This is a genomic window from Dietzia sp. SL131, assembly GCF_026672565.1.
In the GTDB taxonomy this organism is placed as follows: domain Bacteria; phylum Actinomycetota; class Actinomycetes; order Mycobacteriales; family Mycobacteriaceae; genus Dietzia; species Dietzia kunjamensis.
Genome location: NZ_JAPPRI010000003.1, coordinates 906,468 through 1,366,830 on the forward strand (window position 1 = coordinate 906,468; position 460,363 = coordinate 1,366,830).

The window sequence follows — 460,363 nt, forward strand, 5'->3', positions numbered from 1 at the left end:
TACCGCCCGCTACTGGACTCGATCGCCTCGTACGACGCCGAGGCGCTCTCGCTCAGCACGGAGGCGATGGAGCGTCAGCTGGCCGCCCTCGGCTTCGCGTCGCCCCGCAACGCGTTGGGCCACCTGCGGGCGTTGGCGGGGCAGAGCAGTCGCCGCGGCCGCATCCAGGCGCTGCTGCTGCCCACGTTCATGGAGTGGCTCGCGGACACCGCGGATCCGGACGCGGGACTGCTGGCCTACCGGCGACTGTGCGAGGAAAACGAGGAGATCACCTGGTTCCTGCGCACCCTGCGGGACGACAGCATCGTGGCCCGCCGCCTCGTCCGGGTGCTGGGGACCTCGGCGTTCGTCGCGGGCCTGCTCATGCGCAACCCCGAGGTGATCCCCGACCTCACCGACGGCGCGCAGGGCCCAGTGCTCGTGGCCTCCAAGGTCTCCGACATCGCCTCCGCGCTCACGGCCTCCGCCGCCCGGCACCCCACTCCCGAGCGGGTCATCGCCACGGCGCGGTCGCTTCGCCGCGCGGAGCTGGCCCGGATCGGGGCCGCCGACGTCCTGCAGATGATCTCGGTACCCGACGTCGGGCGGCGACTGTCGGCCGTGTGGCGGGCGGTGCTCGAGGCGTCCCTGGCCGCCGTGGTCCGCGACATGATGCCCGAGGGCGGTGCGGCGCCGGCCCGCCTCGCGTACATCGGGATGGGGCGGCTCGGCGGGGACGAGCTGTCCTACAGCAGCGACGCGGACGTGATGATCGTGTGCGACCCGGTCGAGGGCGCCAAGGAGGACGAGGCGGTCCGGTGGGCCACGCACGTGGCCGAGCGGGTGGGCAAGCTGCTGGCCTCGCCGTCGTCGGATCCCCCGCTGGACCTGGACGCCGACCTACGCCCGGAGGGCCGCAACGGCCCACTCGTGCGCACCCTGGCCTCCTACCGTGCCTACTACGCCAAGTGGGCCGAGACGTGGGAGTTGCAGGCGCTGCTGCGGGCCTCGTTCGCCGCCGGGGACCGCGAGCTCGGGCTGGATTTCCTCCACATGATCGACGAGTTCCGTTACCCGGAGCAGGGCGTGCCCCCGAAGGTCGTGCAGCAGATCCGCCGGATGAAGGCGCGGATCGACTCGGAGCGCCTGCCGCGTGGCGCGGATCCGGCCACCCATACCAAACTCGGCCGCGGTGGCCTGGCCGACGTGGAGTGGAGCGCCCAGTTGTTGACGATGCAGCACGCCGCCAGGGTGCCCGGGCTGCACACGACGTCGACCCTCGAGGCGCTCGACGCCGCCGCCTCGGCCGAGTTGCTGCCGGAGTCCGAGCGCGACGCACTGGTCGACTCGTGGCTCATGGCCGCCCACGCCCGCAACGCGTTGGTCCTGGCGCGCGGCAAGGCGGTCGACCAACTGCCGGGTCAGGGCTCGATCCTGGCGGCGGTGGCGATGATCTGCACCGGTTCGGCCGACGGCGCGGGGTTCCTCAACGAGTACCTGCGCGTGACCCGTCTCGGTCGCAAGGCGGTCGATCACGTGTTCTGGGGCGAGGACTGACGCCGGCCCCGGGGGTGGGCCAGGGCCGGGACCAGGGTCGTCCCTGATGCGGCAGGTGCTCCCACGCCGATAACCTGGGTCCATGCCTGTGACCATGAACCTCACCCTCACCCTCGACGGCGTGACCTACGGCGAGCTGTACGAGTTCGTCGACGCCGTCCGCGCCGCCGGGGTGCCGGCCGACGAGCGGGTCCGCTGCCTCGGTTCCGACGACAAGGGCGACCGCTTCGAGGTGGACCTCGGCCCGGACCGCCGCCGGGCAGGATCGGCCCGTGCGGCCTCCGGCGCGCTGGTGGGCCAGCCGGTGGAAGGTCCCGCCGCGCCCGGGGCTGCGTCGTCGTCCTCACCGACCGTGGCGTCGGTCGCCGAGACGGTGCGCTCGATGGTGCGTAACGGCGACGACCTGGACCGCGTGATCGCCGCGCTGGGGGACCTGCGCAAGTTCCTGCGTTGAGCCCTCGCCGCCCGGTCGCCCGGGCTGTCGCCGTCCTCGCCGCGCTCGTCGCCGGCGCGGGTGTGGCGCTACACCACTCCCGCTCGGAGATCCCGGCCGTGCCGGTGCTGGCGAGCTTCGCGGTCGCCGCCTGGGCGTTCTCCCTGGTGGCCCTGATCGCGGCACTGCGTGCGCGGTCGGTGCTGCTCGGGATCATCGCCGTCGTGTTGGTGGGTGCCGGGGTGGTCCAGTACGGGCCCCTCGTGGCACCGCCACGCCAGATCAACGACGACGAGGGCATCCCGATGCGGGTGATGGTGCAGAACCTCGAGTTCGGCCGAGCCGCCCCACACGACGTGGTCCGGGCCGTCCGCACCGGCGGGGTCGATCTGCTCATGACCGTGGAGACGACCCCGGAGGCGGCGGACGCGCTGCGCACGGCGGGTCTCACGGGGCTGCTGCCGCACGAGGCCGCCTCGACCGCTCCCACGACGCAGGGGGTCGCGGTGTGGTCGCGGTTCCCGCTCTCCCCGCCCGAGCGGGTCCCGGGCTTCAGCCTCGGGCTGGTACGCACCGAGATGGCGGGGCCGGGCGGCCCGGTGACGGTGGTGGCCGCGCACCCGGTGGCCCCGGTGTTCGACGCCCCCGCCGCCGTGGAGGAGGCCGATCGCCTGCGCTGGTACCTCGGCAGCCTTCCCGGGCCCGCGCCGGTGGTGGTGGGCGGGGATTTCAACGCCACCTGGGATCACGTGCGGTTCCGTGACCTGCGGGGCCTCGGGTACACCGACTCCGTCTCCGGCGGGAGTGACGGCTGGGTACCCACCTGGCCGGCGGGTCGACGGATCCCGCCGCTCATCGGGATCGACCACGTGCTGGCCCGCGGGGCGGTCGCGGTGGGGGACACGGACACCGTGGAGGTGGCCAGGACGGACCATCGCGGCGTGGTCGCGACGGTGCTTCTGCCCGCGCCGCGGGCTCGGTGACCTAGCATGCGCACCATGAGTTCACGCATCCGCCTGATCGCCAGCGGCGTCACCTCGGCCGCGGCGGTGGCCCTCCTCGCGGGGTGCGGCGGGGCGACGGTGGACGGTCAGGCCCCGGAGGTGTCCTCGGACCCGGCCGCGTCGGCCGCCTCGTCGTCGCCGTTCGCCGAGGAGCGGCCGGAGAAACCCACCGGTCCCGTCGCGCCCCCTCCGCCGCAGTCGCCGGCGCCCGAACCGATGCCGGGGGAGCCCGAACCACTGCCTCCGCCCGAGGACGCGCCCGGACCCGAGCCGGAACCCGCGCCCGCGGAGCCCGCGCCGCCGGCTCCGGGTGCGGGGGACTTCGTCGCCCTGCTCGAGCGGCGGGGTGTCGTCCTGCCCGAGGGCGTGGACCCGGTCGCCACGGCCACCGAGGCCTGCGGCCGGTTCGACGGCGGGCAGCAGATGGACGAGGTCTCCGGATGGCTGGGTGAGCGGGCCCGCCTCGACGCGGACGGCCAGGGCTTCTTCCTCGGCGCCGCGGTGGGGACCTACTGCCCGGAGAACTTCCCCAAGCTCGGCTGAGGCACGCCCGGCCGGGTCACGCCCGGCTGGGTAATTCTCGGTCAGGTCACATCCGGCCGTACCGGGCCCGCCCGATCGAATAGAGGCCGTACAGGGCGATCCCCGCGCCGGTGAGCACCAGCAGCACCTGACCGAATGGCTGCTCGCCAACCGCCCGCAGGGCGGCGTCCAGCCCGCCCGCCTTCTCCGGATCCGCGGTCACGACGGCCGCGATCACCAGGCCCCCGAGGATCGCCAAGGCGATGCCCTTGGCGACATACCCCACCCGGCCCGTGATGATCATGGCCCGGCCGACCTCCCCGGACCCGGTGCGTTCGAGGTCCTCGACGAACTTCGTGGTGGCCCCCTTGTAGACGTGGTAGCCGCCCACCGCGAGGATGGCGAGCCCGGCGACGACCAGGGCCATCTTCCCCACCCCGGAGCCGAGCAGCCCGGCCGTGGCTCCGGAGGCGGTCGCGGAATCGGACCCCCCGCCCCCGGAGGCGAACCGCGCGGTGGTCAGTCCCAGGACCACGTACACGGCCGCCTTGGCCGCGGCCTTGATCCGGCCAGAGGTCTCCTCGGACCCGAGGAACAGCTCGGTGATCTGCCACAGACCCAGCGCGAGGAAGCCCACGGCGCCGACCCATAGCATGACCTGACCGCCCGGTGCGCTCGCGATCTCCGCCAGCGCACCCGAGTTGGACGCCTCGCCGCCGCCCGACCCGAGTGCGATCCTGACGGCGATCCAGCCGATGAGCAGATGGAGCACGCCGTTCATGACGTATCCGGCGCGGGCCAGCCACTCGAGCGCGGGATGGTCGGCGGCGGAGCGCGCGGCGCCGGAGACGGTGGCAGAACGTATCGGGGAGTTCATGGGTGAACTCTCCCACGTCGCCGCGGATTCACCACTCGAACCCTGTCACCACTCGATCTCGCCGAGGACCTCGTTGCGACGGCGCAGTTCCGCCAGCCGCAGTTCGGCCGCGCGGTGCTCCTCCATCCGCATCCGCGCCTGTTCGGCGAGGGCGTCGGCCTCGACCTCGGCGAGCAGGAGCTGGAGTCGGTCCTTCTGCTCACGGAGCGTCTCCACCGAGGTGTCCATGGCGATGAGCTTCCGGGAACCGGCCACGGCGTGGAGGAAGGGGTTGCGCTCGAGGATCAGGCGCGCCTCCTCGGGGGCCAGCACCCTCGACAGTTTGAGCAGGACCGGATAGCCCTGCCCCTGTCCCTGCCGGTCGGTCTCGGGGTCGTGGCCGGGATCCAGTGCTGCGGCGACGACCTTGAGCAGCCGGGCCCGGGGCGAGGAACTCCGGAAGTCGAACTCGTCGGTGTCCATGTGGTCCGGCTCCTTCCCGGCGTCCTGCCCGGCAGTGGCTGCTTACCTGCCACCACCGTAGGCGTACCGGCCGGGACGGCCGGGCGGTTCACGGTTTTTGCGCTCCGGAGGGGCTCAGCAGCTGTAGCGGGGTGTGCGGGACGACCGCGTCCCGGCGGTGTGCCCGCCCGGCGCCGATACACTCGAGCTGTGACTACCGGCAATGAAGGCGCAACCGACCTCGACTACCTGCTCCGCCAGATGGCAGAGGGCATCGAGCAGGCTCCCGTGAACTTCCCGATCACCCTGGTGATCAACGGGAACACCTGGGAAGGCAACCTCACCACCGAGGGTGAGTTCATGCGGATCCAGGCGGCCACCTTCGACGCGCTGACGGGTGATGAGAAGTCCGAGCAGGTGGCTGATGCCCAGGCCAGTGCATTCCGGCAGATCGGCATCACGAAGTACGAGGAGGCACTGGACGGGGAGGACAGGGTGGCCTCGTTCATCCACGTCACGGACGCCTGGCAGAGGGGAGAGAAGGCTCCGATCCCGGTCATGCGCGTCCGGATCTCGTCGGTGGATGCGTGGACCTTCGGCCACGCGAGTAGCTAGAAAGGCGCCGCCCGCCCGGCCATCGAGGTGATGACCGCGCGGGCGGCGCCCGGCACTACGACCGAAGTCGATGCCCGCCCCGGCCTGCGCGGGGGCAGGTCAGGGCGGGCATGAGGGTCAGCAGTCGTAGTAGAGCTCGAACTCGTGCGGGTGCGGACGGAGGTTCACCGGGGCGATCTCCTTCTCGCGCTTGTACGAGATCCAGTTCTCGATGAGGTCCTCGGTGAACACGCCACCCTCGGTGAGGTACTCGTGGTCCTGCTCGAGACGGTCGATGACGGCGGGCAGCGAGGTGGGCGCCTGCGGGATGTCGGCGGCCTCCTCCGGCGGGAGCTCGTAGAGGTCCTTGTCGACCGGAGCCAACGGCTCGATCTTGTTCTTCACACCGTCGATGCCGGCCATCATCATCGCGGCGAACGCGAAGTACGGGTTGCCGGACGAGTCGGGGCAGCGGAACTCGATGCGCTTGGCCTTGGGGTTGTTGCCGGTGATCGGGATCCGGACACACGCCGAGCGGTTGCGCTGTGAGTACACGAGGTTGATCGGGGCCTCGTAGCCCGGGACGAGCCGGTGGTACGAGTTGATCGTGGGGTTGGTGAACGCCAGCAGCGATGGTGCGTGGTGCAGGATGCCGCCGATGTAGTAGCGGGCGATGTCGGACAGCCCCGCGTAGCCGGACTCGTCGTGGAACAGCGGCTTGCCGTCCTTCCACAGCGACTGGTGGGCGTGCATGCCCGAGCCGTTGTCGCCGAAGAGTGGCTTGGGCATGAACGTGGCCGACTTGCCGTTCTTCCAGGCGGTGTTCTTGACGATGTACTTGAACAGCTGGACGTCGTCGGCAGCGTGCAGCAGGGTGTTGAACTTGTAGTTGATCTCCTGCTGGGCGCCGGCCACCTCGTGGTGGAAACGCTCGAGCTCGAAGCCGGCGTTGGTGAGGTTGGTGGACATCTCGTCGCGCAGGTCGACGAAGTGATCGTACGGGGCGACGGGGAAGTACCCGCCCTTCTCGCGGACCTTGTAGCCCAGGTTGGGCGAGCCGTCGGCCTCCTGGCCGGCGCCCGTGTTCCAGTTGCCGGCGCTCGAATCGACCTCATAGAAACCGTGATTCGTCCCGGAGCCGTAGCGGACGGAGTCGAACACGAAGAACTCGGCCTCGGCCCCGAAGAAGCACGTGTCGGCGATGCCGGTGGAGAGCAGGTACTCCTCGGCCTTGCGGGCGACGTTACGCGGGTCGCGGCTGTAGGCCTCACGGGTGAAGGGGTCGTGGACGAAGCAGCTGATGTTGAGCGTCTTGGCCCTGCGGAAGGGGTCGAGACGGGCCGTCGCGACATCCGGCAGGAGCATCATGTCGGACTCGTGGATCGACTGGAACCCCCGGATGGAGGAGCCGTCGAAGGCCAGGCCGTCCTCGAACATGTCCTCGTCGAACGCCGCTGCGGCGATCGTGAAGTGCTGCTCGTTACCCGGCAGGTCGGTGAACCGGATGTCGACGTACTCGACGCCCTCGTCCTTGACGTACTTGATGACCTCGTCCGGCGTGGAGAATGCCACGATTCGCTCCTCGTCTCTGAAGTGCGACGGGAAACCGGTGTCTCCCGTCGTGCGGTGACCTCACGATATGGGCGAGGTGTTGCCCGGCCGTCAAGCGAATGTTTCGCTGGTGTTACGTCACCGGCCGGGTGGGTCCCTCCCAATAGGGTCAGTTTAGTCACCCGAAGCGGGGTATCGCCGACATGGGGATCGGCAGGTCGCCCGGCTACCCTGAGCAGTATGCGTGACGTTGCGGGATCATGGTTGTCCGGCCCCACCTCCGGCAGTGGGCCGGAGCAGAAGTACAAGGGTGAGAATCTCGGTCTCCCGGCGTCCGGCGCGGGCTCGATCGCCCCGTTGGGCGTTCGTGTCGGCGCGCTGGCGGTGGACTGGTTCCTCGCCTACGGGCTGGTCGCCGTCATCGTGATGCTGCTCGGCCCGGAGACGCTGGGGGGCGACTCGTTCTCCGCCGTCTCCAGCTGGGCCGTGCCACTGCTGTGGGGCGTGAGCGGCGTGGTCTGCGTGTGGCTGTTCGCCCAGACGCCGGGGCAGGCGCTGGTCGGCATCGGCACGGCACGGGTCGACGCCGAGGAGCGGGTGGGTTTCGTCCGTGCGCTGGTGCGTGTGGTGTTCATCTTCTTCCTGCTGCCCCCGCTCATCCAGGACGAGGACGGACGCGGCATGCACGACCGCGCCACCGGCACCACTCTGATCCGTACCCGTTGATCCGTACCCGCTGACGAGACGACGCCCGCCGCCCGGGACGGGCGGCGGGCGTCGTGAGCCCGGTGGCTGCGACAGCCTGACGGCGGACGGCTCAGCCGCGGCGGCGGGCGCTGCGCTGGATGTTGCGCACCTTCGCGCCCTGGGGGACCGGGCCCTTGGGCATCTGGTTCTGAATGCCGGTCTTGGTGCTCAGCGCGCGGAGCCGGGTGTCGAGGGCGTCGACCTTCGCCCGGCTGATGTTCATCGGGTATCGGGTGAGCCGGCGGTTCAGCTTGCGCAGTGGCACCTGCTCGGGGGTCGCGTCCTGCTCCTCGCCGACGATCAACTCGTAGATCGGGGTGTCGCCGACGACCCGGGCGACCTTCTTCTTCTCCTGTGCCATGAGCGGCTTGAGCCGGCGCGGCTCGCCCTCGCCCACGATCACGATCCCGCACCGGCCGACCACGCGGTGGACCGCGTCGAAACTCGTCGTGGCGGCGACGGCCTGGTTGACCCGCCACCCGGACCGCAACTGGTCCAGGGCCCACGCGGCCGCGCCCGGCTGCCCCTCGGCCTTGCCGTACACCGTGTTCTGCACGCGGCGCGAGAAGATCACCATCGCGAGCATGAGGCCGGTGAGCACACCGAGGGGGAGCATCCACCACTCGCCGCCCCACAGCATGCCGAGGAGGAAGAACACAACCGTCGACAGGACGACCGCGCCGATCATCAGCGGCCACAGGAGCTTGTCCTGCTTGGACTGGATCTTCAGCGCCTGCCACATCTGGCCGCGCTGTTCCTTGCCCGCCTGCCGCCGGACGGCCCGGGCCGCCTTCTTGTCCGCCTTGGTGAGCTCGCTCTTCGCCATGGTCATCAGGATACGTGCCCGCCACCGCGGTCCGGGAACCGCGGCTGACCCGAGGGGTGCCCCGCCCCGGCCGACTGTGGGCGGGTCAGACGCGGGCGCGCTCGCGGTCCAGGACGCTCGAGGCCTCCTGGGACGCCGAACCTCCTGTCGTCAGCTGCTGCAGGTGCTCCGGAACCGCCTGCCCGCGGTGCTCCAGCGCCTGGACGTAGAGGCGGCCGGCTCGGTACGACGAGCGGACGAGCGGTCCGGCCATGACGCCGGCGAAACCGATCTCACGGGCCTGATCGGACAGCTCGACGAACTCCTCGGGCTTGACCCAGCGGTCGATCGGGTGGTGCAGCGGGCTGGGCCGGAGGTACTGCGTGATGGTGAGGATGTCGCAGCCGGCGGAGTGCAGGTCGCGCATCGCGTCGACGATCTCGTCGGTGGTCTCGCCCATCCCCAGGATGAGGTTGGACTTGGTGACGAGGCCGAAGTCGCGCGCGGCGCGGATCACGTCGAGGGAGCGGTCGAACCGGAACGCCGGGCGGATCCGCTTGAAGATCCGCGGCACGGTCTCGAGGTTGTGCGCCAGCACCTCGGGACGCGACTCGAACACCTCGGCCAGCTGGTCCGGGTCCCCGTTGAAATCGGGGATGAGGTTCTCGACCCCCGTGTTGGGGTTGAGCTCGTGGATCTTGCGGACGGTCTCCGCGTAGAGCCAGGCCCCGCCGTCCTCCAGGTCGTCGCGCGCGACGCCCGTGATGGTGGAGTAGCGCAGACCCATCTCGCGCACGGACACGGCCACGCGCCGCGGCTCGTCACGATCGAGGGCGCTGGGTTTGCCGGTGTCGATCTGGCAGAAGTCGCAGCGGCGGGTGCACTGCTCGCCGCCGATGAGGAACGTGGCCTCCCGGTCCTCCCAACACTCGTAGATGTTGGGGCAGCCGGCCTCCTCGCACACCGTGTGCAGGCCACCGGTCTTGACCAGCGTCTTGAGTTCCTTGTACTCGGGACCCATGGTGGCCCTCGTACGGATCCACGACGGCTTGCGCTCGATCGGCGTCTCGGCGTTGCGGGCCTCGATACGGAGGAGCTTGCGGCCTTCAGGAGTCACAGTCACGGCCGCAAGCCTACGCGCGAATCACGCTACGGGCAGTCGGCCGTCCAGCGCCTCCACCATGTCGGAGGTGACCTGGTCGAGAACCTCCGACACCGGCACCACGCGACCGAGTTCGGCGCTGAGCGACGTGACCCCGGCGTCGACGATCCCGCAGGGGACGATCCGCGAGAACGCGGTCAGATCGCAGTCGCAGTTGAGGGAGAACCCGTGCATCGTCACGCCCCGCTGGACACGGATCCCGATGGCGGCGATCTTGCGCTCGGGCCTGCCGTCCGAGGCCGCACACCACACCCCGGAGCGCCCGTCGACGCGCCCGGCCTCCACGCCGAGCCGCGCGCAGGTGGAGATGAGGGCCTGCTCGACACGGCGGACGTACTCGACCACGTCGATGGGGTCGGTCAGCGCGACGATCGGGTACCCCACCAGTTGGCCGGGTCCGTGCCAGGTGATCCGGCCGCCGCGGTCCACGTCGACGACCGGGGTGCCGTCGGTGGGACGGTCGGACGGCTCCGTGCGTTTGCCGGCGGTGTAGGTGGCGGGGTGCTCCAGGAGGAGGATCGTGTCGCCCCGCTGCCCGTCGGCGCGCTCCTCGGCGAGGGTGCGTTGGAGCTCCCAGGTGGGGCTGTACTCGACGGTGCCGAGCCGACGGATCTCCGGGGGCGCCGGGTCACGGCGGAGGGACTGACCGGTGTGCGACATGTCCCCAGGGTAGGCCGAGGGGTGTGACGACGACGACGACGGGCGCCCTCCGTGAAGGAGGACGCCCGTCGCGGGGTTCAGCGGAACCTACCGATCAGCTGGCTTCACAGGTCGAGGTCACCGTCGAACTCGGCCTTCTCCAACCGGTCCTTCACCGTGGTGAGGAAGCGGCCGGCGTCGGCGCCGTCGATCAGGCGGTGATCGTAGGTCAGCGGCATGAAGCCCATCGACCGGATGGCGATCGACTCGCCGTCGGCGTCGGCATCCACCACGGGCCGCCGCACGATCGCGCCGGTGCCGAGCATCGCCGCCTGCGGCGGGACGAGGATCGGGGTGTCGAACAGGGCCCCCTCGCTGCCGATGTTGGTGATGGTGAACGTGCCGCCCTGGAGGTCGTCCGGGGTGAGCTTGGACGCCCGCGCCCGCTCGGCCAGGTCGATGATCGCCTTGGCCAGCCCCGGGATGTCCAGGTCCTGCGCGTTCTGGATGACCGGGGAGAGCAGCCCCGCCTCGGTGTCCACGGCGATCCCGAGGTTCACCGACCCGTGGTAAGTGATCTCGTTGGTCTTCTCGTCGTACGACGCGTTGACGTTCGGGTGCGACACCAGGGCCTCGACGACCGCCTTGGCGTAGAACGGCAGGTACGAGAGCTTGGCGCCGTGCTTGTCGGCGAACTGCTCCTTGACCTGCGAGCGCAGTTGCGCCACCCGGGTCATGTCCACCTCGAAGACCTGCGTGAGCTGAGCGGTCTGCTGCAGCGACTCACGGGTCTTCTGCGCCGTGATCTTGCGGATCCGGTTGGCCTTCTTGGTGGTGCCGCGCAGCTCCGCGAGCTCGGGCCGGACGCCGGCCTTCGACGGGCCGCCGCTGGGCGCCTTCTTCTCGGCCGGGGTCTCGGAACCGGAGTCGGAACCCGAGCCCTCGGCCGCCGCGAGGACGTCCTGCTTACGGATCCGGCCGCCGATGCCGGTGCCCTTGACCGAGTCCAGGTCGACGCCGTGCTCCTGCGCGAGCTTGCGCACCAGCGGGGTGACGTACGGCGAGCTGCCGGACTTGGCGGCCGCCGCGGGCTCGGCCCGCTCGGGCAGGTCGCCGGAGGACCCGCCGTCGGACTTCTCCGACCCGCGCGGCTTCGCGGCCTTCCTCTCGCTCTTCTGCTCGGCCTTCTTCCCGGACGTCGACCCGGACCCGGACTCCGCCTTGGCGGCGGCCTTCTTCTCGGTCTCGGGGGTGTCCTCGGGGACCTCGTCCTCGTCGGAGGCGTCCACGCCCTTGTCCTTGGCGTCGGTGGCGTTCTGCTCCTCGGCCGACTGTTCGTCCGAGTCAGAGCCGGAATCGCCGGAGTCGTCGTCGGAGTCGCTCGCGGCGTCGCCGTCGCCGATGACGGCGAGGGTGGCGCCGACGTCGACGGTCTCGTCCTCCTCGGCCACGATCTTCTGCAGGGTGCCGGCGACGGGGGAGGGGATCTCGGTGTCGACCTTGTCGGTGGAGACCTCGAGCAGGGGCTCGTCGACCTCGACGGTGTCGCCGACGGACTTGAGCCACTTGGTGATGGTGCCCTCGGTGACGGACTCGCCGAGTTCGGGCATGACGACGTCGGTGCCCTTGCCGCCGCCCCCGCCTCCGGAGGACTTCTTGGCCGGGGCGGACTCCTCGGCGGGCTCGTCGTCCACGGGCTCGTCCGCGGCATCCGACTCGTCGGCCTCGTCGGCCTGATCGTCGGAGTCGTCGGCCTCATCGGCGGAGCCGGAGTCAGAGCCGGAATCGCCGGAGTCGTCGTCGGAGTCGCTCGCGGCGTCGCCGTCGCCGATGACGGCGAGGGTGGCGCCGACGTCGACGGTCTCGTCCTCCTCGGCCACGATCTTCTGCAGGGTGCCGGCGACGGGGGAGGGGATCTCGGTGTCGACCTTGTCGGTGGAGACCTCGAGCAGGGGCTCGTCGACCTCGACGGTGTCGCCGACGGACTTGAGCCACTTGGTGATGGTGCCCTCGGTGACGGACTCGCCGAGTTCGGGCATGACGACGTCGGTGCCCTTGCCGCCGCCCCCGCCTCCGGAGGACTTCTTGGCCGGGGCGGACTCGTCATCCGCGGAATCGTCGGCCTGGTCGGCCTCGTCGTCAGAGTCGTCGGCATCATCGGCGGAGCCGGAGCCGGAGCCGGAGTCGTCGTCGGACCCGCCCGAGCCGTCGTCGATGACGGCGAGTTCCCCGCCGATCTCGACCGTCTCGTCCTCATCGGCGACGATCTTCTTCAGCGTGCCGGCGGCGGGCGACGGGATCTCGGTATCGACCTTGTCGGTGGAGACCTCGAGCAACGGCTCGTCGACCTCGACCGTGTCCCCCTCCTTCTTGAGCCAGCGGGTAACCGTGCCCTCGCTGACGGATTCACCGAGAGCCGGCATCTGTACGGAGAAGGCCATGGTGTCGTGACTCCTCAAGAGTTCTCATTCGCTGCCAGCAAGCGCGGTCCGCGCCCGCGTGAGCGGCGTCGTGGGTGTGAGTTATCTGTTCGTCGTGTCGATCCGGGGCCGGATGCGCGGTGGCGCCCCCACCCAGGATCGTCGTCCATTGTGCCCTCTGCCACCTCTCGGCGTCGGCGGACGTGCCGATCCCGACCCCGGCCGGTGCCCGATCCGCCGGTCGCCCGCCGGTCGCCCGCAGCGTGACGGGCGTCGGGCGTCGGTACGATCGTGTCCCATAGGCGGCCCTCACCCCGTACGGGGGCCCGACGGGAGGGATCGACGGTGGGTATCCGTGACCTGTTCGGGCGTCGTGGGCCGCGGGTCCGGGCGGATCCGGCCGATCTCGACCACCTGCGCCGGTGGTGTCGCACCCGCGTGGGCGTGGAGGCCTATCTCGAACCGGAGACCCTCGTCTCGGTCCCCGGCCTGTGCCTGGTGGCCTTCGACGGCGAGTGGACCCGCCGACCGGTGGGCGACGTGGCCACCGCGCGGAAACTCGCGGCGCAGTTGAAGCTGCCCCTGTTCGACGCCGCCGTCCAGGGCTACCCCCAACGGATGCGCGACTACGAGGAGGTCCGCATCAAGCGTGAGCGGCGCGAGCGGGCCGAGCGCCTCCGCGACCGGCTGCGCGAGCCCGAGGGGGCTAGCCGCGCTGACCCCGCCGCCCGCGGCAGACTCAGGCTCCGGCGGCGATGTCCTCGAGGACGGCGAGCATGGTCCGCACGGGCACCCCGGTTCCGCCCTTGGGCAGGTACCCCTCCGGGCCACCGTCGTTGTAGGCGGGGCCGGCCACGTCGATGTGCGCCCACTCGACGCCGTCCGCGACGAACTCGGAGAGGAACAGTCCGGCCGAGAGCATGCCGCCCCACCGGTGCGGGGTGACGTGGGTCAGGTCGGCCACCTCGGAATCCAGCCCGGCACGCAACTCCTCGGGCAGTGGCATCGGCCACCCGCCCTCGCCGACCGACCGGCTGAGGTCGGCCACCCGGTCGCGGAAGTCCTCGGTTCCCATGACACCCGGGGTCTTCTTGCCCAGCGCCACCATCTGCGCACCGGTGAGGGTGGCGGTGTCGATGAGATGGGACGGGGAGTCCTCGCAGGCGCGGACGATCGCGTCGGCCAGGATGAGCCGCCCCTCGGCGTCGGTGTTCTTCACCTCGACGGTCGTGCCCCCGTACATGGTCAACACGTCGCCGGGCCGGTACGCCGTCGACGACGGCATGTTCTCCGCCATGGGCACGGTCGCCACCACGGTGAGATCCAGGCCCAGCCGCGCGGCGAGGATGACGGTGGCGACGACGGCCGCGGCGCCACCCATGTCCATGGTCATCTGCTCCATGCCGGCGGCCGGCTTGATGGAGATGCCGCCGGTGTCGAAGGTGATGCCCTTGCCCACCAGGGCCACGGTGGGTCGACCCTCGGCGCCCCGGTGGGTGAGCCGCACCATGCGCGGGCCGCGGGACGAGCCGCCGCCCACCGCGAGGATGCCGCCGTAGCCGCCCTCGGTGAGCGCCTCCTCGTCCAGCACCTCGACCTCCAGACCGGCGTCGCGGGCCAGTTCGGCGGCCCGGTCGGCAAACGATCCGGGGAACAGCAGGTTGGGCGGGGTGTTGACCAGATCGCGCGCCAGCCCGACACACTCGGCGACGGTGGCGGCGCGGATCACGGCGTCGGCGCCGCCCTCGGCGACGAACACCTTCAGCGAATCGCTGTTCTCGTCGTCGTCGTTCTTGGAGGTGACCTTGGCCGGGCGGAACGATCCGAGCCCCGCTCCCAGGGCCACCGGCTCCGCGCGCTCGGCGTCCAGCAACACCAGGGCGGACCCGAGTCCGCGGCAGGCGCGCGCGGCGGCGCCGGACGCGCGGCGCAGGGACTCGTCGGACACTTCGTCGTCGGAGGACCCGAGCCCCACCAGCACCACGGACCCGGCCGACACACCGTCCGGCGCCGGGACACGGGTGGTGGAGGCGACCTTGGTGGACGCGCCCACCGACCGCGCGACCGCGGCGAGCGCCGCGGTGACCTCACCCTCCAGACCGGGGGCGACGACGACGGGCGCCGCATCCTCTCCGGCCCCGGCATCGGCCGCGATACCGACCACCACGACGTCGGCGTCCACCGGCGTCGTGACCGCCTCGATCGGGGCGAGATCCGGGCTGTGGGTGAGGATCGACTGCGCGGTCGGCATGAAGCGCTCCTGGGGGTCGGCGGGACGTACGGGAAGGGTCGTGATGCCCGGACGACGCGGCGGGACCGCCACGGCGAGGGCACCATAGTCTATCGACTAACGTGGGCAGGCAGCCGGACCGTAGAGCGCGAGGAGTGGCCACATGACAGACACAGGGGACCTTCACGAGGGACCACTGCACTCCCGCCACGTGGAGGCCGGCGCGACCTTCGCCCCGTTCGGCGGCTGGTCGATGCCGGTGCAGTACGCCGGCACCGTCGCCGAACACACCGCCACCCGCACCGCCGTCGGACTGTTCGACGTCAGCCACCTCGGCAAGGCGCTCGTGACCGGCCCGGGCGCCGCGGAGTTCGTCAACTCGTGCTTCACCAACGACCTCGACCGGATCGCCGCCGGCAGCGCCCAGTACACGCTGTGCTGCGACGAGTCCGGGGGAGTGGTGGACGACCTCATCGCCTACCGGGTCTCCGACTCCGAGATCTTCCTCATCCCCAACGCCGCCAACACCGCCGAGGTGGTCCGGCGGATGCAGGCCGCCGCCGCCGAGCGGGCGCCCGTGGTCACCGTCACCGACGAACACCGTTCCCGCGCCGTGATCGCGGTCCAGGGCCCGCTCGCCGGAGAGGTGCTCGAGGCGGTGGGGCTGCCGACCGACCTCGACTACATGGCGTACGTCGACGCCGGCTGGAACGGACACTCCGTGCGGGTCTGCCGTACCGGGTACACCGGCGAGTACGGATTCGAGGTGCTGCCCGCCTGGGACGAGGCCGGCCCGATCTGGGATGCGCTCGCCGAGCAGGTGCTGTCCCGTGAGGGCGCCCTGTGCGGTCTCGGTGCCCGCGATTCGCTGCGCACGGAGGCCGGCTACCCGCTGCACGGCAACGAACTGTCCGTGGACCTCAGCCCGCTCGAGGCACGCTGCGCCTGGGCCATCGGCTGGGACAAGCCCGCCTTCTGGGGGCGCGAGGAACTGCTGCGTCAGAAGGAGGCCGGCCCCGCCCGCCGGATGTACGCGCTCGAGGTCACCGGACGCGGGATCCCGCGCGCCGGACAGACCGTGCGCGCCGGTGGACGCGAGGTGGGCGTCACCAGCTCCGGCACGTTCTCACCGACCCTCAAGACGGGGATCGCGCTCGCGTTCATCGAGCTGGACGCGGGTCTGAAGAAGGGCGACGAGGTCGTCGTCGACGTACGCGGACGAGAGGTACCGTGCCGCCTCGCGGTACCCCCGCTCATCGAGATCCGCACCCGCTGACCCGCCCCCTTCCTCCAGGAACGAGACCCGCAATGTCCGAGTTCGACGTCCGTCCGTCCGCCTCGCCGAGATCGACCGCCGAGCGCGAGGCCATCCTCGCCGCCCCCGGCTTCGGCAAGCACTTCACCGACCACATGGTTACCCTCCCGTACTCGAACGGGCAGTGGGGCACCCCGGTCGTGGAGGCGTACGCCCCCCTGTCCATCGACCCGTCCGCCGTGGTCCTGCACTACGCGCAGACGATCTTCGAGGGCCTCAAGGCCTACCGGCAGGCCGACGACTCCATCGCCTCGTTCCGACCCGAGCAGAACGCCGCCCGCTTCAACCGCTCCGCGGAGCGCCTCGCCATGCCGCAGCTGCCCGAAGAGCTGTTCATGGAGTCGTTGCGGCAGATCGTGGCGATCGACCGCGACTGGGTGCCCGCCGCCGGCGGTGAGGAGGCGCTCTACCTGCGGCCCTTCATGATCGCCACCGAGACCGGGCTCGGCGTGCGGCCGGCCGACGAATACCTCTACTCGGTGATCGCTTCCCCGGCCGGCGCGTACTTCTCCCGCGGCGTGGCCCCCGTGAGCGTCTGGCTGAGCACCGAATACGTGCGCGCCAGCCCCGGCGGCACCGGCGCCGCCAAGTTCGGCGGCAACTACGCCGCCTCGCTGCGCGCCCAGGAGCAGGCCGCGGCCAAGGGATGCGACCAGGTGGTCTGGCTCGACGCGATCGAGCGGAAGTACGTGGAGGAGATGGGCGGGATGAACCTGTTCTTCGTCCTCGGCTCCGGCGACTCCGCCGAGATCGTCACCCCCGAACTGTCCGGCTCGTTGCTGCCGGGCGTCACCCGCGACAGTCTCCTGCAGTTGTCCCGCCACCTCGGCTACCCCGTGACCGAGCGCAAGGTCTCGGTGGACGAGTGGGAGTCGGGCGTGGCCTCCGGCGAGATCACCGAGGTGTTCGCGTGTGGCACCGCCGCCGTCATCACCCCCGTCGGGTCCGTGCAGCACTCCGGCGGCGGCTACACGGTGGGTGACGGCGGGCCGGGGGCGATCACCATGCGGCTCCGCGAGACGCTCACCGGTATCCAGCGCGGTTCCGTGGAGGACCCGTTCGGCTGGATGACGACGCTGGTCTGAGCCGCGCCCCGTCAGAGCAGGAGCACCGCCGCCACCAGCGCGGCGGCGGTGCCCGTCTCGATCACCGCTCCGAGGACGTCCCCGCTGATCCCGCCGAACCGGCGGACCGCGTGTCGGCCGAAGCCCGCCGCGGCGCCGTAGGCGGCGACGCCCGCCACGGCGCCGGCCGCGGGGGCCCACCACGTGGCGGCGGACCACCCTGACCCCGCCAGCGCGGCGCCCGCGGCCGCACACACCAGTCCGGTCACCACCACGGCGACGCGGGACTGGGAGCCGGCGACGAGCGCGCCGAAGCCGGTCGGCGACGCCGCGGGGACGCCCCGGCGCAGCAGGACGGCCGGTAGGCACCGCGAGAGGACGACGGCGGCGACCGGGGCGAGCCAGGCCCCCGAGTCGACCAGGGTGCCCAACGCTGCCACCTCGGCGAGCAGAACCAACACCAGGACGGCGGCCCCCATCGGCCCGACGGACCCGGACCGCATGATCTCCAGTGCGCGATCCGGGCCGGCGTACGACCCGAGTCCGTCCGCGGTGTCGGCCAGCGCGTCCACGTGCATCCCGCGGGTGAGGGCCAGAACGGCCGCCACCCCGATCACCCCGGACAGCAGCGCGCCGGCCCCCATCGCGTGCACACCGTGGGCCAGTGCGGTCGCGACGACGCCGCACACCAGGCCGACGACGGGCATCGCCGTCATCGCCCGGCCGGCCGCCGCGGAGTCGGGGACACCCGGTCGCCCCACGGGCAGCACCGTCATCCACGACAACGCGAGTCGGACCGCGGCGAGCACGGGTCGTCAGTCCTTGCCGGCGACCCCGGCGTCGGCGAAGGTCGCCATCTGCGTGAGGATCGCGACGGCGTTGTGGACGACGGGCAGGGCGGCGACGGCCCCGCTTCCCTCACCCAGACGCATCGAGTGTTCGAGGATCGGGTCGAGGGACAGGTACGTCAGCGCGGCGGTGTGGGCGGGCTCCGCGCTGCGGTGGCCGGCCGCCCACCACTGGCGGGAACCGGGTGCCATCGCCTCGGCCATGAGCGCGGCGGAGGTGACCACGGACCCGTCGAGAAGGCACGGCGTCCTACGAACTGCGGCCTGGGCCAGGAACCCGGCCATCGCGGCGAGGTCCGCACCGGAGACCTTGCGCAACATCGCCACGGGGTCCCGCAGGTCGCCGGACGCCCGGAACATGGCGTCCCGGATCGCGGCGGTCTTGCGCATCCAGCCCTCGTCGTCGATCCCGGTTCCGCGGCCGACCAACTCGACCGGCTCGCGACCGGTGACGAGACACGTCAGCACGGTGGCCGGCGTGGTGTTGCCGATGCCGAGGTCGCCCGCGATGAGCAGGTCCGCCCCGGAGTCGACCTCCTCGTCGGCGATGCGACGACCGGCGGCGATCGCGGCCCGCACCTCCTCGGGGGTCAGGGCGTCCTCCCTGTCGATCGACCCGCTGGAGCGGCGGATCTTGTGGTCGTCGAGCCCTCCGGGACGCTCGGCCGACATCGCCATGTCGGCCACCCGGACCGTGGCGCCGGCCATGCGGGCGAGGACGGACACCGCCGCGCCGCCGCCGACGATGTTGTCGGCCATCTGCAGCGTGACCTCGCGCGGGAACGCGGACACCCCGTGTTCGGCGACGCCGTGGTCACCGGCGAACACCACCACCCTGGCGCGGTCGAGCGGGCGGGGCGGGCACGCCTCCTGGCACGAGGAGACCCACACGCTCAGCTCCTCGAGCCGACCGAGGGACGTCGCGGGCTTGGTCAACGTGAGATGCCGGGCGCGGGCCTCCTCGGCGACGGAGTGGGACGGCGGGTGAACCGGGGGGAAGGCGACGGGGTCGTCGTAGTACGACACGTCGCCCAGGCCGGGGAAGTCGTGGGGGACGGTATCGAGGTCCCGGGGCGCGGCCGCGGCCTCGGCCTCGGGCGCGCCGACGGCACCCATCGTCGTACCGGTGGCCGTCGTCGCACCGGTGACCGTCGCCGTCGCCGCGGCGGGGGTGCGCGCGACGCTACCGGCGGTCGGGTGCACGGCCTCGAGGGGGAGGGGGCGACCGGCGACGACGAGGACCGCCGAGTCGCACACCCCGGCCAGCCGCCGGTTGAGCGAACCGATCACGTCGGCGAACACCCGACCGGAGAGCGTGTCCGGCACGACTCCCAGACCGACCTCGGGCGAGACGAGGACGAGGGTGCCGGAGTGCTCGGCGACAGCGGTGACGAGGGCGTCCAGGTCCGCCGCGACCGCGGCACCCCCGTCGGTCCACCCGAGTGTGGCGTCCATCCGACGCGTCAACCAGCCTCCGAGGTCGTCCACGAGGATCGTCGATGTCGGGTGGTCGGCGAGGACCCGGACGATGTCCTCCGTCTCCTCGGTCACCCACCGGGTGGGCCGGCGCTCGCGGTGTGTCTCGATCCGCGCGGCCATCTCGTCGTCCCCGGGGTCGCGCCGGGCCGTGGCGACGTACACGACGTCGTCGTCGGTGGCCGCGGCCACCGACTCGGCGTGGGCGGACTTGCCCGAGCGGATACCACCGAGGACGAGCAGGCGCATGGGGGTCAGGCCCTTCCGGGGATCAGTGGCTCTGGACGGGTCAGATGGCGTCGCCCGGGCGGACCCGGGGGCGGGGGGTGCGGAGCATGCGGGGCTGCGTCGCACGCATGACGGCGTACCACCCCATGCCGAAACCGGTGTCGTCGGTGGACGGGAACCTCTCGCGGACCGCCTTGTTCACGGTTCGTCCGAGGAGGATGCCGTCGACGACGACGACCATGATGAGCACCAGGAAGAGGGTCTGGCTGTAGACCATGAGGGTCGGGTTCGGGATGAGCTGGAACACGATCACGAACAGGGCGAGCGGCATGAACCAGTTGATGAGGCGCCGGTGGGTGTCGACCCAGTCGCGCGCGAACCGGCGGACCTCTCCGCGGTCACGGGAGAGCACGTAACGGTCGTCGCCCTCCATCATGAGCTGGCGGCGCTCCTCGCGCGCGGCGCGCTCGCCGGCCCTGGCGGCCCGACGCTCGTCCTTGGTCATGGTCGCCTGGGCGGCCTTCTTGCGCTCCTTGGCCTCTTTGCGGGTGACCGGCGCGGTCACCGGACCCTGGCGCACCCCGCGGGCGCGCTCCTGGTCGCGACGACGGGGCGTCGGCTTCCCCTTGCCCGCGGGGCGGCGCGGGTCGCCGGAGGGCTCGGAGGCAGCCGCATCCGCGGACGCGGACGCGGGCCGCCCCTCGGGGGCGGGGGAGCCTTTGCCGCTCTCGTCGTCTCTGGAGCCGAATGCACGCAACTTCACACACCCAGGCTAGGCGATCGACACCGGCGCCGGACATTCACCCATGGGCGACAGCAGGCGTATCGTGTGCGGGGGAACGGGTGCCGGGGAATAGAGGACTCCCCGGTGGGCGTTGAACCTTTCACGACGCCCCCGAAGCCCTCTTCCGATCGCAAGGAGAACCGACATGACCACTGCGGAGAACACCGCTACCGGCGTACTGCTCACCGAGGCAGCCGCCGCCAAGGCCAAGGCCCTGCTGGACCAGGAGGGTCGTGACGACCTCTCGCTGCGCATCGCCGTCCAGCCCGGTGGCTGCGCGGGCCTGCGCTACCAGCTCTTCTTCGACGACCGCTCGCTCGACGGTGACGTGGTCGACGACTTCGGCGGCATCAAGCTCGCCGTCGACCGGATGAGTGTCCCGTACCTGACCGGTGCGTCCATCGACTTCGTCGACAGCATCGAGAAGCAGGGCTTCACCATCGACAACCCGCAGGCCACGGGCTCCTGCGCATGCGGCGACTCGTTCAACTGACGCCGCGGTCGCACTGACGACCGGGCGACCCGGGCCGATCACCGATCGGTCCGGGTCGTCTACTGTCTGGGGCATGCCCGTCGTCATCACAGGTTCCATCGCCACCGACCACCTCATGACCTTCTCGGGTCGCTTCTCCGAGCAGTTGCTGCCGGACCAGCTCGCGCACGTGTCGCTGAGCTTCCTGGTGGATTCGCTGCAGATCCGCCGGGGCGGGGTCGGCGGCAACATCGCCTTCGCGCTCGGCGTCCTGGGTCGGCGACCCCATCTGGTGGGGGCGGCGGGCGAGGACTTCGCCGAGTACCGCGACTGGCTCGAGCGGCACGGTGTCGATTGCTCGGCGGTCCACATCAGCTCTGCTCTGCACACGGCGCGGTTCGTGTGCACGACCGATTCGGAGATGGCGCAGCTCGCGTCGTTCTACCCCGGCGCGATGGGGGAGGCGGCGACGATCTCGCTGGCTCGCCTGGCCGACCGGATCGGCCGTCCGGACATCGTGCTCATCGGGGCCAACGACCCCACGGCGATGCACTCCCACACGATGGAGTGCCGCGAGCTCGGTCTGGACTTCGCCGCCGATCCCTCCCAGCAGCTCGCGTTCCTCGACGGGGACGCGGCCGGTGAGCTGGTCGACGGGGCGCGGTACCTGTTCACCAACGAATACGAGTACGAGCTGCTGCTCAACAAGACCGGGTGGTCGGCAGAGGAGCTGGACGCCAAGGTCGGCACCCGCGTCACCACCCGGGGTGGGAACGGCGTCGTGATCGTCGAGCAGGGCGCGGAGCCCATCGAGGTCGGGATCGTCCCGTCGGACAACCTGCTGGATCCCACGGGGGTCGGCGACGCGTTCCGGGCGGGCTTCCTCTCCGGTGTCCTGGACGGGTTGTCGCTGGAGCGTTCCGCCCAGTTCGGAGCCCTCATCGCCACCCACGTCCTGGAGACCACGGGCACGCAGGAGTGGACCATCGACCCGGCCGCCGCCCGCCGCCGGCTCGTCGATGCCTACGGGGACGAGGCCGCCGAGGAACTGTCGGCGCTCCTTCCCGCCTGACCGTCCCGCCGCCTCCTGCTAGAGGCGGACGGGGTACTCGCGCTGCTCGATGTCCGGGGTGATCCGGCCCTCGACGAAGATGCCGTGCCAGATCATGAAGCACAGCATGGTCCAGATGCGACGACTGTGATCGGACTCGCCGCGGCGGTGCTCGTCGAGCATCCGCAGTACCGCGGCCTTGTCCACGAACTCGTCGGTGCCGGACGCCGCCACGTGCTCGCGTGCCCAGTCGTGCAACTCCGGCCCGGCCAGCCAGTGACGGGTCGGGACGGGGAATCCCAGTTTCTTCCGGTGCAGCACGTGGGCGGGAACGATCCGTTCGAGGGCCTTGCGCAGTGCGTACTTGGTGGTGCCGTGGGCGACCTTCTCGGTGTGGGGGAGCCGCGACGCGACCTCGTAGACCTCACGGTCGAGGAACGGCACCCGTAGCTCGAGGGAGTTGGCCATGGTGACCTTGTCGGCCTTGACCAGGATGTCGCCGCGCAGCCACGTGAACAGGTCCAGGTGCTGCATCCTCGCGACGGGGTCCCATCCGCGGGACCGCTCGTAGATCGGCGCGGTGACGTCCTGGTGGCTCCACTCCGGTCGGTAGTCGCGGAGGACCGCCTCCACCTGCGCGTCGGAGAAGGAGCGGGCGTTGCCGTAGTACCGGTCCTCGAGGCTCATCGAGCCGCGGTGCAGCAGGCTCTTGCCCCGGGTGCCCTCCGGGATCCGGGTGCTGAGTCTGCCCAGCGCACGACGGATCCCACCGGGGACCTTCTCGAACGGAGCCAGCGACAGGGGCTCCTTATAGATGGTGTAGCCGCCGAACAGCTCGTCCGCGCCCTCACCCGAGAGGACGACCTTGACGTGCTTGCGCGCCTCGCGGGCGACGAAGTACAGCGGGACCAACGCCGGGTCGGCCACCGGTTCGTCGAGGTACCAGATGATCTCGGGGATCGCGGCGGCGAACTCCTCGGGCGAGACCACCTTGACGATGTGCTCCACGCCGATCGCGGCGGCCGACTCGGCGGCGACGTCGATCTCCGAGTACCCCTCGCGCTCGAAACCGGTGGTGAACGTCAGGAGGTTCTCGTTGTGGCGTCGCGCGAGGGCGGCGATGGCGGTGGAGTCGATGCCCCCCGAGAGGAACGAGCCGACGGTGACGTCGGCGCGCATGTGCTTGGCGACCGAGTCCTCGAGTGCGGCGGCGATCTCGTCGTAGCGGCGCTCGGCGTCGCCGTCGGCGACGGGCACGACGGGGAACGTGGGCTCGAAGTAGCGCTGGATCACGGGCTCGGTGCCGGGGGTGACCGTGGCATGGCATCCCGACTCCAGGCGCCGGACGCCCCGGGTGAGGGTCTCGTCCTCCGGGACGTACTGGAGGGTGACGTAGTGCTGGAGGGCGCGGGTGTCGAGGGAGGTGTCGACGACGACGAGGTCGATCAGTTCGGTGACCGACTTCTTCTCGCTCGCGAACACGGTTCCGCCGGGTCCGGTCGCCATGTACAGGGGCTTGATGCCGAAGGGGTCCCGGGCGACGAACAGCGAACGCTCGACGGTGTCCCAGATCGCGAAGGCGAACATTCCGCGGAGCCGGCGGACGGCCGAGGGGCCCCAGTGGTGGAACGCCACGACGATCGGCTCGCCGTCACCCTCGGTGGCGAACACGGCACCGAGCTCGCGCTGCAGCTCCTCGCGGAGTTCGAGGTAGTTGTAGATCTCCCCGTTGAACACCAGCGCGTAACGGTCCGGCTGCTCGGGCGGACCCCAGCGGAGCGGCTGGTGAGAGTGCGCGATGTCGATGATCGACAGGCGGTTGAACCCGAAGGCCATGTCGCCGTCGACCCAGGTGCCCACCTCGTCGGGGCCGCGGTGGCGCTGGCACCCCATGGCGCCAAGGACCCGCGCCTCGTGGGTACGGGCGGAGCCGTCGGGGGTGATCAGACCAAGCAGGCCACACATGCGTCGGGTACCTCGTCCATCGTCGTCGGGGCGTCAGCGGTGACCCGCCCGAGCGGGTCGCGACGCGATCGAATACTACTGGTCGGCGGAACCCCTCCGGCCCACCGCCGACGGCGTGGGGGAGCGGGCGGGTGAATTGCTGGACCCGCGGCTTCCATTCTGAGAGCCGTGGTCTACTCTTTTAAGGTGTCCCGGCCACGTGGTCGGTGCCGCTGATCAGGAAGGCGTGATGGTGGAACAGCGTGACGGGCGTCGTCGGACGCGCAGGGCGACACTCGCGATGTCTCTCGGCACAGTGGGCTTGCTGTTGTCCGGTTGTAGCCTCCAGACCGACAACAAGTGGTGGAACCAGACGATGAACTTCGGCTTCCCGACCGGGATCACCCCGGAGGGCGTCGCGATCCGCGAGTTCTGGACGGGCACAGTCATCACGTCGCTCATCGTCGGCTTCTTCGTGTGGGGCCTGATCTTCTGGTCGATGGCGTTCCACCGCAAGCGGAAGAACGACGACGGCGAGTTCCCGCGCCAGACTGCGTACAACGTGCCCCTGGAGCTGATCTACACGGCTGCGCCGTTCGTGATCATCTCCGTGCTCTTCTACTTCACCGTGGTCACGCAGAACAAGGTGCTCGATCTCCGTCCGCAGGAGGAGGTCGGCGTCAAGGTCGACGTCACCGCCTACCAGTGGAACTGGAAGTTCGGCTACAACAAGGTCGACGTCGCGGGGGCCAGCATCGAGGACGGCACCAACGTCGAGGCGCAGCGCGCGGCCGAGGAGGCCGGTGTGCTCTCCGACGAGGTCCGTGAGGCCCTGGGTCAGCAGGGTGAGCCGGCGGCCGGCGGCCCGATCCACGGTCGTCTTGCCGAGGACAAGTCGTACCTCCACTACAACAACATCGAGACCGTCGGTACCTCAGAGGAGGTTCCGGTCCTGGTTCTGCCGACCGACACGCGCATCGAGTTCCGCCTCGCGTCGGCCGACGTGGTCCACTCGTTCTGGATCCCCGAGTTCATCTACAAGCTCGACGTCATGCCGCACCCGGGCAAGAACCAGCAGTTGAGCATGTTCCAGATCGAGGAGATCGATCGCGAGGGTGCGTTCGTCGGACGCTGTGCCGAGATGTGCGGTGTCTACCACGCGATGATGAACTTCGAGCTGCGCGCGGTATCGCCGGAGGCCTTCGCCCAGTACATCCAGTTCCGTCAGGACAACCCGACCGCGTCCAACGCGGAGGCGCTGGAGTCGATCGGCCAGGACCCGTACTCGACCTCCACCGCACCGTTCAAGACCGGACGCAGCGATACCCGTGACCAGAACAACATCATCGAGACCGCGTCGGGCAACTGACGGTTCTCCCGGTATCACGCGAAGGATTCCTGAACGATGAACGCAACAGTACGAATTTTCGACGCCCTGTTTATCTTCCTGGCCGTCATGGGTATCGCGTACGCGTACCTCACCGGTACGTCTCGGACGGGCGTCGAGTGGGTCGGCGCCACGGCCTTCGTGCTCTCGGCCGGCCTGAGCCTGCTGATCGGTGGTTACCTCCGCTTCGTGGCGCGGCGCATCAGCACCCTGCCCGAGGACTTCGAGGAGGCCGAGGTCTCCGACGGCGCCGGCGAGCTCGGCTTCTTCAGCCCGCACAGCTACTGGCCCGTGCTGGTGGCCTTCTCGGTCTTCATTATCGGCTACGGAGCGGCCTTCTGGAACTGGTGGGTGCTCATCGGCGGCGCCGTCGCGCTGGTCATCACCGCCTGCGGCCTGGTCTTCGAGTACCACTGGGGACGCGAGAAGCACTGACCGTCTGACCGTCTTCCACCGGGGCCCGGTGTCGCACGCTGCGACACCGGGCCTTTGTGCTGTCGCCACCAGGGTGTCGGCCCGGGCTCGCCGCGCGCCGGTCAGAAGGGTGGTGGGTCGGGGTCGTGGTGGTGGTCGGGTGGGGTGTCTGGTGGTGGGGCCATGGTGTTGGCTTTGCGTTCGGCGGCCAGGCGTAGGGCGCGTCGGTACCAGTGGGTGCTTTGTGGTCGGGGGTTGAGCCAGGGGCGGCGTGGGGGTGGGATGTCGGCGTCGGGGTCGGCCCTGGTGTCGGTCGCAGCCCCGGTGTCGGTCTCGGTGGTGTGGCGGCGCCAGCGGGCGAGGGGGCCGTCGGGGTGGGTGGTGAGCGTGTGTCCGGTGTCGGTGGTGATGGTCAGGGTGCCGTCGGGGGCGAGTTGGTAGTGCCAGTTGTGGAAGGTTTTGAAGCGGTGGTGGTTGCGGCACAGGGCGGCGAGGTTGTTCTCGATGGTCAGTCCGCCACGGGTGGGATCTGTGTGGTTGAAGGGGCGGACGTGGTCGATGTCGCAGGCGTCGGCGGGGACGGAGCAGCCGGGGTGGCGGCAGGTGCCGTCGCGTAGGCGGATGCGGTGGGCCAGTCGGTCGCTGATGCGATAGCGGTGGGCGTGGTGGGGGGTGTCTGCGGCCCCGGGTGCGGTGTCGGGCACGGTGATGGTGGCGCCGGTGCTGCGGGTGAGTAGTTCGATGAGGGCGTCGATGGTGGCCGGGCCGCCTCGGGGGAGGTAGACCTCGGGTTCGCCGTCGGGGCCGGGGGGTGCGAGCACGGTGATGGTGGGGCGGATCTGGGTGGCCGGCGGGCGGTGACCCGCACCCGTGCCCGCCCCGGCGCCCCTGCCTGCGTCGGTGTCGGTGCTGGGGTGGCCGAGAAGGGTGGCGACGAGGGCGTCGGCGCGTAGTTCGTCCATGCTGCGGATGGTGTCGGTGTCGAGGGTGTGGGCGCCGTGGCGGCGGGTGGTCTCGACGCGGGTGCGGGTGTCGCGGTGGCGTTGGTCGGTGGCCCTGGTCTGCAGCAGGGTGTGGATGGCGAAGGCTTCGGTGGCGGTGAGGTGGGCGGTGAGGTCGGCCATGCCGTCTGGGCCGCGGCGCAGGGTGACGCGGCGTTCGCGGACCGCGGCGGTGCGGCGCAGGCGTACGCCGTCTGGGTCGTGGGCGGCGATGATGCGGTCGGTGTGGGACAGGATCGCGTCGCGTCCGGGGCGCCTGCCGGCGGCGAGGGCGGCCAGGAGCCAGTCGATGACCTCGCGGTGGACGGCGTCGCGGTGCAGGGAGTCCACGGTGCGCATGTGGCGTGCGAGCAGGGTGGCGGTGGCTTCGTCGAGTCGGCCGGTGTCCATGGCCTCGACGAGACAGGGGAACTTGGTGACCAGGGTGATGGCCAGGGTGAGCAGGCTGCGGGCGCGGTTGTGGTGCACGCCGTAGGCGGCGACGATCTCACTTGTGGCGATGGTCAGTGGGTCGATGACGGCGTGTTCGGGGCGTTGGTCCAGGCCGGGGCCGTAGCCGGCGGCGATGTCGCGCAGTTCCTGTTCTTCGCGGCAGGTGGCCCACAGGTCGTGGCAGGCGCGCAGTCGGGCGGCGGCCGCGCGGTTCTCGGCGTTCAACGCCGCCAGGGCTGCGGAGCTGGCGGCGGTGACGGCGGGACTGCCGGCCACCGCTCCGGCATCATCCCCGGTGGTCGTCTCCCGCATGTGCACCCCCTTTCCGGCGGTTGACCGCACGACCCTGATTCGCCTGTGTGTTCGATTGGGGAAACACTAGCAAGCAGGTCCGACACACGGCTCTGACCTGGGAAGACCGGCGGACTGCGCCGGTCGGTGCGAGGATGGGACCGTGTTGGACACGGATGCCGTCGTCTCGGTGAGTTGGTGGGCGGTCATCCCGCTGATCGTCGTCGGCTCTGTGCTCCACTTCGCCTACGACTGGAGCGGGCACCACCGGGTCGTGGCCGTGTTCGCCGCGGTCAACGAGAGCTACTGGGAGCACATCAAGATCGCCGCCTGGCCGACCATGGTGCTGTACGCGGCCCTCTTCGTGCTCGGGGGCGCCTCGCAGCCGTCCTTCGTGCCCGCAGCCACTGTCGCCCTCTATTCGATCCCGGTGACGATGATCGGGGTGGTCTTCGCCTACAAGGCGGTCGCAGGTCGCAATGTGCTGTGGGTGGACATCGCCGTGTTCGGCCTGTGTATCGCGCTCGCCCAGGCGATCTTCGTGAGTCTGCTCAACGGACTGGAGGCGGACGTCCTCGTCGTCGTCCTCTCGGTCTTCTACCTGGCGGGCATCGTCGCCGCCTACGTGGTGTTCACCCTGAGGCCCCCCGCCGAACCCGACGTCTTTATCGACCCCACGACATACAGATACGGGGTCGAGGGGCACGCCGACTACGAGGCCGCACCCGAGGGCTGACGGGCGTGGCGCAACCCGTCGGACGCCTCGGGCCCCGTCCGCGGGGAGCGGACGGGGCCCGACGGAGCCAGGGTGTCGTGGGACCTACAGGCCCATGTCCTTGGCGATGATGGACTTCATGACCTCGTTGGTGCCGCCGTAGATGCGGTTGACGCGGTTGTCCGAGTACAGGCGGGCGATCGGGTACTCGTTCATGAATCCGTAACCGCCGTGCAGCTGGAGGCAACGGTCGATGACCTCGGCGGCCACCTCGGTGCAGAACAGCTTGGCCGAGGCCGCCTCGGCGGCGGTGAGCTCGCCCTCGTCCAGCGCCTCGAGGGCGCGGTCCGCGACGGCCTGCGCGGCGTCGACCTTGGCCTGGCACGCGGCCAGCTCGAACTTCGTGTTCTGGAACGAGGCCACCTCCTTGCCGAAGACCGTGCGCTGCTGCGTGTACTCCTTGGCGAAGCGCACGGCGGCCGCGGCCTGGGCGTACGCACCGTAGGCGATGCCCCAGCGCTCGGACGGCAGGTTCTGCCCGAGGTAGTAGAAGCCGCGGTTCTCTTCGCCGAGCAGGTCCTCGACCGGGACCTTGACGTCGGTGAAGGACAGCTCGGCCGTGTCGGAGGTCTTGAGTCCGACCTTGTCGAGCTTGCGGCCCACTGCGTAGCCCTCGAGCTTGGTGTCGACGGCGAGCAGCGAGATGCCGAAGCGGCGGTCGTCCTCACGCGGGGGAGCGGTACGGCAGGCCACGATCACGCGGTCGGCGTGGACGCCGCCGGTGATGAACGTCTTGGCACCGTTGAGGACGTAGTGGGTGCCGTCAGCCGAGAGTTTGGCGGTGCTCTTCATGCCGGCCAGGTCGGACCCGGTGCCGGGCTCGGTCATCGCCAGCGCCCACATCTCCTCGCCGGAGACGAACTTGGGCAGGTAGCGCTGCTTCTGCTCCTCGGTCGCCAGGGCCTTGATGTAGGGGAGCCCGAGCAGTACGTGGACACCCGAGCCGCCGAAGTTCACGCCGGCGCGGGCGGTCTCCTCGGACTGGATGGCCTCGAACTTGTGGGAATTGATCCCCGCGCCGCCGTACTCCTCGTCGACGTTGATGCCGAACAGGCCGAGGTCGGCGAGCTTGTAGTAGAACTCACGCGGGACGATGCCGGCCTCGAACCACTCCTGGAAGTGGGGGGTCACCTCGGACTCGATGAAGTCACGGAGGGTCTGGCGGGAAGGCCTCGTGGTCTTCGTTGAACACAGTGCGGCGCAAGTGCGTGCCTTTCCGTTGGACGTTCTGCTCCGGTGGCAGGCCACCGTGGAGGGGAGCGGAGCGTCAGGTTGGTGTACTCCTACTGGTGAGTAGCCTACAAGAATTCGAACTCTCTGACCCGTCCGCCGGCCCGTCCGACGCCGCGACGTCACCCCGTCGGCGGAGTGAATTCCAGGCCGTCGTCGGCGATCAGCCTGATCGGCCCGGTCACCTCACGTCCGGTGACCCGCTCGCCACGCTGGGTCACCGCCACCACGCCCTCCTCGCGGAGGTCGAACGCGACCTCCCGGGCGACGGGCATGAGGTCGCGCCAATGATCCCCACCCGCCACCCGGGCCGCATCCGACGGGCAGATCGACCCCTGGCCGCGCGAGCGCAGGAGCGTCCTGATCGTCGCGGCCAGTCGATCGCGTGTCCCCTCCCGGGTGGGTGCCCACCACGGGTCGCCGCGCTCACCGAGCGCGACCTTGGCGTCGTGCACCATCACCCGGGCGGCATCGCCTTCGGTCTTGACCAGCCGGCGACCGGTCATCAGTGCCCGGACGAGCTCCGAACGGAGCTTCTCGGGGATGGACGGATCCGTCGCGCGCCACCGCCGGCCCCCGACCACGATGTGGCGACCGTCCTCGGTGTGCTCCACGCCCGGGGCGGTGTTGTCGTCTCGATCGGTCACACCCAGATCCTGCACCGCATCCCCCTCGTTACCCACCGATCGGCGATCGACGGTCTCGCGTACCGCGCCGGTGTTAGGGTCACTACAGGAACTGGAACGTGTTCCACCGGAGCTGGATGACGACGAGGGGCTGCCGTGACGGCGCAGGACAACACATTCGACGCGGAATTCGACGTGGTGGTCGTGGGGTCGGGGGTGGCAGCCCTCTTCGGTGCCGCGACCGCCGCCGCCCGAGGTCTGTCGACCTGCCTGATCGAGAAGACCGACCGCTTCGGGGGGACCTCCGCGTACTCCGGCGGCGCCGTGTGGCTCCCTGGCAACACCGTCCTCGCCCGGGACGGGATCGAGGACTCCGTCGAGCGGGGGCGCACCTACTTCCGCGCCGTGGTGGGGGACCGCACCGCCGCCGACGTCCAGGACGCGTTCCTCAACACCGGGCCGCAGGTCGTCGAGTTCCTGCAGGACGAGCTGGGCATCCCGACCCGCTTCCAGGCCTTCCCCGACTACTTCGACGCCCCGGGGCGCCAGGAACTCGGCCGGAGCATCTACCCCAAGCCCATCAAGGGCGAGGAGGTCGGCGACCGGGCGACCGACATCCGTCCGCCGGTTCCGGCCGACCAGTTCGGCGCGGACGAGGACACCGCCAAGCTCGAGGGCGGCAGGGCCTGGGTGGCGCGACTCGTACTCGCACTCGACGCGATGGGCACCGCGGAGACCCGACTGAACACCGCCGCCGAGGAACTGGTCCGTGACGACGACGGACGTGTCGTCGGGGTGGTCGTGAACGGTGTCTCCGGCCGGCAGGTGCTGGGCGCACGCCGTGGGGTACTGGTCGCCGCCGGCGGTTTCGAACGGTCGGCGGACCTCCGCCGCCGCTGGCAGGACATGCCCACCGCCGACTGGTCCTCGTCCCACCCCGCCACGGGCTCGGGCGACGCCGTCCGCATGTTCGAGCAGGTCGGCGCGGAGCTGGACCTGCTCGACCAGTCCTGGTGGTGCCCCGCCACGCTGTTCCCCAACGGGCACGCCGCGTTCACCCTGGGCTTCCGCTCCGGGATCATCGTCGACGGCACCGGCCGGCGATTCGCCAACGAACTGCTGCCGTACGACCAGATGGGGCGCAAGATGCACGCCCGCATGGCCGACGGGGCCGGTGACGAGTTCTGGTTGGTGTTCGACGACGCCGAGGCCGGCGGCTACCCGGCGATCTGTATCCCCGCACCCGAGCCCGACGCGTTGCGCGGGGCCGGCCTGTGGCACACCGCGGGATCCGTCGAGGAACTGGCCGAGGCCACCGGGCTCGATCCCGCCGCGTTGCGCGAGAGCGTGGACCGGTTCAACGGCTTCGCCGAGCAGGGGCGCGACGCCGACTTCGCCCGCGGCGAGGACCCGTACGGGCGGTTCTTCCTGGGTGCCGCCACGGCCGATCAGTGCCTGCGGCCCGTCGGCGGCGACCAGCTCCACGCCGTCCGACTCGTCCTCGGCGACCTCGGCACCAAGGGCGGTGCGGTCATCGACGCGAACGGCGCCGCGGTCGACGCGGACGGTCGCCCCATCCCGGGTCTCTACGCCGCCGGCAACTCGTCCGCGTCGGTCTCCGGTGAGGCCTACCCGGGGCCGGGGGTGCCCCTGGGGTCCGGGATGACCATGGCGTACCGGGCGGTGGCCGACATGGCCGGACAGGCCCTCCCGATCGCTCCCTGAGCACGGCGCCGGCGCCGGCGACGAACCACCCCGGTCAGCGGCCGGCCCATGCGAGGAAGTCCGCGGCCGCGATGACCGGCGTGCTCCACTTGTGGGCCGCCCTCGCCTTGGTCGACTGGCTGCCCGGCTCCGCGACCACCAGGGCGTCGCAGCGACTCTTGGTGACCGCACCGACGGGAACCAGGCCACGGCCGAGGGCGAGGGCCTCCATCTCGTCCCGGGACACGAGGACGCCGCTGCGGTCCAGGGCGCTGCCGGAGAAACACACCCGCGTCCCGGGCCGCAGGACGTCCGCCGCGCCCGCCTCCGGCGGAGCCTCCAGCCCCGGCGTCAGGTCCGAGCCCACGATCTCGGAGGCCAGCCGGAGCCGCTCCAGCACGTCGGCGGTCATCGGCACCCGCTTCGCGGCGCGTCGGATCTGCCCGGCGACGAGTCCGCGCGCGCCTGCCCGGAGATCGCGGTCGCCCGGGGTGACGATCTCGTCGTCGTCGTCGTCGTCGTCGTCGTCGACCTCGGCCCCCGGGCGCCCACCGCGGCGGGGGCGCCCCAACAGAGCGGCCCCGACCTCGGCGCTGATACCGAGCATCGCCGACAGTTGGGGGAGTACCTCGGAGGTCGGTGGGCGGACGTCGGCGTCGCGGCTGAGCAGGTAGCCGACCGCGGCCTCGTCGACGAGGTCGGCGTCGAACGTGCCGGCCGCCGCGTCATCCAGGTGCAGCCGCCCGTGGGCCTCGAGCGCCACCCGCGCACGCGCGAGGGCCGATCCGGAGCGGCCACGTGCCCGCTCACCCGGGGTGAGGGCGTCGGTGGGGATGTCGACCCCGACCGGCAACGGCACCGTGCCTCCCAGGCGCGCGAACTCGGCGTCCAGTCGACCGAGAGTGACGTCGAGGTCCACGCCGACCGGGGTGTGCCCGTCCACCAGTGGGGCGACCATCGACCACGCCTCGAGGAGCGTGGGGGCGAGAAGGACATCGGAGACGGTGATGCCGTAGTCCGTCCGCGCCCGGGCCAGGTCGCGCTGGGGATTGACCAGCGTCGTCACCGCGGTGCCGTCGGGGAAGGCGATGGCGAGCTCCACCGGCCGGGGCCGGGACCGGGGCCCGTCCTCGCCGACGGACACCACCGCGACAGCACAGCAGCGGCGGGCCGAGGGCCCACCGTCCGGCGCCCGCAGGAATCGGATGATCCGCCGGTCGGTCTTGAGGTCCCCGGGCAGCACCGGCCGGGTGAGGACGAGGCCTCCCAGCGACCGACAGCGGCTCAACGCCACGTAGAGCTGCCCCGCCACGAACGTGCCGCCGCCGAGGTCCACGACGACCCTGTCCAGGGTCTGTCCCTGGCTCTTGTGGATGGTCACCGCCCAGGCGAGGGTGAACGGGAACTGAGTGAAGGACCCGACCACCTCGTGTCGCATACCGCCGCCGTCCGTCACCGGTCGGGTGACGTCCCAGGTGTGGAGCGCGACCTCGGCGGCCTCACCGCCGATGAAGGCGACGACGACGACGGGCCCTCGCTCTCCGCGGTCGCCCCGTCGCCCGAGGGTCACATCGAGCACCCGTCCGATGGATCCGTTCACCCAACGGTCCGCCGGGTCATTGGTGAGCATCATGACCTGCGCGCCGACCTTGAACCCCAGCACCTCCCGGGTGGGGAGCTCGAACCCGGTGAGATCGCCGGTGAGCGTCGCCTCCATCGCCAGTTCCGACCCGGACAGCCGATCGAGGCGGTGTTGGTTGTGGCTCGCGGCCCTGCGGTTGGTGGTGGTGAGCGTCAGCCAGAACTCGGCGTCCGGCGGATCGAAGTCCGGGTCGGTGCGGGAGTTGAGCCGTTCGCGCGCCGGGCCGACGAGAGCGCCCTCGCGGATCGAGTTGAGGATCGCGGTGAGCTCCGGGTCACCGGACTGCCGGAAGACATGGGTGAGGTCGACGGTGGGGAAGTGCTCGGGGTGGTAGCGCTCGGCCGAGAAGAAGTACGGCGTCGGGTAGGTCGCCTCGAAGGACGATCTCTCGGAGGCCGTCACCACCGGCGGTAGCTGGAAGAGGTCACCGACGAGGACGAGCCGGACGCCCCCGAACGGCATCGTCGGGTCCGGGCCGAACCTCTCGAGCGCGATGGCGACCATGTCGAAGACGTCGGCCCGCAACATCGACACCTCGTCGATGACGAGCGTGTGGGCGCCGGCGAGGGCCTGGGTGAATCGCCCGGGACGGTAGGCGCTGCTGCGCACGTGGTCGACCGTGTGGTCGGGGTGGAAGCCGAACAGCCGGTGGATGGTGTAGCCGCCCACGGTGAGGGCTGCGATCCCGGTGGGCGCGGCGACGAGGGTGGGGTGGTCGGTCTCGGCGAGGAACCGGCGGATCAGGGTCGACTTTCCGGTTCCGGCCCTACCGGTGAGAAAGAGATCGTGTCCCGAGTGCAGAAGGTCGAGTGCGCGGTCGACCTCGTCGGTGAGCACGAGTCCTCCGCGTCCGGGGCCCACCGGCATCCGATCGTCGCTCATCTGTGCCTCCCCTCGGCCGCGACGGCTGGCTTCCGACGACCGCGGGCCGGACCTCCAGGTGGAGATCCGGCCCGCGGTCGGGTGCTGTCGGGGAATCAGTGCCCGTCGTGGCGACGAGTCCGGTTCTCCTCCTGCAACGTGGTGAGCATCGAGTGCTCGCGGTGGTGCTTGTCGTGGTCGGCGTCCTCGAGCAGACGGGCCTCCTCGACCGGATCGGCCTTGAGAGCGCCCCGCGGGGGACGGCCGGCCACACCGAGCTGGTTCATCTTGGTGGGCACCTTGGCGCCGGCGTAGGCGAGCGGAACGGCATGGCCGTGCTCGTCCATCTCGCCGAGCGGCTGGTGCACCTCGATGAACTCGCCCTGCGGCATCCGCATGATGATGCCGGTCTCGATGCCGTGCTCCAACACCTCGCGGTCCGCGCGCTGGAGACCCAGGCACAGGCGGTAGGTGGCGAAGTACACCAGCGGCGGCAGCAGGATGAGCCCGATGCGACCGGCCCACGTCGTCGCGTTGAGCGAGATGGCGAAGTGGTACGCGATGAGGTCGTTGGAACCCATCAGGACCAGGATCACGTAGAAAGTGATCGCCATCATGCCCGAGGCGGTACGGACCGGCACGTCGCGCGGACGCTGGAGCAGGTTGTGGTGCGCCTTGTCCCCCGTGATCTTGGCCTCGATCTGCGGGTACAGGAACATCAGCACGACCATGGCACCGAGCATGACGGCCACCCAGGTGGTCGCCGGGATCGTGTACGGGCCGAGGTAGAGCTCCCAGGCCGGCATCACACGGGCGCCGCCCTCGGTCCACAGCATGTACCAGTCGGGCTGCGAACCGGCGGAGATGTGCGACGGGTTGTATGGCCCGAGGTTCCATATCGCGTTGATCGTGAACAGGCCCGCGAAGAGCATGAGCATGCCGACGGTGATGGCACCGAACGCGATCGACTTGACGGCGAAGACCGGGAGGATCCGGACGCCGACGACGTTCTTCTCCGTGCGGCCGGGCCCGGGGAACTGCGTGTGTTTCTGGTACCACACCAGCGCGAGGTGAGCGGCGATCAGCGCGAGGATGATGGCCGGGATGATCAGCACGTGCAGGACGTAGAAGCGCGGGATCATGATCTCGCCGGGGAAGTCCCCGCCGAAGATCATCCAGTGCATCCAGGTTCCGATCACGGGCAGACCCACGATGATCCCGGAGGTGATGCGGAGGCCGGTGCCCGAGAGCACGTCGTCCGGCAGACCGTAGCCGAGGAAGCCCTCGACGATGCCCAGGAGCAGCAGCACGCAACCGATGGTCCAGTTGGCCTCACGCGGGCGGCGGAACGCACCGGTGAAGAAGATGCGGATCATGTGGACGACCATCGACGCCACGAACAGCAGGGCCGCCCAGTGGTGGATCTGCCGCACGAAGAGTCCGCCACGGACCTCGAACGAGATGTCCAGCGCGGTCTCGTAGGCACGAGACATCTCGATTCCGTTGAGCGGCGCGTACGCACCCTGGTAGATCACCTTCGACATGGAGGGGTCGAAGAACAGGGTGAGGTAGACACCCGAGATCAGCAGGATGATGAAGCTGTACAGGGCGATCTCGCCCAGCAGGAAGGACCAGTGGGTCGGGAAGACCTTGTTGATCTGCCGGCGCAGACCCTTGGCCATGGTGTACCGCGCGTCGAGGCCGTCGCCCAGTGCCGCGAGTCTCGTGTTGTTGCTCATGAACGACGCTCCCAGAAGGCAGGTCCGACCGGCTCGATGAAGTCACCGTTGGCAACGAGGTAACCCTCGCTGTCGGCGGCGATGGGCAGCTGCGGCAGTGCACGGGCGGCGGGGCCGAAGATCGGCTTTGCGTACTCGAGCGCGTCGAACTGCGACTGGTGGCACGGGCAGAGGAATCGATGGGTCTGCTGCTCGTACAGCGACGTGGGGCAGCCGAGGTGGGTGCAGATCTTCGAGTAGGCGTACAGGTCGCCGTAGTTGAAGTTCTCCTGGCCCTTGCGCTTGGTCACGCGGGCCGCGTCCTCGGGACGGAAACGGATCAGCATGACCGCGTTGCGTGAGCCGTGGATCGAGTGCATGTGCTCCTCGAAGTTGCCCAGGGCGCTGGCGGGGAGGGGGAAGACGGACTCGAGGCCACCGGCGGACAGGTCGTCCACACGGATGCGCTCGAGGCGACCCTCGCCGGCCGGCGGGTGCCCGTCGGGGTAGACCTTGCCGGTGTCGCGGCCGAGGTAGACCTTCTCCGGCGGGAGGCCGTCGGGACGGGTGTCGGACGCCAGGGTCCACCCGGTGGTGTGCAGCGTGCCGTCACCGGCGAGGGTCATCTCCCCGCGCTTCCACGGGTTCTTGATCATGCCGCCGAGCGGCAGGATCGCGGAGAGGCCGATGAGCCCCACACCCGCGCCGAGGAAGCCGCCCATGACCTTGCGGCGGCCGAGGGTGGAGGTCTTCCACGAGTCGTTGAGCTCGGCGACGAAGGTGCGCCGGTCGAGATCGTCCGAGGCGCCGTCGTGGCGGGTCTGGACCGAGATCTCCTCGGGGATGAACTTCTTGGTGAACTGCACCGCGCCGAAGCCCAGGAACAGGATCGACAGCCCGATCGTCAGGCCGAGCAGTGGCGTGTAGGTCATGTACAACCAGTAGCCGTCCTCACCCTCGCCGCGGTACTCCCACGGCCAGAAGATGTAGACGACGGCGAAGGCGAGGCCGAACAGTGCCGACAGCGCGAACCAGGTGGTGACGGTCAGCGCCGCGCGCTTCTCGGCGCGGGTGGTGGTGCCCTCCGGGAAACGGGCCTCGCGGAACCGGACGTCGACCTCGTCGAGTTCGGTGCCCATGCGCACGAGCTCGGCATCGCTCATCCGGTCGAGATCCGCAGGGGACGGGTTCTTCGGGGTCTCACTCATGAACGGGATCCGATCCACAGGGTCGCGCCGATGAGGGCGACGATGCCGACAAGCCACATGGCCACACCCTCGGTCACGGGACCGAGGCCGCCGAGGCCGTAGCCTCCGGGCGAGACCTTGGAATCCGAGTCCTTGACGAACGCGATGATGTCCTTCTTCTCGTCAGGGGTGAGTTGACGGTCCGAGAATTTGGGCATGTTCTGGGGTCCGGTGAGCATGGCCTGGTAGATCTCCTGCTCATTGGCAGGGTCGAGAGTGGGGGCGTATTTGCCCGACGACAGAGCGCCGCCGCGACCGGTGAAGTTGTGGCAGGACGCACAGTTGAGGCGGAAGAGCTCTGAACCGCGTGCGATCTCCTCGGCGCGGGCCTGACCGGAGGCACCGCGCAGCGACTCCTGGGCGATGGTGCCGTCCGGGTCGGTGACGACCTCGGGGCCGCCACCGTAGAGGTCGACATACGCTGCGAGCGCGATGATCTGGTGCTCGCTGTAGCGGGGCTTCTTGCGCTCCGCCTGGGCCTCGTTGTCCGCCGCCGGCATGCGGCCGGAGTTCACCTGGAAGTACGTCGCTCCCGCGCCCGTGCCGACCAAGGATGGACCGCGGTCCTTGACGCCTTGGAGATTTATCCCGTGGCAGGTGACACAGGAGACCTCGTAGAGCTGCTTTCCGTCGGCGATGAGCGCGGCCTGGTCCTGTTGAGCCGTCGCGACCTGTGGCTCGGGAATGACAGCCGTGGCGACAGCGCCCGCCCCGACGAGGCCGCCCGCGATGACTAGCGCGCCGACTGCCTTCCGGCGACGCTTCGTGGACACTGGGCGCGCTGGAGCCACAACGGGGTCCGGCGACGGCGTATCGGCAGCGGGTGGGAGAGGAGAGTTCATTGTGAGTTCCCTTTGGAGTTGGGACCCGCTGGACACAGCGTCCTGCGGCCAGCTGACTACTGAATGAAGTAGATGGTGACGAAAAGTCCGATCCAGACCACGTCGACAAAGTGCCAGTAATACGACACGACGATGGCGGCTGTGGCCTGCGCCGGCGTGAATCGCGACATCGTGGTCCGCATGACCAGTACGACGAACGCCAGGACGCCCGCCAACACGTGAAGCCCATGGAAACCGGTGGTAATGAAGAATACCGACCCGTAGACGCTCGACGAGATCGTGACGCCCTCGAGGTAGAGCATCACGTACTCGTACGTCTGTCCGATGAGGAACACTGTTCCCATCAAGGCGGAGATCATGTACCACCTGCGGAGTCCGAAGACGTCACCCTGCTCGGCGGCGAAGACGCCCATCTGGCAGGTGAACGACGACGCCACCAGGATGACGGTGATCGTCAGGGCGTACGGCACATTGAGGTGTACGGGATAGGAAGGCCAGTCACCTCCCGAGTTCGCCTTGGAGACGAAGTACATCGCGAACAGGCCCGCGAAGAACATCAGCTCCTGGGACAGCCAGACAATGGTGCCCACACTGACCATGTTCGGCCGATTCAGCGAATGAACACGCTGGGCCATGGCCGATCCTGAGTTATCTACTGCGCTCGTCACGTGGCCAAGTATGACCCCTGAGGAGGGACGAGTCTGCACGGACCCCCGAAATCGGCGTGTCTGTCCAGCGTTTCCGCAGGTCGCTTCGGAAACTCTCAGGGCAAGGGTCGGTATTGGTCCCCCTTGCAGGGGCTATCAGGGCACTCTCAGGCGAGCACCGGCCGCTCGCCGCCGCCGGAGTGCAGGGTGTCAGCGCACGGGCCGGGTCGGAACAGTGGCACGATTGACGACGTGCGGGCGGCGCCCTGTGGGGCGTGTCCGTTTCCATGACACCAGAGGAGGTCGGGACACGTGGGCAGTTCGGCAGCGTTCGACGGGGGCCGGTCGTGGCCCGGGGTTCTCGGTACCCTCACCGCGGGCGGGGACCTCGATCCGGCGGAGGCCGGGTGGGCGATGTCCCGGATCATGGAGGGTGTCGCCACCGACGCTCAGATCGCAGCCTTCGGCGTTGCCCTGAAAATGAAGGGCGTCACGGGTCCGGAGCTCGACGCGCTGGCCTCGACCATGCTCGACTACTCCCGTCGGGTGCCCACTGATCGTCCCTGCGTGGACATCGTCGGTACCGGTGGCGACCGCCAGGGCACGGTGAACATCTCCACGATGTCCTCTCTCGTGGTGAGCGCCTGCGGGGTGCCCGTGGTCAAGCACGGCAACCGGGCGGCGTCGTCCAAGAGCGGCGGTGCCGATGTGCTCGAGGCGCTCGGGGTGGCGATCGACCTCGGCCCGGAGGACGTCGGGCGGTGCCTCGACGAGGTGGGCGTGGCCTTCTGCTTCGCGCCCGTGTTCCATCCCGCGCTGCGTTTCGCCGCGACTCCCCGGCGTGAGATCGGGATCCCGACCGTCTTCAACATCCTCGGGCCTCTCACGAATCCCGCGGCACCCGCCGCGAACCTCATCGGCTGCGCCTTCGAGGGGCTGATGACGGTGATGGCGGAGGTGTTCGCGTTGCGCGGTAAGTCGGCGCTCGTGGTGCGTGGGTCGGATGGTCTCGACGAGATCACCATGACCGGTCCCACCCGGGTCCTGCGGGTCTCGGGCGGTCATGTGGACGAGGATCAGGTCGAGCCCGCCGACTTCGGGATGAGCGCCTGCTCGATCGAGGAACTACGGGGTGGGGACGGCGTCCACAACGCCGGGGTCGCCCGCGATCTCCTCGCGGGAGCGCGGGGCCCGGTCCGCGATGCGGTATTGCTCAACTCCGCGGCCGCGCTGGTGGCCTTCGACGGTCTCGAGCGTGGTTCCGACCTGGTACCTGCCATGCGGGCCGCGGTGGACCGGGCCGCGGCGGCGATCGACGACGGCGAGGCGGGGCGGCTGCTCGAGAAGTGGGCCGGGTTCAGCGTGCGCTGACGAGTCCCGTCCCGCGGTGCTCGGCGGCGGCGCTCTCGGCCAGGGCCGCCCAGCCGGTCAGCGTGTGCGCCCCGTCAAGGGGGAGCGTCCAGCAACCCTCGACCGAGACGATGCGTGTCCTGGTCGAGTCGATCCACCGGTGGACGTTCCGGATCTGGGCGGCGGTGGCACCGGCGAAGGGGCCGGGGCCGGGCTGCACGGTGGTCGCGGCGGCCCGGAGTCCGTCGATGACCGGCATCGGTGCCGCTCCCGGCGGGACGACCCCGGATCCGGCGAGTCGACCGTGGCGCACCACCGCGACCGCCCACGTCCGGCGCGGCGCCGGCTGTGCGAGAACGATCTCGGGCAGCGAGGCCGTGGCGGCGAGTTCCTGCCGTCGGGAGAGGACCCGCACGAGAGCTGCGGTCCTGTCGCGGAGCCTGGCCGCGCGTTCGAACGCGCCCTCGGCCGCGAGTACCTCCACGCGGTCGACCAGATCCCGCAGGGGGCCGGAGTCCCGTCCCTCCGCCAGCGCCGCCCAGCGATCGGATCCCGGGGCGGTGCCGAACACGCCGAGGAGGTCCTCCCGGGCGGCCCGGGCGTCCTCGGCGCGCCGGAAGGGCCCGATGGCGGCGGGGTCGTCCGGCGTTCGCACGACCTTCGGGCGGGTGGCGCGGCCGGTGGGGGGCGTGAGCCACCAGCCGCGGCGCGGGCTCCGCGACCGGGTGTTGAACGGGGGTTGAAGCGAGTCGATGAGCTGTTCCTCGACGGTCCACGCCTCGAGGAGGTGGGCGCACGCGACCGAGTCGATCGAGTCGGCCAGCCCGACCATGGTGCGCATCCGTCCGCGCGTGTCACCGCCGGAGTAGTAGGACCGGGCCCGTCTGCGGACCGCGCCGGACGAGCCGACGTACAGGGCGCCACCGGCGTCATCCCGGAACACGTAGACACCGGGCCCCTCGGTCAGCGAGCCGGTCATGGCGGCCCGCCGCCTCACCTCCGGGGAGAGACGACCGTCGTAGGCCCGTAGCTCCGACAGGGTCGAGACCCCGCAGTCGCCGACCCGCGAGATCAGTGCGTGGAGCACGTCGACCGTGGCGCGGGCGTCCTGCAGGGCCCGGTGATTGGGCTCCACGGTGGCCCCCAGGTGCGCGGCGAGGACTCCCAACCGATGGCCTCGTGTCTCCCCGCGGTGCAGCACCCGCCTCGCGAGAGCCAGGGTGCAGAGCGACGGGGGATCGGGCCACGGGCGCCCGGTCGACGCGGCGGCGGCCCGCAGGAAGCCCAGGTCGAACCGCGCGTTGTGGGCGACGAGGACGGCCCCGCGGGAGAATTCGAGAAACGTCGACATCACCTCGCCGAGACTCGGGGCACCGACGAGGTCGTCCGGAGCTATCCCCGTCAGTCTGCTGATGTGGCGGGGCAGGGCACCGTCGATCGAGACGAACGTCGACAGTTCCGCCTGCACCTCGCCGCCCCGGACGCGTACCGCGCCGATCTCGGTGATCTCGTCGCTTCCGGTCCGGGTGCCCGTCGTCTCCAGGTCGACCACGACGAACGTGACGTCGGACAGCAGAGGCTCGAGATCGTCGAAGGCTGCCTGCACCCCGGTCGAGACGGGGGAGGGGGATCGGGGCATGGCGGAGACGGTAGCCCCGCCCTCCGACACCGCCGGCCCCGCCGTGGTTGTCGGACCTTGTCCCTAGGGTGCCCCGCAGTACGACCACCCCGGGCCCGGATCGCGGCTCGATAACGAACGGGCAACACGCCCAGGACGAAGTGTGAGGTAGATCATGTTCACGATGGACTGCGTGCGGTGTCCCGCAGGACCCGCCGCATGTGACGGGTGCATCATCGCCGTTCTCGACGCCGGAAAACCGCAGGTGGACGAGCTATCTCCGGAGTCGTGCGGCTATGTTCTGGACCCGGAGGTCCGCGAGGCGATCGACGTCCTGCGCGAGGTCGGAATGGTCTCCACGGTCGAGATTCTGGGGGCTGACGTCGCCGCGTGAGCGATGAACTGGACTTCGACGAGACGGTTTCGTAACCTTTTCGAGACCTCGGAAGTCATCGCCCGCCTGCCGGCGGGGAGCCGGGGTCACACCTAAGCGCCGAAGGGCGCACCGGGGAACCAAGATCCACTGGGGTGAATCGCACGAGGGCCTACAGGTCCGAAGCGTAGGACAGACTTCCGTGTCCGAACCCGTCAGCTAACCCGGTCGGTGCCGCAGGAAGAAAGAGGAACAGTCTTCGTGGGAGCCCACAGCATCAAGACCAGCTCGACCGGCCGCCGTGTCGCCGCCGCCGGCCTGCTCGCAGCCGGAGCCGCTGTCGCCGGTTCCGGAACCGCCGCCGCCGCACCCGTCACCGTCGACGTCCCCGTCGAGCTGCGGCTGCCCGGCGTGCCGAACCAGGTCTCGTTCGACCTACCGGAGGGCATCGAGCTCCCGGCCGGCCTGGCCCAGGCCCAGGCACAGGCGGCGCCCGTCGAGTTCGCCGCCCCCGCGCCGGTGGTCTCGACCGGCCAGCGCATCCTCGACGCCGCCACCACCCGGGTCGGCTCGCCCTACGTCTGGGGCGCTACCGGCCCCAACTCGTTCGACTGCTCCGGTCTGACCTCGTGGGCCTACAAGGAGGCGGGGATCTCCATCCCGCGCACCAGCCAGGCCCAGATCGGCGGCGGCACCCAGGTCTCCAAGGCCGACCTGCAGCCCGGCGACATCGTCGCCTTCTACAGTGGCGCCAGCCACGTCGGGATCTACGCCGGCAACGGCCAGGTCGTCCACGCCCCGTACTCGGGCACCTCGGTGAGCTACGCGCCGGTGGACTCCATGCCGTTCTACGGTGCGACACGCTACTACTGAGTCGGGTCGCTCCCCGAACCTCCGCAGACCCCGTCGGCGTCCGGTCTCGAACCGGTCACCGGCGGGGTCTGTCGTCTGTAACATCCCCTCTCGGGTACCCGATTCCACCGTAGGCGTCGGCTGGGCGCCCGCGCCCTGCGTGACCCGGATCCGAGAGTTCGACGACACCAGATGACCCGCAGCCTCAGCGTGCTCGCGATCGCAGCGACCGTGACCACCTCGTTGACCCTCGGTCCCGCGCCGGCCGGAGCGCAGACCACCACCCCGGACCGGTCGTCGCCAACCGCGACCACGGCGCCTGTCCCGGGTCCGGTTACCCCGCCTGATCAGGTTTCGACTTCTCCCGCTCCGTCGTCGACCGCTCCGTCTTCCCCCGCTCCGTCGCAGACTGCACCGTCCACCACGCCGTCCGCCACAGCGGTGCCCGGCGAGATGAGCGAGGACCTGGCGGAGCTGGCCCGGTTGTCCGAGGAGGCGGGAGCATTGGGGGAGCAGCTCCACCTCGCGCGCGGGGAACTGGACCGCGCCAACGGGGAGCGCGTCCGCCTCGAACGGGCCGCCGGGGTCGCAGCCGGACGGTCCGCCCTCGCGGACGGCACCGCGCGCCGGGACCAGTCCATCGTCGATCACCTCGCGACCATGCGGTACCGGGGCGGGGACACCGGCGCCACACGGGCGGCAGTGCTCGCCGAGAGCCCCCGGGACCTGGTCGACAGGCTCGACACGCTGCGCCGACTGTCCGGGGCCACCACGAGTGCACTGGACGCCTCCAGAGCTGCGTCCCGGGATGCGGTGCAGCTCAGGGAAGAGGCCGCGCGTTCCGCGGCCGAGGCCCGGGACGCGGCCCGCGTCGCGCAGGAGCGAACCGACGCGCTCGCCCGCCGAACCGAGGAGATGCGGGTACGGATGGATGAGGTCCGTCGCCGGGTCGACGCACTGTCGGACGCACAACGCGATCTCTGGATCGGCGGACCGGTGGTGCCGGAGGGGTACGTTGCCCCGCCGGTGGACGACGTCAATTCCGCGGCGCTCCGAGTCGCACTCTCCCGGCTGGGCGCGCCCTACTCGTGGGGCGCGACGGGCCCGTCCGAGTTCGACTGCTCCGGTCTCATGGTGTGGTCGTACGCGCAGGAGGGCAAGGCGCTGCCCCGGGCGAGCCAGGCGCAGGCGGTCGCGGGCGCCCCGGTGGCGATGAACGACATCCGGCCCGGTGACCTTGTCATCTACTTCCCCGGCGCCACCCACGTCGGGATGTACGCCGGCGACGGTCTGGTCCTGCACGCCCCGACCTACGGTGTGCCGGTCCGCCTCGAGCAGGTCGACGCGATGCCGATTCACGGGATCCGCCGCTACTGACCCCGGCCGACCCGGCCAAGCACGGCCGCCCCGCGCAGACACCGGCCGTCCCCGATCGCGCTCCGCCCCTTCCCGACGAGGACGACGCACCGGGCGGGGCCGAGGCGGGCCGGGTTGTGTGGCAGGCTCGGAGCCGATGACCAAGACGCTGTTGATCACCAACGACTACCCGCCGCGCCCGGGCGGGATCCAGTCGTACCTGGAGACGTATCTGAGCCACCTGGACCCGACGGACGTCGCGGTGCTCGCCTCGACGTTCCGGGGTGGCGAATCGGCGGAGTACGACGCCGCCAAGCCCTATCTGGTGGAGAGGGTGCCCACCGAGGTGTTGCTCCCCACGCCCGACCTCGCGGCACGCGCACGAAGGCTCGCCTCGGACTTCGGCGCGACGACGATCTGGTTCGGGGCCGCCGCCCCCCTCGCCGCCATGGCGCCGGTGCTACGGCAGGGCCCCGTGGACCGCATCATCGCGAGCACACACGGACACGAGGTCGGCTGGTCGATGCTGCCGGGCTCGCGCCAGATCCTGCGACTGATCGGCGAGTCCACCGACGCGGTCACCTACGTGAGCGACTACACACGGAGGCGGTTCGCGGCGGCGTTCGGCCCCCGCGCCCGCCTGGTGCACCAGCCGGGTGGCGTCGATACGGAGAGGTTCCGGCCGGATCCCGCACGGCGAAGGGCGATCCGCGACCGTTACGGACTCGCGGACCGCGACGTGATCGTGTGTCTGTCCCGCCTCGTGCCGCGGAAGGGCCAGGACATGCTCATCCGGGCGATGCCGGAGATCGCCCGGCGGGTGCCCGGGGCGGTCCTCGTCGTCGTCGGCGGTGGGCCCTATCGGCGCACGCTGGAAGGACTGGCACGCCGCCTCGGGGTGGCCGACCGGGTCGTCTTCACCGGCCGCGTCCCCGCGGACGAGATCGTCGACCACCACCGACTCGCGGACGTCTTCGCGATGCCGTGCAGGACCCGAGGGGGAGGGCTGGACGTCGAGGGGCTGGGAATCGTCTACCTGGAGGCGTCCGCGTGCGGGGTGCCGGTCGTGGCGGGCCGGAGCGGCGGTGCCCCGGAGACGGTGCGCGACGGCCGGACCGGTCTCGTGGTCGACGGGACGTCACAGGGCGAGGTCGCCGACGCCGTCGCCGGCCTGCTCGAGGACCGGCCCAGGGCGTCGGCCATGGGGGTCCGCGGCCGCACCTGGGTGCTGGAGAACTGGCGCTGGGAGGACCTGGCCCGGGACATGGAACGCGTGCTCTCGGGGGAGTGACCCGCGAGAGCACGCGTTCCGACGCGCGGTCCGATCAGGCGTAGAGCGACTCGATCTGCTGGGCGTACTTCTGGTGCACGACGTTGCGCTTGACCTTCAGGGACGCGGTGAGCTCACCGGTCTCCTCGGTGAACTGGTCCGGGAGGACGTGGTACTTCTTGATCGACTCGGAGTGCGACACGCTCCGGTTCGCCCGCACCAGCGCCTGGTCCAGGTGCTCGATCAGATCGGCGTCCTTGAGCAACTCGTACAACGAGCCGGACTTGTCGTGGTGGGTCTTCCACCGTTCAACGGCCTCCGGGTCGAGGGTCAGCAGGGCCGAGACGAACGGCTTGCCGTCGCCCACGCACACCGCCTCCGCCACGAGCGGGTCCGCACGCAGCGCGTCCTCGAGCTGGTTGGGCGCCACGTTCTTCCCGCCGGCCGTCACGATGATCTCCTTCTTGCGGCCGGTGATCGACAGGTACCCGTCCTCGTCCAGCGAACCCAGGTCACCGGTGCGGAACCAGCCGTCGCTGAAGGACTCGGCGGTCGCCTCCTCGTTCTGCCAGTAGCCGGAGGCGACGACGGGTCCGCTGACCTCGACTTCACCGTCCTGCGCGATCCGGACCGCGCAGCCGGGCAGCGGCTGGCCGACGCTGCCGATCCGCATCCGCCCCGGGGTGTTGACCGTGATCGCCGCACAGGTCTCCGTCAGGCCGTAACCCTCGAAGATGTTGACCCCGATGCCGTCGAAGAAGTGGGTCAGACGGTCACCCAGGGCCGCGCCGCCGGAGATGGCGACCTCGCAACGCCCACCGAGCGCGTTGACGAGTTTGCCGTAGACCAGCTTCGAGAAGATCGCGTGGCGCAGCCCGAGCAGCGGACCCACCCGGCCGTCACCCCGGTTGGCCTTGGAGTACGCGACCGCGGTGTCCGCGGCCTTGTCGAACATCCACGCCTTGACCGTGCCGCCGTCCTGCGCGGTCGCCTGGGCCTTGTTGAAAACCTTCTGGAACACGCGGGGGACGGCCAGGATGTAGTGCGGCTTCATCTCGCCGAACGTCTCGACCAGGTTGGTCAGGTCGGAGGAATGCGCGATGGTCACGCCGGCGTGGAAGCCGGCGTAGGTGATGGCGCGGGCCAACACGTGGGCCAGGGGCAGGAACATCACCGAGGTGGCGTCGTCCCGCAGGATCCCGCTGAACGGCGTCTCGAGCACGGCGAGCGTCTCGGACATGAAGTTGCGGTGGCTGAGCATGACGCCCTTGGGGCGGCCCGTGGTCCCCGAGGTGTAGATCAGCGTCGCGGGGGAGTCGGCGCGGACCGAGGCCCGGCGCTCGTCGAGCACCGAGACGTCGACCGTGGCCCCCTCGGAGGCGAGGGTCTCGAGGACCGGGGTCGCGCCGTCGATCACCAGGACGTCGGCGACCTCCAGGCCCTGCACGCCCTCTCGGGCGGTGGTGGCGTGGATGTCGTTCTCGACGATGATCAACCGGGCCGCGGAGTCCTCCATGATCCAGTGGATCTGGTCGGCGCTGGAGCTGTCGTACACGGGAACGGTGACCGCGCCGACGGCCCAGATCGCGAAGTCGATGAGATTCCACTCGTACCGGGTGGAGCTCAGCAGGGCGACCCGATCGCCCGCCCGGACACCGAGCGCCACCAGTCCGCGGGCGATCGTCCGGACCTCCTCGGCGAACTCGCGGTTGGTGACGTCCGTCCACCGACCGTCGACGGGCTTCTGGAACGCCACGTTCTCCGGGGTGTTCTCCGCGCGGTCGTATGCCGACTGAACGCAGGACCAGTCGTCAGGGACGGTGAAGTTGGCGGGTACCGCGACGTATTCGCGCAAAGGGTCCTCCCGGTGGAGACGTTCAGAGTATGTCGGTGACCACACACACTATCGCCGGGACCACACGGTGGTCACGTCGCCTGCCTTCCGGGCGCCGCGGGTGGGGCGCATCGCGGAGCGGGATATGTGAAGCTTGTGGGTATGAGCGAGCACGACGGCGCCCCCGAGGTGTGGCCGACCAGAGACTCCACGGTGGTCGACGCACCGGTGGAGGACGTCATGGCGGTCATCTCCGACTTCGCCGCGTACCCGGAGTGGTCCGCGTCGATCCGCGCGGCCGAAGTGCTCTCCAGCGGTCAGGACGGCCGTCCGGACCGGGTGCGGTTCGAGCTCGAGGCGGGCGCGATCGTCGACGAGTACGTCCTCGTCTACTCCTGGTCGGCGGACGACCGCGGTCTGGAGTGGCGGCTCGAGAGCTCGGCGTTGCAGAGGGCCCAACGGGGCTACTACCGGCTCGAACCGGTGGCGGGCGGCACGCGTGTGGACTACGAACTCGAGATCGAGCTCACGGTCCCGGTGATCGGGAGCCTGCGCAGCCGCGCCGAGCGCCGGATCCTGGGCGACGCACTGAAGGAACTCAAACGCCGGGCGGAGTCGCGGTGAGCAGAACTCGTGTCGTCGTCGTCCTCGGGGGAGATCCCGAGGACCGCGCGGGCGTCACCGCCGACCTGCTCGCGGACCCCGGCTGCACGGCGTTGATCCTGACCGGCCATCCCGATGCCGTCGACCCCCGTCTCGACGTCTCGGAGGACGGGCCCGTCGAGGTCCGGGTCGACGACCCGACGGCGAGGCTCGAGACCTACCGGTCCGGCGCCGCCGATCCGGACGACGACGTACTCGCGGCGCTCGCCGCCGGAGGGGACGCCCCACTGGCCGCGGTGCTCGGGTGGGAGTACGCGCGACGGGCCGCGTCGTCCGAGTACTGGGACGTCGTCGTGGTCGAGCTCGACGGGGACCTGACCGCGGTGCGCCGGCTCGCGGCGGCCGGGGAACTGGCCGCGTTCGTGGAATCACGTTGGCCCGCCAATGTGCGCTTCGCCTCCATGGCGGCGGGCGGACGCGCCGACGTGCGGGTGCGGGAAGCGCACAGACTCGCGCTGCTCGCCGGTGACGTGGCCGGCTTCCTCGCCGGGAGGATCGAGACCATCGTGGTGGGGTCCCCGGCCGGCTCCACGGCTGCCATGGCGACTCTGGCCCGCGGCGCCGTCACCCCGGTGGTGGCGCCCGACGGCGAGGGCGGATACCGGGTCGAGTACCCGGCCCCGACCCGCCCGTCCGCGCCGGTCTCGGTCGAGGGGGACCGGCTCCGCCTGGAGTTCGACGGGTTCCGGGCGGTGGTGGCGCTGCCGCCGCTGCTGCGCCGGTGTGTGCTCACGCAGTCCGTCTTCGAGCGCGACGCGGGTCGACTGGTGATCAGCTTCCTGCCCGACCCGGATCTGTGGCCCCCGAACCTCGTACCGTCCGGATCCGCGGACCGCGCCGGGTAGTATCCGCATTCGTCGACAGCCATCACAAGAGGACCGGTGACCCGTTGCTGTACTACCTGTTCAAATACGTGCTCATCGGCCCGTTCCTACGTCTGACGAGTCGTCGGGTCGTCACGGGACGCGAGCACTTCCCCGAGCGCGGTGGCGCCCTGCTGGTCGGCAACCACCAGTCCGTCGCGGACTGGTTGTTCACCGCTCTGCTCATGCCCCGCCGGGTCACCTTCCTGGCCAAGAGCGACTACTTCACCGGAACCGGTGTCCGCGGCATACTCAGCCGGTGGTTCTTCGCCGGCTCGGGCCAGCACCCGATCGACCGCACCAACGCCGACGCCGCGCAGGCCGCCCTCGACGCCGGGCTCGAGGTCCTCTCATCGGGGGAGATCCTGTGCATCTACCCGGAGGGGACGCGCTCGCCGGACGGTCGTCTGTACCGCGGGAAGACCGGGCCCGCCCGCCTCGCACTCCGCGCCGGGGTGCCCATCATCCCGGTGGGCGTGACCGGGACCCCCGAGTACGTACGCCGGATCTCCCGGTTCCGCCCCGGGCGGCGCACCGAGATCCGGGTCATGCTCGGCGAGCCGCTCGATCTGTCCCCGTGGGCCGGGCGCGAGGGGGACCGGGACGCTGAGCGCGAGATCACCGACGAGCTCATGCGGCGGATCCAGGCGCTGACCAATCAGGAGTACGTCCACGACACGTATGGCGCCGAGATGAAGAAGCGCTACGAGGCGGTGCGCAAGGCCGGGCGGAACCTGCTCGACCACCCCGTCGAGGGACAGCGCTGATCGCCGGTGCGCTACTTCTACGACTGCGAGTTCATCGAGGACGGCACGACGATCGAGTTGGTCTCCGTGGGGATCGTCGCCGAGGACGGCCGGGAGTTCTACGCCGTGTCCACCGACTTCGACGCCTCGGCGGCCGGGCCGTGGGTGCGGCGCAACGTCCTTCCGAAGCTGCCCAACCCGTCGTCGTCCGCGTGGATGTCCCGGAGCCGCATCCGGGACGAGCTCTACGAGTTCGTCACCGCGCCGCCCACCGGCGGGGTCGAGATGTGGGCGTGGATCGGGGCGTACGACCACGTGGCCGTCTGCCAGCTGTGGGGCGACATGACAGCCCTTCCCGCCGCCATGCCCCGGTTCACGCGCGACGTCCGCCAGCTCTGGGAGACCGCCGGCAAGCCCGACCTGCCCGCACACCCGGGAGGGGAACACGACGCCCTCGCCGACGCCCGCCACGCCGCGATGCGCTTCCGCGCCATCGCGGCGAAGTCGCCCCACCTGGGTCTCTGAGGCCCGCTCCGCCGGTGGTGGCGTATCGTCGCCGGGGTGAGCAACTGGACAGTCGACGTCGACATCGCGCAACTCCCCGACCTCCCGCCGCTCTCCGCGGACCTGGATCGGCAGCTGGCGGACGCCCTCTCGCGGCCCGCCCTTCAGCAGCCGTCGTGGGATCCCGGTCACGCCGCGGCGATGCGCAAAGTGTTGGAGAGCGTGCCGCCGATCTGCGTCGCCTCCGAGGTCGAGCACCTCTCCGATCGCCTCGCCGACGTGGCGCACGGGCGTGCGTTCCTGCTCCAGGGCGGTGACTGCGCCGAGACGTTCGAGGCGAACACCGAGCCGCACATCAAGGGCGTGATCCGCACCCTGCTGCAGATGTCGGTCGTGCTGACCTACGGTGCGTCGATGCCCGTGGTCAAGGTCGGCCGGATCGCCGGCCAGTACGCCAAGCCCCGCTCGGCGGACCGCGACGGAACCGGGTTGCTGTCCTACCGCGGCGACATGGTCAACGCGCTCGAGCCGGACGAGGCGGCCCGTGAGCACGACGCCTCCCGGCTCGTCCGTGCCTACGCCAACGCGGCCGCGGCGATGAACCTGGTCCGTTCCCTCACGGCGTCGGGCACCGCGGACCTGCATCGCGTCCACGAATGGAACATGGAGTTCGTCGCGGGCTCGCCCGCTGGTGCCCGCTACGAGGCCCTCGCCGCCGAGGTGGATCGTGGCCTGCGCTTCATGGACGCGTGCGGGGTCTCGGACCAGAACCTGCGCTCGGCCGACATCTTCTCCTCCCACGAGGCGCTCGTCCTGGACTACGAGCGGGCCATGTTGCGCCTGGCCGACGACGGCACGGGCCTGACCGGCGACGCCGAGCAGGGGTTGTACGACCTGTCGGCGCACTTCCTGTGGATCGGGGAGCGGACCCGCGGCATCGACGACGCCCACGTGGCGTTCGCCTCGCTCATCCAGAACCCGATCGGCCTGAAGATCGGTCCCACCACCACGCCCGAGTTGGCGGTCGAGTACGTGGAGAAGCTCGACCCCCACAACCGGCCGGGTCGACTGACGCTCGTCTCCCGGATGGGCAACGACAAGGTCCGCGACGCGCTGCCGCCGATCGTCCAGGCCGTCGAGGCGACCGGCCACAAGGTCATCTGGCAGTGCGACCCCATGCACGGCAACACGCACTCGACGTCCAACGGGTACAAGACCCGCCATTTCGACCGGATCATCGACGAGGTACAGGGCTTCTTCGAGGTCCACCACGCTCTCGGTTCCCACCCGGGTGGCATCCACATCGAGCTCACCGGTGAGGACGTCACCGAGTGCCTCGGCGGAGCCCAGGACATCTCGGACATCGATCTGGCCGGTCGCTACGAGACCGCCTGCGACCCGCGCCTCAACACCCAGCAGTCGCTCGAGCTCGCCTACCTCGTGGCGGAGATGCTGCGCAGCTGACGCCGTAGGGGCCGGCCTCGCGCCCCGGAGGCACGGCCGGCCGCGCCGGAGACGCGGCCGGTCCTAGCCGAGCGCGTCGATCTCGACCTCGCTGCCCCTGGCCACCACCCGGCCGGGCAGCGGGGTCTGGCCGTAGACGATCCCCCTCGACGTTCCCGAGTCGATGGTGGCCTCGAGCCCGGCGTCCTGCAGCGTCCGGCGCGCGTCGGAGGCCCGCGAACCCAGCACCACCGGGACGGTCACCGCGTCCGACGGGACGACCCGCAGCACCGCGTTCGTCGGGTCGAGCCGGGTCCCGGCGGGCGGATCGGTGCGCACCACGCGGCCGTCGGAGATCTGACGATCGGTCACGGGCGATTCGCGGACGATCGTGAACCCCTCGTCCTCGAGGATCCCGGTCGCCTCGTCGAGGGGCACATCCCGGAGGTCCGGCACGGTCAGTGCATTGGAGACGAGCAGGACGACCCCGTCCCCGCGGGACACGTCGGTTCCGCTGTCCGGGTCGGTGCCCACGGCCGCGCCGCCGTCCACCTCGTCGTCGTAGACCCGTCTGACCTGTGACACGGTGAGGCCCGCGCCCTCCAGGGCCGCCCGCGCCTGGTCCTCCTCCAGGCCCACGACCTCGGGGACGGCGACGGGTGCGGGGCCGGAACTGGTCACCATGGCCACCCGGGTGCCCACGTCGACGGTCGTGCCCGCGCCCGGCTGGAGCGAGACCACCTGGCCGACGGGTACCGAGTCCGAGTACTCGTTCCCGCCCCGGACCGGTTCCAGTGAGTTCTCCCGCAGCGCTGCGGACACGGCGTCCACCGACCTGTCGGCGCCGACCTCGGGCACCACGGGGCGACCGACGGACACCAACACATCGACGGTGTCGCCGCGCGGCACCCGCTCGCCCGCCGCGGGGTCGGTGCCCACCAGCGCGGACGGGGGGACGTCGTTGCTGAAGGCGTCGCGGGTCGCGGCGGCCAACCCGACGGCGTTGACCGCCTCGGTCGCCTGCCCCGCCGACATACCCTGAACCGACGGCACCTCCACGAACCGGCCGGAACCCAGCCACCAGCCGGCCACGGCTAGGCCGATCGCGGCGGCGAGCACCACGATGAGCCACAGCATGCCGCGCTGGCGGCGGGGCCGGATGACGTCCCGGTCGGGCGCGGGCTCGATGCCGCCGGGGGGATAGTGGCCCGATCCCGCGCCGTGCCAGTGCGCAGGAGCAGGGCCGGCCCCCGCTCCCGCCCCGGGACCCGCCGCCGCCGGGGCCACCATGGTGTCCACCCGCGTCGGCGTCGGCCCGTCGCCCCGGCGCAGCGCCTCCCCGCTCTCACGGTCGGCGGCGTCGAACTCGGACTCCCCGCCCGGGGTGGCCCGCGCGGCGTTGGCCCGCGCCCGCGACCACGAGGACTGCCGTGGTGCCGGGACGACATAGTCGGGGAACCGGCCGATCCTGGCGGCCTGGTCCAGGTCCCGCAGCATCTCGCCGGCGTCGGCGTAGCGGTCCTCACGGCTGCGTCGCGTGGCGCGCAGGATCAGGTGGTCGAGGTCCTCGGCCACGGTGTCGGACTGGTCGGACGGGGCCGGCACGTCGGTGTCGAGGCGACGGTAGGCCACGGCGATGTTGTTGTCACCGCTGAACGGTGGCTCCCCGGTGAGCATCTCGTAGGCGAGAACGCCGAGGGAGTACAGGTCGGACCGGGCGTCGGTGTCGGCGCCGGAGATCTGTTCGGGGGACAGGTAGGCCGCCGTGCCCATCACCACGCTGCTCGAGGTGGCGCGGGACTCGGCCACCGCCCGGACCAGGCCGAAGTCGGCGAGTTTGACCGCGCCGCTGCCGGAGATCAACACGTTCTCGGGCTTGATGTCGCGGTGCACCAGCCCGGCCTGGTGGGCCTCCCGCAGGGCGCCGAGGAGCGGACGCAGGACGGCGGCCGCGGCGTACGGGGGCATGGGGCCGCGCTCGTCGAGCAGTTCCCGCAACGTGCCACCGGGCACGAGTTCCATCACGAGGAACGCGGTGTCGGCCTCGACGCCCTGGTCGAACACCTGGACGATGCCGGAATCCGACAGGCGGGCCACCGACCTGGCCTCGAGGGTGAAGCGGTCCACGAACGCCTTGTCCCCGGCGAGGGTCGGATCGAGCAGCTTGACGGCGACGTGGCGGTCCAACCGCTCGTCGGTGGCCAGGTGGACGGTGGACATCCCGCCGCGGGCGATGACGGCGTCGAGCCGGTATCGCCCGTCGAGCAGTGTTCCTGGGCCGGGGGGCTTCCCGTCGTAAGTGCTCATGTCGTCCATTCTGCCCCTCCCGTCCCGTCCGCGGTACGTCCCGAGCGGACGGGGTCCGTAGCCCGACGCCGTCGGCCGCGCCGGCACCGCCGGTGGGGCCCGGGTGCGCCCGTGGGACTAACCTGGGTGGCGTGAGTACTGTTCCGCACGCCGACGACGTCCTGCCCGCCGACGTCGAGACCATCAACCTCCCCGCGGTGTCCGAGCGCCTGGGCATCCCCGTGACCCGCGTGCACGATCTCCTGCGCGACGGGACCCTGCTCGCCGTGCGGCGAGCGGGCATCGTGGTGGTGCCGGCGACCTTCCTGGATGACGACGACGAGGTCGTGCGCTTCCTGCCCGGGCTGGTCGCGGTCCTGCGGGACGGCGGCTACCGGGACGAGGAGATCCTGCGGTGGCTGTTCGCCGAGGACGACAGCCTGCCCGGCCGGCCGGCCGACGCGCTACACGGTCACCGCGCCCGCGAGGTCATGCGGCGCGCCCAGGCGATGGCGTTCTGACCCCGGCGGTGGCGCGCCGCCACCACCAGACCGCGGCGAGGGCTGCCGCGAGGGCCGCCCCGACGAGCGCGGGGCTGTAGAGGCTGGTCGACCCGTTGGGTCCGATCGCCATCACGAGGAAGACGGTCACCGCAACGACGGCTGTGGTGGCGCGTCGACCGGGTCGGGCGGCGACCCAGAACGCCGCCACCCACACGTAATACCAGGGCCAGGCCAGCGAGTTGAGGATGACGAAGGCCAGCAGCGCGACCATGATGCCGCGGAGCGCCGAGCGGGTGTCACGCCGGTGGAGCCACCACACCACGACGAGGGTGACCCCCAGGACCACGCGTCCGACGCGGCGGGCGACCGCCAGGACGTCCTCGAATCCGGGGGTGTCGACCACGGCGTGGACCAGGTGCGCCGCGGCGGTGGGCGCGCTGAGGTAGTTGATGACCCGGTCGGAGACGGAGATCGCGTCCAGCCAGCCGAACCCGGTGCCCGAGGCGAGGGTCGCCAGGGCGAACGCGACGGCGGCGGCCCCCGCCGCGGCCCCGGTGTCGACGAGGGCGCCGACGAGGGGGCGGCGCGCCCCGATCGACGTCCGCCGTCGGTCCAGGGCGATCCACAGCAGGAACGGCGCCACGATCACGGCGGTGGCCTTGAACGCCACCGCGATCCCGATCGCCGCCCCGGCCCACGCGTAGCGCCGGTCGAGCGTGAGGACCACGGCGCCGACGCATGCCACCAGCGGGAAGATCTCGTTGTGCAGCCCGCCCGCGAAGTGGATCACGGACAGCGGGGAGGCGCCCGCCATCCACACCGCGGCGCCGGCGTCCACCCCGGCGCGGCGGGCCAGGGCGACCACGAGCGCGACGAGCCCGGCCAGTGCGGCGAGTACCACCACCCCGAGGATGACGATCCCCACCGCCGGGTGGCCGCCGGACAGCGCCACGACGACGCGCATGAGCAGCAGGTGCAGCGGGCCGTACGGGGTCGCGGTGGACTGCCAGTCCGGGCTGACCTCGTCGGTGAAGGGGCCGGGGTTGGCCTCCGGTCCGTGGTGGTACGGGTCCACTCCCGCGGCGCTCATGGCGCCCTGCGCCAGGTAGGACCAGGCGTCGCGGCTGAACAGGGGGACCGCGGGCAGCATCGGCGCCGACCACAGGGCCGTGGCCCACACGGCGTCCCGGGTGGGGAGGCGGCCCGAGACCGCCCGGGGGCCGAGCGCGAGCCACGAGGTGACCAGCAGCGCGACGCCCGCCCAGCAGAGGATGAGGGCGAGGACCTCACCGTGGCCGAACGTGTACCCGGGCAGCCCCACCGCGACCGCGACGCCGCCGTCCACGGGCAGGGCGCCCGCGCCGAAACCGGCGATGGTGAGCAGGACCGAGCCGAGGACGCCGCGCCACAGCGCCGGACCGGAGGGACCGGTCAGGGCGGCGCGGGCCGAGGCGGTCGTCGCGGTGGTCGCCCGGCGGATCCGCGACGATGGTGATGACGACAATGGCGACGACGACGAGGTGGTCGCCTCCGGCCGGGGGGCGGACGCTCCGAGCACGGATCAGGCCCGCCTGCGGGTCGCGGCCTCCGCCAGTGCGCGCAGTGTGTCCCGCCCGTGGTCGCTGATCGCATCGGAGGCCACGGCGTCCAGGGCGCGGGTGGTCAACGCGTCGATCTCGGCCTCCACCGAGACCACCGCACCGGACTCCACGAGGATGCTGCGCGCGCGTTCGAGCGTGGCCGCGTCGGGTTGCGTCCCGAGAACTCCGAGGAGGAACTCGGCGTCCCGGCGGGGGGCGAGGGCGGTCGCACGGGCGAGCAGCAGGGTGCGCTTGCCCTCCCGCAGATCGTCCCCGGAGGGCTTGCCGGTGACCTCCGGGTCGCCGAACACGCCCAGCATGTCGTCCCGCAACTGGAACGCCTGGCCCACGGCCACCCCGAACTCCCGCAGGGCCGAGACGGTCTCCGCCCCGGCACCCGCCAGCTCGGCGCCGATGTGCAGTGGCCGCTCCACCGTGTAGGCCGCGGTCTTGAAGCGGTTCACCCGGGCCGGGGTGAGCTCGTCGGTGGCGCCCGAGGCCTCGGCGAGGATGTCGAGCATCTGCCCCGACAGGACCTCTGTCTTCATGGCGTACCAGGGACCCAGCGCGCGGGCCAGGGCCTCGGGGGGTACCCCGGAGGTCACGAACATCTCGTCGGCCCACGTCAGGGCCAGGTCGCCCACGAGGATGGCCTGGGAGACGCCGTAGCGGGCCGCGTCCCCGTCCCAACCCTCGTTGCAGTGCGCGGCCTCGATCGTCCGGTGGACGGTGGGGCGGCCTCGCCGGGTGTCCGAGGCGTCCACGATGTCGTCGTGGACCAGCGCACAGGCCTGGATCAGCTCGAGGGCGGCGCAGGCGGTGACGACCTCGTCCGGGGCGGGAGCGTCCGTGTCGCTCGCGGCGGCCCAGCCGGCCAGGGCGAACCGCGGTCGCATCCGTTTGCCGCCGTCGAGGACGAAGTCGGAGAGCAGGCCGGCCAGGCGGTCGACCCGCTCGTCTATCCCCGCCACGACCGTGCGCCGTTCGTCGATGAGTCGGCGGAGCGCGTCGAGGACGCGTTCTCCGTCGTCGGGGCGAGTCGCCGAGACCACGGGCACCATCCCTTCCGGGCGCCGGTGTCCGGCCGCCCTCGTCGCCGACGATCCTAGTCGTCGGGCGGCGGCCGGACGTGGTGCGCGTCGGGCTACCCTGGTCGGGTGACCCAGCTACCCGACTCCGACCCGACGGACGGCGGCCGGCACCCGAGCATCGTGGAGCGGATCGCGACGTCGACCACCCCGAGGGTTCCGTTCTCCGTCGAGTTCTACCCGCCGCGAGACGAGGCCGCCGAGGACCGACTCTGGCGCGCCGCCACCGTGTTCTCCGACCTCGGGGCGGCGTTCGTCTCGGTCACCTACGGGGCCGGCGGATCCACGCGGGACCGGACCGTCCGGGTCGTCGAGCGGCTCGTCCGTGAGACCGACCTGCTGCCGATCGCGCACCTGACGGCGGTGGACCACACGGTCGCCGAACTCACCGACATGATCCGCATGTACGGCGAGGTCGGGGTGTCCAACATCCTCGCCCTGCGCGGGGACCCGCCCGGGGACCCGCTGGGCGAGTGGACGGCTCACCCGGAGGGGCTGCACTACGCCGAGGAGCTCGTCCGTCTGATCCACGAGGTGGGGGGCTTCCACGTCGGGGTGGCGTCCTTCCCCGAGGGGCACTACCGGGCCCGGGACCTCGAGCACGACTCCGAGATCCTGGTGAACAAGCTCCGGGCCGGCGCCGAGTACTCGATCACCCAGATGTTCTGGGACGTGGAGCACTACCTGCGCCTGAGGGATCGCGCCGTCGCCGCCGACCCGGAGCAGGGCGCCAAGCCCATCATCCCCGGACTCATGCCGGTCACGAGTCTGCGGCAGGTCCAGCGGATGGTCGAGCTCTCGGGCTGCGCCCTGCCCGACGACCTGGCCGAGCGGCTCCGGACCGCGGCCGGGGACGGGCCCGAGGAGAACCGGGCGGCGGTCCGTGAGGTCGGGATCGATCTCACCACCCGCATGTGCGAGCGACTGATCGCCGAGGGTGTCCCGTGCCTGCACTTCAACACCCTGAACTTCTCCAAGGCCACCCACGAGGTCCTCACCAACCTGTCGATGGCCCCCGCCCCCGGGGTGGCGGCCGGCAGGATCTGATCCGCCCCGGTGGGGGTGCGGCTCGGGTCAGCGCACCAGCCGGTCGGCACGGGCCCTGGACGTCCGGGCGGCCAGGATCGTCCCGATGGACACCAGCAGGGCGGCGCCGATCCCGACGATCATCCACACCGCGAACCCACGTGCGGCCGGGTCGGGATACGACGACGAGGCCTGCATCCGCGTGATGGACCCCGGAGCCGGGGACCAGCTGACGGAGTTGCCGGCCCCGATGGTGCCGTTGGTCTCCTTGATGCGGTTGGGGAAGGTCAGGTCGACCCGGGTGGTCGCCGTCTCGGCGCGGTCGGCGGGCAGCAGGGACAGGTCCACCGATCCGCTGAACGACACCGTGTCGCCGCTGCGGCGGAAGCCCAGGCTGTACGGCCGTGCCCCCTCGATGTCGATCGCGAGGGTGAGGGTGTCGACCTCCGCGAACGTCAACTGGGTGAAGTAGATCTCGCGGCCGGTGAAACCGTCCGCTGAGTAGGGGGTGATGCGCACCTTCTGCTCGAGCCCGGACGGCGTGGTGATCCGGTCGAGCGCGGCCGCCTGAGCGGGCTGGTCACCCGCCACGAGGATCCGGCCGGAGACGGTGTCGTCCTTGCGGACGCTCATCTGGGCGTTCAGCTGGAGGCACCCGGACAGGAGCACCAGGAGGGTGGCCAGGGCCGTGAGGCCCGCCAGTCGCCGGGGCAGTCGGGAGCGGCCACTGCTCGTGGGGGCGTTCGCTGTCGGATGGGGCGGGGTCACGGCGGTCATTGTGCCCGTGATCCCCGCCGTCGCCGCGCCGACCTGCCGAGTCGGCGGGTCACGAGCCGCGCCACCGTCCTGCCGCTGGTCCCGATCACACCGCCACCGGGGTGGGTCGAGGCCCCCGCCAGGAACACGCCGTCGGCCCCGGGCACGGCGTGACCGCGCAGATCGGGGTGGGGACGCATCGGCAGCATCTGGTCGAGGGACATCTCCACGTGCATGACGTTCCCGCCGATCAGCCCGAGTTCGGTCTCCAGGTCCTCGGGGGTCTGGACGTGACGGTGGACGATCGAGTCGGCCAACCCCGGCGCGAAGCGGTCCGCGACGGCGATGATCCGGTCGGCCTCCGCGGCGCCCTCCTCCGACCAGCCACGGCCGTCGGCCAGGTGGCGCGGGTGCCACTGTGACCACAGTGTCAGCTCGTGGCGGCCCTCCGGAGCCAGCGAGGGGTCGAGCGCGCTGAAGCTCATCGCCAGGACGGCGGGATCGGCGTCGAGGCCGCCCGCGGCGGCGACGCCGTAGCGGCGATCGAGGTGCCGTCGGTCCGTGACGAGCAGTTGCAGGCCGTGGGCGCTGGTGCTCGTGGGTACGCCGGGATACGTGGGCAGTGCATCGGTCCCGAGTCTGACGGCCATCCCCAGTCCGAAACCGGGCCTGATCCGCCGCCGCCACCCGTCCAGCGTCGCCGCCGGGAGTTCGCCGGCGAGGAGGTCCAGGGTCGTGTGGACGTGGCAGGCGGCGACGACGGCCGAGCAGTACAGGGATCGTCCGCCCTCGGTGTCGACGCGCCACCCCGAACCGGAGCGCCGGATCGAGGTGGCCCCGGCACCTGCGGTGACCGTCCCCCCGTGCGCCCGGACGGCGGCCGAGAGGGACTCCGCGAGCGCGCCCGAACCGCCGATCGCGCGCCCCGGCGGGATCCGGTGCATCAGGGCGGCGAACCCGATCATGGGGGCTGTGGCGGGGTGGGACATCGGCGGTCCCGACTGCGCGCCGAACCACGACAGTGCCGCCTTGAGGCGCTCCGAGGTGAACATCGCGTCCAGCAGCGCGTCACCGGAGGACAGGAAGGTCTGGACCGCGCCGAACGGATCGCGCAGGTCGTCGGCCCCGAGGAACGCCGAACCGAGACCCGGGGCGGTGGGGCGGACCGCGAACCCCTTCATCATCCGTCCCGCCAGGACGTCCCACCGGCGGACGAACTCCCGGTACGCGCCGGCGTCGGCCTCACCGCAGGCCGCGGCGATGCTGGCGCACGTGGCGTCGAGGTCACGGTGGAAGACGATCGGTGGCGCGTCGGATCTCGGCGGGGCGGGCGCGAAGCCCCACGGGTCGCAGTCCACGTAGCGCAGTCCGTGGGCCTCCAGCCCGAGCTCTTCCGGGATCCCGGTGTGGCGGATCATCAGATGTGCCGAGGACCCGCGGTCGGTGCGGTGGCCCGGGTACCGTTCGACCGTCGACGTGGCGCCGCCGATCACCGTGTCCCGTTCGACCACGTGCACGTCGAGCCCGGCGCGGGCGAGATAGGCGGCGCACACCAGTCCGTTGTGGCCGGAGCCGACCACCACCACGTCATGCCGGGGGGTCACGTCCGATCTCCGTTCCCGGCGAGCGGTAGCGATCGGGCCAGGACGGCGAACGGTCTCGCGTCCCCCTGGAACCGATACGAACGCAGCACATCGGTGAACCCCAACGACCGGTACAGGCGCCAGGCCGCGTTGTCCTCGCCGTCGACCTCCGGGGTCGACAGCAGCACCGTGCTCTCCGGCCGGTCGGCCAGGAACGTCCTGACGAGGGTCGCGCCGATGCCGCGCCCCTGCAGTCCCGGCGAGACGTGCAGCTCGGTCAGTTCCACGTAGTCGGGCGGGAGCTCACGGTCCCGGTCCCGCAGTCCCCGGGAGACCTGGTCGTACCACCACTGCCCGGGAGCGCCGTGATAGCCGTAGCAGATGGCGACGAGCTGCCCCCGGGTCTGACCGAGCAGGCGTCGGCGCGGGGCCTCGAACGCGGCCACACCCGACCAGCCGTCCCGGTAGCTGTGCTCCATCCACGCCGCGGCCCGGGAGCGGACCACCTGCGGCGGGTAGCCCATGGCGTCGACGTAGACCCCCAGAGCCTCGGGCAGTCGGTCTCGGAAGTCGGCTGCGTCGAGCCGGGTGATCACGGTGTCCATCCACCCCATTTGATCACGGGCGCGGATACGGGGCGTCCGGATGTGTCGTACCCCGGCGATACCGTGCGCGCAGAAGGGGAGGTGCAGGAGAGATGGACACCAGGAACAGGATGCGGACGGCCGGCGGGGGAGCGGTGGGAACCCTCGGACGGGCGAGCCGTGCGGAGCTGCACCGTGGGCGCGCGATCGCCGCCGCTGCTCCCTCCGAGCGGTTCCTCGAGTCGTACCGCGCCGCGAGGTACGCGGCCGGGGCCCTGCTGGCCCCCGGGCCGCGGCGGCGCGGTCCCGCGGACGTCTGGCACCGGCTCGCGGCGGAGGTGCCGGAGCTGGAGCGGTGGGCGACCGCCTTCAGTGGGTACTCCGCTCTGGCGGCGGCGGTCGAGGACGGGCTCCCGCGTACGGTCTCGGATCGGATGGCGGACGATTTCCTGTGGGCGGTGGGACGGTTTCTCGACCTGGTGGACGAGCGGTTGGGGGTCCTCGGCCCCGCCGCCTGAGGAGCCGGGCGGTGAGACGGGGGAATCCTCAGGTGTCAGAGGGGAATCCCGGTGGTACCCGCCGCGTTGCCCTCGTATGATGGGGGGAACCCTGACCGGCTGATCCCCATCCACGGTTGGTGCGAACCGACCGAGCCGGCCGCGCTCGTTCGTCACGAGCATCTGAAGGAGGTCGAAGTGCCCCTGTCCGAGCACGAGCAGCGCATGCTCAAGGAAATCGAGAGCGCGCTCTACGCCGACGACCCGAAGTTCGCGTCGTCTGTCCGAAAGACCGGTGCGACCGGTGCTCGTCGTCCGGCGGGCCTGGTGGTCGCGCTGGCGATCCTCGGTGTGGCGCTTCTGATCGGCGGGCTCGCCCTCGACTTCAAGCCCGGCGGCTTCCCGGTACTGAGTCTCGTCGGGTTCCTGGTGATGTTCGCGGCGGGTGTCCTCGCGCTGCGGTCCACGCCGTCGCACGGCGCCGCCGGCGCCAAGGGCACCGGCGGACCCCGGGTCCCCGGCACCGGGCGGACATCGGCCAAGCCCGCCGACGGGCGGAACTACTCCTCCCGCATGGAGGACCGCTTCCGCCGACGGTTCGACCAGGAGCCCTGACCGGCCCGTCCCACGGCCTTTCGACGAAGGGGTGAGCGCACACGCGCTCACCCCTTCGTCCATTTGTCTGACGCTCTCGGGCCGGCAGCCCAGAGCCCATCGCGACCCGGAACGTCCGTCCCCGCCGAGATGCCGGCGCTCCGTCCTTCCTCCCCACCACGCCCCACCCGTGCTCCCCACCACGCCCCACCCCTCCTCCCCACATCTCCCCACAGGGGCCGGCTCGGCTGCCACGTGAGTCGTCTCGAGTCACATGAGTCCCAAAAGACTCGCGGAAGTGGGCTCCCTCCGGGCTGTTGATCCGGTGTCGGGACGGCGACGGCAGGGTCCCTATGGCCACTGAACTGCGGTGACGCGAGGCGGTGGGGCGAAGTGGGGCGCAGGCCTTGTTTGTGGGGCGTTGTGGGGTAGAGTGGGGCACGCAAGGAGCTCGATGGGCCTGGACCCCAGGAGGTGGCGGGTGACCGACACCGATCTCGTCGACTCCGGACGTGAACGAGCCTTCGTCGGGTACGGGACACACCGTCCCAAGCTCGACGACAAGGGGCGGCTGACGATCCCCGCCAGATTCAGGCCAGGCCTGGCGGACGGGGTGGTGGTGTGTGGGTGGTTCACCAACACGCTCTCGGTTTTCCCTGAGGACGAGTTCGACGCGCTGGTCAGAAAGGTCCGGCCGACCGCCAACCTCAGCGAGAGGCACATGGCGTTCTTCCGGCTCCTGGTGAGCGGCGCGGAAGTCCAACAACTGGACTCGCAGGGACGGATCTCCATCCCGGCGAGTCAGCGGAGCTACGCGGGTCTGGACAAGGACTGCGTCGTCAACGGCCTCGGGGAGCGTCTCGAGGTCTGGGACGCCGAGGCGTGGGACCGCTACAGCGAGGAGAACCTACCCGTGTTCTCCGAGATGGAGGGCACCTCGCTCGGGATCGAATTCTGATCCGGGGAGAGGACGGACACGAGCAAGCGAGAGCACGACGGACGGAGCCCCCCGGCCCCTGCCCGGCACCACCCTGACGTACTTCCCCAACGCCAGGTGGGTACCGGACGGGGACCAGGGGGCTCCACCACAACCGGAGCACCGACGACTTCCGGACGCGAGGAGGCGAGATGGCAGACGAGTCCGACGCCGACCGCGACGCCACGCGCTCCGGGCACATACCCGTCTTCCTCGAGCGGACCATCGAGTTCTTCCGGCCCGTCGTCGAGGCGGCCGCGCAGGACGGCCGCGTCCCCGTGATCGTGGACGGGACCCTCGGGCTCGGGGGGCATTCCTCCCACCTGCTGGCCGAGTTCGGTGAGCTGCGCATCCTCGGCGTCGACCGTGACCCCGAGGCCCTCGAGATGGCGACCCGTCGCCTCACGGCCTACCGCGACCGGTTCACGCCGGTTCACGCCCGCTTCGACGATTTCGACCGCGTCGTGGCGGCCCTCCCCGGGGAGTCCCGGGACGAGGCGGGCCCCGCGATCGACGGGATCCTGCTCGACTTCGGTGTCTCCTCCATGCAGCTCGATGTGGCCGAGCGAGGTTTCGCGTACTCCGTCGACTCCCCGCTCGACATGAGGATGGACCCCACCACCGGCCCCACCGCGGCCGACATCCTGGCCGAGTACCCGCGTGACGACCTCGCCCGCGTCCTGCGCGTCTACGGCGAGGAGCGATTCGCGCGACAGATCGCCGCAGCGATCGTCCGCCGCCGGGACACCGACCCCGTCGTGACCAGCTCCCAACTCGTCGAGCTGCTCTACGACACCATCCCGCAAGGTGCCCGCCGGACCGGCGGACACCCGGGCAAACGCGTGTTCCAGGCCCTGCGCATCGAGGTCAACGCCGAGCTGGAGGCCGTGGAGAACGCGGTGCCCGGATACCTGGACCTGCTCCGCCTCGGCGGCCGTGCGGTGTTCATGTCCTACCACTCCCTCGAGGACAAGATCGTCAAACGCGAGCTGGCCACGCGGACCGCATCGCGGACTCCGGCGGGCCTGCCCGTGGAGCTCCCCGGTCACGGCCCCGAGTTCGAGGCGATCACCCGGGGAGCGGAGAAGGCCTCACAGGAGGAGATCGACCACAACCCGCGCTCGGCCTCGGTGCGGGTGCGGTGTGTCCGGCGTATCGACGGGAGAACCCCATGACGAGCACGATCGACACGCCCGGCACCGCCGGCGGGCTCGACACCCGCCCGGCGACGACACCGGGTGCCGACGCGCCCGCACCCGCGGGACGGCCCGTCGGCCTCCGACGCAAGCCCGTCACCCGCTCGGTTCGCGGCCGCCGGACCGTGGTCGTCCCGGCGGAACGTCTGAGTCCCGCCGAGCTCGCCGCGAGGGTTCCCTTCGTCGTCGTCCTCCTCCTTCTCATCGGCGCGGGGGTGGGCGGCACCCTCCTGCTGTCCGCGCAGACCACCCAGGACACCTACGACCTCAAGAACGCCCGCGACGCCAATGTGGAGTTGGTGGAACGGATGGAAGCTCTGCAGGCGTCCAACGAACGCGCCCGGTCCGCCGAGGTGCTGGCGCAGCGCGCGGAGAAGCTCGGCATGGTCGGAGTCGCCAGCGCACCCATCCTGACCAGGGGATCGGACGGCGTGCTCGAGATCGTCGGCGAGCCCGAGGCGAAGCTCGGCGCGCCGATCAAACCTCTGCAGCCCGCTCCGGTAGCGTCCGGACCGTCGAGGTCGTCCGACCGGGACGGATTCGACGCCCCGCCCGCGCAGGCGCCCCAGGACCGCACGCCCCGCGGGGTCGCCCCCGTTCCCTATCCGCCCCTCGCAGCCCCTCCGTCCCCGGTCACCCCACCGCCCGCCATGGTCGAGTCCGCCCCACCGGCTCCCGCCCCACAGGCGGACCCCGCGCCCGACCTCGTCCCGCCGGCTCCGGCACCGCCCGGTGAGGACGCCGCGACCCTCGCCCCGGTGCCCGGACCGCTCTTCTAGACACCCGAACCCCGAAAGGCCCGCTGGAGATGACCGAACGACGCAGCCCGGGAACGGGCGCCCGGGTCCCCTCGGGCGCCCCGCGCGGCACCGCGCCGGGAGCCGGACGGCCACCGAACCGGTTCGGCAGGGTCCTCACCGCCTCGGCGACCGAGCGACGCTTCACCTTCATGCGCTCCGCCTTCGCGATGATCATGGTCATCGCGCTCGTCAAGCTCTTCTGGGTGCAGACCCTCGGGGGAACGGAGCTCGCGGCCCGCGCCGAGAGCCAACGCCAGGTCCACGAGGTCCTGCCCGCCACGCGGGGAGCGATCGTCGACCTCAACGGCGACCCCATCGCGTTCACCCGCGAGGCCCGCGATCTGTCGATCCAGCCGCTGGTCGAACAGCGCAACGCCGAGGTGCGACGGGAGCTCGACAGCACCAAGCCCACCTGGGACGAACTGGTCGAGGAGATCGCCGACGAGTTCGAGACCGTGCTCGGTGACGCCGTCGACCGCGACGAGATCGAGGCCAAACTCACCTCGGAGGGTGGCTTCACCTATCTCGTCCGCAACGTCGACGTCACGCTGGCCAACGCCATCACCCGCGATTACCCCATGATCGGGGCCGAGCGGGTCGACATCCGTGAGTACCCGGGGGGCGCGCTCGCCGCGAACGTCGTCGGTGCGACGACGAAGAGCGACGAGGGCAAGCTGATCGGGCTCCAGGGCATCGAGGCACACTTCAACGACGAACTGGACGGGGAGGACGGGCGGCAGACGTTCGACCGGGCCCAGGACAACACCGTCATCCCGGGCACCCTGCGCAACGTGACCGAGCCGCGCGACGGCGACACCATCCGCCTCACCCTGGACGCGGACCTGCAGTGGCACGTGCAGAAGGCCATCCAGACCGCCAAGGACACCTCCGGAGCCGAGACCGCGTCCGCCGTCGTGCTCGATGCGCGCACCGGTGAGGTCCGCGCGATGGCCAACGACAACACGTTCAACCCGGCCGTCGGGGTCGCTGCCGAGCTCGAGCGGGGGGCGGACCTGGGCAACCCGGCGATCACCTCGCCGTTCGAACCGGGCTCCGTGCAGAAGATCATCACCGCCGCCGCCGCGATCGAGGCGGGGCTGACCGATCCGAACGAGGTCCACTCCGTGGACGGCAGCATCCGCATGGAAGGTGTCACCGTCTCCGACGCGTGGCAGCACGGCCCCACCCCGTACACCACCACCGGCATCTTCGGGAAGTCCTCCAACGTCGGCACACTCATGCTCGCCCAGCGGGTGGGCAAGGAGCCGTTCTCCGAGTACCTCGACAAGTTCGGCCTCGGCCAGCGCTCGGGGATCGAACTCGCCGGGGAGTCCGAGGGTCTGGTGCCCGACCTGCAGAACTGGCAGGGCGGCACCTTCGCCAACCTGCCCATCGGGCAGGGCCTGTCCATGACCACCCTGCAGATGGCGGGCATCTACCAGACCATCGCCAACGACGGTGTCCGCGTGCCGCCGCGGATCGTCGCCGAGCGCGTCGGCCCCGACGGCGAGCGCACCGAGACCGAGCGTCCCGAAGGTGAGCGGGTCATCAGCACCGAGACCGCCCGCACGGTGCGGGACATGTTCCGCTCCGTCGTGCAGTCCGAGGGCACCGGCCCGCAGGCCGCGGTCGCCGGCTACCAGATCAGTGGTAAGACCGGCACCGCGCAGCAGATCGACCCCGGGTGCTCCTGTTACTCCAACTCGCGCTACTGGATCACCTTCTCCGGCATCCTGCCCGCCGACGACCCGCGGTATGTGATCGCGATCATGCTCGACGCCCCCTCGCGCGGCGTGCTCGGGGCCTCCGCGGCCCCGCTCTTCCACGACATCGCATCGTGGCTGGTCAATCGCGACAACATCCCGCCGTCCGCCCCCGCGCCGGAACTGGTCCTGCAGGCGCGGTGATCAGCGTCCGGCAGGGTAGCGTGTAGCGGGTTCACGGGAGGGTAGCGAGCAAGGAAGGCGGGGCGAGGACAGGCGATGACGACAGCGCGAGAGCTGGCAGACGCGGTGCGGGCCACCCTTCTCGGCGACAGGACCCGGGGTGGTGACGACCTCGTGGGTGCAACGATCCGCGCACAGGACTGCGGCCCCGGGATCCTCTTCGCGGCACTGCCCGGCACGCGGGTCCACGGCGCCTCGTTCGGCGCCACCGCGATCGAGGCGGGCGCCGACGCCGTGCTCACCGACCCCGAGGGTCTCGAGATGATGGCCGCCGTGGCCGACCGGGTCCCCGTCCTCGTGCATCCGGACCCCCGATCCGTCCTCGGCGCGGTGTCCGCGGCGGTCGCGGGAGACCCCTCCGCCGCACTCGACGTCGTGGGGATCACCGGGACGTCCGGCAAGACCACCACCTCCTACCTCGTCGAAGCCGCGCTCGAAGGCGGCGGCCATGTCGCGGGCCTCATCGGCACCACCGGGAGCCGGGTCGACGGTCGGGCGCTGCCGAGTCGCCTCACGACCCCCGAGGCCCCCGAGTTCCAGGCCCTCCTGGCCCGGATGAGGGATGAGGGGGCCCGCGCGGTCGCGGCCGAGGTCTCCAGCCACGCCCTGCGGCTCGGGCGCGTGGACGGCACCAGGTTCGCCGTGGGTGCCTTTCTCAACCTGACCCAGGACCACCTGGATTTCCATCCGAGCATGGACGACTACTTCCGTGCCAAGTGCCGTCTGTTCGACGCCGAGGCCGACCCGGGGTCCGCGGTCCGCCCCGCCGAGCGGGCCGTCGTCGTGGTGGACGACGACTGGGGCCGGAGACTGCTCGGGATGCGGCCGGACGCGGTCACGGTCTCCGCCGAACCCGGGGCCGACGCGGACTGGACGGCGGGGGAGTCCGCGACCACCGATCGCGGCACCCAGACCTTTACCGTGCACGGCCCCCGCGGGCTGACCGCCGACGTCGAACTACCGCTGCTCGGCCGGTTCAACGTCGCCAACGCTCTTGTCGCACTGGCCGTCGTCGATGCCCTCGGCTCGGACGTGGCAGGCGCGGCGGCCGGTCTGGCGCGCGTCCGGGTCCCCGGCCGGCTCGAGCCCGTCGTGCGGGGCCAGGACTTCCGGGTGCTCGTCGACTACGCCCACAAGCCCGGCGCGGTCGCGGCGGTGCTCCGGTCGGTCCGCGCGCAGACCGAGGGCCGCATCGCCGTGGTCCTCGGTGCCGGTGGCGACCGCGATCCGGGCAAGCGCCCGCTCATGGGCGCCGCCGCCGCCGAGGTCGCCGACCTGGTCGTGGTCACCGACGACAACCCGCGCAGCGAGGACCCGGCCGAGATCCGCGCGGCGGTCCTCGCGGGCACCGAGTCCACCGCCGGTGACGACACCCTGATCGAGGAGGTCGGTGACCGGGGAGCGGCGATCGCGACGGCGATCGACTGGGCCCGCACCGGGGACGTCGTCGTGATCGCCGGCAAGGGCCATGAGACCGGTCAGGAGAGGAACGGGACCGTGTTCCCGTTCGACGACCGCACCAGAGCCGCCGAAGAACTCATCAGACGACTCGGATACGCCGCCCCCACGGGCGAGACGGAGGACAACGCACCATGATCGACCTCACCCTCGGCGAGATCGCCGGGATAGTCGGCGGTCGGTTGGTCGGTGGAGACCCCGCGTCGGCCGTCACCGGTTCCGTGGAGTTCGACTCCCGCCGGATCGGGGAGGGCGGGCTGTTCCTGGCCCTGCCCGGGGAGCGCGTCGACGGTCACGACTACGTCGCCCGCGCCCTCGACGCCGGGGCCGCCGCGGCACTCGTCGCCCACGAGGTGGACGGGGCGGACGGCGCGCAGATCGTCGTGCCCGCGGTCGACCGGAGGCAGACCAACGCCATGGCGCTCGCCGCGGACACGGACGGGTCCGGCGCGTCGGTGCTCGCCGCGCTCGGCGCCCTCGCCCGCGCGAGTGTCGACCGGCTGGTCGCCGACCACGGTCTGGTCGTGGTGGGGGTGACCGGTTCGTCCGGCAAGACCAGCACCAAGGACCTCATCGGCGCCGTGCTGTCCGAAGCCGGCACTGTCGTCGCGCCACCCGGATCGTTCAACAACGAGATCGGGCATCCCTGGACCGCGCTGCGCGCCGACTCCGGCACCGACTTCCTCGTCCTGGAACTCAGTGCCCGTGCGCCCGGGAACATCCGCGAGCTGGCGGCCCTGGCACCGCCCCGGATCGGCGTCGTGCTCAACGTCGGCACCGCACACCTCGGCGAGTTCGGCTCGCGAGAGGTCATCGCCGACACCAAGGGCGAACTCGTCGAGGCGCTCCCGGACGCCGCCCACGGCGGGGTGGCCGTCCTCAACGCCGACGACGAGCGGGTCCGGACCATGGCCGGACGCACCGCCGCGGAGGTGGTCTCCGTGGGGGTCGAGGGATCCGCGGACGTCCGTGCGGAGCGGGTACGGCTCGACGACGAGGTACGCGCCTCCTTCCGCCTGGTCACCCCGCGGGGTGAGGCCGATGTGGCGCTCCGTGTGCACGGGGAGCACCAGGTGGGCAACGCCCTGTCGGCGGCCGCGGTGGGTCTCGCGTGCGGGATGTCGGTCGAGCAGGTGGCCGCCGCCCTGGGGACCGCGGAGGCCGCCTCCGTACGCCGGATGGACGTACGGATGACCGCCGATGGCGTCACCGTCGTCAACGACTCGTACAACGCCAACCCCGATTCGATGCGGGCCGCGCTGAAGTCCCTGGCCGTCATGGCCCGCTCCGGCGGCGGCCACCGGCGGACCTGGGCGGTGCTGGGGGAGATGGCCGAACTCGGCGAGGACGCGGTCACCGAGCACGACCTGCTCGGGCGTTTCCTCGTCCGCCTGGACGTGTCCCAGCTCGTGGTCGTGGGCCTGGGCCGCCCCCAGCGTGCGCTGTTCCAGGGCGCGATCCAGGAGGGCTCGTGGGGTTCCGAGGCGGAGCACGTCGCCACCGCCGAGGAGGCCGTGGCGATCCTGGACGAACGCGTGGAGCCGGGCGACATCGTCCTGGTCAAGGCCTCTGCTGCCGTCGGTTTGTGGAGCGTCGCCGAGCACCTGCTCGCGTCGCGTGGTGAGGAGAACCAGTCATGACCCAGATCATGATCGCAGGCATCGTCGCCTTCGTCGTGAGCATCTTCCTCACACCCCTGCTCATCATCTACTTCCGGCGCAAGGGCTACGGCCAGGAGATCCGTCTCGAGGGACCGCAGTCCCACATGAGCAAGCGCGGCACGCCCAACATGGGTGGTGTCGCGATCCTCACCGCCGTGTGGCTCGGGTACATCGTCGCCGGGGTGATCGGCCAGGTCACGGTCGGCGGGGGCGGGTTCACCGCCTCGGGCGTGCTCGTGCTCGGTCTGGCCACCGCGCTGGCGGTGGTGGGGATGGTCGACGACGGCCTCAAGGTCTTCAAGCGCCACAACAAGGGCCTGGGCATCCTGTCCAAGACCGCCGGCCAGGTCCTCGCGGCCCTCGCGTTCGGCATCCTCGTGCTGCAGTTCCGCAACAACGACGGGCTCACCCCCGCCAGCACGTCGTTGAGCTACGTGCGGGACTTCGTCGCGGTGAGCTTCCCCGTCGTCGTCTTCCTCGTCTTCATCGTCGTCCTCGTCTACGGCTGGTCCAACGCGGTCAACTTCACCGACGGCCTGGACGGCCTCGCCGCCGGCTCCATGGCGATGGTGATGGGCACCTACGTGGTGTTCACCTTCTGGCAGTTCCGCTACTCCTGCTTCTCCACCGCGGAGGGCGTCGACCTGTCGGGCTGCTACCAGGTCCGTGACCCCCTCGACATCGCGGTGGTCTGCTCGGCGGCGCTCGGCGCCTGCCTGGGCTTCCTGTGGTGGAACGCGGCCCCGGCCAAGATCTTCATGGGGGACACCGGGTCGATGTTCCTCGGCGGCATCGTCGCGGGCGTGTCCGTGGTCTCTCGCACCGAGCTGCTCATGGTGGTCGTGGGCGCCGTGTTCGTCATCGAGTTCGTCTCGGTGCTCATCCAGGTGGCCGCCTTCCGCACCACCGGGCGTCGGCCGTTCCGCATGACCCCCATCCACCACCACTTCGAGAACGGCGGCTGGGCCGAGACCACGGTGACCATCCGGTTCTGGCTGCTCGTCGCGATCTCCTGTGGTCTGGCGATCGCCCTGTTCTACGGCGACTGGCTCGCGAGCTCGACGGGATGACCGACATGACCCACACCGCAGGTACCGCCGGCACGGCGGCCGACGCCGGTCCCGACGTGCGCGAGCTGACCGGCTCCCGCGTGCTGGTCCTGGGCGCGGGCGTGTCCGGCCCGGGCGCGGTCCGCATCCTCCACGCGCTGGGCGCCGAGCCGGTCGTCGCGGACTCCCGTCCCGAGGCCATCTCACGACTCCGAGAGGCGCTGCCCGACGACATCGGGTGTGCGGGCGTCGACCTCGACCGCGCAGCCGAGCTCCTCGACGGATCCGATGGTCCGGGCCGTGTCGACCTCGTCATCACGAGCCCGGGCTGGCGGCCGCACTCGCCGCTGCTGCTGGCCGCCGCCGACGCCGGGGTGCCGGCGTGGGGTGATGTCGAACTGGCCTGGCGGGCCGACGCCGCCGAACTGTTCGGGCCGCGACGCACCTGGCTCGCGGTGACCGGCACCAACGGCAAGACCACCACCACCTCGATGCTCGAGGCCATCTGCCTGGAGGCCGGGATGGCCGCGCGCGCCTGCGGGAACATCGGGCTGCCGGTGACGGACGTCCTGCTGGCCGAGCCCCGCGTCGACGTGCTGGCGGCCGAGCTGTCCAGCTTCCAACTGCACTGGGCGCCGAGTTGCCGCCCGGACGTCGGGGTGGTGCTCAACGTCGCCGAGGACCACCTCGACTGGCACGGCTCCATGCAGGCCTACGCCGAGGCCAAGGCCCGTGTCCTCACCGGCCGCGTGGCCGTGGCCGGCGCCGACGACGAGATCGCCGCGCGCCTGCTCGCCGCCGCGCCCGCCCCGACCGCGATCGGGGTGCGCCTCGGTTCGCCCGGTCCGGGGAGTGTGGCGTCGTCGACGGCGTTCTCACCGCGCGGATCGGCGGTGGTGACGAGGACGACGACGAGGTGGCGCTGCTGCCCGCAGCGGACGTCCGCCCGGCCGGGCCCGCGGGCGTGCTCGACGCGCTCGCCGCCTCGGCCGTCGCCCTCTCCGTGGGCGCGCGACCCGAGCACGTGGCCGAGGCCCTGCGGGGCTTCACCGTGGGCGCCCATCGCGCGGAGCCGGTCGACACGATCGACGGGGTCGCCTACGTGGACGACTCGAAGGCCACCAACCCCCACGCCGCCCGGACCTCGCTGCTCGCGGGCGGGACGATGGTGTGGATCGCCGGGGGCCTGCTCAAGGGCGCCGACGTGGAGCCGCTGGTCGCCGAGGTCTCGGGCGTGCTGCGCGGCGTGGTCCTCATCGGCCGCGACCGTGGGCGGATCGCCGAGGCATTGGCCCGACACGCGCCGGCGGTGCCCGTTGTGGAGCTGGCCTCGGGAGACGATGACGATGCCGCGGGTCCCGACGAGCCGCAGCAGACGATGGACCGGGCGGTCGCCGAGGCCGCACGGATGGCCACCGGAGGCGACACCGTGTTGCTCGCCCCCGCGGCCGCGTCGATGGACATGTTCACCGACTACGGTCACCGCGGGCGCAGCTTCGTCCTCGCCGTGGGCCGCGTGGCCGGGAGGTAGGGCAATGGCAACCGACAAGGCAGCGCGCCAGAAGCCGGCGCGTGAGAAGCCGGTGCGTGAGAAGACACAGCACGAGCGCGCGGCCACCGAGACGCGACCGGACCTGCTCGGGCGGATCGCCGCACCCCTGGCCGCCATCAATCGCGCGCCCCTGACCTCGTACCACGTGGTCATGGTGGTCACCGCCCTGCTCACCGTCATCGGATTGGGCATGGTGCTGTCCAGCTCCAACGTGCTCGCCTTCTCCGGCGGCGGCACGCCGTTCGACATCTTCCTGCGCCAGGCGCTCTTCGTCCTCATCGGCTGGGTCGGCTTCGTCACCGCGCTGCGCGTCCGCATCGAGCTGGTCCGGGCCGCGGCGTTTCCGCTGCTGCTGGTCGCGATCGGACTGCTCGTGGCCGTGCTGATCCCCGGGGTCGGGTCCGAGATCAACGGGTCGAAGGGTTGGATCGACCTGGGGCTGTTCTCGATCCAGCCCGCGGAGATCGCCAAGTTCGCCTTCATCCTCTGGGCGTGCTCGGTGGTCGCCAAGCGGATGCGCACGGGGTACTGGCTCGATCTGCTCTTCCCGGCCGTGGTCGGCTACCTCGTTGTGGCGGTCCTCGTCGTCGTCGCCCCCGACCTGGGCATGGCCACTGCGGTGACCATCGCCTTCCTGTGTGTGCTGTGGTTCTCCGGGTACCCCACCCGGCACTTCGTGTGGGTCATCGCGGTCGGCGTCGTGGTGTTCGGCGTACTCGCCGTGGCGTTCGCCTACCGCTTCGAGCGGATCCGGACCTACTTCGACACCTTCCGGGGCGATTTCTCCAACCCCCAGGGCGCGGCCTACCAGTCGTACCAGGGCATGCTCTCGCTGGCCGACGGCGGATTGTTCGGCGTCGGGCTGGGGCAGTCCAGCGCCAAGTGGTTCTACCTGCCCGAGGCCACCAACGACTTCATCTTCGCGATCATCGGCGAGGAACTGGGCTGGTTCGGGGCCGCGGTCGTGGTGTCGCTCTACCTCACCCTCGGGTGGGTCGGCATGCGCGTCGCGCTGCGGTCGGTCGACCCGTTCCGGCGCCTGCTCGCCGGCACCGTCACCGCGACGATCGTCATCCAGGCCTTCATCAACATCGGGTATGTGGTCGGCCTGCTGCCGGTGACGGGTCTGCAGCTGCCCCTGATCTCCAACGGCGGCACGTCGGCGGTCGTCACCCTGACCTCGCTCGGGCTGCTCGCCAACTGTGCCCGCCACGAGCCGGAGGCCATCTCCGCGATCCTCAGCTCCCCGTCGCGGCGCCGGCGCAGCTGGCTCGCGCTGCCCGACCCGCGGCCCTACACGCCCGAGCGGCCGGTCCCGGCCTCCGCCACGCCCGGACGGTCCAGCGCCGGCACCCGCCGGTTCGGGGACCCGGTGACCAGGCCGCAGCCGCCGCGGACCGGCGGTCCCGCCCCACGCGACAGGTCCGCGGGCGCCCGCCGTACGGCCCAGCCCGCCCCCGTCCCGCGGCCGCCCCGGGGACCCCGAGGCCGCCGGCGTACGAGACGATGCCCATCCCCGCCGAGGCCGCGCGGGACCGTCGTCGCGGCGCCACCGCGATGACCGGCCGCACCGCCCGGCCCGTGCGCGGACGGGAGGCCGAGCGTCGCCAGCCGCGTCGCCCGGCCCCTGACGCCGGCTCCCGACAGAGCCCCGGCGCGGGTCGCCCGAGCCCGATCCACCGGGGACGGGAGCGATGAGCGCCCCACGATCCGGCGGGCCCTCCGTCCTGGTGGTCGGCGGCGGCACCGCCGGTCACATCGAGCCGGCGCTCGCCGTCGGCGAGGCCGTCACCGCCCTCGATCCCACCGCGCGGGTCACCGCGGTGGGCACGCCGCGCGGGCTCGAGACCGAGCTGGTCCCGCGCCGGGGCGTCCCACTCGAACTCGTGGACCCCGTCCCGCTGCCGCGCAGCATCGGCGGCGACCTGTTCCGACTGCCCACCCGACTGCTCCGGGCGGTACGGGGCGCGCGGGACGTCCTGCGTCGCACCGAGGCGGACGTCGTCGTCGGGTTCGGCGGCTACGCGTGCGTGCCGGTCTACCTCGCGGCGGCGGCCCCCTGGGCCGGACGGGCGCCGGCGGGCGACGTCGGATCCCGATCATCGTCCACGAGGCCAACTCCCGCGCCGGCATCGCCAACAAGCTCGGCGCCCGGTTCGCCGTCGCCACGCTGGCCGCCGTCACCGGCTCGGGCCTCGACGCCCGCGTCGTGGGCAATCCCGTCCGGCGTTCGGTGGCCACGCTCGACCGCGCGGCACTCCGCGCGGAGGCACGCGCCGCCTTCGGCCTCGACCCCGACGCCCCCACCCTGCTCGTGGTGGGCGGCTCGCAGGGCGCGCGCTCGCTCAACACCGCGATGGCGGGCGTCGCCGAGGAGTTCTCCCGCGCCGGCGTCGGCGTCCTCCACGCCGTGGGCCCCAAGAACGTCGTGGACGCCGCCCGGGTGCCCGCCGACGCCACCCCGTACGTGACCGTGCCCTACCTCGACCGGATGGACCTGGCCTACGCGGCCGCGGACCTCATCCTGTGTCGGTCCGGAGCCATCACCGTCGCCGAGGTCTCCGCCGTCGGACTGCCCGCGGTGTTCGTCCCGCTCCCGCACGGCAACGGTGAGCAGGCCCTCAACGCCCGCGACCTGGTCGCCGGCGGGGCCGCACTCCTCGTGGAGGACGGGGCACTCACCACCGACTACCTGCGGACCGAGGTCCTGCCGCTGCTGCTGGACCGCGGCCGCCTGGACTCGATGTCCGACGCCGCAGTCAGCGGCGGCTCCCGAGACGCGGCGGAGGTCGTGGCGCGGATCGCGCTCGACGCCGCCGGAAAGGCCCCTCGTTGACCGACCAGACCCCGCAGACCGACCAGACCCCGCCGACCCCGTCCGTCCCGCCGGCCCCGCCGACCACGGCGTCCGTCGATGACGTCCCCGCCACCCTCACCCGCGTCCACATGATCGGGATCGGCGGCGCCGGCATGTCCGGGGTCGCCCGGATCCTGCTCGATCACGGCGTCGCGGTCTCGGGCAGCGATGCCCGCGACTCGGCCGACCTGCGGGCCCTGGCCGATCGGGGCTCGATCGTGCGGGTGGGGCACAGTGCCGAGGCGCTCGGAGCCCACGGCGCACCGCCGGAGATCGTCGTGATCTCCAAGGCCGCGATCCCCGCCGACAACCCCGAGCTCGCGGCCGCGAGGGCCGCGGGGATTCCCGTCGTCACGCGGTCACAGGTGCTGGGACACCTGGCACGGTCGGGCCGCTCGATCATGGTCTGTGGCACGCACGGCAAGACCTCGACGACGTCGATGCTCATCGCCGGCATGCTCGCCGCCGGCTCGGACCCGTCCTTCGCGGTGGGCGGCACCGTCCTGCAGTTCGGGACCAACGCCCGCGGCGGCAGCGACCCGGTGTTCGTCGCCGAGGCCGACGAGTCCGACGGCTCGCTCGTCCACTACGACCCCGACGTGGTCATCCTCACCAACGCCGAGCCCGACCACCTCGACCACTTCGGCACCGCCGAGGCCTACTACGAGGTGTTCGACACCTTCCTCGCCCGTATCCCCGCCATCGGCGCGCTGGTGGTGTGCCTGGACGACGAGGGCGCCGCCGAGCGCGCCCGGCGGGCCGCGGCGGCGGGCGTCCGCGTGCTGGGATACCGGACCTCCGACGGGCCGGTCTCCGATCTGCCGGTGTCGGGTGAACTCTCGGAGATCGTCGTCGACTCCGCCGGCACCCGCGCCGACCTCATGCTCGACGGCGTCCCCCACGGCGAACTGCACGTCGGGACCCCCGGCGAACACATGGCGCTCAACGCCCTCGCCGCCCTGCTCGCCGCGCGCGAGGTGACCGCCGCCGACGGGATCGCCGCCAGCGGCATCGGCGCCTCCGGGTTCGAGACCGACGGGTTCCTCGCCGGCCTGTCCGGGTTCGGGGGAGTGGGACGACGATTCGAACCCAAGGGGGAGGCCGTCGTCGGAGGCGGGCGCGCGCGTGTCTACGACGACTATGCGCACCACCCGACCGAGGTCGCGGCGGTCCTCGGCGCGGCGAGGGAGATCGTCGAGACGGACGGCGGTCGACTGGTCGCCGTCTTCCAGCCGCACCTGTACTCGCGGACCCGCATCTTCGCCGAGGAGTTCGGCCGGGCGCTCTCGCTCGCCGACCGGGTCGTGGTGCTCGACGTCTACGGCGCCCGCGAGCAGCCCGAACCCGGCATCGACGGCGGTTCCGTCGCGCGGCACGTGACGGTCCCCGTGCAGCACGTGCCCGACCTGGACTCCGCGCTCGGGGCCGTGTTTGGGCTGCTCGAGGCCGATGACGTGGTGTTCACCCTCGGCGCGGGGGACATCACCACTCTCGGTCCGCGGATCGTCGCCGGCCGGGGTCCGTCGGGCCAGGGTTCGTGAGGAGGGCCGCGCGGTGACCGACGTACCCGGGGACCGTCCGATCGACGAGCCCGTCGACGAGCCGGACGACACGCCGGACCACCCGACCGCCGACGGGGGAGCGGGGGACCGGGCGTCCGAGGGCGGCCCGGAGGCCACGTCCACGGATGACCCGGACCGCCGGCTCGCCGCGGCCACCGTCCGCAGCTCCGACGAGCGGGTCCGGCACTCCGACCCGGCCGTCCGCGCGCGGCTGCGGCGGCGCCGCCGACGCACCAACCGCATCTACGCCGGACTCGGGGTGGCACTGGTGGTGCTGCTCCTCGGCTACATCGCCCTGTACTTCCTGCCGGTGTTCTCGGTCCGCGAGGTCAGCGTCGAGGGCACCCGGACGATCCCGTCCGAGGTGGTGACCGAGCGCGCCGCCGTGGTCCCCGGGACCCCGCTCCTCCAGGTGGACACGCACGCCGTCGCGCGGCGGGTGGCCGGACTCCCGCGGGTCGACCAGGTGACCGTCAAGCGCGACTATCCCTCGGGGCTGCGGATCGAGTTGATCGAGCGCACCGCCCTGGTGGTCGTGGAGGTCGACGGGACCCAGCACCTCGTGGACGCCCAAGGCATCGACTTCGGCCCCGGTGAGCCCCCGCCCGGCACGCCCCTGCTCACCGTCGGGGACGCGGCCGGCGCTGACCTGCCGTCGATCGTCCGCGATCTGGCGACCGTGTTCGCCGAGGTGCGCGGCACGGCGGGTCAGGAGATCGCCTCGGTCGAGGTGGAGACCCCCGCGTCCATCGTCCTCACACTCGCCGACGGGCGGATCGTGGAATGGGGCGCGGCGGGGCGGGATCACGAGAAGGCCGTCGCCCTGCAGATGGTGCTCGAGCAACCGGGCCAGATCTGGAACGTGTCGAACCCCGCCCTGCCGGCCTCGCGGTAGCCCGGTCGGGAGCCGGTGGACACGACACGCCCGCGAGCCTCGTGGACGCGCGGGGCTGCTGGACCTACCGTGTGTGCAGACGGCGGAAAAGGCCTCTGACCAGCAAGTTTAACCCTCAACTAGAGGGTGAGACTTTAGGCTCGCGGAACTTTCGTCGAGACAGCATGCAACCGAGCACGACACCCCCATAGGAAGGCCGGGCCTCGATGAGCTCACCGCACAACTACCTCGCAGTCATCAAGGTCGTCGGGATCGGCGGCGGCGGCGTCAACGCGGTCAACCGGATGATCGACGAGGGGCTCAAGGGCGTCGAGTTCATCGCCGTGAACACCGACGCACAGGCCCTCCTCATGTCGGACGCCGACGTCAAGCTGGACGTCGGCCGCGAGCTCACCCGCGGGCTGGGCGCCGGCGCGGACCCCGAGGTCGGTCGCAAGGCCGCCGAGGACCACAAGGACGAGATCGAGGAGGTCCTCAAGGGGGCCGACATGGTCTTCGTCACCGCCGGCGAGGGTGGCGGGACCGGCACCGGCGGCGCGCCCGTCGTGGCCGCGATCGCCCGCAAGCTCGGCGCCCTGACGGTCGGTGTGGTCACCCGCCCGTTCTCGTTCGAGGGCAAGCGTCGCGGAGGCCAGGCCGACACCGGCATCGACCAGCTCCGCGAGGCCTGCGACACGCTCATCGTGATCCCCAACGACCGCCTGCTCCAGCTCGGCGACGCGGGTGTGTCGATGATGGAGGCCTTCAAGACCGCGGACGAGGTCCTGCTCAACGGCGTCCAGGGCATCACCGACCTCATCACCACGCCCGGCGTGATCAACGTCGACTTCGCCGACGTCAAGGGCGTCATGTCCGGGGCGGGCAGCGCCCTCATGGGCATCGGCTCCTCCCGCGGGGAGGGACGCGCGTTCAAGGCCGCCGAGGCCGCCATCAACTCCCCGCTGCTCGAGACCACGATGGAGGGCGCCAAGGGCGTCCTCATGTCCATCGCCGGCGGCAGCGACCTGGGGCTGTTCGAGATCAACGAGGCCGCCACGCTCGTGCAGGAGGAGGCGCACCCGGACGCCAACATCATCTTCGGCACCGTCGTGGACGACTCGCTCGGCGACGAGGTCCGTGTGACCGTCATCGCCGCCGGGTTCGACGGCGGGTCCCGTCCGGTCACCGCGGGCGCGGGACAGTCGCGTCGCGGCCGCCACCACCTCGACGACGACGAGTCGGTCCCCGGCGCCTCCGGCGACACCGGCGGTGCCTCCGAACTCGGCTCGACCCCCTCGACAGCCGCCGCCGCGAGGAGTCGGCCTACCCGGGTCCCGCCGCCTCGGCCGGCAACCCGGCTCCGGCGGGAGGGTCCTCCTCCCGCCGCCGCGACGAGGACGACGACATCGACGTGCCGCCGTTCATGCGGCACTGACGGTCCGATCCATGGCACCCGACGGCTCGGGGCGCGTACGCCGGGTGGTCACCGACCGCCGCGGCGGCGCGTCGACCGGAGATTTCGACTCGTTCAACCTCGGTGACCACGTCGGGGACGCCCCGGCGGCGGTGGCAGCCAACCGGGCGCGGCTCGCCCGTCGACTCGGCCTGCCCGCGACCGACGTCGTGTGGATGGACCAGGTCCACGGCAACCGTATCGCCCGCGTCACCCGCCCGACGGGCGGCCCGGTCCCGGCCACCGACGGCCTGGTGACCGACCGGCCGGGCCTGGCGCTGGCGGTACTCACCGCCGACTGCGTCCCGGTCCTGGCCGCGGACTCCGAGGCCGGGGTGATCGGGGCCGTGCACGCGGGCCGGGTCGGCGCCGTCGGCGGGATCGTCCCGTCGCTCATCGGGGCCATGACCTCCCTGGGCGCCCGGGCCGAGCGCATCACCGTGCTCCTCGGACCCGCCGCGGCGGGGGAGCACTACGAGTTGCCCCCCGCGATGGTGGACGAGGTCGAGGCCGCCCTGCCCGGCAGCCGCGCCCGGACCGTCGCGGGGACCCCCGGGGTGGACCTGCGTCGGGGCATCACGCGCCAACTCGCCGGGCTCGGCGTCACCCGCGTCGACTCCGACCCGCGCTGCACGATCGCCGAGGAGTCACTGTTCTCCTATCGTCGACAGGGGCGGACCGGGCGCCAGGCCAGCGTGATCTGGCGGCAGCAGTAGAGACCCGGGGCCGGCGCACCCGCCGGCCGGGAGGAGGAAGAGCGGACATGACCGATCCCAGGGCGGACGAACTCGCCACCAGGCTCGCCGCGACCCGGCAACGTCTGGACGCGGCGCGGGCGGCCGCGGGACGGACCGATGAGGTCGACCTCGTCGTCGTCACCAAATTCCACCCCGTCACCGACGTCGTCCGGCTCGCCCGCCTCGGGGTGCGCGACGTCGGGGAGAACCGCGTCCAGGAGGCCGCGGCGAAGGTCTCCGATCTGGCCGCCGCCGACGCCGAGCTGGCCGCGGCGGTGCGCTGGAACATGGTGGGTCACATCCAGTCCAACAAGGCCGCTGCGGTGGCCGGGTGGGCCGACCGCGTCCACTCCGTCGGCTCGGCCAAGGTCGCCGACGGCCTCGAGAAGGGCCGCGCCCGCGCCGCCGGGGAGCGCGACGACGTCACCCCGCTGCCCGTCCTGATCCAGCTGAGCCTGGACGGTAACACCTCGCGCGGCGGAATCGCTCGTGAGGACCTGCCCGGCCTCGCCGACCACGTGGCCGGTCTCGGCCACCTGCGCCTGGCCGGGCTCATGGTCGTCCCCCCGCTCGAGGGCGAGGCGAGCGCCCACTTCGCCGACGCCGCCGAGGTCGCGGCCGCGCTGCGCCGCGATCACCCCGACGCGGTGGAGTTCTCCGCCGGGATGTCCGGGGACATCGAGGAGGCGGTCGCCGCGGGTTCGACCTGCGTGCGTGTCGGAACGGCCATCCTCGGCCCCCGACCAGTAGTTTGAGAGCCAGCCTCGCGGGGACACCCGCCCGCGAAGAACACACGCCCGCGACGACCCCGTTACCAGGAAGGTCCCGGAAGATGAGCGCAATCGCCCGGTTCAAGGAGTACTTCGGAATGGCGCCCGTCGCGGCGTACGACGACGAGTACCTCGACGACTACGACCGGCCCGTCCACCACGACGTGCGTGCCCCCCGCGGCATCCACGAGACGGACGACCTCGGCCCGGTCGCCCGCGACCGTCGGGACGACTACGGCTACGCCGCCGACCGGTACCTGGAGGAGCCCGCCCCCCGAACCCGGATCGCCGACCTCGACCCGGTCGACGAGCGCCCGGTCGCCCCGCGCCGCGGTGACATCGACGAGCCGGCCCCCGCCCGCGCCGCTACCACGCCGCCGAGGCCGGGGCCCGCGCCACCCTGCGCGGCGTTCCCGCCACCCGCGGCGCCGTCGCGCTCGCGCCCGAGGAGGACTTCGTGGAGGACGGACTGGTGACCGTGCCCGAGACCGTTGTGGAGCGCCCCCGCGGCTTCGGCGACGGCAAGAGCCTCGGCGAGCACTTCCGCGCCGGCCGCGCCGTCGTCCTGGACCTGTCCACCATGGCCTCCGGCGATGCGCGCCGGATGGTGGACTTCGCCGCCGGACTCGTCTTCGGCCTCGACGGCCGCATGGAGAAGGTCGCCGACCGTGAGCGCACCTTCCTCCTGCAGCCGGCCGGTATGGACCTCACCGAGGCCGAGGTCCGCGACGCCGTCAACGGCGCCTTCCGGCGCTGACACCGACCCCGTTGACCACAGCCGACAGGACGCCGGTGACGGCGCGACGTCGCGGGCCAGTAGGGTTGAGCCGTGCGTGAAATCCTGCTGGTCCTCTACATCATCACCCAGATCTTCTGGTACATGCTCCTCGCCAGGATCGTGGTCGAGATGATCGCCTCGTTCTCCCGCGGGTGGAGCCCCCGTGGCGTCCTCGCCGTGGTACTGGAGTGGCTGTTCACCGTCACCGACCCGCCGGTCAAGGCGCTGCGCAAGGTCATCAAGCCCGTGCGCCTGGGACAGATCTCGCTGGACCTGTCGGTGCTGGTGCTCTTCGTCATCATCATCGTCATCCAGGTGATCCTGCGTGGCCTCATGATGAGCGTGGCGTGAGGCCCCGTTGCGGCCGCTGGTGACGCGCGGGCCGATTGTGACTAGATTGGCCACCGTTAAGGTAGTAATGAAGTCGCGGGTCCGGTGCGACAACGCCGGGCCGGCACCCGAGACGACCACGAGGGGTATCCCATGCCGTTGACTCCAGCCGATGTGCACAACGTCGCGTTCTCCAAGCCGCCGATCGGCAAGCGGGGCTACAACGAGGACGAGGTCGACCAGTTCCTCGACCTGGTCGAGACGGAGCTCGCGGAACTCGTCTCGGACAACGAGGACCTCCGCCAGCGGGTGGAGGAGCTCACCAAGGATCTCGAGAAGGCGCGCAAGGCCGCCGACGAGTCCGGCAAGTCCTCCGGCGCCGCCACCGGCGGCTCGGGTACGGCACAGCAGCCGGCCGCCCCGGCGCCCGCGCCGACCCCCGCGCCCGCACCTGCCGCGGCCGCCGCGCCGATCACCCCGACTCCCGCCGCCGCGACCCCGTCGCTGGGCAAGAGCGAGGACGACGGCGCCGCCAACAACGAGACCCACCTGCGCGCCGCCCGCGTCCTGGCCATGGCCCAGGAGATGGCCGACCGGCTCACCGGCGAGGCCAAGAAGGAGTCCGACGGACTCATGGCCAAGGCCCGCAGCGAGTCCGACCGGCTGGTGGGCGACGCCAAGTCCCAGTCTGATCGCCTGGTCGGCGACGCCAAGTCCCAGTCCGAGAAGATGGTCGGCGACGCCCGCAAGGAGGCCGACAAGATCCTCACCGAGGCCAAGAGCAAGTCCGACGGCATCGTCAAGGACGCCCAGGCCCGGTCCGAGCAGCAGGTCAAGGAGGCGCAGGCCAAGGCCGACGCCCTGCAGGCCGACGCCGAGCGCAAGCACACCGAGATCATGGCCACCATCAACCAGCAGCGTGGCGTGCTCGAGAGCCGGATCGACCAGCTGCGGACGTTCGAGAAGGACTACCGCAGCCGCCTCACCAGCTACCTGGAGAACCAGCTCTCCGAGCTCGGCAAGACCGGATCGGCCGCCCCGGCGGCCCCTGCGGCCCCGTCCACCCCGGGCGGCCCGGCGGCCTCGTCCGCGCCCGGCGAGGGTACCGGCAGTGCCGGCGCCCCCGGCTCCTCCGACCAGTCGGCCAAGAAGGACGGCGGTCACCGCGCCGAGTGATCCACCCCGCGTGACCGATGCGGTCCCCGCCCCTGCCCAAGGGTGCGGGGACCGACGTATATTCGGGGGGACGGGGCCACCGACGGTGCGACCCCCTTTGTCCATCGCACGGCACCTATGATTCGCGCAGCACCTAAGATTCGACCAGCACCAGGATTCGCACAGCACCAGGAGGCACGGATGCTCGTCGCCGCGCTAGGACTGACGATCCTCGGTTTCGCCTTCCTCGTGGCCGCCGTCGCGACAGGTCAGATCGGGTGGGCGTGGGCGTGCATCCTCGTCGGGGCCCTGGGGCTGGTCCTGCTGCTGGTCGACCTGGTCCGGGGGCGCGCCGAGCGCGACCGTGAGCCGCGGGCGACCTCGGAAGAGGCGGACGCCCGCGCCGACGGGTAATATCGGAACCTGTCCGGCCGGGAGCCGGACGCGCGGAGATCCGGCCATCACCGGGGAGTGCTCGGAAGAACGGTGGGACCCCGCACGGCGGGGACCGCTCAGTAGAACCGAACGGGGGAGCCCGTCACAGCCCGACCCAAGAGTGGGCGTCGCACGTCGTCGCCAAACGGGGTGGTACCGCGGACGGAACGCGCCAGACGCGATCCGGTTCGTCCCCGAGCGCAGGCCTGACGGCCCCACGGATGCGAACTCGTGCGGGCCCCGTACGCGAGGAGTCCGCCCAGATGAGCACCGAACCCGTAGCGACCGAGCGCGCCGACGGCGAGCCCGCTGCCACCGGCAGCGCGTACCCCGTGCTCGACCTCGCCGGGGGCGCCACGTCCCAGACGCCGTCGTTCCCCGCCCTCGAGGAGACGGTCCTGCAGCGGTGGGACGAGCGCGACACGTTCCGCGAGTCCATCCGTAACCGTGCGGACGCGCAGGAGTACGTCTTCTACGACGGGCCCCCGTTCGCCAACGGCCTGCCACACTACGGCCACCTGCTCACCGGGTACGTCAAGGATGTCGTCCCGCGCTACCGCACCATGCGTGGGTACAGGGTCGAGCGCCGGTTCGGCTGGGACTGCCACGGCCTGCCCGCCGAGCTCGAGGCCGAGAAGCAGCTCGGCATCACCGAGAAGTCCCAGATCCTCGATATGGGCCTGGCCGAGTTCAACAACGCCTGCGAGATGTCGGTGCTGCAGTACACCGACGAGTGGGAGAAGTACGTCCACCGCCAGGCCCGCTGGGTGGACTTCGAGAACGACTACAAGACCCTCGACATCGACTTCACCGAGTCCGTGCTGTGGGCCTTCAAGCGGCTCTACGACAAGGGGCTGATCTACAAGGGCTTCCGCGTGCTGCCGTACTCCTGGTACGAGCAGACGCCACTGTCCAACCAGGAGACCCGCCTGGACGACGCCTACAAGATGCGTCAGGATCCGGCCGTCACCGTCGGGCTGCCCCTGGAGGCCCCTCAGGACAGCCCGTTCCACGGCGCCGAGGCACTGGTGTGGACCACCACGCCGTGGACCCTGCCCTCCAACCTCGCCGCCGCCGTCCACCCCGAGATCGACTACTCGGTGGTCCGGGTCAACTCCGGTGAGTTCGCCGGGCGGACCTTCGTCCTCGCCGAGGCCCGCCGCGGCGTCTACGCCGCGGAGTTCGGTGAGGACGCGGAGGTCGTGACGACCGTCAAGGGCTCCGAGTTGGTGGGCCTGCGGTACACCCCGCCGTTCGACTTCTTCGCCGGTCACGCGGGTGCCCACGTGGTGCTCTCGGCCGACTATGTCACCACCGAGTCCGGTACCGGCGTCGTCCACCTCGCGCCCGCCTTCGGTGAGGAGGACAAGGACGCCTGTGACGCCGCCGGGATCGAGCTCGTCATCCCGGTGGGCCCGGACGGCAAGTTCACCGCCGAGGTTCCGCCGTACGCCGGGCAGCTCGTCTTCGACGCCAACGCCCCGATCTCCCGCGACCTTCGGGCCGATGGCAGGCTGATCCGCCACGAGACCATCGAGCACTCCTACCCGCACTCCTGGCGCTCCGGCCAGCCGCTCATCTACATGGCGCTGCCCGCGTGGTTCGTCAAGGTCACCGCGTTCCGGGACCGCATGGTCGAGCTCAATCGCGAGCACATCACCTGGATGCCGGAGCACGTGCGCGACGGCCAGTTCGGCAAGTGGCTCGAGGGCGCCCGCGACTGGAACATCAACCGCAACCGCTACTGGGGCGCCCCGATCCCGGTGTGGGAGTCCGACGACCCCGCCTACCCGCGGGTCGACGTCTACGGGTCCCTCGACGAGCTGGAGGCCGACTTCGGCGTCCGGCCCACCGACCTGCACCGCCCGTACATCGACGAGCTGACCCGGCCCAACCCGGACGACCCGACCGGCAAGTCCACGATGCGCCGCATCCCGGACGTGTTCGACTGCTGGTTCGAGTCCGGGTCGATGCCGTTCGCCCAGGTCCACTACCCCTTCGAGAACAAGGAGTGGTTCGAGACGCACAACCCGGGTGACTTCATCGTCGAGTACAACGGCCAGACCCGCGGCTGGTTCTACACACTTCACGTGCTGGCCACCGCGCTGTTCGACCGGCCGGCGTTCACCCATGTCGCCGCCCACGGGATCGTCCTGGGCAACGACGGTCTCAAGATGAGCAAGTCCAAGGGCAACTACCCGGACGTCAACGAGGTGTTCTCCCGCGACGGCTCGGACGCCATGCGCTGGTTCCTCATGAGCTCGCCGATCCTGCGGGGCGGCAACCTCGTGGTCACCGAGCAAGGCATCCGCGAGGGCGTCCGCCAGGCCATGCTGCCGCTGTGGAACTCCTACAGCTTCTTCCAGCTGTACGCCTCCCGCCGGGCCACCTGGCGCACGGACTCGGAGCACGTGCTGGACCGCTACATCCTGTCCCGCCTGGCGTCCACGCGCGACGCCATGACCGAGGCGCTGGACGCGACGGACATCGCCGCGGCCTGCGACGAGCTGCGCCTGTTCGCCGACGCCCTGACCAACTGGTACGTCCGCCGGTCGCGCTCCCGGTTCTGGGCCGGCGAGGACAGCGGCCAGGATTCCCGCGACGCCTTCGACACCCTCTACACGGTGCTCGAGACCACCATGCGCCTCGCCGCCCCGCTCCTGCCGCTGATGAGCGAGGTCGTGTGGACCGGGCTCACCGGTGAGGAGTCGGTGCACCTGGTGGACTGGCCGACCGCCGACGAACTGCCGGGAGACGACGGACTGGTCGAGGCGATGGAGGCCGTGCGCGACGTGTGCTCGACCGTGTCCTCGATCCGCAAAGCCAAGCAGCTGCGGGTGCGCCTGCCGCTCAGCTCGCTCACGGTGGCGATGCCCGACGCAGAGCGGCTCCAGCCATTCACCGGTCTCATCGCCGACGAGGTCAACGTCCGCGAGGTTCGCCTCACCAGCGACGTGGCCGCCCACGGCCGGATGGAGCTGGCGGTCAACGCCCGCGCCGCCGGCCCGCGGCTGGGCAAGCAGGTCCAGGCCTGCATCAAGGCCGCCAAGTCCGGTGACTGGACCGAGACCGACGGCGTCGTGGTCGCCGGTGGTGTGGAGCTGCAGGAGGGCGAGTACGAGCACCGGCTCGTGGCCGCCGATCCCGAGTCCACGGCGGCGCTGCCCGGCGGTGCCGGCCTGGTGGTGCTGGATCTGACGGTCACGGAGGAGCTCGAGGCCGAGGGCTGGGCAAAGGACCGGATCCGCGAGATCCAGGAGGCCCGCCGCGGTGCCGGTTTCGACATCTCCGACCGCATCCGGGTGCGCATGGAGGTGCCGGCCGCCCGCCGTGAGTGGGCGGACCGTCACGCGCAGCTCATCGCCGGCGAGGTGCTGGCCACCGACTTCGCCGTGGTCGACGCACTGGACCCGGCAGACGGGGACCCGGTCGAGCTCGCCGAGGGCGTCCGGATGACGCTGGCTCGGGTCTGACCGGCGGCTCGTCATGGGTGGCGGGCAGGACCGCTGGGTCCTGCACGTGGACATGGACGCGTTCTTCGCGTCCTGCGAGCAGCTGACCCGGCCGACCCTGCGGGGTCGGCCGGTGCTCGTGGGCGGTCAGGGCGGCCGCGGTGTGGTGGCGGGGTGTTCCTACGAGGCGCGAGCGAAGGGTGCCCGCTCGGCCATGCCCTCACACCAGGCGCGTCGATTGGTGGGGCCGGGCGCGGTGTTCGTCTCGCCGCGGATGCCGGTCTACCGGGTTCTGAGCCGCCGGGTGTTCGAGGTGTTCGCCGAGCACGCGCCGGTCGTGGAGCAGATCTCCGTGGACGAGGCCTTCCTCGAGCCGCCGGAGCTGCGGGGCGCCGACGCCGACCGCACCCGACAGTGGGCGCAGGAGTTGCGTGCCGCCATCCGTGCGGCGACCGGGCTCCCGGCGTCGGTGGGGGCGGGGGCGGGCAAGCAGTACGCCAAGATCGCCTCGGAGCTGGCCAAGCCGGACGGTGTGGTGGTGGTGCCGCGCCGCGACCACGCCGAGGTGATGTTCCCGTTGCCGGTACGGAGCCTGTGGGGTGTGGGCCCGGTGGCGGGGGAGCGGCTGGCGCAGTTCGGGGTGGCGACCATCGGTGACCTCGCGGCGATGGACGACGACGACGTGGCCCACGCGCTCGGCAAGACGGTCGGCCCGGCGATCGCCCGGATCGCGCGGGGGTACGACGACCGGCCGGTGCACGAGCGGGCCGAGGCCAAGCAGATCAGCGCCGAGAGCACGTTCGCCGCCGATCTCACGACGTCGGGTCAGGTCGCGGCCGCGGTGCGGCGGGCGGCCGAGGCGGCGCATCGCAGGCTGCTCTCCGACGGCCGTGCGGCGCGGACGGTGACGGTCAAGGTCAAGCGCTCGGACTTCACCTCGATCACCCGCTCGTACACGTTGCCGGTGGGCACCACGTCGCTGGAGACGATCATCGGGGTGGCGCGCTCGCTCGCCCCGGACCCGGTCGACTTCGGGGCGATCCGCCTGCTGGGCGTGGGGGTGTCCGGCCTCACCGATCACTACCAGGACGCGCTGTTCGAGCAGGAGTTCGTCCCCGTGGACCGGTCGGGACACGACGACGACGAGGACCTGCCCGACATCGTGGGGGTGGGCACCACCGTCACCACCGACGAGTCCGAACCGGGCGACGACGGGACCGGACCCGCGGACGAGGGGGCGGCCGACGGACGGGCGGCGGGGGGACTCCCGGCGATCGGGGCGTGGCGGCAGGCCGGGCACCGGCGTTTCGAGACGGGTGCGGATGTGCGACACCCGGAATTCGGGCACGGCTGGGTGCAGGGATCGGGCCACGGCCGGGTGTCGGTGCGGTTCGAGACGGCGGCGACGGGCCCCGGTCGGATGCGCACGTTCGCCGAGGACGATCCGGACCTCGAGCCCGCGGACCCGCTGGACTCCCTGGGGTGGTGACCCGGCGGCCCCCCGCCGCCCGCCGACGCCCGGCCCTACTGCAGCCGCTCCTCGGGATGGCGCCTCGCCCCCGCCGACGCCCGGCCCTGCTGCAGCCGCTCCTCGAGATGGCGCCTCGCCCCCGCCGCGGGGCACGCGAGACGCCATGGGCGCGTGCGGCTGCGGCGGGGCGGGCAGGGCGCCAGCACACCCCCGGCTGACCGCGCTGCCTCTCTGCCCTGCGCTGCGTGAACGCCCGCCGGCGCCCCGCCAGCCCCGCAACCGCCGGCCCCGCAACCGGCGACGTCTGCTCGTCAGCTGTAGAGGTGGTAGCGCCCCCACTTTCGGCGCACCTCTGCGGCCGCACCGTCGCCGCCGGCGCCGTCTGCACTGCCCGCGGTGGACAGCAGCGCGGCGAGCAGGACCCGGGCCTGCCCGGATCGCAGGTATCCGCAGCTCAGCACGCCACGAGCGGCGAGCTCCGCGCCACCGCCCGGGCCGCCGTAGGTCGAGGTCGCCTCACCCCGCGGCACCCGGCTGGACGCCACCACCACGATGTCCGGCCGGTCGTCCGCCAACCGTGCGACCGCGTCCGCGACGAGCGGGGGCAGGTTGCCGGATCCCGACCCCTCCAGGACCAGTCCGCGCGCCCCGGCCTCGACACACGCGTGCACCGCGACCGCGTCCGCGCCGGGCGGGCACGCCACGACGTCGACGCGGGTGTCGGCGAACCGGGCCCGGCCGGGGAGGGTGGGGCGTTCGAGCTCCGGGGGCAGGTCCTCGACCGGATGCTCGGGCGAGTTGCGGGCGAAGGCGACGGGATCGGTCGTGTGCCACTTGCGCACGCCGCGGGCCTGCAGGATGGCCCGGCCCAGGACCACCAGCACCCCCAGGTCGCGGGAGACGGGGTCGGCGGCCAGCAGGACGGCGTCCAGGAGATTGGCGGGCCCGTCGGCCCCGGGATGGTCGGCCGGGAGCTGGGCCCCGGTGAGCGCGACGGGCCGCGGGTCGTCGTGGTGCAGATCGAGGGCGATGGCGGTCTCCTCGAGGGTGTCGGTCCCGTGGGTCACCACGACCCCCGACACCGCCGGATCGGACAGCACGTCACCCACCGCGTCGACCAGCAGGTCCCACTCGGCCGGGCCGAACGTGGAGGAGTCGGCGTCGAGCACGGTGCGCGCGCTCACGGTGATCTGGCCCGGCAGCACCGCCCGCAGGCCGTCGAGCATGGCCTGCGTCGCGGGGTCGGAGTCCCCGGCCACGACCGCTCCCTCCGGCGTGGTCGAGGCGGTGATCGTGCCTCCCGTGGTGCAGATCACGATGTGGGGGGTATCGGTGCTGGTCTCGGCGCTGGTCACCCGCTCCACAGTGGTGTGCGGGCGGCCCGGCGTCAACCATCCCGGCCGCTGACGATGGAACAATGGCTCACCGATGTTCGTTGGGCCGGTGACCCGGCCCGGAGCCATGCCCGGCTCGGTACCGCATGCCCGGTGCCGCACATCTCGACGAAAGGACCCCGCGTGAGTCTTCGACGGACCATCGCCGCAGTCTCCCTGTCCGCCTTCGCACTGGGCGGCCTCGCCGCCTGCGGAAGTGACGACGACGGCCCCGGGCCCCGGGGCACAGCAGCCCCCGCGCCCACCACGAGCGCGCAGGAGACCGCCGCCGTGCCCACCGCCGAGGAGCTGACCCAGCTGCTCGACCGGGCCTCCGACCCCGCCGTGCCGGTGGAGGAGAAGGTCGACCTGGTGGAGGGTGGCGCGGAGGCGCCCGAGATCTTCGACCAGATCGCCGCCCTCAAGGCCGAGCAGGGCGCCGACGTGACGATCACCGGCGCAGCGGAGGGGGACATCCCCGGCACGCTCATCGCCAACGCGGTGATCTCGCAGCCGGGCCAGGAGGACATCAACGTCCAGGCCCAGTTCATCAACCAGGGTGGTCAGTGGCAGCTGCAGAAGGCGTTCGCCTGCGCGCTCATCACCAACGCCGGGCTGGAGCCGCCGGCCACGTGCGCCGCGGCCTGACCGCACGTCAGCGCGCCGTCGGCCCGGACTGACAGCGAGGCCTGACCACGCGTCAGTCCACGCTGCGGAACTGCAGGACCGAGTCCTCGTCGTAGGTCGTGCGTCGTCCCGAATCGGGATCGACGTAGACGGCCCGCGTCGAGGACTCGGTCGCTCCGCCCACCGGCACCGGGGCGCGTAGGTCCACCGTGAGCTCGCCCGAGCCGGAGACCTCGTAGGACTCCACGTCGAGGGTCACGCCCGGCCCGCCGTCGGGGGCCGGGGCGGCCAGGGTGCCCGCCGGGTCGGGAGCGGTGGTGCTCGACCGGACGGTGGCGACGTCGCCGTCGAGGTCGACCAGTTCGTAGGTGGTGACCCTCGTCGGGGCCACGGCGTCGTCGACCCGGCGGGTGACGGTCCACCGGGCGCCGACGCCGATCTCTTCGGTGGGGAACGCCACTGTCGCGTCCGAGACCGCGTTCGCGGTGATCTCCACTCCGGCTCGGGCGGCGTCTGTGGCCCCCGAGGGGGCCGCCAGCGACAGTTCCCGGACGATGCCGTCGGCGCTGCGGGTCCAGGTCACGGTGAACCCGGGGGCGGTGGAGAACTGGGCGTTGCGGAGTTCGTCCACGGACGTGAACTCCCGCGCGGTCACGGTCGCCCGCTGCGCGCCGTCGACGTCGGGCTCCGATCGCCCCTCCACGGTGAGGGTCTGCGCCGGGGTGTCGTCGGTGCGCGGCTCGGCTCCCGGGACCTCGGTCCGCGAGGTGGCCGAGCGGGTGATCGCGACCACCGACCCTTCGCGCGAGGGGGCATAGGCCAGGACCCGCCGCTCGCCCTCGCCGGCGTCGATGAGGTCGACGACCGGGGCGGGACCGGGGTCGACGGTCACCTCGGGCTCGAGGGCATCCGTCCCCTCTGCGGCAGACGAACCCGGGCCGCCGTCGGCGGGGTCCGCGGCATCGTCCCCGGCGCACGCGGAGGTGCCGGCCACGAGCGTCACGGCCAGCGCCGCCGCGAGGAGACGGTGACCGCGACGAGCGGTGCGGGAGGGGCCGGGGGAGACGGTCGATCGCGGGTCCACGGCTCCGAGCCTAGAGGGTCGCCGACCCGGCGCCGTCGGGCCCGCGGCCGGATCAGGGATACTGGAGCCCATGACGGAGACCAACGGGACGCCACCCGACGCGTCGGGGCCCACGCCCGGCAGCGCGGCGCCACAGGGTGACTCACCCGCGAGCACCGCGCCCCACGACCCCGCGCCGCACTACTTCCGGCACGGGCCGGTGGTCATGGTGGTGATCGCCGCGCTGATCGTCGCCGTCGACCAGATCGCCAAGGTCCTGGCCGTGGCGAACCTGGAGGACTCGAGGCCCATCGAGCTCATCGGCGACACGGTTCGTCTGGTCCTGCTACGCAACCCGGGCGCCGCGTTCTCCATGGGCACCGAGTTCACGGTGGTGCTGAGCATCGTCGCCACGGTCGTGGTGGCGGGCCTGCTGTGGTTCTCCCGCAGGGTCCACTCCCGGTGGTGGGCGTGGGGCCTCGGACTGATCCTGGGCGGCGCCGCCGGCAACCTGGTGGACCGCTACTTCCGCGCGCCCGGCATCCTGCAGGGCCACGTCGTGGACTACATGTCCGTCGGCTGGTGGCCCGTGTTCAACGTGGCCGACGCCAGCCTGGTCACCGGAGTGATCGTGGTGGCCGTGGCCGTGTTCCGCAACGTCGACTTCGACGGCTCGCGGGTATCCGAGGCGCTCGCCGCCGACGAGAGGGACCCCGCCGACCCCGCCGCCCCCGCGAGCGGGAAGGACCCCGCCGATGGGTGAGGTCCGCACCTTCCCCGTCCCCGACGGGCTCGACGGCATGCGCGTCGACGCCGGGGTCTCCCGCCTTCTGGGTATCTCGCGGACCGCGGTCGCCGACCTCGCCGGCGAGGGCAAGGTCCTGCTCGACGGGCACACCGTGGGCAAGTCCGACAAGCTCACCGGGATGTCCTGGATCGAGGTCGAGATGCCCGAGCCGCGGGCCGAGCCCGCCGTGGTCGCCGAGCCGGTCGAGGGGATGGCGGTCCTGTACTCGGACGCGGACATCGTCGTCGTCGACAAACCGGTCGGCGTCGCCGCGCACGCGTCGGTCGGCTGGACCGGCCCCACGGTGATCGGCGGCCTGGCCGCCGCCGGGTACCGCATCTCCACCTCCGGCCCGCCGGAGCGCAAGGGGATCGTCCACCGGCTCGACGTGGGCACCTCCGGCCTCATGGTGGTGGCGGCGTCCGAGCGGGCGTACACGCTGCTCAAGCGGGCGTTCCGTGACCGGACCGTGGACAAGACCTACCACGCGCTGGTGCAGGGCCACCCCGATCCGCTGTCGGGGACCATCGACGCGCCGATCGGCCGGCACACGTCGTCGGACTGGCGTTTCGCCGTCACCTCCGACGGCAAGCACTCGATCACCCACTACGACACCCTCGAGGCGCACCAGGCCGCGACGCTGGTGGAGGTCAAGCTCGAGACCGGCCGCACCCACCAGATCCGCGTGCACTTCTCCGCGCTGCATCACCCGTGCGCGGGCGACCTCACCTACGGCGCCGACCCGGTCCTGGCCAGGCGGCTCGGCCTCGAGCGGCAGTGGCTGCACGCGGTGGGGCTGGGCTTCGAGCACCCGGGCGCCGGCTCGCGCGTCGACTTCACCAGCACCTACCCCGACGACCTCCAGCACGCGATCGACGTCCTGCGCTCGGCATGACCCTCGCCGCGCGGGTGCTGAAGATCGCCGGCGTGGGGGTCGTGATCGTGGTGGCGTTGGTCGCGATCCTCACCGCGCTGCGCACCGACCCGCCCCGCAGCCCTGGCGTGATGACCGACGCCCTGGGACCCGAGGACGGCGAACGCGTCGAGGACTACCTCGCCCGCGCGGCCGACTCACTGGTCACCGCGGGCGGCGGGGAAGAGGCCGCACAGGGTTCCGACGGAGATGACGACGACGACGAGGCCCTCGCCTCCGACCCCGACGCCCGTCGCTGGGCCCTCGTGACCGCAGGCTGGGCGTGGACGGTCCCCGAGGCGGTCGGCGTGGTCCGGGAACTGCCGCGCGTCTCGGGTCTGTACGTGCAGGTGCCGGTCGAGGGGGTCGCGATGCCCGTCACCGGGGTGACCCTGGCCGAGCCGGTGGCGGGGGAGTCGGGGCGCGAGCCCGTCTTCCACCGCGGCCTCGAGCAGGTGGCCCGGCGGCTCGACGCCGGACCTCCGTCCGGGCCCGGGGTGCCGCAGCCGCCCGACGCCGGGCGGGCAGCCGCCACCGCCGCCCTCACCGTCTCGCGGATCCGTGCCGGTGAGCCGGCGATCATCGGGCTGCTCGCCCGCGGCACCACCGAGCAGTTGCGCGCGGTGGCCGACCAACCGTGGGTCCGCGCGGTCGAGGCCCTGCCGCCGGACGCGGTATGGGAACGCTTCGCCGTCCGCCCGCTGCAGCCGCAGCAGGTCGACGCGGCGTACCCGCTGCCCGACGGCGGCCCCGTCCCGGCCGCCTGACCGGTCCCCGCCCGTCTGACTGGCCCCCACCCCCGAAAGGGCTCGATGTGCGGGGCCGATCCGGGGCCTGGCTAGGGTTGCGCCGGTGAGCAGCGAGGGGCCGAGCCGGCGGGTGAGCAACAGCGAGAAGTCGGTGGCCGGCGGGATGGTCGCCGGCATCGCCGCGTACACCCTCTGGGGGTTCTTCCCCGCGTTCTTCCCGCTGCTCGAGCCCGCCGGCGCCGTCGAGATCGTCGGCCACCGGATCGTGTGGTCGCTCGTCGTCATGGCCGTCGTGCTCACCGTGCTGCGGCGCTGGCGCGACCTGTGGGCCATCGACCGCGTCTCGTGGGCCCGGGTCGGCGGGGCCGCCGTCTTCATCACCGCCAATTGGGGCGTGTACGTGTATGCGGTCAACTCCGAGCGCGTCACCGAGGCCGCCCTCGGGTACACGATCAACCCGCTGGTCAGTGTCCTGCTGGGCGTCCTGTTGTTCCGCGAACGACTCAATCGCCCACAGTGGCTCGCGGTGGCCCTCGCCGTCGTCGCCGTCGGGGTCCTCACCGTCGGATACGGCCACTTCCCGTACCTCTCGGTGATCCTCGCGATGAGCTTCGGCATGTACGGCGTGCTCAAGAAGAAGCTGCGCGTGGACCCGGTGATCGGGATGACGGGCGAGGTGCTGGTGATCGCGCCGTTCGCCCTGGCCCTGCTGCTGTGGCTGGGTGCGACCGGCGCGGGCACGTTCACCACCGGGGGTGCCGGGCATGCGGTGCTGCTGGCCACCGCCGGGCTCGTCACCGTGGTGCCGCTGCTGCTGTTCGCCGTGGCCGCGCAGCGCATCCCGCTGGCGACCGTGGGCATGCTGCAGTACATCGTCCCGGTGCTGCAGATGGCCTGGGGACTGCTCGTCGTGGGCGAGCGGCTCGACGCCGTGCAGTGGGTCGGGTTCGCGCTCATCTGGGTCGCGGTGATCGCGTTCACGCTGGCCGGCAGGCAGCCACGCTCGGCCCGCGCTGGGGTTTCGGGGACTGTCGGGGATCCGACCTACACTGGGCCGGACGAGTCGTAGGAGGAATGCTGCGTGGGCGGATCCCAGTTCGTGCATCTGCACAATCACACCGAGTTCTCGATGCTCGACGGGATGGCGCAGATCGACCCGCTGTTCGCGGAGGCCTCCAGGCTCGGCATGCCGGCGGTCGGGATGACCGACCACGGCAACATGTACGGCTCGTCGGACTTCTACAAGCAGGCCGTCAAGACCGGCATCAAGCCGATCATCGGGATCGAGGCGTACGTCGCTCCCGAGTCGCGGTTCAACAAGAAGCGCGTGCTGTGGGGCGAGAAGAACCAGAAGAGCGACGACGTCGCGGGCTCCGGCGCGTACACCCACATGACGATGGTCGCCGAGAACGCGACCGGCCTGCGCAACCTGTTCCGCCTGTCCTCGCTGGCCTCGTACGAGGGGCAGCTGGGCAAGTGGGCGCGGATGGACGCTGAGATCCTCGCCGAGCACTCCGAGGGGATCATCGCCACCTCCGGCTGCCCCTCCGGTGAGATCCAGACGCGGCTGCGCCTGGGCCACAGGAAGGAGGCCTACGAGGCCGCGGAGAAGTGGCAGTCCATCTTCGGCAAGGACAACTTCTTCCTCGAGTTGATGGACCACGGGATCGACATCGAGCGCAGGGTCCGCGAGGACCTCCTCACGCTCGGCAAAGACCTGGGGATGCCGCCACTGGTGACCAACGACTGCCACTACGTCACCCGCGAGCAGGCCCACTACCACGAGGCCATGCTCTGCGTGCAGACCGGAAAGACCCTCGCCGACGAGAACCGCTTCAAGTTCGACGGTGACGGCTACTTCCTCAAGTCCGCCGACGAGATGCGCGCCCAGTGGGACACCGAGGTCCCCGGCGGCTGCGACAACACCCTGTGGATCGCCGAGCGCGTCCAGCCGTACGACGACATCTGGGCGCCCAAGGACCGGATGCCCAAGTTCCCCGTCCCGGACGGCGAGACCGAGGACACCTGGCTGGCCAGGGAGGTCCAGAAGGGGCTGGAGTGGCGGTTCCCGGACGGCGTCCCGCAGGAGTACCTCGACCGCGCGGCGTTCGAACTCGAGGTCATCAAGGGCAAGGGCTACCCCGGCTACTTCCTCGTGGTCGGTGACCTCATCGAGCACGCCCGCTCCATCGGCATCAAGGTCGGACCCGGCCGAGGCTCGGCCGCCGGCGCCCTGGTCGCGTACGCGCTGAAGATCACCAACATCGACCCGATCGAGCACGGGCTGCTGTTCGAGAGGTTCCTCAACCCCGAGCGTCCGTCCGCACCGGATATCGATATCGACTTCGACGACCGCCGCCGCGGCGAGATGATCCGCTACGCCTCCGACAAATGGGGCGCCGACAAGATCGCCCAGGTCATAACGTTCGGCACCATCAAGACCAAGGCCGCCATCAAGGACGCCGCGCGCGTGAACTTCGGCCAGCCCGGGTACGCCATCGCCGACCGGATCACCAAGGCGCTGCCGCCGCCGATCATGGCCAAGGACATCCCGCTGTCCGGCATCACCGACTCCAAGCACGAGCGCTTCGGCGAAGCCGCCGAGGTCCGTCAGCTCATCGAGACGGACCCCGACGTCAAGCGGATCTACGACACGGCCCGCGGGCTCGAGGGCATGGTCCGCCAGGCCGGCGTGCACGCCTGCGCGGTGATCATGTCCTCCGAGCCGCTGCTGGACGTGATCCCCATGTGGAAGCGCGCCCAGGACGGCGCCATCATCACCGGCTGGGACTACCCGTCGTGTGAGGACATCGGCCTGCTCAAGATGGACTTCCTGGGCCTGCGCAACCTCACGGTGATCGGCGACTGCCTGGAGAACATCAAGCTCAACCGTGGCGAGGACATCGACCTCGACACCCTGAGCACCGACGACCTCCCCACCTACGAACTGCTCGCCCGCGGTGACACCCTGGGCGTGTTTCAGCTCGACTCCGGCGGCATGCGCGAGCTGCTCAAGCGGATGAAGCCCACCGGCTTCAACGACATCGTGGCCGCCCTCGCCCTGTACCGACCCGGCCCGATGGGCATGGGGACGCACTGGAACTACGCCGACCGCAAGAACGGCAAGCAGGAACTGGTGCCCATCCACCCGGAGCTCGAGGAGCCCCTCAAGGAGATCCTCGGCGAGACCCACGGTCTGATCGTGTACCAGGAGCAGATCATGGCCATCTCCCGCGAGCTCGCGGGATACACGGCCGGTGAGGCCGACGGCTTCCGTAAGGCCATGGGTAAGAAGAAGGCCGAGGTGCTGGCCGCCGAGTACGAGAAGTTCTCCGGCGGCATGTTCGAGCGCGGCTTCTCCAAGGACGCCGTCGACGCACTGTGGGGCACCATCGAGCCCTTCGCCTCGTACGCGTTCAACAAGTCGCACGCGGCTGGCTACGGTCTGGTGTCCTTCTGGACCGGCTACCTCAAGGCCAACTACCCGGCCGAGTACATGGCGGCGCTGCTCACCTCCGTCGGCGACGACAAGGACAAGGCCGCCCTGTACCTGTCCAACTGCCGACAGATGGGCATCAAGGTCTTGCCACCGTCGGTCAACGAGTCGCGGACCAATTTCCTCTCGGTGGGCACGGACATCCGCTTCGGGCTGGGCGCGGTGCGCAACGTCGGCGCCCAGGTGGTGGATTCGATCGTCGCGGCCCGCGAGGCGAAGGGCGAGTTCGGCGACTTCTCGGACTACCTGGCCAAGATCGACCAGACCGCCTGCACCAAGAAGGTCACCGAGTCGCTCGTCAAGGCCGGCGCCTTCGACTCGCTCGGCCACCCGCGCAAGGGCCTGTTCCTGGTCCACGCCGACGCGGTGGAATCGGTGATGTCCACCAAGAAGGCCGAGGCCGTGGGGCAGTTCGACCTGTTCGGCGGGGGAGATGACGCCGAGGCCGACTCGGGCTTTGGCGACGTCTTCGCCGTCCGGGTCCCCGACGAGGAATGGGACATCAAGCAGAAGCTCGCCCTGGAACGCGAGATGCTGGGCCTGTACGTCTCCGGGCACCCGCTCGACGGGCTCGAGGCCGCCCTGGAGGCCAAGACCGACACCACCATCGCCACGATCCACGAGGGCGAACTCGCGCACGGCACCGCCGTGACGATCGGCGGGATCATCTCGGGCGTCGACCGGCGGGTCAACAAGAACGGCGAGCCGTGGGCGATCGTCACCATCGAGGACTTCAACGGCAGTGTCGAGGTGCTGTTCTTCCCCAAGACGTACCGTCTCGCGGCGATGGACATCGCCGAGGACGCGGTGGTGCTGGTCAAGGCGCGCATCAACATCCGTGAGGACCGTGTCTCGGTGTTCGGCGACACCCTCGAGGTGCCCGACCTGGTCGTCGGTGGCAACGGGGCGCCGCTGGCGCTCACGCTGCCGACGCGGATGTGCACCATCGAGACCGTCACGGCGCTCAAGCAGGTCCTGGGGCGGCATCCCGGACCGTCGGACGTGCACCTGCGGTTGGTCAACGGCAGTTCGTCGACCGTCCTGCGACTTGATGACCACCTGCGGGTCGAGACCTCGTCCTCGCTGATGGGTGATCTCAAGGCGCTGCTCGGCCCCGGCTGCCTCACGGGCTGACCGGGTTGACGGTGATCGTGGGCGCGGTGGGACACTGGTGGCTGTGACCGTCACCGATTCCGCCACGACCCAGGTCGTCACCCCCGACGACATCGACGCCGCCGCCCGCCGGATCGGTGACGTGGTCCGGTGCACCGACCTCCAGGTCAGTGAGCGGCTGAGCGAGCAGACCGGCGCGCACATCCTGCTCAAGCGGGAGGACCAGCAGGACGTCCGCTCGTACAAGATCCGCGGCGCCTACAACCTCATGGCGCAGCTGAACAGCGACGAGCGCAGTGCCGGCGTCGTGACGGCCAGCGCCGGCAACCACGCCCAGGGCGTGGCCTTCGCCTGCCGGGTGCTGGGCATCAACGGGCGGATCTACGTGCCGACCAACACGCCCAAACAGAAGCGGGACCGGATCCTCGCCCACGGTCGCAATTCGGTCGAGCTCGTGGTGACGGGGACGAACTTCGACGCCGCCCAGACCGCCGCCCGAGCCGACGCCGTGCGCACCGGGGCGACCATGGTGCCGCCGTTCGACCACCCCGACACCATGGCGGGGCAGGGCACCATCGCCGCCGAGATCCTCGCCCAGCTCGACGAGACGCCCGACGCCGTGGTGGTCCCCGTCGGCGGTGGCGGGCTGGTCGGTGGGCTGGCGACCTACCTCGCCGAATACGCGCCGGACTGCAAGATCATCGCCGTCGAGCCCACCGGGGCCCCGTCCCTGACCCGGGCGCTCGAGGCGGGGGAGCCGGTCACCCTCGACACCGTCGACACCTTCGTGGACGGCGCCTCCGTCGCACGGCTGGGGGAGTTCCCGTTCGGGGTCATCTCCTCGATGACCGAGCGGATCCAGGTCCTCACCGTCGACGAGGGCGCGGTGTGCACCGAGATGCTGGAGCTGTACCAGAACGAGGGGATCATCGCGGAGCCCGCCGGGGCACTGGCGGTGACCGCGCTGGAGCAGCTCGAGATCGACGAGGGTGCCACCGTCGTCTGCCTGGTCTCCGGTGGCAACAACGACGTCTCGCGGTACAGCGAGATCATCGAACGCTCCCTGGTCCACAAGGGGCTCAAGCACTACTTCCTGGTGAAGTTCCCGCAGGAGCCGGGCCAGCTGCGCCGCTTCCTCGACGAGGTGCTGGGGCCCGAGGACGACATCACGCAGTTCGAGTACCTCAAGCGCAACAACCGCGAGTACGGCGCCGCGCTCGTAGGCATCGAGCTGGGCTCGGCCACCGGCCTGCACTCGCTGCTCGAGCGCATGGACGCCTCCCGCATCGACTGTGAGCGCCTCGAGCCGGGCACCGCGGCGTACGAGTACCTGACCTGACCTGATTTCACGCGCGGGCGGCGTCCACCGTGACGTCGTCTCAGCGCGTCCGCAGCACCGCGAAGCCGAACGCCTGGCAGAACACCGAGTCGTCGTCGGCGACCGCCCCCGAGGCGAACACCGCCTCGCCGGTCAGCGGGACCCGCGACGGCTCGGTGCCCAGGTTCACCACCAGCGCCAGCGCCCCGCGGTGGACCACGAGCCAGCGGTTGTCGTCGGCCTCCACGCCGCAGTCCACCCGGACCGAGCCCAGCCACGGGTCGCTGAGCTCCGGCTCGGACTTCCGCAGGGCGATCAGCGCCCGGTAGGTCCGCAGAATCTCGGCGTGCTCATCGGCCGCCTGCTCCGTGCGGTCGAGCACCGAGCGACGGAACGTCTCCGGATCCTGCGGGTCCGCCACCGTGTCCGGATCCCAGCCCATCGCCGCGAACTCGCGGGTCCGACCCTCACGCACAGCCTCGGCCAGCTCCGGCTCGGGATGCGAGGTGAAGAAGCAGAACGGCGTCCGCGCGCCCCACTCCTCGCCCTGGAACAGCATCGGGGTGAACGGCGAGCACAGGATGATCGCCGCTTTCGCCAGCTGCTGCTGCGGCGTGAGGTTCATCGACGGCCGGTCGCCGGCCGCGCGATTGCCCACCTGGTCGTGCGTCAGCGTGTAGGCCACGAACCGCGACCCCGGCACCCGGCCCACGTCCAGCGGCCGCCCGTGCACGCGCCCGCGGAACGTCGAGAACGTCCCCGCGTGCAGGAACGCACCCGTGAGCACCTGTCGCAGCGACTCGAGCGACCCGAAGTCCGCGTAGTAGCCCTGCCGTTCCCCCGAGACGGCGGCGTGGACGGCGTGGTGCACGTCGTCGTCCCACTGCCCGTCCAGTCCGAGGCCGCCACCCTCACGCGCGGTGACCGTCCGCGGATCGTTCTGATCCGACTCGGCGATGAGCGAGAGCGGCCGCCCGAGATGGGTGGCCAGCGACTCCACCTCCACCGTCAACTGCTCCAGCAGATGCACGGCCGAGGCGTCGTGCAACGCGTGCACCGCATCCAGCCGCAGCGCGTCCACGTGGAACTCGTCGAACCAGCGCAGCGCGTTGTCGATGATGTGGCGCCGCACCTCGCCCGAGTGCTCACCATCCAGGTTGAGCCCCGACCCCCACGGACCGTCCGCGGCCGACAGGTACGGCCCGAACTCCGGCAGGTAGTTCCCGGACGGGCCCAGGTGGTTGTAGACCACGTCCAGACACACCGCGAGCCCGCGAGTATGGCAGGCGTCGACGAACTCCTGGAACGCGTCCGGCCCGCCGTACGGCTCGTGCACCGCGAACCACGCCACCCCGTCGTAGCCCCAGCCGTACTCGCCGTTGAACGCATTGAGCGGCATCACCTCGACCATGTCCACGCCCAGCTCGGCCAGCTCATCGAGGTGCTCGATCGCGCTGGTCAGCGTCCCGCCGGCCGAGAACGTGCCCACGTGCATCTCGTAGATCACCGATCCGGCCAGCTGCCGTCCCGTCCACGCCTGGTCCGTCCAGCGGGACTCCTCGAGGCGGTGCACCCGCGACAGTCCGTGGACCCCGTTCGGCTGACGCGGCGACCGCGGGTCGGGCCGCGGCGGGCTGACCTCGTCGTCGTCGCCGGTCACCACGAACCCGTAGTCCCTGCCCAGCTCCCGGGGGATGCCGGACGTCCACCAGCCGCCCGGGGCGCGGCGCATCGGGACCGGGTCGGTGTCGGGGGAGTCCAGCACCAACCCCACCGCGCGGGCCCCGGGCGCCCAGACGGAGAACATCTCGTCGCGCGGGTCGGCGGCGGGGACGGTCGTGGCGGGCGCGCTCGTGTCGGGCGGGGTCGCTTGGCTCGGTGAGGTCACACCGCCCAGCGTAGGGAAAACGCGCCGCTGCGGGGAGGGGCGAACGACGCCCGCAGGCCGAACTGCGCCCCTCGACGACCGACGGCGATACTGGGGCCATGACAGACTCCCCGTCCCGCGTGCTCCGGCTCACCGCCGGACCGGACGTGACGGGCGAGTACGAGGAGAAACGCTCCAGGTTCGCGGCCGTGCTGAGACGGTGCGACGACGAGGAGGACGCCCGCGCCCTGATCGCCGAACTCCGGGCGGCGCACCCGGCGGCTCGCCACCACTGCAGTGCCTTCATCGTGGACGCTCCCGGGGCCAGCCGAATCGAGCGGTCAAGCGACGACGGTGAACCCTCCGGCACCGCCGGCACCCCCATGCTGGACTTGCTGCGGGGAAGTGGCCTGACCGGGGTGTGCGCGGTGGTCGTGCGGTGGTTCGGCGGCACCAAGCTGGGCACCGGCGGGCTGGCGCGGGCCTACTCGGCGGCGGTGTCCGGGGCGGTCGACGCCGCGTGGCGGACTGGTCGCGTCGCGGAGGTGACCCGCACCCCCGCGTGGACCGCCGAGGTCGACCACTCCGTGGCCGGTGGTCTCGAGGGGGCGCTGCGCTCGGTCGGTGCCCGGGTGATGGACGTCGACTACGGCCGGCGCGTGCGGTTGACCGTCGCCGGCGAACTGGACGTGGTCGGGCCGATCCTGGCCGCCCGCACCTCCGGCGGGGTCGAGTGGGAGTCCACAGGGGTGGCCACCACCGAGAACGCGGCCGTTCGCCGGGATATGGAATCCTGACTATATGAGCATGCAGCCCTACCAGCCGAACTCGATCGAGCAGCAGAAGCAGCAGGTGCGTAAGGATGCGCGCACCACCGCTATCGCTCTGGGCGTGACGGCCGTGTCGCTGCCGATCGCGCTGTTCGCGAGCTCGTTCTTCACCGTGGTGGCGATCCTCGCCGCCATCGTGGCGATCTACAACGGCAACAAGGTCCGCAAGGCCATCTCCGGCAAGCCCGACCAGAAGCGCGAGCTGTACTGACGCCAGCCGTGCTGATCCGGCTGCGGCCCGGGTGGGCGCAGTCGCGGCGACGGCACAGTCGAGCCCGCAACAGGCGAGCCCGGATCAGGCGAGCCCGCCGCAGCCGAGCCCGGATCAACCGTGGCGGCGCACCACGTCGGACAGGTCGGCGCGCTCGGCCCGGAACGTGTTGGCAGGGTGGTCCGCGTCGGCGAAGCCGAATGCGATCCCACAGACGATGAGGCGGTCCTCGGGGATCTGCAGGTGCTCGCGGACCGCATCCGAGTACAGAGCGATCGCTGCCTGGGCGCATGTGGCGACGCCCAGCGACGTGGCGGCCGCCAGGAACGTCGACACGTAACCACCGCAGTCCACCGCCCCGTACGTGCCGAGGCCCGCGTCAGAGGTGATCACCGCGACGTGCGGGGCGCCGAAGAAGCGGTAGTTCTCCAGCATCTGACGCAGCCGGGCGTCCGTGTCCGACCGCTCGATGCCGAGCGCCGAGTAGAGCCCGAAGCCGCTCGCCCGGCGGCGGTCGCCATACACACCGTCATACCGCTCCGGGGCGGGAAAATCCGAGCGCATGTCGTTGGAGAGCACATGGTCGGTGAGATGCTTGCCGAACGCCGCCGTGGCCCGTCCCGTCACCAGCTCCACCTGCCAGGCCTGCGAGTTGCACCACGATGCGGTGCGCTGGGCCATGCGGAAGATCCGGTCGATCGTCTCCTCCGGGACCGGCTCGGAGGTGAATCCCCGGCAGCTGTAGCGGTCGTCGAGGAGTTGCTCCAGCGTGGCGGCGGCGTCGGTCATGGGCCCTCCAGGGGAACTCGTTCCAAAGTGTGAGCCCAGTCTCGCACGGGCCCCAGGCGGGCTTGGCAGGGGCTGTAGCCGCCAGCGCTGCCACCGCCGCCTCGCCAGCCCCACCCGCACCTGCACCTCCCCGCCGCCGCCGAGCACAACCAGAGCCACGGGACCAGGGGACCATCGACTGACCTGTGTGATTCTGCCGGACCCGAGGGATTCCGCAGGTGAAACGGAATCGGACAGGTCAAGATGCGTCGCCCGCGCTCTCGGAAGGCGCCGCTCGCAGGGCGGGGGTCCAACGGGAGCGGCGGTCCCCGTTATCCACAACCGCTGCCGCCTCCACAGGCGAGCAGGAATCAGGCGTCCGGACCCCGGTCCAGCGCGGTGACTCGGTGATCATCAGCGTGTGCACGAGATCAGCGAACTCCGTCAGATGGTGATGACGACCGACGAATTACTCGGCCGGGGCATCTCCAGCCAGTCGCTCAGCCGTTCGGTGGCCTCCGGAGAACTGGTCAGGCTGCGCCCCGGGTTCTATGTGGAGGGCACCGCCAAGGAGCTGCCCCGGGAGTCCCGTCACCTGCTGGCGGTGTTGGCGGCGGATGCCGCCCTGGACTCGCCCGTGTTCTCCCACTCGTCTGCCGCTCTGGTGCACGGGTTGCCTGGATGGGGTCTGCCACTGCGGCGGGTCACCACCTCGGCTCCGGGTGACAAGGGCCGCAGCCGTACGTCGCGTCTGGTCACGCACCACACGGGAAGGCTCGACGACGAGGACGTCACCAGAATCGACGGGCTGCATGTGACGACCGCGCCGAGGACTCTGGTGGATGTCGCGCTGTCGACGGGAAGGGACGCTGCGGTGTCGGTCGCGGACGCCGCCGGGCACCGTGGACTTGTCACCGACCCGGATGTGGAACTCGCGTTGCAGCAGGCCTCGGGACGAATGGGGGTCAAGAGAGCTCGGGCGGCGTTGAGCCTGGTCGACAGTCGGAGTGAGAGCGTGGCGGAGACGCTGAGCCGTCTGACGTTCCTCGATCACGGGCTGCCCACGCCGGAGACCCAGGCGAACATATTCGACACCCACGGCAATCGCATCGCCCGGGTGGACTTCTTGTGGCGTGAGTTCGGGGTGATCGGGGAATGCGATGGTTTCGGCAAGTACTTCGACGGTGCGGACGGGCCCGAACTCAGACGCCGACTCGCGCGCGAGAAAGACCGCGACGCCGAGTTGCTGGCCCTCGGCTATCGGGTCCTGCACTGGCGGTGGGCGGGTCTTGAGCAACCGCGCCTTCTCGCCGAGCGGATTCGGAGAGTCCTCTACCCGGCCGCCGCGTGAGCCGAGGACACGCGGAGTGAACCGGGGAATCACGGAGCGGCCCTGCCTCGGCCAGCCCCACCCCTCTCACCCGCCCGGCCCTTCGCGACAAGCCATCCCGACTGACCTGTGTGCTTCAGCCTGACCCGTGGGGCCCCGCAGGTGAGTCGGAATCCGACAGGTCAGGTTGCGGGCACGTCGCGGTTATCCTCGGGCCATGAGTGTTCGGGTGGACGCGTGGACCTGGTCGGTGCGGTTGTTCCCGTCGCGGACCAAGGCGGCGGCCGCCTGCCGCGGTGGGCACATCAAGGTCAACGGCGAGGCGGTGCAGCCGTCGAAGCCCGTCGTTCCCGGCGACCGCGTGCAGGTCACCGGCGCACTGGGGCGGGTCCGCATCCTCGAGGTGGTGACGACCATCAACAAGCGGGTCGGTGCGCCGGTGGCCGCGACCTGCTACATCGATCACTCGCCCCCGCCGCCGCCCAAGGAGGTCCTGGCCTCCCAGCCGCGGCGGGAGCGGGGAGCCGGGCGGCCCACCAAGCGGGAGCGCCGCGAGACCGACCGACTGCTGGGCCGCGACTGAGGGCCCCGCGACTGAGGCCCCCGTGCCGCCGCGCCGCCGCGCCGCCGCGCCCCCGCCGGTCAGCCGCCCTCGCGGACGATCACCACGACCGCCGACTCACTCAGCAGCTCGCCGAGATCGACGCGGCCCGAGAGCGGCGTCCCGTCCGGGCGGACCGCCCAGGTCCCCTGCGGTAGCAGCACCACGGTCCCGGTGATCTCCTCGGCGGGCAGCACCGCGGTTCGCCGCCGCGCGATCATCCCGACCGTCGGCCGGCCGTCGACGGACCGGGTGAACGCCACCACGTCCGAGGCGGCCGGACCCTGCACGGGCAGCGGCACGTACGCCCCGCCGGTCAGGGCCTCCGGGTGCGCCCGCCGCAAACGCAGCAGCTCGCGGACCAGCATGAACTTCGGGTGTCCCGCACGGGCGACGGCGCCGGAGCGCAGCGGCCCGTAGTCCACGAACCGGCGGTTGTCCGGGTCGACGAGCGAGTCCTCCCACACCTCCGTGCCCTGGTAGACGTCCGGGATGCCGGGGCCGAGCAACTGCACGGCCTTGGCGACCAGCGAGTTGTCGCGGCCGGCCGGGGCGATGCGCTCGACGAACGGCCCCAGCAGCCCGCCGCCGGAGTCGATCAGCGTGTCGATCCACCGGTGCACACCGGACTCGAAGTCGGCGTCCTGATCGGTCCAGGTGGTGTGCACGGCGGCCTCACGCACGGCCTTGTCGGCGTAGTCGTGCAGGCGCGACCGCAGGTCGTCTGTGGGCCCGCCCAGCTCGGGCCAGACGCCCACGATCACCTGGAGGAGGAAGTAGCCCGCGTCCTCGGCGGGCGGCGGGAACTCGTCGAACACGCGCGTGACGAGGTCGGCCCACTCCTCGGGGAGCTGCGAGAGCACCGAGATCCGGGCGCGGACGTCCTCTCCGCGCTTGGTGTCGTGGGTGCTCAGCGCCGTCATCGCCAGCGGGGTGGAGCGGGCCCGTTCGGCCATGGCGAGGTGGAACGCCTCGACGGGCATCCCCATCCGGCCGGGCGAGCCGCCGACCTCGTTGAGCGAGACCAGTCGCGCGAGCCGGTAGAACAGCCGGTCCTCCTCGGCCTTGGCGGTGGCGGCGCCGGTGACCTGCGCGAGCCGGGTCGAGGCCTCGCCGCCGCGGGCCAGTGCTGCGGCGACGAGCCCCAGGGCGGGCACCAGTTCGGGCCGGTCGCGGCGCAGTCCCCCCAGGATCGTGGGCAGGGTGCCGCGCAGGACGGGGTAGTCGGCCCGGTAGTACGGCGTGCGCGCGACGACGGAGATCAGCGTCTCCCGGAGGGCGGCCTCGTCGACGTCGTCGCTCGCCGGGCCGTCCAACCCGACCGCCACCTCGCGACGAACCGCGCGCGCCAACCTCGCGAGCTCGGGCGCCAGATCCTCCGCCACGATCTGCCGTTTGAGTTCGGCCGACTGCGCGTGGACCTGCTCCTCGTCGCCGGGGTCGCCGGTGTAGCGCCGGGCGAGCTCGGACAGCCGGGCCTCGCCGGAGGCGTCGACGAGCAGCTGATCGATGAACCGCAGGGCGTCGTAGCCGGTGGTGCCGTCGACGGGCATGGCGGGTTCGAGGACCTCGGGTGGGGTCGATTCGGTACCGGGCGCGAGGATCTTCTCGACCAGCAGGACGCGGTCGTCGCCGGCGAGTGCCCGCAGCCGTCGCGCGTACCCGACCGGGTCGGACAGTCCGTCGGGGTGATCGACGCGGATGGCGTCGACGAGGTCCTCCTCGCACCAGCGCCGCACCTCGGCGTGTGTGGCCTCGAAGACCTCGGGGTCCTCCTGGCGCAGCCCGGCGAGCCCGGTGACGGTGAAGAACCGCCGGTAGCCCAGCAGCGGCTCGCGCCAGTGGACGAGCCGGTAGTGCTGGCGGTCGTGGACCTCGCGGGCGGTGCCGTCCCCGGTGCCGGGGGCCACCGGGAACCGGTGGTCGTAGAAGTGCAGCTCGGCCTCGCCGGAGGGCGAGTCTCCGGGGGCGACGACGACGAGGTCCGCCACATCGTCCGGTGTCCCCAGGACGGGGATCGCGATCCTGCCGTCGGCCCCGTTCGCCTCCTCGGTGTCGAAGTCGAAGAACGAGAAGTGCGGCGAGTCGGGGCCCCGCTTCAGCGCGTCCCACCACCACGGGTTGGCGGCCGGCTCGTCCACACCGAGGTGGTTCGGGACGATGTCCACCACCAGGCCCAGCTCGTGGGCCCGGCACGCCGCGCGAAGGGAGCGCAGTGCGTCGATCCCGCCGAGTTCGGCCGAGACGGTGGTGGGGTCCACGACGTCGTAGCCGTGGGTGGAGCCGGGAGTGGCGGTCATGACGGGCGAGAGGTACACCGCGCCCACGCCGAGGTCGGCCAGGTAGGGCACGAGCTCCTCGGCGTCGGCCAGGGTGAAGCCTCGGCCGTCGGGGTCCGAGGCGGGGGTGCGCAGCTGGAGGCGGTAGGTGCTCGCCAGCGCGGCGCCCCGGCTCGGCCCGGCCCCGGCCCCGGCCCCGGTCCCTGTCTCGTCCTCGGCGGCCATGCTCAGCTGACCTTGCGCAGCACGATCGTGCCGCGGTCGGCCACGGTGATGGTGCCGTCCGAGCTTAACTCGTCCGCGCGCTCCTCGAGATGGTCGGCGGTGTCCAGGACGACCTCCCACTTCTCGGCGTAGTCGGCGCCGAGCAGGGAGAACTCGATGGGCTCGTGGTGGGCGTTGAACAGCATGAGGAACGAATCGTCCACGATCCGCTGACCGCGCACGTCCGGCTCGTGGATCCCCTCACCGTTGAGGTACACGGCCATGGACTTTCCGAACCCGGAGTCCCAGTCCTTACTGGTCATCTCCGAGCCCTCCGGGGTGAACCACCCGATGTCCTGCGGTTCCTCCTCACCCCGCAGCGGGGAGCCGAAGAACCGGCGGCGACGGAACACGGGGTGGTCCTTGCGCAGCTGGACCAGGTTCCGGGTGAAATCCAGGAGGTCCTGCTTCTCTTCGTCCAGGTCCCAGTCCATCCACGAGATCTCGTTGTCCTGGCAGTAGACGTTGTTGTTGCCGCCCTGGGTGCGGGCGATCTCGTCGCCGTGGGCGATCATCGGCGTGCCCTGCGACAGGATCAACGTGGTGAGGAGGTTGCGCCGCTGGCGGTGGCGCAGCTGGATGATCTCGGGGTCGTCGGTGGGGCCCTCGACCCCGCAGTTCCAGGAGCGGTTGTGGCTCTCGCCGTCGTTGCCGTCCTCACCGTTGGCGTCGTTGTGCTTCTCGTTGTAGCTCACCAGGTCGTTGAGCGTGAACCCGTCGTGGGCGGTGACGAAGTTGATCGACGCGTTGGGACGACGACCGGTGTGCTCGTACAGGTCCGAGGACCCTGTCAGGCGCGAGGCGAACTCGCCCAGGGTCGCGGGCTCGCCGCGCCAGAAGTCGCGCACGGTGTCGCGGAACTGGCCGTTCCACTCGGTCCACAGCGGTGGGAAGTTGCCCACCTGGTAGCCGCCCTCGCCGACGTCCCAGGGTTCGGCGATGAGCTTGACCTGGCTGACGATGGGGTCCTGCTGGACGAGGTCGAAGAACGAGGACAGCCGGTCGACGTCGTGCAGGCCGCGCGCCAGGGCGGAGGCGAGGTCGAAGCGGAACCCGTCGACGTGCATGTCGAGGATCCAGTAGCGCAGCGAGTCCATGATGAGCTGCAGGGAGTGCGGGTGCCGGACGTTGAGCGTGTTCCCGGTGCCCGTGTAGTCCATGTAGTGCTGCTCGTCGCCCTCGACCAGCCGGTAGTAGGCCTGGTTGTCGATACCGCGGAAGCCGATGGTGGGGCCCATGTGGTTGCCCTCGGCGGTGTGGTTGTAGACCACGTCGAGGATCACCTCGATATCGGCTTCGTGGAACGCCTTGACCATGGCCTTGAACTCGCTGACCGCGTCGCCGGGCCGGTCGGAGAACGCGTACTCGTTGTGGGGCGCCAGGAACCCGAAGCTGTTGTAGCCCCAGTAGTTGCGCAGGCCCATGTCGATGAGTCGTTGGTCCTGCATGAACTGGTGCACCGGCATGAGTTCGATGGCGGTGACGCCCAGGTCGGTGAGGTAGTCGATGATCGCCGGGTGGGCCATCCCCGCGTAGGTGCCGCGCATCTCGGCGGGGATGTCCGGGTGCGTCGCGGTCATGCCCTTGACGTGCGCCTCGTAGATCACCGTGTTGTGGTACTCGTGCCCGGGGGCGCGGTCGTTGCCCCAGTCGAAGTACGGGTTGATCACGACGGTGGTCATGGTGTGCCCGAGGGAGTCGTCGGTGTTGCGCTCGTCCGGGTTGTCGAGGTCGTAACTGTGCAAACTCGGGTCCCCGTCGAAGGAGCCGTCGAAGGCCTTGCCGTACGGGTCCATGAGCAGCTTGGACGCGTCACACCGCAGCCCGTCGGAGGGTTCGTACGGACCGTGGACGCGGAACCCGTACCGCTGACCGGGCGTCACGCCGAACAGGTAGCAGTGCCAGATGTGGTAGTCGACCTCGACGAGCTCGATACGCTGTTCGCCGCCGTCGTCGTCGATCAGGCAGAGCTCCACGCGCTCGGCGACCTCTGAGAACAGGGAGAAGTTCGTGCCGGTGCCGTCGTAGGTGGCCCCCAGCGGGTAGGGGGTACCGGGCCAGGCTCGGATGAGCTCCGGGGCGGACTGCGTCTCGTCGTCTTGGGTCACCCGACCCAGGGTAGTGCCTGAGGGCCGTCCGGACGTGGCCGTGCAGGCGGAGGCGGGTCGTGGGCTCCGTCGGCCACCCGCAAGCAGGTCACCGCCGGCCGTTCACCGCCAGCTGTTCACCACCAGCCGGTCGCGGGCCCCAGCTGACGCGCCAGCTCCCCGGAGGCGGACCGGACCCACGAACCCGAGAGGTGGTGGGAGTCGTGGTAGACGATCACGTTGCCCACCACGGCGGGGCAGTCCTCGGGGTCGCACAGGCCGTCGGTGAGGTCGAGCAGCCGCACCGAGTCGAGGCCCGCGGCGGCGATCGCGGCGGGGTTGATCGGGGAGATGGAGCGCTCCCGCGGCATGCCGCACTCTTCCGGGGTGCCGCCGGCGCCGAGGCAGTCGCTGGCGCGGATGGGTCCGCGTCCCTGGTTGAGCCACGGGGTGTCGCGGATGGCGATGACGCCGATGCCCTGCTCGCCGAGCGCGCGCCACAGGTCGACGTATTGGCGGGGCGTGACGTCGGGGCCCACGACCCCGACCGGGCGGGTGGCCGTGGTGAACACGAAGTCGGGATCCAGTCCGACGAGGGCGGCGAGTGCCTCCGGGGTCCACTCCGCGCAGCTCTCGTACAGCGGTTCATCGCCGTCGGAGACCGAGGCGTCGAGCGTGAGGGGGCAGCCCATCTTGAGGACGGTGACCACCCGGAAGCCGTAATGCCGGCCGACCTCGTCGAGGCCGCTGATCCAGTGTTCGGCGTGCGACCCGCCCGTGAGCGCGATGGTGCGGGGGGAGGTGACGTCGCCGTACACGCACATCTCGACCTCCGTCGACTCGAAGGTCGAGATGCAGCCGTCCATGGTGCTGGCGGGGAGGTCATTGCCGACCTGGAGCAGGGAGGGTACGTAGGGGGCGTCGTCGGGTGCGGGGACGCCCTCGAAGAACGCCCGCGCTCCGGGGTGGTCCGGGTCGGTGAGGGAGTCGACGTACGGGACGGACGAACGGGAGCCGGAGGTGGCGCTCCACCAGCTGACGGTCCCCAGGCTGGCGACGACGGCGACGACGACGACGACGCTCGCCCCCACGAATCGCTTCTGCTCACGGGCCGAACGGGCCGGGCCGCCCCGCTGCCGGTCGCGTGCCGCCGCCGCCGGGGTGGTGCGTCCCCGCGCCCGGCTGGCCATGCGGAGCGGGCGCTCGACGTACTTCTCGGTGAGGAGCGCCAGCACGAGCGAGACGACGATGATGGTCAGGCCGGAGACCAGCGTGATCTCGGCTTCGCGGTCGTGGGACAGCCACAGGATGAGCAGCGGCCAGTGCCACAGGTACAGCGAATAGGAGATGTCGCCGAGCCGCCGGAACACCCGTCCGGACAGGAGCCAGGTGACGGGGTCCTTGGCCGGGGTGGCGCGCTGCCCGACCGGGAGGTTGCCGCCGAGGATGATGAGCAGGGCGCCGCCGATGGGGTACCAGGCGAGCGGGCCGGGGAAGTGGGCGGCGCCGTCGAAGAAGAAGCCGGTGCTCACCACCAGGAAGAGTCCGGCGACGGTGGTGAGCAGCCGCAGGGGCCACGGCAGGACGATTCCGGCCAGCAGGATGGCCACCAGGCCACCGATGAGCAGTTCCCACATGCGGGCGCCGGTGTCGTAGTAGTTCCACGCCTGATTGTCGGCCTGTCCGAGGACGGCCCACCACACTGAGGCGGCGGTGCCCGCGGCGACGATGCCCACGAGAAGCCATTTCGGAGTGCCCCTGCGGACGATCAGGCGCCAGAGGGCGGTCCCGCCCAGGATCACCGCCAGAGCGACCACATAGAACTGGCCCTGCACGGACATGGACCACAGGTGCTGCAGCGGGGAGATGGTCGCGTCGGCGGCGACGTAGTCGGACGCGGTCAGCGCCAGTTCCCAGTTCTGGTAGTACAGCAGCGAGGCGACGGTCTGCTCGAAGATCGTCGACCATTGGGTGGGCGGCTTGACGAGCACCGTGCCCAGCACGGTGGCGGCGATCGTCACCACCAGCGCCGGGTACAGCCTGCGGACAAGCCGCTTCAGGTGGGGAAGCGGGGAGAGCGGCGTGCCGGGGTCGCCGGCGCCGCGCAGGAGCGAGCCGAGGAAGAAGAAGCCGGACAGGGTGAGGAAGACGTCCACGCCGCCGGAGACGCGGCCCATCCAGATGTGGAAGACCACCACCAGCGCGATCGCGAGGCCACGCAACCCGTCGATGTCGTGTCGGTAGGCCATCTTCCCGCGGCGCCGCCCAGCGGGCGCGGGAGGAGAGATGGTGGCCACTGGCGGGTACTTCCTGACGTGTCGTCCGGTGGGTCGGTGGGGGCCCGGCCCGGCGTCCGGGCACCGTGCCGTACACCGGCGGAGCCGGGTCCGATTACACCACAACGGGTCGGCACCACCGGCGTTGGTACAGTCCGTGCGCATGACCAGCCCGTCGTCGACATCGTCGTCCCCGCCGTCGTCGACCACGGCCCCGCACCGCGGCGGTGCGGCCCGATTCGCGGCGTCGACCCTGCTCGGCGTGGTGGGCCCGTTCGTGGTCGCGCTGCTGCTGTGGATCGTCGCGGCGCCCCGGGCGGCGCTGTTGTCGGTGGGTGACGGCCGGGGGCTCCGGCTACCGGACTCGGGGGTGGACGGTGGCAGTCAGCTGCTCGTGTTCATCGTCCTGTCGGGGTTCGCGACCGTGTGTGCGGTCATGGTCCTGTGGCGGCGTCACACGCACCTGCGGCGGCCGGATGGCGTCCCGGCGCTCGTGCTGCTGCCGGGTGTGGCCTGCGCGATCGCGGCTGCGGCCGCGACGCCTCTGGCAGACGTGGTCGCGGCGCCCCCGGATGACGTCCCCTACGGCGAGGTGGTCCGGCAGGCTCCGGCGGTCGGGAGTCTGTTCTTCGACCGCATGGTCTTCGGCACGTCCGGCCCGTCATGGGACTGGTTCCCGCCGGGGCTCGACTGGGTGGTGTTCGGGGTGATGATCGCGGCGTTCACGGTGGCGGTGCTGGCGTACCTCGCAGACCCCGAGGCCCCCGTCAGCCCACCCCCGCCGGCGGCCGCAGCGTAGCGAACTGGTCGGTGATCCGGAGGCGCCGTTCGGCGAACGTGTACAGCGCCGCCGGCCGGCCGCCCGTGGGCCGGGGGGAGCGCTGCGTCCGCACCGCACGAGCTCACCGCGGCGGGTCAGGACGCGCTGGAGGTTGGTTGGGTCCACCGGGTGGCCGAGGGCGGCGCCGTAGAGCTGCGCGAGGTGCGACAGCGTGAACTCCATAGGCGCCAGGGCGAACCCCAGGGTGGAGTACGAGAGCTTGGCGGCGAGGCGTGCGCGGGCGCGGGCGACGATCTCGGCGTGGTCGTAGACGGTGTCGGGGAGATGGTCGACCCGGAACCAGGCGGTGTCGTCGGGGATGGCGGGATCCGCATCGCTGGGCAGGACACCGAGGAATCCGGAGGCGAACACGCGCCGGCCGGGTATGCGGGCGGGGTCCGAGAATTCCGCGACCGATTCCAGGTGGCTGAGCGAGCGCACGTCGACCTTCTCGGCGAGCTGCCGGGTGGCGGAGGCGGGCAGGTCCTCGTCGTCGCGGACCTCACCGCCGGGTAGCGCCCACCGGCCGGCGGCCGGCCCGAGCGAGTGCTGCCACAGCATCACGTGGAGCGCCGGTGCGGTGGAGCCGGGGGTCGGCCGGACCTGGGTCACCACGACGAGCACCTCGTGACCGGTGTTACACTGCATCATGTTTTCGATTGTAAGTCGAAAACGGGGCCGGTGGCGTATCGGCCCGGAGAAACGACCCGGGAGGGGGCAGCGATGAGCACTGCCACAGGACACGGCACCACGGTCGCGCCGCGGCCGGACACCACCGTCGGGCGGCTCGATTCGCCCCTGGCCGCGAGGATCCGCCATGACGGCTCGGTGTACACGGGTGTCGAGCCCGACGCGGAGTGGGCCGCCGAGATCCGCCGTCTCGCCGCCGAGCGCGACGCGGTGATCCTCGCCCACAACTACGAGGTCCCCGCCATCCAGGACATCGCCCACCACGTGGGGGACTCCCTGGCCCTGTCGCGCATCGCCGCGGAGGCCGAGCAGTCGACCATCATCTTCTGCGGCGTCCACTTCATGGCGGAGACCGCCAAGATCCTCTCCCCGGACAAGACCGTCCTCATCCCCGACGAGGCCGCGGGCTGCTCACTGGCCGATTCCATCACCGCCGAGCAGCTGGCGGAGTGGAAGTCCGAGCACCCGGACGCCGTGGTGGTCTCCTACGTCAACACGACCGCCGCGGTGAAGGCCCTCACCGACATCTGCTGCACGAGCTCCAACGCGGTGGAGGTGGTCGAGTCGATCGACCTGGACCGCGAGGTGCTGTTCCTTCCCGACCAGTTCCTCGGTGCGCACGTCCGGCGCAAGACGGGCCGCGAGAACGTGCTCGTGTGGGCGGGCGAGTGCCACGTCCACGCGGCGATCAACGGCGACCAGCTCACGGCCAAGTCGGAGGCCCACCCGGGCGCCGAGCTGTTCGTCCACCCCGAGTGCGGCTGCGCGACGAGCGCCCTGCACCTGGCCACCGAGGGTGCGGTCCCCGCCGATCAGGTCAAGATCCTGTCCACCGGCGGGATGGTCGACGCCGCCCGCGCCTCGGGTGCCAGCGAGGTCCTCGTGGCCACCGAGATCGGGATGATCCATCAGCTGCGCAAGGCCGCGCCGGAGATCGACTTCCTGCCGGTCAACGACCAGGCCAGCTGCCCCTACATGAAGATGATCACCCCGGCCGCGCTCCTGCGCGCCCTCGTCGAGGGTGCCGACGAGGTGCACGTCGATCCCGCGACGGCCGAGGCCGCGCGCGGGTCCGTCGAGCGGATGATCGCCATCGGCAACCCGGGGTCGGGGGAGTGAGCGGGGCTGCACCCGGGGTCGACGACGACGAGCACTTCGATCCGGACACCCGTGCCGACGCCCTGATCGCGGTCCGTCGTGCCCTCGAGGAGGACCTGCGATACGGCCCGGATGCCACGTCGCTGGCGACGGTGCCCGCGGACGCCCGTGCCACGGCCCGCCTCGCGACCCGCTCCGACGGCGTGGTGGCCGGGCTGCCGCTGATCGAGATGGTCCTGGCCGAGGTGCTCGGCCGGGCCGAGCCGGGGCGGGCGGATTTCTCGGTGACGCGCCACGCCCGCGACGGAGACCGCGTCTCGGCCGGCGACGTGGTGGCCGAGATCAGCGCCCCGACACTCGGTCTGCTCACCGCCGAGCGGACCCTGCTCAACCTCGTCTGTCACCTGTCGGGGGTGGCGACCGCGACCCGGGCGTGGGCCGACGAGCTCGCCGGCACGGACTGCGCCGTCCGCGACACCCGCAAGACCATGCCCGGCATGCGACTGCTGCAGAAGTACGCGGTGCGCTGCGGCGGCGGGGTCAACCACCGACTGGGCCTCGGCGACGCGGTGCTGGTCAAGGACAACCACGTGGTGGCCGCCGGCGGGGTGCTCCCGGCGTTGGCCGCGGTCCGCGAGCGCTTCCCCGACCTGCCCTGCGAGGTCGAGGTGGACTCCCTGGAGCAGCTCGACCAGATGTTGGACGCGGGCGTGGACCTGGTCCTGCTGGACAACTTCCCCGTCTGGCAGACCCAGATCGCGGTCCAGCGCCGCGACACGGTCGCACCGGGCACCCGCCTGGAGTCCAGCGGCGGGCTGACCCTCCATGCGGCCGCCGACTACGCCCGCTGCGGGGTGGAGTTCCTGGCCGTGGGGGGCCTGACCCACTCCGTCGCGGTGCTCGATCTGGGGCTGGACATGTGAGGTCCGCCCCACCGCCGCCTTCGGGCTCGGGCGACGGGCCGCTGTCCGCGTAAAGTCGAGGACCATGACGGGGTTCTGGGACTCAGGCGAGAAGAGCACGGCATCGGAACGACGATTGCAGCGGATGGAGGAAGCCCGCCGCCGCGTGGAGGCCGGGGAGAACACCTCGCCGCCGCCTCCGCCCGCACCCGCCAGGAGCACCCGGCCGACTCGGTCCGCCCGCGCCGCCAAGGCCCCGACCGTCGATCCGCTCGCCGTGACCGGCGCCCAGTTCGCGGTATGGCGCAGCGTCCAGCACTTCTGCAGCACCGACTCGACGCCCGACGCCCGCGGCGCGAACCTCGACCTCTTGGTCGCCTGGTCCGACTCGATCCAGCCGTTCCGGCTCCGGCAGCGCATCGTCGCCCGCCTGGACAACGAGGGCGCCTGGCTGCCCGTCTGCTACGCCAAGGACGGTGCCCGCGAGCCCATCACGCAGGCCCAGGCGGAGCGCTACCGGGAGGCCCGGCTCGGCGAGACCACCCTGTCCGGCGGGGCCCAGAAGCCGCTCAAGGACACCGACCACCCGGACGAGACGCTCACCCTGTAGTCGTCCCTGACGCGCCCCGACCCCGCCGGCCGGGGGTCAGCGGTCCGCGAGCGCGAACCGCCGCCCCTCGGGCTGCGGGCCCGTCGCGAGGACGATCTCCTCGGCTCCCGCCTTCGCGGCCGCCGCGTCGGTGGTCTCCTTGGCGGCGGTGACCTCGTCGTCGTCGTTGTTGTCAGTGCCATCACCCGCGCCGCCTCCGGCAGGGTCCCCCTCGCCGGTGGCGCGGACCATCTCGCCGTCGCCGGGCAGGGGATCGACGGCCACGATCGCCCCCTCGTCCAGCAGGTCGATGATGGCCGTGCGCGCGGCGCGGGCGTAGCGCAGGTTCCGCAGGGCCGGGGTGTCGGAGTCGGGCGCGGACGGGTCCACGTCGACCAGCCGCAGCGGCTCGCCCGACGGCGCCTCGTACGCCTCGCAGACGGATTCGACGAGCTCGTCGAGCGCCAGACTGTCCCGCTCGCCGAGCTTGTCCACGATGATCATGCGGGCACGCTCCAGCGCCGGCGCCTCGGGCTCGGTCGCAGTGTCGATGGCGGTTCGGATGGTCTCGAGTGAGGTCATACCCCGAGCCTGCCAGCCCGGGCGACGACGTGCAGCCGGTCAGCAGGGCCGGTGGGCGTCGTGTACCTCCGATACCACCGTCACCACCACGTCCTCGATCTTCCAGCTCAGCTCCGCCAGCCTCCGGCGCACGTCCGCGAGCCGCTCGACGGTGATCTCCCGGCCGCGGGCCGAGACGAGGAACGCCTCGACGTGGAAGACGTGCCCCTCGTCGCGTACCCGCGCGCCGTGGTCATCCGCCCAGTCGACGCCCGCCAGCAGCTCGTCGATCCGGTACACGAGCGGGTGCGGGTCCGTGCCGTCGAACCGGGTGGGTCGCGCATCGGCGAGTCCCTCGATCGCCCCGCGCAGGTTTGACCACCCGTCCCGGACGATGGAGGCACTCACCACGAGCGCTGCCACCGCGTCCGCCCACCACAGGCCGAGCGAGATGCCCAGCACACCGACGATGGTGGCCAGTCCGGTCTTCCAGTCGGCGCGGTTCATGTCGGCGTCGGCGTAGAGCACCTTGTCGTGCAGCGCCTCGGCGGGACCGGTCTTCATGCGACCGAGGATGAGCGGCCCGACGACGGACAGTGCCATCACCGCGATCATCAGCCATCCGGACCAGATCACCTGCCCGCCGATCACCACGACCCCCATCGGCGGGCGTTCACGGGTCAGCAGAGCCGTTCCGGAGTCGACGACGAGGAACGCCCCCATCGCGAGCAACGCCACCCCCGCGACGAGGTGCCCGATCCCGACGGAGCGGTGCCTGCCGTAGGGGAAGCGGGCGGTCGGCGGCATGCGGGAGACCCGGATCGCCACGAGGAAAGCGATCGGCGGGAGCAGCGACAGCGAGTCCTCGATCCACGCGGCCTTCATCGCCTGCGACTGACCAGACACCGCGTACACCGCGGCGACGGTCACGGTCATCACCGCGAGGGTGGCCCACTCCAGGCGGATCGCCCGGCGCAGCGCTGCCCGCTGCTCGACGGGCAGGTCGTCGCGACCGAGCCCCGGGGCCACGCCCGCCACCGCGTGTTCGCCCCGGCCCCTGTCCCGCTCGTCACTCACGATTCACCCCCGGCCTCGGCGAGGTAGGTCTCCAACGCCACCAGCAGCGCGTTCTCCCCGAGCGGTGTGGCCATCACCATCTTCTCGGTATCCCCGTCCGGGGTGATCTCCTCGGTGTACGGCCTCGTCAGTGCGACCTCCTTTTCCCACGGCGAGTCGGAGGTCAGCCCACCCACGACCACATCGAGGTCACCGCGGGCCATCGCCATTGCCAGTTCGCTCTCCGCGCCCGGCGTCCACTCGACGTCCGCGGCGTGGGCTTCGGCGAAGCCGGTGACGAGGTCGACCTCCCGACCGGCGACGCGGCCGTCGTCGTACACCTCGGTCCACGGTGGGTTCTCCGACACGCCCACCCGGAGCACGCCGTCGGTGATGCGCGCGAGGCTGCCGTCGGTGTCCTTGGGTACAGGTCCGCCGCAGGCGGCCGCGAGGGTGGTGACGGCGGAGGTGAGAACAACGGCGACGACGCTGCGGGCGGTCGTCGACACCGGGCTGCGGGACGGGCGACGCACGACGGGATGGCTTCGGACCTGCACGATTCCCCCTCCGCGTGGAGCAGTTCAGGACGAGAGTTCCACCAGGACGCCGGGGATCTCGGCCAGCAGTTCGCGGGCGAGGAAGCCGGTCGTACCGATCCGGGCGGACAACCGTTCCCCTGCCCGCCCGTGGCTGTGGGTCGCCCACGCGGCGGCCTGGGCGGGTTCGGCGCCCCGGGCGAGCAGCCCACCGATGAGCCCGGCCTTGACGTCACCCGACCCCGAGATCCCGAGCCCGAACGAACCGGACTCGTCCCGCCAGAGTCGGCCGTCCGGGGCGGCGATCCACGAGGTCGCGGTGCCGGTCACCACCACGGCCCCCGCGCGCTCGGCCAGCGCAACGGCGTGTCCCGGGGTGTCAGCCTCCACGTCGTCCTCCGGCACGTCGAGGGTGCGGGCGAGTTCCTTGGGGTTGGGGCTGAGGACCGCGCGACCGTCGAGGGGGGCGAGCCCGCCGGGGTTCTCGGTGACGTAGGCCATCCCCAGCGCGTCAAGCACGAGGGTGGTGTCCAACCGGGGCACGACGTCTGAGAGCAAGTCCACCGCTGCGACCTTCTCGCAGATCCCGGGGCCGAGCACCACGGCGTCACACCCCTCGGCGAGCTCGACGATCGTGTCCGCCCCCGCGGCGGTGAGTTCACCGGCGTCGTCCTCGGGCAGACCGATCGACTTCGACTCGGGAATGTGGATCGCCAGCGACGACGACACCGACCCGGCGGTGGCGATCTGTAGTTTGCCGGCCCCGCACCGCAGCGTCGCCTCGGCGGCCAGCAGCACAGCGCCCGGGGTGGACCTGCTGCCACCGACGACCAGCACCCGCCCGCGGCCCTCCTTTCCACCACCGGGGGAGGGGAGCGCCCAGTCCCGCAGCGCATGGTGCGTGAGGACCGACTCGCTGCTCACCTCGCCGCTCATCTCGCCGCCGCCTCGTTCCCTGAAGGCGACTCCCGCGTGGTGGGCGCATGGCCGCGCTCCACGGCCGTCGTGTCGGCATAGCTATGCAGCTCGAGCCCCGCGCTGCCGGGGTGGTGCCCCACCGATTCGTGCCGCCCCGGGCGGTGCCGCCCCGGGCGGTGCTGCCTCGGTGCGAGCTGCCGCTGGCGATAGATCGTCACCGAGCAGTTGGGCAGCGGGTCCTCGCGGTCGACCCGGAGGACCTCCTCTTCGGCCAACTGCTCCAAGGCAACCCGGAAACACATGATCACGGCCTGGTGGCTGAAGACGCAGACCCGCTCGCCCGCGTACTGCTGCCGGAGGTCCGTCAGCAGGTACCGCACGCGCAGCAACACGTCGGTCCAGCTCTCACCACCCGGCGGGCGGTAGTAGAACTTGCCGATCCGGTCCCGTCGCTCTGCCTCCTCCGGGTACCGCTCCCGGATGCCCCGGCCGGTGAACCCGTCGAGGATCCCCAGGTCGCGCTCCCGTAGTCGCTCGTCGGTGAGCAGCCCGGGGCCACCCGCCCCGCCGCCCGGTGCGGTGTCGCCGGCCGCCTCGAGCGCAGCCGTGGCGGTGTCCGCCGCACGGCGATAGGGCGAGGTCAGCCACACCGTCGGCCGGGCGTCCTCGGGCAATCCGCCGAGCCAGGCGCCCACTGCCCGAGCCTGCCCCACTCCCGACTCCGACAGCGGGGTGTCGGCATCACGGTGGTCCAGTTCGAGACGATGGGCGCCGGCGGCACGGGCGTTGTCGTTGGCGACGTTGCCCACGCTCTGACCGTGGCGGACCAGGAGGAGTCCGGCGAGTTCCGTCACGGCTCGAGGACCACCTTCACGGCGCCGTCCTCCTTCTTCTGGAACATCTCGTACGCGCGGGGCGCATCGGCCAGCGGGAGCCGGTGGGTGGCGAAGTCGTCGACGCCCAGCGGATCGTCGTCGGTGAGCAGCGGCATGATCTCCGGAACCCAGCGCTTGACGTTGGCCTGGCCCATCTTCAGGGTGATCTGCTTGTCGAACAACGTCAGCATCGGAATGGGATCGGCGGTGCCTCCGTACACGCCCGAGAGCGAGATGGCCCCACCGCGGCGCACGATGTCGATCGCCCCGTAGAACGCCCCGAGGCGGTCCACCCCGGCGTGCTCCATCATCTTCTTGCCGAAGAACTTCGGCATCAGACCGACGGCGGCGTGCGCAGCGCTGGCGATCGGCGAGCCATGCGCCTCCATCCCCACCGCGTCGATCACGGAATCGGGCCCGCGGCCATCGGTCATGTCGCGGATCGCATCGCCGATCTCGCCGGGAACGTCGGTCGGATCGAGGACCTCCACCCCCCGGTGGGCCTGACGGGCCCGGCGCTCGGCCACCGGGTCCACGCCGATCACACGGTGACCACGGTGGGCGGCGATCCGCGCGGCCATGTCCCCGATGGGCCCGAGGCCCAGTACGACGACCGTGCCGCCGTCGGGGATCTCGGCGTACTCGACGGCCTGCCACGCGGTGGGAAGGACGTCGGACAGGTAGAGGTAGCGGTCATCGGAGTGCTCGTGCGGCACCTTGATGTGGGTGTTCTGGGCCTGCGGCACGCGCAGGTACTCGGCCTGGCCGCCGGAGACGCTGCCGTACAACTCCGAATAGCCGAACAGCGCGGCGCCCATACCCTGGTCTCGGACCTGCGTGGTCTCACACTGGGTGTTCAGGCCCTTGTCGCACATGTAGCAGTGGCCGCAGGAGATCTGGAAGGGCATCACCACGCGGTCCCCGGGCTTGAGCCCGGTAACCTCGGCGCCGACCTCCTCGACGATTCCCATGGGCTCGTGGCCGAGGATGTCGCCCTCGTTCATGAAAGGACCCAGCACCTCGTACAGGTGTAGATCCGATCCGCAGATGTTGGTGCTCGTGATCTTGACGATCGCGTCGGTGGGCTCCTGGATCTTCGGATCAGGAACGTCCTCGACGCGGACGTCGCGCTTGCCGTGCCAGGTGACTGCCTTCATGTGCGGGGCTCCTCTCTGGTCGTGCCATGCGCGTTCACGCATGCCTCCGACGGTAGTAACGGAGGGCAGCGTCCGCATCCGGTAACCGGGGGCCGCGGGTCGCAGGACGCTCAGGACAGCGCAGTGTGGTCGGGACATCATCGCGTTCGGGAGACCGTCGGCGAACCGGGGCTCTCGCTTCGCGATACCGGATAAAGTGATCGTCATTCAGATCGGATCGGTCGGTTACCCGACCCCGTCGCTGGTGGTGACCATGAGTAGTCCGCCCAACGGACCCGGCTGGGGTAACGAGGGGTGGGGGCACGCCTCGTACGGAGAGCGTCCGCAGGATGCGCGTCGCTCTCCGGTGGTCTGGGCGCTCGGCGCGCTCATCGTCGTGTTGCTGATCGCCCTCGCAGGCACTGTCGGGTACCTGCTCGCGTCCGACGACGACCAGCCGGGCGCGGCTTTCGCACCCACGACGACCCCCTCCGAAGCGTGGACGACGAGGCAGGGCGCCCCCTCGGCCTCGACAGGGAACGGCACGCGCGCAGGAGTGGCGGGGGTGGGGCCGTGCGACCCGGACGAGATCGCGGCAGAAGCGGGTATCACCCGCCGGGATGTGAACATCGATCGGTGCCTGGGCGACTGGGCTCTCGCTCATGTGGACGTTCCGGCCGGCGAACCGGCCGGGGACACGCAGTACATCCTCGGTCGCGCCGACGGAACCTGGAGTCGCTATACCGGCATTCCTTCGGGGATCTGCTCGGATGATGCGGAGGGTGACGGGATGCCCGCCGAACTGGCCGCGTTCCTGAACGAGTGCCCGCGATCTGAGGGCGCGGCGGGGGATCTGGGCCTGGCCACACCGATGTCGAGGCCGGCCTGCGATGGCCGGGGAATCGTGGTCCTGTATTCGGCTGTCACGCCGGGGGCCTACTCGGAGGAGATCTCTTCCGCGCTGTCGAGGCACCCGGGGGCGTCCTACCTCCGTACCGACATGGCGTGCCCGTCCCTGCGTTCTCGCGATGAGAACGGCAATGTCATCTACGCGGTCTACCGGCCGTCGGGGTACACGCGTGGGGAACTGTGCAGCGATGTGCGAGCGGCGGGTCCGCCCGCGTACGGCCGGTGGCTGGACACCACGAGCGACCCGACCGAACTCGTCACCTGCTGACCCGGAGGTCGGCCGGCTCGGGGACGGGGTCAACGAATGAGCAGCGGAATGTGTTGTTCATCAGTGGTGTTGGCCCCGTGGTGGCCGAGCAGGGATGACTCCATCTTCTCGAGCTGTGTACGCGCGAGAATCACCCCTCCGGCGGCGATGCCGATGACGTCGCCCAGACGATCGGCGTGGTCTCGGTCGGGTCCGAAGAGGTGCTCGTCGAGTGCCTGCTCACGACTGATCACCCGGGCTCGCCCGGCCAACTCTGATCGCCACGTGTCCAGGACATCGTCGGCCGATCCCGGTCGCGCGTAGACGTGACGCACTCGGGGCTCACCGGCAACGGTCTCGACGTCGGCGAGCAGCGTCGGCGTCGCGTCTATGTCGACAACGGTTTCAGCAGTGACCATCCCGTGGTCTGCCGTCAAGATGAGCCTGCAATCGCGGGGCAGGTCAGTGGCGAGGTCCGCGACGCACCTGTCCACTGCGCGCAGGGACTGCAGCCACTCGGGAGACCCCGGCCCGTGGACATGGCCGATGAGATCGAGGTCGCCAAAGTAGGCGTAAGCGAACCGTCGAGCGCGAGACGGCTGACTGAAGGTGTCGAGTATTCCCTGGCGGACTTCGTCAAGGGTGTTCGCCGCCCGATAGTCGCCCCCCGCCCGGAACGCTGCGCGGGTCAGTCCCGACTCGCGGAAATCCTCTCGCATGACGTAGGTGACATCGACCCCGTCAGCGGCAAGCAGCTCTAGAACACTCGGCTGTTGTTGAACCTGTCGGGGCGGGAAGCGATCCATCGCCGAGGGGCCGCTCGACGATTCGACCGTCCACCGCAATGGATTGAACGACGCTGGCGGACCGCCGGACTCGCCGGAGATCCGGAAGCTGTATCCCACGATGCCGTGTTTGGAACACGGAGCACCCACCGCGAGGCTGGTCAGGCTGGTCGCAGTTGTCGAGGGAAAACCTGCGCAAATCATGCGGCTGGTCATCGCGGCGAGGGTGGGGGCCTCCTCGGCGTGCTGGCGGATGAGCTCCGCACCAAGCCCGTCGATGAGTACGAGTACTGCATCCCGAGCCGGCGGTAGGTGCAGGGGGTTGCGAAGGTCAAGCCCCAGGGCCGCAGCAACTGACGGCATGACGTCGGCCAGTGAACCGTCAGACGGGTTGGCGGGGATCGCGCTCATCTCATCACCATCCCCCAAGACCCGCACGGAGCGGGGGAAATCCGTGCCCACAGGACGTTCGGTTCACTCGGTGCGGCCCTCGTGGTGTCAGAAGGGTGGTGGGTCGATGAGTTCGTCGAGGCGTTCGTGGAGTAGGGCGCGGATGCCTTTTTCGATGTCGCTGTGGTGGGGTTTGTTGCGGGCCCACCAGCGGCTGGCGCTCTCGGGGGTGGCGCTGGCGGGGGCGGCTTTCTCGGGCGTGGTGTCGGTGGCCGCGCCGGTGCTGGCGCTGGTGGCGTCCGTGTTTGTGCCGTTCCCGGCGGGTGGGGTGGGGTCGTAGGTGCGGGCGCGTTCGGCGTTGCGGCGTTCGGTGTTGCGGCGTTCGGTGCGGTGGCGGGAGGCGCGGCGGGACCAGAACGTCGGCTCGGCGTCGGCCTTCTCGTCACCGGTGGGCCCGGGGCTGCGACGTTGTTGCCGGGTCCACGCCTCGGTTTCGGCGTGGGCCTGTTCACGCCGGTACTCGGCCAGGGGGCCGGAGGGTCGGGTGAGCATGGTCGAACCGTCCGGGGTGCGCACGGTCAGGGTGCCGTCGGGCTGTAGGTCGTAGATCCAGTCGGAGAAGGTCTTGAACCGGTGATGGCGGCGGCACATCGCGGCGAGGTTGGCCTCGATGGTGTGTCCGCCCCGACGGGGGTCGGCGTGATCGAACGGCACCACATGGTCCAGATCACAGGCCTCGGCCGGGATCGCACAGCCGGGGTGGCGGCAGGTGCCGTCCCGTAGCCGGATCCGGCGGGCCAACTGGGCACCGGGCCGGTATTTCAGGGCGGCGCGGGCGTCGTCGGCGGCGCCGATGCGCGGGTCGATGGGTTCGAAGGTGGCCCCGTCGCTGGTGGCGAGCATGTCCAGCAGGGCCTGCAGGGCGGCCTGGCCGGAGCGGGTGAACTCCACTCGGGCGCCGCCGGCGTCGCGGGCGTGGTTGCCGGTGGCGATGACGGTGACCTTCGGCCGCAACGCCACCCCGGCACCAAGCTCGCCGGGCTGGCCGGGCCGACCGGCGCGACCAGCGGCGCCAGCTAGGCCGGCGTCGCCGCACACCAGGGACATCAGGGCGTCGGCGCGCCGTTCGGCGATCGAGTAGTCCTCGACCTCGCCAGCGGCCGCGCGATCGCCGGGGTTGGCGGTGTCGGGGTTGGCGGTGTCGGCTTGGGCGTTGGCGGCGGCTTGGGCGTCGGCGTACTTGTGGTCTTTCACGCGGTGGTCGAGGGCCTCGGCCAGGACGGCGGCTTCCTCGGTGGCCAGGATCGCCGAGACGCTGGACATGCCGTCGACGCCCTTGTGCAGTCGCACCCCGCGGGTGCGGGCGGCCTCTTGTCGGCGCAGGCGGATCCCGTTCGAGTCGTAGCGGGCGATGATCGCATCGACGTTGCCGCGGATGGCTTTCTCGCCCATGCGCACCCCGCCCTCGATCGCGGCGAGGTATTCCTCGACGACCTGGCGCTGCACCGCCTCGAGCACGTCGACGTGGACGGTGGCCATCTGCGAGGCCAGTATCTTCGCGGCCTGCAGATCCAGCCGCCCCTGCGCCATCTCGGTCAGGATCGCCGGATACCGCAGGTGCAGGTCGAGGGCGAAGGTGATCATCCGTTCGGCCCGGCCCGTCGAGATCGCCATCGCCGACACCACGTACCCGGCCGCGACATCGATCGGATCGAGTACCGCATGACCGGGCCGACACTCACCGCTGCCCGCCCCGGACTCCTCCCGGTGCTGGCATTCGACAAATAGCTCGTAACAGGCCACGAACCGGCGCGCCGTCGCGCGATTCTCGCCCATCCACCCCTCCCGCGCCGCCGCCCGCAACCCCGACAGCGACACGGGCGCCGCGGAACCGGCGCCGCCACCAGACGGGGACGGACCACCGGACGGGGATGGGGACGGGCCACCGGCCGCGGCGTCTGCGTTTCCGCCCATGTGCTCCACCCCCTGACCGTCTGGCTACCTGGTATCGAATCTGTGTTCTACGATACGCACACACATTCGACCAAGCAAGGGTTTTCTCCGCTGCTGGCCTACCTATTGATTTGCAATCACCGATCGCCCATTTCAGCGAAATGTATGATCCACTCTTCTTGATTGCTTGGGGTGGATGCCCCGTAGACCCAAACTCGGAGGCGTTCCATGACCAAGACCATCACCTGTGCCGGAGCGATGGCTGCCGCGCTGCTCGTCATCTCGACGGGGGCAGCCACCGCCCAAACTGCGGGAGCGGTCGGCTCCGACAGCCTTCCGGGTTCGTCGGAGACCGAGGGGGGCTATCTCGGCGAGGCCGGCGAGCTGCTGCCCGGTTCTGTTACGGGTTCGCTGCCCGGCTACGCCTCCGGACCGCTGGGTTCCACCGCCACCCTCGTGTGCAACCTCGGTTCTGCGGCCGGCGCCGCCGCCAACCTGATGGGGGTGCCGTTGCAGGTTCCCGTCGGAGTCATCTGCATGGTCCTCAACCCGGTCGCCGAGTCGGCGGATGCGCTGCTCGAGGGAGACGTCCAGGGTTCCGTCGGCGCGGTGGTGTCCGGTGTTCCGCTGGTCGGCGCGTCGCTCGAGGATCAGATCGACACCGGGTCCGCCACCGAGTCGGTGGAGGGGTCCGTGGGTGATCGACTGGGTTCTGTCTCCGAGGCCGCGCTGACTCCGGAGAACTGAGGCGGCTCCCGGAGCCCAGCGCCCAGCTCCCGGGGCCCGGCGCCCGGCACCCCGCGCCCGGCCCCCGCACCCCGACCCCTGCACCCCGGCTAAGGGGCGGGGTCGATCCGGGTCGTGGGCGTCGGCCTACCTAACGCTGCTGGCGCCCGAAGGCGTGCGGTTCGACGGGTTGTTGCGCCCGGGGTAGGCCCGACACCACGAGTCGGTAGGACTCGGTGACCAGCTCGGAAACCATGTCCGCGGTCAGTGTGCCGCCGGGGTGCAGCGAGATCCAATGCCGCTTGTTCATGTGGTACCCGGGCGTGATGTCGGCGTGCGCATCGCGCAGGGACATCGAATCCGACGGCAAGGCCTTGAGGATCACTTGACGCTCGCCGTCGACGACCGCGTGGAACATGAACATCTTCCCGCGGACCTTGAACACGTCGAAGTCCGGCCCGAAAGGGAACTCCAGAGTCGACGCGGGCAACTCGCGGGCTCGCATCGCCGCGCACTTCTGGAGCTCCCGTCCGTTCATGCCGTCGACGCTACCGTCGCTGACTCCGCGCCCGGCTCCGCGCCCGACCCTGCGCCCGGGCGGGCGGGACGCTGCGGGTCGCCCGGCGTGTCGTCGTCCCGGCCCGGCCGGGTGATGAGCGGGTTTGCGAGTGTCCCGGCGAACTGCAACGACCCGGCCTGATCGGTCAGGTCGACCATCTGCCGCGTGTTCCGCAACTGCAGGCGGTTGAGGCACGAATGCTTGAACCGCGGAGCGAACAGCGCCTCCCAGGTGGGATGGTGCACCTCGCCGTCGTGGTCCTCGCCGTTGTTCCCCTCGCCGCCGCGACCGCCGCCGCCGCGACCGCCGCCGCCGCGACCGCCGCCGCCGCGACCGCCGCCGGGAGCCAGGGTCTCCAGGCACTGCCGCGTCTCGTCCCAGAATTGGTCGGCGTCGAGCACCCCGGCGACGTCGAGGATCGAGGCGAGGTGGCGCAGCACCCCGTCCATGACGTCGGTGTGGACGCTCAGTGCGGCTGTCTCTGCGTCCACCACGTGGCGGATCCGCTCGAGTCCGGCGGGCAGGGGCCGGTCACGCACCACGGCGACCTCCTCGCCGATGTCCTTGAACAGCGCCCGGCGCACGGTGTGGTCGGGGCCCATCACCACGATCACGTTCTCACCGTGCGGCATGAAGACCAGCCCGTGCACGAGCAGGCACCTCGCGACGGGCAGCACGTAGGCGTCGAGCAGCGCCCGGAGCCAGGTGCGGGCGTCCAGGCCCGACCGCTCGAGGTGCTCGACGGCGAGGGACCGCCCGTGCAGGTCCACGTGCAGCATCGAGGCCAGCGTGACGGCACGTTCTCCGGGGGCCAGCCGCGAAACGGGGCTCTCGCGCCACAGGGCCGCGATCATCTTGGTGTGCGGCCCCTCGTCCGAGATCCTGGCCGCGGCCGCCCGGTGGTAGGCGTCGCCGGTGTAGCCCACGGCGGCGACCTCGCGCAGGATCTGGAAGTCCAGCGCGCGCAACACCGGATCCGAGGCGACGACCCCGGCCACCCAGTCGTTGACGGCCGGGGTGTCGCGCATGTACTTCGGCGACAGGCCGCGGGTGAAGCCCATGTTCTGCACGGCGAGGGCGGTCTTGACGTAGCCGCGCTCGGGGTGGGTCACGTCGAAGAAGGTGCGGACGGACTGCTGTGGCCGGTACTCGCTGTCGGATTCGCCCAGGTAGACCAGGTCGTGGCGCGCGAGATCGGGGGCGAACGCCACAGCGACCTCGTGCTGCCACTGCCACGGGTGCACGGGCACGATGCGGTAGTCGGCGGGGTCGAGGCCCAGCGAGCGCAGCTGGTCGTCGCACCGTACGAGGGCATCGGTGCCGAACTCGCGCGCGTAGTGGTCGCGCTCGTCGAGGCCCGTCACGGTGGCCAGGTCGCTCAGGCCGCGGCGGGCTGCCAGCCACACCAGCCGGACGGTCGACAGGGCCTCGGGCGTGTAACGGTGACGGTCGTCCAGCCCCAGGCCGATACGGCCGTTGTTGGCGACGAACCCGGGATGCCCCTCGGTCATCGCGCCCTCGACCTCCTGCAGATCGGCCTCCGCGAGTTGCTGCGCAGGTCGATCGCGGTGATGCAGGCAGAACGCCGCCGAGCCGAGCGTGGCCGCGATCTCCTCCAGATAGGTCCCCACGAGCGACCCGGGGATCCCCAGACGGGGCGCGAGGGTGAGGATCAATTCCTGCGCGTCCGGCTCGGCCGGGACACCGTCGACCTCGCGGCACAGCGAGGCCTCGTCGATCGCCCAGTGCTCCAGCGGCAGCACCCGCGCGCGGAACGTCCACCGTTCGCCGCCGGCGCGCACTTCGTAGGTGTCCGGGCCGACGTCGGTGTGAGTTGAGCGGGTGGGCGCGAGGAGCCGCTCGTGGGAGAACTCGGCCAGCGCCTTGGCGCAGAGGTGGCGGTGCGCGCGGCGCATGGCGTGACCGGTGAGGTGGGCGTGGGGTGGCGGTGTGACCGGGGGTGACGACGACGAGACCGGCATCGACGTCCGGCCGATCTCCGACTCGCGGAACGCCTCGGCACGACAGATGGAGAGCAGCGCCGTCTTGTCGGGCAGGTCGACGGGGCCGTCCTCGCGGAAGCCGGCGCGGGCGTTGAGCCGGTGCACGGCGGTGTTCCGGATGTCCGGCTCCACCACCATCCGGCGGGCCGGGGCGCCGAACAGCGGCACCTCGAACGCGGTCGAGCAGATGGCCCCCATCACGGCCGCGGACGTGCCGGGGACCGGCGTGCGGGTGGGCGCGACGAGCAGGTGCATCCCGAGGTCGCCCGGCTCGTGCGGGTACCGGCCGTCGAGTTCGACGACGTCCGGGTCGTAGAACACGGCCAGGCCCACACGTAGACCGTCGATGCGCACCGTGTGCACCGACCGGTGCGGGCTCGCCGACCAGTCGGTGAGGAACTCCTCGACCTGCGCCGGGGTGGTACCCCGCATTCCCCAGTAGGCGGAACCGGGATGGTCGAGCCATGCGTGCAGGGTGCGGACGGTGTCGTGGTCGAGGGCCAGTGGTTCCAGGGTGACCAACCCGGCGGGTGTGTGGACGGTGCTGGTGTGGACGGTGCTGGTGTGGGTGGGGGCGGTGGTGTTCATCGTGCCTCCTGGTGCCGGGCGGTCGGGGCGCCGAACTGCTGGAACGCGATCGACGACTCGATCGGGTAGACCTCGCGGCCGCAGATCCCGCGCAGGATGATGCTGTTGCGCATCGCTCCCATGCCCAGGTCCGGGGCGGTGAGCCCGTGGGTGTGTTCCTCCGCGTTCTGGACATGGATGAAGGAGTGTGCGCGGTCGACGGTGTGATCACGGGCCACCCGGTAGCGCCCGCGGCCGTCCCTGTCGATCTCCTCGGCGATCCCGTCGAGGAACCGCGGCGGCGTGGGGTAGTAGCCCGTCGCGAGGACGAGTCCCTCGGTGTGATGGGTCCACTGCCTGCCGGTGTCGGTGCAGTGCAGGTCCAGGCGCAGGGCAGCGCCGGAGGCGGTGGCGGGGCCGGTGCCGGTGGCGGGGTCGGCCTCCCGGCGGGCACCGTCGAGGGCCGTGGCGGCGGCCAGCAGCCCGGTGTCCAGGCCCTGGACCGAACGGCGGTAGAGCAGATCATGGATCTGGTTGATCAACTCGGCGTCGATGCCCTTGTACAACGAACGCTGCTCGCGCAGCATCCGGTCGCGCTGGTCCGGGGGCAGGTCGTGGAAATGGTCGATGTACTCGGGCGAGGTCATCTCGAGTGTGAGCTTGGTGTACTCCATCGGGAAGAACCGCGGCGAGCGCGTCAGCCAGTCGACGCGCGGCCCGTCGCCGGCGGCGGCGGAGAGCAGGTCGTGGTAGATCTCCGCGGCCGATTGGCCACTGCCCACCACGGTCACCGACCCCAGCGAGAGCAGGTCCTCCCGCCGGTGCAGGTAGTCGGAGGCGTGGAGAGCCACCGTGCCGCCACCGTCGAGCAGTCCCGTGTCGATCGGCGACCACGGGGTCGTGCCGATCCCCAGCACCAGGTGGCGGGCGCGATAGGTCTCGGTGCCCTCGCGGGTGAGGGCGGTGACACGGTAGACGGGGGCCTCGTCGTCGTCGCCCGGTCCCTCTCGTCCCTGGTCCTCCCGTCGGACGTCGACGACCTCCCGCCCCCAGCGCAGGCCGCGCACCCGCTCGGCAGCCCACCGGCAGTAGGCGTCGTATTCGGCGCGCAGCGGCTGGAAATTCTCACGGATGTAGAACGGGTACAGACGCCCGACCTGCTTGAGGTAGGCGAGGAACGAATACGGCGAGGTCGGGTCCGCCAACGTGACCAGGTCGGCGAGGAACGGCACCTGGATGGTCGCGTCGTCGAACATGAGTCCGTGGTGCCAGGCGAAGCCGTCGCGGGAATCGAGGAACACCGCGTCCAGACCCAGCGGCTCGGCCAGGCACGCCAGGCCCAGGTTGAACGGGCCGATACCGACGCCGAGCAGGTCGTGCACGCGGGAGGTGCTCAGGTCAGTGCTCACGTCAGCACCCCCGCGGTCGTGGCCTCACGTATCCCCTCGGCGAGGTAGCGAGCGGCGTCGCGGACGTCCGTCAGCACGACGGCCACGTCCTCGTCTCCGAGGTTCGGATCGAGAACCGTCAGCTTGAGACAGGGCCGGCCGTCCACGACCGTCGACGCGACGAGCGAACGACCCTCCGCGAACAGCGCGTCGCGGACGGGGCGCACGAGGGCGTCGGCCTCGTCGTCAGTGAGTGCGCTGTCGGTGACGGGACGGTCGGGCGCGGTCACCGCGGGCCGGGGCCGGAAGAGCACCGTCGACAGCGCCGGGCGCCGCACCAACTCGAGTTCCGGGTCGGCCTCGATCGTCCGGCCGATCCGGGCGGCCACGTCGATCGCCTCGTCGAGTAGACGGCCGATGCCGTCAGCGCCCAGCACGCGGAGCGTCATCCACAGTTTGAGGGCGTCGAAACGGCGGGTGGTCTGCAGGGACTTGTCCACGGCGTGGTCGTCGCCGTCGGCGGGGTTGAGGTAGTCGGCGCTCACGGTGGAGTGGCGGAAGCCCGAACCGTCGCGCAGCAGCAGCGCCGAGGCGGCCACCGGCAGAAAGAACGTCTTGTGGAAGTCCACGGTCACCGAGTCGGCGAGCCCGATCCCGTCGAGCAGGTCCCGGCGCGTCGGGGAGACCAAGAGCCCGCCGCCGTAGGCGGCATCCACGTGTAGCCAGACGTCGTGGCGGCGGCAGATGCCACCGACCGCCCGCAGCGGGTCGATCGCGCCGTGGTCGGTCGTACCGGCGAGCGCGACGACGGCCGCGACCTCGTCCCCGGCGTCGGCCAGCGCGGACAGGGTGCGGTCGAGGGTCGCGGGGTCCATCCGGTCGCCGTCACCGGGCAGGGCGATGACCGCATCCGGCGAGAGACCCAGCAGGCGGGCCGCCTTGACCACGCTGAGGTGGGCGTGTTCGCCGGTGACGATGCGCAGGCGGGTCAGTCGGGCGCCGCGGTCCGTGTCCCGCTCCGCCCCCCGGCGCCCGGGGGCCGGTCGGGCGAGGCGGTCCTCGCGGGCGGTGAACAGGCCCTGCAGGTTGGAGGCGGTACCGCCGGTGGTGAAGACGCCGTCCGGGCGGGGGGTGGCGTCGAGATCACTGGCGTCGAAAGCACTGGCGTTGAGATCACTGGCGTCGAAACCGATGAGACCGGTGACCCAGTCGATGAGCTTCTGTTCGATCAGACACGCCGACGTGCCCTGATCCCAGGTCTCCACAGCCGTATTGACCGACGTCGCGAGTGCCTCGGCGGCGACCGCCGGGATGGTGATCGGGCAGTTGAGGTGGGCGAGGTAGCGCGGGTGGTGGTAGCCCACCGCGTGGTCGAGGTAGAGACCCCGGACCTCCTCGAGTGCCCTGTCCAGCGTGCCCAGCGGCGCCGCGAGATCGACGGCGGCGGTCTGCGCTGCCAGCGTCGACGGCGACGCGGATGAGCGCGGCGTGGTCCGACCGTCGAGATACCGGCTCACCTCGGCGGTCGCGGCAGCCAGGGCGGCGGCGTGGGCCTCCCGGTTCCGGCTGCCCAACAATGGATCGTTCACGGGTACTCCGACCTACTCGGGGACAGTGGTACGGCCGAACGCTATGCAGGGTAGGCTTACCTAAACAACAGTAGAGTGAGATGAATCACGTTGTGGGACAGGTGAAGTGGAAATCTTTCCCGTAGCTGTTGTGTTCGGGGGGCGGATCCCGTTACCGTGACGCCTACCAAGGTAAGCCATGCCTAAATCGGCCGCACCCTCGACGACCCCGGATCGGTTACCAACCAGGCGACGTTCCACACCAGATGGAGACCCCATGACCGCACCCGCTGCACGATCCCGGCTGACGCTCGACGGACCCGACGATCCGGCACGTCCGCGGGCCCGGGCGGTCCTCGTGGCCCTCGCGGCCTTCGTGGCGCTCCTGGCCGTGCTGGCCGGGTGCTCGACCGGCGCCGTCGACGGCGGCGGGGACGCCGGCGCGGGAGGCGGGGTCGAGCGGCAGGGCGAGTTCCCCCGCACCCTCTCGCACGCCTACGGCGAGACCGAGATCCCGGAGGCGCCCCAGCGAGTGGCCACCATCTCCTGGGTCAACGCCGACGTCTCCCTGGCGTTGGGTGTGGTTCCGGTGGGGATGCCCCGCAACTCGTTTGGCGCCAACGCGAACGGGTCCACGGACTGGTTCGACGCGGAACTGGAGGAGGTCGGCGGTGACATGCCGACGCTGTACTCCGAGACCGACGGAATCAACACCGAGGCGATCGCGGCCCTCGAGCCGGATCTCATCCTGGGTGTCTACTCCGGGATGACCGAGGAGGAGTACGAGACCCTCTCGAAGATCGCCCCCACCATCGCGATGCCGGAGGGCGACGTCGCGTTCGGCACCGCCTGGCAGGACTCGACCCGGCTGATCGGCGAGGCCCTCGGTCGTTCCGAGGCCGCCGAGGAGCTCATCGCGGACGTCGAGGGGCAGATCGACCGGGTCGCCTCGGACAACCCGGGAATCCGCGACACGACCTTCATCTACGGCACCGTCGACCCCGACGCCGCGGAGAAGATCTACGCGTTCACCGACGTCGACAACCGCCCCCGATTCCTCGAGCAGCTCGGGATGGTCCAGGCGCCGGTCGTCGCCGAGGCGTCGAGCGGCTCGCCCGAGGAGTTCGCGGTGACCTGGTCACCCGAGCGCGCCGACGAGCTGGTCTCCGACATCCTCATCACCTACGCCGCCTCCCCCGAGGTCCGCGAGGCCATCGAGTCCGACCCGCTGCTCGGGCGCATCCCCGCCGTCGAGGCCGGGCGGATGGTCGTGCAGACCGACGAGCAGCAGGTCCTCTCGATCTCCGCCTCCTCGCCACTGAGCCTGCCGTGGGCGCTGGAGAACGTCGTGCCCGACATCATCGCGGCAGCACAGCAGGCCTGACGCGCGTGACCACCCCAGCGACGAGCACCGCCGACCCGCCCGCCCTCCCGGCGGGCGGGTCGGCGGGTGGGTCGGCGGTGCCGGCGGTACCGACCGTGCAGCGGCGCCACCGTGTCGTGATCGGCACGGTGGCCTCGTCGACGTTGCTCGTCGCGGGCGTGGCACTCTCGCTGTTCGTGGGAGCGCGATCCGTCGACCCGACGGTGGTGTGGTCGGTGTTGGCGGCGCTCCCGTCGCAGGTGTTCGCCGGTGACCTCACGGCCACCCTCGCCCCCGGGTCGGGCACCGGGATGGACGAGGTGGTGGTGGCCGCCCGGGTTCCCCGCACGATCACCGCGATCCTCGTGGGCGCCGCGCTCGCGGTGGCGGGCGCCGGGCTCCAGGGCGCCACCCGCAATCCGCTCGGCGACCCGGGCCTGCTCGGGCTGACCGCCGGCGCCGCGCTCGGCGTGGTGCTGGGGCTGGCCCTCGCGCCGGCCGCCGGCCCGTCCGCCGTCGCGTTGTTCGCGGTCGCCGGCTCCCTGGCCGCGGGCATGGTGGTGGTCGGCGCCGGTCGACTCGGCGCCGACTCCGGCACCGGACTCGTCCTCGCCGGGGCCGCCGTCACCGCGGGGTGTACCGCGGTGACCTCCTCGCTGGTCATCGCCCTTCCCGGAGTCCTGGACCGGTTCCGCTTCTGGGGCCTGGGCTCGGTGGCCCGCGCGTCCGCACCCGAGATCGGTGCCGCCGCGCCGTTCATCCTGCTGGGGCTCGTCCTCGTCCTGGCCGGCGCGGCCACCCTCGACGCCCTCGCGCTCGGCGACGACCTGGCCCGCGGGCTGGGAGTGGGACCCGTCGTCGGGCGCGCCGTGGTTCTGGCAGGTGTGGTGATCCTGTCCGGGGTCGCCACCGCGCTCGCCGGCCCCATCGCCTTCCTCGGATTGCTCGTGCCGCACCTGCTGCGGCGGCTGGTGGGGGTGGGCAACCGCGTCGTCCTGGGCCTGTCGGTGATCGTGGGGCCGGTGGTCCTGCTGTTCGCGGACACGGTCGGGCGTGTGGTCGCCCCGCCCGGGGAGATCGCCGTCGGTGTGATGACCGTGGCGATCGGTGTGCCGTTCCTCATCGCCCTGCTCCGCGCGAACCGGGGGGTGGGCGGCTCGTGAGCCCCGACGTCCTCGACCGAACGGCCGGCCGCGCCCGCGGCTCCTCGACCGGCACCGAGCTCGCCGAGACCGAGCGGGTCGTCCGCCACCTGTCGGCCCGCCGCCGCAGGCATGCGGTCCTCGTCGTCGTCGGCCTCGCGGTCGTCCTGGTGACGGTGATGGCGGTGCGCGTGCTGCTGGGCCGTTACACGGTGACCATCCCCGACTTCATCGCCATCCTCGGCGGGGCGACGATCCCCGGCGCCACGTTCGTGGTGATGGAGGACAAGCTTCCGCGTGCGGTCCTCGGTGCGCTCGCCGGCCTGGCGTTCGGCGCGTCCGGCGCGCTGTTCCGACGCGTCCTCGGCAACCCCCTGGCCAGTCCAGACATCCTCGGGATCTCCCACGGCGCCTCCGCCGGGGCCGTGGCCGGGATGGCGCTGTGGGGGCTGCGCGGCGTGGGGGTCGTACCCGCCGCGTTGCTGGGATCCGCCGTCGCGCTCGCGATCGTCCTGGCGGCCTCCGCCGGCCGGCGCACCGGGATCGTCGGCCAACGCTTCCTGCTCGGCGGTGTGGCCGTCGCCGCCCTCGGCACCGCCGTCGTCACCCAGCTCATCGCTCGGCTCCCGCTGACCGGCGCCCAGGAAGCGGCCGTGTGGACCGTCGGGTCGCTGTCCGGGGCGTCGGGGGAGCGCATTGCCTGGCTCGCCGTCGCGCTGGTGGTACTGCTCCCGCCGGGGATGTGGCTGCACGCCGCGCTCCGGCCCGCCGAGTTGGGGCCCGAGCTCGCCGTCGGCCTCGGGTCCCGCCCGGTCCCCACCCGTGCTGCCGCCCTGGGGGTGGGGAGTCTGCTCGCCGCCGCCGCGACGGCGGTGGCCGGCCCGCTCGCGTTCGTCGCCCTGCTGTCCACTCCCGTCGCCGCCGCGCTCGGCCGCGGACGCCCACGTATCGGGGCGGCGGCGTTGACCGGCGCCGTGATCGTGGTGGCCGCGGACATCGTGGCCTCAGAGGCGTTGGGGACGGTCGACCTGCCCACCGGCGTGGTGACGGGCGCGCTCGGCGCCCCCGCCATGCTGTGGATCCTCCTGCGTTCGAGAAAGGTGGCCTGATGAGCATCCCCGCGCCCGTCGCGTCCGTGACCCCGGCCCTGCCCATGGATTTCGGCCCCGAACCCGACCCGGCCTTCCGCCTACGCGGCCTGACCCTGGGCTACGGTGCCGACCCGGTCATCCGCGACCTCGACCTGGACCTCCCCGCCGGACGGACCACCGTGCTCATCGGTGCCAACGGCTGTGGCAAGTCCACGATCCTGCGGGCCCTGGGGCGTCAGCTGCGCCCGCTGTCCGGGTCGATCGAGACCGACGGTCGCAGACAGTCCGAGGTCGGTGCCCGTGAGCACGCGCGGTCCGTGGCGTTCCTGCCGCAGTCCCCGCTGGTGCCGGAGGGGCTCACCGTGGCCGAGCTCGTCGCGCGCGGCCGGCACCCTCACCGTCGGTGGTGGGGAGGAGGCGAGGACGACGACACGGCCGTCGCCGAGGCGCTGGCGATGACCGGCACCGCCGAATTCGCCCAGCGGCGGGTCGACGAGCTGTCCGGCGGCCAACGGCAACGCGTCTGGGTCGCACTCGTGTTGGCCCAGGCCACACCCACCCTCCTGCTCGACGAACCGTGCTCGTTCCTCGACCTGGCGCACCAGCTCGACGTCCTCGATCTCGTACGCGACCTGCCGCTGCCCGCCGGCCACCGCGACCACGGCACCGGCCGCCGCACCGTGGTGGCGGTGCTGCACGAACTCAGCCTGGCCGCGCGGGTGGCCGATCACCTGGTGGCGGTCGCCGAGGGCGGCGTGGTCGCCGCGGGCCCGCCAGACCAGGTGATCACCCAGGAGACCTTGCGTCGCGTGTTCGACCTGGACGCCGACATCATCACCGATCCGGCCACCGGCCACCCCGTGGTGCTGCCACGGGGACGACGGAAGGGGACAACATGACCGCTGTAGCCGTAGAGGCACCGATCGTCGTCTCGCAGACCCGCGTCATCGACTCCCGCCCGCTGGGGGAGTCGTTCGTCCGCCTCGTGGTGGCCGGGCCCGACCTGCTGCGGTGGTCCGCCGACGTGGTGGACCCGGGCACCGTCCGTGATGCCTACATCAAGGTCATCGTGCCCCCGCCGGGCGGTGGCGGCGCGATCCCCGATGCCCACGCGATCCGCGACTGGCTCGCACTGCCAGAGGCCGAACGCGGCTGGATGCGCACCTACACCGTCCGCCGCGCGGACACCGTCGAACTGGACGGGGAACACGTTCCCGCACTGACGGTGGACATGGTGGTCCACCCCGGTGGCGACGAGGGGCCGGGATCCGCCTGGGCGCGCTCCGTACGGCCGGGCGACATCGTGCACATCGCCGGGCCCGGGCGCGGGCACGCGCCGTGGGCCGCCTGGGCGCCCGGGCAGTCCGAGCGGGTCGTGTGCGCCGGTGACGAGACCGCCGCGCCGGCGCTGCTGGCGATCGCCGAGGAACTGGCAGGGGAACTCGCCGCGGAGCAGGCCACGGCTGGCTCGGTGGCGGGCGGGTCTGTGTCGGGCGGGGCGGTGACGCGGCGTCAGGTACAGATCATCGTGGAGGTGCCCACCCACCGCGATGCCGTGGCACTGGCAGAGGACGCCCCCGACTTCGTCACCCTGCTGCCGCGGGAGGGGGAGCCCGGCACCGCGGTGGCCCGTCGCCTGGCGGGCGTGCTGGACCTCGGCGACGAGTGCGTGCGGACCGTCCTGGGCGGGCGCCGACCCGCTGAGCGCGAGTGGCAGCCGGCGACCGCCGTCTCCTCCGGCCAGCCGTACGTGTTCCTCGCGGGAGAGGCGGGGCTCGTCCGTGCCATGCGCCGCCTCGCCGTGGACGCCGCCGGGGTGCCCAAGGAGGCCGTGGCGTTCATGGGGTACTGGCGGCGCGGCGCCGCGGAGTGCTGATCGGTCCTAGGCGCCGCGGTCGGCGGGCGGGTACGACGGGTCCCGCAGCGCCCTGAGGACGTTCGGGTAGCGAGACCCGGGCAGACGGTTCCCGATCGGATCGAAGTGCAGGTTCTCGTCATCGTCCTCCCACGAGTCCACCGTGAGCCGGCCCAGCGTCTTCCACTTGCCGAGCGGCGTCGCGTGTTGCAGGGTCCACGTGCCGCCGTCGCCGGTGGGGATCGCGGCCAACAGGAGCGGGCGACCCGCGATGAGCACCGGGAACATGGACGTCATGGTGCGGCCCATCGTCCGCCAGCCCGTGGTGAGGACGTACCGGCTCAGCGGTCCCGTGCCGGTGCTGGCCAGCAGGATGTCCACCGGCCGCTCGGCGTGGATGCGAACGGCCATCCCGCCGATGTCGGGCACCGCGTCCGGCAGCCCCACCGCGCGGGAGAACCGGATCGTCGCCGGCCAGCGGCCCGTCACGTCCAGCAGGGACGACCCCGTGCGACCGACCCCGGTCACGCTCAGCGTGGCCTCGGCGATCACACCCTTGGGGTGCAGCGCCTTCGGGCGCGCGAGTCGCGCCACCGCGGCCACGGCGCCGAACGCGGACCCGGCCAGACTGGACAGGGGCGCCGAACGCAGCGCGACCTCCTTCGACTCCGTCGTGGTGGGCACGAGAGCGGAGGACCGGGGGGAAGAAGGCTCGGCTGGAGAGCTCGCTGCGGCGTCGTCGCGGCCGGCATTCCGGGTGCGTCGGGACATGGAGTCACGATACCGACCCGCGTCAACCCAGTGCCGATCGTAGGCGGGGCAGCACCCAGTCCCACGCGATCCGCTCCTGCTCCAGGCGCAGGTCGCCCCGCGCGGTCAGCAACTCCAGCGTGGCGACCTCGTCCGCGGTCAGTCGCGTGGGTTCTCTCCGGGTGGGTCTGGGGTCCGTGACGGTGAGGTCACGCCAGGTATCGAGGGTCTCGACGTCCATGAGAACGCTGACCGCGTGTGGCGCGTGGTGGCGGAGCCTGTCGAGGATCGCGAAGCCGTGGGAGTCGAGGTCTCCCCAGTAGACAATGAGGGCGGCGAGGGCCCACGGCAGTGCGGCGACGGCATCGACGGCGAATCCCCGCCCGAACAGTGCGACGGCGCCGGGTAGAGGCGGGAGGGCCAGGAACGTGGTGAGATTCTCGACGACGACGAGGTGTTGCGGTCCCGTTCCGTCGTCCCAGAGCTCGGCCAGCTGATCGACCGGGCTCTCCACATCGCGCAGCGGGAAGGGGATCGCGGGGTCGAGGATCCGCATCCGGACGCGGAGGTCGGAGCGTTTGAGTCCCAGCCCGGAGACGATCGGCGGTTCGTCGTGTGCTGCGCTGTCGCGACCCGACCGGGCAGCGTCGACGAGCTGCTCGACCAGACGGATGCGGGTTTCGATCCACTTGGTGTCGACGCCGGGAACCGCGACCTCGCGAGCTCGCAGCCCCTCGGTGGGATGCTCGAGCACCCATCGGCACACTGCGAGCAATCGCTCCATGTCCCGGTCGGGAAGCTTCTCCCAGAGGGGGGCGGTGGCCGCAGCGGCCAGACTGAGTTCGGAGTGGTCGGGGCCCAATCGGAGCAGATCATCCGCCCTGGCGCGCACAGTCTCCCATCGCGCGGCTCGTCCCCCGATCCGCGCGATGGCCCGGTCGCCTCGGATCTCCACGCGCTGAGGAAGGGCGACCACACCGAAGCCGGGCAGTCGACGGTCCGCCCAGGCGACCTCCACCTCGTGGGCGCCGTGGGTAGCGCGCGCGTCGACGGAGGATTCGAACTCCCGCCACCGGCGGATCCAGTCCGCGGTTCCGGTCGGATCGCCGGATGCGCGTGCTGCAGTCGGGCATGCAGTGGAGAATCGCAGGACGTCGGTGGCTCCGGAGGCCGGGTCGGCGAGCCATTCGCGGTACCTTCGAGCGAACCGGGTGGCGCAGGCCTCGGCGAGGTCCGCGGGAGTACGCGGCGGGTTCGGCCCGGCCATGTCAGGTCGCGGCTTCCCAGGTGACCCGCTCGATGCGGGAGCGGCTACCGTCTTCGTTTCCGACCACCACGAGGCCACCGATGTACGGCTCGAGGGTCTGCAGCAACTTGAGCGGGGTCGCCAGAACCATGTGGAACCCGAAGTCGGTGAACACGTCCATCGCGCGGCGGGTGTAGTCGGGGTCGGCCCGGTCGAACGCCTCGTCGAGGACCACCGTTCCGTAGCGGGGCACGTCCGCGTCAACGTCCGCGAGCTGGAACCGCAGCGCCGCGGCGAGACAGAAGAACACCAACTTCTGCGCCTGGCCGCCCGACAGGCCCGAGGACGAATCGTGGTAGTTGGTCGGCGTTCCGGCCTCGTCGATCTCGACCCCGATGAAACCGACGTGCCGCCTGGTGTCCAGCACGGTCTGGCGCCACCGTCGGTCGCCGGCGTCCGTGGATCCCAGCCGGTCCAGTAGGCGCGACATCACCGCGAAACCGGCCTCTGCGGTGTCGACGGTGCGTTTGTCGAGCGCTCCGGAGACCGCCTTCTCCAGGTCGCCCAGGAAGTCGGTGACGGTCTCGGTGCGTCGGTCACGCACGTCGATCTGCAGCCATCGCCCGGACTGGAACTCTGATCGGCGAAGCGAATCGTTGACCGGTCTGATCCCGGTCTCTATCTCGGAGCGGGCGCGGCGGATGTGACGGGCGAGTTCGCCCAGGTTCCGGGTCTGCATGTCCCCGATCAGCCCGAGAAAACGGTCCTCGAACTCCGCGAGGCGGTCGCGGCGGAGCTGGACGAGCCACTCGACGGCCTCACCGACGAACTCCGGATCGGACTTGAGGTCGGCCTTCCTGGCGGGCCACCGTTCCAGGTACGAGGTGAGGACCGAGGTGATCCGACGGTGGATCCTGTCGCGTTCGGTCGCGGTGGCCACCTGCTCGGCGGCGATGGCGCGCTCCGCGCGCTGGCAGACCTCCTGCACGTTGTCGGCGGTCAAGCGGCGCGTCGCCGCCGAGAGTCGCCTCCGGATGCGGGCTGCGGCGGCCTCGTCGATGCCGCGTTCCTCGTGGCCGGTGAGGCCGGCGAGCCGCCTGTCCAGGCTCTCCACGACGCTGGCGGCGACCGCTCCGGCCCTGTTCGCGGAGTCGTAATCCGCCTGGGCCCGCGATTGGGCCTCCTCCGCGGCGCGTAGGTCCCGCTCCATCTCGGCGACTTCCGGGTGCTCCTCGCGCCACTGTTCCAGCCGGTCACGGGCGGCACGAGCACGTTCGTCGGCGGTGTGCGAGTCCACCTCCTCCCACCGCAGGCCCATGAGGGTGATGGCCGCGCGTTGGCGGGCGCGGCGCTGCGCGTCGAGGTCGTCCAGTCCGGCCCACTGCCGCTCGTGCGTGTCCATACGCGCCCGGATCTCGTTCCGGAGGGAGGTGAGCGCGTCCACCTTGGAGTCGTCCATACCGCCCAGCTGGAACGCGGCGGGGTCATCGATCCGTCGACGGTCGTCCTTCTCGAAGCGCGCACCCCGTCTGATCAATCCGTGCAGGGTGACGGCTTTGTCGTGCTGATCCAGTTCGGCGGGGGTCTCGACGCAGGTCACGTCGAACTCGCCGGCGAGCCTGCGGTTGAGCCACTGGCGGAACGGCCCGTCGGCGGGTCGGACCTTGCGAACGAGGCTATAGGGGCCGGTGCGGCGGGTCGCGGAGTCATCGCCGTGGTCGACCACCTCGTAGACCAGACGCACGCCCAGGTGGGTCGAGTCGACGGCGGCGGCAACTCGTGCCCGGAGGTGGTCGGGGACGAGCATCGTGCGGGCGAAGCCGGACAGGACCCGCTCGATCGCGGGACGCCAGCGGGCGTGCTCGGCGGGGACGTCGAGGAGTTCTCCGGCAAACGGCAGTTCGCGCGCACCCAGCCCCGCCGAATCGCACACGAGGTCCCGCGCGGCCAACAAACGCGAGTCGATGTTCGAGCGGTGGCGCAGCAGAGCCTGTAACTGCGCGGTCACCTCCTCGAGCGAGCGCTTCTCTTCGTTCAGGGAGCCGGCCACGTCGCGCAGTGTCTCGCGATCCCGCGCCCGCTCGGCCTCCTGTTCCGCGTCCTCGCGCTCGAGCGTGGCGAGCAGGACGGCGAAGTCCTCGGCGGACGTCGGAAGGGTGCCACCCAGGCGCTCGACCTCGGTCTGTGCGCGCGCACGCCGGGTGGAGACGGCGGTGGCGTGTTCGAGGGCTCGGTCGAGCTCCCGTGCGAGTTCGTCGCGCCCGGCGCCGGCGCTACCCCGGAGGCGGGCACGGATGTCGTCGGTCGCCGTGCGTCGGGCGTCGAGTCGCTCTCGAGTTGACGCGACGCTCGACTCCGCGGCGACCAGCGCCCCGCGGGCCGTCCGCAGCTCCTCTTCGACGAGCTCGGTGGTCACGGCGGCCTGCACCGCGGGAAAGGCCACATTCTCGGCGTCGAGTTCCTCGGCTCGGTCCAGTACGCGGTCCCGGGAGGCCCGGAGGTCCGCGAGAGGGGTCAGATGGGCGATCTGCTCGCGCACGTCGACCACGGACCGGTGGGCTTCGCGGAGTTCTGCGAACTGCGCCACGGCGCGGTCGGCCACAGCGAAGGTGCTCGGCTCCTCCAGCATGAAATCGCGGAAGAGTTGGTCGAGACTCGACAGTGATTTGGCCGACAGGGTCCGGTGCAGCAGGAGCTGAGCGGACTCGGAGGCGATGCCGAGCCGCCGCCGGAACGCGGCGGCGAACGCCGAGTAGCTGTCGTGGAACCGCACCTGCGGGATCTCCCGCTTGAGCGCCCGCTTGTCGATACCGCTGCGGAGATAGCCGAACAGGTCCGGCAGGTCCAGGGGCTCGGTGGACGCGTGCTCACGGATGCCGTGGAGACGCTTGACGCCCGCTGCGGAGTTGTCACCCGAACGCAGGTACATCAACAGCAGGAGGGTTACGCAGGTGCCGCGGCCACACGAGTACGTCAGCGCGATCGCGGAGTAGGTGGCCCTGGGCCGCAGGTAGACGGAGGACAGGTCACCGGATTCGGCGTCGGCGCCGCGCCGCCAGGCACCGCGGATGTAGGACACGAGCGTGCGTCCTGACCCTCGGCCCGCCTCCTCTTGGGCTGCAGCGTTGAACCGCAGGTGAGCGGGGGGCACGAGCACCGCCGAGACGGCGTCGATGAGGGTGGACTTACCGGACCCGGAACCGCCGGTGATGAGGAAGCCCTTCCGCGGAACCTCCACGTCGTGATACCCGTCGAGCGTTCCCCAGTTGCAGACCTGGATCCGCGACAACCGAAGTTGACCAGGGTGTTCCGGAGCCCCGGGAAGCTGCAGTGCTTCAGTCATCGTCGACCACCTCATCGTCGCCCACCTCGTCGTCGAACACGTCGCCCTCGAACAGGGCAGCGTCCCGCCCGGCCGCGCTTTCACCATCGGGCCCCCCACGCGACTCGATCAGTGCGCGGTACTCGTCGCGGATTCCCGCGACGACGTCCGCGTCGAACAGGTGGCGAAGCACTGGAGAGACCTCGGCGCGGCCCCCGGTCTCCGTGTCCGAGAGCAGTGAGTAGGACTTGAGACGATTCCACGAGGCATCGAACTTGCGCGCGTACCGGCTGCGGTCCGAGTCGACGACCGAACGGTAGACGTCGATCCGCTCGGCCACGTCCTCACGATCCACGATCACGCGCTCGCCAGGCTGGGCCACGGACAACTCGGACCGCAGGTGCAGGAGCAGGACGGTGTCCATGTGCGACAGCGTCTCGGTGCGTAGCACTGCCGGGACGTCAACCTGACCACCCGTGTCGACCTGCCTGGTGAAGGCGATGCCGGCATCATGGTCCAGCACCAGATCGAGGAACACATCCGCCAGTCTCGATCGAATGGCGGGCTCGTCGGAGACCACGGCCGCCCAGATCTCCGGGTGGCGGTGCGCCTGCACCAGTGGGCCAGTGAGCAACCGGGCCAGGGCGCGCCGGGAGGCGAAGGACAGCGTCCCGGTGTCGCCGGGCCACAGGCCCTGATCGGCGGCCTCGTCGGGTCCGTCAGCATCGGCCGCAGCAGGGGTCGTCACAGATCATCCTCCAAAAATCGCTCGGCCCTGAAGACCAGTGTGGGGATCCGGGCGCTCAGTGTGGAGTCGAAGCCGCTCGACCACGTGACCGTCTCAACCGGACGCGGGTCCTCGGACGGGGCTTCCGCCTGCGTGGCGATGGCCAGGTTCAGCAGTCCGACGATACTGGCGACCCCCTGGGTGGCCGGGTGTTCGCGAAGGATCGCCCCGATCGACGACGGCCCGAACCTCGACACGACGTCACGGACATGAGAGCGGAGTTCGGTCTCGTCGATCTCCGAGGCGCGGACCAGCGCTGTCAGGGCCTCGAGGTCCGCGTGACCCTCCTCGTGGTGCGTGACCTCCGCGGCCACGAGTTCCTCGCCCGGATTACGCAGGCGAAGCGCCCCGACCGAGCGGACCGACATGCCGATCCGGCGCAGCGGCACGGACATCCTGGTGTTCGGCCGTACGGCCCTTTCGGTGCTGGCCTCGGCCGCGGAGGCGCGAGCGGACCGGATGAGGGCCAGCATCCGCCGGTGCTCCACGTAGGCGTCGGTGGTGACGAAGTGTCGCAGGCTGCGTGACAGAGAGGTGAGCACCCCGTTGACTTCGGCGCCGGCGGTCTCCATCTCATCGAACAGTCCGCGGAGTCCGCGCCGGGCGGGCGCTGGAAGGTCCGTGACCTGCTGCCGGCCCAGGATGTCGTCGATCCAGGTGTCGACGGAGGCGGAGCGCTCGGGGTCAAGCAGTACCGAGTAGAACGACGAGAAGCTACGGCCGGCCTCGGAGTCGCCGATGAGATCGACCCCACCGAAGACTGCGTCGAGGACGTCGCCGCGGGCACCGTCCTGGTCGAGAAGACGACGTCGAAGATCCTGGTTGAGCGAGTCGAATTCAGCGCGGACGCGGGCGAAGTCCGCGGGGACATCGTCCGCCCCCCGAAGGATCTCCGACACCTTCTCCGCGACCCGTTCCGGGCCCGCGAGATCCACCTCACCCTCCTCCACACGGGCGATGGCGGCATCGATACGGTCCCGTTCGCGGTGGAGGGCGGCCAATCTGCCCTGGACCGAAGGATCGGTCTCGCGGGCGAGATCCTCCAACTGCCGGGTGAGGGTCTCCACCCGGGACACGGTCAGCCCGCGCCGTGGAGTCTGAAGGCCGTCCAGGAAGTCCATCACCACCAGCGCGGCCTGGGTGGGCTCGAGCGTCTCACCCGTCGCGGCAGTCCCCGGCCGGCGGAGCATCCATCCGGCATCCACCCAGGTACGCACGTAGGACTGTGCAGTGCCGGGGACCTCCGTGCCGGCATCGCGTACGGCGGTCAGTGTCCGGTCCAGGAACTCGTAGAACTCGGACGAGGGGACACGCCTGGACGACCCCTCGAACACCTCGGTCAGTACCGCGACGATCAACGGCCACAGCTGACTCCGCAGCAGCGCCAGAACAGCCGACTCGGCGCTGAGGCGGGAGAACGCGAGGTAGCGCGCGAGTGCGGACACGTGTTCATGGTGGCACGCGACACCGACATCACTCGTCCTGAGGTGGCGCCGGAGGTGATCAGTCGTCCACGCCCCGGGCGGCCAACGCGTCGCCCAACTGGTCGGCGGTGGTGAGGGCGCCGAGCACGGTCGGCACCACGAGCGCGCGGATCGACATGCCCAGGCCGCGGGCCTTGCGGGCCTCGGTGACCTGGCGAAGCCGACGCGCGAGCAGGGGGATGGCGCGGATGGTCAATACCAACACCAGTGCGATCCGGTCCGGTGAGACACCGACGTGCCGCAGCGGCTGGGCGGCCCGCGTGACGGCGTCGAGCATGTCCGAGACGCGGGTGGTCAGGGCGACGAGGCCCGCCACCGTGATCGCGACCAGCAGGGCCCCGCAGACCCGGAGGGCGGTGTCGAGGTCGGCGACGATCCACTGGAGTACCAGGATCGCGATGAGCATCGGCAGCACCGGGCGGACCTGGTCCCACGCCGCCCGCGGACGGATCCGTCCGATCGCGTAGAGGACCGCGGTCACCCCCAGGGCGGGCAGCACGTGCCAGGGCTCGCGTATCGCCAGGGTGGCGACGAGGATGAGCACGCACACCAGCAGGATCTTCCACCCCGCCGGCAGTCGGTGCAGGAGCGAGTTCCCCGGTTGATAGGTGGCGAACACCTAGGCCCCCGGCCCCGAACCCAGGGCGATCCGCCGATAGCCCGCCAGCGCTGGGCCGGGGGCGTCGTCGATCACGACCCGGCCGCCGTCCACCACCAGGACGCGGTCGAAGTCGGCCACGAGGTCCAGATCGTGCGTCACCACCACGAGCTGCTGCTGCAACCCGGCGAACGTCTCGGCGACCAGCGCCCGGTTGCGCAGATCCAGCAGGGTCGTGGGCTCGTCGGCGACCACCACGGCGGGTTCGATCACCAACACCGCAGCCAGAGCCAGTAACTGCTTCTGTCCCCCGGAGAGGAGGTGGCACGGATGTTCGGCATGGCCGGCCAGGCCGTAGGTCTCGAGCACCTGCGCGACTCGTCGTCGTCGCTCCTCCCGGTTCAGACCCGAACGGCGCAGGGAGAAGTCCACGTCCTCCTCCACGGTCGGCATGACGATCTGGGTGTCCGGATCGGTGAAGCAGAAGCCCACACGGCGGCGGATCGCCGCGCCCTTGCGGCGGGTGTCGAGGCCGTCGACGGTGACCGTCCCGGTAGTGGGGACCACGAGACCGTTGATCATCCGAGCGAGCGTCGACTTGCCGCCGCCGTTGACGCCGACGATCCCGATGCGTCGCTCGGTGAGGGTAAGGTCGACGTCGGCGAGGACGGTCCGGTCACCGTAGGCGTGGCCGACCCCGTCGAAGCGGATCTCCGTGCTGGTCACTTCCGGCGCAGCGGCGCGATCAGGCCGGGACGTGCCTTGTGGACCTGCGTCGCGACGATCGCCGTGACGACCGCCTTGACGAGGTCACCCGGCAGGAACACCGTGTTGGCGGCGATCGCACCGCCGAGCGTCAGTTCGGTGCGGAGCAGCATGCCGGCCACCCCGACGGCATAGATGACGACGATGCCGCCGAGGATGTTGATGAGCAGTCCCGGGACGAGCCGGTAGCGCGGCATGATCCACGCGGTGAGCAGGCCGATCACGATCACCGCCGGGATCCAGCCGATGAGGAAGCCCGCGGTGGGGCCGGCCAGCGAGGTCAGGGTCGTGCGGCCGCCCGCGAGGACGGGCAGCGCGAGACCGATGACCATGACCGCGAGCACCGACAGGGCGCCTTTGCGCCAGCCGAGCAGTGAGCCGGCGAGCATCACGCCGAGCGTCTGCAGGGTGATGGGCACACCCGCCGAACCGATGCTGATCTGGCCAGGCAGGCCCAGCACCACGATGAGAGCGGCGAACACCGCGATCTGGGCGAGGTCTCGGGTGGCGCTACGGGCCGGGGCCCGGTCGACGGTGGTGCTCACTGGACTCCTTGGCTCCGCGGGTGCTGCTCGACAGCCTGATCCGGTCCATTGTCGCGCGTGTCACGTCGGATGGCCTCATCGGGCTCCGGCGCGTGCGGTCGCCGGCCGGAGGGATGCCGCATAAAGTGACTCAGATCACAGTAGGGCGAGCGGGGGGCGGTGCGTCATGGGTCGAGCACCAGACGGACTCGGAGCCCTCACCGTCGCACTGCTCGCCGCTCTCATGCTCACGGTGGTGTCCGTCGTCCACTCGCCGACGACCGCCGGTGCCACGCCGTATTCGGTCTACCTCGATGTCCCGGCCGACAACGCCGACGGCGAAATGGCGGGCGGCGTCTCGACCGGGATGACCACCGACGTGGCGGAGCTCCGGGACGCGCTCGACGTGGTGAGGGCCGCCCGTGTCGCCCCGGAGAGGTACTCGACCCTGGCGCGCCAGTATTGGTTGGCAGTGGGAGCGGAGAAGGCCGGCATCGACCTGGGGCAGTGGGAGCCCGCCCGGGGGTTGGCGGCGAACCTCGACACGGTCGACAAGGTGTACGTCAACTACCTGCGCCTGTACAACTCCCACGACGGGTACTGGTGGACCGGGATGGCCGGGCTCGCGGGGATGTCGTTCGCCGCCGGATTCTGGGACCTCGACGAGGTCGGCGGGCTGCTCACCGTGCCGGGCGTGCACGAGGTGGGACTCGGGGTCGGAGGGGCGATGGCCGGCGTGCCGTGGGAGGTGGCACGCGAGATGCCGCGCGACGTGCACCTGCTGGCCACGGCCGGTCCGACCCTGCGGCGGCCGGATGTCGACTGGTACATGCACCGGCTACTCGTCATGCAGCGCCACATCTTCACGGACATGATCCCGGTGCACGAGGCCTACGCCGCAGGGGGATTGTCCGCGGTCGAGGAACTCGCCGCGGGAGGAGCGTACGACGACTACGCGCTGGAGTCCTGGCGGATGCTCGACGCGGGATCCCCCGACGGCCTGTCCGAGGCCCTGCTGCGGATGGCGTCCCGGGAGCAGAACCAGATCATCGCCGACCAGTGGGACGCCACCGCCGCCGGCCGCGGCGACCTCGGCAGGGTGCTCACCTACATCACCACCGTCGGCGGTGCCCCCGACATTCCTGGCGCACGCACGCTGGGGCAGTTCCGACCACTCTCGGTCCGCGCCGAGGTCGGCGGTCAGCCGGTGGTCGCCCACACGCCGCTCCCGGCCTTCAACTGGGCCGACCGCGAACCACGGTGGGAGTACATCGAACAGGACCTGGTGCCCGCGTACCGATCGCTCGTCCGCGACCGCCCCGACGAGGCGCCGCAGTATCTCGACGTGGGATTCCGTCCCCGCGCGGAGCAGAACCGGATCCTGGTGCGTCTTCCGGAGTTCGCCGGTCAGATGACCACGGGGTGGGCGGTCGTCCCGGGGCGGTAGGGGAGGACGATCACAACTCCCGGCAGGGCGACCGGCTCGCCTGCTCGGAACCGCCCCTCGCCCTCGTGCCCGACACGATGCTGACATCGTGTCGCGAAGATCACCGGGCCGGTGCCGCCCGGATGTGCGCCCGCTCGCCCTGCCGACCCACCAGGCTGAGGAACTCCACCGGGCCGGCGCTCGTGGCGCCAAACCAGTGCGGGGTGCGGGTGTCGAACTCGGCCGCCTCGCCCGGCGTGAGGACGAGATCGTGCTCGCCGAGGACCAGTCGGAGCCTGCCGTCCAGGACGAACACCCAGTCGTAGCCCTCGTGGACGTGGAGGTGGGGCTCGTCGTCGTCACTCCCGGTGGGGAGCACGAACTTGAACGCCTGGATCCCGCCCGGTCGGCGCGACAACGGGATCACGGTCGCGCCGTGGTCGGTGGCGATCGGCTGCAGCGTCACCCGCGGGTCACCGGTCGGCGGGGCGTCGACGAGCTGATCCAGGGTGACGCCGTGCGCCCGCGCCAGCGGCAGCAGCAGTTCGAGGGTGGGTCGGCGCTGCCCGGACTCGAGTCGCGACAGCGTGCTGGTGGAGATCCCGGTGGACTCCGCCAGGGCGGTCAGTGTGAGGTCGCGGCGTTGCCGGAGGGCCCTCAGCCGCGAACCCACGGCGTCGAGGGTGCGGGCGGTCGGATCGGTCATGCGCCGAGTTTGCCAGACTGGCAAGGTTAGTTGCGACATCCGGGTGAAGGGACCATCGTCGAGGGGGACGAGGCCCGGAACCGGTGGCCCGGAGAGCGGAGGTCGACAGATGGACTCGGACGATCGGGAACTGCGGGATGTGGTGGTGGTCGGTGGCGGGGCGGCCGGCCTGAGCGCCGCGCTGACGTCGGCCCGCGCCCGCCGTCGGGTGACGGTGGTGGACGCCGGCGAGCCGCGCAACGCTCCCGCCGAGGGGGTCCACGGGCTGCTCGCCCTGGACGGCGTGAGCCCGTCGGACCTGCTCGCGCGAGGCCGCGCGGAGGTCAGGGGGTACGACGGCGAGGTCATCGACGGCGAGGTCGTGGACACACTCACGGCCGGGCACGGCTTCGACGTCATCCTGCGCGACGGTTCGGTGCTGCCCACCCGCACACTGCTCATCGCGACCGGGGTGAGCGATGAACTCCCCGACATCCCCGGGGTCCGCGAGCAGTGGGGGCGCGGCGTCCTGCACTGCCCGTATTGCCACGGTTGGGAGGTGCGCGACCAGCGGATCGGCATCCTGGGGATCCACCCGATGTCCGCGCACCAGGCCATGCTGTTCCACCAGTGGAGCCGGGACATCACGTTCTTCAGCGGCGGTCGCCCGATCGACGAGCAGGATCGGGTCGCCCTGGCCGCCCCGGGCATCCCGATCGAGGAGCGGGGGATCTCGGGCGTGGTGGCCGACGGTGGGCGGGTGGTCGGCGTGGAGGTCGACGACGACGAAGTGATCGATCTGGACGCCGTGGTGGTGGCCACCCGGTTGACGGTCGGGGTCGAGCCGTACGCGGCCATCGGTCTGGAGGCGGTCGATCACCCGGTCGGCACGGTCATCCCGACCGACGAGATGGGCGCCACCCCGGTGCCGGGGGTGTGGGCCGCGGGCAACTGCGCCGATCTCATGGCGCAGGTCGGAGCCGCCGCCGCCCATGGGGCCCGCGCCGCGCAGCAGATCAACGCCTCGCTGATCATGGCCGACCTCGAGAAGGCGATCGAGGTGCGCGATGGCACACGAGTTTGACCGCGCCTACTGGGACGACATCTGGGCGGGTGCCGGCGGCAGCGTCGGAGACGACGACGGTGACCGCCCGGCCGCGATGGCCGCGAACCCCCGAACCCATACCTGATCCGGGAGGCCTCCCGTCTTGTCCCCGGGACCGCGCTCGAGGCGGGCTGCGGCGCCGGGACCGAAGCGCTCTGGCTGGCCTCGCAGGGCTGGCAGGTCACCGGGGCGGACATCGCCGCGGAGGCGTTGACGATCGCCGCCCGGCGCTCGGCGGAGCTCGGACTGTCCGGCCGGGTGTCGTGGGTCGAGGCAGACCTCGCCGTCTGGGAGCCTCCGGCGCGGTACGACCTGGTCACCACCCATTATGCCCACCCGGCGATTCCGCAGCTGGACTTCTACGAGCGGCTCGCCGGCTGGGTCGCCCCTCGCGGCACGCTGCTCATCGTCGGGCACCTGAACGACGCCGGGCATGGGCGGCACGGCGGGCACGTGACCCACGCCGGGCACGATCGCGGCGCCCATCCGCCGGCAGAGGCCGGTGTCACCGCGGCGTCCGTCACCGCGCGGCTCGAGGCCGACCGGTGGGAGATCGTCGCGGCCGAGGAAACCTCGCGCGAGATGCCGGGCCACGGCGGCGCGCCCGTGACGGTCCACGACGTCGTCGTCACAGCCACCAGGAGGCCCTGAGGCGGTGGGTCGCGGCGTGTGGCCGACCCGCGCGACGGTGGCGAAGGTAGTTCTTATACATGGCCCGTGTCATCCCCGCTCACCCCGTCTACGGACATCCCACCGAGGAGAAGGTGGTCGACCTCCTCCGCGACCAGCTCTCCGACGACAGCCTGATCGTCGTGGGTCAGCGGGTGTCCACATACGAGAAGGATCACGAGGTCGACATCCTCGTGGCGATGCCCGGCGCGGGGATCGTGGCGATCGAGGTCAAGGCCGGGCAGATCGCGATCGAGGACGGCCGGTGGGTTCAGGGCAGCGGCACCAAGAAGGTCACCATCGACCCGGTCGCCCAGTGCCGCGACGCCCTCTACGCGTTGCGCGGGTACGTCAGTGAGGATCCGCGGTGGCCGGATCAGCTCCAGCGCTGGACCCACATGCTGGTGTTCCCGAACGCCTCGATCCCCGCGGACTTCGCGATGCCGGAGATCCCGCGAGACCGGATCGTGGACCGCGATCAGCTCGACGACCTCGCGATGATCGCCTTCCGGTTGGCCCGGGACTCGGGCGCGGCTGACCGTCCGTTCCTGTCCGCGGACACCGTCGACCGGCTGTCCGAGATCCTCGGAGGTCGGGGGCTACCCCAGCGCGACGTGGTGGCCCGCGCGGCCGAGAACGCCGACATCGCCGACGCGCTCACCCGTGAACAGTCGGTGCTCCTGCGGGCGGTCGACGCCCTGCCGCGGGTGGAGATCCGGGGCGGCGCCGGTAGCCGGTAAGACCTATCTGGCCCTGGAACAGGCACGACGGTTGTCAAGGGACGGGCAGCGGGTCGCACTGATCTGCTACTCGCACGGGCTGGCCAGCTACCTCAAGCGGGTCACCAGCGGATGGAAGCGCCGGGAGAGGCCCGCGTACGTCGGTGAGTTCCACGCCCTGGGCGTCGACTGGGGCGCGCCGGTGGGGCCGGATGAGCGAATTCGGTCCACCGAGACGGTGCGGTGGTGGGAGGAGGATCTGCCCCGGTTGATGTCCGACCTCGCGGACGAACTGCCCGACGGCAAGCGATTCGACGCCGTGATCGTCGACGAGGCCCAGGACTTCGCCGACAGTTGGTGGCAGCCGGTCGTCGGAGCGCTGCGTGACAGGGAGAACGGTCGGCTCATGATCGTCGGCGACGCGGGCCAGAGTGTGTTCGAGCGTGCCGGCCGTCCGCCCGTGGACCTCGTGCCGCTCGTGCTGGACCACAACCTGCGCAATACGCGGCAGATCGCCAGCGCGTTCATGCCGCTGGTGGGTCAGCGCATGGAGTTGCGCGGCGGCACAGGTCCCGCCGTCCGGTACGTGGAGGTGCCGGAGGGCGCCGATCCCGTCGCGGTGGGTGACGACGAGGCGATGCGGCTGCTCGACGAGGGGTGGGAGCCCCGCGATGTGGCGCTGTTGACCATCGGCTCGCGTCACCCCATGCAGGTCGAGCTCCAGGAGGACGGCAACGACGCCTACTGGGAGACGTTCTGGGACGGCGAGGACATCTTCTACGGTCACGTCCTCGGCTTCAAGGGTCTCGAACGACGTGCCGTGGTCCTGGTGTGCAACAGCTACGCGGGCATCGACCGCCTCCGCGAGCGCATCTACGTGGGACTGTCACGGGCGACGGACGTACTCGTGGTGGTGGGGGAGATCGACACCTGAGCTCTCGCGGACGACACCGGCCGCCCCGGCCTCGAGGGGAGGCCGGGGCGGCCGGGGCGCGACGGAGTGGTGGATCAGCTCCCGAGGTCGGTCTCGCCCTCGACGAGCTCGGCTTGCTCGGCCCTCTGGTTGCCGTGCGAGACGGCGATCTTGCGCGGCTGGGCCTCTTCGGCCACCGGGATCACCAGGCGCAGGACGCCGTCGGTGTAGTCGGCCTCGATCTTGTCGGTCGCCAGGCCCTTGCCCATGGCGAGCTGCCGGGCGAAGGTCCCCGACTGCCGCTCGTGCATGAGCCACTGCGCGTCACCCTCGGCAGGCGCCCGCCGCTCGGCGCGGACAGTGAGGGTGCGGTCCTCCACGTCGATGTCGATGGTGGAGGGGTCGACCCCTGGCATATCGATGAGCCCGACGAAGCGATCGCCCTCCTTGTAGAGGTCCATCGGCAGGGAAGTCGAGGCGGTGGCGCTGCGGAGCCCCTCGCCCAGGAGGCGATCGAGCTCACGGAACGGATCGAAACGGGTGCTGGTGGCCATGATGGTCTCCTTCTGGGCTGATCGGTGTGCGCCCGGTATCTCCGGGGTCGCACACGGTTCAACCCTCGAGCGGAGTTGAGTATTCCCGACTCAGGTCGACATTTTTCGGTTGAGTCCGCTCCGCTCAGCCCGGAGGCCGACGTGGTTCACGGGAAGGCCGGCTTCGGTGGAACCGGAGGGTACCTCGCGCCGTCACCCCGAGTAGGAGAGGCTCGGGCGCCCACCGAGAACGGGCGTCCACAGTGTGCGGACATCGGGGCGGGTGCCTCGGCTATGGCCTGGTGGAGAGCCCTCGCGTTCGAAGGTCAGACGATGCGGGGGTCCGATTCCCCTGAGGTGTTCGTCCTCCTGACCTTCAGCGTGATGTTCTTCGTCGCGGCCGATCTGACGGGGGCAATTCTTCTCTGGCATCTGAAGTGGAGTGAACGAACCATCATGAGGACTCGTGCCGCGGTGGCGGGACTGATCATCGTGTACGGCGCGACGTCCACCACGACGCTCGCACTCATCGCGGCGTCCGAGTGGGCGCTGGGAGCGATCCTGCCGGGGGCGTTCACCGCCTACATTCTGTATTTCACTGTCCGCGAGTGGCGCGGGAACCGCGTCCGTCGGGACCGGCGGGACAGTCCCCACCCCGTGGAGTCGTGAAACGTTGTCGCACGGCTGGTCGTTCTTCGCCGTGGCTCTCCCTTACTCCCGGACGAGGTTCCCGGGGAAAGCGCTCGTCCCGGCGGGTTTCGACGCTGACGAAGCCCGGGATCGGCGACTCCACGCCGGACCCGCCCCAGGGCGCGGGTGCGCGCGCCGGATCCCCGGGATCCACCCGCGCAGGTGGCCCGGATCGCGGTGCTCGCGGCCGCTACTAGACTGGTGAAAGGTCGTCGCGTGCGGCGTCCGCAGTACCGCGTTCTCCGGAACGCGGTGCTCGCGGGCCCGTTCGTGCCGTCCCGGCACCCCACTGAAAGGCCACACTATGCTCTCCCGCATCGACCTGCGCGGTCGCTCACTCGGCACGGCCGAGTTGCGGCGCACACTCCCGCGCGGCGCCGCCGACGTCGACTCGGTCGTCGACACCGTCCGCCCGGTGGTCGAGGCGATCCGCGAGCACGGGGCCCCGGCCGCACTCGAGTACGGCGAGAAGTTCGATTCGGTCCGTCCGGCGTCGGTGCGGGTCCCGGCCGAGGTCATCGCCCGGGCGGTCGACGAGTTGGACCCTGACGTCCGAGCCGCGCTGTCCGAGGCGATCCGTCGTGCCCGCATCGTCCACTCAGCGCAGCGCCGCGGTGACACCGTCACCGAGGTCGCCCCCGGGGGGTTCGTCACCGAGCGGTGGGTACCGGTCGAACGCGTGGGCCTCTACGTTCCCGGCGGCAAAGCCGTTTACCCCTCCAGCGTCATCATGAACGTCGTACCGGCGCAGGTCGCCGGGGTCGGGTCGCTGGCAGTGGCCTCTCCGCCCCAGGCGGATTCCGGTGGCTGGCCGCACCCGACCATTCTCGCCGCGTGCTCACTGCTCGGGGTCGAGGAGGTCTGGGCGGTGGGCGGCGCCCAGGCCGTGGCGTTGCTCGCGTACGGCGGTCAGGACACGGATGACTCCGTTCTCGAGCCCGTCGACATGGTCACCGGGCCCGGCAACGTGTACGTCACCGCCGCCAAGCGCCTGTGCCGCAGCGTCGTGGGCATCGACTCCGAGGCGGGCCCCACCGAGATCGCCATCCTCGCGGATGACACCGCCGACCCGGTCCACGTCGCGTACGACCTCATCAGCCAGGCGGAGCACGACCCGAACGCCGCGAGCGTCCTGGTCACCCACTCCGAGACGTTGGCGGACGCCGTGGACCGCGAGATCGAGTCGCGCTACGAGGTGACCCTCAACTCGGACCGGGTGCGCGAGGCGCTCGAGGGTCCGCAGTCGGGCATCGTCCTGGTGGACGATATCGAGGCCGGTCTGCGGGTGGTCGACGCCTACGCAGCCGAGCACCTCGAGGTCCAGACCCGCAATTCCGCAGCCGACGCCGCCCGCGTGCGCAATGCCGGCGCGATCTTCGTGGGCGCCTACTCGCCCGTCCCGCTCGGGGACTACGCGGCGGGGTCCAACCACGTCCTGCCCACGTCCGGTACGGCGCGACACTCGTCGGGGTTGAGCGTGCAGACCTTCCTCCGGGGGATCCATGTCGTCGACTACGACCAGGCCGCCCTCAAGGAGATCGCGCCGACCGTGGTCGCACTCGCGGACGCCGAGCGGCTGCCCGCGCACGGTGAGGCCGTACGGGCCCGATTTGAGGACCTCGGCGCGGGAGAGGACGGACGATGACCGATTCCCCACGTCCCGGAGTCGGGCTCGGCGCCCTCCCGCTGCGAGAGAATCTCCGCGGACAGAGCGCCTACGGGGCCCCGCAGCTCGAGGTCCCCGTACAGCTCAACACCAACGAGAACCCACACCCGCCCAGCGCGGAACTGGTCGCCGACATCGCCGGCGCCGTCGCCGCAGCCGCCGAAGACCTCAACCGCTATCCCGACCGCGACGCCGTCGCACTGCGCACCGACCTGGCCTCGTACCTGACCCGCCAGACCGGCGTCGATCTGGACGTGGACATGGTCTGGGCCGCCAACGGTTCCAACGAGATCCTGCAGCAGCTGCTGCAGGCGTTCGGCGGGCCCGGGCGCAGCGCCATGGGCTTCGTCCCCAGTTACTCGATGCACCCGATCCTCGCGGCCGGAACCGATACCGAGTGGATCCCGGTGGATCGCGGGTCCGACCTGTCCATCGATATCGCCGCTGCGGTGGCGGCGATCGAGGAGCACCGGCCGGACGTGGTGTTCGTCACCACGCCCAACAACCCCACGGGGCACGTGGTCGACCTCGACGACCTGCGACGCCTGCTCGACATGGCCCCCGGCATCGTGGTGGTGGACGAGGCGTACGCGGAGTTCTCGCCGTCCCCGAGCGCCTGCACCCTGCTCGCCGACTATCCGACCAAGCTCGTCGTGTCGCGGACCATGAGCAAGGCGTTCGCCTTCGCGGGTGGCAGGCTCGGCTACTTCGCGGCCGACCCGTCCTTCGTCGAGGCCGTACTGCTCGTACGGTTGCCCTACCACCTGTCGATGATCGCGCAGGCCGCTGCCCGTGCGGCGCTTCGTCACGCCGACGAGACGTTGGCCTCCGTCGCGCTGCTCGCCGGGGAACGCAAGCGCGTCACCGCCGGGCTGGAGGAGCAGGGCTTCGAGGTGCTTCCCAGCGAGGCCAACTTCGTGCTCTACGGGCCGTTCGTGGACGCGACGCGCGCGTGGCGGCGTTATCTGGACGCCGGCGTGCTGATCCGCGACGTGGGCATCCCGGGTCGACTTCGTGCGACCATCGGGCTCGAGCACGAGAATGATCGGCTGCTGCGGGTGAGCGCCGAATTGGCGGTCGACGAGATCGAGACCCGAACCGAGGAGAAGCGATGAGTGAACAGACCGCGCGGCGGGGTCGTGTCGAGAGGTCGACCAGGGAGTCGTCGATCGTCGTGGAGATCGACCTCGACGGGACGGGCCGGTCCGACATCTCGACCGGGGTGCCGTTCTTCGACCACATGCTGACGGCCTTCGGCCAGCACGGCGCCTTCGATCTCACCGTGCGCGCGACCGGTGACAGCGAGATCGAAGCGCACCACACGGTGGAGGACACCGCGATCGTCCTGGGACAGGCGCTCGCGCAGGCCCTCGGCGACAAGCGCGGCATCCGCCGCTTCGGTCAGTGTTCCCTGCCCATGGACGAGACGCTCGCCGAGGCGATCGTCGACGTCTCCGGACGGCCCTACTTCGTCCACACCGGTGAGCCCGAGATGATGGTCGGCTACGTCGTGATCGGTCACGACAGCGCGCCCTACGGAACGGTGCTCAACCGGCACGTGTTCGAGACCCTCGCCTACAACGCCCGGATCGCGTTGCACGTCCGCGTGCACTACGGCCGCGATCCGCACCACATCACCGAAGCCGAGTACAAGGCGGTCGCGCGTGCTCTGCGCGCAGCCGTCGAGCCGGACCCGCGGATCACCGGCATCCCCTCGACCAAGGGCGCGCTGTGATGCCGGCGTGACCCCGCGCGTCCACACCCCGGGGGCGTTCTCGAAGCTGGCGCGTACCCCCGGGGTCCCGGCCGCGTTCGTCCTGGTCCTGCTCGCCTTCGGGGGGTTCTCCCTGCTGCTGCCCGTGGTGCCGCTCGCCGTGGTCCGTGGCGGCGGGAGTGAGTTCGTCGCGGGCGCCACCACCGGTGTGTTCATGACCGTGACCGTCCTGTTCCAGCTCGCCACCCCGAGAGTCACGGCCGCGATCGGCTATCGCTGGGTACTGGGGATCGGCAGCGCGCTGCTCGGTCTCCCCTCGGGGCTGCTCGCCCTGTTCGACGGCCCGTTCGCGGTATTGGCGATCAGTGGAGTGCGAGGCGCAGGCTTCGGCATGATGACCGTCGCCGGCTCGGCTCTGGTGGCAGAACTCGCGCCACCCGGCATGCTCGGTCGGGCGACGTCACTGATCGGCCTCGCCGTCGGCATCTCCGAAGCCATCTTCCTGCCGGTCGGCCTGTGGCTGCTCGACCTCTTCGGCCTGCCCACGGTGGCCTGGGCGGCCACCGGGTTCGGCGTCGTGGGCCTGGTCGCCGCCGCCCGCCTGCCTCACGTGTTCCCGAGCCCCCCGGGGGAGTCGGACCAGTCGGCGCTCGGCGCCAGGAAGGTCGTTCTCCTCCTGGCCGGGCCGTTCCTGGTCATGGTGGCGGTGACCCTGCCCTACGGAGCAGCGGCATCGTTCCTGTCACCCGCGTTGGATTCCATAGTCTCCGGAAGCGGCGCGGTCGTCGCCGGCGTGGGACTCGGACTATTGGGCGCCGGTGTCATCGTCGGCCGCACCGTCGCCGGGCTCATCTCGGACCGACGTGGACCCGGGGCACTGGTCTGGCCGGGTCTCGGGGTGGCGGCACTCGGAATGCTCGGCATCGCGGGGTTGTTGACCATGGAGGTGAACCCCTGGTGGTTCCTCGTCCCGACCGTCGTCTTCGGTCTCGGGTTCGGAGCCGTTCAGAACGAAGCCCTGGTCGCATCGTTCGAACGGATGCCGCGCTCGCGTCTGGGGACGGCGTCCGCGTCGTGGAACATCTCCTTCGACGCCGGTACCGGTCTCGGATCCGTCGTCATGGGCGGGTTCGCCGGCTTCGGCTACGTCGTGCTGTTCACCGTGGCGGCCGGGGTCGTCCTCGCGGTGGGCGGCCCGGCGGCGGTGGGCGCCCGACGCACCAGGCCCACGCGCGATCTGACCCTGACCGACACCGGCGATAAGGTGAACCAATGACGACTTCCGCCACACGGGTAGCACTCCTGGACTACGGCTCGGGAAACCTGCGGTCCGCGCACCGTGCGCTCGAGCGGGTCGGCGCCGAGGTCGAGCTCACCTCGGATCCCCGCGTCGCCACCGAGGCGGAGGCGTTGGTCGTGCCGGGGGTCGGCGCGTTCGCCGCCTGCATGAAGGGCCTCGAAGCGGTCAAGGGCCCCCGGATCATCGGTGAGCGTCTCGCCGGCAGTCGGCCCGTCCTGGGTATCTGCGTCGGCATGCAGGTCATGTTCGAGCGAGGCACCGAGTTCTCGGACGGGGAGCACGAGGACTCCCCGGGGGTCCCCGGGTGCGGTGAGTGGCCCGGCGTGGTGGAGAAGCTGCACGCACCCGTGCTGCCGCACATGGGCTGGAACACCGTCGAGGCGCCGGCGAACAGCGTCCTGTTCGCCGGCATGCCCGCCGACGAGCGGTTCTACTTCGTCCACTCCTACGGCGTGCAGCGCTGGGAGATGGAGCCGTCGGATCACCTCCGAGCCCCCGACGTCACCTGGGCCGAGCACGGCACCAGGTTCATCGCGGCTGTGGAGAACGGGCCGCTGTCGGCCACTCAGTTCCACCCCGAGAAATCGGGCGACGCGGGACTGCAGCTCCTCGAGAACTGGATCCGTTCTGTCCGATAGGGGTGAAGGGGACCGGGCCCCGGTGTCCTTCGCCGTGCTCGCGCTGGGCGTGGCCGGGGCGGGAGTCCTCGGCCTCGCGCTGACCGCGATCGCGGTGGCCGTGCTCCCCGTGCCGCCGGTCGGCAAGGCCGTCGTCGCACTGGTCGGGCTGATCCTCGCGGTCGCGGCGATGGGTCTGGTGTCCAACCGCATCACCGATCGCGCGATCCGCGCCGAGTACGGCGAGGAGCCCGGCGGGCAGGCGGAGCGCCCCGGTGACGACGGACTAGGCTGATGGCCGTGACCAACGCCAATTATCTCGAACTCCTGCCCGCCGTCGACGTCGCAGACGGTCAGGCCGTCCGTCTCGTACAGGGGGAGGCCGGGACCGAGACCTCGTACGGGGCGCCGCTCGACGCGGCGCTGCAGTGGCAGCGTGACGGTGCGGAATGGGTTCACCTCGTGGACCTCGATGCCGCGTTCGGCCGGGGCTCGAATCGCGATCTCCTCGCCGAGGTCGTGGGGGCGCTCGACGTCAAGGTCGAGATGTCCGGTGGCATCCGCGATGACGATTCGCTCGAGGCCGCCCTGGCCACCGGCTGTGCGCGCGTGAACCTCGGTACGGCCGCGTTGGAGAACCCGGAGTGGTGTGCCTCGGCCATCGCCCGGCACGGCGATCGGATCGCGGTGGGACTCGACGTGCGAGTGGTCGACGGCGAGCCCAGGCTGCGTGGTCGCGGATGGGTCTCCGACGGCGGCAACCTCTGGGAGGTTCTCGAGCGTCTGGACACGGACGGCTGCGCCCGGTACATCGTCACCGACGTGTCCAAGGACGGCATGCTGAACGGGCCCAACCTCGAGATGCTCTCGCAGGTGTGCGCGGCCACCGATGCCCCTGTCGTGGCGTCGGGCGGTGTCTCCTCGGTCGCGGACCTCGAGGCCATCGCCACGCTGGTTCCGCAGGGTGTGGAGGGCGCGATCGTCGGCAAGGCGCTCTACGCGGGCCGGTTCACCCTTCCCGAGGCGCTCGCCGCCGTCAGCCGACGCTGACCACGCGGCCTCGTGACCGCCAGGTAGCTTCCCGACCCCGCATGACCTCGAGCAGGAGGCCCGAGATGGACGATCAGACCGGAAATGCCCTGCCGACGGACCTCCCCGTCGACCCGGCCGAGGCGCTCGCACTGGCGACGCGCGTGCTCGACGAGGTGACTCCTCGCTTCGTCGAGGGGGTCGGCGCGAAGGGCATCCAGAACAAGGGATCGCGCAACGACTTCGCGACCGAACTGGACCTCGAGTTGGAACGCCGTATCTCGGAGGCCCTGAGGGAGGGGACAGGGCTCGAGGTGCACGGTGAGGAGTACGGCGGTCCGCCCGTCAACGAGGGCACCCTCTGGGTGGTGGACCCCGTCGACGGCACGGCCAACTACTCGTTGGGCATCCCGACCGCCGGCATCCTGGTCTCGTTGGTCCACGAGCGTCAGCCGGTGCTGGGGCTGACCTGGTTGCCCCTGCTAGGGATAACGTTCACCTCGATCGCGGGGGGACCGCTCAAGGAGAACGGCGCGGAGGTCTCGCAGATCTCCGACGTCTCCATCCGCGACGTCGCACTGGGGCTGGGTTCCCTCAACACCGGTGCCCGCACGACCTACCCTCCGGCGTATCGCCGCGAGGTCTTCGAGCAGCTCACGCTCGACGCGGCCCGGACCCGCAAGTTCGGCTCCACCGGGGTGGACCTGTCTTTCGTCGCGTCGGGGCGACTGTCGGCGGCGGTCAGCTTCGGCAACTTCGCGTGGGACAACGCGGCCGGCGCCTCCCATGTCCGCGCAGCGGGTGGTGTGGTCACCGACCTCACGGGGGAGCCCTGGTCCACCGACTCCCAGTCCATCCTCGCCGCGGGCCCGCGAGCCCACGCGGAGGTCCTCGACACGATCCGTCAACTCGGCGAGCCGAGCAACTTCTTCGAGGCCGGGCGACGGCGCGCCACTCCGGAACCCGAGAGCCCCCGTCCGTGGCTACAGAGCGGGCGGTGACCGGATCATGACACTCGCCACCAGGGTCATCCCGTGCCTCGACGTGGACGCCGGGCGCGTGGTCAAGGGCGTCAACTTCCTCGACCTCCGCGACGCGGGTGATCCCGTGGAGTTGGCCGCCGCCTATGACGAGCAGGGCGCCGACGAGCTGACCTTCCTCGACGTGACCGCGTCGTCGTCGGGTCGCGGGACCATGATCGACGTGGTCAAGCGCACCGCCGAGCAGATCTTCATCCCCCTCACCGTGGGAGGAGGCGTGCGTACCGAGGAGGACGTCAACCAGTTGCTGCGGGCCGGCGCGGACAAGGTGAGCGTCAACACCGCCGCCATCGCCCGCCCCGAGCTGCTCGGCGAGCTCAGTCGACGATTCGGCTCGCAGTGCATCGTCCTGTCCGTGGACGCGCGGACCGTACCCGAGGGGTCCGAGCAGACCCCGTCGGGATGGGAGGTCACCACGCACGGTGGTCGCCGCGGTACCGGCATCGACGCCGTCGAGTGGGCGCGGCGCGGGCAGGAGCTCGGCGTGGGCGAGATCCTGCTCAACTCGATGGACGCCGACGGCACCAAGGCGGGTTTCGACCTGGCGATGGTGAAGGCGGTCCGCGAGGCGGTGTCGATACCCGTCATCGCCTCGGGCGGTGCCGGTGCGGTCGAGCACTTCGCTCCGGCGGTCCACGCCGGGGCCGACGCCGTCCTCGCGGCCAGTGTCTTCCACTTCGGGGAGATGACCATTGGCGACGTGAAGGACGCGCTCGCGGCAGAGGGGATCACGGTCCGATGAGCGCCCACGTCCTGGATCGGTCGATCGCCGAGAGGCTGTCGCGCAACGCCGACGGCCTCGTCGCCGCGGTCGTGCAGGACGCGACGTCGGGCAGGGTGCTCATGATGGCGTGGATGGATGACGCCGCGCTGGCGGAGACGCTGGCGACCCGGCGGGGTGTGTACTACTCCCGCTCGCGTGGGCAACGGTGGGTCAAGGGGGATACCTCCGGCCACGTGCAACACGTGCGTCGCGTGGAGATCGACTGCGACGGAGACACCGTCCTGCTCCATGTCGACCAGACCGGCGCGGCCTGCCACCGGGGCACCACCAGCTGTTTCGACACCGCAACCCTGCTCGGAGAGGACTGAACGGCGTGCCCTTCATCCAGATCAACCAACTCGACGGGATGGCCGCGGCGGACAAGGCCCGCGTCATCGAGGCGGTCACGGCCGCGTACGCCGAGGCCTCGGGCAAGGACCCGGCGAAGGTGTGGGTCCACGTCCACGACATGCCGCACGATTCCTTCGGGATCGCCGGCAAGGCCTTCGGATGAGCACCGAGACGACCACGTTCGAACAGTTCCGCGCGCTCGCCGCGGGCCACCGGGTCGTGCCGGTGGTGCGCACGGTGTTGGCGGATTCCGAGACCCCGTTGTCCGCGTACGTCAAGCTCGCCGGCGACCGACCGGGGACGTTCCTGCTGGAGTCGGCGGAGCACGGGCGCTCGTGGTCGCGGTGGTCGTTCATCGGCTGTGGGGCGGCCGCCGCGTTGACCGTCGACGGCTCGGGCGAGGCGACGTGGTGGGGCAACGTGCCCGCGGGCGCGCCCACCGGCGGTGACCCGCTGGACGCGCTCCGGAGGACACTCGACCTGTTGCGCACCGATCAGATCCCGGGACTTCCCCCGTTGACGTCGGGGATGGTCGGTTACCTCGGGTACGACATCGTGCGCCGGCTCGAGCGGATCCGGCCCGACACCGTCGACGACCTGCAGTTGCCGGAGATGGTCCAGTTGCTGGCCACGGATCTGGCGGCGTTCGATCACCACGAGGGTCGCATCCATCTCATCGCCAACGCGGTCAACTGGGACGGCAGCGACGAGCGGGTCGAGCAGGCCTACGCGGACGCGGTGGCCCGGGTCGACTCGATGACGGCGCGGCTAGCCGACCCGGGGACGGGCGGCGTGAGCGTGTTCGACACTCCCGCCCCCGATGTGCGTCGCTGCACCGACGAGTCGACGTACCACGCGCGGGTCGCCGACATCATCGAGCAGATCTACTCGGGCGAGGCCTTCCAGGTGGTGCTCAGTCAGCGGTTCGAGGTCGACACCGCCGCCTCGCCGCGCGACGTCTACCGGATTCTGCGCACCACCAACCCGAGCCCCTACATGTTCCTCATGACGATCCCGGACGGTAGCGGGGAGGACGGGTTCGGCGATACCGCCTTCACCATCGTGGGATCGAGCCCGGAGGCGTTGGTGACCGTCCAGGACGGGGCGGCGACGACCCATCCGATCGCGGGGACCAGACCGAGGGGCGACGACGAGGAGCACGACGTCCTGCTCGCCAAGGACCTGGTGGATGACGCCAAGGAGAACGCCGAACACCTGATGTTGGTCGATCTCGGTCGCAACGACCTCGGCCGGGTCTGCGTGCCGGGCACGGTGGAGGTGACCGAGTTCCGCCAGGTCGAGCGCTACAGCCATGTGATGCACCTCGTGTCCACGGTGACCGGGCGCCTGGCCGACGGGCAGACGGGCATCGACGCCGTGACCGCCTGTTTCCCGGCCGGCACGCTGTCCGGTTCGCCCAAGCCCCGCGCACTGCAGATCATCGAGGACCTCGAGGACACGCGACGCGGTGTGTACGGGGGCGTGGTCGGCTACGTCGATTTCGCCGGCAACACCGATCAGGCCATCGCGATCCGGTCGGCCGTGATCAAGGACGGCACGGCCTACGTCCAGGCGGGTGCCGGCATCGTCGCCGATTCGGTTGCCGCCTCGGAGGATGCGGAGTGCCGCAACAAGGCGATGGCGGTCCTGCGGGCCGTCGCAGCCGCGGAGACACTGCGCGACGCCGGGGAGGGCCGGTGACCCACCGCGCCCGTCTGCTGGTCCCCGTCGTGCTGTTGGTGGTGGGGGCGGCGCTGCTGTGGGTCGCCTCGCGGATGGTGTGGCTCGACGTGGTGGCCTTCAACGACCAGTCGGGAGAGGGCCGACGGGCCCTGACCGGAGCGGACTGGCAACCCGCCCTCGTCCCGCTCGCACTGGGCGCGCTGGCGGCGATCGCCGCTGTGGCCCTGGTCCGAGGTACTGCCGCGCGAGCGGTGGGCGCCGTCATCGCGCTGCTCGGCGTGGCCGCCGGGGGCCTCATGGCGATGTCGGTGGGGGAGGTCGACGCCGACCGGGTCCACTCGGTGATCACGAGTGACGAGGGCCTGGCCCGGACCGATGCCGGGCCGGGTTCCGAGGGCGCGGAGGCGATCCCGCAGTGGTCGGAGATCACCGAGTTGTCGACCCGGCCCGCGGGACCCGTGATCACCGGCGCGGGCGCCGTCGCCCTGTTGGCGGCGGGGATCGTCGTCCTGGCCAGTCCGGCCCGCCCGGTGCGCCGTGACGACCGGTACGTGACCCCGGCGGCCCGGCGGGAGGGTGCGGCGACCGGACCGGACACGGAGGACGACGCCGGGCGGGATCTGTGGCAGGAGTTGGACGACGGACGGGATCCGACCGGCTGACCGGGTCAGGGTGGTCCCGATTCGGGAACCCCGGCCGGGACCTCTATTGTCGATCTCGATCACACTTTCCGCCCTACGACTGCAGAGGGAGGTCACGGTGGGTACCGTGCTCGACTCGATTCTCGACGGGGTCCGTGAGGACGTCGCGGCCCGTGAGGCCGTCATCGATATGGCGGCCGTGAAGAAGGCGGCCCAGTCGGCGCCGGACCCGCTCGACGCGCTCAAGGCGTTGCGCGATCCCGGGGTGGGCGTCATCGCCGAGGTCAAGCGAGCCAGCCCGTCCAAGGGCGCCCTGGCCGAGATCCCCGACCCCGCCGTCCTGGCCCGGATGTACGAGGAGGGCGGGGCGCGCGTCATCTCCTGCCTCACCGAGGAGCGCCGTTTCAACGGCAGCCTGGCCGATCTCGACGCGGTCCGCCGCGCGGTCGACATCCCGGTTCTGCGGAAGGACTTCGTGGTGGGGCCGTACCAGATCCACGAGGCGCGGTCGCACGGCGCGGATCTGATCCTGCTCATCGTGGCCGCGCTCGAGCAGGACGCCCTGGTGTCGCTCCTCGATCGCACCGAGTCGCTGGGTATGACGGCGTTGGTGGAGGTCCACACCGAGGAGGAGGCCGACCGCGCGCTGGAGGCCGGAGCCACGGTCATCGGTGTCAACGCCCGCAACCTCAAGACACTCGAGGTCGACAGGGACGTGTTCTCCAGGATCGCGCCCGGGCTCCCGTCCGACGTCGTCAAGATCGCCGAGTCCGGGGTCCGGGACGCCTCGGACCTCCTGGCGTACGCCAGCGTCGGGGCGGACGCCGTGCTCGTGGGCGAGGGACTGGTGACGCAGGGCGACCCGCGGGCGGCCTGCAACGCCCTGGCCACGGCCGGTGCCCACCCGTCCTGCCCGCAGGGACCCCGCTAGTCCGGTGCCGCCGGCTTCAGGCAGACTGGGGACGTGAACTCCAAGGATTTTCCGTCACTGCCCACCATGGGAGAGGTGCTCCGGTCCACCACCGGACATGAGCCCGACCAGCGGGGCCACTGGGGGCCGTTCGGCGGCCGTTACGTCCCCGAGGCGCTGATGGCGGTGGTCGACGAGGTGACCGACGCCTACGCCAAGGCCCGGGCGGACGACGAGTACCTCGACGAGCTCGACCGGTTGCAGCTCCACTACTCGGGTAGGCCGTCGCCGTTGTACGAGGCGACGCGGTTCGGTGCGGAGATCGGTGCGCGGGTGTTCCTCAAGCGCGAGGACCTCAACCACACGGGTTCCCACAAGATCAACAACGTCCTCGGCCAGGCGCTGCTCGCGCAGCGGATGGGCAAGAAGCGGGTGATCGCGGAGACCGGCGCCGGTCAGCACGGGGTGGCCACGGCGACGGCGTGTGCCCTCCTCGGCCTCGAGTGCAAGGTCTACATGGGCGCGGTGGACGTGCGCAGGCAGGCGCTCAACGTGGCGCGGATGCGGTTGCTCGGTGCCGAGGTCGAGGCCGTGGAGATCGGTTCGGCCACGTTGAAGGACGCGATCAACGAGGCGATGCGGGACTGGGTCGCCCACGCGGACGACACCTATTACGCGTTCGGTACCGCGGCCGGGCCGCACCCCTTCCCGACGATGGTCCGCGACTTCCAGCGCGTCGTCGGCGCCGAGGCCCGGGTGCAGATCCTCGATCAGGCCGGTCGGCTGCCGGACGCCGCCGTGGCGTGCGTCGGCGGTGGTTCCAACGCGATCGGGTTGTTCCATTCGTTCATCGACGACGACTCGGTTCGTCTGGTCGGGTGCGAGGCCGGGGGTGACGGCGTGGGGTCCGGACGCACCGCGGCGACCGTCAACGCGGGGACGCCCGGGGTCTTCCAGGGTTCGTACGCCCATCTCATGCAGGACTCCGACGGGCAGACGATCGAGTCCCATTCGATCTCGGCGGGCCTGGACTACCCGGGTGTCGGGCCCGAGCATTCGCGCCTGGCGGAGATCGGGCGGGCCGAGTACCGCCCGATCACGGATACCCAGGCCATGGACGCGTTCGCTCAGTTGTGCCGCACCGAGGGCATCATCCCCGCCATCGAGTCGGCGCACGCGATCGCCGGTGCCGCGCAGCTCGCCGCGGAGGGCGTGGACCTCATCCTGGTCAACGTCTCCGGTCGCGGCGACAAGGACGTCGACACCGCCGCCCGGTGGTTCGGCCTGTTGGACGGGGGGACCCCGCCCGAGGCCGGGGTGGATTCGAGCCAGGGCGCCGACGACGGCGCGGGCGAGTTCGCGGACGGAGGAGTCGAGGGATGAGCGTTCTCAGTGACGTGTTCGAGCGGTGCCGGAGCGAGGACCGGGCCGCGCTCATCGGCTACTACCCGGCGGGTTACCCGACTCTCGAGGGGTCGATCGACGCCGTGCGCACGATGGTCGAGGGCGGATGCGACATCGTCGAGGTCGGCATCCCGTACTCCGATCCCATGATGGACGGGCCGACCATCCAGGCCGCCGCCGACACCGCGATCGAGGCCGGGTTCCGCGTGGCGGACACCTTCGGGGTGGTCCGCGCGGTCGCCGCGGCCGGTGCGGTCCCCGTGGTCATGACCTATTGGAACCCGGTGCTCCAGTACGGTGTCGACCGTTTCGCTGCCGACCTCGCCGCCGCCGGCGGTACCGGCGTCATCACGCCCGACCTCATCCCCGACGAGGCCGACGACTGGATCGCCGCGTCGGACGCCCACGGAATCGACCGGGTGTTCCTCGTCGCGCCGTCGTCGACCCCCGAGCGACTCGCGATGACGCTCTCCCACACGGGCGGTTTCGTCTACGTCCAGGCCGTCATGGGTGTCACCGGCGCCCGGGACGTCGTCTCGGACGCGCCCCGGACCCTCACCGCGCGGGTCCGTGAGATCTCCGGCCTCGCCTGTGGGGTCGGGCTGGGGGTGCGCAACGGTGAGCAGGCGGCCGAGATCGCCTCGTACGCCGACGGCGTGATCGTCGGGTCGGCACTCATCACGGCGGCGACCGAGGGGCTCGACGCCCTCGGGAGGCTGACCGCCGAGTTGGCCGAGGGCGTCCATCGAACCGGAGCAGCGTCGTGATCCCCAGCCCTCCCCAGGGCGTCTGGGAGATCGGTCCGTTCCCCCTGCGTGCGTATGCCCTGTGGATCATCCTCGGCATCGTCGTCGCCATCTGGTGGGGCGAGAAGCGCTGGGTCGCCCGTGGCGGCCGGGCCGGGGTCGTGATCGACACGGCGCTGTGGGCGATCCCCTTCGGCCTGATCGGCGGACGGATCTACCACGTGGCCACCGATTGGTACCGCTACTTCGGAGAGGGCCGCGATCCCGTCGACGCGTTGAAGATCTGGGATGGCGGCCTGGGCATCTGGGGGGCGGTCGCGTTCGGCGCTCTCGGCGCCTACATCGGTCTGCGCCAACAGGGCATCCGGGCGCTGGGGGCGCTGGGCGATTCGATCGCCCCCGGCATCGTGTTGGCACAGGGGATCGGCCGACTGGGCAACTACTTCAACCAGGAGCTCTACGGCCGCGAGACCGATGTGCCCTGGGCGCTGGAGATCTACCAGCGCTACGACGAGTCCTACGGGTACTCGGAGACGATCGGGCGGTCGACCGGACAGGTGCTGGCGACCGTTCACCCGACATTCCTCTACGAACTGCTGTGGAACGTTCTCGTGGCGATCGCCCTGGTGCTGATCGACCGGCGGTTCCGCCTGGGCCACGGTCGGCTCTTCGCCCTCTATGTGGCGTTGTACTGCTTCGGTCGCTTCTGGGTGGAACTGCTGCGCGCGGACGCCGCCACGGAGGTGTTCGGACTGCGCATCAACACCATCGTCTCCCTCGTGGTGATGCTCGCCGCGCTGGTGTATCTCTGGCGGGCCCGCCGCGGCCGGGAGGAGGCCTCCGACCTGCGGGCGCCGGACGACGTCGGGGACGACCCGGCGGAGGGTGGTCCCGCGGGCGACGCACCCCCGTTGGCCGGTCGTTGACCTCGGGTTAACCGGGTGGCCGGTCGAGGGGACTAGATTGGTACGAGTGAATCGTCGTACCAAGATCGTCTGCACCCTGGGTCCCGCCGTCGCGTCGGAGGAAGGAATCCGAGAGCTGGTCGACGCGGGCATGGATGTCGCCCGCCTCAACTTCAGCCACGGAGAGCACTCCGACCACGAGGCCAACTACCGATGGGTCCGCAAGGCCTCCGACAAGTCCGGCCGGGCCGTCGGTGTCCTCGCGGACCTGCAGGGCCCCAAGATCCGACTCGGCCGCTTCCTCGAGGGCCGGCACGAGTGGGAGGAGGGCGACCGTGTCGTCATCACCGTCGCCGAGGTGGAGGGCACCAAGGATCGCGTCTCGACCACCTACAAGGGGCTGGCGAACGACGCCCGCCCGGGAGACCGCCTCCTCGTCGACGACGGCAACATCGGACTGACCGTCGAAAACGTCGACGGTGACGACGTCCAGTGCGTCGTGACCGAGGGCGGTACCGTCTCCAACAACAAGGGCGTGTCCCTGCCGGGCATGAACGTCTCGGTCCCCGCGTTGAGCGAGAAGGACATCGCCGACCTCCGGTTCGCCCTCGGCCTGGGGGCGGACTTCATCGCCCTGTCGTTCGTGCGGTCGCCGGCGGACGTCGACCTCGTGCACGAGGTGATGGACGAGGTGGGCATCCACGTTCCCATCATCGCCAAGCTGGAGAAGCCGGAAGCCGTCAAGAATCTCGAGTCCATCGTCCTGGCATTCGACGCCATCATGGTGGCCCGGGGCGACCTCGGCGTGGAGTTGCCGCTGCAGGAGGTGCCGCTGGTCCAGAAGCGTGCCATCCAGATCGCGCGCGAGAACGCCAAGCCCGTCATCGTGGCCACCCAGATGCTCGAGTCGATGATCACGAACTCCCGGCCCACCCGGGCCGAGGCGTCCGACGTGGCGAACGCCGTCCTCGACGGGGCGGACGCGGTGATGCTCTCGGGGGAGACCTCCGTCGGCAAGTACCCGATCGAGACCGTACGCACGATGTCGTCCATCGCACTCGCGGTGGAGTCGGACTCCACGGCCGCGCCGGATCTGGTGCACATCCCACGGACCAAGCGCGGTGTCATCTCCTACTCCGCCCGCGAGATCGGTGAGCGGCTGGGGGCGAAGGCGCTCGTCGCGGTCACCTCGACGGGGGATACGGTGCGGCGGCTCGCCCGTCTGCACAGCCACCTGCCGCTCATCGCCATCACCAGCGACCCCCGCATCCGCAGCCAGCTGGCGCTGACGTGGGGGACCGAGACCTTCCTCACCGACCGCGTCAACGACACGGCGGAGATCGTCAAGGTCACCGACGAGATGCTGCTCCCGCTCGACGGGTACAACGAGGACGACCTGATCGTGCTCGTCGCGGGGAACGTGCCGGGCGTCGAGGGGTCAACCAACTTCATCCTCGTCCACCGGATGGGCGAGGTCGACCACTGATCACCATCGGATAACAACCGACAGGCGCCGGTGAGCAAGCCGCTCACCGGCACTTTCGTCTGTGTTCGTGCCTTTGACGTGACAGAGTCGAGACACTTCTGTTACCTTCTTGGAGTCGACTGGGAAGCCGGTCACGTCCCTGCTTCACCCGCTCCAGTCTCCGAGGTTCCCTGATGTCCGACGCCACTCGCATTTCCTACGCCGAGCTCGCCGATCGACTCGGCGTCGAGGGCACCGGCGCGACCGCCGGGCGCCACCGCGCCGCCCGCTCGTCCAACATGGGCCGCCTCGTTGCCGGCACCGTCGCCGGCGCCGCCCTCTCCGGCGGCATGGCCATGGCCGCCGCCCCCGCAGCCTCCGCCCAGTCCGCCGAGATCAACGCCGACCAGCTGATTGAGATGGCGCAGGGCGTCATCCAGGGCATCGGCCTCACCGAGGACCAGCTTCGGGAGTACGCGATCGACCCGGCTGTGTTCGGCTCGCTCGGTGTCCCCTCGGTCGGTGGCGCCCACGCCCCGACCTACGGTCCGATCACCTCCGGCTTCGGCCCCCGTTGGGGAACGTTCCACAACGGCACGGACTTCGGTGCACCGATCGGGACCCCGATGTTCGCCGCCAAGTCCGGCACCGTCGTGGCTGCCGGCCCGGCCTCGGGGTACGGACTGTGGATCCGGATCCAGACCGACGACGGCCACCTGCTCGAGTACGGACACAACGACCAGAACCACGTCTCGGTCGGCCAGCGGGTCAACGCCGGGCAGGTCATCGGAACGGTCGGAAACCGCGGCTACTCCACCGGGCCGCACCTGCACTTCGGCGTGCGCAACCCGGCCGGCCAGTGGATCGACCCGGTGCCGTGGCTCCGCGCCAACGGCGTCGCCGTCTGATCGATCGACGCCCCCGACACGCACCCGTCGCGCCCCGTCTCCCCTCGAGGAGGCGGGGCGCGACCGCGTTGACGGGCCACGTGTCGGGCCTTTCTGACACAGTGGGGCGAGAGAGTCCACCACCAGTCGAGAGGCGATCCATGTCGCAGACCGTCAAGGGCGTCATTGCCCGTAGCAAGGGGGCCGAGGTCGAGTTGGTCGACGTCGTCGTCCCCGATCCCGGACCGAACGATGTCATCGTGCGGGTGCAGGCGTGCGGCGTCTGCCACACGGACCTGGCGTACCGGGACGGCGGGATCAACGACGAGTACCCGTTCCTGTTGGGCCACGAGGCCGCGGGCATCGTCGAGACCGTCGGTGACCGGGTCACCCATGTCGCCGAGGGCGACTACGTCGTCCTCAACTGGCGCGCGGTGTGCGGTGAGTGCCGGGCCTGCAAGAGGGGCCAGCAGCAGTACTGCTTCGCCACCCACAACGCCTCGCAGAAGATGACGCTGAGCGACGGCACCGAGCTCACCCCCGCGCTCGGCATCGGCGCGTTCATCGACAAGACCCTCGTCCACGAGGGGCAGTGCACCAAGGTCGACCCGGCGGCGGACCCGGCGGTCGCCGGACTGCTCGGATGCGGTGTCATGGCCGGCATCGGCGCGGCCGTCAACACCGGCCAGGTCAGCCGTGGCCAGTCCGTCGCCGTCATCGGGTGCGGTGGAGTCGGTGTCGCCGCGGTCGTGGGCGCCCGACTTGCGGGCGCCTCGACGATCATCGCGGTCGATATCGACGACACCAAGCTCGAGTGGGCCAAGGACTTCGGTGCGACCCACGCGGTCAATTCGACCTCGACCGATCCGGTGGCCGCTATCCAGGAGCTCACGGACGGCTTCGGCGCCGACGTCGTGATCGACGCCGTCGGTCGGCCGGAGACGTACGAGCAGGCCTTCTACGCGCGTGATCTCGCCGGGACCGTGGTCCTGGTGGGCGTGCCCACGCCGGAGATGCGGTTGGAGTTGCCGCTGCTGGACTTCTTCGGCCGTGGTGGCTCGCTCAAGTCGTCCTGGTACGGCGACTGTCTGCCCGAGCGCGATTTCCCGATGCTCGTGGATCTGCATCTGCAGGGTCGGCTCCCGCTCGAGAAGTTCGTCTCCGAGCGGATCGGCATCGGGGCCGTCGAGGCGGCGTTCGACGCGATGAAGTCCGGTTCAGTCCTCCGATCGGTGGTGACGATGTGAGCGAGATCCACACCAGCGCCGGGCACGCCGGCGGTCTGCGTATCGAGAAGGTCGTCACGAGCGGCATCTTCGCGCTCGACGGCGGCGAGTGGGAGGTCGACAACAACATCTGGATCCTCGGGGACGACTCCGAGGTGTACGTGATCGACGCCGCGCACACTGCCCAGCCGATCATCGACGCGGTGGCGGGCCGCCGGGTCAAGGGCATCCTGTGTTCGCACGCCCACAACGACCACATCACTGTGGCGCCGGAACTGTCGGAGAAGCTGGATGCGCCGATCCTGGTGCACCCGGGTGACCAGATGCTGTGGGACGAGACCCACCCCACCGTCTCCCACGGCGAGCTCTCCGACGGGCAGCGTCTGGAGATCGCGGGTACCCGCATCGACGTGATGAACACCCCGGGTCACTCACCGGGATCGTGCGTGTTCCACGTTCCCGAGGCGGGCGTGTTGTTCTCCGGCGACACCCTGTTCTCCGGCGGACCGGGGGCAACGGGCCGGTCGTACTCGGATTTCCCGACCATCATCACCTCCATCCGCGAGCGCATCCTCACGCTGCCCGCGGAGACGCTGGTGCACACCGGTCACGGTGACGGGACGAAGGTCGGGGACGAGTCCCCGCACCTCGAGGAGTGGATCGCCCGAGGGCACTGAGACCGCCGCCGTGGGCGCGGGGAGGACTGACGCGGGGGAGGGGCCGGGGAGATGACGACGACGAGGACGCCCGCAGAGTCCGGTCCTCCCACTCCGTGGCACACCCTCGCGCCCGCGGAGGTGTTGTCCCGCCTCGGTGCGGGCCCGGACGGGCTCACCAGCGCCGAGGCGGGCGCCCGTCTCGTCCGGCACGGGCCCAACACCTTGCCCGAGGCCGAGCGGGTTCCCGGGTGGCGGCGGGTGGCGAGGCTGTTGGCGGACCCGATGATCCTCGTGCTCGCGGTCGCGGCTGCGGTGAGCGCGGGGGTGTCCCGGGAATGGGAGACCCCCGTGGTCATCCTGCTGGTGGTCGCACTGAACACGATCCTCAACTACGTCCAGGAGACCCGTGCCGAGGCCGGTCTCGCAGCCCTGCGCGATATGTCGGTCCCGCACAGCCGGGTGGTGCGGGACGGCGTGGAGGCCGAGACCGACAGCAGTGGGCTCGTCCCGGGCGACATCGTGGTGGTGGAGTCCGGAGACAGGGTCCCCGCCGACGGCCGGGTGCTCTCCGGATCCCGGTTGCAGGTGGCCGAGGCGACGTTGACCGGGGAGTCGGCCCCGGTGGACAAGGCCGCGGGAGCGGTACAGGGCGTCGACGCGCCTCTCGGAGACCGCGCTGGCATGGTGTTCATGAACACGGAGGTCACCCGGGGCCGGGCGCGCATCGTGGTGACCGGTACCGGTGAACACACCGAGATGGGCGCGATCGCGGACCTGCTGGGCGGTGCGGGCGCCGGTCCGACGCCGCTGCAGAAACGGATCGGTACGCTCGCCCGCGTCCTCACCGGGATCGCGCTGACCGTGGTGGGACTGGTCCTCGCGATCGGGCTCGTGCGCGGTCAGTCCTGGGAGGACATGCTCCTGTCCGCGGTCTCCCTGGCGGTGGCCACGATCCCGGAGGGGCTCACGGCGGTCGTGGCGTTCACGCTCGCGATGGGTGCCTCGCGCCTCGCCCGCGAGGGCGCGATCATCAAGAACCTCGCCGCCGTCGAGACACTCGGTTCGACGAGCCACATCGCGACGGACAAGACCGGGACCCTCACCCTCAACGAGATGACCGTCACGCGGATCGTCGCGGGCGGCGGGTCGTACTCCGTGACCGGGACCGGATACGACGGGGCCGGGACCGTCCTGTCGTCCGACCCGGACGTCGTACCGGACCTGAGACGGGCCGCGGTGGCCATGGCGCTGTGCAACGACGCGATCGTCGCCGACGGGCGACTGGTCGGAGATCCGACCGAGGGCGCACTGTTGGTGGCGGCGACCAAGTGCGGGATCGACGTCGAGGGGCTGCGCGCCGCCCGTCCGCGGGTGGCCCAGGTCCCGTTCGACTCGGCGTACAAGTTCATGGCGACGGTCAACCGCGCACCGGGTGGAGACCTCGTCCTCCACGTCAAGGGTGCCACCGGTGCCGTCCTGCCTCGCGCCACGCACGTCTGGGACGGGGCGACGGCGGTGGAGCTCGACGACGAGCGGCGTGGAGCGTTGCGCGCGGACACGGAGGGGCTCGCCGCGTCCGGCCTGCGCACGCTGCTCGTGGCCGCCCGGCCTTTCGGCGACGGTGACGGACCACCCGACGAGGACTCTCTGCTCGGCGAGGTCCGCGACCTGACAGTGCTCGCGGTGCTGGGGATCGTCGACCCACCGCGGCCACGCGCCGCCGAGTCGATACGCATCGCCCACCAGGCGGGCATCTCGGTGCACATGATCACCGGAGACCACCTGGTCACGGCCTCGGCCATCGCCCGCGACCTCGGTATCGGCGGGGAGGCGGTGAGCGGTGTCGAACTGGACCGCATCGACGCCGAGGAGCTGTCCGCCCGGGCCGCTCGCCTCGGCGTGCTGGCCCGCGTGACCCCCGAGCACAAGATCCGGATGGTGCGGGCCCTCCAGGCTGACGGGGACGTGGTGGCGATGACGGGAGACGGTGTGAACGATGCGCCCGCCCTGCGTCAGGCCGACATCGGGATCGCCATGGGGATCACCGGTACCGACGTGTCCAAGGGCGCGGCGGACATGGTGCTCACCGACGACAACTTCTCGACGATCGTCTCCGCGGTGCGGCAGGGGCGGGGGATCTACGACAACATCGTCAAGTTCGTGAAGTTCCAGCTCACCACCGCGTGGGCGTTCGTGATCGTCTTCTTGGCGAGTGGTCTGTTGGGGCTGGCGACGGTGCCGTTCACCGCGCTGCAGGTCTTGTTGGTCAACATCGTCATGGACGGCCCGCCGGCGATGGCCCTGGGTGTCGAGCCGGTGGAGAAGGATGCCATGCGCAGGCCTCCGCGTCCGGCCGGCGAACAGATCCTCACTCTGACGCGCTTGGTGCGGATCCTCTGGCTGGGCGTCGTGATGGCCGTGGGTACCCTGCTCGTGCTGGCGTCCGCCGAGGCGGTGTTCCCCGATCGAGCAGGGGAACCGCTGTTCGCCACCACGTTGGCGTACGCGACGTTCGTCTTCTTCCAGGTGTTCAACCTGATGAATGTTCGATCCGACCACGGCTCGGTGTTCTCTCGCGACATGGCGCACAACGCCCCGATCTGGGTCGCGCTGGGCGCGGTGCCGCTGCTGCTGATCGCGGTGGTCCAGGTGCCGTTCCTGCAGGGCGTTTTCGACACCACCTCGCTCCGCGCCGACGAATGGCTGCTGGCCACCGCGGTGGCGTCGTCGATCCTCTGGCTGGAGGAACTGCGCAAGGCCGGCGCGAGATGGCGTACGCGACGGGCCGGTGTGTCGGGCAGGATGGACGTGGTCTGACGCGCCCACCCGAGGGCGCCGCCACCACCGCGTCAGGTAGCGGGCGCGACACGGTCGGACCGACGAGGAGGAGTCATCATCATGGCCAGGGTCACCGCCAGCAACACCATCGTCATCGAGGCGCCCGTCGAGGCCGTGAGCGCGGCGATCGCCGACTACGCGCAGGTCCGGCCCCGCATCCAGCCCGAGCAGTTCAGCGCCTACCGCCTGATCCAGGGTGGACAGGGGGACGGCACCGTCGCGGCGTGGAACCTCCAGGCCACCAAGAAGCGAAGCCGGGACGTCAAGGCCAACGTCACTGTCGACGACGCCGCAGCGCACTGGTCACTCGTGGAGAAGGACGAGAACTCGTCCATGGCCACCACCTACACGGTGCGCGAGACGACGGGGGGCGCGCTCGTCGAGATGACCACCTCGTGGGACGGCGCCGGGGGAGTGGGTGGATTCTTCGAGCGGACCTTCGCGCCGGCCGGGCTCAAGCGCATCCAACACGCCCTGCTGTCCAATCTCAAGGACGACCTCGAGGGGTAGCCGACCGGGTTCCGACCGGGCTCAGTCTGGCCGGGCTCAGTCTGGCCGGTCCGCCGAGCGAGAGCGGTCCGCCGAGGGACTCGTCGTAGTCGCGGTGGCGGACTCGGCCGCCTCGACATCCGTCCCCGTGGGCGCGGCCGCCGCGGCCGCCTCGCGCGCGGCCTCGGCCTGTGCCGAGCCGGTCCGGAGCACGATCTGCGGCATGAACGCCAGGATCACCGAGGCGGCCACGGCGAGGATGCCGGCCACCAGATAGATCTCGGACATGCTCAGTGCGTAACCCTGCTCGAAGGGGTGGGCGACCAGCTCGGGAAGCCGGTTGATCACCGAGGAGTCCTTGGTGACCGTTTCCAGTGCCCCCGCGCCGGTGGTCGGGTCGGCGAGGGCCCGGACGATCCCGTACGCGTCGGGATCCTGCCGCAGGGCGGGGTCGGCGAGGCCCTCCTGAACACCGCGGGCGAGGCTACCGTCGGCGGCGGCCTGCTCTAGTTCGCCCGAGATGGAGCCACCGACGCGGCTGAAGAGAATTGACAGGAACACCGCGACGCCGGCGGTGCCACCGAGCTGACGGAAGAAAGTGGCCGACGCGGTGGCCACACCGATCTCCCGCGGACTCACGGCGTTCTGGACGAGCAGGGTGAGCGGCTGCATGCAGTTGCCGAGCCCGATGCCCAACACCAGCATGTAGACCATCACCAGCGTCAGCGACGTGTCGGCATCGATCGTCCACAGCAGGAACAGGCCGACAGCGGCCACCGCCGTGCCGAAGATCGGGAACTCGCGGACACGACCGGTCCTGGAGATGAGCTGGCCCGACACGATCGAGGCACCCATCATCCCCGCGACCAGCGGGAGCATCATGAGTCCCGACTCCATGGGATCGGCGCCGTGCACGATCTGCATGTACAGCGGCAGCGTCATCATGCCGCCGAACATGGCCATACCCACGATCACGCCTCCGACCGTGACGATCGCGAAGGTGCGGTCGCGGAACAGGCGGAGCGGGATGAGGGCCTGGTCGCCCGCGCGGGCCTCCACGATGAGGAAGAGCCCGATGCCGGCCAGCCCGACGATGTAGCAACCGAGGGCGGCAGGGGATCCCCACCCCCAGGTGTTGCCCTGCTCGGCCACCAGCAGGAGCGGCACGAGTCCGACGACGATCGCGGCGGCGCCCGCCCAGTCGACGCGATGGTCGACCCGGACGTTCTTGACGTTGAGCGTGATCATCACGAGGGTCAGGGCCGCCGCGCCGATGGGGACGTTGATGAGGAAGATCCAGCGCCACCCGTCGATGCCGAAGATCGTGTCGGCGCCGGCGAAGAACCCGCCGATCACCGGCCCGAGTACCGACGACGACGCGAAGACCGCCAGCATGTAGCCCTGGTACTTGGCGCGGTCACGCGGCGGGATGATGTCGCCGATGATCGCGAGCGCCAGGGACATCAGTGCGCCGGCGCCCAGTCCCTGGATGCCGCGGAAGACGGCGAGCATGTACATCGAGGTGGCGAGCGTGCAGAGCAATGAGCCGAACACGAAGATGACGATGCCGATCACGAAGAACGGCTTGCGCCCGTAGATGTCGGAGAGCTTGCCGTACAGGGGCGTCGAGATGGTGGACGTCATGAGATACGCGGTGGTGACCCACGCCTGGGCGTCAAGGCCCTGCAGGTCGTCGGCGATGGTGCGGATCGCCGTGCTCACGATGGTCTGGTCGAGGCTGGCCAGGAACATGGCGGACATGAGGCCGGCCAGGATGACGAGGATCTGGCGGTGCGTGAACTCGCCGTCCTCGCTTGCGTGGACCGAGGATGTCTTGGGAGTGGTCATCGGTTCTCCTCGGCGGAGGTGAGAGAGCAGAGTTCGGCGTGGAGGGAGTCGGCCAATCGGGCGAGGTCCGCGATGAACGCGTCCGCCCGGTCCGGCGTCCAGTCCTCGAGGAGGCCGGCCATCCAGTCACCACTGCGCTCGAACACCTGGCTGACGAGATAGGTGCCCTCGGCGGTGAGTGTGACGAGGCTGGCACGTCCGTCATCGGGATCGGGGACCTTTGCGATGAGCCCGCGGGTCTCGAGTTGGCGGACCTGGCGACTCACCACCGATACGTCGGTGTGGACCCGGGCGGCCAGATCGGTGACCCGGGCCGGGCCGTCATGGATGGCGAACAGCAGCGGATGCGCGGACGGCTCGACGGCCTCGTCGTAGCGGGGCACCGAGAGGTTGACCGCACGCAGGAGTTTGACCACCCGCGAGAGGTCCACCACCAACCGGCCACCGCGTTCCGCGTCTATCGCCATATCCGCTCCTCGAACCGATTGCTTGCAACAAGCAAACATTACGCGCGTAGCGGACCACTGCGCCACCGGGTGGCGCGCGGGTGGAGAGGGCGGACGCGGTGATGAGGTGATGAAATGATGGGCTGATGAGAGGAATGCGAGCGGGTCTGACCTCGCTCGAGGGGTGGTGCCCCCGGTCGGACTCGAACCGACACTGGACGGGTTTTGAATCCGTTGCCTCTGCCAATTGGGCTACGGGGGCGAACGCGGTGAACCGCTGGTCCGGAAGTCTAACCGACGACCGATGAGCGTCTGTCCGACGCCCGCCCTAGAGTGGCCGTGTGAGCACCACGAGTCAGACCGCAGAAGCCAACACCGCCCCCGGTTCGGGCGCCTCCTCCGGCGCCCCAGCGGGGGAGGGGCCCACCCGACTGCTGCTCCTGGACGGGCACTCACTCGCGTTCCGTGCGTTTTACGCGCTGCCGGCCGAGAACTTCTCCACGGCGTCCGGCCAGCACACGAACGCCGTGTACGGATTCCTGTCGATGGTCGCCAACCTGGTGACCGAGGAGGAGCCCACGCACCTGGCCGTGGCATTCGACGTCTCCCGTGCGACGCTGCACCGCACGGCGGAGTACCCCGAGTACAAGTCCACCCGGTCGGCCGCGCCCGAGGAGTTCAAGGGGCAGGTCGAACTCATCCAGGAGGCGCTGGTGGCGTTGGGGGTGCGGACGCTGTCTCTGGAGGGCCACGAGGCCGACGACATCATCGCCACCCTCGCCACCCACTCGGGCGGCGCCGAGACGCTGATCTGCACCGGGGACCGCGACGCTCTGCAGTTGGTGTCCGACGAGGTCACCGTCCTCTATCCGGTCAAGGGGGTATCCGAGCTCGCCCGCTTCACACCCAGCGCCGTCGAGGCGAAGTACGGGGTGACCCCGGCCCAGTACCCGGATGTCGCGGCGCTGCGCGGTGACACCTCCGACAACCTCCCGGGCGTGCCCAAGGTCGGCGACAAGACCGCAGCCAAGTGGATCACGCAGTACGGCACCCTCTCGGAGCTCATCGCGCACGCGGACGAGGTCAAGGGCAAGGTCGGTGAGAGCTTCCGCGAGCACCTGCCCCAGGTGCAGCTCAACCGGCGGATCACCGAGCTCACGCGTGACCTGGACCTGGGCGTCGAGATCAGGGACCTCGTCCGCGCGACCCCGGAGCGTGCCGACGTCAACGCACTGTTCGACCGGTTGGAATTCGGCCCCCAGGCGCGCGACCGCTTCCTCTCCGCCTTCCTGCTGGAGGGCGCCCCCCAGCCCGCCGCCGAGGTGGAGCTCGAGCAGGCCGCGGTGCTGCACGCCGGCGAGGTCTCCGACTGGCTCGCCGCCCATGCGCCGGCCGGGCAGCGGCACGGCCTCGTCGTCGTCGGACCCTCCCGGCCCGGGGCGGGCGACGCACAGACCATCACCATCGCCGCCGCAGGCGGGGCCTCCGGACACCTCGATCTCGCGGCCATCGGGCCGGACGACGAGCAGGCGCTGCGCGCCTGGCTGGCCGACGACGCGGTATTCAAGGCGGTCCACGACGCCAAGGCCGCCACGCACGCACTGACGGGACGCGGGCTCCGGTTGGGCGGGGTGACCATGGACGTGGCCCTGGCCGCCTACCTGGTGCGACCCGGACAACGCAGCTACGGACTGGCGGAGCTGTTCCAACGTCACCTGCAGCGCGAACTGCCCGAGGCGGAGGCGGGGGACAAGCAACTGTCCCTGCTCGACGATGTCGATGACGCCGAGACTGAGCAGAAGAACGCCGACGCCGCCGCGACCCGCGCCCGCGCGGTGGTCGATCTCGCAGAGCGGCTGGACGTGGAACTGGAGCAGGTGCACGGGGCGCGCCTGATGGCGGAGATGGAACTGCCGCTCGTGCCGGTGCTGGCGCGGATGGAATCTATCGGGATCGCGGTGGACGGCAACGCCCTGGACGGGTTACGGGACGACTTCGCCGACCGCGGGCGGCAGGCGGCCGACGCCGCCTACGCCGCGATCGGCGGCGAACAGATCAACCTCGGCTCGCCGAAGCAGTTGCAGGTCGTGCTGTTCGAGACCCTCGGCATGCCCAAGACCAAGAAGACCAAGACCGGGTACACCACAGATGCCAAGGCGCTGGAGGAACTGCTCACCAAGGAGACGGGCGACACCCCGGGACGGGCGTTCCTCGAGGCACTACTGCTGCACCGCGAGACCACCAAGATGCGGACCACGGTCGAGGGGCTCATCAAGACCATCGGTGACGACGGGCGTATCCACACCACGTTCAACCAGACCGTGGCCGCGACCGGCCGGCTTTCCTCGACGGACCCCAATCTGCAGAACATCCCCGTGCGCACCGAGGACGGTCGACGCATCCGCGAGTCGTTCGTCGTGGGTGAGGGCTACGACTGTCTTCTCACCGCCGACTACAGCCAGATCGAGATGCGGGTGATGGCACACCTGTCCGGCGACGCCGGGCTCATCGAGGCGTTCCGGACAGGGGAGGACCTGCACTCGTTCGTGGGCTCGCGCGCGTTCGGCGTGCCGATCGACGAGGTCACCCCGGAGCTCCGTCGCCGGGTCAAGGCCATGAGCTACGGACTGGCCTACGGGCTCAGCGCGTTCGGCCTCGCCGCCCAGCTCGGGATTAGCCAGGGTGAGGCCAAGGATCAGATGGAGGCCTACTTCTCCCGCTTCGGCGGTGTGCGCGACTACCTGCGCGCAGTGGTCGAACAGGCCCGCCGTGACGGCTACACGGAGACACTGTTCGGGCGGCGTCGCTACCTGCCCGAGCTCAACTCGGACAACCGGCTCAAGCGGGAGAACGCCGAGCGTGCCGCGCTCAACGCACCCATCCAGGGCACGGCCGCCGACATCATCAAGGCGGCCATGCTCAAGGTCGACGCGGACCTCACCGAACGGCGGCTGAAGAGCCGCCTTCTGCTCCAGGTCCACGACGAACTCGTGCTCGAGGTGGCGGAGGGCGAACTCGACGAGGTCCGGGACCTGGTCGTGGACCGCATGTACTCGGCCATCGAGCTCGACGTCCCGCTGGACGTCTCGACCGGAACCGGTCCGGACTGGGACTCGGCGGCGCACTGAGCGTCCCGTTGACCTCCCGGGGGGCAGCCGACCTGTACCCTAAGTTCATTTCAGATTCGGCTCCACGACGCCTGAAAGGGCACCCCATGACGCTCACCTCCCGGCGCGGACTGCGCGCCGCCATGGTCCTGACCGCCACCGCGGCCCTCGCGCTGACCGGTTGCACCACCAACACCGAGGGGCCGCAGAACTCCGGGGAGCCTCGTGACGAGGTGTCTCTCGAGACCGACGAGAAGATCGCCGCGCTCGTCCCGGCCGAGATCCGGGACAAGGGCGTCATCGTGATCGGCACCAATCCGCCGTACGCGCCCAACGAGTTCAAGAACGAGAGCGGCGAGATCGTCGGCTTCGACATCGACGTGATGACCGCCGCCGCACAGCTGATGGGGCTTCGCGCGGAGTTCCGCGAGTCCGACTTCGAGAAGATCATCCCGGCGATCGAGGGCGGCACCATGGACATGGGAGCCTCGTCGTTCACGGTCAACGACGAGCGGCTCCAGACCGTCGACTTCGTCACCTACTTCGAAGCCGGCATCCAGTGGGCAGCCGCCGCCGGCAACGACGTCGACCCCGATGACGCCTGCGGCCTGAACGTCGCCGTCCAGCGGACCACGGTCTCCGACCAGGAGGACGTGCCCGCCCGCAGCGAGGCCTGCGTCGCGGCCGGGAAGCCCGCGATCGAGAAGGTCCAATTCGATTCCCAGGACGAGGCCTCGACCGCCGTGGCGCTCGGGAAGGTCGACGCGATGTCCGCCGACTCGCCCATCTCCGCCTACGCGGTCAAGCAGTCCGAGGGCAAGATGCAGCTCGTCGGCGACGTGTTCGACTCCGCCCCCTACGGCTGGCCCGTCCGCAAGGACTCGGAACTCGCCGCCGCCCTCGAGGCTGCCGCCGACAAGCTCATCGAGACCGGCGACTTCGAGACGATCGCCCAGAACTGGGGCCTCGAGGCCGGGCTCATCGATGACGCCGAGATCCGGAAGGGCTGAGTGACCGGTAGGTGAGTACCGCGCAGAAGGGGGCGGACGCCCCCGCGGCGGAGGCCCCGGAACCGATCCGGGCGGTGCCTCTCCGGCACCCGTGGCGTTGGGTGTCGGCGACCGTCGTACTGGTCCTGGTGTTCCTGTTCATCTGGGGCGCGGCGACCAACCCGGCCTACGGGTGGGACACCTACGCCCGCTACCTGTTCGACACCAGGTTCGGCATGGCCGTGTTCTACACGATCGCGCTGACGCTGCTGTCGATGATCCTCGCCGTGGTCCTCGGCGTCATCCTCTCGGTGATGCGGATGAGCAGCAACCCCGTGCTCAAAGCAGTCGCCTGGGTGTACCTGTGGATCTTCCGCGGAACGCCGATCTACGTGCAGCTGCTGTTCTGGGGCCTGATCTTCACCCTGTACCGCCAGGTCCAGTTCGGGATCCCGTTCACCGACCTTCAGTTCGTCCGGTTCGACGACACGATGGTCCTGTACTCGGCGTTCTGGCTGGCCGTGGTGGGCCTGGCCATGAACGAGGCCGCGTACATGGCGGAGATCGTCCGCGCGGGCATCTCGTCGGTTCCCGAGGGGCAGGCCGAGGCCTCGACCGCACTGGGGATGACGTGGGGCCAGACGATGCGGCGGACCATCCTGCCGCAGGCGATGCGGGTCATCATCCCGCCGACGGGCAACGAGTTCATCTCGATGCTCAAGACCACCTCACTCGTCGTGGCGATCCCGTTCTCCGGTGAGCTCTACGGGCAGGCGCGCGACATCTCGGGCGTCAACTTCCAGCCCATCCCGCTCCTTCTGGTCGCCGCCACCTGGTACCTGGTCATCACCAGCGTGCTCATGGTGGGTCAGCACTACCTCGAGAAGCGCTTCTCCCGCGGCGCCACCCGGAAGCTCACCGGCCGGCAACTGCGCGCACTCGCCGATGCGGACGGGCTCACCCCGTCCGCCCTCGCCGCGGTCAAGGGCACCGATCAGTCGGGAGGGATGGCATGACGACGATGGTCAGGGCCGAGCAGGTCTGCAAGAACTTCGGGTCGCTGCGCGTCCTCAAGGGCATCGACCTCGAGGTCGCCGCCGGTGAGGTGCTGTGCCTGGTGGGGCCCTCCGGATCGGGCAAGTCCACCTTCCTCCGGTGTATCAACCACCTGGAGCGGGTCGACGCCGGCAGGCTCTACGTCGACGGCGAGCTGGTGGGCTACCGGGAGAAGGGTGACAAGCTCTTCGAGATCTCCCCGAAGCAGGCCGCCCGCCAGCGACGGGACATCGGCATGGTGTTCCAGCACTTCAACCTGTTCCTCCACCGCACCGCCCTCGAGAACGTCATCGAGGCGCCGATGTTGGTCAAGGGCCAGTCGCGTGGGGAGGCCACCGAGCGGGCCCGCGACCTGCTCGCGAAGGTGGGTCTCGCCGCCAAGGCCGATGCCTACCCGGCCCAGCTGTCCGGCGGGCAGCAGCAGCGCGTGGCGATCGCCCGGGCCCTGGCCATGGACCCCAAGCTGATGCTGTTCGACGAGCCGACCTCGGCCCTCGACCCCGAGCTGGTCGGGGAGGTCCTCGGCGTGATGCGCGATCTCGCGGACGCGGGGATGACTATGGTCGTGGTCACCCACGAGATGGGGTTCGCCCGGGAGGTCGCCGACACGGTGGCGTTCATGGACGACGGGGTCGTGGTGGAGTCCGGCACACCCGCGGACGTTCTCACCTCGCCGTCACATCAACGGACCAAGGACTTCCTGTCCAAGATCCTGTGACGCCGGGGCGGGTCCGGCGAGGGTGGGTCAGGAGAGCGTGGCCACGAAGATCGCCGTGCCGGGGAAGATCCCGCCACGCAGCGGGCTCCACTGCCCCCACTCCCGGTCCAGCCACTCCGGCCACTCCGGCTCGATGAGGTCCTGCACCACGAACCCGGCGGCGACCAGTTCGCGGATCCGGTCGCCCACCGTCCTGTGGTGCTCGACATAGGTCAGCTGGCCGTCGTCGTCGTACTCGGTGTACGGCGAGCGGTCGAAGTAGGGGAACACGGCCAACAGACCCTCCGGGCCCGGATCGTCGCGGAAGATCCACCGCATGGGGTGGTTGACCGAGAAGACGAACCGGCCGCCCGGTCGCAGGACGCGCGCCGCCTCCGCCATCACGCCCGCGGAGTCCGCCACGAACGGGATGGCTCCGAACGCCGAGAACGCGACATCGAAACTGCCGTCCGCGAACGGCAGCCGGCCGGCGTCGGCCTGGATGAGGGGTACGGTCGCCGCCGGGCCCGTCGCCCGGCTCGCAGCCTCGGCCCCCACACGGAGCATCCCGGCCGAGAGGTCCACGGCCACGGCACGGGCGCCCCGGCCGGCGATCCACCGGGAGCACGGAGCCGACCCCGACCCGATCTCGAGCACGTCGCGGCCCTCCACGTCACCGAGCAGGTGCCAGTCACCTTCGTGCAGGCCCTCGGGGCACCAGACGAACTCGCCGTCGGCGGAGTGGGCGCCGAGGAAGTCGCCGTGGTGATGGTGGTAATCCGTCGCCTCCGAGTCCCACCACATCCGTGAGGCTCGGACCGACTCTCCATGTCCTGGGGGGTTTGTGGACGTCACGTGTGAAGCGTACAGTTGACGGTCGCGTGCGTACGCGCTCGCTTTCTTCCCGTCCGCTACGATTCCTATCCACTCCGGAGCACCCCACCATATGACCACCAACACCACGTCCCCGCAGGTAGCCGTCAACGACATCGGCTCCGCTGAGGACTTCCTCGCCGCCATCGACGCCACGATCAAGTACTTCAACGATGGTGACATCGTCGAGGGCACGATCGTCAAGGTCGATCGTGACGAGGTCCTGCTCGACATCGGCTACAAGACCGAGGGCGTCATCCCCTCGCGCGAGCTCTCCATCAAGCACGATGTCGACCCGGGTGAGGTCGTCGAGGTGGGCGATGAGGTCGAGGCCCTGGTCCTGACCAAAGAGGACAAGGACGGCCGTCTGATCCTGTCCAAGAAGCGCGCACAGTACGAGCGCGCCTGGGGCACGATCGAGGAGCTCAAGGAGAAGGACGAGGCCGTCAAGGGCACCGTCATCGAGGTCGTCAAGGGTGGCCTCATCCTCGACATCGGTCTCCGTGGCTTCCTCCCCGCCTCGCTGGTGGAGATGCGCCGGGTCCGCGACCTCCTGCCCTACGTGGGTCAGGAGCTCGAGGCCAAGATCATCGAGCTGGACAAGAACCGCAACAACGTGGTGCTCTCGCGCCGTGCATGGCTCGAGCAGACCCAGTCGGCCGTGCGCTCCGAGTTCCTGCACCAGCTGCAGAAGGGCCAGGTCCGCAAGGGCGTCGTGTCCTCGATCGTCAACTTCGGTGCCTTCGTGGACCTCGGCGGGGTCGACGGTCTCGTCCACGTCTCCGAGCTGTCCTGGAAGCACATCGATCACCCGTCCGAGGTCGTCGAGGTGGGCCAGGAGGTCACCGTCGAGGTCCTCGACGTCGACCTGGACCGCGAGCGCGTCTCGCTGTCGCTCAAGGCCACGCAGGAGGATCCGTGGCGGCACTTCGCCCGGACCCACGCGATCGGTCAGATCGTCCCGGGTAAGGTCACCAAGCTCGTGCCGTTCGGCGCCTTCGTGCGTGTCGACGAGGGCATCGAGGGCCTGGTCCACATCTCGGAGCTGGCCGAGCGCCACGTCGAGGTCCCGGACCAGGTCGTCACGGTCAACGACGACGCCATGGTCAAGGTCATCGACATCGACCTCGACCGTCGTCGTATCTCGCTCTCGCTCAAGCAGGCGGACGAGGACTATGCTGAGGAGTTCGACCCGTCGAAGTACGGCATGGCCGACAGCTACGACGAGGCCGGAAACTACATCTTCCCCGAGGGCTTCGATCCCGAGACCAACGAGTGGCTCGAGGGCTTCGAGAAGCAGCGCGAGGAGTGGGAGAACCGCTACGCGGAGGCCGAGCGTCGCCACAAGATGCACACGGCCCAGATCGAGAAGGGTCGGGCCGCTGCTGCGGAGGCCGCCGAGGCCGCCCCGACCAACTACTCGTCGGAGTCCACCCCGTCGTCGCGTCCGGCTGCGGCGGAGGCCGCTCCGGCCGAGTCCACCGGCGGTTCGCTGGCCTCGGACGAGCAGCTGGCCGCCCTGCGCGCGAAGCTCGCCGGAGGCGAGTGATCGCACAGTAGGCATCTGAGAGCGGCCCCGCACCGGTATCCGGTGCGGGGCCGGTCCGTCTATCCCCGGTGCGCTCCGGTGGCGGTGGCCGGTCTGTGACGTGCGCAGTGCGGAAGTGCTGCCTTGCGCGCCGGACGGGTGAGCACCCTTGGCGATGCGAGCTCCCGGGCTTGGCTGGTGGCGCGTCATGCCGGGGGGGCGAGGAGGCCGCCCGCACCGACCGTCCCGCTCCCGGGGTCATCGCGGTGGATGTCGGAGCGGGTGAGATCGGGGCGGTGACCACCCTGCCTCGCATCCCCGAGGACTCACGGGCGTCGGCGGGGGTGTGCCCGACACGCGGGAGTGGCGCGCAGCGATCGGTCAACGACCGGGCGGTTCGACGATCGGCTCGGCGACGGCGGGCTCGACCTCCGCGATCTCCTCGAGGCGCTCCTCGTCGATCACACCGCGGTCGTCGATGGCTCCGGACTCCGCCGCAGTACTGACCGTGACACGGGACTCCACGGTGGTCCGGGGGTCCGCGTCCGGAGCGGCGAAGTCGAACTCGTCGAGATCGGTGCGAAGTAGGAAGACGTTGTACGCGTCCCAGGTGGAGAGCGTGTAGTACAGGTACCGGCTGTCGTTGTCCGTGGTGAAGGGATGGATCATCGGGGCGTAGCCGTTCGGGAACATGCTTCGATCGACGATGGTCTGGGGCTCGGACCACGGTCCCCAGGGGCTCTCCGACACCCGCATGGAGACGACGCCCGTCGGCGAGGGCGTCACGGCGATGTACTTGTCCAGGTGCTCGTTGTACTGTACCGAGAGTTCCTCGACGCGTGCCGGGATGACGTCGTACCCGGTCGGCTCGTCGGTCCAGCCCGCGCCTGGACCCGCGTACCACTCGTACGCGGCGGGGTCCTCGATCTGCCCGATCGGAACCCGAGTGAGCATCGCAGGACCCTGACGACCGGACGGGGTCACGTACTCATAGAGATGACCAGCGTCGAGGAGAAACGCACTCATCTGCGCCCCGTACCAGCGGTCTCCGTCCACCGGCGGCAGGGTCTCGCTGTCCGGAGCGGGTTCGAACTGAACTGTCGGGTTCCATCCGGTGAAATCCGTGACGCGCCGCATCGTCTCGGTGAGCACCGTCCACGATTCGCCGTCGTCCGTGGACTTCACCAGTGCGGAGTAGTTGGTGTTCCAGCCGCCAGGCGCGTTCCAGTCCCGCACGGACATGACCCGCATGTACATGTCATCACCGGTGCTGATCGCGGCGGTCGGGATGACGGTGACCTCGCCGGCCCCGTTGGACTGGTGCGCACCCTGGACGAGTGCCGTGGCCTTCCCTTGTGGATCGGAGGGGACCGCCCTGAGGACGTCCATCCCGTTCTCGGGGCTCCCGCCGGCGGTGGCGAGCATGACGTTGGAGCGCCACTGGTTGTCTGTGGGAGTGCAGTCTCCGAAGGTGTCGCCGAACAGGGCCATGGTCTCGCCATCGTGGGTGAAGGTGATCCCGAGGTCTGTGCCGTGAATGTCGTACAGCTCGTCGGTCTTCGCGGGGCTGGTCGGCCCGGTAACCAGCTGGCGTACGGACGTGGCGCCCTTGAGGACCGGGATGGTGCCGTCGGCCCCGGTGACCCATCGGGGGAATCGGCGAACCGAGGATGCGGTGGCGTCGAGCACCGAGTTGGTCGCGTTCGCGAGCGATCCGGTGACGGGGAAGGGGCCGAGGGAACCCGGGGGGATGTTCCCGAAGAAGCTGTTGCACGGACCGCTCTCGCCGAGCAGTGAGCCTGTCGAGCCCGAGGACCCGGTCGATCCGGTCGACCCGGAGGAACCGGTGAAACTGGTGGAACCCGTGGAGTCTGCGGACTGGGCGGCTGCGTGGGCGGGAGCCACCGTGATCGCCAGTGCTACAACGAGAGGCAACGCAGAGAGCAGACGTGGCACAGAGTTAATCCGGTTCACACGTGAGACCTTACCTACGTCGCTCGGACCGGCACGCCTTTCGGTCACCTAGACTCCACGTCATGCTGATGGTGGGTCTGACCGGTGGGATCGGTGCCGGCAAGTCGACGGTGACGGCGGTGCTCGCGGAGGCGGGGGCGGTGATCGTGGACGCGGACCTCATCGCCCGCGAGGTCGTCGAACCGGGTTCCCCCGGGTTGGCGATGCTCGTCGCCGAATTCGGCGAGGACATCCTGGGGCCGGACGGTGCACTCGACCGCGCCGCCCTCGCCGCCCGCGCCTTCGTCGACGCGGAGCGGACCGCGGCCCTCAACGCCATCACCCATCCGCTGATCGGGGAGCGGACCGCCGAGCTGTTCGGCTCGGCGCCGGAGGACGCGATCGTCGTGCACGACATGCCGCTCCTCGTGGAGGGCGGGATGACACCCGGCTACCACCTGGTGATCGTCGTCGACACCCCGGAGGAGATCCGGTTGCAGCGGTTGGTGGAGTTCCGGGGGATGCCGGAGGACGACGCCCGCGCCCGCATGTCGAGGCAGGCCACCGATGAGGCCCGCCGGGCCGCCGCGGACGTGGTGATCGACAACTCCGGGGACCGGCAGACCGCCGTGGACCTCACCAGCGCCCTGGTCGAGGTCCGCCTCCGCCCGTTCGAGCACAACCTGCGCACCGGGACCCCCGTGGTGGGCGACCGCACCGTCGTCCCGTTCCGGCCCGAGTGGGCAGGCGAGGCGGAGCGGGCGTGCGGGCGCCTGCGTCACGTGGTGGGGAAGATCGCCACCCGGATCGACCACGTCGGTCCGACCGCGGTCGAGGGACTGGACGCGCCCGACGTCATCGATCTGCAGGTGACGGTGCGGGACGCGGCAGCGGTCGAGGTCGCCCTGCGCACGCTCACCGAGGCGGGATACGTGCGTGATCGGTCGAGCGAACGGCCGTTGCTGCACTGGTGCGACCCCGCCAGGCCGCTGGAGGTGTCGATCCTGGCAGAGGACGACCCCGAGCACGAGTTCTCGCTACTCATGGCCGAGGTGATCGGCGCGGACCCCGACGCACGGGCCGAGTACGCGGAGATCCTGCGTCGCGCGGACCGCGAGGAGACGCGTCAGTGGGAGCGCACCCTGAGCGAGGCCGTGCTGCGGGGGCGGTAGCGCCGACCGGGGGCGGGTCCGCAGCCCCGCCCCCGGCCGGGTCTCACTCGGTCGGGACCACCCCGTCGACCAACTCGGAGACCGGCACCTGCCGCACGACCTCGGTCGGCGCCGGCTGAGAGCTGGCCCGGCGCAGGTTCGGGTCGGGGAACACCTCCGACAGCCGGGTGCGCACGAGGAAGACGTTGTAGGCGTTCCAGGTGGTGACGAGGTAGTAGAGGTCCTCGCCCTGCGCCCACGGGTGCATGAACGCACCGTAGACGCCGGGCAGCACCGAGTAGTCCACCAGCGTGGTGGCGGAACTCCACGGCCCCTCGGGGCGGTCGGCGGTGCGGAGGACCACCGAGTCGTACCCCTGCGAGTACATCGCGGTGTACTTCCCGAGGTACTCGTTGTACATGGTCGAGATCTCGCTCGCCGGGGCGGGCAGGACCCGCTCGGCGGCGCCGACATCGGACACCCATGCCGAGCCGTTCCAGTACTCGTACGCCTCGGGGTCGAGGACGCCCGCGGCGGGCGGGTTGGCGGATCCGTCGAGCTCGTCCGCGGTCGGGGAACCGGCGAGCGGAACGCGTGCGACGACCGCCCCGCCCTGTCGCCCGGAGGGGGTGAGGTACTCGTACAGGTGCGTGTCCGTCTTGAGGTACGAGCTCATCTGGGAGCCGCGCCACGCAGGATCCACGGCCGGGGCTCCGGCGCCGAGGGGGACCGTGTCGGTGATGGGGCGGGCCAGAGAGGGGACGACGGCCCAGTTCTCGCCGTTGTCCGTCGAGTACGCCATCCCCGAGTAGTTGGTGGTCCACGATCCGGGTTGGCCCCAGTGGGCCACGGACATGAACCGCAGGTACTGGACACCGTCGACGGAGATGCCCGAGGTCGGGATGATCGTGACCTCACCGGGCAGCCCGGATCGCGGGACCAGCGACTTGGCGAGACCATCGGTCCCCATGGCGGCGGAATCGATGGTGATGCCGTCGGTCAGATCGGTGTCGGCGGAGCGGAACAGGACGTTGGAACGCCACTGGTTGCCGGGCACCGTGCAGTCGCCCATGGTGTCGCCGAACGCCATCAGGACCTGTGGGTGGGCGGGATCACCGTTGTCCCACATGATGCCCAGGTCCGTTCCGGCCACGCCGAACCGGTTGACGGAATCGCCGGGACTCGTGGGCCCGGTGACGAGCTGTTCGAACCGGGTGGGTCCACGCAGGACGGGTACCGTGCCCTCCTCTCCGGTGATCCACGGGGGCATCCCGTAGACCGACCCGATCATCGGATCGAGCGAGCCGGATAAACCGTTGCCCAGGGAGCCGGTCTCCAACTGCTGGACCAGCGATCCCGAACGGTCGGCGGAGCCCAGCGCGCGGGAGGCGGAGCCCAGCGACCCGGAGCCACCGGAGGACCCGAGCGAACCGAGGGAACCGGTGCCCATACCGGCCCCGGTCCGGTTCTCCAGCAGGGAACCGAAGTTGCCGAACATCTCGCTGCACGGGCCGGCAGCGGCGGTTCCGGCTCCGACCGTGCCGAGGGTCACGACCGACGCGGCGGCCGTGATCGACGCGACGACGACCGAGCTCAGGCGGCGGGGGAGAGGTCGGGTCATGTCACGCCTCCGGGATGGGCCGACGCTCGACCAGGACGGTCTCGCCGGTGTCCGCCGGGTCCGGGGTGTTGCGGGTCCAGCTGTCGTCGGTCGTCCGCATCCGCGACCGGGCGTCGGGAAGGGTCCGCGGCGGGATCTGGGTGAGGTCGGTCCTCATGAGGAAGACGTTGTAGGCGTCCCAGGTGGACATGGTGAAGTACAGGTCCTCGCCGCGGGTCTCCACGGCGGGGCTCCACGGGTGGACGAAGGCGCCGTAGAGGGTCGGGACGTGCTGGTACGAGAGCAGGATGTCTTCACCCGACCACGGGCCCCAAGGGGTGGCGGACTGGGCCATGACGATGTTGTTCGCGCTGTTGTTGTACAACGCGATGAAGCGACCCAGGTGCGCACTCCAGGACACCGACAACTCGCTCACGGCCGAGTTGACCGTCGGAGCGCCGAGCACCGGGACGGCGTCGCGGTGATCGACGACCCAGTCGCCGCCGTCCCAGAAGCGGTAGGCCGCCATCTCCTCGATCCGGTTCTCGGGGACCCGCGCGAGCCGTGCGGACCCGCTCCGACCGGAGGGTGTGAGGTACTCGTAGACGTACCCGTCGTGCTTGAGGAACGCGCTCATCTGCCCGGCGGTGTGGGTGGTGGACTCCGGGCCCAGGTCGACCGGGAGAGGCATCGGTGCGGTACCCCGCCGGGCGGTATCGCGTACGGGGACCCAGTTCTCGCCGTTGTCCGTCGACCGGGCGAGAGCGGAGTAGTTGGTGGTCCACTCACCGGGCGAACCCCACCGTTCGACGGACATGTACCGCAGGTACTGGGTGCCGCCCACCTCGACGCCGGCGGTGGGGATCACCGTGGTCTCGTCGGGGTGGCCGGTGCGGGGGAGGATCGACTTCGCCATCCCGGGCCGCTCCATCGGCGCGTCGGTGATGCGCATCCCGTCGGCCAGAGTGCGATCGCCGGATCGGAACAGGATGTTGCTGCGCCACTGGTCACCGGGCTCGTCACAGTCGCCCATCGTGTCCCCGAGGGCCATCATCATCTGCGGATCCGAGGCGTCGCCGTTGTCCCAGAGGATTCCCAGGTCGGTGCCGGAGATGCCGAATCTGTCGACCGTGTCGTTGGGGCTGGTGGGTCCCGTCAGCAACTCGACCGTGGTGGTCCGGCCCCGGAGGACCGGGATGTACCCGTTCCCGCCGTCGGCCCACGGGGTGGCAGGCGCGGACGTGGGCGCCCCCAGAGACCCCGAGAGGGACCCCGACCCGCCCGCGGTGCCGCCGGCCGGGGGCCACGGGTCACACGGTGCGGCCGTGGCGACCGGTGCGAGGAGGGTGAGGGCTCCCGCCGCGAGAGAGGCGGCGGTGACCGCCGTGATCGGCCGACGTACGCCGTGGGGGCGGGCGGTACGACGACGAAGTGGGCTGAGGGCCACGGGGTTCTCCAGACGACATGACAGGGACGGTGAGGGGTTGCTCACAGCTACGGTAGTTGGCACCCCTGACATCCGCTGCGGCGACACCGGTGGGCGGGGGTGAACGGCTGCTCGTACGCTGGTGGTATGGCTTTCGCGACAGAGATCCCCGACGACGGGGTCCCCGCCGACCCGACAGTGCTCTCGTACTCGGAGTTCCGACCGATCGGCGATGTCGAACGTAGTGCGACCCGCTTCGAGGTCGTCAGTGAGTTCACCCCGTCGGGCGACCAGCCCACGGCGATCGCGGAACTGACCGAACGCCTCGCACGCGGGGAGCGCGACGTCGTACTGCTCGGTGCGACCGGCACCGGCAAGTCGGCGACCACCGCCTGGCTCATCGAGAAGGTGCAGCGGCCGACCCTGGTGATGGCGCCCAACAAGACGCTCGCCGCGCAGCTGGCCAACGAGTTGCGCGAGATGCTGCCCAACAACGCGGTCGAGTACTTCGTCTCCTACTACGACTACTACCAACCGGAGGCGTATATCGCCCAGACGGACACCTTCATCGAGAAGGACTCGTCCATCAACGACGACGTGGAGAGGCTCCGGCACTCCGCGACGTCGTCCCTGTTGTCCAGGCGCGACGTCGTCGTCGTCAGTTCGGTCTCGTGCATCTACGGTCTCGGCACACCCCAGTCCTACCTCGACAGGTCGGTGGCGCTGGCCGTCGGGCAGGAGGTCGACCGCGACCAGTTGCTCCGGCTGCTCGTGGATGTCCAGTACGAGCGCAACGACGTGTCCATGACCCGGGGCACGTTCCGGGCGAAGGGCGACACCGTCGACATCATCCCCACCTACGAGGAACTCGCCGTTCGCATCGAGTTCTTCGGGGACGAGATCGACGCGCTGTACTACATCCACCCGCTGACCGGTGACGTCGTGCGCAGGGTCGACGAGGTGCGGATCTTCCCGGCCACCCACTACGTCGCCGGTCCCGAGAGGATGGCCAAGGCGATCGCCTCCATCGAGGCCGAGCTGGAGGAGCGCCTGGCGGAGCTGGAGAACCAGGGCAAACTGCTCGAGGCGCAGCGGCTGCGCATGAGGACGTCCTACGACATCGAGATGATGCAGCAGGTGGGCTTCTGCTCCGGTATCGAGAACTACTCGCGGCACATCGACGGTCGGCCGGCGGGCAGTTCGCCGGCCACGCTCATCGACTACTTCCCCGAGGACTTCCTCACGGTGATCGACGAGTCCCACGTGACCGTGCCGCAGATCGGCGCCATGTACGAGGGCGACGCCTCCCGCAAACGCAATCTCGTCGACTTCGGGTTCCGCCTGCCGTCCGCCCTGGACAACCGTCCCCTGACCTGGGAGGAGTTCTCCGGCCGGGTGGGTCAGACCGTCTACCTCTCCGCCACGCCCGGCCCCTACGAGATGGGGCGCGCCGGTGGGGAGTTCGTCGAACAGGTCATCCGGCCGACCGGGCTCGTCGACCCGAAGATCGTGGTCAAGCCCACCAAGGGGCAGATCGACGACCTGACCGGGGAGATCCGTCAGCGCGCCGAACGCGACGAGCGGGTGTTGGTGACCACGCTGACCAAGAAGATGTCGGAGGACCTCACGGACTACCTGCTCGAGTTGGCGATACGGGTTCGGTACCTCCACTCGGAGATCGACACCCTCCAGCGGGTGGAACTACTCCGAGATCTCCGGCGCGGGGAGTACGACGTCCTGGTCGGCATCAACCTGCTCCGGGAGGGACTGGACCTGCCGGAGGTCTCGCTCGTGGCGATCCTGGACGCCGACAAGCAGGGTTTCCTCCGCTCGGCCACCTCGCTCATCCAGACAATCGGCCGTGCGGCCCGCAACGTCTCCGGTGAGGTCCACATGTACGCGGACTCGGTCACCGAGGCCATGCGGCAGGCCATCGACGAGACCGATCGCAGGCGTGAGAAGCAGGTCGCGTACAACACCGAGCACGGCATCGACCCGCAGCCGCTCCGCAGGAAGATCGCCGACATCCTCGACCGGGTCGGAGAGGAACGCGGGGACGACGCGGATCCCCAGGACCGACCGGAGCTCGTGGGCGCCCGGGCGGCCGACGGGTCGGCGCGACCCCGCAAGGAGCTGGAGAAGCTCATCGAGGAGATGACCGAGCAGATGATGTCCGCGGCCACCGACCTGAGATTCGAGCTCGCGGGGAGGCTCCGGGACGAGATCGCCGAACTGCGCAAGGAACTCAAGGGCATGCGTGAGGCCGGGATCGACTGACCCGGGCCGCTTTTTCCCGCGTTTACCCCGCCCGTCGGCGGCGTGTTCGGACTACTCTGGGTGAAACGTGTTCCCGAGGAGAGGAAGCAAATGAGCGCCTACACCAGAGTGGTGGTGGGAACCGACGGTTCCGAGTCGTCCTACCGCGCCGTCGATCGCGCCGCGCAGCTGGCCGCCGACGCCTCGGCGGACCTCGTGATCGCCTGCGCCTACGTGCCCGCCGATCCGCGTTCGGTCAGCCAGGCTGCGGATCAGCTCGGTGACGACGCCTACCAGATCCGCGGGGACAATCCTGCCGAGGACATCGTCCGCGGCGCCAGGGACCGGGCCCAGAAGGCCGGAGCGACCAAGATCGAGGCGCGCACCGTGAAGGGGGCGCCCGTCGAATCGCTCATCAAGCTGGCCGACGACGTGGGGGCCGACCTCCTCGTGGTGGGCAACAAGGGACTCAACTCCCTGACGGGCCGGCTGCTCGGGTCCGTACCCGCCGACGCCGCACGACGCGCGACCTGCGACGTGCTCATCGTCCACACCACCTAGACCGCGCGCCGAACCCGGCGCCCCACCCGGCCGCCGGGGTCAGTGGCAGAGGTGGGTCCGGCTCGCATCGACGATCGCCCGACCCACCTCGGCGGTGTCGAGGTCCGGGTCCTGCGCCGCGATCGCGCTGGTGAGCGGGCGGATTCGTTCGAGGATCGTCTCGTCGTCCGCGCCGTCGGCGATCCCCCCGCAGATGCCGGCGCCCACCTCGATGGTGGTGACGGCGGTCATCTCGGTGGGGAGGCCGAATCCGGACAGTTCTGCGAGGAACTCCTGCTCGTCGTCGGTGCGCGGGTCGGGCCTGTCCCGGGCCGCGGTCTGTGCGGAGGTCACGGGTCGGGGCTCCGCGACGGCGGACACGCTGTCGACCGGGGCCTCCGCCCGGGTGCCGCACCCGCCGGCCGCCGCGACCGCGATGAGGGCCGAGGCCGCCAGCACGCGGGATCGGGTGTGGGTCATGCGGTGGGCTCCTGTGCGCTGTCATCGAGACGGTCCCGTATACCCGAGAGTAGCGGGCCGAAGCCGCCGGGCTGGACCAGGATGAGTTCCTGTGTCGCCCGGGTGGCGCCGACGTACAGGTCCTGCATCCCCTGGGGCGAGCGCGCCAGGACGCGTTCGGGGTCCACCACCACGACCACGTCGAACTCCAGCCCCTTGGCCAACGCCAGCGGCAACACCGATGTGCCCGGCCGGGCCAGTTCGGCAGCCTCGTGGACCGCGGGATAGCCGACACCGCCGAGCTCGTCGTCGTCTCCTCGGGAGTCCTCGTCGCCGCCGGGATCGGGCAGCAGCACCGCCACCGCCCGCTCCGACGGCACCGCCGCGACCTCCTCGGCGACCGCCTGCGCCACCGACCGACCGTCCGGCTCGAGCCACGCGACCGGCCGTCGCCCCGCGCGCACCGTCCGCGGCGACGACGCGGCCGGGTCGATCTCGGCGAGCAGCAGCTCCGCCACGGCGGAGATCGTCTCCGGGGTGCGGTAGTTCACGGTCAGCTCGGACAGCACCCACCGGTCGTCCACATACGGCGACAGGGCATCGGCCCACGAGTCGATGCCCGCCGGGCTCGAGGTCTGGGCGACGTCACCGACGAGGGTCATCCACCGGTTGGGGGAGCGGCGCATGAGCACCCGCCACGCCATGGTGGACAGCTCCTGCGCCTCGTCGACGATCACGTGCCCGAACGCCCACGTCCGGTCCGCGCCGGCCCGGTCGCCCACGGTGAGATCGGAGTCCTCGCTGTGACGGCGGGCCAGGGACTCGGCGTCGACGACGTCGTAGGCCATGAGCACCTCCGGATCGAGGTCGTCCTCGATGTCCTGCACGGCCGAACCCGTGAGGATCTCGAGAGCCTCCTCCGCCTGTCGGACCTGCTCCGCCCACGCGCGGTCCGCCTCACTGCCATCGGCGGTCGGGTCCTCGCCGAGGAGTTCGGCGAGCTCGTCCAGCAGCGGTACATCCGCCACCGAGAACGCGGCGCCGTTTTCCCGGAAGAGCGCATCCTGGTCCTCCGCGACGTAGTCACCCGCCGCCTCGGCGATCCGGTCGCGGCTCGACAGCAGGTCGGCGAGGAGTTGCTCGGGCCGTAGCACCGGCCACCACCCGTCGATCGCCTCGGCGACCTCGCGGGAGGCCTCGACCTCCCGGCGGAGTTCCGCGCGGTCATCCGCGTCCAACAGGGGGCGGGCGGCGTCGCCGAGGTCGCCGACACCGTCGCCGTCCGGTGACCATGCCTCGTCCTCCGCCCGCCCGACCGGGTCGGTGAGTGCGGAGACGTACTGCTCGGTGAGGGCGTCGATGATCCGCGTCGCGAACGCGTCGCGGGACTGGTTGTGGGGTCGCCGGGTCATCCGTCCGCGCCCTCTCGCCGCCCGCACCGTCGCCGGGGTCAGTGTCAGATCGTGTCCCTCGACCCGCACCACGACGTCGGCCTCCGGGGCGAGCTGGCGGGCCCGCACCGCGGCCTTGAGGATTCCCACCATCTCGCCGGAGCCCTTGACCTCCTCGCCGCGCAGTGTCTCCGGTCCGGTCGCCCGGACGCCCGGATAGAGATCGGCGAGCGTCCGCAGGACCACCCCCGACTCGCCGAGGGACGGCAGCACGCGCGCGATGTAGTCGAGGAACCGCGCATTGGGTCCGACGATGAGCACACCGCTGCGGTCCAACCGCTGCCGGTGCGTGTAGAGGAGGTAGGCGGCGCGGTGCAGCGCCACGGCGGTCTTTCCGGTACCCGGGCCGCCCTGGACCACCAGGACGCCGGAGTGCGGGTTGCGGATGATCTCGTCCTGCTCCCGCTGGATGGTGGCCACGATGTCCGTCATGTGGGCGGAACGGGCGGTGTCCAGCGCCTCGAGCAGGGCGGACTCGCCCACCACGTCGTCGTGGTCCTCGGGGACCTCACCGTCTTGCGGGGCCGTGAGGTACTCGTCGTGGATCCCGATCACCCGGCGACCGATCGTCCGCAGGTGGCGGCGCCGGTGAGCGCCCTCCGGCCGGGCGGTCGTCGCCAGGTAGAAGGGCCGGCTGTGGTCGGCGCGCCAGTCGAGGAGCAGCGTCGTGAGGTCGTCGTCGTCGTCGCGGAGACCCACGCGCCCGATCCGACGTACCTCGCCGTCCCCCATGTCCAACCGGCCGAAGTACAGGCCCAAGTTGGCGGCGCTGAACGCCGCGAGCTCGGAGGTGTAGAGCCGGGCGAACGACTCCCGTTCCGACCGCGCCTGCGGGGTGCCGCCCGACCCGCGCAGGACGGCGTCCAGGCGCGCACGCGTGTCCGCCCGCAACTCCTCGAGGCGGTCGAGGAGGCGGCCGAGGTGACGTTGTTCCTCGTCGACGGCGTCGTGTCCCGTCACGGGCGCTCCTTCCGGGGTCTGCGTGGTCGGTTCGGGCAGGATGACCAGGCTACCGGGAACCGCGACGGGTGCTCAGACGACGACGACCCCGCCCGGGTGGGGGCGGGGTCGTCGGGAGGCGGTGTGGCCGCCGGCGGTAGTCCGGGGGCGGTGGCCCGCCCCGGTCGTCAGGGACGGATGACGTCGGCGGCCTTCGCGCGGACCTCGTCCGTCATCTTCTTGGCCTCGGAGGCCTTCTTGCCCGCCTCCTTCTCGAACCGGGCGGACTTCTTCCTGGCGTCCTTGCCGGCGCGGGTCGCCTTCTTGCGGGCGTCCTTCTTCTTGGCCTGCGCGGCCTTGCGGGCCTCCTCGGCCCGGACCGCGGCGAGTCGGGTGGCGACACCGGCCTGGTCGCGGACCTGCGCGGTGTAGGGCCGGGCCTCGTCGGCCGCTGCGTGGGCCGCGGCGCCCGCCTGCTCGCGGACCTGCGCGGCGATCGGGGCGGCCTGCTCCCGGGCGGTGGCCGCGCGATCCCGCACGCGAGCGGCGACCACCGGCGCGGTGTCACGCACGACCCCAGCGAAGCCGGACGCCTGGTCACGCACCTGATCGGCGACCTCCGGGGCCTTCGCCCGCACGGTGTCGGCCACCTCGGGAGCCTTGTCGCGCACGGCGTCCGCCGCGCCACGCGCCTGATCGGCCACGGTGTGTGCGACACCGGCGAGCGCCGCACCGGCGGCCGCGGACTCGGCCTTCGCCCCGGGCAGCTTCGCGGCCATCTTGTCGCCGGCCTTCCGGGCGCGCCAGGCCACCCCGGGCTGTCCGGCGGTGTCGACCGAGGCGAGGATGAGCCCGCCTAGGAGCGCCACGTCGGTCGCCAGACCGGTGGTCTTGCGACTGCGGGCGTCCTTGTCGGACTCCATCCAGAACGCGTGGCGGCTGACGGTCGAGGGCACGTGGGCGGCGGTGAGCGCGAGCGCCGACAGGCGGGGGGCCTTGCCCAGCGCGAACAGGACGCCCGCGCCGATCTTGACCCCGGCGAGCGCCTTGACGAGCGTCTCGGTGTCCTTGGGGACGGGCGGCACCGATGCGGAGACCGTGTCGTTCACCGCCTGCTCGCCCTTCTCCATCAGCGGGGTGGCCTTGTCGACGAGCGGCGCCGCGTCGGCGACATGGGCCTGCGGATTGCGAAGCGTCTCAACGCCGTCGATGACGAACACCGTGGCGAGCATGGGTCGTGCGAGTCGTCGGATCATCGTTCCTCCTGGATAGGTGGGAGTGCATGGTCGAACCTAGTCCGAACCCGGTGAGGGCGCCTCCGGTCGCGATCCGGGGCTACCCGTCGACGGACCGTCACCGGGGGAGTGTGCTGCGGCGATCGCACACGGTGGCGGTTTGATAACGATTGGATGTCGGCCCACAGGGCGACGGGGACAGGACCCCCGTCGCGGTCACCACCCGCGCTCCCGCCACTCGCCCAGATGCGATCGCTCGGCACCGATGGTGGTGTCGTCCCCGTGTCCGGGATGGACCACGACGTCGTCATCGAGGACGTCGAAGACCCGGGCCTCGAGGTCGTCCATCAGCGAGGCGAAGTCGGCTTCCGAACCGGTCTTCCCGGGGCCGCCGGGGAAGAGGGAGTCCCCGGAGAACAGGTGGGTGCCCGCGTCGGTGCGCAGGACGAGTGCGATGCCGTCCGGAGTGTGACCCCGCAGGCCGATCACCGCCAGCCGGAGGTCGCCGACCACGAGCTCGTCCCCGTGCGCGACATGTCGGTCGGTGGGGACGTCGATGCCCCCGGCGTCGCCGGGGGAGGCGATGGTGGTCAGGCCGAGGGCGGCGACCGTCTCGGCGAGACCGATCCAGTGATCGGCGTGGAGGTGCGTGGTGAGCACCTCCTTGACCCCGGGTGCGCGGTCCCTCAGATGGGAGATCAGCTGCGGCGCGTCGTTGGCGGCGTCGACGAGCAGTACGTCGCCCGTCGCGGTCGACTCGATCACGTAGACGTTGTTGTCCATCTCGCCGACCGAGATCTTGGTCAGTCGGGCGGGGCCCACGGTCCAGCGCTCGCCGGTCAGTCGGCCTCCGGTACGGCCGGAGTAGCCCTCGGTGAGGGTGATGCGGTCGGGTAGTGACTCGGTGGGATTCGACATAACGGCAGGCTACCGACGTCGGGCGCGGTCGGTGGCCGGAAGCGTGTCGTACTACGTTGGTACCTTCGTCTGCGGGAACGGCAGCCATGCGGCAGGTGCGGCTTTCGCCACGGAGACGTGGCGGCCTCCCGACTCGGAAGGAGAACCCATGGTGGACCGTCTGGTCGTCCGCGGCGCACGGGAGCACAACCTCAAGGGCGTGGACATCGACGTCCCCCGCGATTCGCTGATCGTGTTCACCGGACTGTCAGGGTCCGGCAAGTCCTCGCTGGCGTTCGACACCATCTTCGCCGAGGGCCAGCGCCGCTACGTCGAGTCGCTGTCCTCCTACGCCAGGATGTTCCTCGGGCAGATGGACAAGCCGGACGTCGACTTCATCGAGGGACTGTCCCCGGCCGTGTCGATCGACCAGAAGTCGACCAACCGCAATCCCCGCTCGACCGTCGGCACCATCACCGAGGTGCACGACTATCTGCGCCTGCTCTACGCCCGCGCCGGGGTCCCGCACTGTCCCACCTGTGGGGAGGTGATCTCCCGCCAGACCCCACAGCAGATCGTCGACCAGATCCTGGAGGGCGAGGAGGGTGCACGGTTCCAGGTGCTCGCCCCCGTCGTCCGGACACGCAAGGGTGAGTTCGTCGACCTCTTCGCCCAGCTCGCCGCCGACGGTTACAGCCGCGTGCGGGTGGACGGAGAGCTGCACACGCTCGCCGAGCCGCCCGTCCTGAAGAAGCAGGAGAAGCACGACATCGAGGTGGTCGTGGACCGGCTGGCGGCGAAGCCGTCCTCACGGCAGCGGCTCACCGACTCCGTGGAGACCGCCCTGGGGCTGGCGGATGGCGTGATCGTGATCGAGTACGTCGACCTCGACGACTCCGATCCCGCCCGGCACCGCAGGTTCTCCGAGCACATGGCCTGCCCGAACGGGCACCCGATCGCGCTGGACGACATGGAGCCCCGCGCGTTCTCGTTCAACAACCCCTACGGGGCCTGCCCCGTGTGCGACGGTCTCGGTTCCCACCTGGAGGTGGATCCGGACCTGGTCGTCCCGGACCCCGAGCGGTCTCTCGCCGACGGCGCGATCGCACCATGGTCGGGTGGCCAGAGCGCCGACTATTTCCAGCAGTTGCTGACCGGCCTGGCCGGGGACATGGGCTTCGACCTCCGCACCCCGTGGCAGGACCTGCCCGCGAAGGTGCGCAAGGCCGTGATGGGGGGCGCCCCCACCAAGGTCCGGGTACAGTACCGCAATCGGTTCGGCCGCGTCCGGACCTACGACGCGAAGTTCGAGGGCGTGATGTCGTTCCTCAAGCGTCGCCTGGACCAGACCGAATCGGAATCGCAGAAGGAGCGCTACCAGGGCTACATGCGCGAGGTCCCGTGCCCGGGATGCGACGGCACCAGGCTCAAGCCGGAGATCCTCGCCGTCACCCTCGCCGGGCCCGGGGGCATGGAGCGCTCGATCGCCGACATCAGCCGTATGTCCGTGGAGGACTGCGCTGCGTTCCTGGACGGGCTCGAACTCGACCCGCGCCAGGCAATGATCGCCGGTCGTGTCCTCAAGGAGATCCAGGCACGGATGGGCTTCCTGCTCGACGTGGGGCTGGACTATCTGTCGCTCGACCGCGTCGCCGGCAGCCTGTCGGGCGGCGAGGCCCAGCGGATCCGCCTGGCCACGCAGATCGGGTCGGGCCTCGCGGGCGTCCTCTACGTCCTGGACGAGCCGTCCATCGGCCTGCACCAGCGGGACAACCGGCGACTGATCGACACCCTCGTCCGGCTGCGCGACCTCGGCAACACGCTCCTGGTGGTGGAGCACGACGAGGACACCATCCGCTCGGCGGACTGGATCGTCGACATCGGGCCGCTCGCCGGTGAGCACGGGGGCCGGGTCGTGCACTCGGGCGACTACGAGGGGCTCCTGGCTGCCTCCGAATCGCTGACCGGCGACTACCTCGCCGGGCGTCGTCAGATCGCCATCCCGGACAAGCGGCGCGCTCCGAGCCCCGACAAGCGTCTGCACGTGAAGGGCGCCCGGGAGAACAACCTCAAGAACGTCGACGTGGTCTTCCCCGGCGGCGTGCTGTGCGCGGTCACCGGCGTCTCCGGCTCGGGCAAGTCCACTCTGGTCAACGACATCCTCGCGACCTCGCTGGCCAATCAGCTCAACCGGGCCCGGCAGGTGCCCGGCCGGCACTCCCGGATCGACGGCGTGGACGGGTTCGACAAGCTCGTCCAGGTGGACCAGTCGCCGATCGGTCGTACCCCGCGCTCCAACCCCGCCACCTACACCGGCGTGTTCGACAAGATCCGCACCCTCTTCGCCGCCACCACCGAGGCCAAGGTCCGCGGGTACAAGCAGGGCCGGTTCTCGTTCAATGTCAAGGGTGGGCGCTGCGAGGCCTGCCAGGGTGACGGGACGTTGAAGATCGAGATGAACTTCCTGCCGGACGTCTACGTGCCGTGCGAGGTGTGCCACGGGGCGCGGTACAACCGCGAGACCCTAGAAGTGCACTACAAGGGCAAGACCATCGCCGAGGTGCTGGACATGCCCATCGAGGAGGCGAGCGAGTTCTTCGAACCGATCACCTCGATCCATCGCTACCTCCAGACCCTCACCGAGGTGGGGCTCGGATACGTGCGGTTGGGTCAGCCCGCCCCGACCCTCTCGGGTGGTGAGGCCCAGCGCGTCAAACTGGCCGCCGAACTGCAGAAGCGCTCGAGCGGGCGGACGGTGTACATCCTCGACGAGCCGACCACCGGTCTGCACTTCGAGGACATCACCAAACTGCTGTTGGTCATCCAGGGGTTGGTGGACAAGGGCAACACGGTCATCGTGATCGAGCACAACCTCGACGTGATCAAGAGCGCCGACTGGGTCATCGACATGGGGCCCGAGGGCGGTGCCGGGGGCGGCTCGGTCGTGGCTGAAGGCACCCCGGAGCAGGTGGCGACCGTACCCGGGAGCCACACCGGCCGTTTCCTTGCCGAAGTGCTCCCCGGCGTGGCCGACGGGGAGGCCGAGGCCCCGACTGCGACCGAGGTCACCGAGCAGACGACGGGGAAGAAGGCGTCGGCGAGGAAGTCACCGAAGAAGAAGGCTGTCGCCACGACGAACCAGTCCTCGAAGAAGCAGGCCGAGAAGACCGCCGAGGCGGGGTCAGCGGCGTCCGCGACGGCCAAGAAGACCGCTGCGAAGGCAGCACGTAAGGCGCGCGCCCTACGCTGACGGCTTCCCGGTCCGGGACGGATGGCCCCGGACCGGGGCCCGTCGGGTCAGCGCGGCGCGGTCAGTGGGCGGCGCGGTCGGCGCGGCGCGGTCAGTAGACCGGGCCGGTGAACTTCTCGCCGGGGCCCTCGCCGGGCTCATCGGGGTACGCGCTGGCCTCGCGGAACGCGCGCTGCAGCCCCTGTAGACCGTCCTTGACGACCCGGGCCTGCGGCCCCAGGTGTTCGGCCGACCCGGCCACCAGGCCGGCGAGGGCCGTGATGAGCTTGCGGGACTCGTCGAGATCCAGTCGCGGGCTGGCGGAGGGGTCGTCGTCGGAGAGCCCCAGTTTCTCAGCAGCGGCACTCATGAGGACGACGATCGAACGGAAGATGATCTCCTGTGCGGAGACGTCCGCCAGATCGACGACCTCGACCTCGCGGGCGTCGAGGTGCCCCTCGAGCAGGTTCTCGGCGGCGGCCTGGTCGGTGGAGGCGGGCTGGTCGGTGGTCATGCCGAACACTGTCCCACGGACCGGTCGATATCGTGTCGCCAGCCACCGGTTTGGGGGCAACGCCGACGACTGGTACAGTCAACTCCCGACTGTGGGAACCTGCTACGTAGTGGGTTCCATCGTCCAAGAGGAGCCCGATCTCCCACCATCCGACGCCGGAAGGCAGTTTGATGGTCACCACCCCGACGAGGGGCCGCGAGTGATCGCGGAAGTCTCGTCGTCGACGGGTGAGGAGTGAGAGGCCCCCGGCATCCCTGCCGTGGGGCCTTCTCGGTTTCACCGGCGTACCCGGTGTGGCCCGGGGTCCCTCGAGGGCGGATGCGCGACCGCGCCAGTGGTCGCGACAGAGCACCATCTACCGAGGAGGGCCCATCAGCGCCGAAGCACGTATCAACGAACGAATCCGTGTCCCCGAAGTCCGACTCGTCGGCCCCGGGGGCGAGCAGGTGGGGATCGTTCGCGTCGAGGATGCACTTCGTCTGGCCCTGGAGGCCGATCTGGACCTCGTCGAGGTCGCGCCCACCGCGCGCCCGCCGGTCTGCAAGATCATGGACTACGGAAAGTTCAAGTACGAGGCGGCGCAGAAAGAGCGCGAGTCGCGGAAGAACCAGCAGCAGACCGTGGTCAAGGAGCAGAAGCTCCGTCCGAAGATCGATACCCACGACTACGAGACCAAGAAGGGGAACGTCGTCCGTTTCCTGGAGAAGGGCTCGAAGGTCAAGGTCACGATCATGTTCCGCGGACGTGAGCAGTCCCGCCCCGAGCTGGGCTTCCGTCTGCTCCAGCGCCTGGCGGACGACATCACCGAGTACGGATACGTGGAGACCAGCGCCAAGCAGGACGGCCGCAACATGACCATGGTCGTCGCCCCCCACAAGGGCGCCAAGACCCGCGCCAAGGCGCAGGAGTCCAAGGTCACGGACCCCGCTTCCGAATAGGCACTCCGCCGCCCAGACCACGGACGCCCGACGTCCGCACACCCGAGGTCCCACCGGGCCTTCCGGGACGAACCATGTGAGGAAGACCGATCATGCCGAAGATGAAGACCCACAAGGGCACCGCCAAGCGCTTCCGGAAGACCGGAACCGGCAAGCTGGTCCGCCAGCAGGCCAACCGTCGCCACATCATGGAGAAGAAGCCCACCAAGCGCACCCGTCGCCTCGACGGCCGTACGGATGTCGCCCCGGCCGACGTCCCCCGCATCAAGCGGCTTCTCGGGCTCTGAGCCCTCCCACCACCGAAGAGACTTCCGGTCGCCCACGAGCGACCGGCCCAAACCAGTGAGGATTGATCAGTGGCACGCGTGAAGAGGGCAGTCAACGCCCAGAAGAAGCGTCGGACCGTACTCGAGTCCACCAAGGGCTACCGCGGACAGCGTTCGCGGCTGTACCGCAAGGCCAAGGAGCAGATGCTCCACTCGATGACCTACAGCTACCGCGATCGTCGTGCGCGCAAGGGCGACTTCCGCAAGCTGTGGATCTCCCGCATCAACGCCGCGGCCCGCGCCAACGACATGACGTACAACCGCTTCGTCCAGGGCCTCAAGCTCGCGGGCGTCGAGGTCGACCGCAAGGTCCTCGCGGACCTCGCCGTCACCGACCCGGCCGCCTTCACGGCGCTGGTCGAGGTCGCGCGCAAGGCGCTTCCGGCCGACGTCAACGCGCCGGCTGCCTGACACCCGCGAATTGACGAACACTCCGCCCGCACAGGGCACGGGACGACCCGCGGATCCGTTCACCGAACGGACCCCGCGGGTCGTTTCCGCATCCAAGCTCCACCGCGCCGCCGCCAGGCGTGAGGCCGGCCGGTTCCTCGCCGAGGGGACCAACTCGGTCGAGGCGGCGGTGGCCACCGGCGTCGCGGTCGAGATCTTCTGCACCGCCGACGCACTCGACCGGTTCGCCGGCCTGGTCGACGCGGCCCGTTCCGCCGGGATCCCGGTGTCCGTGGCGACCGACCGGGCCCTGAAGGGACTCTCGGACACGGTCACCCCCACGGGCATCGTCGCGTTGTGCCGCGCCGTGGCGCGCACGGCGACCGGGGATCCCGTCGCCGACGGGCCCGCGTCCGGGACCGAACCGCAGCCCCGGTTGGTCGCCGTCGGCCAGGCGCTGTCCGAACCCGGCAACGTCGGCACCCTGGTCCGCGTCGCGGACGCGCTCGGGGCCGACGCGGTCTGGCTCACCGAGGGGGCGGCCGACCCGGAGAACCCCAAGGCGGTCCGGGCGTCCGCCGGCAGCCTGTTCCATCTCCCGGTCGTGCGGCGGATCGCCGAGGACCACCTGATCGACCGGGCGCACCGGGCGGGACTGCAGGTGGCGGTCGCCGATGCCCACGGCGAAGTGGACGTCGAGCGGGCGGACGAGGCCCTCGCCGAGCCGACCGCGTGGATCTTCGGCAACGAGGCCCACGGGGTGCCCGAGCACCTCGCCGCGCGCGCGGATCTCCGCGTCCGTATCCCCATCCGTGGAAGGGCCGAGAGCCTGAACATCGTCACCGCCGCCTCCATCTGCCTCCACACGAGCGCCCGGCTGCTGGCGGGATCATGACCGCGACCCTCACCGCCCGCGGATTCGGCGCCACCCGCGGGGCGCGGACCCTGTTCGACGGGCTCGACCTCGTCGTCGAACCCGGAGACGTCTGGGGCCTCACCGGACCTAACGGCGCCGGAAAGTCCACTCTCCTCCACGCGCTGGCCGGCGACCCCGTCGCCGAGATGACGGGACAGCTCACCCTCAGCCCGCCGGACGCCACGGTCGGGCTCCTCCGACAGGAGGTGGAGCGCGACGACGACGAGGTGGTCCGCGACTTCCTGCACCGCGTCACCGGCGTCGCGGACGCGCTCGAGCGGATGAACGCGCTGGCAGGGCAGATGGCGGATTCCGACTCGGCCGCCGACGCCTACGGGGACGCCCTGGAGCGCTGGTTGGCGCTCGGCGGTGGCGACCTCGACGAGCGGATCCCCGTCACCGCAGCCCGGCTGGGGCTGGACGACACGGTCCCGGACCTGCCGATGTCGGCGCTGTCGGGAGGGCAGGCCGCCCGCGTGAACCTCGGCGCCGTGCTGCTCAGCCAGTACGACATCCTGCTGCTGGACGAGCCCACCAACGACCTCGACCTGGCGGGGTTGGCCGTCCTCGAGGATTTCATGCAGGCCGAACGGCGCCCGATGGTGGTGGTCAGCCACGACCGCGAGTTCCTGGCCAGGTGCGTCACCGGCATCGTCGAACTGGACTCGGCCCAGCAGCAGATCGCCGTCTTCGACGGCGGCTACGAGGCATACCTCGCCGAACGGGCGCTGGCACGGCAACGGGCCCGCGACGCCTACGAGGAGTACGCGGGCCGGGTCGATCAGCTGAAGGACCGCGTGCAGACACAGAAATCCTGGCTGGACAAGGGCGTGCGCAACACGATGCGCAAGACCGGCGGAAAGGACGCGGAGCGCGACAAGCACATCCGGAACCGGGCGGGCCAGCGCTCCGAGAAGCAGGCCGCCAAGATCTCCCAGTCCGAGCGGGCGATGGAACGCCTCGAGGTGGTCGCCGAACCGCGCAAGGAGTGGGAGCTGCAGATGGAGATCGCGACGGCGCCCCGCTCCGGTTCCGTGGTGGCCGTGCTCGCCGAGGCCGTCGTGCGCCGCGGCGACTTCGTCCTCGGCCCGGTGACCCTGCAGATCGATGCCGGGGACCGGATCCTCATCAGCGGATCGAACGGCTCGGGCAAGACCACGCTGCTCGCCGCGATCACCGGGGAGCGGTCGGTCGACTCGGGCCGCGCGACCGTCGGGTCGGGGGTCCAGCCCGGGACGGTGGACCAGGCACGGACGGAGTTCGGCGGGCCGGACCCGCTGCTGGACACGTTCTGCGTCGCCGCCGACTCGGCCGGCCTCGACCCCACCGAGGCCCGCACCCTGCTCGCCAAGTTCGGGCTCGGTGGAGAGCACGTCGCCCGAGCCTGCGCGTCACTGTCACCGGGGGAGCGGACCCGTGCCGCGCTGGCCCTCCTGCAGCAGCGCGGGGTGAACCTGCTGGTGCTGGACGAGCCGACCAACCATCTGGACCTGCCGGCGATCGAGCAGCTCGAGCAGGCCGTGGACGCGTTCGGCGGCACGGTCCTGCTCATCACCCACGACCGGCGGATGTGGGACGCCTTCCGCGCGACCCGCGAGCTGCTGGTCGACGCCGGGTCGGTGCGGGAACGACACTGACGCGGCTCCCCCCGGCCATCGCCGGGGGGAGCGGGGGCGGGACCGGGGATCGACTAGTCTTGGCCCCGATGCGGGGCGGTCGACGGAAGTCCGCCGTGACGGGGAGGACGAGGGCACCGGTGAGCGAAGACACAGGCGAGGTCCGGATCGACGAGGAGTCGCTGGCGCGGTACTCCGCGGACGCCGAGGCCGCGTTCGCCGCCGCGGCGGACCTCGAGGCGTTGGCCGCCGCCAAGACGGCGCACCTCGGTGACCGCAGCCCCATCGCACTGGGCCGCCGCACCCTCGGTTCGCTGCCCAAGGAGCAGAAGGCGTCCGCGGGCAAGGCCGTCAACGTGGCACGGACCCGGGTCCAGCAGGCGTACGACTCCCGCCTGGCCGAACTGCAGGCCGAGCGGGACGCCGCCGTCCTCGTGGCCGAGACGCTCGACCTGACGGTCCCGTCGGGGCGCGCGCCGGTGGGCGCGCAGCACCCCATCACCATCATCACCGAGCAGGTCGCGGACGTGTTCGTCGCAATGGGATGGGAGATCACCGAGGGGCCCGAGGTCGAGGCGGAGCACTACAACTTCGACGCGCTCAACTTCCTCCCCGACCATCCCGCGCGCACCCTCCAGGACACCTTCCACATCGCGCCCGAGGGCAGCCGCCAGGTGCTGCGCACCCACACCTCGCCGGTGCAGATCCGCACCATGCTCGACCGGGAACCGCCGATCTACGTGGCCTGCCCGGGCCGCACGTTCCGCACCGATGAACTCGACGCCACCCACACCCCGGTGTTCCACCAGGTCGAGGGCCTGGCGATCGACAAGGGGCTGACCATGGCGCACCTGCGCGGCGCGCTCGACGCGTTCGCCCGGGCACTGTTCGGTCCGGAGACCCGCACCCGGATGCGGCCCAACTACTTCCCGTTCACCGAGCCCTCCGCCGAGGTCGACGTGTGGTTCCCGCGCAAGAAGGGCGGCGCCGGCTGGGTCGAGTGGGGCGGCTGCGGGATGGTGCACCCCAACGTGCTGACGGCGTGCGGCATCGACCCCGAGGAGTACTCGGGCTTCGCGTTCGGCATGGGCCTGGAACGCACCCTGCAGTTCCGCAACGGCCTGTCCGACATGCGCGACATGGTGGAGGGCGACGTCCGCTTCTCCCTGCCGTTCGGCATCCGCTCCTGACCCGCCGCATCCACCCCCCACCCCAGAAGACGAAGGACCCCACAGTGCGAATTGCGCAGTCCTGGCTGACCGAGATCCTGCAGCGGGCCAACGACGGCTGGTCCGTCAGCCCGGCCGAGCTCGACGCCGGTTTCGTGCGCGTCGGCCTCGAGGTGGAGGGCGAACCGGAGCAGTTGCCCCAGATCGACGGCCCGCTCACCATCGGCCGTGTCAGCAGCATCGAGGAGCTGGAGGGCTTCAAGAAGCCCATCCGCTTCTGTCTGGTCGACGTGGGCGGTGACGAGCCGCAGCAGATCGTGTGCGGCGCCCGCAACTTCGCGGAAGGCGACCTGGTCGTCGTCGCCCTGCCGGGCACCGTCCTGCCGGGCGGGTTCGAGATCGGCAAGCGCACGACGTATGGCAAGCCGAGCGAGGGCATGATCTGCTCTGCCTCCGAGCTGGGGATCGGCTCCGACCACAGCGGGATCATCGTCCTCGCCGAGGGCACCGCCGAGCCCGGGGACCCCGCCGCACCGGTGCTCGCGGCCGGCGCCGGCGAGCGGGACACCGTGATCGAACTCAACGTGACGCCGGACCGTGGCTACTGCCTGTCCGCCCGCGGCCTGGCCCGCGAGCTGGCGTGCGGGTTCGACCTCGACTTCGCCGATCCCGCGGCCGAGCTCGGACTGCCGTCGGAGAAGGAGACCTGGCCGCTCGAGGTGGCCGCCGAGTCCGGTGCCCAGCGGTTCGCCCTGCGCCGGGTCACGGGAGTCGACCCGTCCGCGCGGACCCCGTGGTGGATGGCGCGCCGCCTGCTGCTCTCGGGCGTGCGCCCGATCTCCCCGGCCGTCGACGTCACCAACTACGTCATGCTCGAGCTGGGGCACCCGATGCACGCGTTCGACGCCGCTCGCCTGCAGGGCGGGCTGACCGTCCGCCGGGCCCGCGCGGGGGAGACGCTCACCACCCTCGACGACGTGGAGCGCACGCTCGACCCCGAGGACGTCGTCATCTGTGACGACCGCGGCCCGATCTCGTTGGCCGGCGTCATGGGTGGCGCCAGCACCGAGGTCTCCGACGACACGACCGACGTCCTGCTCGAGGCCGCCGTGTGGGACACCCTCGCGGTGTTCCGGACCATCCGCCGCCACAAGCTCCCCAGCGAGGCGGGCAAGCGTTACGAGCGTGGGGTCGACGCCGCCGCGTCGATCGCGGCGCTGGACCGCGCGGCCACGCTGCTCGCCGAGATCACCGGCGGCACCGTAGAGGCCTCTCTCACGGACGTCGGTTCGGCGCCGGCGATGCCGACGATCGCGTTCGACCCGGAGCGGCCCTCGCGGGTGGCGGGGGTCGGGTATCCGGTGGGGACCACCCGTCGTCGTCTGGAGCAGATCGGGTGCGCCGTCGCCGGTGACGACGCGGTGTTGCTCGAGGTGACCGCGCCGGCCTGGCGTCCCGACCTGACCCTGCCCGCGGATCTGGTCGAAGAGGTGCTTCGCCTGGAGGGGCTGGAGAACATCCCGTCGGTGCTGCCCACCGCGCCCGCCGGTCGCGGCCTCACCGAGTTCCAGCGCGGCCGCCGTGCCGTCGGTCACGCCCTGGCCGCAGCCGGGCACGTCGAGGTGCTCACGTCTCCGTTCTGTGACCCGTCGGTGTTCGACGCCATGGGACTGGACGACGACGACGAGCGCCGCAGCACCATGGCCGTGGTCAATCCCCTCGAGAGCGACAAGGCTCATCTGGCCACCACGCTGCTGCCCTCGCTGGCCGAGATCGCCCGCCGGAACATCACGCGCGGGGCCCGCGACCTCGCGCTCTTCTCGGTCGCGCAGGTGTCCTTCCGGACGCCGACGACGTCCGGGGTCGACATGCTGCCGGTCGATCGGGAGCCGACCCCGCAGGAGCGGGACAGCCTGGCGGCGTCGCTGCCCGACCAGCCGCTCCACGTGGCAGCCCTCTACACCGGTAGACGCGAGCCGGGCGGGCACTTCGGCCCCGGCCGGGAGGCCGACGCCCTCGACGCGGTGGAGGCGGCGAGGATCGTCGGGCGGGCCCTCGGGGCCGAGGTCGAGGTGCGGGCGGCCGAGCGCGCACCGTGGCACCCGGGTCGCTGCGTGGAGGTCCTGGTCGATGGTGGCGACCGCGACGCCGGGCCGGGTGAGATCGTGGTGGTCGGTCACGCCGGTGAGCTACACCCCGCGGCGTGCGAGCGGCTCGGGCTCCCGGCGCGCACGTGCGCGGTCGAACTGGACCTCACCGCGATCGGCGCCCGGGAGGTGCTGCCGGCCCCGACCATCTCGCCGTTCCCGCCCGTGAACCAGGATGTGGCGCTCGTCGTGGACGTGGCCGTGCCCGCTGCGCAGGTCGAGGCTGCACTCCGCTCGGGAGGCGGGGAGCTGCTCGAGAGCGCGCGACTGTTCGACGTCTACACCGGCGCCCAGCTCGGGGACGGGCGTAAGTCCCTCGCCTACGCGTTGACGTTCCGTGCCGACGACCGCACCCTCACGGAGGACGAGGCGAGCGCATGGCGCACGGCCGCCGTCGAGGCGGCGGAGAAGGCCGTGGGGGCGAGCCTGCGTGGCTGACGGCCGACGCCCCGCCGGTGCACGGGTGCCGCGGGTCCTGTGCATCGCGGGCACGGACCCGTCCGGCGGCGCCGGGCTGCTCGCCGACACCAAGGCCGTCGCCGCGATGGGCGGGTACGGAATGGGTGCCGTCACCGCGGTCACGATCCAGAACACCGTCGGGGTGACCGGGGTGCACGCCGTGCCCGTCGACGACGTGATCGCCCAGCTCGACGCCGTCGCCGATGACGTGACGATCGACGCCGTCAAGATCGGCATGCTCGGTGAGGCCGCTCTGGTGGAGGCGGTCGGCGACTGGCTTCGTCGTCGTCGTCCACCCCACGTCGTCCTCGACCCGGTGATGGTGGCCACCACCGGAGGCCGGCTGGCCAGTGAGGACGCGGCGCGGATGCTGCGGGACCTCGTCCCGCTGGCGGACCTGGTGACGCCCAATGTCCCCGAACTCGCGGTGCTGTGTGGCGGCGAGCCCGCGGAGCACATCGAGACGATCGTCGGGCAGGCCGAGCTCGTGCACGAGCAGACCGGCTGCGCGGTGCTCGCCACCACGGGCGATCTGGACGACGGCAGTGCGGAGGACGTGCTGGTGGAGTCCGAGGGGGACCGACGCACGACGCTGCGCCTGCCGTTCGTCCGCGTCGACACCCCGCACACGCACGGCACCGGGTGTTCGTTGTCCTCGGCGCTGGCCACCGCGCGGGTGGGGGAGAGGGACTGGGAGGCGGCCTACCGCCGCGTCCGCCCGTGGATCGACGGGGCCCTCCACGGCGGTCTCACCCTGGAGGTCGGCCGCGGTTCCGGCCCGCTCGACCACACCTGGTTCCTGCACCGCTGACCTGGGACGGCGCGGCCGTCCGCACCGACTGTGTCGTACACCTGTGCGAGTATCGGTTCCGCCGAACGGCCGAGACGATCAGGAGCAGACAGTGAACACCTCCCACAACACCTCCCACAACACCTCGCAGGGCACCTCGCAGACCCGATCGCAGGACGGGCACGAGGGCGCCGGGCCCCCCTCGTCAGAGAAGGCGTTGGACAGGGTCCGCAAACTCTTCGCCAAAGCCGAGAGCGTGGCGGGCACGCCCGAGGCCGAGGTCCTGCTCGAGCGTGCCTACGCCCTGCTCGCCAAGTACGGCGTCGACGAGGCGCTCGCGCGGACCGGTCCGGATACCGCCGCCGCCGAGGTGGCGGTCATCGACCACGTGATCTCCGGGAGCTATCAACCCGACCAGGTGGGACTGGTGGCCGCCCTCGCCGCCGCGATGCACTGCCGGGCCGTCACGTCCGCCCGCGGCGACGGCACCCGGGTCGTGCACATCGTGGGGGTTCGCCGCCACGTCGAGCGGGTGGGCATGCTCGCCGGGGCCCTCACCGGGGTCATGCTCGCCGCAGCGGCCAGACAGCGGCCCTCCCCGGGTGTCTCCGCGGTCACCCACCGCAAGTCGTTCATGACCGGTTTCGCCTTCGAGGTGGGGCGGAGACTGGAGGCCGCCGAGCGGGGCGCGGTGGCCGAGAGCCGGGACGCCGCGGGCGCCGGACTCGTCCTGCGGTCCGACTCGCAGCGGGCGGAGACCGAACTCCGTCGGCGCTTCCCGACCGCCGTCCGCGGTGCCCGCAGGCGGGTCGGTACGTCCGGGATCGAGGAGGGGCGTCGGGTCGGTGGCTCGGTGGATCTCGGCCAGCGCCGCTTCACGGGCGGCCGCCGGCAGATCGGGGCCTGACCCCGCACGCGGGGCGCCGGGCGGCGGGGCGTCGGACGGCGGGGGGCGGGGCAAGGGGCGCGGCTCGCCGGGGGAGATGCAAAACATTGCAAAGTGGTGCATACTCGTGCGTATGGCAATCACGGTGGCGGTCGCAGGTGCTTCGGGTTACGCGGGCGGGGAATTCCTCCGACTCCTACTCGGGCACCCGTCCTATGCGGCGGGGGAGTTAAAGATCGGCACGCTCGCCGCCGGGTCGAGCGCCGGACAGACGCTCGGGGAGCACCACCCGCACCTGCTGCCCCTCGCCGACCGCGTCCTCGCGGAGACCGAGGCGGAGACGCTCGAAGGCCACGACGTCGTGGTGCTGGGGTTGCCCCACGGGCATTCTGCGGCGATCGCCGAGCAACTGGGGCCGGACGTCCTCGTCGTCGACCTCGGGGCGGACTTCCGACTGGTGGACGCAGAGGACTGGACGGCGTACTACGGCTCCGAGCACTCCGGTACCTGGCCGTACGGTCTCCCGGAGCTCCCCGGGGCGCGTGAGGCGCTGCGGTCCACCCGCCGCGTCGCGGTCCCGGGGTGCTTCCCCACGGGCGCCACGCTCGCGCTGTTCCCGGCCGTCGCGGCCGGCCTCGTCGACGCCTCCGCCATCACGATCGTCTCCGTGACCGGAGCGTCGGGCGCAGGCAAGGCCGCCAAGGTCCCGATGCTCGCCGCGGAGGTCATGGGCTCGGCCAAGGCGTACGGCGTGACCACCCACCGGCACACGCCCGAGATCACCCAGAACCTTCGTGCGGTCACCGACGCGGAGGTGTCGGTGAGCTTCACCCCGGTTCTCGCCCCCATGGCCCGCGGCATCCTCACCACCGCGGTGGCGCCCACGACCGCGACCGCCGGGGAGCTCCGGGCGGTGTACGCCGAGGCGTTCGGAGACGAGCCGTTCGTCCACGTCCTGCCCGCGGGCGTGCAGCCCATGACCGCCTCCGTGCTCGGATCCAATGCGGTGCAACTCGGCATCGAGGTCGACGAGCGCGCCGGCCGCGCGGTGTTCACCGCGGCGATCGACAACCTCGCCAAGGGCACCGCCGGGGGCGCGATCCAGTCGATGAACCTCGCGCTCGGACTCCCCGAGACCGCCGGACTCAGCACCGTCGGCCTGGCCCCGTGACCGCGGACGCCCTGGCGGGCGCCACCTCCAGAGGCCGGATCCACGGTCTCGAGATGTGGTGGGCCCCGGAGGGAACCCATGCGATGTTCTGGGTCGCCCCCGCCGGCTCGACCGGCATCCTCAACGTCCACGGTGACGGGGCGGACGCGGTGGAACTGCGGTGGAGCACCCTGAGCGCCGAGATCCCGTCCACCCGCGCGGTCGTCCTGCTCGACGGCCCCGGCGTCGGAGACCCCGGCGCGGACTTCACGGCCGCGCACGAGGTCGCCGAGAACGTCGCCCGGTTCGTCAGCTCGAGATCGGGTGTCGAGGCCGGCCCGATCGAGGTGCTCGTCTTCCGGCCCGACACCGATCACGCGCCGTGGCCGGAACCCGCACCGACGGCGGACGGAGCCGAGTTCCGTTTCCGACACCGCGGTGGCGCGGACGTCCGACTCGCCCTGACCATTCCCGACCAGCCCGGAGAGGCCTGACATGACCACCGAGATGAACGACGGCTCCACGCAGCTGACGCCGTTCGTCCGCGCGCACGTGCTCGCCGAGGCGCTGCCGTGGCTGCAGAAGTTCCACGACAAGATCGTCGTGGTCAAGTACGGCGGTAACGCCATGGTGGACGACGACCTCAAAGCGGCTTTCGCGGCGGACATGGTGTTCCTGCGCACCTGCGGGCTCAAGCCCGTGGTGGTCCACGGGGGCGGGCCGCAGATCACCTCCATGCTCGGTCGTCTGGGCATGGAGGGCGAGTTCCGCGGCGGGTTCCGGGTCACCACCCCCGAGGTCATGGACATCGTCCGCATGGTGCTGTTCGGCCAGGTCGGACGCGAGCTCGTCGGTCTGATCAACGCCCACGGCCCCTACGCGGTCGGGATCTCCGGAGAGGACGCGGGGCTGTTCACCGCGGTCCGCCGGACGGCGATGGTCGACGGTGAACCCACCGACATCGGGCTGGTCGGCGATGTGCAGTCCGTCGACCCGCGGGCCGTCCTCGACCTCATCGAGGCGGGCAGGATCCCCGTCGTGTCGACCATCGCGCCCGACTCCGACGGAACCGTGCACAACATCAACGCCGACTCCGCGGCCGGGGCGCTCGCAGCGGCCCTGGGTGCGGAGAAGCTGATCGTCCTCACCGACGTCGAGGGGCTGTACACCGACTGGCCGGACCGCTCGTCCCTCGTGACGCATCTCGGTACCGAACCACTCGAGCGGCTCCTCCCGTCCCTCGAGAGCGGGATGGTTCCCAAGATGGAGGCCTGTCTGCGGGCGGTCCGGGGCGGGGTGCACGCAGCCCATGTCATCGACGGCCGCGTCGAACACTCGGTGTTGCTCGAGATCCTCACCGAAGGGGGCATCGGGACGATGGTCACCGAGGGCCACCACGAAACCAGGTCGCCGGCAGGAGTCGAGAAATGAACGACACGCACACCGTCACCGACACCCCGACCCTCACCGCGCGGTGGGACGACGCGCTGATGCGCAACTACGGCACCCCGCCGCTCGAGCTGGTCTCGGGCAGTGGCGCGACGCTCACGGGCGCCGACGGTCGTAGGTACGTCGACCTGCTCGGCGGGATCGCCGTGAACTCCCTCGGACACGGCCACCCGGCCGTGGTCGACGCGGTCAGTCGCCAGGTCGCCGAACTCGGGCACATCTCCAATCTGTACGTCCACCCCAGGGTGGTCGAGCTGGCCGAGCGTCTCGAGTCCCTCTTGGCGGTGGACCAGCCGGTGCGTGCCTTCTTCTGCAACTCGGGAGCCGAGGCCAACGAGGCCGCGTTCAAGATCGCCCGCCGGACGGGCCGGTCCCGCATCCTGGCAGCGGAGAACGGATTCCACGGACGGACGATGGGGGCGTTGGCGATGACGGGCCAGCCCGCCAAGCGCGCGCCGTTCGAGCCGATGCCCCCCGGGGTCGAGTTCTTCCCCTACGGCGACATCGACGCCCTGACCACGCTGGTGGAGCAGGCTCCGGGCGAGACGGCCGCCGTCATCATCGAACCGCTCCAGGGCGAGGGCGGCGTCGTCGAGCCTCCCGAGGGGTTCCTCGCCGACGTGCGCGCCCTGTGCACCGAGCACGGCGTCCTCATGATCGTGGACGAGGTCCAGACGGGGATCGCCCGTACCGGTGCGATGTTCGCCTGCCGCAAGGCCGGGGTCGTGCCCGACGTGATCACCCTCGCGAAGGGACTCGGTGGTGGCCTGCCGATCGGCGCGTGCCTCGGCGTCGGCGCCGCGGGCGAACTACTCACCGCCGGGCAGCACGGCACCACCTTCGGCGGTAACCCGATCTCGTGCGCCGCCGCTCTCGCCGTACTCGACACGATCGAGTCCGATGACCTCGTGGCGCACGTCGACCGCCTCGGCAAGATCATCGCCGCCGAGATCGAGTGCCTCGACCACCCACTGGTCGACCACGTGCGTGGACGGGGCCTCCTGCTCGGGATCGTGCTCACCGCGCCGGCCGCCAAAGCGGTGGAGGAGGCGGCGCGCGGAGCCGGGTACCTGGTGGGCGCCACCACGGCGGACGTGGTCCGCCTCGCACCACCGCTCATCCTCACCGAACAGCAGGTCGCCGAGTTCGTGTCCGCGCTGCCCGGGATCCTCGACACCGCGTCGTCCACCATCGCAGCCCAGAAGGAGTCCTCGTCATGACCGGCCCGACCGCCAGCTCATCGACCGCGTCGACCGCGACCTCCACCCCTGCGGTCCGTCACTTCCTCCGCGACGACGACCTCAGCCCCGCCGAGCAGGCCGAAGTCCTGGACCTCGGGTTGAAGCTCAAGGCCGAGCCGTTCTCCGCCCGACCCCTGGAGGGCCCGCGGTCTGTCGCGGTCATCTTCGACAAGACCTCCACCCGCACCCGGTTCTCGTTCGACGCCGGGATAGCGGAACTGGGCGGGAACGCCATCGTCGTCGAGTCCGGCTCCACCCAGATGGGCAAGGGGGAGACCCTCTCCGACACCGCCCGGGTGATGTCGCGCTACGTCGAGGCGATCGTGTGGCGCACCTACTCCCAGGACGGCCTCGTAGAACTCGCCGCCCACGCGGACGTTCCCGTCGTCAACGCCCTGAGCGACGAGTTCCATCCGTGCCAGATCCTGGCCGACCTGCTCACCATCCGGGAGAACTTCGGCCGCACCGAGGGACTCCGGGCGGTGTACCTGGGGGACGGGGCCAACAATATGGGCCACTCCTACCTCCTCGGGTTCGCGACCGCGGGTATGCACATCACCATCGCGGCCCCCGAGGGGTATCAACCCACCGGTCAGGTGGTCGCCGACGCCGAGCGGATCGCCGCGGAGACCGGTGGTTCGGTGACCATCACGACGGACGTCGACCGGGCTGTCGACGGCGCCGACGTCCTCATCACCGACACCTGGGTCTCGATGGGTATGGAGGACTCGGCCACGCAGCGACTGCGGGACCTCGCCGACTACCAGCTGGACCGGGCGTCGGTGGCCAGGGCCTCGGACGACGTCATCGTGCTGCACTGCCTGCCCGCCTACCGGGACAAGGAGATCGCCGCCGAGGTGATCGACGGCCCCCACAGCCGAGTCTTCGACGAGGCCGAGAACCGACTCCACGCCCAGAAGGCGCTTCTGGTCTGGCTACTGGAGCGATCGTGACCGCCGTCGGCAGCGTCAGCAGGACGGCCCGGCACGCCCGGATCACGGAGATCCTGCGTCGCCGACCAGTGCGCAGTCAGACCGAGCTCGCCGAGGCGTTGGCGCAGGAGGGTATCGCCGTGGCGGTGGCCACCCTCAGCCGGGACCTGGACGAACTCGGCGCCGTGAAGCTCCGCGCCGCAGACGGAGGCGCCGGGCGCTACGTGATCCCCGAGGACGGCAGCCACGTGCCGGGAATCCCGGGCGGGACGGACCGGCTGGGCAGGCTGATCGCGGACCTACTCGTGTCCGCCGACCACAGTGCCAACATCGCGGTCCTGCGAACTCCTCCCGGGGCGGCAAACTTCCTCGCCAGCGCCCTCGACCGGGCCAATCTGGACGACGTCGTCGGGACCATCGCGGGGGATGACACCATATTCGTGATGGCCCGCGAACCCGTCACCGGAGCTGAACTCGCCGACCGACTGGCCGGACTGGCACGACGCCAGATCTGACCGGCCCCGCAGACCGACCCACCCCCCTGAACAGACCCCACACATCAAGGAGAACACCATGTCCGATCGCGTCGTCCTCGCCTACTCCGGCGGACTCGATACCTCCGTCGCCATCAGCTGGATCGGTCAGGAGACCGGTGCCGAGGTCGTCGCCGTCGCCATCGACCTCGGTCAGGGTGGTGAGGACATGGACGTCATCCGGCAGCGCGCACTGGACTGCGGAGCCGTGGAGTCGGTGGTCGTGGACGCCCGCGACGAATTCGCCGATGACTACTGCGCCCCCACGATCAAGGCCAACGGCCTGTACATGCGCGAGTACCCGCTGGTCTCGGCGATCTCCCGTCCACTCATCGTCAAGCACCTGGTCACCGCGGCCAAGATGCACGGTGGGACCTCCGTGGCGCACGGCTGCACGGGTAAGGGCAACGACCAGGTCCGCTTCGAGGTCGGTTTCGGTGCGCTCGCGCCGGACCTCGACGTGATCGCGCCGGTCCGTGACTACGCCTGGACCCGCGAGAAGGCGATCGAGTTCGCCGAGCGGAACGAGATCCCGATCAACGTCACCAAGAAGTCGCCGTTCTCCATCGACCAGAACGTCTGGGGCCGTGCGGTGGAAACGGGCTTCCTCGAGGATCTGTGGAACGCCCCGACCAAGGACGTCTACGACTACACCGAGGACCCGACCATCAACTTCGCCGCCCCCGACGAGGTCACGGTGACCTTCTCCGAGGGCGTGCCGGTCGCGATCGACGGCCGCAAGGTGACCGTGCTCGAAGCGATCGAGGAGCTCAACCGTCGCGGCGGCGCGCAGGGCGTCGGGCGCCTCGACATGGTCGAGGACCGCCTGGTGGGCATCAAGAGCCGCGAGGTTTACGAGGCGCCGGGCGCCATGATCCTCATCACCGCCCACAAGGCGCTCGAGGACGTCACCCTCGAGCGTGAGCTCGCCCGATACAAGTCCGGCGTGTCCGACACCTGGTCCAACGCGGTCTACGACGGTCTGTGGTTCTCGCCGCTCAAGTACGCCCTGGACGCCTTCATCGACAACACGCAGCAGCACGTGTCCGGTGACATCCGGATGGTCCTGCACGGCGGCTCGATCACCGTCAACGGCCGTCGTTCCGACTCCTCGCTCTACGACTTCAACCTCGCCACCTACGACGAGGGTGACTCGTTCGACCAGAGCTACGCGAAGGGCTTCGTCAACCTGCACGGCCTGAGCTCCAAGATCGCCGCCAAGCGGGACCTCGGCCTGTGAGTGCGGAGCAGGGCGACTCCGGGCGGCACGGCACCAACACGGGCTCCCTGTGGGGAGGTCGGTTCTCCGGCGGGCCGTCGGAGGCCATGGCCGCGCTGAGCAAGTCCACCCACTTCGACTGGGAGCTGGCCCCGTACGACATCCGCGCGTCCAAGGCGCACGCCCGGGTTCTGCACCGCGCGGGTCTGCTCACCGGTCCCGACCTGGACGCCATGCTCGACGGGTTGGACCGCCTGGCCGCGGATGTCGATTCGGGGGCCTACGTCCCGGCGGAGTCCGACGAGGACGTGCACGGTGCCCTCGAGCGCGGCCTGATCGAGCGGGTGGGGCCCGAGGTGGGCGGTCGGCTGCGTGCCGGCCGGTCCCGTAACGACCAGGTGGCCACCCTGTTCCGCATGTGGCTCCGCGACGCCGTGCGGGCGGTCGCGGCGGGGGTCCTGGACGTGGTCGACGCGCTCGTCGGCCAGGCCGACGCGCACCCCGAGACGGTGATGCCGGGCAAGACCCACTTCCAGGCCGCGCAGCCGGTCCTGCTCGCCCACCAGTTGCTCGCGCACGCCCAGCCGTTGCTGCGCGATCTGGACCGGATCCGTGACCTCGACCGCCGTCTGGCGGTGTCGCCGTACGGTTCGGGTGCGCTGGCGGGGTCGTCGCTGGGGTTGGACCCGGACGCGATCGCCGCCGAGCTCGGCTTCGACCGGGCCGCCGACAACTCGATCGACGCCACCAGCTCCCGCGACTTCGCCGCCGAGGCGTCGTACGTGCTGGCGCAGATCGCGGTCGACCTGTCCCGCCTGGCGGAGGAGATCATCGCCTGGTCCACGCCCGAGTTCGGGTACGTGACGCTGGCGGACGAGTGGTCGACGGGCAGCTCGATCATGCCGCAGAAGAAGAACCCGGACGTGGCGGAGTTGATGCGCGGGAAGACCGGTCGACTGATCGGTAACCTGACCGGCCTGCTGGCGACCCTCAAGGCGCAACCGCTGGCCTACAACCGCGATCTGCAGGAGGACAAGGAACCGGTCTTCGACTCGGTGTCGCAGCTGGATTTGTTGCTGCCGGCCATGGCCGGTCTCGTGGCCACCCTGGAGTTCCATCCGGAGCGGCTCGCCGAGCTCGCTCCCGCCGGGTTCACCCTGGCCACCGACATCGCGGAGTGGATGGTCCGGCAGGGCGTCCCGTTCCGGGTCGCCCACGAGGCGGCGGGGGAGTGCGTCCGTGTGGCCGAGAACCGCGGCGTCGGGCTCGACGAATTGGACGACGACGAGTTGGCGGCCGTGGACCCCGCGCTGACGCCCGAGGTGCGCGAGGTCCTCACCGTCACCGGGTCGATCGCGTCGAGGAACGCCCGGGGCGGCACCGCGGGCGAGGCGGTGGCCGCCCAGCGCAGGCGACTGGGCGAGATCCGCGACGAGTTCGCGGGCTGGGTAGGGTGAGCGCCATGTCCGTCATCGACGCACGTCTGCTCGAGATCCTCGCCTGCCCCGAGGACAAGGGCCCGCTCCTGCTCGCGGGATCGGAGACGCTGTACAACCCGCGTCTGCGCCGGGCCTACCGGATCGACGACGGCATCCCCGTGCTGCTGGTCGACGAATCCCGGCAGGTGGACGACGCCGAGCACGCGGAGCTGGTCGCCCTGGCAGGTGGAGGCACCGAGGGGTGAGTTCCCCGGACGACCGCACAGGCCCCGCCGTCGGCACCGATACCGATCGGTTCCGGTTGCTGCTGCGGGAGTCATCGCCTGACACCGCGGCCCGGGCTCTGCTCGGAGGGATCCTGTCCCACGGCGCGGTCTCGGTGAGGATCATGGAGGTCGAGGCCTACGGCGGGCCACCGGAATCCCGCTTTCCCGACGCGGCCGCTCACACCTGGCCGGGCCCCACCCCCCGGAACGAGGTCATGTTCGGGGACGCCGGTCATCTGTACGTCTACCTGAGCCACGGGATCCACCAGTGCGTGAACATCACGTGCCGGCCCGCCGGGGAGGGCGGCGGAGTACTGCTCAGGGCGGCCCGCATCGCCGGCGGCCACGAGATCGTGGACTCCCGCCGGCCCGGCGTCCCGGCCGAGCGGGCCGCCCGCGGACCCGGCAATCTCGGCAGCACCCTGGGCATCGACCTCACGATGAGGGGCATCGACGTGCTCGACTCGTCGTCGTCGGTCCAATTCCGCCCCGACCCGGTCCCCGGGCACCACATCAGGTCCGGTCCGAGGGTCGGGGTCTCCCGCGAAGCGGACCGCCCGTGGAGGTTCTGGGTGGCCGGCGCGCGGGAGGTCTCCGCGTACCGACGCAGCCCACGGGCCCCGCAGCTGACCCGCCCCGTGGTGGCCGGACACGCCGAGTGAGGGACAATGTCCGTCGTGACCAACAACATCCTCGATGAACTGCAGTGGCGCGGGCTGATCGCCCAGTCGACCGATCTCGACGCGCTCCGGGCGCACCTCGACGAGGGCGCCGTGTCGCTCTACTGCGGGTTCGACCCGACCGGGCCGAGCCTGCACGCCGGTCACCTCATCCCGCTACTGACCCTGCGCCGGTTCCAGTTGGCCGGACACCGGCCGATCGTTCTGGCAGGCGGCGCCACCGGCATGATCGGTGACCCCCGCGACGTGGGGGAGCGGGTCATGAACACCTCCGACACCGTGGCGGAGTGGACCGAGCGGATCGCCGGTCAGCTCGAGCGGTTCGTCGACCTCACCGAGGGCCCCGTTGGCGCGCGGGTCGTCAACAACATGCAGTGGACCGGCCACATGACGGTGATCGAGTTCCTCCGCGACGTCGGCAAGCACTTCTCGCTGAACACGATGCTGGGTCGGGACACGGTCAAGCGCCGGCTGGAGGGAGAGGGGATCTCCTTCACCGAGTTCTCGTACATGCTCCTGCAGGCCAACGACTTCCTGCAGCTGCGTCGCAACATGGGGTGCACGCTCCAGCTCGGCGGGTCCGATCAGTGGGGCAACATCGTCGGCGGTGTCGATCTGAACCGGCGGGTCGACGGGGAGTCCGTGCACGCGATGACCGTTCCCCTGGTGACCTCGTCGGACGGGAAGAAGTTCGGGAAGTCGACCGGAGGCGGGAGTCTGTGGCTCGATCCCGCGATGACGAGCCCGTACACCTGGTACCAGTACTTCCTCAACACCGCCGATGCCGATGTGGTGCGGTACCTGCGGTGGTTCTCCTTCCTCGGTAGGGAGGAGATCGACGAGCTCGAGGAACTCACCCGAGAGAAGCCCCACATGCGGGCGGCGCAGAAGCGACTCGCCGAGGAGATGACAACCCTGGTCCACGGAGTCGCCGCGACCGAGTCCGTCCAGGCCGCCGCGCAGGCGCTCTTCGGCAGAGGCGAGTTGGCCGGCCTCGACGAGGCGACGCTGGCGGCCTCGCTGGAGGATGCCGGTGCTGTCGAGATCGCGCAGGGTGAGCCCGCCACGATCGTCGATCTCCTGGTGGCCTCCGGTCTCTGCGACAGCAAGGGGGCGGCGCGGCGTGCGATCGGGGAGGGCGGCGCGTATGTCAACAACGAGCGCGTCTCGGATCCGGAATGGACTCCGGCGGCCTCTGACCTCCTCCACGGATCATGGCTCGTGCTCCGGCGGGGGAAGAAGAACTTCGCCGGGGTCAGGATGAACTGAGTCTGGAAGATCGTTGAAGGCGCCGGTGAACCCGGCGCCTTTGGCATTTCTGCAGGTCTAGCTGCGGGTTTGCGTTTCCGTTCACGTCTGCGTAACTTATTGGGAGTCGCCGAGAGCGGCCCGGGCCGAGAGGCCGGGGACGCCGAGGAGACGGGCTCCGAACAGCAAGAAGATCTCGCCGGTTTGACTCGGTGAGACCAGATAGCTAAGATGGAGAAGTTGCCCTCGAGAGAGTGGCGGCGGCGCCGCGAGGCGGGAAAGCGACCGGATTGTGAATCGGAACGCAGACCTGTTACGCTGGTGGAGTTGCCCTCCTCGGGAGGGCGGCGGAGATCACCCCGAGTGAAGCGAGGCGAACAGCCCCGTGGAGACGGTGTGTGGGTGTTGTTTGAGAACTCAACAGTGTGTTTTGTTTGTGATAGTGCCAAATTTTTTGTTTGGTTGCGACCCTTTCACATCCCTGTCGTGGGGGTCGCGTTTTTGTTTGAACAGCCAGTTTTTGGTTTGTTTTTGCTTGGATTGTGCTTTTCGTAGTGCTGAGAAGCTTTTATGGAGAGTTTGATCCTGGCTCAGGACGAACGCTGGCGGCGTGCTTAACACATGCAAGTCGAACGGTAGGGCCCCTTCGGGGGTACACGAGTGGCGAACGGGTGAGTAACACGTGGGTAATCTGCCCTGCACTTCGGGATAAGCCTGGGAAACTGGGTCTAATACCGGATATGAACTCCTGCCGCATGGTGGGGGTTGGAAAGTTTTTCGGTGCAGGATGAGCCCGCGGCCTATCAGCTTGTTGGTGGGGTAATGGCCTACCAAGGCGACGACGGGTAGCCGGCCTGAGAGGGTGATCGGCCACACTGGGACTGAGACACGGCCCAGACTCCTACGGGAGGCAGCAGTGGGGAATATTGCACAATGGGCGAAAGCCTGATGCAGCGACGCCGCGTGGGGGATGACGGTCTTCGGATTGTAAACCCCTTTCAGTAGGGACGAAGCGCAAGTGACGGTACCTGCAGAAGAAGCACCGGCTAACTACGTGCCAGCAGCCGCGGTAATACGTAGGGTGCGAGCGTTGTCCGGAATTACTGGGCGTAAAGAGCTCGTAGGCGGTTTGTCACGTCGTCTGTGAAATCCCTCGGCTTAACCGGGGGCGTGCAGGCGATACGGGCAGACTTGAGTACTACAGGGGAGACTGGAATTCCTGGTGTAGCGGTGAAATGCGCAGATATCAGGAGGAACACCGGTGGCGAAGGCGGGTCTCTGGGTAGTAACTGACGCTGAGGAGCGAAAGCATGGGTAGCGAACAGGATTAGATACCCTGGTAGTCCATGCCGTAAACGGTGGGCGCTAGGTGTGGGGTCCTTCCACGGACTCCGTGCCGTAGCTAACGCATTAAGCGCCCCGCCTGGGGAGTACGGCCGCAAGGCTAAAACTCAAAGGAATTGACGGGGGCCCGCACAAGCGGCGGAGCATGTGGATTAATTCGATGCAACGCGAAGAACCTTACCTAGGCTTGACATATACAGGACGACGGCAGAGATGTCGTTTCCCTTGTGGCTTGTATACAGGTGGTGCATGGTTGTCGTCAGCTCGTGTCGTGAGATGTTGGGTTAAGTCCCGCAACGAGCGCAACCCCTGTCTCATGTTGCCAGCACGTAATGGTGGGGACTCGTGAGAGACTGCCGGGGTCAACTCGGAGGAAGGTGGGGATGACGTCAAATCATCATGCCCCTTATGTCTAGGGCTTCACACATGCTACAATGGCTAGTACAGAGGGCTGCGATACCGCGAGGTGGAGCGAATCCCTTAAAGCTGGTCTCAGTTCGGATTGGGGTCTGCAACTCGACCCCATGAAGTCGGAGTCGCTAGTAATCGCAGATCAGCAACGCTGCGGTGAATACGTTCCCGGGCCTTGTACACACCGCCCGTCACGTCATGAAAGTCGGTAACACCCGAAGCCGGTGGCCTAACCCTTGTGGAGGGAGCCGTCGAAGGTGGGATCGGCGATTGGGACGAAGTCGTAACAAGGTAGCCGTACCGGAAGGTGCGGCTGGATCACCTCCTTTCTAAGGAGCACTCACCACGCTTTGGTGTGGTCAGAGTTTGCGCAGGGTTCGCGTCCGAATGTGGCGCGCTCTGTGGCTCATTGGGTGGAACACTATCGCGTAGGACTCGCCGTGATCGGCGGTATCAGATTGCAGGATCTGGTGCCGGCGTTAGCGTGGTCCGGACGAAACACACTGTTGGGTGTCTGAAACAACACCATCGAGCCTTCGGGTTTGGTTGTTTCTGATGGCACTGATTCCCGAGACATCTGTTGCGGGCCTTTGCGGGTCTGTGGGTGTGGGTGGGGTTGGTGTGTGTTGTTTGAGAACTGCACAGTGGACGCGAGCATCTTTAATTGTTTGTGAATGTAAGTGTGTAAGAGCACACGGTGGATGCCTTGGCACCAAGAGCCGATGAAGGACGTAGTAGGCTGCGATAAGCCTCGGGGAGCTGCCAAACGAGCTGTGATCCGAGGGTGTCCGAATGGGGAAACCCAGCACGCGTGATGGCGTGTTACCCGCATCTGAATACATAGGGTGTGTGGAGGGAACGCGGGGAAGTGAAACATCTCAGTACCCGCAGGAAGAGAAAACAATAGTGATTCCGTCAGTAGCGGCGAGCGAACGCGGATCAGGCTAAACCGCATGCGTGTGATACCCGGCAGGGGTTGCGTGTGTGGTGTTGTGGGGCATGATGTCCCGGTTCTGCCGGACCGGGCGCTGATTGATCGCGGGTTAGGGGAACGACTTGGAAGGGTCGGCCGGAGAGGGTGAGAGTCCCGTACCTGAAAACCTTGCGGCGGGGCGATTTGTGTTCCCAAGTAGCAGCGGGCCCGTGAAATCTGCTGTGAATCTGCCGGGACCACCCGGTAAGCCTAAATACTTCTTGGTGACCGATAGCGGATTAGTACCGTGAGGGAATGGTGAAAAGTACCCCGGGAGGGGAGTGAAATAGTACCTGAAACCGTGTGCTTACAATCCGTCAGAGGCTCATAAGCTGATGGCGTGCCTTTTGAAGAATGAGCCTGCGAGTTAGTGGTATGTCGCGAGGTTAACCCGTGTGGGGAAGCCGTAGCGAAAGCGAGTCCTAATAGGGCGACTGTAGTGGCATGCTCTAGACCCGAAGCGGAGTGATCTACCCATGGCCAGTGTGAAGCGACGGTAAGACGTCGTGGAGGCGCGAACCCACTTAGGTTGAAAACTGAGGGGATGAGTTGTGGGTAGGGGTGAAAGGCCAATCAAACTCCGTGATAGCTGGTTCTCCCCGAAATGCATTTAGGTGCAGCGTCGCATGTTTCACCTCGGAGGTAGAGCTACTGGATGGCCGATGGGCCCTACAAGGTTACTGACGTCAGCCAAACTCCGAATGCCGAGGTGTGAGAGTGCGGCAGTGAGACTGTGGGGGATAAGCTTCATAGTCGAGAGGGAAACAGCCCAGATCGCCGGCTAAGGCCCCTAAGCGTGTACTAAGTGGAAAAGGATGTGGGATCGCTGAGACAGCCAGGAGGTTGGCTTAGAAGCAGCCACCCTTGAAAGAGTGCGTAATAGCTCACTGGTCAAGTGGTCCTGCGCCGACAATTTAGCGGGGCTCAAGTACACCGCCGAAGCCGCGGCATTCATACAATAACCTCCTCCGGGCAGGTGTATGGATGGGTAGGGGAGCGTCGTGTGGCCATAGAAGCGCCGGAGTGATCCAGGCGTGGAGGCCACACGAGTGAGAATGCAGGCATGAGTAGCGAATGACGAGTGAGAAACTCGTCCGCCGAATGATCAAGGGTTCCTGGGTCAAGCTAATCTGCCCAGGGTGAGTCGGGACCTAAGGCGAGGCCGACAGGCGTAGTCGATGGACAACGGGTTGATATTCCCGTACCCGTGTGTGCGCGCCCATGGTGAATCAGTGATACTAACCGCCCTGAACGTTCTAGAGCATCCTTCGGGATGACGTGGACCGGATGCGCGGGACCTGAACTGGTAGTAGCCAAGCGATGGGGTGACGCAGGAAGGTAGCTGGGCCAGTCAGTGGTTGTACTGGTGTAAGAGTGTAGGCCGTGACATAGGCAAATCCGTGTCACATCAAGGCTGAGACTTGATGCATACCCGTTGTGGGGAATTCAGTGATCCTATGCTGCCGAGAAAAGCCTCTAGTGAGTTCATACACGGCCCGTACCCCAAACCGACACAGGTGATCAGGTAGAGAATACCAAGGCGATCGAGAGAACTGTGGTTAAGGAACTCGGCAAAATGCCCCCGTAACTTCGGGAGAAGGGGGACCACGCCCGGTGACGATCCTTGCGATCTGAGCTGGGGGTGGTCGCAGAGACCAGAGAGAAGCGACTGTTTATTAAAAACACAGGTCCGTGCGAAGACGTAAGTCGATGTATACGGACTGACGCCTGCCCGGTGCTGGAAGGTTAAGAGGACCGGTTAGCCGCAAGGCGAAGCTGAGAATTTAAGCCCCAGTAAACGGCGGTGGTAACTATAACCATCCTAAGGTAGCGAAATTCCTTGTCGGGTAAGTTCCGACCTGCACGAATGGCGTAACGACTTCTCTGCTGTCTCGACCACAGACTCGGCGAAATTGCACTACGAGTAAAGATGCTCGTTACGCGCGGCAGGACGAAAAGACCCCGGGACCTTTACTATAGCTTGGTATTGGCGTTCGATTCGGTTTGTGTAGGATAGGTGGGAGACTGTGAAGCATGCACGCCAGTGTGTGTGGAGTCGTTGTTGAAATACCACTCTGATCGTATTGGACGTCTAACCTCGGCCCATGATCTGGGTTAGGGACAGTGCCTGGTGGGTAGTTTAACTGGGGCGGTTGCCTCCTAAAGAGTAACGGAGGCGCCCAAAGGTTCCCTCAGCCTGGATGGCAATCAGGTGTTGAGTGCAAGTGCACAAGGGAGCTTGACTGTGAGACTGACACGTCGAGCAGGGACGAAAGTCGGGACTAGTGATCCGGCACCGGCAAGTGGAAGCGGTGTCGCTCAACGGATAAAAGGTACCCCCGGGGATAACAGGCTGATCTTCCCCAAGAGTCCATATCGACGGGATGGTTTGGCACCTCGATGTCGGCTCGTCGCATCCTGGGGCTGGAGTAGGTCCCAAGGGTTGGGCTGTTCGCCCATTAAAGCGGCACGCGAGCTGGGTTTAGAACGTCGTGAGACAGTTCGGTCTCTATCCGCCGCGCGCGTAAGAAACTTGAGGAAGGCTGTCCCTAGTACGAGAGGACCGGGACGGACGAACCTCTGGTGTGCCAGTTGTTCCACCAGGAGCATCGCTGGTTAGCTACGTTCGGAAGGGATAACCGCTGAAAGCATCTAAGCGGGAAGCCTGTTCCAAGATGAGGTTTCTCACCACCTTCGCGTGGTTAAGGCCCCCCACAGACCATGGGGTTGATAGGCCGGAACTGGAAGCGCAGCAATGTGTGCAGGTGACCGGTACTAATCGGCCGAGGGCTTACACACAAACAGCCCTAAAGTTTGAACGCGTCCACTGTGCAGTATCTGAAACAACACACCCACGCCCAAAGCGTGGGCCTTGTTTCGCAGAGTTACGGCGGCCATAGCGGCAGGGAAACGCCCGGTCCCATTCCGAACCCGGAAGCTAAGCCTGCCAGCGCCGATGGTACTGCACTCGTGAGGGTGTGGGAGAGTAGGTCACCGCCGAACACAACTTCATGACCAGCGGGAGGGACTATATGTTCCTCCCGCTGGTCGCATTTGTACCCTTCTACCCACTCCAGTGCCGGTCTGCCCGGCGCACGTAAGGTGAACGACGTGAACGAACCTCGGTCCGAGAACACCGACCGCTCGCCCCGACGCGGCGACCGCGACGTACCCCGCCGGGGAGATCGGGTGCCACAGGAGCGTCGGAGAGACAACAGCTCGTACGGCGAGCGTCGCGGAAAGCGGTACGACGGCTCGGAGACAGGCCGGTCGGACGGTGCGAAGCAGGCCGATCGACAGGATGCACGTCCGCGTTCCGCCGGCGACGACACCGCACGCCGCGGTGCCGCCTCTGACGGGGGAAGCGGTCCCCGGCGGGCCCCCGTCGGCGGTCGCGGCGGCGGAAATCGACGCGACGGCGGAGACCGACGCGGAGCCGGCGCCCCGGGCGGAGCCCGGCGGGGTGGCCGTACCGGAGACGACCGTAGATCGGAAGGTCGTCCCGGTCAGGAGGCACGCCAGGCGGCCAGAGCTGACGAGCCGCAGCTCCCCGATGACATCGAGGCCGCCGACCTCGACCTCGAGATCCGTCGGGACCTGCGCAGTCTGGACAAGTCCAACGCCGAGTCCGTGGCCAAGCACATGGTGGCGGCGATGTACCTCGTCGACGAAGACCCGCAGCTCGCGCTCGCGCACGGTCGCGCGGCCAAGAACAGGGCCGGGCGCATCGGTGTCGTCCGGGAGACCCTCGGTGTGTTGGCGTACCGCGCCGGCGAATGGTCGGAAGCGTTGAGCGAACTCCGGGCGGCCCGCCGGATCTCCGGCGGGCCGGGCCTGCTGGCGATGATGGCCGATTGCGAACGAGGCCTCGAGAGGCCCCAACGTGCCATCGAACTGGCCCGTGGAGAGGAATCCCGGTTGCTCGAAGGTGACGAGCTCATCGAACTCCGCATCGTGGAGGCCGGTGCCCGGGTGGACATGGGCCAGTTGGACGCGGCCCTGGTGACCCTCCAGGACGCCGGCCTCGACAAGGACGCGCGCGGTGAGTCCGCGGCGCGTCTCGACTACGCCTACGCCGAGGTGCTGCTCGTCGCCGATCGCAAGAGGGAGGCGGCCGACTGGTTCGGTCACGCCGTCACCGCGGACCCCGAGCAGACCACCGACGCGGAGGCGCGTCTCGCGGAGCTCGAGGCGTAGGTCAGTTGAGCTCCCTTTCGCTGGCCGCACGGCACGACGCCCTACTCGTCGATCTCGACGGCACTCTCATCCGCGGTAGCCAGCCGATCCCGGGGGCCGCGGAGGCGCTCGCGAACGCGGGGCTCCCCGTGGTCTACGTGACGAACAACGCGAGCCGCTCGCCCGGGGACACCGCCGACCACCTTCGGTCGCTCGGCTTCTCCGCCGGCGCCGACGACGTCATGACCAGCGCGCAGGCCGCGGTGGTGATGGCTGCGGACCATGCCGATCCCGGTGCCAGGGTCCTGGTGGTGGGACACGACAGTTTCCGCGACCTCGCCCGGCAGGCCGGGTACGAGGTCGTCCTGTCCGCCGACGACGATCCGGAGATCGTCCTGCAGGGACTGTCCCGGGAACTGACCTGGTCGGATCTGGCCGAGGGATGTCTGGCGATCCGTCGGGGTGTGCCCTGGGTCGCGTCCAACGTGGACGCCACGTTGCCCACCGAACGAGGCCTGCTCCCCGGGAACGGGTCCCTGGTCGCCGCCCTCCGTGCGGCGACCGATCGCGAGCCCCTGGTCGCGGGCAAACCGGCCGCCGGCGTGTTGACCGCCGCCGCGGATCTGGTCGGTTCCACCCGCCCGCTGGTCATCGGTGACCGCCTCGATACGGACATCCAGGGTGCGGTCGCCGCCGGGATGCCGTCGCTCATGGTGCTGACCGGCGTCCACGGCGTCGACGATCTCCTGGTCGCGGATCCCGACAGCCGGGCCACCTACCTGGCGGACGATCTCTCCGCACTGTCTGCCTCGGCGGAGGCCAGCCGGATCGACGCCGCAGTGGAGTTGGACGGAACGGTCGAGAACGGTGCCCTGCACCTGACCAGCGCGCCGGAGGCGCTCGATCGGCTCGATCTCGCCCGTGCGGTGGTCAGACTGGCGTGGCGTCACGAGTCGAAGGCATTCCGGGCGGCCGACGAGGGCCTGCGATCCCGGCTGGCGGGTGCAGGCCTCGGCGTCGGCTAGCGTGTAGGCCGTGACGACCCCCGGACCACAGCCACGCCCCGGGCCCGCGGGCCCCGACACCGACGAACTCCGCTCGACGTTCGACGATCTGCTCGCCGATTCCGTCGGGGGCCAGGGCGCTGGACCGGACGGCTCATCTGTCCGGGACGACCAGGTGGCCGCCCTCGACGCCGCCCACGAGCTCCTCGCGCTGGCGCTGACGGCGCTGGACAGTCGGCGCTGATGGTCGCGAAGCGGATGCGGCTGGACGCCGAACTGGTTCGCCGCAAGATCTGTGACAGTCGGGAACGCGCCCGTGATCTCATCGATTCCGGGCGCGTGATCGTCAACGGGGTGGCAGCCACCAAGCCCGCGACCCAGGTCGAGCCGACCACATCGATCGCGCTCACCGCCTCCGATGAACCGGACTGGGCATCCCGCGGAGCCCACAAACTGGTCGGAGCCCTCGAGGCGTTCTCCGACGTGCCGGTCTCCGGAGCTCGGTGTCTCGACGCAGGCGCGTCGACCGGCGGGTTCACCGATGTCCTGCTCTCGCGTGGCGCCACCCGCGTCGAGGCGGTGGACGTGGGGTACGGACAGTTGGTGTGGCGCCTGCGCAGCGACGAGCGCGTGGGCGTGCACGACAAGACCAACGTCCGCTCCCTGACCCCGGACGACATCGGTGGCCCGGTGGACCTCGTGGTCTCCGACCTGTCGTTCATCTCGCTCGCACTCGTCCTGCCCGCGCTCGCAGCGTGCGTGCGCCCGGGAGGCGACCTGTTGCCGATGGTCAAGCCCCAGTTCGAGGTGGGCCGCGAGCGTGTCGGCCAGGGCGGTGTGGTGCGCGACCCGGCACTGCGGATCGAGGCGGTCACCGGTGTCGCCCGGGCTGCCGCGGCACTCGGACTGGAGCCGCTGGGATGCGTCGCCAGCCCGCTCCCCGGCCCGTCCGGGAACGTCGAGTACTTCCTCCACCTCCGTAAGGTCGGCGCGGGAGAGCGACTCGAGATGAGCGCCGAGGCGCAGCAGGCCATACGGACGGCAGTAGAGGAGGGCCCGCAATGAACGGCACGCCCGGACCGGTGCACTCGCGCAGGATCCTGCTCGTCCCCAACGTCGCCCGGCAGGACATCGTCGCCACCGTCGCCCAGGTGGTCGACGCGTGCGCGACCAGGGGCATCGCGGTGCGGATGGTGGAGGGCACCAGCGAGAGCGTCGCCACGGGGGCGGGCGTGGAGACGGTCCCTGACATCCCCGAGGCCGCCGAAGGGTGTGAACTCGTCCTGGTCCTCGGTGGTGACGGCACGTTCCTGCGCGCCTGCCAGTACGCCAACGCCGCGGACGTGCCGATCCTGGGGGTCAATCTCGGACACATCGGCTTCCTCGCCGAGTCGGAGGTCTCCTCGCTCAGTGGCGTCGTCGAGCAGATCGCGGCGAAGGACTACAGGGTGGTCGAACGGATGACGGTGGAGGCCACCGTCATCCACGGGGACACCGTCCTGGCCCGGGACTGGGCACTTAACGAAGTCAGCATCGAGAAGGTCTCCCGGCAGGGCGTCCTCGAGGCGTCCGTGGAGATCGACGGCCGACCGGTCAGTGACTACGGCTGTGACGGCATGTTGGTCTCCACGCCGACCGGGTCGACCGCCTACGCGTTCTCGGCCGGCGGGCCGATCGTCTGGCCCGAACTCGACGCCATCCTCGTGGTCCCCAACAACGCCCACGCGCTGTTCGCCCGTCCGATGGTCGTGGCACCCTCCTCCAGGGTCGCGGTGGAGACCGGGGTGCATTCCGGCCCGGCAGTGGTGGTGGTGGACGGACGACGCCTCGTCGACGTCCCGCCGGGCAGCCGGGTCGAGGTGGTGCGGGGCGCGCGCTCGGTCAAGTGGGTCCGACTGGACGACTCGCCGTTCACCGACAGACTGGTCACGAAGTTCGAACTGCCCGTCACCGGGTGGCGTGGGCGGTCCGCTGTCCGGCCCCTCACCTAGGGTGGGTGCGTGCTCACGGAACTTCGGATCAGCGGCCTCGGCGTCATCGACGAGGCCGTGGCCGATTTCTCGCCCGGGCTGTCGGTGCTCACCGGCGAGACCGGCGCGGGCAAGACGATGGTGGTCACGGGACTGAGGCTCCTGGCCGGAGGGCGCGCGGACCCCGGGCGTGTCCGGCGCGGTGCGGAGAAGGCACTCGTCGAAGGGCGCTTCGACCTGGCCGCGACGGCCACCATGGACGCAGCCGACCGACGCGACCTCGACGAGTTGCTCGAGGACACCGACGTCGAACTCGACGAGGACGGCAGTGTCATCGCCGCACGCCGGGTGGGTGCGGACGGCCGTTCGCGTGCCAGGCTCGGGGGGAGGTCTGTCCCCGCCGGGACCCTCGCCCGCTTCTGCGCGCCGGTGCTGGCCGTGCACGGGCAGAACGATCAGCTGCGTCTGCTCCGTCCGGACAGGCAGCGAGACGCCGTCGACGCCCACGGTGGGGACGAGGCGCGGGCGGCCCTCGACGCCTACCGCGACACCTATCGGCTGTGGCGGGACGCCGAGCGTTCACTGGCGGAGCGCACCGGTCGGGCTCGTGAGCTGGCCCGGGAAGCCGACCTGCTGCGGATGGGACTCGAGGAGATCGATGCCCTGGGGCCCGAGCCGGGGGAGGAGGCCGAACTCGACGCCCGCATCCGCCGACTCACCGATTCCGAGGAACTGCGAGAGGTCGCGGGTCAGGCCCACGACGTCCTCGCCGGTGACGGCGAGACCAGCGAGCCGGTGGTGGGCGTCCTCGACCAGTTGCGGCACCGTCTGGCCGCTGCCGGTGACCCGGCGCTCGACCCGATCGCCACCAGCATCGGCCAGGCCGTCGCGGCGCTCGGAGATGCCGCGACCGAGCTCGGCCTGTACCTGGCCGAGCTGCCGGTCGACGCGGCGGACCTCGACTCGGCATTGGAACGACGCCACGACCTCAGGGCGTTGACCCGGAAATACGGCACCGATGTCGACGACGTGCTCGCGTGGGCGGACAGGGCCCGTACGCGGCTCGGTGAGGTCGACACCTCCGACTCCGCCGTCGCCGAACTCCGTTCCACCGTGGAGCGCCTCGCCGCCGAACTCGACGAGCGCGGAGCCACACTGACGCGCATCCGACGCGCCGCCGGGGACGATCTCGCGGAGAGGGTGTCCGCCGAGCTGGCCGAGCTGTCGATGGGCGGGGCCCGGCTCGTGGTCCGGGTCACCCGATCAGGCGAAGGCCTCGACGGCGCCTCGGAGTCGGGTCTCGACGACGTCGAGCTGGCGCTCGACGGGCCGTCGGGCATCGTCCCGCTCGGCCGAGGCGCGTCGGGAGGCGAGCTGTCGAGGGTGATGCTCGCGCTCGAGGTGGTGTTGGCCGAGAGATCCGGGGGAGGGACCCTGGTGTTCGACGAGGTCGACGCGGGAGTGGGCGGCCGGGCGGCGTTGAGCATCGGTAAGCGGCTGGCCAGACTGGCCAGAACCCACCAGGTCATCGCGGTGACCCACCTCGCCCAGGTCGCGGCGTACGCCGACACGCACCTGGTCGTGCACAAGGACACCGGCGCCGGGGGATCGGACGGGGTCGTCTCCGGGGTCACGGCGGTCGCCGACTCCGATCGGGTGACCGAACTCGCCCGGATGCTCGCCGGTATGGAGGACACCGACACAGGTCTGGCACATGCGCGGGAGTTGCTGGAGAAGGCTCAACGGGAAAAGTCTCAAGCTCAAGTCGACCGTTAATCCGACACGCCGGGCAGACCTCCCTGGTCACGTGAATCACACGCGTGATACTCGGCGCATGAAGATGTCGGGTCTGCTCAGCCGCCGTTCCACTGACCTCGCCGGTGTCGTGGGCACCGTCCGCCAGATCGAGGTGGGGTCACAGGTCCCCAGGAAGCTCGGCGCCAAGGACGTCGCCGTGCTCGATCTCAACCGCGCGCCCGCCGACACCGCCCGCGCTCTCGTCGACGCCGGGGTGGCGGCAGTGGTACACGTGCCCCGTCAGGGGGAGGAGATGCTCCCCCGCGCGGCGTTCCGGATCCTCGCCGCGTCGACGATCCCGGTCATCGAGGACGCGGACCTGTCCGGGGTCGCCGACGGGACCCGGGTGCGGATCGACGACGGTGTCGTCTACTCGGTCAAGTCGGAGGACGAGATCACGAGCGGCCGCGAGGTGGACTCGGCCACGCTCCTCGCCGAGGTGGACACCGCGGAGAGCGGGTACGTCGAGTCGGCGCTGGCGCACCTGGCCAACGCCACCGAGTTCCTCAGCCTCGAGCACCCGCTGCTGCTGGACGGCGAGGGCCTCCCGTCGATCGACGTCGACTTCACCGACCGTCACGTCGTTGTGGTCACCGGTGACGCGGCCGCGCGCGGCCAGCTCGCCGAACTCAAGCCGTTCATCCGGGAGTACCGACCGCTGTTGGTCGGCGTGGGTGCCGGCGCGGAGTTCCTGCGCTCCGCTCGGCTGACGGCCGACGTCGTCGTCGCGACCCCCACGGACGTGTCCGACGACGTCCTCACCGACGGCGCCGTCCTGGTGGTGCCCGCCGACCGCGACGGGCGCGCCGAGGGCCTCGAGAAGATCACAGAGCTCGGACTGGGGGCCACGACATTCCCCGCCGCCGCGACCGCGAGGGACATGGCGCTGCTGCTGGCCTACCACGGGGGCGCCGAGATGATCGTGGTGACCGGCGACGACAGGGGGCTCGAGAACGCGTTCCGCGACTCGTCCGCACCCTCGTCCACGATGGTCGACACGACCGTCTCCTCCCGCCTGGTCCACGCCGATGCCTGCGCGACCCTGTACCGGTCGCGGGGCGCCGGGATCGGACTCGCCCTGGTCGTACTCGCCGCCCTGATCGCGGTGGCCGCGGTCGTGGTGGCCCGCGACGCCGCCGCGGACCTGCTCATCTGGGCCGTCGAAACCTGGAACTCCTTCGCGCTCTGGGTCCAGGGGCTCTTCCGTTGATCTCTCTGCGTCGCCACGTCCTGACGCTGGTGGCCGTGTTCCTCGCTCTCGCGGTGGGGGTCGTCCTCGGGTCGACGTCCGTGGCGACGTCCATCAGGGACGCGGTGGTCGAGCGTGAGGAGACGACGGCGGCGCGGCTCGAGGCGTCGCAGGAGGATCTGGCCGCGGAGCGGATCGCCGTCGACCGACTCGACTCGCTGGCGGGAGACCTCACCCCGGCCGTCGTGGACGGTCGGCTCGACGGGAGGCCGGTCCTGACGATCGTGGCACCCGGAGCCTCCGACGAGGACGTCTCCGCGGCGCGCGAGGTCATCGACGCCGCCGGCGGGATCGACGCCGGCCGCGTCACCCTGACGGACAAGGCCGTCGACCCGGAGGCGGACGCGGAACTCCAGGCTCTCGTCGCGAACCTGCCCATCGGCACCGCCCCGGCCGCTGATGCGGACCTCGGTACCCAGCTGGGCACGGCGCTCGGTCGCGCGGGGCTGCTGCGCGCCGAGGACGCGGAACCGCACCTCGAGGACGACGACCGGGAGACGGTCCTCACCACCCTCGCGGATGCGGGGATCATCGGCTACGAACCCGGGACCCTTCGGCCCGGACAGCTGGCGTTGGTCGTGACCGGGCCCCGGGACGAGGAATCGACAGGGGTCCGTGTCGCCGCCCTGGCCCGCACCCTCGACGGTGAGGGCGCCGGCGCGGTGGTCGCGGTGCGGACGGGCGACTCCGGGGGACGCGACGCGGTCAGCATCCTGCGGTCCTCGGCGGAGGAGGACGTCTCGACCATCGATGACGCCGGTACCGAGGCGGGACGTCTGGCGACGACGCTGGCGCTGGCGGAGCAGCTCGACGGTGGGCAGGGTCACTACGGGCTGAGGCCGGACGCGACCGCCGCGGCGCCGTCGCTCCCCCCGACGCCGGAGCGGTGATAGCCTGAAGCCCCGTGGGGTGCACCGGAGCCACACCAGCATTCATCCATTCCGGCGTATGGACACGGGAGTCCCCTTGGCACTGAACCGAACCGCATCGCGGTCCGAGACCAAGCACATCTTCGTCACCGGCGGCGTGGCGTCGTCGCTGGGCAAGGGGCTCACCGCCTCGAGTCTCGGACAGTTGCTCACCGCCCGCGGTCTCCGTGTGACCATGCAGAAGCTGGACCCGTACATCAACGTGGACCCCGGCACGATGAACCCCTTCCAGCACGGCGAGGTGTTCGTCACGGAGGACGGCGCCGAGGCCGACCTGGATCTCGGCCACTACGAGCGGTTCCTCGACCGCGACCTGGACGCGAAGGCCAACGTCACCACCGGGCAGGTGTACTCCGCGGTCATCGCCAAGGAGCGCCGCGGCGAATACCTCGGTGACACCGTGCAGGTGATCCCGCACATCACCGACGCCATCAAGGACCGCATCATCGCGATGGGTGACCCCGACGACCAGGGGCGTCGCCCCGACGTGGTCATCACCGAGGTCGGCGGGACCGTGGGCGACATCGAGTCCCAGCCGTTCCTCGAGGCGTGCCGGCAGGTCCGCCACGAGGTGGGCCGGGAGAACATCTTCTTCCTGCACGTGTCGCTGGTCCCGTACCTCGCACCGTCGGGTGAGCTCAAGACCAAGCCCACGCAACACTCGGTGGCCGCGCTGCGCTCGATCGGCATCGTCCCCGACGGGTTGATCCTGCGGTCGGACCGGGACGTCACCGACGGGCTCAAGGCCAAGATCGCCCTGATGTGCGACGTGGACCTCGAGGGCGTCGTGTCGACCCCGGACGCCCCGAGCATCTACGACATCCCCAAGGTGCTGTTCAACGAACACCTCGACACGCACGTCATCCGGCGTCTCAACCTGCCGTTCCGGGACGTGGACTGGACCGTGTGGGGCGACCTGCTCCAGCGCGTCCACGAGCCGCGCGAGGAGGTCGAGATCGCCCTCGTGGGCAAGTACATCGACCTGCCCGACGCCTACCTCTCCGTCACCGAGGCACTGCGCGCCGGCGGCTTCGCGCACCACGCCCGGGTGAACATCCGGTGGGTCGAATCCGATGCCTGCACCACCGAGGCCGGCGCACGCGAGGCGCTCCGTGGTGTGGACGGCATGCTCATCCCCGGCGGGTTCGGTATCCGGGGGATCGAGGGCAAGCTCGGCGCCATCTCGTGGTCCCGCAAGAACCGCATCCCGCTGCTCGGGCTGTGCCTCGGTCTCCAGTGCTCGGTGATCGAGGCTGCCCGCTCGGTCGGGCTCGAGGGCGCCTCCTCCACCGAGTTCGACCCCGATGCCGAGCACCCGGTCATCTCGACCATGGCCGATCAGGTGGACGCGGTCGCCGGCAACGCCGACCTCGGCGGCACCATGCGTCTGGGCTCCTACCCGGCCACGCTCACCAACGGCTCGGTCGTGGCCGAGGCGTACGGGTCCACCGAGATCACCGAACGCCACCGCCACCGCTACGAGGTCAACAACGCCTACCGCGACAGGATCGCCGAGTCCGGCCTGCAGTTCTCGGGGACCTCCCCGGACGGGCACCTGGTCGAGTTCGTCGAGTACCCGCGCGAGCATCACCCGTTCTTCGTCGCCACCCAGGCTCACCCGGAGTACAAGTCGCGTCCGACCCGCCCCCACCCGTTGTTCGTCGCGTTCATCAAGGCCGCGCTGGACTACGAGAACGAGATGCGGCTGCCCGTCGAACCGTGGCGCTCCGGTCAGGGCGGGGGCTCCACTCCGGAGACGGTGGACGCGCCGGACGCCAAGACGTCCAGCGTCCGTGCCGACGAGGTGGACACCGAGACGGCCTCCGACCCCCGCGCGGACGGGAGCTGACCGGCGTGTCCGAGCGCGGTGCCCCCGGGACGCACGACTACCGCACCGTCGCGAGCCGTGAGATCTTCGACGGCCGCGTCGTGCGGCTGCGTGTGGACACCCTGACCATGCCGGGCGGGGGCACCGCCGACCGGGAGATCTGCGGGCACGACGACGCCGTCGCGGTGATCGCCCTCGACGACGACGACCGGATCACCCTCGTCCGGCAGTACCGGCACGCCGTGGGGGAGCGACTCTGGGAACTGCCCGCAGGGCTGTGCGACGTCGACGGCGAGGAGCCCTTGGCGACCGCGCGCCGTGAGCTCGCCGAGGAGACCGGTCTCGAGGCCGAGCACTGGCGCCCGGTGATCGAGATGATCCCGTCCCCGGGGTTCTGCACGGAGCGCGTCCACGTGTACCTGGCCACCGGACTCCGGCAGGTCGAGCGCCCGGAGGCGGAGCACGAGGAGGCGGACATGGAGGTCGCGCGCATGCCGTTCGCCGAGGCCGTCGACGCCGTGCTGGACGGCCGGATCGTCAACGGTATCGCCGTGGCCGGCATCCTCGCGGCCCACTCGGTGATCGACCGGTCCTGACGGGATCGGACCCCCGGTGACCTCGGAGGGCGGCGCCACCGTGCAGATCCGCGGGTATCTGGACCACCTCGCCGTCGAGAAGGGGGCCTCGGCCCACACCCTGGCCGCGTACCGCCGCGACCTGGAGAAGTACCACCGCTATCTCGCGGCTTCGGGCGTCGACGACCTGACGTCCGTGACCGAGGCGCACGTGGAGGAGTTCCGCACCCGGTTGGCCACCGCCGACCCGGACGAGGGACGGAAGGCCCTGGCCCCCAGCTCGATCGCGCGGACCATGGCGGCGGTCCGCGGTCTCCACCGGTTCGCCACCCGTGACGGGGTGACCGCCCTCGACGCGGCCGCCGCCGTCACCCCGCCCCGTCCGCCGCGGCGGCTCCCCAAGGCACTGCCGGTCGACCGGATGATCGCGGTGATCGAGGCGGCCGGCGCCACCGAGACGGACACCGACCCCGCACGCCTGCGCGATCGCGCGATGCTCGAGTTGCTCTACGCCTCCGGTGCCCGGGCCGCCGAACTCGTCGGGCTCGACGTCGACGACCTCGACGGTCTCGACCACCCGGACGGTGGAGCGGTGATCCTGCGGGGCAAGGGTGGTAAGGAGCGGATCGTCCCGGTCGGGCGTCCGGCGTGCGAGGCGGTGGGGGCCTATCTGGTGCGTGCCCGACCCGCGCTCGCCACCCGAGGGGGCCCGGCCCTGTTCCTCAACGCCCGCGGTGGGCGCGTCACCAGGCAGACCCTGTGGAACGTGGTGTCGGTCGCGGCACGACGCGCCGGTGTGCAGCAGGACGTCTCACCACACTCGTTCCGGCACTCGTTCGCCACCCATCTCCTCGACGGCGGGGCGGACATCCGTGTGGTCCAGGAGCTGCTGGGACACTCCTCGGTCACCACCACGCAGGTGTACACCCTCGTCACCGTCGACACGCTCCGAGAGGTCTGGGCCGAGTGTCACCCCCGGGCACGGTAACGTGACCGTGGATACGGCCCGGCGCGCTCGAGACGGCACGCTCGACACGGCACGGGTGAGACGGCGAGGAGAGGAGATGCGGTGGCGCTGAACACTGGGGCGATGGACCCCGCGTTGTTCTCCCGCGCCGAGCTCCTGGGCGCCGACGACCCGGCGGCCGGCGAGGGGTTCTCCGCGATCCCCGAACCGGAAACACTGTCCTCGCACGGGCCCGCCGTGGTGTTGTCGATGTGCAACCAGAAGGGCGGCGTCGGCAAGACCACCAGCACGATCAACCTCGCGGCGGCACTGGCGGAGTACGGCCGCAGGGTGCTCGTTGTGGATCTCGATCCCCAGGGGGCGCTGTCCGCGGGCCTGGGCATCCCGCACCACCAGCTCGATCTCACCGTCTATAACCTGCTCGTGGACAACTCCGTGTCGACGGAGGAGGTCCTGGTCCGGACCCGTGTCGAGGGCGTGGACCTCATCCCCGCCAACATCGACCTGTCGGCCGCGGAGATCCAGCTCGTCAACGAGGTCGGTCGCGAGCAGGCGCTGGGCCGCGCCCTGTACCCGGTCCTGGACCGCTACGACTTCGTCCTCGTCGACTGCCAGCCGTCGCTGGGCCTGCTCACCGTCAACGCGCTGGCGTGCTCGGACGGCGTGCTCATCCCCATGGAGTGCGAGTACTTCTCGCTGCGCGGGTTGGCGCTGCTGACGGACACGATCGACAAGGTGCGCGACCGCATCAACCCCCGACTGCACCTCACAGGCATCCTCATCACGATGTTCGACCGTCGGACGGTCCACGCCCGCGACGTGCTCAGCCGGGTCGTGGAGGTGTTCGGAGACAAGGTGTTCGACACCCTCGTCACCCGCACCGTCCGGTTCCCGGAGACCACCGTCGCCGGCGAGCCGATCACCACGTGGGCTCCGAAGTCCGCGGGTGCGCAGGCCTACCGCGCCCTGGCGCGCGAGGTCATCCAGCGCGGCAGGTGACCGGGCGGTGACCGGCGTCGGGCCCCCGTCGGGTCAGGACCCGGTCGGGTCGGCGACGGAGGTCGGGGACCCGCGGGCGTTCACCGTCCACCTGACCAACTTCACCGGTCCGTTCGACCTGCTGTTGGGGCTCATCGACTCCAAGCGCCTCGACGTCACGGAGGTGGCTCTCCACGCCGTCACCGACGAGTTCATCGCGCACACCCGCCGCCTGGGCACGGAGGCCGGGCTCGAGGAGGTCACCGAGTTCCTGGTCGTCGCGGCGACACTGCTCGACCTCAAGACGGCCCGACTCGTCCCGTCCGGCGAGGTCCAGGATCCCGAGGACCTGGCCCTGCTCCAGGCCCGGGACATGCTCTTCGCCCGCCTGCTGCAGTTCCGGGCGTTCCGTCAGGTCGCGGAGCTGTTCGGTGAGCTCGACCGCACCGCGCGACACGCGTACCCGAGGACCGCCGGGCCCGACGAGGAGTTCCTGGGACTGCTCCCCGAGGTGGAGCTCGGGGTGGATCCCGACCAGTTCGCCACCATCGCCGCGGTCGCGTTCCGGCCACGGCCGGTCGACGAGGTGGGGGTGGGGCACATCCACGCTCCCGTCGTCTCGGTCCCCGAGCAGGCGGGCCGCGTCCTCGAGCTGTTGAAGTTCCACGGCGAGGGTCGGTGGGTGGACTTCCGCGACCTGATCACGGGGTGCGACGACTCCCTCGTCGTCGTCGCCAGGTTCCTCGCCCTGTTGGAGTTGTACCGGGCGCGCGCGGTCGCGCTCGCCCAGGACGAGGCACTGGGGGACCTGTTGGTGAGGTGGACGGGCGTGGACGCCGACGAGGTGACGAAGGGAAGGGACGAGTGGACGTGAGCGACGTGTCGGGGCCCGGCGCCCCCGAGCCGGTGGCGATCGGGGACGACGACGAGCCCGGTGTGCCGGAGCCAGAGGGGCCGCCGCTCCGTGCCCGGCTCGAGGCCCTGGTGCTGGTGGTGGACCAACCGACACCGGAGAGTGCACTGGCCGCGGCCGCCGGGTCGACGGCGGCCGAGGTCGAGGCCGAGCTGCGGGCGTGGCGCGACGAGCTCACGGCCGCGGGGAGCGGGATGGACCTGCGTCGCAGCGCCGACGGCTGGCGTCTCTACACCCGCCGAGACCTGGCGCCGTACGTGGAACGGCTCCTCACGGACGGCACCCGGTCCACGCTGACCCGGGCCGCGCTGGAGACCCTCGCCGTGATCGCCTACCGGCAGCCGGTCACCCGGTCGCGGGTCGCGGCGGTCCGCGGGGTGAACGTCGACGGCGTGATGAGGACACTTGTGGCGCGCGGGCTGGCGGTGGAATGCGGCACAGATGCGGACACCGGGGGCATCCTGTATAGGACCACAGAGCTATTTCTGGAAAGATTGGGACTCACGTCGCTCGACGAGCTGCCGGACATCGCCCCGTTGCTGCCGGATGTCGACCTGGTCGACGAGATGAGCGACGACCCCGCGGACGATCCGCGGATCCCACTGGGGCGGCGCCGAACCGCGGCGCCCGACCCCACTCCCCGAGACGACGACGAAGAGATGTGACGTTTTCATGACTGAATCCGCTGGCCGAGACGGCGCACCGGTCCGCCTCCAGAAGATCCTGGCCCAGGCCGGGGTCGCCTCCCGCCGGGCCTCCGAAGAGCTCATCGCCCGGGGACGGGTGGAGGTCGACGGCAAGAAGGTGCGCGAGATGGGCGTCAAGGTCGACCCCGCCACGGCGGTCATCCGCGTGGACGGCACCCGCATCGTCCTGGACGACACCCTGGTCTACCTCGCACTGAACAAGCCCCGCGGCTACCACACCACCATGTCCGACGAGAAGGGCCGGCCCTGTGTCGGCGACCTCGTCGCGGACCGCGTGGACGCCGGGCAGCGGCTGTTCCACGTCGGGCGTCTCGACGCCGAGACCGAGGGGCTGCTCCTGGTGACCAACGACGGGGAGCTGGCGCACCGCCTCATGCACCCGTCCTACGAGGTCTCCAAGACCTACATGGCGACCGTCACCGGCGTCGTGGGTAAGGGCGTCAACAAGCAGCTGCGCGCCGGGGTGACCCTGGAGGACGGACCCGCCAAGGTCGACCAGTTCTCGATCCTCGACGTCCACGACGGGCGCTCGCTGGTCAAGGTCGTGCTCCACGAGGGTCGCAAGCACATCGTCCGGCGGCTGCTCGCCGAGGTCGGGCACCCGGTCGAGGCGCTCGTCCGGACCCGGTTCGGGGCCATCGCGCTCGGTGACCAGCGCGCGGGCACCTTCCGCAAGCTGGGCCGCAAAGAGGTCTCCGACCTGTACGAGGCGGTAGGCCTGTGAGCGCCCCGAGCGCCCCGGCCGCGCGTCGACGTATCGCGATCGACGGCCCCGCCGGCACCGGGAAGTCCACCCTGGCCCGCACCCTGGCACGGCGTATCGGCGGCGCGTACCTCGACACCGGCGCGATGTACCGGGTGGCGACCCTGCAGGTCCTGCGCGCCGGGATCGACCCGGAGGACGCGGCCGCCGTGATCGCCGCCACGGCCGACCTGCCTCTGGAGATCGGCACCGACGCCGGAGCCGAGCGCGTCCTGCTCGCCGGTGAGGACGTCAGCGAGGAGATCCGCACCGCCCGCGTCACGGCTGCGGTCTCGGCGGTGTCCGCCGTGCCCGAGGTCCGCCAGAACCTGGTCCTCCTGCAGCGACGGCTGGCCGCCAGCGGGGGCACCGTCGTCCTCGAGGGGCGTGACATCGGCACAGTCGTGCTGCCGGACGCCGAGGTGAAGGTCTATCTCACCGCCAGCCCGGAGGTGCGGGCCCGGCGTCGCACCGACCAGGACCTGGCCGCCGGCCGCAGGGCCGACTACGACGAGGTGCTGGCCGCCGTCATCGAACGCGACCGCAAGGACTCCACGCGCGCCGCGAGCCCCCTGAGGCCTGCCGACGACGCGGTCGTCATCGACACCTCCGACCTGACCCTCGACGAGGTGCTCGACCGCCTGGTCGCGCTCGCCGAGGGAATCCACGCGTCGCACGGCGCCACCGCAGAAGGGACCGCACTGTGACCACCAACGAGGACAGCACCGACTTCGACCTGCCCACCGGGCCCGGCGAGGAGACCATCGAGGACGGCTGGAACGACGACACCGACTGGGAGGCGGTCGCCGCGGAGTTCGCCGACGAGATCGGGGCCGTGACCGAGGGCGTGGAGATCCTGCCCACCGTCGCGATCGTCGGCCGACCCAACGTCGGCAAGTCCACCCTGGTGAACCGCATCATCGGCCGCCGGGAGGCCGTCGTCGAGGACGTCCCGGGCGTCACGCGCGACCGGGTCTCCTACGAGGCGCTGTGGAACGGCCGCACCTTCATGGTGCAGGACACCGGTGGCTGGGAGCAGGACGCCAAGGGCATGCACCGCTCCATCGCGCAGCAGGCCGAGATCGCCATGGGCACGGCCGACCTCATCGTGCTGGTGTGCGACGGCACGGTGGGCATCACCGCCGCCGACGCCACGGTGGCCAAGAGCCTGCGTCGGTCCGACACCCCGGTCATCCTCGCCGTCAACAAGGTCGACAGTGAGAAGGCCGAACTGGAGGCGGCCGAGTTCTGGTCCCTCGGCCTGGACGAGCCCCACGCCATCTCCGCCGCCCACGGTCGCGGCACGGCGGATCTCCTCGACGAGATCCTCCGGCAGCTGCCGTCCAAGGCGAGGATGCGCGAGGCCACCGACGTGCCGCGGCGCGTCGCGCTCGTCGGCAAGCCCAACGTCGGTAAGTCGAGCCTGCTCAACAAGCTGACCGGCGAGGAGCGCTCCGTGGTCGACAACGTCGCCGGCACCACCGTCGACCCCGTCGACTCGCTCGTGGAGCTCGGGGGACGCACCTGGCGGTTCGTCGACACCGCCGGCCTGCGCCGCAAGGTCAACCAGGCCTACGGTCACGAGTACTACGCCTCTCTGCGTACCCGTGGCGCGATCGAGGCGGCCGAGGTCGTCGTCCTGCTCCTCGACGCCTCGGAGCCCATCACCGAGCAGGACCTGCGGGTGATCTCGATGGTCGCCGACGCCGGCCGGGCGCTGGTGATCGCCTTCAACAAATGGGACCTGGTCGACGAGGACCGGCGGTACGACCTCGACAAGGAGATCGACCGCGAACTGTCCCGGGTGCTGAGCTGGGCCCACCGGGTCAACATTTCGGCCAGGACCGGCCGCGCCTTGGCCAAGCTCGTGCCCGCGATGGAGACGGCGCTGGACTCCTGGGACAAGCGGATCCCCACCGGGCCCCTCAACACGTGGATGAGCGAGGTCGTCGCCGCGACCTCGCCGCCCATGCGTGGTGGTCGTCTGCCGCGGATCAGGTTCTGCACCCAGGCCACCACCCGGCCCCCGACGTTCGTGTTCTTCTCCACGGGGTTCCTCGAGGCCGGGTACCGGCGCTTCCTCGAGCGTCGCCTCCGTGAGACCTTCGGCTTCGATGGTTCCCCGGTCCGGGTGAACGTGCGGGTCAAGGAGCGTCGACAGCGCAAGTGACCTGCCGATTGGAGTCCGACGGAACCGGTGCGCTAGGGTAATCGAGTCGCCGCGCGAGCCGCGGTGGCGGACGGGCTGTGGCGCAGCTTGGTAGCGCACTTGACTGGGGGTCAAGGGGTCGCAGGTTCAAATCCTGTCAGCCCGACACAGATCAGGGCCGGTTTCCCGAGAGGGGGACCGGCTCTGAGTCCATTTCCGCGGTTCACTCCGGTTCAAGCGGCGGGTCACGCCCGCAGAATCCGGGGTGCGTTAGCCTGGCCTGGTCACGAAACGGCGACCCGGGTCGACCGTCAGTCTTCGATCCAGGAGTGAGCGCGCGGTGGGAGAGCTACTCGTCATAGCGGGGCTGGTGGTCGCGGTGATCGCGGTCGTCGGGATCATCGTCAAGGCACGGGGTGGCACGAAGCCCGAGGCGGCCGGACCCCGCCTCGACCCGCTCGCCGCCGACCGGCCGGTCCACGGCTTCGGCCCGCGAGAGCTCGGCCCCGGTGCGATCGTCTCCTACGGCGGCATCGACTATGTGGTCCGCGGCTCGGTCACCCTTCGCCAGGGCCCGTATGTCTGGTGGGAGCATCTCCTGGAGGGCGGCGACGGAGCGCAGTGGTTGGGCGTCGAGGAGGACGAGGGAACCCTCGAGCTCACCTGGTGGAACACCCGCAAGGGACTCGGCGTCAGCCCCGGATCCGAGGTGATCGTCGACGATCGGGTCCATCGGCTCGAGGAGTCGGGTGAGGCGGAGTACTCATGCGAGGGAACCACCGGTCTGCCCGAGCGCGGCCGGATGCGGTACCAGGACATGCGTACCGGGGACGGCAGCTCGCTGCTGTCCTTCGAGGACTGGGACGGGGCCGGCTGGGAGGTCTCCTCCGGACGCCCGATGTCCCGGGGTGAGCTGACCGTCTACCCGGCGCCCCCCGTCGCCGGCGACCCGGACTACAGACGGTGACCGTCCACGACCTCGCCACGGAACCGAGTGATGTGGCGGCCGCGGCACTGGGTTACCGGGTCGGCGTGACGCCCGAGCGGAACGCCCTCGTCTCCACCGTTCTCGAGCACCCCGCACTCGACAGCGCTCTACGCCTGTCCATCCTCGGGGCGTCACACGCGGTGACGCTGATGATCGACGGACGCGACGCGATGACCGAGGAGGTGTCCTGCCGCGCAACGGCAGACGGCGGGGCGCCTCTGCCGGCCGAGGAGTCCTTTCCCGGTCCGTGGGGTGTCCACCATCTGCGCGGGACCACCGAGACCCTCGCCGCCGCCGACTTCGGGGCGGTCGTGGAGCGACTGACGTCGCTCGCGGCAGCCGATCCGACCGTGCTCGCGGGACGGTTCCCGGGCTCTGACGGGGCGCTATCGGTGGTGGCTCCGACGCCGGACGACACGGGCTGGTCGTGGGTCACCTGGCATCTCTACCCGGCTGGAGACGACTCCGGGGAGTGCGGTGGCGACGTCGTCGCCACCACGTCCCGGTTGCACGTCGCCGGGGTGCACGTCGCCGGGGTGCACGTCGCCGGGCTGGCCGGCGCCGGGGTGGACGTTGCAGAGGGGGTGGCCTCGTGAAGCCCTACCGCGGGTGGATCATCGCGCTCGTCGCCGGACTGTGCGCGGTCCTGCTGGGCCTCGTCCTGGTGGGGTCCGGCACGAATGCCGTGCGTTATGTCCGTGAGAACTACTCCCCGGTGGCCGGCGCGTCCCAGACCTACGAGTGCCGGGGCGACCGGGACTCCACGGCGAGGGACATCAGCAACCACGAGCGGCCGGACGCCGACCAGCTGAACGAGGACACCCGGTACCTGAGGTACGGGGACGACATGATCGTCGTCGGCCGCTCCGGCGATCTCGCCTGTCGTGTCCAGCTCGACGAGAACTCGCGCACGCTCCGTTCCGGAGGCTTCATCTTCCTCGGCGGGGCCTTCGGGCCGGGCAGCCCGGCGCGGTCCGCCGGGGGCAGCTCCGGCGGGGTCGGCGTGAAGTGACCCACGAGACGCCCACAGATCACCCGAACCCCGAGGAGACACGGTGACCATCGCCGCCGGAACCGCCGACCACGTACCCGAACTCCTGGACGGGATCGGGGTGTCGCTGGCGTACTTCGGCGTCGGCGCCCTGGTCCTGGCGCTGGGTTTCGTCATGCTCGACCTGCTGACGCCGGGCAGCCTGCGCCACCACGTGTTCGTCGACCACCGTCCCAACGCCGCAGCGCTGTTCGTGTCCTCGGCGTTCTCCCTCGCGATCATCGTCGTCACCGTGATGACCAACGCCTCGGACTCCCTGGTGTTGGGCCTGATCGACGTCGCCGTCTACGGCCTGCTCGGCGTGATCTTCCAGGCCGTCACCCTGGTGATCCTGGAACTGCTGGTCCCCGGCAGGTTCCGCGACCTCGTCGGCGCGCCACGGTTCAGCACCGCCGCACTCGCCGTCGCGGCCACACTCCTCGCCGTCTCCGCCGTGAACGCGGCCGCCATTGCCTGACGAGGTCGGCACGGCGGTTCCCGTGCCGACGGAGGCGGACCCTGCCGGAGAACCCCCGCCGCGCGCCGGCCGCTGGTGGCGTCCTGTCGTGCTGGCCTCCGTCGCCGCGTGCGCCGCCTGCGGGCTCATCTACGAGCTCGCCCTCCTCACGCTCGCGACGACAGTCCAGGGCGGAGGGATCGTCGCCACGAGTCTCGTGGTGGCCGGGTACGTCGCGGCCCTCGGCCTCGGCGCATTGCTGGCCAAGCCGTTCGTCGACCGCCCGGCGTCGAGCTTCGTCGCCGTCGAGTCGACGCTGGGGCTCGTCGGTGGGGCGTCGGCCACGGCGCTCTATGTGACCTTCACGACCCTGGGGTCGGACTCGGCGTCGTTGGTGACGCTGGTGGTGGCCACCGCCGCGATCGGCGTGCTGGTGGGCGCAGAGGTGCCACTGCTCATGTCCCTGCTGCAGACCGGCCGCCGGACCGGGTCGGCCGAGGCCGGCCGGGTACTGGCCGATCTCAACGCCGCCGACTACCTGGGGGCGCTCGTCGGGGGACTGCTGTGGCCGTTCCTGCTCCTGCCGTCGTACGGGATGCAACAGGCCGCCGCCATCACGGGGGTGGTCAACGTGGCCGCCGCGGCCGTGCTGCTCGCGCTCGCGTTGCGGGGTCTGCTGACCCGGACACAGACTGCCGTAGCGGCGTTGTCGCTCGCGCTGGTCGCGGCTCTGCTGGGCACGCTGCTCGTCGCGCTCGACGACGTCACCGAGTGGTCGCGGTCCAAGCTGTACCCGGACCCGGTGCTCTCCCACACCCAGTCCGCCTACCAGGAGATCGTCGTCACCAGAGCGAGGTACAACGGCCGCACGGACCGCCGTCTGTACCTCGACGGCACGCTCCAGTACTCGAGTCTGGACGAGTACCGGTACACCGAGGCGCTGGTCCAGCCCGCGATGGCCGAGCGGCCCGGCGACGTGTTGGTACTCGGCGGCGGCGACGGTCTGGCGGCCCGAGACCTCCTGGCCGTGCCGGGCGTTCGGCGAGTGGTCCAGGTGGAGCTCGACCCGGCCGTGCTGGAGATCGCCCGCACCGAGCTGCGCGCGGACAACCGGGGTTCCCTCGACGACCCGCGCGTCGAGGTGGTGGTCGACGACGCCTTCGCGTGGCTGCGCCGGGGCGGCGACGGCGCCGTGCCGCCGGGCGGCTTCGGGGCGGTGCTCGTGGATCTGCCGGACCCGCGCAACGCCGCGCTGTCCCGCCTGTATTCCGAGGAGTTCTACGGCCTCGTGCGCGGGGTCACCGGCGATGACGGCCTCATGGTCGTCCAATCGGGGAGCCCGTTCTCCACACCGCGGCAGTTCTGGCGGGCGGTGTCGACAGTCGATTCCGCGGGATGGGGCACGACCCCGTACCACGTTCACGTCCCGACGTTCGGGGACTGGGGTTTCGTCCTGGCCTCGGCCGACGGTGACGCCCCGGATCTCCGACTGCGGCCCGACGTCACCGGCCTGCGATACCTCGACCAGGGGACCCTCGAGGCAGCCGGCCGGTTCGGTCGCGACGTGGCCCCGATGCGACTCGAGCCCTCCACACTCGACCGGCCCCGGATCCTCGATGACGCCCGACGTGGCTATGAACGCTGACCGGTGCGGAGCCGGCCTGCCACCCGCGGGGGAACACGGGGCCGGGGCCTACCGTTGTAACCGATAGGTATCCCGTGAGAAGAGCCGCGCGCCGGACGCGCGGGCGAGGAGGGGCATGGCCGACGAGCGCACGCCACAGACGGCACGGGACCGGATCGTGTCCGATATCGACCGCATGTGCCGGGGGGAGGGGCAGGCCCCTGTGGCAGAGTTGTCCGACCGGGCGGCTCTGCTCGTCGCCTGCGGGCTGATCGAACCCCGTATCGGCGACGTCGTCCTGGCCCGGATGCACCGCAATCTGCCGTTCCCGACGGTGAACGGATTCCACCAGGTCCGGATCATCGAGGAGCAGCGTCACGACCTGAGGCGGATCCTCGGCACCCCGGTGCCCTCCATGTTGCGCATGGCGCTGCGCACCCGACTCGCAGATCTCGACCGGAAGTACCTCGTCCTGCGGACCGGGTTCACCCGGGGTTCCGGCGTCTGGGCTTTCCGGGTCAAGGACATCCGCGCCGACCGGCGGCGCGGTGTGCACCTGGACACCGATGACCGTGGCCGGCTGTTCGACGCCCTGGCATCGACGCCGACCATGGCCCCCGTCCCGCTCGTGCCCCGGACCCTCGCGGAGCTCGGGACGGTCGCAGCGGCCAGAGGGCAGCGGGAGATGGGCCGGGTGGCGTTGCCACCACGGGTGCAGTCGGTGGTGCAGTCCCTTCCCTCGCTCCCGCACATCCGCGCGGACCGGCGTCGGATTCCCGAGATGTATACGGCAACCCTCATGGAGGTCGGTGGTCTGTACGACCGTCTGTACCGCGCGTACTCGCGGGGCGGACGGTCGGTGGAGGAGATCCGGCTGCAGTTCGACGCCGAATCCGAGGTGGTCGGCCTCGCCGGGGATCTGTGCCGACTGCGCGAGGCCGCGGCCACGGCCGGGGTGCCGCCGGCGAGCGACGGTTTCACCACTCTGACCGGTATGGGCGTCTCCATCGACGAGGTGTGGGCGGAGGTCGTCGACAGGGCGGTCGCGTTCCGGGAGCTCGTCGAGTCGGTGGAGTCGCGGGCCGAGGCCGCGGTGGCGGAGGCGGACCGTCTCGCCGGCATCGCCCGTGACAACGGTGTGGCGTCGCCCTCGACCCCCTACCGTCCCTCCCCGGCGGATGTGGCGGCCGAGCATCTGGCGGCGCGCGCGGGTGACCGGATGCTCTCGACGGAGGCCATGCGGAGGTTGCGCGGCCAGATCGACCCCGACCGCTAGACGCCGCGACCGGAGGGGCGCGTCCCCGACGGCGTCCCGCCTGCGTACGGTGGGAGCATCTGTTCGTCACCGGGAAGGACTCCACGCGTGGGACTGGCCAACCGCTTCTGGAAGCTCATGGGCTCCACCCAGGGACGCGACACCTCGCGCGCGCAGAGCGCGGTCGAGATGTCGCACGGGTTCGACGAGTGGGCGGCAGGACTGGACGACGACGAGTTCGCGGACGCCGCGCACGGGCTGCAGCTCTTCGGTGATCCGCCCGAGGATCTCGCCCGGTTCCTCGCGTTGGCGAGGGAGGCCGCCACCCGGACCGTCGGTCTGAGGCCGTTCGACGTCCAGCTCCAGGGAGCGTTGCGGATGTTCGCCGGCGATGTCGTCGAGATGGCGACCGGCGAGGGCAAGACGCTCTCGGGGGCGGTGGCCGCTGCCGGCTACGCCCTCCAGGGCCACACGGTGCACGTCATCTCGGTCAACGACTATCTCGCCGCCCGGGACGCGCGCTGGATGGGGCCGATGTTCGAAATGCTCGGGCTCTCGGTCGGCCACGTGACGGAGTCCTCGACGCGCGACGAGCGACGTATCGCCTATTCCTGCGATGTCACGTACGGCTCGGTCTCCGAGATCGGGTTCGACGTCCTCCGCGAACAGCTGGTGACCGACCCCGCGGATCTCATCGCCCCGACCACCGACGTGGCCCTGGTGGACGAGGCCGATTCGGTGTTGGTGGACGAGGCGCTCGTGCCGCTGGTCCTGGCCGGCTCGACCTCCGGGGAGGCGCCGACAGGTGAGGTCCTGGCCGCGGTGCGCAAGCTGCGACCGGGTCGGCACTACGAGACCGACGCCGACCGCCGCAACATCTTCCTCACCGACGACGGCGCCGAGGCCATCGAGACCGAGCTCGGCATCCCCGACCTCTACGACGCCGACCACGTCGGTACGACCCTGGTCCAGGTCAACGTCGCGCTCCACGCGTGCTTCCTGCTGCGTAGGGACGTGGACTACATCGTCCGCGACGGACGGGTGCAGCTCGTCAACGCGTCCCGCGGACGGGTGGCCGAGCTCCAGCGGTGGCCGGACGGGCTCCAGGCCGCCGTGGAGGCCAAGGAGGGCGTCGCGGTGTCCGAGGCGGGGCAGATCCTGGACAGCATCACGGTCCAAGCGTTCATCGGCCGGTACGACAAGGTGTGCGGGATGACCGGCACCGCGCTGGCGGCGGGTGCCCAGTTGCGCGAGTTCTACTCCCTGGGCGTGTCCCGGATCGACCCCAACGCCCCGAACATCCGGTTCGACGAGGCCGACCGCACCTACATCGACACCGACAGCAAGACCCGCGCGCTGGTCGAACACATCGCTGCTGTCCACGCCACCGGTCAGCCGGTCCTGGTGGGCACCCACGACGTGGCCGAGTCCGAGGAACTGGCCGCACGGCTCGCCGAGAAGGGGGTCGAGTGCTCGGTCCTCAACGCCAAGAACGACGAGGAGGAGGCGGCCATCATCGCCGAGGCCGGTGACGTCGGCAACGTCACCGTCTCCACCCAGATGGCCGGGCGCGGGACGGACATCCGCCTCGGCGGTTCCGACGAGGCCCGACGCGACGAGGTCGTGGAACTCGGCGGTCTCCACGTGGTGGGTACCGGACGGCACCGGACCGAGCGGCTCGACAACCAGCTCAGGGGACGGGCGGGGCGTCAGGGCGACCCGGGCAGCTCGGTGTTCTTCGCCGCCATGGACGACCCCGTGGTGACCTCGGCGCTCGAACCCGAAAAGATCCCGACCAGCCACGACAGGATGTCCGGGTTGCTCAAGGGCAATCGCGGGCGCGACGCCGTCGATCACGCCCAGCGGGTGACCGAGGGGCAGATGCTGGAGATCCACGCCAACACCTGGCGCTACAGTCGGCTGCTCGCCGAGCAACGCGACATCCTCGCGGAGCGGCGCTCTGCGCTCCTGCGTACGGACAGGGCCTTCGAGGAACTCACCGCACACGATCCCGCGCGGGGTGAGGCGCTGGTGGACGAGCACGGCCGTGAGGCGGTGGTGCAGGGCTGCCGGGAGATCATGCTGTGGCATCTCGACCGGGGCTGGGCCCGGCATCTGGAGACGATGAACGACGTCCGGGAGTCGATCCACCTCCGCGCACTGGGACGTGAGAACCCCCTCGACGAGTTCCATCGGATCGCGATCGACCACTTCCGGGACCTCGCCGCCGACGCCGTCCGTGAATCCGAGGCGACCTTCTCCGAGATCGAGTTCACCGACTCCGGGGTGGACCTCGAGGCCAACTCCATGGCGCGTCCCACCTCGACCTGGACCTACATGGTCCACGACAATCCGATGGCCGCCGGTGGGAACGTCTTCTCCGGGATGATGTCGACGTTCCGATGAATGCGGCGCGCGACGGCAGGCGGGAAACCGACCTCCGGGAGTGGCGGACCGGAGAGGGCAAGGTCCTGGGCGCCAGGATCCCGCCTCCCCGCGACGGGCACCTGTCCGCGGCGGTCCCGCCGGGCCTGGGCCCCGAATCGCCGGCCCGCGTACCCGAGGTCAGCGATCGGTTCTGGACGCTGCCCAACGCGATCTCGCTCGCGCGGATCGCGCTGATCCCGGTTCTCATCCTGAGCATCCTGGCGTGGGACGACCCACCCCTGGCCTTGTGGCTGCTCGGGGTGTTGGTCGTCTCGGACTGGCTCGACGGCAAGATCGCGCGTCTGTGGAACATGCGCTCGACCTGGGGCGAGCGACTGGACCCGATCGCGGACCGGATCCTCGTCGCCGCCGTGCCGGTGGCCTTCGCGGTCGCGGGATACATCCCCGTGTGGATCGTGGTGGTCCTGATCGCCAGGGACCTGCTGCTGACGAGCACTCTTCCGGTCTACCGCCGGCGCGGTCTGGTACCCGAGGTCACCTACCTGGGCAAGGCGGCTACCTTCGCCCTGTTCTGGTCACTCCCGCTGTTGCTGGCTGGCCACGCCGGTGTGCCGGGTGGACAGGCCTTCCAGCTCGTGGGGGAGGCGTGCCTGTACTGGGGCGTAGGACTGTACGCGTGGAGCGGGGGCATCTACGTGTGGCAGGCGTGGCGGATCGCGCGGGCGGTTCCCCCACGCGGGGCCCGATCGGCTGATGTGGGGGCGCCCGACGGTGTGTAATGTCGCCAGATGGAATTCGAAGTGAGCCACTCGAGAAGGGCGCGTCAGTGAGCGATCAGAACATCCCCGACCAGCTCCGGTACACCGATGAGCACGAGTGGGTGGAGCGGGTGTCGGACACCCGGGTGCGCATCGGGATCACCGAGTACGCGCAGTCCAAGCTCGGAGACATCGTGTTCGTCCAGCTCCCCGAGGTCGGAGGGGACACGGAGTCGGGAGAATCCTTCGGCGAGGTCGAGTCGCCCAAGAGCGTGTCCGACCTGTACGCGCCGCTCAGCGGCAAGGTGGTCGAGGTGAACAGCGCCCTCGAGACCTCGCCCGAACTGGTCAACTCGGATCCCTACGGTGAGGGGTGGATCGTCGTTCTGGAGATCGCCGACGTGGACGACCTGGAGAGCCAGCTCGAGCAGACACTCGACTCTGACGGGTACGCCAAGATCACCGAGGGCTGAGCGGGTAGTCGCCGCCCCCGGGCCCCGCGACCGGGGACTCCGACATAGAATCAACAGCACCGCACGGTGAGCCCCCGCTGGGCTCGGACGAGGAGATACGAACGTGACCGAGAACAAGAACATGCCCGAGGCGACCGCCGAGACCACCTCGGTGTTCCGTGCCGAGCTCCTCAACGAATCCGACCAGCAGGCGGCCCAGTCCGACTCCGCCGTCACCGGTGTCGAGGGGCTCCCCGAGGGGCAGGCGCTGCTCGTGGTCAAGCGTGGCCCCAACGCGGGGTCGAGGTTCCTGCTCGACCAGGCCACCACGTCCGCGGGACGGCACCCGGACAGCGACATCTTCCTCGACGACGTGACGGTGAGCCGGCGGCACGCCGAGTTCCGGAGCGAGAGCGAGACCTTCACCGTCGTCGACGTGGGGTCGCTGAACGGTACCTACGTCAATCGTGAGCCCGTGGACTCGGCGTCGCTGTCCAACGGCGACGAGGTCCAGATCGGCAAGTTCCGTCTCGTCTTCCTGACGGGTACGCCCGGGCAGTGACCGCCGCCGGACAGGGCGCCCCGAGGGAGGAGTACCTCTCCATCGGGGGCGTCATCGCACTTCTGAGTCCGGAGTTCCCGGACCTGACGGTGTCGAAGGTCCGGTTCCTCGAGAACGAGGGGCTGGTCACCCCTGAGCGCACGGCGAGCGGATACCGGCGGTTCAGCGTCGAGGACCGCGAGCGCCTGCGGTACGTACTGACCGCCCAGCGCGATCGGTACCTGCCGCTCAAGGTGATCCGGCAGGAACTCGACGCACTGGACGCCGGCATCGCCGACGGGTCGACCACCGCGCTGCGGCCCCGGTCGGGTGAGGACGGCGTCCCCGGCTCCGCCCCGGACGATTTCCGGAGCGACACCCTGAAGAGGCTCACCCGCGAGAACGTGGTCGAGCAGTCCGGGGTGGACGCCGCACTGGTCGACGCCTTGATCGACGCCGGCCTGATCGCGGCGGGGCCCGGCGGCTTCTTCGACCCGGAAGCGGTCCTGGTGGCGCGGACCGCGCACGATCTGGCCGGGCACGGGGTGGACGTGCGCCACCTCAGGGGTTTCCGCACGGCGGCGGATCGGCAGACCGGGTTGATCACCCAGATCGCCGGCCCGGTGGCCCGCCAGGGCGATGCCGATGCCCGTGACCGGGCCGCGGAGTTGGCGCGGGAGATCGCGGCACTGTCGGTGTCGCTCCATTCGACCCTGGTGACCGTCGCCGTGAGGCACGCCCTCGAGTCCTGACAGGGACAGCGCCCGCTCGCGGTGAACCGGATCGGGGCTACGCTTGAGACGTGGGAGAGGCGGAGAACATGGGAAAGAACATGCGCGAGGTCGACATCGTCGGCGTCCGTTTCGAGGAGCCGGAGTACGCACCCGTACTGATCCTGCACGAGAAGGACGGTGGCCGGTACGTACCGATCTGGATCGGGGCGGCCGAAGCCGCGGCGATCAGCCTCCAACAGCAGGGGGTGCGGCCGAGCAGGCCGCTGACCCACGACCTCGTGGCCGCGCTACTGGACACCTTCTCGCATCCGCTGGAGCAGGTGGAGATCATCGGAGTGTCCGAGGGGACGTTCTTCGCGGAGTTGGTCTTCGGCGACACGAGGGTGTCCGCGCGCCCGTCCGACGCGGTGGCGGTTGCACTGCGGACCTCCTCGCCGGTACTCGTGAGCCGGGAGGTGCTCGACGAGGTGGGGATCTCCCTCGTGGAGCAGGGCGAGGAAGAGGTCGAAGCCTTCCGGGAGTTCCTCGATCAGGTGAACCCTGACGATTTTCTCGGCGGACCGGAGGCGCCCAGAGAACCGGGCGGGTCATCGTCCTGACGCCTGCGACCTGCGAGTTTGGCATTCACAGTGGCCACACCGATACCAGTTCGCAGGTCAGGACAGACTCTAAACTTCAACTTGAGGTTGAGGTTTACCGCGTGTCCTATTGATCAGGGCCCCCGGCGGGCATAGCGTTGCCCTCAGTGAACTACACCGATGGTGTTCACGCGTCCAGGATCCGGGCCTCGTCGCCCGGTACCGTGTCGTCACGATCGTGGCGACACCCGCAGCTTGAGGGAGCAATCGTGGCCGACCACACCCGGGTCTCGGAGCCGTCCGTCGCCGATACGAACACGGAGAGTCTCTTCGGGGACCGAGGAGAGGGCACCCAGGCTTCCTTCGACGAGGTGCAGCCCGGGTTGTTCCCCGATGACGGGATCCCGGACGGCACGAGCGGGTACCGGGTCCCGATCGCATGCCAGATCGCCGGGATCACCTACCGGCAGCTCGATTACTGGGCACGCACCGACCTCGTGGTGCCGTCGATCCGCAATGCGGCCGGCTCGGGTAGCCAGCGCCTGTACTCGTTCAAGGACATCCTCGTCCTGAAGATCGTCAAGCAGCTGCTCGACACCGGCATCTCGCTGCAGAACATCCGCAAGGCCGTGGACCAGATCCGTTCACGTGGTGTGGAGGATCTGGCGACCATCACCCTGTTCTCCGACGGCCGCACCGTGTTCGAGTGCACCTCCAAGGAGGAGGTGTTCGACCTGCTGCAGGGCGGGCAGGGTGTCTTCGGGATCGGGATCGGGGGAGCGATGCGTGAGCTCGCCGGCTCGATCGCCGAGTTCCCCGCCGAGACGGTGTCGGAGGAGGACATCCTGACGCCGGTGGAGGACGAACTGGCGGCCCGTCGGCGCGCACGCGCCTCACGCCGCACGGGCTGATCGGCTCGGGTGGTCTAGACTCGGCCGTGCGTTCACGCGACTCACGGGAGAGCTCCGCGGCCTACGGGCCGTGGGCGCCGAAGGAGCAACTCCTCTCCGAGAATCTCTCAGGCACCCGGACCGTGTAGTCGCCTAACGCCTCTGGAGAGCGGTGGAACAGACCACCCGCCCACGGGGAAAGCCGGGCTCGCCTCGCGAGTCCGGTGAATCTCTCAGGCGCCGGCACCCGTCCGGCAGGGGACAGAGCGGAGAGGGTAGCACCGGCCCGCAGGCCGCCTGTCCGGGCGGCCCCGCCACCTGAGGAGCACCTGTGACGACGACCCCCGACATCTCCCGGACCGGAGGCGAGTTCGTCGCCCGCCACCTGGGTCCCGACGCCCACGGCCTGGAACGCATCCTGGACACCATCGGGGTGAGCTCGCTGGACGAGCTCGCCGAGCGGTCCGTCCCGTCGGTCATCCTCGACGAGGTGGGCGCGGACGGGCGTGCTGAGGGGATCGACGCGCTACCGGAGCCGCTGTCGGAGGCGGACACCCTCGCCGCGCTCCGTGAACTCGCGAACCGCAACACCGTCGCCGTGTCGATGATCGGCCAGGGGTACTACGACACGCTCACCCCGCCGGTGCTCATCCGCAACATCATCGAGAGTCCGGCGTGGTACACGGGCTACACCCCCTACCAGCCGGAGATCAGCCAGGGCCGTCTCGAGGCGCTCCTGAATTTCCAGACGATGGTCTCCGACCTGACCGGTATGGACATGGCGAACGCCTCCATGCTGGACGAGGGCACAGCCGCGGCCGAGGCCATGACGATGCTGCGACGGGCCAACCGCTCCTCCAAGAGCCCCCGCTTCGCCGTCGACGTCGACATCTTCCCCCAGACCGCGGCGATCCTCGCCACCCGCGCCGAGCCCCTGGGCATCGAGATCGTCACCGCGAACCTGGTGGACGACGGCCTGCCCGAGGGAGAGTTCTTCGGGGCGCTCGTGCAGACCCCCGGCGCGTCCGGTCGTGTCGCCGACGTGTCCGGGCTCATCGAGCAGTGCCACGAGCGGGGCGCCATGGTCGCCGCGGGTGTCGACCTGCTGGCGGCGACGGTCCTGACCCCCGCGGGGGAGAAGGGCGCGGACGCGTGCTTCGGCACCACCCAGCGCTTCGGGGTCCCGATGGGCTTCGGCGGGCCGCACGCCGGTTTCCTCGCGTGCCGCAGCGCGCACGCCCGCAACCTGCCGGGTCGTCTGGTCGGGGTGTCGACAGACGCCGACGGACGGGTCGCGTACCGGCTCGCCCTCCAGACCCGTGAGCAGCACATCCGTCGTGAGAAGGCGACGTCCAACATCTGCACCGCCCAGGTCCTCCTGGCGGTCCTGGCCGCGATGTATGCGTCCTATCACGGCGCCGACGGTCTCTCGGCGATCGCCCGCCGGGTGCACGCCCACGCCGATGCTCTCGCCCGGGGACTGCGCTCGGCCGGGGTCGAGGTGGTCCACGACGCGTTCTTCGACACGGTCCTGACCCGTGTACCGGGGCGCGCTGATGAGGTACTGGCCGCCGCCGCCGAGCGTGGGGTCAATCTGTGGAAGGTCGACGACGACTCCGTGTCGATCGCGTGTGACGAGGCCACCACCGCCGAGCACGTCGGGATCGTGCTCGAGGCATTCGGCGCAGGTGCCGTCGGGGCCGTCGAGATCTCGGTGGATGCGGGCCACGGGGATCGCACGAGCGAGTTCCTCCAGCACGAGGCGTTCGTGCGGTACCGGACCGAGACCGCGATGCTGAGATACCTGCGAGCGCTCTCGGACAAGGACATGGCGCTGGACCGGACCATGATCCCGCTGGGCTCGTGCACGATGAAGCTCAACGCCACCACCGAGATGGAGCCCATCACGTGGCCGGAGTTCAACCGACTCCACCCGTTCGCCCCGGCGGACCAGAGCGCCGGACTCCGCGAACTGGTCGCGGATGTCGAGCAGTGGCTCGTCGACATCACCGGGTACGCGGCGGTCAGTCTGCAGCCCAACGCCGGTAGCCAGGGCGAGTACGCCGGACTCCTCGCGATCCGCGGTTACCACCGATCGCGCGGGGAGGAGGACCGGACGGTCTGCCTCATCCCGTCGTCCGCGCACGGCACCAATGCCGCCTCCGCGGTCATGGCCGGGATGAAGGTCGTCGTGGTGGCGTGCCGTGAGAACGGCGACGTCGACGTGGACGACCTGCGCGCGAAGGTGGACAAGTACGGCGCCGAACTGTCGGCGATCATGATCACCTACCCGTCCACACACGGCGTGTACGAGCACGACATCGAGCAGATCTGCGCGATCGTCCACGATGCCGGGGGTCAGGTCTACATCGACGGGGCCAACCTCAACGCGCTGGTCGGGGTCGCGCGCCCGGGCCGGTTCGGGGGCGACGTGAGCCACCTCAACCTGCACAAGACCTTCTGTATCCCCCACGGTGGCGGTGGACCGGGCGTCGGCCCCGTCGCGGTGGCCGAGCATCTGCGCGATTTCCTGCCCGGGCATCCCCACGAGGACGGCCTGGGCGCGGGTGGCGTGGTCTCCTCGGCCGCGTTCGGCTCCGCGTCGATCCTGCCCATCACGTGGGCGTACGTGCGGATGATGGGGGCCGACGGACTGCGCCGGGCCACGCTCACCGCCATCGCCAGCGCAAACTATCTGGCCCGGCGTATCGGGGAGCACTTCCCGGTGCTGTACTCCGGTGACGGCGGGTGGGTCGCCCACGAGTGCATCCTCGACCTGCGCCCGCTCATCGACTCGGTCGGCATCTCGATCGACGACGTCGCGAAGCGTCTCGCCGACTACGGCTTCCACGCGCCCACCATGAGCTTCCCGGTGCCCAACACGCTCATGGTCGAGCCGACCGAGAGCGAGGACCTGTCCGAACTGGACGCGTTCTGTGATGCGATGGCGGCCATACGCTCCGAGATCGACCGCGTCTCCGACGGTGAGTGGACCGTGGACGACAACCCGCTCAGGGGCGCGCCCCACACGGCCGAGAGCGTGTCCGCCGACGAGTGGACGCACGCCTACCCGCGCAGCGTCGCGGGGTACCCCCTGGGGTCGACCTGGCGCCCGAAGGTGTGGCCGGCCGTCCGCCGGATCGACGGGGCCTACGGCGACCGCAACCTGGTCTGCTCGTGCCCGCCGTTGGACGCGTTCGCACAGGACTGAACCGGCGCCGGGGTCCGGTGTTGTCGTACCCGCATGACACGGTACGGGGCATGACGACGACCGGACCCCACCCGATCCCCGCACTCCCCGCGGCCTGCCGCGAGTGGTGCCGCGCGCAGCCTCCCGCGCTGCTGGTCGCCGACGAGTACGTCAGGATCGATCTGGACCTGTGGAACCTGCGCCTCGCAGAGAAGGGCGTCGACCTCCGCCTGGTCGCCGGTGGCCTCGACGGCGGGCGGGTCGAGTCCGGGTCCGGGTACCTCCGCAGGAGCGACCTGTGGGCGGCGGGTCGGCGCGCCCGGGGCAGTCTCGAGGAATCCGTGGTGGCGCTCTACATGTGCGCCGCCTGGCTGTCCGGCCACCCGTCGCGATCGGGGGTGCGGCGCGGGCTGCCGGACTTCCGGGTAGCCGAGCGGGACCGGCACGGTCGGGTATCGGTCTCCTCCCACGGATACCCACTCGTGCTGCACGAGGTGGTGGACTGGCTCGACGCGCCGGTTGAGGCGATGAACCTCCTGCGGCACGGAGCTCCCGCCGGCAGAGCGGGGCGCGGCGTTCCGGACCTGGGGTATCCCCTGGCTTCGCTGTACCTGTCGTCGTTGGGCATGGCCTGGTCGGCGCCGCATATCGTGCCGGTCGATCCGGCGGGGATCGGCACCCTGATCCACGCCGGCTGGACCGAGATCGACTCGGCCGCCCGGCTGACCCCCCGGCGCTACCAGCGATACCTGGACGTGGTCGCCGCGTGGGCGCGCGAGGCGGCCGTCGACCCGCTGGTTATCGAGATGTGGCTCGTCCGGGAGTGGCACGACCGGCGGGCGCCGGCCGGCTGCTCGAGCGCGTCCGCCCGGACGCATCGGGGAACCCGCCCGCGCTGACCCGGTGGCGCGCTAGGGTCCGCTCCATGGAACCCCGGAGAACGACCGTGGACGTCCCGGCAGGCACCCTCGACGTCCTAGTGTGGGAGCCGGACGGCCACGCGGCCGACACTGCACCGGTGCGGACGGTGTTGGCCCTGCACGGCTTCCCCGAGTCGGCGCGGGAATGGGAACGCGTCGCCGGGGACCTGGTGACTCAGGGGGTCCGGGTGGTGGCCCCCATGCAGCGTGGATACTCGCCCGGAGCGCGTCCGCACGATGTGGCGGACTATGCCATCGAGCACCTGTCGGCTGACGCCCTCGCCGTGGCGGACGGTCTGGGGCTCGAGCGTGTCCACGTGGTGGGTCATGACTGGGGGGCGTCCGTGGCATGGTGGTTGGCCGCCCACCATCCGGATCGGGTCGCCAGCCTCACGGCCATCTCGATCCCGCATCTCGCGGCGTTCTCCGACGCGATCGGGACGGATCCCGATCAGCAGGCCCGGTCGGCGTACTTCGGATTGTTCCGACAGGAGGGCAAGGCCGAGGACGTGCTCCTCGAGGGAGATGCCCACCGACTGCGCGCCATGTTCGGCGGGCAGGTACCGCCGGATCTGGTGGACCGGCATCTCGAGGTGCTCGGGGAGCGCTCGGCCCTGACCGCAGCCCTGCACTGGTACCGCGCGATGCGGCGGTATGACCTCCCCGACGTCACCGTCCCCACCACCTTCCTGTGGGGCGGGCAGGATCCCGCGGTCGCTCGCAGCGGGGCCGACGCGACGGCGGAGCGGGTGACGGCCGAGTACCGTTTCGTCCCGCTCGATGACCTCGGCCACTGGATACCGGAACAGGACCCCGCGTTGGTGGCACGCGAGGTCCTGGCCCGGATCGCCTGACCGCCCGAGGCGTGTCAGTCCTGCCGCAACTCCCGCTTGAGGAGCTTTCCGGACTGGTTGCGGGGCAGTTCATCGACGAACACCACCCGCTTGGGCACCTTGAACGGGGCGAGGTGCTCGCGCGTGCCCGCGACGATCTCGTCCTCCGTGGCGTGAGCTCCGTCCTTGAGGACGACGACCGCGGTCACCGCCTCGATCCACTTGGGATCCGGGGTGCCGATCACGGCGACCTCGGCGACCCGCTCGTCCCGGTACACGGCGTCCTCCACCTCGCGGGAGGCCACCAGGACACCGCCGGTGTTGATGACGTCCTTGATCCGGTCGACCACCTCGACGAACCCCTCCGGGTCACGCACCACGAGGTCCCCGGAGTGGAACCACCCGTCGCGGAACGCCTCCTGCGTGGCCTCGGGCTTGTTCCAGTACCCCTGGCACAGTTGCGGGGAGCGGTAGACGATCTCACCCTGCTCGCCGGCCGCGACCTCCGCGCCGCTCTCGTCGACGACGCGCGCCTCGACGAAGAAGACGGGACGGCCGGCACTGGCCGGGCGTGCATCGTGCTCCTCGGGACGCAGGACGCACGCCAGCGGCCCGATCTCGGACTGCCCGAAGCAGTTGTAGAACCCGAGCTCGGGGTACTTGTCGCGCAGGCGCTGCAGCACGGTGACCGGCATGATCGACGCGCCGTACTGGGCCTTGCGCAGGCTCGACAGGTCACGCGTGTCGAGGTCGGGGTGGGAGGCCAGCGGAACCCAGACCGTCGGTGCGAGGAACAGCGACCCGATCCCGTCCTCCTCGACGCGCCGGAGGATCTCCGGGATGTCGGGCGCGGCCATCAGGTGCACCGTCGCCCCCAGCGAGAGGTACGGCATCGCGAACACGTGCATGGCCGCGGAGTGGTACAGCGGCATCGTCACCAGTGGTGCGTCATCCGCGGCGAGGTCGAGGGAGAGAATGCAGCTGACGTACTCGTGCGCCAGTGCCGCGTGCGTCATCATCGCGCCCTTGGGCCGCGAGGTGGTGCCCGAGGTGTACAGGAGCTGCGCGAGGTCGCTCCCGGATGCGGGGGAGTCGACAGGCCGGGCCTCGCCCCGATCCACTGCCGCGCCCAGCAGCGTGCCGTCGGCGGGGTCCCCGGCGGCGGGTTGCAGCGCGAGCGTCTGCAGCGACGGCAGGGTCTGGACGACGGTCTCGAGGGTCGGCGCCTGTGCGGGGTCGACCAGCACGAGTGAGGCGCCGGAATCCGTCAGGAGGTACTCGAGCTCTCCGCCCGTCAGGGCGTAGTTCACCGGGACGTGGGTGTACCCCGCCCGTGAGGTCGCGAGGAAGCCGATGAGGTAGGCGTCCGAGTTGACCCCGTAGGCGGCGATCCGCGCACCGTCGTCGAGCCCCCGAGCGGCGAGCAGGGAGGCGACCCGGTCGACGGCGGTGTCGAGTTCGGCGTAGGTCCAGCGACGGTCGGCGAAGGTCAGGGCGACCCGGTCGGGGAACCGGGAGGCGGACCGTCGCAGGATCGCGTCGACGGTCCCGGCGCCGGCGGACGAGAGGGGGGACAGAGGGGTCGTGGTCATGGTCCGACTCTATAGCGGACGGTGACGTCGTACCCCGGGTGGTCAGTCGCCGGACCGGAGGAGGTCCAGGACGGCCCGGGGGATCTCCCCGGTGGCCTCGCGCGGGGTCCACGGTTCACTCGGGACCCACTGGGATCCGCATCCGCGGCACGCGAACAGCGGCTCTCCCCGGCGTTCGACCGGGGTCTCGTTCCAATTGCACAGGTCGCGGCAGGAGCGCACGCGCAGGGGTGCGAGGTCGGGGTCCGGGCGGCGTCGCGTGAGCGAGCGGAGGGAAGCGAAACCAGTCATGTCACCAGCGAGGATAGACCGCCGGGAAGGCCGGGGGTAGGCGTGCGGCGTCCGGTGGCGGGGCTGGGCGGGTCGGTGGCCGCCCGGTGCGGCGGCGGTAGCCTGAGGGGATCGGATCGCAGGGGGAACGGAGTGGACCGATGAGCGCATGCCCGTGTGGCAGTGGGGACGGGTTCGGGACGTGCTGCGGTCCGATCGTCGAGGACGGCCTACCCGCGCGCACGGCCGAGCGGCTGATGCGGTCGCGGTACACGGCGTTCGTGCTGGGGCACACGGACCATCTCTGGCGCACGTGGCATCCCCGGACCAGGCCGCCGACGGTCGAGGCCTCCGAGGTGGAGTGGACCGGGCTCACCGTCGTGGAGGTGGTCGCCGGAGGTGAGGGCGACGACGACGGGGTGGTCGAGTTCGAAGCGCGGTACACCGGCCCGGAGGGCCCGACCGTGATGCGGGAACGGTCGCTGTTCGAGCGCAGGGGCGGGCGCTGGACGTACCTGACGGGATCGGATCCCGCGGGCGACTAGGACCGGGCGGGGTCGTCCGGCTGGCGGGTCACGATGAACGAACCGATCGTGCCGGGGGTGGTCACATCGATCCGGCCGATCCTGACACCGCGGGGCACCGTCCAGGCCACCATTCCCCGGATCTCCTCGCCGGGGGTGGCCAGGACCGAGGGGACCAGCGGGTCGTCGACGATTCCCGTGGGGTTCTGGATCCGCTCGAAGGGTCGTCCCGAGGGGTCGAAGGCGGAGAAGTCGGCCGGACCCAACTCGGGCTGCCCGGACGACTGCACGGCACGGACATCCACCACCAGCACGGCGTCCGAGTACGCGGAGGACTGCTCGATCCGCAGGTTCGACACGGTGACGGTGGCGTCCCACAGATCGCCCGAGACGGGGAACGGGCGGTCGAACTGCTGGGATGAGGGCAGTGGGCCGCTGGGCTCCGCGGTGGGGGCGGGCACGGCGCGTTCGTCGTCGTCGCCGAGGAGCGACGGAGAGCAGGCACTGGTCAACACGGTCGCCGCCGTGACCACGGCGGCGAGGGCGGCGCGACGCATAGGGGCGCTCCTGTGGCGGGATCGTGCGCCGGGCCGGTCCCGGCAGTCCCTGATCCTACGGCCCGTCGGGGCCGGGGTCATCGGAGGCTCGCAGGTCCCGCGAGTGTTTGCCCGCGACCCGGCGTACGAGGTCCGGGTAGACGTCATCGAGCTCCGCGGAGATCTCGGCCAGCTGGATCTTGAAGTTGACCGGCACGAACACCCGGTCGACGAACTCCGACTCGGCGGTGATCGCCTCGCCGTCGAAGACGTACCGGCACCACAAGGAGTCGCGGTTGAGGATCGCGACCTCGGTCTCCGCGGCGGCCGCGTCCTCCACCGCCGACACCAGCGGACTGCGGAACACGATGAGCGGCAGGGAACGGTGCGCGCGCACGAAGAGCAGGACGCACCCGGCGGGGACGGTGAAGACATCGTGCTCGTCGGCCCGGACGCGCCGCCGGTAGACCTCGGTGAGGGCGGCTTCCACAGCCCGGGTCGCCTGGTCCGGAGCGGTGATCGGCTGCGGGCGGAAGTCGTCCTCGCCGCCCGCGGGGCTCACGGCGTCGGACGGGTCCCCGTCCGGGTCCCCGTCCGGAGGCCCGGGCTCGACCGGACGCGCGCCGACGAGGTCATCCGGATCGGAGTCGGTGACATCGTGCAGGAACACCGGGTGTCGGATCCCGAACACCTGTTCCAGGGTCCCGGCGACGAGGTGGGACAGCTCGCGGGCCCGGTCCGTCGTCAGGCTGACACGGGGGCCGGCGGCGGGATCCGGTTCACGACCCGTGTCGGCGGCCTGCCATCCGAGGGCCGAGAGCTGCGCCAGTTGCGCGGGGCTCAGGGGGGTGGGGGTGTCCTCAGAACCGCCGCCGGAGACCTCGGCGTCGACCCGCCCGGAGGCGACGGCGGTGAACCGGATGTACGGCGTGTGCGCGGAGGGCGCACCGAGGACGGGTACCGCCAGGTCGAAGATCGCGCCGGGGACCAGGTCGCGCAGGAGATCGGCCAGGTGGGAGGCGAAACGGTCCCACCCGGCCGCGATCGACGCGTCCACGTCGAACTCGAATGCCGGCATGCAAGGCAGTCAACCACCGAGCCACCGTCTCCGTGAGCGGTTCGACAGGGTCCGGCGCACGGGTCCCGGCGCGCGCCGATCAGTTCCCGGTCGGCGGATGCCCTGCCTGATAGTCCGACCAGTACTCGTCGGAGCCGTCGAACCCGACCCTGATGCCGCCGCGGTGCTCGATGATCTCCGGTTGGATCGGCGCGATGGTCCGGGACGCGGCCAGTGCGGAGTCGACGTCCGCGAACTCGGCGAGGTGGCGTAGCTGGGTCCAGGTGGGCGGCAGCAGCATCGAGTGGCCCGTACGGAAGTCCGCCAGCAGGTCCACGGGGCGGGCCCACATGGTCAGGTCCACCTCGGTGGTCAGGTCGTCCGGCTCCTGCCCGCCCGGCAGTGCGGCGAGGAAGAACCGGGTGTCGTACCGGCGCTTCTCGACCTCGGGAGTGATCCAGTGGTCGAACGGACGGAGACGGCCGGCGGCCAGCGAGAGCTCCTCCCGCTCCAAGAAGCCGCTGAACGACAATTCGTGGGCTTCGAGCTCGGCCCGGGCCGAGTGGTACCTGCCGGCATCCGAGACCGCGGCTCCGTCGAGGTGATCCGCCAACAGGACACCGCACTCCTCGAACGTCTCCCGGGCGGCGGCGCAGACCAGCCGGCGGGCCCGCGGCTCGTCGCACCCGAGGCGCTCGGCCCACCAGGTGGGGGCCGGGCCCGTCCACGCGAGGTCGGGGTCGTCGTCGGCGGCGTCCACCCCTCCACCCGGGAAGACGGTCATCCCACCGGCGAACGCCATACCCTTGACGCGGCGGGCGACGAACACCTCCGGGCCGGCGGTGGAATCGCGGATCACCATCACGGTGGAGGCGTCCTTGACGGGGCGGGCGGTGCTCTGGTCAACCTCGGTCATGCTGTCAGTCTCGCCCGACGCGGTGGCGCGCCGCACACCGGGGTGGGTGTGGTCGGTCGGAACCCGTGGCGGCCGGAGGCAGGACGCCGTAGAGCACGTGGCGGACCTGCTCGGTGACAGTCCCGCGGCTGTCGCTGACGGGGGAGCGCTCCACCCCGCACCGCACGATGGTCATGTAGAGCACGTCGAACACGGTCTGGGCCGGACCGGCGAGGTCGTCCGCGGTCGCGGAGGTGCCCGAGTGACCTGCGAGGACGCCGGCGATGAGGTCGCGAAGCTCTCCGAGGATGCGTTGCGCCTCCGCGCGGTGCGGCCCGGGCTCCCCGAACAGCGTCTCGCGGTGGTACGCCGCGATGTTCTCCGGCTGCCTGTCGAGCGCCACCAGGAGAGGTTCGCACAGGGTGACGAGATCGTTCACCGGGTCGCCGGTGGCCGGGACGGTCTCGACCATCGCGCGGAACTCGTCGTTGGCGACCATGCACAACAGTTCGCCCTTGGACTGCGCGTACCGGAACAGCGTCCCCGTCCCGACCTCGGCCAGATCGGCGACCTCCTGGGTGGTCACCGAGGAGTAGCCGCGACGGGTGAACAGGTCGCGGGCGGCCGCGTGGATGCGCCGCTGCTTGTCGGCCTTGTTCAACTCCCGGCGGCCGGGTTCGCGGGTGGGGGTCACGAGAACCACTCGGTCGGCGGGCCGGCCATCAGCAACAGCGAGAACACGATCGCCACCACGACGAGCGTCGCCACCAACGCGAGGGCGGGCGACCGCACCGCGAAGGCCAGAACGCGCTCCGGGAGCGTACGCGGGGCGTCGCCCTCCGGGCCGACCCGCCACGGGCCGTCGAGCAGTCCACGACGCTCCACCGACCGCTCGAACGGGACGGTCGCATAGGGGATCACGGCGGAGGCCAGACCGAGGACACCGGTCCCTGCGGTCCACCGCTTGTCGGTCCATACCGCGACGGTGGCCACCGCGTAGCAGAGGAACACGAACCCGTGGACGCTGCCGCCGACCATGGTCGCCCAGTCGAATCCCAAGCCGTACTTGCCGATCATGCCCAGGATCAGGAGCGTCCAGGTGACCACCTCCGCGAGCGCGAGTCTCTTGTACAGGATGCGGGGGGTCACAACTGTCCTCCATCGATCGGGTCGGGGTTCGTCGCACATGCTACGGACCCGGGCCGCGCGGGTAGGTTCCAGGTCGGGGGCGGGTTCACCCGTGGAGGGCGAGTGAGGCGAAACGCACCTCGCCCGCCTCGTCGCAGGCCGCCAGGTCCACCACACCCTCGATCGCCCAACCGTGGTCGCCCTCCGGGTCGTCGAGCACCTGCCGGACCCGCCACGTATTGGTCTCCACGCCGGGGCCCGACTCGGTGACCGTGAACAGCGCCGGGCCACGGGCCGCCGGACCGGTTCCGATGGCGTCGTACTCGTCCCAGTAGGCGTCGATCTCCGAGTCCCAGTCGGGGTGGTCGGGCACGTCGGCGTCAAGTTCCGCCAACCGCTCGATGTCGTCGCGCGAGAGCAGTTCGACGCGGCGGAACATCGCGTTGCGCACCATCACGCGGAACGCGCGCCTGTTCGCGGTGACGGGCCTGGTGTTCCCGGCGGACTCACCGAACGCGAGCTCCGCGACCTGGGCGGACGACACATCCGGGTCGGTGAGGAGCTCCCACTCGTCCAGCAGGCTCGAGTCCACCTGTCGGACCAGTTCGCCCAGCCACTCGACCAGGTCCTCGAACTCCTCGGAGCGTCGGTCGGCGGGGACGGTCTGGCGCAGTGCCCGGTAGGCGTCGGTGAGGTAGCGCAGGACGGCTCCCTCGGAGCGGCCGAGCCCGTAGGCCGAGACGAGGTCCGAGAACGTCATGCCCCGTTCGACCATCTCCCGGATGACCGATTTCGGTGACGGTTCGATCCCGGCGACCCACGGATGCCCTGCGCGGTAGGCGTCGTAGGCGTCGGCGATGAGGTCCCCGAGCGGCTTGGGCCACGAGATGTCCTCGACCAACTCCATGCGCTCGGAGTACTCGACCCCGTCGGCCTTGAGCGCCCCGATCGCCTCCCCACGGGCCTGGCGCTGCTGGGCGTACAGGATCGGCCGGGGATCGTCGAGCACGGCCTCGATCACCGAGACCAGGTCCAGCTCGGGGGTGGGGGACTCTGGGTCGAGCACCTCCATCGCAGCGATCGCGAACGGCGCCAGCGGCTGGTTCAGCGCGAAATCCCGTTGGAGGTCCACCGTCAGCCGGACGTGCCGCCCGTCGCCGTCGGGCTCCGGGAGCCGTTCCACGATCCCGGCGGCCTCCAGTCCGCGGAACAGCTCGATCGCGCGGAGCACGTGCCGACGTACCCGCGCGCGGGTCTCGTGCGAGGACAACAGCAGGTGCCGCATGTGGTCGTAGCAACTGCCGGGTCGGGAGATGATGTTGAGCAGCATCGAGTTGCTCACCTCGAAGCGACTGGTCAGTTGCTCCGGCTGCGCGCCGACGAGCTTGTCGAAGGTCGACCGGGACCAGTTGACGAACCCCTCGGGGGGCTTCTTCTTGCCCGCCTTGGCCTTCTTCTTGGGGTTGGCGGCGGCCTTCGCGGCGGCCTTGGCGTTCTCGATCTCGTGCTCGGGGGCGAGCACCACCACGAACCCCTCGGTGTCGAACCCGGCCCGACCGGCACGGCCCGCGATCTGGTGGAACTCGCGGGCCTTGAGGACCCGCTGACGACGGCCGTCGAACTTGGTCAGGCCGGTGAACAGCACGGTCCGGATGGGCACGTTGATCCCGACGCCGAGGGTGTCCGTACCGCAGATGACGGTGAGCAGGCCGTCCTGCTCCAGCCGCTCCACCAGCCGCCGGTATTTGGGGAGCATGCCCGCGTGGTGGACGCCGATCCCGTGGAGCAGGAGTTTGCGCAGGGTGCGGCCGAACGCGGTGCTGAACCGGAACCCGCCGATCTCCTCGGAGACCGCGGCCTTGCGCTCCTTGGTCGCCACCGAGAGCGAGGTCAACGCCTGGGCCTGTTCGAGTGCGGCGGCCTGGGTGAAGTGGACGATGTAGACGGGGGCCTTGCCGTCACGGAGGAGCAGTTCCACCGTCTCGTGGACGCCGCTGAGCTCGTACTCGAACGACAGGGGGACGGGGCGTTCGGTGCCGCCGATGTGCACGCACTCCCGACCCGTGCGCCGACGCAGGTCCTCCCGCAACCAGTCGACGTCCCCGAGGGTCGCGGACATGAGCAGAAACTGCGTGTCGGGCAGTTCGATGAGCGGCACCTGCCAGGCCCACCCGCGGTCCGGCTCGGAGTAGTAGTGGAACTCGTCCATCACCACCTGGCCGATGTCGGCGGCCGACCCCTCTCGCAGGGCGATGTTGGCGACGATCTCGGCGGTGGCGCAGACGATGGGGGCGTCGGCGTTGACCGAGGCGTCGCCGGTGAGCATGCCCACGTTCTCGGCGCCGAAGACCTCGCACAGGGCGAAGAACTTCTCGCTGACGAGCGCCTTGATGGGGGCGGTGTAGTAGCTGCGGACACCTCGTGCCATCGCCGAGAAGTGGGCCCCCAGTGCCACGAGGGACTTGCCGGAGCCTGTGGGGGTGGCCAGGATCACGTGGCTGCCGGCGGCGATCTCGAGGACGGCTTCCTCCTGCGCCGGGTACGGCGTCAGCCCCCGGTCGGCGGCCCACGCCACGAACGCGTCGAACACCGCCTCGTCGTGCAGGTCGGCGGGGACGTCGTCGAGGTCGGCGAGGAGGTGGGGCAGATGCACCGGTCCGAGCCTAGTCGCCGGGGTCGGTCAGCCGTTCATCTCCGGGCCCCGGCCCGACCCGTCGTCCTCGGCCTGCTGGGCCAGGAACCGCTCGAACTCGGCACCGATCTCGTCGCCGGAGGGCAACGGCTTGCCGCCGGGGTTGAGTGAATCGGAGCCCAGCCGCGTCTCCATGAACTGGTCGTACTGCTTCTCCATGAGCTCGACGGCGGTGAGGACCTCGTGGTTGTTCTCGATCTGCGCGTTGACCTGCGCGGTGAACTCCTCGGCGGCCTTCTCCAGTCCGGTGGTCGGCAGCTCGAGGTCCGCGAGCCGCGAGACGTTGTCGACGAGGTTGAGCACCGCCGCGGGGTACGCGGTCTGGGACAGGTACTGGGGGACGTGCACGGTGAAGCCCGCGGACGGGATCCCGTGCTCGGCCATCCGCAGCTCGAGCAGTGAGGTCACGTTGCCGGGCACGGAGAACTCGCCGGGCCAGGCGGTGAACCCCTGGATGAGGTCCACATCACTGGCGTGGGCGCTGGAGTTGGTCGGCCGGGTGTGCGGCACGCCCAGCGGCATGGCCCCGAGTCCGATCGACATGCGGACGCCGAAGGTGGCGGCCAGATCGATCACGGAGTTGGTGAAACCGTCCCACTTTAGATCGGGTTCGAGGCCCGAGAGCAACAGGAACGACGTGCCGTCGGTGGCCTTGACGGCGTGCAGTTGGATCGTCGGCTGGTCGTACTCGGAGAACCGATCGAACGAGTATTTCAGGTGGGGGCGGCGGGACCGGTAGTCCACCAGCTCGTCGACGTCGAACTCGACGATCAGCTGCGAGTCCAGGGTTTCGCGGAGGTGTTCGGCCACGCCCTGGATCGCCTGGCCGGCATCCGAGAACCCCTCGAGTCCGTGCACGAGGACCGGCCCGCGGCCGTCCTCAGAACGCAGGTCGGGAACGGGTTCGATCATTCGGTACAGATCGCTGTGCCTGGCCATGTCGACTCCTCTCGTCACCACACCCCGTCCGTCGGGAGTACGGGGTCGCCCGGTCGTCCATCCGGGACGGGGTTCACAACTGTGACAACGACACCGCGCCCGGGTTGATTCCCCGGTGGCGGTGCCCCTGCCGTTCCCCACAGGTCGTCCCCCTCTCCACAGGCGGGGCGCGACAGGACGCCCGCAGGCCTCCGGTGGCCGACCACGTGCCCGATGGTGAGACCGGTGCACGGCACCTGCGGGCCGGGACCCGGGCGGGGCCCAGGACGCGCGAGACAGGAGACGGATGAGGGCGATGACGACCGGCGAGATGATCGACGATGACGGGGCGGACGGACGGGCGACGGTGGTGATCTCCTCGCCGGAGGAGTTGATCGCCTCCATACCGGCGATGCTCGGGTTCCCACCGGGCCGGGGGTCGGTGGTGGTGCTGTGCGGCGAGACGGCCGACGGCGGGCAGGGGCCGGTGGTCCGTATGGATGTCGACGGGTTGCTGGGGGCGGGACGGGGCGACCCCGATGACGACGAGTTGCTCGACGGTGACGACGACGTGGACGGTTATCACGACGGCGGTCCCGACGACGCTTCCGTGGGGCGCTCGAACCCGGCTGTCGATCCCGGTCCCGCGCGCGGGTTGGCGCAGTTCTGCGCGCGGGAGGGGATCGGGTCGGTGCATCTGGTCGTGGTGCACGAGGACTGCGTGGAGGACTACCACGCGGGCTTGCGGGCGGAGGACGCCGCATCGGCGTTCGAGTACTGGCTGGGTGTCGCGGGCACAGAGGTCGCGGCGGCCTACGGCGTCGGCGAGTTCGCCGAGGGCGCACCGTGGGTGGACCTGTTCGGGATGGTCCGTGGGGTCCAACTCGATCCCGACTCGACGCAGATCGCCGCGGTCCACGCGTACGGTGGCCGGGTCCGGTCCGGCTCGCGGGACGAGATAGACCGGATGTACCTCGTGCGGGACGCGGACGCCTGCGACGAGGATCCCCACGAGTCGGGGCCGCCGCGGGTGGACGGGGCCCGTCGGGTGGCGGAGGCGGTGGTGGCCGAGGCGGTCGAGCGTCACGACGACGCCGCACGTCGACTGGAGGTGGGGGAGAGTGTCGACGACGACGAGCTCGCCGGAATCGGCCGGGACCTGCTCGTCATCGCGGTTCGGGACGAGATCTACCGGCGGCTGGCCCAGCGGGGTCTGGGCGACGGCGACGGCCGACGTCTCGTGTGGTGGGCGGTCGCGCGCCGGAGGCCGGGGCGCGAACGCTCGGTGGCGCTCCTGCTACTCGGCGCCGCGGCCTACTTCGACGGTAGCGGGGTGCACGCCTGGTCGGCCCTGTCGGCGGCCCTGGACGCCGACGCCGGCAACTCCCTCGCCCGGCTCCTGATCGACAGCCTGCACGCGGGCCTGTCTCCGGAACGGCTCAGGCAGGTGGCCGCGGCCGCCTGAGCCGCTCCGGGTCAGCGCGGAGCCGAGTGCGCGCGGTCGCCGAGCGCCTCGGTGAACGCCCAGGCGTCCTCGACGACCGTACGCAGGTCGGTGCGGGAGGGGTTCCACCCGAGTTCGGCGATCGCCCGGTCGCTGGAGGCCACGAGCACCGCCGGGTCGCCGGCGCGACGTGGGGCGACGACGTCGGGGATGGGATGTCCGGTGACCTCCCGGCACACGTCGATGACCTCACGGACGGAGAACCCCTCACCGCTGCCCAGGTTGAGCACCCGGTGGGTGCCGGGAGTGTTGGTCTCCAGCGCCAGCAGATGGGCGTCGGCGAGGTCGGCGACGTGGATGTAGTCGCGGATGCACGTGCCATCGGGGGTGGGCCAGTCGTCACCGAAGACCTTGATATCGGCGCGATGGCCGAGCGCGACCTGCAGCACGAGGGGGATGAGGTGGGTCTCCACGACCCGGTTCTCGCCCGCACCGTGATAGGCCCCGGCGACGTTGAAGTAGCGCAGGCTGGTCGCGGCGAGACCGTACGCGGTGGCGTACGACGTGACGGCGTGATCGATCGCGAGTTTGGTGGCCCCGTAGGTGTTGGTCGGACGCGTGGGCATGTCCTCGGTGATGGGGACCTGCTCGGGCTCGCCGTAGGTGGCGGCGGTGGAGGAGAACACCAGGTTGCCCACCCCGGACTCACGCATCGCGTCGAGGAGGGCCAGGGACGTGACGACGTTGCCCTGCCAGTACTCCCCGGGCTTCTCGACGGACTCGCCGACGAGGGAACGCGCGGCGAAGTGCAGGACTCCGTCGAACGAGGAGTCGAGAACCTCCGGCGCGCGTACGGCCACGTCCCCCTCGACGAACGTCGCCCCCTCGGGAACCCCGTCCCGGTTACCCGTGGACAGGTCGTCGAGCACCACCACCTCGTGACCGCGCTCGATCAGGACCGTCGCGCAGACCCCGCCGACATACCCGGCGCCGCCGGTGACGAGCAGCTTCACGAGACGATCTCGACCTGGATCGCGTGGGCGTGGTCGCCGTCGAGTTCCACCGTGCGCCCCTCACCGGAGTCGAGCTCGACGAGGTGCCCGCGGCGGGTGGCGGTGACGGTTCTGAGCGGTTCGACGCCCGCGGCCCGGAGCTCGGAGATCAGTTCCGTGTCGATCTGCACGTTCTCACCGATCGCCCGGATCCGGACCCGGTGGGCCACGTCGCTCTCCAGCGCCGAGAGCCTGATCTGGTTGGGGTCGTCGAGGGCGGAGGCGGGGTACCCGATCCGCTCCAGCCCGGGGATCGGGTTGCCGTAGGGAGAGGTCCGGGGGTCATCGAGGACCTCGATGAGCCGCCGCTCGACGTCGTCGCTCATCACGTGCTCCCAGCGGCACGCCTCGGCGTGGACCTTCTCGAGCTCCAGTCCGATCACGTCGACCAGGAGACGCTCGGCGAGGCGGTGCTTACGCATCACACCCACCGCGAGTTCCCTGCCCGTGGCGGTGAGCTGGAGATGCCGGTCGGGGGCCACGAGGACCAACCCGTCGCGCTCCATCCGCGCGACGGTCTGGCTCACGGTCGGCCCGCTCTGCTCGAGGCGCTCGGCGATCCTCGCCCGCAGCGGGATCACGCCTTCCTCCTCGAGTTCGTAAATGGTGCGGAGGTACATCTCGGTGGTGTCCACCAGGTCCTTCACGCTGCAGTCCTCCACGGTCGGATCGTCGATAGGTGTGCGACTCCCCGCAGGCGCGGGCGCCGTCAGGGTTCTGCCTCCGAGACTACCGTCGGGCCACCGACCGGGGTGGAGAGCGGACAATCGGGGGCCGGGCCCGGTGCCACACGCGTAGATTCACGGGTGACGTGCCCCACTGCTCGCTCGGGGTGCTCGGGCCGGGAACGACCCGGCCCACGGGAGGACGGTGGCTATGGCCGGGATCGGGGACGGCGTCGCGGCGAAGGTCGTGTGGAGTCCGTCATTGCTGGAGTACCGGCATTCCGCTGACCACCCGATGAGTCCACGGCGGCTCGATCTGACCATGTCGCTCGCGACCGAGCTCGGCGTCCTGCAGGGTGTCGAGATGCTGGACCCCGGGTCGGCCAGCGAGGACGAGCTACTGAGGGTCCACACCTCCCGCTACATCGACGCCGTCAAGGCCGCCGGCGACCTGCCGCCCGGTGAGCATGTCGGGATGAGCCACGGGCTCGGGACGGCCGACAACCCGACGTTCCCGGCGATGCACGAGGCCAGCGCGGCGGTCGCGGGCGGCACGCTGACGGCCGCCCGGGCCATCGCCAGCGGGGCCGCGACGCGTGCGGTCTCCGTCGCCGGGGGGATGCACCACGCCATGCCCGCTGCCGCCGCCGGGTTCTGCGTCTACAACGACGCGGCGGTGGCGATCAGCTGGTTGCTCGACAACGGGTACGACCGCGTCGCCTACGTCGACATCGACGTCCACCACGGGGACGGTGTCCAGACCGCGTTCTACGAGGACCCGCGGGTCCTGACGGTGTCCCTGCACCAGCACCCAGCCACCCTGTGGCCGTCCACCGGCTGGGCGTCGGAGACCGGTGTCGGCCGCGCGGAGGGCACCGCCGTCAACCTGGCGTACCTCCCCGCTGTCACCGATGATCTCTGGCTGCGGGGCTTCCACGCCGTGGTCCCCGGAGTGCTGCGGACGTTCGAACCCCAGATCATCGTCATGCAGGCCGGGTGCGACTCGCACCGTGAAGACCCGCTCGCCGACCTCTCGTTGACCGTCGACGGTCACCGGCAGTCGTATCTGGAGGTCGTGGCGCTGGCTGACGAACTCTGCGAAGGGAGACTCATCGCGATCGGCGGGGGCGGCTACGAACTGGTGCGGGTGGTCCCGCGGTCGTGGACCCACCTCATCGCTGCCGTGCTGGGGGTCCCGCTCGACCCGGCGACCGCGATCCCGGACCAGTGGCGGGCCGCGGCCGGCAGGTTCACCGTCCCCGACCGCGTCCCGCAGACGATGGGGGACGGGGAGACCCCCGGCTACACCCCATGGGAGCCCGCGGGATCCGATCGGGGGGTGGAGATGGATCGTTCGCTCGCCCGACTCGACCAGTCGATCCTCGACACCCGCCGCTCGGTCTACCCCCTGCTCGGACTCGACCCGGACGATCCCCGCGACTGACCGGCGGCGCTGCAACAGACTCATCGACCCCCTACCCCTCAGTCCCTGGAGGACCCCATGGCGCACCCCGGCGACCGCGAGACCGTTGACACGGTGACCGAGAACCCGACCGACGCCACCCCGGCGGTGGACCCACCCGAGCACGCGTCAACCGACACCTCCGTCGACGAGTACCCGGAGGGCTATCCCCACGAGTGGGCTGCGGACGTACTCGGATCCGACGGGCGGGCCGTGCGCGTGCGGCCGATCCTGCCCAACGACGCCGAGAAGATCTCCCGGTTCCACACCAGCCTGTCCGAGCGCACCCGCTACCTGCGTTACTTCGGATCGCACGATGTGCTGTCCGACCGTGAACTCGCCCGGATGACCAACGTCGACTACCGCGACCGGATGGCGTTCGTCGCCGAGTTGGGCGCGGAGGTCATCGGCATGGCGATCTACGAGCGACTGCCGAACTCGACCTTCGCCGAGGTCGCGTTCACCATCTCCGACCAGCATCAGGGGCGTGGGCTGGGGTCGATCTTCCTCGAGCACCTGGCCGGCGCCGCGGCCGAATGCGGGATCGACCACTTCGAGGCCGAGGTGCTCTCCGAGAACCGGTCGATGATCCAGGTGTTCCGGCGGGCCGGGTACGAGATCTCCCGTTCGTTCGATGGGTCCACTCTCCACCTGGAGTTCGCGATCGACCCATCCGAGGCCTTGACCAATGTCCGGAACTCGCGGGAGGCGGCGGCGGAGGCACGGAGTCTGGCGCGTGTGCTCAACCCCAGTTCCGTCGCCGTGATCGGCGCCTCGGACCAGGTGGGCAAGATCGGGCACACGGTACTGCGCAACCTCATCGGCAACGGGTTCACCGGTCCCGTGTACCCCGTCAATTCCGATGCCACGTCGGTGCAGTCCGTGCGCGCCTATCCGAGCGTCAGGGACATCCCGGATCCCGTGGACCTCGCGGTAGTGGCAGTACCGGCGGCGTCCATGTCGGAAGTCCTCGACGACTGCCTGTCGAAGGGCGTGTCGACCCTCGTCGTCATCTCCGCCGGGTTCTCGGACGTCGGCAGCGCCGGCGTCGTCTCCGAACGGCGTCTGGTCAGCGAGGCCCGCGCCCACGGGATGCGCGTGGTCGGCCCCAACGCGCTCGGGGTGATCAACACCTCACCCGACGTGCAGCTCAACGCGACCCTCGCAGAAGTCGTTCCGGGACCCGGCCGCACGGGGTTCTTCTGCCAGTCGGGTGCGCTCGGGATCGCCATCCTCGCCGCCGCGGCCCGACGTGGGCTCGGGCTGTCCACGTTCGTCTCCGCCGGTAACCGCGCCGACGTCTCCGGCAACGACCTGCTGCAGTACTGGGACACCGACACCGCCACCGAGGTGGTGCTGCTCTACCTGGAGAGCTTCGGTAACGCCCGCAAGTTCTCCCGGATCGCCCGGCGCGTGGCGCGCAACAAGCCGGTGGTGGTGGTCCGCCGAGCGGCCGACGATCTGGAGTCGGGCGTCGAGGGGCTGACGGCGAACGCCATCGGTGGACTGTTCCGCGACTCCGGCCTCATCCAGGTGGATTCCATCACGGACATGTTCGACACCGCCACGCTCCTGGCCTACCAACCGCTGCCCACGGGAGGTCGCCTCGGCATCGTCGGCAACTCCTCCGCGGTCGGACGCCTCGGCGGGGACTCCGCGCGTCAACAGGGCTTCACCGTGGCGCATTCGGTCGATCTGGGTGCCGGCGCGTCCCCGGAGGAGTTCCGCGAGGCGATCGCGGACGTCCTCGCACGTGACGAGGTCGACTCGGTCCTGACGGTGTTCGTCCCTCCGGTCGCGACGGAACCCGACGCCTATGCCGAGGCGATCCGTACCGCCGCGGGCGAGAGCAGCAAGCCCGTGGTGAGTACCTTCCTCGCGGGGGAAGGGCTGCCGGAGGGACTGACGGTGACCGACGAGTCCGGGGTGGCGGCGCGGGGCTCGATACCCTCCTACCCGTATCCCGAACGAGCGGTGTCCGCACTGGTGCGCGCCCGCCGGTACGCCGAGTGGCTCGACAAGCCGGCCGAGGAGCCCGCCGAGTACGAGGACATCGACCGCGCACGCGCGCGGGAGCTCGTGGACTCGCTCTGCCAGCTCCACGCCGGAACCGAGTCGTTCGAGCTCACGCAGGGCCAGGTCCGGGCCCTGTTGGAGTGCTACGGGATCGACATCGTCGACTACCGCGTCGTGACGGATGTCGACCAGGCCGTGATGGCCGCCGACGAGTTGGGCTACCCGGTGGCGGTCAAGGCGATGAGTGACCGGTGGCGGACCCGCAGCGATCAGTCCGGGGTGCGACTCGACCTCGTCGACTCTGCCGCGGTGCGGCATGCCTTCGCGTTCCTCCAGTCCACGACGGGCTCACGTTCCCTGCACGTGCAGAAGATGGCGACCAAGGGGGTCGCCGTGACCATCCGGGTCGCCGATCACCCGATCTTCGGCACCCTCATCTCGTTCGGACTGTCCGGGATGTTGTCGGATCTGCTGGCCGACCGGGCGTTCAGCACGCTGCCGATCTCACCCCGCGAGGCGGCCGCCCTGCTCGACCGGCCCCGGGCCGCAGCGCTCCTCGACGGGTATGCCGGGGACGCGCCTGTGGACCGTGACGCGTTGGTGGAGCTCATGGGGCGGGTTTCATGCCTGGTAGAGGACGTGCCGGAGATGCGGCGCCTGTCGGTGGACCCGGCGCTCGCCGGACCCGACGGTCTCGCGGTGCTCTACGCAACGGTCCGGCTGGGGCCGCCCCCCAGGTTCAGCGCCGACGAGGGGCCCCGCCGGCTGCGCTAGGCGCTGTGGTCGGCCCTGGACGGCACCGCGAAGGCCCCGCCCCTCCCGATCGGGGGAGGCGGGGCCCTGGGATTGCGACCTCACGGTGTGAAGGGCTCCGGGGAACCCGGCTCGCGTCCGATCGGGCAGCGTCTGATCGTGCGGCGTGCGATCCGGCGTCCGGTCAGACGGCGTAGGAGCGGAGCTTGTCCGCGCGACGGCCCTCGCGGAGCTTGGCCATGACCTCGCGCTCGATCTGGCGGACCCGCTCGCGGGACAGACCGAAGCGCTTGCCGATCTGATCGAGGGTGCGGGGCTGGCCGTCGTCGAGACCGAAACGCAGCGTGATGACCTGCTGCTCGCGCTCCTCGAGGGTGGCCAGGACCGCGCGCACGTCGGAGTGCATCACATTGGTCACCACGGTGTTCTCGGCACTGGTGGCCTCGGCGTCCTCGATGAAGTCACCGAGCGGCGCCTCCTCGTCCGCGCCGACCGGCATGTCGAGGCTCACCGGGTCACGCGAATGGTCCAGCAGCTCCTCGATCTTGTGCGCGGGGATGCCCGACTCCTCGGCGAGTTCCTCGAGGGAGGCCTCACGGCCGAGCTGCTGGTGGAGTTCACGCTTGATCCGGGCGAGCTTGTTGACCTGCTCGACCAGGTGGACCGGCAGACGGATGGTGCGGGATTGATCGGCCATTCCGCGGGTGATCGCCTGACGGATCCACCAGGTGGCATAGGTGGAGAACTTGAAGCCCTTCGCGTAGTCGAACTTCTCCATCGCACGGATCAGGCCCAGGTTGCCCTCCTGGATGAGGTCCAGCAACGGCATGCCGCGGCCCGTGTAGCGCTTGGCCAGCGACACCACCAGGCGCAGGTTGGCCTCCAGCAGATGGGCGCGGGCGGCCTCACCTTCCGCGACGATCGCCTTGAGGTCGGCCTTGCGGACCGGACCCAGACGCTTCTTGGTCTCCAGCACGTGCTTGGCGTAGAGACCGGCCTCGATCCGCTTGGAGAGCTCGACCTCGTCCTCAGCGTTGAGCAGCGCCGTCTTGCCAATCCCGTTGAGGTAGACACGGACGAGGTCAGCGCTCGGGCTCTGGCCGTCCGGCCCCGCCTCCGTCCGACGGTCCGATCGGGTGGTGGCTGACGTCATGTCTCCTCCTCCTGCCTGGCCATGTGACGAGGCCGGCGTTCGGTTGCTGGTGGACGGATCAGGCGCGTGGCCGGGTCACGGTCACGTACCTCTACAACGACGGGGGTACCGGGAATGTTCCCGCGCCGATGATGTCGGTCACGATCCGTCGAGGAAACCCGCTCAGCCCGAGCCGGGGGTCTCCACCAGCACCGTGAACGGGCCGTCGTTGACCGAATGGACCTGCATCATCGCGCCGAAGACTCCCGTGGCCACCTCGAGGCCGCGTTCGCGCAGACCGTGGACCACGGCGTCCACCACGGGTTCGGCCACCTCGCCCCGAGCCGCTCTCGACCACGACGGCCGCCTGCCCTTCGCGGTCGACCCCATGAGCGTGAACTGGCTGACGACCAGGACGGGGGCGCCCACCTCCGCGGCGCTGCGTTCCTCCCGCAGGATCCGCAGGTCCGAGATCTTGCGGACCATCGTGGCGACGTCGGTCTCGTCGTCGTCGTCCGACACCCCCAACAGGACCAGCAGTCCGGGGCGTGACAGGGCCCCGACGACCTCACCGTCCACCGTCACCGACGCCTCGGTGACCCGGGAGACGACGGCCCTCATCCCGCCGCCCCTGCGGCCACGGCCGCGGCGACCCCCGGGGGCAGGAGGCCTGGCATCCCCGCCGGGACGACGAACCCGTGGAGGAACAGGTCGGCGACCACCCGGCGGACGGGGCCGGCGAGGGCGTCGGGATCCTCCCCGGCACCGACCGCGGCGAGCACCACCAGGTCCTCCAACTGCAGCGCGCCCGTCCGCGCCCCACGCAGGACGCTCGCGGTGAGCGGATCGATCTCGTGGCGCCACCGGGCGCCGGTGACCCGCTCCACCACGACGGTGGACGGACCGGGGGAGCCGACCTCGTCCGGCCCGGCGGGGGCGAGGGATTCGGAGAGGTGGAGGTGGACGTCCGGCGACACTGTGAAGACCGTGGCATCGAGGGCGCGCTCCTGTCCGCCGTGTTGCTCCGCGGCCTCCCGCAGCCACGCCGTGCGCGCGAAGTAGGCCTCCGCCTCGTCACCGAGGCCGTCGCCGAACGGGTGCGTGAGGTCCTCGCACAGGACGGACGACGGCCCGTCGATCCGCCGGAGGTAGACGTAGCCGAACCCGATCCCGGCCACACCCTCCTCGGCGAAGTGGTCCAACCAGGCGTCCGCGGCCCGCGTGGTGGCCTCGTCGCGTGGGTCCATGCCCTCGTCGGTGAGCCAGGTCCACACGTAGAGGCCGGGGTCGGAGACGTCCCGCCGCACGATCCATGCGTCGACGCCCTCGGCCGGCACCCACGACGACACGTGGGCCCGCCAGTCCGAGTCCTCCCGCTCCACCCAGGACGCCAGCAAAACCGCGGTGCCACCGTCGGCCAGATGCTGCGGCGCGCCCGACACGACCGTCCGACTGGCACCGTCGAGCTTCAGGCCGGACTCGCGGTAGGAGTGCCCGGTCTCGGGCGGGCCCACCACGAACGGGGGATTGGCGACGATACGGTCGAACCGGCGCCCCGCCACGGGCTCGAACCACGGACCGTGCAGGAGCTCCGCACGCTGGCCGTTGATCGCCAGGGTGGCGGCCGCCAACTCGAGGCACCGAGGGGTGATATCGGTCCCGGTGACGGTTCGGGCGGACCCCGACGCGTGGACCATCTGGATCCCACACCCGGTGCCGAGATCCAGGACCGACCCGGTGGTGGACGAGGGCGTGACACGCAGCAGCGAGAGCGTCGCCTGCCCGACCCCCAGGACATGGTCCGGCCGGGTCGTGGTGTGGACCATCGACCCGTCGACGTCCGCGAACACCCAGCGGGCCCCGTGCCCGGTGTCGACCGGACGCAGGTCGATCTCCGCACGCAGGGAGGCACCGTCGTCGATCGCGGTCCACAATCCGGCGGAGACGCCGTCCCGCACGTCGACCCCGGGCAGGGTCGCGGCGACCTCGGAGCGGGGGAGCGGATCGCCCAGGACGAACAGCCGCACCAGGGTCCCGACCCCCTCGCGTCACGCGCGTGACGGCGGACCGTCGCGGCATCCGATCTGTCCAGGGCCGAGACCGCCTCGGGCCCCAGCGCGCGCTCCAGTCCCTCCACCGTGTAGTCGTGCCGCCGGAACGCCTCGGCCAGCGCGGGCGCGAGTTCGGCGAGGGTCGGGTTCGGGCTGCTCACGTGTCGAGGTCGCTCTCGTCGGTGGACGGCGTGGGGGCGGTGCGGTCGGCGGGCGTGCCCGGCGCGGTGTCGGCCCGGGCGGCATCGGTGCCGGTGCCGCCGATGCCGCCGGCGCCGCGCCCGGACGGCGCGTCGGTCCCGGTGAGCCCGGGTGGCAGCGCATACGGGATGTTCGACGACAGGCGACCCGCCGTGTAGGTGCGGGCCTGTCCCTTGGGCAGGGGAGGCCGGTCATTGGCCCCGATGACGGCGATCCACGGGATCGGGATGGACCCCGCCACGATCGCCAGGGCGATCCACGGGTTGTTCCAGAGGGCCAGCGACCCCGCCGCCAGGAAGAGCGCGGGGATCCGGATACTCATCAGCAGGAAGTAGCGCTTCTTCCGAGCCGCCAGCTCGTCGTGGTACGACTCGCGCGCGCCCGTGATGAGAACGGGCCTCGAGGTGTCGTCCCGTTCCCCGGATCGCTGACGGCGGAAGTCGGGTGCCATGGGGCCCAAGGTACTCCGGCGTTGGCGCCGCGACGCCCGGGTGCGGCATCATGAGGGGGTGAGTACCACCCGGACGAAGACACTCGAGCGTCCCGAGGTCACGACGACCGAGGAGACGCAGGACGACGCACCCAAGTTCTTCCACTATGTGGACAAGAGCAAGATCGCCGAGAGCGCGGTCATGGGTTCCTACGTGATCGCCCTGTGCGGTGAGGTCTTCCCGGTCACCCGATCCGCGAAGCCCGGATCGCCGGTGTGCCCGGAGTGCAAGCGCGTCTACGAGACCCTGAAGCCTGGTGAGTGATCCCGGCGCGGTCCCGGGCCCAGACGAACAGACCGCAGAACATTCCACCCCGCCGGCCGGGGGTGCGTCGCTGCGCGCCTGGCAGCGCACCGCGCTGCGCAAGTACCTCATGGCGCGGCCGAAGGACTTCCTCGCCGTGGCGACCCCGGGCGCCGGCAAGACGACGTTCGGCCTGAGAGTCGCCTCCGAACTGCTCGCCGACCGCACGGTCGACGCGATCACCGTGGTGGCCCCCACCGAACACCTCAAGTACCAGTGGGCCGCCTCGGCCGCGCGCGCGGGCATCGCCCTCGACCCCGAGTACTCCAACACCTCGGGCGCGCTCGCCCCGGAATACCACGGCGTGGTGGTGACATACGCCCAGGTGGCCGCGCACCCGTTCAAGCACCGGGAACGCACCGCGTCCCGGCGCACCCTGGTGATCCTCGACGAGATCCACCACGGTGGTGACGCGAAGAGCTGGGGCGACGCGATCCGCGAGGCGTTCGAGGACGCGGAGCGCCGCTTGTCGTTGACCGGCACCCCGTTCCGGTCCGACGACAGTCCCATCCCGTTCGTCACCTACGAGCCCGACGGGCAGGGACACCAGCGCTCCAAGGCCGACCATTCCTACGGCTACGCCGATGCTCTGGCCGACGGCGTCGTCCGCCCCGTGGTGTTCCTCGCCTACTCGGGCGAGGCCCGGTGGCGCAGCAACGCCGGCGAGGAGTTCTCGGCCCGCCTCGGCGAGCCGCTGAGTGCCGACCAGACGTCCCGTGCCTGGCGCGTCGCCCTCGACCCCCACGGTGACTGGATGCCCGCCGTGCTCCAGGCGGCGCACACCCGGCTCCGGCAGATCCGCGCCGGCGGAGTGCCCGACGCCGGCGGTCTGGTGATCGCCACCGACCAGGAGCGCGCCCGCGAGTACGCGGCGCTCCTGACGGAGATCACCGGTACCCCGCCGACCGTCGTCCTCTCCGACGACCCGACCGCCTCGAGTCGGATCGGTACCTTCTCCGACTCCACCGACGAGTGGATGGTCGCGGTCCGGATGGTCTCCGAGGGCGTCGACGTGCCACGACTGAGCGTCGGCGTGTACGCCACCAGTGCCTCGACACCCCTGTACTTCGCGCAGGCGATCGGGCGGTTCGTCCGGTCCCGTCGGCCCGGGGAGACCGCGTCGGTGTTCCTCCCGTCCGTACCCGTGCTGCTGCAACTGGCTTCGCAGATGGAGGCGCAGCGCGACCACGTCCTGGGCAAGCCCCACCGGGAGGAGGGGCTGGAGGACCAGCTGCTCGCCCAGGCGAACCAGCAGCAGGACGAGAACACCGAGGACGACGAGGACCGCGGTTACATCTCCCTCGGCGCCGACGCAGAGCTCGACCAGATCGTGTACGAGGGCTCGTCCTACGGCACGGCCACATTCGCCGGCAGCGAGGAGGAGGCCGACTACATCGGGCTCCCCGGGCTGTTGGGCGCCGACGATGTCAAAGCCCTGCTGCGGCGGCGCGAGAAGGAACAGATCAAGCGCACGTCCGCCCAGTCCGCCTCCGGGGCGGGGTCGGTCGCGGTCGTGGGCGCCGACCCGGCGGTGTCCGGGGCGACCATCCCCGGCAACGCCGCCGGACCCGGCGCGCACGCCGGCGCGGCCGCGGAGCGGGTCGCCTCCGCCGCCGAGCTCAAGGACCTGCGGCGTCAGCTCAACACCCTCGTGTCGGTGTACTCGGGTCGCCTGGGCAAGTCGCACGGGGCGATCCACACGCAGCTCCGCAATGCGTGCGGCGGCCCGCCCGTGCCGATGGCCTCCGCCGAGCAGATCCGCGAGAGGATCACCCTCCTGCGGAGCTGGTGACCGGCGGCGTGGGGTAGGCCCCGAGCGCAGGATACGCAAGAGAACGCCCCGGCCGCACTGGCCGGGGCGTTCTTGTCGGACGGGAGCTCAGGTGCCGTTCGTCGTCTCTCCCAGGCTAATGCCGGAGATCGTATGCCCCCGTCCCTCCCGGGTGTCCCGGACACGTCGCGGCCCCGTCGGGCGAGCACAACGGGGCCGGAGAATGCGTAAAAGGGCTCAGTCCAGGTAGTCGCGCAGCACCTGGGACCGCGACGGGTGGCGCAGCTTCGACATCGTCTTGGACTCGATCTGCCGGATCCGCTCGCGCGTGACCCCGTAGACCTGCCCGATCTCGTCGAGGGTGCGCGGCAGCCCGTCGGTGAGGCCGAAGCGCAGCCGCACCACGCCCGCCTCACGCTCGGACAGCGTGTCGAGGACGGAACGGAGCTGGTCCTGCAGGAGTGTGAAGCTCACGGCGTCCACGGCCACCACGGCCTCGGAGTCCTCGATGAAGTCACCGAGCTGCGAGTCGCCCTCGTCGCCGATGGTCTGGTCGAGCGAGATCGGCTCCCGGGCGTACTGCTGGATCTCCAGCACCTTCTCCGGCGTGATGTCCATCTCCTTGGCGAGCTCCTCGGGGGTGGGCTCGCGGCCCAGGTCCTGGAGCAGCTCACGCTGGATACGCCCGAGCTTGTTGATGACCTCGACCATGTGCACCGGGATACGGATGGTGCGGGCCTGGTCGGCCATCGCGCGGGTGATGGCCTGCCGGATCCACCAGGTGGCGTAGGTCGAGAACTTGTAGCCCTTGGTGTAGTCGAACTTCTCGACCGCGCGGATCAGACCGAGGTTGCCCTCCTGGATGAGGTCCAGGAACGCCATGCCGCGGCCGGTGTAGCGCTTGGCCAGCGAGACGACGAGTCGCAGGTTGGCCTCGAGCAGGTGGTTCTTGGCGCGGACGCCGTCGCGCTCGATCCATCGGTAATCACGCTTCTGCGCGGTGGTGAGCTTCTCCCCGCGCTCGGCGACCTGCGCCTGGAACCAGGTGGCGTACAGGCCGGCCTCGATGCGCTTGGCCAGCTCGACCTCCTCCTCGGCGTTGAGGAGGGCGACCTTGCCGATCTGCTTGAGGTACGCGCGTACGGAGTCGGCGGAGGCGGTCAGCTCGGCGTCCTTGCGCGCCTGGCGCAGGGCCTCCGACTCGTCCTCGTCCCAGACGAAATCGCCCGACGCCTTGTCCTTGGCGGTGGGCTCTTCCTTGGTCTCCTCGTCCGCTTCGACGTCCTCGACGTCGACCTCGACGTCCTCCAGCTCGGAGGTGTCCGGCTCGGCCTCGGGAGCATCGGTCGGCTCTTCGTCGACCTGGTCGCCGTCGACGCCCTCGGGCTTCGTCGGGGCGGCGGTCTTCTTGGCCGCCGTTTTCTTGGCTGCGGTCTTCTTGGCGGCCGCCTTCTTCGCCGGGGCCTTCTTGGCGGCGGTCTTCTTGGCCGCCGTCTTCTTCGCGGGCGCCTTGCGCGCGGCGGTCTTCTTGGCGGGGGCCTCGCCAGCGACCTCGCTGTCCAACGGATCGCCGCTCGCCGCGGAATCCGAACTGGTGGTCTTCGTGGCTGCCACAAACGCCCCTTCACAACCGGTTACTTGATGGGAATCGGGGATCGATGCCGCCTTCTGCAGACACTCGAGCCGTCCGCCTTGCGGTACCGGGCCCGTCCCCGGCCGGTACGTGTTCCCGGCGTGGGCCATTGTAACGAGATTCTGGTCGGGGGGTCGCATCCGGCGGGGTTGGTCCGCGTCAGTCCTCGTCGTCTGGTAGTGCCCCGCCGAGGTCGAGAACGCCCGAATGGCCGGCCGCGTACACCGCTGCGCCGATGATCCCGGCGTCGCCGCGCCGGACCGCGGCCCGCACCGGGGTCCGGTTCTCGAGGAGAGGGAACCACTCGTCGGCGACCTCGCTGACCCCGCCGCCCAGGACGAAGGCGCGGGGCCACAGGAGGTCCTCGATCGAGCGCAGCACGTTGGACACGTGGGGGGCCCATTCGGCGAAGCTCAGGCCGTCGCGGGACCGGACCGCGGCGGAGGCCAGGTGCTCGGCCTCGTCGAATCCGCGTCCGGCGATGTCCTCGACGATCACGTGACCGAACTCGGAGTTCGGCAGCAGTCTCCCGTCGAGCAGAAGGGCGGAGCCGATGCCCGTACCGAAGGTCAGGAGGATCACCAGCCCGTCGATTCCCTCGCCGGCGCCGTAGTGCACCTCGGTGAGGCCGGCGGCGTCGGCATCGTTGAGCATGAGCACGGTGCGGCCGGGGAGATGCCGGTCGAACAGCTCCGCCACGTCGCACCCGATCCACGATTTGTCGATGTTGTGGGCGACCCGCGCCACCCCCTCGTGGATGACGCTGGGCAGGGCGACCCCGACCGGGCCCGTCCAGTCGAACTCCTCGGTCATCTCGCGGATGGTCTGCGCGATCGCGTCGGGCGTGGCGGGCTGGGGGGTGCCCCGCACGACTCTGTCCCCGATGAGTTCGCCGCGTGCGAGGTCGACGAGCCCCACTTTGATCCCGGTGCCGCCCACATCGACGCCGAGGCCTGTGGGAGTGCCCGGTGGGAGGTCGGTCGCTGCGGGGGTGGGGACGGACATGTCGGGCTCCTGGGTGGCGGGACGTACACGGGCGCGGCGTGGGTCGTCGGGCGCCCGCGTCGTCGGGGCACGATGGGCGTGGGGCGCCCGCCAGGGTATCCGTCGGTCGCGCCGCCGGGCGGGATCATCGCCGGAGGGGCACCGGGTGACGACAGTGGGTGAGGACGATGTGGGATACGACCATGTGGGATACGACCATGTGGGATACGACGACGAGGAGACGCACATGACGGGGCGGGGGACAAACGCGGCGGTCGGCCGACCGGGCCCGGAGTTCATCGACGACTTGCTGGCCCTCGCGCTGCGGTTCGCCTCTTCCGGCGGTGACGTGGCGCGGCGAATGCTGGCCGAGTTCGACACGTCTGGTCTGGACTCGCGCTCCAAGACCTCGGCCACGGATCCGGTGACCGTCATCGACACCTCGGTGGAGCAGCATCTGCGCGGGGAGATCGAGTCCAGCCGTCCGGGTGACCGGGTGCTGGGCGAGGAGGGCGGCGAGGAGTCCGGTTCGGCCGACGCCCCGGGTGGCCGGGGAGGCGTGCGCTGGATCGTCGACCCGGTCGACGGGACCGTCAACCTGCTCTATGGCATCCCGTTCACGGCGGTGTCGGTGGCCGCGGAGGTGGACGGCGTCGTGGTGGCGGGGGCGGTGCACAACATCGTCACCCGTGAGACGTGGTCGGCAGGCCTCGGCCGCGGGGCGACCCTGCGGGAGGCCGACGGCACGTCGAGGGCGCTGCGGACCTCGGCGTGCGTGGACCTGTCCCTGTCACTGGTCGGTACCGGCTTCTCCTACGACGCCGGGATCCGGGCCGAGCAGGGTCGGGTGGTCGCGGGCCTGCTGCCGCGCGTACGGGACATCCGGAGGTGTGGGTCGGCGGCACTGGATCTGTGCATGGTCGCCGGTGGCCGGCTGGATGCCTACTACGAGCGCGGGTTGAAGCCGTGGGACTACGCTGCCGGGGCCCTCGTCGCGGGCGAAGCCGGTGCGATGGTAACCGTGTCGGACGACCCCGCGGTGCCGACGACCGCTGCATCGCCCGGCGTGGCGGAGGACTTCCTCGGTGCGCTCGACCACCTGTCGGCCGGGGTCAACAGCTGACCATGCGGGCCGCGTCGAGTTCGGCGGAGATGGGCTGACGCCCGACCTCGAGTTCGTCGAGTGCCCCCACCGCCTCCGTCGAGTCGGACAACCGCGAGAAGATCGTGCCCAGTGCGAGGTCGACCGTGTTGTCCTCACGGCCGTCCCTCACCAGTTGCATGCACGGCGCCGCGAGCGAGAGTGACCGCGCGGCCGCCTGCCCCGCGTCGCCGTAGCGGATCTGTCCGTGGCACTCGAGGGCCGGCCCGTAGATCGGGTCGTTGCCGATGGCGTTCGAGCCGGCGGGCTGGAATCCGCGTTCGGCGAGTTGAGCGGCCACGGCTCCGGCCTGGCCGCTCTGCCCGTTCGCGTTCAGCACGCGGACGCGGGTCTCGTCCAGTAGTGCCGGCTCGACCCCGTCGAGGGCGTCCGCGGGCTGGTCACGGAGGCCCGCGTCCTCGGCCGCGGGGGGTACCGGACACGCCGCGGCCTGTGTGGCGGCGTCATTTCCCCGCAGTGCGGTGGCCCAGACGAGTGCTCCCAGCACCAGCGCCACCACTACGAACAGGACGTAGGCGGAACGCAGACGGTGTATCCCCCGGGTGGGGGTCGGACTCGGTGTCGCCTGGGTGCTGAGGTGGACGACCATGAGGGCCTTTCCTGCAGGTGGACGGAGTGAGAGCCCCTCTGGGCCCTGACCCATCACTGTAAACGCCCGGCGCCTGTCGGCCCGGTCGCCGCACTGGCGGATGCCGCGGATGAAAATGGCGGGTAATTCCGTTACTATGCGTGCGCTGGTCAGTCCGTGACCGGCCCGCGCGCCCCCCACTCAGACCCGCAGAAATGAGACTCATGGCAACCGACTACGACGCCCCCCGCCGGACCGAGGCAGACGAGCTCACCGGTGATTCGCTGGAGGAGCTGAAGGCCCGGCGTGCAGAGGGAGCGACCGGCGAGGTCGACGTGGACGAGACGGACACCGCCGAGTCCTACGAACTGCCCGGCGCCGACCTGTCCGGTGAAGAGCTCACGGTGCGGGTCGTGCCGGAGCAGGACAACGAGTTCACCTGTGGCGAGTGCTTCCTGGTCCATCACCGCAGCCGATTCGCGGAGGAGCGGGACGGCATGCCGATCTGTGTGGACTGCGCAGGCTGAACCGTCACCGCGCGGCGGGCGGGACCGATCAGCTGTAGTGGTTGTCCGGTAACGCCGCCGCGAGCCCTTCGGGGTCACGCGTGCTGATGAGCCAGTACGGTGTGGGATCCATCGGGTCGTCGAGGACCACGATGACCATCGTGGGAATGTACCCCCGGTGGACGACGAACGCCTCGGGGTCGAGTTGGCGCCCCATCGCGGCCTGCTTGGCGGTGGCAGGCACCACGGCGCTGCGGGCGATGGCGTCGAACGGCAGGCGGGCCTGCCCCGCGTAGAGGGTGCCCCCTCCCTGTCCATCGGACTCGACCTCGATCTTCACGCGTCCGACCGAGATGAACAGCCAGGCGAGCAGCGCGGGGACGACGACCGCCAGTAGCCACAGCCACCACCTGGCGTCGAGCACGATCGCCTGGGCGACCACCACGAAGGTGACCACGGCGAGTACGGCCCACCACCATGCCGGGACCCGGAGGGTTTCGGAGTGGACCGGACGCGGAGTGCGATCGGGGGGCGGGCGGAGATCTTCTTCGGTCACGACATCAAGACTATCGAGCAACCGGGCCGGGCCCGGCAGGAGGGCGAGAGGCCATGAGCGATCCGGACGACGAGAACGGCACCGGCGGGGTGCTACGGGTACGCCGTCTGGACCGTGGGCTTCCCCTTCCGGTCCGGGCACACGCCACGGATGCGGGAATCGATCTGCACGCCGCGCACGACTGTGAGCTGGCGCCGGGGCACCGGGCCCTGGTGGGCACGGGGGTGGCGGTGGCGGTCCCCGCGGGCTACGTGGGCCTGGTCCATCCGCGGTCCGGCCTCGCGGCACGGGCGGGTCTGTCGATCGTCAACGCCCCGGGGACGGTCGACGCCGGCTACCGGGGGGAGATCAAGGTCAACCTCGTCAACCTGGACCCCACGGAGCCGGTCCGTATCGGACGTGGTGACCGCATCGCCCAGTTCCTGGTCCAGCGCGTCGAACTGTGGGATGTGGTGGAGGTCGACGAGCTCGGCGAGACCGACCGGGGTGAGGGCGGCCACGGGTCGACGGGCGGGCACCACCGCCTGACCTGACCGGCGTCCACCTCGTTGGGTAGCGTCGACCCGAGACGGTCCCGTTCGGGGCCGGGTCGCACGGGGAGAGGATTTCCACCATGTTCGGACGAAAGAAGCCGGTGACCGGGGCCCGCGACGCCACCACGGCCACCGAGCAGGAGTCGCAGACCCCTTCCACGACGGGGCCTCATGACCGCTCGTCCGTCGGTGACGTGCCCGGGTACTACACCTCGCTCGGCTACGGCCACATCGATCTCGGTTCGCTGGTCATCGGAGTTCCCAAGGGACGTGACCTGAACGTCGCACTGGACCCCAACGGTCAGCCCGAGTTCCATGTGGTCACCCAGGTCTCGCGGGTCATCCCACGCGCGTTCGCCGCGCCCAAGTCCGCGGGTCAGTGGCGGACGATGGTGACGGGAATGCGCGAGCAGCTCGAGCAACAGGGCGCGGACGTCTCCGTCGAGGACGGGCCGTGGGGGCGTGAACTGGTGGCGGTGATGCCGGGAGCCGTTTTCCGCGCGATCGGGGTCGACGGCCACCGTTGGACCGCCGAGGTGCGGATCATGGCCACCCCCGAGCTGGCGGACCAGGCTGCGGAGGAGGGCCGCGAGGTCTTCCAGCACCTGCTCATCCATCGCGGGGACGGCCCCATGCCGGTTCGTGAGCAGCTACCGCTCACCATTCCGGACGAGATCCAACAAGCACTGACGCAGGCGCAGTCCCAGCTGGCCGCGCAGCAGCAGGCACAGGCGTACCAGCAGCAGATGGCGGCAGGCCAGACCGGCCAGCCCGGCAGTGCCGGCCAGACGCGCCAGCCAGGCCCTGCCGGCCAGACTCAGGCCCAGTCGCCGGCATCGCAGGAGGCTCGGGCATCCCGGAACCCCCAGGCGCAGCCTGCCGCTCCCGCGGCGTCGCCCGCGCCGGACAGTGCCCCCAGGGCGCCGCGGAGAGACGGTAGCGCGATGGACAGGCTCCGTGACGGGGACGACGACCTGTGAGGTTTCCCGACCAGCGAGCGGGGGGGTGACCGTGCCGTTCCCCCGAACGCTCCGGGCATTGACCGCCCGGCTCACCGATCCGGTGGAAATGCTCGACGCGGCTGACCTCGCCGGCCGGGTGCACCGTACCGGATGCTCGCATGTCGCGACTGTGTCGCGTGGGGATCACGTGACCCTGACGGGGCGTGTCCGCACCGTCCTGACATGTGGGGGAGAGGACTTCCTCGGTCTCACCGCCGAGGTCTTCGACGGCACGGGCGCGGTCGAGGTGTGTTGGCTCGGGCGACGCACCGTTCCGGGCATCGACACCGGCCGGTGCCTCCGTGTCACCGGACGGGTCGGCGTCCGGCACGGACACAAGATCATGTTCAACCCGCGTTATGAGCTACTGGACGAGCAGCCCCGCACCGCCGTGGAGGAGTCGCGTGACCGAGTCTGAACGGGCGACCCTGCAGAAGACCGGTGCGACGCGCCGGAAATCGTCCTTCGGGGACCCCGACGCGTCCCTGATCGATCAGATGGGCGGGATCCGGGGGCTGGTGTACTCGTCGATCCCGATTCTCACGTTCGTCCCCCTCAACGGGATCTGGGGGCTGACCGCCGCGATCTGGGGTGCGCTGGGCGTCGCCGTGGCGATGTTGGCGTGGTCGCTGGGGCGTCACGAGAACCCGCAGCCCGCGATCTCGGGTTTCATCGGTGTCGCCATCTGCGTCTTCATCGCCTGGCGGACCGGCGACGCCAAGGGTTATTTCCTCTACGGGATCATCACCCAGGCCGTGTACGGCGCGGCGTTCGCGATCTCCGCGCTCGTCCGCTGGCCTCTGGTCGGAGTGATCTGGGGATTCCTCGACGGCAGGGGGATGGCCTGGCGCCGGATTCCGGCGGCCCGGCGGTGGTATACGGTCGCGACGTCGTTCTGGGCCGGACTGTTCGCCATCCGAGCCGTCCTGCAATACGCGCTGTACCTCAATGACGAGGTCACCTGGCTCGGTGCCGCGCGCATCGGCATGGGATGGCCGTTGGCACTCGTGGCCTTCCTGGGAACCGTCTGGGCGGTCCGACGGGCCTCGACGCACGAGAAGGAGATGCTGCACGAGGCTGACGCTGACGCCGGGGCCCCGGCGTCACCCGAGGACGAGACCGGCGGCGCCTGACGCTCCGCTACGCGGGACGGGACAGCCCCGGCGACCGGATGGTCGTCGGGGCTGTCCGGTTGCTTCGCGAGCGATGGACGACGTCGGCGGGGGGTCAGACCGCCGCGGTCGCGGCGCGGGAGAAGTCGCTCGGCCCGGTGATCGCCCGGTAGGCGTAGACCGAGGCGAGTGTGGTGACCGGAATCGCCACGAACAGGCCGACGAGCAGTGCCAGCGCGCCCACCACGAGGATGAGGACGTTGAGGAGGGCGAGTGCGAAGAGGTTGCCGGCGTCCGACTTGATCGCGTTGAAGCTCGAGACGATCGCGTCTGTGGCGGTCATGTTGCGGTCGACGACGAAGTACTGCGTCCAGTACAGGAAGAACGCCACGACGAACGCGCCGATGATGAAGCCGATGAGCCCGACGAACGTCGCGATCCCGACGAGGATCGCCGCGACGACGAACCAGCCGAAGTTGTGCAGTTTGAAGAAGTCGCCGATAGCGGGCCTGTGTCCGTCCACCTCGAGCAGGGCGCCGCGCAGGATGAACGCCTGGAACAGCAGTCCGACGACGAAGGAGATGATCTGGGCCAGGAACACCACCGCGAGAGACTCGGAGTTCGCGAGCTGCCCCGCGATACTGCCGACCACCACGCTCGCCAGGGTGATGAGAACCCAGGGCAGCGGGTTGTTCTTGAACAGCTGCCAGCCGGCACTGACCGCGTCGGTCGCGGACACCTTGCCCGTCATGACCGGGCCGCCGCCCGGACCGCTCTGCCCGTACGCACCGCCGTAGGCGGGATCGCCGAAGGACTGGTGGCCATAATTCTGCTGGCCGTAGCCCTGTTGCCCGTATGCCTGGCCGGGGTAGGGCTCGTGACCTTGACCCTGCCCCGGGTAGGGCTCCTGGCCGTAACCCTGCCCCGGGTAGGGCTCCTGACCCTGCGTCGGGCCGTAATTCTGGTTCCCGTGGCCCTGTTCCCCGTAACCCCGGCCCCAGTTCGGCTCGCCCGGGCCGGAGTTGGACGGATCGTTCGGAAAGCCGTCCCCTGACGGGGTACCTCCGGTAGTCATGACGTCTCCAGATCGCTAGGTGCGCCGCGAAGGATTTCCCCGGCTCTACATACGAACCTAGTGCCGGGGAGTGCTTTGCGGGAGGGGCAACTCGCCGCGCGCCCGCAACCGGAAGAGACGACAGGGCCCCGCTGACGCGCGGTCAGCGGGGCCCGTGTTCACCGGGGGAGGGTGAGGATCAGATGTTTGCGTCGATCTCGACGGCCTGTGCGACGCCGGCGACGGTGCCGGCGATCTTCACCGCCTCCCAGGCCTGCTCCTTGGTGATGCCCTCCTTGCGGATGACGGCATCGTGAGCGGCAGTACAGTTCTCGCAGCCGTTGATCGTGGAGACGGCCATCGACCACAGCTCGAAGTCGGCCTTCTCCACGCCCGGGTTGGCGATGATGTTCATCCGCAGGCCCATGCGGACCTGGGTGTAGTCATCGCCCAGGAACTCCTTGGCGCGGTAGGCCACGTTGTTCATCCCCATGATCGAGGCGGCGCCGAGGGCGGCGTTGAACGCCTCGTCCGACAGGTGCTGGCGGGCCTCGTCCGCGATCTCTGACAGGACGGTCGCCGACTTGGTCGCAGCGGCGGTGGCGAGGAACGTCCCCCAGAGCTGCTGCTGGTTCAGCTCGGTGGATCGCGCGAGCGAACCCAGGTTCAGCTTGAGATCCTTGGCGAACTCGGGGAGTCCGGACTTCAGGTTCTCAATGCTCACTTTATGCCCTCCTGCAGCATGTCCATCTTGTTGATGTTCTTCGTCGGGTCGTTCTTCTGCCAGTTGCAGGCGCAGACCTCGGACGACTGGAGGGCGTCGAGGACGCGGAGAACCTCGTCCACGTTGCGGCCGACAGCGTCCGGGGTGACCGAGACGAACTGGATGACGTTGTCCGGGTCGACGATGAAGGTGGCACGATCTGCGACGCCGTCGGCGTTCTCCACGCCGAGAGCGCGGATGAGCTCGTGCTTGATGTCCGACAGCAGCGGGAACGGCACGGTCTTGAGCTCGTCGTTGGTCGCACGCCAGTTGAAGTGCGCGAACTCGTTGTCGATGGAGCCGCCGAGGATCTGCGTGTCGCGGTCCTGGAAGTCCTCGTCGAGCTTGCCGAACGCGGCGATCTCCGTGGGGCAGACGAAGGTGAAGTCCTTCGGGTAGAAGAAGATCACGCGCCACTTGCCCTCGTAGGACTGGTTGGTGACGGTCTCGAAGTAGTCCTCCGGCTGCTGGGCGTTGACCGCCTGCAGGTCACCGCCCTTGAGTGCGGTGAGTTCGAAATCGGGGAACTGGTCGCCGATGGTGAGAATAGCCATGTGATCCTCCTGAGGATGTGCCTGTGTCGGACGGACGAACCCGACTATGCCCCACTTCCTATGAGAGGTAAAGCCGATGAGAGGTAGATCACTCATAGGATTGTGCAAATAATCATCGACTTCTGGTTATCGCCGGGCATAGACTCATCGACATGGCCGATCATCGGTTCGTTCCGAGTCTCATGCAGCTCCGGGTGTTCCTCGCGGTGGCGGAGCGGCTGCACTTTCGTAGCGCCGCGGAGGACCTCGGCATGAGCCAGCCCTCGCTGTCCCAGGCCCTGGCGACGCTGGAGGACGGGCTCGGTCTCCACCTGGTCGAGCGCAGCACCCGCTCCGTCCTCGTCACCCCCGCGGGTCACCGGCTCCTGCCGTACGCCCGGGCCGCGGTGACCGCGATGGACGCGGTGGCGGACGCGGCGGCGGGAAGCGACGGGCCGTTGTTCGGCTCGCTGCGCATCGGGGTCATCCCGACGGTGGCTCCCTATCTCTTGCCCGGGCTGCTGCCCGCACTGGGGGAGCGGTTCCCGGACCTGCGACCGAGGGTCGTCGAGGATCAGACGGCCAGGCTCCTGGACGGACTCCGGAGCGGCGTGATCGACCTGGCGATCATGGCCGTCCCCACGGACGCTGTGGGGGTGGCCGCCACGCCGCTGTACAGCGAGCCCTTCGCGCTCCTCGTGCCCGCGGATCACGAACTCGCGGGCAGAGAGGGGTTGCCCTTGGAGATCCTCGTCGACCAACCGCTGCTGATGCTCGACGAGGGGCACTGTCTGCGCGAACAGACGGTGGAACTGTGCCGCCGGGTGTCCGCCCCCGTGTTGGGCAGAGGGGAGTCCCGAGCCGCATCGCTGACCACCGCGGTTCGGTGTGTGGCGGGTGGTCTGGGCGTGACGCTCGTCCCCGAGTCCGCGGTCGGTCCCGAGACCCGGGATCCGGGGATCGCGGTCGCGAGGTTCGCTGATCCCGTCCCGGGCCGCACGATCGGATTGGTACTGCGCAGCGCCACCGCGGGAGCGGAAGCCTACGGCGAGTTCGGCAGAGTCGTCGCCGAGGTGGCCGTAGACCAGTTCGACGCGGCCCCGGTGTGACGAGTCCTCAGCTCACGTCCTCAGGTCACTAGATCGCCCACGGGGGACGCCAGGTCCTCCAGTGTGTCGACGGCGGCGAGGAATCTCGACCTGAGGCCCTGTGTGCGCTCCGTCCACTTCTTCTGGAACGCGACGAACTCGGCCCGACCCTCGCTGGTCTCCACCCGGATCGGTCGGAGCCCCCAGGAGGAGAGATCGTAGGGGGAGGACCGCATGTCCACCTCCCGCGCGTCGAATGCCGCCGCGAGGGAGTCCAGGAGGAGTTCCCCCGGTGCTCCCGCCTCCACCGTCGCGGTGTGGGCGTAGATGTCCATTCCGGCGTGGAGACAGGCAGGCTGCTCCAGTCGGAGTTGGTCGTCCCGGGTCAGCGGATCCTGGTTGCGGGGGACGGCGGCATCGGTGAAGAAGCGGAAAGCGTCGAAGTGCGTGCACCGCAGGCGGGAACCTCGGACGACCTCGTCGATCCGCTCGTGTGGGAGCCGCAGGGGTACCCGGCCGTGCCGGACGTCCCCCTGTCCGGTCTCGTACAGCATCGCCCATTCGTGCAGACCGAAGCATCCGGTGGCGCCCCGGCGGGACGCGGTGGACGCGATCACGTCACGTGCCCGTGTGATCCTGCCGCCGGCGCGTCGCCACACCGAGGGTGCGTCGACCACGAGCCCCTCTCGGCCGGCCACACTCTCCCGGCGGTAGTGGCGCCAGTCCTGACGTTCGGTCAGGTGGGCGTTCTCCAGTAGGACACCCGGGCCCGGGTGCCACCGTCGGACGGTGGCGACGCTGGTCCGGTAGTACGTGAAGAGGAAGTCGACGACCGGGTGTTGCTCGCCCCTGCGACGTCGCTCCAGGTGGTCGGTGGTGAGACGGTCGACCCTGTCGTGGTGTCGCTGTTCGCGAACGCGCCACAGCTCTTCGGGAACGACGACCGGGGCACCGACTCGATGACGGTTCCGTCGCCGCGCCGAGGTCACGAGCGTTTCTTCCGTTTGGGGCGGTGAACCCGGGACTGCGTCGGACGTCGGGGTTGCGAGGGGCGGCGGGACCGCTCCGACGGTGCGGGTGCCCTGCGGGTACGTGGCAGGACGATCTCCGGGCCGAACAGCGCGTCGATGACCCGCTCCGCGTCGGACCGGGAGGTGTCGACGATCTCGACCGTCATGCCGGCCGAACGTGCCTGGTCGGCGACCTTGGCGACCTCGAAGGGACGGAGAACCGCGGCGACGACGCCGGCCCGGGCGTCGCCTCGACCGGTTCTCCCGGAGCGGTGGACGAGGTCGTCCATCGAGTGCGGTGGGCCCACGTGCACCACGTGTCCGATGCTGTCGATGTCGAGGCCCCGCCCCGCCAGGTCGGTGCTCACCAGGACCCTCACCGCGCCCGATGCCAGATCGGCGAACGCGGCCGCCCGGCGGGTGGGGGAGGCGGACCCCGCGACCCCGGCAGCGGTGACGCCGGTGTCGGCGATTGCCGAACGCAGGGGCTCCACGGCGTCCCGTCTGGGGACGAAGAACAGGCCACGGGTGCACCGTGCCGCCAGGCGGACCACCAGACGGTCCGGGTCCGGGGTCGAGAGCACCACCAGTCGACGAGGTGCCCCGGCCGCCTCGGAGTCGCCGCGGGTGGGGGCCGACGACGGGAGCGGTGAGTGCTCCACGCGGTGCACCCGGAGTCCCGGGCGTGTGCGTTCCAGAATCGACTCGATGTCGTCGTCGGCCGTGGCGGTGGTCGCCACGAGGCCCGCGCCGACGCAGTCGGCGAGAAGGGCCTCTGTCTGCTCGGCGAAGGACGGACCCAGCAGTTGATCGGCTTCGTCGAGCACCACCAGGTCCACACCGTCCAGGGACAGGGCCGAGGCGCGGACCAGGTCGGCGAGACGCCCGGGGGTCCCGACGGCCACGTCGACCGGAGCTATGAGCGCGCGCCGGTCCCGTTTGAGGGGTTGTCCCCCGACGAACGAGGCGATCTTCAGCCCGGCGCCCGCGCCCACCGCGGCGAGGACCTCGGCGTTCTGCTCGGCCAGTTCGCGAGTGGGGGCGACGACCAGGGCGCGGGGCCGGCCGGTCAGGCTCGGTGACCCGGCGAGGCGGTGGGCCACCGCGATGGCGAACACCAACGTCTTGCCCGATCCGGTGGGGGCGACGGCCAGGAGGTTCGCGCCCCCGACGGCATCCGCGAGGGCGGCGGCCTGGATCGGGGTGGGCGTCCCCGGAACCAGACCCGACACGGCGTGCCGGATCGGGACCGCGACTCCCAACTCCTCGAGCAGGCGGCCCAGTTCCCCGGGCCGCGGGCCGGTCAGGCCCGCACCTCTGAACGGTCGCCGCTCCAGAGGGTGTGGTAGCTCCCCTCTCGATCGGTGCGCTGGTAGGTGTGCGCGCCGAAGAAGTCACGCTGGCCCTGGATGAGCGCGGCCGGCAGGCGTTCGGTCCGGAGGCCGTCGTAGTAGGCCAGGGCGGCGGAGAACCCGGGTGCGGGGATCCCTGCGGTCACCGCGGTCGTCACGACCCGGCGCCAACTGTCCACGCAGTCGGACAGGGCCTCGGCGAAGTACGGCGCGGCGAGGAGTGAGGGGAGATCGCCGTTCTCGGCGTACGCCTCGCGGATGCGGTCGAGGAACGTGGCGCGGATGATGCAACCCCCGCGCCAGATGGTGGCGAGGTCACCGCGCGCCACGTCCCAGCCGTGCTCGGCGTTGGCAGCGGTGATCTGATCGAACCCCTGGGCGTAGGCGATGACCTTGGACGCGTAGAGCGCCTTGCGCACGTCCTCCACGAAATCGGGGCCGATCCCGGCGGGAGTGGATACGGAGCCCGCGGGCAGGGCCCGACCGGCTTCGCGCTGCGGAACCGAGCTCGAGAGGGCTCGCGCGAACACCGCCTCGGCGATACCGGTGACGGGGACGCCCAGGTCGAGAGCGGACTTGACGGTCCAGCGACCGGTGCCCTTCTGTCCGGCCCGATCCACGATCACGTCCACCAGGGGGGCGCCGGTCTCGGCGTCCGCCTGGGCGAGGACCTCGGCGGTGATCTCGATGAGGTAGGAGTCGAGTTCGCCTGTGTTCCAGTCGCGGAATGTATCGGCCATGGCGGCCGGCTCGATCCCGGCCACGCCCCGGAGGAGATGGTAGGCCTCGCCGATGAGCTGCATGTCCGAGTATTCGATGCCGTTGTGGACCATCTTGACGAAGTGCCCCGAGCCGTCCTCGCCGACATGGGTACAGCAGGGGATGCCGTCGACCTTCGCCGAGATGTCCTCGAGCATCGGCCCGACGACCTCATAGCTGGAGGCGGGGCCGCCCGGCATGATGGACGGTCCCTCCAGGGCCCCTTCCTCGCCGCCGGAGATCCCGGCACCGATGAACCGGATTCCGCGCGCGGCCATGGCCTTCTCGCGCCGGATGGTGTCCGTGTACAGGGAGTTGCCACCATCGATGATGATGTCGCCCTCGTCGAAGGCATCGGCGAGCGCGTCGATCACTGCATCGGTGGGTGCGCCGGCCTGGACCATGACCAGTGCCCGACGGGGGGAACGCAGCGCTGCCGCGAACTCCTCGATCGTCTCGGTGCGGACGAAGTCCCCGTCATCGCCGTGCGCGCCGAGCAGTGCGTCGGTCTTCCCCGCGGAGCGGTTGTGGACGGCGACCGTGTACCCGTGCCGGGCGAAGTTGCGGGCGATGTTCGAGCCCATGACGGCGAGACCGGTCACACCGATATCGGCGGTTCCGGCAGTGTCGGAGGTGGGCGTCGCGCCTTCGCGTTCAGTACTCATGGGGTTCAGAGTAGTCGACGCCCCCGGGCTGGTCGGACCTGCGGTGATGGGTGCGGACACTCACCGCGCGGCTGAACACCACCTGTGCTTTTGCTGACAGATCAGACGTGCACTGAGTGCACCGTTTGGCCGAACCGGGCGAAATCCCTTGGTTACGGACAGGTGTCTGTTGTAACACTTAATACCGGCCGGATGACCTGGGCCACTGCGGATCGGGGGGTCGGATCGCGGTGCCGGGACGTACTTCGTAGGGACGGAACGGCCGTGCAAGGGAACCGACTAGGGGGAAGACCAGACATGACCGGCTCAACGCTGCCCACGCAGTTGATGGGGACACGCACCGTGTTCGACGACACGGTGGAGGCGCTCGGCGGCTTTCGCGCGGGCTATCCCAAGTTCTACTCGATCGCTGATCTGGGCACGCAGTCGCGACGTCGGTGGGTGCCGCTCGAGCAGGCGGTCGACAGTGGGCGGGTGGAACTCATGTTCCGTAACCACTTCGCGGAGTCCGGCGATATCCGTTTCTCGACCTACCTCGTGGCGGAGGCATTCACCCACGGTGTCCTCGGCAGGGCCGTGGCCAGTTTCGTCACCATCGGCAGGGTGTGGGACACCGGCGCCGAGAACATGGCCGTGCGAACCGACATCGAGGGCGGCCTGGACTGGGCGGGCGTCCGCGACACCACCCTGAGGGTGCTGCCCGACGACCCCGTCGCGGGTTCGCCCGGCACCGTGATCCTGCCCTGCGAGCAGGCATTGGCGCAGTGGCTCGCCTGCCGGTCGCGCGCGACACTGACGACGGTGTTCGAGGGGCTGTCGGCGGTGAGCAACTGCAGTGTGGAGACGCTGTGGTCGATGGCGGGCGAGTGCGTCCTCGGCGCCGCGACGATCGTCCCCACGTTCGCGGAGACCAGTCAGGAGACCGGCTACCGTCGCGGGCAGATGGTCCTGCAGGCTCTCCACGACTCGGGCCTGGCGGTCCGGCGACGGAGCCGGCTCCCACGCACCCCCGGTGCCGGGCCGATCCCCGTGCGGGACCGCGGTTGGCGATCGGTCCGCTGAGCGTCGTAGGCGCGCTGCGCGTCGAGGGAGTCGCGACGGGCGCCCGTCCCCGCGGGTAACGTTCCGTCCCGGACGCCCGGGCACGCCGGGCCGGGGAAAGAGGTCGGATGTCCGAGGCGGCTCGTAGCGAATTCATCGACATGATCCGTTCCCATTCCGGGACCGGGTTCGGCGGCGGGATCGGGATGGAATACACCGAGGTGACGCCCGACAAGGTGGTCGTCACGGTGACGGTGGGGCCGCATCTCCACCAGCCCTACGGGATCGTCCATGGCGGTGTGTACTGCGCGATCGCGGAGGAGGTCGCGAGTATCGCCGGCGCGGTGTGGCTCGGTGGCGAGGGCAAGGTGGTCGGTGTCAACAACTCCACCGACTTCCTGCGCGCCGTCACGGAGGGCACCCTCACGGCGACGGGCACGCCCGTCCACCGCGGCCGCTCACAGCAACTCTGGCGGGTCGAGATCGAGGACGACCGGGGGCGCACCGCAGCGGTCGGGCAGGTACGGCTCGCGAATCTCCAGTAAGCGGGCAGGGAAGCGTCTGAGACCGGGAGAACTCCCTGGCAGAGAGAAAGACGCGCCCGGCGGGTGGATCCCGCCGGGCGCGTCGCCGTCTCGCCCCGGTCAGTCGGTCGTGGCCGAGGCGGACGCCGACTGCTGCGCCTCGACGCGGGACCGCTCGGCCGACTGGAGTGCGGCCGCCTCGTCCGCAGCCACCCGCTCGATGGCCTGGCGCGCGTAGACCCACTGCTTGGTGGAGGTCAGCTGCGACCGGTGGTCGCCGCCCATGTGCATGCCCCACGAGAACATGGTGGTGATCCGGTTCTTGAAGCCGATCAGGTAGGCGAGGTGGACCACCAGCCACATGACCCAGGCGATGAAGCCCGAGATCTCGATCGGTCCCATCTTCACGACTGCGCTGTAGCGCGACACCGTGGCCATGGACCCCTTGTCGAAGTACTTGAACGGCTTCCGCTCGGCTGGGGTCCGGCCCTTCTCCACCTCGGCCATGATCTGCTTGGCCGCATATTTGCCGCCCTGGATGGCGACCTGCGCGACACCGGGCAATCCGTCGAGGCTCATCATGTCGCCCACGACGAAGATCTCCGGGTGACCGGGCAGTGAGAGGTCCTTGTTGACCAGCACGCGCCCGGCACGGTCGATCTCCGCATCCGTCTGGTCGGCGAGTTGCTTGCCGAGCGGGCTGGCCTTGACGCCCGCGGACCAGATCTTGCACGAGGCGTCGATCCGGCGGACCGAATCGTCCGGGTCCTTGACCTCGATGCCCTGGTAGTCGACGTTGGTGACCATGGCGTTGAGCTGGATCTCGACGCCCATCTTCTCCAGCCGAGCGCGGGCCGCGTTGCCGAGGTTGTTGCCGAACGGGGGCAACACGGCCGGGGCGGCGTCGAGGAGGATCACGCGTGCGGACGCCGGATCGATGCGGCGGAAGCTGTCCTTCAGGGTGTGCTGGGCGAGCTCGGCGACCTGACCCGCCATCTCGACCCCGGTCGGGCCGGCCCCGACGATGATGAAGGTCAGCAGCCGGCGGCGCTCCTCCTCGTCGTCGATGACCTCGGCCTGCTCGAAGCAGCCGAGGATGCGGCTGCGCAACTCGAGCGCATCGTCGACGGTCTTCATCCCCGGCGCCCACCGCTCGAAGTGGTCGTTCCCGAAGTAGGACTGGTTGGCCCCCGCGGCGACGACCAGGCTGTCGTACTCGAGATCGAAGTCGATGTGTCCTGCCGAGGCGTGGATCCTCTTCCCGGCCACGTCGATCGTGTCGACATCACCCAGGACCACGGTGGCGTTCTTCTGATCCCTCAGGATGAGTCGCGTCGGCGGGGCGATCTCGCCCACGGAGAGGATGCCGGTGGCCACCTGGTACAGCAGGGGCTGGAACAGGTGGTGGCCGGTCCTGGCCACCAGGGTCACGTCGACGTCCGCTTTGGCGAGCTGCTGCGCGGCGAACAGACCGCCGAAGCCGGAGCCGACGATGACGACGCGGTGCCGGCGGCCGGCCGGTGCGGTGGCTGTGACCTGGTCGGTTGCGGGCTCGGTCATGGCGTCTCCTGATGAGGCTGGTGGGTTGAGGGGCTCGGTGGCCTCGTCGGTCTGGGGCCCGCGCGGGATGACGCCGGGCACGGGTCCCCAGGATAGTGCTCCGCCTGACCCCGTGCACAGGTAGCCGCACCGCACGCGGGTGGGTGGCCCCCCGCCGCGCCTGACCGGGCGGACGCGCAGGCGACGGTACCGTCCACTTGACGAGAGCCCCGGAGGGAGGGACAGGGTGGTCAGAGTCGAACCGCAGACCGTCGACCTCGAACGCTGGCCCGCGCTCGCGCCACCGTCCGGACCGGGGGGACAGCCCTCGGCGCTCGTCGCCCAGGCGCTCCGGCGGTCGGCGCGCGAGCTCGGGGTGCGGATCGACTACCCCGATTCGTCGGCGGCCGGAGAGTACGACGCCCCGGTGCGCGTGGTACTGCGCGAACCCGATCACTTCTGGGCCCGGCTGGCGGACGCTGGCGTGGTGGGGCTCGGCGAGTCGTTCATGGCGGGCGACTGGGCCACTCCGGACCTGTGTGCCGCCATTGCGGTGCTGGCCCCGTGGATCGCCTCGAACGCCGACTGCGCGCACCCTGGTGAACGCGCGTACGGCCGGGAGGGTCGCGGCCCCGCCGGTGGCGGTCGTCGGCGTGGCGGGCCGGTCGCCGTGGAACTGGAGGATTCGGTCCCCGGCGCGCTGACCTCGCTGTACACGGACGAGACGATGTCGACCGCGGGTGCAGTGTTCGCTTCCGGAGCGCGCACCCGTGCCCGGTTGGACGACGGGACCGGGGTGGTACGCCTCGAAGCGCCGGCGGCTCCGCCGCACCGCACCGACCTCGGCGACGCCCAACGCCGGGCCGCGGACACCCTGTTGACGCTGGCCGGGATCGGGGAGGGGACCCGTGCCCTGGTCGCCACACCGGGGTGGGGCGAACTGCCCATGAGGGCTGCCGAGCGCGGGGCGCACGTCCGAACCATGACATCGTCGACGGAGAGACTGGCGACGCTCGGGTCGAGGTTCACCGCGGCAGGTCTCGACGAGGAGATCTCGCTGTTCCTCGGAGCGCCGTCGGAAGTCGCGGGCGCGGTCGACTCCGTCGTCGCGGTGGACCCCGGCATCACCGCCGGATCCGCCGGGCACGCCGAGGTCCTCGCCGTGGCCGCCCGGCTTCTCGGCCCGGGGGGCCGTCTCGCCCTCCAGACGACGGTCTCACCGGGTCGGCCCACCCCGGCGGTCGTGGAGCTGGCCGCGTGGGAGTCCCGTTACGTGTCCGAGGCGGGGCCCCCGGTGGGGTGGTCGGAACTCGTCGAGATGGTCGACCGGGCGCCCTGTCTGACGCTCCGGGGGCGGGTGGAGATCACCGCTCATCATGCGGAGACCGTGCGCCTGTGGTCGGAGACGTTCGCGCAGCGCGGACGCGATGCCGCCGCGCTGGGGTTCGACGCCGTCTACCGACGGATGTGGTCGTTCCACCTGGCGGCCTTGGAGACCGGGCTCCGCAGTGGATGGGTCGAGTCGGTTCAGCTGCTCGCGACGGCCGGTGAGGCGGTCCGGCGGCGCGCGGACGGGCGCACGACATAGGGTTTGCCCCATGGGCAACATCCTCACCCCGATCGCCGTGTGGTTCGGCCGACAGGACGCCACCCGGGAGAACTCTCACCTTGTCGTGACGGTGGACCGGTGGCTCGACCGGGTCACCCGCGGGCGGGTGCCGCTTCTCCGGGTCGCGGGGCTGCCCACTCTGACCCTGCACGTCCCTGGTCGCAAGAGCGGCGCACCACGCAGCACGCCGCTGTTGTGCGCGTCGTGGGGGAACGGGCTGGTCGTCGTCGGGTCGAACTGGGGTGGGCAGAAGACCCCGGCCTGGGTCCATAATCTCCGGGCCGCCGCCGAGGGCGAGGTCGAGATCTCGGTCTACGGCGCGAGGCTGGTCGTGGACGTCCGTGAATTGACCGGTGACCAGCGGGACTCGGCATGGTCGGCGGCGGCCCGTGTCTGGCCGAACTACGAGATCTACGCTCGGCGCACCAGCCGCGAACTACCCGTCTTCCACCTCACCCCCCGTCTGTAGCCGCGGGGGCGGCCCCGGGTGGGGCCGGGGTCTGTAGTCACGTCCGCGCCGGGCGGCCCGGGTCATCCGCGACGGGCGACCATGTTCATCGCGGTGGCGGTGAGGATCGGATCCCCGTCCTGGTTGACCAGCGTGACATCGGTGGTGAGCACGCCGCGGTCCGGCTTGGTCCTGGACGGTCGGACCTCGGTGGTCTCGCAGAGCAGGGTCAGACGGTCGCCCGGCCGCAGCGGGCGCACCCACCTCAGTTCGTCGATGCCGGGGGAGGCCAGGCTCGCCACGCTGGTCAGGTAGTTGTCCGCGAACAGGCGCATCATCAGTGCGGCGGTCTGCCACCCGCTGGCGATGAGTCCGCCGAACGGGCCGGCGGCGGCCGCCTCGGGATCGGTGTGGATGCTCTGCGGGTCGTACCGACGCGCGAACTCCATGATCTCGTCGGCGTCGACCGACTCCTCACCGAACCGGTACCTCGCGCCCTCGGTGTAGTCCTCGAGGTACCTGTCGTCGATCGGGGCGGTGAACTCGTCGTACGTCTCGTCCTGCATCGTCTCTCCCACGTCGGTGTGTACGCTTTTTAGTTAATCACCACTCACCGACTGGAGGACGGAGATGGCGTACTTCGATCGTCTCGGGCCGGGCAGATTCCGCCCGACCGAGCACGTGGGCGGAGCCTGGGACGAGTCAACGCAGCACATCGGGCCCGCACTCGGTCTGCTCGTCCACGCCGTCGAGCTCGACCTCGCCGCTCGTCGCGACGATCCCATGGTGGTGTCCCGCCTGTCCTACGAACTGCTCGGTGTGGTGCCGATGGACATCATGGACATCCGGGTGGAGGTCGTCCGACCGGGGCGCACCATCGAGTTGGTCGAGGCCACCTGTGGGCACGGCGAGCGCACCGGCATCCGACTGCGGGCGTGGCTGCAGCAGCCCCGCGATACCGAGGCGATCGAGGGCGCCGGATTCGACCCGATCCCGCCGCCGGAGCGGATGGAGCCGTGGGACCCCACCACGATCTGGCGCGGGGGGTACCTCGCCTCGGTCGAGGTCCGGCGGATCAGCGACGGCCCCGGCCGGTCGCGGTACTGGGTCCGCACCGGCGTCCCACTCCTGACCGGCGAGGATGTCAGCGCACTGGCGCGGATGGCCGCGCTGTTCGATATCGCCAACGGGATGGCGGTCCGGGCCGATCCGACGTCGGTGCACTATCCGAACATCGACCTCACCGCGCACCTCACCCGCCCGCCGGCAGGCGAGTGGCTGGGGTTCGACACCCGTGTGACCTTCGGGCCCGGCGGACTGGGGCTGACGTCGAGCGTGATCCACGATGAGGCCGGACCGTTGGGGACCGTCGCCCAGTCGCTCACAGTCCGACCGTGAGCTGTCGGAGATAGCACCGCATGCCGGAGCCGGTGTCGGGGTCGCGGTCGGAGAACCCGTGCCGTTCGTAGAACCGACGGGCACCGGCGTCGTCGGTGTCCACGTTGATGAGTATCTCCTCGCTGCCGCGGGACCGCACCTCGTCGACGGCGCGGGCCAGCAGCGCGGTCCCCACCCCGTTCCCGCGGAGGTCATGACGGACGTAGAGTTCCTCGAGCTGTGCCAGCGGACCGTCCCACAGGGGGGTGGGGCGCAGGGTGAGGAACGCGAACCCGATGTCCGCCGTGTTCTCGCCGCCGATATCCGAGCCGACTCGAGCGAGGACCGCCAGGACGTCGTCCCGGCGCAGCAGGTACTCGAATCGGGCGGCGGCGGTGGGGCCGTCCGGGGTCTCCGCGCCGAATTCGGTGTTGAAGTCGAACAGCAGGCGCCCCAGTGACTCCGCGTCCGCGGGCGTGGCCATGCGGATCTTCGCCGGTTCGGCAGGACGCGCCGGGGCCTGCGCAGTGTCCTCTACAGATGGTGCGGCCGTGTCGAGTAACTGGCGCAGGCGGTCGAGATCCTCGGCCACGGCGGCGGCGTCCCGTTCGACGTCGTCCTCGTCGTCGCCGCCGTCGGTTCTGCGCAGGGTGAACACCACCTCGCTCCCGTGCGGGTGGGGGAGGACCCGCAGCGGGTTGAGGGTGACCGTCCCGTCGGGGAGTGTGACCTCGTGGTCCAGGACACCGAACGCGTTGGTGGGCGCGAACCGGACGCGGACCTCGCCCGTGGGGGAGTTGACGACGAGAATGTCGCCGTCGGATCGCACCTCACCCGCCGCGAGTCCGGCCGCCCACGACGGCAGGTGGGCGGGGTCGGCGGCGAGGGCGTAGACCTCGTCGGGGGAGCGGCGGATGACCACGCCCAGGTGCCGGGTGCGCATGGGACGAGTATCCGCCGCGTCCACCGTCCGCGCCAGGGTGCAGCAGAGGCAAAGTGGTCAGACTGTGGCGCGGGTGGTCGGGATGTGGCGCGGGTGGTCAGGGAGTGGCGGGTTCGTCGTAGCTGCCCTGGCCGGCGATGCTGGTGACCGTCGTCAGGAGGAAGACGGAATCGGCGAGCGCGGTGACGGCGTGGCGGTGGTGGGTGAGTGTGTGCAGTTCGCCAGCGGCGATGTCGGTGTCCCCCTCGCCCGTGACGCGGACGGCGCCCTTGAGGAGGTAGAGGCTCGCGGCCGGGGGAGAGTTGTGCTCCTCGAGTTCGGTGCCCTCCGTCAGCGCGAGCAGGGACTGCCGGAGCGGCCCCTCGCGAACGAGGATCTCGGCGTGGCGTCCGTGTGCGGACTCCTTCGCGCGGGCGAGGATGCGGTCGGCGGTCTCGGTCACATGGTTCATGGTGGAACTCACTGCCTCTCGGTGTGAACTGCCTCTTGGGTCGCGTGGTCCGCACCCTACGCCAGGACGGCGACCGCCGCGCAGAGCATGATCGTGGCGGCCACGACGGCGGTGGCCAGCGTCCGGGTGGCGGCGCCGGGGAGCCGGGTGTGTCCGGCCATGACCAAGCCGACGGCCAGGGCGACGCGCGGGGGCGAGACGATGATGGCGAACGACCCGCCGACGTTCTGGCCGGCGAGAGTGACGAGGCTGTCGGCTCCCAGCCCGGTCGCGGCGCCGGAGGTGGCGGAGGAGAACATGGCCGCCGCGCCGGTGTTGGTACCGGTGAGGTAGCCGCCCAGCGCCCCGATGGCCGGGATGCCGGCCAGTGACGCAGGTCCGAACCCGGACGCGAGATCGGCGAGGTGGGCGGCCATCCCGGCGGCGGCCATGACGACGCCGATGGACATGAACACGATGGCGTTGCCCGCTACGGGGACCCACGTCGCCAGCGCCGTCCGGACCAGGTTTGTCACGGGCGGGCCCGGTGTGGTGTAGACGCGGAGCGCGACGAGGGCCGCGACGTTCACCCAGAGGGCGGGGAGGTGAGCCATCCCGTCCCGGCCGGGGCGCCGGCGAGGGCGAGCACGGCGCTGGCGCCGAGGATCCCCGCGAGCAGGACCGCGAACGGGATGAGTGCGCGTCCGAGCTCGGCGGTGACCGCGGGGAGAACGCCGTGCCGGGCGCGCCCGACCCCCAGGAGGAGGGCGATCACGGCGGTCGAGGCGAGGATGCCCGACGGGGGGACGCCGACCGCCGCGTTGGCCGCGACGAGGGCGGCCCACTGGGTCACGACGACGGCGGCGCCGAGAACCACGTGGCGCGCGGAGGGCCGGGTGGAGACGACGACGAGGACGGTCGTCATGCTCACGAGGAGGACCGGCAGGGTCAGGAGAGCCGACCAGTATCCGAGTTCCGCGACGTCCTGACCGCCGAGCTCCGCGGCCACGAGGGTGCCGGGGCCGAGGGAGCCCCACGGGACCAGGACCAACCCGAGCAACCCCGTGACGACGGCCTTCACCGGCGACAGTCCCATCCGGACGAGAAGCGGGGCGGTGATCACCACGCCGAGTCCGAAGCCGGTGACCGACTCCATGAACGGGGTCAACCCGAAGACCAGCAGCAGGATCGCGGGCACCCGGTCGTCGCCGGAGCCGACTCGTTCGAGCCATCCGGCGATGTGATCCCTGCTCCCGGTCGCCGACAGGGCGGTGGCCAACAGGACGCCGCCGAGGAGGATGAGAGCGACCTCGAGGACCGTCGGCCCGAGTTGCGCCAGTGAGGCGAGGACCTCGTCGTCGTCGGGCCGGAAAACGGTGATCGCACCGACGAGCGCGGCCACCAGGCCGGCGCTTCCCGCCAGGAGAGAGGGGGAGCGGAGCGCCAACAGGGCCAGGACCACCACGACCGGCGCGACGGCGGCGCCGGTCTGCACGAGAGCGCTCACTGCACCCAACCTACCCAGGTGGCCCGGGGCCAGCGGTTGCGAGAGCGCCGGACGGCGAGCAGCCTCGTCACACACCTGCGGGCGCAACCGCGGGCGGGTGAGACGTCGACGCGATCCGCGGCCGACCCCCCGAGACACCGACGGAGAGGAGCACCGTGGACGCCACCGAAGTCGCCGACCGGGTCCACCGCCTGGCGCATGCCCACGTCAACTGTTATCTCGTGGAGGACGATGACGGGGTGACCCTCGTCGACGCCGGCCTGCCGAGCATGTGGGACCTCATGACCGAGACACTCCGTCGGCTGGGCCGTGGTCCCGCTGACGTGCGGGCTCTCGTACTCACCCACGGGCACTTCGACCACGTCGGCTTCGCACGGCGCGCCCGGGTCGAGCTGGAGGTGCCGGTGCTGGTGCACCCCGCGGACGGACACCTGGCCGCGCACCCCTACAGCTACACACCCCAGCGCAACCGCTTCCTGTACCCGTTCACCCATCCCCGGTCGCTTCCCGTGCTCGGAAGGATGGCCATGGCCGGCGCTCTCACGATCAAGGGGGTCGAGGACACCGAGGAGCTACCGGTGGGTCCCGCTCTCGACGTCCCGGGTCGTCCCGTGGCGATGTTCGCCCCCGGGCACACCGGAGGACACTGCATCCTGCACCTACCCGACCGGGACACGGTCATCAGCGGGGACGCCCTGGTCACCCTGGACCCGTACACCGGCGCCACGGGACCGCAGATCGTCGCCTCGGCGGCCACGGCCGACACCGCCCGCGCGATGGAGTCTCTCGGCCCGGTCGCCGCCACCGGGGCCTCGACCGTCCTGCCCGGCCACGGGGACCCCTGGACCCACGGAGTCGACGCCGCGGTCGGACACGCCCGCGCCGTCGGCGAACACTGATCAGAGCGCATCACCGCACGAGAGCAGGGAGACCCGAGGGGAGGAGTGTCTGGCGGAGGTCAGGGGAGAGCTGACGGGACGCGCAGCCGCGGCGTCAGCTGATCCGGAGAGGGCTCGTCGCCCCCCTCGACGGTGGCGATGAGTGCGTCAGCGTGGGAAATCAACCCGGTCGCATCGATCCCGTGAGGCGCGGGGCCGCCGCCGTGGCCGATACGTTCGGCGGCACGGGCGAGCAGCGACAATGCCCCCTTGGTGTTGCCGCGCTGGATATGGGTGATGCCGACCGCCAACTGGGCCAGGCCCTGCCAGAGCATGCGCTCGTCATCGGGACTGGCCTTCCAGGCACCCTCGAGAACTTCGTGGGCATTGAACGCGAGGCCGCGGTCCAGCAGATCCTGTGCCCATTCCAGCGATCGGGCGGGGGGCAGATCGAGATCCTCGGGGATACGCTCGACACCGACGCTGCCGATCGGCAATGGCCGACCGAGTTCATCGCGAGGGCGCGAATTGCGCGCGCGGCCGTCTTCGTCGCGATCACGGTCCATGCCGGGTGGGGTGCGCATGGCGCCATCGTCTCATCTGTTGACGACGGCCGGCCACCTCGGACACGGGCCCCGATCGTGACACGTCGCGCGCGCTCTCCTCCGCGCGCGCTCCGTAGGCTTGTCCCATGACGTTGCATCATGTTCGACGCGGGCAGGGGAGCCCTCTACTTCTCGTGCACGGACTCGGCGCGGGGTGGCGATCGTGGGAACCCATCATCGACGATCTGGCAGCGCGTCGCGAGGTCATCGCTGTCGACCTGCCGGGTTTCGGTGAGTCCCCACCGCTGGAGGGTGAGGTGTCCATAGCGGCGCTGGCTGACGCCGTCGCCCGGTTCATCGAGGAGACGGGTCTGGACGGGGTGTCCACGGCCGGACAGTCGATGGGTGGGCGGATCGTTCTCGAGCTGGCCCGGCGCGGCGTCGGTGGCGACACCGTGGCGCTGGACCCCGGCGGATTCTGGAGTGATCGCGAGCTGGCGATCTTCAGCGCCACCCTGCGGCCGTCGATCGCCCTGGTCAGCGCTGTGCGCGGAGCGCTCCCGGCACTCCTGGGCAATCCGATGAGTCGGACCGCCGTGCTGGCGCAGTTGTCGGCGCGGCCATGGGCGCTGTCGGCACAGACCGTGCTGCCTGACGTGGCCGGGCTGGCGGACGCACCGGCGACGGGCCCGGCGATGGACGCGCTCACGAAGGGCCCCCCGCAGCAGGGTGCCCCCGCGGGCACGGTCCCGGGACGGGTCACCATCGGGTGGGGGCGTCGCGATCTGGTGACACTCCCGGCCCAGGCCCGGCGAGCCGCCCGCGCGTTCCCCGACGCGACACTGCACTGGTTCGATAGGTGCGGCCACTTCCCGCAATGGGACGCGCCCCGCGAAGCGAGTCGGCTCATTCTGGACCGGACCAATTGACCCGGCGCATTCCGCGGTAGTGGTGTGGTGAGCACCATGGGCGGTTGCGCCCGCACGAAGCTCTGCCACCATGGGCGGATGATGCGTCACACGCGCGACCGGGGGAGACCGCCATCAACGTGGAGGAGTAGCCCACCGCGAGGCGGGGGTGGAGAAGCCCGGGAGTCGAACAGCCGGGCCGGACGATGAAACACCTCGCGTCCGCCATTGCATTGAGTTCCACTGCACCGAGTTTCGCTGCGCTGAGTTCGGTGCTGAGAATGCGAAGTGCGTTCCGCCGAGGGATGTGGACGACCGAACTGCGGATGCACGTGGATGCGGAGACGGTGTGGTCAGTCATCACCGATGTGCAGACCTGGCCGCGATGGGGGCCCACCGTCTCAGGGGCGCGGATCGACGGTGACTCCGGCCTGACGGGCGGCGCGCGAGGGACGGTCACGACCGCGGTGGGGCTGTCCCTGCCCTTCGAGATCACCGAGTTCGTGGAGCGGCGGCTCTGGGTGTGGAAGGTGGCAGGAGTGAGCGCTACCCGGCACGAGGTGATCGAGGTACCGGGTGGTTGTGTCCTCAGCTTCGGTGCTCCGGTCTGGGCGGCGGGATACCTGCCGGTGCTGGCGATCGCGCTGCCGCGCATCGAACGGATCTCCGTCGAACGAGCTCACTGAGAGGCGTCGGCGTGGATCGCGCAGCAGGACGGTGGCATGTGACCACCGCGCCGATGGGGATGGGACAGCGGTATTCGAACTTTACATAATGTAGATTATCGGCACTTCGGGAGTGGGTGGTCCGGTGAGAAGCTTCCGGAGTTCGTCACCATCCGCCGTGCACACTGCCACGAATAGTCACTGAGGCGACACCGTGTCGCTTAGTAGAGAAAGGTGCGACATCATGCGCGGATCAGTCGAGAACGCTTTCATGCTCATCCACAACCCTCTGGTGGATCTCTACCAGTGGCTCCTCAGTGTCCTCCCGGCGGACATGACCTGAGTTCTGCAATGGCCTGAGTTCCCCGGCGGCGATCCGTCGCCGTCGTTCGTTGCGAGGCCCCGGGTCGTGGACATCGTCGGTTTACCGTGCGAATCCGCACCTGGGCCTCGCGGCATCTATCCGCCACTGTTGCCGGTGGTCCCGCCAGTCAGCTCCGATTCGACACTGTGACGTTTCGGGGGTGGGTGTCCCCGACGCAGTACGCCTGCGGGGTCATCCGCCCAGAGCCGCCGGCTGCCTGTCAGTCCACGGCAGTGCCTGCTCCAGCTGGCCGGCCAGACGCAGCAGCATCGACTCGCCCCCGAGTCCGGCGGTGAAGTGCACCCCCATGGGGACGCCCTCGGGCGTCCAGTGCAGCGGGAGCGACAGCGCCGGCCGACCGGTCAGGTTGGCCAGCTGGGTGTACGGCACCCAGCTCAGGTTGGCGTCGATGAGCGACTCCACGAATCCCGAGTGTCGCAACAGCGGAGCTGTGCGCGTCGCGAGCAAAGCGGTCGCCGCGCGACGCGCGAGCGGCGGGGTGTCCAGCGCGCCGATGTGGGGCGGGAGATCTGCGAGCGTCGGCGTCATGAGCAAGTCGTAGCCCTCGAAGAAGCTGGTGAGTTCGCCGACGTACTGATCCCGCCGCATCACGGCATCGAGATAGTCCACGCTGCTCTGCGCCCGGCCGAGTGCCGCCACGATCCGCGTGTCCGTCTCGAAGTCCCGGTCGGCGCACCCCGTCCGGCGCTTGGTGTCCTCGACCGACCACGCGAGGTAGGCGAACCAGCTGGTGAGGAAATCGCGGGCCAGAGCCAGGTCGTCCACGGGCTGTGACTCGAGGATGTCGACGTGGTGGCCGAGATCCTCGAGCGCTCTGGCAGCGGTCTCCACAGCGACGAGAGCCTGAGGGTGGGGTGAGGAATTGATCGAGGACGCGGTGCACACGCCGATCCGCAGACGTCCGGGTTCCGCCCCCACCTGGGACCGGAACGACTCCGACGGGGTGGCCGGGACGTACGGCCCGCCCGGCTCCCCTCCCATCAGGACGTCCAGCATCGCAGCCGAGTCGCGAACCGACCGCGAGATGACGCCATTGGTGGCCGCGCCGTGCATCGCCTCGCCGCGCGCGGGCCCCATCGGGACCAGACCGTGGCCGGGTTTGAGGCCGACGAGCCCGCAGCACGCGGCCGGGATGCGGATCGAACCGCCGCCGTCGCTCGCCCCGGCGACCGGGACGATGCCGGCTGCGACCGCGGCGGCGGACCCGCCCGAGGAGCCCCCGGGGCTGCGGCTGGTGTCCCATGGGTTCCTGGCGGGGCCGAACAGTTCGGGCTCCGTGATTCCCTTGGCCCCGAACTCCGGGGTGTTGGTCTTGCCGAAGACCACCAGGCCCGCGTCCAACCACCGCCGGACCACGGTCGCGTGCTCGGTCGCCGGTACGTCGGCCAGTGGACGCGACCCGCCACTGGTGGGTGTTCCCCGGTAGTCCTGACCGAGATCTTTGAGGAGGAACGGCACCCCGGCGAACGGGCCCGACAGTTCCTCGGTCGCCCGGGCGCGAGCCGGCCCGTCCAGCCGGCGCACGATCGCGTTGAGTCGCGGATTGACACCGTCGGCGCGCTGGATCGACGCGTCGAGCAGGTCGCCCGGGGTGACCTCGCCCTGCCGCACGAGGGCGGCGAGACCGAGGGCATCGTGACTTCGGAACTCGTCAAAGCGCATGGGGCCGGAGTCTACGCAGCGCGATCAGCGATTGTTCCGGTTCCGCCAGGCGCGCCAGGCGCCCGTGGACCACAGGGCCCACGCGACGAGGACGGGCTGGAAGAACAACCGCACGAGGCGTGCGCGGTCGCTGTCGAGTCCGAACGCGTCCGTGCCCGTCACGTACTGAGAGATGTTGCCGGGGAAGATCGCGACGAAGAACGCCGCCGCCACGCCGCCCACCGCCGGACGGTATCGCGCCGGTGCGAGGATGAGCGCCGCGCCGAGGCCGAGTTCCACCACGCCGGAGGCGACCACCACGAAGTCCGGGTCGAGTGGGACCCACGTCGGGACCTGTGCCTGGAACTCCTCGCGCATGGTGGTCAGGTGCCCGGTCCCAGCGCCGAGAAGGGCGGCGCCGAGGGCCCATCGCCCGAGATGTCGGACCACCTCCCCCGCACTGCGGCGGCGCACCGGTGTACGGGATCGCGAGTTCTTCAGGGGCCGGTCTGGTTTGTTCATGGGGGTAGTGTTGCGCACAACTTAATTGAGCGCAACCTAAAAATGAGCGATAATCGTGTGATGGATCCCGATCTCCGACTGGAAGAGCAAGTCTGCTTCGCCCTCTACGCGGCTTCCCGCGCCTCGACGTCGGCCTACCGCCACGCCCTGGCGTCGGTCGGCCTCACCTATCCGCAGTACCTCGCCCTGCTCGTGTTGTGGGAAGAGGACGGGCTGACTGTCCGCCAGTTGGGCGACCGACTGCTCCTCGACTCGGGCACCCTCTCCCCTCTACTCGCACGACTGGAGCATGCCGGACTGGTCGAGCGGTCCCGCTCCGCCGGCGACGGGAGGAGTGTCCACGTGCACCTCACCGAGGCCGGTCGGCGGCTGCGCGCCGAAGCCGAGACGATCCAGTGTTCCCTGCTGGACAGGGTGGACATGCCGCAGGAGGACCTCGTCCAGCTGCGGACCCTGGCCCAGCGACTCGTGACCTCGCTCGACGGAGCCGATCGCGGCGACCAGTAGCGTCAACCGATGGTGATCGGCTGACGCAGGATCGTCTTGAGCCTTGCGGGATCGGACCTGCGGGGGTCCGAGAGGTAGATCTCGTGGTGGTGGCCCGACGGGGTCGCCCCTCGTGAGGGGATGATCTCCTCGTGCATCCGCGCGATGATCGGGCCCTCGTCGTCGTAGGGGCCCACGTGCAGCGTCTGCACCGCCGACCCCTCGGCATACCCGTCGAACCGCACCCGCTCGCGGGCGTCCGGCACCTTCGTCGTCGTCACCTTCTCCATGGCGGCGGACAGGATGTCCGGGGTGACCCAGTCCGGCTGCCAGATCATCATCGTCCAACTCCAGGCGGCCTTGTCGCGGGCCGTGAACACCTGCGGGTCGTCGGCGTACCAGAGGCCCTCGAGCGGGCCCACCGTGTAGACCCGTCCCAGCACGGTCCGGGCCGCCGCGCGCACGGCGTAGGACGTGGCGTACAGCGCCTCGACCGCGGTTCGGTACTCTCGGGCGGTATTGGGATCTCCCCGCCCGTCGACCATGAGAAACCGCATCGGCGGCACCTCGACCAGGTCGAATCGGCCGGCCTTACCGCCGTAGAGGTCCCTGCGCTCTCGTTTGATGTCGAAGTTGGGTGGGTCGCCGACCATGGCAGCAGGCTACGCCGATTCGGCCTGCAGTTCCTCGATCCGGCGTCGGTACACCGCGGTCAACTCGTCGATGTACCGGCGGTTCCACCGTGGGGTGATGTGCTTACTGCAGTTGGCGTCAGCGGCCACGACGTCCACCACGATCGCGCGTTCCACGCGGCCGGAGTACTGCTTCTCCCCCATGGCCCGGAGCCGGTCGATCAGCTCGGGGTCGGCGTCAGGCTCGACCGTCCGCGCGTGACCGAAGACCTTCAACCGCCGGCGGGTCGGGTAGTCGACGAAGAGCAGGCAGACGCGTCCGTCGTGATCCACGTTGCCCGTGGAGAGGTATTGGTGGTTGCCCGGGAACTCGGCCCAGGCGAGTGTCGTGTCGTCGACGACGTGCACGAATCCCGCCGGGCCGCCGCGGTGCTGCGCGTACGGCCAGCCCGACTCGGTGACCGTCGAGAGGGAGAAGTGGTCGGCGCTCCGGATCAGGGCGACATCTGTGCCCTCGAGGGCGAAGTCGCCGGTGTCGACGGGGAGGGTGACCCCCACGGCGTCCTGCCGGGCCCGCACCGCCGGTCCGTACGCGATCCCCGGGTAGTGATTGGCTGCCATGGTCGTCAATATAGGTTGCGGTGCGGCACGCCAGGCTGCAGGGCATGAGCTGGGCGTCGATCGGCATGGTGCTCGGCGTCAGCACACAGGCGCTGCACAAGCGATTCGGAAGGACGGAGTGACCGCGCACGACGTCGACCAACCCGTCGACGTGCGTATCCGTGAACAGTGCCGACGCATCGGAGCGCAGCTCGGCTAAGTGCTCAGCGTCCGGGAGTGGCGGCGGTGTCCGGCCTGGGCACGTTCTGCAGCCGGAGTTGGCCCCGCGCGAGCACGGCTCCACCCTCGGCCTGGCTGATCACGACATCCCACAGCTGCTGGCTGCGGCCCTGGAACAGCGCGTGGGCGGTCACCTCGACCCGCCCGCCGGTGGACGGACGGAGGAAATCGGTGCCGTTGTGCACGCCGACCGCGATCTGCCCCCGGTCAGCGACCGCGAATCCGGCTCCCGCGCCGCCGGCGGACTCCACGATGCTCGCGTAGACGCCGCCGTGGACCGTTCCCCACGCGGTGAGGTGCTCCTCCCCCAGTTCCGCGTGGCCGCGCAGCGAGGTGGTCGTCACCCCGTCGACGACGAGCCCGGAGGCGCGGACGAAGGCGCTAGCGTCGGAGGAACTGGCATCGGGGAACCCGCCGGAATCGATCATGGGGTCTTTCTACCCGCTACCGGCACCGGCTAGGTCGCCGCAGCCACGTACTCCGCCAGATGCTCCCCGGTGAGAGTGGAGGCTGCGGCGACGAGATCTGCCGGGGTGCCTTCGAACACGACCCGACCCCCGTCGTGCCCGGCCCCGGGGCCGAGGTCGATGATCCAGTCCGCGTGGGCCATCACCGCCTGGTGGTGTTCGATCACGATCACCGACTTCCCGGCGTCGACCAGCCGGTCGAGCATCGCCAGCAGGGTCGCGACGTCGGCCAGGTGCAGGCCGGTGGTCGGTTCGTCCAGCACGTAGACCTCGGCCTTGTCGGCCATCTGGGCGGCCAGCTTGAGCCGCTGCCGCTCGCCACCGGACAGCGTGGTCAGGGGTTGGCCGAGCCGGATGTAGCCCAGACCGACGTCGCGGAGCCGGACGAGGATCTTGTGCGCGGCGGGGATCCGCGCCTCTCCCCCGGCGAAGAACTCCTCGGCCTGTGCGACGGACATCGCCAGCACCTCGCCGATGTTCCGGCCACCGAACCGGTACTCGAGCACCTCGGCCTGAAAGCGCCTGCCCTCACAGTCGTCGCACGTCGTCGCGACGCCGGCCATCATGGCCAGGTCGCTGTAGATCACGCCCGCGCCCTTGCAGGTGGGACACGCGCCCTCGGAGTTCGGGCTGAACAGCGCCGGCTTGACGCCGTTGGCCTTGGCGAACGCCTTCCTGATGGGTTCGAGGAGTCCCGTGTAGGTCGCCGGATTACTGCGCCGCGACCCGCGGATGGCGGCCTGGTCGATCGCCACCACCCCGTCGCGAGGCGACACCGAGCCGTGGATGAGCGAACTCTTGCCCGATCCGGCCACGCCGGTCACCACGCACAGCACCCCGAGGGGGATGTCCACATCCACGCCTCGCACGTTGTGGGCTGTCGCGCCACGCACCTCGATCCGCCCGGTGGCCGCCCGCACGCTGTCCTTCAGTGCGGCGCGGTCGTCGAGATGCCGGCCGGTGACGGTGTCGCTCCCGCGGAGCCCGCTGACCGATCCCTCGAAGCAGATCCGACCGCCTTCGGAGCCGGCGCCGGGTCCGAGGTCGACGACGTGGTCGGCGATCGCGATGGTCTCCGGCTTGTGCTCCACCACCAGGACCGTGTTGCCCTTGTCGCGCAGCCGCAGGAGCAGCCCGTTCATGCGTTGGATGTCGTGGGGGTGCAGGCCGATCGACGGCTCGTCGAACACGTAGGTGACGTCGGTCAGGGCGGAACCGAGGTGGCGGATCATCTTGACCCGCTGTGCCTCGCCGCCTGACAAAGTGCCCGCGGGGCGGTCGAGCGACAGGTACCCCAGGCCGATCTCCACGAATGAGTCGAGCGTGTGCTGCAGCGCATCCAGTAGCGGCGTGACCGACGGTTCGTCGAGACCGCGCAGCCACTCGGCCAGATCGGTGATCTGCATCGCCGAGACGTCGGCGATGTTCCTGTCCCCGATGCGGGACGACCGGGCCCCCTCGTTGAGCCGGGTGCCGTCACATTCGGGGCACGTGGTGAACACCACGGCCCGCTCGACGAACGAGCGGATGTGCGGTTGCATCGCCTCGACGTCCTTGGACAGCATCGACTTCTGGATCTTGGGGATCAGGCCCTCGAGGGTGACGTTGATGCCGTCGGCCTTGACCTTGACCGGCTCCTGACGCAGCAGGTCGTGCATCTCCCGATCGGTGAACTCCCCCACCGGTTTGTCCATGTCGAAGAACCCGGAGCCGGAGTAGATGCGGCCGTACCAGCCGTCCATCGAGTATCCGGGGACGGTGATCGCGCCCTCGGACAGGGACTTGGAGCGGTCCACCAGCGCGTCGACGTCGAAATCGGACACCGATCCGCGACCCTCGCAGCGGACGCACATCCCGCCGGTGATGGAGAACTCGGCCTTCTGCCGGGTGCCGTCGGCCTTCTTCAGCGTCCCCACCCCGGACGCCGACGCGACGTTGAAGGAGTACGCCTTGGGACCGCCGATCCTCGGCTGCGCGAGACGGCTGAACAGGATCCGCAGCATCGCCCCGGTGTCCGTGGCGGTGCCGACCGTGGAGCGGGGGTCGGAGCCCATCCGCTCCTGGTCCACGACGATCGCCGTGGTCAACCCCTCTAGCACGTCCACGTCCGGCCGCGCCAGGGTGGGCATGAAGCCCTGGAGGAACGCGCTGTAGGTCTCGTTGATCATCCGCTGCGACTCCGCCGCGATGGTCGAGAACACCAGCGAGCTCTTGCCGGATCCGGAGACGCCGGTGAACACCGTGAGCCGCCGCTTGGGCAGATCCACGTCGATCGACCGGAGGTTGTTCTCCCGCGCGCCGAGGACGCGGATGGTGTCGTGCGTGTCTGCCGTGTGGGCGCTCATCCCGGGTCTCCTCAGCCTGTCCGCTCAGCGGCAACGTTAGACCGCGGGCCCCCGGCGGGAAAGGGCGTCAGCCGCGGTCCTGCTGCTCCATCGCGGTGGCGTGCAGTCGGGCGAACCGCTGGAACTCGTCGTCGTCCCATCCCTCGCGTCCCGTCGCGGCCGCCCATCCGTCGAGGATCTGATGGTCGTACAGGTGGCCGTAGCCCTGCGACCCGCCGATCGCGTTTCCGAGGTCCGCGGTCACCTGGAACAGGGTCAACACGGGCATGTAGAACATGCCCGGATGTCGGCCCTTGCCGGGCGGTTCGGCCAGCCACGCGGGGCGGTCGAACAGCAGATCCGGGGTCCACCACACCACCGGGTCGGTCGCGTGCTGGACGTACAGGACGTGCGGCGGGATCCACGGGGTGTCGTCGTCGCGGAACTCCGCGGGATCCTCCGAGAACCTCACCAGCAGGCCGTCCGCGTACACCGGCTCGGTGACCGGGGTACCGGGGTCGCGTCGCTGTACGAGCGCGTGCCAGATGTGGTTGGAATTGGGCGGGCCGACCCAGAGCACCCCGTCCACCGTCGCCCGGATATCGCGGATCCCCGAGAACGCCGCCTCGCCGGCCTGGGTGCCCAAACTCTCGCCGTAGACGTACAGCTTCGGCTGCGGCCGACCCGGTGGGAGGGAGTCGCGCCAGGTCACCACCGCCTCGATCAGTGACCGGCCCGCCACCTCCGCCTTCTCGCGGTCGGCGAGGAACGAGATCCAGCTGGGCAGGTACGAGTACTGGGTGCCCACGATCGCCACGTCGCCACCGGAGAGCAGTTCGATGGCCTGAGCCGCGTGGGGGTTGATCCACCCGGTGCCGGTGGTCGGGGCGATCACCACCGACTCACGTTCCCAGGCCCGGGTCCGCTCCAGCTCCTCCACCACCAGGGCGGAACGCTCGTCGTCGGTCGGTGCGGACTCCAGACCGGCGTACGCCCGGATCGGCTCGGGCGCGTCTTCGCCCAACAGATCCCCCAGGTGCTGCCCGTCGAGGCCGCCGCTCACGAACCGTCGGCCCTGCAGGCCCAGGTCCCCGAAGTCCACGACGGAGTCCGGGGACCCGGATCGCTCGGGCGCCGTCGGCGGTCGCGCGCCGGGGAGGTCCTCGTTGTTCTGCCCGCTGAAGATACGGTTGGCGCCGCCGAAGAACAGGCGCGGCACCACACCTTGCACCACGCCGAGTGCGAGGACGGCCACCATCACGACGCCCGTGAGCCGGGCGGTGTACTCCTCCACGCCGAACCTGCGGCCCACCGCGCGGGCCGACCACCGGTACCCCGCCCGGATGCCGCGGGCTGCGATGAGGAGCCCCAGGAAGATCGCCAGGGCGACCCACGGGATCTTCATGTAGTCCGCCCAGGGCGGGCGGGGTGAGCGCACCAGATCGGAGACCTGGTCCTGCCAGCGGATCGCCGTGGCCGTGGCCGTGATGAGGTAGACCACCAGGATGTACGGGGCGGACAGACGGGCGAAGGTCAGGAGACGGTCACCGAACGCGAGGAGGTCGGGGTGGAGGGTGATGCGGGGCGCCACGACCCGCAGCCAGAGGGTCCTCAGAGCGACGCCGACCCCGTAGCCCACCAGCATCGACACGCCGGTGACCACCCCCTGGTAGTACCAGGCCCGCGGCAGCAGGGACGGCATGAGCGAGACCCACGCCGCCAGCGCGGCCACGATGAGGCCGGTGACCGAGGGGCGCCAGCGTTCCCACCACGTCCGGAGCGCGGCGACGGGCGTGGTCCCCGCTGTCGGCCGACCGGCCTCTCCGTCCTCGCTCACCGCAGGCGCTCGGCCCGTCTCGCCGCCGCCACCAGGTCCTCGGACATGCGGGCCAGCTCGGCGGGGTCCTCGCCCTCGGCGATGGCGGTCCGCAGATCCTCGCAGGCGCAGCGCAGCTGGAACATGCGGTCCATCAGGTCGGTCGATTCGGCCTCGGTGAGCACGACCGTGCCCTCGGGCAGGTCCTGCATCCGGAGCGACCGGCGCTGCTCGTAGGCCCGCTGCCGGCAGGACCGCCGGCAGTAGCGGCGCCGGCGCCCGGTCCCGCCCTCGTCCACGGGGCGACCGCACCAGGCGCACGAGGCCTCGCCCCTCCGGGGCGCGGTCGGCTCGGGTCGGGCGTCGGGTTTCACGGGTGTGAGGTTACCCAGCGGCGCCCCCGGGGTGGCCCGTGGTGTCGGGACGTGGGAACATTTGGGGGTTCCCCTGGCGTTGACACAAGCAGGAACCACGCAGCGTCGTGTCGATCCGCATGAATTGACGCAGACGAACACGGCAGAAGGAGTTCGCATGGCAGATCGAGTCCTCAGGGGCAGCCGCCTCGGTGCGGTGAGCTACGAGACCGACCGGGACACCGACCTCGCGCCGCGCCGCATGGCGCGGTACCAGACCCCCAACGGCGAGGTCTACGAGGTCCCGTTCGCCGATGACGCCGAGATCCCCGGCGCCTGGATGTGCAAGAACGGCCAGGAGGGCCAGCTCATCGACGGCCCCGCGGTCGAGGTCAAGAAGGGCAAGCCGCCGCGTACCCACTGGGACATGCTGCTCGAGCGTCGCTCCCTGGAGGAGCTCGAGGAGCTGCTCAAGGAGCGGATGGACCTGCTCAAGAAGCGGCGCCGCGCCGGTGCGCGGTAGGTAGTACCGAGCGGTCACCGGATATCACCCGGTGGCACCGGAACGCCCCGGCCCCGCAGGGCCGGGGCGTTCTCCTGTGTCCGGGGTCGGTGTGCGGCCGGAGCCGGCGCGCACCGGGTCAGCGGCCGACGAGGCCCTTGAGCTGGTGTCGACGCTTCTCCCAGCCCCAGCGGGCCACGTTGACCGCGGCCTCGCGGAAGATCGACTCGCTCATCTTGGACTGACCGACGGTGCGCTCGGTGAAGGTGATGGGCACCTCCGTGACCCGGCGCCCGTTGTTCAGCAGGCGCCACGTCATGTCGATCTGGAAGCAGTAGCCCTTGGACTCGATGGCGTCGAGGTCCAGCTCGGCCAGGGCGTCGGCCCGGTAGGCGCGGTAGCCGGCGGTGATGTCCTTGATGCCCACGCCCAGCATGACCCGGGAGTAGACGTTGCCGCCGCGGGAGATGACGTGGCGCTGCCACGGCCAGTTGACCACCGCGCCGCCGGGGACGTAGCGGGAGCCGATCGCCAGGTCGGCGCCGCCGTCGACGGCGGCGAGCATCGCGGGGAGCCGCTCGGGCGGGTGGCTGCCGTCGGCGTCCATTTCCACGAGCACGGTGTATCCGCGCTCGAGACCCCAGCGGAACCCGGCGATGTACGCGGCCCCGAGCCCCTGCTTGCCCTCGCGGTGCATCACGGTGATGCGCCCGCGCGGGTCCTCGGTGGCGAGCCGGTCGGCGACCTCGCCGGTGCCGTCGGGGCTGTTGTCGTCGGCGATGAGGACCGAGACCTCGGGGGCCGCGGCCAGCAACCGCTCCACCACGCCGGGCAGGTTGTCCCGCTCGTCGTAGGTAGGGATGATCACCAGGGTGCGCGCGGACGGCGCGTGTCGGCCCGGCGTCGTCGGATCGGTCACTTACTTCTCCTCGGTTCGGGTCGCGGCTCGTTGCCGGGTGCGGACCAGCGCCCATGCCAGTGCGACGAGCCCGATGAGGCAGCTCACCGCCTGCGGGATGCCACCCAGTCGGGTTGCCATCGTACCGGCCCCGCCCACCTCGACCTGCGCCGCCAGCACCGCGGGCTCGAAGATGCCGCTCTCGGCGCGGACGTCGCCGTCGGGGCCGATGACGGCGCTGACCCCGCTGGTCGCGGCGATCAGCACGGGCACGTCGTGCTCCACGGCCCGCACCCGGGACATCGCGAGTTGCTGGTACGTCATGGGTGAGCGGCCGAAGGTGGCGTTGTTGGTGGGGACGGTGAGGATCTGCGCGCCGCGGGAGACGGGCTCGCGGGCGGCGGCGTCGAAGGCGACCTCGAAGCAGATGGCCACGCCCAGGTCCACCCCGCCCGCGGTGACGACGTGGTCGCCGTCGCCGGGGATGAAGTGCCCGGCGGTCCGGGCGATCGGGAACAGCGCCTCGAGCGGTTCGCGGAGCGGGAGCCACTCGCCGAACGGTTGGATGTACTTCTTGTCGTGGCGGTCGACCACCGGGCCCTCGGCGGGGTCGGAGGAACGGCCGTCCCACACGAGGTAGGAGTTGTGGGCTTCGCGGCCCTCGCCGGTGGGCAGGACGGTGCCCACGAGGATCGGTGCGTCCAGGCGTCGGGACAGGGCGGTGATCTGGGCGGCGGCGAGGCGGTCGGCCAGCGGCGAGATGTCGGAGGCGTTCTCCGGCCACAGCACGAAATCCGGCGGGGCCTCGGTGCCGGCCTCGACATCGTCGGCGTACTCGGCGGTGACGCGCAGGTGGTTCTCGAGCACCGCGCGGCGTTGGGCGTTGAAGTCCAGGCCGAGGCGCGGGACGTTGCCCTGGATCACGGCGACCTCGACGGTGTCGGTGGGCTCGTCGCCGGTCGGGGCGAGGGACGCGACGGCGACCAGGCCCGCGGTCACCAGGGGCACCGTGAGCAGGCCGGTGGCGGCGCGGACGGGTCGGTCACGGCGGGCGAGGAGCAGGACGGCGACGCCGATCGCCGCTCCCATCGACGCCACCGCGAACCCGACCAGCGGGGTGCCGCCCAGGGACGCCAGCGGTAGCAGCGGCCCGTCGGCCTGGCCGAACGCCAGCCGTCCCCACGGGAAGCCGCCCCAGGGCCAGGACGAGCGGACCCACTCCCACAGCGACCACCAGCCGGCCACCCCGAGCACGGCGCCGACCGCACGCGGGCCGCGCCGGTTGCCGGGGTCCAGGCCGGCCCGCAGGATGATCGCGGCGCCGGCGCCGAACGCGGCGAGGTACAGCGCCTCGACCAGCGACAGGCCCCACGAGGCGTAGGCGCCCACGTACAGGCCCACCCATGGCACCAGGAGGAGGAAGAAGACCAGGCCGGAGGTGAACCCGAGGAGCGCGCCGGTGCGCGGCCGGACCGTGGAGGCGCCGGACGGGGACAGGACGACGACGAGGAGGGCAATCGCGAGAAGCGCCGTCCACCACAGACCCACCGGGGGGAACGAGGCCGCCAGCAGCGCCCCGGAGGCAGCGGCGAAGGCCAGCCTGGTGAGCAGGGGCATCAGGTCGCGGGGCCGGCGGGCAGGCCGTCCACGACGAGCGCGCGCAGAACGGGGTCGGGTCCGGTGAGATCCGGCATCGGAGGAACTCCGGAGCGCGGGTCCGTGGACCACCGCTGGACGGCGTCGTCCGCGGCGACCACGGCCAGCTCCCCGGTCCGCCACCTCGCGAAGGTGGCCGCCGTGCCCGGGGTGAGGGTGCCCGCCGTGCCGTCGTGCGCGCCGGCCGCCCGGTGTGCGCCCCGGGTGGTCGCGGTGAACGCCGCTCGCGGGGACAGGCCTCGGCCGCCCTCGACGGAGGTCAGGGCCCGAAGGGCGTCCCACGGCCGGACCTCGTCGCCGGCCCGGGTGGATGCGGCCAGCGCCACGCCGGAGGCGGCGATGCGCACGAGATCGGTGCCCGTCAGGTCATCGACGAGCGGGCGCAACAGGGTCACCGTTCCCACGGCGGCCAGGGCGGCGAGCGTGTCGCCGTCCGCGTTCCCGGCCCCGGTCCCGCCGACGAGGACCGGGATGCACCGGGCGACCGCCGGCCCGCCGAGTTCGGTGGCGAGGCGGGTGAGTTCGGTCGCGAGGCGCGCCGGGTCGACGGTGTCGTCGAGCACCACCCGCTCCCCCGCACGCACCCGCTCCTCGACCTCGTCGAGCCCGTGTGCGCCCGGCAGACCGGCGGGCACCACGCCGCCGGCGGCCGCGACCGCCGGGTCGAGGCCCTCGGGGAGGCACTCGACGAACGCCGGGGCCACCCAGTCCCCCTCCAGGTCGACCTGCTCGGCACCCGGGAACAGGGCGGGGCCCGGGGCATCCGAGCCGGCCCACACGATGAGCCCGTTCTCGTGTGTCAGGGCGGTTGCGTCTCGTGAGGCGGGCGTGAGCACGCGGCCCCCGGTAGCCAGGAAAGCGGTCATGCGGGCGATTATCCCCGAGCACCGACCGGCGGCCCGGCCGCCCACCCCCCGCGCCTACGCTGGGTGCTCATGAACGACTCCCACCACGCGGCCGGGTCGTCCCGACCCGGGGACACCCTGCGCTTTCCCGGCGGCCGGCTGCGCCCCGAGCACTGGACCGCCCTGGCGGAGCTCGCGGCCGGACATCGCGGCGGCATCCAGCTCACGGCCGGGGGCGCAGCCCGGATCGTGGGCGCGGACCGGGATCCGATCGATCTCGCGGTGCGGGACCTCGAGGCCGCGGGCCTGCCCGAGGCAGTCGCCCACCCCAGGGGACGCGACATCATCGCCTCTCCTCTGGCCGGCCGGCTCGGCGGGCATCACGACGTCGGCGACCTGCCGACGGGGCTCGGGGCCGCGCTGCTCGCCCGCGACGCGGCTGACGCCCTGCACGGGCAGGTGCTGTTCGGGATCGACGACGGGTCGGGCGACGTCCTGGCGCACTCCCCCGACCTGGCGGTGGCGGTGGACGGGTCCGACGGCGGCGCGCGGGTCCACGTCGCCGGTCACCCCGTCCCGCTCCGGGTCGCGGTGGCCGACGCCGCCACCGTGCTGGTCGACGCGGCCGTGAAGCTCACCGGTTCGGCGGGACCGACGCGAGTGCCCGGGTCCGGCGACCTGCACCAGCTCGTCGTCGACGCCCTGGGATCCCACCCACGGACCATCCCCGCTCCCGTCGACCCGACGTCCCATCCTGCTACCGATGTAGACGTGCCGAGGGTGGGCTGGATCGACACCGCCGACGGGCTGGTGAGCCTGCTCGCCGTGGTGCCCGACGGCGTCGTTCCCGCCCGACTCGCCGAATTCCTCGGCGCGGTGGAGCGTCCGACCACCGTCTCGGCCGACCGGGTCATCGGCCTGCACGAACTCACCGAACCTATGGCGGAGCAGGTGGTGCGGGTGCTGGCACCGATGGGGATGATCTTCGACGCCGAATCGCCCTGGGTGACGGCTTTCCCGTGAGGTCGGTTCTGTGGTGAGGTCGGCTCAGCAGTTGGGCAGGCTCAGCGCGCGCCGAACCGCTCGACCAGCCAGCGGGCGGCGTCCTCGACGGAGTGCACGGTCTCAGGGACCCCAGGGGCCTGCGGGGTCTCGGGCCGGTCCACCATCACCACCGGTATGCGCAGGTCGCGGGCGGCGGCGAGCTTGGCCTCGGAGGTGGCTCCGCCGCTGTTGCGGGTGACCAGCACGTCGATCCGGTGGCGGGACATTAGCGTCCGCTCGGACTCCACCCCGAAGGGGCCCCGGTCCAATACCAGCAGGTAGCGGTGCGGCAGCGCCCCGGGGGGCGGCTCGGAGCACCGGATGAGATACGACCCCCGGGTGTCCCCGGCGAACGCGGACGCGCCCTGCTTGCCGACCGTGAGCATCGGCCGGCGGAAACGCTCCCGCACCACGTGGGCCGCGGTCTGCATGTCCGGGACGCGGATCCACTCGTCGCCCGCCTGCTCGGTCCACGGCGGGCGGTGCAGGCGGAGCAGCGGCGTGGCCGTCTCGCGCGCGGCGTGGACCGCGGACACCGAGATCTGGTCGGCGAACGGGTCGGTCGCGTCGATGACGGCGCTGACGCCGTTCTCGCGCATCCAGTGCGTTAATCCCTCCGCACCTCCGAAGCCACCGATCCGCACCTCCCCACGGGGGAGTCTCGGCCGCGTGACCTTGCCCGCCAGCGAGGTGACGACGTCCAGCCCGGCGGTGACCATGAGGTCGGCGAGTCGACGGGCCTCGCCCGTGCCCCCCAGCACCAGGATCAGGCCGGGCGAGCCTCCCGGCATCGCGGTCGCGGGCGGGGCGACGGGCTGAGACCGCGGGGCCTCCGGGGCGGGCGCGGGCCGCGCGTCCCGGAGGGCCTCGACAGGGGCGCCGGAACGAATGCCGGGCACGAGTTCCCAGCTGATCCCCTCGGCGTCGAGGGCGCCGGTGTGGGCCGGCAGCTCGGGGTGGTCCGTGGGATCGCCCGGATAGAGCCGGACGACCCGGTCGCCGCGGTCGACGGCCTCACGCATCCTCGCGGCGGCGTCCGTCGGCGACAGCTCGGAGGCGTCGATGACCAGGGCCGTCGACGGGCACAGTCCCAGCGCCCCAGGGCCGATCGGACCCGGCTCCGCCAGGACGGTGCCGCTCATGGCGATGAGTCGGGAGGCGCGGACGGTGAGCAGATCGACGGGGCCGGGACCGGTGCCGACAAGGTGTACGGCGGCCGGGTCGGCGCCCGACCGGGGTGGAGCGCTCACCGCGGCATCCGCCTCCAGATCGGCTGCGGGACGAGCCGTGCGACGGCGAACATCACGCGCAGCTGCCACGGGATCCACACCACACCCGCCGTGCGCGACTCCACCCGGTCGACCACCGCGTCCGCCACCTGGTCCGGCGTGGACGAGAACGGGGCGGGGTCCATGCCCTCGGTCATCCGGCCGATCACGAAGCCCGGACGCGGGATCACCAGCGTGACGCCCGTGCCGTGCAGGGCGTCGGCCATGCCGGAGGCGAACCCGTCGAGTCCCGCCTTGGCCGAGCCGTACACGTAGTTGGCGCGCCTGACCCGCTGCCCGGCGACCGAGGAGAACGCCACGAGAACCCCGCGGCGACGGGGCTTCATCCGCTCGGCGAGGACCGTGAGAAGCGCGGCCTGCGCCACGAAGTCGGTGTGCAGGATGCGGGCCGCGGCCCGGGAATCGCGCTCGGCCACCTCCTGGTCGCCCAGGATGCCGAACGCCAGGACGGCGATGTCGATCTCCCCGACCCGGGTCTCGATGTCCGCCACGATCGCGGCGTGCGAGTCGAGGTCGTCGGCGTCGAAGTCCACGAGCTCCACCGCGACGGCGCCCGCGGTCCGGAGTGGGGCCTCGAGCGCGGAGACGTCGCCACCGGGGCGGCTCGCGAGCACGACGGTGCGGCCGGGTGCGAGGCGGTGGGCGACGGCCAGACCGATCTCGCTGCGGCCACCGAAGACCACCACGACCTCACCGCCGGATTCGGACCGGGACGACGGGGTTGCGGATGTGGGCATGGGCCCAGTGTCCCACGTACCGCGTCGCGCTCTGCGTCGGCGTACTGCGGTCCGCTCACTGCGGCCGGCTCACTGCAGTCGGTTCACTGTGGCAGGCTCGGCGTCATGGCCCACTCGATGGCAGAACTCTCTGACGAGGCACACCGGTTCCTGTCCGAATACCACCTCGGCAGCCTGACCACACTCCGGCGCGACGGTTCGCCCCACGTGGTCGCCGTGGGCTTCACGATCGACGTGGAGGGCGGGCTGGCGCGCGTCATCACCCGGCGGGGATCGCAGAAGGCGGCCAACGCCCGGCGTGGCGGCCGCGCGGCGGTCTCGCACGTCGACCGCGGACGGTGGCTCACCTTCGAGGGCACCATCCGCCTCCTCGAGGATCCCGACTCGGTCCGCGAGGGCGAGCGCCGCTACGCGCTGCGGTACCGCGAGCCGAGTCCGAACCCCGAGCGGGTGGTGTTGGCGATAGAGGTGGATCGCGTCCTGGGCTCCAAGCAGATGTTCACCGGCGACTGACACCGCGGCCGAGCGCTCGGCGGGTGCGCGCTGGGCCGCGGCCTGCCGGACGGAATCAGAGGAATCCCCCGGGTTCGCCTGCTCGGTCATAGCCGCCCGCCGCCATGGCGTCTCGCGTGAGCCGAGGCGCAGGCCGGACGACATGCCCGGGGGCGGCTGTGGCGGACGCGTGCAGGGGCGGGGGCGAGGCGCCAGGGGCGGGAGCGGATGCGGGCAGGCTGGCGTCCGCCGACTCTAGAGGACGCGCAGGCCGCGCTCGCCGTCGTTGAGGTCGCGGCGGCCATCGGCGGTGACGGCCACGATGTCCTCGAGCCGCGCGCCCCACGACCCGGTCGTGTAGACGCCGGGCTCGACCGAGAAGGTCATCCCTTCCTCCAGCACGGTATCGGCTCCGGGTGCGACGAACGGCGGCTCGTGCAGTCCCAGGCCGATCCCGTGCCCGGTGCGGTGGATGAACAACTCCCCGAGCCCGGCCGCGGCGAGGTGCTCGCGTGCGGCGGCATCGACCTCGCCGATCGCGATCCCCGGTCGGACGGACTCGCGTGCCAGGCGCTGCGCCTCCTCCAGCACCGCGTACGTCTTGGCGACCTCGGCGGAGGGCTGGCCCATCGAGTAGGTCCGGGTGCAGTCGGAGTGATAGCCGCTGGGCAGCGGCCCGCCGATGTCCACCACCACGATGTCCCCGGTCTCGACCACCCGGTCGGACACCCCGTGGTGCGGGTCGGCGCCGTTCGGGCCCGAGCCGACGATCACGAACTCGGCGCGCGTGAGCCCCTCGGCCTCGATGGCGGCGGTGATGAGCTCGCCCACCTGCGCCTCGGTCCGGCCCACCTGCAGGAATTCGCCCATCCGGGCATGCACTGCATCGATGCGACGGGCGGCCTCGGCGAGCTCGCCCACCTCGTGCGCGGTCTTCACGGCCCGCACGTGGTCGATCACCTCCGAGGCGAGGACCACCTCGCCGTCGACCCCGTCCTGGAGCGGCACCAGGTGCAACGCCGGCAGGGCGGTGGACACCGCCACCCGCCCGGCGACCGACCCGGTGACGAGCGCGATGGCGTCGGTCCCGTCCGCCCACGGGTGGATCCTCGCGCCCACGCGGTCGGCGGCTCGCCGGGTGACGTCGGTGAGTTCGAGCGACGGCAGCACCAGCAGTGGCTCTGCCCCGTCCACGGGCACGACCAGCGCGGTGAGCCGCTCGTGCGAGTCCATGCGCTCACCGGTGAGGTAGGACATGTCCTCGCCGGAATACACCACCACGTGGTCGATCCCGAGGTCCCGCGCGCGATCGCGGACGGCTGCCAGACGGTGCGAGTGGATCTGCGTAGTGGGGCTGTTCATGTCCTCCACAGTAGGCCGGGGCCGCAGTGGGCCGGAGCCGACTAGCCTGACGGCAGGTACTCGCTCCCGACCCGACGACATCAAGGAGGCGCGGTGTCCCAGGGCCCGCTCATGGTTCTCGACAGCGCCGGCTTGTGGTTCCGCGCGTTCCACTCCGTGCCCGAGAAGATCACCGGCCCGGACGGCTCCCCCGCCAACGCCGTGCGCGGCTTCTGCGACATGGTGGCCGTGCTCGTGGACGAGTACTCCCCGACCGGCCTGGTGGCCGGCCTCGACCGCGCGTGGCGTCCGGACTGGCGGGTGGAGTTGTTGCCCTCGTACAAGGCGCACCGCGTGGGTGACGACGGCGAGGAGGACGCCCCCGCGTCACTGGGCCCGCAGGTCGAGTCGATCCGCGGAATCCTCGGGGCGGCGGGCATCGCCCAGGCGTGGGCGGAGGACGCGGAGGCCGACGACGTGCTGGCCGCGCTGGCCGCCCGGGATCGCGAGGTGCTGGTCGTGACGGGCGACCGCGACCTGTTCCAGCTGGCATCGGCGAGCACCACCGTGGTGTACGTGGGAGCGGGGATGAAGAAGCGTCTGGCGTACACCCCGGAGGTCGTGGCGGAGCGCTTCGATCTGCCCGCTGGTGACGACGCCCGCGTGTACGCGGACTACGCGGTGCTGGTCGGCGACGCGTCGGACGGGTTGCCCGGCGTGGCGGGGGTCGGTGCGAAGACCGCCGCGGCCCTGCTGCGCGAATACGGCGACCTCGACGGCATCGTCGCCGCCGCCGGCGATCCGGGGTCGGCGCTCACCGCCCGCCAGCGCACGGCGATCACCGAGGGGGCCGACTACCTCTCCGCCGCGCGCGGGGTCGTCCGCCTGGGCGGCCGGGCGTTCGACGTACGGTTCGAGGGCGACGTCGACGGACGCCGTGGCGCCGTGGATTCCGACCGCCTCGAGGCGCTGGGCGAATCGACCGGGCAGGCCCGCGCGATCGGCCGGCTCGTCGAGGCGACCGAGGGGCTCGACGCGGTCTGAGCCGGGCAGGCGCCCGTCGCCCCGTTCCCGTCGCCGCTCGTCCGCGTCGGCTCAGGCCATGTGGTCGAGCACCACACCGCGGCGCAGTGACCCCACGGCGGACCGGGCGGTGCGGGCGAGCTCCGGTTCGGCGACCTGACCGACCTGGGCGAGGACGTCCACCACGAGGCGGGCGGAGCGGACGAAGTCGCCGGCGGTGAGTTCGACGCCCTCCTGCCACGAGGCGGCGAGGATCGAGGCCAGCGCCCCGCCGGAGACCCAGTGGTGCATCACGGGCGCGAGGCCGGCGTCCAGGTCCGGGGTGGTGGGCAGGCGGTGCGCGCGTTCGATCTCGGCGACGTCACCGGCCACCCGCTCCGTCTCGGCGAGGGCGGCGCGCAGGGTGTCGTCGGAGGGTTCGCGGACCGCGGAGTCCGTCCGCGGGTGGGCCACGACCGTGGTGACGACCGCCGCGAGGCCGGCGGCATCGAGCCCGCGCCACACTCCCCGCCGCAGACATTCAGCGACGAACAGGTCCTGCTCGGTGTGTACCCCGGCCAGGAGCCGCCCGGCGTCGGTGGCACGGAGTACGCCGTCCACCTTCTCGAGATAACCGAGGTGCCGGAGCAGGTCGACGATGCGGCGGAAGCGGCGGGCCAGCGAATCGGCGTCGGCGTCGACCTCGGCGGTGAGCGCGGCCACGTCGGCGTCGGCGTGGGCCCAGCGCTCGTGGAGGCGGGCGAGCTTGTCCATCCGGGGGTCCTCGTGCAGCGGGTGCTGCCGGAGTGCCCGGCGCGCCGCGGCGATCCGCGGGTCCTTGCGGACCGGCTTACCGCCGGCGTTCTTCATCCGACCCTTCGCCTTGCCCCGCAGGTGCTCCATCCGCTGGACCAGAGCCCGCTTGGCGCGCCCGTCGAGCTTGCGGCGGCCCTTGGGCAGGTCGACCCGACCCACGGGGATCGGGGGCGAGGCGAAGTCGTTCTGGCGTAACCAGCCGGTCCACCCGGTGTCGGTGAGACAGAGCAGCGCGGGGTCGGACTGGATGTCGGTCCGGACCTGCAGCACGGTCGCCACCATGCCGAATCGTTTGCGGCCCACGGTGATCACGGAGCCGGCGGTCTGCTTGAGCATGGCCGCGCGCACGGACGCCAGCCGGTCGTCCCGGTTCGACTTCTCGGCCTTGCGTTCGAGACGGCTGAGCTCGGCGCGCAACCCCATGTACTCGTCGAGGTCCTCGTCTCCCCCGGCCTCCTCGAGCGACGCCCGCATGCGGTCGCGCTCATCGGACCGGCGCTCGATGGCGCGGGACCGGGACACCAGGGTGCGGTCGGTCTGGAACTGGGCGAACGACCGGCCGATCAGGATGGTGGCCTCCTCGACGCCGAGCTGCTCGACGAGGTTGACCGCCATCGAATAGTCGGGAGCGAAGGCACTGTGCAATGGGAACCGCGGGGTGTCGACGAGCGCGGACAGGGCGTCCAGGTCGAGGTCCGGCTGGTCGAGCACGACTGCCGTGCCCTTGGTGTCGATGCCCCGTCTGCCGGCCCGGCCCGTGATCTGTGAGTACTCCGCGGAGGTGAGCATCGCGTGGGTGTCGCCGTTGAACTTGGTCGTCTTCTCCAGCACCACCGCGCGAGCCGGCATGTGGATGCCCAGCGCCAGGGTCTCGGTCGCGAACACGACCTTGATCAGCCCTGCGGAGAACAGCTCCTCCACGATGGTGCGGAAGAGCGGGAGCATCCCGGCGTGATGGGCGGCGAGCCCGTTGACCAGCCCGGCGCGGAACGAGGTGAAATCGAGGGCGTCGAGGTCGTGTTGTGGGACCTCGGCGCAGGCGGCGTCCACGTGTGAGGCAATACGCCGGGCCTCCTCCCCGGTGGTGAGCCGGAGGCGGGCGCGACGCATCTGAGCGACCGCGCCGTCGCACCCCGCCCGGGAGAACACGAAGTAGATGGCCGGCAGGAGTCGCTCGTCGTCGAGCTTCTCGATGACGTCCTGGCGTCTGGCCCACTGCGCTCGGGGCCGGGCCGTGACCCGCTCCTCGTGGTAGCCGCTCCGGGACCGTCTGCGCTGGTCGGCAGCGGCCCGGATGGGGATCAGGTCCCCATCGGTGTAGAGCATGTGGGCCAGCGGCACGGGACGGTGCTCGGACAGCACCACCGCGGTGTCGCCACGGATCTCGGTGATCCAGTCGCCCAGCTCGTCGGTGTTGCTCAGGGTGGCGGACAGCCCGACCAGGCGGACGACCGGATCGAGGGTGAGGATGATCTCCTCCCACACGACGCCCCTCGAGCGGTCCCCGAGGTAGTGGATCTCGTCCATCACCACGCAGTCCAGGTCGTGGAGCGCCGACGAGCCGCTGTAGATCATGTTCCGCAGGACCTCGGTGGTCATCACCACGATGGGCGCGTCCGCGTCGATCGAGTGGTCGCCGGTGAGCAGCCCCACGTTCTCGGGGCCGAAGCGCGTGCGGAACTGCCGGAACTTCTGATTGCTCAGCGCCTTGATCGGGGTGGTGTAGAAGCAGCGCCCTCCCCCGGCGAGCGCCCGGTGAGCCGCGTATTCGCCGACGAGGGTCTTGCCGGACCCGGTGGGCGCCGAGACGAGCAGGTTGCTTCCCGCGTCGAGGGCGGAGAACGCCTCCAGTTGGAAGGGGTCAGGCGAGAACCCCTCCCCGGTGAGGAAGTCCCCGAGCAGGTGATCGGTCCGGGGACGGTCAAGTGATGTCGTCATAGAGTGAACCGCCACCGGCCGGGGCCTGGAGCGGTCGGGTGTCGCCGGGCGTTCGGGTGCCGGTGTCAGGGGCCGGGGTGGTCAGAGGGGCGGGCCGCTCGAGTGGGCTGGATCCGCCGAGGTCGTCGGCGGGGCCGAGGGGCGAGGCGGATTCGTCGTCGACCTCGAGCCAGTCGGCGCGGGACTTGTTCTTGCGCTTGTCATGCAGGCGGGCGAACTGGATCGCGCCCTCGACGAGGATGGTCACCGCCAGTGCGAGGGCGAGCATCGAGAACGGGTCCTGGCCGGGCGAGGCCACGGCCGCGAAGACGAAGATGCCCATGATGATCCCGCGGCGCGACTTGGCGAGAACCTCGTAGCTCACGACCCCGGCGACGTTGAGCATCGCGATCAGGAGCGGGATCTCGAAGCTCACGCCGAAGATGAGGATGAGCTGGATGAGGAACGTGAAGTACTGCGTGCCGGACAACGCGGTGGTCTGGACGTTGTCGCCGATCGAGAGCAGGAACTCCAACGCGTGGACGATCACGACGTAGGCGAGCACCGCGCCGCCGATGAACAGCACCGCGGCCAGGATGGTGAAGACGACCCCGTAGCGCTTCTCGTTCTTGTGCAGGCCGGGCGTGATGAACGCCCACAGCTGGTACAGCCAGACCGGGCTGGCCAACACGATGCCGGCGGTGGCGGACACCTTGAGCCGGAGCATGAACTGCTCGAACGGTCCGGTGGCGAGCAGGCGACACTCGTCGCCGTCGTCACCGAGCTGTAGGCGCGCCCCCGGGGGGATGTCGCAGTAGGGGCCGGTGAGGATCCCGCCCAACGACGGGATGCCGAAGAAGCCGCTGCCGTACCACCAGAATCCGAAGCCCAACGTCACGATGATCGCCGCCATCGCGATGAGCACGCGGTTGCGGAGCTCGTAGATGTGCTCGATCAACGGCATGGTGCCGTCCGGGTTGCGGGGCCTGCGGCGGCGTCTGGTCAGCAGGCGACCGGCGCCACCCTTGCGGGTGGCGCCGGTGTCCGCGGTGTCGGTCTGCGTCATGGAGGGGTCGGCCTACTGCCCCTGCTGACCCTGACCGCCGTGGTATGGGGCGGTGGGGTCGGTGTACTGCTGCTGCCCCTGTGGCTGGTACGGCTGCTGGGGTGCCTGCGGGTAACCCTGCCCCTGGGCATTCGGCTGCCCCTGCGGCTGGTACTGCTGGGGTGCCTGCGGCTGGTACTGCTGCGGCTGGGGCTGGGCGGACTGCTGTGCCTGCGGCTGCGCGTACTGGGCGGCGTTCGGCTGCGCCTGGGTGAGAGCCTGCGGCGCGTGGTCCTCGACCGGCTTGTCGTCGTTCTGCATCTCCTTGATCTCGGACTTGAAGATGCGCATCGACCGTCCGAGGCCGCGGGCGGCGTCCGGGAGCTTCTTCGAACCGAACAGCAGGAGCACCACCGCGAGGACGATGAGCCAGTGCCAGATGCTCAACGCACCCATGTCAACCTCCGTTTGTCTGACAACGTGCCCATGCTAGCGCACCCACACCGGGCGGCGTCTCTCGAGCGCTCCCCGAAACCGGCTGCTACCTGGTTATTTACCGAGAATTCACGATTCCGTCACGGAGGTCTTCCCCGGCTCCGCCGAGTACGCCTCCAGCCCCTCGACGGCGCGGCCCGCCACCTCGGCGGACAGTTCGGGATCGGCGGCCCGCACGACGTCCGCATGACCGAGCAGGAAGCGCAGGAGCCAGGCCCGGTCGTGGTAGGCGATCTCCACCTCCAGGTCGCCGTCCGGGCGGCGGACCACGCTGTGGAACCGGAACTCGTCGAGGAACCAGGCCGCGGCGGCGGGGACACGGGCGGACTCCAGGCGGACGTCGCCCTCGCCGTCGTCCTGGGGTCGGGGTCCCAGCGCGCGGCGCGGCCCCACCTCCTCGACCCCGCTCATCCGGTCGGTGCGGAACGTCCGCCACTGACCCGACTCACGGTCCACCCCGTGGACGTAGGAATGGCCGTCGGCGACGGACAGGCGTGCGGGGTCCACGACCCGGGTGGTGGAGGTGTCGGAGCTGGCCGAGTGGTAGACGAAGCGCAGCGCCCGACCGTCGTGGACGGCCGTGCGCACGACGTCCGCGTCCGAGTCGGCCGTCTCGCGTCGGGCGTCGAGCCCCCGGCGTGCACGTCGGCGCCGGTGGCGGTCCGGAGCGTCGACAGCAGGTCGCGCAGCGCGCCCTGGTCGATCACCTCCGGCTGGTCGAGGAACACCGCCAGGCCGGTCTCGAGCGTGACCGCCTCCGCGGCGGTCAGCCGGACAGGGCGGTCGATCCCGGCGGTGAAGGTCACCTCCACGAGATCGGCGTCGTCGAGGTCCTCGGAGGAGAAGGCGAGGTCGATCAGGTCACCGGGGCCGTACCCGGGCAGACCGCAGGACCACAGTTGCCACAGGGCGGCCCGGAGTTGCTTCTCGGTCAACCCGAGGTCGCGGGCCGCGTCGGCCACGGGGACGGCGCCCCGGGTGTGGAAGTACGGGACCACGCTGAGCAACGTGGCCAGCGGGACGGCGCGGGCGCTCATCGGGCGGTCTCCTCGGCGGCGGTGAGGATCGTCACGACCCGGACGCGGAGCTCGGCTGGGCGCAGGGCTACGGCGTCGGCACCCTGGGCGGCCACGAGCGCGGACAGTTCACCGAGCGGCGCGGCGACCTCGAGGTCGACCCCGTCCCTGCCGAATCGCCGGGCGGGGCTCTGGGACCGGGCCATGGCGCGCAGCTCGGCGGCTCTGCCGTCGGCGGCCCAGACCGTGGCCTCCACCAGGGGGTTGAGCCGGGAGACGGCGCCGTCCAGCAACGCGAGGACCTGCTCGGTCGGCGGGACGGGGACGGTCCGGGCGGCGCGCCCGAGCCGGACGTCGGAGATGCGGACGAGCCGGAACGTCCGGGGTTCGCCTCGGTCGAGATCGTGACCGACGAGGTACCAGTGGCCGTGGCGGGATCCGGTCCACCAGGGCTCGACCCGCCGGGAGGTGGGTTCGGCGGCGCCCGCGGGGGTGTGCGAGAACGTGACCGAGGATCCCTCGGCGATCGCCTCGGCGACCAGGGCGGCGGTCGCCAGCTCGGCCGGGTCGGTCACGGACACGGTCGCGCCGGCGTCGTGCGCGGGCTCGATCCCCGCGGCGGTGAGTTTGGCCAGCGCCCCGTCGGCACGCGCGGCCCGCTCCCCCTCGCGCCACACCTCGGCCGCGACGGCGAGCACGCCGGCCTGCTGGGGCGTGAGGGTGATGTCGGGCAGCTCGTACCCGTGGGCGGGGATGCGGTACCCGGCCGGCGATCCGGGGGCCAGCGAGGCGCCCTGTTCGAGCGGGACCCCGGCGTCGCGTAGCTCCCGCTTGTCCCGTTCGAACATCCGCAGGTAGGCGGCGTCGTTCTCGGCGTCGTCGTACCCCTGGACCATCCTGCGGATCTCCCCCGCCGACAGGAACGTGTTGGTCGACCTCAGACAGATCACGAGGTTGACCAGACGTTGGGACTTCGAGGTGGGCACGCCTGGAGACGCTATCGTCCGAGCGCGGCGACGAGTTCGTCGACACGCGGGTCCTCGTGGGCGAACGGGTCCGTCAGCGCGACGGTGGGCAGGGTGCCGTCGGAGACCTTGAGGTGGACCCAGTCCACGGTGAAGTCGCGCTCGGCGTCACGGGCGGCCGTGATGAACCTGCCACGCAGCGCGGCGCGGGTGGTCTCGGGCGCGACGGTGCGGGCCCGCTCCACCTCGGCGTCGTCCACGACGCGGGAGACGAGCCCGCGGCGTTCGAGGACCGAGTGGAGCCCGCGTCCGGGCCGCACGTCGTGGTAGGTCAGGTCGATCTGGGACAGCCTCGGGTGGTCGAGGTCGACGCCGGTCTTGTCCTGGACCTGCCGGATGAGCCGCAGTTTGGCGGCCCAGTCGATGTCGGCGGCGATCGACTCGTGGTCCCCGGACTCGACGGCGTCGAGCACCCGCTCCCACAGGGCCACGCACCGCTCGATGTCGGGGCGATCGTCGCGCTCCCAGCCGCCGCTGTCGAGGTAGCGGTGGACCCCGGCGAGGAACTCCCGCTGGATCTCCAGCGCCGTCATGGTGGTGCCGTCGGTCATCGCGACGGGCCGCGTGCCGGTGAGGTCGCGGCTGATCTCCCGGATGGCCCGAACCGGGTGCGCCACCGCCATCGGGCGCAGCTCGACGCCCGCCTCGAGCATCTCCAGCACGAGCCGGGTGCTGGCGATCTTGAGCAGCGTGGTGGTCTCGATCATGTTGGAGTCGCCCACGATCACGTGCATGCGCCGGAACCGGGTCGAGTCGGCGTGCGGCTCGTCTCGGGTGTTGATGAGCGGTCGCGACCGGGTGGTGGCGGACGAGACGCCGTCCCACATGTGTTCGGCGCGCTGGGAGAAGCAGAACGTCGGTTCCTCCGTCTCGCCGAGTCCCACGCCCGCCGGGGTGCCGGGCAGGATCTTGCCGGCGCCGCAGAGGAGCTGCCGGCTCACGAGGAACGGCAACAGTGTGGTGGCGATGCTGCGGACCTGGGTGGCCCGGTCGAGCAGGTAGTTCTCGTGGCACCCGTAGGAGTTGCCCACCGAGTCGGTGTTGTTCTTGAACAGATAGACGTTGACGTCGATCCCCTCGGCGGCGAGTGCCTGCTCGGCCTGCAGGGCGAGGTCGTCGACGATCCGCTCCCCCGCCCTGTCGTGCGCGACGAGCTGGCGCAGGCCGTCGCATTCGGCGGTCGCGTACTCGGGGTGGGAGCCCACGTCGAGGTAGAGGCGGGAGCCGTTCTCCAGGAAGACGTTGGAGCTGCGCCACCGCTGCACGACGGGCCGGAAGAAGTAGCGGGCGATCTCGTCGGCGCCGAGGGACCGCGCGCCGTCACCGCCGACGCTGGTGATCCCGAACTCCGTCTCGATCCCGACGATGCGACGGATCATGGCGGTCTACTGCCCGCCCTTCTGGACGTAGGACTTCACGAACTCCTCGGCGTTGGTCTCGAGGATGTCGTCGATCTCGTCGAGCAGCGAGTCGGCGGAGGTGGTGTCGGCGGCCTTGGCGACCTGGCCGGCCTCGTCGTCACCGTCGGCGGGGCCGCCGGCGTTCTTCTGGATCCGGGACATGGACTTCTCCTTAACGGTGGGAGGTTCGGTGGTCGGAGGTGCGTGTCGGTGCGGTCACCACGGTGACGGTCCGTCGGTGGTGAGGAAGTCCGGGTGCGCCTCGCAGTACTCCCGGGTCCCGGTGTACGGGTCGGTGAGGTCGACGTGGCGCTGGTGGCCGCGTGAGTCGACGACGACGACGAGGTCCCATCCGGCGGAGTGGATGCTGTCTCCGAGTTCCGCGAGGAAGCGTCCCCTGGCCCAGGCCCGCGTCCGGGCGGGCGGGGTCGTGACGGCGGCCTCGACCTCGTCTGGGGTGGTCAGTCGGCGCATCGCGCCCTTCGCCACCAGACGGTTGTAGAGGCCGCGTTCCGGATCGATGTCGTGGTACTGGAAGTCGATGAGCGCGAGCCGTGCGTGGTCCCAGTCCAGCCCGTCGCGGGCGCGGAACCCCTCGAGCAGACGCAGCTTGGCGGGCCAGTCCAGGCGGTCGGCGCACGACATGGGGTTCTGCTCGAGGGCGTCGAGGATCTCCCGCCATTCGGCGAGGACCTCGGTGGCCCAGTCCGGTCGGCCGGCGCCGTCGCCGACGAGGTCGGCGACCCGGTCCAGGATCTCGCGTTGGAGACCGATCCCGGTCAGTGCGCGGCCGTCGGGCAGCGGCACCGTGGCGGTCAGCGACGTGTCGTGACTGATGACGTGCACCGCCTCCACGGGGTCGATGGGCAGGAGGTCGGAGAAGTCCACGCCCTCCTCGATGGCGTCCAGGACCAGGCACGTGGTGCCGATCTTGAGGTACGTCGCCAGTTCGGACATGTTCGCGTCGCCGATGATCACGTGCAGTCGGCGCCACGTCTCGTCGGACGCGTGCGGCTCGTCGCGGGTGTTGATGATCCCGCGACGCAGGGTCGTCTCGAGCCCGGTGAGCACCTCGATGTAGTCGGCGCGCTGGGAGAGCTGGAAGCCGGCCGTCTCGCCGGACTGACCGATCCCCACGCGTCCGGCGCCGCAGAACACCTGCCGCGACAGCAGGTGCGGTGCCAGGCTCAGGGTCAGGGCGTCGAAGTCGACGTCGCGGCGGACGAGGTAGTTCTCGTGCGCGCCGTACGAGGCGCCCTTGCCGTCGACGTTGTTCTTGTACAGCTTGAGTTCGGCGTTGCCCTCGGTCGTCGAGGACTCGACCCCGGCGCGGTGCATGACGAGCTCGCCGGCCTTGTCCCAGATCACCGCGTCGCGCGGGGAGTCGACCTCCGGCGCGGAGTACTCGGGGTGCGCGTGGTCGACGTAGAAGCGCGCGCCGTTGGTCAGCACCCGGTTGGTCACCCCGAACTCGCCGGGGTCGTAGGCGCGCACGGCTCCCAGGTCGAAACCGCGGGCGTCGCGCAGGGGCGATTCCGACTCGTAGTCCCAGCGGGTCTCGTCGGCGCCGCCGGCGGACTCCCCGGGGTCGGTGTAGGCCTTGATCACCTGGGTGGAGGTGACCACCGAGCTGAGCAGGGGCTGCCCGACCGCGACGATGCCGAACTCGATCTCGGTGCCGATGATCCGGCCTCGCCCGACCTCACCCGACGCGCTCTGAACGGGAGGGGTCACTGGTCCACGCCCTTGTTGGGGATGGAGACGTCGACGACGCGTTCACCGCGGACACCGGTCAGCCGCGCCCATTCCTGCGGGTTGGAGGTGTTGGGCAGGTCCGCGCTCTCGGCGAACTCGGCGTCGACAGCGTCGAGGAAGTCGTCTGTGGTCAGGCCCTGCCCGGTGCCGTGGACGATGTCCTTGATCGCCAGCTTCTTGGCCCGGTCCACGATGTTGCGCAGCATCGCCCCGGAGGTGAGGTCGGCCAGGTACAGGGAGGACCGGCGGCCCGACGCGTACACCAGGTGCACGTACGTGGTGGACGCGTCGCGCGTGTAGAGCCTGTCGACGATCCGGTCGATGAGGTCCGCCACGTGCGTCTGCTCGTCCGCGTCCCCGACCTCCTCCGGGTCGAAGCGCAGGTCGGGGGTGATGTATTTCGCCAGGATGTCGGTCGCGGCGTCGCGGTCGGGCCGGTCGATGCGGATCTTCAGGTCGAGCCGGCCGGGGCGCAGGATGGCCGGGTCGATCATGTCCTCGCGGTTGGAGGCGCCGATCACGATGACGTTGCGCAGGTCCTCCACGCCGTCGATCTCCGCGAGCAGCTGGGGCACGATCGTGGTCTCCATGTCCGAGGAGACACCGGAACCGCGGGTGCGGAAGATCGAGTCCATCTCGTCGAAGAACACGATGACCGGGTTGCCCTCGGTCGCCTTCTCACGCGCCCGCTCGAAGATGGAGCGGATGTGCCGCTCGGTCTCGCCGACGTACTTGTTGAGCAGTTCCGGGCCCTTGATGGACAGGAAGTACGAGTTGGGATAGCGACCGTCGGAGACGTCGTCGCCCCGGGAGACCGCCGACGCGCGGGCCAACGAGTGCGCGACGGCCTTGGCGATGAGGGTCTTGCCGCAGCCGGGGGGCCCGTAGAGCAGGACGCCCTTGGGTGGGGCCAGGTGGAACTCGCGGTAGAGGTCGTGGTGGATGAAGGGCAGCTCGATGGCGTCGCGGATCTGCTCGATCTGCGGTCCGAGTCCACCGATGTCGGAGTACTCCACCATCGGGATCTCCTCGAGCAGGAGCTCGTCGACCTCGGCCTTGGGCACGACCTCGTACGCCACGCCCGCCTTGGGGTCGACCAGCACCGCGTCGCCCGGACGGACCGGGGCGGGGTGCTCGGCGGTCCGACCGCCCCGCAGGGCGGTGGCCAGCACGACGATGTGCTCCTCGTCGTTGCCCATCACGACGCGGGCGCGGACGCCGTCGGCGAGTACGTCGCGGAACACGGCGGTGACGCCCGTGACGGGCAGCTCCCCGGAGACCTCGAGCACGGTCATGGCCTCGTTGAGACGCACCGTCGTACCGGCGGTCAGCTCGGCGGCGTCCACCCCCGGGGCGATCGCGAGGCGCATCCGCCTACCCGCGGCCATGACCTCCACGGAGTCCGGGCCGGAGGGTCGGGCCAGTACGACGCCGTAGGTGCTGGGCGGGGTGCCGAGTCGTTCGACCTCACCCTTGAGCGCCTCGAGCTGGTCGCGCGAGTCCCTGAGCAGGTCCGCGAGCCGGACGTTGCGGGCGCCGAGGGCGTCGATCTTGATCGCCTTCTCGCGGTCCGAGCGGGCCCCCTCGTCCACGGCCTTCCGCAGCCGTGCGAGCTCGGCCCGGTCGATGGCGACCCGGTCCTGCCCGTCGCCGGCCGGGGAACGTCCCTCGGTCACGCGATCACCTGCCCTCCTGGTCGTCGACGAGTCACCTCGTCGTCGTCCCCTCCACCCTATCGGCGGACGCGGGCGCAGGTCCCTGCGAGTCCGCCGGTCAGCCCTTTCCGCTGCGCCGCTTGGGCTTGAGGGTGGTCACGCCCTCGGCGAGCCGGCGGGCGGTCACGAGGAACGCCGTGTGGCCCTGCATGCGGTGCTCCGGACGCACGGCCAGGCCGACCACGTGCCAGCCGCGGTTGATCGACTCCCACGCCCGGGGCTCGGTCCAGCACTGCTGACGCCGCAGGGCCTCCACGACGTCCGACAGCTGGGTCGTGGTGGCCACGTAGGCGACCAGCACCCCGCCGGGCACCAACACGTCGCTCACCGTGGGCAGGCACTCCCAGGGCGCGAGCATGTCCAGCACCACGCGGTCGACCTGGCCCTCCAGCGCCTCCACGGAGGTCTCGGCCAGGTCCGCGACGCGCAGGTCCCAGTTCTCGGGGTGCTCGCCGTAGAACGTGCGGACGTTGCGCTCGGCGTGCTCGGCGTGGTCCTCACGGATCTCGTAGGAGAACACCCGACCCTCGGGGCCCACGGCCCGGAGCAGTGAGCAGGTCAGCGCGCCGGAACCGGCACCGGCCTCCAACACCCGGGCGCCGGGGAACACGTCACCCTCGTGCACGATCTGCGCGGCGTCCTTGGGGTAGATCACCTGGGCGCCGCGCGGCATGGACAGCACGTAGTCGGTGAGCAGCGGCCGGAGCGCGAGGTAGTGGGAGTCCTTGGTCGAGGTGACGATCGACCCCTCCGGCGCACCGATCAGGTCGTCGTGGCGGACGGCCCCGTGGTGGGTGAAGAACTCGGCGCCCTCGACGAGGACGACCGTGTACTTGCGCCCCTTGGTGTCGGTGAGTTGGACGCGGTCGCCCACGACGAACGGACCGGATCGCTGCACAGGACCTCCAGGGGGGACATACGGGCCGGTTGTCCGACCGGTTGTCTACCCTGCCAGGTGTGACGGATCCCCTGGAAATCGGCGGCATCCCGGCAGCGGGCGACGTACCCCTGCCGGAACGCAAGCCCCTCGCCCTGTCCGCCTCGCGCGCGGCGGACTTCCGGCAGTGCCCGCTGCTGTACCGCCTGCGCACCATCGACCGGATCCCGGAGCCCAAGACCCGCGCCCAGGTGACGGGCACCGTCGTCCACTCGGTGCTCGAGGAGCTCTACGGCCTCGAGCAGTCCGACCGGGCACCGCAGCGCGCCGCGGACCTCGTCCCCGCCGCCGTCGAGAACTTCTACGCGGCGGAGGACGGCGCCGACGTGGTACCTGTGGCCGAACGCCCCGGGTTCGAGGCCGAGGTCGCGGGCCTGGTCTCGGCCCTCTACGGCGTCGAGGACCCGCAGCGCTTCTCCCCCGCCTCGTGCGAGCAGTACCTGCTCACGGCGACTCAGTCGGGGACCCCGCTCCACGGCTACCTCGACCGGGTCGACGTGGCGCCGACCGGCGAGGTCAGGGTCGTCGACTACAAGACCGGCAAACCCCCGAACCCGCGGTACCAGCACCAGGCGATGTTCCAGATGCGCTTCTACGCCCTGATGTACCACCGCGTCCACGGGGTGCTCCCCGCGCAGCTCAAACTCATCTACCTCAAGAACGGCAGCTGGCTCACCCTCACCCCGGATCATGCGTCCCTCGGTGAGACCGAGGCGTCCCTCGACTCGCTCTGGTCGGAGATCGAGCGGGCCGGGGAGACGGGGTACTTCCGCCCCCGTACGTCCCGCCTGTGCGACTGGTGCAATCATCAGGCGCTGTGTCCGGCGTACGGCGGTACCCCGCCGGAGTACCCGGGGTGGCCCGGGACGCGGGTGGTACCAGCCGGGACGGACAGTCTGCTGTCAGGTCAGGGAGAACCGAGGAGAACATGATGACGGAGGCCTACTTCGAGCCGCTGGGTACCGACGACGGCTGGGAGGTCTTCCGAGCGACGCCGCACACCGTGAGCGCCTGGGGCCCCGACCTGGAACACGGGGCCCCGCCCTCTGCCCTCCTCACCCGGGCCATGGATCGGCTGGACCCGTCCGAGGAGACGCGGATCGCGCGGGTGGCGGTCGACCTGCTGGGTCCGGTGCCCCTGGGCGAGTTGCGGACGCGGGCGCGCGTGACCCGACCTGGCCGGCGGATCCAGCTGGTCGAGTCCGAGCTCGAGGCGCGGGGACGGATCGTCGCCCGGGCGAGTGCGTGGCGGATGCTCGTCAGCGACACCGCGGAGGTCGAGCAGACGCTGGATCAGCCCCGCGAGTTGCCGGGAGCTGATCACAACAGTGAGTTCTTCAACCGCTGGACCAGCGGTTACATCGACTCTCTCGAGATCCGGGGTGCCGAGGACGGCACGGTGTGGGCGCGGCCCACCCTGCCGCTGGTGGCAGGTGAGGAGACGACCCCCGCCGAACACGTGATGTGCGTGGCGGACATCGCCAACGGTGTCGGAGCGGTCCTCGAGCCCCACGAGTGGCGATTCCTCAACACCGACGTGGTCACGCACCTGCACCGCCGGCCCGTCGGGCAGTGGATCGGGGTGACAGCGCGGGCCTCGATCGGTCCCGACGGGGTGGGCGCGACCACCGGAACGCTCTTCGACGAGGTCGGTGCGATCGGACACACCCTGCAGGCCTTGCTGGTCGAGCGGGTCTGATCGGGCGCGGTCCCTGCCCAGGGATCCGCTACTCCGACTTCGGATCCGCTACCCCTGTGCGGGTAGCGGATTCGAAGGGAGGGTAGCGGATCTTGTGGTTGTCAGCCCATTCGGCAGGAACGGATGTCGGTCGCGATGACCGACTTCGCACCGGACGCGGCGAGCTCGTCCATGATCGAGTTGACCCGCTTGCGCGGCACCATCGACCGGACGGCGATCCACGCCGGGTCCGCCATCGGCGAGACCGTGGGCGACTCGATCCCCGGCGTGATCGCCGAGACCTCGTCGAGCAGATCCTTGGGGCAGTTGTAGTCGAGCATCATGTACTGCTGGGCGAACACCACACCCTGCAGGCGCGCCCTGAGCTGTGCCATCGCCGCGGATACCTCGGCGTCCGCCCGGGAGATCAGCACGCCCGAGGAGTCGCACAGGATGTCGCCGAACGCCTCCAGGCCGTGGACCTTGAGCGTCCGCCCGGACCCCACGACGTCGGCGATGCAGTCGGCCACCCCCAGCTGGATCGAGATCTCCACGGCGCCGTCGAGGCGGATGACCTCCGCCTCGACCCCCCGCTGCTGGAGGTCCCGACGCACGATATTGGGGTACGAGGTCGCGATCCGCGCGCCGGCGAGCCGGTCGGTGGACCATCCCGCCCCGGCGGGACCGGCGTAGCGGAAGGTGGAGTGGCCGAAGCCCAGATCGAGGAGCTCATCGACCTCGGCCATGGAATCCGCGGCCAGATCCCGGCCGGTGATGCCCATCTCGAGGCGGCCGGAGCCCACATAGACGGCGATGTCCTTGGGACGGAGGAAGAAGAACTCGACGTCGTTGTCCGGGTCGATCAGCGTGAGGTCTTTGCTCCCCTCGTGCCGACGGCGGTACCCCGCCTCGGCGAGCATCTCGGAGGCGGACTCGGACAGGGCGCCCTTGTTGGGCAGTGCGACGCGCAGCATGACGGGGGCTCCGGGATCTGTGAGCGTGAGGGTGGACGCGGGGCGGGGTCTAGAGATGTCGGTAGACGTCCTCGAGGCCGAGTCCGCGCCTGAGCATCATGACCTGGGTCCAGTACAGGAGCTGCGAGATCTCCTCCGCCAGTTCCTCGTCGGACTGGTACTCGGCGGCGATCCACACCTCTCCGGCTTCTTCGATGACCTTCTTGCCCAGATGATGCACACCCTTGTCGAACGCGGCGACGGTGCCGGACCCCTCGGGGCGCGCGGTGATGCGCTCGGACAGCTCGGTGAACAGCGAGTCGAAGGTCTTCACACGCTCGATTGTCCCATAGCCGCACCCACGGGTGTGCCGGAGGTGAGCCCGTGGAGCGCCGCGGTGTCGACGCCCTCCAGGGTGTCGTGGGTGTGGGCCCCGACGACGCCGGGCTGGCCGTCGGTCGACGGGATGTACAGCACCCGGCATCCGGCGGCGACCGCCGCGGTCGCGCCGGTGACGGAATCCTCCACCGCCACCGCCGAGCCGGGCTCCACCCCGAGCCGGGCACACGCGAGGAGATACGGGTCCGGGGCGGGCTTGGCCTCGGTGACCATGCACCCGGTGACCACCACGTCGAAGCGGGAGCGGTCGATGAACTCGAGGGGCACCACCGCGACATCGGCGGTGGTGTTGGTGACCAACGCGACCGGAGTCCCCGTCGACGCGATATCGGCGAGGAGATCCTCGGCGCCCGGCCGCCACCTCATATCAGTTCGCATCAGCTCGGTGACCCGGGAGTTCAAGCGGTGGGCGAGGCGGTCGAACTCCTCGCCCACGATCCGGCGACCCGTGTACTCGCCGAGGATCTCGAAGAACCCGTGGAGGGAGTTGCCCAGCGTCCTCTCGCGCGTCGTCTCGTCGAGGGGGCGCCCCAGGTGCTCGGCGAGCTCGTACACGGCGATGTCCCACAGTCGCTCGGTGTCGACGAGGGTGCCGTCCATGTCGAGACAGACGGCGGCCGGAACACTGTCAGAGGAATTGCTGGTCACGGCCTACTGTCTACCCGAGTCAAGTGAACCGGGGGTGACCCGAGGCGCCGATTGCGACGGGATCGCATCGAAGTCACTGAGCTTCCGTGGCACCATCACGACGCGCGCCGAGTTGAGGATCGCCAGCACATCGATGACCTCCTGCGCGATCGCCCCCGCGAGAGGGCTCAGCAACCCGAAGACGGCGAGGAGCATCCCGATCACGGAGGCGGCCATCCCGCCGACCGCTGACTGCAGGGCGATCCGACGCATACGCGCTCCGATATGGAGCAGGTCGTCGAGGCGCTCCAGTGAGGAATCCAGCACCACGGCGTCGGCGGCCTCGGACGTCACGTCGGAGGTGGCACCGAACGCGACTCCTGCGGTCGCGGCCGTCATCGCCGGGGCGTCGTTGATGCCGTCCCCGAGGAACAGCGTCGGCCCCGTGGCAGTGCGTTCGCGGACGATCGCGAGTTTGCCCTCGGGGCCGACCCCGCCGTACACCTCACTGATGCCCACCCGGTCCGCCAACCGGCGGACCTCGGTCTCGCGGTCACCCGAGATGATCATCATGTGCTTGACGCCGTGCGAGCGCGGCAGATGTGCGATGAAGTCGCCTGCGGTCGCCCGCGGTTCGTCCCGGAACCGGAAGGTGGCGGCGTACCGTTCGTCCAGGAGGACGATCGATTCCAGACCGGCCTCCGTCCCCGGGAGGAGGTCGACGGCGTCGGGGTCGACCGCGGCGAGTCCACGACGGTTGGTCAGGCGAAGGCTGTGGACGCCCACCTCACCGACCAGTCCGGCGCCGGGTTTCTCGGCGACCGAGCTGAGTGGTGGTATGGCGAGACCTCGTTCGGTGGCGGCGTCGACGACAGCTCGGGCAAGAGGATGACGGGAGTAAACCTCGACCGCTGCTGCGGTCGCCAGCACGCCATCCGGATCGGTGCCCGGTCGAGGAATGATCTCGGTCAGGACGGGCCGACCGTAGGTCAGTGTTCCCGTCTTGTCGAACATCATCGTCTCGATCCGGCTGACGTTCTCGAGCATCGCCGGGTTCCGGATGATGATCCCGCGCTTGGCGGACAGTGAGATGGCGCCGATGATGGCGACCGGGACGCCGATGAGCAGTGGACACGGGGTCGCGACGACGACAACGGCGAGGAAGCGGGTCGGGTCACCCGAGATGGCCCAGCCGAGGACGCCGAGGGCAAGTGCGACCAGCGTGTACCAGGCGCCGAGACGGTCGGCGAGGCGACGCATCGGGGGCCGGTGTTCCTCCGCCTCCCGCAGCACGCCGACGATCTGCGCGTACCGGGAGTCTGCCGCCCGGCGTTCGGCCCGGACGGTCAACGCCACCTCCCCGTTGACGGCCCCGGAGAGCACCTGGGAGCCGGGTGACTTCGGCACGACGTACGGTTCGCCGGTCAGGAACGACTCGTCCATGGCTCCGTCGCCACCCACGACCTCGCCGTCGACGGGGCACAGTTCGTGAGGGAGGACGAGGAGGAGGTCATCCACGCGGACCTCCTCCGCGCGGATGTCGTCCACGCCCGCGGCCGGAGAGGATCCGCGGAGTCGGTGCGCGATCGCGGGGCTGCGCCGCGCGAGGGCATCGAGGGTGGCCGATGCCCTCCGCGACGCCGCGGCCTCGAGCGCCTCGCCGCCGGACAGCATGAGGACGACGATCGCGGCGACCAGCCACTCGTCGAGGGCGACCGCCGTGATGATCGAGATGGCGGCGAGCATGTCCGCCCCGCCCGCGCTCCTCACCGCTGAGCGCAGTACTCCGAGGATGAGGGGGACCCCGCCGACCACGACCACCGCGATCAGGGGAGCCCGGATCAGCCACTCGGCCGTCGTGGAGACGCCGGGACCGGTGACCGCGCGCGACACGAGGTGGATCGCGATGGCCAGGACGGTGGCCATCGCGAGTACCCCCTGGCGAGAGCCGACGAACGTGCGGAGTGGCCCGTCCGCCCGGCCCCGCGTCGATGCCGACGCGGGGCTGGTGGATTCACCGCCAGATCGGTGCCCGATGGTGTGCATGACTTCATCATCCGCCGTCGGGTATGTCCTCTACCAGCAAGGACAGGCTGTCCTGCGTGCCCGCCTCAGACGTTGAAGTACTTGGCCTCCGGGTGGTACAGCACGAACGCGTCGGTCGACTGCTCGGGATGCAACTGCAGTTCCTCGGAGAGTTCGACGCCGATGCGCTCGGGCTCGAGCAGATCGACGACCACTTTGCGGGACTCCAGGTCGGGGCAGGCGCCGTAGCCGAAGCTGTATCGGGCACCCCGGTACTTGAGGTTGAAGTACTCCTCGATGCTGTCCGGGTCCTCGTCCGAGACGGTGCCCTCGGGCAGGCGGAGCTCGTCACGGACCCGACGGTGCCAGTACTCGGCCAGGGCCTCGGTGAGCTGCACGGACAGGCCGTGAACCTCCAGGTAGTCCCGGTAGTTGTCGCCGGCGAACAGCTCGTTGGCGAAATCCGCGATGGGTTTGCCCATGGTGACGAGCTGGAACGGCAGGACATCCACCACTCCCTCGGCCTCACATCGTTCCTTGGAGGCCAGGAAGTCGGGGATGGCCAGGAAGCGGGAACGCTGCTGGCGCGGGAACGCGATCTTGTGGAGCACCTCGGCGTCCGGGCGCGGCTCGGCGAGCACCCAGATCTCCTCGCCGACCGAGTAGGCAGGGAAGTAGCCGTACACCACGGCCGAGTGGGACAGGATGTTCTCGGTGGTCAACCGGTCGATCCACGAACGCAGGCGGGGCCTGCCCTCGGTGGCCACGAGCTCCTCGTAGTCCGGCCCGTCGCCGCTGCGGGTGCCCCGCAGGCCCCACTGGCCGAAGAACAGGGCACGCTCGTCCAGGTGACCGGCGTAGTCCGCCACCGGGATCCCCTTGGCGATCCGGGTCCCCCAGAACGGAGGGGTCGCGATCGGCTGGTCGGCCGCGATGTCCGACCGCTCGGGGACCACGACGGGCTCGGCCTCGGCGGCGCGCTTGGCGGCGATCCGCTCACTGCGAGCGCGGCGCTCGCGGCGTTCTTCGGCCTTGGCCGCGGACTCCGACGACTGCGACATCGGGACCCCGGTCCGTTTGGACGTCATCACCTCGTCCATGAGCCGCAGGCCCTCGAACGCGTCCCGCGCGTAGAACACCTCACCCTGGTACATCCCGGCGAGATCGACCTCGACGTAGGACCGGGTCAGCGCGGCACCGCCGAGTAGGACCGGGAACTCCCCGGCGATCCCCTCCGAGTTGAGCTCGGCGAGGTTGTCCTTCATCACGACGGTCGACTTCACCAGCAGGCCGGACATGCCGATCACGTCGGCCTTGTGCTCGCGGGCCGCGGAGATGATCTCCGAGATCGGCTGCTTGATGCCGATGTTGACCACGTCGTAGCCGTTGTTGGACAGGATGATGTCCACGAGGTTCTTGCCGATGTCGTGCACGTCGCCCTTGACCGTGGCGAGGACGATGCGGCCCTTGCCGTCCTCGTCGCTGGCCTCCATGTGGGGCTCGAGGTGGGCGACCGCGGCCTTCATGGTCTCCGCCGACTGCAGGACGAACGGCAGCTGCATCTGACCGGACCCGAAGAGCTCACCCACGGTCTTCATCCCACCGAGCAGGTGGGTGTTGATGATCTCCAGAGGGGGGATCTCCGCCATCGCGGCGTCGAGGTCCGCCTCGAGTCCCTTGCGCTCGCCGTCGACGATCCTGGCCGACAGCCGCTCCATGAGCGGCATCGCGGCGAGCTCGGCCGCGCGCGCGTCCTTGGCGCCGGCCGCGGACACGCCCTCGAACAGCTCCATGAACACCTGGAGGGGGTCATATCCCTCACCGCGACGGTCGTAGACCAGGTCGAGGGCGACCTCCCGCTGGCGCTCGTCGATCTTGCTCATGGGCAGGATCTTGGAACTGTGCGCGATCGCGGTGTCCAGACCCGCCTGGATGCACTCGTGCAGGAACACCGAGTTGAGCACCTGGCGGGCGGCCGGGTTGAGGCCGAACGAGATGTTCGACAAGCCGAGCGTGGTGTGGATCTTCGGGTGTGACCCGGTGAGCCGGCGGATGGCCTCGATTGTCTCGATGCCGTCGCGGCGGACCTCCTCCTGGCCGGTCGAGATGGGGAAGGTCAGACAGTCGATGATGATGTCCTCCTCCGCCACCCCCCAGTTACCGGTGAGGTCGGCGATGAGCCGCTCGGCGATCTCGACCTTGCGATCCGCGGTCCGGGCCTGGCCCTCCTCGTCGATGGTCAGCCCGACCACAGCCGCGCCGTGGCGCGAGACCAGCTGCATGATCCGCTGGAAACGGGACTCCGGCCCGTCGCCGTCCTCGTAGTTGACCGAGTTGACCGCGCAGCGGCCACCCAGCTTCTCCAGACCGGCCTCGATGACACCGGGCTCGGTCGAGTCGAGCATGATCGGCAGCGTCGAGGAGGTCGCGAGCCGGCCGGCCAACTCCTTCATGTCGTCGGAGCCGTCCCGGCCGACGTAGTCCACGCAGAGGTCGACCATCTGCGCACCGTCGCGCATCTGCTCCTTGGCGATGTCCATGCAGGTGTCCCAGTCGCCGGCGAGCATGGCCTCGCGGAACCGCTTGGAACCGTTGGCGTTGGTGCGCTCACCGATCATGAGGATCCCGGCGTCGGCGCGCAGGGGGGTCGAGCTGTACAGCGAGGCGACCGCGTTGACGGGCTCCACCCGACGCTCGGCCTTCTCGCGGCCCAGGACCTCGTCGCGCAGGCGGGTGATGTGCTCGGGGGTGGTGCCGCAGCACCCGCCCACCATCGACAGGCCGAACTCGGAGACGAAATCGGCCACCTGCGGCGCGAACGCGTCGGCGCCCAGGGGGTAGACGGCGCCGTGCTCGCCGAGCTCCGGCAGTCCCGCGTTGGGCATGACCGACACGGGGATCCCGGCGTGCCGGGACAGGAACCGCAGGTGCTCGATCATCTCGGCCGGACCCGTGGCGCAGTTGAGGCCGATCATGTCGATGCCCAGCGGCTCCAACGCGGTGAGGGCCGCGCCGATGTCCGAGCCGAGCAGCATGGTGCCCGTGGTCTCGATGGTGACGTGGGAGATGATCGGCAGCCGCCGGCCGGCGGCGGCCATCCCGTCCTGGCACCCGAGCACCGCGGCCTTGACCTGGAGCAGGTCCTGGCTCGTCTCGATGAGGTAGGCGTCCGCGCCACCTCGTGCCAGCCCCTCGGCGGCCTGGGCGTACGCGTCCCGCATCTCCTCGAAGGTGGTCTGCCCCAGGGAGGGCAGCTTGGTGCCCGGCCCGAGGGAACCCAGCACCATCCGGGGGGTCCCGTCCTCGGACGGACCCATCTCGTCGGCGACCTTGCGGGCGATCGCCGCGCCCTTCTCCGCGAGCTCACCGATCCGGTCGACGATGTCGTAGTCGCCCAGGTTGGACAGGTTGCAGCCGAAGGTGTTGGTCTCCACCAGATCGGCGCCAGCGGTGAAGAACGCCCGGTGGATGTCCTCCACGACGTCCGGACGTGTGGCGTTGAGGATCTCGTTGCAGCCCTCCAGGCCCAGGAAGTCCGCGTCCACGTCGAGGTCGACGGCCTGCAACATCGTGCCCATCGCCCCGTCACCGATCAGTACTCGCCGACGGGCGGCATCCAATAAGGGCGAATCGAAATCGACAGACATGGCCCCAGTGTATGGGTGGGGAACAACCGGACGAACGTAGGCTGTACTAATGACTGTCCAATGGAGTCCCGACGGGCATCTCGATCTGGAGAGCCCGGTGATGATCGTGGCCTTCGAGGGCTGGAACGACGCCGCGGACGTAGCGACCGGCACCATCGAACACCTCGCCCTGAACTGGGAGGCCCGCCAGATCGCCGAGGTCGGCGGTGACGAGTTCTTCGACTACCTGGACCAGCGGCCCGTCGTCCGGATCTCGGGTGGGGTGTCCCGCTCGGTGGAGTGGCCCCGGGTGGTGGTGTCGGCGTGTCGACCGGACGGGTTCGCCGCGGACGTGTTGCTGGTGCGGGGGCCCGAGCCGGCCCTGAAGTGGCGCCGGTTCGCCTCGGAGTTCGTCGACCTGGTCGACACCCTCGGGGTGTCCCAGGTGATCCTGCTGGGGGCCTACCTCGCCGACGTGCCGCACACCCGTCCGGTCCCGCTCACCGGCGCGGCGTTCAGCCGCCAGCGGATGGCGACGATGGGTGTCGAACCGTCGGACTACGAGGGGCCCACCGGGATGTCCGGGGTGCTCCAGCAACTGCTCACCGAGGCGGGGGTGCCCACGCTGAGTGTGTTCGCGGGGGTCCCCCACTACGTGGCCTCGCCGCCGAACCCTCGGGGCACCGAGGCGATGTTGTCCTGGATCGCGGAGAACCTGGGCATGGCGGTACCGATGGACGCGCTGCGCGTGCAGGCGCGGACGTGGGCCGACCGTGTCGACGCAGCCGCGGGCGAGGACGAGGACCTCCGCGATTACATCCAGTCCCTCGAGGACCGGATGGACGAGGACTCCGGAGTGACCCCGGGGGTCGACCCGGAGCCCGACCGCGGCCGCGCGTCGGGTGGGGAGGCGATGCCGCTGGTCGACGGCGACGCGATCGCCGCCGAGTTCGAGCGCTTCCTGCGGGGCGAGCGGGACGAGCCCGACGCCGGGTGACCCGCGGCCGGTCGGGACGCGGCACCCGCGTCCCGCAGGCAGGCGGCCCCGCCGGTCAGCAGGTCAGCTGGCCCGGCCGGTCAGGCGGCGGTCGACGGGATGCCGAGAAGAGCGTCCAGGGCGGTCGCGACCGCGACACCGGCGGCCGGGTCCGCCTCGTCACCGCCCAGCGTCGCCTCCGCCCACGCGTCGATCACGGCCAACGCCCCGGGCGTGTCCAGGTCGTCCGCGAGGCGCTCGCGCAGAGCCGTGATCGCGGCCGCCGAGTCCGCACCGGCGCCGCGGGCGACGGCCCGGTTCCACGTGTCGTATCGGAGACGGGCGGCCTCGAGGAGCTCCCCGGACCAGGACCGGTCCACGCGGTAGTGCCCGGCGAACAGGCCGAGCCTGATGAGCGCCGGGTCGACGCCCTCCTCCCGCAGCGCCTGCACGCGCACCAGGTTGCCGAGCGACTTGCTCATCTTCACGCCGTCGAGCCCGATCATCGCGGCGTGGACGTAGAAACGGGCGAAGGGCGCCTCCCCCGTGGCCGCCTCGGCGTGGGCGGCGGAGAACTCGTGGTGGGGGAAGGCCAGGTCGCTGCCGCCACCCTGGATGTCGAACTCCATCCCCAGTCGGTTGCGGGCGATCGCCGAGCACTCGATGTGCCACCCGGGTCGGCCCGCCCCCCAGGGGGAGGGCCACGCCGGCTCGCCGGGACGATTGACGCGCCACAGCAACGCATCCAGCGGGTGTTCCTTGCCGGTTCGGTCGGGGTCGCCACCGCGCTCGGCGAAGGCGGCGGCCATCTCGTCGTCGTCGTAGCCCGACTCGTACCCGAACTCCTCGGTCGCGCCGTGGCGGTAGTAGACGTCGGAGTAGCCGTCGACGGCGGGGTCGATGCAGTAGGCGTGACCACGCTCAAGGAGCTCGGCCACCATCTCCACAACCTCGTCGATGGTCTCGGTGGCCGCGACGTAGTCACGCGGCGGGAGGACCCGGAGCGCCTCCATGTCCTCGCGGAACCGGTCGGTCTCGCGGTCCCCCAGCTCCTGCCAGTCGACGCCGTCACGCTCGGCCCGCTCGAACAGCGGGTCGTCGACATCGGTGGTGTTCTGGACGTAGTGGACCTCGTGCCCGGCGTCGAGCAGCTGACGGTAGACGAGGTCGAACGTGAGATAGGTGGCCGCGTGACCGAGATGGGTGGTGTCGTACGGGGTGATCCCGCAGACGTACATGCGTGCGACGGGCCCCGGCGCCACCTCGCGGGACTCCCCGCCGGCCGTGTCGAACAACCTCAGGGGGACGCCGTCGCCGGGGACCGAGGGGACGACAGGCGTGGACCACGAGTGCATGCGGCCGAGTCTAAGGACCACGCGGTCAGAAGAGCGGCCAGGGTAAGGGGTAGCCGGGGCCGGGAACGGGGAACACCCGGGTCGCGAGGAGGGTGTCGACGCGCTCGGTGAGAGCCTCGACCTCGGCGGAGGAGAGCAGGTCGGACAGGGCCGCGCCGAGTGCGCCGCCCTCTGCCAGGTCGCGCCGGAGACGCTCCAACCCCGCCACGTCGTCGGCGGTGAGGGGTTGACCCGCCCACCCCCACAGGACGGTGCGCACCTTGGGCTCGGTGTGGAAGGACAGGCCGTGGTCGATCGCCCAGACGACCCCCGCGGCGTCGACGAGGACGTGTCCGCCCTTCCGGTCGGCGTTGTTGACCACGTGGTCGAACACAGCGATACGGCGCAGCCGGTCGTCGGTGCCGTGTGCCACCACCACGTCCTCTCCCCGCGCGCCCTCGCCCCGCAGCACGACCGCCCGGCCGCCCGGGACGGCGTCGGCGGGGTGGACGTCGATCGGGTCGTGCCCGGAGCGTTGCTCGCGATCGATCTCCTCGATCCAGCGCTGGGCCATCCCCGGCCCGCCCGGGCCGTGCGCGGCCACGGTCTGTGGCACGAGGTCCCAGCCCAACGCCTCGGAGACCGCGTGTGCGGCGATCTCCCGCGCGGCCAGACTGCCGTCGGGGAAGTCCATCAGCGGCCGCTCCCCCGCCGACGGCTTGTAGACCCAGCTGTCCCCGTGGGCGTCCACACAGTGGTAGACCGCGTTGCTGCCGGACGGGATCCGGTACAGCACGGTGAGTTCGGGGCTGACCGGGCGGTCGGTCACGGGTCGATGAGGTCGATGAGCGCCTCACCGGACCGCGGGAGGTAACCGTTGAGCCGGACGCACAGGTGGCCGGTGGTGTCGATCGGTTCGCCGCACAGCGGACACGGGGCACGGCCGGCGGAGACGACCTTCTCGCTGCGGAGCACGAACTGCCGGGCGCGCTGGGGGGTGAGAAAGACGCGCAGCGCGTCCGGCGCGTCCTCGGCGTCCGACAGCACCACCGACTCGTCTGTGGCGGACGGGTCCATCGCCAACAACTCCACCACGATCTTGGAGTGCTCCCCGTCCCAGCCGAGCCCCATGGTGCCCACCTGGAACTCCGCGTCGACCGGCATCTCGAGCGGGTCGAGATCATCCACGACGCCACCGGCCGGCGGGATCGGGACGTCGGACTTGTCGGCGATCTCGTCGAGCAGGTCGCCCATCCTCTCGGACAGGATCTGGGCCTGCTGCTTCTCGCACCGCACCGAGATGGTCCGACCCGCCTCGGTGGCCTGGACGAAGAAGACGCGCTCGCCCGGCTGGCCGACCGTGCCCACCACGAACCGGGTCGGGTCGCGGAACTCGTGCACTGCCCTGCTCATGCGGGTGGTCTCCTCGTGGGGTGGATGGTGGTGCGGATCATCAGGCTACGTTCCCGCCGGGGACGGCGTCCGAGCTGGCGTGCCCCGCCGTGGCGTCGCCGACCCGGCCGGCCGGGTCCCCGCGGAGACCCGCCAGGTCGCCGCCGGTGTCGTTGACCCGGAGCACGAACGGGCGGTGTGGCGTGTACCGGACCACGGACACCGACGCGGGTTCCACCACGATCCGCTGGAACTGGTCCAGGTGCATCCCGTAGGCGTCCGCGATCACCGCCTTGATGACGTCGCCGTGGCTACACGCCACCCACAGCACGTCGCGATCCGCCTCCTCCGCCAGGCGCTGGTCGTGGCGACGGATGGCGGTCACCGCCCGACCGGCCATCCCGGCCAGGGACTCCCCGTCCGGGAAGACCGCCGACGAGGGGTGCTGCTGGACCACCGACCACAGGTGCTCGGAGGCGAGGTCCTTGAGTGGTCGGCCCGTCCACGAGCCGTAGTCGACCTCCACCAGCCCCTCGTCGACCAGCGGCTCCACGCCCAGCGACCGCGCCAGGGGTTCGACGGTCTGACGGCACCGCATGAGGGGCGACCGGACGACCGCCTCGACGGGCAGTTCCCCGAGCCGACGGCCGAGTTCCGCGGCCTGGGCGTGGCCGGTGTCGTCGAGGCCGACCCCCGGTGTACGGCCTGCCAACGTGAGGGCGGTGTTGGCGGTGGATCGGCCGTGCCGGAGCAGGATGACGGTCATACGGGAAGATTACCGACGGCCCGCCGGGTCGGTCACCGGCCGGGCGGCGGCCCCGGTCAGGTCGCGGGGATCGTGCCGGTGCCGAGCAGGATCATCACCAGGGCGCCGAGGAGGATGCGGTACCCGGCGAACCAGGCGAGCGAGTGGTTCTGCACGAACCTCAGGAGCCAGGCGATGGCGGCGTACCCGATGACGAACGCGATCGCCGACCCCACGAGGAGCTGGAATCCGCTCGCCGACTGCCCCACCGACGGTTCGAACGCGTCGGGGAGGCTGAACAGGCCCGAGGCGAGGACGGCGGGGATGGCCAGCAGGAACGAGAACCGCGCCGCGGCCTCACGCGACATGTTGAGGAACAGGCCGGCGGAGATCGTGCCCCCGGAGCGGCTCACGCCCGGGATGAGCGCCAGACACTGGGCCAGCCCCATGACGATCGCGTCCTTCATCGTCAGACCCTCGAGCGATTTGGCGTCGACGGGGCGGTCCTGCCGGCCGAACCTCTCGGCGAGCAGGAACACGAAGGAGAAGACGATGAGCACGATGGCGGTGATCCAGAGATTCCGCGCGGCGTCACGGATGAAGTCCTTGCCGACGAAACCGATGAGCGCGATCGGGACCGACCCGACGATGACGAACCACCCCAGGCGGTAATCCGGGTCGGCGCGGTGCTCGGAGTCGAACACGCCCCGGAACCAGGCGACGAGGATGCGCACGATGTCCTTGAAGAAGAACACCAGCACCGCGGCCTCGGTGCCCAGCTGGACCACGGCGGTGAAGGACGCGCCCGCGTCCTCGCCGAAGAACCAGGTGGAGAAGATCCGTAGGTGGCCGGACGACGACACCGGCAGGAACTCGGTGAGGCCCTGGAGCACCGAGAGCACGACGACCTGGAGCCAGGACATCCCTTCCGCGGTGGGCGCGGCGAGGACCGATGTGTTCACGTGCGCTGTTTCCTCTCGGGTTCCGGCGGATCGGACGCGGATCGCGTCACCGCACCCAGCGAGAGTAGTCGCCCGGACCTGGACGGTGCCCGAGCACCCGCGTGGTGGACAATGGCGGGCAGTCGAAAGGAACACCGTGCACCGACGTGTCCTCCACCGTTCCGGCATGCCCGCCGCCCTCCTCGCCCTGGCGATCGCACTGACCGCCTGCTCCTCGCCCACCGCGGAGCTCGAGGAGCAGAACAGAATCGCCCAGGGCAACGCCTCCCCCGCGGAGTCGCCGCAGGTCTCCGACCCCGCCGGGGGTGACGTGATCCCGGTTCCCGGCTCGGTCCGCTCCCTCGTCGCGGTGGGTGACCGGGTCATCGCCCGGGTCGACGACCCGCCGTCGCTGGAGATCGGTCGAATCGACGGCACCCGCTGGGTGGAGGAGGACTCCGTGCCGCTGCCCCCGGGTGCCGGCGATGCCTCGGCCGCGCACGACGGCACGGTGCTGGTCCCCCACTCCGACGGCGTCGTCCTGGTGTCGGCCACCGGGCAGGTCCGTGAGATCACCGGGCTGGGCCCGGTCACCGCGGCCGCGCTGACCACGGACGGTCGACTACTGACCGGCACCCCGGAGGGCGAGATCGTCGTGCGCGACGCCGACGGTGCCGAGCAGCGTCGCATCGGCGGGCTGACCGCCGTGGACCGGATCAGCGTCGCCCGGGACGGCTCGGTGACGGCCCTGAGCCGCCCCGACACCGTCATCGCCAGCATCGACCTCGACTCGGACAACGCCGGGCCGCTCCTGCGTGCCGGCAAGGGGGCGGGTCAGCTCGACGAGTTCGGCGAGCGTTCCGTGGTGGCCAGCGACACGGTCGGCGGGACCCTGCTGGTGTACTCGACCTCGCCCGTCCGGCTGCATCAGCAGTTCCCCGTCGCCGCGGCCCCGTGGGCGGTGGCGGAGGACACCTCCAGGGGACTTGTCTGGGTCACCTCCACGGGGACGAACACCGTCCAGGCGTACGATCTCGGCGACGGCGTCGGTATCCAGCGCGCGGACATCCCGACGGTGCGCCAGCCCGACTCGCTGGCGGTCACCGACTCGGGGACGGTGGTGGTCGGTTCCGCGGATGGGGCGGGCCTGCACCTCATCCGACCGACCCTCACCGAGCCGGCGAGCTGATCGCCCAGAAGACCCACGTCCCGCCCGGGGACGTTCACCGAGGAGGACCGTGTACGCACTGCTCAAGAAGGTGCTGTTCCGCTTTCCCGCGGAGCGGATCCACCACCTGGTGTTCGGCCTGCTCAAGCTCCTGACCCTGGTGCCCCCGCTCGGTGCCGTGGCTCGCCGGATCCTGGGTGTGCGGGACCCCGTGCTCGCCCAGGAGGTGCTCGGTCGTACCTTCCCCGGCCCGCTCGGGTTGGCGGCCGGGTTCGACAAGAACGCCGCCGCCGTGGACTCGTGGGGCGCGATCGGCTTCGGGTTCAGCGAGGTGGGCACCGTGACCGCCTCTCCCCAACCGGGCAATCCCACCCCACGCCTGTTCCGGCTCGTCGAGGACCGGGCGATCCTCAACCGGATGGGGTTCAACAACCACGGGGCCGGTAACGCGGCCAACAACCTCCGTCGGCGCCGCAGCAGTGACCCGGTGGGTATCAACATCGGCAAGACCAAGGTGGTCCCTGCGGAGGACGCGGTCCGCGACTTCGTTGCCTCGGCGACGATGCTCACGGGTCTCGCCGACTACCTCGTCGTCAACGTCAGCTCCCCCAACACCCCGGGACTACGGGATCTGCAGGCCGTCGAATCGCTCCGGCCCATCCTCGCGGCGGTGCGGGACGTGGCCACGATCCCCGTCCTGGTGAAGATCGCGCCCGACCTGGACGACGCGGACATCGACGCGGTGACGGACCTCGTGCTGGAACTGGGGCTGGCGGGCATCGTCGCCACCAACACCACCATTTCGCGTGACGGACTGCGGACCCCCGCCGCGGCGGTCGAGGCACTGGGCGCCGGGGGCATCTCCGGCGCGCCGGTCGCCGCCCGGTCGCGGGAGGTCCTCTCGCGGATCCACGGACGCGCAGGCGGCCGCATCGTCATCATCTCCGTCGGTGGCATCGAGACGCCCGAGGACGTCTGGGACCGCATCACCCACGGCGCGAACCTCGTCCAGACCTACACCGGGTTCATCTTCACCGGACCCACGCTCCTGCGCGGCACCAACCGGTTGGTGGCCAAGCGCCTCCGCCAGGGCGGGTTCGGGTCCCTGGCGGAGGCCGTCGGCTCGGCGGTGCGCTGAGCGCTACTGAGCGCTACTGCTCGAAGATCCCCGTCACCGTGCCGCGGGCCAGGCCCTGGCCGAACAGGTTGAACCCGACGAACGCGCACGAGGCGTCGTCACCGAGCTCGATCTCGTCGCCCACCGCGTGGACGGCGAGGATGTAGCGGTGCGGCCCGTGGCCCGCCGGCGGGGCCGCGCCCACGAAGCCCTTGAAGCCGGCGTCGTTGCGGACCACGACCGCGCCCTCGGGGAGGCCCGAGGTGTCGTCGCCCGTGCACGCGCCCTCGGGCAGTGAGGTCACCTCTGCCGGGATGTTGGCCACCGACCAGTGCCAGAAGCCCGACGCGGTGGGGGCGTCCGGGTCGAAGACGGTGACCACGTAGGTCCTCGTACCCTCCGGACCCGCGCTCCAGCTCACCTGTGGCAACCTGTCCTCGCCGCCCTCGACACCCATCTTCCCGCCGAGCTGCGCGGCCGACAGGGTGGCACCCTCGGTGAACGACTCGCTCGTCACCTCGAGGGCCGGTAGATCCGGGAGTGCGGCGTAGGGGTCGGGCACACGGAAGTCGGTCATCGTCATCCTCCTGCGATCGTGGCGGTGTGGAGTGGTCCTCCATCCGGTCACGTCCCTGTCTACCAGCCCTGTCTACCAGCGATGACCCGGCGGTGGGAGCCGCGGCGGGACCCCGATTTGGTCCACGGTTCGGGCATCGGCTAATGTCATTCCTCGCACGACCAAGCCGGACACGAGCCGGTGGAGGTCACCAGTGTGCGAGCGCGAGTGGCGGAATGGCAGACGCGCTAGCTTGAGGTGCTAGTGTCCTATTAACGGACGTGGGGGTTCAAGTCCCCCCTCGCGCACACTGTGTCGAGACAGTAGAAGTGGCCCCGGATCCGTGAGGATCCGGGGCCCACTTGTTTCTGGGTGAGTTTTGCTGGGGAGGTCGCCCGATGGCCCGCACACCCCGCACACCGCCCCCCGCTCAGCAGCAGCTCATCGACCGCCTGCGCGAACTCCTCGTCGATGAGCCGGTGACCCGCGAGGTGTCGATGTTCGGCGGCCACTGCGTCATGGTGTCCGAGAGGATCGCGGTCAGCGCCGGACGGGACGGGTCACTGCTCGTGAGGGTCTCCCCCGACCGGCACGATGAGCTCATGGCCCTGCCCGGCGCGATCCGGGCCGAGATGGGCGCCGGGCGGGACATGGGGCCCGGGTGGATCACCGTGGAGCCGTCGTCGATCGCGACGGACGATCAGCTGGCCGGGTGGCTCGCGCCGGCCCCGGAGTACAACCGTTCGGTCACCGGCGGGACGCCGTGAGGGCGAGCGCCGGCCGACCGGGCGATGCGGCGGGACGGGCCCTGGCAGCTGCCGCCCGCGCCGCAGACCGGGGCCTGGACGCCCTGGGGCTGGCTCCGCCGCCCCTGGACCTGCCGTCGGAGGTCCGCGCCGATCTCGACGGGTTCTTCGCGGGCACGATCGACCCCACGCCGGTCGTGATCCGCCGCGGCCACGTTCCGGGAGTCCCACACCGGCGTGCGTTTGCGCTGCCGGGCCTGATCTATCTCGGCGCCGACCCCGGGATCGTGGTCATGACCGGCCCCGGCCCCACGCGGCTACGGGCCACCCCGACCCTGGTGCACGAACTGACCCACATCTGGCAGGGCCGGTACCTCGGCCCGCGCTACGTGGTGCGGGCGTTGAGCGAGCAGATCCGCCTGGGCCGGCGCGCCTACGACTGGCGGGCGGCATTCGCCCGCGGCGCCCACGACGCCCCCGCCGGCCAGGGCCCGGGCGTGCTGCCCGTGGAGGCCCACGCCCAGCTGGTGTCCGAGGCGTACGCCGCGGGCCACGGCTTCGCCCCCACCGCCGTCCTCTCCGGGCGGGACCATCACCCGCGGGCGGTGGAGCACGTGCTCACCGGGTTGCGTGCCGGCGACGTGTCCACCCTGCGGGGGCGGACGGTTTAGGGGCTGACCACCTCGTCGTCGTACCGTATCGGGGTGACCGGCATCGACCCAGACAGTTTCGATCCAGGCGGTATCGACCCGAGCGGTATCGACCCGGGCGACCTCGAGATCTGCCTGCGCGTCCTCGACCAGGCCGCCGCGCTCGGCGAGGACCACCCCGACTCCATCCGGGTGCAGCGGTCGGTCGGCCACATGTTCAAGCTCCTCAAGAAGACGCGCCGCGCCGAGGTGCGTCGCGCCCGCCAGGAGGCGGACAAGGCTGTCATCGAGGCCACCGCGACCGGCTCACCCACCCGGATCGACGACGAGACCGCCGGCATCCGACTGGTCTCCGCCACCCCGGGCGCCGTCGCCGGCCACCTCCAGCGCGCGATGGCGTGCTACGTCTGCAAGCAGCGCTTCACCCAGGTCGACGCCTTCTACCACCAGCTGTGCCCGAGGTGCGCCGCGCTCAACCGGGCCCGGCGGGATCCCGAGATGGACCTGACCGGCCGGCGGGCCCTGCTCACCGGCGGCCGCGCGAAGATCGGCATGTACATCGCCCTGATGCTGCTGCGCGCCGGCGCCGACGTCACCATCACCACCCGCTTCCCCCGCGACGCCGCCCGCCGGTTCGCCTCGATGGACGACCACTCCGAGTGGGCCGACCGCGTGCACGTGATCGGCGTGGACCTGCGCGACCCCGCCCAGGTGGTGGCGCTGGCCGACGAGGTCGCCGCCGGCGGCCCGCTGGACATCCTCATCAACAACGCGGCCCAGACCGTGCGCCGCTCCCCCGGGTCGTACTCCGGGCTCGTCGAGGGCGAGTCGGCCGCCCTCACCGGCCGCGCCGCCGACATCCCCGTGGTCACCATGGGCCGCACCTCCGAACTGCACCCGGCCGCGCTCATGGGCGGCGAGTCCGCGCTGATCGGGTCCGAGGAGGCCGAGCGCGAGGCCGACCACATCGCGACCCTGGCGCTGCAGGCCGGCTCGTCCTCGCTGGAGCGGATGGCCGCCGGGACCGCCATCGACGCCGGCGGGCTGCTGCCGGACGTGGTGGACCACAACAGCTGGGTGGCCACGGTCGAGCAGGTCGAGCCGATGGAGATGCTCGAGGTGCAGCTCGCCAACTCGGTGGCGCCGTTCATCCTCGTCTCCCGCCTGCGCCCCGCCATGGCGGCCTCGAAGGCGCGCCGCAAGTACGTCGTCAACGTCTCCGCCATGGAGGGACAGTTCTCGCGGCGCTACAAGGGCGCCGGCCACCCGCACACCAACATGGCCAAGGCGGGCCTCAACATGCTCACGCGCACCTCCGCCGAGGAGATGTTCACCGAACACGGCATCCTCATGACCGCCGTGGACACCGGCTGGATCACCGACGAGCGCCCGCACACCACCAAGGTCCGGCTGCACGAGGAGGGCTTCCACGCGCCTCTCGACCTCGTCGACGGCGCCGCCCGCGTGGTGGACCCGATTGTCCGCGGCGAGGCCGGTGAGGACCTCTACGGCTGCTTCCTCAAGGACTTCGAGCCCAGCCCGTGGTGAACGTCGACGCCGCCGTGAACGTCGACGCCGCCCGCCGGATCCTCGCCGACGAGCTGCTGCCCACGATCCGCGCCGCGGTGGCCGATCTCGGCGGCGACGGGCCCGACACGCTGGTGCACTCGCGGCCCACCGACGAGGGTTCCGAGTGGCCCACCAACTCCGCCGCCTCGCTCGTCCACCACCTGTGCGGGGTGCTCGCCTCCTGGGGTGCGGCCTGCCTGGGTGGTGAGGACATCGTCCGGGATCGTGACGCCGAGTTCGCCTTCACCGGACCGGTGGGGCCGGAGCTCGACCGGCTTGGCGCCCTGATCGACCGGCTTCCCGGGTGGGTCGCCGCGGCGGTCGGACGGGGCGATCTGGCCACTCCCGCCGGGACCACGGTCGCCGTCGACGCCGCGCGCCGGGCGGGGACCTTCACCCCGGAGTGGGTCGTGGGCCACATCCTGCACGAGGTCGCCGCCCACACCGGCCAGCTGCAGGTGACCCGCGACGTCCTGCTGTCCCGGGGCCGCTCGCGGTGAGCCGCACCCCGGTGCTGCTCGACTGCGACCCGGGCATCGACGACGCCCTGGCGATCGCCTACCTGGTGGCCGAGCACCGCGCCGGGCGGACCGAGCTGACCGGCGTGGTGTGCACGGCCGGCAACGTCGGGTCGGAGGACACGGTCGCCAACGCGTGTGCGTGGCTGGACCTCGCGGGCGCGCCGGGGCTCCCGGTGGCCGCCGGCGCGCCCGGCCCGATCGCCGTGCCCCACGTGCTCACCCCCGAGACGCACGGCCCCCGCGGGGCCGGGTACGCCGAACTGACGACGACGAGGGCGACGACGACGAGGTCGGTCGATCCGCGCGACGGTGCGCGACTCTGGGTGGACGCGGCGCGCGCCCACCCCGGTGAGCTGGTGGGGATCGTGACCGGTCCCTCGTCCACGCTGGCCCATGCCCTGGCACTCGACCCCGCACTCCCCCGGTTGCTGTGCGGGCTGGTGGTGATGGGCGGGACGTTCCGCGGGCACCCGGGCAACACCACGCCGGTCAGCGAATGGAACGTCGACGTGGACCCCGAGGCCGCCGACCGCGTGTGCCGGGCGTGGGAGGACGCGCGCACCGCCGATCCCGCGGTGCCGACCCCGCTGTGGTGCGGGTTGAACCTCACCGAACGCGCGGTATGGACCCCCGAGCGGTCGGAGTGGCTCCTCGAGGCCACGGATTCCCCGCTGGCGCGGCGGCTGACCGAGGCCCTGCGGTTCTACTTCGAGTTCCACGACTCCGTCGGGGAGGGATACCTGGCGCAGGTCCACGACCCGTTCGTCGCGTGGATGGCCCTGCACCCGGAGGCGGTGGTGGCCGCGCCGGCGAACGTACGGGTCGAGTGCTCGGGCGAGCACACTCGCGGCATGACGGTGGCGGACGTCCGCGGGCACCGGCGCCGGGTGGACAACGCCCGCATCGCGACCGACGTGCTGGTGCCGGGCGGGCCGGACGCGGTCCTGGACGAGATCTGCGCGGCGATCGTCTCGGTGGCGGGCCGGCCCGGCTAGTTGTCCGGCCGCGTGAAGTTCCGGGTCGGCGGTGCCGGGTCGGGAACGCACTCGGCGGTGGCGTGCCCGCGCAGCGAGGTCGCGCACGCCACGCCGGCCGCGGCGCCGGTGCCCACGGCGATCGGCACGAGCTGCAGGCCGGTCACGATGTCGCCGGCGGCGTACACGCCGTCGACGCTGGTCAGCTGCATCGCGTTGACGGTGAGACCGCCCTCGTCGTCCAGCTCGCAGCCCAGGGACGTCGCGAGCTCGTTCGTCGGGTGGTGCGCGTAGGAGAAGAACACCTTCGACCCCGCGATCACCCTCCCGTCCGCGAGCCGGACCCCCTCCAGCTGGCCGGGGTCGCCGACGAGCTCCCGGGCGACCCCGTCGACCACCTCGATGTCGTGCTCGGCGCAGGCGGCCCGCTGGTCGTCGTCGAAAGCCGGGTCGGAGTCGCTCTCGGTGACGATGACCACCTCCGACGCCCAGTCCAGCAATTCGGACGCGTAGGCGGGCACATGCGCGCCCACGCCGAGCACGATGATCCGCCGGCCGGCGGCGGTGAGGCCGTCGCAGGCGGGACAGTGGTGCACGTCGACCCCGTAGTGGTCGTCGATCCCCGCGAGGTCGGGTAGCCGGTCGCGCACGCCGGTGGCGAGGATGATCCGCCTGGCGGTGACCGTGACGGGGTTCTCGTCACCACCATCCGTTGTGGCGCCGGGTGCGATTCGGGCGACGAACCGGTCGTCGGATTCCCTGACCAGGTCGGTGACGACTCCACCGAGTCGTCGGACGGTCGGGTACTCGCGAAGACCCTCGTCGACGTCGGCGTAGAACTCGGCGGGTGTGGCGGGGCCGGTGCCGAGCATGCCGTGGATCCGCTGCGCCGCGAGATTGCGCTGGCACCCGGCGTCGACGAGCAGGGTGGAGCGCTGATACCGGCCGACCCAGGTGGCGGCCGACAGGCCCGCCGGGCCCCCGCCGATCACCAGGACGTCCACGGCCTCCGGCGGGTGGTCGTCCACGGCGTCGGACCCGGGGTCGGTGGGGGCGTCGGTCATGGCTCTCCGATCGGGAAACGGGTGATGCCACCCTACGAAAACCGGTGCCGACCGACCACCGGCCCGCCCCCGGAGTGATCGGACACGGAGGCGCGGGCGGTCGATGGACGGAACTAGAACCGGTGTTAGGCTCCTCCGGATGTTCCGGGCGGCCTCTGGGCCCTCCCGGACACCGCCGTCATCCCACCTCACCGCCCCGGGAGAGTCCATGAGGTCTGTCACCACCGCCCTGATCGTCGTCGCGGGCGGGGCGGTCGTCGCCGGGGTCTCCGCACGTCGCGCAGCGGTGGCCTCCGGCGAGGCCGAGCCTGCGGTGGCCACCGTCCGGAACGCCGTGGCCACCGCGCGGGAGACCGTGCGTAGGCGGATCCGGCAACGCGCCGAGGTGACCGTACCGGCGGCAGGCCCCGGTGCGGCGTCCTCCGAGGGTGCGGGCCACGCGACGGCCACCCGTTCGGGATACCCGGCGGGCAGGGACACGACTTCGGCCGGCTCGGCGCCACGCCGACTCGCCGGGGCCCGGGGATTCGTCCCCGCCCTCGAGGGGATCCGTGGCCTCGCGGCCGTCGGGGTGCTGACCACCCACGTCGCCTTCGTCACCCGCGCGTCCACCGGGTCACCCGTCAAACGGCTGTTCGGGCGACTCGACCTGGCGGTCGCCGTCTTCTTCGCCAAATCCGGGTTCCTGCTGTGGCGAGCCCACGCCGCCCACGCGCGCAGGGACGAGCCGGGAACCGCCCGGCCGACCCGCGAGTACCTCCGCTCGCGTCTCGTGCGGATCCTGCCGTCGTACGCGGTGCTGGTCGCCGCCGCGATGCTGCTGCTCGAGCAGAACCACGTCAACGGCCCGGATTCCTGGATCGCCAACCTGACGCTCACGCAGATCTACACGTCGAACTTCCTCGTGGCCGGGCTGACGCACGCGTGGTCGCTGGCCGTGGAGATGGCGTACTACCTCGCCTTCCCGCTGCTGTGGACCGCGATGAAGGACCTGCGCGGCGACTCCGCCCGGTGGCGCATCCCGGCGATCGCCGCGTTCGGTGCCTCGGGTCTCGTGTTCCCGATGCTCCCGTGGCACGCCCTCGGCATCCTGCCGGCCGACGTCAACGTCCAGATCCTCCCGCCGTCGTTCGCCGCCTGGTTCGCCGCGGGGATGCTGCTGGCCGAGGTCGTCACCGCGCCCCCCGGCACGCTCGCCCGGATGTGTCGCGATCGACTCGCGAGGTGGGGGTGGTGGCTCGCCGGCGGCGCTGCCCTGGTCGCCACCACCGTTCCCGGATGGTTCTCCGAGGGATTCGTCCACCCGGGCCCCGTCGAGTTCGCGGCCCGGACCGGTCTGGCGGGCACGATGGCGTTCCTCGTCCTGGCCCCGGTGGTCCTCGCCCCGGAGGGCACGCGGTTCCCGGTCCTGGAGTCCGCGCCGTTGCAGAAGGTCGGCACCTGGTCGTACGGAATCTTCCTGTGGCATCAGCTCGTCCTGCACGCCGCGTTCCCCCTCACCCGCACGCGGCTATGGGACCAGCGAATGGGGGTCATCTGGCCCGTCACCGTGGCCGGCTCGCTGGCCGCGGGCGCAGCGAGCCACCGGTTCATCGAGGAACCGGCACGAAAGCTGCTCTCCCCGCACCCCTGAATTCGGCGCCGTGTTCTCGTAGGGTGAGCGCACAAGCGCGGACACGCGCACGCTCACGACGAAGGAGAACAGCTATGGGTTACATCGGCGGCGGAGTGGTCCTCGTGGTGCTCGGCGCGATACTCATGTACGCGGTCGAGATCAGCATTCCGGGTATCGACTCGAACACCCTCGCGGTGATCCTGATGGTGGCCGGTGTGGTGCTCTTCGTGATCGGTCTGCTGTTCGCGATGCGCTCGCGGAGCCGTCGGGTGCCGGACGAACGGTACTGAACCGGAGCGTCGGCGGGCTCGGAGTCGGCATCTGTCGTCTCCCCCGTCGTCTCCTGTCCGACTCCATTCGCGTCCGCGTCGTTCACAGACGAGCTGCCGCGTGTGGGTGAGCATGCCGGCGTGTGCATCCGACCCTGACGGCTGTGAGCCTCGTGTGCCCGCGAGAGTGTAGTCGCGCGGCCTCTGAGACAGCCGCGGGCGACATCTCCGGCGCGGATGCCCCGGGAGCGGAATCCGCGAGCGCGGAGATTCCTTCCGCGGACCTGTCGATCTTCGGGTGCCCGTTCGTCATGAAGGTGTCGGCGCACTTCACCGCGGCCGGCATCCACCAGTCACAGTCAGGAGATCGACATGAAGTACGTGCTTCTACTCTTCGGCAACATCGACGACGTCCGGTGCGGGGAGGCCGGGCCGGAGGGTGCCGTCGAGGGGCCCGGACCGGAGGAGTTCATGGCGTTCGATGCCGAACTCGAGGCCGCGGGGGTCCTCGCCGGCGGTTTCGCCCTGCACGACCCGGAGACCGCGGTCAGTCTCGCGGCCCCCGCCGGTGGCGGCGACCCCGTCATCACCTCGGGTCCGTTCGCGGAGAGCCGCGAGTTCGTCGGGGGCACGATCATCATCGACGTGCCCGACATCGACGCGGCGCTCGCGTGGGCGCGGCGATGCCCGGGAGTGCATGGTGGCCGGGTCGAGGTCCGGGCCATCGCAGAGTACTGACGGACGCCGGGCACCGGTGACCGAGGGACCAGGAGACGCCGTGGGCACCGAGCGCGGGGCGCCCGGTGACCGCCGACCCGGGGAGTGCGAGAGCGCGGCCCCTGGTCTGGCGGTTCGCGACGTGCTCGGCGCGCTGCGCCGGGAGGACCGCTCGCGACTGCTCGCGGCTCTCGTGGCGCGGTTCGGCGACCTCGACCTCGCGGAGGACGCGACGCAGGACGCCTTCGCGGCCGCGCTGGAGAAGTGGCCGGTCACCGGTGTGCCGGACAAGCCCCTGGCCTGGCTCATGACCACCGCGGCGCGGAAGGCGATCGACCGACTCCGGCGACAGCGGGCTCTGACGGAGCGGTTGGCCCGGCTGCACGTCGAGCAGGAACACCGGGCGGCCCGTGCGGTGGAGGTCTCGCCCGCGGACCCGGACGAGATTCCGGATGAGCGTCTCGAGCTGTTCTTCGCCTGCTGCCACCCCACCCTGAAGGTCGAGGAGCAGGTCGTGCTCACGCTCCGGTGCCTGGCGGGGCTGACCACCGCCGAGATCGCCCAGGCGTTCCTGGTGCCGGTGCCCACGATGCAGCAGCGGCTGGTCAGGGCGAAGAAGCGGATGCGGGTTACCCGGATCCCGGTGCGGGTACCCGGGAGCGCGGAGCTTCCCGACCGGCTCTCGGCCGTTCTCACCGTGATCTACCTCGTCTTCTCCGAGGGGTATGCCGCGACGGAGGGGGCGAGTCACCTGAGGACGGATCTGACGCAGGAGGCGATCCGGCTGGCCCGCATCGTCCACCGGTTGATGCCCACGCAGTCGGAGGTCACCGGGTTGCTGGCGTTGATGGTGCTGATCGAGGCACGGGCGTCCGCTCGGACCGGTCGCGACGGGATGCCCGTTCCCCTGCCGGACCAGGACCGCCGCACGTGGGACCGTCTTCTGCTCGAGGAAGGCCTGTCGCTCGCAGAGCAGGCTGCCGCGGGCGGCCCGGGCCCGTACTCCGTTCAGGCCGCCATCGCCGCCGTGCACGCCGAGGCCCAGGACTTCGCGTCGACGGACTGGCGGCAGATCGTGGCCCTCTACGATGTGCTCGTGATCCTCGCTCCCGGCCCGGTGGTCCGGATGGCGCGGGCGGTGGCCATCGGGCGACGAGACGGGCCGGAGGTGGGGATCGCCCACCTGGACGAGTTGTCCGCGGACCCGGCGCTCGCCGAGCACCACCCGTTCCACGAGGCGAGGGCGGTCACCCTGGAGTTGCTCGGGCGTCCGGAGGAGGCGCGCCGGGCGTGGGTCCGCGCCCATGCACTCGCCCGCAACGACGCCGAGCGTGACTACCTCCTGCAGCGCTGGTGGGACGCCTGAAGCTCGTGCGTCGCGTAGCTCGACTCGCCTTCCCTTCCCCCTCGACCCAAGGGAGGTTAGGCTAACCTCACGCCGCGACCTCCAGGTGTCGGCGCCGTATCCCCGAGGAGGATCCCACATGACCGCCAGTCCGCTCCCCCAGCACGACCGGGACCCCGAGTCCGTCGCCGGGCACTGGCTCCTGGCGCGTATGGGCAAGAAGGTCCTTCGTCCGGGCGGTAAGGAACTGTCCGGCTGGCTCGTCTCGGCCACCACCGTGACGGGCAAACGCGTAGTGGAGTTCGCTCCCGGACTGGGGTTGACAGCGACACTGCTGCTCGACGAGAGCCCGGCCTCGTATGTGGGCGTGGACTCGGATGCCGACGCCGTCGCCGTCGCGCGCCACGCAATCGGAGGCCGGGGTGAACTGGTGGTGGCGACTGCCCAGGAAACCGGTCTGGAGACCGCGTCCGCCGACATCGTCGTGGGCGAGGCCATGCTCACCATGCAGGGCGACTCGGCCAAGCGGCAGATCGTGGCCGAGGCCAGCCGGGTGCTCGGGACGGACGGGCGGTACCTGGTCCACGAACTGTGCCTGGTCCCCGACACCCTGGACGACGAGATCAAGACGGGTATCCGCAAGGACCTCGCCCGTTCGATCCGAGTGAACGCGCGGCCACTGACCGTAGCGGAGTGGACCCACCTGTTCGACGAGGCCGGCTTCGAGGTCGAGAGCACCGAACTCCGCCCGATGGCGTTGCTCCAGCCCCGCCGTGTCCTCGCCGACGAGGGCATCGTCGGCGTGGCCCGGATCGTCCGAAACCTCCTCCGCGACGCGGACGCCCGCCGACGAGTTCTCGCCATGCGCAGGACCTTCGTCGCGCACGACCAGCACATGAGCGCGGTCGGGTTCGTACTGCGCAAACGCTGACCACGCCGCGGCACACGAAATCCGCTACTCTCCCTCCGGATCCGCTATCCGAATCGGGGTAGCGAACGGGTAGGGAGAGTAGCGGATCTCGCCGGGGCAGGCCGGGGGTGCGCGGCCTGCGCACTGCGCAAGACGGTGCCCGGCGGGGCTCAGGAGTCGAAGGCGTCGATGATGGCCTGCGCCGCAAGGGCCGCGGTGAGCGTGCCCTCGCGGACCTGTTGCTCCACTTCCGGGGCGATCCTGCGCACCTCCGGATCGGCGGCCAGCCGGGCCATCAGCGTGTCGTGGACCATGGACCACGTCCAGTCCACCTGCTGACGCGCCCTCCGCGCCTCCACCTCGCCGATCCCGTTCATCGTGTCCTGATGCGAGCGGACGGCGTCCCAGAAGCGGTCCAGTCCCTCGGCCTCCAGTCCCGACATGGTCAGGACGGGCACCTTCCACACCGCGTCGGCAGGACGCACCAACCGTAGGGCGGCCCCGAGTTCGCGGGCGGCCCGCGTGGCGTCCTTGACGTGCGGGCCGTCCGCTTTGTTCACCGCGACGATGTCCGCCAACTCGAGGACACCCTTCTTGATGCCCTGCAGCTGGTCGCCGGTGCGGGCGAGGGTGAGGAACGTGAAACAGTCGACCATCCCGGCCACAGTCACCTCGGACTGGCCGACACCGACGGTCTCCACGAGGATCACATCGAACCCGGCGGCCTCGAGCAGGACCATCGTCTCCCGCGTGGCCTTGGCCACGCCCCCGAGCGTGCCGGACGTGGGCGAGGGCCGGATGTAGGCCCTCGGTTCCGTGGACAGGGTGGCCATGCGGGTCTTGTCGCCGAGGATCGAGCCGCCGGTGCGGGTGGACGACGGGTCGACGGCGAGGACCGCGACCTTGAGGCCCTGCTCCACCAGGTACAGGCCGAAGGACTCGATGAACGTCGACTTGCCGACCCCCGGCACCCCGGTGATGCCGATCCGCAGCGCCCCACCGGCGTGCGGCAGCGCGCCCAACAGGAGCTGTTGGGCCTTCTCCCGGTGCGCCGGGTTCGTGGACTCCAGCAGTGTGATCGCGCGGGCAAGGACCGGGCGGTGGTCTTCGAGCACGCCGGCGAGCAGTGCGTCGACATCGATCTCGCGCCGCGGACGTGGCCCGGTGGCCGAGGGCACCGGTCCACGCACCGAGCCGGTGCCGGCCGTGGTAGACAGACTGCCCGACAGGTTGCCCGAACCGGCCGGGTCGGGTCCGGAGCCGAGGCGGGTCAGGACGTCACCTCCGAGCCGGCCCCCTCACCCGAGGCGGCCGACGAGAGGTCGTGGCCGAGCTCGCCGGCGAGCGCGTCGAGCAGCCCGATGGCGGCCTCGGCGATCACGGTGCCCGGCGGGTAGATCGCGGCGGCCCCGGCATCGTAGAGCTCCTGGAAGTCACCCGGCGGGATGACGCCACCGACCGTGACCATGATGTCCTCGCGCCCCACCCCGGCGAGCGCCGAACGCAGTGCGGGTACCAGGGTCAGGTGGCCCGCGGCCAGGGAGGACACGCCCACAACGTGCACGTCGGCGTCGGCGGCCTGCTGGGCCACCTCCTCCGGCGTCTGGAACAACGGGCCCATGTCGACGTCGAACCCGAGGTCGGCGAACGCGGTGCCCACGACCTTCTGACCGCGGTCGTGGCCGTCCTGTCCCATCTTGGCCAGCAGGATGCGGGGACGGCGTCCCTCCTGCTCGGCGAACGCATCGGCCATCCGCATGGCCCGGGTGACGTTGTCCACGGCGCCCTCCTTGGTGACCTCCTGCCGGTACACACCGGACAGGGTCTTGATCTCCGCTTTGTGACGACCGTAGACCTTCTCCAGCGCGTCGGAGATCTCCCCGATGCTGGCGTACGCGCGGGCCGCGTCGATCGCGAGGGCGAGGAGGTTGTTGTCCATATCGCTGCTCGCCCCGCCGGAGGCGGCCTCGGTCAGGCGGGTGAGGGCTGCCTGGCAGGCGTCCTCGTCCCGTTCCGCCCGCAGCTTGTCCAGTTTCGCCAGCTGCTCGGTGCGGACCCGGGAGTTGTCGACCTTGAGGACGTCGATCTCCTGGTCCTCGGTCACAACGTACTTGTTCACGCCGATCACGGGCTGACGACCGGAGTCGATGCGCGCCTGGGTCCGGGCGGCGGCCTCCTCGATGCGGAGCTTGGGGATGCCCTCCCCGATCGCCTGGGCCATGCCGCCGGCCTCCTCGATCTCGAGGAGGTGCAGACGGGCCTTGTCGGCGAGCTGGGCGGTGAGCCACTCGATGTAGTACGAGCCGGCCCACGGGTCGATCGGCCGCGTGGTCCCGGACTCCTGCTGCAGGAGCAACTGCGTGTTGCGGGCGATCCGCGCGGAGAAATCGGTGGGCAGTGCCAGAGCCTCGTCGAGGGCGTTGGTGTGCAGCGACTGCGTGTGACCCTGGGTGGACGCCATGGCCTCGATGCAGGTCCGCGCGACGTTGTTGAAGACGTCCTGCGCGGTCAGGGACCACCCCGACGTCTGCGAGTGGGTCCGCAGCGACTTGGACTTGGCGTTCTTCGGCCCGAACTTCTCGACCAGCTCGCTCCACAGCAGACGCCCCGCGCGCAGCTTGGCGATCTCCATGGAGAAGTTCATGCCGATGGCCCAGAAGAACGACAGGCGGGGCGCGAACTTGTCGATGTCCAACCCGGCGTCCAGACCGGCGCGGAGGTACTCCACGCCGTCGGCCAGCGTGTACGCCAGCTCGAGATCGGCCGTCGCACCGGCCTCCTGGATGTGGTAACCGGAGATGGAGATCGAGTTGAAGCGCGGCATCATCTTCGACGTGTAGGCGAAGATGTCCGAGATGATCCGCATGGAGGGCTTGGGCGGATAGATGTAGGTGTTGCGGACCATGAACTCCTTGAGGATGTCGTTCTGGATGGTCCCCGCGAGCTGGTCCGGCGTCACCCCCTGCTCCTCGGCCGCCACCACGTAGAACGCGAGGATCGGCAGGACGGCGCCGTTCATCGTCATCGACACCGACACCGACGACAGGTCGATGCCGTCGAACAACTCGCGCATGTCCAGGATGGAGTCGATCGCCACCCCGGCCATGCCGACGTCGCCGGCGACCCGCGGGTGATCGGAGTCGTACCCACGGTGCGTGGCCAGGTCGAACGCCACCGACAGGCCCTTCTGGCCGGCTGCGAGGTTGCGCCGGTAGAAGGCGTTGGACTCAGCGGCCGTGGAGAACCCCGCGTACTGGCGGATGGTCCACGGCTGGTTGACGTACATCGACGGGTAGGGCCCGCGGAGGAAGGGTGCCGCACCCGGCACCGTGTCCAACGGGAAGGGGGTGACCTCCTCGCCGTCGTCGGTCGGGGCGGTGCCCGCCTCCACGGCGTCACGGTCGGCCTTGGTGTAGACGCGCTTGACGTCGATACCCTCCGGCGTCTCCCACGTCGGGTCCGCGTCGACGCCGGGACCCACCTCGTGGTCGGCCGTGGTCTCGACACCGTCCGGCAGGGGCGCCCCCTCGGAGGTCTCCCGCAACGGGGTGGTGCTGAAATCGGGGAAGGTCGTCATGTCACTGCACTCCCAGCTGGTCGAGGAGGGTGGTCAGGGCGGCGACGGCATCGATGCCGAGGGCCAGGTACCCGTCCGGGCGGTCGGTGGCGTCGGCGGGGAAGCCCTTCTCGGCGCCGGCGAGGTACACCGTCGACACCCCGGCGTCCCGGAGCGCGCGGACGGCGTCGGCGCCCTCGGTCGCGTAGCGCTTGTCCGCGCCGCAGAGCACGGCGATCCGCTCGCCCTCGTGCGCCCCGGCGTACTGCCCGGCCTCGGTGACGACCGGATTGCGTGCCTCGATGCCGCCGGCGGCGAGCAGGTTGGCCACGAACGTCACGCGGGGAGTCGTCTCGGCCTGGGGGCCGAGGCCCGCGATCAGGACGGTCGGGCGGGAGCCGGTGGCCTCCAGGTGCGCGTCGGACCGGTCCCGCAGGTCCTCGAACGCGCGGCCGTAGCGGTAGTCGTCGCCGCCACGGCGAGAGGCGTCGAGGGGCTGCTCGTCGAGATCGGGGAACTCGGACACACCGGTGATCGGGGCCGTGCGGTGGGCGATGTCGGCGTCGCGTGCCTCGCGTACGCGGGCGATGGCGTCGGCGACGGTCCCCGAGGAGATCGCGGCGGTCAGGCCGCCCTCCGCCTCGATCGTCTGCAACGCCGACCACGCGGCGTCGGCGAGCGCGTCGGTGAGCGACTCGACGTACCAGGAGCCACCGGCCGGGTCCACGACGTGTCCGAGATGCGACTCCTCGAGCAGCAGGAGCTGGGTGTTGCGGGCGATACGCGCGGCGAAGGCATGGGAGGTGCTCTCGAGGCCCCCCGGCACCGAGGCATCGAACGGGAGGACCGTCACCGAGGTGGCGCCGCCGACCCCGGCGCCGAACGCGGCGAGGGTGGTCCGGAGCATGTTCACCCACGGGTCCCGGCGCGACATCATCGCCATGGAGGTCACCGCGTGCTGCGGAGCGCCACCGGCCTCGGGAGCGCCGAGGAGTTCGGCGACGCGGGCCCACATGAGCCGTCCCGCGCGGAACTTGGCGATCGACGCGAACTGGTCATCGGTGGCGGCGAGCCGGAACGAGATCTGGCGCAGCGCGGCGGCGGCGGACAGTCCCGCCGACATCAGCGCCCGCACGTACTCCAGTCCGGCGGCCACGGCGTAGGCCAACTCCTGGGCGTCGCCGGCGCCGTCGGCGTGGAAGACCGTGCCGTCGGCGACGAAGGTCCGGATGGTCTCCTCGCGCTCGGTGACGCGCGTGGCCAGCTGCACCGCGGCGTCGAGCTCGATCGTGCCGGTCCCCGCGTAGGCGGCGGTCACGGGCGCGGCCCCCAGGTCGGCGACGACGGCGGCGCGGTCGACGACCCCGTCACCCGCCTCGCGGCGCTCGTCGAGCAGGGCGAGGAACGACTCGGCGACCTCGACCAGGCCGGCACCGGAATCGAAGGTGACCGGGGCCAGATCCAGGTAGACGTCCTTGAGGACCGCTGCCAGCGCGGCGGGCTCGGCGGTGAGCCACAGTGCCGAGACCCCCTGGTTCAACAGGTCCAGGATCTCGGTGTTGACCTCCGATGCCTCCCCCGTGACCTCGACGCGCGAGCTGACGTGCCAGCCGCTCTCGGGCAGCCCCGACCGGTCCCCGCCGCGGACGAAGGGGAACTGCCCGGGCGCGGGGCGCTCGGCGATCTCGTCCTCCCGCGTGTACAGCGGGTTGATCTCGATGCCGTCGCGTGTGGTGGCGACCAGTGCGCGCCAGGCGTCCTCGGGCATGTCGGCGGGATCCTTGCGGGCGGCCTTCGCGAGGACGGCTCCCACAGAGGCGTACCAGGAGCGAAGGTCTGGGCCTGTGGTCGAACTGGTCACCGGTACCTCGTTCTCGTGTGGAGTGAAGGGGGTCACCCCCGGACTCTAGTCCAGCCCCACCGGGGCCGGAACACGCCCTCGCGGTGAGGGGGACCTGTGGGGGACGACCTCCGCACCACGGCGACTACAGTCGTCCCGGTGCGGAACCGGGTGTTGGCGTGGGTGGCGGCCGTCGCGCTGGTGGTCCTGGTCGCGACCCTCGTGCCGACCCCGGGGCTGGAGCAGTTCCGTGACTGGGCCACGCGACTGGGTCCGTGGTTCCCCGTTGCCTTCTTCGCCGCCTACGCGCTCGTCACGGTCTCGCCCATCCCCCGGTCGACCTTCACCTACACCGCCGCGGTCCTGTTCACCCCGGCCGTGGCCATCCCGTGGTCTCTCGTGGCCACCGGCATCGCGGCGACACTGGCGTTCGCCGGGGTCCGTCGCCTCGGTCACGACCGGACAGCCGCGCTGCGTGCGGATCCGCGGGTGGCCTCGATCGACGCACGACTGCGTCGGCGCGGGTGGCTCTCGGTGGGCAGTCTGCGGCTGGTACCCGCGGTGCCGTTCTCGGTGGTCAACTACGCCGCCGCGCTGACCTCGATCTCCTACCCGCAGTTCCTGCTGGCCACCCTCATCGGCAGTGCGCCCGGGACCGTCGCCGCGGTTCTCCTGGGGCATTCCCTGACCGAGGGTGACGGCACGGCCGCACTGTGGGCCACCGCTGGGTTCGCACTGATCGGACTGGTGGGGATGGTCCTCGACGCCACGCTGCCGGTCAGGCCGGTTCGGTGACGAAGTCGACCAACCTCTCCACCGCTCCTAGCAACGCGGGTTCGATGTCCCGGTAGGTGCTCACGGAGGCGAGCACGTGGCGGAACCCGTCCGCGGGTTCGCCCCAGCCCAGCCGCCGGCAGATCCCCGTCTTCCAGTCCTCGCCGCGGGGGACCACCGGCCATTCGCGGATCCCCACGGCGGAGGGTTTGACCGCCTGCCAGATGTCCACGTACGGGTGGCCGGTCACGAGGACGTCCTGCCCCAGTCCGGCGACGATCCGCGATTCCTTGCTGCCCTCGACGAGGTGGTCCACCAACACGCCGAGTCTCGCCTGACGGGTGGGGCCGAACTCGGTGACCAGCGCGTGCAGATCGTCGATCCCGTGCAGCGGTTCGACCACCACGCCCTCGACCCGCAGATCGTGGCCCCAGATCTTCTCCACGAGCGCGGCGTCGTGGATGCCCTCGACCCAGATTCGCCCCGCGCGGGCCGAGCGGGCCCGCAGTCCCTCGACCTTCCGCGACCCTGACGCGGTGACCGCGGGCCCCCGCCGCGTTGCCGGGGCCGGCTTCCGCAGGGTGACCGGGGAGCCGTCGATGAGGAACGCCGAGGGGGTCATCGCGAAGAGGCGCACCCGACCGCGCCGGTCCTCCAGTTTGACGAACTCGCCGTCGTAGGACCGGTCGAAACCCACCACGGCGCCGCAGAACCCGGATTCGACGTCCTCCACCACCAGGTCCCGTTCGGCGTCGACGACGGGGACCTCCGGGCGGCGGCGTCGCGCCGTGCCGGACAGGATGTCGGAGCCGTACATGTCTGCCATGGCCAGACACGGTAGCCGTCGCCGCGCCGGGGGTGCCGGCGGCACACCGCCGGTAGGATTGATCGTCATGTCCCGACCCCTCACCCGCAGTACCGCGCTGTCCCCGGCGTGGCCGCTGCCGCTGTACCTCCTGCGCACCGCGTGGGCGGATCAACCGTTCGACGAGTTGACCTCGTACGTCTCCGGCCTGGCGGAGTCGCACCTGCTGGAGATCGTCGGAGCGCCTGTCCCGATGCTCGCCGAGGTCTCCCCCGCCGCCGGCCCGGCAGGACTCCTGCCCGGGCTCGTCACGACGCTGCGGCGCGCCGGGCGTTCGTACCCGGCGCCGGAGGCGCTGTCCCTGCTCACGACGGCGCCAGGGGACTCCTCGAGCCTGCCGCCGGTCCCGTCGGTTCGCGCGGACGTGGCCGACGCCGGGTGGGGGATCCTCGTACGCGACCCCGGCTCACGGGACGCCGTGTGCCTGACCTGCGTCCAACCGCATCCCGAGGTGCTGCGGTGGCGGGCGCGCGGGGTCCATGACTGCCCCGTCGCGCCCCAACCGGCCGGCCCCTCGGAGGCGCTCGCCGACCTGGGTGGAGCCGTCGTGGAGGCCGCCGACCTCATCGAACGCACCGCCGTACGCACCAACGACGTGGCCCGGATCGACATCCGTTCCCACGTCACCCGCCTGCCGGCCGGGCTCCCGTCCCGCGTCCTCGAGCTGGTGGACAGGATCGACCGGGTGGAGGCGATCACCTCCGTCGCGCTGGCACAGCCGGAGGCCGGGGTGGATCCCGCCGCGCGCGAGCCGGTTCTCCGGCGACTCGTCGCGGTGAAGGACGCCGCACGCCGGTCCGCGGTGGCCGCGGCCGGCGAGGCGGCGCTGAGAACCTTCTGACGACGCCCGGGGACCGGGACCGTCGGAGCGTCAGGTCACGCTCTCCGCGAGGGTGCCGGGCAACAGTCGACCGCGCACCGGGCGCCGTTCCGGGTACAGCCCAGGGACGGCACGTCACCGAGCCGCTCGATCCGCTCCCCCGTCTCGACCTCGTCGAGCATCTGCAGGATCATCTCGGTGAACTCGTGAGACGGGCCCGGGGTCGCGCACCGGGTGATGCGCACCCCGAGGTCGTCGGTGTCCTCGACGAGTTCGGTGTCGAGGTCCCAGATCACCTCGACGTGGTCGGAGATGAAGCCGACCGGGCACACCACGACGTCACGTATCCCCTGATGCGTCGCGAGGTCTCGGACGTGGTCCACGACGTCCGGTTCGAGCCACGGCACGCTCGGTGGCCCCGACCGGGACTGCCACACGACGTCGTACTCGTCCACCCCGGCCGCCGCGGCGACGAGACGCGCGGCATCGTTGACCTGACGGCTGTAGAGGTGACCGCCGAGTCTCTTGGGGCCGGCCGCGGCGTCGGCAGTGGTCGGGACGGAGTGTGCGGTGAACACCAGTCGGGGTTCTCCCCCCGTTCCGACCCCGGCACCGTCGGAGTCGGCGTCGCGGGCCAGTTGCCGGGCGTCCTCGAGGGCACGTGACAGGTCGGCGGCGAAGCGATCGACGAACTTCGGGTGGTCGTGGAACTGTCCCAGGCGCACGAGCGTGGGAGCGTTCTCGACCGCGCCCCGTGCCCGCTCGATGTCCTCGTGGTACTGCCCGCACCCGGAGTATCCACCCCATGCCGAGGTGACGAACACCGCCGCGGTGCGGACGCCATCGTCTCTCATCCGCATGAGGGTGTCCTCGAGGTACGGGGTCCAGTTGCGGTTGCCGAAATAGACGGGCAGGTCGCGGCCGCGGCGGGCCAGTTCGGCCTCGACATTCGCGATGATCTCGCGGTTGAGGTCGTTGATCGGGCTGCGGCCGCCCAGGTGGCGGTAGTGGGTGGCCACCTCCTCGAGGCGCTCCTGCGGGATCCCCCGGCCCCGGGTGACGTTCTCCAGGAACGGGATCACGTCCTCCTGCCCCTCCGGCCCGCCGAATGAGAGCACGAGCAGGGCGTCGACCTGCCCCATGGTGTCGTCCTGCCCCACGGTGTCGTCCGTCGCTCCTGTCATGTCACTTCTCCTGTCCGCTGAACGAGACCGTCCCCGCGCCGCCGTCCGCGTAGATCACCGTGCCGGTCGTGGCGGTCATGAGGTCCGAGAGCAGGGCGACGGCCGTCGTGGCCACCGCGGTGGGGTCGTCGACGTCCCATCCCAACGGGGCCCGCCGGTCCCACTCGTCCTGCATCTGGTCCAGCTCGCCACCGGGTCCGAGTGCCTCCCCCGCGATCGACTTCGCCGCGAGCGTCTTGACGGGCCCGGCGGCGATGAGGTTCGAGCGGATCCCCTCTGGACCCAGGTCGCGGGCGACGTACCGGTTGACCGCCTCGAGGGCGTTCTTGGCGACCGACATCCAGTTGTAGAACGGCATGGAGAACCGGGGGTCGAAGTCCAGGCCGATGATCGACGCACCGCGGTTCAGCAGGGGATGCACGGCCTTCGCCAGCGACGCGTACGAGTAGGCGGAGACCTCGAGTGCCACGGCCACGTCTTTCCAGGGCGCGTCGAGGAAGGGATCCCCGAGACAGCTGGGCGGCGCGAACCCGATCGAGTGCACGACGCCGTCCAGCGAGTCGGCGTGCTCCCGCACCCGGTCGGCCAGCGCGGCCAGATCGTCCTCACTCTGGACGTCCAACTCGATCACAGGCGGACGCTCGGGCAGGCGTTTGGCGATGGCTTTGACCAACGACGGGCGGCCGAAGGCGGTGAGGATGACCTGCGCACCGTGCAGTTGGCAGTGCTTGGCGATGTGGAACGCGATGGAGGCATCGGTGATGACGCCCGTGACGAGGATCGTCTTACCGTAGAGCAGCCCGGAGCCGGTCGCCACCTTCTCGCCCGTGTCGGTCTGGCTCATGTCAGTGCCCCATTCCCATTCCGCCGTCGACCGGGATCACGGCCCCGGAGATGTAGCCGGCGTCGTCACCGGCGAGAAAACTCACGATCCCGGCCACGTCTCCGGCCGACCCCTTGCGTCCGAGCGGGATCGCCGCGATCGCCTGCTCCTGCGTCTTGTCATCGAGACCGGCGGTCATGTCGGTGTCGATGAAACCCGGCGCCACGACGTTCGCGGTGATGCTGCGGGACCCGAGTTCGCGGGTGAGCGAGCGTGCCATGCCGACCAGCCCGGCCTTCGACGAGGCGTAGTTCACCTGCCCCGCGGTGCCCGACTGCCCGACCACCGAACCGATGAAGATCAGGCGACCGAACCGGGCCCGCAACATCCCGCGGGAGGCACGCTTGGCCACCCGGAACGCGCCCGAGAGGTTGGCGTCCACCACGCTGGTGAACTGCTCGTCCTTCATCCGCATGAGCAGGGTGTCCTCGGTGGTCCCCGCGTTGGAGACCACCACCTCCACCGGGCCGTACTCGGCCTCGACGGCGGTGAAGGCGGCGTCGACTGAGTCGGGGTCGGTCACGTCGCACTGCACTCCGAGGAGCCCTTCGGGGGCGCCGGATCCGCGGTGCGTGACGGCGACGCGGTGGCCGTCGGCATGGAGCCGCTCGGCCACCGCCCGCCCGATTCCGCGGTTGCCTCCGGTCACGAGGACCGTTCGGGGGGTGGTGCCGGGCGTGCTCTCGGAAACCATGTCCTCCACCCTAGCGAGCCGGGGCGGGCGGTCCGGCGCTGGTCCGCAACCGTGTCCCGGTCGGTGTCACGGGATCCGCCGGTGCGCGGTCAGTGACCCGGCCGCGGCGAGCATGGCCAGCAGGGTGCCGATGACGAGCCAGGGGCGGGAGGCGTCGGCCTTCTTCCACTCGTAGCCGATCTGTTCCTCGAGGGTGCGGTACACGGAGTCGAGCTCCTCGAGGCTGGAGGCGGTGAAGAAGTCGCCCCCGGAGATGTCGGCGATCTGTCGCAGCGACGCGTCGTCGACGGGCACGGGCTGCGGCCTGCCCTGGATGTCGACGGTGCCGTACAGGGTGCCGAACGAGATGGTGGAGACGGGGATGCCGGCTTCCGAGGCCCGTTCGGCGGCGGTGAACGCGCCCCGCTCCTCGGTGGGGTCGGCGGGGACGGTCTCCTTGCCGTCGGAGAGCAGGACGATCCTCGCCGGAGGTGCCTGGTCTGGTCCGCCCAGGCTTTCGGTGAACGTGGTGATCGCCTGGGTGGCGGTGTAGATGGCCTCCCCTGTGGCGGTGCGCTCGTCGAGCCTGAGTCGCTCGACCGCGCGGACCACCGGTCCCCGGTCCGTGGTGGGGGCGACGAGCATCGAGGCGGTGCCCGCGTAGGAGACCAGGCCCAGGTTGACGCCCTGGGTGAGGTTGTTCGCGAAGGTCGTGGCGGCCTGCTGTGCGGCCTCGAGTCGCGACGGGGAGACGTCGGTGGCCTCCATGGACAGGGACACGTCGACGACGAGCATGACGGTCGCCCGGTTCCGTGGAACCTTCTGTTCGCGCTGTGGGCCGGCGAGGGCCACCACGAGGGTGAGCAGTGACAGCACCAGGAGCACGGCCGGGACGTGCGTGAACCAGCGGCGTCCTCGGCGATCGACGGTCCGGAGGACCCCGAAGTTGCCGAACCGCACGGTCCGGCGCTTCTTGGACCGCAGCGCGATGACGTATCCCACGGCGAGTGCCAGTGGAACGACCAGCAGGATCAGCCAGAGCGGATGCTGGAACTCGGACAGGCTCATCGCGTCGCCACCTCCTGCGTGCCGGGCCGGTCGTCGGGGAGGTCGCGGACGAGGTTGTCGCCGGTCGGCAGGCCGCCCTGGCGGCGCACGCCGACGAAGTCGATGACGTCACGGATCCAGTCACGGTCGGTCCGCAGGGCGAGGACGGGTGCGCCGCACCGCCGGAGCGCGGAGTGGACGCGGTCGCGGTGCTCACCGGCGGTTCGGCGGTAGTCGGCGGCGAGCGCGTCGTCGACGTCGAGTTCGAGGACCTCCCCGGTGGCGGGATCCTGCAGCAGGGCGGCGCCCACGGCCGGGAGTGCGATGTCGAGTGGGTCCGCCACGTGGACGGCGAGGAACTCGTGGCGGGTGCCCAGGACGCGCAGCGACCGTTCCCAGTCCACCTCGGACAGGAAGTCGGAGATCACCACCACCAGGCCGTGCCGGCGAGCGGCGTTCCGGACGGCGTGGAGGCAGTCGTCGAGCGAGCCCCCCGGCGTGACGCGTGGTGTCGACCGCGCCACCTCCTCCAGTAGGCGTCGGACGTGGTCCCGTCCGCCGGTCGCCCGCAGGACGCGTGGGCGTCCGTCCCCGGTGAGGACCATGCCGACCCGGCTGCCACCGCCCGCCGAGAGGAAGCCGACGGTGGCGACGGCGGCCTCGACCAGTCGCCGCTTGGCTCCGTACCGGCCCTCCACGTCGAGACTCGGCGAGAGGTCGACGACCAGCCACGTCTCGAGCTCGCGGTCGGCGATGGTCTGACGGATGTGCGGGACGGTGGTCCTGGCGGTGACGGACCAGTCCATCGTTCGGACGTCGTCCCCGGGTTCGTAGGCCCGCGCCTCCCCGGGCTCGGTGCCAGGCCCGGGCAGCAGTCCGCGGTGGTCGCCGTTGAGTACCCCGTCGAGACGGCGCGTGACGAGCAGTTCCAGCTGGGCCAGGGCCGCACGGGACGACGCGTCGACGGGGTCGTCGCGTCTGCCCTCGTCCGCGGCGGTCACCGTGACGGCGGCGGGCCGGCCTGGGCGGGAACCGCGCTGATCTGTGGGAGCGGTACGGCTTCGAGCACGCGTCGCACCACGGTGTCGGCGGTGACCTCGTCGGCCAGCGCGTCATAGGTCAGCACGAGACGGTGCCGGAGGACGGCCGGCAGGACGTCGATCACGTCCTGCGGCACCACGTAGTCGCGTCCCCGCACCAGGGCGAGCGCACGGGCTGCGGTGACGGCCCCGAGCGTCGCACGGGGAGAGGCGCCGTAGGAGAGCCACCGCGCCACGTCCTCCAGCCCGTGCCGTGCGGGTTCGCGGGTGGCCACCGTGACGCGGACGACGTAGTCGACCAACGCGTGATGGACGAACACCTCGCGGACGGCCTTCTGCAACCGGATGAGGGCGTCGACGCCGAGGACCCGCGTGGGTTCCGGAGGGGTCGAGCCCATCCGGTAGACGATCTCGCGTTCTTCCTCCGGGGTGGGGTAGTCCATGACGAGCTTGAACAGGAAGCGGTCCCGTTGTGCCTCCGGCAGCTGGTAGACACCCTCGCTCTCGATGGGGTTCTGCGTGGCCATGACGAGGAATGGGCTGGGCATGGGGAAGGTCTGCCCGCCGATCGAGACGTGCCCCTCGGCCATGACCTCGAGCAGCGCGGACTGGACCTTGGCGGGTGCACGGTTGATCTCGTCCGCGAGCACGAAGTTCGCCAGGATGGGGCCGAGCTCGACATCGAACTCCTCGCGGCCCTGCCGGTAGATGCGGGTGCCGACGATGTCTGCGGGGACGAGGTCCGGGGTGAACTGGAGCCGCCGGAAACTCCCTCCCACCACGGTGGCGAAGGTCTCCACGGTGAGGGTCTTGGCCACGCCCGGGACGCCCTCGAGCAGGATGTGACCCCGCGAGAGGAGGCCGACGAGGATCATCTCGATCAATCGGTCCTGGCCCACCACGACCTTCTTGACCTCGTAGACCGCTCGCTCGAGGAGACGTGCGTCCTCCGCGGCCGTCGACGCACTCACGGGGGGCTCGCCGGGACGGCTCGACTGTTCGGGATGGGGATCGCTCACCGCGGAGGGCTCCTTCGCGTGGTCGGGTGTTCCGGGCGCCCTGCCGGGGCCGTCCGAACGGGTTGGGGACGACAGTACCGGTGCCGCGGTCAGACCAACCGGACCACCATCGGCGAGATCCCGGCCATCCGCACCGGCGAGATCTTCACGACGTCACCGGACTGGGGTGCCTCGACCATGCGGCCGTCGCCGAGGTACAGGGCCACGTGGCCGGGCCAGAACAGCATGTCGCCCCGCTGTCGCGTGGCCACCGGGAACTGCGGCCCGGCGGTGTACTGGTAGCCGGTGTAGTGCGGGAGCGCCTTGCCGATCCCGGCGAACGCGTAGATCATCAACCCCGAACAGTCGAAGCCGATCTTGTTGTAGTCACCGTGCCAGTCGGCGACCCCGCCGTCGCGGATGCCACGGGTGGGCCCGTTGGCATCGCCGCCTCCCCACGCGTACGGCATCCCGAGCTGGGAGAGGGCGCGGTTGACGACGGTCTCCACGCGAGCACTGTTCGAGGGGGTCCCGGCATTCCCGCCCTGGCCGGCGCCCGGCCCGGGCGCCGCCGGCCCCTGGGCGATCGAGCCGAAGTCGGCCCGACTGATCGCGTCGGCGACCTGCTGCACGATCGCCTCGGTGTCACCGTTGATGCCGGCGTCGACCGCCGCGCCCACGCTGCCGGCGTCGATGGTCCCCCCGATGGCGCGGGTCGCCTCGTCCGAGGAGCCCCCGGCGAACTGCCGGACCGCACCCAGGTCGAGATGCGACGGGAGCGCGGAGGCGATGTCGGCCGCCTGCTCCCCGGCCTCCGGCTGGCCCGCGAGGACACTGAGGGCCTCCGCGCGCATCGCTTCTGCGTCGACCGCGTCCGCGGCGTCGACCCGTGGCCCCGCCGGGGTGGCACCCGACTCCGCGAGGGCGGCGCGGTGCTCGTCCAGTTCACGGGTCAGCGCGACGACCCGGTCCTCCAGAGCGGTGACGTCGCCCGCGACCCTGGAGACCTCCGCCTCGGCGGAGGCCCGACGCTCGGCGGCGTCCGAGTAACGCTGCTCGGCGGAGTCGCGGGCGGCCACTGCCTCGGACTCGCGCCGGGCGGCCTCATCGGCGGCCGCCACCATCTCCCCCACCACGGTGCGCTGGTCGGCCGCGGCTCGCTGGAGATACTCCTGGCGCAACCCGGCATCCGCCGGCCCGCCGGGATCGAGGATCGCCGACGCCGCGCCCGGTGCGGTTCCCTGCCGGTGCAACAGCCGTGAATAGTCGTCGAGGGTGCCGCGCGCGGACTCGACGCCGAACTCCGCCTGCTCGCGTTCGGCGGAGGTGCGGTCTGCCTCGGCGACGGCCCGGTCGAGTTCGATCCGGGCCATCTGGAGGTCGACCAGGCTCTTATTGACGCCCTCCCGGCTGACCGCGATCTCCTCGCGGGTCTGGTCCAGTCGGGCGCTGGCATCGGCGACGGCACGGATAAGGCCGGAGATGTCGCCGGGCGCGACCGCGGTGACCTGCTGGGCTCCGGCCACCGTCGCCTGCACCGCACCGGCGGCTGTTCCCAGGACCAGCACCGCGGCCAGTGCCGCCCGCCCGGGATACCTGCGTGTGCGCGCCCCTCGGGCACGGTTCGACGAATGGTCAGGCTCCACGTTTCACCTTCCGCTGACCGCACCGGGGTGCGGCTGACCGCGCGACCCGCACGGCGGGACGCGAGACCGAGGCGGTGTCGGCGGCCGGTGATGCCTTCCCCTGCGCCACTGGAGCCTCAACACGACTCGGTAGAACCTAGTGTTCCTTTAGCACCGTAGGTCACAGGGAACACATGTGAAACATCGGTCGGCAAAATACACTGCTGTAACTTGCATAACAGCAGGACTGACGGCGTGTCGCGAACTGGACACCGCTGTCGGAAAAGCGACGTTTCGGCGTCTTCTCAGCGTGAGCGACGTCGCAGGACGATCGCGAAGGCGACGAGCGCGAGCACGGTGACCACGATCGCGGCCGCGGTCAGGGCGCCCCATGGCGGAGCGGGGGCGGTGACCTTGTGGGCGAAGACCGCGGCGGAGGCCACCGGGTCGAACTCCTCCCAGGCGTCGTCCTGTCCGGCCTCGAGTCGGTGGCGCGGGATCGAGTCGCTGGAGCTACCGATGAACACCGGGGTGCGCACGAGGATCGTGCCGTCGTACTCCTCGCCCAGGAACGCCGCGAGGTCACGGGCGTCCGTGTAGACGGTCGCCGGCGCCTCGGTGTAGACCACTTTCAGGTCCAGGCCGCGATCACCGGCCTCGTCCACCACGGTCCGGAGGCCCTCGACGAACCGTGCAGGTGCGGAGACCCCGTCGTCGGCGAGGTCGGCGACCACGGCCTGGTAGTCCAACCAGGGCGGGACCTCGTCCTCCCGTAACGACATGATCGGCTCGGCCGCATACGCGAGCACCGTCACGGGATCGGAGGGAGTGTCCACGTGCGACATGGTGCCATCTCTCCGTCGTCGCCCACGAACCCACGCGCCGCTCGTCGGCGATAACCGCAGTCGCGTGCCCACGTTCGGGCGTGCCGGGGGCTATACAGGACGGGCGTACTGGTAAATTGGCGGCCGAAGACGGATCACAGGGTCCACAATGGATGCTGTGTCCGCCCCGGCGCCGCCGCCCGAGACAGACGCGGTGACACCGGGAGGGATGACGAACCGACATTCGCACCACGAGTGGAGCTGACGTGACAGCAAGCATTGATAGTTTCGGCGCCAAGGGGACCCTTGAGGTCGGCGACGAGGCCTACGACATCTACCGCCTGTCGGCGGTCCCGGGAGCGGAGAAGCTCCCTTACTCCCTCAAGGTCCTCACCGAGAACCTCCTGCGCACCGAGGACGGCAAGAACGTCACCAAGGCGCACATCGACGCCCTGGCGAACTGGGATCCCAACGCCGACCCGGACACCGAGATCCAGTTCACGCCCGCCCGCGTGATCATGCAGGACTTCACCGGCGTGCCCTGCATCGTCGACCTCGCCACGATGCGCGAGGCCGTCGAGAAGCTCGGCGGCGACCCGGACAAGGTCAACCCCCTCGCCCCCGCCGAGATGGTCATCGACCACTCCGTCATCATCGAGTCGTTCGGTGACCACAGCTCGTTCGACAAGAACGTCGAGATCGAGTACCAGCGCAACGAGGAGCGCTACCAGTTCCTCCGCTGGGGCCAGGGCGCGTTCGACGACTTCAAGGTCGTCCCCCCGGGCACCGGCATCGTCCACCAGGTCAACATCGAGTACCTGGCCCGCACGGTGATGGTCCGCGACGGCGTCGCCTACCCCGACACCTGCGTGGGCACCGACTCCCACACCACCATGGAGAACGGCCTCGGCGTCCTCGGCTGGGGTGTCGGCGGCATCGAGGCCGAGGCCGCCATGCTCGGCCAGCCGATCTCCATGCTCATCCCCCGCGTCGTGGGCTTCAAGCTCACCGGGTCGATCAAGCCGGGCGTGACCGCCACCGACGTGGTCCTCACGATCACCGAGATGCTGCGCAAGCACGGCGTCGTCGGCAAGTTCGTCGAGTTCTACGGCGCCGGCGTCGCCGCCGTGCCGCTGGCCAACCGCGCCACCATCGGCAACATGAGCCCGGAGTTCGGCTCCACCTGCGCCATGTTCCCGATCGACGGCGAGACCATCGACTACCTGCGCCTGACCGGTCGCGACGAGGCGCAGCTCGCGCTGGTCGAGGCCTACGCCAAGGAGCAGGGCATGTGGCTCGACCCGGAGGCGGCCGAGCCCGAGTTCTCCGAGTACCTCGAGCTGGACCTCGGCGACGTCGTCCCGTCGATCGCCGGCCCCAAGCGCCCGCAGGACCGCATCGAGCTGTCCGACTCCAAGAGCGCGTTCCGCAAGGACATCCACAACTACGTGGACGGCGAGGCCAAGCCGCTCGGTGACACCGAGAAGGGCCGGATGCAGTCCGAGGGCGGTGCCCCGTCGGACAACGCCGGCAAGGTGACCCTCGCCCATGCCGAGGAAGGCGCGGTCCGCGCCGACGCGTCCACGCGTTCCGAGGGCCGCCCGTCGAAGCCGGTCGAGGTCAAGGTCGGCGACACGGAGATGGTGCTGGATCACGGCATCGTGTCCATCGCGTCGATCACCTCGTGCACCAACACCTCCAACCCGTCGGTGATGATCGGCGCCGGGCTCGTCGCCCGCAAGGCGCACGAGAAGGGCCTCACGGCCAAGCCGTGGGTCAAGACCTCCATGGCCCCGGGCTCGCAGGTCGTCACCGAATACTACGAGCGTGCCGGTCTCTGGCCCGACCTGGAGGCCCTCGGCTTCCACCTCGTCGGCTACGGCTGCACCACCTGCATCGGCAACTCCGGTCCGCTGCCGGAGGAGATCTCCGCCGCGATCCAGGAGAACGACCTCACCGCGACCGCCGTCCTGTCCGGCAACCGGAACTTCGAGGGTCGGATCAACCAGGACGTCAAGATGAACTACCTGGCGTCCCCGCCGCTGGTCATCGCCTACGCGATCGCAGGCTCGATGGACTTCGACTTCGAGAACGACTCGCTGGGCAAGGACAAGGAGGGCAACGACGTCTTCCTCAAGGACATCTGGCCCACCTCCGAGGAGATCGAGGAGACCATCAAGGCCTCCATCTCGTCCAACGAGTACAAGTCCAAGTACGCCGACGTGTTCGCCGGTGACGAGCGCTGGCGCGGACTCAGCACCCCGGACGGCAAGACCTTCGAGTGGGACCAGAAGTCGACCTACGTCCGCAAGGCCCCGTACTTCGAGGGCATGGAGATGGAGCCGGAGCCCGTCACCGACATCAAGGGCGCCCGCGTCCTGGCCAAGCTCGGCGACTCGGTCACCACCGACCACATCTCGCCGGCGTCGACCATCAAGCCGGGTACCCCGGCGGCGCAGTACCTCGACGCCAACGGCGTGGAGCGCAAGGACTACAACTCCTTCGGCTCCCGCCGCGGCAACCACGAGGTCATGATCCGTGGCACGTTCGCCAACATCCGGCTGCAGAACCAGCTGCTGGACGGCGTGACGGGCGGCTACACCCGCGACTTCACCCAGGAGGGCGCGCCGCAGGCGTTCATCTACGACGCCGCGCAGAACTACGCCGAGCAGAACACCCCGCTCGTCGTGCTCGGCGGCAAGGAGTACGGCACCGGCTCCTCGCGTGACTGGGCCGCCAAGGGCACGCGCCTGCTCGGCGTCCGCGCCGTGATCACCGAGTCGTTCGAGCGCATCCACCGCTCCAACCTCATCGGCATGGGCGTCATCCCGCTGCAGTTCCCCGAGGGCGAGTCCCACGAGACCCTCGGGCTCGACGGCACGGAGACCTTCGACATCTCCGGCATCGAGGAGCTGAACAACGGCACCACGCCCAAGACGGTCAAGGTCACCGCCACCAAGGAGGACGGCCAGGTCGTCGAGTTCGACGCCAAGGTGCGCATCGACACCCCCGGCGAGGCGGACTACTACCGCAACGGCGGCATCCTGCAGTACGTCCTGCGGAACATGATCAAGGGCTGATCGGCCTCCCACATCAACGGCGGTGCGCGGTTTCCCCTGCTCAGGCAAGGTGACTGCGCACCGCCGCGGTGTTTCCGAAGGAAGGTAGCGAGATGCCCAGGGTCAGTCAAGACCACATGGACGCCCGGCGACACCAGATCCTGTCAGGCGCACGTGAGTGCTTCGCCGAGTACGGGTTCGAGGGCGCCACGGTGCGTCGTCTGGAAGAGGCCACCGGACTGAGCCGGGGTGCCATCTTCCACCACTTCGACGACAAGGACGCGCTCTTCCTCGCACTCGCGCACGACGACGCGGCGGCGATGGCCGCCACCGTGGCCGCGCAGGGTCTGGTCCAGGTGATGCGGGAGATCCTCGCCGACCCCCAGGAGTTCTCCTGGCTCGGGACGCGTCTGGAGATCGCCCGGCGGATCCGCACCGACCCGGACTTCCGGGAACGGTGGACAGACCGACAGGCGGAGGTCGACGCGGCGGTCGTGGCCCGCCTCCGCGAACAGAAGGCGTCCGGAAGGATGCGCACCGACATCCCCGCGGACGTGCTGCGTGTGTACCTCGACATCGTGCTCGATGGCCTCATCACTCACCTGGCGACGGGTCGCGGCACCGAGCACGTCAGCGAGATGCTCGACCTCGTCGAGGCGTCCCTCCGGACCGGGCAGGGGTGAGAATCCTCTCCTGCGCGATCCCCTGAGGCGGGCGTACGTTGGTCGCATGTCCACACCTGACGCGCAGATCCCCCAGCTCACCCTGAACGACGGCCGCTCGATCCCCCAGGTCGGATTCGGCACCTTCCAGGTCCCGCCCGCCGACACCGAGAAGGTCGTCACCGACGCGATCGAGGCCGGTTACCGCCACCTCGACACCGCTCAGATGTACGGCAACGAGGAGGGGGTGGGCCGGGCCGTCGCGGCGTCCGGCATACCGCGCGACGAGTTCTGGATCACCACCAAACTCAACAACACCTTCCACGAGCGCACCGCCGCCCGTGAGGCCACCGAGCGCTCGCTCGAGGCTCTGGGCGGGCGCATCGACCTCTACCTCGTGCACTGGCCACTGGCGATGCACAACGACGTCGCCACCGTGTGGGAGACGATGGAGGAGATCCGCTCCGACCTGGCCGTCGACTCGATCGGCGTCTCCAACTTCACCGCGGCGAACCTCGCGCGACTGGCGGAGGCCGGCCTGAGTACCCCGACGGTAGACCAGATCGAGTCCAACCCGTATTTCGTCAACGACGACCTGCGCGCGGCGTGCGTCGAGCGGGGCATCGCCGTGGAGGCGTGGAGTCCGCTGGCCCAGGGCGCGGTCTTCGGTGACCCCCAGTTGCAGGCGCTCGCCGAGCAGGTCGGGCGCACGGTGTCCCAGGTCGTGCTCCGGTGGGTGCTGCAGCGGGGCGACATCGTCTTCCCCAAGTCCTCGAGCCCGGCCCGCATGCGCGAGAACCTCGAGGTGTTCGACTTCGAGCTGTCGGACGAGCAGATGGCTTCCATCACCGCGCTGCACAACGGGACCCGCTCCGGCCCGGACCCGGACACGTTCGACTGGCGCGGCTGACCCCACCGCCAGACCCCACCGCCAGACCCCACCGCCCGACCCCGTCGCCCAACCCCGTCGCGAAGACAGTTCCGCACACGTTTGCCGAGAGGCAGGTGTGCGGAACGCTCTTTTCGACGGCGCGACGGGCCGCAAGCGCCCTAGAGTCGGTCCATGACCACCACCGCGGCCACGGGCGGGGAGCCCGCCACGGGCCGGACAGCGACCGACCGGTCCACCACGGCCCCGGTCCTCGCCTCGTACGCGGCGGGCAGCCTCGGCACGGGTGCGTTCGGCACCCTGCCCGGGTTGGTGCTGGCGTACTACCTCACCGACTCGATCGGGGTGGCGGCCGCCGTCGCGACGGTGCTCGTGCTGGTGCCCAAGGTCATCGACGTCCTGGCCTACCCACTCATCGGCGCGATCTCGGACAGGGCGTCGCACCGCAGCGGCTATCGCACGGGCCTGATGTTGTTCGGGGCGCTGGCCCTGCCGCTGCAGTTCGTGGCGACCTTCTCGGCGCCGCCCGGCTGGAGCACGGGCGCGGCCGGGGTGTGGGTGATGGGCTTCTTCCTCCTGGCCTCGATCGCGTATTCGTGCTTCCAGGTGCCGTATCTGGCACTGCCGGCCGAACTCACCGATGACGCCGCCGCCCGAGTGACGCTGCTGGCGTGGCGGGTGGCCGTTCTCGCCGCGGCGATCCTGCTCACCGGGGGCGGGGGCCCGGCGCTACGCGACGCCGCCGGCGGCGGGCCCACCGGATACGTGGTGATGGCCGTCGGGGTCGCCGCGCTGATGCTCATGGGCATGCTGTGGTCGACGTTCGTGGCGGGCCGCGGCACGATCATGCGGGCCGACGCGCCGGCCGGTGGGCTCGCGCACGAGTATCGCGACGGACTCGACGCGCTGCGGGTCACGCGGCCGTTCCGGCTGCTCGTCGCGGTGTTCTGTCTGCAGGCTGTCGCGACGGCCGTGATGCTCGCGGGCGGCCAGTACGTGGCGACCTACGTGCTGGGTGACGAGACCGCTCTGACCGGGCTCTTCCTCGCACTGGTGGGCCCTGCGCTACTCGTGATGCCGCTGTGGACCCGTCTCGCGCACGCCCGCGGGAAGGTGCCGGCGCTGGCCGCGGCCACGGCGCTGTTCACGGTGGCGACCCTGCTGCTCATCCCGGCCGGCTTCTCCCCCGGCGCGTGGGTGCACCTCCCGGTGGCGATGGCGGGTGTCGCGTACGCGGGCATGCAGGCTCTACCGATGTCGATGCTGCCCGACTGCACCGACCTGGATCGCTCGTTGGGGGGACGACGACGAAGTGGCGCGATGAGCGGCCTGTGGACCGCCTCGGAGACCGGCGCGATGGCCCTGGGCCCGGTCGTCGTGCTCGCCCTGTTGGCATTCGGTGGTTTCCGCTCTGGCGGGGTGTCCGATCAGCCCGGGACGGCGCAGTGGGCCATCGTCCTCGCGTTCTCCCTGGTTCCCGCGCTCCTCGCCGGCGCGAGCCTGCTGCTGATCCGGACTCTCGGCCGGTCCTATCCCCGATGGACGGAGCGAACATGACCCCCGATCCCCTCGCCCTGGAGATCACCGATCGCGGGGAACACGCGCTGGCCCGCCTCGCCGCGATGCGGGCGCAGGACCCGCCGACCACCGGGGGCCGGGTCCTCTCGTACGTCTACGATTCCGGGCTCGCCGAACTCGACGAACTGGCGACCCGCGCGGCTCGTCTCGCCCATGGCGTCAACGGCCTCGACCCCACGGTGTACTCCTCGGTCGCCCGGATCCACGGCGGCATAGTCGACCGTGTGCACGACATTCTCCGTGGACGGTCCGCGGGCGCGGGTGGCGAGGGGGGCGAGGGTGGTGACTCGCGAGGCCGCGACATCTACGGGAACGTCACGTCCGGTGGCACCGAGAGCTGCATGCTCGCCTGCCTCGCCGCGCGCGAGGTCTCCGGTCGACAGCCGGGCGACGGCGGGACGATCGTCGCACCGGTGACGGTGCACGCGGCGTTCCGCAAGGCGGCGCACCTGCTGGGCCTGAGGTTCGTCGGCGTCGAGGTCGATCCCCGGACGGGGAGGGTGACCGCCGAGGAGCTGCTCGCCGCGGTCGATGCGGGCACGGTGCTGGTGGTGTGCTCGGCCCCCGCGTACCCGAACGGCGTGATCGACCCCGTGGCCGAGGTCGCCGCCGGGCTCGAGGCCGTGCACGATCCGCGCATCGGGTTGCACGTCGACGCCTGTCTCGGCGGTCTAGTGCTGCCGTTCTGGCCCGGTCCGGACGCCACCGATCCGGACGCCACCGGTCCGGACGCCACCGAGCCGAACCCGATGCCGCTATGGGACCTCCGTGTCGCGCGGGTCACCAGCATCTCGGCGGACGTACACAAGTACGGTTTCGCACCCAAGGGCACGTCGGTGCTGCTCAGCCGGGGCCGCGAACGCCACCGGGCGGCATGGTTCGCCACCGTCGACTGGCCCGGTTACCCGGTGGTCAACCCGACGCTCGCCGGATCCAAACCGCTCGAACCCGCCGCGGCGGCGTGGACGGTGCTCGAGGCGCTCGGCGACGACGGGCAGCGTGAGCTGGTCGCCCGGACCGCCCGCGCGACCGATCGGTTGGTCGACGGGTTGTCCGGCGTCGAGGGGCTGCGGATCCTCGACCGTGACCCCGGGCCACTGCTGGCGGTCGTCGCCGACGAGTCCGCCGGGACAGGCCGGCGCGTTCACCCGCACCTCTGGTCCGACGCCTGCGCCCGGAGGGGCATCGCCGTCCAGGCGCAGCCCGCCTACCGCCAGGAGCGGGGGACCTTGTCGTCGTCGTCCCACCTCACCATCACCCCGGTGACCGAACGGCTCGTCGAAGAGATCCTCCGCGTGGCGCGCGAGGCGGCCGATGAGGTCCGTGGCCAGCCGGCGCCCGCTCCTCCCGCTGGGTTCGCCGACGTGCTCGACGCGCTCGAGACAGGGGCACTCTCCCCCACCGACCTGCTCGCCCTGCCGGAGGACGAGGTCCATGCGCTCGTGGGTGGCGTCCTCGCCGACGACGAAGCCGGCGCCGAGGGAGGCGGTGGCGGCGATGGAGGGATGGCGCCGCTGCTCTCGGCGATAGAACGGCTGCCCGCCGACGTGGGCGCCCGCCTCGTCCGCGCCTACCTCGCGGCGGTGACGGAGTGATTCAGGAGAATTCCGCCTGGATTTCGACCGACGCCCGGAACCACCGGCCGATGTACGGGACCGCGATAGGAGCGGGATTCGCCCGGAGGTACCGCACGAACCAGTCGGTCAACCCGTCCCACAGCGCGTGATCGCCCGAGGGGTGGAGTCTCCACCCCAGTTCGGTGAGCGTCCAGTGTGCCTTCGCGGAGTTGCGCAGCATCGACGTCGTCACCCAGTTGGCCTCCGTGTCCTCTCCCCCACGGGACACCGGGTGCAGGTGGTCGATGGTCGGGAACAACTCCCAGAACGCGAAGTGCGATCTCGACATCGCCCAGTTCGGATCCGCGGGGAAGTCCTCTGGAAGGAGTACCGAGAGCAGCCGTAGAGCTCCGGGGTTGACCAGCCGCGTCCCGCTGTAGCGGTCGAGGAACCCGTCGCGGTAGAAGAGACGCAACGACCTGCGTTCCGTGTAACTCCGGGGAGTCTTCTCCACCGGAGCGAACGGGTATCGGAGGCCAAGTATCCGACTGCCTTCGTCGAGCCCCGCAGTCTCGATCGCATCTGCGACATCCGCCAGCACGTCCGCTTTGTCCTCGAGCTCGGGCACGTCCAACCGGGCATCGGGTACGTCGCGTTGACCGTCGTTCATGGCGTGCCCTTTCCCTCGCGCGCACTGGGGTGAACCCGGGATGACGGATTCCTACGCGGAACGCCCCCCGACCAGGAAGGTCGAGGGGCGTGCTGTCGAGCGGTCGGATGCCTCAGACGAGAACCGCGATCGCGACGTTGACGATGCCGAGCACGCCGGCGACGTGGGTCAGGGTCGCGGTGCTCCCTTGGGCCGTGGCCTCCTTGCGGACGCCGATGATCGCGACGACGAGGATCACGATGGCGACCAGCAGCTTGATGCCGATCTTCATGTGGTTGAGGTCGGCGTCCTGCATCTCGCGCAGGCCCACGAGCAGCAGACCGGTCACCACCTGGAGGATGGCGCCGTGCAGGATGCCCTTGGCCATGTACGGGGCCTTGATGGTGGCGAGCCAGCCGCCGATGATGCCGGCGAGACCGATGAAGTGCAGGATGAGAATGATCTGGATGACAGTGTCCATGGGGAGAATTGTCTCAGGTCAACGCCCCATCAGCCCGGGTAAGGGTCTCCTTTGTGATGCTTGACTCGGCCGGCGGGTGCGTTGCGTCCGGAGCCCCGCTGCGGGGTGACGCCCCCGCCGGGCGGCGCTATTCGGTCTCGCCGCTCGAGTGCGGCAGGACCACCACGGGGCAGTGCGCGTGCGCCACGACGTGTTGACTGACCGAGCCGAGCAGCATCCCGGTGAACCCGCCTCGCCCGCGGCTACCGACCACCACGAGCCGGGCATCCCCGGATGCCGCGATCAACGCTTCGGCCGCGTGGCCCTGCAGGACGGCCGGCTTGTACGAGGCGTCATCCCCCAGGGCGTTGCGCACCGCGTCCGCGAGCATCTCGCGCGCGCTGCTCTCCAACTCGGAGGAGTCCTCCCACCCTGCCATCGCATAGGGGCCGTAGATCGGCGGCAACTGATACGCGGTCAGGGCGATCAGCGGCGCATCGACCGCGGTCGCGTACTCGGCTGCCCACTGCAGGGCCCGCAGCGAATCCGGCCCACCGTCGACTCCGACGACTACTGGCCTGGTGTCCATGAGCTGTCCTCCTCCGGCGAGATGCCGACGGTGCCCCGGACTGTCGTGCACCGACGACACCCTCCACCGTAGACCCGGGGACCGCTCGCCTACGCGTGTTCGACGGAAGCTTCTGATCAGAACCGGCCGCGTTCGATCTCCCGCCTGCTAGGGGGATCGTCCGAATCCCAGATCTGAGCGTAGATTCCCGAGACCCGAGGCCAAAGCTCTCGAATGCCGGCGTCAAGTGAGTCGACGAGATCGGCGTCTGCGCCGAACGCGACGATCTCGTGAGGAATGACCCGGCCGGCAGAGTCCCTCCGCTGGAGCGGGTCGAGAAAACGCACGGCCACGGAGTCAGCGGAGCGGTGGAAAACCTCGGAGGCATCGGAATCTCCGCCGAACGCCCTCTCGTACTCCAGCAGCGGGTCTTCCAGGCCGGCACCCAGGAGAAACCGGAAGCCCCAGTTTCGACCGCGGGTAGCCCAGATCAATCGCAGCTGGGCGTCGGAGTGGGTGGTCACTTGCGGAACAACGCCACGTTGTCCGTGACCGCTTGTTCGAGGTCGAGTTTGAACTGCGTGAGCATCGCGCGGAGATGATCGTGCTTTGTCCGCGCGTCGTTGTGGATCTCTCTGAGTGTGGGGCCCGCGGCGGCCACCGCGGCAGAGAGGATCGGCGCCAATTGGATGAACACCCCGGCGGCCCTGTTAGACCTGACAACCCTCTTCAATACTCGTTCCACCGTCTTGTACTTCAACCCGAGAAGTGCCGCTGCTATGACTTCGGCGCCGTCGGCAAGCGAGTCCACGACCTTGAGCGGGATGTCGAATTGCTGTTGCCACTGGACTCTGCGCTCCAGAGGCAGAATCGACGCCAGCGGCAAGATCAGATCCACTCCGATTCGTTGGGTCAGATCGATCTCCGACGGCTCGTATCCTCCCGGTTTCATCTGGAACTTGGCGGAGGAAAGAAGGAGGAAGTCCTCGCCAAGCGAAAGCGCCTCCGGCGTGTCGAGGAGGCTAGCGATCGTGTCGCGGAGGCTGTTGATCTCTCCCGCGGACTTCTGGATGAGGAGGTCACGGAAGTTCTCGACAGTCCAGTCGGGCAGGAGATCGGATTTGGACAACGCAAGGATCCAGATCCGGGGGAACTCGACGAGTGGTCCGTCGGTAGCGAGCAGATCATCTTTGGCTCGCAGGAAGTTCTGGCGGTAGTTGGCGAAGAGTGAAGTGAGATAGCGCTCTTCCTCGCCGCGGTATTTAAGCAGTTTCTGCCCATCCACGAGGATCAGGGCCACATCGGACTTGAGCAGGTTCTTCCACGTCTCGAGCCGGCGTTGCTTCTCCTCCTCTCCATCTGGGTCGCTCTCGAACCATTCCCCCGGGTAGTCGTGCCACATGAGGCGCAGTTCGTCGAACGGGCGTTTCGTGGACTCTTTCAGCCCGGTGGTCTTGAGCTTCACCGCGAATTGGTAGGTAATGCCGCTGAATCGGTTTTGAATGGGCATGGTCGCGGTGTCCCGCATTCCCAGGTAGGTCTGCAGCAGTCGATTACCCTGCCCCGGCTGAAGTGCCACGAGGTCCCAGAGCTCGTTCTGATACGCGCTCTCCTGGGTGGGCCCGTAAAACGAGGACACCAGAACCGTCTTGCCAGATCCGGCTTCGCCGAACACCGCGATGTTCTGCTCTTGCACCTTAGGGAAATTCGCCATGTCGGCAGCGTAGAGGACACGTCCGTCACCGCATCTGCGATGGTGGGAATCATCCCGCGGCTAGGATCTGGCCAGTGGCCGAACATTACCCAAATGCGGGAGAGGCCCGTCAGCCGCGCCCGATCCGCCGTCCCGTTCCGCCCCCGAGGAGACCCACTCACCGTGCTTCAGAACTCCGATCGTTGGAAAGAGGTCTCCCGCTCGGCGTTCGAGCACGAGAAGCAGGGCCTGGCCCTGCTCGCCAACGCCGTGCCGGACTCGGCGCCGTATCGGGTGTGGGCCAACTTCGAGTTCCAGGACGGCCACGGCCAGTGGCATGAGGTCGACGCGCTGGTGGTGGGTCAGTCCCGTATCCACCTGCTGGAGCTCAAGTCGTACCACGGCAAAATTGGCGGGGACGAGCACCGCTGGGTGACCGACCGGGGCGGCCGCGTGGACAGCATGCGCTCGCCGATGGTGGCCACCCGCCGCAAAGCGCAGCGGTTCAAGTCCCGGCTGGAGCAAGAAATCAACCGCATGGCGCGGGATCCGGACGTGGATCAGAACATCCGCGACGTGGCAGCCAAGGTGGGACGGCTGCCGTGGATCCAGGAGGCGGTGTTCCTCCACGACCCCGGGGTGGTCTCGCACCTTCCGGCCGACAAGGCGCACAACATCTTCGGGGTGGACCCGGCGGACTTCCCGGGCCGCGAGGTCCACACCAACCTTCCGCCGATTGCCGACCGCGTCCAGGAGCCGGTGGGGCGCGATCGGATCAGCGAGGCGCTGAGCATCCTCATCGCGCTCGCCATGCGCCGGATCGCGGGGATAACGGTCCGCGATCACTTGGCAGGCTCGTACCTCCTGCACGACCGGATCGACTCCCCCGACCCGCGGTTCCATGAGTGGGAGGGCGAGCACCGGGAGACGCACGAGCCGATCCGCGCGCGGGTGCTCAACGTGGAGGCCGCCGCCACGGAGGGCGAGCGGATGCGCATGCGCCGGACGCTGCGCCGGGAGTACGAGCTGCTGTCCGGCCTGGGCAACGAGCACATCGTGGCCCCCCGTTCGATGGAGACGCTGCGCGGCACCTCGGACGAAGTGGTGATCTACCCGGCGCTGCCGGATCATCGGCCGCTGGACGTCGCGCTGCCGGGCGCCAAGCTCTCGGCCCGGGAGAGGGTGGAGATCGTCCGCCAGGTCGCGGACGCCCTGCTGTACGCGCACCGTCATCAGGTGGCGCACCGGGGACTCGATCCCACCACCGTGCTGCTCAACGCCGCGCTGCTCGCCACGCGTCCAGTCGACTCCTACGGCCGGATCGAGGTCAAGGTCGACGGCTGGTCCGGCGCGGGGACGGCGGAGCCGTCGGGAACGGTCCTGGGGGCCACGGGCTCGGCCACCGCGATGCCCGGCGACGAGCAGGCGGGCCGGGTCTACCTGGCGCCGGAGGCGTCGGGCATCCTCACGCCGGACCGGATGGCTGCGGATCTGTTCTCCCTCGGCGCGCTGGCGTACTACGTCCTCACCGGCGGCCGGGCCCCGGCGCCCGACCGCTCCTCGCTCCTGGACCGCCTGGAGCGGGACCGCGGCCTGGACATGTCGGCGGTGACGAGCGAGTTCGACCAGGACCTACGCGAGCTGGTCATGGACGCCACCGCGGCGACGGTCGAGGCGAGGAACAAGAAGTTCGACGTCACAAACGCCAGTCAGGGGCTCTCCCCCGTGATCGGGTTCGAGCGCCGCCTGTCCAAGGCCGGGCGCCCGGAGGCCTCCATGGTCGTGGAGCAGCAGGTGGACGCGCTGCGCCCGATGATTGGCGGCGTGCTCGAGGATCGTTTCGAGATTAAGAAGGTGCTGGGCTCGGGCTCCACGGCGGTGGGGCTGCAGGTGGAGGACCTCAGCGACGACTCCACGGACAAGACCAAGGTTCTCAAGGTCGCCCGAGACGAGCGGGCGGCCGAGCGGCTGGCCGCGGAGGCGGAGGTCCTGCGGTCACTCGGCCAGGGGCTGCCCGCCAAGTACTCCTCGCTGTTCGTGGCGCTGCTCGAGGGCCCGATGGTCGTCCACGACCGCCGCACCTGCCTGCTGCTCACCGACTGCGGGGACGTCTCGCTGGCGAGCATGCTGCAGCTCGGCCGGATCTCCCAGGACCGGTTCTGGAGGTTCGCCGCCAACCTGGCAGACATGCTGGTCGCGCTGGAGGCCGCCGGGGTGGCCCACCGGGACATCAAGCCCGCCAACCTCGGCATCGTGGGGCGCGGGCGCGGCCAGCACCTGGCGCTGTTCGACTTCTCGGCCTCGCGGGAGTCCCTGCAGCACACCCAGGTGGGCACGGGCGTGTACCGCGACCCGTTCCTGGGTCGGCGGTCGCGGCGGATCGCGGACTCCTCGGCGGAGCGCTACTCGGCGGGCGTGGTGCTGCTGGAGATGGCGACGGGCGAGACGCCCCGGTACGGGGACGGGGTGAGCGAGCCCTCGCTCACCGACGGTCACGTGGCGATCGACGTCGATTCCCTGCCGCCCGAGTGGAGCCGGGAGGTGGCCGACGGCATGTCCGCGATCTTCACCGGTCTGCTGGACGGAAATCTCGGGGCGCGGTTCGGGTCGGCGCAGGAGTTCCGCGAGGAGCTGGCGGCCGTGTCGGCGTCGGTCACCGCCGGTGGCAAGGAGACCGGGACGAGAGGGACGACGACGAGGGTGCCCTCCCCCGGCGGCGAGTCCACCACCACGGTCACGGCCGTGGCTCTTCCCACGCTGCCGGAGCTGGCGGAGGAACTCCTGCGGGCGTCGGGCAACTCGCGAACCTCCGATCACCGGCTGGTGCGCACCATCCTGGGCCGCGGGGAGGGGGCGCCGGAAGATCCGTTCCAAGCCATGTCCCGGTACGCCGAGCCGCTGCGGCTGAGCGCGGGCCGGATCCCGCAGCTCACGGGCAAGTTCCCGGCGCTATGGCAGTCCTCCCCGTCACTCAGGGCTGCCTTCGAGGAGATCCGCGCGGCCACCCGCCGGGAGATCGTCCGCCGCGGCGGGGTGGCGAGCATCCGCCAGATCGCCGGGGCGCTCGAGCAGAGCCTCCCGTCTGGGCAGGGCCATCGCGATTCCGAGCGGCTGCGCCTGGGCGTGCTGCGGATGTTCGACCTGGGACTGCACCGGGCCGAAACCGCCGGCGGGTCCCAGGTGGAGCTGCTGCGCCGCGGGCGCGCGGCCCGCGTGATCGGGATGAGCGTGCACCCGGAGTGGGCGCGGCCGCTGGTGGTCGAGCTCAACCGGGCGGCGCACGATCTGCTCGCCGAGCCGGGGGTTCGGCACGTCCCGGCGGAGCTGGTCCACGCGGAGCTGCGGGGGGCGGCCGGGTCAGTGCTCGCTGGCGTCGCGGAGGCAGAGTCCCACCTCGACCCGCTCACGCTGGCGGAGCTCGCGGTGGCGGGCGACGACGAACTGGCCCTCACCGCCACCGGCGACCTGTACTCCACGGCGATGGAGCTGCCGGAGCTGCTCGCGCTGACGCTGCCGCGGACGGCCCAGCAGTTCGATCTGAGCCTGCTCAAGGACCTCATCCGCGCCCGCTTCCCGGAGCTGCGGACCCGCGAGCCCCGTCGGGAGGACGTGGAAGCGGTGCTGGCCGAGCACATGCCGGGCATGGCGTGGGATCCGCAGCACCGGGATTTCCGCTACCCGCAGCAGTCCACCGGCCTGAGCATGGTGCACACCCGCACCCCGTCGGCGCTCGTCACCGATCGCTCCAGCACCGAGGACCCACTCGTCGACCAGCTGGCGCGGTCGGCCTCGGGCCCGGGGTTCGTCTCCGTCTCGGTCCCCTACGGGCGTGGAGACGAGATCGCGAGCAAGCTGGCCGTGCGCCTGGGCGGTCAGGTGGTGGACCTGTCGGCGGAGGTGCTCTCCAGCGTCGACTCCCTCCTGGAGACCAGCGGGCAGCTGGACAAGCGCGGGGACTTCCTGAGGCTGCCGCCCGAGCAGGTGCGGGGGGTGATGGAGGCCAACGTGCGGACGGTGCTGGACAACGTCGACGCCGCGGACGGCGCGGCGTTGGTCCTCACGGAGGCCTCGCTGCTGGCCGAGTATGCCCAGTTGTCCCAGCTCGCGCGGTGGACGGATCTCACCGCTCCGCCCCGACGGCCGGTGGTGCTGGTGACCGGCCGCGCCAAGGACGCTCCCGGTCAACCAGACCAGGTGGACGGCCGGCCGCTGCCCATCACCAGCGACTCACAGTTGGTGAGCGTGTAGGCGAGCGGCTACTTCCGCTTGCCCAGGGAGGGCGCTCCCCCGGACCGCACATCCAGCACGCCTACGACGTTGTCCGGTCCGCGGCGGATTTGGCGGCGGCGCTGCAGGTACGCGTCCAGGAGGAAGGCCAGCTCGAGCTCCGAGGGCGGCGACTTACGGCGTCTGGAGGCAAATGCTCCCGCGAGCTCCTTGAGCTGGGATCGTCGGTTCCGCAGTTGGGTCCGGGAGTCCGCCTCGTATCTCACTCCCCTGTCGATGAGGGCGCTGATGTCGGCATCGCAGCGCGCGATGGCGTCCCGGACCCCCTCGGAGGACGGTTCGTCGCACCATGTAAGGGCCTGCAGGACTTGGATCCGGGCGGTCTCAACACGTTTGCGTTCCTTGGCGGGGAGCGACTGAAGGCGTCTGGTGTCGGCGGTGGAATCCGGCACAAGTGCAGCGCGACCGGCGGCCTTCGTGGAGTCCCTCGTCGTATCGGGGCCTGAAACACCGGCCGAGGCCGCGGCGGCTTCCCGTTCCCGAGCCTTGCGCACGGTCCGCTTGATCGCCTTCTTGCTCTTCTGCGCGACTGCCCGCTTGGCCTTGAGGGCGCGAATCCGCGAACCGTCGGCGGGGACGCCGTCCTCGATGAGAGCGGCGATCTGGGCGTCGATCGCGGACACCGCGCGCTGGCGCTCCTCGTCGTTGTGCATGCCAGAAACACTATCCGGGTCATCCGTGTCTGACCTGCTTCGTAGGATGTTCGAGGGACTCGCACGTCGCGGGTTCTCTTTGTGTGAGAGGCCAGGTGCCAGGTGGCGGGTAAGCGGCGTAAGTCGACGGAGCAGCAGACGCTCACGGACGCGTTGCAGCCGGTGGTGCGGGAGCTTGTCGACGACATGCGGACGCGCCTCGTAGCCGATGCCGCCACCACCGCGGAGTGGAAGGCCACCCACGCCGCCCTCAAGGACTCCCAGCGCACCGGCGCCACGTGGGCCGACTGGCAGGAGGATCAGCTTACCCAGGCCGCGGTCGGGTGGGTGCTTACGAGCGTGTTCGTGCGGTTCTGTGAGGACAATGACCTGCTGGGTTCACATCGACGCTGGATCAGCGGCGCGGACGCGGACGGGCGCCGGCGGGCGGTGGACGAACAGGACCGCTTCTTCTCGGCGAACCTGGATCAGGGGTTCCGCGGCTACCTTCGCCACGCGTTCGCTCAACTCGACCGTTCCCCCGCGGCGGCGTCGCTGGTGGGTGAGCACGCCGGGATTCACATCGCCGAGCCGAGCGACGACGCAGCCCAGCGGCTGGTGGAGTTCTGGCGGCAGGCCGATGCCCAGAACGCGACCGTCTGGTCCTTGCGCGACCCGGCGCTGGACACCCGCTTCCTGGGTGACATGTACCAGGACCTGTCTGAGTACGCCAAGAAGAAGTACGCGCTGCTGCAGACGCCGGAGTTCGTCGAGGAGTTCATCCTCGATCGCACGCTGACCCCGGCGCTCAAGGAACGCTCCCCCCGGCTCCCGTCGGTCGACGCCGAGGGTCGCACCGGGGCGGTGGATTTCAAGATCATCGACCCGACCTGCGGGTCGGGCCACTTCCTGCTCGGCGGCTTCGAGAGGATGCTCGACTATTGGCGCACCGAGGCGCCCGGGATGGAAGCAATAGAGCAGGTGCGCCTGGCGCTGTCCTCCATTCACGGCGTGGACATCAACCCGTTCGCGGTGGCGATCGCCCAGTTCCGGCTCATGGTGGCGGCGCTCCAGGCGGCCGGCGGGGCGAGCCTGCTCAATGTGCCCGCGCTGCCGCTACAGGTGTATGCCGGTGACTCGCTGCTGTGGAGTGAGGACTCGGCGGGACAATCCGGGTTCGACTACGGGGACCTCACCGTCGATCCGGATGCGCTCGCCAGTGGCGCGCACCTGACCACCGAAGACGCGGCAGCGCTGCGGGGAACGCTGGCGCGGGATCAGTACGACGTGGTGGTGGGCAATCCGCCCTACATCACCGTCAAGGACAAGGTCCTCAATCAGCGGTACCGGGAGCTGTACGGATTCTGCAAGGGCACGTACGCGCTGACGGTGCCGTTCATGGAGCAGTTCCACTCGTTGGCCAAGTCGGGCACGCTCGATCCCTCCCGCGCCGGGTGGATCGGTCAGATCACCTCGAACTCGTTCATGGCTCGCGAGTTCGGAGTTCCGCTCATTGAGGAGTTCTTCCCGCGGGTCGATCTACTCGAGGTGATCGACACGTCCGGCGCGTACATTCCGGGTCACGGCACCCCCACGGTGACGCTCGTGTCGCGGAATCGCCGACCGAGCGCAGCCACCGTCCGGGCGGTGCTCGGGATTCAGGGCGAGCCTGACGCACCGGAGGATCCCGCCCACGGGCTGGTGTGGCGCAGCATCGTCGAGCATATTGACGCCCCAGGCCACGAGGACCAGTGGCTAAGCATCAGTGATTTACCGCGCAACTCACTTGGGAAGCACCCCTGGTCATTGCAGGGCGGAAGGGCAAGCGCTGTGGCGGAGCGCATTGACCTCGCTGCTATCGCAACCATCGCCGAGACTGCGGTGAAAGTCGGGGTGTTCGGGATGACGAACGCGGACCCTGCCTTCTTGGTGAGTCCGTCAACGGTCAGGCGTTTTGGGCTTGAAGTGGAAAGCACCAACACTTTGGTGGTTGGAGATGAAATCCGAGATCATCAGCTCGCGGCAGAGACACGGAGTTGGTTCCCCTACACCCCCGATATGAAACTGAGGTTAATTGATTCCTTCAGGAATTGGCACAGGTTGCTATGGAGAAACCGGACGGTGGCGGCGACCAGAGCGACGTTCAACAAGCTCCCCTATTACGCAGACGGTCGCGAGTGGTTCGAGTGGCATCAAGTTCCGACATCCATTAAGTGGACACCTCTGACGATCGCGTTTGCGTTTGTGGCGACGCATAACCATTTTGTGTTGGATCGCGGCGGGAAGGTGTTCAACCGTTCGGCGCCGGTGATCAAGCTGCCGGAGGGGGCGAGCGAGGACGAGCACCTCGAACTGCTGGGGGTGCTGAACTCGTCGACGGCCTGCTTCTGGCTCAAACAGAACAGCTACCCCAAGGGCGGAGACCCCATCGGAGATTCCGGTGCACGAGTCAGCCAGCAGCCTTGGGCGGACAGGTACGAATTCACGGGCACGACGCTGAAGGACTTCCCTCTTCCCGCCGGATCGACGTTGGATCGCGCTCGGCGCATCGACCAGCTGGCGCAGGAGTTGGCGGCGGTCGAGCCGGCCGCGCTTCTCGACAACTCCACTCCCTCGGCGGAGGTGTTCGCCCGCGGCGAGGCCGAATGGGAACGCCTCCGCGGGTTGATGATCGCCGAGCAGGAGGAACTCGACTGGCAGGTCTATCACCTGTACGGGTTCACCGACTCCGACCTGTCCCTCCCGGTGGGTCAGGTGCCCGGGCTGGCGCTGGGTGAGCGGGCCTTCGAGATCGCCCTGGCGCGCCGGGTGCAGGCCGGCGAGGCCGAGACGGTGTGGTTCGAGCGTCACCGCTCGACCCCGGTCACCGAGATCCCGGCGCACCTGCCGAGCGAGTACCGCGATGCCGTGCAGCGACGCCTGGACCTCATCGCCGAGGATCGGTCCCTGGAGCTGCTGGAGCGGCCCGAGTACAAGCGGCGCTGGTCGTCCGTGCCGTGGGCAGAGAGGGTCCGGTCGGCGCTCGCGGCGTGGATCCTGGACCGGCTGGAGACGACCGAGCTGTGGAAGGACCCCAACGGGTACCCGCAGCCCCAGTCGGTGCGCCAGCTCGCCGCGAGGGTCGAGACCGACCCGCGGCTGAGCGGGGTGGCCGAGGCGCTGGAGCTGTGGTCGACCAAACGGCAGGCCGGCGTCCTCACCACCCTCGTGGCGCTGCTGGCCGATGAGGCGGTGCCGTACCTGGCAGCCCTCCGGCTCAAGGACTCGGGCCTGCGCAAGTTCGCCGAATGGCAGGCCACGTGGGATGCCCAGCGCGCCGAGGACCGCGGCGAGCTCACCACCGCCCAGGTCCCGGTGCCGCCCAAGTACACCTCCGCGGACTTCCGCAAGGCCTCGTACTGGCAGGCCCGCGGCAAACTCGACGTGCCCAAGGAACGCTTCATCGCCTACCCCGGCGCCTCGGGTCCGGACGACCCCACCGCGATGCTGGGCTGGGCGGGCTGGGACCACGCCGAGCAGGGCATCGCCTTGGTCTCGCTGTACGACGAACGCAAGGACGACACCGACCCCGCCCAGATGGTCCCCCTGGTGGCGGGGCTGGCCGAGCTGCTGCCGTGGATCCGTCAGTGGCACTCCGGTATGGACGCCCACGCCGGGATCGACTGGGCCGATTACCTCGCCGGGCAGCTCACCACGCTCGCCGAGCGCTCCGGCGTGGCGATCGCCGACCTGGCAGCCTGGCGTCCCGCCCCCGCGACCCGCGGCCGCAGGCGCGTCGCAGCCGCCGCCCCGTCACCCGATACGGAAAGCTAGAGGACATGGCCTTTACCCCTCCCGGCGCGACGGCAGGGTCGGGCACCAGCCCCACCCTGCGTAATGTCTTCTCGATCCCCGAGCACGCGGGGACCTCAACGTTCGTCCTCCAACTCTCCGACGCCGTCACCAGGGACGAACTCGGCACCACCCTCAACGAGTACGTGGTGACTCCGTCCATTGGCGAGGCCTTTGACGAGGCTTTGGCCTTGGTCGACAGCGCCCTCGCGTCCGGGGAGAACAAGGGCGCCTTCCTCAAGGGTTCCTTCGGCTCCGGCAAGTCACACTTCATGGCCGTCCTGCTGGCCCTGCTCACCGGCGACCCCCGCGCCCGGGCGATCGGCGAACTCCAGCAGCACATCGCCGCCCACCCGCGGGCCACCTCGTCGACGATCCTCGCGCTTCCCTTCCACTTCCTGGGTTCCAACTCCATCGAGGACACCTTGTTCTCGGCGTACCTGGCGCACCTGAGCCGGCTCCACCCCGGTGTCACCCCGCCGGTGCTCCACCAGGCAGACGGGCTGCTCGAGAACGCCGAACAGATGCGGGCCGAGGTCGGCGAGGAGAGGTTCTTCGCCCGCCTGGCCGCTGCCACCACTGGGCCGGGCGGCAGCACCTCGTCGTCGTCGACCCCCGGGGGCCTGGACCTGGCCGCCCTCGGCGGCGCCACCGCCGCCACCTGGGACCGCGACACCTACGACCGCGCCCGGCACCCGGCCGCCTCCCGCGTCGAGCGCGAGGCGCTGGTCTCCGCGCTCGGCCAGACGTGGATCACCTCCGCGCATACCAACACCGACTGGGTGCACCTGCCCGAGGGGCTGGCCGCGATCGCCGCGCACGCCAAGACCCTTGGCTACGAGGCCGTGGTCCTGCTGCTCGACGAGCTGATCCTGTGGCTCACCTTCCATTTCTCCAACCGCGACTTCTTTGGCCGCGAGATCCAGAAGCTCACCGGGTTCGTGGAATCCGACCAGGGCCGCATGGCGGTGCCGGTTGTCAGCTTCATCGCCCGCCAGCACGACCTCAAGGCGTGGAAGGACTCCTCGATCGAGGCCGGCGAGGCCACCAAGATCCGCGAACAGGCCATCGCCCACCAGGAGGGCCGCTTCTCCGGCATCTCGCTCGGCTCGGCCAACCTGCCGCAGATCGCCCACCGCCGGCTCCTGACCCCCAAGGACGCCGCCGCGGTCGAGGCGCTGGAGGCCTCGTTCCAGCGGCTGCACCTGTCCCCGGCCGTCAAGCCCGTCCTGCTGGACAAGGTCAACACCGACGACCAGCACCGCGGTTCCACCGAGGAACAGTTCCGGCTCACCTACCCCTTCAGCCCGGTCCTCATCGACACCCTGGTCCACCTGTCCACCGCCATGCAGCGCGACCGCACCGCGCTCAAGGTGATGGAGTCGATGCTCGTGGACCTGGCCGACACCATGACCATCGACCAAGTGATCCCCGTCGGCGAGGTGTTCGACTACATCATCGACGGCACCCAGAAGAGCGGGACCGACGAGGCGGTGGCCGCCCGCTTCCGCACCGCTCGCACGCTGTGGCACGACAAGCTCCGGCCGGCCGTGCTGGCCCAGTTCCCCGACGCCGACCCCGGCATCCGGGACCTGGACCAGCCCAAGGGGGTCCGTGCCCAGCTCCGGCTGGCCAAGACCCTGCTGCTCTCTGCGCTGGCGCCCGAGGTGCCCGGGCTCAAGGCGCTCACCGCCAGTCGGCTCGCCCACCTCAACCACGGGGAGCTCGTCTCGATCGTCGCCTCCGACGCGCCGACGCGCGCGCTCGCCTCGGTGCGGGAGTGGAACACCTCGGTCCCCGAGATCACCGTGGGCACCGATAGCCACGATCCGCTCATTTCCATCACCCTCGAGGAACTGCCCTTCGACGAGATCCTCGAGCGGGCCCGCGGAGAGGACACCTTCTCCCGGCGCCGCGAACGCCTTCGGTCGATGCTGCAGGAGGAGTTCGGCATCGGCGCGATCGACCCGCAGGCCGACGGCGCGCGCTCGACCAGGATCACCTGGCGCGGCACGAACCGGACCGTCGAGATCGTCTTTGGCAACGTCCGCGACCCCGGCTCCGTGCCGGACACCCTCCTGGCCCCCGTCGAGCCGGGGGCGCTGCGGGTGATCGTGGACCTGCCGTTCGACGAGGAGGGCCACGGCGTCTCCGAGGACCACGCCCGCCTGGACCGCCTGCGAACCGAAGGCCACGACCACTTCACCCTGGCCTGGCTGCCGGCGTTCCTCGACCGCAAGCAGATGGACGACCTGGGCAAGCTCGTCACCATGGACTGGGTGCTGCAGTCCGAGAAGTGGCTCGGCTACACCAGCTACCTCGCCGACGGCGACCGCGAGCGCGTCCGCCAGGTCATGGTCACCCAACGGAACCAGCTCGCCGGGCAGCTATCCGCCATCCTGCGCAAGATGTACGGCATCGCCGAGGGGGCGGTGTTCCCCGAGGGGCAGCCGCCCGTCCGCTCGTTGAGTTCCTCCGTGGTGGTGCAGCGGCCCGTCGGCGCCTCCCTGCGCGAGGCCGCCCGGCGGCTCTACGACCAGGCCTTTGACCAGCGCTACCCCGACCACCCGCGGTTCGACACCACCAGCGCGCTCACGCAGAAGGACTTCGCGGTCTCACTCGACGTGCTGCGCCGGTCCGACGCCCGCGAGGACGGCCGCGCCGCGTTTGTCGCGGCCGAGCGCAAGTCCGTGCAGCTCGTGCTGGGTGGCCTCCGGGTGGCCGACGTCCACGAGTCTCACCTCGTGTTCCCCAGCGCCACCTTTGCCACCCTGGCCGGGCAGGTCGACCGCGCGCTCGCCGAGGCGGAGAAATCCGGGCAGGCCGACGGTGTGCTCACGGTGGCGCAGGTCGTAGCGGCAGTGGAGAAGCTCATGCCGCAAGCAGGGCTCAACCGCGACTGCACCACCCTCCTTGCGGCGGCCTGGGCCGAGTCGCGCGACCGTAGCTGGTTTACCTATGGCACCCCCGTCGCAGCGCCGGCCTTCAAGGACATCCAGCAGTCCCACCAGCTGCGCGAACCCGTGCTGCCGGAGCAGGACGAATGGGATCGCGCCGTCCAGGCCGCCCAGCATCTGTTCGGCATTCCCGAGCGCGGCCACCTCTCCCCCACCAACCTCACCCACCTGGTGACCGAGGCGGCCGATGCTGCCGAGGAGTACAAGCGGTCCAGCGAGGATCTGGTCGAGCAGCTGTCGAAGCTCGAGCAGCGTCTGGGCCGCAGCCAGGAGGGGCGCCGCCTCCAGCTGGCACGCCGACAGACCGAGTTGCTGCAGACGCTGGTGCGCAAGAAGCAGCACCACGGTGAGGTTGTGGCGGCCCTCGCCGCCGCCGGGGAGGGCCCGGGCACCTACCTCGGCGCGACTACGAACGAGGCGAGCCTGTCCATCACGAGCGCCGACGAGGTCGCCGCGGTGGCACGCAACGTCGGCCCGAACCTCGAGACTCTGCTCGGCGGCCGGGCTAAGGAGGGCCCCCTCGGGGCCGAGGCCGGGCAGATCGTGGTGGACCTCGACAAGGGCGTCGACTCCCACGAGTTCGTCCAGCATCTGGTTACGTCTGTTCAGAAGTTCGAGAAGCGCGCGCAGGACTGGATCAACACGGTGATCGCCGGCGGAGACGGACCTGGGAGCGGGGGCGCTGGCGGCACTGGCACTGGGGACACCGGTGGAGGCGCGGGTCCAGGGGATGAAGGCGGTTCCGGGACTGGCGACGACGGCGATACCGACGGCGGCTCGGGAGCAGACGGCGTGGTGATTGAGGGCTCCGGTGCACGCAGGACCTTCGAGGCGCGCGGTAGCCAAGTTGAAAAGGCGATCCACACCGCCCTTGCTGATCTTGGGCGAAGCTACGGGGTTGGCACGCGCTTCCGGATCGAGATCACCGCCGAGGAGCCCGAGACATGACCACGGCCAGCGCAGGGGTTGCGCGGGGAGCCACCTCGTCGTCGTCCCTCGGGACGGCGACCGCCGCCGACCTCATTCCCCTCCTCCACGGCCTCTACCGGGACAAGCAGCACAAGCGCGGTTTGCTGGTGATGCACGCCCGTCCCGAATGGGACGGCACCGAGCTGCGCGTCGACGACCTCACCGTGCCGGTCCACTGCTGCCGGACTGTGCTGGAGATCCGGGACGTGGTGCGGCACCGCAAGGATCCCGAGGTGCCGTGGCGCGTCGTGCTCACCGACCTTCCCGAGGAGCAGATTCCCCAGGGAGTTAAGGAGCACTTCCAACCGCTCGGGCGCATGCGGGAGCTCGACCCCGTGGGCACCCTGCTTGGGATGTTCTCCGCCGACAAGACCGACGGCCGCATCCCCCGAGGGCGGGACGACGTTCGGGCGCTCACGACCGCGCTGGCCGACCACCGCGACTCCCTCGCGCCCACTCCGACTCCGGTCCTCACCGCCGACCACCTCTATGGGGCCATCAGCACGCTCGTGCTGGGTCTGGAACCGGATTACCGGCTCGCGGACCTCCTGGCGTGGAGCGCCACCCCCGACGCCCACGCCGCGTGGGACGATCTGGCCTCGCGGCTCACGTCTAACGTTCGCGCGGGGCTCATCACGTGGCTGTGCCGCACGTTCACGTTGACCGGTCCCGGGATCCGCAGTCTGTGGGCCAAGAACGGGCCACGAGGGCTCCTGCCCGCCGGCCTGGTAGCAGAGACCCTCCGCACGCCCGACTGGCAGGACACACCCACGGAACTCACCGGAGCGCGGGCCCTGTTCAGCCACCACATCGGCACCACCCTCGGCGACCAGTCCCTGCGCGAATGGGGGTCCGCCGCCGCCAAGGCCGTCCGCATCTCACTCGATAACGGGCAGCCGCTCACCGCCGTACTCGGCGAGGCCCACCGGTTGATCACCGGATTCGAGCAGAACGGTGGCGCCTCCCTCCTCGCCGGATCCACCGTCCTGCCCGGCGCCTTCCAACGACGCCTCGACGTGTACGCCCGCGGCCTCGCCACCACCCTCGACGGAGGGAGCGAGACCGCGTTGCTGCGGGGGCTCGAGGCGCTGCGGGCGCACGTCGAAGCCGAGCGCTCCCGGCCCGACGACCTCGAGACCGCCGCCGCGCTGGTCCGGCTCCACCGGTGGAACCGGACCGAGGCCACCGCCGTGGCCGACCGGATGCGTTCTGTCGGTCACGTCGAGGCGATGCGCGCGTACGTTGACGAGCTGAGCTGGGTGGACCGGGCCGTCAACTCGGCGTGGCGTGGATTCACCGCCGATCCCAAGCCCGCGATCGGGCAGTCTGCGGCGGACCCCGACGCGCTCGGTCGTCGCGTCCTCGACCGCACCCTCGCCGTACGACGCGACATCGACCGGACCTTCGCTGCGCTCGTCGGTGCGCGTTTGGCCGACCGCTCCACCGCTGGCGACGCCCTGCTCGTGGAGGACGTGCTGTCCAGGGTCGTCGCGCCCCTGCGGAAGTCCGGGCCGGTCGAGTCCGGTCAACGGAGTGAGCGGGCGCTGCTCGTGGTGGTGATCGATGGACTCTCCGTGGCCGCTGCGCACGGGCTTCTCGAGGACGTGGCAGCCCGTCACGCCACCGTCTGGCAGCGGCTCGACTTGGCCTCCCTCGGACTCGACGTGGCCGCCTCCGCCCTGCCGTCGGTGACCACAGCGTCGAGGACCTCCATGCTCAGCGGAGAGCTGGCCCTCGGCGGGCAGCAGGAGGAGCGGACCGGGTTCGCCGCCCAGTTCCCCGCCCATCCCTCGGTCAGCGACGGGCCGCTGTTCCACAAGGCAGACCTCGACGCGAGCATCGGCGATACCGTCCGCAGCGCCATCTACGACACCGAGCACGTCCCCGTGGTGGGGGCGGTGCTCAACACCGTCGACGACGCTCTGGACCGGTCCGACCCCATCGCCACCGCCTGGACCACCTCGCGCATCACCCACCTGGACAAGCTGCTCGACTACGCCCGCGCCGTCGGACGAGACGTGGTCCTGCTCTCCGACCACGGGCATGTGGTCGAGCGCAGCCTGGTGGGCAAGGTTACGGCCGACGGCGCCGTTAGCGCGCGGTGGCGGCCCGCCGCCGGGGGCCCCGCCGGGGAGAACGAGCGGTACGTCTCCGGTGACCGGATCCTCGCGCCAGGTGTCGACGGCGCACCCCGGCACGAGGCGATCCTGGCCGTGGACGAGGACCTGCGCTACACCGGCAAGAAGGCTGGCTACCACGGCGGTGCCTCCCCCGCCGAGGTCTGCGCGCCCGTCGCCGTCCTGGTCCAGAGTCTCGACGGGCTCGGAGAGGACTCGCCGTTCCCCGCTGGGCCGCCCGTCCAGGATCCGTGGCCCGCGTGGTGGCCGATAGCGACAGCGTCCTCGACGGATACTGAGGCCAAGTCGGCCGTGGGGCAGCCCGCCGCAGGTCGGGCCGAGCAGCCGACCGCGCCGACACCCTCTACGCGCCGCGCCGCGCAGAGAGACGCCAACCAGGTCTCGCTGTTCGAGTCGCTCGACGCCGATGAGCGTCCTGTTTCCCCGACTCCCGACCGGTCGAGGAAGCCCGCCGATAAGTTTGCGGATCTGAGCCGTAGTCCGTACTTCAAGGACCGGGTCAAAACGCAACAGCTCAAGCCCACTCCAAGCGAGTTGGCGGACGTGCTGCGCGAAGTCGCCGCCAACAACGGCCGCATGCCCGTCGCAGTGCTCGGCAACTTGCTAGGGCTCAATGCGCTTCAAGTCAGCGGCACCATCGCGCGGATCCAGAAGGTGGTCAACATCGACGGCATGCCGGTCCTCGAGCGTGAAGACAACGACGTGGTGCTGGCGTCCCAGACCCTCTTTGAACAGTTCGGACTGTAGATGACCGTCTCCCCCGCCCGCCGTACCGCAATCATCGACGCCCTCCGCCGCGGCACCGTCCCCGCCGACGGGCTGGACCAGCTCGCCGTGGGCCTCGACCGGCTCGCGCCGGTCCTGGGAGAAGAACTGGACAAGGTCGCTGGCGGCGCCGCCGTGTTCAAGGCAGTCCGCGGCGAGTACGGATCCGGCAAGACCTTCTTCGCGCGCTGGCTCCAGCAGCAGGCCCTCGACCGCGGGTTCGCCGTGTCCGAGGTCCAGATCTCCGAACTCGAGACGCCCCTGCATCGGCTCGAGACCGTGTACCGGAGGGCCTGCGAAGAACTCCGCACCCCCGCCGTCTCTCGACAGGCATTCCGGGCCGTACTCGACGACTGGCTCCTCGGAGTGGAAGACGACGCGGCCTCCTCCGGAGCAGACGGCGCCGAACTGCTCGAAGAGAGACTGCGCTCCGTCGCCGACGCTGCGCCCGTGTTCCCACTCGCCCTGCGCGGGTATCGGGACGCATTACTCAACGGTGATACCGAGGTTGCCGACGGGCTTGCCGCCTGGCTTGGTGGACAACGCAACGTGGCGGCGTCGGCAAAGCGCGCCGCCGGGGTGAAGGGCGAACTCGACCACTTCCTGGCCATGGGCTTCTTTCAGGGGCTACTCCAGGTGCTCGCCGGCTCCGGTCACCGGGGCCTGCTACTCGTACTGGATGAGGTCGAGACCCTCCAGCGCATGCGCGGCGACGTCCGGGAGAAGGCGCTCAACGCCCTGCGGCAGTGGATAGACGAACTCGACTCCGGCCGCTACCCCGGGATGTACCTACTCATCACCGGGACCAGCGCCTTCTTCGAAGGACAGCAGGGCATCAAACGCCTGCCACCGCTCGACCAACGGATCGGCGTGAAATTCGACGCCGACCCCCGATTCGACAACCCCCGGCAGCCACAGATCCGGCTCCAGGCCTTCGACTTCGACCGCCTGGTCGAGGTGGGATCGCGCGTGCGTGACCTCTACGCGGTCGGCCTCGACCCCGCCGTCGCCCAGCGGGTCACCACCCTCGTCGACGACGCGTTCCTGCGCGTGCTCGCCGAGTCCGTGGCGGGAAAACTCGGCGGCCAGGTGGGGATCGCACCTCGCCAGTACCTGCGGATGCTCGTCGACTGCCTGGATCGCGTCGAGATGTTCCCGGACTTCCTTCCGCGGCAGCACTTCACCCCGACGCTCGACGCGTCCGACCTCAGTCAGAGCGAACGGTCCGCGGTGGCGAGCTCGTCGTCGTCGTCAATCATCGATGACCCCGACGCCATCGAGCTCTAAATGGACCACCACGCCCCGCAGGGCTTCCCCGCGCTGCACCCGCTACTGCAGCACCACGTGGTCAACTCCCTCGGATGGCCCGGCCTGCGGCCACTGCAGGAGGAGTCCGTCCGGCCGCTGATCGACGGCGGGGACGCCCTACTGCTCGCGCCGACCGCCGGCGGTAAGACCGAGGCCGCCGTCTTCCCCGTCCTCACCCGCATGGCCCACGAAGACTGGGCTGGGCTGACCGTGCTGTACGTCACCCCGCTCAAGGCGCTACTCAACAACCTCGCGGTGCGTCTGGTCGACTACACCGCGTGGATGGGTCGCCGCGTCGAGGTATGGCACGGGGACGTCGGCGAGAGTGCCCGCAGAGCCATCCGCGCCGACCCGCCGGACATCCTGCTCACCACACCCGAATCCATCGAGGCGATGCTCGCCTCCACCAAGACCGACCACCGCACGCTGTTCGCGAACCTGCGGACCGTGGTGATCGACGAGGTGCATGCCTTTGCCGGTGACGACCGAGGATGGCACCTGTCCGCCGTCCTCTCGCGTCTCGAGCACCTGGTCGGGCGGCCGCTGCAGCGGATCGGGATGAGCGCAACCGTCGGCAACCCCGAGGATCTACTGCGGTGGTTGCAGGGCGGCGTCGACGGGAGGGCCGGGCGTGTGATCGCGCCGGGCGTCGCCGTGGGTGAGGCGGTCCGGCCCGTCGCCGGCGACGCGGACATCGTCGTGGACGCCGTCGATACCCTCGACTCCGCCGCTGTGTTGCTGTCCAAGCTGTACCGGGGGCAGAAGCGGCTCGTCTTTGTGGACAGTCGGCGGCAGGCCGAGGAGCTCGCATCGATGCTCCGGGGCTTCGACGTGGACGTGTACCTCTCGCACTCGTCGCTCTCCGCCGAGGAACGGAGGCGGTCCGAGCTGGCCTTTGCCGAAGCGCGCGACTGCGTGATCGTGGCGACTTCAACCCTCGAGCTGGGCATCGACATCGGGGATCTGGACCGGATGATCCAGATCGGCGCACCGGGGTCCGTGTCGAGCTTCCTCCAGCGTCTCGGGCGCACTGGCCGGCGGGCCGATACCGTCCGGAACTGCCTGTTCATCGCCACGGAGCCGCGGCACCTGCTCCGGACGTTGGGTCTCCTGCACGCCTGGGGCACGGGATACGTCGAGCCCGTTATGCCCCCTCCGGTACCTCTGCACCTGGTAGCGCAGCAGATCATGGCCGCGATGCTGCAGGAGGGCGCGCTGCCGCGGTACGGCTGGCAGGACCGGTGGGCGGCCACCCCGCTCGTGCATGTGGACACCCTGGAGCGTCCCGCCGAGCTGATCGTCGACTTCCTGGTGGAGCGGGGCTACCTCAACGTCGACGGCGGCGCCATGTTCCTCGGGCCCGACGCCGAGAGAGTATTCGGCCGCCGCCACTTCATGGACCTGCTCACTACCTTCGCAATGCCTCGGGAGTTCACCGTTCTGGCCGGCCGGCAGGAGGTTGGGACCGTGGAGTGGAGGGCTCTCACTGGCGGCGACGGGCCGATCCATCTGCTTCTTGCCGGGCGGTCCTGGAAGGTCACCGACATCAACTGGCCCAGGCACCGGGTGCAAGTCGAGCCCGCCGCGGGCGGGGGCAGAGCACGGTACGGGTTCGGGGGCGCCGACATCGGTCGGCAGGTCGCGCAGGGCATGCGCGCTGTGCTGCTGGGCGAACTTCCCGAACAGATCCGCCTCACCGCGCGGGCGCGCGCCGCGCTCGCCGACGATGAGGACCGGCTGCGTCACACGGTCAGCTCGCACGGTCCTGTGTGGACGACAACGGACAATGTCCGGAAATGGTGGACCTACGAGGGCAGTGCCGCCAACCGTCGGTACCAGGCGGCTCTCGGGCCGGCGTTAGGCGAAGAGCTGGCGCCGCAGGGCGGGATCGTCCAGCCCGACGCGATTACCCTGCACGAGAGCATGCCCACCGGGCCGGCGGCTGAGCGGCTAGAGTTCTGGGCGTCACTGCCGGAGAGCGAGCGGCCGCTTCCTGCGGTGCCGCCGACGCTGGTCGACAAGCTCAAGTTCTCGGAGGCGTTGCCCGTGGAGTGGGCTCAAGAGGTCATCGCGCGAAGGCTAACCACCTGATAGGTAACGAAGACGGGGACCTCGGAGACTCGACCGCTGGCCAAGACACAGGTCAGGCAAAAAACATGGTGTAGACACTCAAAGAAGCGTGCCAAGTCTCAAGAATTTAGCTATCGCTTATTGCTATCGATTTCTTCATATCTAGTTCACGTGATCCATTAATTCGCGATGCCATCCAATGTAGTCGGTTCTCCAGTTCACTTCCCTGCCGGCGTGCTCGTCGATGAATTCACGAATGAACCGAGTCCATCTTCCCCTCCCAATTAAACCTTCTTGGCCCATGGTTATCCAGCTCGTGCGAGGAAACTTGCGAAGCTTGTTGCTTAGTAGGTCAAGAATCCAAGACTGAACTGATAGAGACTTTTCAACGGCAGAATCAGCTTCTGATCTCGCTGGCGAGTATCCGGCATGAACGATTCGGTGACGAAGGGGCCGCGCGCTCGATTTCCACGCTGACCAGGGTGATTGGCGTGATGTCCAGTCACCCCCGAGGCGGGGTTGAAGTACACGTTCGACTACGCTACCTCGCGTTTCATACTGGAAAAATTGCGCAGCATACTCTGGCGTGATCGAATTTGGGGTGACGAATTGTTCTTCCCACATCAAGCATGTGGCAATCGCGACCGCGAAAGATTCTACAAAAGTAATGCTGTTAGAGACAGCGTCATAGTAGTTTCCCCGCACATTCATGGCATACTTTGAACGCATTGCCCATTCGAGAGATAGGGATAAAGGATCGCCAGATTCAATCTGATGGGCGAAGAACTGGGCTGCCTCCTCCAATTCTCGATCGCCGCCATCTTTGAGTTCGGGATTTGACCAGTCCGGAGAACGCGTTAGCGTCTCAAGCAATACTATTGATCCGGACCAATCCAGCCTTCTGAAATCCAGTATGGACCAGTCTTCAGTCTCAACATCGGCGGTCCAAACTGGGAGAAATTCTGGCAGGTCTTCGTATGACGGTATATGGACACGGTATTTCGTGGCCAAAAGGTATGCTCGCGCAACTAATGCAATTGCCGAAACTACTCTGTTTATCGGGTCGTGCTCAGTCGGAATATTGCGGGCGTCATGCGATCTGACCTCAACTGCAGGCGAAGGCATAGTGGTGATCGCATCGACTACCGTGTATCGGTATTGGATACCTGTAGTGGGGGGCGTATCGTCATCAGAAATCAAAGATTCAAGTTTAAGGACGTCTCGGATTGAGTTGAACTGAATGTCGGCCTGGCCGATATCGCTATGTCCTTCATAGAATTGAAGGAATGTGCGTTCAGAAACTCCAGTTTCGGAATTCGGACCATGGAGGCTGATTTTCTGCCCACTGTAAACAGGTAGCGGATGAGGGAGTCTTACGATTGTGCGAAAGAGTTTCCCCGAATAGGCCACACTGACGCCTTCCTGTTCGCATGCAGATAAATATCTAACGTCTCGATAGTTGGATCAGCCGCGATTATTTGGCATTCATAGTAGCAACCGGTCGGGTTCGCTCACGCGAGTTCGACGATCTCCATGTACTCCTGGCTCCACAGGTCCTCCGTGCCGTCCGGCAGGATGATGACGCGCTCCGGCTCGAGGGCCTCGACCGCGCCCGGGTCGTGGGTGACCAGGACGACCGCGCCCTCGTAGGTCCGTAGAGCATCTAGAACCTGCTCGCGGGAGATCGGGTCGAGGTTGTTGGTGGGCTCGTCGAGCAGCAGCACGTTGGCCGCCGAGGACACCAGCCCGGCCAGCGCCAGACGCGTGCGCTCACCGCCGGAGAGCGTGCCTGTCGGCTGCTCGAGCTGTGGACCGGTGAACATGAACGCCCCCAGCAGGCTGCGCAGCTCCTGCTCCCCCGCGTCCGGCGCGGCGTGGCGGATGTTCTCCCACACGCTGGCGTCCATATCCAGGGTGTCGTGCTCCTGTGCGAAGTAGCCGATCTTGAGCCCGTGCCCGGAGACGACGCCGCCCTCGCCGTCGGTGCGTTCCACACCGGCGAGCAGCTTGAGCAGAGTCGTCTTTCCGGCACCGTTGTAACCCAGCACCACCACGCGGCTGCCCTTGTCGATCGCCAGGTCGACTCCGGCGAACACCTCGAGCGAGCCGTACATCTTGGTCAGGCCCTTGGCGAACAGCGGCGTCTTGCCACAGGCCGCGGGAGTGGGAAACTTGATCCGCGCAGCCTTGTCGGCGACGCGGACCTCGTCGAGATTGTCGATCATGGCGTCGGCACGCCGGATCATCTGCTTGGCGGCGGCCGCCTTGGTGGCCTTGGCGCCCAGCTTGGCGGCCTGCATCTTGAGCTGCGAGGCCTTTTTCTCCGCATTCGCCTTCTCACGTCGGCGCCGGGCCTCGTCCGTGGCGCGGGCGTCGAGGTACTTCTTCCACCCCATGTTGTAGGCGTCGATCTCCCCGCGCACGGCGTCGAGGAACCACACCTTGTTCACCACGGCCTCGAGCAGCTCGACATCGTGGGAGATGATGATGAGCCCGCCCTCGTGCTTCTCGAGGAACTGGCGCAGCCAGGTGATGGAGTCGGCGTCGAGGTGGTTGGTGGGCTCGTCGAGCAGCAGCATGGTCTGCGACTTGCCGGCACCGTCGGAGGCGGCGAACAGGATCCGCGCCAGCTCCACGCGGCGGCGCTGACCGCCGGACAGGGTGCCCAGATTCTGGGTGAGGATCCGGTCCTCCAGCCCCAGGCTGTTGCAGATGCGGGCGGCCTCGCTCTCGGCCTCGTAACCGCCGCGGGCGGAGAACTCGTCCTCGAGGCGCCCGTACTTACGCACGGCCTTGTCCATGGCCTTGTCGTCCGGGGCGGAGACCATCTGCTCCTGGGCAGCGGTCATGTCGGCCATGATCACGTCCAGCCCGCGGGCGGAGAGGACCCGGCTGCGCGCGAGCTGGTCCATGTTGCCCTCACGCGGGTCCTGCGGCAGATATCCCAGGTCCCCTGTCCGTACGACCTTCCCGGCGTAGGGTTCACCTTCGCCGGCGAGGATCCTCATCGTCGTCGTCTTACCCGCGCCGTTCCGTCCCACCAGGCCGATCCGGTCGCCGGGCTGGACCCGCAGCGAGGACCCGTCCATGTGGAGCAGGGTGCGCACGCCGGCGCGCACCTCAAGGTCGTCGATGGTGATCACGTGCGCGGGTACCTCGCTGTAGCGTTCGGGGAAGAGTCGGCGGCCCGCCCGCTGGCGAGTCCGGGCCGACCTGCCACTCTACCTGCGGCGCGAGTGCGCCGACGAGTCCGGTGACGTGGGTCTCCGCGACCAGAGAGCGTGCGCCGAGTTCGCCTTCCGGCGGATTCTCTTGCCGCGCGTCGGTCGCTGCGACCTGTGGGCGGCCTGACTGGCGTACGTCGGGTGAGGTCGGCGCCTTGGCGGCGTCGCGCCCTGCTGGCCGCCGGCCGACCGCTGTGTGCAGCCGCTCCTGTGCCTGGCGCCTCGCTTCTGCAGATGGCCACGACTGCCCTCCTCGCCCCTCACGATGGCGTCTCGCCCGCGCATCGGGGCAGGCCAGGCGCCATCGTGAGGGGCGGCTGCAAAAGCCTGGCCACCCCGCCCGGCCCGCCTTCAACCCCCGCTGCGCCCGTACAGGTTCTGCACGCTGCGGCCGATCGGACCGTGGTCGTCCGAGAGCAGGGTGTCGGTGAGCACCCCGTGGCCGGGCCCGCCGATCGTCTCCGAATCCAGGCGCACCCAGCCGGGCGCGGGCTCGCGGTGCAGGGAGACCACCAGGTCGCAGTTGATCGTCGGGTGGTCGACCGGGTCGGTGGCCAGGGAGACACCGCTCGCGGAGTCGGCCACCACCACGGTGTGCTGCCACCCGGTCATCCGCTCCCCGGCGACCAGGTCGACCCGCGCCCGCCCCCACGCCCGGGCCGGACCCAGTTCGTCCCCGCCGCCGGAGGCGTAGGAGAAGTCGACCACCGAGAGGTACCCGCCGGCGTGGGCGAAACTCATCATGGGATCGCGCTCGCGCCTCTCGGGCACCGGCGGCGCCGCATGATCGCCCACCACGGGATAGTCCTCGGGAGTGCGCCGCATCAGCCAGCCGCGCGCGACCAACGTCGACCGGCCGCCCACGGACGCGGTCGCCTCGAGCAGCTCCACGCTGCGCCCGGGTCGGATCGTGCGCACCTCGATGTCCAGGGGCGCCACCGGCACGGGGCCCAGGACGTCGACGGACACCCTCGCCAGTCTCATGTCCGGGGCGGAGTCGGAGCCGGTACCGGCCCGTTCCATGGCCCGCACCAGCAGCGCGCTCGGCGGGCCGGCGTGCTGGGCCTCGGCGGACCACGGCCCGGCGGTGAGCGCCGTGGACTCGAAGCGGGCCTCGTCGACCTGCTGGTAGAACGCGTCGGACATGGGTCCCCTCTCGTGCGGGCGGTAGTGTCGATCCTGATGAATGCTACGGGTGGCGGTCTGTACGACGTCGCTGTCGTCGGGCTCGGTCCCGCCGGCCGCGCGCTCGCCTCCCGCTGTGCCGCATCCGGTCTCACCGTGTTGGCGCTGGACCCGCGCCCGGATGCGCCGTGGCGCCAGACCCTCTCGGTGTGGGCCGACCAGATTCCTCCGTGGCTGCGGGCCGGGGCGTGCGGGGTGGACGTGTTCGCCCACACCGTGCCGGTCGCCGCCCTGTACGCGCCCGACAGGGCCGTGCTGCACCGTGAGTACGCCGTGCTGGACAACGAGGCCCTGCGCCGCGCGCTGCCGCTCGGCCCCGGGGTCACCGTCGAACGCGCGGAGGTCGACGACACCGGGGTCCGGGCCCTGACGGCTCGCGCGTACCGCGTGGTCGACTGCCGCGGCGCCGGCGGCCGGCTCAACCGGGGGCCCCTCCAGACCGCCTACGGGATCGTCGTGGACGCGGCCGACGCGGCGCCGGCGCTGGGCGGGGAGAACGCCCTGTTCATGGACTGGCGGACCGACTATCTCCGCGGCCGGAACGACGACGACAGCGACGACGACGAGGTCGGGCCCAGCTTCCTGTACGCGATCCCCGTGGGACCGGACCGGGTACTGCTGGAGGAGACGTGTCTGGCGGGCCTGCCCGCTCTGGATCCCGCCGTCCTGGCGAGCCGGCTCCGCTCGAGACTGACGGGCCGGGGGGTCTCCCCCGCGGCGATCGCGTCGCCGCTGTCCGTCGAGCGCGTACGGATCCCGCTCCTGCCCCGCGCCGAGCTAACGGAGGACCCGCGGGTCGAGGCGTTCGGCACCGCCGGTGGCCACGGGCACGCGGCGACGGGGTACTCGGTGGCGGCGATGTTGGCGGCGGTGCCGGCGGCGGTGCACGCGATCGAGGCGGGATACCCGTTGCCGGCACCGCGGTCGCCGCTGAGCACGGCCCTCCACGGTGTCGGACTGCGCGTACTCCTGCGGGCTGATGAGCGCACCCTGCGGGCGCTGTTCAACGCCTTCGGTCGGCTCGACGGTCGCCGCCAGCGCTGGTTCCTCGACGCCGCGAGCCCCTCCTACCAGGTGGGCGCGGCCATGTGGGGCATGTGGGCCACGATGCCCGCACGGGACAAGGCCGGGATGGTCGCGGCGGTGCTGCGCCCGTCGGCTCGTACGTCGGGCGGGGGTGTACCGATCACCTCAGCCGGAACGCGGACGGTACCCGTCGAAGGTGAGTGACAGGCCGCCCGGACGCCGCGAGAGGTGGAACATGGTCGACAGCGCCACGGCCGCGACGGCCACGGCCACGAGTTCGAAGGTCTCCTCGATGTACATCAGGACGAGATAGGGCGTCGACATGCCGGCGTCCGCGCGGTGGACGAGACCGGTCAGGCTCTCGATGACGATCGCGCCGGTCAGGAAGACCACGGCCGAGAGGATCAGTGCGAGAACCACCCGACGCTTCAGCGCCAACACGAGGCGGATCAGCAGCGCTCCGACGACCAGCGCGATGATCGCGCCGGGGATCACCCAGTTGTAGAAGGTGTCGAACGGCAGGTACGGGGCCATCCTGTCCCCCACCACGAACAATCGCTCGTGCAGGGCGGAGGCCTCGTCCACCGAGGCGGTGACGCCGACCGCGGCGAAGAGCCACCACGACTTCCGGAACCTGTCGGCGGTGAGAGCGGCGAGGGCGGCGAAGATACCGACGAGGAGCCAGATCGTCGAGGCGAACCACACAGCGATGTTGCCCTCGGCGCCGATGTCGAAGGCCGTCCACAGGAGGTTCCAGGTGTGCCAGGGCTGGTCGCTGCCCGTGCGGTGGACCATGAGGAGCAGGAAGCCGGACAGCGGCGCGAGCAGGATCGACGGGGGCAGCACCACCCACGCGGTCGCCTTGGTGAGACTCATCGTCCGGGCCCGGGCCCGGGCCCGGTCCTGAGAACCGGCCGCGGCGTCCGCCGCGCCGCGGTCCTCATCCGACGGGGTGTCGATCGGGCCACCGGAGGGTCCGCCGACCGGACGGTCTGACGGTCGGTCAGCGGGGCGAGACATGTATTCAGCGTAAACGGCCGGTGAACGGAACAGCCAATCAGGTCGTCTGGCCCCCGGCCGGAAGAACGACCCGGACACGAAGAGCGCCCGCCCCCTCTCGAGGGGGCGGGCGCTCTGTCGCGTGACCGGGGCGCGGCTACACCGTGAAGCCGATGGCGCGGAGCTGCTCGCGGCCGTCGTCGGTGATCATCTGCGGTCCCCACGGCGGCATCCAGACCCAGTTGAGCTCGAGGTCGTTGACGAGATCGGCGCCGATCGTCGCGCTGCGGGCCTGATCCTCAATGACGTCCGTCAGGGGGCAGGCCGCGGAGGTCAACGTCATGTCGACGCGGGCGATCGTCGAGCCCTCGGTCTCACCCGGGCGAACCCAGATGTCGTAGACCAGCCCGAGGTCGACCACGTTGATCCCGAGCTCGGGGTCGACCACGTCGCGCATGGCCTCCTCGAGGTCCGCGACGAGGGCCAGGTCCTCCTCGGACTGCTCCGGCCGGTTGGGGTCGGGGCGGAACTCGCCGTTGTAGACGGTTCCGGCCGGGGTGGCGTTCTCCTCGGTCGACGCGGACTCGTCGACCGACGGATCGTTGGCAGGGGTCATCTGCTCGGTCATGTCACTCACTCCTGATGGTGTTCGGTCTGTCGGCCGAGGGCGTCCTTGAACGCCATCCAGCCCAGCAGTGCGCACTTGACGCGCGCGGGGTACCTCGACACCCCGGCCAGCGCCACGGCATCGTCGAGGATCTCCTCGTCGCCCTCGTCCTGTCCGCGGGAGGAGATCATCGCCTGGAAGGCGTCGACCACCTCCAGCGACTCCGCCACGGGACGGCCGACCAGCAACTCGGCCATCATCGAGGTCGAGGCCTGGCTGATGGAACATCCCTGCGCGTCGTAGGACACGTCCTCCACGGTGGCGAGATCGTCGGACAACCGCAACCGCAGTGTCAGCTCGTCGCCACAAGTGGGATTGACGTGGTGCACCTCGGCGCCGAAGGGCTCCCGCAGTCCGCTGTGCTGTGGACGGCGGTAGTGGTCGAGGATGACCTCCTGGTACATCTGCTCGAGTTTCACGTGAGTGCCCCTTCCACTCCGAAGAACTGCTGGGCCCGCCGCAGGGACCTCGCGAGAGCCTCGACCTCGTCGAGGGTGTTGTACAGCGCGAACGAGGCCCGCACGGTGGACTGCACGCCGAGCCGCCGGTGCAGCGGCCACGCGCAGTGGTGCCCCACTCTCACGGCCACACCGTCGTCGTCGAGCACCTGGCTCACGTCGTGGGCGTGGATGCCGTCCACGACGAAGGAGACGGCGCCGCCGCGCGAGACCATGTCCGTCGGGCCGACGATCCGGATCCCCGGGATCTGGCCGAGGGCGTCGAGCGCGGCCACGGTGAGGGACTCCTCGTGGCGGGCGATGGTCTCCATCCCGACCTGCTCGAGGTAGCGCACCGCCGCGGCGAGCCCGACCGCCTGGGACACCATGGGCACCCCGGCCTCGAATCGCTGGGGCGGGTCGGCGTAGGTCGTCTCCTCCATGGTGACGGTGGAGATCATCGACCCGCCGGTGAGGACCGGGGGCATGGCCTGCAGCAACTCGCGCCGGCCGTAGAGGACACCGATGCCGGTGGGCCCGAGCATCTTGTGGCCGGAGAACGCCGCGAAGTCGACGCCGAGGGCGTGGAAGTCCACCGCCATGTGCGGCACCGACTGGCAGGCGTCCAGCACCACGAGCGCGCCGACGGCCCGGGCGGACTCCACCACACGGGCGACGTCCGTCACCGCGCCGGTGACGTTGGACTGGTGGGTCAGTGCAACGACCTTGACGGCGTCGGTGAGCTCGAGCGAGTCGAGGTCGATCCGACCGTCGTCGGTCACGCCGTACCAACGCAGTGTGGCGCCGGTGCGTCGGCACAGCTCCTGCCACGGCACGAGGTTCGCGTGGTGCTCGAGCTCGCTGATGACGACCTCGTCCCCGGGGCCCACCGCGTACTCGCCGAATCGCTGGTCACCCAGGGCGAAGGCCACGAGGTTGAGCGCCTCGGTGGCGTTCTTGGTGAAGACCAGCTCGTCGACGTCGGCACCCACGAACCGCGCGATGTCGGCACGGGCGCCCTCGTAGGCGTCCGTCGCCTCCTCGGCGAGTTGGTGCGCACCGCGGTGGACGGCCGCGTTGGAGTGCAGCAGGAAGTCCCGCTCGGCGTCCAACACCTGCGTCGGGCGCTGCGAGGTCGCCCCGGAGTCGAGGTAGACCAGGGGCTTTCCGTCACGGACCGTGCGCTGCAGGATCGGGAAATCCGAGCGCACGGCGGTGAGATCGAGGGTCGAGGTCATGTTCTCCCAGCTGTCCGGTCAGGCGTTCGCCGGCGTCAGGTACTTCTCGTACCCGTTCGCCTCGAGCTCGTCGGCCAGTTCTGCACCACCGGAGGCGGCGACGCGGCCGTCGACGAACACGTGGACCTTGTCGGGGGTGATGTACTTCAGGATGCGGGTGTAGTGCGTGATGAGGAGGATGCCGCCGTTCTCCTCCGCCTTGTAGCGGTTGACACCTTCGGAGACCACGCGCAGCGCGTCCACGTCGAGGCCGGAGTCGGTCTCGTCGAGCACGGCGATCTTCGGCTTGAGCAGGTCCAGCTGCAGGATCTCGTGGCGCTTCTTCTCGCCGCCGGAGAATCCCTCGTTGACGCTGCGCTCGGAGAAGGCCGGGTCGAAGTCGAGGTCGGACATGGCCTCCTTGACCTCCTTCACCCAGTGACGGAGCTTGGGGGCCTCACCGCGGACGGCGGTGGCCGCGGAACGCAGGAAGTTCGCGGTCGAGACACCGGGGATCTCGGTGGGGTACTGCATGGCCAGGAACAGGCCGGCGCGCGCCCGCTCGTCGACCTCCATCGACAGGACGTCCTCGCCGTCGAGCGTCACGGTGCCGCCGGTGACCTCGTACTTGGGGTGGCCGGCGATGACGTAGGCGAGGGTGGACTTGCCGGAGCCGTTCGGCCCCATGATGGCGTGGGTCTGGCCCGACTCGATGGTCAGGTCGACCCCCTTGAGGATCTCGACGGTCTCGGGTGAGTCCTCGGTCGCGGCGACGCGGGCCGTGAGGCCCTTGATCTCGAGAGTGGTCATGGGTAGTGCTCGCAATCTGTGTGAGAAGTCGTGGGGGATGTACTGGCGGGGCTCGTCAGATGCCGGAGGACTCCAGCTCCAACTCGACGGCCTCGGTGATCCGCTCGCGCACCTCCGGCACGCCGATGCGGTTGATCACCTCGCCGAAGAACCCGCGGATCACGAGTCGCCGTGCGACGTCCTCGGGAATGCCCCGGGACATGAGGTAGAACAACTGCTCCTCGTCGAACCGTCCCACGGCGCTGGCGTGGCCCGCACCGGCGATCTCGCCGGTCTCGATCTCCAGGTTCGGGACCGAGTCGGCGCGGGCACCGTCGGTGAGCACCAGGTTGCGGTTCATCTCATACGTGTCGGTGCCCACGGCCCGGGCGCGGATCAGCACGTCACCGATCCACACGGTGTGTGCGTCCGGCAGGTTCGACTCGGCGTCGCCCTGCAGCGCACCCTTGTAGAGGATCCGCGAGGTGCAGTTGGGCTCCGAGTGGTCCACGAGAAGACGGTGCTCGAGGTGCTGCCCGTCGTCGGCGTAGTACAGGCCGTTGAGGGTGACCGTGCCGCCGGGGGCGGTGAACCGTGCGAACGGGGAGACGCGCACGAGCTCGCCACCGAACGTCACCGTCGTGTAGGTCAGTGTCGCGTCGCGGCCGACCTGCAGGTGGTGACCCGCGAGGTGCAGGGCGTCGTCGTCCCAGTCCTGGATGAGCACGATCTCGAGGTGGGCGGAGTCGCCGACGATGAACTCGACGTTCTCGGCGATCGTTCCGCCGCCACGCTGGTCCACGACGAACGTGGCGTTGGCGAACGCCTCGAGGCGGACCTGGGTGTGGCCGTAGGCCAATTCGCCCTCGCCCGGGCCGTCGACGGTGACGTAGACGGGCTCGTCGATCACGGTCTCCTTGGCGACCGTGATGACGGTGGCCTCGGCGGCGGAGCTGAACGCCTGCGCGGCGACGCGGTCGCGGGGGGCCCCGGCCTCGCCGACGCGCTTGTCGTCCATGGCGACCGTCTCGACGGTCAGACCGTCGTGCTCGGCGACGGACGCCAGCAGGCGACCGGTCGCGGTGATGTTGGAGCCGTCGTGGATGCCGCGCAGACGACGCAGCGGGGTGAACCGCCAGATCTCGTCCTTGTGGCTGGGTACCTCGAAGGCGCCCACGTCGAACGACGAGAACTGGTCGCCCTTGGTGGCGTCGACGGGGACGCCGTAGCGGTCCGTCAGGGGTGCCGGGGTGGACCCGGTCTCGGGTGTGGTGGTGTCGGTCATGGTGGTCAGCCCACCGATCCTTCCATCTGCAGTTCGATCAGGCGGTTGAGCTCGAGCGCGTACTCCATCGGGAGTTCCTTGGCGATCGGCTCGACGAAACCACGCACGATCATGGCCATCGCCTCGTCCTCGGCCAGGCCGCGGCTCATGAGGTAGAACAGCTGGTCCTGGCTCACCTTGGAGACCGTGGCCTCGTGCCCCAGCGTGACGTCATCCTCCCGGATGTCGATGTAGGGGTAGGTGTCGGACCGGCTGATGTTGTCGACGAGCAACGCGTCGCACTCGACGTTGGACTTCGAGCCCTTCGCGCCGGCGTTGATCTGGACCAGACCGCGGTACGCGGACCGCCCGCCGCCACGAGCCACCGACTTGGAGACGATGTTCGAGGACGTGTTGGGCGCCAGGTGCAGCATCTTGGAACCGGTGTCCTGGTGCTGGCCCTCACCGGCGAACGCGACGGAGAGGACCTCGCCCTTGGCGTGCTCACCGGTCAGCCAGACCGCCGGGTACTTCATCGTCACCTTGGAGCCGATGTTGCCGTCGATCCACTCCATGGTGGCGCCCTCTTCGGCACGGGCACGCTTGGTGACGAGGTTGTAGACGTTGTTCGACCAGTTCTGGATGGTCGTGTAGCGGCACCGGCCGCCCTTCTTGACCACGATCTCGACGACCGCCGAGTGCAGGGAATCCGACTTGTAGATCGGCGCGGTGCAGCCCTCGACGTAGTGGACGTAGGCGCCCTCGTCGACGATGATCAGCGTCCGCTCGAACTGGCCCATGTTCTCGGTGTTGATCCGGAAGTACGCCTGCAGCGGGATGTCCACCTGCACGCCCGGCGGGACGTAGATGAACGAGCCACCGGACCAGACGGCCGTGTTGAGGGCGGAGAACTTGTTGTCACCGGAGGGGATGACCGAGCCGAAGTACTCCTCGAAGTACTCGGGATGCTCCTTGAGCGCCGTGTCGGTGTCCATGAAGATGACACCCTGGCTCTCCAGGTCCTCACGGATCTGGTGGTAGACCACCTCGGACTCGTACTGCGCGGCGACGCCGGCCACGAGCCGCTGCTTCTCCGCCTCGGGGATGCCGAGCTTGTCGTAGGTGTTCTTGATGTCCTCGGGCAGGTCCTCCCAGCTGGTGGCCTGCTTCTCCGTGGAACGGACGAAGTACTTGATGTTGTCGAAGTCGATACCGGACAGATCCGAACCCCAGGTGGGCATCGGCTTCTTGTCGAAGATCTTCAGGGCCTTGAGTCGCTTGGAGAGCATCCAGTCGGATTCGCTCTTCTTGGCGGAGATGTCACGCACGACCGCCTCGGACAGGCCGCGCTGCGCGGTGGCACCGGCGTCGTCCGAGTCGTGCCAGCCGTAGTTGTACTGGCCGATGGAGGCGATTCGTTCCTCATCGGTGGTCGGCTCCGTGACGTCGGCCGTCACCTGATCGGGGGTGATGGTCATCGCACTGTCCTTTCGGCGGTCGGTGCCGACGCGGACGCGTCGGCCGGTGCAGGGATCGTGGCCGCGAGGTCACTCACGGTCACGGTCCCGGTCGGGATGTTGGTGGTGCAGGCGCAGTTTCCGCCCGCGATGGTGGCGAGCCGCTGGACGTGGGTGCCCACTATCTCGGACACCACCTCCTGCTCGGCAGCGCACAGTTCGGGGAACCGGGAGGCGACGTTCCACACCGGGCAGTGGTGCTGGCAGATCTGCAGGCCGGTGCCCGCCTCCTCTACGGAGGACGCGTAGCCGGCACCGGACAACGCCGTCGCGATGTCCGTGGCGGCGCGCTCGACATCGTGGGGCCCCTCGGCCGGACGGACGTGACCGATCACCGAGCGCACCCGCTCGCGGGCGAACTCCGTGACCGCGGCCGTGCCACCGATACGACGCAGGGCGGTCAGCGCCTCGACCGCCAGGTGGTCATACCCGTGGCGGGCGGTGCTGCGACCGGAGACGGTCATCTGGAACGCCTTGGCCGGGCGACCGCGGGTTCCCGCCGGCCGCGAACGGACGGCCTCCACCTCGCCGGCCTCGACCAGATGGTCCAGGTGTCGCCGGACACCGGCGGCGGTGAGCCCCAGCTCGTGTCCGATCTCGACGGCGGTGAGTGCTCCGCGCTCCAACAGGAGTTCCCGGATCGACGAGCGGGTGTCGGGCCGCGTGCTGCTCTCGAACACGTGCTGCACGCTCATACGCCACTCCCTTCCGGTTATGCTCGGTGCGCCCGGTCGGGACGCACCTCCTGATATTACGCAACACTTCTGTTTCGGAAATATTCCCCCCCACCCCCGGGCGCGCCGCCGGGGTGAGGTGTGCGACGACAGCGGCGGTGGAGGAAGGGTCGGGACTGTGGCACGCGATTACCCCAGGCGTGGTGCCGGGTCGGTCACCTCCCGCCTCCACGCGCAGGAACTGTCCACCGGGTCCCCGTTGTCCGCGGAGATGGCCCGCCTGCGCCGCATCCGTCTGATCGGCACCACCGCCGCCGTGGCGATGGCGATCGGGGCGCTCGGGGCCGGCGCGTTGCCCGTCCTGCAGAACCCGATCGCCGGCGAGCGACTGTTCGGCCTGTGGCTGCGCCTGCAGCAGTCCTCGATGACGGTCGTCATGGCGGGGATGGTCACGGTGACCCTGTGTTGGCTGCTGCTCGCCCCGTACGTGCTCGGGCGGGATCGGCGGGGCCGGATCAGTGGTCGGATCGACCGCACGACGCTCGACCGGGTGATCGCGTCATGGGCGCTCCCCCTCGCGCTGGCGCCGCCGATGTTCAGCCGGGACGTCTACAGCTACCTGGCACAGGGAGCGATCGGCAACGAGCTCGACGATCCCTACGAACTCGGACCGGTCCCTGCACTGGGGACCTCCCACGCGCTCACCATCAACGTCCCGGACATCTGGCGCGATACGCCCAACCAGTACGGACCGCTGTTCCTGGGGGTGCAGAAGGTCATCCACGGGCTCACCGGCGACGACGTGGTGGCCGGGACCATCCTGCACCGGGTCGTGGCCGTGATCGGGATCCTCATGCTGGGCTGGGCCGTCCCACGGCTCGCCGAGTACTGCGGCGTGTCCGACGTCGCCGCCCTCTGGCTGGCCGTGGCCAACCCCCTGGTCCTGTTCCACCTCGTCTCCGGCATCCACTCCGAGGCGCTGATGATGGGCCTGCTGGCGGTCGGACTGGTTCTGGCGCTCCGCGCGGTGGACGCCCCCGGATCCGGGTGGCGCACCACCTCGCTGTTCATCCTGGGCACCGTCCTGGTCACCGGGTCGGCCCTGGTCAAACTCCCCACCGTGGTGGCGTTGGGGTTCATCGGCATGGCCCTGGCGCGCCGGTGGGGTGCGAGCTGGTCCGCCACCCTGCGCGCGGCGTCGGTCATGGTGGCGGTGAGCGGTGTGACCACCGGGGCGGCGATGGTTGTCACCTCGTCCGGCCTCGGCTGGATCACCAAACTCGGGGCGGCCACCTCGCTGCGCAGCTGGCTCTCCCCGCCCACCGCGCTCGGTGTGATCGTCGGCGGGATCGGACAGTATCTCGGGCTCGGGGACCACACCGAACAGATCCTCGTCATGGTGCAGACCGCCGCCCTGGTCGCGGCCGGCGCGTTCACCGTCCGCATGCTGTTCGCGGTCCAGGCGGGTCGGATCAACCCGGTCGGCGGGCTGGGGGTGTCCATGGCCGCGATCGTCCTGTGTTTCCCCGTCGTGCAGCCCTGGTACGTCCTGTGGGCGCTGGTCCCGTTGGCCGCGTGGGCCTCACGGGTGGAATTCCGCCTCCCGGTGGTCGCCGTCAGCGCGGTGCTGGCCTGCTTCACCCTCCCGCCGGGTGCGGGACTGCCCCCGTTCGTGACCGTCCAGGCCTGGGCGGCGACCGTGGCGGTGGTCGCCGTCCTGCTCGTCGCACTGTTCCGGTGGCCGGGGCTGTTGCGCTTCCGCTAGCCGGACCGGCCTACACTCGGATCCCGTGACCTCTCCGACGGATACGCCCGCGCTGCACGTCGAGGGGCTCGTCAAGAGGTTCGGGGCGACCACCGCCGTCGCCGGCCTGGACCTGCGACTCGAGCGCGGGCAGGTCATGGCCCTGCTGGGACCCAACGGGGCGGGCAAGACCACCACGGTCGAGATCTGCGAGGGATTCGCCCGTCCCGACGCGGGCACCGTGCGGGTGCTGGGCCTGGACCCGGTCATCGATCGCCAGCGGGTCCGCAGCCGCATCGGGATGATGCTCCAGGGTGGCGGCTCCTACCCCGCCGCCAGGGTGGGCGAGATGCTCCGGCTGGTGGCGTCCTACTACGCCGATCCCCTCGATCCGGACTGGTTGCTGGGCGAACTCGGGCTCACCGAGCACGTCCGGACCCCGTACCGGCGTCTGTCCGGCGGCCAACAACAGCGGCTGTCCCTGGCGATCGCGGTCATCGGCCGGCCGGAGCTGGTCTTCCTCGACGAGCCGACCGCCGGTCTCGACGCCCAGTCGCGCCGGGCCGTGTGGGACCTCGTTCACGCGCTGCGTCGCGACGGCGCCGCGGTGCTGCTCACCACCCACCTCATGGACGAGGCGGCCTCGCTCGCCGACGAGGTCGTGATCGTCGACCACGGCCGGCGCGTCGCCTCCGGGACGCCCGCCGAACTCGAACGCGCCGGGACCGCGGAGGGCGTCACCCTCGTCGTCGACGGCGAGGTGTCCCCGTCGCTGCTCGCCGGCGTTTTCGGTGGGGAGCACACGGTCGCGGCGGGGACCGCCGCCGGCGTCCTCGAGGTCCACGGCCCGGTCTCCCCCGAACTCATGACCGCCATGTGTGCAGCCCTCGAGCGTGCCGGCGTCCAACTCACCTCCCTGGCCACCCGCACCAGGAGTCTCGAGGAGGTCTTCCTCGACCTGACCGGACGGGAACTGCGATGACCCACACCCAGACCGGCGGCAATCGCTTCGCCCCCGGCACCTTCGCCCGCCCGTCGGCGCCGGCGTCCCCGGCCCGGATGACCGCCGCCCAGACCCGTATGGAGCTGGCCCTGTTCCTGCGCAACGGTGAACAGCTCCTCGTGGCCCTGGTCATCCCCGTCGCCATCCTCTTCGGCCTCACCGCGATCGACTTCGGTGCGGTACCGGATCCGCGGGTCGATCACGCGATCACCGCGGTACTGACCATCTCCGTCATGGGGACAGCCTTCACCGGCCAGGCGATCGCCGTGGGCTTCGACCGCCGGTACGGCGCCCTCAAACGTCTCGGGGGCACCCCCCTGCCGCCGGCGGTCATCATCCTCGGCAAGATCCTCGCGACGCTCGTGCTGGTGGCCGGCCAGGCGGTCGTCCTCGGCGTCATCGCGGCGCTGCTGGGATGGCGGCCCGAACTCCCGGGGCTGGCGCTGGGGGCGCTCGTGATCGCCCTGGGATCGGTGGCGTTCTCCGCCATGGGGCTCCTACTCGGGGGCACCCTGCGTGCGGAGATCGTCCTGGCCCTGGCCAACCTCATCTGGTTCGTCCTCATCGGGGGCGCCGGACTCGCGATCGGGGTGGTCGATCTCCCCTCCGCGGTGGCCGACCTCCTCGTCGTCGTCCCCTCCTACGCGCTGACCTCCGCGCTGGGCACGGCGCTCGCCGGTGGCGTCCCCGCTCTGGCCGCGCTGTCCCTGGTCCTCTGGACGGCCGTGTGCGGCGGATTTGCCGTGCGTCACTTCTCGTTCACCTGATAGCAGACCCCGGCGCGCCGCGGCCTAGAATCGGGGCCGTGACCTCGACATCGCACGCCCCGACCTCCGGAACCCCGGCCGCGAGCGACCCCGGGCGACCGACCGGACCGTTGTCCCGCCTGCCCGTTCCGTCGATCCGGGTCCAGAAGGGCGTCGCGCTCGCCAACGTCATCGCCCAGATCGGCATCATGACCACCGGCGTCACCGTGCGCGTGACCGCCTCCGGTCTGGGTTGCGAGACCTGGCCGCAGTGCAACGAGGCCAGTTTCGTGCCCGTCCCCGGCGCCGCACCGGCGCTGCACCAGGCGGTCGAGTTCGGCAACCGCCTGCTCACCTTCGTCCTGGCGGCGGTCGCCGTGGCGCTGCTCCTCGCGGTGTACCGCGCCGGGCGCCGCCGCGGCCTCAAGGTCCTCGCCTGGGCCATGCCGGCGGGCATCCTCGCCCAGGCCGTGATCGGCGGGGTCACCGTCCTGGCCGGCCTCGTCTGGTGGACCGTGGCGCTGCACCTGCTTCCCTCGATGATCCTCGCCTGGCTCGCCGCCGTCCTCTTCGTGCGCATCGGCGAGGCCGACACCGCGCCGCCCCGGCGGGTCATGCCCAAGCCCATGACGTGGCTGACCGTGCTGTCGGCCGTCCTGCTCACCGGGGTCCTCACCACTGGGACGATGGTGACAGGCGCCGGACCCCACGCAGGCGACGCGCGCATCACAGCGGCAGATCGCCTCCAGATGCCCATCCAGTGGCTCGTCCACTTCCATGCCGAACTCATGGTGGGCTACGTCTGTCTGCTCATCGGGTTGCTGGCCGGGCTCGTCGCGCTGCGGACGGAGGGCCCCGCGATCCGGCGGAGCGCGATCCTCATCGGACTCATCGCGGCGCAGGCGGTCATCGGGATCACCCAGTACCAGCTCGGGGTGCCCGAGCTGCTGGTCGTGGCGCACGTGACCCTGGCGGGTGCGATCACCGCCGTCACCGGCGCCCTGTGGGCGGCGGGGGTCATCCGGGACCGCGTGCCGGCCTGACAGGGTCGCCGACCCCGGTAGGGTCGCGGGGTACGCGTCGCCTCTGTACGGGTGACGGCCCGGTGCGCGTCCTCTCCGGTCCCTTCGGGGCGCGCACCAGGCCGACCGAAGAAGCAACGGCGGCCCCGCCGATCGGCGGGGCCGCTGTTGTCGCGCGGGAGGTCAGACCAGGGAGCCCGATCCGGCCATGCGCTTCCAGTGTCCGGCGGGGACATCGGTACGCGAGACCAGCTCGCGCGTCCAGTCCGATCCGGTGAGGCCGGAGATCCCGTCGCGGACCGCCTCGGCCTGCGACAGGCTGTCGACCATCGTGTCCCCCAGCACGCCGTCGGCGCCGACCAGGGTGACGCGGACCCCGCAGCGGCCCACGGGCTGGAGGACGACGTCCGCCGCGCCGCCGTGCCGGGACAGGAACTTCTCGACGAACTTCACCGTCTTGGCCGGTGGGGTGGGACCCGCCGGCACCGGCGCCGCTTCGATCTTCTCGGCGGGTGCCTTCTCGGTCGGCTGGACCTCCGCGGCGGCCGGCTTCTCCGACTCCTGCGCCGCGGGCTCGTCGGCCGGGGGCACCGCCGCCGGCTGGGACGCGGCCGGCGCATCCGCCGGGCGGTCGGTCGCGGACGGCGCCGGAGCGGCCTTCCCCGCCGTCGGCTCGTCGCTCTTCCCCTCGGCCGCGGAGTCCGTGGTGGCCGAGTCCGTGGTGGCGGAGTCCGTGGTGGCGGCGGCGCCGCCCAGTGTCAGGCCACCGCTCTTGCCCCCGCCCGGCGCCTTGGCCTTGCTCCCGCCGCCGAGGGTCAGGCCACCCGACTTACCGCCACCGGGCGCCTTGGCCTTGCTCCCGCCGCCGAGCGTCAGGCCACCGGACTTCTTCTCCGTCGACACGGTGGACGCATCGGCGGCGGAGGTGGAGTCGACGTCGGACGTGGAGTCGGCCCCCGCCTCGGTCCTCGCCTCGGTCGGGGTGGCGGGGTCCGCCTGAGCTACGGGTGCTGCGTCCGGCGTGGCGGTGGACGTGGCGTCGTCCTTCTCATCCTTCTTGTCACCAGCGGAGGCGGCAGCCGCACCTGCGGCTGCCGCGGCACCGGCCGCGCCACCCAGGACGAGCTTGCCCGCCGACCCCCGCCGGGAGCCTTGGCCTTGGACCCACCGCCGAGCTTCAGTCCCCCGCCGGACGTGGTCGCCGGGGCGGACGCTGTCGGGGCGGACCCTGCCGGAGCGGCCACCGGCTCGTCCGACGACTTCGCGGCCGTGCTCGGCTTGGTGGCATCGGCCTGGGCGGAGGGCGCCGGCTCCGCAGCGGGCTCGGACGGGGCCTCGGGCGAAGCGGGAACCTCCGCGGCCGGCGCCGTCGATGCGTGCGCCGCGGGAGCGCCACCGTCGACCTCCGTGATCCGGGAACCGTGCAACGTGGAGGCCCCTCCGCCCGGGGCGCGCGGGGCGCGCCGACCCAGGGTGATCCCCCGCCCGCGCCGCCGGCGGCCGCCGGGGCCGGGGTCTGCCGCACCTCGGCAGGCGCCTCCTGCGTCGCGGCGGGCGCCTCCTGCACGGGTTCGGTCGCCTCGGGAGCCCCCGCCGGCGCCTGCGCCTGCGTGTCAGGCGCGGACGGCGCCGGCGCCTCGTCGGTGACCGCATCGGCTCGGGCGGGTGCGGCCGCCGCCCCGGACCCACTGGTGATGATCTCGGGCCAGCCGGTCGCCCGGACTCGCGGCCCCCCGGCGTACTGGGAAAGGATCTGCAGGCTCATGGGGGTAGCCTATCGCCTCCCCCGCCCCGCTTCCGCCGGGACTCCCGCGAACCGGCGAACCGGAGTCCGGCACCGGCTGCGCCGGACGACACACTTCCGGATACTGGGCGCCATGAGAGCCATAGAGATCTCCAGGCACGGCGGACCTGAGGTGCTCACACCGGTCGAGGTGGGTGTCCCCTCACCAGGACCGGGCGTCGTGCTCGTCCGCACCACCGCGATCGCGGTCAACTACATCGACACCTATTTCCGCGAAGGCACCTACGCCCGGGATCTGCCGTTCGTCCCCGGCAGCGAGGGGACGGGAGTGGTCGAGGAACTCGGCGAGGGAACGCCCGACCTGATGGTCGGCGACCGGGTGGCGTGGTGTCAGGTGCCGGGGTCGTACGCCCAGTACGTCGTCGCGCCCGCCGAGTCGCTGGTGACGGTGCCGGAGGGTATCGACGACGAGGTGGCGGCCTCGATGCTGTTGCAGGGGCTCACGGCGCACTACCTGATCACCGACACCCACCGGGCCCTACCCGGCGACACCGTGCTGATCACCGCGGGCGCGGGCGGGGTCGGGCAGCTGCTCATCCAGCTGGCCGTCGCCCACGGCCACCGGGTGATCACCACGACCTCGACCGAGGAGAAGGCGGACCTGTGTCGCGAGCTGGGGGCGCACCACGTGCTGCTCTATCCCGACGCGACCCCGGAGAGGATCCGCGAGCTCTCCGACGGCGGTGTCTCCGTGGTGTTCGATGGCGTGGGCCGGGACACCTTCGACGACAGCCTGGCCTCGCTGGCCCGCCGCGGGACCCTGGTTCTGTTCGGCGCGGCGAGCGGTCCGGTCCCGCCGGTGGACCCACAGCGACTCAACGCCGCGGGCTCGGTGTTCCTCACCCGCCCGAGCCTGGGTGACTTCATCGCCGGGACCGGGGAGTTCCGTGAGCGGGCCGGCGAGGTCCTCGAGGGGATCGTCGACGGCTCGCTCCGGTTGTCGGTGGGCGCGACGTTCGGATTGTCGGAGGCGGCGGAAGCGCACCGGGCGCTGCAATCCCGGCAGACCACGGGTTCGGTCGTCCTCGACCCCGCCCGCTGAGCACCCTCGACCCCGCCCGCTGAGGAGGGCGGGGGTGGGTGATCAGGCGATCGGGAAGATCTCCGCGATCGTCTGGAGTCCGAGGACCGCGTCGACGGACAGTGCGACGAACACCCCCGCCAGGTAGTTGTTCGACAGGATGAACAACTTGAGGGGCTTGACCTCCACCCCGCGCCGCACACCGGCCTCGAGGCGGTGTGCCATGACGATGAACCACACTCCGAAGCCGAGGGCGCCGGCCGCGTACACCCAGCCGGCGGCGGGGATCAGGGCGAACGTGCACAGGACGGTCACCCAGGTGTAGATGGTGATGCGCCGGGTGACCCCCTCGGCGGACATGATGACCGGGAGCATCGGCACTCCGGCGGCCTCGTAGTCCTCCTTGTAGCGCATCGCGAGCGCCCAGGTGTGCGGTGGCGTCCAGAAGAAGATGATGAGGAACAGGACGATCGCCTGCCACCAGTTGTGCGCCTGCCCCTCGGGGAGATGATCGGTGATCACGGCCCACGACACCAGGACCGGCATGCATCCCGCGGCCCCGCCCCACACGACGTTCTGGGCCGTGCGGCGCTTGAGGATCATCGTGTAGACGAACACGTAGAAACAGATGGTCAGCAGGATGAAGAACGCGGCCAGCCAGCTCCCGGCCAGCAGACCCAGCCACAGCATGCTCGAGACGCCGAGCAGCAGACCGAAGACCAGTGCGGCCCGGGTACTGATCGCGTGACGCGCCAACGGCCGACGCTCGGTTCGCTTCATGACCTTGTCGATGTCGGCGTCGACGACCATGTTGAGCGAGTTGGCGCTCGCCGCGCCCAGCCAACCGCCCACCAGGGTGAGCAGAACCAGTGAGAGGTGAACGTTGCCGCGGTCGGCCTGGAGGAGGGCGGGGATGGCGGCGACGAGCAGCAACTCGATGACGCGCGGCTTGGTGAGGGCGATGTACGCCATCACCACGTCGACCGCGCGGGCTCGCCCGCTCGCCGGAGCCGGCCGCCCCGTGGACTCTGGAGGGGAGACTGATGGCCCCCCACTCCGGGTCGGGGTGGAATCGTGCACCGGAACTCCTCGCAGCAGACGTCAACGCACTACTGACCCGATACTACGTCCCCCCTGCGCGGTCCGCGAAAGAGCGGGGGCGGGGACCGCACGCCCCGCCGTGCCCGCGACCACTAAGGTGGTTCACGACATACGCGCGGATCCGCGCCGCACCCTCAGACCCGGGAGAACCACAAGTGACCAGCGCGTCGGAGATCACCGAGCTCACCACTGCACGCCACCCGTCCGACTGGACCGAACTCGACACCCGCGCCGTCGACACCGCGAGGGTCCTCGCCGCCGAGGCCGTGCAGCGTTGCGGTAGCGGCCACCCGGGCACCGCGATGAGCCTCGCGCCGCTCGCCTACACGCTCTACCAGCGCATCATGCGGCACGATCCCTCCGATCCGACGTGGGTCGGTCGGGACCGCTTCGTGCTGTCCTGTGGACACACCTCTCTCACCCAGTACATCCAGCTGTACCTCGCCGGCTTCGGGCTCGAGCTGGACGACCTCAAGGCGCTCCGGACCTGGGGATCCAAGACCCCCGGACACCCGGAGTGGCGGCACACCGACGGCGTGGAGATCACCACCGGCCCGCTGGGTCAGGGGCTGGCCTCCGCAGTCGGCATGGCGATGGCGGCACGCTACGAGCGCGGACTGTTCGATCCGGAGACGCCGTCGGGCAAGAGTCCGTTCGACCACTTCATCTACGTGATCGCCTCCGACGGTGACGTGCAGGAGGGGGTCACCGCCGAGGCCTCCTCGCTCGCGGGCACCCAGCAGCTCGGCAATCTCATCGCGATCTACGACGACAACGAGATCTCGATCGAGGACAACACCCGGATCGCCCTCAACGAGGACGTCGCGGCGCGCTACGAGGCGTACGGCTGGCACGTCCAGACGGTGAACGGCGGTGAGGACGTGGCCGCCATCGAGGAGGCCATCGCCGACGCGCGTGCGGTCACCGACAAGCCGTCGCTGATCGTCCTGCGCACGATCATCGCCTTCCCGGCGCCGACCATGATGAACACCGGGGCCTCGCACGGTGCGGCACTCGGCCAGGACGAGGTCGACGCCGTGAAGGAGGCGCTCGGCATGGGCGGCACCGAGCCGTTCACGGTGGAGGACGAGGTGATCTCCCACACCCGGGCCGCCCGTGACAGAGGTGCCCGCGTCCACGCGCAGTGGAGCGACATGTTCCACGCCTGGGCGGAGGCGAACCCGGAGCGCAAGGCCCTGTTCGATCGCCTGTACTCGGGCGAGCTCCCCGACGGATGGGATGCCGGGCTCCCCACGTGGGACGCCGATTCCAAGGGAGTCGCCACGCGTAAGGCGTCCGCCGAGGCCATCCAGGCCCTGGGCGCCACCCTCCCCGAGTTGTGGGGCGGCTCCGCGGACCTGGCCGGCTCCAACAACACGCCCATCAAGGGCGCGGACTCCTTCGGCCCGTCCTCCATCTCGACCGACACGTGGACCGCGTCCCCGTACGGACGCAACCTGCACTTCGGCGTCCGTGAGCACGCCATGGGCGCGATCCTCAACGGCATCGCCCTCCACGGTCCCACCCGGCCCTACGGCGGGACGTTCCTGATCTTCAGCGAGTACATGCGTCCGGCCGTCCGGCTCGCCGCGCTCCAGGGGAGCAACGCGTACTACGTGTGGACCCACGACTCGATCGGGCTCGGCGAGGACGGCCCCACCCATCAGCCGGTCGAACAGTTGGCGGCGCTGCGCGCCATCCCGGGTCTGGCGATCCTGCGTCCGGCCGACGCCAACGAGACCGCGGCGTCGTGGCGCGCCATGCTCGAGGCTCTCGACGGGCCCAAGGGTCTGTGCCTGACCCGTCAGGACGTCCCGGTGCTCGAGGGCACCAAGGAGCTCGCCCGCGAGGGGGTCGAGCGCGGGGGCTATGTCCTCGCCGAGGCCTCGACCGGGACCCCCGAGGTGATCCTCATGGGCACCGGGTCCGAGGTGCAGCTGGCCGTGCAGGCCCGCGAGGTCCTCGAGGCCGAGGGCGTGGCGACCCGTGTGGTCTCGATGCCCTGTGTCGAGTTCTTCGATCAGCAGGACGCCGGGTACCGCGAGTCGGTGCTCCCCCGCTCCGTCCGCGCGCGGGTCAGCGTCGAGGCCGGCATCGCGATGCCGTGGCACCGGTTCCTCGGCGACGCCGGCCGCGCCGTCTCACTCGAGCATTTCGGCGCCTCGGCGCCCTACCAGACCCTGTTCACCGAGTTCGGGATCACCGCCGACGCGGTGGTCTCCGCGGCCCGCGAATCCCTCGCGGCCGCTGCCGGGGAGGCATCATGACCAACGCCAATCTCGCTGCCCTGAGCGCCGCCGGCGTCTCCGTGTGGCTCGACGACCTGTCCCGACAGCTCCTGTCCTCCGGCGAGCTCGAGAAGCGGATGTCCGCCTATTCGATCGTCGGTGTGACGACCAACCCGGCCATCTTCCAGTCGGCGCTGGCCGACTCGTCGGCGTACGAGAGCGCGCTCACCGAGGCGGTCCGCGCCGACCGCGACGTGGATTCCGTCGTGCGGGCCCTGACCACGTCCGACGTCCGCGACGCGTGTGACGTGCTGGCCGACGTCCACCGCGCGACCGACGGGGTGGACGGCCGCGTCTCCCTCGAGGTGGATCCCGGCCTGGCCCACGACACCGCGGCGACCGTGACGCAGGCGGTGGAGCTCTCCGAGGTGGTGGACCGCCCGAACGTCATGATCAAGATCCCCGCGACGTCGGCGGGGCTGCCGGCCATCACCGATGTCATCGGCAAGGGCATCGACGTCAACGTCACGCTGATCTTCTCGGCGGACCAGTACCGCGCGGTGGCGGAGGCGTACCTGACCGGACTCGAGCAGGCCGCTGCCGCCGGTCACGACCTGTCCACCATCCACTCCGTGGCGTCCGTGTTCGTCTCCCGGCTCGACACCGAGATCGACTCGCGACTCCCGGAGTCGTCGGAGCTGCGGGGCAAGGCCGGGCTGGCCAACGCGCGCCTCTGCCAGGAGGTCTACGAGGAACTGTTCGACCCCGAGGGACGCTTCGGGGCACTCGCCGATCGCGGAGCCCGTCCCCAGCGTCTCCTGTGGGCCTCGACGGGGGTCAAGGACCCGGCGTACCCCGACACGCTGTACGTGACCGGTCTGGTGACCCACGGGACGGTCAACACCATGCCGTTCGGCACCATCGAGGCGTTCGCGGACCACGGCGTCGTCGAGGGCGACACGGTCCGGGGCACCGCCGAGGAGTCCCGGGCCACCCTCGACGCACTGCGCGCCGAGGGGATCGACCTGGACGAGGTCTTCACCCTCCTCGAGCAGCAGGGCGTGCAGAAGTTCGTGACCGCCTGGGACGACCTGGTGGACACGGTGAGGGCGCGGATCGACGAGATCCCGACGGGGTCGTGATCGGCCCGGACGACGGGGCGACTTCGGTCAGCGAGGTCGCGGGCGGCGCCCCCGAGGGGTGGGCCAACCCGCTCCGTGATCCCCGGGATCGTCGGCTCCCCCGGATCGCGGGACCGTCCGGTCTCGTGATCTTCGGTGTGACGGGCGACCTGTCCAAGAAAAAACTCATCCCCGCGATCTACGACCTGGCCAACCGTGGCCTGCTCCCGCCGGGGTTCTCCCTGATCGGCTTCGGCCGCCGACGGTGGACCCACGACGAGTTCGCCGCGTTCGCCCGTGTGCAGGCCCGCGAACGGTGCCGGACCCCGTTCCGCGAGGACGTGTGGGAGCAGCTCGCCGCCGGACTGCGGTTCGTCACCGGGACATTCGACGACGACGAGGGCTTCGACCGTCTGGCGGACCAGCTGGGGGCACTCGAGGCCGAACGTGGGACCGCAGGCAACTACGCGTTCTACCTGTCCATCCCCCCGGATGACTTCCCGACCGTCTGCCGGCACCTCGATCGCACGGGGTGCACCCGCGGCCCGGAGGGGTCCTGGCGCCGGGTGGTCATCGAGAAGCCCTTCGGGCACGACCTGGCGAGCGCCCGCGAACTCAACGCGGTCGTGGGTGCGGTCTTCCCCGAGGACTCGGTCTTCCGGATCGATCACTACCTGGGCAAGGAGACCGTCCAGAACATCCTCGCGCTGCGCTTCGCCAACCAGCTCTTCGAGCCGGTGTGGAACGCCAACCACGTGGACCACGTCCAGATCACCATGGCCGAGGACATCGGACTGGGTGGTCGGGCCGGCTACTACGACGGCATCGGCGCGGCCCGCGACGTCATCCAGAACCACCTCATCCAGTTGATGGCGTTGGTCGCGATGGAGGAACCGACCGATTTCTCCGCTGCCGCGTTGCGGTCGGAGAAGACCAAGGTCCTCGAGTCGACCTCGTTGGCACTGCCGATTGCCGAGACGGCCGCGCGTGGTCAGTACGCGGGTGGCTGGCAGGGGTCCGAGCAGGTCGTGGGACTGAAGGCCGAGGAGGGGTACGACCCCTCCTCGGCCACCGAGACCTACGCTGCGATCACCCTCGAAGTCCACAACCGCCGATGGGCGGGGGTCCCCTTCTATCTCCGCACCGGCAAGCGGTTGGGACGACGGGTCACCGAGATCGCGGTGGTCTTCCGGCGCGCTCCGCACCTGCCTTTCGACGCGACCATGACCCAGGAGCTTGGGCAGAACGCGCTGGTCATCCGGGTCCAGCCCGACGAGGGTGTCACGTTGCGCTTCGGCTCCAAGGTCCCCGGCACCGCCATGGAGGTCCGGGACGTCAACATGGACTTCGCCTACGGTGAAGCGTTCACCGAATCCTCCCCCGAGGCCTACGAACGTCTCATCCTCGACGTCCTGCTGGGCGAGCCCTCGCTCTTCCCGGTCTCCCGCGAGGTCGAGCTGAGCTGGCAGCTCCTCGACCCGGTCCTGCAGGAATGGGAGTCGGACGGGACACCGGAGCAATACCAGGCCGGGACGTGGGGGCCGAAGGGCGCCGACGAGATTCTGGCCCGGAGTGGCCGCGCATGGAGGCGACCGTGATCATCGACCTACCCGACACCTCCACCCGCGGGATCGCCAAGAAGCTCGTGCAGATCCGCGAGGAGGCCGGGCTGAGCACGATCGGACGGGTGCTCACGCTGATCGTGATCACCGATCACGTCCGGGGCAGCGAGTCCGCGATCGAGGCGGCCAACGAGGCCAGCCGGGAGCATCCGTGCCGGGTCATCGTGGTGATCCGCGGACCTCGCGCGGACGCCGACAGGCTCGACGGTCAGATCCGCGTCGGCGGTGACGCCGGGGCGGCGGAGGTCGTCGTGCTGCGCACCTCCGGTGCGATGGCCTCCCAGTCGGCCTCCCTCGTCACGCCGTTGCTGCTGCCGGACACCCCGCTCGCCGTGTGGTGGCCCCGCCACTCCCCCACGTTGTTGTCCGAGGACAGGGTGGGCAGGCTCGCGAAGCGCCGGATCGTCGACTCCGACGCGGAGGGGCATCCCACCGATGCGCTGGCGAAACGGGCGGCCGGTTACTCCCCGGGCGACACCGATCTGGCGTGGGCGCGCATCACCCACTGGCGTTCCCTGCTCGCGGCGACCCTGGACCGTCCGCCCTTCGAGCGCATCACCGGGGCGACGGTGTGCGGCCCGGAGCGGGCGGCGTCGGTGGACCTGGCCGGTGGATGGCTGGCGTCCCGGCTCGGGATCGACGTCCTGCGGGCCGTCGGCCCGAGGATGGTCGTCCTGGAGCGGGCCTCGGGCTCCATCGTCCTCGAGCAGATCAGCGCGACCTCCGCCGAGCTCCGCATCACGGGTCAGGCGCCCACACGGGTGGCGCTCGTCGGCCGCAGCGTCGCCGACTGTCTCTCGGAGGAGCTACGGCGGATGGACACCGACGGCGTGTACGCCGATGCGTTGGCCAATCATGACCGTGTCATCTACACCTCTGCCTCGGTTCGCTGAGCAGGGGACCCGGACCTCGACGTCACTTCCCCACCGGACCACCACCACAGGAGCGCCGATGTCAGTCACACGCCATCTCGTACACCCGGATGCGGACACCCTCGCCGAAGCGGCAGCCCTCGCCGTCGTCGGGCACCTCAATGAACGGATCGCCACCGCCGGGACCGCGACGCTGTCCCTGACGGGCGGCTCGGTGGGGGTGAAGACCGCCGCCGCACTCGCCGGGGCCGATGTCGACTGGTCACGCGTGACCTTCTACCTGGGGGACGAACGCTTCGTCCCGGCAGACGACCCCGAGCGCAACGACGGGCAGCTCGACGACGTCCTGCTCGGCACCGTGGGCGACCGCGCCACCGTTCACCGCTGGCCGGCCCGCGGACCGGAGTTCGAGGACGTCGACGCCGCGGCCGAGGCGTTCCTCGCCGCGGTGGACCTCCCCGGGGGCGACGAGCCGCTGTTCGACGTCACCCTCCTGGGGATGGGACCCGAGGGGCACATGAACTCGATCTTCCCGCACACGCCGGCGGTCGCCGAGACCGAGCGGCTCGCGGTGGGCGTGCGTGACTGCCCCAAGCCGCCACCGGAGCGACTGACCTTCACCCTCCCGGCGGTGCGCAGGTCGAGGCACGTGCTCGTCGTGGCCGCCGGGGACGGGAAGGCGGAGGCGGTGGCCAGGGGCCTGGGCGGGGCGGACCCCGCGGACTGGCCCGTCGCCGGTGCCGTGGGCACCGAGTCGACCACGTATCACCTGGACGGACCGGCCGCCTCGATGGTGCTCTGAGAACAGGAACGGGGCGCGTCTCATCCACCCGGTGGAAGAGACGCGCCCCGTCGTCGGCCCGGCCGGTGGGGCCGCGCCGGGGACCGGTCGGTCAGCCGAACCTGACCATGAGGCCGACCGCCACGATGGCGATGACCCAGAGGATCGCGACGACCACGGTGACCCGGTCGAGGTTCCGCTCGACCACGCTGGACCCGGAGAGGCTGGACTGGACACCGCCACCGAACAGCGACGACAGGCCGCCTCCCTTGCCGCGGTGCAGCAGGATGAACAGCATCAGCAGGAGGCTGGTGGTGATGAGGAAGATGTCCAGGGCGAGCTTCATGTAGGGATCGTGCCTCACGTCGGGTCGGGCGGTCGGGTGCGACCGCTACAGACTACCCGGTCGGGTGTCCGCGGCGAATCCCGGCACGCCCCGACCCCGCAGGGCCGGGCGCGCCGGAGTGGGCGGTGTCAGGGCAACGGGCCACCGGCGGCGATCGCCGACAGCTGGGCGAACTCGTCCGGCTTGAGCGACGCGCCTCCGACCAGACCACCGTCGACATCGGGCTGGTCGAGCAGCTCGCCGATCGTGGAGGCGTTGACGCTGCCGCCGTACAGGACCCGCATCTGCTCGGCCGTCGCGTCATCGGCCAGATCGGCCAACGTGGAACGGATGGCGGCGCAGACCTCCTGGGCATCGGCGGCGGACGCGGTCTTGCCGGTCCCGATCGCCCACACGGGCTCGTAGGCGATCACGGTGGAGGCCAGCTGGTCCGTGGACAGTCCCGCGAGCGATTCGGAGAGCTGGTTCACGACGAAGTCGACGTGGTCCCCTGCCTCCCGCACCTCGAGCTTCTCGCCGACACACACGATCGGCGTCAACCCGTGCCGGTGGCAGGCGGCGGCCTTGGCCGCGACGAGTTCGTCGGACTCCGCGTGGTAGTCACGGCGCTCGGAATGGCCCACGACGACATAGGTGCAGCCGAGCTTGGCGAGCATCCCCGCCGAGATCTCGCCGGTGTAGGCACCGGACTCGTGGACCGAGACGTCCTGCGCGCCGTAGGCGAAGCCCAGCTTGTCGCCCTCGATGACGATCTGGACGCCACGGATGTCCGTGAACGGGGGGATGAACGCCACGTCCACCTTCTCCAGGTACTTGTCCGGGAGTGCGAAGGCGACCTTCTGGACGAGCGCGATGGCCTCGAGGTGGTTGAGGTTCATCTTCCAGTTGCCGGCGATGAGCGGGGTGCGTGCCATGTTCTCTCCTGTGGTCTCGTCGGTCTTCAGTTGCTGCGCTCGAGGGCGGTGACGCCGGGCAGCTCCTTGCCCTCCAGGTACTCCAGCGAGGCGCCACCCCCGGTGGAGATGTGGGAGAAGTTCTCCTCCCCGAGACCCAGGGTGCGGACGGCCGCGGCGGAGTCGCCGCCGCCGACCACCGAGAACGCGCCGTTCTTCGTCGCGGTGATGATGGCCTCGGCGACACCGCGCGTCCCGGCGGAGAACGCCGCGAACTCGAACACGCCCATGGGGCCGTTCCAGAAGACGGTCTTGGCGGCGGAGAGCTTCTCGCTGAACGCCTTCACCGACTCGGGGCCGATGTCCAGGCCCATCTTCCCCTCCGGGATGGCCTCGGCGGAGACCGTGGAGTGCGCGGCGTCGGCGGCGAACCCGTCGGCGGCGACCACGTCCACGGGCAGGCTGATCACGTCGCCGAACTTGGCGAGCAGGTCCTTGCAGGTGTCGATCATCTCCTCCTGCAGCAGTGAGGAGCCGACCTCATGGCCCTGTGCGGCGAGGAAGGTGAAGCACATGCCGCCGCCGATGACCAGGGTGTCGACCTTGGGCGCCAGGGCCTCGATCACGGCGAGCTTGTCGGACACCTTGGAGCCGCCCAACACGACCGCGTAGGGGTGCTCCGGGTCGCCGCTGAGGTTCGCGAGGACCTCGACCTCGCTCTGGACGAGGTCGCCGGCGTAGGCCGGGAGGACCTTGGCGACGTCGTACACCGACGCCTGCGCGCGGTGGACCACCCCGAAACCGTTGGAGACGAACGCCCCGTCCTCGCCCACCAGGCTCGCCAGCTCGGCCGCGAACTCGGCCCGCTGCGCCTCGTCCTTGCTCGTCTCGCGCGGGTCGAACCGCACGTTCTCCACCAGGAGCACGTCCCCGTCGGTCAGGCCGTTGGCTCGCTCGCGGGCGTCCGATCCCACCACGTCACCGGCGAGCTGGACGTAGCGCCCGAGCTCGTCACCCAGCTTCTCCGCCACGGGGGCGAGGGAGAACTCGGGGTCGGGCTCACCCTTCGGGCGGCCGAGATGCGCGGTGATCACCAGCGCCGCACCGGCGTCGAGCAGAGCGTTGAGCGTGGGCAGCGAGGCGGTGATCCGGCCCGCATCGGTGATGGTCGAGCCGTCGAGCGGGACGTTGAGGTCGCAGCGGACGAGGATCTTGCGACCCTCTACGCCGGCATCGAGCAGGTCGTTGAGCGTGCTCACGGCCATGTGGTGGGACTCCTGTCGGAAGAACGGTGGTGATGGTGGGTGGTGCTGCCGGTCCATGTGCTCCGGGCCCGGCCGGGACGCTGTGGGCGTTCCCGGACCGGGCCCGGATCGTCGTACGGGGGATGTCAGTCCCGAGGGGTCTTAGAGCGACTTGCCGACCAAGCCGATGATGTCGGCGAGGCGGTTGGAGTAGCCCCACTCGTTGTCGTACCAGGAGGCGATCTTGATCTGGCCGTCGATCGCCTTGGTCAGCGGCGCGTCGAAGATGGACGAGTGCGGGTCACCGACGATGTCGGAGGAGACGATGGGATCCTCGGTGTACTTGAGGATGCCCTTCATCGCGCCCTCGGCGGCGGCCTTGACCGCGGCGTTGACCTCGTCGACCGAGGCCTTCTTCTCCAGCTCGACCGTGAGGTCGGTGAGCGAGCCGGTGGGCAGCGGGACGCGCACGGCGTAGCCGTCGAACTTGCCCTTGAGCTCGGGCAGGACCAGCGCGACGGCCTTGGCCGCACCGGTGGAGGTGGGCACCATGTTGATGCCGGCGGCGCGGGCGCGGCGCATGTCGCTGTGGGGCGCGTCCTGGAGGTTCTGGTCCTGCGTGTAGGCGTGGATCGTGGTCATGAGGCCCTTGACGATCCCGAACTCGTCGGAGAGGACCTTGGCGACCGGCGCGAGGCAGTTGGTGGTGCAGGAGGCGTTGGAGATGATCGTCTGCGAGCCGTCGTACTCGTGGTCGTTGACCCCCATGACGATGGTGATGTCCTCGTTCTTGGCCGGCGCCGAGATGATGACCTTCTTGGCACCACCCTCGAGGTGGCCCTTGGCCTTCTCGGCGTCGGTGAAGATGCCGGTGGACTCGACGACGACGTCGACGCCGTAGTCACCCCACGGCACGGACGCGGGGCCCTCCTTGACCGCGAGGGCGCCGATCTTGGTGCCACCGACCGTGATCGACGAGTCGTCGAACGTGACCTCCTTGCCCAGGCGACCCAGGATGGAGTCGTACTTGAGCAGGTGAGCGAGCATGTCGTTCGTGGTCAGGTCGTTGACGGCCACGATCTCGATGTCCGTCTTGCCCTCGGCCTTGAGAGCCTCCACCGCGCGGTAGAAGTTGCGGCCGATACGTCCGAATCCGTTGATGCCTACGCGCACGGTCACGTGTTGTCTCCTTATTGGTGGTGCGAGAACGCTTGATGTCACCGGGGCCGGGTGGAGCCCGGGACGTGACCCAGACTACCCGGCGTGGACCGCTCCCGCGCAGGGTGCTGCCGGGGTGGATCAGCCTTCGTCGAGCATGTCCTCGGTCACCACGGACTCGGTGTCGGGGATCCCGAGCTCGGCGGCTTTGCGGTCCGCCATGGACAGCAGTCTCCGGATGCGCCCCGCGACCGCGTCCTTGGTCATGGGCGGGTCGGCGAGCTGCCCGAGCTCCTCCAGCGACGACTGACGGTGCTGGACGCGCAGTTCACCCGCGGCGAGCAGATGGTCAGGCACGTCCTCGGCGAGGATCTCCAGGGCGCGCTGGACACGGGCGGCCGCGGCCACGGCGGCCCGGGCCGAGCGCCGCAGGTTCGCGTCGTCGAAGTTGGCCAGCCGGTTTGCGGTGGCGCGGACCTCGCCTCGGGAGCGGCGCTCCTCCCAGATGTCCCTGGTGGAGGACGCGCCCAGTCGAGCGAGGAGGACCCCGATCGCCTCGGCGTCGCGGATCACCACGCGGTCCCCGCCCCGGACCTCGCGGGCCTTGGCCGTCACGCCCAACCTGCGGGCCGCGCCCACGAGCGCCATCGCCGCCTCCGCCCCCGGGGCGGTGACCTCCAGCGCCGAGGAGCGGCCGGGCTTGGTGAGCGAACCGTGGGCGAGGAACGCGCCCCGCCACGCCGCCTCGGAGGCGGCGACCGAGCCGCCGACGACCGCGGCCGGCAATCCTCTTACCGTCCGGCCGGCGTTGTCGACCAGCCCGAGTTGACGGGCCAGGTCCGCACCCCGGTCGATGACCCGCAGGACGAACTTGCGGGCGGGACGTCCGCCCGAACCCCCGATCGGGTGGATCTCACAGGGGACGGAGAACAGGGCGTCGAGTTCGCCGGCGAGTCGGTCCGCGATCTCCCCGGAGTCCACCTCCGCCTCGATCACGAGTCGGTTGGACAGGACCTGGAGGGTGCCGGCGAACCTCAGCAGGGCGGCCACCTCGGCCCTCCTGGTCTCGGAGTTCCCCACGGGGACCCTCACCAGTTCGGACTTGACCTGTGCGGTCAGCGACACGCCCTGCTCCTTCGTTCTCGGCTCATCGACCCGGCCCTCATCGCACCGAGTCGGCGAGCGCCGAGGCCAGCAGTGCGGGGTCGTGGACAGGCCTCATCGTCCCATCCTCGGCGGTCTTCGCTATCTCCGCGGTCATCACGCGGGCCCCCAGTCCCGCCGCGGCCCGTTCGAGATGCTCGCGTTCGGTGGCGCTCAGCGGCATCCTCGGATCCACGAGCAGGACGTCGAAGTCGACCTCGGGAGCGTGTTGACGCAACACGTGGAGGTGCTGCTCGGCGGAGAAGCCGGCGGTCTCACCCGGCTGGGGTGCGAGGTTGAGCACGAGGGCCTTGGTCGCGGCCGTCCTCTTGAGTGCGGACGCGATCTCGGGCACGAGCACGTTGGGGATCACGCTGGTGAACCACGATCCGGGTCCGAGGACCACGAGGTCGGCGCCGGTGATCGCCTCCACCACGCCCTCCGCGGCGGGCGGAGCGCCCGGGATGAGGGTGACCCGGCGAACGCTGCCCGGGGTGGTCGCGACGGCGACCTGTCCGATGATGGTCCGCACCACGCGGGGGTCCGCTTCCAGACCGACGACCTCTGCGGCGATGTCGAGGGCGACCGGGGACATCGGCAGGACACGGCCGGTGACACCGAGGATCGACCCGACCGCGTCGAGGGCGTCGATCGGGTCGCCCAACAGCTCCCACAGACCGGCGAAGACGAGGTTGCCCACCGCGTGCCCCGCCAGTGCGCCGGTGCCGCCGTAGCGGTGCTGGAAGAGACTGGTGAGCAGCGCCTTCTCGTCGTCCTCGGCGGCGAGGGCGCACAGGGCCATCCGAAGGTCGCCCGGTGGGAGGATGCCCAGTTCGCGCCGCAGTCGCCCCGAGGAACCGCCGTCGTCGGCGACCGTCACCACCGCGGTGACGTGGTCGGCGACGAGGCGTGCGGCCCGGAGGGTCGCCGACAGGCCGTGGCCGCCGCCGAGGGCGACGAGGGACGGGATACCACTGTCGTGTGTCATGGCCGGCCTCATTCCCGCCCGAGGTCGCGGTGGCGGACGTGGACCTCGACCGAGTCGAGGCCGGACAGTCTGCCGGCGAGCGACTCGGAGATGGCCACGCTCCGGTGCTTGCCCCCGGTGCAGCCGACCGCGATCGTCATGTAGCGCTTGCCCTCGCGCCGGTAGCCGGTCATGGCCAGGCGGATCATGGACACCGCCGCGCGCAGGTACTCCTCGATGGATTCGTCGGCGAGGACGTAGTCCTGGACGGGCTTGTCGCGCCCCGTGTGCGGCTGGAGCTCGGGGATCCAGTGCGGGTTGGGCAGGAACCGCATGTCCATCAGCATGTCGACGTCCACGGGGACGCCGTACTTGAACCCGAACGACTCGACGGTGAGGTGGAAGTCGAACCCGAGGTCACCGAAGGGGGTCTCCAGCCGGTGGCGGAGGTCGTGGACACTGAGCGCCGAGGTGTCCACGACTACGTCGGCACGCCCCCGCAGGCCCTCGAGGATCCTGCGCTCCCGGGTGATGCCGTCGATCAGGCCGCCACCCGACTGCAGCGGATGGGAGCGACGGACGTTGTTGAACCTGCTGACCAGCGCCTCGTCCGAGGCCTCGAGGAACAGGATCCGTGCCTGCGGGCGCCGATCGAACAGGTCGAGGAGGTCGCCGAGGTGTTCGTCGAACCCGAGGCTGCGGGTGTCGGCGACGATCGCCAGGCGGAGGGGCTCGTCGTCGGACTCCTCGAACCGGGCGAGCAGGTCGCCCACGAACGTCAACGGGAGGTTGTCGACGACATACCAGCCGAATTCCTCGAGGACCTTGGACGCGGTCCCCTTGCCCGCCCCGGACATGCCGCTGATCAGGAGAAGCTCGCGCCCCCGCGCGGCGTGGCCGTCGTCGTCACCTGCGTCCATCGTCTCACCTCGTGTCATCGGTCAGTCCCCGGTCGGTCTGTCCCTGGTCGGTCTGTCCCCGGTCGGGCTGCCCGCCCGAGTCTCCCACGTCGGCGGCGGCCGCGTCCGCGGGCTCGGCACCACCGAGGGTCGCCCGGATCGCGGCGGCGACCCCCGGGCCGATCCCCGGCACGGCGCACAGCTCGTCCGTGCTCGCGGCGCGCAGTGCGGACACGGTCGGGAACGTCTCCACCAACGCGGCTCGTCGGGTGGGTCCGAGGCCGGGGACGTCGTCGAGCACGGAGGCCGTCATCCGCCTGGACCGCGCGCCCCGGTGGGCGCGGATGGCGAACCGATGGGCTTCGTCGCGGAGCCGCTGGAGCAGGAACAGCCCCTCCCCGTGGCGCGGGAAGATCACGGGGTACTCCTCTCCCGGGAGCCAGATCTCCTCGAGTCGCTTGGCGATCCCGACCACGGGTACGTCGGTGACCCCCAGCTCGGAGAGGACCTCGGCGGCCGCCTCGACCTGGGGCCGACCACCGTCGACGACGAAGAGCTGCGGTGGGTAGGCGAACCGGCGGGCCGCGGGGGCGGTGCCCCCGTGCCCGCGTCGTCGTCGACCGGCCCGTCGACCTCGTCCGGGGTGACGGAGGGGTCCTCGTGGTGACGCCGGAAGCGACGACGCGTGACCTCGGCGATGCTGCCGACGTCGTCGGAGTGGCCGTCACCCGCGGCGTCGCGGATGCGGTAGAGCCGGTAGTCGCTCTTGCGCGGGATGCCGTCCTCGAAGACGACGAGGGAGGCCATGACGTCGGTGCCCTGGGTGTGGGAGATGTCCACGCACTCGATGCGCAGGGGCGCCGAGTCCAGCTCGAGGGTCTCCTGGATCTCCTGGAGCGCCGCGGAGCGGGCGGTGAGGTCGCCGCTGCGCCGGAGTTTGTGCTGCGTCAGGGCCTCGACGGCGTTGCGGTGGACCGTCTCCGCCAGGGCCCGCTTGTCACCCCGCTGGGGCACCCGGAGCGACACACGGGAGCCGCGCAGCGCCGAGAGCCAGTCCGCGAGCTCGTCCGCGTCCTCGGGAAGGGCGGGCACCAGCACCTCGCGGGGTACGGCAGCCGAGATGTCGCCGGATTCGGCCGCCTCGGCGAGGTCGGCCTCTCCCCCGTAGAACTGCGCGAGATAGTCGGAGACGACCCCGGGCACGGCACGGGCCGCGTCGAACTCGCCGTCGGCGTCGACGCCGTGGGCGTGTTCGACCACCCAGCCGCGCTGACCGCGGATGCGGCCCCCGCGCACGTGGAACACCTGGACGGAGACCTGCAGTTCGTCGACCTCGACGCCCACCACGTCGGCGTCGGTGCCGTCACCCAGCACGACGGCCTGCTTCTCCATCGCACGCCGCATGGCGCCGAGGTCGTCACGCAGCCGCGCGGCCCGTTCGAAGTCGAGGTCCGCGGAGGCCTCGAGCATCCGCTTCTCGATGCGGCGCATGATCGCATCGGTACGTCCGGCCAGGAAGTCGATGAGCTCGTTGACAATCGCGCGGTGCTCGTCCGGGGTCACCCGTCCGATGCAGGGGGCGGCGCACTTGTCGATGTATCCGAGCAGACAGGGCCTGCCGAGCTGCGCCTGCCGCTTGAACACCCCGGCGGAGCACGAGCGGACGGGGAACACCCGCTGCAGAGTGTCGAGGGTGTCGCGGATGGCCCACGCGTGTGAGTAGGGCCCGAAGTAGCGGGTCCCCGGGCGCCGGGGGCCCCGGTAGACGAAGGCACGGGGGAACTCCTCCCCCACGGTGACCGCCAGCATCGGATACGTCTTGTCGTCGCGGTACCGGACGTTGAACCGGGGGTCGTACTTCTTGATCCACGTGTACTCGAGCTGGAGCGCCTCGACCTCGGTGGACACGACCGTCCACTGCACGCCGGCCGCGGCGAGGACCATCCGCCGGGTACGGGGGTGGAGGAGGGACAGGTCCGCGAAGTACGAGCTCAGCCGGCTCCGCAGGTTCTTCGCCTTGCCGACGTAGATGACGCGCCCGTGCTCGTCACGGAAGCGGTAGACCCCCGGCTCCGTCGGGATCGAGCCGGGGGCCGGGCGGTAGGTTCGCGGATCGGCCACGGCGGGTCAGCGGTCGGCGACGGTCTCGGGATCGGCGGCCGAGGGCTTGTGGGTGCGGACGGCCTCGCGCAGGCGCGCCATGCCGTCGATCCCGTGCTGGCCGTCGATGGACTGGATAGCCCAGATCCCCGCGTGCTCGTAGGCCGGGAGTTCGAGCCGGGGCCAGTAGCTGGAGCGCGGGAACGTCAGCCCGACGACGTCGTCCCAGCCCCAGGTCCGGACGCGCAGCGGCCCGCGGAGCTCGACGCCCTGCTGCCCGACCCGGACGCGGATCCGCAGGAGGGTCAGCAGCACCCCGGCGAAGATGAACCCGATCACTACGAAGGCGAACTGATCGGCGATCCCGATCGTCACCCCGGTGTCACCGCGGACGAGGATCACCGCCCACACCACGTGGACGATGACGATGAGCACCGCCACGGCGATCGCGGTGGTGCGCATCCGACGGGGCCGGTGCTCGAACTCCCAGTTCTCGTTCATCGACCGGTCCTCAGGTCGCGCAGGGCGATGGCGGCGCCGAGCACGGCGGCGACGGCCTCGCCCCCCTTGTCCTCGGAGGCCCCCTCGTGGCCGTCGCGGTCTCGGGCCTGGCCCTCGTTCTCGGTGGTGAGCACCCCGTGGGCGACAGGGGTGGCCTCGTCGAGGGCGATCCGGGTGAGCCCGTCGGTCACCGAGCGACAGACGTAGTCGAAGTGCGGGGTCGCGCCGCGGATCACCACGCCGAGCGCAACGACGGCGTCATGGGTCCGTGCGAGCTCCTGGGCCACCACCGGTAGCTCCACGGCTCCGGTCACGCGGGCCAGGGTCACCACCGCGCCGGAGGCGTCGGCGACGGCCAGGGCCCGGTCCAGCAGTTGGGCGCAGATCTCCTGGTGCCAGGTGGAGGCCACCACCCCGAGCCGCAGCCCGCGGGCGTCGGGGATCACCAGCTCCGGTCTACCGCTGCCGCTCATGGCTGATCCTCTCCGTCCACGTCCACGTCCACGTCCACGTCGGCGCCGGCCGGGCCGGCGGGTCCCTCGTCGAGCCCCTCGAGCAGGTGGCCCATCCGGTCGCGCTTGGTGCGCAGGTACCGCAGGTTCTCGGGCGTGACCGCCGTCGGCATGGGCACCCGGGCCACCACCTCCACGCCACCGGCGCGCAGGGCGTCGGCCTTGGCGGGGTTGTTGGTCATCAGTCGTACCCGGGTCACTCCGAGGTCGCGCAGCATCTGTGCGGCCAGGCTGAAGTCGCGGGCGTCGGCGGGCAGGCCCAGGTCGAGATTGGCGTCGACGGTGTCGCGTCCGGAGTCCTGCAGTTGGTAGGCGCGCAGTTTCTGCACCAGGCCGATCCCCCGGCCCTCGTGCCCACGCATGTACAGCACGACCCCGCGCCCCTCCTCGCACACCGCGGCGACGGCAGCGTCGAGTTGCGGGCCGCAGTCACAGCGCAGCGAGTGGAACACGTCGCCGGTCAGGCACTCGGAGTGGATGCGGACGGAGACCGGGTCGTCCCCCGAGATGTCGCCGGCCACCATGGCCACGTGTTCGACTCCCTGGAGGGTGTCGCGGTACCCGTGGGCGGTCATGGTCCCGGCCGGCGTGGGGATCCGGGCGGCGACCTCGTGCACCACCTGGACCTCGTTCGCGCGGCGCCACGCCTGGAGCGCCTCGATGGTGATCATCGCCAGCCCGTGCTCGTCGGCGAACCGCCGGAGTTCGGGGGTGCGCGCCATGGTCGTGGGGTCGTCCTCGGACACGATCTCGCAGATGACGCCCGCCGGGCGCAGACCGGCCAACCGGGCGAGGTCGACGGCGGACTCGGTGTGGCCGGGTCGGGTGAGCACGCCGCCGGGCCGGGCGCGCAGGGGCACCACGTGGCCGGGCCGGGTGAAGTCGCCGGGCACGGTGTCGTCGGCGGCGAGCAGCCTCGCGGTGCGGGCGCGGTCGGCGGCCGAGATGCCGGTGGAGACCCCCGTGCGCGCGTCGACCGTCACGGTGTACGCGGTGTCGTGGCGGTCCTCGTTGATGGCGCGCATGGGTGGCAGGTCCAGCCGAAGGCAGTCCTCCGCCTCGAGCGCGACGCACACGTAACCGGAGGAGTACCGCACGAGGAAGCCCATCAGCTCGGGCGTCGCGAGTTCGGCGGCGAAGATCAGGTCGCCCTCGTTCTCGCGGTCCTCACTGTCCACCACCACGACGGCCCGTCCCGCCGCGATGTCGGCGATGGCTCGCTCGATGCCGTCAAAGGTGGTCACTGCTGCGGGTTCTCCTAGGTCTGGCGGGCCCGGGCGGAGGCCGCGGGCGCGGGTTCAAGTATGGCGCATCGGGTCAGTGGGACCCCCCACCGCGTCCGCCCAGCAGCCGCTCGACGTACTTGGCCAGCACGTCGACCTCCAGGTTGACGGGGTCGCCCGCGCCCAGTCCCCCGAGGATCGTGTCGGCGAGCGTCGTGGGGATGAGGGACACCTCGAACCACGGCTCCGGCTCGTCCGCGGCACTGACCGCCGAGACCGTCAGCGAGGTCCCGGAGACGGTGATCGACCCCTTCTCGACCACGTACCGGGCGAGGTCACCCGGCAGCGAGATGCGCACGACGTGCCAGTGCTCGTGCTCGTCGCGGCTGATCACGTGGCCTGTGCCGTCGACGTGGCCCTGGACGATGTGACCGCCGAACCGGGCGTCCGCGCGCATGGCGCGTTCCAGGTTGACGGGGTCGCCCGGTGACAGTGCACCGAGTGCGGTCCGGTCGAGCGACTCGGCCATCACGTCCACGTCGAAGTACTCCCCCGGCTCCCAGCCGGTGACGGTCAGGCACACCCCGTTGACGGCGATCGAGTCACCGTGGTGGGCGTCCGAGGTGACCAGGGGCCCCCGTATGCGCAGGCGCGCGGAGTCGCCGGTCGTCTCGACCGAGTCGAGGGTTCCGAGCTCCTCCACGATTCCGGTGAACATCAGCGGGGTCCTCTCGTCGGTGCGGTCGGTGC

General features: G+C 70.5%; 401 protein-coding genes, 3 tRNA genes, 3 rRNA genes, 10 pseudogenes and 2 riboswitches (2 of these 419 only partly in view). Of the genes and pseudogenes, 233 read left to right on the plus strand and 184 right to left on the minus strand.

Going from position 1 to position 460,363, the window contains the following annotated elements:
• The 4 genes from OVA21_RS05085 to OVA21_RS05100 all read left to right on the plus strand — a co-directional run.
• Positions 1–1,536, plus strand: the 3' portion of a protein-coding gene (locus OVA21_RS05085) for a bifunctional [glutamine synthetase] adenylyltransferase/[glutamine synthetase]-adenylyl-L-tyrosine phosphorylase (protein WP_268093112.1). Its footprint begins 1,554 nt before the window's first position; 1,536 of the gene's 3,090 nt are visible here — the last part of the coding sequence; its start codon lies off the left edge, out of view; the stop codon is at positions 1,534–1,536.
• A gap of 82 nt (positions 1,537–1,618) precedes the next feature.
• Positions 1,619–1,990, plus strand: a complete 372-nt coding sequence (locus OVA21_RS05090; RefSeq protein WP_241504659.1) for a hypothetical protein — start codon at positions 1,619–1,621, stop codon at positions 1,988–1,990.
• Positions 1,987–2,952, plus strand: a complete 966-nt coding sequence (locus OVA21_RS05095) for an endonuclease/exonuclease/phosphatase family protein (RefSeq protein WP_154830951.1) — start codon at positions 1,987–1,989, stop codon at positions 2,950–2,952. Before OVA21_RS05090 ends, OVA21_RS05095 begins: the two co-directional genes overlap by 4 nt.
• A gap of 15 nt (positions 2,953–2,967) precedes the next feature.
• On the plus strand, positions 2,968–3,516 hold the full coding sequence (locus OVA21_RS05100; RefSeq protein ID WP_096907281.1) for a DUF732 domain-containing protein: 549 nt from the start codon (positions 2,968–2,970) through the stop codon (positions 3,514–3,516).
• Positions 3,517–3,562: 46 nt separating this feature from the next.
• On the opposite strand, the gene OVA21_RS05105 is transcribed toward OVA21_RS05100, so the two are convergent.
• Both OVA21_RS05105 and OVA21_RS05110 read right to left on the minus strand, forming a co-directional pair.
• Positions 3,563–4,372, minus strand: a complete 810-nt coding sequence (locus tag OVA21_RS05105; RefSeq protein WP_268091923.1) for a DUF1206 domain-containing protein — start codon at positions 4,370–4,372, stop codon at positions 3,563–3,565.
• Between the two features lie 45 nt (positions 4,373–4,417).
• Positions 4,418–4,834 (minus strand): hypothetical protein, encoded by a 417-nt coding sequence (locus OVA21_RS05110; RefSeq protein WP_268091924.1) that lies wholly within the window; start codon positions 4,832–4,834, stop codon positions 4,418–4,420.
• A 189-nt stretch (positions 4,835–5,023) separates the two neighbouring features.
• Between OVA21_RS05110 and OVA21_RS05115 the strand changes: the two genes are divergently transcribed.
• Positions 5,024–5,428 carry a hypothetical protein gene (locus OVA21_RS05115; protein WP_096905678.1) on the plus strand — a complete coding sequence of 135 codons (405 nt, stop codon included), beginning with the start codon at positions 5,024–5,026 and terminating at the stop codon, positions 5,426–5,428.
• Between the two features lie 117 nt (positions 5,429–5,545).
• Here the strand turns inward: OVA21_RS05115 and glnA are convergent, their stop codons facing one another.
• A complete protein-coding gene (gene glnA / locus OVA21_RS05120; RefSeq protein ID WP_268091925.1) occupies positions 5,546–6,979 on the minus strand; it encodes a type I glutamate--ammonia ligase in 1,434 nt (477 codons plus the stop codon).
• A gap of 219 nt (positions 6,980–7,198) precedes the next feature.
• On the opposite strand from glnA, the gene OVA21_RS05125 reads away from it, so the two are divergent.
• The gene (locus tag OVA21_RS05125; RefSeq protein WP_069389424.1) at positions 7,199–7,684 is read left to right on the plus strand and encodes an RDD family protein; all 486 of its coding nucleotides are present in this window, start codon (positions 7,199–7,201) and stop codon (positions 7,682–7,684) included.
• A gap of 91 nt (positions 7,685–7,775) precedes the next feature.
• Here the strand turns inward: OVA21_RS05125 and OVA21_RS05130 are convergent, their stop codons facing one another.
• The 5 genes from OVA21_RS05130 to OVA21_RS05155 form a co-directional block, all read right to left on the minus strand.
• Positions 7,776–8,531: a DUF4191 domain-containing protein gene (locus tag OVA21_RS05130; protein WP_159148444.1), complete on the minus strand. Its 756-nt coding sequence runs from the start codon at positions 8,529–8,531 to the stop codon at positions 7,776–7,778.
• A gap of 85 nt (positions 8,532–8,616) precedes the next feature.
• On the minus strand, positions 8,617–9,633 hold the full coding sequence (lipA, locus tag OVA21_RS05135; protein WP_206474283.1) for a lipoyl synthase: 1,017 nt from the start codon (positions 9,631–9,633) through the stop codon (positions 8,617–8,619).
• A 21-nt stretch (positions 9,634–9,654) separates the two neighbouring features.
• Positions 9,655–10,332, minus strand: coding sequence for a lipoyl(octanoyl) transferase LipB (lipB, locus tag OVA21_RS05140; RefSeq protein ID WP_268091927.1), 678 nt, complete (start codon positions 10,330–10,332; stop codon positions 9,655–9,657).
• A gap of 104 nt (positions 10,333–10,436) precedes the next feature.
• Positions 10,437–12,752: a 2-oxoglutarate dehydrogenase, E2 component, dihydrolipoamide succinyltransferase gene (sucB, locus tag OVA21_RS05145; protein WP_268091928.1), complete on the minus strand. Its 2,316-nt coding sequence runs from the start codon at positions 12,750–12,752 to the stop codon at positions 10,437–10,439.
• 718 nt (positions 12,753–13,470) lie between these two features.
• Complete coding sequence (locus OVA21_RS05155) at positions 13,471–14,982, minus strand: leucyl aminopeptidase (RefSeq protein ID WP_268091929.1); 1,512 nt, start codon at positions 14,980–14,982, stop codon at positions 13,471–13,473.
• Positions 14,983–15,124: 142 nt separating this feature from the next.
• Here OVA21_RS05155 and gcvT point away from each other — a divergent pair, with 142 nt between their 5' ends.
• Positions 15,125–16,237: a glycine cleavage system aminomethyltransferase GcvT gene (gcvT, locus tag OVA21_RS05160; protein WP_268091930.1), complete on the plus strand. Its 1,113-nt coding sequence runs from the start codon at positions 15,125–15,127 to the stop codon at positions 16,235–16,237.
• A gap of 32 nt (positions 16,238–16,269) precedes the next feature.
• Positions 16,270–17,361 carry a branched-chain amino acid aminotransferase gene (locus OVA21_RS05165; RefSeq protein WP_096905672.1) on the plus strand — a complete coding sequence of 364 codons (1,092 nt, stop codon included), beginning with the start codon at positions 16,270–16,272 and terminating at the stop codon, positions 17,359–17,361.
• An 11-nt stretch (positions 17,362–17,372) separates the two neighbouring features.
• Here OVA21_RS05165 and OVA21_RS05170 read toward each other — a convergent pair whose 3' ends face one another.
• From OVA21_RS05170 to OVA21_RS05180, 3 genes are read right to left on the minus strand one after another with little or no spacing between them, the layout of a single operon-like run.
• Positions 17,373–18,149 carry an adenosylcobinamide-GDP ribazoletransferase gene (locus OVA21_RS05170; protein WP_120285787.1) on the minus strand — a complete coding sequence of 259 codons (777 nt, stop codon included), beginning with the start codon at positions 18,147–18,149 and terminating at the stop codon, positions 17,373–17,375.
• A gap of 6 nt (positions 18,150–18,155) precedes the next feature.
• On the minus strand, positions 18,156–19,913 hold the full coding sequence (cobT, locus tag OVA21_RS05175) for a nicotinate-nucleotide--dimethylbenzimidazole phosphoribosyltransferase (RefSeq protein ID WP_096905670.1): 1,758 nt from the start codon (positions 19,911–19,913) through the stop codon (positions 18,156–18,158).
• A 40-nt stretch (positions 19,914–19,953) separates the two neighbouring features.
• A complete protein-coding gene (locus OVA21_RS05180; protein WP_096905669.1) occupies positions 19,954–20,655 on the minus strand; it encodes a DUF3043 domain-containing protein in 702 nt (233 codons plus the stop codon).
• 166 nt (positions 20,656–20,821) lie between these two features.
• On the opposite strand from OVA21_RS05180, the gene OVA21_RS05185 reads away from it, so the two are divergent.
• A complete protein-coding gene (locus OVA21_RS05185) occupies positions 20,822–21,169 on the plus strand; it encodes a HesB/IscA family protein (RefSeq protein ID WP_067714160.1) in 348 nt (115 codons plus the stop codon).
• Positions 21,170–21,242: 73 nt separating this feature from the next.
• On the plus strand, positions 21,243–22,220 hold the full coding sequence (locus tag OVA21_RS05190) for a carbohydrate kinase family protein (protein ID WP_268091933.1): 978 nt from the start codon (positions 21,243–21,245) through the stop codon (positions 22,218–22,220).
• An 18-nt stretch (positions 22,221–22,238) separates the two neighbouring features.
• Here OVA21_RS05190 and asnB read toward each other — a convergent pair whose 3' ends face one another.
• Positions 22,239–24,164 (minus strand): asparagine synthase (glutamine-hydrolyzing), encoded by a 1,926-nt coding sequence (gene asnB / locus OVA21_RS05195; RefSeq protein ID WP_268091934.1) that lies wholly within the window; start codon positions 24,162–24,164, stop codon positions 22,239–22,241.
• 280 nt (positions 24,165–24,444) lie between these two features.
• On the opposite strand from asnB, the gene ctaC reads away from it, so the two are divergent.
• Both ctaC and OVA21_RS05205 read left to right on the plus strand, forming a co-directional pair.
• Positions 24,445–25,512 carry an aa3-type cytochrome oxidase subunit II gene (gene ctaC, locus OVA21_RS05200; protein WP_096907279.1) on the plus strand — a complete coding sequence of 356 codons (1,068 nt, stop codon included), beginning with the start codon at positions 24,445–24,447 and terminating at the stop codon, positions 25,510–25,512.
• 36 nt (positions 25,513–25,548) lie between these two features.
• Positions 25,549–25,965 (plus strand): cytochrome c oxidase subunit 4, encoded by a 417-nt coding sequence (locus OVA21_RS05205; RefSeq protein ID WP_067714151.1) that lies wholly within the window; start codon positions 25,549–25,551, stop codon positions 25,963–25,965.
• A gap of 101 nt (positions 25,966–26,066) precedes the next feature.
• Here the strand turns inward: OVA21_RS05205 and OVA21_RS05210 are convergent, their stop codons facing one another.
• Positions 26,067–27,689 carry an HNH endonuclease signature motif containing protein gene (locus OVA21_RS05210; protein WP_268091936.1) on the minus strand — a complete coding sequence of 541 codons (1,623 nt, stop codon included), beginning with the start codon at positions 27,687–27,689 and terminating at the stop codon, positions 26,067–26,069.
• A gap of 142 nt (positions 27,690–27,831) precedes the next feature.
• Here OVA21_RS05210 and OVA21_RS05215 point away from each other — a divergent pair, with 142 nt between their 5' ends.
• Positions 27,832–28,404, plus strand: a complete 573-nt coding sequence (locus OVA21_RS05215; RefSeq protein WP_268091937.1) for a DUF6512 family protein — start codon at positions 27,832–27,834, stop codon at positions 28,402–28,404.
• An 84-nt stretch (positions 28,405–28,488) separates the two neighbouring features.
• Here OVA21_RS05215 and OVA21_RS05220 read toward each other — a convergent pair.
• A pseudogene (locus tag OVA21_RS05220) lies at positions 28,489–29,647 on the minus strand (acyl-CoA dehydrogenase family protein).
• A 148-nt stretch (positions 29,648–29,795) separates the two neighbouring features.
• The gene (locus OVA21_RS05225; RefSeq protein ID WP_268091938.1) at positions 29,796–30,320 is read right to left on the minus strand and encodes a DUF3253 domain-containing protein; all 525 of its coding nucleotides are present in this window, start codon (positions 30,318–30,320) and stop codon (positions 29,796–29,798) included.
• A gap of 135 nt (positions 30,321–30,455) precedes the next feature.
• Here OVA21_RS05225 and OVA21_RS05230 point away from each other — a divergent pair, with 135 nt between their 5' ends.
• Positions 30,456–32,024: an FAD-dependent oxidoreductase gene (locus OVA21_RS05230; RefSeq protein ID WP_268091939.1), complete on the plus strand. Its 1,569-nt coding sequence runs from the start codon at positions 30,456–30,458 to the stop codon at positions 32,022–32,024.
• A 34-nt stretch (positions 32,025–32,058) separates the two neighbouring features.
• On the opposite strand, the gene OVA21_RS05235 is transcribed toward OVA21_RS05230, so the two are convergent.
• From OVA21_RS05235 to ctaE, 5 genes are all read right to left on the minus strand, one after another.
• Positions 32,059–34,527: an AAA family ATPase gene (locus OVA21_RS05235; RefSeq protein ID WP_216824117.1), complete on the minus strand. Its 2,469-nt coding sequence runs from the start codon at positions 34,525–34,527 to the stop codon at positions 32,059–32,061.
• 95 nt (positions 34,528–34,622) lie between these two features.
• Positions 34,623–36,245: a cytochrome bc1 complex cytochrome b subunit gene (gene qcrB, locus OVA21_RS05240; protein WP_096905666.1), complete on the minus strand. Its 1,623-nt coding sequence runs from the start codon at positions 36,243–36,245 to the stop codon at positions 34,623–34,625.
• Positions 36,242–37,432 carry a cytochrome bc1 complex Rieske iron-sulfur subunit gene (qcrA, locus tag OVA21_RS05245; RefSeq protein WP_096905665.1) on the minus strand — a complete coding sequence of 397 codons (1,191 nt, stop codon included), beginning with the start codon at positions 37,430–37,432 and terminating at the stop codon, positions 36,242–36,244. The genes qcrB and qcrA overlap by 4 nt, the downstream gene beginning before the upstream one ends.
• A complete protein-coding gene (qcrC, locus tag OVA21_RS05250) occupies positions 37,429–38,313 on the minus strand; it encodes a cytochrome bc1 complex diheme cytochrome c subunit (RefSeq protein ID WP_096905664.1) in 885 nt (294 codons plus the stop codon). The genes qcrA and qcrC overlap by 4 nt, the downstream gene beginning before the upstream one ends.
• A gap of 56 nt (positions 38,314–38,369) precedes the next feature.
• Positions 38,370–38,981 (minus strand): aa3-type cytochrome oxidase subunit III, encoded by a 612-nt coding sequence (gene ctaE / locus OVA21_RS05255; protein ID WP_067713706.1) that lies wholly within the window; start codon positions 38,979–38,981, stop codon positions 38,370–38,372.
• A 291-nt stretch (positions 38,982–39,272) separates the two neighbouring features.
• Between ctaE and trpD the strand changes: the two genes are divergently transcribed.
• Positions 39,273–40,331: an anthranilate phosphoribosyltransferase gene (trpD, locus tag OVA21_RS05260; RefSeq protein ID WP_096905663.1), complete on the plus strand. Its 1,059-nt coding sequence runs from the start codon at positions 39,273–39,275 to the stop codon at positions 40,329–40,331.
• Here trpD and OVA21_RS05265 read toward each other — a convergent pair.
• The gene (locus tag OVA21_RS05265; protein WP_268091943.1) at positions 40,318–41,949 is read right to left on the minus strand and encodes a DEDD exonuclease domain-containing protein; all 1,632 of its coding nucleotides are present in this window, start codon (positions 41,947–41,949) and stop codon (positions 40,318–40,320) included. The two genes, trpD and OVA21_RS05265, sit on opposite strands and share 14 nt — an antisense overlap.
• 154 nt (positions 41,950–42,103) lie before the next feature.
• Between OVA21_RS05265 and OVA21_RS05270 the strand changes: the two genes are divergently transcribed.
• The 4 genes from OVA21_RS05270 (at position 42,104) to OVA21_RS05285 (ending at position 45,800) form a co-directional block, all read left to right on the plus strand.
• Positions 42,104–42,322 carry a hypothetical protein gene (locus tag OVA21_RS05270; protein WP_096905661.1) on the plus strand — a complete coding sequence of 73 codons (219 nt, stop codon included), beginning with the start codon at positions 42,104–42,106 and terminating at the stop codon, positions 42,320–42,322.
• Positions 42,323–42,401: 79 nt separating this feature from the next.
• A riboswitch (cyclic di-AMP (ydaO/yuaA leader) is annotated at positions 42,402–42,550 on the plus strand.
• A gap of 12 nt (positions 42,551–42,562) precedes the next feature.
• The gene (locus tag OVA21_RS05275; protein ID WP_119192985.1) at positions 42,563–43,174 is read left to right on the plus strand and encodes a C40 family peptidase; all 612 of its coding nucleotides are present in this window, start codon (positions 42,563–42,565) and stop codon (positions 43,172–43,174) included.
• 432 nt (positions 43,175–43,606) lie between these two features.
• On the plus strand, positions 43,607–44,530 hold the full coding sequence (locus OVA21_RS05280) for an NlpC/P60 family protein (protein WP_227022238.1): 924 nt from the start codon (positions 43,607–43,609) through the stop codon (positions 44,528–44,530).
• A 136-nt stretch (positions 44,531–44,666) separates the two neighbouring features.
• On the plus strand, positions 44,667–45,800 hold the full coding sequence (locus OVA21_RS05285) for a glycosyltransferase family 4 protein (RefSeq protein WP_067713719.1): 1,134 nt from the start codon (positions 44,667–44,669) through the stop codon (positions 45,798–45,800).
• Positions 45,801–45,834: 34 nt separating this feature from the next.
• On the opposite strand, the gene OVA21_RS05290 is transcribed toward OVA21_RS05285, so the two are convergent.
• A complete protein-coding gene (locus OVA21_RS05290; protein ID WP_096905658.1) occupies positions 45,835–47,634 on the minus strand; it encodes an AMP-dependent synthetase/ligase in 1,800 nt (599 codons plus the stop codon).
• A 141-nt stretch (positions 47,635–47,775) separates the two neighbouring features.
• On the opposite strand from OVA21_RS05290, the gene OVA21_RS05295 reads away from it, so the two are divergent.
• From OVA21_RS05295 to OVA21_RS05315, 5 genes are read left to right on the plus strand one after another with little or no spacing between them, the layout of a single operon-like run.
• A complete protein-coding gene (locus OVA21_RS05295; protein WP_096905657.1) occupies positions 47,776–48,237 on the plus strand; it encodes an SRPBCC family protein in 462 nt (153 codons plus the stop codon).
• The gene (locus tag OVA21_RS05300; protein ID WP_096905656.1) at positions 48,234–49,121 is read left to right on the plus strand and encodes a hypothetical protein; all 888 of its coding nucleotides are present in this window, start codon (positions 48,234–48,236) and stop codon (positions 49,119–49,121) included. Before OVA21_RS05295 ends, OVA21_RS05300 begins: the two co-directional genes overlap by 4 nt.
• A gap of 44 nt (positions 49,122–49,165) precedes the next feature.
• A complete protein-coding gene (locus OVA21_RS05305; protein WP_096907274.1) occupies positions 49,166–49,906 on the plus strand; it encodes a lysophospholipid acyltransferase family protein in 741 nt (246 codons plus the stop codon).
• 6 nt (positions 49,907–49,912) lie between these two features.
• Complete coding sequence (locus OVA21_RS05310) at positions 49,913–50,410, plus strand: polyadenylate-specific 3'-exoribonuclease AS (RefSeq protein WP_067713732.1); 498 nt, start codon at positions 49,913–49,915, stop codon at positions 50,408–50,410.
• Positions 50,411–50,446: 36 nt separating this feature from the next.
• Positions 50,447–51,853, plus strand: a complete 1,407-nt coding sequence (locus tag OVA21_RS05315; protein ID WP_067713735.1) for a class II 3-deoxy-7-phosphoheptulonate synthase — start codon at positions 50,447–50,449, stop codon at positions 51,851–51,853.
• Positions 51,854–51,916: 63 nt separating this feature from the next.
• Here the strand turns inward: OVA21_RS05315 and pknB are convergent, their stop codons facing one another.
• Positions 51,917–54,139 (minus strand): Stk1 family PASTA domain-containing Ser/Thr kinase, encoded by a 2,223-nt coding sequence (pknB, locus tag OVA21_RS05320; protein ID WP_240341428.1) that lies wholly within the window; start codon positions 54,137–54,139, stop codon positions 51,917–51,919.
• Positions 54,140–54,270: 131 nt separating this feature from the next.
• Between pknB and OVA21_RS05325 the strand changes: the two genes are divergently transcribed.
• On the plus strand, positions 54,271–54,639 hold the full coding sequence (locus OVA21_RS05325) for an Rv2175c family DNA-binding protein (RefSeq protein ID WP_067713740.1): 369 nt from the start codon (positions 54,271–54,273) through the stop codon (positions 54,637–54,639).
• Here OVA21_RS05325 and mptB (OVA21_RS05330) read toward each other — a convergent pair.
• A complete protein-coding gene (gene mptB, locus OVA21_RS05330) occupies positions 54,608–56,179 on the minus strand; it encodes a polyprenol phosphomannose-dependent alpha 1,6 mannosyltransferase MptB (RefSeq protein WP_254050475.1) in 1,572 nt (523 codons plus the stop codon). The two genes, OVA21_RS05325 and mptB (OVA21_RS05330), sit on opposite strands and share 32 nt — an antisense overlap.
• Positions 56,180–56,182: 3 nt before the next feature.
• Complete coding sequence (locus OVA21_RS05335) at positions 56,183–57,262, minus strand: polyprenyl synthetase family protein (RefSeq protein WP_096905654.1); 1,080 nt, start codon at positions 57,260–57,262, stop codon at positions 56,183–56,185.
• A 96-nt stretch (positions 57,263–57,358) separates the two neighbouring features.
• On the opposite strand from OVA21_RS05335, the gene metF reads away from it, so the two are divergent.
• On the plus strand, positions 57,359–58,336 hold the full coding sequence (metF, locus tag OVA21_RS05340; protein WP_096905653.1) for a methylenetetrahydrofolate reductase [NAD(P)H]: 978 nt from the start codon (positions 57,359–57,361) through the stop codon (positions 58,334–58,336).
• Between the two features lie 27 nt (positions 58,337–58,363).
• On the opposite strand, the gene OVA21_RS05345 is transcribed toward metF, so the two are convergent.
• Genes OVA21_RS05345 through OVA21_RS05355 form a run of 3 tightly spaced genes read right to left on the minus strand, consistent with a single transcriptional unit; the run spans position 58,364 to position 61,259 of the window.
• Positions 58,364–59,092 (minus strand): LppM family (lipo)protein, encoded by a 729-nt coding sequence (locus OVA21_RS05345; RefSeq protein WP_096905652.1) that lies wholly within the window; start codon positions 59,090–59,092, stop codon positions 58,364–58,366.
• A complete protein-coding gene (locus tag OVA21_RS05350) occupies positions 59,089–60,675 on the minus strand; it encodes a phytoene desaturase family protein (protein ID WP_096905651.1) in 1,587 nt (528 codons plus the stop codon). Before OVA21_RS05350 ends, OVA21_RS05345 begins: the two co-directional genes overlap by 4 nt.
• Positions 60,672–61,259, minus strand: a complete 588-nt coding sequence (locus tag OVA21_RS05355; protein ID WP_096907272.1) for a GNAT family N-acetyltransferase — start codon at positions 61,257–61,259, stop codon at positions 60,672–60,674. Before OVA21_RS05355 ends, OVA21_RS05350 begins: the two co-directional genes overlap by 4 nt.
• A gap of 92 nt (positions 61,260–61,351) precedes the next feature.
• On the opposite strand from OVA21_RS05355, the gene OVA21_RS05360 reads away from it, so the two are divergent.
• From OVA21_RS05360 to OVA21_RS05475, 24 genes and pseudogenes are all read left to right on the plus strand, one after another.
• Complete coding sequence (locus OVA21_RS05360; RefSeq protein ID WP_067713753.1) at positions 61,352–61,756, plus strand: SAV_6107 family HEPN domain-containing protein; 405 nt, start codon at positions 61,352–61,354, stop codon at positions 61,754–61,756.
• Between the two features lie 177 nt (positions 61,757–61,933).
• A complete protein-coding gene (locus OVA21_RS05365) occupies positions 61,934–62,350 on the plus strand; it encodes a DUF3040 domain-containing protein (protein WP_096905650.1) in 417 nt (138 codons plus the stop codon).
• 460 nt (positions 62,351–62,810) lie between these two features.
• A complete protein-coding gene (gene mraZ, locus OVA21_RS05370) occupies positions 62,811–63,287 on the plus strand; it encodes a division/cell wall cluster transcriptional repressor MraZ (protein WP_096905649.1) in 477 nt (158 codons plus the stop codon).
• 170 nt (positions 63,288–63,457) lie between these two features.
• Complete coding sequence (gene rsmH, locus OVA21_RS05375) at positions 63,458–64,480, plus strand: 16S rRNA (cytosine(1402)-N(4))-methyltransferase RsmH (RefSeq protein WP_096905648.1); 1,023 nt, start codon at positions 63,458–63,460, stop codon at positions 64,478–64,480.
• The gene (locus OVA21_RS05380; protein ID WP_096905647.1) at positions 64,477–65,280 is read left to right on the plus strand and encodes a hypothetical protein; all 804 of its coding nucleotides are present in this window, start codon (positions 64,477–64,479) and stop codon (positions 65,278–65,280) included. The genes rsmH and OVA21_RS05380 overlap by 4 nt, the downstream gene beginning before the upstream one ends.
• 29 nt (positions 65,281–65,309) lie before the next feature.
• Positions 65,310–67,208, plus strand: a complete 1,899-nt coding sequence (locus tag OVA21_RS05385) for a peptidoglycan D,D-transpeptidase FtsI family protein (protein ID WP_096905646.1) — start codon at positions 65,310–65,312, stop codon at positions 67,206–67,208.
• Between the two features lie 75 nt (positions 67,209–67,283).
• Positions 67,284–68,843 carry a UDP-N-acetylmuramoyl-L-alanyl-D-glutamate--2,6-diaminopimelate ligase gene (locus tag OVA21_RS05390; RefSeq protein WP_096905645.1) on the plus strand — a complete coding sequence of 520 codons (1,560 nt, stop codon included), beginning with the start codon at positions 67,284–67,286 and terminating at the stop codon, positions 68,841–68,843.
• Complete coding sequence (locus OVA21_RS05395) at positions 68,840–70,345, plus strand: UDP-N-acetylmuramoyl-tripeptide--D-alanyl-D-alanine ligase (protein ID WP_096905644.1); 1,506 nt, start codon at positions 68,840–68,842, stop codon at positions 70,343–70,345. Before OVA21_RS05390 ends, OVA21_RS05395 begins: the two co-directional genes overlap by 4 nt.
• Positions 70,342–71,436: a phospho-N-acetylmuramoyl-pentapeptide-transferase gene (mraY, locus tag OVA21_RS05400; protein ID WP_067713775.1), complete on the plus strand. Its 1,095-nt coding sequence runs from the start codon at positions 70,342–70,344 to the stop codon at positions 71,434–71,436. The genes OVA21_RS05395 and mraY overlap by 4 nt, the downstream gene beginning before the upstream one ends.
• Before the next feature lie 5 nt (positions 71,437–71,441).
• Positions 71,442–72,946: pseudogene (gene murD, locus OVA21_RS05405) on the plus strand (UDP-N-acetylmuramoyl-L-alanine--D-glutamate ligase).
• 4 nt (positions 72,947–72,950) lie between these two features.
• Positions 72,951–74,528 (plus strand): putative lipid II flippase FtsW, encoded by a 1,578-nt coding sequence (gene ftsW / locus OVA21_RS05410; RefSeq protein ID WP_268091954.1) that lies wholly within the window; start codon positions 72,951–72,953, stop codon positions 74,526–74,528.
• Positions 74,529–74,661: 133 nt separating this feature from the next.
• A pseudogene (gene murG, locus OVA21_RS05415) lies at positions 74,662–75,803 on the plus strand (undecaprenyldiphospho-muramoylpentapeptide beta-N-acetylglucosaminyltransferase).
• 110 nt (positions 75,804–75,913) lie between these two features.
• Entirely contained in the window at positions 75,914–77,365 is a 1,452-nt protein-coding gene (gene murC / locus OVA21_RS05420) for a UDP-N-acetylmuramate--L-alanine ligase (protein ID WP_096907270.1), read from the plus strand.
• A gap of 13 nt (positions 77,366–77,378) precedes the next feature.
• Positions 77,379–78,281: a cell division protein FtsQ/DivIB gene (locus OVA21_RS05425; RefSeq protein WP_254050474.1), complete on the plus strand. Its 903-nt coding sequence runs from the start codon at positions 77,379–77,381 to the stop codon at positions 78,279–78,281.
• 206 nt (positions 78,282–78,487) lie between these two features.
• A pseudogene (ftsZ, locus tag OVA21_RS05430) lies at positions 78,488–79,695 on the plus strand (cell division protein FtsZ).
• 11 nt (positions 79,696–79,706) lie between these two features.
• Positions 79,707–80,429, plus strand: a complete 723-nt coding sequence (pgeF, locus tag OVA21_RS05435; protein ID WP_096905641.1) for a peptidoglycan editing factor PgeF — start codon at positions 79,707–79,709, stop codon at positions 80,427–80,429.
• Between the two features lie 47 nt (positions 80,430–80,476).
• Complete coding sequence (locus OVA21_RS05440) at positions 80,477–81,205, plus strand: YggS family pyridoxal phosphate-dependent enzyme (protein WP_268091957.1); 729 nt, start codon at positions 80,477–80,479, stop codon at positions 81,203–81,205.
• 77 nt (positions 81,206–81,282) lie between these two features.
• Positions 81,283–81,696, plus strand: a complete 414-nt coding sequence (locus OVA21_RS05445) for a hypothetical protein (protein WP_268091959.1) — start codon at positions 81,283–81,285, stop codon at positions 81,694–81,696.
• On the plus strand, positions 81,678–81,977 hold the full coding sequence (locus OVA21_RS05450) for a cell division protein SepF (protein ID WP_268091960.1): 300 nt from the start codon (positions 81,678–81,680) through the stop codon (positions 81,975–81,977). The genes OVA21_RS05445 and OVA21_RS05450 overlap by 19 nt, the downstream gene beginning before the upstream one ends.
• A gap of 72 nt (positions 81,978–82,049) precedes the next feature.
• On the plus strand, positions 82,050–82,349 hold the full coding sequence (locus OVA21_RS05455) for a YggT family protein (RefSeq protein ID WP_082923774.1): 300 nt from the start codon (positions 82,050–82,052) through the stop codon (positions 82,347–82,349).
• A gap of 132 nt (positions 82,350–82,481) precedes the next feature.
• Entirely contained in the window at positions 82,482–83,504 is a 1,023-nt protein-coding gene (locus OVA21_RS05460; RefSeq protein WP_096905638.1) for a DivIVA domain-containing protein, read from the plus strand.
• A 180-nt stretch (positions 83,505–83,684) separates the two neighbouring features.
• A complete protein-coding gene (locus tag OVA21_RS05465; RefSeq protein ID WP_069389112.1) occupies positions 83,685–83,897 on the plus strand; it encodes a hypothetical protein in 213 nt (70 codons plus the stop codon).
• A 284-nt stretch (positions 83,898–84,181) separates the two neighbouring features.
• On the plus strand, positions 84,182–87,391 hold the full coding sequence (ileS, locus tag OVA21_RS05470; protein ID WP_173674761.1) for an isoleucine--tRNA ligase: 3,210 nt from the start codon (positions 84,182–84,184) through the stop codon (positions 87,389–87,391).
• A gap of 13 nt (positions 87,392–87,404) precedes the next feature.
• The gene (locus OVA21_RS05475) at positions 87,405–88,859 is read left to right on the plus strand and encodes a DNA polymerase IV (RefSeq protein WP_096905637.1); all 1,455 of its coding nucleotides are present in this window, start codon (positions 87,405–87,407) and stop codon (positions 88,857–88,859) included.
• A gap of 293 nt (positions 88,860–89,152) precedes the next feature.
• On the opposite strand, the gene OVA21_RS05480 is transcribed toward OVA21_RS05475, so the two are convergent.
• Positions 89,153–90,196, minus strand: a complete 1,044-nt coding sequence (locus tag OVA21_RS05480) for an asparaginase (protein WP_254050473.1) — start codon at positions 90,194–90,196, stop codon at positions 89,153–89,155.
• Positions 90,197–90,358: 162 nt separating this feature from the next.
• On the opposite strand from OVA21_RS05480, the gene OVA21_RS05485 reads away from it, so the two are divergent.
• A complete protein-coding gene (locus OVA21_RS05485; protein ID WP_096905635.1) occupies positions 90,359–90,862 on the plus strand; it encodes a hypothetical protein in 504 nt (167 codons plus the stop codon).
• A gap of 52 nt (positions 90,863–90,914) precedes the next feature.
• Here OVA21_RS05485 and OVA21_RS05490 read toward each other — a convergent pair whose 3' ends face one another.
• Positions 90,915–91,925 carry a hypothetical protein gene (locus OVA21_RS05490; protein WP_254050472.1) on the minus strand — a complete coding sequence of 337 codons (1,011 nt, stop codon included), beginning with the start codon at positions 91,923–91,925 and terminating at the stop codon, positions 90,915–90,917.
• A 70-nt stretch (positions 91,926–91,995) separates the two neighbouring features.
• Here OVA21_RS05490 and lspA point away from each other — a divergent pair, with 70 nt between their 5' ends.
• The 6 genes from lspA to ilvA all read left to right on the plus strand — a co-directional run bounded on the left by lspA (position 91,996) and on the right by ilvA (position 100,301).
• On the plus strand, positions 91,996–92,667 hold the full coding sequence (gene lspA, locus OVA21_RS05495; protein WP_096905634.1) for a signal peptidase II: 672 nt from the start codon (positions 91,996–91,998) through the stop codon (positions 92,665–92,667).
• The gene (locus OVA21_RS05500) at positions 92,660–93,586 is read left to right on the plus strand and encodes an RluA family pseudouridine synthase (protein ID WP_096905633.1); all 927 of its coding nucleotides are present in this window, start codon (positions 92,660–92,662) and stop codon (positions 93,584–93,586) included. The genes lspA and OVA21_RS05500 overlap by 8 nt, the downstream gene beginning before the upstream one ends.
• The gene (locus OVA21_RS05505) at positions 93,583–94,371 is read left to right on the plus strand and encodes a hypothetical protein (protein WP_254050471.1); all 789 of its coding nucleotides are present in this window, start codon (positions 93,583–93,585) and stop codon (positions 94,369–94,371) included. The genes OVA21_RS05500 and OVA21_RS05505 overlap by 4 nt, the downstream gene beginning before the upstream one ends.
• A 145-nt stretch (positions 94,372–94,516) precedes the next feature.
• Positions 94,517–95,422 carry an EamA family transporter RarD gene (gene rarD / locus OVA21_RS05510; protein ID WP_096907265.1) on the plus strand — a complete coding sequence of 302 codons (906 nt, stop codon included), beginning with the start codon at positions 94,517–94,519 and terminating at the stop codon, positions 95,420–95,422.
• Positions 95,423–95,434: 12 nt separating this feature from the next.
• Positions 95,435–98,983, plus strand: a complete 3,549-nt coding sequence (gene dnaE / locus OVA21_RS05515; protein ID WP_096905632.1) for a DNA polymerase III subunit alpha — start codon at positions 95,435–95,437, stop codon at positions 98,981–98,983.
• A gap of 43 nt (positions 98,984–99,026) precedes the next feature.
• A complete protein-coding gene (gene ilvA / locus OVA21_RS05520) occupies positions 99,027–100,301 on the plus strand; it encodes a threonine ammonia-lyase IlvA (protein WP_096905631.1) in 1,275 nt (424 codons plus the stop codon).
• A gap of 40 nt (positions 100,302–100,341) precedes the next feature.
• On the opposite strand, the gene treZ is transcribed toward ilvA, so the two are convergent.
• Positions 100,342–102,087 carry a malto-oligosyltrehalose trehalohydrolase gene (gene treZ, locus OVA21_RS05525; RefSeq protein ID WP_268093114.1) on the minus strand — a complete coding sequence of 582 codons (1,746 nt, stop codon included), beginning with the start codon at positions 102,085–102,087 and terminating at the stop codon, positions 100,342–100,344.
• A gap of 179 nt (positions 102,088–102,266) precedes the next feature.
• On the opposite strand from treZ, the gene OVA21_RS05530 reads away from it, so the two are divergent.
• Both OVA21_RS05530 and OVA21_RS05535 read left to right on the plus strand, forming a co-directional pair.
• Complete coding sequence (locus tag OVA21_RS05530; RefSeq protein ID WP_268091964.1) at positions 102,267–102,944, plus strand: IMPACT family protein; 678 nt, start codon at positions 102,267–102,269, stop codon at positions 102,942–102,944.
• A gap of 4 nt (positions 102,945–102,948) precedes the next feature.
• Positions 102,949–103,188, plus strand: a complete 240-nt coding sequence (locus OVA21_RS05535; RefSeq protein WP_067713823.1) for a hypothetical protein — start codon at positions 102,949–102,951, stop codon at positions 103,186–103,188.
• 114 nt (positions 103,189–103,302) lie between these two features.
• On the opposite strand, the gene OVA21_RS05540 is transcribed toward OVA21_RS05535, so the two are convergent.
• Positions 103,303–103,977, minus strand: coding sequence for a nitroreductase (locus OVA21_RS05540; protein ID WP_120285832.1), 675 nt, complete (start codon positions 103,975–103,977; stop codon positions 103,303–103,305).
• A gap of 400 nt (positions 103,978–104,377) precedes the next feature.
• Between OVA21_RS05540 and OVA21_RS05545 the strand changes: the two genes are divergently transcribed.
• Positions 104,378–105,307 carry a type IV toxin-antitoxin system AbiEi family antitoxin domain-containing protein gene (locus OVA21_RS05545; RefSeq protein ID WP_268091965.1) on the plus strand — a complete coding sequence of 310 codons (930 nt, stop codon included), beginning with the start codon at positions 104,378–104,380 and terminating at the stop codon, positions 105,305–105,307.
• Positions 105,308–105,503: 196 nt separating this feature from the next.
• Complete coding sequence (locus OVA21_RS05550) at positions 105,504–105,869, plus strand: RNA-binding S4 domain-containing protein (protein ID WP_119192930.1); 366 nt, start codon at positions 105,504–105,506, stop codon at positions 105,867–105,869.
• Positions 105,870–105,928: 59 nt separating this feature from the next.
• Here the strand turns inward: OVA21_RS05550 and treY are convergent, their stop codons facing one another.
• The 3 genes from treY to OVA21_RS05565 form a co-directional block, all read right to left on the minus strand.
• A complete protein-coding gene (gene treY / locus OVA21_RS05555; protein WP_268091966.1) occupies positions 105,929–108,391 on the minus strand; it encodes a malto-oligosyltrehalose synthase in 2,463 nt (820 codons plus the stop codon).
• Positions 108,392–108,393: 2 nt separating this feature from the next.
• Complete coding sequence (gene glgX, locus OVA21_RS05560) at positions 108,394–110,538, minus strand: glycogen debranching protein GlgX (RefSeq protein ID WP_268091967.1); 2,145 nt, start codon at positions 110,536–110,538, stop codon at positions 108,394–108,396.
• Positions 110,539–110,654: 116 nt separating this feature from the next.
• Positions 110,655–112,766 carry an acyltransferase family protein gene (locus tag OVA21_RS05565; protein ID WP_268091968.1) on the minus strand — a complete coding sequence of 704 codons (2,112 nt, stop codon included), beginning with the start codon at positions 112,764–112,766 and terminating at the stop codon, positions 110,655–110,657.
• 190 nt (positions 112,767–112,956) lie between these two features.
• Here OVA21_RS05565 and OVA21_RS05570 point away from each other — a divergent pair, with 190 nt between their 5' ends.
• Positions 112,957–113,592 carry a hypothetical protein gene (locus OVA21_RS05570; RefSeq protein WP_268091969.1) on the plus strand — a complete coding sequence of 212 codons (636 nt, stop codon included), beginning with the start codon at positions 112,957–112,959 and terminating at the stop codon, positions 113,590–113,592.
• Here OVA21_RS05570 and OVA21_RS05575 read toward each other — a convergent pair.
• Positions 113,561–114,264: pseudogene (locus tag OVA21_RS05575) on the minus strand (NUDIX hydrolase). The gene OVA21_RS05570 and the pseudogene OVA21_RS05575 overlap by 32 nt on opposite strands.
• 72 nt (positions 114,265–114,336) lie before the next feature.
• Between OVA21_RS05575 and nadA the strand changes: the two are divergent.
• The 3 genes from nadA to OVA21_RS05590 all read left to right on the plus strand — a co-directional run bounded on the left by nadA (position 114,337) and on the right by OVA21_RS05590 (position 116,913).
• The gene (nadA, locus tag OVA21_RS05580; protein ID WP_268091970.1) at positions 114,337–115,422 is read left to right on the plus strand and encodes a quinolinate synthase NadA; all 1,086 of its coding nucleotides are present in this window, start codon (positions 114,337–114,339) and stop codon (positions 115,420–115,422) included.
• Entirely contained in the window at positions 115,419–116,324 is a 906-nt protein-coding gene (gene nadC, locus OVA21_RS05585; RefSeq protein ID WP_268091971.1) for a carboxylating nicotinate-nucleotide diphosphorylase, read from the plus strand. The genes nadA and nadC overlap by 4 nt, the downstream gene beginning before the upstream one ends.
• 64 nt (positions 116,325–116,388) lie before the next feature.
• A complete protein-coding gene (locus OVA21_RS05590; protein ID WP_268091972.1) occupies positions 116,389–116,913 on the plus strand; it encodes a hypothetical protein in 525 nt (174 codons plus the stop codon).
• A gap of 36 nt (positions 116,914–116,949) precedes the next feature.
• On the opposite strand, the gene OVA21_RS05595 is transcribed toward OVA21_RS05590, so the two are convergent.
• From OVA21_RS05595 to OVA21_RS05620, 6 genes are read right to left on the minus strand one after another with little or no spacing between them, the layout of a single operon-like run.
• Positions 116,950–117,474: a hypothetical protein gene (locus OVA21_RS05595; RefSeq protein WP_268091973.1), complete on the minus strand. Its 525-nt coding sequence runs from the start codon at positions 117,472–117,474 to the stop codon at positions 116,950–116,952.
• A gap of 39 nt (positions 117,475–117,513) precedes the next feature.
• Positions 117,514–118,530 (minus strand): cation diffusion facilitator family transporter, encoded by a 1,017-nt coding sequence (locus OVA21_RS05600; protein ID WP_268091974.1) that lies wholly within the window; start codon positions 118,528–118,530, stop codon positions 117,514–117,516.
• Positions 118,527–119,066 carry a transporter substrate-binding domain-containing protein gene (locus tag OVA21_RS05605; protein ID WP_240341420.1) on the minus strand — a complete coding sequence of 180 codons (540 nt, stop codon included), beginning with the start codon at positions 119,064–119,066 and terminating at the stop codon, positions 118,527–118,529. The genes OVA21_RS05600 and OVA21_RS05605 overlap by 4 nt, the downstream gene beginning before the upstream one ends.
• A 24-nt stretch (positions 119,067–119,090) precedes the next feature.
• Positions 119,091–119,969 carry an NAD(P)H-hydrate dehydratase gene (locus OVA21_RS05610; RefSeq protein ID WP_268091975.1) on the minus strand — a complete coding sequence of 293 codons (879 nt, stop codon included), beginning with the start codon at positions 119,967–119,969 and terminating at the stop codon, positions 119,091–119,093.
• Positions 119,970–119,977: 8 nt separating this feature from the next.
• Entirely contained in the window at positions 119,978–120,817 is an 840-nt protein-coding gene (locus OVA21_RS05615; RefSeq protein WP_268091976.1) for a histidine phosphatase family protein, read from the minus strand.
• Positions 120,814–121,995: a zinc-dependent alcohol dehydrogenase gene (locus OVA21_RS05620; protein WP_268091977.1), complete on the minus strand. Its 1,182-nt coding sequence runs from the start codon at positions 121,993–121,995 to the stop codon at positions 120,814–120,816. The genes OVA21_RS05615 and OVA21_RS05620 overlap by 4 nt, the downstream gene beginning before the upstream one ends.
• 196 nt (positions 121,996–122,191) lie before the next feature.
• Between OVA21_RS05620 and OVA21_RS05625 the strand changes: the two genes are divergently transcribed.
• Positions 122,192–123,151 (plus strand): hypothetical protein, encoded by a 960-nt coding sequence (locus OVA21_RS05625; protein ID WP_268091979.1) that lies wholly within the window; start codon positions 122,192–122,194, stop codon positions 123,149–123,151.
• A gap of 29 nt (positions 123,152–123,180) precedes the next feature.
• Here the strand turns inward: OVA21_RS05625 and OVA21_RS05630 are convergent, their stop codons facing one another.
• Both OVA21_RS05630 and OVA21_RS05635 read right to left on the minus strand, forming a co-directional pair.
• A complete protein-coding gene (locus OVA21_RS05630) occupies positions 123,181–124,326 on the minus strand; it encodes an alkaline phosphatase family protein (RefSeq protein WP_268091980.1) in 1,146 nt (381 codons plus the stop codon).
• A gap of 87 nt (positions 124,327–124,413) precedes the next feature.
• Positions 124,414–126,141, minus strand: a complete 1,728-nt coding sequence (locus OVA21_RS05635; RefSeq protein WP_268091981.1) for an HNH endonuclease — start codon at positions 126,139–126,141, stop codon at positions 124,414–124,416.
• Positions 126,142–126,486: 345 nt separating this feature from the next.
• Between OVA21_RS05635 and OVA21_RS05640 the strand changes: the two genes are divergently transcribed.
• The gene (locus tag OVA21_RS05640; RefSeq protein ID WP_268091982.1) at positions 126,487–127,005 is read left to right on the plus strand and encodes a hypothetical protein; all 519 of its coding nucleotides are present in this window, start codon (positions 126,487–126,489) and stop codon (positions 127,003–127,005) included.
• A 130-nt stretch (positions 127,006–127,135) separates the two neighbouring features.
• Here OVA21_RS05640 and OVA21_RS05645 read toward each other — a convergent pair whose 3' ends face one another.
• From OVA21_RS05645 to OVA21_RS05660, 4 genes are read right to left on the minus strand one after another with little or no spacing between them, the layout of a single operon-like run.
• The gene (locus OVA21_RS05645; protein ID WP_268091983.1) at positions 127,136–127,522 is read right to left on the minus strand and encodes an MmcQ/YjbR family DNA-binding protein; all 387 of its coding nucleotides are present in this window, start codon (positions 127,520–127,522) and stop codon (positions 127,136–127,138) included.
• The gene (locus tag OVA21_RS05650) at positions 127,519–130,134 is read right to left on the minus strand and encodes a GNAT family N-acetyltransferase (protein WP_268091985.1); all 2,616 of its coding nucleotides are present in this window, start codon (positions 130,132–130,134) and stop codon (positions 127,519–127,521) included. The genes OVA21_RS05645 and OVA21_RS05650 overlap by 4 nt, the downstream gene beginning before the upstream one ends.
• Positions 130,131–131,522 (minus strand): lysine N(6)-hydroxylase/L-ornithine N(5)-oxygenase family protein, encoded by a 1,392-nt coding sequence (locus OVA21_RS05655; RefSeq protein ID WP_132063183.1) that lies wholly within the window; start codon positions 131,520–131,522, stop codon positions 130,131–130,133. The genes OVA21_RS05650 and OVA21_RS05655 overlap by 4 nt, the downstream gene beginning before the upstream one ends.
• Complete coding sequence (locus OVA21_RS05660; RefSeq protein ID WP_067713907.1) at positions 131,519–133,090, minus strand: pyridoxal phosphate-dependent decarboxylase family protein; 1,572 nt, start codon at positions 133,088–133,090, stop codon at positions 131,519–131,521. The genes OVA21_RS05655 and OVA21_RS05660 overlap by 4 nt, the downstream gene beginning before the upstream one ends.
• A gap of 256 nt (positions 133,091–133,346) precedes the next feature.
• Between OVA21_RS05660 and OVA21_RS05665 the strand changes: the two genes are divergently transcribed.
• Genes OVA21_RS05665 through OVA21_RS05685 form a run of 5 tightly spaced genes read left to right on the plus strand, consistent with a single transcriptional unit; the run spans position 133,347 to position 138,541 of the window.
• Positions 133,347–134,453, plus strand: coding sequence for an iron-siderophore ABC transporter substrate-binding protein (locus OVA21_RS05665; RefSeq protein ID WP_069388508.1), 1,107 nt, complete (start codon positions 133,347–133,349; stop codon positions 134,451–134,453).
• 5 nt (positions 134,454–134,458) lie between these two features.
• Positions 134,459–135,595 (plus strand): FecCD family ABC transporter permease, encoded by a 1,137-nt coding sequence (locus OVA21_RS05670; RefSeq protein ID WP_096905607.1) that lies wholly within the window; start codon positions 134,459–134,461, stop codon positions 135,593–135,595.
• Positions 135,592–136,683, plus strand: coding sequence for a FecCD family ABC transporter permease (locus tag OVA21_RS05675; protein WP_227022251.1), 1,092 nt, complete (start codon positions 135,592–135,594; stop codon positions 136,681–136,683). Before OVA21_RS05670 ends, OVA21_RS05675 begins: the two co-directional genes overlap by 4 nt.
• Before the next feature lie 44 nt (positions 136,684–136,727).
• Positions 136,728–137,564: an ABC transporter ATP-binding protein gene (locus OVA21_RS05680; RefSeq protein WP_268093115.1), complete on the plus strand. Its 837-nt coding sequence runs from the start codon at positions 136,728–136,730 to the stop codon at positions 137,562–137,564.
• Positions 137,561–138,541 carry a siderophore-interacting protein gene (locus tag OVA21_RS05685; RefSeq protein WP_268091986.1) on the plus strand — a complete coding sequence of 327 codons (981 nt, stop codon included), beginning with the start codon at positions 137,561–137,563 and terminating at the stop codon, positions 138,539–138,541. Before OVA21_RS05680 ends, OVA21_RS05685 begins: the two co-directional genes overlap by 4 nt.
• Positions 138,542–138,547: 6 nt before the next feature.
• Here OVA21_RS05685 and OVA21_RS05690 read toward each other — a convergent pair whose 3' ends face one another.
• Genes OVA21_RS05690 through OVA21_RS05725 form a run of 8 tightly spaced genes read right to left on the minus strand, consistent with a single transcriptional unit; the run spans position 138,548 to position 148,017 of the window.
• Positions 138,548–139,291: a phosphodiesterase gene (locus OVA21_RS05690; protein ID WP_268091987.1), complete on the minus strand. Its 744-nt coding sequence runs from the start codon at positions 139,289–139,291 to the stop codon at positions 138,548–138,550.
• A 22-nt stretch (positions 139,292–139,313) separates the two neighbouring features.
• Complete coding sequence (locus OVA21_RS05695) at positions 139,314–140,537, minus strand: Wadjet anti-phage system protein JetD domain-containing protein (protein ID WP_206474157.1); 1,224 nt, start codon at positions 140,535–140,537, stop codon at positions 139,314–139,316.
• Between the two features lies 1 nt (position 140,538).
• Entirely contained in the window at positions 140,539–143,859 is a 3,321-nt protein-coding gene (locus tag OVA21_RS05700) for an ATP-binding protein (RefSeq protein WP_268091989.1), read from the minus strand.
• Positions 143,852–144,586: a DUF4194 domain-containing protein gene (locus OVA21_RS05705; protein WP_069390395.1), complete on the minus strand. Its 735-nt coding sequence runs from the start codon at positions 144,584–144,586 to the stop codon at positions 143,852–143,854. Before OVA21_RS05705 ends, OVA21_RS05700 begins: the two co-directional genes overlap by 8 nt.
• The gene (locus tag OVA21_RS05710; protein WP_268091990.1) at positions 144,583–146,070 is read right to left on the minus strand and encodes a DUF3375 domain-containing protein; all 1,488 of its coding nucleotides are present in this window, start codon (positions 146,068–146,070) and stop codon (positions 144,583–144,585) included. The genes OVA21_RS05705 and OVA21_RS05710 overlap by 4 nt, the downstream gene beginning before the upstream one ends.
• Positions 146,071–146,128: 58 nt before the next feature.
• Positions 146,129–146,728 carry an energy-coupling factor transporter transmembrane component T family protein gene (locus tag OVA21_RS05715; protein WP_067713923.1) on the minus strand — a complete coding sequence of 200 codons (600 nt, stop codon included), beginning with the start codon at positions 146,726–146,728 and terminating at the stop codon, positions 146,129–146,131.
• Positions 146,729–147,433 carry an energy-coupling factor ABC transporter ATP-binding protein gene (locus tag OVA21_RS05720; RefSeq protein WP_067713926.1) on the minus strand — a complete coding sequence of 235 codons (705 nt, stop codon included), beginning with the start codon at positions 147,431–147,433 and terminating at the stop codon, positions 146,729–146,731.
• Positions 147,430–148,017, minus strand: a complete 588-nt coding sequence (locus tag OVA21_RS05725) for a biotin transporter BioY (protein ID WP_067713928.1) — start codon at positions 148,015–148,017, stop codon at positions 147,430–147,432. The genes OVA21_RS05720 and OVA21_RS05725 overlap by 4 nt, the downstream gene beginning before the upstream one ends.
• 166 nt (positions 148,018–148,183) lie before the next feature.
• Between OVA21_RS05725 and OVA21_RS05730 the strand changes: the two genes are divergently transcribed.
• A complete protein-coding gene (locus OVA21_RS05730) occupies positions 148,184–149,443 on the plus strand; it encodes a hypothetical protein (protein ID WP_268091991.1) in 1,260 nt (419 codons plus the stop codon).
• A gap of 100 nt (positions 149,444–149,543) precedes the next feature.
• Here OVA21_RS05730 and OVA21_RS05735 read toward each other — a convergent pair whose 3' ends face one another.
• Positions 149,544–150,128 carry a helix-turn-helix domain-containing protein gene (locus OVA21_RS05735; RefSeq protein ID WP_067713933.1) on the minus strand — a complete coding sequence of 195 codons (585 nt, stop codon included), beginning with the start codon at positions 150,126–150,128 and terminating at the stop codon, positions 149,544–149,546.
• Between the two features lie 109 nt (positions 150,129–150,237).
• On the opposite strand from OVA21_RS05735, the gene OVA21_RS05740 reads away from it, so the two are divergent.
• The 4 genes and pseudogenes from OVA21_RS05740 (at position 150,238) to OVA21_RS19325 (ending at position 153,534) form a co-directional block, all read left to right on the plus strand.
• A complete protein-coding gene (locus OVA21_RS05740) occupies positions 150,238–151,191 on the plus strand; it encodes an NAD(P)/FAD-dependent oxidoreductase (protein WP_096905597.1) in 954 nt (317 codons plus the stop codon).
• Entirely contained in the window at positions 151,175–151,297 is a 123-nt protein-coding gene (locus tag OVA21_RS05745) for a hypothetical protein (protein WP_268091992.1), read from the plus strand. Before OVA21_RS05740 ends, OVA21_RS05745 begins: the two co-directional genes overlap by 17 nt.
• A 74-nt stretch (positions 151,298–151,371) precedes the next feature.
• On the plus strand, positions 151,372–151,863 hold the full coding sequence (locus tag OVA21_RS05750) for a class I SAM-dependent methyltransferase (protein ID WP_268093116.1): 492 nt from the start codon (positions 151,372–151,374) through the stop codon (positions 151,861–151,863).
• A 59-nt stretch (positions 151,864–151,922) separates the two neighbouring features.
• Positions 151,923–153,534, plus strand: a pseudogene (locus OVA21_RS19325) (NERD domain-containing protein).
• 74 nt (positions 153,535–153,608) lie between these two features.
• Here OVA21_RS19325 and OVA21_RS05765 read toward each other — a convergent pair.
• A complete protein-coding gene (locus OVA21_RS05765) occupies positions 153,609–154,067 on the minus strand; it encodes an Hsp20/alpha crystallin family protein (protein WP_067713942.1) in 459 nt (152 codons plus the stop codon).
• A 312-nt stretch (positions 154,068–154,379) separates the two neighbouring features.
• Here OVA21_RS05765 and OVA21_RS05770 point away from each other — a divergent pair, with 312 nt between their 5' ends.
• The 24 genes from OVA21_RS05770 to OVA21_RS05885 all read left to right on the plus strand — a co-directional run bounded on the left by OVA21_RS05770 (position 154,380) and on the right by OVA21_RS05885 (position 177,090).
• The gene (locus OVA21_RS05770; RefSeq protein WP_143337689.1) at positions 154,380–154,715 is read left to right on the plus strand and encodes a hypothetical protein; all 336 of its coding nucleotides are present in this window, start codon (positions 154,380–154,382) and stop codon (positions 154,713–154,715) included.
• 325 nt (positions 154,716–155,040) lie between these two features.
• On the plus strand, positions 155,041–156,381 hold the full coding sequence (hisD, locus tag OVA21_RS05775) for a histidinol dehydrogenase (RefSeq protein ID WP_096905593.1): 1,341 nt from the start codon (positions 155,041–155,043) through the stop codon (positions 156,379–156,381).
• Positions 156,378–157,517 carry a histidinol-phosphate transaminase gene (locus tag OVA21_RS05780; RefSeq protein WP_096905592.1) on the plus strand — a complete coding sequence of 380 codons (1,140 nt, stop codon included), beginning with the start codon at positions 156,378–156,380 and terminating at the stop codon, positions 157,515–157,517. The genes hisD and OVA21_RS05780 overlap by 4 nt, the downstream gene beginning before the upstream one ends.
• A complete protein-coding gene (hisB, locus tag OVA21_RS05785; RefSeq protein ID WP_096905591.1) occupies positions 157,514–158,137 on the plus strand; it encodes an imidazoleglycerol-phosphate dehydratase HisB in 624 nt (207 codons plus the stop codon). The genes OVA21_RS05780 and hisB overlap by 4 nt, the downstream gene beginning before the upstream one ends.
• Before the next feature lie 7 nt (positions 158,138–158,144).
• The gene (locus OVA21_RS05790; protein WP_096905590.1) at positions 158,145–159,392 is read left to right on the plus strand and encodes an MFS transporter; all 1,248 of its coding nucleotides are present in this window, start codon (positions 158,145–158,147) and stop codon (positions 159,390–159,392) included.
• The gene (hisH, locus tag OVA21_RS05795; protein WP_096905589.1) at positions 159,389–160,054 is read left to right on the plus strand and encodes an imidazole glycerol phosphate synthase subunit HisH; all 666 of its coding nucleotides are present in this window, start codon (positions 159,389–159,391) and stop codon (positions 160,052–160,054) included. Before OVA21_RS05790 ends, hisH begins: the two co-directional genes overlap by 4 nt.
• A gap of 22 nt (positions 160,055–160,076) precedes the next feature.
• Positions 160,077–160,328: a hypothetical protein gene (locus OVA21_RS05800; RefSeq protein ID WP_067713966.1), complete on the plus strand. Its 252-nt coding sequence runs from the start codon at positions 160,077–160,079 to the stop codon at positions 160,326–160,328.
• Positions 160,328–161,083 carry a bifunctional 1-(5-phosphoribosyl)-5-((5-phosphoribosylamino)methylideneamino)imidazole-4-carboxamide isomerase/phosphoribosylanthranilate isomerase PriA gene (priA, locus tag OVA21_RS05805; RefSeq protein WP_067713969.1) on the plus strand — a complete coding sequence of 252 codons (756 nt, stop codon included), beginning with the start codon at positions 160,328–160,330 and terminating at the stop codon, positions 161,081–161,083. The genes OVA21_RS05800 and priA overlap by 1 nt, the downstream gene beginning before the upstream one ends.
• Positions 161,084–161,148: 65 nt before the next feature.
• Complete coding sequence (locus OVA21_RS05810) at positions 161,149–162,063, plus strand: inositol monophosphatase family protein (RefSeq protein WP_096905588.1); 915 nt, start codon at positions 161,149–161,151, stop codon at positions 162,061–162,063.
• Positions 162,064–162,070: 7 nt separating this feature from the next.
• Positions 162,071–162,844, plus strand: coding sequence for an imidazole glycerol phosphate synthase subunit HisF (gene hisF, locus OVA21_RS05815; RefSeq protein ID WP_096905587.1), 774 nt, complete (start codon positions 162,071–162,073; stop codon positions 162,842–162,844).
• The gene (gene hisI, locus OVA21_RS05820; protein ID WP_067713976.1) at positions 162,841–163,194 is read left to right on the plus strand and encodes a phosphoribosyl-AMP cyclohydrolase; all 354 of its coding nucleotides are present in this window, start codon (positions 162,841–162,843) and stop codon (positions 163,192–163,194) included. The genes hisF and hisI overlap by 4 nt, the downstream gene beginning before the upstream one ends.
• Before the next feature lie 5 nt (positions 163,195–163,199).
• Positions 163,200–163,379, plus strand: a complete 180-nt coding sequence (locus OVA21_RS05825; RefSeq protein WP_067713978.1) for a tautomerase family protein — start codon at positions 163,200–163,202, stop codon at positions 163,377–163,379.
• A complete protein-coding gene (locus tag OVA21_RS05830; RefSeq protein WP_096905586.1) occupies positions 163,376–164,917 on the plus strand; it encodes an anthranilate synthase component I in 1,542 nt (513 codons plus the stop codon). The genes OVA21_RS05825 and OVA21_RS05830 overlap by 4 nt, the downstream gene beginning before the upstream one ends.
• On the plus strand, positions 164,914–165,561 hold the full coding sequence (locus OVA21_RS05835; RefSeq protein WP_067713985.1) for a TIGR02234 family membrane protein: 648 nt from the start codon (positions 164,914–164,916) through the stop codon (positions 165,559–165,561). Before OVA21_RS05830 ends, OVA21_RS05835 begins: the two co-directional genes overlap by 4 nt.
• Positions 165,562–165,658: 97 nt before the next feature.
• Positions 165,659–166,471, plus strand: a complete 813-nt coding sequence (trpC, locus tag OVA21_RS05840; RefSeq protein WP_096905585.1) for an indole-3-glycerol phosphate synthase TrpC — start codon at positions 165,659–165,661, stop codon at positions 166,469–166,471.
• Positions 166,472–166,537: 66 nt separating this feature from the next.
• On the plus strand, positions 166,538–167,833 hold the full coding sequence (gene trpB / locus OVA21_RS05845) for a tryptophan synthase subunit beta (RefSeq protein ID WP_096905584.1): 1,296 nt from the start codon (positions 166,538–166,540) through the stop codon (positions 167,831–167,833).
• A complete protein-coding gene (trpA, locus tag OVA21_RS05850; protein WP_096905583.1) occupies positions 167,830–168,621 on the plus strand; it encodes a tryptophan synthase subunit alpha in 792 nt (263 codons plus the stop codon). The genes trpB and trpA overlap by 4 nt, the downstream gene beginning before the upstream one ends.
• On the plus strand, positions 168,618–169,526 hold the full coding sequence (gene lgt, locus OVA21_RS05855; RefSeq protein ID WP_067713993.1) for a prolipoprotein diacylglyceryl transferase: 909 nt from the start codon (positions 168,618–168,620) through the stop codon (positions 169,524–169,526). The genes trpA and lgt overlap by 4 nt, the downstream gene beginning before the upstream one ends.
• A 46-nt stretch (positions 169,527–169,572) precedes the next feature.
• Positions 169,573–170,991 (plus strand): pyruvate kinase, encoded by a 1,419-nt coding sequence (gene pyk / locus OVA21_RS05860; protein WP_096905582.1) that lies wholly within the window; start codon positions 169,573–169,575, stop codon positions 170,989–170,991.
• A gap of 173 nt (positions 170,992–171,164) precedes the next feature.
• A complete protein-coding gene (locus tag OVA21_RS05865; protein WP_096905581.1) occupies positions 171,165–171,878 on the plus strand; it encodes a M23 family metallopeptidase in 714 nt (237 codons plus the stop codon).
• Positions 171,879–172,018: 140 nt separating this feature from the next.
• Positions 172,019–173,104, plus strand: coding sequence for an S-(hydroxymethyl)mycothiol dehydrogenase (locus OVA21_RS05870; RefSeq protein ID WP_067713998.1), 1,086 nt, complete (start codon positions 172,019–172,021; stop codon positions 173,102–173,104).
• Positions 173,101–173,760 carry an MBL fold metallo-hydrolase gene (locus OVA21_RS05875; RefSeq protein ID WP_172812117.1) on the plus strand — a complete coding sequence of 220 codons (660 nt, stop codon included), beginning with the start codon at positions 173,101–173,103 and terminating at the stop codon, positions 173,758–173,760. Before OVA21_RS05870 ends, OVA21_RS05875 begins: the two co-directional genes overlap by 4 nt.
• A 51-nt stretch (positions 173,761–173,811) precedes the next feature.
• Positions 173,812–176,559: a cation-translocating P-type ATPase gene (locus OVA21_RS05880; protein WP_268091999.1), complete on the plus strand. Its 2,748-nt coding sequence runs from the start codon at positions 173,812–173,814 to the stop codon at positions 176,557–176,559.
• An 81-nt stretch (positions 176,560–176,640) separates the two neighbouring features.
• Positions 176,641–177,090, plus strand: a complete 450-nt coding sequence (locus OVA21_RS05885; RefSeq protein ID WP_119191818.1) for an SRPBCC family protein — start codon at positions 176,641–176,643, stop codon at positions 177,088–177,090.
• A gap of 36 nt (positions 177,091–177,126) precedes the next feature.
• Here OVA21_RS05885 and OVA21_RS05890 read toward each other — a convergent pair whose 3' ends face one another.
• The 3 genes from OVA21_RS05890 to OVA21_RS05900 form a co-directional block, all read right to left on the minus strand.
• The gene (locus OVA21_RS05890) at positions 177,127–178,917 is read right to left on the minus strand and encodes an MDR family MFS transporter (protein WP_268092000.1); all 1,791 of its coding nucleotides are present in this window, start codon (positions 178,915–178,917) and stop codon (positions 177,127–177,129) included.
• Positions 178,914–179,384, minus strand: coding sequence for a MarR family winged helix-turn-helix transcriptional regulator (locus tag OVA21_RS05895; RefSeq protein WP_119191817.1), 471 nt, complete (start codon positions 179,382–179,384; stop codon positions 178,914–178,916). The genes OVA21_RS05890 and OVA21_RS05895 overlap by 4 nt, the downstream gene beginning before the upstream one ends.
• A gap of 164 nt (positions 179,385–179,548) precedes the next feature.
• Positions 179,549–179,625: transfer RNA gene (locus OVA21_RS05900), tRNA-Leu, on the minus strand.
• Between the two features lie 79 nt (positions 179,626–179,704).
• Between OVA21_RS05900 and polA the strand changes: the two genes are divergently transcribed.
• The 4 genes from polA to OVA21_RS05920 all read left to right on the plus strand — a co-directional run bounded on the left by polA (position 179,705) and on the right by OVA21_RS05920 (position 185,233).
• Positions 179,705–182,491, plus strand: coding sequence for a DNA polymerase I (polA, locus tag OVA21_RS05905; RefSeq protein ID WP_268092001.1), 2,787 nt, complete (start codon positions 179,705–179,707; stop codon positions 182,489–182,491).
• A gap of 86 nt (positions 182,492–182,577) precedes the next feature.
• The gene (locus OVA21_RS05910) at positions 182,578–183,480 is read left to right on the plus strand and encodes an ABC transporter substrate-binding protein (RefSeq protein WP_096905576.1); all 903 of its coding nucleotides are present in this window, start codon (positions 182,578–182,580) and stop codon (positions 183,478–183,480) included.
• 11 nt (positions 183,481–183,491) lie between these two features.
• On the plus strand, positions 183,492–184,475 hold the full coding sequence (locus tag OVA21_RS05915; protein ID WP_067714016.1) for an amino acid ABC transporter permease: 984 nt from the start codon (positions 183,492–183,494) through the stop codon (positions 184,473–184,475).
• Positions 184,472–185,233 carry an amino acid ABC transporter ATP-binding protein gene (locus tag OVA21_RS05920; protein WP_067714019.1) on the plus strand — a complete coding sequence of 254 codons (762 nt, stop codon included), beginning with the start codon at positions 184,472–184,474 and terminating at the stop codon, positions 185,231–185,233. Before OVA21_RS05915 ends, OVA21_RS05920 begins: the two co-directional genes overlap by 4 nt.
• Positions 185,234–185,260: 27 nt before the next feature.
• Here OVA21_RS05920 and OVA21_RS05925 read toward each other — a convergent pair whose 3' ends face one another.
• Positions 185,261–186,016 (minus strand): class I SAM-dependent methyltransferase, encoded by a 756-nt coding sequence (locus OVA21_RS05925; RefSeq protein ID WP_256820512.1) that lies wholly within the window; start codon positions 186,014–186,016, stop codon positions 185,261–185,263.
• A 142-nt stretch (positions 186,017–186,158) separates the two neighbouring features.
• Between OVA21_RS05925 and rpsA the strand changes: the two genes are divergently transcribed.
• Positions 186,159–187,634 carry a 30S ribosomal protein S1 gene (gene rpsA, locus OVA21_RS05930; protein WP_067714021.1) on the plus strand — a complete coding sequence of 492 codons (1,476 nt, stop codon included), beginning with the start codon at positions 186,159–186,161 and terminating at the stop codon, positions 187,632–187,634.
• Between the two features lie 360 nt (positions 187,635–187,994).
• Here the strand turns inward: rpsA and OVA21_RS05935 are convergent, their stop codons facing one another.
• Positions 187,995–189,548 (minus strand): DUF4185 domain-containing protein, encoded by a 1,554-nt coding sequence (locus OVA21_RS05935; RefSeq protein WP_143337688.1) that lies wholly within the window; start codon positions 189,546–189,548, stop codon positions 187,995–187,997.
• A 101-nt stretch (positions 189,549–189,649) separates the two neighbouring features.
• Here OVA21_RS05935 and coaE point away from each other — a divergent pair, with 101 nt between their 5' ends.
• Entirely contained in the window at positions 189,650–190,738 is a 1,089-nt protein-coding gene (coaE, locus tag OVA21_RS05940; protein ID WP_096905573.1) for a dephospho-CoA kinase, read from the plus strand.
• Between the two features lie 43 nt (positions 190,739–190,781).
• Here the strand turns inward: coaE and OVA21_RS05945 are convergent, their stop codons facing one another.
• Both OVA21_RS05945 and OVA21_RS05950 read right to left on the minus strand, forming a co-directional pair.
• Positions 190,782–192,338: a DUF4185 domain-containing protein gene (locus tag OVA21_RS05945; protein WP_096905572.1), complete on the minus strand. Its 1,557-nt coding sequence runs from the start codon at positions 192,336–192,338 to the stop codon at positions 190,782–190,784.
• A gap of 1 nt (position 192,339) precedes the next feature.
• Positions 192,340–193,707 carry a DUF4185 domain-containing protein gene (locus tag OVA21_RS05950; RefSeq protein WP_442778947.1) on the minus strand — a complete coding sequence of 456 codons (1,368 nt, stop codon included), beginning with the start codon at positions 193,705–193,707 and terminating at the stop codon, positions 192,340–192,342.
• Between the two features lie 183 nt (positions 193,708–193,890).
• Here OVA21_RS05950 and uvrB point away from each other — a divergent pair, with 183 nt between their 5' ends.
• On the plus strand, positions 193,891–196,020 hold the full coding sequence (gene uvrB / locus OVA21_RS05955; RefSeq protein ID WP_268092004.1) for an excinuclease ABC subunit UvrB: 2,130 nt from the start codon (positions 193,891–193,893) through the stop codon (positions 196,018–196,020).
• A gap of 90 nt (positions 196,021–196,110) precedes the next feature.
• On the plus strand, positions 196,111–196,560 hold the full coding sequence (locus OVA21_RS05960) for a universal stress protein (RefSeq protein ID WP_069390259.1): 450 nt from the start codon (positions 196,111–196,113) through the stop codon (positions 196,558–196,560).
• 39 nt (positions 196,561–196,599) lie between these two features.
• Here OVA21_RS05960 and OVA21_RS05965 read toward each other — a convergent pair whose 3' ends face one another.
• The 4 genes from OVA21_RS05965 to OVA21_RS05980 all read right to left on the minus strand — a co-directional run bounded on the left by OVA21_RS05965 (position 196,600) and on the right by OVA21_RS05980 (position 201,541).
• Complete coding sequence (locus tag OVA21_RS05965; protein ID WP_240341260.1) at positions 196,600–197,019, minus strand: DUF732 domain-containing protein; 420 nt, start codon at positions 197,017–197,019, stop codon at positions 196,600–196,602.
• Positions 197,016–199,409 (minus strand): HelD family protein, encoded by a 2,394-nt coding sequence (locus tag OVA21_RS05970; RefSeq protein WP_096905569.1) that lies wholly within the window; start codon positions 199,407–199,409, stop codon positions 197,016–197,018. The genes OVA21_RS05965 and OVA21_RS05970 overlap by 4 nt, the downstream gene beginning before the upstream one ends.
• 167 nt (positions 199,410–199,576) lie before the next feature.
• Positions 199,577–200,644, minus strand: a complete 1,068-nt coding sequence (locus OVA21_RS05975; protein ID WP_096905568.1) for a DoxX family protein — start codon at positions 200,642–200,644, stop codon at positions 199,577–199,579.
• Positions 200,645–200,839: 195 nt separating this feature from the next.
• Positions 200,840–201,541: an MBL fold metallo-hydrolase gene (locus OVA21_RS05980; protein WP_096905567.1), complete on the minus strand. Its 702-nt coding sequence runs from the start codon at positions 201,539–201,541 to the stop codon at positions 200,840–200,842.
• 148 nt (positions 201,542–201,689) lie between these two features.
• On the opposite strand from OVA21_RS05980, the gene uvrA reads away from it, so the two are divergent.
• Positions 201,690–204,770, plus strand: a complete 3,081-nt coding sequence (uvrA, locus tag OVA21_RS05985) for an excinuclease ABC subunit UvrA (protein ID WP_096905566.1) — start codon at positions 201,690–201,692, stop codon at positions 204,768–204,770.
• Between the two features lie 91 nt (positions 204,771–204,861).
• On the opposite strand, the gene OVA21_RS05990 is transcribed toward uvrA, so the two are convergent.
• Positions 204,862–205,263, minus strand: coding sequence for a DUF1844 domain-containing protein (locus tag OVA21_RS05990; protein ID WP_069390177.1), 402 nt, complete (start codon positions 205,261–205,263; stop codon positions 204,862–204,864).
• 353 nt (positions 205,264–205,616) lie between these two features.
• Between OVA21_RS05990 and infC the strand changes: the two genes are divergently transcribed.
• The 57 genes from infC to OVA21_RS06275 all read left to right on the plus strand — a co-directional run bounded on the left by infC (position 205,617) and on the right by OVA21_RS06275 (position 264,428).
• The gene (gene infC / locus OVA21_RS05995) at positions 205,617–206,201 is read left to right on the plus strand and encodes a translation initiation factor IF-3 (protein WP_082923789.1); all 585 of its coding nucleotides are present in this window, start codon (positions 205,617–205,619) and stop codon (positions 206,199–206,201) included.
• 92 nt (positions 206,202–206,293) lie between these two features.
• A complete protein-coding gene (rpmI, locus tag OVA21_RS06000; protein ID WP_007630819.1) occupies positions 206,294–206,488 on the plus strand; it encodes a 50S ribosomal protein L35 in 195 nt (64 codons plus the stop codon).
• A gap of 69 nt (positions 206,489–206,557) precedes the next feature.
• The gene (gene rplT, locus OVA21_RS06005; RefSeq protein WP_007630820.1) at positions 206,558–206,938 is read left to right on the plus strand and encodes a 50S ribosomal protein L20; all 381 of its coding nucleotides are present in this window, start codon (positions 206,558–206,560) and stop codon (positions 206,936–206,938) included.
• Positions 206,939–206,948: 10 nt separating this feature from the next.
• The gene (locus OVA21_RS06010) at positions 206,949–207,812 is read left to right on the plus strand and encodes a TrmH family RNA methyltransferase (protein WP_067714052.1); all 864 of its coding nucleotides are present in this window, start codon (positions 206,949–206,951) and stop codon (positions 207,810–207,812) included.
• Positions 207,809–209,470 carry an ABC-F family ATP-binding cassette domain-containing protein gene (locus OVA21_RS06015; RefSeq protein WP_268092007.1) on the plus strand — a complete coding sequence of 554 codons (1,662 nt, stop codon included), beginning with the start codon at positions 207,809–207,811 and terminating at the stop codon, positions 209,468–209,470. The genes OVA21_RS06010 and OVA21_RS06015 overlap by 4 nt, the downstream gene beginning before the upstream one ends.
• Before the next feature lie 119 nt (positions 209,471–209,589).
• Positions 209,590–210,639: a phenylalanine--tRNA ligase subunit alpha gene (pheS, locus tag OVA21_RS06020; RefSeq protein ID WP_120285900.1), complete on the plus strand. Its 1,050-nt coding sequence runs from the start codon at positions 209,590–209,592 to the stop codon at positions 210,637–210,639.
• A 44-nt stretch (positions 210,640–210,683) separates the two neighbouring features.
• Positions 210,684–213,203: a phenylalanine--tRNA ligase subunit beta gene (gene pheT / locus OVA21_RS06025; RefSeq protein ID WP_268092009.1), complete on the plus strand. Its 2,520-nt coding sequence runs from the start codon at positions 210,684–210,686 to the stop codon at positions 213,201–213,203.
• The gene (gene thiD / locus OVA21_RS06030; protein ID WP_182633928.1) at positions 213,196–214,035 is read left to right on the plus strand and encodes a bifunctional hydroxymethylpyrimidine kinase/phosphomethylpyrimidine kinase; all 840 of its coding nucleotides are present in this window, start codon (positions 213,196–213,198) and stop codon (positions 214,033–214,035) included. Before pheT ends, thiD begins: the two co-directional genes overlap by 8 nt.
• 91 nt (positions 214,036–214,126) lie before the next feature.
• Entirely contained in the window at positions 214,127–214,921 is a 795-nt protein-coding gene (locus tag OVA21_RS06035; RefSeq protein WP_268092010.1) for a DUF2786 domain-containing protein, read from the plus strand.
• A gap of 112 nt (positions 214,922–215,033) precedes the next feature.
• Positions 215,034–216,071: an N-acetyl-gamma-glutamyl-phosphate reductase gene (gene argC / locus OVA21_RS06040; RefSeq protein ID WP_069390101.1), complete on the plus strand. Its 1,038-nt coding sequence runs from the start codon at positions 215,034–215,036 to the stop codon at positions 216,069–216,071.
• Positions 216,068–216,544, plus strand: a complete 477-nt coding sequence (locus OVA21_RS06045; RefSeq protein WP_268092011.1) for a hypothetical protein — start codon at positions 216,068–216,070, stop codon at positions 216,542–216,544. The genes argC and OVA21_RS06045 overlap by 4 nt, the downstream gene beginning before the upstream one ends.
• A gap of 1 nt (position 216,545) precedes the next feature.
• Positions 216,546–217,481: an acetylglutamate kinase gene (argB, locus tag OVA21_RS06050; protein ID WP_067714080.1), complete on the plus strand. Its 936-nt coding sequence runs from the start codon at positions 216,546–216,548 to the stop codon at positions 217,479–217,481.
• Complete coding sequence (locus OVA21_RS06055) at positions 217,478–218,719, plus strand: acetylornithine transaminase (RefSeq protein ID WP_185951820.1); 1,242 nt, start codon at positions 217,478–217,480, stop codon at positions 218,717–218,719. Before argB ends, OVA21_RS06055 begins: the two co-directional genes overlap by 4 nt.
• Positions 218,716–219,693: an ornithine carbamoyltransferase gene (argF, locus tag OVA21_RS06060; RefSeq protein ID WP_268092012.1), complete on the plus strand. Its 978-nt coding sequence runs from the start codon at positions 218,716–218,718 to the stop codon at positions 219,691–219,693. The genes OVA21_RS06055 and argF overlap by 4 nt, the downstream gene beginning before the upstream one ends.
• Positions 219,690–220,187: an arginine repressor gene (locus tag OVA21_RS06065; protein WP_082923787.1), complete on the plus strand. Its 498-nt coding sequence runs from the start codon at positions 219,690–219,692 to the stop codon at positions 220,185–220,187. Before argF ends, OVA21_RS06065 begins: the two co-directional genes overlap by 4 nt.
• Before the next feature lie 58 nt (positions 220,188–220,245).
• Positions 220,246–221,445 carry an argininosuccinate synthase gene (locus tag OVA21_RS06070; protein WP_132063238.1) on the plus strand — a complete coding sequence of 400 codons (1,200 nt, stop codon included), beginning with the start codon at positions 220,246–220,248 and terminating at the stop codon, positions 221,443–221,445.
• Complete coding sequence (argH, locus tag OVA21_RS06075; RefSeq protein ID WP_132063239.1) at positions 221,442–222,881, plus strand: argininosuccinate lyase; 1,440 nt, start codon at positions 221,442–221,444, stop codon at positions 222,879–222,881. The genes OVA21_RS06070 and argH overlap by 4 nt, the downstream gene beginning before the upstream one ends.
• Positions 222,882–222,886: 5 nt before the next feature.
• Entirely contained in the window at positions 222,887–223,108 is a 222-nt protein-coding gene (locus OVA21_RS06080) for a Trm112 family protein (protein WP_067714095.1), read from the plus strand.
• Between the two features lie 56 nt (positions 223,109–223,164).
• Complete coding sequence (locus tag OVA21_RS06085) at positions 223,165–223,791, plus strand: DNA-3-methyladenine glycosylase (RefSeq protein WP_067714140.1); 627 nt, start codon at positions 223,165–223,167, stop codon at positions 223,789–223,791.
• Positions 223,792–223,797: 6 nt separating this feature from the next.
• A complete protein-coding gene (gene tyrS / locus OVA21_RS06090; protein ID WP_182608983.1) occupies positions 223,798–225,078 on the plus strand; it encodes a tyrosine--tRNA ligase in 1,281 nt (426 codons plus the stop codon).
• Between the two features lie 546 nt (positions 225,079–225,624).
• Positions 225,625–227,141 (plus strand): 16S ribosomal RNA (locus tag OVA21_RS06095).
• A gap of 345 nt (positions 227,142–227,486) precedes the next feature.
• Positions 227,487–230,584: ribosomal RNA gene (locus OVA21_RS06100) — 23S ribosomal RNA — on the plus strand.
• Positions 230,585–230,671: 87 nt separating this feature from the next.
• A 5S ribosomal RNA gene (rrf, locus tag OVA21_RS06105) occupies positions 230,672–230,788 on the plus strand.
• The 16S, 23S and 5S rRNA genes sit together here, the layout of an rRNA operon.
• Before the next feature lie 108 nt (positions 230,789–230,896).
• Complete coding sequence (locus OVA21_RS06110) at positions 230,897–231,982, plus strand: hypothetical protein (RefSeq protein ID WP_216637687.1); 1,086 nt, start codon at positions 230,897–230,899, stop codon at positions 231,980–231,982.
• A gap of 5 nt (positions 231,983–231,987) precedes the next feature.
• A complete protein-coding gene (locus OVA21_RS06115; protein ID WP_069390227.1) occupies positions 231,988–232,986 on the plus strand; it encodes an HAD-IIA family hydrolase in 999 nt (332 codons plus the stop codon).
• A gap of 10 nt (positions 232,987–232,996) precedes the next feature.
• The gene (locus OVA21_RS06120) at positions 232,997–233,209 is read left to right on the plus strand and encodes a hypothetical protein (RefSeq protein ID WP_067715725.1); all 213 of its coding nucleotides are present in this window, start codon (positions 232,997–232,999) and stop codon (positions 233,207–233,209) included.
• Positions 233,209–234,030, plus strand: coding sequence for a TlyA family RNA methyltransferase (locus tag OVA21_RS06125; RefSeq protein ID WP_067715729.1), 822 nt, complete (start codon positions 233,209–233,211; stop codon positions 234,028–234,030). The genes OVA21_RS06120 and OVA21_RS06125 overlap by 1 nt, the downstream gene beginning before the upstream one ends.
• A complete protein-coding gene (locus OVA21_RS06130; RefSeq protein WP_096905557.1) occupies positions 234,027–234,956 on the plus strand; it encodes an NAD kinase in 930 nt (309 codons plus the stop codon). Before OVA21_RS06125 ends, OVA21_RS06130 begins: the two co-directional genes overlap by 4 nt.
• A 9-nt stretch (positions 234,957–234,965) precedes the next feature.
• On the plus strand, positions 234,966–236,711 hold the full coding sequence (gene recN, locus OVA21_RS06135) for a DNA repair protein RecN (protein WP_096905556.1): 1,746 nt from the start codon (positions 234,966–234,968) through the stop codon (positions 236,709–236,711).
• A 58-nt stretch (positions 236,712–236,769) separates the two neighbouring features.
• Positions 236,770–237,942 carry a putative cytokinetic ring protein SteA gene (steA, locus tag OVA21_RS06140; RefSeq protein WP_096905555.1) on the plus strand — a complete coding sequence of 391 codons (1,173 nt, stop codon included), beginning with the start codon at positions 236,770–236,772 and terminating at the stop codon, positions 237,940–237,942.
• Positions 237,939–238,871: a copper transporter gene (locus OVA21_RS06145; RefSeq protein WP_254050465.1), complete on the plus strand. Its 933-nt coding sequence runs from the start codon at positions 237,939–237,941 to the stop codon at positions 238,869–238,871. The genes steA and OVA21_RS06145 overlap by 4 nt, the downstream gene beginning before the upstream one ends.
• 58 nt (positions 238,872–238,929) lie before the next feature.
• Entirely contained in the window at positions 238,930–240,759 is a 1,830-nt protein-coding gene (locus tag OVA21_RS06150) for a CTP synthase (protein ID WP_096905554.1), read from the plus strand.
• Between the two features lie 5 nt (positions 240,760–240,764).
• Positions 240,765–241,334, plus strand: a complete 570-nt coding sequence (locus OVA21_RS06155; protein ID WP_067715746.1) for an NUDIX domain-containing protein — start codon at positions 240,765–240,767, stop codon at positions 241,332–241,334.
• 16 nt (positions 241,335–241,350) lie between these two features.
• Entirely contained in the window at positions 241,351–242,301 is a 951-nt protein-coding gene (locus OVA21_RS06160; RefSeq protein ID WP_082923875.1) for a site-specific tyrosine recombinase XerD, read from the plus strand.
• 102 nt (positions 242,302–242,403) lie between these two features.
• Entirely contained in the window at positions 242,404–243,279 is an 876-nt protein-coding gene (locus tag OVA21_RS06165; RefSeq protein WP_067715749.1) for a ParA family protein, read from the plus strand.
• Between the two features lie 7 nt (positions 243,280–243,286).
• Positions 243,287–244,132, plus strand: coding sequence for a segregation and condensation protein A (locus OVA21_RS06170; RefSeq protein WP_067715751.1), 846 nt, complete (start codon positions 243,287–243,289; stop codon positions 244,130–244,132).
• Positions 244,123–244,836 (plus strand): SMC-Scp complex subunit ScpB, encoded by a 714-nt coding sequence (gene scpB / locus OVA21_RS06175; protein ID WP_067715754.1) that lies wholly within the window; start codon positions 244,123–244,125, stop codon positions 244,834–244,836. The genes OVA21_RS06170 and scpB overlap by 10 nt, the downstream gene beginning before the upstream one ends.
• Positions 244,760–245,602 carry a pseudouridine synthase gene (locus tag OVA21_RS06180; protein WP_371517504.1) on the plus strand — a complete coding sequence of 281 codons (843 nt, stop codon included), beginning with the start codon at positions 244,760–244,762 and terminating at the stop codon, positions 245,600–245,602. Before scpB ends, OVA21_RS06180 begins: the two co-directional genes overlap by 77 nt.
• Positions 245,599–246,327, plus strand: coding sequence for a (d)CMP kinase (gene cmk, locus OVA21_RS06185; protein WP_067715760.1), 729 nt, complete (start codon positions 245,599–245,601; stop codon positions 246,325–246,327). Before OVA21_RS06180 ends, cmk begins: the two co-directional genes overlap by 4 nt.
• A complete protein-coding gene (gene der / locus OVA21_RS06190; protein WP_268092014.1) occupies positions 246,324–247,790 on the plus strand; it encodes a ribosome biogenesis GTPase Der in 1,467 nt (488 codons plus the stop codon). Before cmk ends, der begins: the two co-directional genes overlap by 4 nt.
• A 71-nt stretch (positions 247,791–247,861) precedes the next feature.
• Positions 247,862–247,935 (plus strand) — tRNA-Pro (locus tag OVA21_RS06195).
• A 174-nt stretch (positions 247,936–248,109) separates the two neighbouring features.
• Complete coding sequence (locus OVA21_RS06200; protein WP_268092015.1) at positions 248,110–248,736, plus strand: DUF4178 domain-containing protein; 627 nt, start codon at positions 248,110–248,112, stop codon at positions 248,734–248,736.
• Positions 248,733–249,353 carry a DUF2617 family protein gene (locus OVA21_RS06205; RefSeq protein WP_268092016.1) on the plus strand — a complete coding sequence of 207 codons (621 nt, stop codon included), beginning with the start codon at positions 248,733–248,735 and terminating at the stop codon, positions 249,351–249,353. Before OVA21_RS06200 ends, OVA21_RS06205 begins: the two co-directional genes overlap by 4 nt.
• Positions 249,350–249,769: a DUF4247 domain-containing protein gene (locus tag OVA21_RS06210; RefSeq protein ID WP_067715770.1), complete on the plus strand. Its 420-nt coding sequence runs from the start codon at positions 249,350–249,352 to the stop codon at positions 249,767–249,769. Before OVA21_RS06205 ends, OVA21_RS06210 begins: the two co-directional genes overlap by 4 nt.
• A gap of 43 nt (positions 249,770–249,812) precedes the next feature.
• Entirely contained in the window at positions 249,813–250,265 is a 453-nt protein-coding gene (locus OVA21_RS06215) for a DUF350 domain-containing protein (RefSeq protein ID WP_067715773.1), read from the plus strand.
• 22 nt (positions 250,266–250,287) lie between these two features.
• Positions 250,288–251,889: a polyamine aminopropyltransferase gene (locus tag OVA21_RS06220; protein ID WP_268092017.1), complete on the plus strand. Its 1,602-nt coding sequence runs from the start codon at positions 250,288–250,290 to the stop codon at positions 251,887–251,889.
• A 115-nt stretch (positions 251,890–252,004) separates the two neighbouring features.
• Positions 252,005–253,144 carry a hypothetical protein gene (locus tag OVA21_RS06225; protein WP_268092018.1) on the plus strand — a complete coding sequence of 380 codons (1,140 nt, stop codon included), beginning with the start codon at positions 252,005–252,007 and terminating at the stop codon, positions 253,142–253,144.
• Positions 253,145–253,231: 87 nt separating this feature from the next.
• Positions 253,232–255,529: an accessory Sec system translocase SecA2 gene (secA2, locus tag OVA21_RS06230; protein ID WP_268092020.1), complete on the plus strand. Its 2,298-nt coding sequence runs from the start codon at positions 253,232–253,234 to the stop codon at positions 255,527–255,529.
• Positions 255,526–256,290, plus strand: a complete 765-nt coding sequence (locus OVA21_RS06235; protein WP_268092021.1) for a CDP-alcohol phosphatidyltransferase family protein — start codon at positions 255,526–255,528, stop codon at positions 256,288–256,290. The genes secA2 and OVA21_RS06235 overlap by 4 nt, the downstream gene beginning before the upstream one ends.
• A gap of 47 nt (positions 256,291–256,337) precedes the next feature.
• Complete coding sequence (gcvH, locus tag OVA21_RS06240) at positions 256,338–256,742, plus strand: glycine cleavage system protein GcvH (RefSeq protein ID WP_268092022.1); 405 nt, start codon at positions 256,338–256,340, stop codon at positions 256,740–256,742.
• A 121-nt stretch (positions 256,743–256,863) separates the two neighbouring features.
• Complete coding sequence (gene odhI, locus OVA21_RS06245; protein ID WP_172812138.1) at positions 256,864–257,283, plus strand: oxoglutarate dehydrogenase inhibitor Odhl; 420 nt, start codon at positions 256,864–256,866, stop codon at positions 257,281–257,283.
• Positions 257,280–258,014, plus strand: coding sequence for a transcriptional regulator FtsR (gene ftsR / locus OVA21_RS06250; protein ID WP_067715790.1), 735 nt, complete (start codon positions 257,280–257,282; stop codon positions 258,012–258,014). Before odhI ends, ftsR begins: the two co-directional genes overlap by 4 nt.
• 80 nt (positions 258,015–258,094) lie before the next feature.
• A complete protein-coding gene (locus tag OVA21_RS06255) occupies positions 258,095–258,595 on the plus strand; it encodes a bifunctional nuclease family protein (RefSeq protein ID WP_096907250.1) in 501 nt (166 codons plus the stop codon).
• Positions 258,596–258,945: 350 nt separating this feature from the next.
• Positions 258,946–259,485, plus strand: coding sequence for a MerR family transcriptional regulator (locus tag OVA21_RS06260; RefSeq protein WP_235027748.1), 540 nt, complete (start codon positions 258,946–258,948; stop codon positions 259,483–259,485).
• Positions 259,486–259,519: 34 nt separating this feature from the next.
• Positions 259,520–259,618: riboswitch (glycine riboswitch) on the plus strand.
• Positions 259,619–259,795: 177 nt separating this feature from the next.
• Positions 259,796–262,675 (plus strand): aminomethyl-transferring glycine dehydrogenase, encoded by a 2,880-nt coding sequence (gene gcvP, locus OVA21_RS06265; RefSeq protein WP_268092023.1) that lies wholly within the window; start codon positions 259,796–259,798, stop codon positions 262,673–262,675.
• Positions 262,676–262,725: 50 nt separating this feature from the next.
• Entirely contained in the window at positions 262,726–263,553 is an 828-nt protein-coding gene (locus OVA21_RS06270; protein ID WP_268092024.1) for an 8-oxoguanine DNA glycosylase OGG fold protein, read from the plus strand.
• Positions 263,554–263,579: 26 nt separating this feature from the next.
• Positions 263,580–264,428 carry an alpha/beta fold hydrolase gene (locus OVA21_RS06275; RefSeq protein WP_268092025.1) on the plus strand — a complete coding sequence of 283 codons (849 nt, stop codon included), beginning with the start codon at positions 263,580–263,582 and terminating at the stop codon, positions 264,426–264,428.
• A 14-nt stretch (positions 264,429–264,442) separates the two neighbouring features.
• On the opposite strand, the gene OVA21_RS06280 is transcribed toward OVA21_RS06275, so the two are convergent.
• Both OVA21_RS06280 and OVA21_RS06285 read right to left on the minus strand, forming a co-directional pair.
• The gene (locus OVA21_RS06280) at positions 264,443–265,999 is read right to left on the minus strand and encodes a fatty acyl-CoA synthetase (RefSeq protein ID WP_067715801.1); all 1,557 of its coding nucleotides are present in this window, start codon (positions 265,997–265,999) and stop codon (positions 264,443–264,445) included.
• Between the two features lie 42 nt (positions 266,000–266,041).
• Positions 266,042–266,290, minus strand: a complete 249-nt coding sequence (locus tag OVA21_RS06285; protein WP_120283106.1) for a hypothetical protein — start codon at positions 266,288–266,290, stop codon at positions 266,042–266,044.
• Positions 266,291–266,430: 140 nt separating this feature from the next.
• On the opposite strand from OVA21_RS06285, the gene OVA21_RS06290 reads away from it, so the two are divergent.
• The gene (locus tag OVA21_RS06290) at positions 266,431–266,814 is read left to right on the plus strand and encodes a YchJ family protein (RefSeq protein ID WP_268092026.1); all 384 of its coding nucleotides are present in this window, start codon (positions 266,431–266,433) and stop codon (positions 266,812–266,814) included.
• Here the strand turns inward: OVA21_RS06290 and OVA21_RS06295 are convergent.
• The 7 genes from OVA21_RS06295 to OVA21_RS06325 form a co-directional block, all read right to left on the minus strand.
• Positions 266,811–267,350, minus strand: a complete 540-nt coding sequence (locus OVA21_RS06295; RefSeq protein WP_268092027.1) for a hypothetical protein — start codon at positions 267,348–267,350, stop codon at positions 266,811–266,813. The genes OVA21_RS06290 and OVA21_RS06295 overlap by 4 nt on opposite strands.
• Positions 267,351–267,405: 55 nt before the next feature.
• Positions 267,406–268,407, minus strand: a complete 1,002-nt coding sequence (locus OVA21_RS06300) for a TY-Chap domain-containing protein (RefSeq protein ID WP_268092028.1) — start codon at positions 268,405–268,407, stop codon at positions 267,406–267,408.
• 79 nt (positions 268,408–268,486) lie between these two features.
• The gene (locus tag OVA21_RS06305) at positions 268,487–269,302 is read right to left on the minus strand and encodes an NUDIX hydrolase (RefSeq protein WP_067715878.1); all 816 of its coding nucleotides are present in this window, start codon (positions 269,300–269,302) and stop codon (positions 268,487–268,489) included.
• Between the two features lie 4 nt (positions 269,303–269,306).
• Positions 269,307–269,975, minus strand: a complete 669-nt coding sequence (locus OVA21_RS06310) for a TetR/AcrR family transcriptional regulator (RefSeq protein ID WP_083249828.1) — start codon at positions 269,973–269,975, stop codon at positions 269,307–269,309.
• Entirely contained in the window at positions 269,972–270,430 is a 459-nt protein-coding gene (locus tag OVA21_RS06315) for a DUF3817 domain-containing protein (RefSeq protein WP_096905531.1), read from the minus strand. The genes OVA21_RS06310 and OVA21_RS06315 overlap by 4 nt, the downstream gene beginning before the upstream one ends.
• Positions 270,431–270,515: 85 nt before the next feature.
• Positions 270,516–273,062: a DEAD/DEAH box helicase gene (locus OVA21_RS06320; protein WP_268092029.1), complete on the minus strand. Its 2,547-nt coding sequence runs from the start codon at positions 273,060–273,062 to the stop codon at positions 270,516–270,518.
• Positions 273,063–273,089: 27 nt separating this feature from the next.
• Positions 273,090–274,040, minus strand: coding sequence for a proteasome assembly chaperone family protein (locus OVA21_RS06325; RefSeq protein ID WP_069390205.1), 951 nt, complete (start codon positions 274,038–274,040; stop codon positions 273,090–273,092).
• A 295-nt stretch (positions 274,041–274,335) separates the two neighbouring features.
• Between OVA21_RS06325 and OVA21_RS06330 the strand changes: the two genes are divergently transcribed.
• The gene (locus tag OVA21_RS06330; protein WP_268092030.1) at positions 274,336–275,484 is read left to right on the plus strand and encodes a DUF4192 family protein; all 1,149 of its coding nucleotides are present in this window, start codon (positions 274,336–274,338) and stop codon (positions 275,482–275,484) included.
• A gap of 11 nt (positions 275,485–275,495) precedes the next feature.
• On the opposite strand, the gene galE is transcribed toward OVA21_RS06330, so the two are convergent.
• Together galE and OVA21_RS06340 are read right to left on the minus strand one after the other, a co-directional pair.
• Entirely contained in the window at positions 275,496–276,476 is a 981-nt protein-coding gene (gene galE, locus OVA21_RS06335; protein ID WP_268092031.1) for a UDP-glucose 4-epimerase GalE, read from the minus strand.
• Positions 276,473–277,162: a metal-dependent transcriptional regulator gene (locus OVA21_RS06340; protein WP_069390229.1), complete on the minus strand. Its 690-nt coding sequence runs from the start codon at positions 277,160–277,162 to the stop codon at positions 276,473–276,475. The genes galE and OVA21_RS06340 overlap by 4 nt, the downstream gene beginning before the upstream one ends.
• A gap of 229 nt (positions 277,163–277,391) precedes the next feature.
• Here OVA21_RS06340 and OVA21_RS06345 point away from each other — a divergent pair, with 229 nt between their 5' ends.
• The gene (locus OVA21_RS06345) at positions 277,392–278,624 is read left to right on the plus strand and encodes an acetoin utilization protein AcuC (RefSeq protein WP_096905527.1); all 1,233 of its coding nucleotides are present in this window, start codon (positions 277,392–277,394) and stop codon (positions 278,622–278,624) included.
• 57 nt (positions 278,625–278,681) lie between these two features.
• A complete protein-coding gene (locus OVA21_RS06350) occupies positions 278,682–281,432 on the plus strand; it encodes a bifunctional acetate--CoA ligase family protein/GNAT family N-acetyltransferase (RefSeq protein WP_268092032.1) in 2,751 nt (916 codons plus the stop codon).
• Positions 281,433–281,595: 163 nt separating this feature from the next.
• On the opposite strand, the gene OVA21_RS06355 is transcribed toward OVA21_RS06350, so the two are convergent.
• From OVA21_RS06355 to OVA21_RS06370, 4 genes are all read right to left on the minus strand, one after another.
• Positions 281,596–282,564: a sigma-70 family RNA polymerase sigma factor gene (locus OVA21_RS06355; RefSeq protein ID WP_096905525.1), complete on the minus strand. Its 969-nt coding sequence runs from the start codon at positions 282,562–282,564 to the stop codon at positions 281,596–281,598.
• Positions 282,565–282,726: 162 nt separating this feature from the next.
• Positions 282,727–283,164: a D-aminoacyl-tRNA deacylase gene (dtd, locus tag OVA21_RS06360; protein WP_159148110.1), complete on the minus strand. Its 438-nt coding sequence runs from the start codon at positions 283,162–283,164 to the stop codon at positions 282,727–282,729.
• Positions 283,161–284,570 (minus strand): class I SAM-dependent methyltransferase, encoded by a 1,410-nt coding sequence (locus OVA21_RS06365; RefSeq protein WP_268092034.1) that lies wholly within the window; start codon positions 284,568–284,570, stop codon positions 283,161–283,163. The genes dtd and OVA21_RS06365 overlap by 4 nt, the downstream gene beginning before the upstream one ends.
• A gap of 181 nt (positions 284,571–284,751) precedes the next feature.
• Positions 284,752–285,246: a DUF3099 domain-containing protein gene (locus tag OVA21_RS06370; protein WP_268092035.1), complete on the minus strand. Its 495-nt coding sequence runs from the start codon at positions 285,244–285,246 to the stop codon at positions 284,752–284,754.
• A gap of 58 nt (positions 285,247–285,304) precedes the next feature.
• Here OVA21_RS06370 and OVA21_RS06375 point away from each other — a divergent pair, with 58 nt between their 5' ends.
• Positions 285,305–285,550 (plus strand): DUF3039 domain-containing protein, encoded by a 246-nt coding sequence (locus tag OVA21_RS06375; RefSeq protein ID WP_017837712.1) that lies wholly within the window; start codon positions 285,305–285,307, stop codon positions 285,548–285,550.
• Positions 285,543–287,381 carry a DEAD/DEAH box helicase gene (locus OVA21_RS06380; protein ID WP_268092037.1) on the plus strand — a complete coding sequence of 613 codons (1,839 nt, stop codon included), beginning with the start codon at positions 285,543–285,545 and terminating at the stop codon, positions 287,379–287,381. The genes OVA21_RS06375 and OVA21_RS06380 overlap by 8 nt, the downstream gene beginning before the upstream one ends.
• Before the next feature lie 216 nt (positions 287,382–287,597).
• Here the strand turns inward: OVA21_RS06380 and OVA21_RS06385 are convergent, their stop codons facing one another.
• A complete protein-coding gene (locus OVA21_RS06385) occupies positions 287,598–288,974 on the minus strand; it encodes an RNA polymerase sigma factor (protein WP_132063284.1) in 1,377 nt (458 codons plus the stop codon).
• A gap of 178 nt (positions 288,975–289,152) precedes the next feature.
• Positions 289,153–289,998 carry a polyphosphate--glucose phosphotransferase gene (gene ppgK, locus OVA21_RS06390; protein WP_268092038.1) on the minus strand — a complete coding sequence of 282 codons (846 nt, stop codon included), beginning with the start codon at positions 289,996–289,998 and terminating at the stop codon, positions 289,153–289,155.
• A gap of 226 nt (positions 289,999–290,224) precedes the next feature.
• On the opposite strand from ppgK, the gene OVA21_RS06395 reads away from it, so the two are divergent.
• The gene (locus OVA21_RS06395) at positions 290,225–291,100 is read left to right on the plus strand and encodes an inositol monophosphatase family protein (RefSeq protein WP_067715889.1); all 876 of its coding nucleotides are present in this window, start codon (positions 290,225–290,227) and stop codon (positions 291,098–291,100) included.
• On the opposite strand, the gene cei is transcribed toward OVA21_RS06395, so the two are convergent.
• The gene (gene cei, locus OVA21_RS06400; protein WP_159148255.1) at positions 291,090–291,728 is read right to left on the minus strand and encodes an envelope integrity protein Cei; all 639 of its coding nucleotides are present in this window, start codon (positions 291,726–291,728) and stop codon (positions 291,090–291,092) included. The genes OVA21_RS06395 and cei overlap by 11 nt on opposite strands.
• A 203-nt stretch (positions 291,729–291,931) precedes the next feature.
• Between cei and OVA21_RS06405 the strand changes: the two genes are divergently transcribed.
• Complete coding sequence (locus OVA21_RS06405; RefSeq protein WP_067715850.1) at positions 291,932–292,234, plus strand: DUF4193 domain-containing protein; 303 nt, start codon at positions 291,932–291,934, stop codon at positions 292,232–292,234.
• Positions 292,235–292,262: 28 nt separating this feature from the next.
• Here the strand turns inward: OVA21_RS06405 and OVA21_RS06410 are convergent, their stop codons facing one another.
• Positions 292,263–292,769: a DUF3093 domain-containing protein gene (locus OVA21_RS06410; RefSeq protein ID WP_120283141.1), complete on the minus strand. Its 507-nt coding sequence runs from the start codon at positions 292,767–292,769 to the stop codon at positions 292,263–292,265.
• 53 nt (positions 292,770–292,822) lie between these two features.
• Here OVA21_RS06410 and dut point away from each other — a divergent pair, with 53 nt between their 5' ends.
• From dut to OVA21_RS06430, 4 genes are all read left to right on the plus strand, one after another.
• Entirely contained in the window at positions 292,823–293,302 is a 480-nt protein-coding gene (dut, locus tag OVA21_RS06415; protein ID WP_120283143.1) for a dUTP diphosphatase, read from the plus strand.
• Between the two features lie 80 nt (positions 293,303–293,382).
• Positions 293,383–294,282 carry a DUF3710 domain-containing protein gene (locus OVA21_RS06420; RefSeq protein WP_268092040.1) on the plus strand — a complete coding sequence of 300 codons (900 nt, stop codon included), beginning with the start codon at positions 293,383–293,385 and terminating at the stop codon, positions 294,280–294,282.
• 31 nt (positions 294,283–294,313) lie between these two features.
• Positions 294,314–294,721: an OB-fold nucleic acid binding domain-containing protein gene (locus tag OVA21_RS06425; RefSeq protein ID WP_067715891.1), complete on the plus strand. Its 408-nt coding sequence runs from the start codon at positions 294,314–294,316 to the stop codon at positions 294,719–294,721.
• A 79-nt stretch (positions 294,722–294,800) separates the two neighbouring features.
• The gene (locus OVA21_RS06430; RefSeq protein ID WP_268093117.1) at positions 294,801–295,436 is read left to right on the plus strand and encodes a DUF3159 domain-containing protein; all 636 of its coding nucleotides are present in this window, start codon (positions 294,801–294,803) and stop codon (positions 295,434–295,436) included.
• Positions 295,437–295,530: 94 nt separating this feature from the next.
• Here OVA21_RS06430 and OVA21_RS06435 read toward each other — a convergent pair whose 3' ends face one another.
• The 3 genes from OVA21_RS06435 to OVA21_RS06445 all read right to left on the minus strand — a co-directional run bounded on the left by OVA21_RS06435 (position 295,531) and on the right by OVA21_RS06445 (position 297,786).
• A complete protein-coding gene (locus OVA21_RS06435) occupies positions 295,531–296,490 on the minus strand; it encodes a hypothetical protein (RefSeq protein ID WP_163375749.1) in 960 nt (319 codons plus the stop codon).
• A gap of 178 nt (positions 296,491–296,668) precedes the next feature.
• Positions 296,669–297,193 carry a carboxymuconolactone decarboxylase family protein gene (locus tag OVA21_RS06440; RefSeq protein WP_067717410.1) on the minus strand — a complete coding sequence of 175 codons (525 nt, stop codon included), beginning with the start codon at positions 297,191–297,193 and terminating at the stop codon, positions 296,669–296,671.
• Complete coding sequence (locus OVA21_RS06445) at positions 297,190–297,786, minus strand: peroxiredoxin (RefSeq protein ID WP_067717408.1); 597 nt, start codon at positions 297,784–297,786, stop codon at positions 297,190–297,192. The genes OVA21_RS06440 and OVA21_RS06445 overlap by 4 nt, the downstream gene beginning before the upstream one ends.
• A 152-nt stretch (positions 297,787–297,938) precedes the next feature.
• On the opposite strand from OVA21_RS06445, the gene OVA21_RS06450 reads away from it, so the two are divergent.
• Positions 297,939–298,874, plus strand: a complete 936-nt coding sequence (locus tag OVA21_RS06450; RefSeq protein WP_067717406.1) for a hydrogen peroxide-inducible genes activator — start codon at positions 297,939–297,941, stop codon at positions 298,872–298,874.
• A gap of 20 nt (positions 298,875–298,894) precedes the next feature.
• Here the strand turns inward: OVA21_RS06450 and OVA21_RS06455 are convergent, their stop codons facing one another.
• From OVA21_RS06455 to gndA, 3 genes are read right to left on the minus strand one after another with little or no spacing between them, the layout of a single operon-like run.
• Entirely contained in the window at positions 298,895–299,842 is a 948-nt protein-coding gene (locus OVA21_RS06455) for a hypothetical protein (RefSeq protein ID WP_240341282.1), read from the minus strand.
• On the minus strand, positions 299,839–301,125 hold the full coding sequence (locus tag OVA21_RS06460; protein ID WP_240341283.1) for a DEAD/DEAH box helicase: 1,287 nt from the start codon (positions 301,123–301,125) through the stop codon (positions 299,839–299,841). The genes OVA21_RS06455 and OVA21_RS06460 overlap by 4 nt, the downstream gene beginning before the upstream one ends.
• 41 nt (positions 301,126–301,166) lie before the next feature.
• Positions 301,167–302,639 carry an NADP-dependent phosphogluconate dehydrogenase gene (gndA, locus tag OVA21_RS06465; RefSeq protein ID WP_268092042.1) on the minus strand — a complete coding sequence of 491 codons (1,473 nt, stop codon included), beginning with the start codon at positions 302,637–302,639 and terminating at the stop codon, positions 301,167–301,169.
• Positions 302,640–302,936: 297 nt separating this feature from the next.
• Between gndA and OVA21_RS06470 the strand changes: the two genes are divergently transcribed.
• Positions 302,937–303,701, plus strand: a complete 765-nt coding sequence (locus tag OVA21_RS06470; protein WP_119191655.1) for a hypothetical protein — start codon at positions 302,937–302,939, stop codon at positions 303,699–303,701.
• A 107-nt stretch (positions 303,702–303,808) separates the two neighbouring features.
• Positions 303,809–304,225, plus strand: coding sequence for a PaaI family thioesterase (locus OVA21_RS06475; RefSeq protein ID WP_096905514.1), 417 nt, complete (start codon positions 303,809–303,811; stop codon positions 304,223–304,225).
• A 99-nt stretch (positions 304,226–304,324) separates the two neighbouring features.
• Here the strand turns inward: OVA21_RS06475 and OVA21_RS06480 are convergent, their stop codons facing one another.
• Entirely contained in the window at positions 304,325–305,764 is a 1,440-nt protein-coding gene (locus tag OVA21_RS06480) for an NAD(P)/FAD-dependent oxidoreductase (protein ID WP_163375751.1), read from the minus strand.
• Positions 305,765–305,990: 226 nt separating this feature from the next.
• On the opposite strand from OVA21_RS06480, the gene OVA21_RS06485 reads away from it, so the two are divergent.
• Positions 305,991–307,331, plus strand: a complete 1,341-nt coding sequence (locus OVA21_RS06485) for a class I SAM-dependent methyltransferase (RefSeq protein WP_268092043.1) — start codon at positions 305,991–305,993, stop codon at positions 307,329–307,331.
• Positions 307,332–307,341: 10 nt separating this feature from the next.
• A complete protein-coding gene (locus OVA21_RS06490; RefSeq protein ID WP_069388887.1) occupies positions 307,342–307,821 on the plus strand; it encodes a nitroreductase family deazaflavin-dependent oxidoreductase in 480 nt (159 codons plus the stop codon).
• A gap of 62 nt (positions 307,822–307,883) precedes the next feature.
• On the opposite strand, the gene OVA21_RS06495 is transcribed toward OVA21_RS06490, so the two are convergent.
• Entirely contained in the window at positions 307,884–308,366 is a 483-nt protein-coding gene (locus OVA21_RS06495; protein ID WP_067717382.1) for a MaoC family dehydratase, read from the minus strand.
• 64 nt (positions 308,367–308,430) lie between these two features.
• Here OVA21_RS06495 and OVA21_RS06500 point away from each other — a divergent pair, with 64 nt between their 5' ends.
• Positions 308,431–309,198, plus strand: a complete 768-nt coding sequence (locus OVA21_RS06500; RefSeq protein WP_096905512.1) for a thioesterase family protein — start codon at positions 308,431–308,433, stop codon at positions 309,196–309,198.
• Here the strand turns inward: OVA21_RS06500 and OVA21_RS06505 are convergent.
• From OVA21_RS06505 to OVA21_RS06525, 4 genes are all read right to left on the minus strand, one after another.
• Positions 309,182–309,661: a GNAT family N-acetyltransferase gene (locus OVA21_RS06505; RefSeq protein ID WP_241742343.1), complete on the minus strand. Its 480-nt coding sequence runs from the start codon at positions 309,659–309,661 to the stop codon at positions 309,182–309,184. The two genes, OVA21_RS06500 and OVA21_RS06505, sit on opposite strands and share 17 nt — an antisense overlap.
• 556 nt (positions 309,662–310,217) lie before the next feature.
• Complete coding sequence (locus OVA21_RS06515) at positions 310,218–310,571, minus strand: cupin (RefSeq protein WP_096907244.1); 354 nt, start codon at positions 310,569–310,571, stop codon at positions 310,218–310,220.
• A gap of 56 nt (positions 310,572–310,627) precedes the next feature.
• Positions 310,628–311,164, minus strand: coding sequence for an L-lactate permease (locus OVA21_RS06520; protein WP_268092045.1), 537 nt, complete (start codon positions 311,162–311,164; stop codon positions 310,628–310,630).
• Positions 311,137–312,057, minus strand: a complete 921-nt coding sequence (locus tag OVA21_RS06525; RefSeq protein ID WP_268092046.1) for an L-lactate permease — start codon at positions 312,055–312,057, stop codon at positions 311,137–311,139. Before OVA21_RS06525 ends, OVA21_RS06520 begins: the two co-directional genes overlap by 28 nt.
• Positions 312,058–312,212: 155 nt before the next feature.
• Here OVA21_RS06525 and OVA21_RS06530 point away from each other — a divergent pair, with 155 nt between their 5' ends.
• On the plus strand, positions 312,213–312,956 hold the full coding sequence (locus tag OVA21_RS06530) for an MBL fold metallo-hydrolase (RefSeq protein ID WP_069388883.1): 744 nt from the start codon (positions 312,213–312,215) through the stop codon (positions 312,954–312,956).
• A 59-nt stretch (positions 312,957–313,015) separates the two neighbouring features.
• Here the strand turns inward: OVA21_RS06530 and OVA21_RS06535 are convergent, their stop codons facing one another.
• A complete protein-coding gene (locus OVA21_RS06535; protein WP_096905509.1) occupies positions 313,016–313,519 on the minus strand; it encodes a DUF309 domain-containing protein in 504 nt (167 codons plus the stop codon).
• Positions 313,520–313,626: 107 nt separating this feature from the next.
• Here OVA21_RS06535 and OVA21_RS06540 point away from each other — a divergent pair, with 107 nt between their 5' ends.
• Positions 313,627–314,409, plus strand: coding sequence for an alpha/beta fold hydrolase (locus OVA21_RS06540; protein ID WP_096905508.1), 783 nt, complete (start codon positions 313,627–313,629; stop codon positions 314,407–314,409).
• 284 nt (positions 314,410–314,693) lie between these two features.
• Positions 314,694–315,074 (plus strand): SRPBCC family protein, encoded by a 381-nt coding sequence (locus tag OVA21_RS06545; RefSeq protein WP_096905507.1) that lies wholly within the window; start codon positions 314,694–314,696, stop codon positions 315,072–315,074.
• 535 nt (positions 315,075–315,609) lie between these two features.
• Here the strand turns inward: OVA21_RS06545 and OVA21_RS06550 are convergent.
• Together OVA21_RS06550 and OVA21_RS06555 are read right to left on the minus strand one after the other, a co-directional pair.
• Complete coding sequence (locus OVA21_RS06550; RefSeq protein WP_268092048.1) at positions 315,610–317,100, minus strand: amidase; 1,491 nt, start codon at positions 317,098–317,100, stop codon at positions 315,610–315,612.
• 24 nt (positions 317,101–317,124) lie between these two features.
• The gene (locus OVA21_RS06555) at positions 317,125–317,601 is read right to left on the minus strand and encodes a DoxX family protein (protein ID WP_268092050.1); all 477 of its coding nucleotides are present in this window, start codon (positions 317,599–317,601) and stop codon (positions 317,125–317,127) included.
• 60 nt (positions 317,602–317,661) lie between these two features.
• Between OVA21_RS06555 and OVA21_RS06560 the strand changes: the two genes are divergently transcribed.
• Entirely contained in the window at positions 317,662–318,108 is a 447-nt protein-coding gene (locus OVA21_RS06560) for a MarR family winged helix-turn-helix transcriptional regulator (protein WP_268092051.1), read from the plus strand.
• 2 nt (positions 318,109–318,110) lie between these two features.
• Here OVA21_RS06560 and OVA21_RS06565 read toward each other — a convergent pair whose 3' ends face one another.
• The 6 genes from OVA21_RS06565 to OVA21_RS06590 all read right to left on the minus strand — a co-directional run bounded on the left by OVA21_RS06565 (position 318,111) and on the right by OVA21_RS06590 (position 324,540).
• Positions 318,111–318,740, minus strand: a complete 630-nt coding sequence (locus tag OVA21_RS06565) for a GyrI-like domain-containing protein (RefSeq protein WP_268092052.1) — start codon at positions 318,738–318,740, stop codon at positions 318,111–318,113.
• Positions 318,741–318,749: 9 nt separating this feature from the next.
• The gene (locus tag OVA21_RS06570) at positions 318,750–319,340 is read right to left on the minus strand and encodes a pyridoxamine 5'-phosphate oxidase family protein (protein ID WP_096905502.1); all 591 of its coding nucleotides are present in this window, start codon (positions 319,338–319,340) and stop codon (positions 318,750–318,752) included.
• A gap of 203 nt (positions 319,341–319,543) precedes the next feature.
• Positions 319,544–319,987: a PaaI family thioesterase gene (locus OVA21_RS06575; RefSeq protein ID WP_096905501.1), complete on the minus strand. Its 444-nt coding sequence runs from the start codon at positions 319,985–319,987 to the stop codon at positions 319,544–319,546.
• Between the two features lie 29 nt (positions 319,988–320,016).
• Positions 320,017–322,371 carry an excinuclease ABC subunit UvrA gene (locus tag OVA21_RS06580; protein WP_268092054.1) on the minus strand — a complete coding sequence of 785 codons (2,355 nt, stop codon included), beginning with the start codon at positions 322,369–322,371 and terminating at the stop codon, positions 320,017–320,019.
• Positions 322,372–322,438: 67 nt separating this feature from the next.
• Positions 322,439–324,187 carry an alpha/beta hydrolase gene (locus OVA21_RS06585; RefSeq protein ID WP_119191670.1) on the minus strand — a complete coding sequence of 583 codons (1,749 nt, stop codon included), beginning with the start codon at positions 324,185–324,187 and terminating at the stop codon, positions 322,439–322,441.
• On the minus strand, positions 324,184–324,540 hold the full coding sequence (locus tag OVA21_RS06590) for a hypothetical protein (RefSeq protein WP_268092055.1): 357 nt from the start codon (positions 324,538–324,540) through the stop codon (positions 324,184–324,186). Before OVA21_RS06590 ends, OVA21_RS06585 begins: the two co-directional genes overlap by 4 nt.
• A gap of 157 nt (positions 324,541–324,697) precedes the next feature.
• Between OVA21_RS06590 and OVA21_RS06595 the strand changes: the two genes are divergently transcribed.
• Positions 324,698–325,042, plus strand: a complete 345-nt coding sequence (locus OVA21_RS06595; protein ID WP_067714504.1) for an RNA polymerase-binding protein RbpA — start codon at positions 324,698–324,700, stop codon at positions 325,040–325,042.
• A 118-nt stretch (positions 325,043–325,160) separates the two neighbouring features.
• Here OVA21_RS06595 and OVA21_RS06600 read toward each other — a convergent pair whose 3' ends face one another.
• The 3 genes from OVA21_RS06600 to OVA21_RS06610 are packed head-to-tail and all read right to left on the minus strand — an operon-like array spanning position 325,161 to position 328,441.
• Positions 325,161–325,940, minus strand: coding sequence for a polyprenol monophosphomannose synthase (locus OVA21_RS06600; protein ID WP_067714501.1), 780 nt, complete (start codon positions 325,938–325,940; stop codon positions 325,161–325,163).
• Entirely contained in the window at positions 325,941–327,536 is a 1,596-nt protein-coding gene (gene lnt / locus OVA21_RS06605) for an apolipoprotein N-acyltransferase (RefSeq protein WP_268092056.1), read from the minus strand. It lies immediately after the preceding gene.
• A complete protein-coding gene (locus OVA21_RS06610; protein WP_268092057.1) occupies positions 327,536–328,441 on the minus strand; it encodes an amidohydrolase in 906 nt (301 codons plus the stop codon). The genes lnt and OVA21_RS06610 overlap by 1 nt, the downstream gene beginning before the upstream one ends.
• Positions 328,442–328,510: 69 nt before the next feature.
• On the opposite strand from OVA21_RS06610, the gene OVA21_RS06615 reads away from it, so the two are divergent.
• Complete coding sequence (locus tag OVA21_RS06615) at positions 328,511–329,443, plus strand: precorrin-3B synthase (RefSeq protein WP_268092058.1); 933 nt, start codon at positions 328,511–328,513, stop codon at positions 329,441–329,443.
• 41 nt (positions 329,444–329,484) lie between these two features.
• Here the strand turns inward: OVA21_RS06615 and OVA21_RS06620 are convergent, their stop codons facing one another.
• Positions 329,485–330,714 carry a cobalt-precorrin-6A reductase gene (locus tag OVA21_RS06620; RefSeq protein WP_268092059.1) on the minus strand — a complete coding sequence of 410 codons (1,230 nt, stop codon included), beginning with the start codon at positions 330,712–330,714 and terminating at the stop codon, positions 329,485–329,487.
• Positions 330,711–331,490, minus strand: a complete 780-nt coding sequence (locus OVA21_RS06625) for an SDR family NAD(P)-dependent oxidoreductase (RefSeq protein ID WP_067714487.1) — start codon at positions 331,488–331,490, stop codon at positions 330,711–330,713. Before OVA21_RS06625 ends, OVA21_RS06620 begins: the two co-directional genes overlap by 4 nt.
• A 105-nt stretch (positions 331,491–331,595) precedes the next feature.
• Between OVA21_RS06625 and OVA21_RS06630 the strand changes: the two genes are divergently transcribed.
• Positions 331,596–332,003 carry a pyridoxamine 5'-phosphate oxidase family protein gene (locus tag OVA21_RS06630; RefSeq protein WP_069389236.1) on the plus strand — a complete coding sequence of 136 codons (408 nt, stop codon included), beginning with the start codon at positions 331,596–331,598 and terminating at the stop codon, positions 332,001–332,003.
• 234 nt (positions 332,004–332,237) lie between these two features.
• On the opposite strand, the gene OVA21_RS06635 is transcribed toward OVA21_RS06630, so the two are convergent.
• The gene (locus tag OVA21_RS06635) at positions 332,238–333,344 is read right to left on the minus strand and encodes a M24 family metallopeptidase (protein WP_268092060.1); all 1,107 of its coding nucleotides are present in this window, start codon (positions 333,342–333,344) and stop codon (positions 332,238–332,240) included.
• Positions 333,345–333,437: 93 nt separating this feature from the next.
• On the opposite strand from OVA21_RS06635, the gene OVA21_RS06640 reads away from it, so the two are divergent.
• Complete coding sequence (locus tag OVA21_RS06640; RefSeq protein WP_082923805.1) at positions 333,438–334,367, plus strand: 5'-3' exonuclease; 930 nt, start codon at positions 333,438–333,440, stop codon at positions 334,365–334,367.
• A 51-nt stretch (positions 334,368–334,418) separates the two neighbouring features.
• On the opposite strand, the gene OVA21_RS06645 is transcribed toward OVA21_RS06640, so the two are convergent.
• From OVA21_RS06645 to OVA21_RS06695, 12 genes and pseudogenes are all read right to left on the minus strand, one after another.
• Positions 334,419–337,079 carry a DEAD/DEAH box helicase gene (locus OVA21_RS06645; RefSeq protein WP_268092062.1) on the minus strand — a complete coding sequence of 887 codons (2,661 nt, stop codon included), beginning with the start codon at positions 337,077–337,079 and terminating at the stop codon, positions 334,419–334,421.
• On the minus strand, positions 337,063–338,124 hold the full coding sequence (gene tatC / locus OVA21_RS06650) for a twin-arginine translocase subunit TatC (RefSeq protein ID WP_132063311.1): 1,062 nt from the start codon (positions 338,122–338,124) through the stop codon (positions 337,063–337,065). Before tatC ends, OVA21_RS06645 begins: the two co-directional genes overlap by 17 nt.
• 12 nt (positions 338,125–338,136) lie before the next feature.
• Positions 338,137–338,559, minus strand: coding sequence for a Sec-independent protein translocase subunit TatA (gene tatA, locus OVA21_RS06655; RefSeq protein ID WP_268092064.1), 423 nt, complete (start codon positions 338,557–338,559; stop codon positions 338,137–338,139).
• Positions 338,560–338,667: 108 nt separating this feature from the next.
• The gene (locus tag OVA21_RS06660) at positions 338,668–339,009 is read right to left on the minus strand and encodes a hypothetical protein (protein WP_442778966.1); all 342 of its coding nucleotides are present in this window, start codon (positions 339,007–339,009) and stop codon (positions 338,668–338,670) included.
• Positions 339,010–339,054: 45 nt separating this feature from the next.
• Positions 339,055–339,186, minus strand: a pseudogene (locus tag OVA21_RS19330) (WYL domain-containing protein); the annotation flags it as partial.
• Between the two features lie 134 nt (positions 339,187–339,320).
• Positions 339,321–339,635, minus strand: a pseudogene (locus OVA21_RS06665) (helix-turn-helix transcriptional regulator); the annotation flags it as partial.
• Positions 339,632–340,600 (minus strand): helix-turn-helix transcriptional regulator, encoded by a 969-nt coding sequence (locus OVA21_RS06670; protein WP_268092066.1) that lies wholly within the window; start codon positions 340,598–340,600, stop codon positions 339,632–339,634. The gene OVA21_RS06670 and the pseudogene OVA21_RS06665, both read right to left, overlap by 4 nt.
• A gap of 11 nt (positions 340,601–340,611) precedes the next feature.
• Positions 340,612–342,018: a Pup--protein ligase gene (gene pafA, locus OVA21_RS06675; protein WP_119191679.1), complete on the minus strand. Its 1,407-nt coding sequence runs from the start codon at positions 342,016–342,018 to the stop codon at positions 340,612–340,614.
• Positions 342,019–342,024: 6 nt separating this feature from the next.
• Positions 342,025–342,201 (minus strand): ubiquitin-like protein Pup, encoded by a 177-nt coding sequence (locus OVA21_RS06680; protein ID WP_096905488.1) that lies wholly within the window; start codon positions 342,199–342,201, stop codon positions 342,025–342,027.
• Positions 342,202–342,255: 54 nt separating this feature from the next.
• On the minus strand, positions 342,256–343,773 hold the full coding sequence (gene dop / locus OVA21_RS06685) for a depupylase/deamidase Dop (RefSeq protein WP_268092068.1): 1,518 nt from the start codon (positions 343,771–343,773) through the stop codon (positions 342,256–342,258).
• The gene (gene arc / locus OVA21_RS06690; protein ID WP_096905486.1) at positions 343,770–345,470 is read right to left on the minus strand and encodes a proteasome ATPase; all 1,701 of its coding nucleotides are present in this window, start codon (positions 345,468–345,470) and stop codon (positions 343,770–343,772) included. The genes dop and arc overlap by 4 nt, the downstream gene beginning before the upstream one ends.
• A 97-nt stretch (positions 345,471–345,567) precedes the next feature.
• Positions 345,568–346,407, minus strand: coding sequence for a tRNA (adenine-N1)-methyltransferase (locus OVA21_RS06695; protein WP_268092070.1), 840 nt, complete (start codon positions 346,405–346,407; stop codon positions 345,568–345,570).
• A gap of 59 nt (positions 346,408–346,466) precedes the next feature.
• Between OVA21_RS06695 and OVA21_RS06700 the strand changes: the two genes are divergently transcribed.
• On the plus strand, positions 346,467–347,378 hold the full coding sequence (locus tag OVA21_RS06700; RefSeq protein ID WP_268092071.1) for a RecB family exonuclease: 912 nt from the start codon (positions 346,467–346,469) through the stop codon (positions 347,376–347,378).
• Positions 347,375–348,145: a thioesterase family protein gene (locus tag OVA21_RS06705; protein WP_326493463.1), complete on the plus strand. Its 771-nt coding sequence runs from the start codon at positions 347,375–347,377 to the stop codon at positions 348,143–348,145. Before OVA21_RS06700 ends, OVA21_RS06705 begins: the two co-directional genes overlap by 4 nt.
• Positions 348,146–348,246: 101 nt before the next feature.
• Here OVA21_RS06705 and hisG read toward each other — a convergent pair whose 3' ends face one another.
• The 5 genes from hisG to metH all read right to left on the minus strand — a co-directional run bounded on the left by hisG (position 348,247) and on the right by metH (position 355,775).
• Positions 348,247–349,098 (minus strand): ATP phosphoribosyltransferase, encoded by an 852-nt coding sequence (gene hisG / locus OVA21_RS06710; protein WP_067714440.1) that lies wholly within the window; start codon positions 349,096–349,098, stop codon positions 348,247–348,249.
• A gap of 49 nt (positions 349,099–349,147) precedes the next feature.
• Positions 349,148–349,411, minus strand: coding sequence for a phosphoribosyl-ATP diphosphatase (locus OVA21_RS06715; RefSeq protein WP_120283215.1), 264 nt, complete (start codon positions 349,409–349,411; stop codon positions 349,148–349,150).
• A complete protein-coding gene (locus OVA21_RS06720) occupies positions 349,408–350,124 on the minus strand; it encodes an HAD family hydrolase (protein ID WP_096905482.1) in 717 nt (238 codons plus the stop codon). Before OVA21_RS06720 ends, OVA21_RS06715 begins: the two co-directional genes overlap by 4 nt.
• Positions 350,125–350,127: 3 nt before the next feature.
• A complete protein-coding gene (locus OVA21_RS06725) occupies positions 350,128–352,029 on the minus strand; it encodes a heavy metal translocating P-type ATPase (protein WP_268092072.1) in 1,902 nt (633 codons plus the stop codon).
• Positions 352,030–352,214: 185 nt separating this feature from the next.
• A complete protein-coding gene (metH, locus tag OVA21_RS06730; RefSeq protein ID WP_268092073.1) occupies positions 352,215–355,775 on the minus strand; it encodes a methionine synthase in 3,561 nt (1,186 codons plus the stop codon).
• Between the two features lie 49 nt (positions 355,776–355,824).
• On the opposite strand from metH, the gene OVA21_RS06735 reads away from it, so the two are divergent.
• Positions 355,825–356,751, plus strand: coding sequence for a PAC2 family protein (locus OVA21_RS06735; RefSeq protein WP_067714429.1), 927 nt, complete (start codon positions 355,825–355,827; stop codon positions 356,749–356,751).
• Between the two features lie 80 nt (positions 356,752–356,831).
• Here the strand turns inward: OVA21_RS06735 and mshC are convergent, their stop codons facing one another.
• The 5 genes from mshC to OVA21_RS06760 are packed head-to-tail and all read right to left on the minus strand — an operon-like array spanning position 356,832 to position 361,124.
• Positions 356,832–358,085 (minus strand): cysteine--1-D-myo-inosityl 2-amino-2-deoxy-alpha-D-glucopyranoside ligase, encoded by a 1,254-nt coding sequence (gene mshC, locus OVA21_RS06740; protein ID WP_256819288.1) that lies wholly within the window; start codon positions 358,083–358,085, stop codon positions 356,832–356,834.
• Positions 358,086–358,110: 25 nt separating this feature from the next.
• Positions 358,111–358,893 (minus strand): SCO1664 family protein, encoded by a 783-nt coding sequence (locus tag OVA21_RS06745; RefSeq protein ID WP_096905478.1) that lies wholly within the window; start codon positions 358,891–358,893, stop codon positions 358,111–358,113.
• Positions 358,890–359,477: a DUF3090 domain-containing protein gene (locus OVA21_RS06750; protein ID WP_268092074.1), complete on the minus strand. Its 588-nt coding sequence runs from the start codon at positions 359,475–359,477 to the stop codon at positions 358,890–358,892. The genes OVA21_RS06745 and OVA21_RS06750 overlap by 4 nt, the downstream gene beginning before the upstream one ends.
• Before the next feature lie 40 nt (positions 359,478–359,517).
• Complete coding sequence (locus OVA21_RS06755; protein WP_096905476.1) at positions 359,518–360,222, minus strand: histidine phosphatase family protein; 705 nt, start codon at positions 360,220–360,222, stop codon at positions 359,518–359,520.
• A 56-nt stretch (positions 360,223–360,278) separates the two neighbouring features.
• Complete coding sequence (locus OVA21_RS06760) at positions 360,279–361,124, minus strand: undecaprenyl-diphosphate phosphatase (protein ID WP_194307203.1); 846 nt, start codon at positions 361,122–361,124, stop codon at positions 360,279–360,281.
• Positions 361,125–361,329: 205 nt separating this feature from the next.
• Here OVA21_RS06760 and OVA21_RS06765 point away from each other — a divergent pair, with 205 nt between their 5' ends.
• Positions 361,330–362,331, plus strand: coding sequence for a hypothetical protein (locus OVA21_RS06765; protein WP_067714412.1), 1,002 nt, complete (start codon positions 361,330–361,332; stop codon positions 362,329–362,331).
• A 49-nt stretch (positions 362,332–362,380) separates the two neighbouring features.
• Positions 362,381–363,448, plus strand: coding sequence for a quinone-dependent dihydroorotate dehydrogenase (locus OVA21_RS06770; RefSeq protein WP_069388872.1), 1,068 nt, complete (start codon positions 362,381–362,383; stop codon positions 363,446–363,448).
• A 13-nt stretch (positions 363,449–363,461) separates the two neighbouring features.
• On the opposite strand, the gene OVA21_RS06775 is transcribed toward OVA21_RS06770, so the two are convergent.
• Positions 363,462–364,004 (minus strand): YbhB/YbcL family Raf kinase inhibitor-like protein, encoded by a 543-nt coding sequence (locus OVA21_RS06775; RefSeq protein ID WP_268092075.1) that lies wholly within the window; start codon positions 364,002–364,004, stop codon positions 363,462–363,464.
• 201 nt (positions 364,005–364,205) lie between these two features.
• Here OVA21_RS06775 and OVA21_RS06780 point away from each other — a divergent pair.
• From OVA21_RS06780 to OVA21_RS06805, 6 genes are all read left to right on the plus strand, one after another.
• Positions 364,206–364,291: transfer RNA gene (locus OVA21_RS06780), tRNA-Leu, on the plus strand.
• 90 nt (positions 364,292–364,381) lie between these two features.
• Positions 364,382–364,750 (plus strand): TfoX/Sxy family protein, encoded by a 369-nt coding sequence (locus OVA21_RS06785; RefSeq protein WP_119191686.1) that lies wholly within the window; start codon positions 364,382–364,384, stop codon positions 364,748–364,750.
• On the plus strand, positions 364,747–365,400 hold the full coding sequence (locus tag OVA21_RS06790) for a hypothetical protein (RefSeq protein WP_268092076.1): 654 nt from the start codon (positions 364,747–364,749) through the stop codon (positions 365,398–365,400). Before OVA21_RS06785 ends, OVA21_RS06790 begins: the two co-directional genes overlap by 4 nt.
• A gap of 33 nt (positions 365,401–365,433) precedes the next feature.
• Complete coding sequence (locus tag OVA21_RS06795) at positions 365,434–366,927, plus strand: SDR family NAD(P)-dependent oxidoreductase (protein ID WP_442778919.1); 1,494 nt, start codon at positions 365,434–365,436, stop codon at positions 366,925–366,927.
• Positions 366,921–367,448, plus strand: a complete 528-nt coding sequence (locus OVA21_RS06800) for a mycothiol transferase (RefSeq protein ID WP_268092077.1) — start codon at positions 366,921–366,923, stop codon at positions 367,446–367,448. The genes OVA21_RS06795 and OVA21_RS06800 overlap by 7 nt, the downstream gene beginning before the upstream one ends.
• The gene (locus OVA21_RS06805) at positions 367,445–368,464 is read left to right on the plus strand and encodes a nucleoside hydrolase (protein ID WP_268092079.1); all 1,020 of its coding nucleotides are present in this window, start codon (positions 367,445–367,447) and stop codon (positions 368,462–368,464) included. Before OVA21_RS06800 ends, OVA21_RS06805 begins: the two co-directional genes overlap by 4 nt.
• On the opposite strand, the gene OVA21_RS06810 is transcribed toward OVA21_RS06805, so the two are convergent.
• Positions 368,461–369,507, minus strand: a complete 1,047-nt coding sequence (locus tag OVA21_RS06810) for an NAD(P)/FAD-dependent oxidoreductase (protein WP_268092080.1) — start codon at positions 369,505–369,507, stop codon at positions 368,461–368,463. The two genes, OVA21_RS06805 and OVA21_RS06810, sit on opposite strands and share 4 nt — an antisense overlap.
• 208 nt (positions 369,508–369,715) lie before the next feature.
• Between OVA21_RS06810 and OVA21_RS06815 the strand changes: the two genes are divergently transcribed.
• The 5 genes from OVA21_RS06815 (at position 369,716) to OVA21_RS06835 (ending at position 374,384) form a co-directional block, all read left to right on the plus strand.
• Entirely contained in the window at positions 369,716–371,140 is a 1,425-nt protein-coding gene (locus tag OVA21_RS06815) for an acyltransferase family protein (protein WP_268092081.1), read from the plus strand.
• Positions 371,141–371,214: 74 nt separating this feature from the next.
• Entirely contained in the window at positions 371,215–371,412 is a 198-nt protein-coding gene (locus OVA21_RS06820; RefSeq protein ID WP_067714393.1) for a hypothetical protein, read from the plus strand.
• Positions 371,413–371,763: 351 nt separating this feature from the next.
• The gene (locus OVA21_RS06825) at positions 371,764–372,129 is read left to right on the plus strand and encodes a YciI family protein (RefSeq protein ID WP_268092082.1); all 366 of its coding nucleotides are present in this window, start codon (positions 371,764–371,766) and stop codon (positions 372,127–372,129) included.
• Positions 372,130–372,235: 106 nt separating this feature from the next.
• Complete coding sequence (locus OVA21_RS06830; protein ID WP_268093120.1) at positions 372,236–373,474, plus strand: RNA polymerase sigma factor; 1,239 nt, start codon at positions 372,236–372,238, stop codon at positions 373,472–373,474.
• A 118-nt stretch (positions 373,475–373,592) separates the two neighbouring features.
• Positions 373,593–374,384: a class I SAM-dependent methyltransferase gene (locus tag OVA21_RS06835; protein ID WP_069390477.1), complete on the plus strand. Its 792-nt coding sequence runs from the start codon at positions 373,593–373,595 to the stop codon at positions 374,382–374,384.
• 149 nt (positions 374,385–374,533) lie between these two features.
• Here the strand turns inward: OVA21_RS06835 and meaB are convergent, their stop codons facing one another.
• The 3 genes from meaB to OVA21_RS06850 form a co-directional block, all read right to left on the minus strand.
• Entirely contained in the window at positions 374,534–375,541 is a 1,008-nt protein-coding gene (gene meaB / locus OVA21_RS06840; RefSeq protein ID WP_069390501.1) for a methylmalonyl Co-A mutase-associated GTPase MeaB, read from the minus strand.
• 92 nt (positions 375,542–375,633) lie between these two features.
• Positions 375,634–377,940, minus strand: coding sequence for a methylmalonyl-CoA mutase (gene scpA / locus OVA21_RS06845; RefSeq protein ID WP_096905466.1), 2,307 nt, complete (start codon positions 377,938–377,940; stop codon positions 375,634–375,636).
• A gap of 1 nt (position 377,941) precedes the next feature.
• Entirely contained in the window at positions 377,942–379,780 is a 1,839-nt protein-coding gene (locus tag OVA21_RS06850; RefSeq protein ID WP_268093121.1) for a methylmalonyl-CoA mutase family protein, read from the minus strand.
• 138 nt (positions 379,781–379,918) lie between these two features.
• Between OVA21_RS06850 and OVA21_RS06855 the strand changes: the two genes are divergently transcribed.
• Positions 379,919–380,554 carry a TVP38/TMEM64 family protein gene (locus OVA21_RS06855; protein WP_227022273.1) on the plus strand — a complete coding sequence of 212 codons (636 nt, stop codon included), beginning with the start codon at positions 379,919–379,921 and terminating at the stop codon, positions 380,552–380,554.
• Here the strand turns inward: OVA21_RS06855 and OVA21_RS06860 are convergent.
• A complete protein-coding gene (locus OVA21_RS06860) occupies positions 380,538–381,359 on the minus strand; it encodes a DUF3097 domain-containing protein (RefSeq protein WP_268092083.1) in 822 nt (273 codons plus the stop codon). The two genes, OVA21_RS06855 and OVA21_RS06860, sit on opposite strands and share 17 nt — an antisense overlap.
• Before the next feature lie 67 nt (positions 381,360–381,426).
• Here OVA21_RS06860 and OVA21_RS06865 point away from each other — a divergent pair, with 67 nt between their 5' ends.
• Positions 381,427–382,239, plus strand: coding sequence for a hypothetical protein (locus tag OVA21_RS06865; protein WP_268092084.1), 813 nt, complete (start codon positions 381,427–381,429; stop codon positions 382,237–382,239).
• 35 nt (positions 382,240–382,274) lie between these two features.
• Here OVA21_RS06865 and OVA21_RS06870 read toward each other — a convergent pair whose 3' ends face one another.
• From OVA21_RS06870 to OVA21_RS06905, 8 genes are all read right to left on the minus strand, one after another.
• Positions 382,275–383,402, minus strand: coding sequence for a ferrochelatase (locus tag OVA21_RS06870; RefSeq protein ID WP_235027905.1), 1,128 nt, complete (start codon positions 383,400–383,402; stop codon positions 382,275–382,277).
• Position 383,403: 1 nt separating this feature from the next.
• Positions 383,404–384,246, minus strand: coding sequence for an NADH-dependent enoyl-ACP reductase InhA (inhA, locus tag OVA21_RS06875; protein ID WP_268092085.1), 843 nt, complete (start codon positions 384,244–384,246; stop codon positions 383,404–383,406).
• Between the two features lies 1 nt (position 384,247).
• The gene (gene fabG1 / locus OVA21_RS06880; RefSeq protein ID WP_268092086.1) at positions 384,248–384,979 is read right to left on the minus strand and encodes a 3-oxoacyl-ACP reductase FabG1; all 732 of its coding nucleotides are present in this window, start codon (positions 384,977–384,979) and stop codon (positions 384,248–384,250) included.
• A 66-nt stretch (positions 384,980–385,045) separates the two neighbouring features.
• Positions 385,046–386,026, minus strand: a complete 981-nt coding sequence (locus OVA21_RS06885; protein WP_067714366.1) for a VWA domain-containing protein — start codon at positions 386,024–386,026, stop codon at positions 385,046–385,048.
• The gene (locus tag OVA21_RS06890; protein ID WP_069390483.1) at positions 386,023–387,006 is read right to left on the minus strand and encodes a DUF58 domain-containing protein; all 984 of its coding nucleotides are present in this window, start codon (positions 387,004–387,006) and stop codon (positions 386,023–386,025) included. The genes OVA21_RS06885 and OVA21_RS06890 overlap by 4 nt, the downstream gene beginning before the upstream one ends.
• Complete coding sequence (locus tag OVA21_RS06895) at positions 387,003–388,016, minus strand: AAA family ATPase (protein ID WP_067714538.1); 1,014 nt, start codon at positions 388,014–388,016, stop codon at positions 387,003–387,005. The genes OVA21_RS06890 and OVA21_RS06895 overlap by 4 nt, the downstream gene beginning before the upstream one ends.
• Before the next feature lie 137 nt (positions 388,017–388,153).
• The gene (locus OVA21_RS06900) at positions 388,154–389,689 is read right to left on the minus strand and encodes an NlpC/P60 family protein (RefSeq protein ID WP_268092087.1); all 1,536 of its coding nucleotides are present in this window, start codon (positions 389,687–389,689) and stop codon (positions 388,154–388,156) included.
• A 284-nt stretch (positions 389,690–389,973) separates the two neighbouring features.
• Entirely contained in the window at positions 389,974–390,504 is a 531-nt protein-coding gene (locus OVA21_RS06905; RefSeq protein ID WP_313798182.1) for an Rv1476 family membrane protein, read from the minus strand.
• Between the two features lie 254 nt (positions 390,505–390,758).
• Here OVA21_RS06905 and OVA21_RS06910 point away from each other — a divergent pair, with 254 nt between their 5' ends.
• From OVA21_RS06910 to OVA21_RS06930, 5 genes are all read left to right on the plus strand, one after another.
• The gene (locus tag OVA21_RS06910; protein WP_096905462.1) at positions 390,759–393,572 is read left to right on the plus strand and encodes an aconitate hydratase; all 2,814 of its coding nucleotides are present in this window, start codon (positions 390,759–390,761) and stop codon (positions 393,570–393,572) included.
• A gap of 92 nt (positions 393,573–393,664) precedes the next feature.
• Entirely contained in the window at positions 393,665–394,234 is a 570-nt protein-coding gene (locus OVA21_RS06915) for a TetR/AcrR family transcriptional regulator (RefSeq protein ID WP_069390485.1), read from the plus strand.
• Positions 394,235–394,280: 46 nt separating this feature from the next.
• Positions 394,281–395,123 (plus strand): aldo/keto reductase, encoded by an 843-nt coding sequence (locus OVA21_RS06920; protein ID WP_067714352.1) that lies wholly within the window; start codon positions 394,281–394,283, stop codon positions 395,121–395,123.
• A gap of 153 nt (positions 395,124–395,276) precedes the next feature.
• Complete coding sequence (locus OVA21_RS06925) at positions 395,277–396,659, plus strand: MFS transporter (RefSeq protein WP_268092090.1); 1,383 nt, start codon at positions 395,277–395,279, stop codon at positions 396,657–396,659.
• On the plus strand, positions 396,656–398,275 hold the full coding sequence (locus OVA21_RS06930) for a pyridoxal phosphate-dependent decarboxylase family protein (RefSeq protein ID WP_268092091.1): 1,620 nt from the start codon (positions 396,656–396,658) through the stop codon (positions 398,273–398,275). Before OVA21_RS06925 ends, OVA21_RS06930 begins: the two co-directional genes overlap by 4 nt.
• A gap of 1 nt (position 398,276) precedes the next feature.
• On the opposite strand, the gene OVA21_RS06935 is transcribed toward OVA21_RS06930, so the two are convergent.
• The 5 genes from OVA21_RS06935 to OVA21_RS06955 all read right to left on the minus strand — a co-directional run bounded on the left by OVA21_RS06935 (position 398,277) and on the right by OVA21_RS06955 (position 401,627).
• Positions 398,277–398,906 (minus strand): HNH endonuclease, encoded by a 630-nt coding sequence (locus OVA21_RS06935; protein ID WP_268092092.1) that lies wholly within the window; start codon positions 398,904–398,906, stop codon positions 398,277–398,279.
• A 112-nt stretch (positions 398,907–399,018) separates the two neighbouring features.
• Positions 399,019–399,366 carry a hypothetical protein gene (locus tag OVA21_RS06940; RefSeq protein WP_268092095.1) on the minus strand — a complete coding sequence of 116 codons (348 nt, stop codon included), beginning with the start codon at positions 399,364–399,366 and terminating at the stop codon, positions 399,019–399,021.
• A gap of 127 nt (positions 399,367–399,493) precedes the next feature.
• Positions 399,494–399,934, minus strand: a complete 441-nt coding sequence (locus OVA21_RS06945; RefSeq protein ID WP_268092096.1) for a universal stress protein — start codon at positions 399,932–399,934, stop codon at positions 399,494–399,496.
• Between the two features lie 116 nt (positions 399,935–400,050).
• Positions 400,051–400,437, minus strand: coding sequence for a hypothetical protein (locus OVA21_RS06950; protein WP_268092097.1), 387 nt, complete (start codon positions 400,435–400,437; stop codon positions 400,051–400,053).
• On the minus strand, positions 400,434–401,627 hold the full coding sequence (locus tag OVA21_RS06955; protein ID WP_268092099.1) for an ATP/GTP-binding protein: 1,194 nt from the start codon (positions 401,625–401,627) through the stop codon (positions 400,434–400,436). The genes OVA21_RS06950 and OVA21_RS06955 overlap by 4 nt, the downstream gene beginning before the upstream one ends.
• Positions 401,628–401,789: 162 nt before the next feature.
• On the opposite strand from OVA21_RS06955, the gene OVA21_RS06960 reads away from it, so the two are divergent.
• Positions 401,790–405,854, plus strand: a complete 4,065-nt coding sequence (locus OVA21_RS06960) for a protein kinase domain-containing protein (protein WP_268092101.1) — start codon at positions 401,790–401,792, stop codon at positions 405,852–405,854.
• A gap of 8 nt (positions 405,855–405,862) precedes the next feature.
• Here the strand turns inward: OVA21_RS06960 and OVA21_RS06965 are convergent, their stop codons facing one another.
• On the minus strand, positions 405,863–406,546 hold the full coding sequence (locus OVA21_RS06965; RefSeq protein WP_268092102.1) for a hypothetical protein: 684 nt from the start codon (positions 406,544–406,546) through the stop codon (positions 405,863–405,865).
• Between the two features lie 102 nt (positions 406,547–406,648).
• Between OVA21_RS06965 and pglX the strand changes: the two genes are divergently transcribed.
• The 5 genes from pglX to OVA21_RS06990 are packed head-to-tail and all read left to right on the plus strand — an operon-like array spanning position 406,649 to position 420,584.
• A complete protein-coding gene (gene pglX, locus OVA21_RS06970) occupies positions 406,649–410,338 on the plus strand; it encodes a BREX-2 system adenine-specific DNA-methyltransferase PglX (RefSeq protein WP_268092103.1) in 3,690 nt (1,229 codons plus the stop codon).
• A 5-nt stretch (positions 410,339–410,343) separates the two neighbouring features.
• Positions 410,344–414,261, plus strand: a complete 3,918-nt coding sequence (locus tag OVA21_RS06975; RefSeq protein ID WP_268092105.1) for a DUF6079 family protein — start codon at positions 410,344–410,346, stop codon at positions 414,259–414,261.
• A complete protein-coding gene (pglZ, locus tag OVA21_RS06980) occupies positions 414,258–417,167 on the plus strand; it encodes a BREX-2 system phosphatase PglZ (RefSeq protein ID WP_268092106.1) in 2,910 nt (969 codons plus the stop codon). The genes OVA21_RS06975 and pglZ overlap by 4 nt, the downstream gene beginning before the upstream one ends.
• The gene (gene brxD / locus OVA21_RS06985) at positions 417,168–418,472 is read left to right on the plus strand and encodes a BREX system ATP-binding protein BrxD (protein WP_268092107.1); all 1,305 of its coding nucleotides are present in this window, start codon (positions 417,168–417,170) and stop codon (positions 418,470–418,472) included.
• Entirely contained in the window at positions 418,473–420,584 is a 2,112-nt protein-coding gene (locus OVA21_RS06990; protein ID WP_268092108.1) for a DEAD/DEAH box helicase, read from the plus strand.
• Positions 420,585–420,725: 141 nt separating this feature from the next.
• Here the strand turns inward: OVA21_RS06990 and OVA21_RS06995 are convergent, their stop codons facing one another.
• The 3 genes from OVA21_RS06995 to OVA21_RS07005 form a co-directional block, all read right to left on the minus strand.
• Positions 420,726–421,973, minus strand: coding sequence for a hypothetical protein (locus OVA21_RS06995; RefSeq protein ID WP_268092109.1), 1,248 nt, complete (start codon positions 421,971–421,973; stop codon positions 420,726–420,728).
• 101 nt (positions 421,974–422,074) lie between these two features.
• Positions 422,075–423,706 (minus strand): ABC-F family ATP-binding cassette domain-containing protein, encoded by a 1,632-nt coding sequence (locus tag OVA21_RS07000; protein WP_119191698.1) that lies wholly within the window; start codon positions 423,704–423,706, stop codon positions 422,075–422,077.
• 432 nt (positions 423,707–424,138) lie between these two features.
• Positions 424,139–424,933: a thioesterase family protein gene (locus OVA21_RS07005; RefSeq protein WP_268092111.1), complete on the minus strand. Its 795-nt coding sequence runs from the start codon at positions 424,931–424,933 to the stop codon at positions 424,139–424,141.
• Between the two features lie 36 nt (positions 424,934–424,969).
• Here OVA21_RS07005 and OVA21_RS07010 point away from each other — a divergent pair, with 36 nt between their 5' ends.
• On the plus strand, positions 424,970–426,202 hold the full coding sequence (locus OVA21_RS07010) for a lycopene cyclase family protein (protein ID WP_268092112.1): 1,233 nt from the start codon (positions 424,970–424,972) through the stop codon (positions 426,200–426,202).
• Here OVA21_RS07010 and OVA21_RS07015 read toward each other — a convergent pair.
• The 8 genes from OVA21_RS07015 to OVA21_RS07050 all read right to left on the minus strand — a co-directional run bounded on the left by OVA21_RS07015 (position 426,164) and on the right by OVA21_RS07050 (position 433,583).
• On the minus strand, positions 426,164–427,018 hold the full coding sequence (locus OVA21_RS07015; RefSeq protein ID WP_268092114.1) for a hypothetical protein: 855 nt from the start codon (positions 427,016–427,018) through the stop codon (positions 426,164–426,166). The two genes, OVA21_RS07010 and OVA21_RS07015, sit on opposite strands and share 39 nt — an antisense overlap.
• A gap of 136 nt (positions 427,019–427,154) precedes the next feature.
• On the minus strand, positions 427,155–427,613 hold the full coding sequence (locus tag OVA21_RS07020) for a metal-sulfur cluster assembly factor (protein ID WP_371517556.1): 459 nt from the start codon (positions 427,611–427,613) through the stop codon (positions 427,155–427,157).
• 17 nt (positions 427,614–427,630) lie between these two features.
• The gene (sufU, locus tag OVA21_RS07025; RefSeq protein ID WP_120283272.1) at positions 427,631–428,083 is read right to left on the minus strand and encodes a Fe-S cluster assembly sulfur transfer protein SufU; all 453 of its coding nucleotides are present in this window, start codon (positions 428,081–428,083) and stop codon (positions 427,631–427,633) included.
• The gene (locus OVA21_RS07030) at positions 428,080–429,339 is read right to left on the minus strand and encodes a cysteine desulfurase (protein WP_268092115.1); all 1,260 of its coding nucleotides are present in this window, start codon (positions 429,337–429,339) and stop codon (positions 428,080–428,082) included. The genes sufU and OVA21_RS07030 overlap by 4 nt, the downstream gene beginning before the upstream one ends.
• Positions 429,340–429,357: 18 nt before the next feature.
• Positions 429,358–430,128 (minus strand): Fe-S cluster assembly ATPase SufC, encoded by a 771-nt coding sequence (sufC, locus tag OVA21_RS07035; RefSeq protein ID WP_067716304.1) that lies wholly within the window; start codon positions 430,126–430,128, stop codon positions 429,358–429,360.
• 55 nt (positions 430,129–430,183) lie between these two features.
• Positions 430,184–431,392 carry a Fe-S cluster assembly protein SufD gene (gene sufD / locus OVA21_RS07040; protein ID WP_268092117.1) on the minus strand — a complete coding sequence of 403 codons (1,209 nt, stop codon included), beginning with the start codon at positions 431,390–431,392 and terminating at the stop codon, positions 430,184–430,186.
• Positions 431,393–431,397: 5 nt separating this feature from the next.
• Entirely contained in the window at positions 431,398–432,849 is a 1,452-nt protein-coding gene (gene sufB, locus OVA21_RS07045) for a Fe-S cluster assembly protein SufB (RefSeq protein ID WP_119191701.1), read from the minus strand.
• The gene (locus OVA21_RS07050) at positions 432,846–433,583 is read right to left on the minus strand and encodes a helix-turn-helix transcriptional regulator (RefSeq protein WP_120283282.1); all 738 of its coding nucleotides are present in this window, start codon (positions 433,581–433,583) and stop codon (positions 432,846–432,848) included. Before OVA21_RS07050 ends, sufB begins: the two co-directional genes overlap by 4 nt.
• Before the next feature lie 157 nt (positions 433,584–433,740).
• Here OVA21_RS07050 and mptB (OVA21_RS07055) point away from each other — a divergent pair, with 157 nt between their 5' ends.
• Genes mptB (OVA21_RS07055) through OVA21_RS07070 form a run of 4 tightly spaced genes read left to right on the plus strand, consistent with a single transcriptional unit; the run spans position 433,741 to position 438,098 of the window.
• Entirely contained in the window at positions 433,741–435,327 is a 1,587-nt protein-coding gene (gene mptB, locus OVA21_RS07055; protein ID WP_268092119.1) for a polyprenol phosphomannose-dependent alpha 1,6 mannosyltransferase MptB, read from the plus strand.
• Positions 435,328–435,352: 25 nt separating this feature from the next.
• Positions 435,353–436,288: an ABC transporter ATP-binding protein gene (locus tag OVA21_RS07060; protein WP_096905450.1), complete on the plus strand. Its 936-nt coding sequence runs from the start codon at positions 435,353–435,355 to the stop codon at positions 436,286–436,288.
• The gene (locus OVA21_RS07065; protein ID WP_120283288.1) at positions 436,285–437,076 is read left to right on the plus strand and encodes an ABC transporter permease; all 792 of its coding nucleotides are present in this window, start codon (positions 436,285–436,287) and stop codon (positions 437,074–437,076) included. The genes OVA21_RS07060 and OVA21_RS07065 overlap by 4 nt, the downstream gene beginning before the upstream one ends.
• 38 nt (positions 437,077–437,114) lie before the next feature.
• Positions 437,115–438,098: a COX15/CtaA family protein gene (locus OVA21_RS07070; protein WP_268092121.1), complete on the plus strand. Its 984-nt coding sequence runs from the start codon at positions 437,115–437,117 to the stop codon at positions 438,096–438,098.
• Positions 438,099–438,260: 162 nt separating this feature from the next.
• Here OVA21_RS07070 and OVA21_RS19255 read toward each other — a convergent pair whose 3' ends face one another.
• A complete protein-coding gene (locus tag OVA21_RS19255) occupies positions 438,261–438,980 on the minus strand; it encodes a hypothetical protein (protein ID WP_326493464.1) in 720 nt (239 codons plus the stop codon).
• Between the two features lie 974 nt (positions 438,981–439,954).
• On the opposite strand from OVA21_RS19255, the gene OVA21_RS07080 reads away from it, so the two are divergent.
• Entirely contained in the window at positions 439,955–440,923 is a 969-nt protein-coding gene (locus OVA21_RS07080) for a quinone oxidoreductase family protein (protein WP_096905447.1), read from the plus strand.
• A 42-nt stretch (positions 440,924–440,965) separates the two neighbouring features.
• Here the strand turns inward: OVA21_RS07080 and OVA21_RS07085 are convergent, their stop codons facing one another.
• Complete coding sequence (locus tag OVA21_RS07085; RefSeq protein WP_256385623.1) at positions 440,966–441,982, minus strand: heme o synthase; 1,017 nt, start codon at positions 441,980–441,982, stop codon at positions 440,966–440,968.
• A 176-nt stretch (positions 441,983–442,158) separates the two neighbouring features.
• Here OVA21_RS07085 and tkt point away from each other — a divergent pair, with 176 nt between their 5' ends.
• From tkt to pgl, 5 genes are read left to right on the plus strand one after another with little or no spacing between them, the layout of a single operon-like run.
• The gene (tkt, locus tag OVA21_RS07090) at positions 442,159–444,270 is read left to right on the plus strand and encodes a transketolase (protein WP_096905445.1); all 2,112 of its coding nucleotides are present in this window, start codon (positions 442,159–442,161) and stop codon (positions 444,268–444,270) included.
• Positions 444,267–445,373 carry a transaldolase gene (tal, locus tag OVA21_RS07095; RefSeq protein ID WP_096905444.1) on the plus strand — a complete coding sequence of 369 codons (1,107 nt, stop codon included), beginning with the start codon at positions 444,267–444,269 and terminating at the stop codon, positions 445,371–445,373. Before tkt ends, tal begins: the two co-directional genes overlap by 4 nt.
• Entirely contained in the window at positions 445,373–446,950 is a 1,578-nt protein-coding gene (gene zwf, locus OVA21_RS07100) for a glucose-6-phosphate dehydrogenase (protein WP_442778948.1), read from the plus strand. Before tal ends, zwf begins: the two co-directional genes overlap by 1 nt.
• Positions 446,935–447,867, plus strand: a complete 933-nt coding sequence (locus tag OVA21_RS07105; protein WP_096905442.1) for a glucose-6-phosphate dehydrogenase assembly protein OpcA — start codon at positions 446,935–446,937, stop codon at positions 447,865–447,867. The genes zwf and OVA21_RS07105 overlap by 16 nt, the downstream gene beginning before the upstream one ends.
• A gap of 58 nt (positions 447,868–447,925) precedes the next feature.
• Positions 447,926–448,648: a 6-phosphogluconolactonase gene (gene pgl / locus OVA21_RS07110; RefSeq protein ID WP_268092123.1), complete on the plus strand. Its 723-nt coding sequence runs from the start codon at positions 447,926–447,928 to the stop codon at positions 448,646–448,648.
• 91 nt (positions 448,649–448,739) lie between these two features.
• On the opposite strand, the gene secG is transcribed toward pgl, so the two are convergent.
• The 13 genes and pseudogenes from secG to ribD form a co-directional block, all read right to left on the minus strand.
• Positions 448,740–448,973 carry a preprotein translocase subunit SecG gene (gene secG, locus OVA21_RS07115; protein ID WP_067716343.1) on the minus strand — a complete coding sequence of 78 codons (234 nt, stop codon included), beginning with the start codon at positions 448,971–448,973 and terminating at the stop codon, positions 448,740–448,742.
• 128 nt (positions 448,974–449,101) lie between these two features.
• Positions 449,102–449,887: a triose-phosphate isomerase gene (tpiA, locus tag OVA21_RS07120; RefSeq protein ID WP_067716347.1), complete on the minus strand. Its 786-nt coding sequence runs from the start codon at positions 449,885–449,887 to the stop codon at positions 449,102–449,104.
• 26 nt (positions 449,888–449,913) lie between these two features.
• Positions 449,914–451,131: a phosphoglycerate kinase gene (locus tag OVA21_RS07125; protein WP_096905440.1), complete on the minus strand. Its 1,218-nt coding sequence runs from the start codon at positions 451,129–451,131 to the stop codon at positions 449,914–449,916.
• Between the two features lie 141 nt (positions 451,132–451,272).
• Positions 451,273–452,289, minus strand: coding sequence for a type I glyceraldehyde-3-phosphate dehydrogenase (gene gap / locus OVA21_RS07130; protein WP_067716354.1), 1,017 nt, complete (start codon positions 452,287–452,289; stop codon positions 451,273–451,275).
• A 120-nt stretch (positions 452,290–452,409) separates the two neighbouring features.
• The gene (whiA, locus tag OVA21_RS07135) at positions 452,410–453,393 is read right to left on the minus strand and encodes a DNA-binding protein WhiA (protein ID WP_206473311.1); all 984 of its coding nucleotides are present in this window, start codon (positions 453,391–453,393) and stop codon (positions 452,410–452,412) included.
• A 37-nt stretch (positions 453,394–453,430) separates the two neighbouring features.
• Entirely contained in the window at positions 453,431–454,399 is a 969-nt protein-coding gene (locus OVA21_RS07140) for a gluconeogenesis factor YvcK family protein (protein WP_268092125.1), read from the minus strand.
• An 8-nt stretch (positions 454,400–454,407) separates the two neighbouring features.
• Positions 454,408–455,298, minus strand: a complete 891-nt coding sequence (gene rapZ / locus OVA21_RS07145) for an RNase adapter RapZ (RefSeq protein WP_067716361.1) — start codon at positions 455,296–455,298, stop codon at positions 454,408–454,410.
• A gap of 4 nt (positions 455,299–455,302) precedes the next feature.
• Positions 455,303–457,398: pseudogene (gene uvrC / locus OVA21_RS07150) on the minus strand (excinuclease ABC subunit UvrC).
• Positions 457,399–457,404: 6 nt separating this feature from the next.
• On the minus strand, positions 457,405–457,878 hold the full coding sequence (locus OVA21_RS07155) for a PH domain-containing protein (RefSeq protein WP_067716366.1): 474 nt from the start codon (positions 457,876–457,878) through the stop codon (positions 457,405–457,407).
• The gene (gene ribH / locus OVA21_RS07160) at positions 457,875–458,351 is read right to left on the minus strand and encodes a 6,7-dimethyl-8-ribityllumazine synthase (protein WP_067716367.1); all 477 of its coding nucleotides are present in this window, start codon (positions 458,349–458,351) and stop codon (positions 457,875–457,877) included. Before ribH ends, OVA21_RS07155 begins: the two co-directional genes overlap by 4 nt.
• Positions 458,348–459,634, minus strand: coding sequence for a bifunctional 3,4-dihydroxy-2-butanone-4-phosphate synthase/GTP cyclohydrolase II (locus OVA21_RS07165; protein ID WP_154827501.1), 1,287 nt, complete (start codon positions 459,632–459,634; stop codon positions 458,348–458,350). The genes ribH and OVA21_RS07165 overlap by 4 nt, the downstream gene beginning before the upstream one ends.
• A 73-nt stretch (positions 459,635–459,707) precedes the next feature.
• Positions 459,708–460,331, minus strand: a complete 624-nt coding sequence (locus OVA21_RS07170) for a riboflavin synthase (RefSeq protein ID WP_069388786.1) — start codon at positions 460,329–460,331, stop codon at positions 459,708–459,710.
• A pseudogene (gene ribD, locus OVA21_RS07175) lies at positions 460,331–460,363 on the minus strand (bifunctional diaminohydroxyphosphoribosylaminopyrimidine deaminase/5-amino-6-(5-phosphoribosylamino)uracil reductase RibD) (it continues 1,022 nt past the right edge of the window). Before ribD ends, OVA21_RS07170 begins: the two are co-directional and overlap by 1 nt.

What these genes read in the sequence shown, in the direction of transcription:
- OVA21_RS05090 (WP_241504659.1), top strand. Translation starts at nt 1,619, where the DNA reads ATGCCTGTGACCATGAACCTCACCCTCACCCTCGACGGCGTGACCTAC.
- OVA21_RS05100 (WP_096907281.1), top strand. Translation starts at nt 2,968, where the DNA reads ATGAGTTCACGCATCCGCCTGATCGCCAGCGGCGTCACCTCGGCCGCG.
- OVA21_RS05105 (WP_268091923.1), bottom strand. Translation starts at nt 4,372, where the DNA reads ATGAACTCCCCGATACGTTCTGCCACCGTCTCCGGCGCCGCGCGCTCC.
- OVA21_RS05110 (WP_268091924.1), bottom strand. Translation starts at nt 4,834, where the DNA reads ATGGACACCGACGAGTTCGACTTCCGGAGTTCCTCGCCCCGGGCCCGG.
- OVA21_RS05125 (WP_069389424.1), top strand. Translation starts at nt 7,199, where the DNA reads ATGCGTGACGTTGCGGGATCATGGTTGTCCGGCCCCACCTCCGGCAGT.
- OVA21_RS05130 (WP_159148444.1), bottom strand. Translation starts at nt 8,531, where the DNA reads ATGGCGAAGAGCGAGCTCACCAAGGCGGACAAGAAGGCGGCCCGGGCC.
- lipB (WP_268091927.1), bottom strand. Translation starts at nt 10,332, where the DNA reads ATGTCGCACACCGGTCAGTCCCTCCGCCGTGACCCGGCGCCCCCGGAG.
- sucB (WP_268091928.1), bottom strand. Translation starts at nt 12,752, where the DNA reads ATGGCCTTCTCCGTACAGATGCCGGCTCTCGGTGAATCCGTCAGCGAG.
- OVA21_RS05155 (WP_268091929.1), bottom strand. Translation starts at nt 14,982, where the DNA reads ATGCCGACCGCGCAGTCGATCCTCACCCACAGCCCGGATCTCGCCCCG.
- gcvT (WP_268091930.1), top strand. Translation starts at nt 15,125, where the DNA reads ATGACAGACACAGGGGACCTTCACGAGGGACCACTGCACTCCCGCCAC.
- OVA21_RS05165 (WP_096905672.1), top strand. Translation starts at nt 16,270, where the DNA reads ATGTCCGAGTTCGACGTCCGTCCGTCCGCCTCGCCGAGATCGACCGCC.
- cobT (WP_096905670.1), bottom strand. Translation starts at nt 19,913, where the DNA reads ATGCGCCTGCTCGTCCTCGGTGGTATCCGCTCGGGCAAGTCCGCCCAC.
- OVA21_RS05185 (WP_067714160.1), top strand. Translation starts at nt 20,822, where the DNA reads ATGACCACTGCGGAGAACACCGCTACCGGCGTACTGCTCACCGAGGCA.
- OVA21_RS05190 (WP_268091933.1), top strand. Translation starts at nt 21,243, where the DNA reads ATGCCCGTCGTCATCACAGGTTCCATCGCCACCGACCACCTCATGACC.
- asnB (WP_268091934.1), bottom strand. Translation starts at nt 24,164, where the DNA reads ATGTGTGGCCTGCTTGGTCTGATCACCCCCGACGGCTCCGCCCGTACC.
- ctaC (WP_096907279.1), top strand. Translation starts at nt 24,445, where the DNA reads ATGTCTCTCGGCACAGTGGGCTTGCTGTTGTCCGGTTGTAGCCTCCAG.
- OVA21_RS05205 (WP_067714151.1), top strand. Translation starts at nt 25,549, where the DNA reads ATGAACGCAACAGTACGAATTTTCGACGCCCTGTTTATCTTCCTGGCC.
- OVA21_RS05210 (WP_268091936.1), bottom strand. Translation starts at nt 27,689, where the DNA reads ATGCGGGAGACGACCACCGGGGATGATGCCGGAGCGGTGGCCGGCAGT.
- OVA21_RS05235 (WP_216824117.1), bottom strand. Translation starts at nt 34,527, where the DNA reads ATGAGCGACGATCGGATGCCGGTGGGCCCCGGACGCGGAGGACTCGTG.
- qcrB (WP_096905666.1), bottom strand. Translation starts at nt 36,245, where the DNA reads ATGAGCAACAACACGAGACTCGCGGCACTGGGCGACGGCCTCGACGCG.
- qcrA (WP_096905665.1), bottom strand. Translation starts at nt 37,432, where the DNA reads ATGAGTGAGACCCCGAAGAACCCGTCCCCTGCGGATCTCGACCGGATG.
- qcrC (WP_096905664.1), bottom strand. Translation starts at nt 38,313, where the DNA reads ATGAACTCTCCTCTCCCACCCGCTGCCGATACGCCGTCGCCGGACCCC.
- OVA21_RS05265 (WP_268091943.1), bottom strand. Translation starts at nt 41,949, where the DNA reads ATGCCCCGATCCCCCTCCCCCGTCTCGACCGGGGTGCAGGCAGCCTTC.
- OVA21_RS05270 (WP_096905661.1), top strand. Translation starts at nt 42,104, where the DNA reads ATGTTCACGATGGACTGCGTGCGGTGTCCCGCAGGACCCGCCGCATGT.
- OVA21_RS05280 (WP_227022238.1), top strand. Translation starts at nt 43,607, where the DNA reads ATGAGCGAGGACCTGGCGGAGCTGGCCCGGTTGTCCGAGGAGGCGGGA.
- OVA21_RS05285 (WP_067713719.1), top strand. Translation starts at nt 44,667, where the DNA reads ATGACCAAGACGCTGTTGATCACCAACGACTACCCGCCGCGCCCGGGC.
- OVA21_RS05295 (WP_096905657.1), top strand. Translation starts at nt 47,776, where the DNA reads ATGAGCGAGCACGACGGCGCCCCCGAGGTGTGGCCGACCAGAGACTCC.
- pknB (WP_240341428.1), bottom strand. Translation starts at nt 54,139, where the DNA reads ATGAGCACTTACGACGGGAAGCCCCCCGGCCCAGGAACACTGCTCGAC.
- OVA21_RS05335 (WP_096905654.1), bottom strand. Translation starts at nt 57,262, where the DNA reads ATGGTGCCCGTGGTCTCGGCGACTCGCCCCGACGACGGAGAACGCGTC.
- OVA21_RS05345 (WP_096905652.1), bottom strand. Translation starts at nt 59,092, where the DNA reads ATGACCGCCGTGACCCCGCCCCATCCGACAGCGAACGCCCCCACGAGC.
- OVA21_RS05355 (WP_096907272.1), bottom strand. Translation starts at nt 61,259, where the DNA reads ATGGACACCGTGATCACCCGGCTCGACGCAGCCGACTTCCGAGACCGA.
- OVA21_RS05360 (WP_067713753.1), top strand. Translation starts at nt 61,352, where the DNA reads ATGGACACCAGGAACAGGATGCGGACGGCCGGCGGGGGAGCGGTGGGA.
- rsmH (WP_096905648.1), top strand. Translation starts at nt 63,458, where the DNA reads ATGGCAGACGAGTCCGACGCCGACCGCGACGCCACGCGCTCCGGGCAC.
- OVA21_RS05380 (WP_096905647.1), top strand. Translation starts at nt 64,477, where the DNA reads ATGACGAGCACGATCGACACGCCCGGCACCGCCGGCGGGCTCGACACC.
- OVA21_RS05385 (WP_096905646.1), top strand. Translation starts at nt 65,310, where the DNA reads ATGACCGAACGACGCAGCCCGGGAACGGGCGCCCGGGTCCCCTCGGGC.
- OVA21_RS05390 (WP_096905645.1), top strand. Translation starts at nt 67,284, where the DNA reads ATGACGACAGCGCGAGAGCTGGCAGACGCGGTGCGGGCCACCCTTCTC.
- OVA21_RS05395 (WP_096905644.1), top strand. Translation starts at nt 68,840, where the DNA reads ATGATCGACCTCACCCTCGGCGAGATCGCCGGGATAGTCGGCGGTCGG.
- mraY (WP_067713775.1), top strand. Translation starts at nt 70,342, where the DNA reads ATGACCCAGATCATGATCGCAGGCATCGTCGCCTTCGTCGTGAGCATC.
- ftsW (WP_268091954.1), top strand. Translation starts at nt 72,951, where the DNA reads ATGGCAACCGACAAGGCAGCGCGCCAGAAGCCGGCGCGTGAGAAGCCG.
- murC (WP_096907270.1), top strand. Translation starts at nt 75,914, where the DNA reads ATGATCGGGATCGGCGGCGCCGGCATGTCCGGGGTCGCCCGGATCCTG.
- pgeF (WP_096905641.1), top strand. Translation starts at nt 79,707, where the DNA reads ATGGCACCCGACGGCTCGGGGCGCGTACGCCGGGTGGTCACCGACCGC.
- OVA21_RS05440 (WP_268091957.1), top strand. Translation starts at nt 80,477, where the DNA reads ATGACCGATCCCAGGGCGGACGAACTCGCCACCAGGCTCGCCGCGACC.
- OVA21_RS05445 (WP_268091959.1), top strand. Translation starts at nt 81,283, where the DNA reads ATGAGCGCAATCGCCCGGTTCAAGGAGTACTTCGGAATGGCGCCCGTC.
- OVA21_RS05460 (WP_096905638.1), top strand. Translation starts at nt 82,482, where the DNA reads ATGCCGTTGACTCCAGCCGATGTGCACAACGTCGCGTTCTCCAAGCCG.
- OVA21_RS05465 (WP_069389112.1), top strand. Translation starts at nt 83,685, where the DNA reads ATGCTCGTCGCCGCGCTAGGACTGACGATCCTCGGTTTCGCCTTCCTC.
- ileS (WP_173674761.1), top strand. Translation starts at nt 84,182, where the DNA reads ATGAGCACCGAACCCGTAGCGACCGAGCGCGCCGACGGCGAGCCCGCT.
- OVA21_RS05475 (WP_096905637.1), top strand. Translation starts at nt 87,405, where the DNA reads ATGGGTGGCGGGCAGGACCGCTGGGTCCTGCACGTGGACATGGACGCG.
- lspA (WP_096905634.1), top strand. Translation starts at nt 91,996, where the DNA reads ATGACGGAGACCAACGGGACGCCACCCGACGCGTCGGGGCCCACGCCC.
- OVA21_RS05500 (WP_096905633.1), top strand. Translation starts at nt 92,660, where the DNA reads ATGGGTGAGGTCCGCACCTTCCCCGTCCCCGACGGGCTCGACGGCATG.
- OVA21_RS05505 (WP_254050471.1), top strand. Translation starts at nt 93,583, where the DNA reads ATGACCCTCGCCGCGCGGGTGCTGAAGATCGCCGGCGTGGGGGTCGTG.
- rarD (WP_096907265.1), top strand. Translation starts at nt 94,517, where the DNA reads ATGGTCGCCGGCATCGCCGCGTACACCCTCTGGGGGTTCTTCCCCGCG.
- treZ (WP_268093114.1), bottom strand. Translation starts at nt 102,087, where the DNA reads ATGTTCTCCGTCTGGGCGCCCGGGGCCCGCGCGGTGGGGTTGGTGCTG.
- OVA21_RS05530 (WP_268091964.1), top strand. Translation starts at nt 102,267, where the DNA reads ATGACAGACTCCCCGTCCCGCGTGCTCCGGCTCACCGCCGGACCGGAC.
- OVA21_RS05535 (WP_067713823.1), top strand. Translation starts at nt 102,949, where the DNA reads ATGAGCATGCAGCCCTACCAGCCGAACTCGATCGAGCAGCAGAAGCAG.
- OVA21_RS05540 (WP_120285832.1), bottom strand. Translation starts at nt 103,977, where the DNA reads ATGACCGACGCCGCCGCCACGCTGGAGCAACTCCTCGACGACCGCTAC.
- OVA21_RS05550 (WP_119192930.1), top strand. Translation starts at nt 105,504, where the DNA reads ATGAGTGTTCGGGTGGACGCGTGGACCTGGTCGGTGCGGTTGTTCCCG.
- treY (WP_268091966.1), bottom strand. Translation starts at nt 108,391, where the DNA reads ATGGCCGCCGAGGACGAGACAGGGACCGGGGCCGGGGCCGGGGCCGGG.
- OVA21_RS05565 (WP_268091968.1), bottom strand. Translation starts at nt 112,766, where the DNA reads ATGGCCTACCGACACGACATCGACGGGTTGCGTGGCCTCGCGATCGCG.
- OVA21_RS05570 (WP_268091969.1), top strand. Translation starts at nt 112,957, where the DNA reads ATGACCAGCCCGTCGTCGACATCGTCGTCCCCGCCGTCGTCGACCACG.
- nadA (WP_268091970.1), top strand. Translation starts at nt 114,337, where the DNA reads ATGAGCACTGCCACAGGACACGGCACCACGGTCGCGCCGCGGCCGGAC.
- OVA21_RS05590 (WP_268091972.1), top strand. Translation starts at nt 116,389, where the DNA reads ATGACGGGGTTCTGGGACTCAGGCGAGAAGAGCACGGCATCGGAACGA.
- OVA21_RS05595 (WP_268091973.1), bottom strand. Translation starts at nt 117,474, where the DNA reads ATGACCTCACTCGAGACCATCCGAACCGCCATCGACACTGCGACCGAG.
- OVA21_RS05620 (WP_268091977.1), bottom strand. Translation starts at nt 121,995, where the DNA reads ATGAAGGCAGTCACCTGGCACGGCAAGCGCGACGTCCGCGTCGAGGAC.
- OVA21_RS05630 (WP_268091980.1), bottom strand. Translation starts at nt 124,326, where the DNA reads ATGAGCGCGATCCCCGCCAACCCGTCTGACGGTTCACTGGCCGACGTC.
- OVA21_RS05635 (WP_268091981.1), bottom strand. Translation starts at nt 126,141, where the DNA reads ATGGGCGAGAATCGCGCGACGGCGCGCCGGTTCGTGGCCTGTTACGAG.
- OVA21_RS05640 (WP_268091982.1), top strand. Translation starts at nt 126,487, where the DNA reads ATGACCAAGACCATCACCTGTGCCGGAGCGATGGCTGCCGCGCTGCTC.
- OVA21_RS05645 (WP_268091983.1), bottom strand. Translation starts at nt 127,522, where the DNA reads ATGAACGGACGGGAGCTCCAGAAGTGCGCGGCGATGCGAGCCCGCGAG.
- OVA21_RS05650 (WP_268091985.1), bottom strand. Translation starts at nt 130,134, where the DNA reads ATGAACACCACCGCCCCCACCCACACCAGCACCGTCCACACCAGCACC.
- OVA21_RS05665 (WP_069388508.1), top strand. Translation starts at nt 133,347, where the DNA reads ATGACCGCACCCGCTGCACGATCCCGGCTGACGCTCGACGGACCCGAC.
- OVA21_RS05680 (WP_268093115.1), top strand. Translation starts at nt 136,728, where the DNA reads ATGGATTTCGGCCCCGAACCCGACCCGGCCTTCCGCCTACGCGGCCTG.
- OVA21_RS05685 (WP_268091986.1), top strand. Translation starts at nt 137,561, where the DNA reads ATGACCGCTGTAGCCGTAGAGGCACCGATCGTCGTCTCGCAGACCCGC.
- OVA21_RS05690 (WP_268091987.1), bottom strand. Translation starts at nt 139,291, where the DNA reads ATGTCCCGACGCACCCGGAATGCCGGCCGCGACGACGCCGCAGCGAGC.
- OVA21_RS05695 (WP_206474157.1), bottom strand. Translation starts at nt 140,537, where the DNA reads ATGGCCGGGCCGAACCCGCCGCGTACTCCCGCGGACCTCGCCGAGGCC.
- OVA21_RS05700 (WP_268091989.1), bottom strand. Translation starts at nt 143,859, where the DNA reads ATGACTGAAGCACTGCAGCTTCCCGGGGCTCCGGAACACCCTGGTCAA.
- OVA21_RS05730 (WP_268091991.1), top strand. Translation starts at nt 148,184, where the DNA reads ATGGGTCGAGCACCAGACGGACTCGGAGCCCTCACCGTCGCACTGCTC.
- OVA21_RS05735 (WP_067713933.1), bottom strand. Translation starts at nt 150,128, where the DNA reads ATGACCGATCCGACCGCCCGCACCCTCGACGCCGTGGGTTCGCGGCTG.
- OVA21_RS05740 (WP_096905597.1), top strand. Translation starts at nt 150,238, where the DNA reads ATGGACTCGGACGATCGGGAACTGCGGGATGTGGTGGTGGTCGGTGGC.
- OVA21_RS05745 (WP_268091992.1), top strand. Translation starts at nt 151,175, where the DNA reads ATGGCACACGAGTTTGACCGCGCCTACTGGGACGACATCTGGGCGGGT.
- OVA21_RS05765 (WP_067713942.1), bottom strand. Translation starts at nt 154,067, where the DNA reads ATGGCCACCAGCACCCGTTTCGATCCGTTCCGTGAGCTCGATCGCCTC.
- OVA21_RS05770 (WP_143337689.1), top strand. Translation starts at nt 154,380, where the DNA reads ATGCGGGGGTCCGATTCCCCTGAGGTGTTCGTCCTCCTGACCTTCAGC.
- hisD (WP_096905593.1), top strand. Translation starts at nt 155,041, where the DNA reads ATGCTCTCCCGCATCGACCTGCGCGGTCGCTCACTCGGCACGGCCGAG.
- OVA21_RS05780 (WP_096905592.1), top strand. Translation starts at nt 156,378, where the DNA reads ATGACCGATTCCCCACGTCCCGGAGTCGGGCTCGGCGCCCTCCCGCTG.
- hisB (WP_096905591.1), top strand. Translation starts at nt 157,514, where the DNA reads ATGAGTGAACAGACCGCGCGGCGGGGTCGTGTCGAGAGGTCGACCAGG.
- hisH (WP_096905589.1), top strand. Translation starts at nt 159,389, where the DNA reads ATGACGACTTCCGCCACACGGGTAGCACTCCTGGACTACGGCTCGGGA.
- priA (WP_067713969.1), top strand. Translation starts at nt 160,328, where the DNA reads ATGGCCGTGACCAACGCCAATTATCTCGAACTCCTGCCCGCCGTCGAC.
- OVA21_RS05810 (WP_096905588.1), top strand. Translation starts at nt 161,149, where the DNA reads ATGGACGATCAGACCGGAAATGCCCTGCCGACGGACCTCCCCGTCGAC.
- hisF (WP_096905587.1), top strand. Translation starts at nt 162,071, where the DNA reads ATGACACTCGCCACCAGGGTCATCCCGTGCCTCGACGTGGACGCCGGG.
- hisI (WP_067713976.1), top strand. Translation starts at nt 162,841, where the DNA reads ATGAGCGCCCACGTCCTGGATCGGTCGATCGCCGAGAGGCTGTCGCGC.
- OVA21_RS05830 (WP_096905586.1), top strand. Translation starts at nt 163,376, where the DNA reads ATGAGCACCGAGACGACCACGTTCGAACAGTTCCGCGCGCTCGCCGCG.
- trpB (WP_096905584.1), top strand. Translation starts at nt 166,538, where the DNA reads ATGGGAGAGGTGCTCCGGTCCACCACCGGACATGAGCCCGACCAGCGG.
- trpA (WP_096905583.1), top strand. Translation starts at nt 167,830, where the DNA reads ATGAGCGTTCTCAGTGACGTGTTCGAGCGGTGCCGGAGCGAGGACCGG.
- OVA21_RS05865 (WP_096905581.1), top strand. Translation starts at nt 171,165, where the DNA reads ATGTCCGACGCCACTCGCATTTCCTACGCCGAGCTCGCCGATCGACTC.
- OVA21_RS05870 (WP_067713998.1), top strand. Translation starts at nt 172,019, where the DNA reads ATGTCGCAGACCGTCAAGGGCGTCATTGCCCGTAGCAAGGGGGCCGAG.
- OVA21_RS05880 (WP_268091999.1), top strand. Translation starts at nt 173,812, where the DNA reads ATGACGACGACGAGGACGCCCGCAGAGTCCGGTCCTCCCACTCCGTGG.
- OVA21_RS05885 (WP_119191818.1), top strand. Translation starts at nt 176,641, where the DNA reads ATGGCCAGGGTCACCGCCAGCAACACCATCGTCATCGAGGCGCCCGTC.
- OVA21_RS05890 (WP_268092000.1), bottom strand. Translation starts at nt 178,917, where the DNA reads ATGACCACTCCCAAGACATCCTCGGTCCACGCAAGCGAGGACGGCGAG.
- OVA21_RS05895 (WP_119191817.1), bottom strand. Translation starts at nt 179,384, where the DNA reads ATGGCGATAGACGCGGAACGCGGTGGCCGGTTGGTGGTGGACCTCTCG.
- OVA21_RS05910 (WP_096905576.1), top strand. Translation starts at nt 182,578, where the DNA reads ATGACGCTCACCTCCCGGCGCGGACTGCGCGCCGCCATGGTCCTGACC.
- OVA21_RS05920 (WP_067714019.1), top strand. Translation starts at nt 184,472, where the DNA reads ATGACGACGATGGTCAGGGCCGAGCAGGTCTGCAAGAACTTCGGGTCG.
- OVA21_RS05925 (WP_256820512.1), bottom strand. Translation starts at nt 186,016, where the DNA reads ATGTGGTGGGACTCGGAGGCGACGGATTACCACCATCACCACGGCGAC.
- rpsA (WP_067714021.1), top strand. Translation starts at nt 186,159, where the DNA reads ATGACCACCAACACCACGTCCCCGCAGGTAGCCGTCAACGACATCGGC.
- coaE (WP_096905573.1), top strand. Translation starts at nt 189,650, where the DNA reads ATGCTGATGGTGGGTCTGACCGGTGGGATCGGTGCCGGCAAGTCGACG.
- OVA21_RS05945 (WP_096905572.1), bottom strand. Translation starts at nt 192,338, where the DNA reads ATGACCCGACCTCTCCCCCGCCGCCTGAGCTCGGTCGTCGTCGCGTCG.
- uvrB (WP_268092004.1), top strand. Translation starts at nt 193,891, where the DNA reads ATGGCTTTCGCGACAGAGATCCCCGACGACGGGGTCCCCGCCGACCCG.
- OVA21_RS05960 (WP_069390259.1), top strand. Translation starts at nt 196,111, where the DNA reads ATGAGCGCCTACACCAGAGTGGTGGTGGGAACCGACGGTTCCGAGTCG.
- OVA21_RS05965 (WP_240341260.1), bottom strand. Translation starts at nt 197,019, where the DNA reads ATGACCCACACCCGATCCCGCGTGCTGGCGGCCTCGGCCCTCATCGCG.
- OVA21_RS05975 (WP_096905568.1), bottom strand. Translation starts at nt 200,644, where the DNA reads ATGATCCGACGACTCGCACGACCCATGCTCGCCACGGTGTTCGTCATC.
- OVA21_RS05980 (WP_096905567.1), bottom strand. Translation starts at nt 201,541, where the DNA reads ATGTCGAATCCCACCGAGTCACTACCCGACCGCATCACCCTCACCGAG.
- uvrA (WP_096905566.1), top strand. Translation starts at nt 201,690, where the DNA reads ATGGTGGACCGTCTGGTCGTCCGCGGCGCACGGGAGCACAACCTCAAG.
- OVA21_RS05990 (WP_069390177.1), bottom strand. Translation starts at nt 205,263, where the DNA reads ATGACCACCGACCAGCCCGCCTCCACCGACCAGGCCGCCGCCGAGAAC.
- rpmI (WP_007630819.1), top strand. Translation starts at nt 206,294, where the DNA reads ATGCCGAAGATGAAGACCCACAAGGGCACCGCCAAGCGCTTCCGGAAG.
- OVA21_RS06015 (WP_268092007.1), top strand. Translation starts at nt 207,809, where the DNA reads ATGACCGCGACCCTCACCGCCCGCGGATTCGGCGCCACCCGCGGGGCG.
- argC (WP_069390101.1), top strand. Translation starts at nt 215,034, where the DNA reads ATGGCAATCACGGTGGCGGTCGCAGGTGCTTCGGGTTACGCGGGCGGG.
- argB (WP_067714080.1), top strand. Translation starts at nt 216,546, where the DNA reads ATGACCACCGAGATGAACGACGGCTCCACGCAGCTGACGCCGTTCGTC.
- OVA21_RS06055 (WP_185951820.1), top strand. Translation starts at nt 217,478, where the DNA reads ATGAACGACACGCACACCGTCACCGACACCCCGACCCTCACCGCGCGG.
- argF (WP_268092012.1), top strand. Translation starts at nt 218,716, where the DNA reads ATGACCGGCCCGACCGCCAGCTCATCGACCGCGTCGACCGCGACCTCC.
- OVA21_RS06070 (WP_132063238.1), top strand. Translation starts at nt 220,246, where the DNA reads ATGTCCGATCGCGTCGTCCTCGCCTACTCCGGCGGACTCGATACCTCC.
- OVA21_RS06080 (WP_067714095.1), top strand. Translation starts at nt 222,887, where the DNA reads ATGTCCGTCATCGACGCACGTCTGCTCGAGATCCTCGCCTGCCCCGAG.
- tyrS (WP_182608983.1), top strand. Translation starts at nt 223,798, where the DNA reads ATGTCCGTCGTGACCAACAACATCCTCGATGAACTGCAGTGGCGCGGG.
- OVA21_RS06125 (WP_067715729.1), top strand. Translation starts at nt 233,209, where the DNA reads ATGGTCGCGAAGCGGATGCGGCTGGACGCCGAACTGGTTCGCCGCAAG.
- OVA21_RS06130 (WP_096905557.1), top strand. Translation starts at nt 234,027, where the DNA reads ATGAACGGCACGCCCGGACCGGTGCACTCGCGCAGGATCCTGCTCGTC.
- steA (WP_096905555.1), top strand. Translation starts at nt 236,770, where the DNA reads ATGAAGATGTCGGGTCTGCTCAGCCGCCGTTCCACTGACCTCGCCGGT.
- OVA21_RS06150 (WP_096905554.1), top strand. Translation starts at nt 238,930, where the DNA reads ATGGACACGGGAGTCCCCTTGGCACTGAACCGAACCGCATCGCGGTCC.
- OVA21_RS06165 (WP_067715749.1), top strand. Translation starts at nt 242,404, where the DNA reads ATGGACCCCGCGTTGTTCTCCCGCGCCGAGCTCCTGGGCGCCGACGAC.
- OVA21_RS06225 (WP_268092018.1), top strand. Translation starts at nt 252,005, where the DNA reads ATGGCCGACGAGCGCACGCCACAGACGGCACGGGACCGGATCGTGTCC.
- OVA21_RS06235 (WP_268092021.1), top strand. Translation starts at nt 255,526, where the DNA reads ATGAATGCGGCGCGCGACGGCAGGCGGGAAACCGACCTCCGGGAGTGG.
- odhI (WP_172812138.1), top strand. Translation starts at nt 256,864, where the DNA reads ATGCCCGAGGCGACCGCCGAGACCACCTCGGTGTTCCGTGCCGAGCTC.
- OVA21_RS06255 (WP_096907250.1), top strand. Translation starts at nt 258,095, where the DNA reads ATGCGCGAGGTCGACATCGTCGGCGTCCGTTTCGAGGAGCCGGAGTAC.
- OVA21_RS06270 (WP_268092024.1), top strand. Translation starts at nt 262,726, where the DNA reads ATGACGACGACCGGACCCCACCCGATCCCCGCACTCCCCGCGGCCTGC.
- OVA21_RS06275 (WP_268092025.1), top strand. Translation starts at nt 263,580, where the DNA reads ATGGAACCCCGGAGAACGACCGTGGACGTCCCGGCAGGCACCCTCGAC.
- OVA21_RS06280 (WP_067715801.1), bottom strand. Translation starts at nt 265,999, where the DNA reads ATGACCACGACCCCTCTGTCCCCCCTCTCGTCCGCCGGCGCCGGGACC.
- OVA21_RS06285 (WP_120283106.1), bottom strand. Translation starts at nt 266,290, where the DNA reads ATGACTGGTTTCGCTTCCCTCCGCTCGCTCACGCGACGCCGCCCGGAC.
- OVA21_RS06290 (WP_268092026.1), top strand. Translation starts at nt 266,431, where the DNA reads ATGAGCGCATGCCCGTGTGGCAGTGGGGACGGGTTCGGGACGTGCTGC.
- OVA21_RS06295 (WP_268092027.1), bottom strand. Translation starts at nt 267,350, where the DNA reads ATGCGTCGCGCCGCCCTCGCCGCCGTGGTCACGGCGGCGACCGTGTTG.
- OVA21_RS06300 (WP_268092028.1), bottom strand. Translation starts at nt 268,407, where the DNA reads ATGCCGGCATTCGAGTTCGACGTGGACGCGTCGATCGCGGCCGGGTGG.
- OVA21_RS06305 (WP_067715878.1), bottom strand. Translation starts at nt 269,302, where the DNA reads ATGACCGAGGTTGACCAGAGCACCGCCCGCCCCGTCAAGGACGCCTCC.
- OVA21_RS06325 (WP_069390205.1), bottom strand. Translation starts at nt 274,040, where the DNA reads ATGGCCAGGCACAGCGATCTGTACCGAATGATCGAACCCGTTCCCGAC.
- OVA21_RS06330 (WP_268092030.1), top strand. Translation starts at nt 274,336, where the DNA reads ATGACGACCGGCGAGATGATCGACGATGACGGGGCGGACGGACGGGCG.
- OVA21_RS06345 (WP_096905527.1), top strand. Translation starts at nt 277,392, where the DNA reads ATGGCCGGGATCGGGGACGGCGTCGCGGCGAAGGTCGTGTGGAGTCCG.
- OVA21_RS06350 (WP_268092032.1), top strand. Translation starts at nt 278,682, where the DNA reads ATGGCGCACCCCGGCGACCGCGAGACCGTTGACACGGTGACCGAGAAC.
- OVA21_RS06355 (WP_096905525.1), bottom strand. Translation starts at nt 282,564, where the DNA reads ATGACGTCAGCCACCACCCGATCGGACCGTCGGACGGAGGCGGGGCCG.
- dtd (WP_159148110.1), bottom strand. Translation starts at nt 283,164, where the DNA reads ATGAGGGCCGTCGTCTCCCGGGTCACCGAGGCGTCGGTGACGGTGGAC.
- OVA21_RS06370 (WP_268092035.1), bottom strand. Translation starts at nt 285,246, where the DNA reads ATGGCACCCGACTTCCGCCGTCAGCGATCCGGGGAACGGGACGACACC.
- ppgK (WP_268092038.1), bottom strand. Translation starts at nt 289,998, where the DNA reads ATGTCCGTCCCCACCCCCGCAGCGACCGACCTCCCACCGGGCACTCCC.
- OVA21_RS06395 (WP_067715889.1), top strand. Translation starts at nt 290,225, where the DNA reads ATGACGGGGCGGGGGACAAACGCGGCGGTCGGCCGACCGGGCCCGGAG.
- cei (WP_159148255.1), bottom strand. Translation starts at nt 291,728, where the DNA reads ATGGTCGTCCACCTCAGCACCCAGGCGACACCGAGTCCGACCCCCACC.
- OVA21_RS06405 (WP_067715850.1), top strand. Translation starts at nt 291,932, where the DNA reads ATGGCAACCGACTACGACGCCCCCCGCCGGACCGAGGCAGACGAGCTC.
- dut (WP_120283143.1), top strand. Translation starts at nt 292,823, where the DNA reads ATGAGCGATCCGGACGACGAGAACGGCACCGGCGGGGTGCTACGGGTA.
- OVA21_RS06420 (WP_268092040.1), top strand. Translation starts at nt 293,383, where the DNA reads ATGTTCGGACGAAAGAAGCCGGTGACCGGGGCCCGCGACGCCACCACG.
- OVA21_RS06430 (WP_268093117.1), top strand. Translation starts at nt 294,801, where the DNA reads ATGGGCGGGATCCGGGGGCTGGTGTACTCGTCGATCCCGATTCTCACG.
- OVA21_RS06435 (WP_163375749.1), bottom strand. Translation starts at nt 296,490, where the DNA reads ATGACTACCGGAGGTACCCCGTCAGGGGACGGCTTTCCGAACGATCCG.
- OVA21_RS06445 (WP_067717408.1), bottom strand. Translation starts at nt 297,786, where the DNA reads ATGGCTATTCTCACCATCGGCGACCAGTTCCCCGATTTCGAACTCACC.
- OVA21_RS06450 (WP_067717406.1), top strand. Translation starts at nt 297,939, where the DNA reads ATGGCCGATCATCGGTTCGTTCCGAGTCTCATGCAGCTCCGGGTGTTC.
- gndA (WP_268092042.1), bottom strand. Translation starts at nt 302,639, where the DNA reads ATGAGTACTGAACGCGAAGGCGCGACGCCCACCTCCGACACTGCCGGA.
- OVA21_RS06470 (WP_119191655.1), top strand. Translation starts at nt 302,937, where the DNA reads ATGACCGGCTCAACGCTGCCCACGCAGTTGATGGGGACACGCACCGTG.
- OVA21_RS06475 (WP_096905514.1), top strand. Translation starts at nt 303,809, where the DNA reads ATGTCCGAGGCGGCTCGTAGCGAATTCATCGACATGATCCGTTCCCAT.
- OVA21_RS06480 (WP_163375751.1), bottom strand. Translation starts at nt 305,764, where the DNA reads ATGACCGAGCCCGCAACCGACCAGGTCACAGCCACCGCACCGGCCGGC.
- OVA21_RS06490 (WP_069388887.1), top strand. Translation starts at nt 307,342, where the DNA reads ATGGGCAACATCCTCACCCCGATCGCCGTGTGGTTCGGCCGACAGGAC.
- OVA21_RS06495 (WP_067717382.1), bottom strand. Translation starts at nt 308,366, where the DNA reads ATGCAGGACGAGACGTACGACGAGTTCACCGCCCCGATCGACGACAGG.
- OVA21_RS06500 (WP_096905512.1), top strand. Translation starts at nt 308,431, where the DNA reads ATGGCGTACTTCGATCGTCTCGGGCCGGGCAGATTCCGCCCGACCGAG.
- OVA21_RS06505 (WP_241742343.1), bottom strand. Translation starts at nt 309,661, where the DNA reads ATGGCCACGCCCGCGGACGCGGAGTCACTGGGGCGCCTGCTGTTCGAC.
- OVA21_RS06515 (WP_096907244.1), bottom strand. Translation starts at nt 310,571, where the DNA reads ATGAACCATGTGACCGAGACCGCCGACCGCATCCTCGCCCGCGCGAAG.
- OVA21_RS06520 (WP_268092045.1), bottom strand. Translation starts at nt 311,164, where the DNA reads ATGGCTCACCTCCCCGCCCTCTGGGTGAACGTCGCGGCCCTCGTCGCG.
- OVA21_RS06535 (WP_096905509.1), bottom strand. Translation starts at nt 313,519, where the DNA reads ATGCGCACCCCACCCGGCATGGACCGTGATCGCGACGAAGACGGCCGC.
- OVA21_RS06540 (WP_096905508.1), top strand. Translation starts at nt 313,627, where the DNA reads ATGACGTTGCATCATGTTCGACGCGGGCAGGGGAGCCCTCTACTTCTC.
- OVA21_RS06545 (WP_096905507.1), top strand. Translation starts at nt 314,694, where the DNA reads ATGTGGACGACCGAACTGCGGATGCACGTGGATGCGGAGACGGTGTGG.
- OVA21_RS06550 (WP_268092048.1), bottom strand. Translation starts at nt 317,100, where the DNA reads ATGCGCTTTGACGAGTTCCGAAGTCACGATGCCCTCGGTCTCGCCGCC.
- OVA21_RS06555 (WP_268092050.1), bottom strand. Translation starts at nt 317,601, where the DNA reads ATGAACAAACCAGACCGGCCCCTGAAGAACTCGCGATCCCGTACACCG.
- OVA21_RS06560 (WP_268092051.1), top strand. Translation starts at nt 317,662, where the DNA reads ATGGATCCCGATCTCCGACTGGAAGAGCAAGTCTGCTTCGCCCTCTAC.
- OVA21_RS06565 (WP_268092052.1), bottom strand. Translation starts at nt 318,740, where the DNA reads ATGGTCGGCGACCCACCCAACTTCGACATCAAACGAGAGCGCAGGGAC.
- OVA21_RS06570 (WP_096905502.1), bottom strand. Translation starts at nt 319,340, where the DNA reads ATGGCAGCCAATCACTACCCGGGGATCGCGTACGGACCGGCGGTGCGG.
- OVA21_RS06575 (WP_096905501.1), bottom strand. Translation starts at nt 319,987, where the DNA reads ATGATCGATTCCGGCGGGTTCCCCGATGCCAGTTCCTCCGACGCTAGC.
- OVA21_RS06580 (WP_268092054.1), bottom strand. Translation starts at nt 322,371, where the DNA reads ATGAGCGCCCACACGGCAGACACGCACGACACCATCCGCGTCCTCGGC.
- OVA21_RS06595 (WP_067714504.1), top strand. Translation starts at nt 324,698, where the DNA reads ATGGCAGATCGAGTCCTCAGGGGCAGCCGCCTCGGTGCGGTGAGCTAC.
- lnt (WP_268092056.1), bottom strand. Translation starts at nt 327,536, where the DNA reads ATGCCCCTGCTCACCAGGCTGGCCTTCGCCGCTGCCTCCGGGGCGCTG.
- OVA21_RS06610 (WP_268092057.1), bottom strand. Translation starts at nt 328,441, where the DNA reads ATGACCGCTTTCCTGGCTACCGGGGGCCGCGTGCTCACGCCCGCCTCA.
- OVA21_RS06615 (WP_268092058.1), top strand. Translation starts at nt 328,511, where the DNA reads ATGAACGACTCCCACCACGCGGCCGGGTCGTCCCGACCCGGGGACACC.
- OVA21_RS06625 (WP_067714487.1), bottom strand. Translation starts at nt 331,490, where the DNA reads ATGCCCACATCCGCAACCCCGTCGTCCCGGTCCGAATCCGGCGGTGAG.
- OVA21_RS06630 (WP_069389236.1), top strand. Translation starts at nt 331,596, where the DNA reads ATGGCCCACTCGATGGCAGAACTCTCTGACGAGGCACACCGGTTCCTG.
- OVA21_RS06635 (WP_268092060.1), bottom strand. Translation starts at nt 333,344, where the DNA reads ATGAACAGCCCCACTACGCAGATCCACTCGCACCGTCTGGCAGCCGTC.
- OVA21_RS06645 (WP_268092062.1), bottom strand. Translation starts at nt 337,079, where the DNA reads ATGACGACATCACTTGACCGTCCCCGGACCGATCACCTGCTCGGGGAC.
- tatC (WP_132063311.1), bottom strand. Translation starts at nt 338,124, where the DNA reads ATGACGCAGACCGACACCGCGGACACCGGCGCCACCCGCAAGGGTGGC.
- tatA (WP_268092064.1), bottom strand. Translation starts at nt 338,559, where the DNA reads ATGGGTGCGTTGAGCATCTGGCACTGGCTCATCGTCCTCGCGGTGGTG.
- OVA21_RS06660 (WP_442778966.1), bottom strand. Translation starts at nt 339,009, where the DNA reads ATGAGCGGGGTCGAGGAGGTGGGGCCGCGCCGCGCGCTGGGACCCCGA.
- pafA (WP_119191679.1), bottom strand. Translation starts at nt 342,018, where the DNA reads ATGATCCGTCGCATCGTCGGGATCGAGACGGAGTTCGGGATCACCAGC.
- OVA21_RS06680 (WP_096905488.1), bottom strand. Translation starts at nt 342,201, where the DNA reads ATGTCCCGGATCCAGAAGAACGCCGGCGGCCCCGCCGACGGTGACGAC.
- OVA21_RS06705 (WP_326493463.1), top strand. Translation starts at nt 347,375, where the DNA reads ATGATGACGGAGGCCTACTTCGAGCCGCTGGGTACCGACGACGGCTGG.
- hisG (WP_067714440.1), bottom strand. Translation starts at nt 349,098, where the DNA reads ATGCTGCGCGTCGCACTGCCCAACAAGGGCGCCCTGTCCGAGTCCGCC.
- OVA21_RS06725 (WP_268092072.1), bottom strand. Translation starts at nt 352,029, where the DNA reads ATGGCCACCGTCCTGGCCATCGCGATCCACCTCGTGTCGCGCGCGGTC.
- metH (WP_268092073.1), bottom strand. Translation starts at nt 355,775, where the DNA reads ATGTCTGTCGATTTCGATTCGCCCTTATTGGATGCCGCCCGTCGGCGA.
- OVA21_RS06735 (WP_067714429.1), top strand. Translation starts at nt 355,825, where the DNA reads ATGACTGTCCAATGGAGTCCCGACGGGCATCTCGATCTGGAGAGCCCG.
- mshC (WP_256819288.1), bottom strand. Translation starts at nt 358,085, where the DNA reads ATGCACTCGTGGTCCACGCCTGTCGTCCCCTCGGTCCCCGGCGACGGC.
- OVA21_RS06750 (WP_268092074.1), bottom strand. Translation starts at nt 359,477, where the DNA reads ATGAGCAGGGCAGTGCACGAGTTCCGCGACCCGACCCGGTTCGTGGTG.
- OVA21_RS06755 (WP_096905476.1), bottom strand. Translation starts at nt 360,222, where the DNA reads ATGACCGTCATCCTGCTCCGGCACGGCCGATCCACCGCCAACACCGCC.
- OVA21_RS06760 (WP_194307203.1), bottom strand. Translation starts at nt 361,124, where the DNA reads ATGTCCTGGCTCCAGGTCGTCGTGCTCTCGGTGCTCCAGGGCCTCACC.
- OVA21_RS06765 (WP_067714412.1), top strand. Translation starts at nt 361,330, where the DNA reads ATGCCCGCCGCCCTCCTCGCCCTGGCGATCGCACTGACCGCCTGCTCC.
- OVA21_RS06775 (WP_268092075.1), bottom strand. Translation starts at nt 364,004, where the DNA reads ATGACCGACTTCCGTGTGCCCGACCCCTACGCCGCACTCCCGGATCTA.
- OVA21_RS06785 (WP_119191686.1), top strand. Translation starts at nt 364,382, where the DNA reads ATGGCCCGCACACCCCGCACACCGCCCCCCGCTCAGCAGCAGCTCATC.
- OVA21_RS06810 (WP_268092080.1), bottom strand. Translation starts at nt 369,507, where the DNA reads ATGACCGACGCCCCCACCGACCCCGGGTCCGACGCCGTGGACGACCAC.
- OVA21_RS06815 (WP_268092081.1), top strand. Translation starts at nt 369,716, where the DNA reads ATGAGGTCTGTCACCACCGCCCTGATCGTCGTCGCGGGCGGGGCGGTC.
- OVA21_RS06820 (WP_067714393.1), top strand. Translation starts at nt 371,215, where the DNA reads ATGGGTTACATCGGCGGCGGAGTGGTCCTCGTGGTGCTCGGCGCGATA.
- OVA21_RS06825 (WP_268092082.1), top strand. Translation starts at nt 371,764, where the DNA reads ATGAAGTACGTGCTTCTACTCTTCGGCAACATCGACGACGTCCGGTGC.
- OVA21_RS06835 (WP_069390477.1), top strand. Translation starts at nt 373,593, where the DNA reads ATGACCGCCAGTCCGCTCCCCCAGCACGACCGGGACCCCGAGTCCGTC.
- scpA (WP_096905466.1), bottom strand. Translation starts at nt 377,940, where the DNA reads ATGACGACCTTCCCCGATTTCAGCACCACCCCGTTGCGGGAGACCTCC.
- OVA21_RS06860 (WP_268092083.1), bottom strand. Translation starts at nt 381,359, where the DNA reads ATGGCAGACATGTACGGCTCCGACATCCTGTCCGGCACGGCGCGACGC.
- OVA21_RS06865 (WP_268092084.1), top strand. Translation starts at nt 381,427, where the DNA reads ATGTCCCGACCCCTCACCCGCAGTACCGCGCTGTCCCCGGCGTGGCCG.
- OVA21_RS06870 (WP_235027905.1), bottom strand. Translation starts at nt 383,402, where the DNA reads ATGACAGGAGCGACGGACGACACCGTGGGGCAGGACGACACCATGGGG.
- inhA (WP_268092085.1), bottom strand. Translation starts at nt 384,246, where the DNA reads ATGAGCCAGACCGACACGGGCGAGAAGGTGGCGACCGGCTCCGGGCTG.
- fabG1 (WP_268092086.1), bottom strand. Translation starts at nt 384,979, where the DNA reads ATGGTTTCCGAGAGCACGCCCGGCACCACCCCCCGAACGGTCCTCGTG.
- OVA21_RS06885 (WP_067714366.1), bottom strand. Translation starts at nt 386,026, where the DNA reads ATGAGCCTGTCCGAGTTCCAGCATCCGCTCTGGCTGATCCTGCTGGTC.
- OVA21_RS06915 (WP_069390485.1), top strand. Translation starts at nt 393,665, where the DNA reads ATGCCCAGGGTCAGTCAAGACCACATGGACGCCCGGCGACACCAGATC.
- OVA21_RS06920 (WP_067714352.1), top strand. Translation starts at nt 394,281, where the DNA reads ATGTCCACACCTGACGCGCAGATCCCCCAGCTCACCCTGAACGACGGC.
- OVA21_RS06925 (WP_268092090.1), top strand. Translation starts at nt 395,277, where the DNA reads ATGACCACCACCGCGGCCACGGGCGGGGAGCCCGCCACGGGCCGGACA.
- OVA21_RS06930 (WP_268092091.1), top strand. Translation starts at nt 396,656, where the DNA reads ATGACCCCCGATCCCCTCGCCCTGGAGATCACCGATCGCGGGGAACAC.
- OVA21_RS06935 (WP_268092092.1), bottom strand. Translation starts at nt 398,906, where the DNA reads ATGAACGACGGTCAACGCGACGTACCCGATGCCCGGTTGGACGTGCCC.
- OVA21_RS06940 (WP_268092095.1), bottom strand. Translation starts at nt 399,366, where the DNA reads ATGGACACTGTCATCCAGATCATTCTCATCCTGCACTTCATCGGTCTC.
- OVA21_RS06945 (WP_268092096.1), bottom strand. Translation starts at nt 399,934, where the DNA reads ATGGACACCAGGCCAGTAGTCGTCGGAGTCGACGGTGGGCCGGATTCG.
- OVA21_RS06955 (WP_268092099.1), bottom strand. Translation starts at nt 401,627, where the DNA reads ATGGCGAATTTCCCTAAGGTGCAAGAGCAGAACATCGCGGTGTTCGGC.
- OVA21_RS06965 (WP_268092102.1), bottom strand. Translation starts at nt 406,546, where the DNA reads ATGCACAACGACGAGGAGCGCCAGCGCGCGGTGTCCGCGATCGACGCC.
- OVA21_RS06975 (WP_268092105.1), top strand. Translation starts at nt 410,344, where the DNA reads ATGGCCTTTACCCCTCCCGGCGCGACGGCAGGGTCGGGCACCAGCCCC.
- pglZ (WP_268092106.1), top strand. Translation starts at nt 414,258, where the DNA reads ATGACCACGGCCAGCGCAGGGGTTGCGCGGGGAGCCACCTCGTCGTCG.
- brxD (WP_268092107.1), top strand. Translation starts at nt 417,168, where the DNA reads ATGACCGTCTCCCCCGCCCGCCGTACCGCAATCATCGACGCCCTCCGC.
- OVA21_RS06990 (WP_268092108.1), top strand. Translation starts at nt 418,473, where the DNA reads ATGGACCACCACGCCCCGCAGGGCTTCCCCGCGCTGCACCCGCTACTG.
- OVA21_RS07005 (WP_268092111.1), bottom strand. Translation starts at nt 424,933, where the DNA reads ATGTCCGACGCGTTCTACCAGCAGGTCGACGAGGCCCGCTTCGAGTCC.
- OVA21_RS07010 (WP_268092112.1), top strand. Translation starts at nt 424,970, where the DNA reads ATGAATGCTACGGGTGGCGGTCTGTACGACGTCGCTGTCGTCGGGCTC.
- OVA21_RS07015 (WP_268092114.1), bottom strand. Translation starts at nt 427,018, where the DNA reads ATGTCTCGCCCCGCTGACCGACCGTCAGACCGTCCGGTCGGCGGACCC.
- OVA21_RS07020 (WP_371517556.1), bottom strand. Translation starts at nt 427,613, where the DNA reads ATGACCCCTGCCAACGATCCGTCGGTCGACGAGTCCGCGTCGACCGAG.
- OVA21_RS07030 (WP_268092115.1), bottom strand. Translation starts at nt 429,339, where the DNA reads ATGACCTCGACCCTCGATCTCACCGCCGTGCGCTCGGATTTCCCGATC.
- sufC (WP_067716304.1), bottom strand. Translation starts at nt 430,128, where the DNA reads ATGACCACTCTCGAGATCAAGGGCCTCACGGCCCGCGTCGCCGCGACC.
- sufD (WP_268092117.1), bottom strand. Translation starts at nt 431,392, where the DNA reads ATGACCGACACCACCACACCCGAGACCGGGTCCACCCCGGCACCCCTG.
- sufB (WP_119191701.1), bottom strand. Translation starts at nt 432,849, where the DNA reads ATGACCATCACCCCCGATCAGGTGACGGCCGACGTCACGGAGCCGACC.
- OVA21_RS07050 (WP_120283282.1), bottom strand. Translation starts at nt 433,583, where the DNA reads ATGAGCGTGCAGCACGTGTTCGAGAGCAGCACGCGGCCCGACACCCGC.
- OVA21_RS07065 (WP_120283288.1), top strand. Translation starts at nt 436,285, where the DNA reads ATGACCCACACCCAGACCGGCGGCAATCGCTTCGCCCCCGGCACCTTC.
- OVA21_RS07080 (WP_096905447.1), top strand. Translation starts at nt 439,955, where the DNA reads ATGAGAGCCATAGAGATCTCCAGGCACGGCGGACCTGAGGTGCTCACA.
- tal (WP_096905444.1), top strand. Translation starts at nt 444,267, where the DNA reads ATGACCAACGCCAATCTCGCTGCCCTGAGCGCCGCCGGCGTCTCCGTG.
- OVA21_RS07105 (WP_096905442.1), top strand. Translation starts at nt 446,935, where the DNA reads ATGGAGGCGACCGTGATCATCGACCTACCCGACACCTCCACCCGCGGG.
- pgl (WP_268092123.1), top strand. Translation starts at nt 447,926, where the DNA reads ATGTCAGTCACACGCCATCTCGTACACCCGGATGCGGACACCCTCGCC.
- secG (WP_067716343.1), bottom strand. Translation starts at nt 448,973, where the DNA reads ATGAAGCTCGCCCTGGACATCTTCCTCATCACCACCAGCCTCCTGCTG.
- tpiA (WP_067716347.1), bottom strand. Translation starts at nt 449,887, where the DNA reads ATGGCACGCACCCCGCTCATCGCCGGCAACTGGAAGATGAACCTCAAC.
- OVA21_RS07125 (WP_096905440.1), bottom strand. Translation starts at nt 451,131, where the DNA reads ATGGCCGTGAGCACGCTCAACGACCTGCTCGATGCCGGCGTAGAGGGT.
- OVA21_RS07140 (WP_268092125.1), bottom strand. Translation starts at nt 454,399, where the DNA reads ATGACACACGACAGTGGTATCCCGTCCCTCGTCGCCCTCGGCGGCGGC.
- rapZ (WP_067716361.1), bottom strand. Translation starts at nt 455,298, where the DNA reads ATGGACGCAGGTGACGACGACGGCCACGCCGCGCGGGGGCGCGAGCTT.
- OVA21_RS07155 (WP_067716366.1), bottom strand. Translation starts at nt 457,878, where the DNA reads ATGAACGAGAACTGGGAGTTCGAGCACCGGCCCCGTCGGATGCGCACC.
- ribH (WP_067716367.1), bottom strand. Translation starts at nt 458,351, where the DNA reads ATGAGCGGCAGCGGTAGACCGGAGCTGGTGATCCCCGACGCCCGCGGG.
- OVA21_RS07170 (WP_069388786.1), bottom strand. Translation starts at nt 460,331, where the DNA reads ATGTTCACCGGAATCGTGGAGGAGCTCGGAACCCTCGACTCGGTCGAG.